The organism is Amycolatopsis nalaikhensis, assembly GCF_030264295.1.
In the GTDB taxonomy this organism is placed as follows: Bacteria; Actinomycetota; Actinomycetes; order Mycobacteriales; family Pseudonocardiaceae; genus Amycolatopsis; species Amycolatopsis nalaikhensis.
The window spans coordinates 9,366,312-9,815,923 of record NZ_CP127173.1 but is presented as its reverse complement, the minus strand read 5'-3'; the positions used below and the strand labels follow the sequence as shown (position 1 = coordinate 9,815,923).

The window sequence follows — 449,612 nt, the reverse complement described above, 5'->3', positions numbered from 1 at the left end:
ACCTGGATCTGGTTCCCGATGATCAGCAGGTTGGGGAAGATGCTGAGGTTGATCTGCGAGCCGACGCACAGGTCGAGCAGCCGGTCGGCGTCCTCCCCGTGCTCGGCGCGGATGCGTTCTTCGAGGCTTTCGCGGCCGGGCTGCGGACGCTGGTTGGCCCAGAAACTGCCCGGACCCTCGTAGTTCGGCCGCTGGTCGATCACGCTGTGCCCGTTGCCGAGCAGGTAAGTCCGCATCGGACCGTCGTCCGGGGTGGTGCCGAAGTACGACATGTCCTTGCTCTCGCCCATGCGCGAGGCCATTTCGAGCAGGGAACGGTGGGAGAACGCCGGGTGGTAGCCGTCGCCCGCGTTGTCGTAGGCGAGCTTCCAGTTGCCGCGGTACCCCATGTGGTGCACGCCGCTGCGGACGATGACCTCGCCTTCGGGCGCCCGGTCGATCCAGTAGTCGAGCCAGCCGGTGGCCGCGCCGAGCCATTCGGGCACGCTGGGCGCGGAAGCGTTGAGCGTGCCGAAAATGAAGCCCCGATAGGACTCGACGCGCGGGAACTTGTGCAGGCCGTGCTCGGCGCGGTCGAAGTTCTCGCCGTAGCCCTGCGGCCACGGGGTGCCGACCAGTTCGCCGGTGTTGCGGAACGTCCAGCCGTGGTACGGGCATTGGAAGCTCTTGGCCACGCCGCTCATTTCGCGGCACAACGTGGCGGCGCGGTGGCTGCAGCGGTTGAACACCGCGTGCAGCGCCCCGGAGCGGTCCCGGGTGAGCAGCACCGGACGCAGGCCGACCCGGAGCGAAAGGAACGAGTTCGGTTCCGGCACTTGCGATTCGTGCGCCAGGTAAACCCACGAGCGGCCGCCGAAGACCTGGGCCATCTCCGCGGCGAAGATCTCCGGATCGGTGTAGAGCGTGCGGTGGACGCGGTCCTCGCGGACGAGCGCCGTGAGGTCGCCGGCCGCCGGGCGGGGCCGGCCGTCGACGAAGGCGTGCTGGAGTGTCATACCGGCCTCTGCGAACGGTGGTGTGGTGGTCGTCGGGAAGGTTTCCGCGCCGGGCGGGCGGTGTTCAGCGCGGCGGGAAGCCTTCGGCCCGGCCGTCGCGAAAGGGTGTCGCGACCGCGCGGCCAGCGAAGGGGACCGAGGACGCACCGGTTGCCGTTGTGCGGCAGGTGTTCCGCGGTGCGCCCAAGACAGGATGGTTGTCGCGCGGCGGCACCGGGTCAAGGCAGAAAAACTGACAATTGCGTGGTCAGCGGGGCCGGCGCGCCGGGTCGAGGGGCACGCCGCACAGCGCGCCGGACAGGCCGACGTGGCGGTGCATCGCCTCGCGTGCGCGCCCGGAGTCACCGGCGATCACCGCCTCCCGGACGTCGTCGAGGTGCGCGAGGACGCTGTCCTGGGAGAACATGTCCAGATCGACGTCGCAGTCCTGGAACACCACGATCGTGGCGCTCATGAAGGCCACGATCAGCTGGTTGTGCGAGCATTCCGCGATCTTGCGGTGGAAGGCGAGGTCGTAGCGCAGCGCCGCTTCCACGCTGCCGGACGCCGACTCCGTCCCGGCGAGCTCCCGCAGGGCGTCGACGTCCTCCTCGGTGCGGCGCTGGGCGGCGGTGGACGCGGCGAGCAGGTCCAGTTCGGACCGCACCTCGAAGATGTCCCGGTAGCCGACGTGGTTCGCGCCGATGGCCAGCGTCATGTAGTCACCCATGCCGCGGGCGAGACTGGCGGTCGAGCCGTCCGAGATCCGGTGCCCGCCGTGCCGGCCCCGGGCGGCCGTGATCACGCCGGTCGACTTGAGCGTGCGCAGCGCCTCCCGGATGGTGGGCCTGCTGACGCCGAAGTTTTCGGCTATCTCGGTCTCCGAGGGCAGCTGCGCACCGGGCGGCAGGCTGCCTTCCAGGATCGCCTCCTTGATCAGGGAGGCGATCTGCTGCGGCGCCGTCTGCACCTTCTTGCGCAGCCGCGCATCACGGTCGGTCACTGCGGCCTGCCCAAGCTCGTCGACGCGGGAACGCCGTCAGGATAGTCTCCGCGGCCTCTGTCCAGTGTCGACGCAGCTGCCCGCTCCCGGAAAGCACCCGAAGGTGAGCCGCCACCGCGTGCCCGTCAGGGGACGTCGCGGACCGTGTTGCGAAGCGTGCCACATCTGCCTGGGATCCCCGCCGGCGCGGGCGCGCTCTTCGCGTCGATGATCTTCATCGCGGGCGGCACCGGCCTGCTCAAGCCCACGATCTCCGCGTCGGTCGGCGACTCTACGACTTCCTCCGGTACGCCGAGCTGTCCGCCGACGCGCTCGAATTCCTGATCGCCGCCCGGCTGAAGGAGCACGAGCATGCCTGAGCCAGCCTCGCCCGCGGCCGAGAAGGTCGCGATCGTCGTCGGTGGCGGATCCGGGATCGGCGCGGCGTGCGTCCGGGAGTTCGCCGGGAACGGCTACCGGGTGGTGGCGATGTCGCCGTCGGGCCGGGCCCGGACCCTGGCCGAATCGCTGGGCGGTGCCGGGGTGGACGGCTCGAACACCAGCGTCGACGACCTGCGGGCGTGCGTCGAGCTGGCGGTGTCGCGGTACGGCCGGGTCGACGCGGTCGTCAACAGCAGCGGGCACGCGGCCCGCGGCCCGGTGCTCGAGATCACCGACGAGCAGTGGGCCGAGGGCGCGGACCTCTACCTGATGAACGTGGTGCGCATGGCCCGCGTGGTGACGCCCCACCTGATCGCGTCCGGCGGCGGCGCGATCGTGAACATCTCGACCGCTGGCGTCTTCGAGCCCGGTCCGATGTTCCCGGTGTCGGTGACGATGCGAGCGGCGCTGGCCTCGTTCACCAAGCTGTACGCCGACGAGTACGGCCCGCGAGGCATCCGGATGAACAACCTGCTCACCGGGCTGACCAAGGACGACCCGAGCGTGGTCCCGGCCGAGTGGACGAGCGGCATCCCGCTGCGCCGGGCGCAGAGCACCGCGGAGGCGGCGCGGGTCGTCCGGTTCCTGGCGGGTGCGGAATCGGCCTACCTGACCGGGCAGAACATCCGCGTCGACGGTGGCGAAACCCGATCGGTCTGAGCGGCTGGGTGCGCCGGTGGTCATTCGGGCCGGTCGAAGAGCCGATGCGTGCCCGCCGCAGTGCGGTTGAGGGTCGAGCTGCGCGATGGCGCGCGAAAGCGGAGGAGGTTCGATGCCCAGCCGTTCGGCCGCGCGAGCGAAGGGTGACGATCACCGCGTCAGGGCTTGGTCTTCGGCGGCTTCTGGTACGGCCTCGTCGCGCCGGTTTCCGCGTTGTGCTCGGTGACGTTGATGCCGTTCTGCTCCAGTTTCGGGTATTCGATCTTGTCGAAGATGTTGTCCGGCCGGCGGTAGGGGTAGACGTCGCCGTCCGGGTTGGGGATGCCCGTGCTCGTCTCCTTGCCCGGCTTGTCCGGGAAGACGACGTGGGTGTCCGGTGTGGAGTTCTTCGCGAACGTTTCCGAAGCGTAGTCCCACTTTTCGCCGACGAAGTTCTTCTGGTCCGCGTTCGACGTGCCGTGGTCGCCGTGCGACCAGTAGCCCTGGTTCGGGTCCTGCTTCATCTTGTCGTCGACCCAGCCCGGCATCTTCAGGTGGTTGTCCGCGACCAAGCCCTCGAGGGTGTTGCCGCCGTGCTGCTTCGCGATCTGGTTCGCCCGGAACTCGATCGAACCGAGGTACGGGTCGTCCGGTGCGCCGTGGCCCTTCTTGTAGCCGCCCGACCAGAAGAAGTGCTTGTCGACGCGCATCATCTGGTCCAGCTGCGGCTTGAACTTCTCCCACTCCTCCGGCGTCATCCGGTTGACGTCGATGCCGAGGTCGGGCCTCTTCGACGGCCGCGGGTCCGCGTCGAAGTCGTCCGGCCGCGGCCGCTTCGGCGTCTGCGGCCCGCCCGTCTTGCCGCACGAACCGACCAGCCCGAGCGGGTCGCCGGAGAGCAGGGGGTCGGGCACGTAGCCGACGGGGTCCGGCGCGGCCGCGAGGCCGAGCGGGTCCTGGCTGAGGTAGCGCGCCGTTTCGGGGTCGTAGTAGCGGAAGACGTTGTAGTGCAAGCCGGTTTCGGGGTCACGGTGCTGTCCGGGGAAGGCCAGCGGCACGGCCGCGACGTCGGCGCCGGGCAGCGGCGCGCCCCAGAAGCTGCTGTGGTCGCGCCACACGACCGCGCCGTGCTCGTCCAGCAGTTCGGACGGCGTACCCGCCGGAGTCGTGATCACGCAGTGGAACCGTCCGTCGGTGACCTGCACGACCGGGCGGCCGTCGGCGGGGTGGCGCTCCCACGTCAGGGTCCGCCGCGAGCCGTCGGCACCGGCCTCGATCCGCTCGACGAGGTCGAACCCGCTCCACAGGAACCGCGTGTCGGCCGTGAGCTCGGGTTCCCCGTCGGCGCCGGTGATCCAGCGCCGCTTGGCGAAGCGGCGGCCCAGCGGGTCGTAGTGGTACGTCCACCGGGCCCCGTCCGGGGTCCGCACGCCCCGCAGCAGGTCCAGCCGGTCCCACGAGTACGTCCAGGACTCCTCGCCGCGGCGGCGCCCGGTGACGCGGCCCCGCGCGTCGGCGGTGTAGCGGGTGTGCCCTGCGGACACCAGCGTGGTGCCGCGGTAGACCCGCGGACCCGGCAGCGCCGGGGTGGCGGCCGAGGTGACCGCGCCCGCGGCGTCGCGGGCGAACCGCTCGGTTCCGCCCGGGCCCTGCGCTTCCGCGACGCGGCCCGCCTCGTCGTACTCGAGCCGCCACGGGCGCGCGGTGTCCCCGACCGCGGCGAGCCTGCCGTCGGGCCGGTAGCCGTAGGTGCGCCGGCCGACGCCGGCGATCTCTTCCGCGGCGACGCGGTCCTCCGCGTCGAAGTGCCGCCGGAGCACCACCGTCCCGTCGACACCGCGGAAGACCTCATGCCCGGCGGCGTCGTGTTCGAACGCGACGTCGTGCCCGCCGATCCGCAACGACCGCGGCAGACCCGCGTCGTCGAAGGTCCACTCACTGTCCACACCGGACGAGGTGCGGCGGCGCAGGGCCGTGCCGTCGTAGCTCCAGAGAACACCCAGCCCGTTGACCGTCTCGGCGATCACCCGGCCCCGCCCGTCCCGCGTGATTTCCACGCGGGCTTCGGCGTTTTCGGCGATGGCCAGCCGGCCGAGGGCGTCGTAGGCGTAGCGGGTGACGTCGTCGGCGGTGCGCCGTTCGACGACGTTGCCGAGGAGGTCGTAGCCGAACTCGACCGCTTCGCCGAGGCCGTTGGTCATCCGCCGCAGCTGCCCGGCTTCGTCGTAGGTGTAGGTCAGACGGCGGCCGTCGTAGTCGGTCTCCTCGACGAGGCGCCCCGCCGGGTCGTAGCCGTAGCGCCAGGTCAGCCCGCTCGGGTTCGTCACCGAGGTGAGCCGCAATTCGCCGTCGTAGGTGTACGTCGTGCTCGCGCCCGCCGCGTCGATGTCGGCCACCGTGAGGCCGAACCGGCCGTAGCGGCGGCGTCGCACCCCTCCGGCGGCGTCGCGGTATTCGACGACCTGGCCTTCGGCGTCGTGCAGCCAGCTTTCCCGGTCGCCGTGGGGGCCGATCCGCCACGCGCGCCGGCCCTCCGCCGTCCAGCCCAGGCGGGCCGCGCCGCCCGAGGCGGTGTGCACGAGCTGGGGACGGCCGAACAGGTCCCGCTCTCCCGGGCGGACGGAGGCGTCCGTCACCGGTGCGTCGCCGAGCGGATCGGGCGCCGGACCCGGCCCGGCCGATGCCGCCACGCCGGGCAGCGCGGTGAACGGGCCGGCCGCGGGGACCACCCGCTGGACCGCGGCGTCGCCGTCACCCACCTGCAGGCGCATCTCGCCCTCGGCGGCGGGGGCCGTCCGCACGACGGACCCGTCGGGCCGGGTGACGGCGGCCAGCTCGCCGTCCGCGTAGACGTACCGGGTTTCGCGGCCCAGTTCGTCCACTTGGGACAGCAGCTCGTCGTGACGGCTCCAGGTGTACCGGCGGGAACCGCCCAGCGGATCGGTCCGCTCGACCAGCCGCCCCACGTCGTCGAGCCGGTAGGTCCAGGTGTGGCCGAGCGCGTCGGTGTGCCGGGTAGTGCCCGGTGCGTAGGCGAAGGTCGCGTTGTAGAAGCCGTCCGCCCCGACCGTGCGGACGCAGCGGCCTTCGGTGTCGTAGACGTAGCGGTACCAGGTGCCGGTGCGGTCCTGCCAGCCGACGAGCCGGTGCTCGTAGTCGTAGTCCAGCGTCATCGGACGGCCCGCGAAGTCCGCGATCGTGGTCAGCTGCCCGAGCCGGTTGTAGCCGAAGCGGACCAGCGGCGCGGCCCCGGGCGCGCCCAGCGCCACCACGCGGCCGCCTTCGGTGCCGATCCGGAGCTCGACGCCGTCGTCACGGCGCAGTGCGGTGGGCGTGCCGTCGGCGGCGTAGGCGATTTCGGTGCGGCTGCCGTGCTGCTCGATGGCGGTCAGCGGCACGACGCGGCCGTCGCCGGTGAAGTGCAGTTCACGCTCGCCGACGGTCAGCCGGTAGCCGCCGGGGGAGCGGCGCAGCGGGTGCCGCGGGCCTTCGAGCGGCAGCACGGGCCCGTCGCCGGGTACCGGGTAGACGAGGATCATGCCGTCCTCGGCGTAGAACCGGACGGCGTCGGGGCCCGCTTCGAGCCGCTGGTCCACTGTAGACGTCCAGGACGGGCCGAACCACCGGCCGGACCGGTAGGACGACAGGTGGGTGCGGGACAGCTCCAGGTCGCCCGCGTCGCCTGGCAGGGTCAGGTCGACCTGCGTCATCACGACTTCGCCGGTCGCGACGTCCACCGGGTCGGACACGCAGGTCTTCGAGTCCGACGGCAGCGCGCGGTCGCGGGCGTCGTCCGGCTTCGGGCCGCCCTTGGGGGTGCCGCCACCGTCGGGGCCGCCCCTCGGGGTGCCGCCGGGAGGAGGGGTGTTGTCGGGTGTCGTCTCGTTCTTCGGCGGCGGGTCCGTCTTGGGTGGCGGGTCGGCTTTCGGGGGCGCGTCGGGGTCACCCTTGGCGCCGGAGGCGTGGGTACCGTCGCCGCCCTTCGGCGTGGGCGGTGGTGCTTCGTCCCCGCCCTTGCCCTTGGGTCCGTCGAGGCCTTTGGGGTTGCCGTTGATGTCGGCGTGCTTGGGCGGCGGCGCGGCCTTGCCCGGCTTGATGTTCCGCAGGGCCTTGGCCGCGTCGGAGAACAGGTCCCCGGCCCGCTTGAGCAGCGGGATCAGCGCCTGCAGCGCCTTCACCAGCCGCTTGACCAGATCCGCGATCTTCGACGCGGTCTTCGCCACCGCGTTGATCACCTGCGGCACCACCCACGTCAACCCGATACCCAGGGTGAACACCACCTGCAACGCCCAGCTGATCAAATGCCCGATCAGCTCGGCGATGATGTCCCGCACCAGCGCCCGCACCGCCGCCACGACCTCACCCGCGGTCTTCACACCGCTGGAGGCCCCTTCACAGCCCTTCTGCGCGGTTTCCAGCAGAGTCACCGTGTCCTGGGCGCGTTGCCGGTAGCTGTCACCAGCGGGCCCGGTCCACGTCGCGGTGTCGGCCTTGACCATCCCGGTGAGGTCTTCACCGACACTGCCCAGCTCGGTGGCGATGTTCTTCCACGTCTCGGCCTGGGCGGCGATCTCGTCGGCGTTGCCGGTCAGGCCGTTGAGGGCTTCCTTGAGCGGGCCGACGTGCTCCATCAGCCACCCGACCCCCGCGGCCAGGATCGCACCGAACGGGTCCATCGCCATCGACAACGCATCCAGCGCGGTCCCGACGGCACCCATCGCCACCGACGCCCAGTCACCGCTCTCGATCGCGGACTTGAGGTCGGCCGCCGACTCCGCGAGCGAAATCCCCGAATACGCCTTCGTCGAATCCTTGGTCTCCGCGACCAGCGGGTTCCCCACTGCACGGCCCTTTCTGGCGTCCGGGACGTTTCAACGATCTTTCGCGCGAACGTACCAGCGGTGAATCGCGAGCGACCCGGCCCCGGCGCGCGGGTGCCCGAAATTCGCGGATTCGTGGCTCGTGCGGGCAGCGTTCTCGGGCAGTGTCGATTGCGTCTGAGTAATCCATCCCTTGCGATGCTTGCACTTGATGTCAATCCGACGCGCCTCTAGCGTCGTCGGCATGAACCTCACCATCCTCGCGGCGTCCGGGCGGACCGGGATCGCCCTTGTGCGGCAAGCACTTCAGCGCGGTCACACCGTCACGGCCCTCGCCCGCGACCCCGGGCGCGTCAACCTCCCCGACTCGGCCGGACTGCGCTTGGCGGCGGCCGACGTCGACGATCCGGCGAGCGTCGCCGCGGTCGTCGGTCCCGGATCCGTGGTGCTGTCCGGGCTGGGCACCGACCGGGCCGGTGTCCTGCTCGCCGGGGCGAAGGCCGTGGTCGCCGCCGGGCCGCGGCGGATCATCTGGCTCGGTGCCTACGGGACCGGCCCGTCGGCCGAAGTCGCCGGGGAAGGCGCGGACGTGCTCGTGCGGGCGCTGGGCGACCGGCTCGGCGACAAGGTCGCGGCCGACACCACCGTCCTCACGGCGGGCGGCACGGTGTTCCACGCGGGACGGCTCGTCGAGGGACCGGTGAGCCCGACCCGGCGCACGGCCGGGCTGGCGGACGCGCCGCCGTTCGACCTGTCGGCCACGATCAGCCGCGAGACGGTCGCTGCGGCGATGCTCGACGAAGCGGAGGCGCCTCGGTTCGCTGGGGCGGTCGCGGTGCCGTTGGCCGGTTAGCGGTCGCGATGTCGAGGCGGCGTGCACCTGCTCGTGGCGGCGACGCTCGATGAAGCGGAGGCGTCCCGGTTCGCGGGCGTGGTGCCCGGTTAGCTCGCGGTCGCGACGTCGAGCGCGGCCCGGACCTGCTCGCGCAGCCAGGCGTGGGCGGGGTCGGAGTCGTAGCGCTGGTGCCAGGTGCAGCTGATCGGGGCGGGCGGGGACTCGGCGGGCAGAGGCCGGGTGACCAGCCCGAACGCCTCGACCAGCGGGCGGCTGAGCACCTCCGTGCAGGTGACCAGCGCGTCGCCGCGGGCGGCCGTCTGCAGCGCCATCGCCAGCGTGGCCACGGCCGCGACCACCCGGCGGCTGAGGCCCTCCGCAGCCAGCACGTCGTCGATCGGCGCGGTGAGCCGGCCGCGGCGGGACACCACCACGTGCGGGTGCGCCGCGTAGGACCGCAGGTCCAGGCGCCGGGCGCAGGGGTGGCCCTTGCGCATCGCCACGACCAGTGGATCCTCCGCGAAGGTCTCGGTCCGGAACTCCGGCAGGGCCGGCCTGCCCCCGCCGAGTTCCAGGTCGACCCGGCCGAGCCGCAGGTCGTCCGTGTCCGCGGAGTTCTCGGCCAGCACCCGCAGGCGGGCCCGCGGCGCCCGCTCCTGGAGGCGGTCGATCAGCACCGGGACCACCGAGGCGGCGAGGGCGTCGTGGCATTGGATCGTGAACGTGCGGTCCAGCTCGCCGAGATCGAGTTCGCGCGCGGGGGAGAGCACGTCGCGGGCCTGCCGGACCAGCCGGTGCACCTCTTCCCGGACGGCCAGTGCGTACGGCGTCGGCGTCATCGAGTGGCCCGTGCGCACCAGGATGTCGTCGCCGGTCACCTTGCGCAGCCTGCCGAGCGTGCGGCTCACCGCGGGCGAGGACAGGTGCAGCCGCTCGGCCGCGCCCATCACGCTGCCCTCCTCGAGCAGGGCGTCCAGCACCGTCAGCAAGTTCAAGTCGAGTTGCACGATCGTCAGACAACCACAGGAGAACCCGTGAACCACGAACTGCTCGCCGCCACCGCCGCCGCCGTCGGTAAGGCGGCCGCGCGGATGCTGACGCGCTATTCCCCCGAGTCCCGCCAGGCCGGGCTCACCGAGCTGCTGGCGAGCCTGCGCGACAACGACGCGGCCGTCACCGACGTGCTGCGTCCGAGCCTGGCGGAGGTCCGGCCGGATGCGACCTGGCTCGACGACGAACACGGCAGCGGGCCGCTGGCCCCAGGCGAGTGGTGGCTCGTCGACCCCGTCGGCGGGAACCTCAACGCGGTGCACGGCATGCCCGGCTGGAACATCGGGGTGAGCCTCGTGCGCGACGGGCGCCCGGTCCTGTCGGTCGTGCACTTCCCGGTGCTCGACGAGGTGTTCACCGCGATCGAGGGCGGTGGCGCGTTCCTCGACGGCGTGCGCCTGCGAGTCTCGGCGAAGACGTCGCTGGACGGCGCGCTGGCGGGGACCGGGCAGGCGCGCCCCGGTCAGGACGCGGATCTGCTGGCGCGCACGGGGAGTTCGTTCACGGCGATGTCGGCGGCCGCCCTGCAGGTGCGCGTCTCGGTGCCGGTGACCGGCCAGCTCGCCCAGGTCGCGGCCGGTCGCATGGATCTGCACTGGCAGCTGGAAAACGTCCGCTCGCACGCGGCCGGGGTGCTGCTGGTCCAGGAGGCGGGCGGACTCGTCACCGACCTCGACGGCCGGCCGTGGGACATCGCGAGCGAGAGCTACCTCGCCGCCGCGCCGGGCGTGCACGCCGCGGCGTTGGAAGTCCTGACGCGGTGAAGCGCGTCCTGTTCCTTCGCGGCGGGGTCAGGGCACCACCAGCACCGGCCAGTGGCCCGCCCGGATGAGTTTCGTGGCCACCGAGCCCGCGAACCGGTGGCCCGCCTTCTGCGACGCCCCGACCACGACCGTGTCGGCCTGGGCGCGGTCGGCGGTGTCGCGCAGCGCCGTGTACGGGTCGCCGAACGTCTTGATCACCGTCACCGGGACCGCCAGTTCCTCGGCCGCCGTGCGCATCTGGTCGCGCAGCTCGGCGTACAGGTGCGCGGCCGTGTCGTGCTCGATCACCGTCGCGACCGCCGGGCGCAGCGGGGCCAGGGGCGACGGGCACGCGACGTAGACGACGATGAGGCGGCTGTCCTGGCGGCGCGCCAAGCCGAAGGCGAACGCCACCGCGCGCATCGCCGTGTCCGAGCCGTCGACGCCGGCCAGGATGGCCCGCGCCGACGGGGGACGGCGCGGCCCGAACCGCTCCACAATGGACTGATAGGCCGCGCTCATCGTCGGCTCCCTACTTCGCGACCGGGTCCGGCGTCGACGGCTCTTCCGTCTTCTCCGCCAGGTCGATCGTCGTGCGCAGCGTGATCGGCTTGAGCAGCAGCGCCGCGAGCACGCCGACGACCGCCACGGCCGCGGAAATCACGAAGATGTGCGCGGTCGCGTCGCCGTACACCGTGTGCACCACCGACTGGACCTGCGGCGGCAGCGCCTTGAGGTTCAGCGCGCTGACCCCGCCGGTCGACGCCTGGCCCGCCGGCGCGTGCAGGGCGGCGGCCAGGTCGGCCGAGACGCGGTTCGCGAGGACGGCGCCGAGCACCGAGACGCCGATCGTGCCGCCGAGCGACCGGAAGAACGTCACCGACGCGCTCGCCGCGCCGAGGTCGCGCAGCGGGACGTCGTTCTGCACGGCCAGCACGAGGTTCTGCATGGTCATGCCGACCCCGATGCCGACGACGGCCATCGCGACGCCGACGATCCACAGCGACGTGGCGTGGTCGACCATGCCGAGGCCGAGGAAGCCGAGCACCAGGATGATCGTGCCGGCCAGGATGTACGGCTTGATCTTGCCGGTGCGGCTGATCAGGCGGCCGGAAACGGTGGAGGAGACGAGCACGCCCGCCATCAGCGGCATGGTCAGCAGGCCGGCTTCGGTGGGTGTGTAGCCGCGGCCGATCTGGAAGTACTGGCCGAGGAACACCGCGCCGCCGAACATCGCCATGCCGACCGCGAGGCTCGCGATGATCGCCAGCGCGGGCGTGCGCTGGACGACGATCTTCAGCGGCACCACGGGTTCGCGGACCTTGGTCTCCACCAGCACGGCGAGGCCGAGCAGCACGAGCCCGCCGGCGACCATGACGGCGGTCTGCCACGAGAGCCAGTCGAACGAGTTGCCGACGAAGGAGACCCAGATCAGCAGGACGCTCACGCCGGCGGCGATGAGGCCCGCGCCGAGGTAGTCGACCTGGACGTCGTCGCGGCGCACGGTCTCCAGCTTCAGGGTGCGCTGCAGCACGACGAAGGCGAGCACGGCGATCGGGACGCCGACGAAGAAGCACCAGCGCCAGCCCAGCCACGGCACGTCGACGATCAGGCCGCCGAGCAGCGGGCCGCCGACGGTGGCGACGGCCATCACGGCGCCGAGGTAGCCGTTGTACCGGCCGCGTTCGCGCGGCGGGATGATCGCCGCGATCACGACCTGGACCAGCGCCTGCAGGCCGCCGACGCCGATGCCCTGGAAGGCGCGCGCGGCGATCAGCTGCCCGGTGTCCTGGCTGAACCCGCTGATCATCGAACCGGCCACGAAGATCACGATGGCGACCTGGACCAGGGTCTTCTTGTTGAACAGGTCCGCGAGCTTGCCCCAGATCGGGGTGGTGGCCGTCGCGGCCAGCAGCGTGGCGGTGACGACCCAGGTGTACTGCGTCTGGGTGCCGTTCAGCGAGCCGATGATCAGCGGCAGCGACGTCGAAACGACGGTCGAGCTGATCATGGCGACGAACAGCGCGAGCAGCAGCCCGGACAGCGACTCGAGCACCTCGCGGTGCCGCATCGCGCCGGCTGCGGCGTTTCTCTCGGTTTTCACAGCACCCCTTCACGTCCGGGTAAATTATTGCCCACTGTGCAAACTTGCACAATGGGCAGTGTATTCCCGTCGTTAGGCTGAGCGCATGGACACCCTCGACACGCTGCGGACCCGCAAGAAGGCGGCGACGCGGCAGTCGCTGCACGAGGCGGCGCTGCGGCTGGCGATGGAGCACGGCCTCGACGGCGTGACGGTCGAGGACATCGCGGGCGAGGTCGGCGTGTCCCGCCGGACGTTCTCGAACTACTTCGCGAACAAGGAGGACGCGATCCTCTACGCCGACCGCGAGCGGACGCGCCTGCTGATGTCCCTGGTCGAGGGCCGTCCGGCCGACGAGGAGCCGTGGCCGGCCCTGCGCGCGGCGAGCCGCGAGCTGTACCGCAACCAGGCGACGCCCGACCGCGAGTGGGTCGCCCAGCTGCGCCTGCTGCGACGGCACCCATCCCTGCTCGCACAGCAGGCCGGCGACCAGATCGCGTTGGAACGAGACCTGGCGGCGGTCCTGGTGGCCCGCGGGCACGGCGTGGACGAGGAGCTGGCACGCCTGATGACGGCGACGTTCCTGGCCGCGGTGCGTACGGGTGGAGTGCGCTGGCTGGAGGGCTCGGGGGAGCGGTCGCTCCCGGACCTCATCGACCGCCTGCTCGGCCGGGTCGACTTCCACTAGCGGGGCTTGGCTCGGGCGAGCGCGTTCGCCGCCGCTCCGGCAAGATGATGTTCATCGGGAGCCGGAGGACGGCGACGTCCCTCCTCCGGCGGTCTCGGGATCAGCTCGACAAGGCTCGGCGGATCCCGCGTTGCTCCGCCAGGAGTGTTCGTCCCGGCGCGGTCAGCGCCACCAGGGATGCGCGGCCATCGTCGGGGTCGGCGACTCGGGTCATCGGATCCTGCGGCTCGGACGAGTCGGCTCATCGATGGCTGGCTGACCCCTCGGCTGCGGCAAGCGTGGTCAGCTGCAGCGGGCCCTCGTGGCGGAGGCGCGACAGACCAGCGGCAACTTGGGTGCGGCTGTAGTCGTTCGTCAGCACGTTCGCGGCAGGGAATCAGTTCATGAGCGGGTGCTGACCTGGGCGATTCGGGGAGTGACCTCGGCCGTAGTCCGACGAGGTGTCGGCTGTTCAGGAAGGCCGGTTGGCAGCAGGTTGCGGCTACCTTACCGCCGAGAGTCGCACCACGATCGATCGCGCCAATCGATCAACCGATTTGTGAGTCGGGATCCTCGGAGTCGCGCGGATGTCGGCCCTTGAAGGCGTCTCGGCTAGCGATCCTCAATCACGGCAGTATGCCTGGAGGAGCGAGGCGGGTGAGGTCGCCCGTGCGTTTTCGACGACTTCGCGGAATGTCTCAGCGTCCAAGTATTCACCAGGTTCGACGTCAGGCCCTTTGCTCAAGCCGCAGACCATGGTCGTCGGTGTCCCGGAGCAATCAACGTTACGCGGCCGCTCCCTGGTTCTGGCATGAGCTGTTTCAGGGCCTCTTCCTGGCGTGCACGCCATAGGTGACCAGGCTTCCGCTCGTCGTTCGCGAGATGAGTATGGCGATCAACGGGTCACGATGCGGATGCAGTCGTGATCGCCGTTGTAGTTGCTGTAGCCGTTGGGGTTCCAGAACGTCGATGTGTTCGCCGCAACCGTGCCGACATGGGTGAAGCCGTAGGCGTTCGGAATGGCCGTTCCCACCTGGCCGCCGTATGCATCGAGAGTGTTGCCCTCGAGCGTGACCGCCTCTGTGTCGAACGTGGCCTGGTAGGACACTGGCCTGACGTTGACCAAACTGCCCGACAAGGTGTACTCGGCGGCGTAAGAAACTTGGCCGATTACATGGTCGAAGGTGCTGAAATCGCTCCACATCTCGAAGCGGTCCCGGTATGGGGGTGGATCCTGGGGCGCGACCGTAACCTTCTCGATTTGGCTCGGGATGGTCCTCCGCCCCGCAGGGCACAGCCATGTGCCCGTGCGTTCGGAGACAGGGAGGGAGCAGGTCGTCCAGTCGAGGGCGTGGATCGGCAAAAAGCAGCGCTTTCCTCCGAAATCCGCGGCGATGCGCCCGCTATGCCCTGACTTGGCTCAAGATCGCTGACCTTGGGTAGGTGCTGGCTGTTGAGCTGCGGTTTCGTCGTGTGAACGGCGAAAATCTGCGCACTAAGCGGCCGGTTCCAGGGGTCTGCCCATCGCTTCCCGGTTACGGCTTCAGCGACAAGCCGGCCGTGCCGGGGTGGGGGATCGAGCGGATATCCGACGCGTGGTGCGAGCTGATGGCCCGGCTCGGCGACCGGCTGTCCGGCGCCCAGGGCAGCGACTGGGGCACCAGCATCGCCACCGAGCATCGGTCAACGGCAACCCGATCGGGTCGCCGGCATCCATCTCATGCCGCCGCTCGCACCGCCCGATCCGGCCACGTTGGACGACCTCACCGGTGCCGAGCGGGCGGCGCTCGCGACACTGCGGGAGGCGGACGAATGGGGCTCCGGATACTCGGCGCAGCAGCCGACCCGGCCGCAGACGGTCGGCTACGGGCTGGTCGGCTCGCCGGCCGCCCTCTGCGCCTGGATCGTCGAGAAGTTCTGGTCGTGGACCGACTCCGGTGGCGACCTGCATCGGGTTATTACCCGGGATGAGCTGCTCGACAACCTGATGCTCTACTGGCTTCCCGGCACCGGTGCCTCATCCGCCCGGCTGTACTGGGAAAGCCTCCGGCAGGTCAACGAATGGATCTCCGGGTCGGCCGGCGCGCCGGTGCCGTACCCACCGGCTGTTCGGTCTTCGCCAAGGAGCTGCAGCACCCGTCTCGGTGGTGGGCGGAGCGCCGGTTCCCGAATATCCGGTACTGGAACGGGCCCGGCAAGGGCTGCCACTTCGCGGCGTTCGAGCAGCCGGCGTTGTTCGTCGACGAGGGCCGGTCATTCTTCCGGCTGGTCCGCTGATGGTCACCCGTACTCGGTGAGCGGCTGGCTGAAGATCAACAAGTGCCCATCGGGTGTCCGTACGTTGAAGTCGCGCATCCCGTAGGGCCGGTCAGCCAGTGGCTCGACGATGTCGGCGCCGCGGGCGCGCAGTTCGTCGTGGCAGGAATCGACGTCGTCGACGACAACCGTCACCCTGGCCGGGCCGACGCTGCTTTCGGCGTACAGGTGGAACTCGGCGGTGTCGCGGATCACGGCCGCGTAGGTGGGTGGGGTCTCCCAGGTGAATATGGTGTCGAATCCGAGCACGTCCGTGAAGTACGACCGCGCTGCCTGCACATCTCGGCACGGCAGCACGGGAATCGCCACCCGCATGACCATTCCGTCACCTTACCCGACTTTGGCTCGAGATCGCTGATCTTGGCTAGGGTGCTGGCTGTTGAGCTGCGGTCGGCGGGCTCGATGTCCTTAGTGGATCAGAGGGCGGGCTTACCCGGCTGGTAGAGCCAGGTCTGGAAGAACGAGCCGAGGTCGCGGTGGGTCAGCCGCTCGACGAACTCGATGAACTGCCGTGTCGAAACGTTGCCGTAGCGGTTGACCGTCGGCCACTGGGTCAGCATCTGGAAGAACGCCTGGTCGCCGATCTTCATGCGCAACGCCTGCAGGGCCATGGCGCCGCGGTTGTACACCAGGTCGTCGAAGATGTGGTCGCGGCCGGGATCCGCGACCTTGCCGCTCCAGTCCTTCTCGCCCGCGTACGTCTTCGCGAACGTCTTCTGCACCGGGATGTTGTTGAACTTCTCCTGGTAGAGCCACTCCGAGTAGGTCGCGAAGCCTTCGTTGAGCCAGATGTCCGACCAGTGCACCGGGGTGAGGCTGTCGCCGAACCACTGGTGGCCGAGTTCGTGCGCGAGCAAGTCGCCGTCGACGTCGCTCGTTCGGTGGTCGTAGACCGGCCTGCTCTGCGTCTCGAGCGCGTAGCCCACGCCGACGTCGGCGAGGATGCCGCCCGTCGAGTCGAACGGGTACCGCCCGTACAGCGACGATTCCCATTGGACGACCTGCGCCGTGGTCTCGTTGAACACCTTGCCCTGACCGGGCTTCGTGTCGATCGACTTGCCGATCGCGGTGATGTTCGGCAGACCGTCGGCCGTCGTGCCGCGGGTGACGTTGTAGTCGCCGATCGCGAGCATGCTCAGCTCGCTCGCCATCGGGCGGTTCATCGTCCAGCGGAAGGTGGTCCGGCCGTTGTTCGTGGTGGTCGGCCCGGGCTCGCCGTTGGCCAGCACCGTGAGTCCGGTCGGGACGGTGATCGTCTGGGTGTAGGTCGCTTTGTCGTCGGTGGTGTCGTTCACCGGGTAGTAGGTCGCCGCGCCGATCGGCTGGTTCAGCGCGACCGCGCCGTCCTTGGTGGCGACCCAGCCGGACACGCCCAGCGCGGGGTCGTCGATCTTCTGCGGGACGCCGGCGTAGCTCACCGAGACGACGAACTCGCTGCCCTTCCGCAGCCCGCCCGGCGGGGTGATCACCAGCTCCTGGGCGCCGCTGCGGGTGTAGGCGGCGTTGCGGCCGTTCACCGAGAGCCTGCTGATCGTCAGCGGTCCCTGGAAATCCAGGTCGAAGCGGGAAAGATCCTGCGTGGCCGTGGCGAGAATCGTCGTGGTCGCGTCGATCGCCTGGGTTCCGGGGTCGAACGCCAGCCGGATGTCGTAGTGGCCGACGTCGTAGCCGCCGTTGCCCATGTCGGGGAAGTACGGGTCCCCGGCGCCGGGCGCGCCGGGGGTGTACCGCGGCGCCGCGGCCGCTGCCGTTCCCGTCGCGGCCAGCAACCCGGCGGACAGGGCACCAGCGACGATCAACAACGAGCCACGACTGCGCTTGGCGCCTCGCATCGGTCCTCCTCGGCAAGCATCGACGCTGAAGACTAGAACCGCTCCCGCACGCGGATCAAGGCTGTTACCGCGGCCCGGAAGCCCGGTTCGGGCGGTTCATGACCGGGCGTACCACTCGGGTTTCGCGGTCAGCCGGTCTCGTTCGCCGTCAGGACCCGGTTCCACACCTGGACGCCGTCGACGCTGCCCGGCCAGAAGTCGCTGTGGCGCCCGCCGGAGACCGCGCGGCCGATCGCCAGCGACCCCGGCGCGGCGTCGCCCGCGGGCTGGCTCCACGTCTTCGCCTGCGCCACGCCGTCCACGTAAAGGACGTACGTGCCCGCGTCCGCGTCGTGGACGCCGACGAGGTGGTACCAGCGTCCCGGCTGCGGCGCGACGTCCGACAGCGCGCGGCCGCCACTGGTCGAGAACGCCAGGCGGTCGTCGGCCGCGGAGTACTGGAGGTAGAAGCCGCTGCTCACCGGGCCGTCCTGGCTGACCGCCGTCGCCCACGATCCCGTGTGGTCGAGCCGGACCCAGGCGCCGACCGAGAAGTTCCCGGTGGTGTCGACGACGGGCCCGGAGGTTTCCGCGTACTGGCTGGAACCGTCGAGCCGCAGCGCGCTCCCGCTGACGCCCGGCACCCACGCCGGTGCGCCGGTCAGCGCGGCGTCGTGGCTGCCCGCGCTGTCGTGGGCCACCGTGCCACCGCCCTCGTCGAGGTTCCACGCGCCGACCGGGTCGTGCTGCCCGGCCGGGTGGGCGATCTGGACGTTCTGCCGCCGGTGCGTGCTCTCCTGACGGCCGTCCGGGCCGCGGTAGGACGCGGTCACGGTGAGCGCCGCGGCACTGCCCGGCTCGGCGCCCGACGGCGCGGTCAGGGTCGCGGTCCAGGTCCGGGCCTGACCGGGCGGGATCGCGGCGGCGGGCCGCCCGGTGGGGGAGACCGACCAGCCGTCGGGCACGGCGACGTTCACCTGCGGGGCGACGAGCGGGAGGCCGGTCGTGTTGCGCACGGTCACGGTCAGTGGTGTGCTCCCGGCGACCGTGACGACGCCGTTCGCGTTGGCCGGCCCGACGTCGATCCGGGCGTCCGGGCTCGACGGCGTCCACGACTCCAGTTCGGTGACGCCGACGAAAGCACCCGGCGGGTTGGTGAACACGAGCCGGATCTTGGCGGTGGTCAGGGTCGGGAAGGTGATCCGGTTGACGCCGTTGCCCACCGGGTTCGCCGGACCGCGGACCTGGCCGGGGACGTCCTGCCAGGCCGAGCCGGTCCAGTACTGCAGGCGGTAGGCCGCGGCGGGTTTGACGCCGCCGCCGTCGTCGTAGCCGTGCCAGCGGATGTCGGAGACCGGGGTGGGCGCGCCGAAGTCGACGCCGTAGAAGTCGTTCGCGTTCGGCGAGCTGTAGTTGGTCCACCGGGTGTTCTCGGGCACCTCGTTGTACCAGACCTTGCCGTCCAGGGCGTTCCACGCGTTGTCGTTCGGCCACGTGTACGACGTGATCGGCTTGGGGTAGCCGGTGCGCAACGGGTTGGCGGCGTCGTTCACGAGGTCGTCGGACCGGGGGAGCACGGTGCGGCCGACGTCGATGGTGGTCGCCCGCAAGGTCGCCGAGCGCTGGACGAGCCGACCGTCGACGTAGAGGCGCATCCCGGTGCCCTGGCCGTAGTGCGTGCCGTCGCGGTCCCACAGCACGGTCACGTCGTGCCCGTGGTAAGGCACGTTTTCGGCGGCGAAATGGTCCCAAGTGGACGGTGTGAGCGGCCGGACGTCCAAGGTGTTCCCGGATTGCGGGCGCAGGCCGAGCAGGCCCGAGAGGACGAGGTCGGTGTAGGTGGAGTGGTTGTAGTCCTCGCTGTGGTTCCGGCCGTCGTAGATCCAGGCGTCCCGGTCGGGGTCGTGGGCCTCGGCGACGTAGGGCTGGCCGTTCTTCGTCTGGGTACGGGCGTAGGTGGCCAGCGCGGCGGCGTAGTCCTCTTTGGACACCGTCTGCTGGGCCGGGTAGTCGTCAAGCAGGTTGGCCAGCCCGGTCAGGGTTTGCGAGGTGGCGAAGGGCCAGCTCGGGCCATCCCAGCGGCAGCAGTTCCCGGCATCCTTCATGAAGAACGGGCTGCGGCGCTCGGTCGTCGTCGGGCCGTACGGGCTCGCGAAGCCGTCGGGGTCGAGCAGCTGCGTCCAAGCCGCGGTGTCGCGCGGGTCGGCGGCGCCGAACATCCACGGGATGAAGCCGATCTCCTCGCGGCTGCCGGACAGCCGGTGGTCCGGGTTGTCGTCGCGGGCCATCGCGTAGTAGAAGCCGCGCTGCGGGTCCCACAGCCATTTCCGCATCGACGTCTTCAGCGTCGCGGCGCGCTGGGCGTACTCGGTGGCGAGCTGGTGGTCGCCGACGGAATCCGCGATGCGGCTGATCGCGACGGCGTCGCCGTACTGGTAGGAGTTGAGCGTCGGGCGGTAGCCGGCGCCGCCGTGGTACGGGTTGGGCGACTCGTAGGACGAGGCCGAGAACTCCATCGCGTCCCAGACCGGCACCGACCAGTACAGCCCGAGGTCGGCGTTGAACTGCTTGTCCCAGCCGCGGTATTGGCGCACCAGGGCGGGCAGCAGCTCGCGCAGGGGACCGAAGTCGCCGGTGACCTGGGCCTGGCCGTAGGCGGAGGTGGCCAGCCAGACGCTGTACTCGTGCGCCCAGTCGGTGGTGTCGGCGTTGACGTCGTCGGTGGCCGGCTTGGGGCCCGCGCCGGGACCGGTGAGCCAGAAGTGGAGGTAGTCCTGGCTGTAGCCGGGATCGCGCAGCCACCGCCCCTCGGTCAGCTGGTGCGCGGCGGCGGCGTTGATCGCCTGGTAGGGCGCGGCATAGCCGCAGCAGTCGAGGAACTCCGTCGAGATCCAGCCGTCGGCGGGGTTCGTGTAGCGCAGGTGCTCCTTCCAGACGCGCCAGCGGTAGTAGTAGACGCTCTGCATGGTGGCGTCGGGCAGGTCGACGAAGGGGATGTTGGCTTCGTACCAGGCGGGATCCGCGTACCCGGCCAGGTAGGCGGAGTGGTCGAGGAAGTGCGTCCCCGCCGTCGGGGTCGGGGCTTCAGCCGCGCCCGCGACGCCGGCGAACGCCAGCTGCGCGAGGAGGCCGGCCGCGGCCAGCCAGGTTCTTCCCCAGGACCGTCGCCTGCGCATCAGACCTCCGTGTTTACAACGTTGTAAAACTCAGCTTCGACCACTATCGCTCAGAATCCTTCAAAAGGGAACAGTGGGTTCTGGGTGACCCGCGTGCGGAACCGGCTCGACGACGCGACGGGTGATCAATGGGCCGCGGGTGCGAGACTGTGCGGCGACTCGACGACGCGAAGGAGCTGACTGTGGCCTCCGATGCCCTTGAGCGACCGGCCCCGGCGTCGAGCGGCCAAGGGCAGCCGGTCCTCGAGCTGCTGGACAAGGCCATCGGCCTGCAGGCACCGCTGGTGCGCAAGAACATCGCCCGGGCCCGCCAGCGCAACCCCGAGGCGTCACCGGCGGAGGTCGTGCGCACCCTGGAGCGGATGTACGTCAGTGCGCTGGCGGGCACCGGAGCCGCGGTCGGGGCCACCGCGGCCGCGCCTGCCGTCGGCACCGGGATCGCTCTGGCGTTGTCGGCGGGGGAGGCCTTCTCTTCGCTCGAACTGAGTGTCCTGTTCGTGCTCTCGGTCGCCGAGGTCCACGGCGTCCGGCTGGACGAGATCGAACGCCGCCGGACGCTGGTCATGGGGATCCTGCTCGGCCAGTCCGGTTCCACGACCATCGTCGGCAGGGTCGCCGAGCGCACCGGGCAGCACTGGGCCCGCCAGCTCGTCGGCAAGGTGCCCACGGCGACCCTGAAACAGATCAACAGCGTCCTGGGCAAGAACTTCATCACCAAGTACGGCACCAAGCAGGGCATCATCGTGCTCGGCCGGGTGGCTCCGTTCGGCATCGGCGCGGTGATCGGCGGTGGCGCCAACGCCACCTTGGCCGCACTGGCGGTCCGAGCCGCCCGGCGCGCGTTCGGCCCCGCGCCGCAGTCGTGGCCCGAGGCGGAGCGTTGATCCCGTCCGGCGCTGATCAGGGTTCGATCACCAGCTCGGCGATGCGATCACCGGCCAAGGTGAACTGGAATCGCAGGTCGACGACTCCGCCCGGGAAGTCGCCCTCGAGGTGGTGCACCGCCACGTAGTGCTCGTCGTCGACGCGGTGGGCCGCGACGAGCGTCGTCGTGTACGTGTACTCGCTCGCGGCGTGGGTGAGCCAGGCGCGGATCTCCTCCTTGCCGCGGTGGGTGCGGCCCTCGTCGGTCACGACGGCGTTCTCGGTGTAGCAAGCCAGGGCCGGGGCCAGGTCGCGGGCCTGGTGGGCCTTCAGGTAGCCGGTGATCACGGCGGGCAGCTCGCGGGTGTCGATCGCTTCACTCATGACGACCACCGTGGGGTCTCTCCCGGGGAGAGGGTCAAGCGGTGCACAGTGGGGGAGTGTTCCGTGGATTGACGATCGGCGAGTTCGCGCAGCTGACGCACCTGAGCGTGCGGACCCTGCGCCGGTACCACGAGTCCGGGCTGCTGGAGCCCGCCTCGGTCGACCCCGCCAGCGGCTACCGGTACTACACCGCCGACCAGATTCCCGCCGCGCAGGTCATCCACCGGCTGCGCGAGCTGGACGTGCCGCTGGCCGACGTCGCCAAGATCCTCGCCACCGAGGACCCGGCGGAGCGCGCGGACCTGGCCGGCGGGCACCTGCGGCGGCTGGAGGAGGAACTGGCGCGGACCCGGGCCGCGGTGGTCTCGCTGCGGCGGCTGCTGCGTCCCGGCGACGACGAGCTGGCCGTCGAGCTGCGCTCGGTGGCGGTCAAGACGGTCGCCGCCGTCGAGGGTGTCGTCGACCACGACGACGTTTTGGCCTGGTACGGCGAGGCGATGGCGGAACTCGACGCCGCGCTCGTCGGCCTGCCGCTGCCCGGGCCGCCGGGTGGCCGCTACGCCAACGAGCTGTTCACCGGTGGCCGGGGCGAGGTCCTGGTCTACCGGCCCGTCGCCGACCCGCCGGCCCGGGGCCGGGTGCGGCCCGTGGAGCTGCCGGCCGCCGAACTCGCCGTCGTCGTCCATTCCGGACCCCACGACGACATCGACGTCACCTACGGCAGGCTCGGGGCCTGGGTGGTCGAGCACGCGCTCGCCGTAGCCGGTCCCGTCCACGAGACGTACCTCGTCGGCCCCCGCGACACTCCGGATCCGGCGGCCTGGCGGACCGAGATCGGCTGGCCGGTGTTCCGGCTCTCGCCCCCGTCGCAGGACGGTCCGGCCTGAGGGATGTTGGGCGCCGGCGGGCCGTCGACGCGGGAACCGGCGAGGGTCTCCCGCGCCAGATCGGCTCCGTCGATCAGGGCGATGTTGGCCGGTGGCCCAGTTCTCGGGACGCGCAAGCCGCAGCCGCGCGCGGCCCGTGGTCACGTCATCGCGTGCAGACCGCGAAGAACCCGCTCCATGAAGTCGATGCTGGGCCGACCACCGGGGGCCGGCTTGGCCTCTTGGACGGCCACCAGGCCGCGGTCGGCGAGGTCGGACACCAGGACCCGGGCGACGCCAAGGGGGATTCGCCGATACGCGGCGATTTCCGCGACCGACTGCGACGAGCGGCACAGGAGGCAGATCGCGGCCTCTTCCCGGGAACAGGCGTGCTCCGGGGTGCGGCCGCGCGCGGTGGCCGCGATGAGTGTTTCGACGGAGAGCGTGCGCGTGGGCCGCGTACGTCCATGGGTGCGGAAGTACGGCCGGACAAGATCTGCCGTGTCCGGGTCGAGCCCTAACGCCGGCTCCACATCGGCTCCTTACTTCAATTGTCGACTGTCGGGAATTATTTTGCGGTCGATGATCGTCGGCAATCGACCGAACGGGTAAAGCAATGGTGACAGTCGGCGACGTCGCCAGGGCCGGTGAAATTCCCGCGCTGATCGAGCGGAAAGACTGTCTGCTCAAGGCTTCCGGCGGGACCGGGAAATGGTCTGGTCCTCGCTCATGCGCAGGATCAAGGCGACCGAGTCCTCCGAATGGGCTCCTGGCGTCAGGACCTCCTGCAGGAGCAGGCCACGTATCGCGGCAACGGTGACCGTGGCCAAAGTCAGTGCTTCCCCGGCGTCGAGTCCTTCGCGCTCGGCGAGCGAGGCCAGCATCTTGGTCAGGTCGTCGAGCGAGTCGATGAACTCGCGGAAGTCCTCCGGCCGGTACGCGGCGAGTCCTACGACGTGGAAGAAGCCGCGGACCCGCGACAGCTGCTCCGGGCGCGTGTAGGCCCGCCAGATCGCCACGACGAGATCGTCGAACGTGCCGTGCCGGGCGGTCTCGAGCAGTGCCTCGTTGTCCCGGGCTCGCTGTGCCTTGAGCATGGCCGCCAGGACGCCCGGGAGCGACCCGAAGTGGTAGCGCAAGAGGGCGTGGCTGGTCTCGGTCCGGGCGGCGATCTCGCGCAGCGACACCTCCGGTGCGGGAAGGGTTCCCCCGAAGGCGTCGAGAAGCCGGGCCAGCAGACGCTCGCGGGCGTCGCCGGTGCGTTCCTTGCTTGACAGGATCACTCCCACAGTTTATCCATTGGAAAAGAGACGCGCCAGCCGGAGGGATCAACTCGTGGGACAGTGGCAAGTGGTCGGCGCGACGGTCGTCGACGGGTCGGGTCGCGACCCGGTCGACGTCGACGTCAGCATCGAGGACGGGCAGATCAGCCAGGTCGGGGGCTCCGGCGCAGGCGGTGAGCGCCTCGACGCCGGCGGCCTGACGATGACGCCGGGCCTGATCGACGCGCACGTCCACCTGGGCTTGTCGAGCCCGATCCAGCCGCAGTTCTCCTTCCGGATCAGCGCCGCCGAGCTCGCGGCGGACATCTTCGCCACGGCCGGCGCGACGCTCGACGCCGGCTTCACCACCGTCCGGGACACCGGCGGCATCGACGGCGGCCTCGTCACCACGATCGCGAAGGGCAAGGTCAGGGGGCCGCGCGTGCTGTCGTGCGGACCGGTTCAGTGCCAGATCGGCGGCCACGGCTACTACGGGGCCGACTGGGAACCCACCGAGCTGTGGGACAGCCACCACATTCCGGGTCTGTGCGCGCTGTCCATGATGTCCGGCAACGCCGACGAGCTGCGGCGCAACGTGCGCGAGGCCTTCCGCCGCGGAGCCTCCTTCCTCAAGCTCTGCGTGACCGGCGGCGTGGTCGGCGCGCACGACCGGCTGGCCGACACCCAGTTCACCGTCGAGGAGATCGCCGTCGCCGTCGAGGAAGCCGCGGCGCGCGGCACCTACGTGACGGTGCACGCCCACAACAGCGAAGGCATCCGGAACGCCGTCGAGGCCGGGGCGCGTTGTGTCGAACACGGCACCGACCTCGATGAAGCGACGGCCGGCCTGATGGCCAGTCGCGGAGTGGCCCTCGTGCCGACGTTCGCCGTCGTCGAGCAGCTGCTGCACGACACCGCCGGAGCGGGCCTCGACGAGTCGACCCGCGATCGGGTGCTGGGGGTTCGTGAGCGGATGGCCGAAGCGCTCGCGGTCGCCAAGGAGGCCGGAGTGCGGATCGGGCTGGGGTCCGATCTCATCGGCCCGGCCCAGCAGCGCCGAGGCGAAGAACTCAGGCTGCGCGCGAGGCTCGAAACCCCGATGGAAGCCCTCGTGGCGGCCACCAAGACCAACGCCGAAATCCTCGGCCTGGCCGGGCGGGTCGGTGTCATCGCTCCCGGCGCGCAGGCAGACCTCGTGCTGTGGAACGGAAACCCGGTCGAAGACCCGGAACTGTTCGCCGATCCCGCCAACGCCGTCCTCGTTCTCCAGGACGGCCGAATCGTGAAGGACCTTCGATGAGCACCATGTGGCAGGGCTGCCTCGCCGACACCGACTACTTCGAGCTGCGCTCCGGCGGAGGGCACGACTACGGCGTCTGGGTCACGACGCCACCGGGCTACGACCCCGCCACGACGCGGGCGCCGGTCGTGTACGTGCTCGACGGCAACTGGGCCGTGGGCATGACGGCTCCGCTCATCGTCACCCAGAACGACCCCATGCAGCGGATCCAGCCCTACATCCAGGTCAGCGTCGGCTACGCGGGCGAGGACGCGCAGCACTGGGCCCGGCTGCGCAACCGAGACCTCGTGCCCCCGGGCGAGCCCATCGCGCAGGAGTTCGTCGACGCCGTCGAGATGGGAATCCACTCGGGCGCGATGACCCGCGAAGAGGCCGACGCGTACCTAGCCGAATTGCGCGAAACCCACGCCGACGCGTTCTTGAACTTCCTCACGGCGGAACTGCACCCGCGGATCGAACGCGACTACGGCACGGCCGCGAGCGGCCACGGTCTCTTCGGCTACTCCTACGGCGGGCTTTTCAGTCTCTACGCCTGGCTCACCGGCAGCCCGCTCTTCGAGAGTGTCGGCGCGGGCAGCCCCGGTGTCGTCGGTGAAGACAGCCGGATCTTCGCGCAGCTGGAAGAACTGGGCGACCGCCTGCCCGCCGCCCAGCTCCACCTGACCGTCAACGACCGGGAGCTGCTCGGAGACCTGGCCGTGTACCAGAACCTCGCGAAGAACGCGGCCACCGTTCTGCATCGGCTGACCGCCCGCGGTGGCGCCGTCACGAGCGCTGTCCTGCGCGAGACGCACGTGACCGGCCTGCAGGCCTCGTTCCTCAGCTACCTCAGGAATTGCCGCGCCGGTGAGCGCCCGGGGAAGGACGGCGCAGCCCGTCGAGCACGAGGGTGATCACGTCGTCGGCCTCGGCTCGCCAGTTCGGGCGGTCGTGCGCCGCGCCGATGCCGTGCAGGGCCATCATCACGGCTCCCGCGCCCACGTCGTCGCGGATGGTGCCGTCCCGGACCGCCGCGGCCACCAGGTCGGCCACCACCTGCTCCAGCGCCCGGCTGCCTTCGGCGAGGGCACCCGACTCCGTCGCCATGAGCGTGGCCAGGGTCCGGGCGAGGCCTTGGTACGTGGCGAGGTAGCCGACCATGCCACGCAGGAAGCTCGCCAAGGCCTCGGCCGGGGGCAGGGTGGCCCGCAGCTCGCGCGCGCGGTCGCAGAGCGTCGCGACTTCCTCGTGGTAAACAGCCTCGGCCAGCGCTTCCCGGGTGGGGAAGTGGCGGTACAGCGTGCCGGTTCCCACCCCTGCCAAGCGGGCGAAATCGTCGAAGCGCAGGTCGTAGAAATCCCCGGCGTCGAAGATCTCCCGGGCTTTCGCCAGCACCGCCTCGCGGTTGCGCCGGGCGTCGGCGCGCAGCGGTTTGCCCGCGCCGCCTCGCGTTGACAAGCGGGAACCACCTCCCTAGCGTGATAAGTGGAGATGACCTCCAATTTCACCTTACCCGACGAGGTGCGCGTGAAGATCCTCATGTTCGGCCGCGGCGTGATCGCCACGGTCTACGGCTGGGCGCTGGAACAGGCCGGGCATGACGTCGAGTTCTACGTCCGGCCGGGCCGCGCAGCCGCTTACGGGGACGCGGTGGACCTCGACCTGCTCGACACGCGGAAGCGGATCCGGGGCCAGCGCGTCGTTCGCACCTGGCCGGTGCGCTACCGCGAACAGCTGGCGCCCGGGCACGATTTCGACCTGATCGTGCTGAGCGTGGCCCACCACCGCCTCTCGGACGCGGCCGCGTTCCTGGCACCGCGCGTCGGCGACGCCACGGTGCTGGTGTTCGGCAACATCTGGGCCGAGCCGCTGGCCGCGATCGGCGCACTGCCCGTCGAGCAGGTCGCGTGGGGCTTCCCGCAAGGCGGCGGTGGTTTCGGCGAAGACGGCGTGCTCCGCGGGACGCTGCTGCCCACGGTCCTCTTCGGCACTCTGGACCGGCCTCCAACCGAGCGCGAATTAGTCGCGCGGCGGGCGTTTCGCGAGGCCGGGTTCCGGGTGCGGGAGAAACGCGACTTCCGCGGCTGGCTGTGGCTCCATTTCGTGGCCGACGCAGGTCTGCACTCGCAAGGCTTGCGGCTGGGAACGTTGGCCGATTTGGCGGGCGAGACCGGCGATTTGCGCGAGGCGCTGCTGGCCACCCGCGAGCTGCTGCCCGTGGTCGAGGCGCGCGGTGTCGACCTGCGACGGCACCGGGCCGGCACGCTGGGGTTCCGGGCGCCGACCTGGCTGACGGCTCCCGCGTTCGCCTTTCTGACCGCTCGTGTCCCGGTGGTGCGCAGGAGTTTCGAGGTTCATGCCGACCCCGCGGCCGACGAGCCGCGGGCGGTCTGCCGGGACGCACTGTCCGAAGCGCGACGGCTGGGCATCTCGGTACCTCGGCTGGAAGCGGCGGAACCGAGCTTCGCCGCCAAGGGAACCGGCTGAACGAGGGGACGCGCTCAGATCCAGCCGCGGCGGGTGGCCTCCATCGCGATCTGGAACCGCGTGCGGGCGCCCGTTCGCTGCATCAGCTTGGTCACGTGGCGCTGCACCGTCCGCTCACTCCAGCCGAGCGCGCGCCCAACGGCCTTGTCGGTCACGCCGGATGCCAGCAGCGCCAGCAGCTTCGACTCGTCCGCCGACAGCTCGCCGGGGTCCTCGGTGCCGAACCGGACCGGCACACTGCGTGTCCACACCGACTCGAACAACGCGATCAGCGCGTCCAGCAGCGGGGACGGGTGGATGAGGTAGGACGCCGTGAGCGCGGGGTCGCCGGGGCGCATCAGCGGGATGATCGCCAGCCGGTCGTCGGCGATCGCCAGCTTCATCGGGACGTCGCCCGCGATCCTGGCCTGCTCGCCGTGCCGTACGCCCAGTTCGATGTCGTCGAGCAGACCCGGCAGCTCCACCGCGCTCTTGTCGTACACCACCCGGTACCGGACCCCGCGCTCCAGCAGCGCGAGCTCGACGTGGTTGGGCTCGCCGTGCCCTTGCGGAGCCGCGTACGGCGGGCGGTCGAAGCCGCGCATCTGCTCCCGGATGTCCTGCTGCATCCGCGTCCAGCGCTCGTTGACCTCGTCCCGCCCGGAGATCACCTCGACCAGCTCGCCCGGGTGCGCGAACCGCGTGCTCGCGCGGTAGGTCTCCATCAGCGTGCCGATGTGGCGGCGCGTGTCGCGCAACGCCGCCTCGCGCTCGCGGAGCACGGCCTCGATGGCCCGGTCCGGCGGGACCACGACGTACCGCGTCGGGCGTCCGGCGGATCGCGTGGCCAGGCCGGACTCGACGAGCGCCTGCAGCGCCCGCCGGGTCGCGGGCAGCGAGCGGTGCGTGTCCTGGGCCAGCTCGGGGGCAGTCGCCTGGGTGCGCCGGACGAGGGCGTCGTAGGTCGCTTCGTCCGCGTTGCTCAGCCCGATCGGCTCCAGCACCGTCGTCCTCCCTCGTGTCGGGTTTCCGACACCTGACCGGAATCCGCCGCCTTCGTGAGCTTGTCACGCGGTGATCATTCCTGCACCGTTTGGAAGTCGACGGCGCGCAACCTCACACGGGGCGCGCCGTCTCGCTTGTCCGCCGCGACCTGACGGAACGAAGGAGTCTCCCCATGTCCCTGTCCGCCTTCCGGTCCCGTGGCCGGCACCTGGTGCTCGCGGTGCTCGTCGCCGCCGGGTCCCTCGGTGCCGTGCCGTCGGCGGCCGCCGACCCGCCGCCCGCGCCCGCCCACCCGAAGATCGCCAAGGAACTGCTCGACCGGATGGCCGGTGCCCGATCTGGCCCGGATGCGAAGTTCGAGGCGGTCGTCGTCCTGAAGGACCGCGGGCTGCGGCCGTCGAGCCCCGCGGCGGCGCGCCAGGCGCTCACCGACTCCGCGCAGGCCATGCAGGCCCCCGTCGTGGACCTCGTCGGCGCCCGCCGCGACCAGGTCGTGAAGACGTTCTGGCTCAAGAACATGGTGCTCGTCCGCGCCACCCCGGACACCCTCGACGCGGTCGCCGCCCTGCCGCTGGTCGACCGCGTCATCCCCAACTTCACGCTGCACTCGCCGACCGAGCCCCGGAAGGCACAGCAGGCCGCGGCGGATCCCGCGGTGGCCTGGGGCGTGCAGAAGATCGGCGCCGACCAGGTCCAGCGGGACGGCGGCACCGGCGCCGGGGTGCGGGTGGCGATCCTCGACACCGGCATCGACACCCAGCACCCGGACCTCGCGGGCAAGCTCGTCAGCGCCGACCCGGCGAACCCGGAGCACCCGGGCGGCTGGCTCGAGTTCGCCGCCGACGGCTCCCCGGTCCACTCCACCCCGCACGACAGCTCCTACCACGGAACGCACGTCGCGGGCACGATCGCGGGCGGGCACAGCTCCGGCACGCAGATCGGCGTCGCGCCCGGCGCGGAGCTGATGGCGGGCCTCGTCATCCCGGGCGGCACCGGCACCCTCACGCAGGTGATCGCCGGGATGCAGTGGGCGATCGCGCCCTACGACGCCGACGGGAAACCGGCGGGCGAGCCCGCGGACGTCGTGAGCATGTCGCTCGGCGAAGAGGGCTACAGCAGCGAAATGGTCGAGCCCGCCCGCAACATCTACCTCGCGGGCGCGTTCCCGGCCTTCGCCATCGGCAACGAGTGCGTCGCGGGCGGTTCGGCGGCGCCCGGCAACGTCTTCGAGGCGACCGGGGTCGGCGCGACTGACGTCGACGACAACGTGCCGGACTTCTCCTGCGGCGGGGTCGTGCGCAAGAACGACTGGGCCGACGCCCCGGCGAACTGGCCGGACAGCTACGTCGTGCCGGACCTGTCCGCGCCCGGCGTCGACGTCCTGTCGTCGCTGCCCGGCGGTGAGTACGGCCTGCTGAGCGGCACGTCGATGGCGACCCCGCACGTCTCGGGCACCGTCGCGCTGATGCTGCAGGCGAACCCGCGCCTGACTCCCGGCGAAACGCTCGACATCCTGACCGGGACGGCGTTCTTCGACAACCGCTACGGCGCGCGGCCGAACACCCGCTTCGGCGCGGGCCGGATCGACGCGGCCGCCGCCGTCGCCGAAGCCCGCCTCACGAGCGGCATCACCGGGACGGTGACCGCGGACAAGTCCCGGGATCCGTTGCGGGGCACGACGATCACCGTGGCGGCCACCGGCCGGTCGTACACCAGCGACGCCGAAGGGCACTTCAAGATCCGCGTGCCCGCGGGCACCTACGACCTGACGCTGTCCCGGTTCGGCTACCGCGACCAGCGCGTGCGGGTCGCGGTGACCGGCGGGAAGCTGACGGATCTGCGGGTCGCGCTGCAGCCGACGCCGCGGGGTGTCATCACCGGCCGCGTCACCTACGGGCCGACCGGATCGACGGTGCCCGGCGCGACGGTGCGGGTGGCGGACGTGCTCGACGAGCTCACCGCCGTCTCGGACGGCTCCGGCCGCTACACCATCAAGGACGTGCCGGAGGGCGGCTACCGGGTGACCGCGTCGGCGGCCGGGATCTCGACCGCGAACCCGCGCCAGGTCACCGTGAACCCGAAGTGGCCCGCCACGGCCGATTTCGCGCTGCCGCGGCCACCGGCGACGCAGCGGGTCTCGGTCACCCGCGACGGCGGGCAGATCCGCGCCGACAGCTTCTGGCCCGCCTTGAGCGGGGACGGCGGGGTGGTCGCGTTCGCCAGCATGGCTTCGGAAATCGCGCCCGGCGAGGCGAACGACGACATGGACGTCTTTGCCAGGGACACCCGCACCGGCGTGATCGAACGGATCTCGGCCGCCGCGGACGGCACGGGCGCGGACGCGTGGGCGATCAGCCCGACGATCAGCCCGGACGGACGCTACGTCGGGTTCCTCAGCGGTGCGACCAACCTCGTGCCCGGCGACGGAAACGGCGTGCCGGACTCCTTCGCCCACGACCGGCGGACGGGCGCGAACGAGCTGATCTCGGTGTCGTCGGACGAGCGGCAGGCCGACGGCCTGTCCGGGCAGCCGGTGTTCAGCGCCGACGGCCGGTTCGCGGTGTTCCTCAGCCAGGCGACGAACCTGGTGCCGGGGGACACGAACGGCAGGCAGGACGTCTTCCTGCGCGACCGGGTGGCCGGGACGACCGAGCGCGTCTCGGTGGGGGCCGCCGGGGTGCAGGCGGACGGCGACTCGCTGGAGCCGAGTGTCAGCGCCGACGGCCGGTTCGTCGCGTTCGAAAGCGGTGCGGAGAACCTGGTGCCCGGCACCGGGAACGACCACCGCGACGTCTTCGTGCGCGACCGGCGGACCGGGACGACGGAGGTGGTCCCGGCGCCGGCCGGTGCGGAGGCGACCCAGCCGTCGATCAGCGCGGACGGCCGGATGGTGGCCTATGCGAGCAGCGGCGCGGACGCGCCGTCGCAGGTCTACGTCTACGACCGGCAGACGCACGCGAACACGCTGGTGTCGCAGGCGGCGAGCGGGAGCGGCGGGGCGGACGCGTACACGGCGAGCCCGCGGATCAGCGGCGACGGGAATCACGTCGCGTTCTTCAGCTTCGCCGCCAACCTCGTGCCCGGCGACGACGGCATGTCGGACGTGTTCGTGCGCGACCTGCGGGCGCGGACGACGGCCAAGATGTCCGGGGGCGTGGGCGGCCGGCCGGGTGACGCGTACAGCGACTTCCCCTCGATCAGCACCGACGGGAAGTACGTCGCGTTCGAAAGCGAGGCGACGAACCTCGTCGAGGACGACACGAACGGCCGCTCGGACATCTTCGTCCACGACCGGGCACCCGGCCCCGAGCCGCGGTTCGCGCTGGCGGACCTGCGCGCCGAGGGCGGTCACGGCCGGTCGCCCGTGCGGGTCACCGCGTCGGTGAAGGACGTCGGCGAGGTGCCGGGCACGTACCAGGCGGTGCTGTGGATCGACGGCGCGGTCGCGGGCGAGCGGGCGGTGCCGGTCCGGAAGGACCAGACCACCCGCGTCGCGTTCGAGGTGCGCGACCTGCCGCGGGGAACCCACGCGGTGCGGCTCGGGACGCTCACGGGTTCGGTGACCGTGGGCCGGTGAGGCCCGGGGGCCGGGAGCGCGGCGTCGCGCTCCCGGCCCGACCGGGCTTCGCACACCGCCGGGTCAGCGCTGCAGCGTCAGCACGCCCGGCCGCCACGGCAGCTGGTCGTAGGGACCGCCGGCGCTGGGCGACTTGCCCTGGTAGAGGAACTGCAGGTTGCAGGGATCGATCGTCTTCGTCTGGTCGGGGTTGGTGCGGACGAGGTCACCGTGGCTGATGTCGTTCGTCCAGGTGGCACCGCTGTTGGCCTTGCCGGCGAAGGGGTTGCTCTCGCTGGCGGCCTGCGGGGTCCACGAGCCGCTCAGGCTGGTGGCCGTGAACGAGCGGAAGTAGCGCCCGTTCGCCCCCATCGCCTCGACGATCATGAGGTACTGGTTCTGGCCCTGGACCTTGTAGACCTCGACGGCTTCGAAGAGGTTGGCCTGCGTGTCGCTCATGACCGTGGTGTACGACGAGCCGAAGCTGCCCGGGAAGTTCCCGATCGGCATGCTCGCCCGGTAGATCTTGCCGTTGTCCCCGGCGAAGAACAGGTACATGGTCGAGCCGTCGGCGATCAGCGTCTGGTCGATCGGGCCGGTGCCGGAGCCGGAGATGCTGCCGGTGAACAGCGGCTGCGGCGACGACCAGCCGTTGGGGTTGGTGGGGTCGCTCGACGTGCGGTAGATGAACGGCCAGGCACCCCACTGGTAGGCCAGCACCCAGATGTTCTTCGGCGCGAAGTAGAACAGCGTGGGCGCCACCGCGGCCTGGCTCATCCCGGTCTGGCCGGCCGAGGCCATGTCGGACCAGTTCGTGAACGGGCTGAAGGCCATCGAGCCGTACGACGACCCCGAGACGTTCGACGCGTAGACGAGGTGCTTGCCGTTGTGGACGACGTTGGTGAAGTCCTTGAGGGAGACCCACCCGTTCTTGGGTGTCGCCAGCACCCCGGTCGACGACCAGCGGTAGGTCGACGGGAGGGAGCAGCCGCCGCTCCCGGTGGTCGTGGTCGGCGGGGTGCCCGACAGGCCCGTCCACCGCTGGTTGGTCCCGCCGTGGCACGTCCAGAGCACCACCGCGGTGCCGTTGGCCGTGCCGGCTCCGGTGACGTCGAGGCAGAGCCCGGACTGCACCCCGGCCACGGTGCCGTCGGAGTTCAGCCGCCACTGCTGGTTGGCTCCGCCGTGGCAGGTCCAGATCTGCACCCGGGTGCCGGCGGTCGCGCCGGTGGGCGCGTCCAGGCACTTGGTGCCGTACACGGTCAGCAGGCCGGCGGCCGTCGACGTCCACTGCTGGTTGGCGCCGCCCGAGCAGTCGTAGATCTGCAGGGTGGTGCCGTCGGCCTGGTTGCCGTTCGGCACGTCCAGGCACCGGTTCGACCCGACCCCGCGCAGGGCGCCGGTGACGTCGGCCGCGGCCGAGCCGGCTCCCAGCGTCACCCCCGCCACCACTGCCGCCGCGACCGTCACCGCGGTGGTGAGCACGGCGAGCGCGGACCGGCCCTTCCTGCTGGTGCTTCCTCTGTTCATGACGACCTTCTCCCGGTCAGCTGCGAGTCGACTGTTATCGCTAACAAAGGTGGCGTCAGCCTGGGCTGGCACGCGGAGGGTTGTCAATCTGCCGTGAAAGTTACATTCGGCGGGCTCGCGGTCGGGCGGGGAGATTCCCCCGGATCGCCTCGTGACAACGGACAGTGTTAGCGCTAACGTTCTCGCCGCCCTCCCGACCGCATCGTGGCTGAACGGAGAATCCGGTGACCTCGTCCTTCACCCGGCGGCAGTGGCTGCGAGCCATCGGCGCCACCGCCATCGCGTCCACCGCCGCACCGGCCATCGGCGGCCTGTTCGCCGAAGCGGCGGCCGCGGTCTCCCCGTCGGCGTCGCCGTTCGACCTCGGCCAGGTGCGGTTGACCGCGAGCCGGTGGCTGGACAACCAGAACCGGACGCGGAACTACCTGCGTTTCGTCGACGTCGACCGGCTGCTCTACGTCTTCCGGGCCAACCACCGGCTCCCCACCGGCGGCGCCGCGAGCAACGGCGGCTGGGACGCGCCGAACTTCCCGTTCCGCAGCCACGTCCAGGGGCACTTCCTCACCGCGTGGGCCCAGCTGTGGGCGGTCACCGGCGACACCACCTGCCGGGACAAGGCCACCTACCTGGTCGCCGAGCTGGCCAAGTGCCAGGCCAACAACAGCGCGGCCGGGTTCACCGCCGGGTACCTGTCCGGCTTCCCCGAGGCCGACTTCGACAACCTCGAGGCCGGGCGCCTGTCGAACGGCAACGTGCCGTACTACTGCGTCCACAAGACCATGGCCGGGCTGCTCGACGTGTGGCGGTACACCGGCAGCACCCAGGCCCGGGACGTGCTGCTGAACCTGGCGGGCTGGGTCGACCGGCGGACCGCCCGGCTCGGCTACAGCTCCATGCAGGCGGTGCTGAACACCGAGTTCGGCGGCATGAACGCCGTGCTGACGGATCTCGCACTGGACACCGGCGACACGCGGTGGCTGGCCGTCGCGCAGCGGTTCGACCACGCCGCCGTGTTCGACCCGCTCGCGGCGGGCCGGGACCAGCTCGCCGGGCTGCACGCCAACACCCAGGTCCCGAAGTGGATCGGGGCCGCGCGCGAATACCTGGCCACCGGCACCACCCGCTACCGGGACATCGCGGCCAACGCGTGGGCCATCACCGTCGGCGCGCACACCTACGCCATCGGCGGCAACAGCCAGGCCGAGCACTTCCGCGCGCCCAACGCCATCGCGGCGTACCTGAACCAGGACACGTGCGAGAGCTGCAACACCTACAACATGCTGAAGCTGACCCGGGAGCTGTTCGGCCTCTACCCGGACCGCGCCGACCTGGCCGACTACTACGAGCGGGCGCTGCTCAACCAGATGATCGGCCAGCAGAACCCGGCCGACGACCACGGGCACGTCACCTACTTCAGCTCCCTCAACCCGGGCGGCCGCCGCGGCCTCGGCCCGGCGTGGGGCGGTGGCACGTGGAGCACCGACTACGACTCGTTCTGGTGCTGCCAGGGCACCGGGCTGGAGACCCAGACCAAGCTGGCCGACTCGATCTACTTCCACAGCGGCACCACGCTGATCGTCAACCTGTTCCTGCCGTCGGTGCTCACCTGGACCCAGCGCGGCATCACCGTCACCCAGGCGACGTCGTTCCCGGCCGCCGACACGACCACCCTGACACTCGCCGGGAACGTGAGCGGGACGTGGACGATGCGCGTCCGCATCCCCGGCTGGACCAGCGGGGCGACCGTCAGCGTCAACGGCGTCGCGCAGAACGTCGCCACCACCCCGGGCAGCTACGCCACGGTGACCCGGGCGTGGGCCGCCGGCGACACGGTGACGGTCCGGCTGCCGATGAAGGTCGTTCTGCGGCCCGCCAACGACAACGCGAACGTCTCGGCGGTCACCTACGGACCCGTGGTCCTGGCCGGCAACTACGGGAACGCCACGCTCACCGGGTTGCCGTCCCTGGATCCGGGCTCGATCACGCGGACCAGCGGCAGCGCGCTCACCTTCAGCGCCAAGGCCAACGGCGCGACGGTGGGCCTGGTGCCGTTCTACGACGCCCAGGGCTTCAACGGCACGGCCTACTGGAACACCGGCGGGACGACGACGTCTCACCTGGTCAACGTGGGCAGCGGGCTCCTGCTGGGCATCGAGAACATGTCCACCGCCGACGGCGGCCGCGCGCTGCAGTGGACCGACAACGGCACCGCGGACCACAACTGGGAGCTGATCACTGACGGGACCGCAGTCCGGTTCCGCAACGCCAACAGCGGCAAGGTGCTCGGCGTCCAGGACATGTCCACATCGGACGGCGCGCAAGTCCTGCAGTGGGCCGACAACGGCACGGCCGACCACCGGTGGACGGTCCTCGACCAGGGTGACGGCACGGCGAAGATCCGCAACGTCAACAGCGGCAAGCTGCTGACGGTGGCGAACGGCTCGACCGCGGCCGGCGCGCTCGCCGTCCAGGGACCGGACAACGGCGCCGCGGCCAACCGGTGGCGGATCGTGCGCACCGGCTGATCACCGCGCGGCGGCCGCCTTTTCCAGCACCCGCAGGAAAGCGCGGGACCACTCGGGCAGGTCCGGCCAGCCGCGGCAGGACACCATCGCGCCGTCGACGACGTCGGGTGCGTCGGCGAACGTCGCGCCCGCGAGCTCCACGTCCGCCTTCAGCGGGGGAAAGGCGGCCGTGGTGCGGCCGCGCAGGAGACCGAGCGCCGCCGGGACCTGCGGGCCGTGGCAGATCGTGCCGACCGGGAGGTCCCGGTCGAAGAAGTGCGTGACGATCCGCGCGACGTCCGGGTCGACGCGCAGGTACTCCGGGGCCCGCCCGCCGGGGATCACCAGCGCGTCGAACCCGGCGGGGTCGACGTCGGCGAACGCGAGGTCGACCGGCAGCCGGTGCCCGGGTTTCTCGGTGTAGGCGTCGCAGTCCGGCTCGAAGTCGTGGACGACCAAGCGCACCGGACGCGTCGTCGGGGCGGCCACGACCGCCTCGTGGCCACCCTCGCGCAGCCGGAAGATCGGGTACATCGAGTCGAGCTCCTCGGCGGCGTCGCCGGTCAGGATCAGCACCCGCGCCATGTTCGCTCCCTCCGGGGTCACCGCAGTGCCCACTGCTGGTTGGCCTGCCCGCCGCAGGACCACAGGATCAACGGGGTGCCGTTGGCCGTGCCCTGCCCGCTCGCGTCGAGGCACAGTCCGGATTGGACTCCGGTGATCGTGCCGTTCGCGTCGACCACCCACTGCTGGTTGGCCTGGCCGTGGCAGTCCCAGACGATCACCGGCGTGCCGTTCGCGGTGCCGTGCCCGGACGCGTCCAGGCACTTCGCGCCGGCGACGAGCGCGCCGCCGTCGCGGGTCCACGCCTGGCCGGATTGCCCGCCGCAGTCCTGCAGCCGCACCTGGGTGCCGTTCGCGGCGGTCCCGGCGTCCGCGCAGCGGCCCGACTGCGTGCCGACGATCCGCCGGGCGCCGGTCGTTCCCGGCGTGCCGATGCTCCCGGGCACGGACCGCAGCGCGGTGAACCAGGCGGCGGCCATCTTGTCGTAGCCCGCCGCCGTCGGGTGAACGCCGTCGACCAGGTCGGCGGCGGTGAGCGCGGCGTGCATGTCCACCAGGTGCACGTGCTTTCCCGCGTTCCGGTTCGCCTGCACGATCCCGGGGATCGCGGCGTTGAAGCTGCGGGCCGCGGACTCCTGGCCCGCGTTGGCGAGCGGGATGATCGTCGAGACGAAGACCTCGGCGTCCGGTGCCGTCGCCGTGATCCGGTCGATCAGGGTGGACAGCCGGGCGGGCGCGTGGGCGACGTCGTGGTTCTGCAGGATGTCGTTGGTGCCGATGTGCAGCAGGACCGTGTGCGGGGTGCTCGTCCGCAGCCAGCCGGTGATGTTCGCGTCGATCTGGTCGATGCGCCAGCCCGGGTGGCCTTCGTGGTCGTGGTCGCCGAGGGCGGCCGGACCGTTGGACTGCGAGCCGGTGAAGTCGACCTGGTAGCCGCCCGCGGCGAGCCGCTGCCAGAGGCCGATCCGGTAGCCACCGGGCACCTGCGTGCCTTCGGTGATGGAATCGCCGAGCGGCATGACACGGGTCCCGCCGTTCGACTCGGCGGCGGCCGGACCGCCCGGCAGGAACGCGCTCAAGACCAAGGCCGTCACGGCGGCCAATGTCCGGGTTCTCATGATCCTCCTCCGCCGGTGGTCCGGCACCGGGGTGGGCGAAGGTGGTGCCGCTCAACGTGATCCGATGAGTCCGACTCATTCGAAGCCGGAAACCCGTGCCGCGTCAATCCTCCCGCTCCGCCGGAGCGGGATCGGCTGCGGGAACACATGTAAGTTTCACGCGGATTTCCCGGGAGTTGACCGAAAAGCGGGCCTCCGGGGTAAAGTCACCACCGTGCCCGGTGACGGCGCCTTACCGGGCTACGAGGTCGTGCCGGGCAGCTCCTGCACCTGATCGCCGAGCTGCGGGTTGCGGCCGGGCGACCGGATGCCGACCGAGGCTCGAGCCGGCGCGCCGTCTCTTCGGTCCATGAGCGCAGCGCCTGCTGCGCTCATTCCCTTGTGGACTGTCGTCGGGCGGGATGCGGTGCGGATGAGTAACTTTCACCGCGCATTGACCTTCGCCGCCGGCCGCTTCTATCTTGGCTCTTGCCCGTTCGGTTGGTGACCGGGCGATCGCGCAGCGCGCACCCGCGCGCTCCCCGCGCTCCTGAGAAGGAGTACCCGTGACGACGCTGTCCCGTTCGCTCCGTACGATCGTCCTGACCGCCGCCTTGGTCGTGGGGCTCGCGGCCCCCGTGTCCGCGGCCGCCTTCAAGGTCCTGGTGTTCTCCAAGACCACCGGCTTCCGGCACGACTCGACCCCGGCCGGGATCGCCGCGATCCGGCAGCTGGGTCAGCAGAACGACTTCGCGGTCGACGCCACCGAAGACGACACGCGGTTCACCGACGAGAACCTGGCCCAGTACGCCGCCGTCGTCTTCCTGTCCACGACCGGCGACCCGGTCGGCACGCAAGCGGGCAAGGACGCCTTCCGCCGCTACATCCAGCACGGCGGCGGCTTCGCCGGCATCCACGCCGCGTCCGACAGCGGGTACGACTGGGCCTGGTACGGCCAGCTGGTCGGGGCCTACTTCAAGCAGCACCCCGCGCAGCAGAACGCGCTGGTGAAGGTCGAGGACCCGAACCACCCGTCGACGCAGGGGCTGCCCGCGCAGTACACCCGGTACGACGAGTGGTACGACTTCCGCGCCAACCCGCGCCCGGCCGTCCACGTCCTGACCACTGTGGACGAATCCAGCTACTCGGGTGCCACGATGGGCGCGGACCACCCGACCACCTGGTGCCACGACTTCGACGGCGGCCGCGCCTGGTACACCGGCATGGGGCACACCATCGAGAGCTTCAGCGAACCGAACTTCCTGCACCTGCTGCTCGGCGGCATCCGCACCGCGGCCGGCGCGGTCCCCGCCGACTGTTCGGTCACCACCACACCGCCGCCGGCCGGCAAGCAGCTCGTGGGTGCGCAGTCGGGCCGGTGCGTCGAGGTGCCGAACTCGGTCACCACGAACGGGACGCAGGTGCAGCTGCGGGACTGCGTCGCCGGACAGGCGAACCAGTCGTGGACCTACACCGCGGGCAAGCAGCTCGTGGTCTACGGGAACAAGTGCCTGGACGCGTCCGGCCGGGGCACGGCCAACGGAACGCCGGTGATCATCTGGGACTGCACCGGGCAGCCCAATCAGCAGTGGAATGTTAGCGCGAACACGATCACCGGTGTCCAGTCGAACCTCTGCCTGGACGCGTCCGGCCGCGGCACGGCCAACGGCACGAAGATCATCCTGTGGTCCTGCAGCGGGCAGGCCAACCAGCAGTGGTCCCTCCGCTGACTCCCTTCGGCACCCGAGGAGAAGCTCGTCATGTCCGGATTTTCAGCGCTGCGTCGCGGCGCGCTGGCGGTGGCCGCCGTCCTGGCCGCCGCCGTGGTCCCGGTGCTCACCACCACCCCGGCGGCCACCGCGGCGCTGCCGCCGGACTCGAAGTTCCAGAAGGTCACGCTGCACACCGAAACCGGCAACCCGATGGCGCTCGACGTCGCGCCGGACGGGCGGGTGTTCTACATCGACCGCCTCGGTGACGTGAAGGTCGTCAAGCCCAACGGCACCACGGTCCTCTCGACGCACCTGAACGTCTTCACCGCCAACGAGTCCGGCGGGCTCAACATCGCGCTCGACCCGAACTTCGCGACGAACCAGTGGGTGTACGTCTACTGGTCGCCCAACGGCGCCGACGTCGACCGGCTGAGCCGGTTCACCGTCACCGGCGACACGATCGACCAGTCCACCGAAAAGCAGGTGCTGAACGTCCCGGTGCAGCGCGCCGAATGCTGCCACCACGGCGCGGGCCTGGTGTTCGACAAGAAGAACGGGAACCTGTGGTTGTCGCTCGGCGACAACACCAACCCGTTCGCCTCGGACGGCTACAGCCCGCTCGATCAGCGCTCCGGCCGCGCCTACTGGGACGCCGAACGCACCGCGGGCAACACGAACAGCCTGTCCGGCAAGGTCCTGCGGATCCACCCGGAATCCAACGGCACCTACACGATCCCGTCGGGCAACCTGTTCGCGCCCGGTACCGCGAACACCCGCCCGGAGATCTACACGATGGGGGAACGCAACCCGTTCCGGATGGGCCTCGACCCCAAGACCGGCTACCCGCTCGTGGCCAACTACGGCCCGGACGCGCCGAACGCCAGTTCCAGCCGCGGCCCGCAGAACACCGTCGAATGGGACGTCGTCAGCAAGCCGGGCAACGCGGGCTGGCCGTTCTGCGTCGGCCCGAACCTGCCCTACAACCAGTACAACTTCGCCACCGGCGCGTCCGGGCCCCAGTTCGACTGCGCGGGCGGCCCCACGAACAGCTCGCCCAACAACACCGGCCTGACCAAACTCCCGCCCGCGATCCCGGCCCAGGTCTACTACCACTACCAGGCCGACCCGGCGCACTTCCCGCAGCTGTCCGGCGGCGCGCCGATGGCCGGGCCGGTCTACCGGTTCGACCCGAACCTCGCCTCGGCCCGCAAGTGGCCCGCCGACTTCGACGGCCGCGCGGTGTTCGCCGAGTGGAACACCAGCTCGATGTACACCTTCCTGCTCGACTCGGCCGGCACGACCGTCACCTCGATCGACCCGCTGCTGCCGTCGGTGAAGTTCAACCGGCCGATGGACTTCGAGTTCGGCCCGGACGGCGCGTTGTACGTCGTCGAGTGGGGCACCGGGTACGGCGGCGGCAACAGCGACGCGTCGATCGTCCGGGTCGACTACCTCGGCGGCGGCTCGGCCGCACCGGTCGCGAAGGCCGGCGCGGACCGCACCAGCGGCCCGGCCCCGCTCACCGTGAACTTCTCCAGCGCCGGTTCGGCCGACCCCGGCGGGTCCGCCCTGCGGTACAGCTGGAACTTCGGTGACGGCACCACGTCCACGGCGGCGAACCCGAGCCACACCTACGCCACCGGCAACTACACCGCGGTGCTCACCGTGACGAACGCGGCGGGCGCCACGGGCACCGCGAGCGTCGCGATCACCGCGGGCAACACGGCACCGACGCTCACCGTCACCACCCCGCCGAGCGGCGGGCTGTTCGACTGGGGCGACAAGGTGAACGTCGTCGTCACGGTCACCGATCCCGAGGACGGAACCGTCGACTGCGCGCAGGTCACCGTCCAGGCCATCCTCGGCCACGACGAGCACGGCCACCCGCTCGACCAGTACCACGGCTGCGGCGTCCAGGTGCAGACCACGCTTTCGTCCGGTCACAGCGAAAACGACAACATTTTCTACGTCGTCGAAGCGTCCTACACCGACAAGGGCGGCTCCGGCGGAGCCAACCCCCTGACCGGCCGGGCCCAGGTGATCCTGCAGCCCCAGCACAAGCAGGCGGAGTTCTACACCGCCACCGGCCGCACCGCCGACGGCAAGGGCACCGACACCGCGGGGGTCACCGTGGAGGCGGCGACGGACCCGGCGGGCGGGGGCAGCAGCGCGGCGTTCATTCAGGACGGCGACTGGTGGTCGGTCGACCCGCTCGCCCTGAACGGCGTCACCGGCCTCGAAGTCCGGGCTTCCTCGGGCGGCTCCGGCGGCACGCTCGAGGTGCACCGCGGCGCCCCGGACGGCGCACTGGTGGCTTCCGTCCCGATCACCGGGACCGGCGGCTGGCAGAACTGGCAGGACTTCGCGGTCAGTTTGGGCAACCCGCCGACCGGGACCGGGACGCTGTACTTCGTCGCCCGCAACCCGTCCGGCCAGACCGGCGCCGCGTACCTGTTCAACGTCAACTGGATCCACTTCACCGGCGCGGGCGTCGGGACACCCGGCACCCAGACGCCGTCGGGCAAGCAGATCGTCGGCACCCAGTCGGGCCGGTGCGTGGAGGTGCCGAACTCCTCGACGGCCAACGGCACCCAGGTCCAGCTGCGCGACTGCGGCAGCCAGGCCGCCAACCAGCTGTGGACCCCGACCAGCGGGAAACAGCTGACGGTCTACGGGAACAAGTGCCTCGACGCTTCCGGCCGGGGAACCACCAACGGCACACCGGTGATCATCTGGGACTGCACCGGCCAGCCGAACCAGCAGTGGAACGTCAACGCCAACGGCACCATCGCCGGGGTGCAGTCGGGGCTGTGCGTCGACGCGAACGCCCAGGGCACGGCGAACGGCACGAAGATCATCCTCTGGTCCTGCGGGAACCAGGCCGCCAACCAGCAATGGAGCCTCCGATGAACCGATGGGCTCGCGCCCTGCTCGCGACGCTGCTCATCCTGCCCCTGGCGGTGGTCCTGACCGCCGGCCCGGCCGCGGCCGCCGCGCTGACCCGCATCACCGGCTTCGGCGCCAACCCGACCAACCTGAACATGTACCTGTACGTGCCCGACAAGGTGGCGGCCAAGCCGGCGCTGCTGGTTCTGGTGCACTACTGCAGCGGCTCGGCGAGCGCGATCTTCAACGGCAACGGGCACGACTACGCGACGGCGGCCGACCGGTACGGCTACCTCGTCGTCGTGCCCGAAGCGACCCGTGACGGCCACTGCTTCGACGTCTCCACGAAAGCGGGCCTGACCCGCGACGGCGGCAGCGACTCCACCGGCATCATGGCGATGGTGGCCTGGACCCGGCAGCACTACGCCGTGGACCCCGGCCGCATCGTGGTCAGCGGCTTCTCCTCGGGCGCCATGATGACCAACGTCCTGGCCGCCGAGTACCCGGACGTCTTCTCCGCCGCGTCCGCGTTCTCCGGCGTGCCCGCCGGGTGCTTCGCGACCACCGACGGTTCGCTGTGGAACAGCCAGTGCGCGGGCGGGAACGTGCTCAAGTCCGCGCAGCAGTGGGCCGACCAGGCGCACGCGATGTACCCCGGCTACGCCGGCGGCTACCCGCGGATGCAGCTGTGGCACGGGAACCAGGACACCACCCTGGCGTACCCGAACTACGGCGAAGAGATCAAGCAGTGGACCGCGCTGCGCGGCTTGAGCCAGACGCCGTCCGCCACCGACCACCCGCAGTCGTCGTGGACGCGGAACCGCTACGGCGGCACCGGCACCCAGGCACCCGTCGAGGGCATCACCATCGCGGGCACCGGGCACACCCTGCCGCAGGCCGGGATGCTCGCGTACGCGATTTCCTTCCTCGGCCTGGACGGCGGGAGCACTCCTGGTGGTGGGAGCCCGGTGCGGTCGGTCGCGGCCGGGCGGTGCCTGGACGTGCCCGGCCAGTCGAGCACCCAGGGCACGCGGACCCAGCTCTGGGACTGCCACGGCGGTGCGAACCAGACGTGGACGGCCACCGCGGCCGGGGAGCTGACCGTCTACTCCGGCGCCACACTCCGTTGCCTGGACGCCGAAGGCGGCGGAACCAGCCCCGGCACGGCCGCGATCATCTGGGCCTGCCACGGCGGGGCCAACCAGAAGTGGCAGGTCGGCGCCGACGGCACGATCACCGCGCCGCAGTCGGGGCTGTGCCTCGAAGCCGCCGCGACCGCCAACGGCGCCGCCGTGCGGCTGGGCACCTGCACCCACGCCACGAACCAGCAGTGGACCCACTAGGAAAGGGAGCCCGCGCCATGGTGAAGTTCAGACGTCTGTTCGCCTTCGCCGCGATCGGAGCGCTGGTCGCGCTGGCCGGCGTCGGGACCGCGCAGCCGGCCACCGCCGCCGGGACCGCGGGCTGCGGGAAGGCCCCGGGGCTGGCGAGCGGCAGTCACACGATCTCCAGCGGCGGCCAGAACCGCAGCTACCTCCTGCGGGTGCCCGCGAACTACGACAACAACCACCCCTATCGGCTGTTCGTCGGGCTGCACTGGCTCGGCGGCACGGCCAACGACGTCGACTCGGGCGGGACCGACGGCTACAACTGGTCGTACTACGGGCTCCGGCGGCTGGCCGACACCGCCGGCAACACCACGATCTTCGTGGCGCCGCAGGGCAACAGCAACGGCTGGGCCAACCCCGGCGGCCAGGACGTCACGTTCATCGACGACCTGCTGAGGCAGCTCGAGAACGCGCTGTGCGTCGACACCTCGCAGGTCTTCGCCGGCGGGTTCAGCTACGGCGGGGCGATGAGCTACGCGCTCGCCTGTGCCCGGCCCACGGTCTTCCGCGCGGTCGCCGTCTACTCCGGCGCGAATCTCAGCGGGTGCGCCGGCGGCACCCAGCCCGTCGCGTACATCGGAATGCACGGCATCGGCGACAACGTCCTGCCCATCGCGTCCGGGCGCGCGCTGCGCGACCAGTTCGTCCGGAACAACGGCTGCACCGCGCAGAACCCGCCGGAACCCGCGAGCGGCAGCCACACCCACATCGTCACGGCCTACTCCGGCTGCCGCGCCGGCTACCCGGTGGTCTGGGCCGCCTTCGACGGCGGCCACGACCCCGGCCCGCGCGACGGGTGCACCTGCAGCGGCTGGCAGACCTGGACCTCCGGCGAGGTCTGGAAGTTCATCACGCAGTTCGACTCGTCGACCCCGCCGGCCGGATCGCCGGTGCAGGTCGGCGTGACCTACACCCTGGTGGCCGAGCACAGCGGCAAGCTGCTGGACATCAGCGGGGTCTCCACCGCGGCCGGTGCCCTGCTGCAGCAGTGGACGGCCACCGGCGGCCAGAACCAGCAGTTCGACTTCCTCGACTCCGGCGACGGCTACTACCGCGTCCGCGCCCGCCACAGCGGCCTGGTGCTCCAGGTGGCGAGCTCGGCCACCGGCGCCGACATCAGCCAGCAACCGGATTCGGGCGCCGCCACGCAGCAGTGGCGGGTGGTCGACCAGGGCGGCGGCGTGGTCAGCCTGGTCAACCGGTCGAGCGGCCTGGCGATGGACGTGTGGGGTGCTTCGACCGCCGACGGCGCGCGGATCTCCCAGTGGACGCCGTCCACCGGGGCCAATCAGCGCTTCCGGGTGCAGCGCACCTGAGGTCTCCGGCGATATCCTCCTACGAGCCCGCGAAGACAACGACGTCTTGGGAGTGCGAACGTGTCCTCCGTCGAGTCCCCCGAACTCCGTCCGACCCTGGCCGACGTCGCCCGGGCGGCCGGGGTGTCGACCGCCACCGCGTCCCGCGTGCTCAACGGTTTCCCCCGGGTCCGGCCGAAAACGCGCCAGCAGGTCGAGTCGGCGATGTCGGCGCTCGGGTACGCCCGGCAGCGGGCTGCCCGGGCTGCCGCCGGGCCGACGGGATCGGTCGCCCTGGTCGTGTGCGAGGAAGTGCTGCGGTTGTTCGCCGACCCGTTCTTCGCCCGCATCGCCGCCGGCGCCGGCCGCGAGCTGACCGCGGCGGGCCTGCAGCTGGTCCTGCTCACCGTGCCCGCCACGGAGGACTACCAGGCGCCGGTGGTGCGGTACCTCGACGGCGGCCACGTCGACGGCGCGCTCGTCGTCGGGATGCACGGCCGCCGCCCGCTCGACCTGGGCTGGCTCGGGATTCCGGTGGTGTTCGGCGGCCGGCCGGTCTGCCCCGGCGAACCGGGCCGGTTCTCCTACGTCGACGTGGACAACCGCGGCGGCGCCCGGCGGGCCACCCAGCGGCTCATCGACGCGGGACGGCGCAGCGTCGCGACCATCGCCGGCCCGCAGGACATGACAGCCGGCGTGGACCGGCTGCTCGGGTACCGGCAGGCGGTAGTGGGTGCCGGGCACGGCGACCGCGGGCTGGTCGTGTTCGGGGACTTCGGCCAGACCTCCGGCGAGCAGGCCACCACGCGCCTGCTCGACCGCAGGCCGAACGTCGACGCCATCTTCGCGGCCTCGGACCTGATGGCGATCGGCGCGCTGCGGGCCCTGCACCGCGCCGGGCGGCGGGTGCCCGACGACGTGGCCGTCATCGGGTTCGACGACCTGCCCATCGGCCGGCGCACGGATCCGCCGCTGACGACCGTGCGCCAGCCGATCGAGGAAATGGGGACGCGGATGACGGACGAGCTGCTCGCGATGCTCGGCGGTTCGGCCGCGCCCCGCTGCGCGGTGCTGGACACCGAGCTGGTCCTGCGTGCTTCGGCTTGATTATGTTAACGCTAACATCCGTGGAGGAACCGTGACTATCCGAGTAAGGGCGGTGCTGGTCCTGGCCGCGGTGGTGGCGGCCGCGCTGACCGGCGCGGTGCCCGCGTCCGCGGCCTCGACGTCGCTGACGAGCGCGGCGTCGGGCCGGTGCCTGAACGTCCGGGGTGCCGTCGACACGCCGGGAACACCACTGGAGATCCGCGACTGCACCGGTCAGGCGAGCCAGGCGTTCGAATTCACCGCCGCCGGCGAGCTGCGGACGCTGAACGGGACCCGGTGCGTCGACGCCTACGGCAACCAGACCGCGCCGGGGACGGCGGTGATCAGCTGGTCCTGCACCGGTGGGGCGAACCAGCAGTGGCGGCGGAACTCCGACGGGACGATCACCGGCGTCCAGTCCGGGCTGTGCCTGGACGTCACCGGGGCCGGGACGGTCAACGGCACCGCGGTCATCCTCTGGACCTGCCACGGCCAGAGCAACCAGCGGTGGACGGCCGGGAGCACGCCGCCCTCCGGCGCGGGCCCGTGCGACATCTACGCCTCGGGTGGCACGCCCTGCGTCGCCGCGCACAGCACGGTGCGCGCGCTCTACGGCTCGTACACCGGAAACCTCTACCAAGTCCGGCGGGCGTCCGACAACGCCACCCGGAACGTCGGCGTCGTGGCCGCGGGCGGCGCCGCCGACGCCGCGGCACAGGATTCCTTCTGCGCCAGCACTTCCTGCGTCATCACGGTGGTCTACGACCAGTCCGGCCGGGGGAACGACCTGTGGTACCAGGGGTCGAGCGTGGTTCCCGGGTCCAGCCAGAGCAGTCCCGCGAAGGCCACGTCGGAGTCGCTGACGGTCGGCGGCCGGAAGGCGTACTCGCTGTACATCAACCCGGGCAACAGCTATTGGCGCGACGGTCACCTGACCGGCGTGCCGACCGGCAGCGCGCCCGAGGGCATGTACATGGTGACCAGCGGGACGCACGTCAACAGCGGCTGCTGCTTCGACTACGGCAACAGCGAAACGACCCGGATGGCCGACGCCGCCGGCGCGATGGACGCCATCAACTTCGGCAAGCAGTGCTGGTTCGGCGGCTGCGCCGGCACCGGCCCGTGGGTGCAGGCCGACCTGGAATGGGGGCTCTACCCGGGCGGCAGCCAGACGTGGAACCCGAACCAGCGGGCGTTCTCCAGCAAGTTCGTCACGGCGGTGCTGAAGAACAACGGGACGTCGCGGTTCGCCATCAAGGGCAGCGACGCCCAGTCCGGCGGTCTCACGACACTGTGGGACGGCGGTCTCCCGAACGGGTACAGCCCGATGAAGAAGCAGGGCGCGATCGTGCTGGGCAGCGGCGGAGACTGCTGCAAGCCGGGTGGCGGCGCCAACCTCAGCGCGGGGACGTTCTACGAAGGGGCGATGGTCGCGGGGTATCCGTCCGACGCGACGGAGAACGCGGTGCAGGCCAACGTCGTCGCCGCCGGCTATCGGTGAAGCCGGCGCGTGCCGGGGAGAGCGGGGTGGAGCCGTCCGGGGTGGCCGGCTCCACCCCGTCCCGCTGACCGGCCCATGCGCCCCAATGTGGCCTTCGGTGCGTGAGACGCAACCAAGGCGGCCTTCGGTGCGTCTGACGCAACCAAGGCCGCCTTGGGGCGCTTCGGATCCGGCCTTGCCGACGCGACCGGACCCAAGCGGGCCAGCTGGGTCATGCGCCCCAATGTGGCGTTCGGTGCGTCAGACGCACCCAACGCCACATTGGGTGCATTTCCCGGGCCCGGTGAAGTCGCGCTTGCCGTGGGCTGAAGGGGACTTTCCTCGCATCAGATGCGAGGAAAGTCCCCTTCAGCTCAGCGAGGTGCTCGGGTCAGGCCGATCAGACCCGGGTCCACCGCTGGTTGGCCTGGCCGTTGCAACTCCACAGGATCACCCGGGTCCCGTTGGCGGTCGCCGCGCCCTCGGCGTCCAGGCAGAGTCCCGTTTGGACGTTGCGCACCGAGCCGTCCGCGGCGAGCGTCCACTTCTGGTTGCCCTGGCCCGTGCACGGCCGGCTGAGCACGCGGGCACCGCTCGCCGTGCCGTCGAGGCACTTGTCGCCGAACACGCGGATCTCGCCGTTCTCCCAGGTCGTCCAGAGCTGGTTCGCCGCCGTCTGGCAGTCCCACAGCACCGTTCCCGCGCCGGCGGCCGTCGAGGCGTTCTCGACGTCGAGGCAGCGGCTCGAGCCCGTGCCCCGCAGCCGGGACGTCGTGGCGGACAGTGGGGATCCGCCCGACACGCGGTACGCCGCGACGCCGTGCGAAGGCACGCTCGCCGAGATCGCGCCGCCGGTCGTCGAGGTCGATCCGGTCCACAGGTCGGTCAGGGTGAACGCCGTGCCGGACAGCCCGATCTGCGCGGCCGTCGTGCCGACCGTCGTCGTGCCGCCGCCGCGGTTGAGCAGGCCGACCGCCACCGATCCGTCGGCCAGGGGCTTGGCGAAGACCTCGACGTCGCCGTCGTCGCGTACCCGGCGGCCGCCGGCGCCGAGCCGGTCCTGGTCCACCGCCAGCAGCCGCGGGTTGCGCAGGATCGCGCTGACGTCGGCGGACATGGTGCGGATGTCGTTGCCCGCCATCAGCGGCGCCGCCATCAGCGCCCACAGGGCGAAGTGCGCGCGGGACTCGGTCAGCGACAGCCCGGGCCGGCCGACCACGAGCATGTCGGGGTCGTTCCAGTGCCCCGGGCCGGCCTGGGCGGCCAGCGGGGCGGTGACGTCGAGGACGTTGCCCACGCCCATCGGGTAGCTGTTGGTGTTGCCGTTCTGCCAGATGTCGAGCAGGTCCTCGGTGGTGCGCCAGAGATCGGCGACCTGGCCCCAGTCGTACTTGTCCCCGGTGATGGCGTGGTAACTGTTGGGGTTGATGCTGTAGACGATCGGGCGGCCCGTGGCGCGCAGCGCGTCGCGCATGAGGCCGAACCGGGCGACCTGCTCGTCGCGGGTGCCGGCGGGGGAGCACCAGTCGTACTTGAGGTAGTCGACGCCCCAGGACGCGAACGTGCGCGCGTCCTGGGCCTCGTGCCCCTGGCTGCCGGTGGACCCGGGGTAGGTACCGGTGCGCTGGGCGCAGGTCCGGTCGGTCGGGACCTGGTAGATGCCGAACTTCAAGCCGCGGCTGTGGATGTAGTCGCCGAGCGCCTGCATGCCGCTCGGGAACTTCGACGAGTTGGCGCGCAGAGCGCCCTGGCTGTCGCGCTGCGGGTCGAACCAGCAGTCGTCCACCACCACGTACTGGTAGCCCGCGTCCTTCATCCCCGAGGAGACCATCGCGTCGGCCGCCTGGCGGACCGCGGTTTCGGTGACGCCGCAGCCGAAGCTGTTCCAGCTGTTCCAGCCGAGCGGCGGGGTGAGCGCCGGGCTGCCGGGTGCGGCGACGGCGGCCGGTGGTGACCACGCCGTGGCGGCCAAAGCCGCGGCGGTGAGCAGGTGCGCGAAGCGCTGACGCGTTCGAACGGGCATCGTCGTCCCTTTCCGGAGGGCCATTTTCCCGGTGTCCACCTTCGCCGGACCGATCCGGCCGGGGCAATACCCGAATTCCCCGACCTGCCAAGGCATTCCGCCGAAGGAACCAAAGTCGTGAAAGTTTCAAAACGGCCGAAAGTTTTCTGTTAGCGTTAACTCTCGAATCGCCCTTCGATTCCGGGGAGGCTTTCCGTCATGTCCTCGTTCAGCCGCCGCACCATGCTGGGCCTGATCACCGTGAGCGGCGCCGCGACGGCCGGCCTCCTGCGCGGCGGCGCCGCGGCGGCCACGGCCGGGCCGGGCAGCTACACGCCCGTCTGGTCGTCGGTCGACCAGCATCCGCCGGCGGCGGAGTGGTTCCAGGACGCCAAGTTCGGCATCTACTTCCACTGGGGTGTCTTCAGCGTCCCCGCGTTCGGCAACGAGTGGTACCCGCGGAACATGTACGTCGCCGGCTCGGCGGAGAACAACCACCACAAGGCCGTGTACGGCGATCCGTCGGTGTGGCCGTACCACAACTTCGTCAACGGAGCCCGCGACAAGGCGGGCAACTGGGTCCAGTTCGCACCGAAGCTGAAGTCCGCGGGCGGGAACTTCGACCCGGCCGAGTGGGCGCAGCTGTTCGCCGACGCCGGGGCCCGGTTCGCCGGGCCGGTCGCCGAGCACCACGACGGCTTCTCGATGTGGAACAGCGCCGTCAGCGAATGGAACTCGGTCGCGAAGGGGCCGCGGCTGGACCTGGTGCGGCTGCACGCCGACGCGATCCGCGCCCGCGGCCTGAAGTTCATGGTGTCGCTGCACCACGCCTACCACTTCACCGGCTACTACGACCACGTGCCCGCGCAGTCGGACGCCAGTCTGCGCAAGCTGTACGGCCAGCTGGGCTCGGCGGCGGAAAACCAGCTCTGGTACGACAAACTCGCCGAGGTGATCGACGGCTACCAGCCGGACCTGCTCTGGCAGGACTTCAACCTGCCCCGCGTCGACGAGTCGCGGCGGCTGAACTTCCTGGCGTACTACTACAACAAGGCCGTCGCGTGGAACAAGGACGTCGTCGCCACCTACAAGGACGGCTTCAACAACCGCGGCGAGGTCTACGACTTCGAACGCGGCGGCCCGGGCGACATCCAGAACCCGTACTGGCTGACCGACGACAGCATCTCCAGCTCCAGCTGGTGCTACACGACCGGTATCGGTTACTACTCGATGAAGGCGATGCTGCACGCGCTGATCGACCGCGTCAGCAAGAACGGCACCATGCTGCTCAACATCGCGCCCACGGCCGACGGCGCCATCCCGGCCGGGCAGCGCTCGATCCTGCTCGGCATCGGCGACCACCTCGGCCGCTTCGGCGAGTCGATCTACGCGACCCGCGCCTGGTCGGTCTACGGCGAAGGCCCGACGCAGATGGGCGGCGGCTCCTTCACCACCCCGCGCGAGGGCACCGGCCGCGACATCCGGTTCACCCGCAGCAAGGACAACACCGTCCTGTACGCGACGGTCCTGGGCTGGCCGGGCGCCACGCTGGACATCACGACGCTCGGCTCGAACCGGATCAACCTGGCTTCGCTGAAGACCGTGCAACTGCTCGGCCCCACCGCCGGGGCCGCCACCGACCTGCCCGACCGCACCCAGGACGGCGCCGGGCTGCACGTCCGGATGCCGTCGGCCACGCCGCCGTTCGACGCCTCGGCGTACGTGGTGAAGCTGACGTTCTCTGGCCAGATCCCGGTACCGGGGTCGGGGCCGGTCCCCACCGGCTGGGTGCGGATCGCGAACGTCACGACCGGGCTGGTGCTCGACAGCGGCGGGAACGTCGCATCCGGGTCGGTGCTCAAGCAGTGGTCCTACGACGGCTCCACCAACCTGCACTGGCAGCTGGTGGACCTCGGCACCGGCTACCACCGGATCGTCAACCGCACCAACGGCATGGTCGCCGACAGCGCGGGCCGCACCGGCAACGGGGTCAACGCCGTGCAGGCGGGCTGGACGGGGAGCGAGAGCCAGCAGTGGCGGCTGACGGGCGTCGGGAACGGCCGCTACCAGATCGTCAACCGGGCCACCGGCACCGCGCTCGACGGCGCGGGCAACACCGCGTCCGGCTCGACCGTGGTCCTGTGGGCGCCCAACAGCAGCACCAACAACCAGTGGACCGTCACGGCCGTCTGATGTCCCGTTTCCGGAGGAGACCCACCATGCTCGGAAGGGTAAGAGCGGCGATGGCCGCGGCCGTCGTCCTGGCCGGGACAGTGGTGGCCGCCGCGCCGGCCGAGGCCGCCACGTCGATCACGATCAACGGCGGTTCGGCCGGGCGCACGTTCGACGGCGTCGGGGCGGTCAGCGGCGGCGGGGGCAACAGCCGCCTGCTGATCGACTACCCCGAGCCGCAACGCGGCCAGATCCTCGACTACCTGTTCAAACCCGGGTACGGCGCCGCCCTGCAGATCCTCAAGGTGGAGATGGGCGGGGACACCAACTCCACCAGCGGGGCCGAACCGAGCCACGCGCACTTCCGCGGCGACCTCGACTGCGACCGCGGGTACGAGTGGTGGATCATGGAGCAGGCCAAGGCGCGCAACCCCGGCATCAAGCTGGTGGGCCTGCCCTGGGGCGCGCCGGGCTGGATCGGCAACGGCACCTTCTTCTCCAACGACCTGACCGGCTACTACCTGTCGTGGCTGGGCTGCGCCAAGCAGCACGGGCTGACCATCGACTACCTCACGACCGTCCAGAACGAGAAGCAGTGGAGCGCCGACTGGACCGTCACCATGCGCAACGCCCTCAACGCCAACGGGTACAGCGCCGTCAAGCTCATCTCCGGCGACTCGTGGCCGGGCGACTGGGGACCCGCGAGCGCCATCTCGACGAACACGGCCTACCGCACCGCGACCGACGTCCTCAGTGCCCACTACACCTGCGGCTACCTCGGCGCGCAGACGTCCTGCGGCGTCCCGTCGAACGTCGTCGACACCGGGAAGACGTTGTGGTCCAGCGAAAACGGCTCCCAGGACTACAACGACGGCGCCAAGCCGCTGGCCCGCGGGATCAACCGCGTCTACCTCGACGGCAAGATGACCGCGTACCTCAACTGGGACCTGATCGCCGCCACCACGCCGAACATCCCCTGGCCGACGGTCGGGCTGATCCTGGCCAACCAGCCGTGGTCGGGGTACTACTCGGTCGGCAAGGACGCGTGGGCGCTGGCGCACACGACGCAGTTCACCGCCCCCGGCTGGAAGTACCTCGACGCCTCCAGCGGCTATCTCGGTGGCAACCGCGCCAACGGCAGCTACGTCTCGCTGAGAGCGCCGAACACCGGCGACTACAGCACGATCATCGAGACGATGGACGCCACGTCGGCCCAGACGCTGAACCTGACCGTCACCGGCGGGCTGTCCACCGGACAGGTGCACGTGTGGGCGACCAACCTCAACTCGAACAACTCCGCGGACCACTTCGTGCACAGCACCGACGTCACGCCGTCCGGCGGTGCCTTCTCCCTGACCGTCCAGCCCGGCCATCTCTACACCGTCACGACCACCACCGGGCAGGGCAAGGGCACGGCGACGAGCCCGCCGCAGGGCTCGCTGAACCTGCCCTACAGCGACGACTTCGACGGGTACGCGAAGGGCAAGGAAGCCAAGTACCTGATGGACATGGAGGGTGCCTTCGAGACGTCCGCGTGTGGCGCGGGCCGCGCGGGCACGTGCGTGCGCCAGGCAGCTCCGCAGAAGGCGATCCCGTGGAAGAAGACCACCGACCCGTACGCGCTGCTGGGCAACGTGGCCTGGAGCAACTACACGCTCAGCACGGACGTGCTGCTGGAGAAGCCCGGTTACGTCGAGCTTCTCGGCCGGGCCGGTGCGCAGGACACCGGCAACCAGGGCGCGTTGAACGCGTACTACCTGCGGGTGAGCGACACCGGTGCCTGGTCGATCCGGCGCAACAACACGAGCCAGCAGAACACGACCCTGCGCAGCGGCACGACGACCGCGCTCGGCACCGGCAGCTGGCACAAGCTGTCGCTGGGCTTCTCCGGCAGCACCATCACCGCCTCCGTCGACGGCACGGTGCTCGGCACGGTCACCGACAGCACCTTCCCGGCGGGTCAGATCGGGATCGGCACGGGTCAGGGGGAGACGGCGCAGTTCGACAACCTCGGCGTCGCGGGCTCGGGCGGCGGGTCGACGTCGGTGCTGCGCAACACCGGTTCCGGCCGCTGCCTCGACGTCCCGAACGTGTCCCAGGCCAACGGCACCCAGGTGACGCTCTGGGACTGCAACGGCGGCGCCAACCAGCAGTGGACCCTCACCTCCGGCAAGCAGCTCCTGGTGTACGGCAGCAAGTGCCTCGACGCCGAGGGCGCGGGCACGACCGCCGGCACCCGGGTGATCATCTGGGACTGCACGGGCGGGGCCAACCAGCAGTGGACCACCGCCGCCGACGGGACGATCACCGGTGTCCCCTCGGGACTGTGCCTCGCCCCGAGCGGGAACGGCACGGGGAACAGCACGCCGGTGACCCTGCAGACCTGTACCGGCGGCAGCGCCCAGAAATGGACGCGGAGCTGACCCGTGCGGAACGGAACGCAGACCGGACGCGGCTGCCGGGATGCGGGGCTGTCCCGGGTGAACCCGGCGAATCGGGCACGATTCCGGCGCCGCGCCGGGCGCGGGGGCACGATCGGCTGGCCGAAGGGGAAATCGCCGGGGTCCGCGTGATCCACTCGGGTGCCGCTTGCTAGCTTCGGCTGTTGACGCCGGGGAGAGGGAGAAGGTCACCCGTGAGCAATCCGCTGGTCGCGCCGACGCAGGATTCGACGAAGGCGTATTCGGGGATTTCGCTCGCGGAGTCGGCGGCCGACCTCAAGTCCGCGATCGAGAGCGGTGACTGGGCGTCGGTGGCGTTGGGTGCCGTCGGGACCGCGCTGGATGCGTTGTCGATGGCGATGGACCCGTTCGGTGCGATCCTGGCCGCGGGGGTCGGGTGGCTGATGGAGCACGTCGGCCCGCTCAAGGAAGCCCTCAACGGCCTGACCGGCAACGCCGACGAGATCGCCGCCCAGGCCGAGACGTGGAAGAACATCGCCACCGAGCTGGGCAGTGTCGGTGAAGACCTCACCGGGATGGTCAAGGCCGACACCGCGACGTGGACCGGGCCCGCTGGTGACAGCTACCGGCAACGCGCCCAGGACACGGTGACTCTGCTGGAAACCGCGCAGAAGGGCTGTGAAGGGGCCTCCAGCGGTGTGAAGACCGCGGGTGAGGTCGTGGCGGCGGTGCGGGCGCTGGTGCGGGACATCATCGCCGAGCTGATCGGGCATTTGATCAGCTGGGCGTTGCAGGTGGTGTTCACCCTGGGTATCGGGTTGACGTGGGTGGTGCCGCAGGTGATCAACGCGGTGGCGAAGACCGCGTCGAAGATCGCGGATCTGGTCAAGCGGCTGGTGAAGGCGCTGCAGGCGCTGATCCCGCTGCTCAAGCGGGCCGGGGACCTGTTCTCCGACGCGGCCAAGGCCCTGCGGAACATCAAGCCGGGCAAGGCCGCGCCGCCGCCCAAGCACGCCGACATCAACGGCAACCCCAAAGGCCTCGACGGACCCAAGGGCAAAGGCGGGGACGACTCCACCTCGACCACGGGCGACCACTCGCCGCCCAAGAACGACCCGCCGAAGAACGACCCGCCGCCCGCGAAGAACGATCCGCCCAAGAGCGACCCGCCGCCTGCCTCACGCGGCCTCGACGACCCGCCGGGCGGCGACTCGACCAAGTCCGCCGGCGCCAAGGGCTCCGAGGGGTCGAAGGGGCCGGACCGGAACACGTCCGAGACCAAGGAACCGGGCTGCAAGGAAGGCAGCGGCGACCCGATCGACGTCCAGACCGGCGATGTCCTGGTCACCGAGAGCGACCTCGTCGTGCCCGGGCCGCTGGGGCAGCTCATCGTCCGCAACCACGTCTCGTCCTACCGGGCCGGGCGCTGGTTCGGGCCCTCGTGGGCGTCGCTGGTCGACGAGCGGCTGGCCGTCGAGCAGGGGACCGTCACGTACTACAGCGCCGACGCGATGATCCTGCGGTTCCCGGTGCCCGCCCCGGGCCGGACGGTCACCAGCCCGCACGGTCCGCTGCGCCGGCTGTACGCGCAGGGCGCCGAGTACGTCCTGGAAGACCCCACGCGCGGCACCCTGCGCCGGTTCGTCCCGGCCGAGGGGAACCCGGACCTCCTCCTGCTGAAGGAAATCCGCTCCGAGAGCGGCGGCTACGCCGAGCTGGACCACGACGCCGACGGCGCGCCCGCGCTGCTCACGCACTCCGGTGGCGCCCGGATCGCCTTCGACGTCACCGGTGGCCGCATCCGCGCGGTCCGGGCGCTGTCCGATTCGGGGGACGTCCTCGTCGCCCGCTACGACTACGACGAGCACGGGCACCTCGCCCTGCGCGCCAACTCCTCGCCCCGGCCCGCCCACTACACCCACGACGCCGAAGGCCGGATCACCGGCTGGACCAACCACGTCGGCGCCTGGTACCGCTACGTCTACGACCAGCACGGCCGCTGCGTGCGGGGTGTCGGCGACCAGGGCTTCCTCGACACCGCGCTCGCCTACGCCGACCGGCGCACCACCGTGACCGACTCGTTCGGCAAGCAGACGGTGTACGAGTTCGACGAGAACGGCAACACGATCGCGCGGACCGACCGCCTCGGCGGCGTGACCCGCAGCGAGTGGGGGCCGCGCGACGTGCTGCTGTCCCGCACCGACCCGCTCGGCCGGCGCACGGAGTTCGAGCACGACCCGGACGGTCGGCTCGTCGCCGTGCTGCGAGCCGACGGCTCCCGGGTGGAGATCGCCGAGCGGAGCGAGACCGAGCTGGTCATCGAGGTGACCGACGGCGACCAGGTCTTCCGGCGCCGCTACGCCGCCCCGAACCTGCCCGACCCCTACACCGACCCGCTCGGCGTGGCCGCGGACCAGCACCTCGAGCACACCGGCGGCGGCGAGCCCGAGCCGGACTTCGCCGTGCCCCGCGTCGAGGCCGACCTGTTCGGGCGACCGCGGGCGATCGAGCACGCCGGCGGCCGGACCGCGTACGCGTGGACGGTCGAAGGGTCCCTGCGGGAAGTCCTGGCCCCGGACGGGACCCGCCGGCAGTGGACGTTCGACGGCGAGAACGCGGAAACGTCCCGCACCGACGAGCTGGGCCGCGTGCTCCGCACCGAGAACGGCCCGATGGGCACGATCACCGCCACGATCGACGCCGCCGGTGCGCGCACCACCCACCGCTACGACACCGAGCTGCGGCTGGTCTCCGTGACCAACCCGGCCGGCCAGACCTGGCACTACACCTACGACGCCGAAGAGCGGCTGCTCGCTCAGACGGACTTCGCCGGCCGGGTCACCCGGTGCGAGTACGACGCCGCGGGACAGCGGGTGCGGCTCACCGGCCCGGCCGGGGAGACCGTGGAGTCCCGGTACGACCTGCTGGGCAACCTGACCGAGCGGATCAGCCCGGCGGGCGTCGAGACCTACCGCTACGACCCGGTCGGGCGGCTCGTGCGCGCCACCGGGCCGGACGGCGTGCTCGAGCTGGCGCACGACGCCGAGGGCCGCGTCACGCGGCAGACCACCGCGGCCGGGACCACGACCTTCGCCTACCCCTTCGGCGCGAAGACCCGCCGCACTCCGTCCGGAGTGGACGTCCACTGGGGACAGACCGCGGACGGCGCCGAGGTGGTGCGGGTCGCCGGCACCGAGCTGACCCTGCACCTCGACGCCGCCGGGCGCACACTCGGCCTCTCCGCCGGGGTGAACCCGTTGCTGCGGCAGGAGTTCGACGTGGCGGGCAGGCTCGCCGCGCAGCACACGCCGGCCGGGGCCACGCGCTACCACCGGCGTCCGGACGGCAGCGTCGCGTTCCGGGAGGACCCGGCCGGGGGAGCGCGGTACGAGTTCGACGCGGCCGGCCGCGTCACCGCCGCCCTGCACCACGGCGGAGCCGAGCGCTACGCCTACGACGTGCTCGGCAACCTGATCTCCTCCTCACCGGGCACCGGTCCCGAGGCGGGCCCGCGCCAGTACGCCGGGGGCGTGCTCGCCGCGGCGGGCGCGGTCCGCTACGTCCACGACGCGCAGGGCCGGCTGGTCCAGCGGACCCTGCCCGCGCCGGACGGGACGGCGCTGACCTGGACGTTCGGCTGGGACGCCCACGACCACCTGGTGGCGGTCCGCACGCCGGACGGCAGCCGGTGGCGCTACCGCTACGACGCGCTGGACCGGCGTACCGCCAAGGAACGCCTGGACGCCACGGGCGCGGTCGTCGAACGGGTCGACTTCGCCTGGGACGGCACGAACCTCGTCGAGGCCCGGCACACCGCCGGCGGCGCCCCGGTGGAGACCTTGACCTGGATCCACCACCCGGACGAAGACCGCGTGGTGGCGCAGGCGCGCACCCTGGCCGACGGGCGGGTCGAGGTGTCCGCGGTGATCACCGACGAGATCGGCACGCCGACCGAGCTGGTCAGCCCGGAGCACGGCACGGTCAGCCCGGTGCGCACGAGCCTGTGGGGCCTGACCGCGGCCGGCGTCCGCTCGCCGACCCCGCTGCGGTTCCCCGGGCAGTACCACGACGCGGAAACCGGCCTGCACTACAACGTCTTCCGCTACTACGACCCGGCCAACGCCCGCTACATCTCGCCGGACCCGCTCGGCCTGACCCCGGCGCTGAACCCGGAGACCTACGTCGAGGACCCGTTCCTCGCGGCCGACCCGCTCGGCCTGACGCGGAACAACGGCAAGGTCGTCAACTACGCCGACGACCCGACCGCGTTCCTCGACGACGACGAAACCTTCCTGGATCCGGCCCCGTGCAAGAAGGGTTCGAAAAAGCGCCCGAACCCCAACCCCGGCGCGGGCAACGGCGCCGCCGGAGCGGGCTCCGGCGGCAAGAAGCCGCGGACCGGCCGGTACGACCCGCCGATCACCGGCGCGGCCAACAAGTCGCACGGCGACTCCGGCCGCACGGTGATGGAAGGCGGCGGGAAGCAGGGCAGCGGCTCGCTCGACGGCTCCGGCAGGGGGAAGTACCCCGGTGGGACCATGCCGGCGGGCAACCACCTCACCGACGTCAACGACCTGAACGCGACCAAGCACGCGAACTTCGACCCGCGCTTGCAGGCCGAGCTCGACAAGCTCCGCAACCCCAACGACAAGTACGGGTACAAGCCCGACACCGACGAGGGCTACTTCATCAAGGGGCACCTGAAGAACAACGACCTCGGCGGCTCCGGCACCGCGGACAACATGACCACGCTGTCCCGCAAGGCGAACTCCCAGATGTCGGGCAACTTCGAGAACAAGCTGAAGCAGGCCGACATCCGGATCGGCCAGTTCAAGGACAGCGTCAACAACATGAGCGACGCGACGTTGCAGCGCAAGATGAACGAGTGGGGCATGACCTCGACCCCGGCGGAGTTCCGCAAGCAGGCCAACGACCTCAAGGTGGACTACTCGGTCACGGCCAGCGACAACGTCAAGTGGAAGGACGCGGCCAACCCCGCCGAGCAGGGCATCCGCGACCACGTCAAGCTCGACGCGGAGTACAAGGGCCTGACGCCGGACGTGCAGAAGTTCATCCAGTACAACAAGGAGCCCAACTTCCTGCCGGAGTTCCCGCCGAAGGGAACGAAGCTGGACACGGTCAGCGGCGCGTTCGACCCCCCGATCAGGTGGGGCTCGAACCGGCCGATGCCCAACCTCGGCGACTAGCCCCCGGTGACGACGCGTGGTCTCGCCGAGGTTGGCGAGCCGCGGCGCAGCAGCGAGTCGATGCAGGGCGCAGGGCCAGGCTCAAGCCTCCCGGGCCGCCGGGCAACCGCGGTGGCGGTTCAGGCGTGCTGGAGGCATGAAGTCGTCGAAGTCCTGGCTGCCCGGGGCGGCCTCGTTGTGGCTTCCCCTGCTGGTGCTCGTCGGCGGGCTCGCCGCGGTGTGGGCAGGCGTTGCCCTCGCCGCGGACGTGCACCGGTCGGCGGGGCTCTTCCCGGGGCGGGTCGTCGCGACCGGGTTCCGGGAGCACCTGACCGCGGACGTCGAGTACACCGGCCCCGACGGGGTGACGAGGACGGAGACCTTCGAGCACCAGCAGGGGTACGTGATCGTCCCGGGGCGCCGGGTGCAGATCCGGGTGTGGCCGGACGAAGGGCGCGCGGAATTCGACGAAGGTGACAAGCACACGACGCCTATCGTGCTCGGCGGCCTGCTGACGCTGCTCGGCGCGGGCGCCACCGTCCTGGTGTTCCTGTGGCACCACGGTGTGGGGCGGGAGCGGCTCGAGCTGGGGTGGGCGTGGCTGTCCCGCTGGCGGTGACGCCACGCGGCGGCGAGAGCTCACCTGCTGAAATGTCACATAGTTGAGTCACTAGATGTCTCAGTCGTCACTTCGGCTCGCATTGCGGGAGGCGCGGTGGTCTAATTGTCACATAGGTGACGCACTTAGCGACTGAGGAGTCTCAATGAGCAGGACCTGGCTGATCACCGGAGCGTCCCGCGGCTTCGGCCGCAGTCTCACGGAAGAGGTGCTGGCGGCGGGCGACTCCGTCGTGGCCACCGCGCGGCGGCCCGAGCAGCTGGCCGACCTCGTCGCGGCCCACGGCGAGCGGATCCACCCGGTCGCCCTCGACGTCACCGACGCCGGTGCGGCCGCCGACGCGGTGGCGGAGGCCGTCAAGGTCTTCGGCCGGCTCGATGTGGTCGTCAACAACGCCGGGTACGCGAACAGCGCGCCGATCGAGGAGATGGCCGAGGACGACTTCCGCGCGCAGATCGAGACGAACCTCTTCGGCGTCGTGAACGTTTCGCGGGCCGCCTTGCCGGTCTTCCGGACGCAGCGGTCGGGCACCTTCGTGCAGTTCTCCTCGATCGGCGGGCGCGTCGGCGGCACGCCGGGCATGGGCGCTTACCAGACGGCGAAGTTCGCGGTCGAGGGCTTCTCGGAAGTGCTCGCGAGCGAGGTCGCGCCGTTCGGCGTGCGGGTGATCATCGTCGAGCCGGGCGCGTTCCGGACCGACTGGCAGGGCTCGTCGATGACGCGGCACGCCGTCGGCGCGGACTACGAGGACACCGTCGGCGCGATCCACCGCTACCGCGACGAGCACGACGGCAACCAGCCGGGTGACCCCGTCCGCGGCGCGAAGGCCGTCATCAAGGCGGTCTGCGCGGACACCCCGCCGCGGCGGCTCATCCTCGGCGGTGACGCCGTCGAGGCCGCGCGGAAGGCCGCGGAGCAGCGCGCAGCCGAGACCGAGGAGTGGGCCGAGCTCAGCCGCTCGGCCGACTTCCCCCGAGACGATTCGTAAGACCGTGCGGGCCGACGCCGCGCGCAACCTGGAGCTCCTGCTGACGACGGGCGCGCGCCTGCTCGTCGAGGACCCCGCCGCGAGCATCGCGGCGATCGCGGCGGAGGCCGGGGTGAATCGCCGGACGGTCTACCGGCGGTTCACCGGCCGCGACGAGCTGCTGCTGGCGGTCTGCCGGGCCCGGCTGGACGCGATCGAGGCAGTGATCGCGGCGGCGCGGCTGCGGGAGGCGCCCGTGCCGGTGGCCCTGCACCGGTACGTCGAGGGCATCGTCGGGGTGAACCGCAAGTGGCCCACCGAAATCGCGAAGGTGTGCGCGGACCCCGAGATCGGCGCCCGGCGCCTGCGGGCCATCGACGAGGTGGACGCGTTCCTGCGGCGAGCGACCGGCGAAGGGTTCTTCCGGCCGGGCGTGCCGACCCGCTGGGCGAGCGGTGTACTGGCGCGGCTGGTGCGCCTTTCCGCGCGCCGCCTGCCCGGGTTGAGCGACGCCCAGGCCGCCGACGTCATCGTCGAGACGTTCCTGCGGGCCTTCCGCCGGGACGAGCTAGCGGGTGGTCCAGTAGACGACGTCGGGAACCAGGACCAGCAGCGGCACCGCGAGCCAGTAGGGGACGGCTTTGAGCCGCGGCGCGCGGAAAGCGAACAGGGCGTTCAAACCGGCCACGACCAGCCCGGCGAAGAGCAGTGAGGCCAGGCCGACCCCGATCGCGATGCCCGCGCCGTCGTCGACCAGGGTGGGCTCGGCGGTGCCCCACCCGAGCTCGGCCGCGAAGACCTCGGCGCCCAGCATGGCGAACGCGACGGGGTAGGCGCAGGGGATGGCCAGCAGCAGGTTGAGCGGAACGCCGATCAGCCATACGTGGTGCGGGCGGAGCTGACGACGGGGCATTCGCCCATCTTGCCGGAACTATGGCCGAGCTGGCTGGGTTCGCGTAGCCGCCCAGCTGGCGAGCAGCTTGAGCCGGTCTTCGGCAGGCGTACCGGGTTCGGCGGTGTAGGTGACCAGGTTGTTCACGGCTCGGCCGGACAACGGCAGGTCGAGGGACTGGAACGTCAACTCCAGCAGGCCGACCTCGGGGTGCTGGAGCCGTTTGACACCGTCGTGGCGGATCAGGACGTCGTGTGCCGCCCACCGGCCGCGGAACTCGGGGCTGAGCGTGCTCAGCTCGCCGATCAGTTCGCGCAGGGCCCGGTCGCGGGGTTCGCGCCCGGCCTCGGCGCGCAGCAGGGCGGCGGTCGCGTTGCCCGCTGCGTCCCAGTCGACGAAGAAGTCCGGTGCGCCGGGGTCGAGGAAGATGTAGCGGGCGATGTTGGGGCGGCCGCGGTGGTCGACCGTCGCGCTGGTGAACATCGGTGCGTACAGGGCTCGGGCCAGCGGGTTGGCCGCGACGACGTCCGTGCGGCCGTCCCGGACGAACGCCGACGACATCGTCATCGAGTCCAGTAGCCACCGGACCCGGGGCGGGACCTCGACGTCCCGGCGACGCGAGGGCGTGCGACGCGCCGTCCGGGCCAGGTCGAACAGGTACGTGCGTTCGTCGTCGTCCAGGCGCAGGGCTCTGGCCACCGCGTCGAGGACGTCTTCGGACACGCCGCCGATGTGCCCCTTCTCCAGCCGCGTGTACCACTCCGTGCTCACCCCGGCGAGGACGGCGACCTCCTCGCGCCGCAGTCCGGCCACCCGGCGGCGGGCACTGGTCGGCAGGCCGACCTGCGCCGGGGTGATCTTCGCGCGCCTGCTGGCGAGGAAGTGCCGGATCTCCTCGCGGTTTCCGGGCTGGTCCATGTCATTCACGGTAACCGCTGGTCACGGCGTGAGGGGGGTTGAAGTGACACCCCCGTTAATCGCGACCTTCTCCGGTGGCGGCGAACGGGGTCTCCTGGGGATCGACCGTTCCGCATGGAGGTAGGAAGACATGACGAGCACGACCGCACCGGCGGTGGCCCTGGGTACCTGGGCCTGGGGAGACAGCGGCGAGGTGGGCGACGGCTACTTCGGCAGCGAGCTGACCGCGTCCGGCCTGCGCGAAGTCGCCGAACAGGCGCTCTCGACCGGCTTCACCCTGTGGGACACCGCTGCGGTGTACGGCATGGGCCGCTCGGAGACGGTCCTCGCGCAGGCGCTGAAGGGCTACGACCGCGGGGATTACCAGCTGTCGACGAAGTTCACCCCGCAGATCGCGGGCGACGGCGACGACCCGGTCGCGGACATGCTGGAGCAGAGCCTCGACCGGCTGGGCACGGACTACGTGGACCTGTATTGGATCCACAATCCCGCCGACGTGGCCCGGTGGACGCCGTATTTGATTCCGCTGCTGCGGAGCGGCCGGGTCAAGCACGTCGGCGTCTCGAACCACAACCTGAAGGAAATCGCTCTCGCCGACGAGATCCTCGGCGACGCCGGTTTTCGCGTGGAGGCGGTCCAGAACCACTACAGCGTCCTGCACCGCAGCTCCGAGCGCGCGGGCATCCTCGAGCACTGCCGCGAGCACGACGTGCGGTTCTTTTCCTACATGGTCCTCGAGCAGGGCGCGCTGACCGGCAGGTACAGCCCGGCGCACCCGCTGCCGGAGGGCAGCAGCCGGGCGGCCGTGTACAACGGCATGCTGCCCCGGCTGCGGGCGCTGACGGACCGGATGGCCGCGATCGGCGACGACCGGGGCGCGTCCGCCGCCGACGTCGCCACCGCCTGGGCCATCGCCAAGGGGACCACCCCGATCGTCGGGGTCACGAAGGTCGGTCACCTCGACGGGGTGGTCCGGGCGCGCGGCATCGAGCTCACCGGCGAGGAGATCGCGGAGCTGGAGGCACTGGCGGACGCCGCGGACGTCGACACGCGCGGCAGCTGGGAGCACGACATGGAGCGGTAGGGCTCGGGCGCCGGTTCCGAGGTGTCCGCCCGGGCTTCGGTGGGTAGTCCCCGGGTGATCACGGCGTCGGCGGAGGGGTGGCTCACGTGCCGGAATGGCTCGAGGCGGGACTGTGGGGCCTCGTCGGCGGCGCGGCGCTCGTGCTGGGCGCCGCGGTCGCCTGGTGGGCCCGGGTCTCGCGGCGCGTCGTCGCCGGGATCATGGCCTTCGGGGCCGGCGTGCTGATCTCCGCGCTCGCCTTCGACCTCGTCGACGAGGCCCAGCGCTCCGGCGGGCTCGGCCCGACGGCGGGTGGCTTCCTCGGTGGCGCGGCCGTCTACGTCGCGATCAACGTCCTGCTCGCCCGCCGGGGTGCCCGGCACCGCAAGCGTTCCGGCGCGCAGCAACCGTCCGAACAGGACAGTGCGGGCAGCGGTGCCGCCATCGCCGTCGGCGCGCTGCTCGACGGCGTGCCGGAGTCGGTGGTGCTGGGCGTTTCCCTGCTCGGCGGCGGGGGAGTGGGGCTCACCGTGCTGGCCGCGGTGTTCATCTCGAACGTCCCGGAAGGCCTCTCCAGCGCGGCGGGGATGAAGAACGCCGGCCGCGGCGCGGGGTACGTCTTCGGCGTGTGGAGCGGCATCGCGCTCGCCAGCGGGGTCGCGGCCTTGGCGGGCAACGTCCTGCTGCGGACGGCCTCGCCTGCCACCGTCGCGGCGATCACGGCGGTGGCCGCGGGGGCGATCCTGGCCATGATCGCCGACACGATGATCCCGGAAGCGTTCGAACGCACCGAGTTGTACACGGGCCTGCTCGCGACGCTGGGGTTCCTGACCGCGTTCGTCATCGAGCGCGCCGGCGGCGGCTAAGCCGGGGTCCCGAGCAGCGCGGCGGCCATCTGCCCGGCCAGCCACGCGCGGAAGTCCGGGGCGGTCCAGCCGCAGCGGCCGACCAGCCTGGTCGTGCACCACGGCGGCGCCGGGACGACCGCCGCGGCGGTCGCCGCCGGACGGCCGCAGGTCATCTGCCCGTTCGTCGCCGACCAGCCCTTCTGGGGACGTCGCATGGCCCACCTCGGCGTCGCACAGCCGCCGATCGCCCAACCCCGGTTGACCGCGGCGAAGCTCGCCGAAGCCATCGACCGGGCGGCCGGGATCGCCTCGGTGGCGGCCGAGCTGGGCGGCCGGGTCCGCGCCGAACGGGGCGAGCACGAAGCCGTGCGGCAGCTGGTGAAGTGATCCGGCTGTCGGTGCGGGTGGGCACACGGGGATTGCCGTTGCACGGGATTGTTCTCGGACGACGTACGCCTCCGGTGTCACCATCACGCGCTTCGTCGACGGGCGGGCCGTGCACGAGGCCTGGGTGCCGCTCGGGGCGGAGCCGAGCTACGCCGGCGACGAAGTCCTCCTCGCCTCACCTGCGCGACGCGTGGTCCTGGCGAAACCAGCCGGCACCTTGAGGAATGACCACCCAGGCTGGGCGGCGGCAACGGAGGCCGCTGTCCCGCCACCAGGCCGAGCGGCCATCCGGTTTGCCCCGGAGCCGCCTTTGCGGCATCTTTACGCGAGGAGTGCCGGGAAGTCTGGTCGGCCTGCCCGCGCCCGGCCCGGGCGGTGGGCGGTTGGACCGACCCGTGGGAGTCCGATGGCGCTCATCTTGGCGTTCGGCGTCGTGCTGTTGATCAGCGTGTCCCTGTCCGGCGTCGCCGCCCGCACGATCCTCTCGACCGCGCTGCTGTTCCTGCTCGCCGGTGCCCTGATCGGGCAGGGCGGGTTCGGGCTGGTCGAGATCCACCCCCGCGACCCGCTGGTGACCGCGCTGGCGGACATCGCCTTGTTCACCGTGCTGTTCACCGACGGCCAGCGCGCGAGCCTGCCCGCCTTGCGCGAGGGCTGGCGGCTTTCGGGCCGGGCGCTCGGGCTCGGGATGCCGCTGACCATGATCGGCGTCGCCGTGCCCGCGCACTTCCTGGTCGGGCTGGACTGGCCGACCGCGCTGCTGGTCGGGGCGATCCTGTCGCCGACCGACCCGGTGTTCGCCGCGGCGATCGTCGGCCGCGACGACGTCCCGCTGCGGCTGCGGCGGCTGCTCAACGTCGAGTCCGGCCTCAACGACGGCCTCGCGCTGCCGTTCGTGCTGATCTTCCTCGCCACCGCCGCGCACACCGAGTCCGACCTGGGCACCGTCGCGATCGAACTCGTCCTCGGCCTGGTCCTCGGCATCGCCGTGCCCGCACTGGTGTGCCTGGCGTGGCGGCTGAAGGTCCTCACCGCGGAACCGCGGCTGCAGGCGCTCGGGCCGCTCGCGATCGCCGTGATGCTCTACGCGGGCTGCCACCTCACCCACGCGAACCCCTACCTGGCCGCGTTCGCCGCCGGGTCGACGCTCGCCACGATGGACAAGCTCGCCGCCGAGCACTTCGAACCACTCGGCGACCTGCTTTCGGAGATCACGAAGTTCGCCGCGCTGCTGGTGTTCGGCGCCCTGATCACCCCGGACCGGTTGTCGCACCTGAGCGTCGGCGCGTGGATCGTCGCGGTGCTGGCGATCGTGCTGGTCCGCCCGGCCGCGGTGCTGCTGTCGCTGTTGCGCACCCCGATGTCCGGGCGCGAACGCTCGACCGCGGCGTGGTTCGGGCCGAAGGGGTTCGCCTCGGTGGTGTACGGGCTGTTGGCCCTGCAGTCCGGCATCCCGGACAGCGAGCTGGTGTTCGACCTCGTCGCCGTGACGATCGCGCTCTCGATCGTGCTGCACTCCTCGACCGACGTCCCCATCGCCAAGGCGCTGCGGGTCGAGCCACCGGACAACCTGCCCACCGGCCACGCCACTCGTCAAGAAACCGATAGGAGCAGCCCATGAACCCCGGCGCCCCCGCTCGGGACGTCGTACGCTGGGACGATGCACGCCGCCCAGATGGCCGAGGAATACCCGGTCGTGGAACTGGACTCCGACGCGCTGGCGGCCGCCCGGCTGCTGGCCGAGCGACGGTTGCCGGGCTTGGTGGTGACGGACAAGACCGGCTGCCCGCAGTCGGTGCTGCCCGCGTCGCAGGTGGTGCGGTTCCTGGTGCCCAGCTACGTGCGCGACGACCCGTCGCTGGCGGGGGTGCTCGACGAGTCGATGGCCGACCGGGTCGCGGACAAGCTCGGCGGCAAGACCGTCCGGTCCTTGCTGCCGGAGGAAACCTCCGAACTGCCACGGGTGCACGCCGACGACACGATCGTCGAGGTCGCCACGATGATGGCCCGGCTGCGCTGCCCGCTGGTCGCGGTCATGGAAGGCAAGACGCTGATCGGCGTGATCTCCGCGTCCCGGCTGCTGGAGCTGGCGCTGACACCGCACTGACCACCGCGGCGGTGACGGCGTGAGCACCGCCATCGCCGTTACGGTGTTCGTGGTCGCCTACGTCTTCATCGCGACCGAGAAGATCCCGAAGACGATCGCCGCGCTGGCCGGGGCCGGCGTGGTGCTGGCCCTCGGCATCAGCGGCGCGGACGACGCGTTCTTCTCCGAGGACACCGGGATCGACTGGAACGTCGTCTTCCTGCTGCTCGGCATGATGATCATCGTCGGCATCCTGCGCCGGACCGGCGTCTTCGAATACGTCGCGATCTGGGCGGCCAAGCGCGCCAAGGGCTCGCCGCTGCGGGTGATGATCCTGCTGTCGTTGATCACCGCGGTGGCATCGGCGTTCCTGGACAACGTCACCACCGTGCTGCTGATCGCGCCGGTGACGCTGCTGGTCTGCGATCGCCTCGACATCAAGCCGGCGCCGTTCCTCATCGCCGAGGTGCTCGCCTCCAACATCGGCGGCGCGGCGACGCTGATCGGCGACCCGCCGAACATCATCATCGGCAGCCGCGCGGGCCTGACCTTCAACGACTTCCTGGTCAACCTCACCCCGATCGTCGCGCTCGAGCTCGTCGTGTTCGCCCTCGTGCTGCCCCGGCTGTTCCGCGGCTCGTTCACCGTCGACCCGGCGCGGGTGGCCGACGTGATGGCGCTCAACGAGCGCGAAGCGATCCAGAAACCCAAGCTGCTGCTCAAGTGCGGCGTCGTGCTGCTCGCGGTGTTCGCCGGGTTCGTGTTGCACTCGGTGATCCACATCGAGCCGTCGATCGTGGCGTTGCTCGGCGCCGGCGTCCTCGTGCTGATCTCCGGGACCGAGCCGAAGCAGTACCTCGCGGGCGTGGAGTGGGAAACGCTGCTGTTCTTCGCCGGGCTGTTCATCATGATCGGCGCCCTGGTGAAAACGGGCGTGATCGGCACGCTGGCCCGGCTCGCCGCCGACGCCACGGGCGGCAACGCGCTGCTCGCCGTCATGCTGATCCTCGGCGTTTCGGCGCTGCTGTCCGGCGTCATCGACAACATCCCTTACGTGGCCACGATGAGCCCGCTGGTGCTGGCGCTGACCAACGACATCCCGGACCCGGCGCACTCCGAGGCGTTGTGGTGGTCACTGGCGATCGGCGCCGACTTCGGCGGCAACATGACCGCCGTCGGAGCCAGCGCGAACGTCGTCATGCTCGGCATCGCCGCCCGGTCCGGATCACCCATCACCTTCTGGGAGTTCACCAGGAAGGGTGCCGTCATCACGGTGATCACCGTGCTCGTCGCCGCGCCTTACCTGTGGCTGCGGTACTTCGTCTTCGCGTGAGCGGGTACCGGATCAGGAGCCGGTGCCGGGCCAGGGGACGGTCGCCTGGAGGACGGCTTCGGTGAGCGCTTCGGTGCGCAAGTGGGTGACCTGCTGGTACTCGGGGTCGGCCACCATCCGGCTGAACGCCGCGCGGCTCGGGTAGCGCACGAGCAGGACGGCGTCCCAGTCCTGCCCTTGCTCGGCGACGAGGGAGGTCGAGCCCTCGCCCGCGTACAGGACTTCGGCGCCGTAGCGGGGGAGGAAGGTCTTCTCGAGAGCGGCGGCGTACTGGGCGTAGCTGTCCCGGCCGCCTTCGCGGAACCGCAGGAGGTTCAGCATCACGACCGGCCCGCCGGGGTCTTCGGCCAGATAGCGCTTGAGGTCCTCGCCCCGGGGATCCACTGCCATGTCGCGTCTCCACTTCAGGTCTTCCGCGTGGGATGAATGAGCGCTTGCTCACCTTACCGGACCGCGTCGGAGCGCACCCGGTACGCGGCCGAGGCGGATCGCAAGCTGATCGTCAGGTGCGGCCGCACTCGTCCGCGAGAAGGTGGAGCCGCACGCGCGACGAAAGGAGCCGAGGACGGATGCGGACCCGGACCCTGCCCCGGACGAGCCACGGCGTGGCCGCACCCAGCCTGGCGCTGGCCGTGGTGAACGCCCTGACCTTCCTGACCGGCCTGTGGCTGGCGCTTTCCCCGTCGCAGCTCGACCAGGAGCTCAGCGGTGGCGGGTTCAACGGTTTCTGGAACGACGTGCTCGTCGGCGCGGTCGTCCTGCTGTGCGGGGCCGCCCAGCTCGTGGCGCCGTCGTCCGCGCACCGGTGGCGCCCGGTGCTCCCGATCGCCGGGACGTGGCTGATCGTGGCGCCGATCGTCCTCGGCTACAACCACGGAACGCCGGCGCCGGCCACCACCACCGGTGACGTCGCGGCCGGAGCCGTGATCCTCGCGCTGTGGGTGATCGGCGTGACCGTCTTGGGCCGGGCCCTGCGCGCCCGTGACGAGCGGTGACCGCGACCGGGTCGCGGGTGGTCGTCGCCGGGTACGACGGCACCCGGGAGTCGCTTCGAGCCGTGTTCTGGGCCGCGGCGGAGGCCGATCGACGGCGGAGCGCGCTGCTCGTCGCGCGTGCGCTGGACTGGAGCTGGCCGGGCGGCAGCTACCCCGAGGTGGCACTCGCGCCCTTGAGCGGGGGAGCCGAACGGCTGCGCCAGGACGCCGAGTCGCAGACGCGGGAGGCCGTGCGCGAGATCGGGCATTCGCACCCCGACCTCGACGTGCGGACGGTCCTGCTCGAAGACGTGCCCGCCCCGGCGCTGGCGCGCGTCGCCGCCCGGACCGAAGCGGTGATGGTCGTGGTCGGCCCGCCGGGCACGGGGCCGTTCGGCCGGGCGGTTTTCGGCTCCACGACCGCCGGGCTCGCGAAGACGTCCGGACGTCCGCTCGTCGTCGTCCGTGGTGAAGACCCGGCGGAGGGGACCGTGCGCGCTCCGGTGGTCGTCGGCCTCGACCCGGCGGCCGACAATTCGGCGGCGTTGGCCTTCGCGCTGGACTTCGCCCGGGAACACGCCGTCGGGGTGCACCTCGTCCACGCGATGACCGGGCGGTTCCGCAAGCACGACGGCCCGTCGGAGGCGATGGTGACGGAGCTGGCGAACTGGTTGTCCGCCTACCCCGACGTCCCCTTCGAGCACGAGATCAGCCACGACCTCCCCGAACGAGCCCTGCTGGGCCGAGCGAGGCACGCCGCGCTGCTCGTGGTCGGTGACCGCGGCCGGAACCCGGTGCGGCGTGCGCTGTGCCGTTCGGTCAGCCGGACGGTCCTGCACCACGCGCCGTGCCCGGTGAGCGTCGTCGGCGGCGGGACGTAGCCGTGTTCGACTACCTGGAGGCCGGTATCCGCGCCCTGCTCATGGAGCTTTTCGCCCGGCTCGTCGGCGAAGTCGACCGTGAGCAGCTGCGCTCCTCGAAGCGGCTGAGCGAGAGGCGGCGCCGTGGAGCGAGCTGACGACGTCACCGAGGTGTCGCGCCTGCGGGACGTCGCCGAGTCGATGCGGCGCACGGCGGCCGTGCACCGGGCCCGGGCGACCAGGCTGGCCCTGGCGGGCGAACCGGGCGGCGAGTTCCAGGCGCGCGTCGAACGGGGGCTGGCGAAGGTCGCGGCCGAGCACGCGATGGCCTTCCGGGAACTGGCGGACGCCGCCGAAGCGCGGCGATCGGCCACGGCCCGGCCCAGCACTTCGCCGGAGTGGACCGCGGCGATGCACCGGTCGGTCGCGGCGCTCCGGCGCGCCGAAGCCCACCACCGCCGGGCCGCCGCCGTTCCCGTGCGCGACGATCCGCGCCCGTGACCATCGTCTTCGCCGCGGCGCTGGCGACCCTCGCGCTCGTCCTGATCCCGGCGCGCCACCGGTACTGGCGCTTGGCCGCGGTCCTCGGCTGGACGACCGTCTGGCTCGACGGGCACGCCGGCCTCGATCCGCTCGACCTGACCGGCCTCGGCGTCGCCGTCGGCAGCCTGGTCGTCGTCCTGGTGCGGCAGCGGCGAGCCACGCCGGAGGAGAGCTGAGCCGGCGGAATCGCAAGGTAATCGTCAGGTGCACCGCACCCGGGATGCGGAACGCTGGCAGGGGCACCGGCGACCGCCGGACCGTGGTGAAGGACGGCCGGTGGAGCACGAGGACCTGATCGATCTCGAACAGCGGGGCTGGCAGGCCCTGATGGCCACTCCGGCGGCCGCGCGGAAGTTCTACGAGGACGTCTTCGACGAGCGGATCGTCGTGCTGCTGGCCGACCTGCCGCCGATCCGGACCCGGGCCGAGGCTCTCGACGCGTTGTGCGGCCCGGCCTGGGAGGAGTTCCGGTTGTACGGGCTGCGCTGCGTCCGGCTCGGCGAGGGCACCGGAGTCGTCCGCTACAGCATCGCGGCGACGCGCTCGGCGCTGCCGTATTCGGCGCAGGTGAGCAGCGTCTACGCGCGGCGTCCCGGCGGCTGGAAGCTCACCTTCCACCAGCGGACCCGCCGGTGAGACGTGCGGCCGCCACCGGCGCGAAGCGGCGGCCGCACGAGTGCTCAGAGGCCGGTGAAGGCCTGGTCGACGAACGTATTGTTCTGGTCGATCCACTTCTGCGCGGCGGCCTTCTCCTGGCCCCTGGGCGCCTGCTGGATCAGGTCCTCCAGCGAGCCGAGCTGCTCGTCGGTGAGCTTGAGGCCCTTGGCGACCTTGGCCAGCGCGGGGAAGTCGGTGCCGAAGCTCTTGCGGCCGATGGCGTGCAGCTGCTCGCCCTTGCCCATCGCGCCCATCGCGCCCATCGCGCCCATCGCGCCCATCGCGCCCTGCGGGTCCTTCAGTCCCACGATCCTGGCCGCCCGGGCGGCCGACGGCCTGGTCGTGAACCCCGGCTGGGACGGTGAGCTGCCCGCCGGCTCGGTGCTCTACTACGTCGGTCCCCGGCGGCTCACCGGCGCGGAGGTCGTCGCCGCCTTGCGCCGGCCGGGCGACCAGGGCTGTCCGACAATGCCTTGGTCCAGGTGATCACGGCACGCAGGACGACCGCTGACCGATAGACGATGGCGAGTTCGTCGTAGCTGATGCGCCCGGGCGGTTGTGGAGTCGACCGCCACCGACCAAGTCCCGTCCCGGTCGAGGATCGCAAGGAAAACGTCAGGTTCCCCCGGGGGATTCCACGAGACAGTGGAGTCCGGCGCCGGCGGGTCCGGAGTGGCCGTCGTGAGCGAGGAACGCGTCATGGGTTTGGGGGCGCGAACCCCGGGGTGCCGAAAGGCTCCGGCCTGGGCGGAAGCGGCGTCGTGCCGCGGCGGCGAGGTACAGAGTCGTGCCTCGCCGCCGCGCCAGCACGTCGCCGGATGGGTAAACTGTTGTCTTAGGCAACAGTGAGTGGTGGTGAGATCATGGTCACCGGTGGTGTCGAACGGCATTTCTGGATCGGTCCGGGAACCGAAGGCGCGCTGACGCCCAGCCTGCCGAGCTTCCCTGGCCTTCGTCGCGGCGTTGTGGCTCGGCTTCGCGCCGTACGTGCTGCACTTCAGCCAGGTGCGCGGTGGGCTCGCCGACGGCATCGACGTGCTGGTGGTCGGCGCACTGGCTCTGGTCCGGACCGTGGTGCCCCGGGATTTCCCGGTGTTCAGCGTCGTCAACGCCGTGCTGGGGCTGTGGCTCGTCGTCGCGCCGTTCGTGCTGGGCTACCAGCTCGCTCGTGTCGTCGTCACCGATCTCGTGGTGGGCGTGCTGCTCTTGGGGCTGAGCGGGCTCAGCGCGGTGCTGACCTACCGGCAGCGGGCGAAAGCGCGGGCGGGGGAGCGCGCCGGGTGATCGAACCAAGTGTTGCATAATGCAACAGTGTCTCCAGGTAACAGCATGTCCGCGCGGCGGCTCCCGGTCCCGACGCGCCAGCCGGTCGGGAGGTGGCTGCGGGAGAGCCGGACCGGCCTGGTCGGGCTGGCCGTGCTCGTCGGGGCGGGCGCCGGGCTCGGCGCCATCGTGTTCCGGTGGCTGATCACGACCTTCACCCACCTCTTCTCCGGCCAGGCCGACTACGCCGACGCGGGCCGGGCGGCGCACCCGTGGCTCCCCGAGCTGGGGCCGTGGTTCCTGCTGCTCGCCCCGGTGGTGGCCGGGTTGATCTACGGGCCGCTCGTGTACAAGTTCGCGCCGGAAGCCCGTGGCCACGGCGTGCCCGAGGTGATGTACGCGGTCGCCGAGCGCGGGGGCCGGATCCCGGCGCAGGTGAGCGGGGTCAAGGCGCTGGCCTCGGCGTTGACCATCGGTTCCGGCGGGTCGGTCGGGCGGGAGGGCCCGATCGTGCAGATCGGCTCCGCGCTGGGCTCGACCCTGGGCCGGGTCACGCGGCTGCCCGAGTCCCGGCTGCGGGTGCTCGTCGCCTGCGGGGCGGCGGGCGGGATCGCGGCGACGTTCAACGCGCCGCTCGCCGGGCCGTTCTTCGCGATGGAGCTGATCCTGCGGGACTTCGCCGCCGAATCCTTCGGCGCCGTCGTGCTGGCCAGCGTCACCGCCAGCGTCGTCGGGCGGGCCGCCTTCGGGAACACCCCGTTCCTCGACCTGCCGCCGTTCACCTTGCGCAACCCCGTGGAGTACCTGCTGTTCGTCGTGCTCGGCGTGGTCGTGGGCGCGTGCGGGGTGCTGTTCACCCGGGTGCTGTACCGGATCGAGGACTTCTGCGACTGGCTGTGGCGTGGTCCCGAATGGCTGCGCCCGGCCGTCGGCGGGGTGTTCCTCGGCGGGCTGCTGCTGGTGCTGCCGCAGATGTACGGCGTCGGCTATCCCGTGCTGCAGAACGCCGTCGAAGGCAAGTACGTCATCGGGTTCCTGCTGGTGCTGCTGGCCGGCAAGATCGTCGCGACGAGCCTGACCATCGGCATCGGCGGCTCGGGCGGGGTGTTCGCGCCGTCGCTGTTCATCGGCGCGATGGGCGGCACGGCGTTCGGCGTGGTCGTCCACGCGTGGCTGCCGTCGCTGACCGCGTCACCCGGGGTCTACGGGCTGATCGGCATGGGCGCGGCCTTCGCCGGGGCCGCGCGGGCGCCGATCACCGCGGTGATCGTGCTGTTCGAGCTGACCGGCCAGTACACGATCATCCTGCCGATGCTCACCGCGATCGTGATCGCCACCGCGACCAGCCGCGCGCTGTCGCGGGACACGATCTACACGCTGAAGCTGCGCCGCCGCGGCGTCGACCTCGACCGGCACCCCCAGGAGAAACGCCTGGCCGGGACGAGGGTCGAAGCCGTCGCCGAGCCGCTGCCGGAACCGCTCCCCGCCGAAACACAGCTGGAGCGGGCCGCACACGCGCTGGCGGTTTCGGGGCACGGCATCCTGCCGGTCGTCGACGAAGAGGGTCGTTACCAGGGCTGCGTCACGGCGCAGGCGGTGGCCGAGGCGCTGGGGGACGACTTCGACGGCACGGTCGGGAAGCTCGCCGAGCTGCCACCGCTGGTCACCTGCGAGACATCACTCGCCGACGCGTTGACGGCGTTGACGAACGCGCCCGGAACGGGCCTGCCGGTCCTCGACGGCGACCACCGCCTGGCGGGCTGGCTCACGCACCAGTCGGTGCTCTCCGCGGTGGCTTCGGCGGGTCGCGCGGAACGGCGTGATGCCCGGTCCGGGTGACCAGGGTGACGCGGCCGGAGTGATCGTGCACCGGCCCACCGAGCTGTGCCCCGGCTGCAGTCCTCCGCGATCAGGTCCAGACGGCTTCGGGGGCGACGGCCGAGGCGGGCGGTTCGCCACCGGCCTCGGCGAACGCCGTGAGGCTGTCGACCAGGCCGCGCCGGGCTTCGTCGGGCATCCCGGCCACGATCTTCGCGATCTCCTTGCGTCGCCGCGCGGTCACCTGGCGGACCACCTTCGTGCCTTCGCGGGTCAGGGCCAGCACGATCTCGCGGCGGGAGACGGTGCTGTGCTGCCGGTCGACCATGCCGACCGTGACCAGGCGATCGACCATCCGGCTCGCCGTGGACGGTGTGACCTGCAGGTACTCCGCGAGGTCGGCGTGTTTGAGCGGGCCTCGGGTCTGCAGGACCACCAGGAGCCGGAACTGCGGCAGGGTGATCGCGTCGCCGGCGGCCGCGATCGAGCGGGCCGAAACCGCGACCAGCAGGCGGGAGGCGGTCAGCACGGCGTCGGTGACAGCGTCGACGTCCGTCGCGTCGAGGGCAGGGGAGCTGCGAGGCATGCCACCAGTGTGCCCGAAGGGGGCGTGGACCTGCTGATCAGCCGCGCCGAAACGGCGCAGTGTGCCTGATTGATCCGTTATGTCCGAGTGATCGAGCACGCTGGCCGTGATCGCCAAAGTATTGCATACTGCAACAATGAGTGCAGGAAACATATCTGGGTGGAACGCGCATGAGTCCGCGTGACCGGCCGTCGCGTCCGATGTTCGGGAAGGTCGACCCGTACTGCTTGCTCGCGGTGCTGCCGATGCTGTTCGTCGCCGGGGTCGTCGGAGCGCTGGCGAGCGTTCCCCTCGGTTTCGCCGTCGTGGTCTTCGCGGGGTTGATCGTCGTGTTCGACTCGTGGGCCAACCGGCCCGCTTCGGCGCCGCCCGTCCGGCGGCCGCGACCGCGGCCGCAGGGGGCGACCGCTCCGGCGCGCGGGCCGCGCCCGCCCGCGGCGAGGCCGGACGCGTACCGGGCGCGGCAGCCGGCGCCGTACCGCCGCTGACCCGGCTGCCTCACGGGCCCGGCACCGGCAGTTGCGCGTAGTCGACGTCGCCGGTCTGCTCCAGCAGGTTGATGTGGGTCTTGATGTAGTCGCCCGCGAGGTCGGCGAACGGCCGGACGAGCGTGTTGCGCGTGTCGGCGCGCACCGTGGAGACGAGGATCAGCGCTTCCGCGTGTGCCTTGCGCAGCGTGTTGACGTAGTCGCGGTCGAACTCCTCGCCGGATTCGCCGCGCATGCGGTCGATGCCGATCTGCATATCCGGGGCGGGCTGGGTCGGGACCGCCAGGCCCATCCGGGTGCTGATGTCGGTGTCGCGGGTTTCGAGGTCCTTGTGCTGGGTGATGATCGTCCGGGCGGCTTCCCGGACCGCCGGGTTGGCCGAGCGTTGCAGCGCCCACGTCGACGTGGTGATTTCGCGGAGACTGGTCTGCTGCACGATGGGGAGCAGCTTCCTCCCGGCCGGGCTGATCGGCCCGAACGGCGTCTCGGTGAGGCTGGCCTCCGTCGGCGCGGCCGATCGGGCGCTCGGAGCCGGAGCCTGAGGCGTCGTCACGAGCTGGGCGTTCGGCGGGGCGCACGCGGCGACAGCGAGAGCGAGCGCGCCACTCAGCGCGGTCCACGGCTTCCGGTTCTTCATTGTCCGCCTCCAGGGGAGTTCGATGTCCTCCCTCGGGGACACGGATCCCGGACGCGTCGGGTTCAGTCAAACTGTTTCCTTGTCACTCTGTTCGCTGCGGAAACCGTCCCGGCGGGCTCCGTGAAGCGGTTGCGGCCCAGCCAGCTGATCGCGTTCCGGACCGCTTCGCGGGTTCCGTCGAACCGGATCGCCCGCTCGGCCAGTGCCTCCCGCCAGCTCCGGTGGCCGAGCCACACCCCGGCCAGCGCGGAGACGGTGCAGTCGATCCGGGCCACCGTCGGCAACCGCGGGTCGGCTTCGGTCGCCGAGGCGCCGTCGGGGGAGAGGACCAGCCACCACCAGCGTGGCGGCGGGGTCTCGGTGAACCTCAGGTGCAGGGAGACCTTCTCCCGGGGCAGCCGGAGGGGGTCGATGCCCCGGCAGATGTCGAGCAGCAGCAGGTTCGGCTTCAGGTCACCGCTGCGCGGCGGGGGCATCCAGCGGTGGCCCCAGCGGCCCAGCTGCTCGATCACCGGCGCGAGGTCGCGGCCGGCCGGGGTGAGCGCGAACCGTGCCTGGCCGGGGGTGTCCAGCCGCGTCACCACGCCGGCCTCGGTGAGCTGTTTGAGCCGCCGCGCCAGGAGTGCGGACGACATGCCCGGCACGCCCCGGGCTATCTCGCCGACGAGGCTGTTTCCGTGCAGGAGCTCGCGGACCACCAGCAGGGTCCAGGACTGGCCGAGGACCTCGGCCGCGGCGGCCACCGGGCAGTGCTGACGGTAGGAAGTCATGCGTGGTCGAGCGTGCGCAGGACGCGGAACCGGGCCAGCCGGTGCAGCATCTCGCCCATCGCTTCGGGCACGATCTGGCCTTCGAGGTCGGTGCGGGCCGACCGGACGATCTCGGCGATGTCGGCCGCGGGCAGCCGCGAAGCGAACTCGACGGTCAGCCAGGAGCTGACTTCGCCGGTGATGTCGTCGGCCTGGGGGGTTTCGACGGTCATGCCCTCATTGTGTTGGCGTCGGCGTGGGCTGCACCTGACGACTGGCTGACGATTCGGACGTCGGCGGGCACGGTGGCGGCGGCACGGGCCTGCTGGTGACCGTCGGGGTCGCGGCCGGGACCGGCGTGGTGATCGGCTCCGGCTCGTCCTCGGTGCTCACCCCGCAACCGGCGAGGCACAGCGCCGCCACCAGGGCCGGAACGATCCTCATGACGCGGCCTCCGGGAAGCTCGACGACGAAGCGGGCGCCACCGCCGGGGCGGTCTTCGACCCACACGCGGCCGCCGTGGCGGTGGACGTGGTCGGCGACGATGGCGAGGCCGAGGCCGCTGCCGGTGTCCTGGTCGCGGCGGGCGGCGTGCAGGCCGCGGGCGAACCGCTCGAAGATGCGTTCGCGCAAGGCGGGCGGGACGCCGCTGCCGGCGTCGTCGACGACGATCCGGGCCCGGTCTCCGTGGCGGTGGACGGTGACCGCGACGGCACCGCCGCCGTAGTGGTCGGCGTTGTCGAGCAGGTTGGCGACCACGCGGTCGATGCGGCGGCGGTCGGCGGACACCAGCGGCGTGGCGGGATCGGTCTCGATGCGCACGTCGGCGCCGGCTCGGCTTTCGACGACGTTGCGGACGAGCTCGCCGAGGTCGACCAGCTCGACGGCGCTGTCGGCCTCGTCCTGGTCGGCCCGCGAGATCTCCAGCAGGTCGACGACCATCCGCTGGAACCGCCGCAGTTCCGAGCGCAGCAGCCGCAGCGCCCGCTGCGCCGTCGCGGGCATGGCGTCCTGCCGCCGCTCGAGCACTTCGCTCACGTTCACCATGGTCGTCAAGGGGGAGCGCAGCTCGTGGCTGACGTCGGAGGCGAACCGCGCGTCCCGCCGCACGCGCTGTTCCAGCTGCCCGGCGGTCGTGTTGAAGCTCGTGGCGAGCGGCGCGAGATCCGGGTCGGACTGGTCGGGGAGGCGGGCCGTGAGGTCTCCTCGTGCGACGCGGGAGGCGGCCGCGGTCAGTGCGGTCAGGGGACGCAGCGCCCGGCGCGCGGCCCAGGCCCCGAGGCCCACGCCGAAGAGTGCGGCCACGACGGTGCCGGCGATGAGCAGGGTGCTCAGGTAGCGGAAGGTGCGGTCCAGCTCCAGCAGCGGGTACAGCTCGACGTAGACGCTGTCGGTGCCCACCGGGGTCGCCACGCCGAGGACGGGGATGCCGTCGGCGGTGAACCGCTGGCGCGCCGCGACCCCGCCGCGGGCCTGGGCCAGCAGTCCGTCCGGAACCACCCCGGGGTCGACCTGCCTGCCGCTGGTCAGCCAGCCCGCCGGGCGGGACAGCAGGATCGACGAGTCCGGGCCGGTGGCCAGTCCGGTCAGCAACTCGTCGAGGTCGTCGGCGTGTTCGGCCAGCGCGGTGGTGACGAGGCGGACGTTGACCTCGGACTGGCGGGTGACGCTCTGCTCGCGCTGGTCGAGCATGTAGCCGGTGGTGAGGTTCCAGGTCGCCACCGCGAGGACGGTCATCACCAGCGCCAGCCCGAGGCCGAAGGCGGCGGCGACGCGCCAGCGCAGCGAAAGCCGCCGGATCACGGTTCCGGGGCGATGCGGTAGCCGCTGCCGCGCACGGTCAGGACCAGGCTCGGCGTGTCGGGGTCGGGTTCGACCTTGCGGCGCAGCCGTCTGATGTGGACGTCGAGCAGCCGCGTGTCGCCGAAGTAGTCGTGGCCCCACACGCGGTGCAGCAGCTGCTCCCGGGTGACCACCTTGCCGTCGGCCGCGGCGAGCTCGGCCAGCAGCCGGAACTCGGTCCGCGTGAGGTGCACGGGGACGCCGTCGCGGTGGACGGCTTCCTCGTCCGGCCGGATTTCGAGGCCGCCGACGGTGAGCCGGACCGGCCGGTCCGGGGCCGCGCGGCGGAGCAGGGCGCGGATGCGGGCGGCGAGCTCGCCCGCCACCAGCGGCTTGGTGACGTAGTCGTCGGCGCCCGCCTCGAGACCCGCGATGACGTCCTGGGTGTCGGTGCGCGCGGTGATCACGATGATCGGCAGGTCGCCGCGTTCGCGCACGGCGCGGCACACGGTGAGCCCGTCGATGCCGGGCAGCATCAGGTCGAGCAGCACGACGTCGACGCCGGTGGATTCCAGCAGCTCCAAGCCGTCTTCGCCGGTGGCCGCCGTCGTCACGGCGAAGTCCTCGTCTGCCAAGGCGAGGCTGAGGGCTTCGCTGATCATCGCGTCGTCTTCGACGAGGAGCACACGCGTCGGCATCTTCCGGATCCTAGCAGCAGGCAAATTGTTGCACATAGCAATAGTTGTGCTAGCCTGACCGCACGAGTTCAGGACGAACGTTCAGGGCGATCGCCCTGATGGAGGTGTGATGCGGTCTCCGTCCGCTGCCCGGGGTGAAGGTGTCCGGCGACGGCTGCTCGCCGCCGCGGTCGAGCTGATCCCGGAACGCGGGTGGACGGCGGTGAGCACCCGGGTGCTGGCCGAGCGGGCCGGGGTCACGCCGAGCGTGGTGCACTACCACTTCGCGTCGGTGCAGGCCGTGCTGCGGGAAGCGGTGCTGGGGGCGATGCGGGCGGTGTCGGCCGAGGTCGGCCCCGTGCTCGCGGCGGCGGGAACCGCGGAGGAAGTCGTCGACGCGCTGGTGGCGGCGGTGGAGCAGTACACCGGCACGGATCCCCTGTCGCTGCTGTTCGTCGAGGGCTATCTGGCCGCGACCCGGGACGAGGCGCTGCGGGCCGGCATCGCGGCTGTCCTCGAGGGCCTGTGGCGCGAGATCGGCGAGCGTCTGCGGCGATTCGACGTCGCGGATCCCGACGGCACGGCGGCCGTGCTCGGCGCCGCGATCGACGGGGTGCTCATGCACCGCGCGGTGGCTCCCGGCGCCACATCGGCCGGAGTGGCCGGCGTCCTGCGGCGGCTCGTGTCGAGGCGAAAGGAAGCGGAACGGTGAAAGTCGTGGTGTGCGGGGCCGGGATCACCGGCCTGGCGCTGGCGAACAAGCTGGCGCGAGACGGCGTCGAGGTCGTCGTGGTGGAGCGGGCGAAGGCACCGCGCGCACAGGGGTACATGATCGACTTCTTCGGGGCGGGGTTCGACGCGGCCGAAGAGCTGGGCGTGCTGCCCCGGATCCGGGAGCTGGCCTACCGGGTGGACGAGGCGAGCCTGCTCGACGGGCGGGGCCGCCGTCGCGCGGCGATCCGGTACACCACCTTCGCCCGCACGATGCGGGACCGGCTGTGCAGCATCATGCGTCCCGACCTCGAGCGGGCGCTGCGCGAGCACCTGCCGTCCACTGTGGACTTGCGATTCGGCGCCGGGGTGACGGCGGTCGACGACCTCGGCGACCGGGTCCGGGTGACCGCCGGGGATCAGGTGGTCGAGGCGGACGTGCTCGTGGGCGCCGATGGCATCCACTCCGCCGTCCGGCGGCTGGTGTTCGGCGGAGACGAGAATTACGTGCGCTACCTCGGGTTCCACACGGCGGCCTTCGTGTTCGCCGACCCCGAGATCCAGGCGGCGGTCGGTGACCGGTTCTGCCTCACCGACAGCATCGGCCGCCAGCTGGGCCTGTACGGGCTGCGCGACGGCCGGGTGGCGGTCTTCGCCGTCCACCGCACCGCGGACCCGCGGCTGCCCGAAGACCCCCGGGCGGCGTTGCGGGCGGAGTACGGCTCGCTGGGCTGGCTCGTGCCGCGCGTGTTGCGGCTGTGCCCGCCGGGCGAGTCCGTGTACTACGACGAGGTCGTCCAGGTCGACATGCCCGCCTGGAGCCGCGGCCGGGTCGTGCTCGCCGGTGACGCGTGTTGCGCGGTTTCGCTGATCGCCGGGCAAGGCGCGTCCCTCGGCATCGCCGGCGCCTTCGTGCTCGGCGAGCAGTTGGTCCGGGCGGCGTCGTCGGGGGAGGCGTTCACCGCTTACGAGCGGCTGATGCGGCCGGTGGTCGAAGAGAAACAGCGAGTGGCCCGCCGGAGCGCCCGCTGGTTCCTGCCCGCGAACCCGCCGCAGTTGTGGATCCGGCGGGCGGCTCTGCGGCTGGCCCGCTTGCCGGTCCTGGACCGCTACGTCGCCGCGGTGCTGGCGGGCAAGTCGACCGCGGTGGTCACGAACCTCCGCCGCGCCGGAGCCGGGGCGGCGCGGTGAACCGGGTCGCGAGGTTCGTCTTCCGCGCGCCGGTCCGGTTGTACGACAAGGGTTTCGGGTGGCTGCTCGGCCGTCGCTTCCTGTGCCTGACCCACCTCGGGCGGCGGTCCGGGCGGGAGTACCGCACGGTGCTCGAAGTCGTCGGCGTGCACGGCGAGGAATACGTCGTCGTGGCCGGGCTCGGCGCGGGCGCGGACTGGTTCCGCAACATCCAGGCCCGGCCGCCGGTCGAGGTGGTCGTCGGCAGGCGCCGGTTCCCGGCCGAACACCGCGTTCTCGGCGAAGACGAGGCGGTCGCGGTCATCGCCGGGTACGAACACCGCAACCGCCTGGCCGGGCCGGTGGTGCGGTTCGCGCTGGGCAAGCTGCTGGGGTGGCGCTACGACGGCAGCGATCTCGCCCGCCGCCGGATGGCGCGGCAGCTGCCCCTGGTCGGGCTGCGGCCGCGATCGTAAGGCAGTCGTCAGATGAAACCCCTTCGTTCCGTGTCAGGGTGAACCCGAGCGAGGAAGAAGGAAGGTGACCACGCCATGACGACGGACGTAGCGGTGCCGGAGACCGCCGAGACCTGGGTGCTCCCGGAGGTCCGCCGGCTGCGTCTGGACGCGGAACGGGTCTGGGAAGCCGCGGCGGCGCACCGCTGCCTGGCGGTCGAACTGGAGACCGGCACCGAAGCCGATGGTCTGTACCGGGCCAAGACCCAGCGCGTGCTCGCGGAAGTGGCCTCGTGCCACGCGATGGCGTACCAGGAACTGGCGGCGGCCGCCGAATCCCGTGGCGAAGCCCGGCAGTACCCGCGTCACACTCCACAGTGGACGCGGCTGGTGGAGGAGTCGTTCGCGGCGATCCGCCGGGCGGAGGCCCACCACGAGCGAGCGGCGGCCCAGTCGGCGAGCGCGGCGGGCGACGAAGCGGCGGCCCGACGGCACACGGCGGCCGCGGAAGAAGCGGACCGGCGTGCCTTGGCACCGATGAAGCGCACCGCCTGACCGGATGCGGCGGAACCGACCGGCACGGCTGGCCGGGTTGTCCGCGGTGGTGGGCGACCTGCCAGCCGGGGTCCCGGCGCCCGGCCACCCGGCCGCCGAGCCGGCGCAGCACGAACGGGTCAGGGCGACCCTCGCGACCGCCCTGCTGCGCCGGCATGGCCGCGGTGCCTAGGACTCGTCGACCACCACGATCGGCTTCCCGCCGCCTTGCCGTCCGGTGCTGAACGCCTTCGGTGCCTCGGACAGCGAATGGCGCGACCCGACCAGCACACGCAGACTGCCTTCGCGCACGAGCGCCACCAGCTGGGCCAAGCGAGCCCGGTCCGGTTCCACCACGAAGAACACCGACCGCCCGTACCGCGGCTCGAACTCCGGTGGGGCTGCGATGGTGACCAGCGTGCCACCCGCGCGCACCAGGCCCGCCGACCGCACGCCGATCTCCTCGCCGAACACGTCGAGGACCACGTCGACTTCGCCGACGTCCTCCAGCTTCTCGTTCTCCAGGTCGACGAACGCGTCCGCACCCAGGTCGAGGGCGACCTCGCGGTGGTGGGCGCGGCCCGTGCCGACCACCGTCGCACCCGCTCGCTTCGCCAGCTGCACCGCGATCGAGCCGACGCCGCCCGCCGCGCCGTGGATCAGGACCGTCTGGCCCGCCTGGAGGCGGCCGTGGTCGAACAACGCCTGCCACGCCGTCAGCCCGGAGATCGGCAACGCGGCGCCCACGGCGTGGTCGACGTCGGACGGCAGCGGCGCGAGGTTGCGCGCCTCGACGGCGGTGAACTCGGCGAGCGAGCCGTCGCGGGTCCAGTCCGCGAGCCCGAACACGCGCTGCCCGACCGTGAGCCCGGTCGTGCCGTAGCCGAGCTCGGTCACGACCCCCGACAGCTCGTGCCCGGGCACGCTCGGGGTCCGGTCGCGGCCCGCCCGGTCGGTCCAGGTGCCCGGCCACTCCAGCTCGCCGGGGGTGAAGCCGGCCGCGTGCACCCGCACGATGACGTCGTTCTCCGCGGCGTGCGGGGCCGGGCGGTCGGTGAGGGTCAACCCTTCGACCCCGGCGGCGGGGTCCTTGACGATGATCGCTTTCATGCTGAGTCCTCGTGGTGAGCGGGCAACGGGTGGCCGCGGGCGTTCGCCGGCCTGTCCGCGAGGCTAGCTCCGGTCCGGCCCCGCACCTGGGTCCACTTGGGACGCGCGAGCGGGGACCACTCGGCTCACGCGAGCGCGCGAACCAGCGATTCGAGCACGCCCGACCACCCGCTCGGCGACGGTGCCGCGAACCCGATCACCGCGCCGTCGCGGTCCGAGGCGGCGCCGGGGTGCCGGAAGAAGTCCAGGGGTTCGACCGTCAGCTGCTCGGCGGCGATCCGGCGCACGAGTTCGCTGCCCGAGCGCCCGGGCTGTTCGAGCAGCACGTGCAAACCGGCGGCCGTTCCCGCCACCCGCACGTCCGGCGCCTGCCGGGCGAGCGTTTCGACCAGGTGCCGGCGCCGGCGGCGGTACTGCGCGCGCATCGCCCGGATGTGCCGGTCGTAGGCGCCCGACTCCACGAACTCGGTCATCGCCAGCTGGTTCACGAACCCGACGGTTTCCTCGGTTTCCCCCTTCTGGGCGACGATCGCGTCGACGAGCCGGTCCGGCACCACGAGCCAGCCGAGGCGCAGGCCCGGCGCGAGCGACTTGCTCGCGGTGCCCAGGTACAGCACGTGATCGCGGTCGAGGCCCTGCAACGCGCCGACCGGCGACCGGTCGTAGCGGAACTCGCCGTCGTAGTCGTCTTCGACGATCAGCGCGCCGCGCCGGCGAGCCCACTCGACGATCGCCGCCCGCCGGTCGTAGCGCAGCGCGACACCCAGCGGGAACTGGTGCGAAGGGGTGAGGAGAACGGCACCGACCGCCGGTAATCCGTCCAGCACGGACGGGTCGACGCCGTCTGCGTCGACGGCCAGGGGCACGGTTTCGAGCCCGGCGTCGGCCAACGTGCGGTGCTGGGTCGGCAGGCCGAACTCCTCGACCGCCACCCGCGTCACCCCGGCCGCCGCGAGCGCGGCCGCGACGAGCCGCACGCCCTCCGCGGCACCACTGCACACGACGACGTTGCCGGCGTGCGCGCGCAGCCCGCGGGCCCGCGTGAGGTACCGGGCGAGCGTGTCGCGGAGTTCGCCCCGGCCGTGGGGATCCGTGTAACCGAACGCCTCGAACGGCACGGCGCCGATCGACTTCTTGACCGCGCGGATCCACTCGTCGCGGGGGAACGACGACAGGTCCGGATGCCCGGGCCGCAGATCGTGCCCCGGCCGCGAGCGGGTGTCGGCGGGCCGCGGTTGGTCCTCGACGAATTCGGCCACCCGGTCCGAAACCTTCGTGCCGGACCCCTGCAGCCCGGTGAGCCAGCCCTCGTTGATGAGTTCGGAGTAGACCCGGACCACCGTGTTGCGGGCGACCTGGAGGTCGGCGGCCAAGGCGCGGCTCGACGGCATCCTGGTCCCGGGCGCGAGCCGGCCGGCGCGGATCGCGTCGCGGACCGCGTCGGTGAGGCTGGCCCGCACGTTCCCGTCGAGCCGCCCCAGGTGCAGGTCGAGGCCCGCCGTCCGGGGTCGGCGCTGCGCCGCTCGGTCGCTCACGGGTCAACGATAATGGCTGCTCACGATGCCGCCAGTGCCCGTAGCGAAGTCGGCGCCGGTGTCCGGCATGGCCAGCCGGGGTCCCGCGCCGACGTCTTGAATGAGTCATTCAGGACCTCCGAAGACCTGAATGACTCATTCAAGACCTTTGACGAGCCGGGCCGCGGTCGCCGAACGGCTCCGGCCGATTTCGATGCGGGCGCTAGGCCAAGCTGGGATCCAGCCACGGGCCTTCGGGCAGCGCCGGGAGCGCGAACTGCTCGTCGAAGGAGCACAGCGGGAGGCGCTCGCCGAGGAACCGCAGGACAACGGACCCCAGTACCGCCGCGCAGAGGGACCCACCGAGGACGCCGACCTTGGCCTGCTGCTGCAGCGCGGGGTCGGCGAACGCGAGATCGGTGATGAACAACGCGATCGTGAAACCGATTCCGGCCAGCATCGCGCCGCCGACGAGGTGGCTGTAGCGGACGCGGCCGGGCAGGGTCGCGATCCCGGTCCGGAGCGCGATCCCCGCGCCCAGGGAGATGCCGAGGGTGTTGCCGGCGACCAGGCCGACGGCGACGCCGAGGGTGACGGGGGAGGACATCGCCGACCGCAAGGCGGCACCGTCGAGGTGCACCCCGGCGTTGGCCAGGCCGAACGCGGGGATGATCGCGAAGGCGCTGATCGGGTGCAGGATCGCCTGCAGACGCTCGTTCGCCGAAAGCGTCGCTTTCATCGCGGTGGTGGCGAGCCGCACCCGCGTCGAGTCCGCGCGCTCGATCACCGCCCGCCCGTAGAGACGGAGGCGCTCGCGGGCGTGCCGGTCGACCTCGCCCGCCGGCACGAGCAGGCCGATCAGCACGCCGGCCAGGGTCGGGTGGACGCCGGACGCGTCGACCGCCACCCACAGCCCGGCGCCGACGACCAGGTACGGCGTCAGCCGCCACACGCCCAGCACCCGCAGGGCGAGCAGCGCCAGGACCAGCCCCGCCGCCGCGGCGAGCGCCGCGACGGACACGTGGTGCGTGTAGAACACGGCCATCACCGCGATCGCCCCGATGTCGTCGCCGATCGCGAGCGTGAGCAGGAAGAGCCGCAGCTGGTCGGGGCAGCGGGGCCCGAACAGCGCCAGCACGCCGATCAGGAACGCGGTGTCGCTCGACATCGGGATGCCCCAGCCCGCGGCGGCCGGGCCGGAACCGGCGAAGGCGAAGTAGATGATCGCGGGCATGGCCAGCCCGCCGAGCGCGCCGCAGGCCGGGACGACGATCGAGCGCAGGTCGTGGAGCTCGCCGACGGACACCTCACGGCTGATCTCCAAGCCCACTACGGCGAAGAACACGACCATGGCCACGTCGTTCACCCAGCCGCGCAGATCCAGCGTGAAGTGCGCGCCGCCGGCCTCCACGCCCGCCTGGACACCCCAGAAGGCGTCGTAGCTCGCCCCCGCCGCGTTCGCCCACACGAGCGCCACCACCGTGGCGGCGAGGAGCAGGACGGCGCTGCCGGCTTCGGTGAGCAGGAACCGGCGCAACCCGGCTGTCACGTACGGCAGCGGGGTGTTCACGCGGCGGGCCATGGCCGGCAGCTGGGGGAGGAGACCTTCGGTGAACCGGCTCGAGTCGGGCTTCACAGGCCGAGTATGCCTGACGGGCAACGGGTACCGTCGGACGAGCACTGTCCCGATTGGACCCGTCGTGCCGTGGAGGGATCGCCTGTGACGACACCGAACGAGGTCGATCTCGACCGCCACGTGTACGGCAATCCGTCGGCTTCGGTGACCGTGGTGGAGTACGGGGACTTCGAATGCCCGTACTGCGCGGCGGCGGCACCCGAGCTGCGCAAGCTGGTCGACGGCTCGGACGGCTCGATCCGCTTGGTGTTCCGGCACTTCCCGATCTTCACGATCCACCCGTACGCGCTCACCGCGGCGCTGGCCGCCGAGGCGTCGGGGGAGCTGTTCTGGGAGATGCACGACTTGCTGCTCACCCACCAGATGGAGCTGACGGACGTCCACCTGCGGGCCTACGCGGCGCGGATCGGGGCGGGCGAGGTCACCGGCACCGCCGTGCAGCGGTTCCGGCCCGCCGTCGTGGCCGACTACACCTCCGGGGCCGAGCTGGGCGTCCGCGGCACTCCCGCGCTGTTCGTCGACGGCCGCGTCTACCGGGGCCGCGTCAGCTTCCCGGCCCTCCGCTCGGCGGTGCGGCCGCAGTCGTGATCGAGTTTTAGGTGGACCTTCCAGTCCGGTTCTTGTCGTGATCTGACCGACAATAGCCGTCGTTTCGCGACACAGACTGGACTAAATAGTTCTCTTCGGGGCATGATGAGCGCCGGAGAACGAAGCCGCGCCGAGCGGTCGCGAGAAGGGCCACCACGTGACTGAGCAGCCGGGTTTCGCGGCGAGGTCCGCCGGGGCCCTGAAGCTGTCGTCGGCCGTCCTGACCACCGACGGCGGCGACCACCTGGCACCGTGGGAACTCTCGATCAGCGCGCAGGTGCTGGGCGAAACCGAGATCATGCTCGCCACGACCCACCGGCCGGGCGGGAGCGCGGCGGACGGCCGCCACGAACTCCACGTCAACGGGGTCCTGCTGAGCATGATCCCGGACGTGCTCCACCTCGCCGGCCGCGGTGTGCCGCGGACCGGGTCCTGCACCCTGACGTTGACCTTCTCCGAAGGGGGCGCCGTCGGGAGCGAGTGGACCACGACGTTCGAAGTGCCGAGTTCGCCGCTCGAAGATTCGACCTGGCACCTCACCGTGCCCTTCGGCCGCAATGCCGGAAGAAGACCTCAGGAGAAGTGAAATGACCGCCGAGATGGACGTCCGCCGCAACGGCGACACGGGATCGTACGAAGCCGTGGTCGACGGGCAGGTCGTCGGCATGATCGTCTACCACGTCCCGCGCGGTGGGCAGCGGGTGACGTTGAGCCACACGATCGTCGAACCCGGGTACCGGGGCCGGGGCATCGCGTCCCGGCTCGTGAAGCACGCACTGGACGATGTGCGCAGCCGGGACCAGAAGCTGACCAACTACTGCACCTTCGTCGCGGACTACATCGCCGACCACCCCGAATACAAGGACCTGGTCGACGACCGGTTCCCCGGGCGGGCCACGGTGCCCGACCGCGCGCCACGCGAACGTTGAGGGGTGCGGAGTTGCCCCGGGCATCGCACGCGGTCGAAATCGACGGACCCTCGATCCGGACCGCTCGCCTCCACCTGACCCCGTGGACCACCGCCGACGCCGAAGCGGCCTTGAGCATCTTCGGTGACGGGGAAGTGGCCCGGTGGCTGGCACCGGCCATGGACCGGGTGCCGGACCTGGCCGCCATGCGGCGGCTGCTCGACAGTTGGGGCCCGGCCGCCGAGCCGCCGGTCGGCCGGTGGAAGGTCGCCGAACGCACCGGCGGGCGCGTGGTGGGCGCGGTCTCGCTGCTGCCGTTGCCGCCCGACGACATCGACCTCGAGGTCGGCGTCCAGATCGCCCGGGACCGGTGGGGCCGCGGTTACGCCGGTGAAGCCGGCGACGCGGTCGCCCACTACGCGTTCGAGGCCGGTGTGGACGAGATCTTCGCCGTCGCGCGTCCGGCGAACCGGCGTGGCGCGGCCGCCGCTCGGCGGATGGGCATGGACTGGGTCGGGCAGACCGGCAAGTACTACGGCACGAGGCTCGACGTGTTCCGCCTGCGCCGGTACGACCTCGACGTGCCGGGCGGCCTGGCGCCGCCGGAAGAACCCACCGCAACCTGACCGACGCACGCCGAAAGAGAAACGACCATGCCCGGAACCCTTCCCGACCGATGCGGTACCTACTCGATCGGCGGACACGAAATCACCCGGCTCGGGCTCGGGACCGCTCAGATGAGCGAGTCCGGCGTCTGGAGCCATCCCGAAGACGCCGCCGAGGCCAAGCGTGTCCTCCGGGAGGCCGTCGACCTCGGGGTGAACCTCATCGACGTCGCCGAGTCGTCCGGGCCGTTCGACTACGAAGAGCTGATCGCCCAGTCGCTGAGCCCGTTTCCCGACGATCTGCTGCTGATGATCAAGGGCGGGCTGCTCCGGACGCCCCAAGGGGAGTGGGAGCCGTTGCCGCGGCCTTCGTTCCTGCGGAAGCAGATCGAGACGCGGCTGTGGTACCTGAAGCTCGACCGCATCCCGCTGTTCCAGCTGCACGGGTTCAGCCCGCACGCGCCGATCGCCGACCAGCTCGGCCTGCTCACCGAGCTGCAGCGCGAGGGGAAGATCGGGCGGATCGGGCTGGCCGAGGTGACGCTGGCGGAGCTGCGGGAAGCCGGTGAACACGCCGACATCGCGACGGTCCAGGCCGAGTACAACCTCGTCAACCGCGCGGCCGATCCGCTCGTGGACTACGCGGAGTCGGCGGGCATCGGGTTCATCCCGTGGCTGCCGCTGGCGACCGGCGCACTGGCCACTGTGGACGGCCCGGTGGCCGGGACGGCCCGGCGGCGCGGTGTCTCGCCCGCCCAGATCGCGCTGGCCTGGCTCTTGAACCGCTCGCCGGCGATGCTGCCCACCCCCGGCACGCTCAGCGTCCGGCACCTGGCGGAGAACGTGGCCGCGGCCGACATCCGGCTGACGGCGGCCGAAGTCGCCGACCTCGATCGGGTGGTGCCCCGGCCGTAACGGCCAGCACGTGGAGGGGGCTCAGCGTGACCGGTTCGGAAGCTGTCCTGTCGCGACCGGCGGGCTTTCCGATCCGCTCCCGGCAGGGCCGCCGGGTTCTGGTCGCGACGGTCCTCGGCGCCAGCATCGCGGGCATCGACGCGAGCGTCGTGACCGTCGCCCTTCCCGACATCGGCCGGGACCTGGGCGCGAGCTTCGCGTCGCTGCAGTGGACCGTGACCGGGTACACGCTCAGCCTCGCCTCCCTGATCCTGCTCGCCGGCGGGCTGGGGGACCGGTACGGGCGCAGGCGGATCTTTCTCGCCGGTGTCGCGGTTTTCACCCTCGCCTCGGTGCTGTGCTCGGCCGTTCCCGACGTGCGAACCCTGGTCGGGGCGCGAATCCTGCAGGGCGTCGGCGGTGCGCTGATGGCGCCCGCGAGCATGGCCATCCTGCAGTCGACGATCGCGCCCGGCGACCGCCCGGTGGCGATCGGCACCTGGTCCGGCTTCGCCGGGATCGCCGGGGTGCTCGCGCCGTTCGCCGGCGGGTGGCTGTTGTCGCTCGGGTCGTGGCGCTGGATCTTCCTGATCAACGTGCCCGTCGCCGTCGTCGTGCTGGTGGTGAGCCTGCGCCACCTCCCGGAGACCCGCGACGAAGGTTCGTCCGGAATGGACTGGGGTGGTTCGGCGCTGGCGTTCGCGGCCCTCGCGGCGGCGACGTACGCGTTGACCGTGCTGCCTGCCGACCCCACGCGGCCGTGGGGCTGGGGGAGCGCGGTCGTCGCCGTCGGCGCGGGGCCGGCTTCGCCTGGTACGAACGGCGAACGCCGGCGCCGATGCTGCCCGCGGCGGCACTGGGGTCGAGGCCGTTCGTCGCCATCACCGCGATCACGTTCGTCATCTACGGCGCGTTCGCCGTGTTCTCCCTGATGTTCACGATCGCGCTCGAGACGGTCGCCGGGTACAGCCCCGTCGAGGCGGGCGGCACCATGGTGCCGGTCACCGTCCTCAGCCTCGCGCTGTCGAGGCTCAGCGGCAGGCTCGCGGCCCGGATCGGGCCCGGACCGCAGCTGACCATCGGCCCCGTGCTGTGCGGCACGGCGGCGCTGCTGGCCTTGCGAGTGGGGCCGGAGACCGGGTTCTGGAGCGTCGCGATCCCGCTCGAGTGCGTCTTCGGCCTCGGGACCGCGACGATGGTGGCGCCGTTGACGTCCGTCGCCCTGTCCTCCCTGCCGGGCGGCCACGTCGGCGTCGCGTCCGCGGTCAACAACACCGTGGCGCGCACCGCCGGCCTGGTGTGGGTCGCGGGTCTTCCCCCGCTGGTGGGGCTCACCGGTGATTCCTATACGCAGGCGGGGGAGTTCCTGCCCGGTTACCGGCTGGTGTGCGTGGTCTGCGCCGCCGCCATGTTCGTCTCGGGCGCCATCGCCGCGGTGGTGAGACCGGCGCCATAATCTGGACTTTTTAGTCCTGTTTTGCTAAAAATGGCAGTGGCCCCAGGCGCTTGCCCGGCTGATTCGAGCGGGTGCCGAAGATCGATCGTGGAGAGGGGAGGCGGCATGACGTCAGGTGTGTTCCACGTCCGGTCGAGACGCACCACCGGCACCGAGCCGAAACCCCGGTTCGCATGACCACCTCGGAAGTGGACGGTCGCGTCCTGGTCGACGGGCGGAGCTTCGACCCCGAATCCGCGAACTGGGTCCGGGAACTCAGCCCGGGCAGCCCGACCTTCGAAGCCGCCTGCCGCCGGCTGTACGCGATGCTCTTCAAGATCGCGCGGGGAGAGACCGTCCGCAGGTCGCCGGCCCTGCGGCTGACCGGCCCGGAAGCTCGAGGACCTGGCCCACCAGGCCGCCGCCGACGCGCTCATGCGGATCACCCGCAAGATCGGCGAGTTCCGCGGCGACGCGCAGTTCAAGACCTGGGCGTTCAAGTTCGTCATCCTCGAGGTGTCGACGAAGGTCGGCAGGCACTTCTGGCGCGACCACCGCGTGTTCCCCGACGGCGGCGAGACCGACCGGGCCCCGGCCGCCGCCGGCGACGAACCGTTGCGGCAGGTGGAGGCCAACGAGCTGCGGGCCGCCCTCGGTGACGCCATCGAGAACGCGCTGACCGAGCGCCAGCGGACCGTCTTCGTCGCGCTGGCCATCGACAACATCCCGATGGACGCCCTCGCGGCGAAACTGGACACCAACCGCAACGCCATCTACAAGGCGATGTTCGACGCCCGGCGCAACATCCGCGCCCACCTCGTGGCCCACGAATTCCTGTCCTGACCCGGCTACGGGCGGACGCGGATGATCGTCTTCCCCTTCTTGCGCCCGGCCGGGTTGAAGGCGGCGACGGCGTCGTCCAGGGCCGCGATGGTGCCGATGTTGGTCCGCACCCGCCCGTCGCGGACCCGCCGCACGATCTCACCCAGCTGCGTCCGGTCGGCCTCGACCACGAAGTCGATCGTGCGGCCTTCGGCGGGCCGGACCTCGGGCGGGCCGGCGATCGTGACCAGCGTTCCGCCGGCCCGGACCAGGCGCGCCGAGCGTGCCCCGAGGTCGCCGCCGAACACGTCGAACACCAGGTCCACGCCGCCGACGTCGGCCAGCTCGTCGTTCTCCAGGTCGACGTACTCGTTCGCCCCGAAATCCCGCGCGGTGTGCGCGTCGGCCGCGCGCCCGGTGCCGATGACGTAGGCGCCCGCCTCGCGCGCGAGCTGCGTCGCCATCGAGCCGACGGCGCCGGCCGCGCCGTGCACGAGGACACGTTGTCCCGCCTCCAGGCGGCCGTGCACGAACAGGCCCTGCCACGCGGTGAGGCCGGACATGACCACGCCCGCACCCGTGGTGAAGTCGACGTCGCCGGGCAGCGGCGCCAGGTTGCGCGCCTCGACGACCGCGTACTCCGCCAGTGTTCCGTCGCGAGTCCAGTCCGTCAGGCCGAACACCCGCTGGCCGACCGACAGCCCGGCGGCGCCGTAGCTCAGCGCGGAAACCACGCCGGCCACCTCGTGCCCGGGGATCGACGGCGTCCGGTCGTGGCCGCGGCGGTCGACCCAGGTCGAGGGCCACGACAGCTCGTCCCAGGTGAACCCCGACGCGTGGACCTCGACGACCACGTCACCGTAGTTCGCCCCGGAGAGGTCGGCCAGCTTCGCCACGTCCGGATCGGGACGCTCCGCCAGCGTCATCCCCGCCCGGCCCGCGGCCTCGTCCGTCACCACGATCGCCTTCATCCGGTCCACTTCCCTTCGTGCTGTTGTCCGGTTGCAGCTACTATGGACTACTTAGTCCACTCAGGTCCACCCCGAAGGAGCCGAGCACATGGACGGACAGCAGGTGCAGCGGATCGCCGGTGACCGCGCCGCGGGTCTCCCGGACGCCGACCTCGAGCGGCGGTCCGACCCCGACTGGGACCTCTGGAAGGTGCGCGGGAAGGTCTTCCTGCTCATGACCGACCTGCCGGGTCACCCGGTCGTGGTCCTGAAGGCCGACCCGGACCACGCCGCGGCCCTGCGCGAGCAGCACGCGGACATCACTCCCGGCTATCACATGGATAAGAAGCACTGGATCACCCTGACGGGCGGCGGCACCGTCGACGAGGAGCTGGTCGAGGAGCTCGTGCTCGACTCCTACCAGCTGGTGGTCGAGGGGCTGCCGCGGTCGCGGCGGCCGGTCGTCCCGGGCCCCGTCGGCCGCGGTCAGATGGCCAGCCCGGCGCCGCCCGACACGACGATTTCCTGACCGGTCACGTAGGCGGACTCGTCCGAAGCCAGGAATGCCACGGTCCCGGCGATGTCCTCGGGGCGGGCGAGGCGGCCGAACGGGTTCTGCTCCGCCATCGCCGTCATCGTCCCCGCGACGTCGCCGGTCTGCGTGCCGAGCGCGGTGCGCGTCATCGGGGTGTCGGTGAACCCCGGGCTCACCGCGTTGATCCGGATGCGGCGCGGGGCGAGCTCGAGGGCGAGGGTCGGGAGCATGGCCAGCATCGCGCCGTGCGACCCGGCCGCGACGCTGTTGCCGGTGAGGCTGCGGGTGGCGCCGATGCCGACGGTGACGATGACGGAAGCGCCGTCGGTCAGCAGCGGCAACGCCTTGGCCAGCGTGAAGAACTGGCCCTTGGTGTTGACGGCGAACACCTCGTCGTACGCGGCTTCGTCGTAGTTCTCCAGCGTCATCGGAAGGCTGACGCCCGCGTTCAGGAACAGCGTGGTCAGGCTCCCGAACCGGGCACCGACTTCGGCGATGACCTGGTCCGTGTCGGCGAGCGAGCGCGCGTCGGCCCGCAGGACGAGAACGTCCTCAGGCAGCTCCTCCCGCGCCCGGGCAACGCTTTCCGGGCGTTGCCCGGTGACCGCGACGCGGTATCCGCGGCCGTGCAGGGCCTCGGCGGCGGCCTTACCGATCCCGCTGGTGCCGCCGGTGATCAGGGCTGTGGGTGTCGACATGGTGGTCACTCCGTCCCGGGTGGTCGTCTTGCCGGGCATCATGCCGCAGAGTGGACTATGTGGTCCAGGTCTGCGACGCTGGAGCCGTGACCATGACTCGCACCGGGAAGCGTGCGACCGAGGAACAGCGGGCCGCCGCCGAGTACCTGGGCTCGCTCGACGACTCGCTGGCCCGGTGGGTGCGGTCGGCGGGGCCGATCGACGCCTACGAGACGCACCCGCCCGTCGAGGTGCGCGGCCCGCTCGAGTGGTTCGCCTTCGCCATCATTTCGCGGCAGCTGAGCAGGGCGAGCGCCGTCGCGATCCATCACCGGCTCGTCGAGCGCCTCGGCGGTTCCGTCACCGGGGAGCGCGTCGTTTCGGCCGGTGCGCAGGCCCTGCGCGACGTCGGATTGTCGCACCAGAAAGCCGAAACGCTCCTGGTGCTCGCCCAGCACGACGGCCTGCTGGATCCGGGCGTGCTCGCGACGATGACTGACATCGAAGTCCGGGCCGAGGTCGAGGCCCTGCCGGGGCTCGGGCCGTCGTCGGCGCAACGGTTCCTGTTGCACTACCTGCACCGGCCGGACGTCTTCCTGGCCAACGACCTCACCGTGCGCGAAGCGATCACGGCGCTCGACCAGCTGGACCACGCGATCACGCCGAAGGTCGCGGAGCGGCGAAGTGAACCGTGGCGGCCGTACCGGTCGTACGCGACGTCGTACCTGTGGGGCTACGCGTGGGAGCACTACCCCGTCGTGAGTGGCGATTCGGGTTAGAACCCTAATCGCCACTCACAACCACCAGCCGCCCACAGCGGGACGGTATAGTCCAATCTGAGGCCGCGGTCCGACCCCGGCGAGAAGGGCGTTGCCTGATGCGAGACGTGGTACCGAGAACCGGTGTCGCCCGGCTTTCCCGGGCCTTCCCGGCCGGGGTGGTGTCGCTCGTGGTCTCGTTCGCCGCCGTGGGTTCCACGATCCCGCTGTTCAACGTCTACCGGGCCGAGGAAGACTTCACCAACGCCGACATCTCGATCACCGTCGTCGCCTACTCCGTCGCGACTCTCGGCACGTTGCTGGTGCTGGGCCGGGTGTCCGGCCACCTGGGGCGGCGGCCCACGTCGATCGCGAGCCTCGGCCTGCTCCTGCTGGGGTGCGTGCTGCTGCTGGACGTGCACCACGTCGGCGTCCTGATCGCGGGGCGGCTCCTGATGGGCTTCGGTGCGGGCCTGGCCAGCAGCAGTCTCACGTCCTACATCGTCGATGCCGCACCGCCCAGACCGGCCTGGCTCGCTTCGGGGGCGTCGAGCCAGACGGTCATGCTCGGCCTCGCGGTCGGCGCCATCGGTTCCGGCGCGCTCGTGCAGTTCGGTCCCTGGCCGCGGGAGCTGATCTACCTCGTGGTGATCGGCCTGCTCGTGCTGTCGGCCGTGCTCATCTTCGTCAGCCCGGAGACCGTGACCCCGGCGCCGGGCGTCTGGCGATCCCTGCGTCCCCGGGTCCGCGTACCGGCCGGGGTCAAGCACCTGGTCCCCGTGGCGGCGGCGGTGTTGCTGGCGACCTGGGCGACCGGGGCGTTCTACCAGGCGTTCGTGCCGGCGCTCGTCGCGGACCAGCTCCACACGCGCAGCCCACTGGCACTGGGGCTGGTGTTCGCGGCGTACATGGGACCGAGCGCGCTCGGCGCGCCGATCAGCGGCCGGTTCGCGCCCGCGGTGGCGCAGCGGGCCGGCATGCTCGGCTTCCTGGCGGGCATGATCGGCATCATCACGGCGATCGCGACGGGCGCGCTGCTGCTGTTCTTCGCGGCGACGGTCGTCGCGGGGGCGAGCCAAGGCATCGCGATCAGCGCGGCCACGCGCGGCCTGCTGGCAGGCAGCGGCGTGGCGGACCGGGCCCCGATCTTCACGGTCGTCTACCTGCTCTCCTACTCCGGGGCGACGATTCCCGCCCTTGTCGCCGGTCAGCTGTCCACGACGTTCTCCCTCCCGCAGATCGCCGTGGGGTACGGCGTGCTCGCCCTCGTGGCCACGGTGTTCACCGTGGTCGCGGCCCGCGATCCGCGGCCCTGACGGGCTGGTCGGCGGAATGGCCGCGCGGGGCCCGGGGGCCTGGCCGGTCGTGTGGCCGAGGTCGAAGTCTTCGAGTGTGGCTGCGTGACCCTGTGCCGCGGTGCTCGCCCCGACACCTGGCCTCCTCGGAAGGGCTGCGTCCGGTGGTTGCGTCGGTGTGGCCGCCGGTGCCTGGCCCGTCGTGTGGCCAAGGTCGAAGTCGCCGACTGTGGACTGCCCGACCAGCGCCGCGGTGCACGCCCTGACACCCGGCCTCGTCAGCGGAACGGCCGCGCGCGGAGCCTGGTGACTGCGCCGCGGTGCGAGGCCGGGCGTGAGTTCGAAAACGCGGACCACCCGGTACCGGTGCGGTCGCCAGGGCCGGTAGAACCCTTCGACCTCCTCGTCGGCCAGGGGGCGGCCCGCGAGCGCCAGGCCGGTCATCCGGCCGAGGTCGAAGTCGCCCAGCGGGAGTGCGTCCGCGTCACCGAGCGCGCGGTGCCCGACCTGCGCCGCCGTCCACACCCCGACTCCCGGCATCGCCGACAGCAGCCGGTAGACCCGGGCGGGGTCGGCGGCGGCGCGTTCGAGCTTGCCCGCGTGGCGGCCGGCGAGCACGACCGTCCTCGAACGCTGCAGGTCGACTCCGGCTCGCCGCCAGTTCCAGATCGGGATCTTCGCCCACACCTCCGGGTGAGGCATGACCCGCATCGCGGCGGGAGCGGGGCCCGGCGCCGGCGTGCCGTGGGCGCGCAGCAGCCGGGTCCAGGCGGCCTGGGCGTCCAGGCTGACGACCCGCTGCTCGAAGATCGCGGGCACCAACGCCTCGAACACCCGGCCCGTGCGGGGGACGCGCAGGCCCGGCAGCCGGCGCCAAGCTCGCTCGAGAACGGGGTGGGCGGGCCGGAACTCCTCGGGGTGGTCGTGGGCACCCAGTTCGGCGGGGATGCGCTCGACGAGCTCGTCGGCGCCCGGGCCCCACGCGTCGACTTCCACGTCGTCGAGGCGGTGTTGCCGGATCCGGTAGGTGACCGGCCCGGCCGAGGTCGACGCCGTCCGCCACAGGCCGTCGGCCTCCTCGCGGTGGGCGGGATCGTGCCGTCCGCCGGCCGCGCGTCCATGATCTTCTCCCGGCTTATCTGTGGACTATTTAGTCCAGATTAAGCCGTAAGAGGCGACGTCGGGCCGACGCTCAAGACTCACACACCATCGGAGGTTGATTCACCGTGTCACGATTGGCCGTTCCCGAGGACGTCCCCGCCGAATCGCGGCAGATCCTCGAAGGGGTCGGCGCCCAGCTCGGCTTCGTCCCGGCGATGTTCACCCTCATCGCGTCGAACCCGGCCGTGCTCGAAGTCGTCGCCACCCTGCAGGGGAAGCTGAGCCGGGTGCTGGACGCGCGGACCCGGCACAGCATCGCGCTGTCCGTCTCGGAAGCCAACGGCTGCGACTACTGCCTGGCCATGCACACGCACGTCTCGTCCGAGTTCGGCGGGATGTCCGATGAGGACATCGCTTTGAGCCGCGCCGGGGGCTCGGTCGACCCCAAGCGCGCCGCGGCCGCCCGGTTCGCGCACCGGCTCGTGGACAGCCGCGGCCGCGTCAGCGATGACGACCTCGCCGACGTTCGGGCGGCCGGGTACACCGACTCGCAGATCCTGGCGATCGTCGCGGTCTCGGTGCAGGCCTTGCTCACCAACTTCATCAACAACGTCAACCAGACCGGCATCGACATCCCCGCCTGAGCGGCCGAACCAGGAAAGGTGCGAAATGCCGGGCTCCGCGCTCTATGAGCGATTAATGGCGCTGCACACCCGCGAAGGCGGCCTCGTCCTGCCGAACGCCTGGGACGGCCTCTCGGCTCTGCTCCTGGCCGACGCCGGTTTCGAGGCCGCCGCGACGTCGTCGGGGGCGCTGGCCGCCACCCTCGGCCGGCCCGACGGCAGGCACGAAGTCAGCCGCGACGAGCACCTCGAGCACGCCCGCCTGCTCGGCAGGCTCACCGGGCTGCCCGTGAACGGGGACTTCGAGGACGGCTACGGCGACACGCCCGAAGCCGTCGCGGTGACCGTCGAAGCCGCCGTCGAGCACGGCTTGGCCGGCATCGGGATCGAAGACACCACAGGCGATCCCGTCCGGCCCATCCGCGGCTTCGACGACGCCGTCGACCGCGTGCGCGCCGCCGTGGCCGCGGCCAAGCGGCGCATCGTCGTCACCGGGCGCACCGACAACTTCATCCAGGGCCGGCCGGATCTCGACGACACGATCCGGCGTCTGACCGCCTTCGCGGAGGTCGGCGCGGACGTGGTGTACGCGCCGTTCCCGCCCGACCTCGACGCACTCGGCGCGATCGTCACGGCGGTCGCGCCGACGCCGGTCAACGTTCTCGTGTCGCCCGCGGACAAGGTGCTGACCGTCGACGAACTGCGGCAGGCGGGCGTCAAGCGCATCAGCTTGGGCCCGTTCCTGTACGCCGGCGCGATGGCCGCACTCGAACGAGCCACGAAGGCGCTTGCCGCGGGCGACCTCGCGGCCGCCACCGCGGGCATGGGCTTCGACCGGATCGGCGAACTGATCGCCGGCGCCAAGCACTGACGTACCTCCACCACCACTCGGAAGAAGAGGCAGATCGCCATGGATCTCGACAAGCTCATGAACCAGCACCTCACGAGGGCGTTCGACGGCAGCAAGACGATTCCGGAGGAATCCCTCCAGCAGCTGCTGCGGTTCATGCGGTCGGCGCCGACGTCGACCAACATCCAGCCCAACCACTTCTACGTCCTCGCGTCGGCCGAAGCCAAGCGGCAGCTCGCCGACAACCTGGGGGAGCGGTTCCAGGACAACGGCGCGAAGATCCTGAACGCGTCGCACGCCCTCATCCTCACCACCCGGGCGGACGTGCCGGACAGCCACCTCGACGACGTGTTCGGCAAGGAAGACGCCGACGGCCGGTTCCCCGATCCGGCGAAGCGCGCGATGTGGCAGTACATGACGCGGGACTTCCTGAACCTGCGCAACTACGCCTACAAGGACCTCAACCACTGGATGGAAAAGCAGACGTACATGGTGATGGGGATGACCATGATGGCGGCCGTCGAACTCGGCTTCGACGCGACGCCGCTGGAAGGGTTCGACCCGACCAGTGTCGACAAGGCGTTCAAGATCCGCGAAACCGGGCACACCACGACCGTGCTGATGGCCCTCGGCTACCCCGACAAGGAAAAGGCCTACAAGGGCCCGATTTCGCGGTTCGACGCGGATCGCCTGTTCACCTTCATGTAGACCGGGGACGCTCCGGCTGCCCGCCCCGCCTCGTGGGGCGGGCAGCCCGGTGCGGGCTCAGTCCAGAAAGCGGTCGTAGCTGATGAAACCGCGGGCGACGGCCACCTTGTCGTAGAGGAGCCGGGCGCGTTCGTTGTCCTGCTGGGTGAGCCAGTAAAGCCGCGCCGCGCCGTGGTCGCGGGCGACCTGGGCGACGTACTCGATCAGGCCCCGCCCGGCACCGCGCCCGCGCTCGGTCTCCTCCACGAACAAGTCCTGCAGGTAACACGACCGCGCCGCCCACGGGTTGGCGTGGAACAGATAATGCGCGAAACCGACCATTCGCCCGCTGTCGAGCCGGGCCGCGCAGCCGAACACGTCCTCGGCCCGCCGCAGCCGCCGCCACGCCCGCTCGTAACCCTCGTCCGGGACTTCCGTGCGGTAGAAGTCCTTGTAGCCGCGCGCCAAGGTTTCCCAGCGTTCCCGGTCGGTTTCTTCGAGCGGACCGATCTTCATCATTCGTCCTTTGTCGACAGTTAATGCCCGCGGGGCGAGGAAGTGCCCGCCGGAGTGACCCGCAAATGCTCGAGCGACACGTCGAGCACCGTGGCCAGCTGCCCGGGGTCGCGCGTGGTCCTGGCGAGCAGGAACCCGCCCTGCAGCGCCCCCATGACGGCGGTGGCGATCGTGGCAGGGTCCACGCGGGAGTCGAGCTCCCCGCGCTCCTGGATGCGCCGGAAAGCTCCGGCGAGGAGGCCTTCCCACGCCGCGAACCCGGCGACCAGGGCGCGGTGCCCGCGGTCGTGACGCCCCGCGAGCTCGCCGATGAGGGACCCGATCGGGCAACCGCCGACGCCGCCGGTGACCTGGTTGTCCGCGACGAGCTTGTCGCGCCACGCCCGGAGGTCCGAGAGCGAGCGCACTCCGTCCAGCAACGCCTTCTGGTCGGTCAGCACGGTGTCCACCTGCGCGTGCACCACGGCCTCGATGAGGGCCTCTTCGTTCTCGAAGAACTGCCGGAGCTTCGGCTCGGGGACGTCGCTCGCGGCCGCGACTTCGGCGAGGGTGATCTCGCCCAGCGGGCGGTCGCGCAGGAGGTCGATCGAGGCGGTCACGGCCAGCCGGTGCGCGTCCTCGGCGTGCCTCCCGGTCCGGTCACCCGACATGCCCCGAACACTAGCGGACGGGCGCGCCGCGGTACACCTCGACCCGGGCAGTTTTTGGACGCTATCGTCCAGTGAAAGCGCTGAAGGGGACTTTCCTGGCATCTCATGAGCTGAAGGGGACGTTCGTCGCATCAGATGCGATGAACGTCCCCTTCAGCTAGGCGGTGCGGAAGGTGCGGATGTGGTCGATGGCCAGATCGAGGGTCTGCTTCATCGGCTCCGCCGAGCGGGCCATCCGGGTGAGGAGGTAGCCACCCTGCAGCGCGGCCACCAGGAACGTGGCGAGCTTGTCCGGGTCGGCGTCCGGCCGGAGCGCGCCCGAGGAGCGCATCCGGATCAGGCCCTCGGCCAGCAGTTCTTCCCAGATCTCGAAGTACTTCGCGAGCAGCACGCGGGCTTCTTCGTCCCGGTCGGCCAGTTCGGCGGCGAGTGAGCCGAGCGCGCAGCCGTGGACGCCGTGCGGGAAGGCGGCGCGCCGGACGATCGCGTCGCGCCAGCGTTCGAGACCGCGGATCGAGTTCAGCCGCCGCAGCTGGTCCCCCTGCTGCCCGACGAGCTGCGTGCCCCGCACCGTCACGACTTCGTGCACGAGGGCGGTCTTGTCGGGGAAGTGGTGGTACAGCTGCGACTTGCTGGTGCCGCTGGCGGCCCGGACGTCGTCGAGCGTAGTCGCGGCCACCCCCTTGACCTGCATGAGGTCGACGGCCGCCCGCACGATGCGGGACCGGGTCGCCGCGCCGCGCGCGGTCAGCCGGGTTGTCTGCGTCGTGCCCTCCGGTGCGTCCACGGCCGTCAGGTTACCGCACCGGAGGCCTTGAGCACGGTCAACAGCTGGACTGCACGGTCCATGATAAACCCGATGGTCAACAGCTTACGGAAGCATTACAAGCGACGTCCGCCGACGGTCTGCATGGACGCTATGGTCCAGTATACGGTGAGGTTCATGGTGGATCCACCCGGACGCCGGCCGGAGCCCGAGACGTGGCGACGCGTGACGTCCGCGGTGGCGGAGCTGCTGTGCCGACACGGGCCGCGGGAGGCGAAGCTCGGCGCGGTGGCCGCGACGGCGGGGGTGGACGAGTCCTGGCTGCGCGAGTCCTTCGCGGACGTCGGGGAACTCGTCGCGGAAGTGGTGCGCGGCCAGGTCCACGAGGTCTTCGCCGTCCCCGGCCACCGGCTGACCACCGCCGCCGGCCTCGACGACCTGTGCCGGTGGCGGGACGACGTCGTGGCCGCCTACCGCGCCACCCGGGTCCCGGCCGGATACCCGCTGGGCATCATCGCGCACGAGGCGACCGGGCTCGACGACCGCGTCGGCCGGGCGCTCGCGGCGCACCTCGCCCCCTGGCAGTCCGCGCTCGGGGACGCGTTCTCGCGGCTGCGCGACCGGGGCGCGCTCGCCCCGTGCGTGCCGCCGGCGGAGCTGGCGACCGCCGTCATGGGGGCACTCGTCGGCGCGATGGCCCGGTCCCGCGACGCGGGCCCGACGGACGAGGTGCTGGCACCGTTCGCCATGATGCTGCGCCACGTCATGTCCGTCTTCGCAGGTCCGGTGGGGTAGCCTGGCGGCGTGGCAGAACCGGAGCGCACGCGGTTGACGGCCCGGGGCGCGGCGACCCGAGCCCGGATCCTGGACGCGGCGGTCGAGCTGATGTCCGTGAAGGGCGCGACCGCGACCACGCTGGACGACGTCCGCGCGGCGAGCGGCACGAGCAAATCGCAACTCTACCACCACTTCCCGGACAAGGACGCTTTGGTCCAAGAGGTCATCGGCCGCCGGGCGCAGGACCTGCTCGCCTGGCACGAAGGACAGCTCAAGCGGCTGAACTCGATGCGCGGACTCGAGCGGTGGCGGGACGCGGTCGTCCAGCACAACGCCCTCCACAATGGCGCGTACGGCTGTCCTCTGGGTTCCCTGGCGAGTGAACTGTCCGATCGCAACGAACGAGCGCGCACCGAGCTGGCCGCGCATTTCGCGACGTGGGAAGGCCTGATCGCGGACGGCCTGGAACGGATGCGAGCCGCGGGCAAGCTGAGGCCGGACGCCGACCCGAGGCGGCTCGCGGTCGGGCTGATGGGGGCGCTGCAGGGCGGGTACCTGCTCGCCCAGACCAAACAGGACGTCACGCCGATGAAGATCGCACTGGACATGGCGCTCGAGGGCATCCGGGCGTTCCAGACCTGATCTGCGCCCCGGGCGTAAGACGCCGCGCGCATCGTACGCAGAACCACTGTCCCACCCGGGACAGCCACCGAACTCGGTGGCTCGCTGCTCGATGTGAGGCGGAGAATCGTGGTGCTGGGCGCTGGTGTGCGGGAAATCGGTGGCCGGGTCGAGCTGCTCGACCTTCCGGAGCCCGACGGCCCCGGGCCGGGCGAAGTGGTACTCGAGGTCGCGGCGGCCGGCGTCGGCAACTGGGACGACGTCGTCCGTTCGGGCGGGTGGGACGTCGGGCTGACCCCGCCGATGGCGCTCGGCGTCGAGGTGGCCGGGACGGTGGTCGCGGTCGGTTCGGCCGTGACGGGCCTCCGGCCGGGCGACGAGGTCCTCGGCCACCCGCTCCCGCTGCGTCACCAGGGCTGCTGGGCCGAGCGGGTGGTGGTCGACGCCGACCTGGTCGTGGCCAAACCCCCGAACGTGGCGTGGGAGACGGCGGCGGCGTTCCCCGTGCCCGCCCTGACCGCCGAGCAGGTGCTCTCCGAATCCTTGCGCGTCGCCGAGAACGAGACGCTGCTCGTCCACGGCGCGGGCGGCGCGACGGGCGGGCTGGCCGTGCGGCTCGCGGCCCTGCGGGGTGCGAGGGTGATCGCCACCGCCGGACCCGCCAGCGCGGCCCGGGTGGCCGAGGCCGGCGCGGCCGAGGTCGTCGACTACCACGACCGGAGCTGGCCGGACCGGGTCCGTGAGTGGGCGGGCGGCGACGGCGTCGACACCGCCCTCAACGCGGTGGCCGGCGGCAGCGCCGACGCCCTCGTGGCGGTGCGCGAAGGCGGCCGCCTGGCGACGATCACCGGCGACCCGCCGCCCGCCGCGCGGGGCATCAGCGTCGCGAACTTCTACGTGCGCCCGGACGCCGCCCAGCTCGCGAAGCTGAGCGCGCTGCTCGGCGAGGGAGAGCTGTCCCTGCCGGTGGGCGCCACCCTGCCGCTGGCCGAGGCGGCGGCCGCGCTCGAACGCGCGGTCCGGGGCGCCAAGGGCGGTCCGATCGTCCTGCTCACGGACCAGCGGCCGTCGAACGGCTGAGTGCACCACCACGGAAAGGAACCCGCACGAGAATGGCAAGACACCTGATCACCCGCGTGGCGCTCGGCGCCGCCGCGGTCCTGGCGGCCGTCACGAGCACGGCGCCGTCGGCGGCCGCGGCCACCGGACCAGGCGCGGTGTTCGTGCAAACGGACAGCCCGGCGGGCAACGCCGTCGTCGCCTACCTCCGGTCCGCCGACGGCACGCTGACGCAGTCGGCCGTCTACCGGACCGGCGGTCTCGGCGGCGTGCTGGACGGGGCCGTCGTCGACCACCAGGCGTCGCAGGGGTCGCTGGTCTACGACAAGCGCAACCACCTGCTGTTCGCGACGAACTCGGGCAGCGACACGGTGACGGTGTTCGCCGTGCACGGCAGCCACTTGACCCGACTCCAGACCGTCGCCTCCGGTGGCCGGTTCCCGGTGAGCGCCGCGGTCCACGGCGACCGGGTGTACGTCCTCAACGCGCTGGACGGCGGCTCGCTGCAGGGCTACCGGAACGTCGGCGGTCACCTGGTGCCCGGAGAGCACCGCGCGCTGGGGCTTGACCCCGAGGCTGTGCCGCAGTTCACCCACACACCCGCCCAGGTCGAGTTCACGCCCGACGGGTCACACGTCGTGGTGGCGACGAAGGCCGTGGGGGACAGCCTGATGGCCTACTCGGTCCATCCGGTGTTCGGGTTGTCCGCCAAGGCGACGGTGACGTCGACCGGTGCCGGGTCGGTGCCGTTCGGCTTCGTCTTCGGCCGCGACGGCCGGGTCCTGCTCACCGAAGCGGGCCCGAACGCGCTCGTCTCGGCGCGCCTCGACCGGACCGGGCGCGCGACGCTTTCGGCGCCGGTGGCCACCGGCCAGCAAGGGTCCTGCTGGATCACGGCCGTGGGCGACCACGCCTACGTCGCCAACGCGGGCAGCGGCACCATCACCACCTACCAGGTGGGCCACGGCCAAGCCGCCGTGACCGGCCAGACGGCCGCCGCGGCCGGAACGATCGACCTCACCGCGTCCGGCGACGGGAAGTTCCTGTACGTCCAGGGCGGGAAGAACGGGGAAGTCGCCGCGTTCCGGATCGGCCACGACGGCGGCCTGACGGCGGTCGGCACGACCACGGTGCCGGACGCGGCCGGTGGGGAAGGGATCGCCGCGTCCTGAGTGGACACACATCAGCGAAGGCCGAGGAGAGAGAACCGCGTCATGACAGCCCGATCCCGGTTCCGGCTCGTCCCGATGGGACCGCGGGACCCGGCCGAAACCGGGCGGGCGGCGTCCACTTTGGAGCTGTTCTTCGACCTTGTCTTCGTCGTCGCCGTCAGCATCGCCGCCGGGCGCCTGCACCACGGGCTCACCGAGGGGCACGTGCTCGACGGGATCGCCGGCTACGGCTTCGTGTTCTTCGGGATCTGGTGGGCGTGGATGAACTTCACCTGGTTCGCCACGTCCTTCGACACCGACGACTGGCTGTACCGGGTGCTGACGATCCTGCAGATGGGCGGCGTGCTCGTCTTCGCCTCCGGCATCGGACCGGCGTTCGACGAGCACGACTACTCGGTGCTCGTCATCGGCTACGTCGTCATGCGCGTGGCCCTGATCGCGCAGTGGCTGCGCGCGGCCCGGTGGCCCGGCCCCACCCGCCGGGCCGCCCGCGGCTACGCGGCCGGCATCGCGGTGGTGCAGGTGCTGTGGCTCGGTTCCCTGCTGCTGCCCGCCGGGGAGCTCACGGTGGCCCTGGTCGTGCTCGTCGTGGCGGAACTGGCCGTGCCGATCATCGCCGAGCGCACCGGGACCACGCCGTGGCACCCGCACCACATCACCGAACGCTACGGCCTGTTCACCCTCATCCTCCTCGGCGAGAGCCTGCTGGCCTCCGCCAACGCGATCATCTCCGCGCAACACGACGCCGAATCGGCCGGCCGGCTCCTCGGCATCGCGGTGCTGGTGCTCGTCGCCACCGCGGCCCTGTGGTGGATCTACTTCTGGCCACCGCACCACCACGCCATCACGGACGTCTCGGGATCGTTGGCGTACGTGTACGGGCACTTCTTCGTCTTCGCGGCCGCGGGCGCGTTCTCGGCGGGGATCGAGGTCGAGATCGATGTCCTCACGGGACACTCCGCACTGCACCAGCCGGATGCGTCGTTCGCCTACACGATCCCGCTCGCCGTGTTCGTCCTCGGCGTCTGGGCGCTCGCGATCCGGCCCCACGCGGACCGGGTCGTCAACACCGTGCTGCCGCTGGCGGGAATCCTCGTCCTCGCCGACCCCGTGGTCCCGATCCCGTTCGGGCTCACCGCACCGATCCTCGCCGGGACGGTCGCCGTCCTCGTCTGGCGGCGGCCGTTCCAGCTCGAGGCGTAAGACCGGCTCCGCTCGCGACACCAATGCAGCATGAGCTCATTGACCACGCCGACCAGGGGCACCGGCGCGCTCGAACGGCGCCTCGGGGAGGCCGCGGGCAACGCGGACCAGCGGTACCACCTGGCCAAGGGCCTGCGGCACCAGATGAACAAGGTGTTCCCGACCCACTGGTCGTTCCTGATCGGCGAGGTGGCGCTGTACAGCTTCCTCCTCGTGATCGCGACCGGCGTGTACCTGACGCTCTTCTTCGACCCCTCGATGCAGGAAGTCGTCTACCACGGCAGCTTCACGAACATGCAGGGCCTGGAGATGTCCCAGGCCTTCCGCACGACGCTGGACCTGTCCTTCGACGTCCGCGGCGGGCTCTTCGTGCGCCAGCTGCACCACTGGGGTGCGCTGATCTTCATCGCCGCCTCGCTCCTGCACACCTTCCGGATCTTCTTCACCGGCGCGTTCCGGCGACCGCGGGAGGCCAACTGGGTCATCGGGGTGCTGCTGCTCCTGATCAGCATGTTCGAGGGCTTCTTCGGCTACTCGCTCCCGGACGACCTGCTGTCCGGCACGGGCATCCGCGCGACGCTGTCGGGCATCGTGCTCTCGGTGCCCGTCGTCGGCACCTGGCTCCACTGGGCGCTGTTCGGTGGCGAGTTCCCCGGCGACCAGATCATCCCGCGGCTCTACACCCTGCACATCCTCGTGCTGCCGGGCATCCTCCTCGCCCTCACCGGAGTTCACCTGGCGCTGGTCTGGTACCAGAAGCACACGCAGTTCCCGGGTGTGCGCCGCAAGGAAACGAACGTCGTCGGCATCCGGATCATGCCCGAGTTCGCCCTCCACGGCGGCGCGCTCGCCGTGCTCGTCACGGGCGTGACCGCCCTCATGGCGGGGCTGTTCCAGATCAACCCGGTGTGGAACTTCGGCCCGTACAACCCGGCGCAGGTGTCGGCCGGTTCGCAACCGGACTGGTACATGGCCTGGGCCGACGGCATGCTCCGGATCTGGCCGGCCTGGGAGGTCTACCTCGGGAACTACACGATCCCCGCGGTGTTCTTCCCCGGCGCCGTCGGCATGCCGCTGCTCTTCGGCATCCTGATCCTCTACCCGTGGATCGAGCGGAAGCTCGCGAAGGACACCGGTCACCGCAACCTGCTGCAGCGGCCGCGTGACGCCCCGGTCCGCACCTCGCTGGGCATGATGGCAATCGGTTTCCTGCTCGTCATCGAGCTGTCGGGGTTCAACGACATCATCGCCGACCAGTTCCACATCTCGCTGAACGCGACGACGTGGGCGGGCCGCATCGGCGTCCTGATCGTGCCGCCGATCGCCTACTACGTGACCTACCGGATCTGCCTGGGCCTGCAGCGGGCCGACCGCGAGGTGCTGGAGCACGGCGTCGAGACCGGCATCATCAAACGCCTGCCGCACGGCGCGTTCATCGAAGTCCACCAGCCCCTGGCCACCACCCCGCTCGACTACCAGGGCGCACCGGTGCCGAAGAAGATGAACAAGCTCGGGTCCGGCGGCCGGGCCGTGCCCGGTTCACTGTGGACACCGGACCCGCCGGAAGAGACCGCGGCGTTGGAACAGGAACAGAGCAAGTGACCGAAGACAAGCTCCGCGCGCTCGGCGACGCCGGCGTGGCGATCTGGCTGGACGAACTCTCCCGCGACATCCTGGAAAACGGCGAGTTCGAACGCCTGGTGCGGGACTGCTCGGTCACGGGTGTCACCACGAACCCGACGATCTTCGCGAACGCCGTCGCCCGCGGCAGCCGCTACGCCGTCCAGCTGGAACGCCTGGCCGCGAACGGGATCGACGTCGCGGAGGCCGTCCGCGCGGTGATGATCTGGGACGTCCAGCGCGCGGCGGACGTGCTGCGTCCGGTCTGGGAGAAGACCGGCGGCGTCGACGGCCGGGTGTCGCTGGAGGTGAACCCCGAGCTCGCCGACGACACCGCCGCGACCATCGCGGAGGCCGTCCAGCTCTGGGAGCTCGTCGACCGGCCCAATCTCCTGGTCAAGATCCCGGCCACACGTGCGGGCGTCCGGGCCGTCACGGGCGCCCTCGCGGCCGGGGTGAACGTGAACGTCACCCTGGTCTTCTCGGCGCGCCGCTGCGCCGAGGTCGGGGCGGCTTACGTCGACGGACTCGAGCAGGCCCGCGAGAACGGCCACGACCTCGCGTCGATCCACTCCGTCTCCTCGCTGTTCGTGTCGAGAGTGGACACCGAGGTCGACATGCGTCTCGACGCCAAGGGCGTCCGCGAGCTGCGCGGCCGCGCAGCCTTGGCCAACGCCCGGCTCGCGCACCAGGCCCTGGCGGAAGTGTGGGAAGGCGAGAGGTGGCGGAGCCTGGCCGAAGACGGCGCCCGCCCGCAGCGGCTCCTGTGGGCGTCCACGGGGGTGAAGGATCCGGCCTACCCGGACACGAAGTACGTCACCGGCCTGGTCACACCCGGAACCGTGGTCACGATGCCGCCCGCGACGCTCTCGGCGTTCGCCGACCACGGCGAGGTCGCGGGGGGCCAGGTCGTCGGACGGCACGAAGAGGCCGCGGCGGACATCGCGGCCGTCGCCGCCGCCGGGATCGACCTCGACGACGTGTACACCACGCTCGAGCAGCAGGGCGTCGCGAAGTTCGCGGCCAGCTGGGCCGCCCTCCACGCCTCGGTCGGCAGCCAGTCCTGAAAGGAGTCCCATGCCCCGTTCACTGGAGTCACTCAGCCCCGCCGACGGCGAGCAAGTGACCACGAAGAACCTCGTCGCCGCGCTGACGGCCGGGCGGATCGTCTACGACGACGGCGCCGAACAAGTCTTCGACGCCGACGGCGTCACCACCTACGTCGAGCGGGGCCACCCGACGCGCGGGGAGTGGTACGTCGACAGCCACGGCCGCTTCGCGTCGTTCTGGCCACCCAGCTACCGCGCCTCGTACGACTTGCGGTGGCTGGTCGAGAACGGCTCGATCGTCGGCCTGCGCTTCACCCACGCCGAAGACGGTTCGCAGTTCTCCGGCCGCTACGCCTGACGGCGGGTCGCGATCCGGCGGTAAGAAGTCCGGCCGGTCCGGCGCAAAGCAGTCGACAGTGATGCCCCACTGCCGCGTCCCGGTCTCGCTCCCCACGGGCCGGCGGCGCCGGGCCCCCGGCGCGGCCGGCTGCCGACGCGCCGGGGGCCTCCCTGTCGTCCCCGCCGGGCGCTAGGAGGAGGAACCATGACGAACGCGGTGAACGGCAAGGCGGTGCTCCACCTGCCCCGGCTGGTCGCGAGGGTGGACCGGCTGATGGCGGCCGCGGTCACGGTGCAGGCCGTGCTCGTGCTGGCCGACTTCCTGCTGCTGGGGCTGCTCGCCGGCGGCGTCGGCCTGCTGGAAGGGGCGTGCCTCGCCGTCTTCGGCATCGTCGGTCCCGCGATCGGCGTCACACGCCACTTCCGGGTCGCGGCGCGGGACGGCGCCGGTCTCGTCCTCGCCTCGGCGGCCGGCTCGCTGGTCCTGGGCTTGCTGTTCCACTTCGCACTCGGTGGGCCCGCGAGCCTCCGTGTCGTCGTGCATTCCGGAGCGTCCGTGGCGCGGTTCTTCGAAGTCTCCGTGACGCTCCAGGTGGCCGCGAGCGCCGCGGCACTCCTGGTCGCCGCGCTCGCCTTGCGCCGCCGGACGTCGATCCTGTCACTCGGCCGTTTTCCCGGGTGAAGCGGGACGTCATGCGCAAGATCCTGATCATCGGCGGCGGCTACGCGGGGTTCTACGCCGCCTGGAAACTCGAAAAGAAGCTGCGGCGGGGCCAGGTCGACGTCACGGTCGTCGACCCGCGGCCGTACATGACCTACCAGCCGTTCCTGCCCGAGGTGGTGGCCGGCTCGATCGAGGCCCGGCACGCCGCGGTGTCGCTGCGCCGCCACCTGCACCGCACGCGCGTCGTCGCCGGGATGGTCACCGCGATCGACCACGAGCACCGGGTGGTCACGGTCCGGCCCGCCGACGGCGACGCGTTCGAACTGGGCTACGACCTCGTGGTGGTCACCGCCGGCGCGGTCACCCGCAAGTTCCCGGTGCCCGGCGTCGCGGAGCAGGCGATCGGGCTCAAGCACGTCGAGGAGGCGGTCGCCATCCGCGACCGGCTGCTGACGTCGTTCGACCGGGCGGCCACGCTGCCGCCGGGGTCGCAGCGGCAGAAGCTGCTCACGGTCACCGTGGTCGGCGGCGGCTTCTCTGGAGTCGAAGGTTTCGCCGAGTTGCTGTCGCTGGCGACGTCACTCCTGCGGCGTTATCCCGAACTGGACCGCGGCGAACTGCGGTTCCACCTGGTCGAGGCGTCCGCGCGGATCCTGCCCGAGGTGACCGGCCCGCCCGGCCGCTGGGTGGTGCGCTTCCTGCGGCGGCGCGGTGGGCAGGTGCACCTGAACACGCGGATCGAGTCGGCGACCGGCGGGCGCGTCGTGCTGTCCACCGGCGAGCAGTTCGACTCGGAACTGATCGTGTGGACGACGGGCAACGCGGCGAACCCGGTCGTGGGCAAGCACACCGACCTGCCGGTGGACGAGCGCGGGTTCCTCGTCGTCCGGCCCGACCTGCGGGTCGGGACCGACCGCGAACCGGTCCCCGACGCCTGGGCCGCCGGGGATGCCGCCGGGATCGAGGACCTCACCGCGCCGGTCCCGGGCACCCGCACGGTGCCCAACGCCCAGCACGCCGTCCGCCAGGGCAAGCTGCTCGCCCGCAACATCGCGGCGACCCTGCGCGGCGGAAGACCGAAGGAGTACCGGCACCGCAGCCTCGGCGCCGTGGCGGTGCTCGGCATCGGGCACGGCATCTTCCAGTACCGGCGGCTCGTGCTCAAAGGACCGCTCGCCTGGCTGATCCACCGCGGCTACCACGTGCTGGCCATCCCCACCTGGGAACGCAAGGTCCGCGTGCTGGCGATCTGGCTGACTGCCGGGCTGTTCGGCCGCGACATCGTCTCGCTGGCCTCGGTGCAGCAGCCGCGAACCGCCTTCGTCACCGGTGGGGAACCGCCGGAAAGCTCGTTGCCCGACTGGAGAAAGCCATGAAGACCACCGCGCCCGGCCCCATCGTCACCCGGCCGTACCCCGTGCGCCGTTCCGTGAAGGGCTCGGCGTTGCTGCGCCTGATGCGCACCACGGACCACAAGCAGATCGGCGTGATGTACCTGGTCACGGCCTTCGCCTTCTTCATGGTCGGCGGGGCGATGGCGATGCTGGTCCGCAGCGAGCTCGCGCGTCCCGGGCTGCAGTTCCTCTCGCAGGAGCAGTACAACCAGCTGTTCACCATGCACGGCACGATCATGCTGCTGATGTACGCGACGCCGATCCTGTTCGGTTTCGCGAACTTCGTCCTGCCGCTGCAGATCGGCTCTCCCGACGTCGCCTTCCCGCGGCTCAACGCGTTCTCGTACTGGCTCTACCTCTTCGGCAGCCTGACCGTCGTCTCGGGCTTCCTCACCCCCGGCGGCGCGGCGGAGTTCGGCTGGACCGGTTACACGCCGCTGTCCGAAGCCACACACACCCCCGGTCCCGGCACCGACCTGTGGATCATGGGCCTGATCGTCAGCGGCCTCGGCACGATTCTCGGCGCCGTCAACATGATCACCACGGTCGTCTCGCTGCGCGCGCCCGGCATGACGATGTTCCGGCTGCCGATCTTCACCTGGAACATCGTGGTGACGTCGATCCTGATCCTCGTCGCGTTCCCCATCCTCACCGCGGCGTTCTTCGGGCTGGAGGCCGATCGGCGGCTGGGCGCGCACGTGTTCGACCCGGCCAACGGCGGGGTGATCCTGTGGCAGCACCTGTTCTGGTTCTTCGGCCATCCCGAGGTGTACATCATCGCGCTGCCGTTCTTCGGGATCGTGTCGGAGGTCTTCCCGGTGTTCAGCCGCAAACCCCTCTTCGGCTACAAGGGATTGGTCTTCGCCACGCTGGCCATCGCCGCGCTCTCGTTTTCCGTCTGGGCGCACCACCTCTACGCCACTGGTGCGGTGCTGCTGCCGTTCTTCTCCTTCATGACTTTCCTGATCGCGGTCCCGACCGGGGTGAAGTTCTTCAACTGGATCGGCACGATGTGGAAGGGCCAGCTGTCCTTCGAGACGCCGATGATCTTCTCGGTGGGGTTCCTCGTCACGTTCCTCTTCGGCGGCCTGACCGGCATCATGCTGGCCGCGCCGGCGATCGACTTCCACGTCTCCGACACCTATTTCGTCGTCGCGCACTTCCACTACGTCCTCTACGGCACCATCGCCTTCGCGACGTTCGCCGGCATCTACTTCTGGTTCCCGAAGATCACCGGCCGGATGATGGACGAGAAGCTCGGCAAGTGGCACTTCTGGACCACGTTCATCGGCTTCCACATGACCTTCCTCGTCCAGCACTGGCTGGGTGCCGAGGGCATGCCGCGCCGGTACGCGGACTACCTGACCAGTGACGGCTTCACCACGCTGAACACGATCTCGACGATCGGCGCGTACATCCTCGGTGCCTCGACGCTGCCGTTCATCTGGAACGTCTTCAAGAGCTACCGGTACGGCGAGATCGTCACGGTGGACGACCCGTGGGGTTACGGCAACTCGCTGGAGTGGGCGACGTCGTGCCCGCCGCCGCGGCACAACTTCACCGAGCTGCCCCGGATCCGTTCCGAACGCCCGGCGTTCGAGCTGCACTACCCGCACATGATCGAACGTCTCCACCACGAGGGCGAGATCGGCTTCTTCGGCAAACAGCGGGTCAACAGCCACGCCGCCCCGTCGCGGCAGCTGCGACCTTGACCGGTCAGCGCGGTTCGTCACCACCGAATTCGCGGATCGCGCGAACCAGGGCTTCGTAATCACGGAAACAGGCCCGGCACGACTTCAGGTGCGCGGCCAGCCCGGGAAAAAGCCGTTCGGGGTGCCCGGCGGCGGCGGCCATTTCCGAATAGGCGGGGAGCGCGTCGAGGGCGAGGTCGCACCCGATGTCCCGCGGATCGGTCCGGAGGAACTCGTTCAGTGCGTCCCAGTCGCTCATGCCCTACCTCGAGAGTTTCGAGCCGCGGTCTCGGACGTTAGCACCTGATCTTCGGCGGTTCTTACGCGCCGGAACACCCGGCTCATGGGAAGAAGGTGAAGAAATGCTGACGACGCCGCACCACGCGCGGCTCACCGGCGAGGAACTGCCGGTCGACCTGATGAACACGGTGTGGTCGGGCCCGGGCGGCGTCACCGACGTCCTGGCCACCTCGGAGTCCACGATGGACTGGATCCGGGAGATCGCGCCGAGGCTGCCCCAGCAGCACCCGTCGTTCACGCACTGGCTGGCGTCGGCGACCCCGTTGAGCGCCCGCATGGCGGCCTACGACCTGCGGAGGCTGCGTGACGCGGTCCGCGGCCTGGCGGGCGAGCTGACGGGGGACCGGCGCCAGGGGATCCCGCCGGTCCCGGACCGGGCCACCGCGCTGGACGTCCTCAACAGCGCGGTCGCCGGGGCACCCCACTGGCCGGCGTTGGTGTGGCGGCCGCGGTCCGAACCCGAGCTGGGCGTCCAGGGTGACGTGCCGGGCGGGGTCGCGGCGGTCGGCCAGATCGCCCGTCAGGCGGTGGAGCTGTTCGGTGGCCGTGACCGGCAGCGCCTGCGTGCGTGTCCGGCACCCGGCTGCTCCAACTACTTCCTCGACTTCGGTCGTCGCGGGCGGCGCACCTGGTGCTCGCCCTCGTGCGGCGCGCGGGTCCGGACCGCGCGGAAACGGCAACCCGGCTGACATCGCCGTTCAGCGAGGCCACTGCCAGCCGTCGGGCCGGTAGCGCCGCAACCCGTCCAGCAGCACCGCTTCGCCGTCGTGGAGGACAGGCACGACCGGCACGGCGGGAACGTCGCCGCGCCGCACGGCGGCCAGGAACCGGACCAGCCGCTGCGGCCCGGGCACCAGTTCGCCACCGAGGTAGGCGACCACCAGCAGGTCGGACCCGGAGTCGTGCTCGACCGCGGCCGACCAGCCGTGCCGCTCGTCCCAGAGCAGGGCGACGTCCCGGCCCGGGTGACGCGGCAGCCGCGTGTCGAGCGCGATGTAGGCGGACGCGGGGTTGCCGAAGTCGGCCGTGCAGGACTCCACCCCCACGCCGACGGCCGCGCTCACCGCCGCGAGATAAGCCGGAAGGCGGTGGTGGAGGACGAGTTCCCGATCGTGCCCATTGGTCAGCGAGATCACCGGCGCGAGGTCGCTTTGCCGAGCGGGACACCCACCACGGCGAGCATCGGCGACGGGCAGGCGACGATCCGGAACCGGCAGCGGTACCGCGCGGCGTGGTGCTTCCGGAGGGCCAGCGCCGCGTCCAGGCCGAGCGCGGTGCAGCCGGTCAGGTCGACGGTGACGACCCCGCGGCAGACGGCCGTCGCGAAGTCGAGTTCGGCGCAGAGCCGCTCGACGTCCGACGCCGTCGTCAGGCGACCGGTGACCAGGATGACGATCGAGCCGTCGGAGACCGCAACCTTGAAGGGCTCTTTGGGCAAGCTCACGAGCACGACGTCCCCTCCCTGCGGGTGATCGCTAATTGGTGCCCACCGGCGAGCACCTCTTACCGCCGCCGCAAGGATTCCGGCCGGGCCGCACCGAGCCGCTCGTGCCGAGCCGGACAGACCGGCCGAAACGCGCCCGCGCGGAAGCGTCCTACAAGGCGACTCCGAGGAAAGCGTCGACGGCGGTCCGGATCAACGCGGGAGCGTCGGCATCCGTACCCCGCCGCCGCAGCGCGTCCGCCACCCACGCGTCGACGGCCGCGAGCGCCGACGGGGTGTCCAGGTCGTCGGTGAGCCGCTCCCGCAGGGTGGCGACCGTGCCCTCCGCCGCCGGGCCCGTCCGCGCCGACGTCGCCGCCCGCCAGCGCGCCAGCCGCTCCTGGGCCTGGTGCAGCAGGTCGTCGGTCCACGCGCGGTCCGTGCGGTAGTGCCCGGCGAACAGCGCCAGCCGCATCGCCGACGGGTCCACGCCCTCGGCCCGCAGCCGCGACACGAACACCAAGTTGCCTTTCGACTTCGACATCTTCTCGCCGTCGAGCGTGATCATCCCGGCGTGGACGTAGTGCCGGGCGAACGGGTGACCGCCCGTGCGGGCCTCCGCGTGGGCCGCGCTGAACTCGTGGTGGGGGAACACCAGGTCCGAACCGCCGCCCTGGACGTCGAACCCGAGGCCGAGCCGGTTGAGCGCGATCGCGCTGCACTGGACGTGCCAGCCGGGCCGCCCCGCGCCGAGCGCGGATTCCCGCGACGGCTCGCCGGGCCGGGCGAGCCGCCACAGCAGCGCGTCGAGCGGATCACGCTTACCCGGGCGGTCCGGGTCGCCGCCGCGCTCGGCGAAGAACCTCGCCATGGCCGCCTCGTCGTAGTTCGACTCGTAGCCGAACCGGCCGGTGGAGGACCGGTCGAAGTAGATGTCCGGGTAGGCGGGGTCGTCGGCCCGGTAGGCCGAGCCGGTGGCGAGGAGCTCGCCGATCATCTCGGCGATTTCGGGGATGGCCTCCACGGCGCCGACGAACTCCCGCGGCGGCAGCACCCGCAGCGCCGCCATGTCCGCGCGGAACAGCGCGGTCTCCCGTCTGCCCAGCGCCATCCAGTCTTCGTGGTCCCGCTCGGCGCGCTCCAGCAGGGGCTCGTCGAGGTCGGTGACGTTCTGGACGTAGTGGACGTCGTGGCCGCCGTCGCGCCACAGCCGGTGGACGAGGTCGAAGGCCAGGTACGTCGCCGCGTGCCCGAGGTGGGTCGCGTCGTAGGGCGTGATGCCGCAGACGTACATCTTCGCCACGGGGCCCGGTGCCGTCGGCCGGAGCCGGCCGGTGGGGGTGTCGTGGAGCCGCAACGGGGGCGGGGTGCCGGGAACGCGGGGCACGGCGGCCGAAGACCAGGTCTGCATGCTCCGACACTAAGGGAGGATGGACGAGATGGTCCACTTAGCGTATCGTCCCGCTCGATCTTCCCGACGAGGAAAACCCGGAGTGCAGTTGGCAGACGTTTTGCGCGCGGTCATGGACGAGCTGACGGCGGACCCCTCCAACGCGTGGGCACGGGACCTCGGCTACCGGCCCGTGTGGGCCGGGTCGCCGTCCGCGCGGGTCGTGATCATCGGCCAGGCACCGGGCTGGCGGGCCCAGGAGAGCGGGATCCCGTGGGACGACGCGAGCGGCGTGCGGTTGCGCTCGTGGCTCGGGGTCCGCGACGACGAGTTCTACGATCCCGAACTGTTCGCCATCGTGCCGATGGACTTCTACTTCCCGGGCAAGGGCAAGACGGGCGACCTGCCCCCGCGCCGGGACTTCGCGCCGCGGTGGCACCCGCGGATCCTGGCCGGGATGCCCGACGTCACCCTCCGCGTGCTCATCGGCGCGTACGCGCAGCGGTTCTACCTCGCCGGCCGGGCCAAGGCGAACCTCACCGAGACCGTGCGGGCCTACGGCGAATACCTCCCCGCCGAGTTCCCGCTGGTGCACCCGTCACCGCTGAACTACCGCTGGCACGCCCGGAACACGTGGTTCGACGCCGAGGTCGTCCCCGCGCTGGCCGCCCGGGTCGCGCTCGCGCTGGGCCGCGGGTGACGACGTCGGCAACTGGTCCGGAAGGTCCGGATTCCGCCGAGTCGGGGCCGCCGACCCGGGCTCGGCCGCCGAGGCGCGCCGGTGCGATAATGTGGTGCCGTGGTGGAACCGGAGAAGCTCTGTGAGGCCGGTCCGGCGGACGGCGCGTGGTGAGGCGACCCGGGCGCGGATCCTGCGGGCCGCTGTCGACTTGATGACGGTGAAAGGGGTGGCCGCCACCACGCTCGACGACGTCCGCGCCGCGAGCAGCACCAGCAAGTCGCAGCTCTACCACCACTACCCCGACAAGGACGCGCTCGTCCAGGACGTCATCGAGTTCCAGGCCGAAGAGGTGCTGACCACCCAGGCGGAACAACTGCGGCGGCTCAATTCGATCCGCGGGCTGGAGCGCTGGCGGGACGCGATCGTCCAGCGCAGTGCGCTGCGCAACGGGGCCTACGGGTGCCGCCTGGGTTCGCTGGCGAGTGAGCTTTCGGACCAGAACGAGCGGGCGCGGTCGGCGCTCGCGGGCCATTTCGAGACCTGGCAGGGGCTGATCACCGACGGCTTGCGCCGGATGCGGGACGCCGGCAAGCTGCGGCCCGAGGCCGACCCCGAACGGCTCGCCATCGGCCTGATGGGCGCCTTGCAGGGCGGGTACCTGCTCGCGCAGACCGAGCACGACGTCAAGCCGATGCGCATCGCAGTCGACATGGCCATCGACCACATCCGCGGCTTCCAGCCCTGAGGCACCGCGTCAGGTCGCCGGGGAGCGCTCCACGGTGAGGGTCGCGGGACCGACGCGCAGGACCCCGTCGTCCAGCGGGGTGCAGCGCACGCCGCCGTGCCCGCGCAGCCCGCGGAACGCGCCGGGCGCCAGCACCACGTCCATCCACGCGCACGGGTGGGCCGGGCGATAGGCCTGGAACCGGACTTCGCCCGCCCCGGAATCGAGGCCGAAGACCGCGCCGGTCCCGCCGCGCGGCGCGGCCAGCTCGTCGACGGGAAACCCGCGCACGACGATGTTGCGTCGTGGCAGGTGCGGGTCCGGTACCGCGGCGAGGCCGAGGTCGCGGGCCAGGACGTCGAGTGACTCGGCGGCGAAGAGGGTCACGGCGGCCCGGCGGTGGGCGGGCCGGTTGAAGTACCGGTCCCCGACGAGCCCGAGCCCGGCGCGCACGGTGACCTCGGCGCGCTCGACGGGTTCCGGGTCGGGGCGCGGGCCGTCCGCCGGACGGCCTTCGAAGGCGTGCGCGGGGGAGACCAGCAGCGCGACGATCTCCACCGGGATCGTCCGGTGCGGTTCCGGCATGGCTCTCCTCCCTAGCGCCGGCGCGCGAACCGGGGTTCGCGCGCCGGAGACGTCACTTGCTGTCGGTGCCGCTCGTGAACAGGGTGCGGTAGGCCCCGTAGCCCGCCGCCTCCAGGTCGTCGAGGTGGATGAACCGCAACGACGCGGAGTTGATGCAGTAGCGCATCCCGCCCTTGTCGAGGGGACCGTCGTCGAAGACGTGGCCGAGGTGGCTGTCCCCGTGCAGCGAGCGGACCTCCGCCCGGATCATCCCGTGGCTGAAGTCTTCCCGCTCGACGACGTTCGCCTTGTCGATCGGCTTGGTGAAGCTCGGCCAGCCGGACCGGCTGTCGTACTTGTCGACCGAAGCGAACAGCGGCTCCCCGGACACGACGTCGACGTAGATGCCCGGCTCGTGGTTGTCCCAGTACGCGTTCGCGAACGGACGCTCCGTACCGTCCTGCTGGGTCACGCGGTACTGCTCCGGGTTCAGCCGCGAGACGGCCTCCGGATTCTTGTGGTACTTGGCCTGCTGAGGCACAGCTCTCCCTTCCCCGCCTTGCGGCGTGAAGCTGGGGCACCAGGTGAGACGCACCTGGACGTGCGGAGGTAGAGACGTGCGGCGGACCCGCGCTATTCCGCCGGACGGCCGGTCGGCGCGGGTGCGTTCTCCTTTCGTAAGGACTGAGTGGAGACGCCCGGCTGATTGGACTGTAGGGTCCATGAAAGCCTGCGTCCACCCTGAAGGAGAAACCATGGCCAACACCGTGAAGGTGACCGACGAGACGTTCGTCGACGAGGTCCTGACCAGCGAAAAGCCGGTCCTGGTCGACTTCTGGGCCACCTGGTGCGGCCCGTGCAAGATGGTCGCCCCCGTCCTGGAGGAGATCGCGGCGGAGAACGGCGAGAAGCTGACCATCGCCAAGCTCGACGTCGACGAGAACCCGAACACGGCGCGTGACTACCAGGTGCTGTCGATCCCGACGCTGATCCTGTTCCAGGGCGGCAAGCCGGTGAAGCAGATCGTGGGCGCCAGGCCGAAGGCCGCGCTGCTGGCCGATCTCGCCGACGTCTTGTCCAAGATGGACTAAATAGTCCAAATGAGCTACGGTTGCCGGGAACGACGCGGCGGATCGAATGCGAGAACCCCATGAGTGACGACTCCGACGAGTACGACGGCGGTTTCGACCTGGACAACGGTCTGCTGGAACCCGAGGACAGCCTCGTGGACCGCGGCGTGGCGGACGTGCTGGACGAGGGCTACACCCCGCCGGACCACCCCATCGCGGTCTTCGACTGGGGCGTGACGGCCCGGGAGGCCGCCGGCCACGAAGAGCTTGGCAAACGGCTCGCCCGGGAGCTGCCGGACGTCTTCGACGCCGCGGACCAAGGCGACGGGCTCGGTGACGCGTCCGACACGGACGGCGAGCTGTACGACGACCAGGTCGGCGTGGCGCGGGCCGGACGGCTGGTCGAGGACCCGGACGCGGACGAGGTGTACCCCTACGTGTTCGCCTCCGATGTGGGCCTGGACGGCGCCGCGGCGTCCGCCGAAGAAGCGGCCATCCACATCGTCCCGGAATGACCGCAGACGCACGAGAAAGGCAGAGACAGATGGTGCTCACCAGAGGCTTCACCGGGCGCGGGCGCGCCGGCCGGGACCCCCGGCTGCCACCCGGGCAGTACGACGCGGGCAACGACTGGCCGGTCCTGCACGCGGAAGCGACGCCGTCGATCGACACCGCGACGTGGACCTTCACCGTCGACGGCCTCGTCGACACGCCGACCACCTGGACGTGGGACGAGATCCACGCGCTCCCGGGCGACCGGTACGAAGGCGCGATCCACTGCGTCACGACGTGGTCCAAGTTCGGCATGAGGTTCGACGGCGTCTCCGTCGACACCCTCCTCGACGTCGCCGGGGTGCGCGACGACGCGGCCTACGTCATGGCGCGGTCGCACACCGGCTACACGACCAACCTGCCGATCGAGGACGTGGTCGACGGCCGCGCCTGGGTGGTGTGGGACGTCAACGGCGCACCGCTGGACGACATCCACGGCGGCCCGGCCCGGCTGCTGGTGCCGCACCTGTACTTCTGGAAGAGCGCGAAGTGGGTGTCCGGGCTGAAGTTCATGGCCGAGGACGAGCAGGGTTTCTGGGAGCGCAACGGCTACCACGACCACGGCGACCCGTGGCTCGAGCAGCGTTACCAGGGCGACTGATGGCCACGGCTTCGTCCTGGCAGACCGGCGTCGTGACCGCGATCGGCGAGGAGACCCCGCACGCGAAGACGTTCCGGCTGCGGCTCGCCGAGCCCCGGACGCACCGGGCGGGCCAGTTCTACGTCGTCCGGCTGACCGCCCCGGACGGCTACCACGCCCAGCGGGACTACTCGGTGGCCAGCGCGCCCGGCGGCGAGCACAGTCGAGCTCACGGTCGAGAAGCTGCCGGACGGCGAGGTGTCGGCGTTCCTGCACGACGTGGTCGAAGTCGGTGACACGCTGCAGGTCCGCGGCCCGATCGGCCGGTTCTTCTCCTGGGACGGCGACGCGCCCGCCCTGGGTGTCGCCGGGGGTTCCGGGGTGGTCCCGCTCATGTCCATGCTGCGGCTGGCCCGAGGCGCGGGCCGAGCCGGCCTGATGCGGCTGGTCGTGTCCGTCCGATCACCCGAAGATCTTTACTACGCGGACGAAATCACCGGTCCGGAGACCACGGTCGTCTACACCCGCCGAGGCCCCGCGGGCGGTTCCCGGCCGGTCGGCCGTCTCACGGCCGAGGACCTCCGGCCGCTGGCCGAGGCGGACCGCGATGTCTACGTCTGCGGCTCGCAAGGATTCTGCGACGCGGCGACCGGTCTGCTCGCCGACGTCGGGGTCGAGGAGAAGCGGATCCGGGTGAGCCGGTTCGGGCCGACCGGCTGAGCCGGTCGTCGTGGCTGTGACCAACGAAATGCAGGAAGGTGCCGGATGAAGGCGATCGTGGTGACGGACCAGGCCGCGGGAACGGCCGGGATGAAGGTGGTGGAGCGGCCGCGAGCGGAGGCGGCGGGCAACGACGTCCTCGTCGAGGTGCACGCATCGGGGTTCACCCCCGGCGAGCTGACGTGGCCGTCGGCCTGGGTCGACCGGCTCGGCCGCGACCGGACGCCGTCGGTGCCCGGGCACGAGCTGGCCGGCGTGGTCAGCGCGCTCGGGTACGGCACGCGGGGGTTGTCGGTGGGGCAGCGGGTGTTCGGCCTGACCGACTGGACCCGTGACGGCACGTTGGCGGAGTACGCGGCCGTCGAGGCGCGGAACCTCGCGCCGTTGCCGGGCGACATCGACTTCACGGTCGGGGCGAGCCTGCCGATCTCGGGCCTGACCGCGTGGCAGGGGCTGTTCGTGCACGGCCGCGTCGAGGCCGGGCAGAGCGTCCTGGTGCACGGGGTGGCCGGCGGGGTCGGTTCGATGGTGGCGCAACTCGCGCGCGAGGCGGGCGCGTACGTCATCGGCACCGGGCGCGCCGCCGATCGTCAGTCGGCGCTCGACTTCGGGGCGCGGGAGTTCGTGGACCTCGAGCACGACTCGCTGGACGAGGTCGGCGGGGTCGACCTGGTTTTCGACGTCTTCGGCGGCGACATCCAGAAGCGGTCCGCGGACCTGGTTCGCGCCGGGGGAACGCTGGTGACGATCGCCGGTCCGCCGGAGGCACGGCCCGCCGACGGCTTGGCGATCGACTTCGTCGTCGAAGCCGACCGCGCTCAGCTGGGTGAGATCGCCCGCCGGGTCCGCGAGGGCCGGCTGAAGACGAACATCGGCCAGGTCGCCGCCCTCGACGACGCCGTCGCCGCCTTCAACCCGGCGGAGCGGGTCAAGGGCAAGACGATCATCCGCGTCCGCCCGTAGTGGTCCGCCTCCCGCGGAGGGCTCGCGGCACCGTGCGGACGGTGCCGCGAGCCCGGCTACGTGTGGACCATATCGTCCACTAGGTCGCATGGGCGCGAACCTGGTCGAACGCCATCTCCAGCGTCGCGTGCAACTGGTCGGCGTCCTGGGTGAGGTGTGCCAGCAGGTGACCGCCCTGCAGGGCGGCGATGAGGCCGGTGGCGAGCTTCCCGGGGTCCGCGCCGCGGTCGAGTTCACCGGCGGCCTGCAGTCGCGACAACGTCGCGGCCAGCAGGGTCTTCCACTGGGCGAACGCGTCGGCGAGGGCGCGGTGACCCCGATCGTGGCGGTCGGCGAGGAGGTGGATCAGCGAACCGAGCGCGCAGCCGTTTTCGGGTGTTGGCGGGTCGAGCAGCCACCGTTCCAGGTCGCCGACCTGCTGAACGCCGTCCAGGCGAGGGCGCTGAGCCCGGAACACGGCGTCCAGTTGAGTGGACACGATCGCTTCCACGATCGCGTCGGGGTCCGGGAACAGCTGCTCGAGTTCGGCCCGGCTCACGTCGGCGGCGGCTTGGACGCGCGCCGGGCTGAGCGAGCTGACGCCGTGGCGCACCAGGAGGGCGGTCGCCGCAGCCACGACGCGTGCGCGGGAATCCGGCTCCGAGGTGTCGAGACGCGGGCCGGGTCCGTCGTTGCAGTCGGCCGTCATGCCTTGCAGAGTAGTCGTTCCGGCCTCGGCCGGGTGCATCCGCCCCCGGCTGTAAGTGGACTGTATAGTCCTTATTTGCCGATCCGTGGCTCACGGTCACCGAAGGCGGCGAGGGCCCGGCTGAGCGCCTCGCCGCCGACGACGCGCTCAGCCGCCGTAGCCGCGCTCGGAGTCGCGGTTGCCCTCGGACGGCTCGCCGTACCCACCCGCGTCTTGGTCGTAGCGGCCACCGGAGAAGGACTGCTCGGCGCCGCGTTCGTCCCCGGAGGGCGATTCGCCGTAATCTCCGCCCGAGTGACGGCCGTAGTCGCCGCCCGCGTTCTCGTCGCGGCGTTCGCTCTGCTGGTCGCCGCCGAGGAAGTCCTTCGCCCGGTCGGCGCCCGCGTCGATCTTGTCGGCGTGCTCGCCGAACCGCGATTTCGCGAAATCGGCCGCCCGGTCGATGTTCTCCTCGCTCGCGACGTTCTTCACATCATCGAAGTCGATACCCATCTCAGTTCCTTCCGATTTCCGGTTGCCGCCACCCATCAAAGTCACGCGGCGACGGCGTGCAACTCGAACCGCATACCCGGGTGAAGTGATACCTCACGCGGGTGGGTTCGCCCGGGGCGCGGTTGCCGTCGTCATCCGGCCGTGTTCGGATCCCCGGCAGCAACCGGACGCGACAGTCGAGGGAGTTCGAACTTCATGCGCAGCACAATTGTCCGCACGGCGGTGGGGGCGGCGTTCGTGGCGAGCCTGGTCACGGCGTGCGACTCGGCCGGCACGGCGTCGTCCGGCCCGGATCTCAGCTCGTCCGGCGGCACCGCGACGTCGTCGGGTGCACCGGGTCAGCTCGACAGCGACGCCGCGCAGCAGGTCGGCACGACGATCGAGCAGGCGTTGCAGCGCGCTCCGATCACCTTCACCCCCGAAAAAGCCGAATTGACCGAGCAGGCCCGGCAGACGCTCGGCGAAATCGCCAAGGCATTGCAGGGCAACGCCGTGAAGATCAGTGTTTCCACCCATGCGGGTTACCCCGACGACGAAAAGGCGAAGGCACTTTCGGAGAAACGCGCCGAAGCGATCACGACCGCACTCGAAGGGCTCGGCGTGACCGGTGAACGCGTGGCGCGGGACGCGACCGGCAACGAAAAGGCGCAGGGCGACCAGGCGTTGGACACGCAGATCAGCGTCGCGAAGTGACGTCGGCCGGGGCGCGCCGCGTCCTGTACCTCGTCGGGCCGAGCGGTTACCCCAACTTCGGCGACGAGCTGATCGCGGCGACGTGGTTGCGGCACCTGGCCCGCACGGACCCCGGCGCCGACGTCTGGCTCGACACGCACTCACCCGGACCGGCCCAGCTCCTGCTCGGCGACCTGCACCCCCGGCTGCGGTGCACGGACACCCTGTGGCGGCTGTGCGGGGAGGCGCCGTCGGACGAGCCGGAGGTGGTGGCGGACTGGGTGCGGGCGGCGGTGCGCGACCCCGGGCTCGCCCCGCGCTGGGACGCGGGCATCGAGCTGCTCGGCCGGGCGGACGTGCTGCACGTGATCGGCGGCGGTTACCTGAACGCGCTCTGGCCCCGGCACATCGGGCTGCTCGCGGGCGTGGCCGCCGCGGCGTCGCGGTCCGGGGCGCGCACGGCGATGACCGGCCAGGGTCTGGTGCCGTTCCCGCGGGGCGCCGAGGGCCTCCTCCGGTCCTCGGCGGCCGACTTCGACGTCGTCGACGCGCGCGACGAGCCGTCGGCGGAGCTGCTGGCCCGTGGAGTGAGCACGTGCGACGACGTGTTCCTCGACCTGCCGGCCCCGGCCCTCCAGCGGGAGGCGCGGGAGTTCGTGGTGTGCGTGCAGTCCGACATCGGCCGGGCCGCACCAGTCACCCGGGCGGCCCGCCTGCTGGCGGTGCTGCGAGCGTGGCGGGTAGACCCGCGGCGGCTGGCGATCGTCGAAGGCATCCCGCGGGTGGACCGCACGGTTCCGGCGTTCCTGGAGTCCGAATTGGACGGAGCGGAGTTCGTTCCGTTCCGCGAGGTGTGGCGCCGTGGGTTGCCCGCGGCGCCGGGCCAGACGTGGATTTCCAGCCGCTACCACATGCACCTGCTCGCGGCCGCGGCCGGCGCGACCGGCTTGGCGGTGAGCTTTTCGAGCGAGTACTACACGCCCAAGCACCGCGGTTTGCTCAGGTTGGGCTCGGGGTGGAGCCTCTCGACGCCGTCCGATTCCGGCTCCCCGCGGCAGCCGACCGGCGGTGGGTTTCCGCCGGAGGTGCTGCGCCGGTGCCGGGAGCTCAAGCGTTCGGTGGCGGACGCGATCTACGGGACCCGGCCGGCGGGGGACGTCGCGGCGGCGCCGTTGTCGGTGGTGCGCCGCTTGACGTTGTTGACGCGGCGGCCGGGCCTCAGCGCCTGACGGCGCCCGCCGCGCCGCCCCGGCTTTCCTTGCGAGACGGCGGGTCTGGGTTCGTGATGCGGCTCGTGGCGGGGGCGCCGTTGTCGATGGTGCGTGGCGTTGCTTGCGTGGCGGCCGGATCTCGGCGCCTGATGCGGCGCGCCGTTTGCGTCGGCGCGCTGCCCCCCGCGTCAACAGCGGAAGCGCGGGTCCCGGCTCACCCGTCGAGCAAAGCACGGACCGTCGCCGCCTCGTGAGCGCCGATCCGGGACAGGTCCTCCCACGCCTTCTCCCACGCCGCCCGCGCACCGCGGTCGTCACCGGCCGCCGCCAGGTGGCGGCCCAGGCTGAGCAGGGACTTCCCGCGCCACCGGGGGTCGCCGGACGTCTCGAGGTACGCCACTCCCCGGTCCACGTGCGCGCGTCCGGTCGCCGGGTCGCCCAGTGCCAGGTGGATGTCGCCCAGGAGCACCTCCGCGCAGGCCAGCCCGTGACTGTCCCGCGTCCGGCTGAGGATCTCCCGGGCTTGGCTCGCATGGGCGAGCGCTTCGGGCAGGTCGCCCGCTTCCAGCGCCACCCAGCCGAGGCAGCGGAGCGTCGCGGCTTCCCGCCTGCCGTCGCCCGCGTCCCGGAGCGCCTGGCGGCTGGCCGTCAGCTGCTCGACGGCCGCCGCGCGGTTGCCCTCGTCCTGGTGGACGATGCCCAGCTCGCGGCCGCTGGCCGCCGCCCACCGCACGTCGCCGAGGGCCTCGTAGGTCGCGATCGCTTCGGTGAGGAACTCCTTCGCTTTCGCCCACTCGCCGCGGTAACGGTGCAGCACCCCGTACTCCCGCAACGTGTACGCGCGCCACCGCGGCGCGGCCAGGGAGTCCAACCTGGACAGACAACCGGCGAAGTGCGCCGCCGCCTCGTCCCAGCGGCCCAGCAACCGGTGGGACACACCCACCGACAACAGGATGACGACCTCCAGCAACGGATCGCCCGCCCGCGGCAGCACCGCCAGTGCGTCGCGGAAGGAGCGCTCCGCCGTCGCGAAGTCCCGGGTCTCCCGGGCCGCCAGCCCGAGCGCGAACAGGGCGTAGGCCGTCCAATACGGACTGTCCATTCTGGTCGCCGCGACGTGGCTGAGCTCCGCCACCCGCCGCAGGTCGCTCCACTGGGCCCGCAGTTCCAGGAAGGCCGCCACGGTCGCCGACAGCTGGCACGTCGTCGCGTCGTCGCCGGCCACCGCCGACAGTTCCACCGCGTGGACGATCGAGGCGTGCTCGTCCGCCAGCCACGCCGGTGCGTTCCGGTCCACCTCCGCGAGCAGCCCGGGCGCCTCCAGCGCCAGCGGCGGCGGGGTGAACTGGTGCAGGCCGCCGAACTCCAGCCGCGCGTCCGCGCGTTTCCCCAGGTGCAGGTAGGCGTCGGTGAGCCTCGACCAGACCGCCGCACGATCCGCCGACGAAAGCTTTTCCTTGGCGTACAAGCGGATCAGGTCGTGGAAGTGGTACCGGGTCGCGGTGAACTCGCCGCGTCCGCACTCCAGGAGGCTCACGTCCACGAGGCTTTCCAGCAGCCGTTCCGCGGTGCGGAGGTCCTCGCCCAGCGCCACGGCCGCCGCCCAGGCCGCGAACCCGGTGTCCGGCATGGCCGCCAGCAGCCGGAACGCGCGCCGCTGGCCGGCTTCGAGGCCGTCGTAGCTGAGCAGGAAGCCGGCCCGGACCTCCCGGTCGCCGCCGACGAGCTCGTCCAGCCGGTCGCGTTCGTCCGCCAGCCGCGCGGCCAGGTCGGCGACCGTCTGGTGCGGGCGGGACCTCAGCTTCGTGCCCACGATCCGCAGGGCCAGTGGCAACCCGCCGCAGAGCCGGACGATCTCCGCGGCCTCGCGCGGCTCGTCGGCGACCCACGGCGCCAGGCCGGTCAGCAACGCGAGGGCGTCCTCGTCGGCCAGTCCGTCGAGGTGGATCAGGCCTCGCAGGTCCAGCCCGGTGAGGCGGCGACGGCTGGTGACCAGCACGCCGCACTCCGGGTTTCCCGGGATCAACGGCCGCAGCTGCTCCTCGTCGGCCGCGTTGTCCAGGACGACCAGGATGCGGCGGCTCGCGGTGCGGTCCCGGAACAGGCCGACCCGCTCCTCCACGGAGGCCGGGAGGTCGGTGCCCGCGACCCCGAGGTCGCGGAGGAACCGGGCCAGTACCTCGGCCGGGTCCCGCGGCCGGGGCCCGGCGCCGTGCAGGTCGACGAACAGCTGCCCGTCCGGGAACCGCGCGGCCAGGCGGTGGGCCGCCCGGATCGCGAGCGCGGTCTTGCCCAGCCCGGGCTTGCCGGTGATCGCCGCGACGGCCGGGACCCGGTCGCCGGTGCCGAACAGGCCGGTGAGGGAGTCGAGGACGTCGTGGCGGCCGGTGTAGTGGTCGACGTCCGGCGGCAGCTGGCGGGGTCCGGTGAACGGCATGAGCGACGGGTCGCCGCGCAGGATCCGCACCTGGAGCCGACGCACCGCGGGCGCCGGTTCGATGCCCAGCTCCTCGTCGAGCCGCCGGTGGAGCCGCTGGTAGGTGGCCAGCGCCTCGGGCGTGCGGTCCAGCCGGTGCAGGGCGAGCATCAGCTTGGCCACCAGTTGCTGACGCAGCGGGTGCTCGGTGGCCGCCTCGGCGAGCTCGTGGACGATCTCGGCCTCGCGGCCGAGCCGCAGGTACGCCCCGAACCGGTCCTCCAGCGCGCCCAGCCGCGCCTCCTCCAGCGGCGCGGCCACCCGGAGCCGGACATCCTCGGTGGCCACCGACGACAGCGCCGGCCCGTCCCACAGCGCCAGCGCCTCCTCGAGCAGCTCGATCCGGCGGTCGTCGGTGGCGGCCCGCGCCCGCGCGCACAGAGCGTGAAACCGGAAGACGTCGACCCGCATGGGATCGAGGCGCAGCTGGTAGCCGGATCCTTCGCGCACCAGCGTGACGTCCTCGGCCCCGGCGAAGGTCGCGCGCAGGCGGCTGATCTGGGTGTGGATCACGGCCCGGGCGGTGTCCGGCGCCTCGCCCTCGGGCCAGGCCAGCTCGATCAGCCGGTCCGCAGGCACGTGCTTGTTGGCTTCCAGCAGCAGCACCGCGAGGACGAACCGCTGCTTGCGGACGCCGAGGTCGACGGGGTGACCGCCGGAGAACGCCCGCACCGGCCCGAGCACTGAGAAGTCCATAACCGGCTCGTACTTTACGCGACGGCACGCCCGCTGAACTGCCCGATCGAGTGGTCCGGCCACTGTGGACCCGCGGGCGGTGTTAGAAAGCTGTTTGAACCGTGTTCGTACGGTGATGCCGAGCTGTGCGGCCGGGCGGGGAGGGCCGGCCCGCACAGCTTTCGTCCGGCGCGATGCGATGGGGAGAAAGCGAACAGATGCGGCGAGTACTGGCCACCACGACCTGCCTGGTGGCAGTGATCACGATCAGTGGCTGCAGTGGCGGGGTGGCCACCCCGCAGCCGGGGCAGTCCGGCGTGGCCACCGCGGCCGGGACGCCCACCAGCACCGCTCCGGAGGCCAAGACGGCCGACCCGCCCACGGAGTTCGACGCCGCCGCGGGCGTGCCGCTGCCCGCCGGGGCGTTCAGCACCAACGCCGGGGGCGGCATCACCGCGAAGTTCCTCACCCTGCGTGACCGCACGGCCTACATCGTCGGGCCCACCGGGATGACCGCCGTGGACGTCCTCACCGGCAAGCAGCAGTGGGAGGCGCCGATCGAGGGCAAGCCCGGCGACCCCAACAACCAGCGCGGCCCGTTCGTGAACACCACCGGGCCGCGGCCGCCGGTCGTGACCGATCAGCTCGCCGTCGCCGCCGTCCCGGTCAGCGTGCCCGAACAGGGCACCACGCCCGGCTACATCGCGCTCACGGTGCTCGCCGCCGACGTCGCCACCGGCAAGAAGGTGTGGCAGGCCGACACCAAGGTCTCCACCGACCAGTACGCCGACGCGAGCAACGCCGTGACCAAGGTCGTCGGGGTCACCGACAAGGCCGTGATCGCGGCCTACGTCAAGGACGAACAGCGCATCACCGTCGGCCTGGACCCGGCCAAGGGCACCACGCTCTGGACCCGCAACGACTACATCGGCGGCACCGTCCACGGGGACGTCCTGGCCGGCGTCGACTACAGCGCCGGGCTCCACAGCGGCTACACGAGCCAGATCACCGCCCTCGACGTCGTGACCGGGCAGCAGAAGTGGGTCGCCGCCAAGGACTCCTACTCGCTCGACGTCGTGGCCGCCGATCCCGCGCTGGTCGTGGTCGACCAGAAGGCGAAGATCGAGCAGAACGTCCACGGCGGCACGTTCCTGGTGTTCCTCGACCCCGCCACCGGCGCCGAGAAGGGCAAGCTCACCGGCGAATACGGCTCGGCCGTCTCCAGCTACGGTGACTGCTTCTACGACCAGCAGTCGGTGCTGGTCTGCTCCTCGTCCGGCGTGCTGACCGCCTACGACGCCGCGACCGCGAAGAAGCTCTGGAGCCTGCCGGACCAGACCGCCAACCGCGTCGCGCCCGGGGTCCTCACCGCCTGGCACGGCATGCTCTACGGCACCACCCAGGGCCGCAAGCCGATCGCGCTCGACGCGAAAACCGGCAAGGACGTGACCACCGAGGTCGGCGTCGAACCGTTCTGGGTGAGCAAATACGCGGCCATCGGCGTCGCCGACGACGGCCGGACCCCGACGGCCTACCCCGTGAAGAAGTAGCGGCCCGCCGCTCGCGGACACCGGCCCGTGCTCCCTGCGCACGTCTGCCGACGTGCCGGAACTCCGCCCGGACCACCCGGTCGCGACGGCGGCCTCCGATGACGACCGGACGTCGCGATCAGCCACGCCGAGGACCCGGCGAAACATGCGAGATCGCCAAGGCGGCGGCCGCCGTCGTGGCGGGCCGCCTCCCCGCCTGAGCCGCACGCGACGGTTCTCCGGGGCCGGTGGCTCAGGCCGAGCGCGGGATCACCGGGTCCGGGGTGCTGAGCAGGCCGAGGTGGTAGCCGCGGGCCACCGCGTGCGCGCGGTCGCGGGCCGCGAGCCGGTGCATGATCTGCTTGGCGTGGGTGCGGATCGTTTCGGTCGAGACGCCCAGTTCCTCGGCGATTTCGGCGTTGCGGAACCCGTGGGCGATCAGCCGGAGGATTTCCGACTGGCGTTGGGTGAGGCGGGTGCTCTGCGCCGGGATGACGCCGGACTCGCCGGTGACCAGGCGGGCGAGCTGGGGGTCGAGGAACGGCCGTTCGCAGTGCGCCGCGCGGATCGCGGCGATGACCACGTCCGGGGCGGCCGACTGGGAGACCAGGCCGTTGACCCGGGCGGTGCGGGCGGCGTGCAGGTAGTCGGCGGCGGCCGGGTCGTTGTCGTGCACCAGGCCGATCACGCGGACGGCGGCGTGGGCCTCGCGCAGGGCGTGGATGCCGCGGGCGTCGCGGTCGAGTCTGCTGTCGACGAGCACGACGTGGGGTCGCAGGCGTCGGACGGCGGCCAGCGCGTGGTCGGCGCTGGGGGCGGCGCCGCACCAGGCGAGGCCGTCGGTGTGGTCGACCAGCGCGCGCAGGCCGTAGGCGGCCAGGGGCTGGGTGGCCAGGACGAGCACCCGCACCGCGGCGGGACTGTCCGGGGCGCGGTGAACCCCGGCGGAACGCCGGGTGATCGCGTCGATCGTCGCCATGGTGCTGCACCTCGAGGTCGGTCGGTGGGGGCAAAGGGGTGATGCCCGGCACCAGGTTCCATGACGCGAACGGACCAAGGAACCTCAGGACTGGGTGAGGAGCCGGGGTGACCGGGACCCGCGAGACCTACTCTGGGTAGCTTTGTGTGGCGCGGTGCCCGGCCATTCGGGGCCCGGTGCCGGCCTGAGCGGGTGGTGCCCGGGTGACCGGACGTACTCAGAGCGGTGGAGCGGGGTCATCACCGTCTGGCGCGGATCGGGTCACCCGAACAGGTGATTCCGCTTGAGCGAACCTGACGTGCGTGACCTTCCGGGCGATTCGTCCGGTCTGTCGCGTCGGCGTCGACAGGACTCCGGACCGTGCTGCCCGAGGCGAATTGCGCGTCGTGATCGTCGCGCGGGTGCCGTCGATCGGCGCTTCGGCGCGCTGCTACAGTCGCCGGGCGCCGGGCGGGCAGTTCTCGCCGGGCTCCGGGGGTCGTTTCTTTCGCGTTTGATCAGAGGATTGCCAGAATGGACGAAAAGGTGCGGTTCGAGGCTGCCTTTCGGCGGCGGATCACCAGGGTGAGCCGCGACGCGGCGGACGCGCGGTCGGCCGGAGACCGCGACGTGGCACGGAAACTGGCCGCGAAGCTCGAAGACACCTTCGATCTCGCGCTGCGGTTCAAACTGGACGACGGCGTGCCGCATCTCGGTCCGCTGGTGATTCCCCGCCCGCGTCGCGCCTTGACGCGCCCACGGCCGTGAAGACCTTTTTTCACTCGATCGAGTTGCCCGTTCCGGGGTTCTCGGGCGACGGTCGCGTCTGGAGAATTGCGCCATGAATGAGACCGTCGAGGCCACCCCGATCTACGACGCCGTCCGCAAGCGCCTGAGTTCTTCTTCGAACCCGGACGGCAATGCGGATGAACCGGGTACGAGCGACAACGACGACGAATCCGGCCTGCTCGCCGAGGCGAACGCGTAGCTGCCTGGTACTGGCGGACCCAGGTGGCGCGGGACCTGGCCGCCCGCCGCCACCGCCATAGGCTCGAACCCATGGCGAACAGCATGAAAGCGGTCAGCATCCCCGAGTTCGGCGCGGCCGAGGTCCTCCGGCTCGGCGACGTCCCGGTCCCGGAGCCCGGCCCGGGCGAGGTCTCGATCGACGTCGCCTACGCCGGAGCCAACTTCGCCGAAATCCTCTACCGGCAGGGCGTGGTGGACGTTGCGCTGCCATTCGTCCCCGGTATCGAGGTCTCCGGCCGGATCCGGGCGCTGGGGGCGGGCGTCGGGGGATTCCAGGTGGGGGAGCCGGTCGCCGCGTTGACCATTGTGGACAGTGGGGGTTACGCCGAGGTCGTCACCGCGAACGCCGCGCTGGTCGCGCCGCTGGGGGAGGCCGGGTTCGAGGTCGGGGCGGCGCTGCCGTCCAACAGCACCACCGCGTTCCTCGTGCTCGAGCGCGTCGCCCGGTTGGCGCGCGGGGAAAGCGTGCTGGTGCACGCCGCCGCCGGTGGGGTCGGCAGCCAGCTCGGACAGGTGGCCCGGCTGCTCGGCGCGGGCCGGGTGGTCGGCACCGTGGGGAGTGCGGCGAAGATCCCGGCCGCGAAGGCGTTCGGCTACGACGAGGTCGTCCTGCGCGACGAGGTCGACGGCACCGGCGAGTTCGACGTCGTCGTGGACATGGTCGGCGGCCCGTCCCGCCGCGCGAGCCTGGACCGGCTGGCCCCGATGGGGCGGCTGGTGGTGATGGGCAACGCCTCGGGTGCCGAGGACGTCGGCATCCCGGCGAACGAGCTGTGGTTCACGAACAAGACCGTGTCGGGGTTCAACTTGGCGGCGTTCTCGGCGGTCGCTCCCGGGGAGGTGGGGCGCGCATTGCGCCGCGCGGTCCAGGCCGTCGCGGACGGGGAGCTGCGCGTGGAGGTCGAGGCGCTCGGGTTGGACCAGGCCGTCGACGCCCACCGCCGGATCGAATCCGGCTCGACGACGGGAAAGCTGGTTCTCCGAGTGCGGTGAACGGGCGCCGCGGGCCCGGGGTACCCCGCGCGGGGTCGCCCGCTCGGGGAATGAGTTTGAGCGGAATTCGGGTCGAATACCTCAGCCGGGGTGCTCGAGTTGCCGTCCCACGGCCGCTGTTTGACCATCCGTGCACTATGCGCACCAAGCAGATCTCTGCGCGGCGGAACGGAAAAGAGGGTCGACATGGGCCAGCAATTGAGGGACGGGCTCGGTCAGGCGTGGGCTCTGGTGGCCACGTTCGTCCCGAAACTCGTCGGGTTCCTGATCATCCTGCTGATCGGCTGGCTGATCGCGAAAGCCGTGTCGAAAGGCTTGTCGCTGGTGCTCCGGAAGATCGGCTTCCGGAAGCTGGTGGACAAGACCGGGCTGACCGGAATGGTCGGCGGGCAGGAGATCGACGCGACGGGCATTCTCGTCAAATTGGTCTACTACTTCGTGCTGCTGATCGCGCTGCAGCTGGCGTTCGGGGTGTTCGGGCCGACGAACCCGGTGAGCCAGCTGCTCAACGACATCATCGCGTTCCTGCCGCGGATCGTGGTGGCGCTGGTGCTGGTCGTGGTGGCCGCGGCGATCGCGAAGGTGGTGCGTGACATGGTGGCGTCGGCGTTGTCCGGCCGTGGGGCGGCTCGTCCGCTTTCGCTGGCGGCGTACTGGTTGATCATGGCGTTCGGCATCATCGCGGCGCTGGGTCAGGTGAACATCGCGACGGCGATCACGGGCCCGGTGCTGATCGCGGTGCTGGCGACGATCGGCGGCGTGATCGTGGTCGGCTTCGGCGGCGGCCTGATCAAGCCGGCGCAGGACCGCTGGCGCGGCTGGATGGCGAACCTGGAGAACCAGGTGGGCAGCCGCGACGCGGCGAGCGCACCGACCCGGCAGGTGCCCGCGGAGGACACCCCGACCCCGGCGGCCGGAACCCCGCGCGCCAACTGGTGAAGTTCCGCGGTCGGCCCGGCGGAGCGCCGCCGGGCCGACCATACGTGAGACGGCACCATCACCAGTGGCGGGCCGTTTCCGAGAGACCGGGCGCGGCTCCGAGCTGCCGAGCCGCCCGCAGGACGCGTCCGTCCCACCCGGACGCTCCGGAAACCTGGATACTGCGTGGCAGACCGCCGCCGCCGAAGGGGATGACGAGGCTGGGTGCGTCCAGGTAGCTCAAGACCATCGTCAAGGCCAACGCCCGCGCGTTCACCTCGTCGTGCGCCTCCGCGGACGCGCGGACGTCGTCGTAGGCCGGGGCGTCGATTTCCGTTGCGGGGCTGAGCAACAAGGCGTTCCCCAACTCCCGGCGGAACTGGCGGCGGAGCGAAGAAACCGACCCGTAGAGCGGATCCGCGGACCCTTGCCGCAGCCGGGTCCGGGCCCGCTCGAGCCGCCGCCGCACCTGAGAAGACAGGAGATCCGGCTCCTCGAGGTACCGCCCGAACGCCGCGTACGCCTCCGACTCCACGATCGGCACGTGCAACCGGTGCAGCCGTCGGGCGAGTTCGAGCGATTCGAGTCGGCGCTCGGCGACGCGAAACCCCGCCGCGCGCAGCCTCGCCAGGTCCGCGTGGAACCGGTCGAGGACGTCGCCGTCGCAGCCGCTCAGGTACTCCTCGTGCGGGACGACGAAAACCGGCACCTCCGGGGCCGGACCCGGGTCGCCACCGAGGATCCGGTCGACGGCTTCGACGTGCTCGAGCCGGGCGGCGATGAGACCCGCCGTGTCGAGAGTCGGCGCCAGCGCCGTCATGCCGTCCGAGGGATACCGGCCCAGGCTCGGGCGGAACCCGAACACACCCACCCAGGCCGCCGGGATGCGGGCGGACCCGGACGTGTCGCTCGCGAGGGCGAACGCGACGACCCCCGCCCGCACCGCCGCGGCCGACCCCGACGACGAACCGCCGACGACGTGTTCGCGGCCCGCGCGGGAAAGCGTTGGCGTGCCGAACCTTTCGTTGACTCCGAGCCCCGAGTACGCCAGCTCGCTCATCGTCGTCTTGCCGATGAGCGCCGCTCCGGCCGCGGTGACGCGGCGCACCGCTTCCGCGTCGCGGCTCGCGTCCGGCCGGTCGTCGAACACCCGCGACGCCGCCGACGTCCGGGTCCCGCGGACGTCGAAGATGTCCTTGACCGCGAACGGCATCCCCGCGAGCGGGCCCTGCGACACCACGGCCGCCGCCCGCTCGTCGGTGATCCGGAGGAACGTGTTGCGCGTCCGATGGGCTCGGGTCAGCGCATCTTCCACCGTGGTCACCGGCTCGCACCGACTTCCGAACGCCGGGGCGCGCGCCGAGCCAGCAGGTAGTACAGGCCGCCGGCGACGACCGAACCGGACAGCCACGAGAAGTCCGTGTTGTTCATCGCCGTCGCCAGCGGGCCCTGCATCAGCGGGGTCAGCCCGTACTGCCATGACCACGCCGCCACCACACCCAGGCCGAGCGCCAGCAGCGCGCGGCCGTTCACCGACTTCGACTCCGCGTACAGCGACCGCACGTCCAGCCTTCCGCGGCGCAGCACGAAGTAGTCGATCAGCACGATCGCCGCCCACGGGCTGATCCACACCAGGATCGAGGTCATCCAGTTGTCGAAGGCGTGCGCGAAACTGTCCGCCTCCATCAGCACCAGCAGCACGACCGAAGCGACGACGCCGGCGAAGAGGGTGAGCTTCCAGCGCGCGATCTTCACCCCGATGCTCAACGCGGCCAGCGACGACGAGTAGAGGTTGAGGATGTTCGTCGCGATGGGACCGTGCATGATCAGCAGCAGCACCGGCAGCGCCATCGTGCCGAACGCGCTCACCACGATCGCGGACGGGTCGCCGCTGCCGCCCGCGCTGGCCAGGCACGCCCCGAGCGCCGCGAGCCACACCGTCGGCAGGTACATGCCCAGCGCCGAGGCCAGGAACACCGAACGCGAGGACGCGCCGCGCCGGACGAAGCGGCTGTAGTCCGCCGAGTACGGCACCCACGTGATGCCCCAGCCGACGCCGATCGCGGTGAGCAGCTGGGTCACCGCGGTGACCTTGTCCGGAGTCGACGTCGCGGTCGACGAGGTCCAGTCCAGGTCCGCCCGGCTGAGCGCGAGCACCGTCATCACGACCATCACGAGCACGGTGGCGGGCACGGTGTACTTCTCGAACGACCGGATCGCGTAGAACCCGTACAGCGCCAGCCACAGCTGGACCGCCATGATCACCCCGGCGACGAGGTAGCGCAGCCACGGCCCGCCCTCGATCCCGAGCTGGCGCAGCACGGCCAGCATCAGGTCCAGGACCACCCACGTGTTGACGCCGACCCACGCCATCGCCAGCAGTCCCTGGATGACACCGGGCACCTTGGCGCCCCGGCGGCCGAAGGGCGCGCGGCCCAGCACCATCTGGTTCACCCCGGTGCGGTGGCCCAGCACGTTGCACAGCCCGAAGACCGCGCAGCCGACCAGGTTGCCCAGCGCGACCACGACCAGCGTCTCCACCAGGCTCAGCCCCAGCGTGACCCCGAGCGCGCCGAGCACCCAGTTGATCGGCGCGATGTTGGCGCCGGACCAGATCCAGAACTGCTCCCACGGCGTGCAGTCCCGGCCGCGGTCCGGGATCGGCTCGATCCCGTGCGCGTCGAAGGGCACGCTCTCCGGCGTTTCCCGCACCATGGCAACCTCCAAAAGGGACGGTGAGTTGCCTTACAAAAGCACCCGCCTCAGGGGCGTGACCAGTGGAGGAAGCTCCAGCGAAACGCCGGCTCGCTGTGTAAGCTTCACAACGTGTTCACGATCCGCTCGCTGCTCGACAACCCCGATCTGGGCCTGCGCCTGCTGGTGGAAGGCCGCGCCGGCGCGGTGGACGAGCGCGTGGTGTGGGTGCACAACACCGAGTTGAGCGATCCCTCGCCGTACCTGGGTGAGCGGGAGCTGGTGCTGACCAACGGGATGTGGCTGGAGCAGGCGGAGGCCGCGGAGTTCGTCGGCAACGTCGTGCGGGCCGGGGCCGCCGGGATCGTGTTCGGGCTGCGCGAACAACAGCCGCGGACGCCGCAGGCCGTGATCGACGCCTGTGCGGTGGCCGAGCTGCCCCTGGTGGAAATCGCGATCGGCGTGCCGTTCACGGCGGTCACCCGGGCCGCGGCAGGCCACTACGCCGCGATGCGCCAGACCAGCCTGCTCGGCATGGTCCGGCGCGGCGACGCCCTGACGACGGCGCTCTCCCGAGGCGCGGGCGCGACCGGGGCGCTGGAGGTGCTGCGCCGCGACTACGACGTGCCGCTGGCGGTGGTCGACCGGGCCGGGCGGCTGCTGGCCGCGGCGGGCGCGGCCCTGACCGCGGAGCAGCGCCACACCGCGGCCGAACGCCTCGGCGACCACCCGCCGCCGCTGGAGATCGACTTCGGGGACGCGGGGGTGGCGAGCGTCTTCCTCGTTGGCGCGATCGGCGACCTCGACGCGGCGCTGCTGTGCCTGCGCCCGCTGCGGGAACTCGGCGACGGCGAACGCGCGGCGCTGGAGCAGACGGCTCGCTTCCTCAGCCTGGAAGTGGCCAAACAGCAAGCGGTGCACGCGATCGAACTGCGCTTCGCCAGCGAGCTGCTGGACATGATCCTTTCCGGACCCGCGCGCAGCGGCGAGGTCCCGGGGCGGCTCCGCGCGTTCGGGGTCGACCCCGACGGCGCACTCGCCGTGGTGGCGCTGGCCTTCTCGGGCGCCGAGCCGCCCACGCTGCCCGGCTTGGCCGAGGCCGTCATGGAGTTCTTCCTCGCCGAGAACTCCCCGGCCGCGGTGGCCGGCGGCAGCGGCGACGTCGTCGCGGTGGTGCCGTGGCGGCGGCCGGACGCCGAGCTCCACGAGCTCGGCACCCGGCTGGCCCGTGCCGTCGACGGCCAGTTTCCCGGGCACCGCGCCGTGGTCGGCATCGGCGGGAGTGTGGCGAACTGCGCCGGGCTCAAGCAACCGCTCGTCCGGTCCCGGGAAGCCTGCCGCGTCCTGCGGCGCCGCGGCGGCACGCCGGTCGCGACCTTCGCCGAACTCGGCACCCACCGCCTGCTGCTCGGCCTGCACGACGCCGACACGTTGCGGGACTTCGCCGACGTCGTGCTCGGCCCGCTGCGCGAGCACGACGCGCAGCGCGGCGGCGACCTGGTCCGCACCGTCCAGGCGTTCCTCGAGCACGGCGGGCAGTGGGCGGCGACGGCGGAGGCGTTGTTCGTCCACGTCAACACCTTGCGCAACCGGCTGGCGAAGGTCGCGGAGCTGACCGGGCGCGACGTCGCCCGCACCGAGGACCGGGTCGACCTCTACCTCGCGCTCGAAGCGGCCGGGTTCTACGGGTAGACCGGCGGCTCCGGCAGCGCCCGCGCGGTGAGCGCCGGGTCGGCGAGCGCGGCGGCCGCGACGTCACGGCAGCGCAGGAACGTGACGTCGCCGTACTCCAGTGCGTGCTCCACGAGCCGGCGCAGGGCCAGCAGCCGCCCGGGGCGGCCGGAGAGGAACGGGTGGCAGCACAGGTTGAACAGGCAGCCGTAGTGCCGCATCCCGTCCAGCTCGGCGCACCAGAAGCTCCAGGACCTTGGCCGGCGACTCGATCACGGTGCCGATGGCCGGCTCGGGGAGGAAGGCGTACTGCTCCCAGTCGTCCAGCGACCAGTGCACGGGCAGCTCGGCGATCTCGCCCCGCGCGGTGGCGATCCGGTAGGGCCGGTCGTCGGCCATCAGCGAGGAGTCGTAGCGCAGGCCGTGCTCGGCGACCAGCTCCGGGGTCTGCCACCGCGCGCCCCACAACGCCGCCCGGTGGCCCTGGATCTCGATGCCCTGCGCGGCGAAGACGTCCATCGCGCGCGCGAAGTCGTCGCGTTCCTCCTGGTCGCTCATCGACGTCGGGGCGCGGTGGGCGTAGGAGTGGTGGGCGACCTCGTGGCCACGCTCCACTATGGACGCCGCGAGCCCCGGCCGGTGCCGCGCGACCCAGCCGGGGACGAAGAAGGTCGCGGGCACGCCCAGCTCGTCGAGCATGTCCAGGATCCGCGGCACGCCGACGTCGGGGCCGTAGGACTGGTGCGACATCGTCATCAGGTGCCCGGCGTAGTGCGCCCCGGCCGCCAGGACCGGGCTTTCCGCGTCCACGTCGAACGTGAGGGTGGCGACGGCGGCGGCGCCACCCAGCCACGAGTCCGTGCTCATCCGCGCTCGCCTTCCCGCCACCGGCGCACGTTGGCCAAGGTGACTTCCGGGTCCAGCATGCCGTGGTCGAACCGGTCCAGCTCGGCGTCCTTGGCCACCCGGTGCGGCAGGTCCGGGTTGGCGAGCGCGGCCCGGGCGACCGACAGCAGGTCCGCGTGCCCTTCCCCGAGCACGCGTTCGGCGAGCACGACGTCGTGCATGCCGCCGTTGGCGATCACCGGCAGGCCGGTGGCGACCCGGGCGACACTGGTGATCGTGCGCCCGCCGGCCAGCCGCGCGGTGTCCAGCCAGTTGCGGCCCTCGCTGGCGATGTGCAGGTAATCGGCTCCATTCGCGGCGAGCTCCGCGGACACGGTTTCGGCGTCGCGTTCCCCGTCCGGCCAGCGGTAGGTGAAGTCGTTGACCTTGGTCTGCGAGAGCCGGACACCGACCACGAAATCCGCGGGCACCACGGCTTTGATCGCGTGCGTGACCTCGGCGGCGAGCCGGACCCGGTCGCGCATCGGGCCGCCGTAGGAGTCCGTGCGCAGGTTGGTGTAATCGGTGATGAACTGGTCGAGCAGGTAGCCGTTGGCGGCGTGCACCTCGACGCCGTCGAAGCCCGCGGCGACCGCGTTGCGGGCGGCGGCGGCGAACCCGGCGACGACGTCGGCGATGTCCCGCGCCGACATCTCCCGCGGCACCGGCCACGGACCGCGGCCCCCGTACTCGGGCATCATCTCGCCGCGCGGCCGCACCGCGGACGGGGCGATGCGCTCGCTCGTGTGCGGGTTGCCCTGCGAAAGGGCACCGGCGTGCATGAGCTGGGCGATGATCACCCCGCCCGCCGCGTGCACGGCGCCGGTGACCGCGCGCCAGCCGTCGACGTGGTCGGCGGTGACGAGGCCCGGCTGGTTGAGGTAGCCCTGGCTGTGCGCGGCGTCGGGGTAGACGCCTTCGGTGATCACCAGCGGGAAGCCGCCCGCGGCGAATTCGGCGTAGTACTCGGCCATTTCCGGGGTCGGGACGCCGTCGGGCGTGGCCGAGACGCGCGTCATCGGCGCGACGGCGTACCGGGAGGACAGTTCGTGCTTCCCGATGCGGACGGGGCTGAGGGCGGGGTGGGACGTGCTCATCGAGCTGCCTTTCGGGTCAGTGGCGGATTTCGAGGGCCAGCGGGCCGGGTTCGCGACCGTTGATGCCGACGAGGTCCTGCGGGCACGCGGACACGACGACCACGCAGTCCAGCTCGGCCCGGAATGTCACGGCGGCCCCGGGACCGGCGGGGGAGGAGCGCCATTCCAGCTCACCGGCGGCGTCCGGGGCGACGTCCATGAAGACGTTCACCGGTTGCGGAACGGTGGTGATCTCGATGCCCGCTTCGCGCGCGGCCGTCGTCAGGTTCTCCGCGCACGAGGCGTGCGGTCCCCGGTGGCCGAGGTTCCGGTAGCGGGCGGGATCGCAGGCGGCGATCAGCATGTCGTGGCGGCCGGGGGAGGTGTCCTCGACGAGGGTCAGGATCGGCCGCCTGCCGGTGGTGACGAACTGTTCGCCCACGCGCGGGAAGAGGCGGTTGACGTGCCCTCGGGTGTGCGCGGCGCTCAGGTGTTCGGCGGGGTCGGCGGAGACGAAGGCGAACAGGTCACCGACCTGCGCCCCGTTCGGCGTGCTGACCCGCACGAGGTGCCCGGCACCGACCCGGACGGCCCGGCCCTGCCTGGCGGGCACGTCCACCCGCGTGATCCACGAAGTCGGCTTCATGCGACCAGTTCAGCAGGGCCGGGCTTGATGGGGCGATGGAGGATCTTCCAGTGATCAAGCCTTGCTGTGGAGGATCTGCTACCAGCCGACGGGGCCGAGCCGGTCGATGAAGATCCCGGTGGGCCCGTCGGCGTCGAGGGTCGCCAGCTCGAGGATGGAGTCGGTGCCTTCGGTGACGGTCAGCTGGCCGGTGTGCCGGTTCATGTCGGTGGCGGCGAACTTGTGGTTGGCGACCTCGCCGGGGGTGGCGACGTTGAACTTGATGCCCGGGAGGGCCTGGGCGTACCGGACGGTGATCATGTTCAGCGCGGCCTTCGACGAGCTGTAGGCCAGCTCGTGCATCTTCGAGACGGGCTGGGCCGGGTCGGTGATGACCGCGAACGAGCCGCCGCCGCTGGAAACCATCACCACCCGCGGGTTGTCGGCGGCCTGCAGCAGCGGCAGGAAGGCGTTCGTGACCCGGACGGGTCCGTAGACGTTGACGTCGTACACGACGTGGAGGTCGTCGGCGGTGGCGTCCGCGGGCGGGACCGCGGCACCCGGCGCGCCCGCGTTGTTGATGAGCACGTCCAGCCGGTCGGTGTGCTCGCGGACGAGCCGGGCCGCTTCGGCGACCGACTCGTCGGAGGTGACGTCCAAGGGCACCGCGACGACGCCGGCGCCCAGCTTGTCGGCTGCTTCCTGGCCTCGGGCTTTGTCGCGCGAGCCCAGGAAGACCCGCCAGCCGCGGTCGGCGAGCCTGCGGGCCGCCTCGAGGCCGAGTCCTTTGTTGGCGCCGGTGATCAGGACGGTGGTCTGTTCTGTGTTCGTCATGCCCACCGGACACCGGCGGGCACTCCGGCGTGACCGGGTGTGCGTCGGGTCACAACGGTCCGGAGCGAGGCCTCAGAGGCCTCAGAGGCCTCAGGCGCCGAAGATGGGGACGGACGTGCAGGCGTTGCCGTTCACGCCCTTGAACTTGGTGAAGGAACCGTCCGCGTTCTTCCGCCAGAACGACACGCAGATCAGTGAGCCGTTCGGGAAGGTCCGGTTCAGGACGAAGGTGTGGTCGACCTCCTGATCGGTAGGCCCGGTCCGCTTGAACCCGTTGGGGCCGAAGACTTCGAAGAACCCCGTCGCGCCGGTCTCGCTGAGCTGCCGCCAGGCGTAGACCGTCGAGACGGTTTGGCCGCCGCCGGTGGAGCGGTTGCACAACGCGTTGGCGTAACAGACAACCTCGGTGTCGGTGGTGCCGGCGACCGCCGGGCCGACGAGTCCCGAAGTGGCCGCGACGACCATCCCGGCCAGTGCCAAAGCGCGCGTTTTCACGATTTCTCCCCTTCCGTCACCGTGCGAAGCCGACACGGCCGACGGTGATCTTGGGTTGAGGGAGACCGACGGCTGTCACCTGATCGGCGCAACGGCCGGGCGAACTGCGGCCGCGGGCCCGTTCGTCACCACGTGGGAGCGGCGGGGAACGAGTCGCGGATCGCGTGGAGCCGCACTGCTCGGACGTGTCGATCTTCTTCGAGCGGTTCAATTCCCCGGTGATCCCGTTGATGACGTCGACGGCGATGAGGGCCTTGTCGAGGCCGGTCTCCGCGGTGACGGCTCCGGCGACGTTCGACAACAGCATTGTTCCAGGCGCGGACCCGGTCGACGCAGACTCCCATGAGGTTGTCGAGGTCGAAGCGTGCGCCGTGGATGACCGCGGCGAAGCCCGCGAGGCAGTTGCTCAGCTGCTCGAGCGCGGACAGCCGGTAGTTGTCGAGCATGCCCTTCCCGTCGTACCAGCGCCTGAGGTCTTCGAACCGCTCCCGCGCGGCGCCGCCCGAGGTCCAGCTCTCCTCCCACAGCGCGCTGTCGGTGTTGAAGTGGTCGAAGAGATCGGCCCAGACCCTGAAGGTCGTGCCGTCGTCGGTGGCCCGCTGGTGGGGCCGGCGGATCCGGGCCTCTTCGATCCGGTCGAGCGCCCGTTCGACCCAGCCGCCGGAGATCACTTCCAGCTCTTCGCGCACGGTTTCGGCGTGCGGCGGGACCGCGCCGACGTCCTGGCCGGTCAGCACGTCGGCGTGGTGGAAGAACTGCTCGACCACCAGTTCCGGTTTCGGGTCCTTCCGAGCGGAGCCGGCGAGGATCGAATAGGCGTTCCAATCCAGGGCGGTGATCAGCTCGCCGGATCTGAACTCCTTGTCGTTCGGCGCGTCGATGTCGATTTTCCAGATGTCGACGTACATCGGGACCGGCACGTTCGGATCGCCGGTGTCGGCTTCGGCGAGGCTTTTCAGCATGCCGTGCAGGCGGGGTTCACCGCCACTCTGGTCGAGCAGGCCGGAGATCCGCGTGAAGACCGCTTCGCTGCGCAGTTCGTTCGTCTCGTGCAGGCCGGCGGCCTGGTTGACCTTCGAAATGGGTGCAGGCCTCGTCCACCTTCTGCGCGCCGCCCGGAGGTCGGCGGGGTTGACGACCGACATGATCATGCGCCCTGGTTATCGGGTGTCGCAGTCCCGACAGACTGGACAAGGCGGCGCGGACTCGGGGAGTTTTCGGGCATATGAGGACCAGCCGGATCAGTTTCGCGAAGACCGCGGCCGGCCGGGCGCGGCTAGCCGTACAGGTCCTGGTGCCGGGCCCGGAGCTTGTACTTGAGGATCTTCCCGCCCACGGTCTCGGGAAGCGCTTCCGCGAACACCACCGCCTTCGGGGTTTCGTAGCCCGCCAAGCGTTCGCGGCAGTACGCGATCAGCTCGGCCTCCGCCGGGTCGGCACCCGGGCGCGGGACGACGACCGCCGTGACCGCTTCGCCCCAGTGCTCGTGCGGGATCCCGATCACCGCCGCTCGCAAGACCGCCGGGTGCTCGTGCAGCACCGCCTCCACCCGCATGCTCGAGACGTTCTCGCCGCCCGTCTTCACGATGTCCTTGTAGCGGTCGACCATCACGCGCAGGCCGTCTTCGTCGACCACCACCGAGTCGCCCGAGTGGAACCACCCGTCGCGGAACGCCTCTCGCGTCGCCGCCTCGTCGCGGTAGTAGCCCGCCGTCATGATCGGGGACCGGTAGACCGCTTCGCCCGGGGTGCCGCGGACCGGCTCGCCCAGCTCGTCGACCACCTCCGACGCCAGCAGGCCGCTCGGCACGCCGACGTAGTTCATCGCGGGCGCCGTGCGCGCGTGCACCTCCGGCCACGCGCTCGGCCAGAACCGGTGGCAGGCGATGGCTTCCGTCTGGCCGAAGATGCCGACCGCGACGAACCCCGGCGCCGTGCGGGCTTCGAGTCGTCGCAGCAGCGCGGGGGACAGGGCGCCCCAGCCGTAGACCAACGCCGTCAGCGACGTCACGTCCAGCTCCGGGTGCGCGTCCAGCTCGTCGGCCAGTGCCGCCACGAACTGGGGCGAACCCGCCCAGACCGCGGTCGCGCGGGAGCGGGCGAGCGCGGCGGCAACCGGGCCGGGTGCGGGACGGCGGCCCAGGGTGAGCGTGCCGCCCGCGAAGAACGTCGAATACGTGAACAGCGCGTCACCGACGTGGTAGATCATCGGCAGGAACGTGCAGACCCGCAGGTCGGCCTCGTGCCGCAGGCCGCGCGTCAGCGAGAGCGCGAAGTTCAGCCCGCCCAGGTGGACGTAGCTGTGGGACAGCATCACGCCTTTCGGCAGCGCGGTCGTGCCGGAGGTGAACAGCAGCTGGAAGATGTCGTCGCCGTGGATCTCGACGTCGGGCTCGGTGACCGGGTGCCCCTCGAGGAACGCGCCGAACGACGGGCTGCCCGCGACCGGGCCGCCGCCGACCGTGATCGTGGCGCCCACGCGCAGGTCCGCGACACCGTCCAGCCGCGGCCAGAGTTCCGCGTCGACGATCGCCAGCCGTGGTTCGGTGAGCCGGACGAGGTGGGCGAGGACGTCGGGTGCGAGACCCGGGTTCAGCGGGACGGCGACCATGCCCGCCTTGGCGATCCCGATCTTGGCCAGGAACGCCTCGACGGTGTTCTCGCAGAACAGCAGCACGCGGTCGCCGGGGGACAGGCCTGCCGCGGCCAGTGCGTGGGCGAGCTGGTTGGCGGCCTCGTCGGCCTGGCGGTAGGTGACCGCGGCGAACCGGTCTTCACCGTGGGCGCCGTCGGCCGAGGCGAGGGCCACCTGGTCCGGACGGCTCCAGGTGAGGCGCTCGAAGACGTCGCCGATCGACGTCCGCTCCCAGCGGTGCACGGCGCGGCGGCCGCGCAGCGTCTCGACGTCGATCAGGGCTGCGGTGTGGTCGGTCGCGGTCATGCCGGGGCTCCTTCGCCGTCGCTGCCGCCGACCAGCATGCCGTGACCCAGGTCACCGACGCAAGAAAATAGTTATTCGCGATTCACTGACGACGTCGGTGCGCAGGTCACGCCCAGGCAGGCGTGCGCCATCTCCTCCAGCAGCTCCGCCAGCCGCTCGGGCGCCAGGCCGCTGCGGAAGAAGAGCGTGGACTGCACCGCGCCGATCGCCGCGTGCACGGCCAGCCGGAGCTCGCCGTCGGCGAGGTCGGGCCGCAGCGGGGCGAGCACGTGGACCCAGTCCTCGAGGTAGTGGCGCTGCAGCCGCCGCAGCCGCCGCCGCTCGTCCTCGGGCAGGTTGTGCACCTCGCGGTGGTAGACCGCGAGCACCGTGCGATCCTCGATCGCGACCCGGACGTGGTCCCTGATCAGCCCGGACAGCACGGCCCGGTCGTCCGGCCCGGCGGCGAGGATCGCCGCGGCGCCGTCCTGCAGCCGGGTCATCACGCGGTCGAGCAGCGCGACCAGGATGGCGTCCTTGTTCTCGAAGTGCCGGTAGACGCCGGAGCCCACGATGCCGGCCTCCGCCCCGATGTCGGCCATGCCGATCGCGTGGAACCCGCGCCGCGCGGTGAGCTTGGCGGCGGCGGTCAGGATCCGCTCGCGCCGCTCGGGGTCGCGCTTGCGGCGGGTGACTGGAGTGGATGCCGTCATCTTGTCATCCTCGCAGACGGACGCTACGGTGCGCTATTAGTGAATAGCAAATCACTAAGGAGCGTCGGTGTGGACGTGCTCGAAAGCGATGAGACCCGTGACCTCCGGGCCGCGGTGGCCGCCATCGCCGCCCCGTTCGGCGGCCGCTACTACGTCGAGCACGCCCGCGAGGGCCGGGAATGCACCGAGCTGTGGCACGCGCTCGGCGACGCGGGGTTCATCGGCGTCAACATCCCCGAGGAGTACGGCGGGGGCGGCGGCGGACTCGCCGAGCTGACCGTCGTGATCGAGGAGAGCGCGGCGAAAGGCGCGCCGATCCTGCTGCTCCTGGTCACCGAGGCCATCTCGGCCGAGGTGCTCACCGAGTTCGGCACGCCGGAGCAGCGCAAGGAGTGGCTCCCCGGCCTGGCGAGCGGGCGGCGCAAGGTCGTCTTCGCCATCACCGAGCCCGACGCCGGGTCCAACACCCACAAGCTGGCCACCACCGCCCGCCGCGACGGCGACGAGTGGGTGGTCGACGGCGAGAAGTACTACATCTCCGGCGTCGACACCGCCGACGCGCTGCTGCTGGTCGCCCGCACGGGCCGCGATCCCGATGGCACAGCCCGGCTTTCGCTGTTCCTGGTGCCGGTGGACGCGCCGGGCCTCACGGTCACCCCGCTGCCGGTGGACGTCATGCTCCCGGAAAAGCAGTTCACCCTGCGCTTCGACGGCGTCCGGCTGCCCGGGACGGCCCTCGTCGGCGAGGAGGGCGAAGGCTTCCGCCAGGTCTTCCACGGCCTCAATCCCGAACGCATCACCGGCGCCGCGCTCTGCGTCGGCATCGCGCGCTACGCCCTCGACGTCGCGAGCCGCTACGCGCGGGACCGCACGGTGTGGGACCGCCCGATCGGCGCCCACCAAGGGGTTTCGCACGCCCTCGCGAAGGCCAAGATCGAAACCGAACTGGCCGCGCTGATGACGCACCGCGCGGCCGCCCTGCACGACCGCGGGCTGCCCGCGGGCGAGGCGTCGAACATGGCCAAGTACGCCGCCGCGGAGGCCGCGCTGGCCGCCGTCGACGCCGCGATCCAGACCCACGGCGGCAACGGCGTCTCGGCGGACTTCGGGCTGCTGCCGTACTGGGGGCTGGCCCGGTTGCTGCGGATCGCCCCGGTGAACCGCGAAATGATCCTCAACTTCGTCGCGCAGCACAGCCTCGGGCTGCCCCGGTCCTATTAGGAGGACTGATGACGGACCACAACCTCGTCCACCGCGTCAACGTCGGGGACGCGCTGACCCGCGTCGCGTTCGCCCGGCCGGAGACCCCCGCCGTCGTCGACGGGGACCGGCGCTGGACCTACGGCGAGTTCGACGCCTGGGTCAACCGGCTCGCGCACGGCCTCACCGCCCGCGGTTACACGACCGGGGACGCCCTCGCGCTGGCGTCGGCCAACAGCGCCGAGTTCCTCGCCGTCTACTACGCCTGCGCCAAGCTCGGGCTCGTCTGCGTCCCGATCAACCTCGGCTGGCGCAGCGGCGAAGTCGCCTACGTGCTCGAGCACTCGCGGGCCCGCGGCATCGTCGTGGAGCGCCAGCTCGCCGACGCCGTCGCGCCCGCGGTGGCGCAGGTCCCCGCGGTGGCCGACGTGATCCTCGCGCCCGGCACCGGCGGTGCCGCCGAGGGGCTGGACTTCGACGACGTGCTCTCGGACGACACGTCCGCCCCCGAAGTCGTGGTGGAGGACCGCGCCCCACTGTCCTATCTGTACACCTCGGGTACGACGGCGGCGCCGAAGGGTGTCGTCGGCACGCACCTGGCGATCCACCTCGAGTCGATGTCGGCCGCGCTCGACTCGGGCTGGCGCGCCGACGACCGGTTCCTCGCGATGATGCCGATGTTCCACACCGCGCAGCTGAACGCCTTCTGCACGCCCGCGGTCGTCGTCGGCGCCACGATCCACGTCCACCGCGGCTTCGACCCGGAGCGTTTCCTCGACACGATCGAACGCGAAGGCATCACCCAGGTCTTCGGCCTGCCGATGATGTACCGCGCGGCGCTGGACCACCCGTCCTTCGCCGACCGCGACCTGTCGTCCCTGCGCCGCGCGGTGTACGCGATGGCCCCGATGCCGGAAGCGCAGATCAAGGCGTGCCTCGACGGCTTCGGCTGCGACTTCGCGCTGCTGTTCGGGCAGACCGAGATGAGCCCGATCACCACGCTCTTCCGGCCCGAGCACCAGCTTTCGCACGTCGGCGCGGTCGGCACGCCGCTCACCGGCGTCCAGGTCGGGATCATGGACCCGGACGGGAACCTGCTGCCGCGCGGCGAGCAGGGGGAGATCGTCTACCGGGCGCCGTCGACCATGCAGGAGTACCTGCGCAACCCCGAGGCGACGGCGGAGGCGTTCCGGCACGGCTGGTTCCACTCCGGCGACGTCGGCTTCTTCGGACCGGACGGGGTGCTCTGGTTCGCCGACCGCTACAAGGACGTCATCAAGACCGGCGGCGAGAACGTCGCCTCGATCGAGGTGGAGCGGGCGGTCTACGACACCGAGCCGGACGTCGCCGAGGTCGTGGTGGTCGGGCTGCCGCACGAGCGGTGGACCGAGGCGATCACGGCGGTGGTCGTGCCGAAGCCGGGCGCCCGGATCGACGGCGACGACCTGCGGCGGCGGCTGAAGGACCGGCTCGACGGCTACAAGGTCCCGAAAGCCGTGATCGTCGCCGACGAGCTGCCGCGCACCTCGACCGGGAAGATCCAGAAGAACGTGGTCCGGGAGCGGCACGCCGGGCACTACGGGGGCACCGCATGACCGTCCTGAAGTCCCTGCTCGACGTCTCCGCCGAAAGCTACGCCACCAACCGCAAGGCGCAGCTGGAAGCGTTGGCGCGGCTGGAGGAACAGCTCGAGCTGGCCATCGCCGGGGGTGGTGAGCGCTACGTCCAGCGGCACCGCGACCGCGGCAAGCTGCCGGTGCGCGAACGGCTGGAACTGCTGCTCGACCCGGACAGCCCGTTCCTCGAACTGTCCGCGCTCGCGGCGTGGGGCACCGACTTCACGGTCGGCGCCTCCGTGCTCACCGGCATCGGCGTCGTGTCCGATGTGGAGTGCGTGATCATCGGGCACGACCCGACCGTCCGCGGCGGCGCGATGAACCCGTACTCGCTGCGGAAGACGTTGCGCGCCTTGGAGATCGCCCGCGTGAACCGGCTTCCGGTGATCAACCTCGTCGAGTCCGGTGGCGCCGACCTGCCCACGCAGGCCGACCTGTTCGTGCCCGCCGGGCGGATCTTCCACGAGCTGACCGAGCTGTCGTCGCTGGGCATCCCTACGGTCGCGATCGTGTTCGGCAACTCGACCGCCGGTGGCGCGTACGTGCCCGGCATGTGCGACTACGCGGTGCTCGTCGACCGGCAGGCCAAGGTGTTCCTGGGCGGCCCGCCGCTGGTCAAGATGGCGACCGGCGAGGAGGCGGACGACGAGTCGCTGGGCGGGGCGGAAATGCACTCCCGCGTCTCGGGCCTGTCGGACTACTTCGCCGTCGACGAACGCGACGCCATCCGGCTCGGCCGCCGCATCGTCTCCCGGATCAACTGGTGCAAGCTCGGCCCGGCGCCGCGCCCGAACCCCGAACCGCCGCGCTACGACCCCGAGGAGATCCTCGGCATCGTGCCGCCGGACACCAAGGTGCCCTTCGACCCGCGCGAAATCCTGGCCCGCACCGTCGACGGCTCCGACTTCGACGAGTACAAGCCGCTCTACGGCACGTCGCTGGTGACCGGCTGGGCGAGCATCCACGGCTATCCGGTCGGCGTGCTCGCCAACCACCGCGGCGTGCTCTTCAGCGAGGAAGCCAAGAAGGCCAGCGAGTTCATCCTGCTCGCCAACCAGACCGACGTGCCGCTGGTGTTCCTGCAGAACACGACCGGCTACATGGTCGGCACGCAGTACGAGCAGGGCGGCATCATCAAGGACGGCGCCAAGATGATCAACGCCGTCACCAACAGCACGGTGCCGCACCTGACGGTCAACATGGCGTCCTCGTTCGGGGCCGGCAACTACGGCATGTCCGGGCGCGCCTACGACCCGCGGCTGATGTTCGCCTGGCCGGGCGCGAAGCTCGCGGTGATGGGCGCGGCCCAGCTCGCCGGGGTGATGTCGATCGTCGGGCGCGCGTCGGCGGCGTCGCAGGGCCGCGAGTTCGACGAAGACGCCGACCGGCGGCGCACCGCGGCGATCGAGAGCCAGATCGAACGCGAGTCGCACGCCTTCGCCGTCACCGCGCGGCTCTACGACGACGGCATCGTCGACCCCCGCGACACGCGCGACGTGCTGGGGATGTCGCTGTCCGCCGTCCACTCCAACCGCGTCGAGGGCCGGCGTGGCTTCGGCGTCTTCCGGATGTGAGGCCGATGATCACGAAACTGCTGGTCGCCAACCGCGGGGAGATCGCGGCGCGGGTCATGCGCACCGCGCACGACCTCGGGATCGCCACCGTCGCGGTGTACTCCGACCCGGACGCGGGCGCCCCGTTCGTCCGGCTCGCCGACGAGGCGGTCCGGCTGCCCGGCGCCGCGCCGTCCGAGACGTACCTGCGGGGTGACCTCGTCATCGCCGCGGCCCGCGCCACCGGCGCCGACGCGGTCCACCCCGGCTACGGGTTCCTGTCGGAGAACGCCGGGTTCGCCCGCGACTGCGCCGCGGCCGGGCTGACGTTCGTCGGCCCGTCTCCGGACGCCATCGCGTCGATGGGCTCGAAGCTGGAAGCCAAGGCCCTGATGGACGCCGCCGGGGTCCCGGTGCTGCCGGGCGCGACCGTCTCCGACGACACCGACCTCGCCGCGGTGGCCGCGTCCATCGGCTTCCCGGTGCTGGTCAAGGCCGCGTTCGGCGGTGGTGGCCGCGGCATGCGCGTGGTCCACGACGCCGCCGCGCTCGCCGAGGCCGTCGAAGGTGCCCGACGCGAGGCCGCGTCCGCGTTCGGCGACGGAACCGTGTTCCTGGAACGGTTCGTCGTCGACCCGCGGCACGTCGAGGTGCAGATCCTCGGCGACACGCACGGCGAAGTGGTGCACCTGTTCGAGCGGGAGTGCTCGATCCAGCGCCGCTACCAGAAGATCGTCGAGGAGTGCCCGTCCCCGGCGGTCGACGACGCCCTGCGCGCCGAGCTCGGTGCCGCGGCGGTCGCCGCCGGGAAGGCCATCGGCTACACCGGCGCCGGCACCGTCGAGTTCGTGCTGGACCGCGACGGCCGGTTCTACTTCCTGGAGGTCAACACCCGGCTGCAGGTCGAGCACCCGGTGACCGAGCTGGTCACCGGCCTGGACCTGGTCGAGCTGCAACTGCGCGTCGCCGAGGGGGAGCCGCTGCCGCCCGAGGTCACGGGCGCGCGGATCACCGGGCACGCGATCGAGGTGCGGCTCTACGCCGAGGACGTCCCGGCCGGGTTCCTGCCCGCCACCGGGACCCTGCACCGGTTCCGCGTCCCGGCGGCGCGGGGTGTCCGCGTCGACTCCGGGGTCGTCGACGGCTCGGTGGTCGGCCCGCACTACGACCCGATGCTCGCCAAGGTGATCGCCCACGGCCGCACCCGCCGCGAAGCCGCGCGCACGCTGGCCCGCGCGTTGCGGCACGCCGAACTCCACGGCGTGACGACCAACCGCGACCTCCTCGTCGGCATCCTCGGCGAGGCCGAGTTCCTGGCCGGTCACACGGACACGGGATACCTGATGCGGCACGACCCCGTCGCCCTCGGCGCGCCCGAAGGCGGCGGCGCCCGGCAGGCCGCGGCCGCGGCGCTGGCCCGGCAGGCCCGCCACCGCCGGGACGCGCGGGTCCTGCCCAGATGCCCTCCGGCTGGCGCAACGTCGGCGGCGTCCCGCAACGGGTCGCGTACGTCAGCGGCGGCGACACCCTGGACGTCGCCTACTCGGTCCGCCGGTCCGGTCTCCGGCTCACCGTCAACGGCGCACCGCTCGGCGACTCCGTGCGGCTGCTCTCGGCGGAACCCGACCTCGTCGAGCTGGAGATCGACGGCGTCCACCGCACCTACCGCGTGCACACCCGCGCCGGAACGTCCTATGTGGACGGCGCGGACGGGGCGGCGGCGCTCGCCGAAGTCCCGCGCTTCGCGGACCCGGACGCCGCCGCGGCCGCCGGGTCGCTGCTCGCCGCGATGCCCGGTGCGGTGGTGCGGGTGCTCGTCGAGGCCGGGGAAAACGTCGTGGCCGGGCAAGCGCTCGTGGTCTTGGAGGCGATGAAGATGGAGCACACCGTCACCGCGCCGATCGACGGCTCGGTCGCCGAACTGCGGGTGCGTCAAGGCGACCAGGTCGACACCGGCCAGGTGCTGGCGGTGGTGGAGTGATTTCCTACGAGGTGCACAATGGCGTCGCCTGGCTGACGATCGACCGCCCCGAAGCGCGCAACGCACTGTCCAAAGAGGTCCGCGACGGGTTGTGGGCGGGCACCCGGCGGTTCGTCGCCGACGACTCGGCCGCCGTGCTCGTGCTGACCGGGGCCGGGGACAAGGCGTTCTGCGCGGGTGGCGACCTCAAGGAAATGGCCGAGACGGCACTGGAAATCCCGCCGCCGGACTTCCTGCCGCAGTTCGGGCGGAACGTCGACGTGCCCAAGCCGACGATCGCCGCGGTCAACGGCGTCGCCTACGCCGGGGGATTCCTGCTGGCCCAGCAGTGCGACCTCGTCGTCGCGGCCGAGCACGCGCTGTTCGCGGTGACCGAGGTGAAGGTGGGCCGGGGCGCGCCGTGGGCCGCCCCGCTGTCCTGGCTGGTGCCGCCGCGGGTCGCCATGGAGATCCTGCTGACCGGCGACCCGATCGACGCCCACCGGGCGCGGGAGGTCGGGCTGGTCAACGACGTCGTCCCGGCGGCCGAGCTGCGGTCCCGGACGCAGGCGCTCGCCGAGCGGATCGCCGCCAACGCGCCGCTTTCGGTGCGTGCGGCCAAGCGGACCGCCTACCTGTCCCGCGCCGACGTCTACGAGCGCGCCGAGGAGATCTGGGCCCCGGTGTACCGCTCGCGGGACGCGCAGGAAGGCCCGGCGGCGTTTCGCGAAAAGCGCACGCCCGTGTGGGAAGGACGCTGACATGGCCGTCTCGCTGGACGCGCTCCTCGACGACCTGCTCGCCGAAGCCGCTGACGTCGACGCGATGATCGGCCCGCTGGACGACGCCGGGATCGCCCGGCCGACGCCCGCCGCCGGGTGGACGATCCGCGACCAGGTCACGCACCTGGCCTTCTTCGACGAAGCCGCGACGCGGGCCGCGGTCGATCCCGGCGGCTTCCGGGAGGAGGCGTCGGCGTTGATGGCCGACGGCATGGACTTCCCCGACCGCGTCGCCGTCCAGCACGCGGGCCTGAGGGCGGCCGAAACCCGGGCGTGGTTCGCGCGGGCGCGCGCCGGGTTCGTCACGGCGTTCCGCGGCCGCGACCCGCGCGCCCGGCTGCCCTGGTACGGACCCGACATGAGCGTGGCTTCTTCGGTCACCGCGCGGATCATGGAAACCTGGGCGCACGGCCAGGACATCGCCGACGCGCTCGGCGTGACCCGCCCGGCGACCGACCGGTTGCGGCACATCGCCCACCTCGGCGTCTCGACGACCGCGTTCAGCTTCCGGCTCAACGGCCGCGAGGTGCCGACGGCGCCGATCCGGGTGGAGCTGCGCGCGCCCTCCGGTCCACTGTGGACGTGGGGCGACGCGGACGCCGCCGACCGCGTGGAGGGCACCGCGCTCGACTTCTGCCTGACGGTCACCCAGCGTCGGCATGTCGACGACACCGGGCTCGTCGTCACCGGACCGGTGGCCCGTGAGTGGATCGGGATCGCCCAAGCCTTCGCCGGAGCGCCCGGGCCCGGCCGCGAACGGAGCCACGCATGAGGCGCCCGATCCGGATCGCGAACTGCTCCGGCTTCTACGGCGACCGCCTCGCGGCGGCGCGGGAGATGGTCGACGGCGGCCCGATCGACGTCCTCACCGGCGACTACCTCGCCGAGCTGACCATGCTGATCCTCTGGAAAGCGCGGCGGAAGGACCCGGCCGCGGGCTACGCGAAGACGTTCCTCACCCAGCTCGAAGAGGTGCTGGGCACCTGCCTGGACCGCGGGATCCGGATCGTGTCGAACGCCGGTGGCCTCAACCCGCCAGGACTCGCCGACGAAGTCGCCGCGCTCGCCGGACGGCTGGGCCTGCACCCAAAGATCGCCTACGTGGACGGCGACGACCTCGTCGACCGGCTGGAGGACCTGCAGGCGGCCGGGCACGACCTGGCCCACCTCGACACCGGGCGCAAGCTCGCCGAAGCCGGGGTGACGCCGGTGACCGCCAACGCCTACCTGGGCGGCTGGGGCATCGCCGAAGCGCTGGCGGCCGACGCCGACGTCGTCGTGACCGGCCGCGTTACCGACGCGTCGCTGGTGACCGGCCCGGCGGCCTGGTGGCACGGCTGGGCGCCGACGGACTTCGACGCGCTCGCGGGGGCGATGGCCGCGGGCCACGTGATCGAGTGCGGCCCGCAGGCCACCGGCGGCAACTACGCGTTCTTCGAAGAGATCAGCGACCGCCGGTACCCGGGCTTCCCGATCGCCGAGGTCGAGGCCGACGGCTCGAGCGTGATCACCAAGCACGAGGGCACCGGCGGCCTGGTCTCGGTCGGCACGGTCACCGCGCAGCTGCTGTACGAGATCGCCGAACCGGCCTACGCCGGTCCGGACGCGGTCGCGCACTTCGACACCGTCCGGCTCGAGCAGGCCGGACCCGACCGCGTGCGGATCACCGGCACCCGCGGCAGCCCGCCCGGCGACCGGCTGAAGGTGGCTCTCAACCACGACGGCGGCTACCGGAACACGATGACCCTGGTGCTCACCGGCACCCGCATCGAGGAGAAGGCCGCGTGGGCCGAGCAGCAGCTGTTCGAGCTGCTGGGCGGCAAGGAGCAGTTCGCCGAGGTCGACGTGACGCTGTTGCGGTTCGACCACCCGGACGCAGCCGTCAATGCCGAGGCCACCGCGCACCTGCGGATCACGGTGAAGGACCCGGACCGGGCCAAGGTGGGCCGCCGGTTTTCGAACACGACGATGGAGCTGGCGCTCGGTGGCTACCCGGGGTTCCACACGACGACCCCGCCGTCGGCGGAGAGCGGCTTCGGCGTCTACTGGCCGACGGTGGTTCCGGCGGCCGAAGTCGAGCACCGCGTCACCCTGCCCGACGGCACCCGGCGGGTGATCCCGCACCCGCCGTCCGGGCCGATCGCTGCGCACACCGTCCCTTGTGGACCCTGTTCTTTCGAGGGCCCGACCCGGCGGGTGCCGCTGGGAGAGGTGGCCGGTGCGCGGTCCGGCGACAAGGGCGGCAACGCCAACATCGGACTGTGGACCCGGACCGACGCGGAGTACGCCTGGCTCCGGTCTTTCCTCGACGTCGACCGGTTCCGGGAGCTGCTGCCCGAGGCGGCCGACCTCGAAGTCCGGCGGTTCGAGCTGCCGAACTTGCGGGCGCTCAACTTCGTGGTGGTCGGGCTCCTCGGCGCGGGCGTGGCGGCGTCGGTCCGGCCGGACCCGCAGGCGAAGGGGCTCGGCGAGTACCTGCGCAGCCGTGTTGTCGACGTGCCGGAGTCCTTGGGTTGAGTGGTGGTCGTGAGTGGCAATTAGGGTTCTAACCCGAATCGCCACTCACGAGCCGCTAGACCGCGTCGGCCAGCTTGTTGCGGGCGAAGTCCGACCACGCGGCCGTGTCCGCCTTCAACGCCGGGCTCGAGCCGAAGAACACGCTCTTCGCCGTCTGGTCGCCCGCCAGCTGGTACTGCAGCCACGCGGTGATCGCGCCGACCAGGCGGTACTTCGTGTCGCCCTGCAGGAAGTGCGTGGCCCCAGCGAGCTGGGCGTACACCGCCGGGACCTGGTCGCACGCCAGGAAGCGGCTCTTGACGTAGAACGCCGGGACGATCGTGTCGAGCTGGCCGGAGACGAAGAACGCCGGGCCGTGCAGCAGGTTCACGTTCCCCTGCGGGCCGGGCATGATCGGGACGGTCGTCTTCACCAGCGGGTCGGCACCGGCCGCGATCGCACCGCCGCCGCCCTGCGAGTGCCCGGCGGCCGCGATCGCGCCGACGTCGATGTGGTTCCGGAAAACGCTTCCCGCGCGGCCGTTCTCGGCGATGAGGTACTTCGCGCCGTCGAGCATCTCCTGGCCGGTGCCCGACTGGCCGGTGTTCGCCGCCGCGACGACGTATCCCCAGCTGGCCAGGTGGGTGAACAGGACTTCGTACTGCTCGACCGTGGCGCCGGTGCCGTTGCCCCAGATGAGGACGGGGTGTTTCGCCGTGTCACTGCCGATGTCGGCGGGGTAGTACAGGGTGTGCGCGGCGTCGCCGGCGGCCTTGACCGTCTGGTGCGGCCCGGCCTGCTCGTAGGCGCGGGCCCCGGTAGCGGCGGTCGACGCGGCCGCCACGGGGGTGAGGGTGATCGCGGCGGCCACCGCCGTGGTCGCCAGGAAAAGCCGTCTGCTGAGGGCAGGCATGGGGGACTCCCGGATCAGTTGTAGAAGTGGATGTAGCGGTAGGAAGAGATGTTCACGTCGTGGACGAGGTAGTGGCCGTCGCCGGTCCAGTTGTAGTCCTCGACGGTGATGGTGCCGCCGTGGACGCTGTCGACGATGGCGACGTGGCCGTAGGTGCCGTAGTCGGTCTGGGCGATCGAGCCGACGGTCGGGGTGTTGTCGACGCGGAAGCCGTGGGAGCGGGCGTTGTCGTCCCAGTACTTGGCGTCGCCGTAGTCGGCCGCGCTCCGGCCGTGGCGGGCGACGTTGAAGGCGGCCCACGAAACGCACTCGCGGTTGTACATGTTCCAGTCGTCGACGACGGAGTCCTGCGGGACATCCCGCCACTTCGAGGGGTAGATGTCGCCGATGGCGGAGGCGGCGGAGGAGGCGGGAACGGTCCCGAAGGCGGCGGCCATGGTCGTCGGCTCCGCGGCGACGGCGGTGGAGGTGGTTGAGAAGGCGAAGGCGAGGACGGCGGCCAGGGTGAGCAGGGGACGTCGCATGGTGGGGCCCTTTCCGGTGTGGGTGAAGGGAGGCACCGCGAAGGTAGGTCCATGATCAGGATCGGCCCAGACCTTTGTGGACGGCTGCTGTGGGCGGAGGAGAACGCGCAGGTCGTGGGCGGACGTTCACAGAATTGCGGTCACCATTCCCAGCCCGCGCCCCGGATCCCCGGCCGCACGTCCCTCAGCGCCAGTGTCGCGATGTGCGTGGCTCCCACCGCCAGCGGACTACCCGGATGCTCCGGCCCGCCCAGCCCGCGCTGCTCATAAGACCGCACGCTCCGCGGCACCCGCGGACCGAAGTGCACTTGGCACACGTACTCCGGCACACAGCGGGTGAACCGCCGGTGGTAGTGGTCGATCGCCGAACCCGGCGGGAACCGGATCTCGTACTCCACCACCGTCACCTCGCCGCGCGCCAGCGCGTGGTCCAGCAGCAGCTCGCCCGCCAGCATGCCGCTCCCGCGGTCCGTGCGGACCCGGCCCAGGCGGGCGAACCGGACGTACCGGTAGCTCGGCTCCGCGGTCAGCGGCCCGTCCGCCTGGTAGTACGTCATCATCCGGTCCACGCCGTCGACCGCCGCCTCCGCGACCATCCTCACCTGCAGGGACCGCTCGCACCCCTGCTCGTCGAGGCTCACCCGGTCGTGGATCGACCAGAACGACAGCTGGCCGTCCGGGGGTGGCTTCAGCTCGCCCGACAGCGTCCGCAGCTCCGGCCACAACCGCCGGCGCTCGATCCGGTCCGCCGGTTCGCCGAGCCAGCGTCCGCGCGGCGCCTTCGGGCCCAGCCGCGACGTCAGCGCCCCCGCCTCCAGCCCCAGCACGGACTCCAGGTGCGTGATCGCGACCATCGACTTCTCGCGCTCCGGCTGCGACCGCCCGCGTCGCCAGTAGGACAGCGCCGAGCGCGACAGCCGCACGCCGCGTGCGGCGAGGTGGTGCTGGAGCCGATCGAGCGACAGCCCGGACTCGTCGATCGCGGCGTCCAGCGTGACCGCGAACGATCCCGGAGACGACCGAGTCACCCGTCCAGCATGATCAGTCACCGCCGGTGAGGGAACCGACGAAAGTCGCTGGCAGGCACGCCGTCGCGGACGTGAGAGTGGGCCCGTGCCGTCTTTCGCCAGCGCTTTGGACGCCGCCATCAGCGACGCCGGGCTCACCCTCGACCGGGTTCGCGAGCACCTGGCCGCCCGCGGGGTGACCGTCTCGCGCAGCGCGCTGGCCTACTGGCGGCACGGACGCTCCCGGCCCGGGCGGGACGCCTCCCTGCACGCGGTGTTCGAGCTGGAACAGGTGCTCGGCCTGACCGCGGGCACCTTGACGTCGCTGCTCGGCCCGGGCGAACGCGCTGAGCCGCGCGAACCGCGGACGGCGTTGCTGGAGCGACGTCGGCTCTGGCCGTCGGTACGGCCCGTGACGCTCGAACTGCGGTCGCCGCCGGAGGACCAGGTGCGGTTCTGGTCGGTGCACGACCAGCTGGAGGTCGGCGAGCGGCAGGAGCGGCGGCTGCGCGTGCGCCTGGTCGCCGAGGCCGCGGTCGACGGCGTCACCCGGATGCTGACCTACTACCAGAGCGAGGACCGTGGCCGACCGGCGCCGCGGTTCGCCGCCGTGCATTGCTGCCGCCAGGGACGCGTCCGCGCCGACCCGGCCAGCGGGCTGCTCGTCGGCGAGCTGGTCTTCGACCGCGTCCTGGCCGCGGGCGAGGTGACCGCGGTCGAGTACGAGCTGGTGTTCCCGCCCGGCCGTCCGGTGCACGGCTACCACCGCCGCATCACCCGCCCGACGTCCTCCTACACCTGCCAGGTGCGTTTCGGCGCGGACGCCCCGGCGTCGGTCCTCCGGTTCGCGCAGCGCGACCTCGCCGCGCCCCGGCGGCAGGTGGAACCCCTTCGCCTCGGCGCGGACCACACGGTGACCTTCGCCGTGCGGGACGTCCGCGCGGGCATCGTCGGCACCGGCTGGACCTGGTAGCAATTCTGTGGACGAGGGCCGCCGACCAGCGGGTTTTCCGTCGTGAGCGCGCGGTTTCCACATCGCCTGGGAATCGGGTGGCGCGGTTCTTACCGTCCGTTGTGCTGTATTCCTCCCTCTCACCACACCGGAGCAGCACATGCGAAAACCAGCACTGCTCGCCGCCGTTTTCCTGGCGACGGCGGCTCTCTCGGCGCCACCGGCCACGGCCGCGCCACCCCCGTCGGTGCCGCTGGGCACGGCACCCGCCGTTCCGGCCGGTGCCACCGAGGACGGCGCGGCCGTGCCCGGGCAGCTCACCGTTTCGGTCGCCCTGAAACCGCGGGACGCGGCGGGCGCGGAACGCTATGTCGCGGCCACCGCGGACCCGCGTTCCCCGCTGTACCACCGTTACCTGAGCGCCGCGGAGTACACCGAGCGATTCGGGCCCACCCCGGGCGCCGTCGAGCAGGTGCGGAAGTACTTGACCGGCAAGGGTTTGCACGTCGAGGACGTCACCGGCAACCGGCAGGTCGTCACGGCGTCGGGTGCGCCGTCCGCGGTGGAGAGCGCCTTCGGCACGTCGATCGCCGGGTTCCGCGGTGCCGACGGCGCGCGGTTCTTCAACGCCACCAAGCCGACCGCGGTGCCCGCGGACATCGCGGCCGTCGTCCGCGGCGTCACCGGGCTGACCGACCGGCCGGCCGCGCACCGGGCGAGCGGCCCCGCCGGACCGGCCGGACCCGCCGGCGGGTACACCCCGGCGCAGCTGCGCACCGCCTACAGCATGTCCGGCCTGTCCGGCAGCTACGACGGATCCGGGGAAACGGTCGGCCTCATCGAGTTCGACACGTTCAAGCAGGCGGACATCGACGCCTGGACGCAGTACTTCAAGCAGCCGGCCGTCACCCCGGAGCTGGTGAAGGTCGACGGCGGCGTCCCCAGCCCGGGCAGTGACCAGATGGAGGTCACGCTCGACATCCAGGCCGTGGCCGCCACCGCGCCGCGGGCCAAGCAGGTCGTCTACTCCGCGCCCAACTCCGACCAGGCGTGGGTGCACGAAATGGCGCAGATCGCGTCGGACAACAAGATCACCATCCTGTCCGGCTCGTGGCTGAACGGCGAGGTCTGCGAGGCCGACCCGATCGCGGCCTCGCACGACTCGTACACCCAGATGGCCGCGCAGGGCATCACGATGCTGTCGGCCTCCGGCGATTGGGGCGCCACCGGCTGCGGCTACCGGGGGGACAACTCGACCATCCAGGCCGACTACCCGGCCAGCGACCCGCTGTTCACCGGCGTCGGCGGCACGCAGCTGCGGACGTCCGACGGTGCCGGCACCTGGCAGTCGGAGACCTGCTGGAACCAGGGCAGCAGCGGCAACACCCGCTCCGGCGGCGCCTACTCGAAGATCTACGCGCGGCCTTCGTGGCAGCCGGGCACCAACCAGTACCGGTCCGTGCCGGACGTCTCACTGCTGGCCGACTACGGCGCCGGCGCACTCTCGGTGTACCTGAACGGCGGCTGGCTCGACGTCGGCGGCACCAGCCTGTCGTCGCCGCTGTGGGCCGGTTATGTCGCGATGCTGAACCAGAAGTCGCTCGGCGGCGGGAAGTCGCGGCTCGGGCAGCTGAACCCGGACATCTACCGGATCGCGGGCTCGGCCGACTACGCGACGACGTTCCACGACGTCACTTCGGGCAGCAACGGCACCTACAGCGCGGGCACCGGCTACGACCTGTGCACCGGCTGGGGTTCCCCGAAGGCCGACGCGCTGGGAGCGAAGCTGCTCGGCGGGGGCGACACCCCGCCGCCGACCGGTGACTTCAGCCTGTCCGCTTCGCCGTCCTCGGGCAGCGTCGCGGCGGGCAGTCCGGTGAGCACCACGGTGAGTGCGACCGCCACGGCAGCTGCGTCCCCGTCGGTCGTGGGCGGGACCCCGACCACGACGGCCGCGCACCCGTTCATCGTGTCGATGCGGCGTGAGGGCTCGGCGTTCCCGGGGCAGCAGTCCTGCACGGGCACGCTGTTCGGGCCGCACACGGTGCTGCTGGCCGCGCACTGCCTGCTGGAGAAGCCGGGCCACAAGTGGTTCGTCTACGGTGACGACGACCTGACCCAGAACGTCGGCACCACGGCGGAGATCGCGTCGCAGTGGGTCCACCCGGCCTACACGGACTGGCGCGACGGCGCGGACATCGCGGTCGTCGAGCTGGACCGCGACCTGCCCGTCCCGGCGAACACGACCTACCCGAAGCTCAACACCGACCCGAACCTGGACGCGGCCGGGACGATGGGGCTCTCGATCGGGTGGGGCCAGATCGCCGCGAACACCTACAGCACGGTGCTGCGCCAGGCCGACGTCCCGGTCGCCCCGGACAGCGCGTGCAAGGGCCGCTACACCGACAGCCGGGGCCAGGAGCAGTACAAGGTGCCGTCGATGCTGTGCACCGGCTACGCCGACCACCACGCGGGCGCGTGCATCGGCGACAGCGGCGGCCCGTTCCTGGTGGGCACCACGGTCGTCGGGGTGTTCTCGTGGATGTCGACGTCGTGCGACTGGTACGCGGTCTACGCCCGCGTGTCGACGTACGCCGCGGACATCGCCCCGCACCTGCCCGGCGGCGGCACCCCGCCGCCGTCCGGTGCGATCGGCCTGACCGCCTCGGGCCTGCCCTCGGGCGCGACCGCGGCCTTCAGCCCGGCGAGCATCGACACCGGCGGCCACTCGACGCTCACGATCAGCACGAGCGCGAGCACCCCGGCGGGGACGTACGACGTGACGGTCACGGGCAAGAGCGCGACGTCGACCGCGACGACGCACTACAGCCTGACCGTCACCGGCGGGCAGCCGTCGACGCTGACGCTGGCCAACCCGGGCAACCAGAACAGCTGGGTCGGCAAGGCGGCCGGCCTGGCGCTGCGGGCCAGTGGCGGGACGACGCCGTACAGGTGGTCGTCGACCGCGCTGGCACCGGGCCTGTCGCTGAACGCGGCCACCGGGGTGATCTCCGGGACGCCGACCACGCCGGACAGCAGGCAGGTCACGGTGACGGTCACCGACGCGGCGGGCAAGAAGGCGAGCGTCGCGTTCTTCTGGTTCGTCTTCGGCTCCTGAGCCGATCCGCCAGAGGCGGTGCCATCCGGACGCCCGGGTGGCACCGCCGCGACCGGAGGGCTCCGATGGCGGAGGCGCTCTTCGACTGCCTAGTGGACCTGGTGGGCTAACCCCACCGGCACCGGGCGGAGCAGGTCGCCGACCCGTGCCGCCACCACCGACGCCGGTACGTCGTGCACCCGGACGGCGAACGCGCCGCGGGCCGCCACCGCCGCGGTCACCGCCGTCGTGGCCGCCTCGCGCGCGGCGGCGTCGGCGGTGGACCCCGGCGCGACCGTCGTCAGGAACGACTTCCGGGACGCGCCGACCAGGACGTGCCGCTCCAGCGCGAACACCTCGTCGAGCCGCCGCACCAGCTGCCAGCTCTGCGCCGCGGTCTTCGCGAACCCCAGCCCGGGATCGACGATCAGCCGATCCGGGCGGAGCCCCTCGGCGACGAGGGCGTGCACCCGGCACCGCAGCTCCGCCACCACGTCGGCGACGACATCGCGGTAACGGCTGTGCTCCCGCATCCGGGCGCTGTGCGCGCGCCAGTGCATCGCGATGTACGGCGTGCCCAGGTCCGCGACGCAGCGGGCCATGTCCGGGTCGGCGAGCCCGCCGCTGACGTCGTTGACCAGCACTGCGCCAGCGTCCACCGCGGCCTCGGCGACCGTGGCCCGCATCGTGTCGATGCTGACCGCGACACCGGCCGCCGCCAGTTCCCGGACGACGGGCAGCACCCGCGCCCGTTCCTCGGCGGCCGGCGTCCGATCGGCTCCCGGCCGGGTCGACTCGCCGCCGACGTCCACCAGGTCGGCGCCCTCGCGCACCAGGCGCAGCCCGTGCTCGACCGCCGCGTCGACGGTGAGGTACCGGCCGCCGTCGGAGAACGAGTCCGGGGTCACGTTCAGCACCCCCATCACCAGGCAGCGGTGCGCCCCGGGCGCGGCGGCGACGGCCCGCTCGAGCACCCGGGCAGCGGCGGGCCGCGCCGTCACCGGAACACGATCGTCCGCGCGCCGTCGAGCAGCACCCGGTTCTCGGCGTGCCACCCGACCGCGCGGGCGAGCGCGAGACATTCGTTGTCCCGCCCCAGCGCCGTCACCTGCGCGGCCGACATCGTGTGGTCGATCCGGGCCACCTCCTGCTCGATGATCGGGCCCTCGTCGAGGTCGGCGGTGACGTAGTGCGCCGTCGCGCCGACCAGCTTGACGCCGCGCTCGGCCGCCTGGTGGTAGGGCCGGGCGCCCTTGAAGCTCGGCAGCATCGAGTGGTGGATGTTGATCGCCCGGCCGTCGAGCTTGCGGCACATCTCGTCGGAGAGGATCTGCATGTACCGGGCCAGCACCACCAGGTCGACGTCCAGCTCGTCGACCAGTCCCAGTACCCGCGCCTCCGCCGCCGCGCGGGTCTCGGGCGTCACGGGGACGTGGTGGAACGGAACGTCGTGGTGGTCGGCGAGCACGGCGAGGTCCGGGTGGTTGGAGACCACCGCCGCGACTTCGATGTGCAGGTCCCGGACCGACGACCGGTAGAGCAGGTCGTTGAGGCAGTGCCCGTAGCGGCTCACCATGATCAGGACGCGGGCCCGGCGTGCCGCGCGGGTCAGCTGCCAGGTCATCAGCAGCCGGGTGCCCACGGCCGAGAACGCCTGCCGCAACGCCGTCACGTCGGGCGCCGCGTCGTCCACCGGGGCGAAGTGGACGCGCATGAAGAACCGTGCGGTCCGCGCGTCCCGGAACTGCTGGCTCTCCAGGATGCTGCACCCCTGATCCGCCAGGAACCGCGCCACTTCCAGCACGATCCCCGGCCGGTCCGGGCAAGCGAGCGTCAGGACCAGGCTGGGGTCCTCGGCACCCGTCATCGTTTTTCTCTCCCTCGTCACGTCGTCTCCGTCCGGTGCCGGGCGGCCAGGATGGTGGTGCGGATGAGCCAGACGTCGGTCACCGGTCCGACGCCGCCCGGGACCGGGGTGATCGCCCGGGCGCGCCCGACGACCTCGTCCCAGGCCACGTCGCCGACGATGCGCGATCCGCCGCCGTCGTCGACGACGTTGATCCCGACGTCGACGACCACGGCACCGGCGCGCACGTGCTCGGCCCGGATCAGGCCGGGTACCCCGGCCGCGACGATCAGCACGTCGCCCCGCCGCGTGTGGGTGCCCAGCCGGCCGCCGACGCTCGCCCATTCGTCCACCGACGTCACCGCCGCCTGCTTGGCGTAGGCGAGGGACACCGCGGGTTTCCCGACGTTGTTCGACCGGCCCACCACCACGATCCGCGAGCGGCGGTAGAACGCCGACGGCTCTTCGCCGATCTCCGCGAGCCAGGTGTCCACGAGGTGGTACACGGCCGCGGCCGTCGACGGGACGTACCGCGGCGTGCCCAGCGCGAGCAGGCCCGCGTTCTCCGGGTGCACCGCCTCGACGTCCTTGACCGGGTCGAGGGCCGCGAACACCTCCGCCTCGTCCAGGTGCTCCGGCAGCGGCCGCAGGACCAGGATCCCCGAGACGGACGGATCGCCGTTCAGCTCGTGGACCGCGGCGAGGACCTCCTCGATCCGGGCCGATCCGGCCAGTGTCACCGAGCGGTGCGGGACGCGCAGCCGGGCCGCGGTGCGGTCGATGCGCCGCAGGTAGGCCGCGGCCGCCGGGTCGTCGCCGACCGACAGCGTCGCCAGCCCGAGCCGCTCGCCGCGGGCCGCCGCCGCGTCCCGTTCGGCGGCCACCTCCTCGCTCAGCGCCGCGGCGATCTTGCGGCCGTCGATGACGTGCGCCGTCATCGGGCACCTCCGGCGGTCAGCCAGTCCACGGTCACGTCGAGCTGGTTGAACGTGAAGACGTGCAGACCCTCGATGCCGGCCACGGCGTCGGTGAGGTACTTGCCCAGCGCGGTCAGCAGGCGCTCGGGCGCGTACGACCGCCCGAGCACCAGGCCCCGCAGCATCCCGTGCTGCTTCCGCAGGTAGCGGACCGACTGCCCGACGCCGATCTTCATCGACAGCTCGAGCAGCCGGGCGGTCTTGATGGGGGCGGCGAGCCCGATCCGCAGGGGCAGCCGCACCCCGGCCGCGCGGACGTCGTCGATCCAGCGCGTCAAGGCCGCCGCGTCGAAGCACAGCTGGCTGACCATGTAGTCGGCCGATTCCTGCTTGCGCAGCAACGTCTCGATCAGGTCGGCGTCGTCGATCTTCGGATGGCCCTCGGGGTAGCAGCCGACGCCGATCCGCCGCAGCCCGTGCTCGAAGTGGGTCAGCGATTCCAGCACTTCGCCCGCGGAGGTGAACTTGCCGACCGGGGCCTCGCCGTCGCCGCCGACCACGAACAGCTCGTCCACGCCGAGGTCGGTGACCCTGGTGACGAAGCGGCGCAACGCCTGTTCGTCGTCGACCATCCGGGCCGCCAGGTGCGGGACCACGCGAAACCCTTGCGCCACCGCCGAAGCGACGTGCTCGAGGGTCCGGTCCAGGCCGAACTTGGGCGAACAGGTGATGGTCAAGGGCGTCGCCCGCGGCACGCCCGAGACCTTCTGATCGGCACCCTTGAGCGGGATGACCTCGCAGGCCGCGGCCGCGACCAGTTCGCCGATCCGCAGGGCGACGGAGGTCTGCCCCGGGTACGGGAAGGAGTCCATGAGCCGTCAGCCCTTGGCGATGATCTTGGAGTAGTACGGGGCGGGTGCCACGGTGGCGCGGATCTCCCGCACCACGTGGTTCTCGACCGTCGGGCGCCGCGAGCCGGGCTCGCCCCAGAGCACGGTCACCTCGGTGCCCGGAGCGCTGTGCTCGATCTCCACCAGCGCCAGCGACAGGACTTTCCTGGTGTGCACGGAGAACCCGGTCCAGTGGGACAGCCCGATCTGCCGCCCGTCGCGCCGGACGCTGTCCGCCGGGAAGGTCGAGTAGCCCGCGTACGGGTAGTCCAGGTACTTCGCGGGTGGTTCCTCGAACAGGCTCGCCCGGTGGACCGCCATGACGTCGTCGACGTCGAACTCGAGCGTGACCTTCTTGCGGCGCGGGGACTTCAGCGCCTCGTGCAGGTACTCGCTGCCGTTGAACGAGCGATGCGGGTCGATCAGCTTGCCGTACCCGATCTCGACGGCGTCGACGTAGTAGTCCTCGATGTTCTCGACCTCGTAGCTGCCGCCGAGCGAGCCCATTCCCTCCATCGTCATGACGGGCAGCCACTCGCGGTAGCCCTTGGTGCCGTCACCGGTGTAGATCGCGGGCAGCGGGAACGGGTACCAGCCGGACTCGATGGGCAGGTTGTACATCACGACGCCGCCGACCTGGACCAGCCCGTGGTTCGGGCCGGCCTCGACGAGCGCGTCCCGCACCCGCTCGAAGTCCGCCCACGGCCCGGAAAGCTCGAAGCCCGCCTGGCCGGCCATGCCGTGCCGCAGGGCGCGGACGGCGGCACCGCCGATGGTCACCTCGCCGATCCGGAAGAACCCGATCTCCGGCATGTCCCCGTCGACGACCTCCGCCATCAGCGCCGGCGCGGTCGGCCCCTGGACCTGCAGGGCGTAGAACCGCCGGTCGTCGAGGCGGAACATCGAGTTCTCGTCGCGCTGCACCTCGACGTCCCAGCCGCCCGACTCCGCGTGGTACTGCACCCAGTTGGAGACCGGCTGGGCCCCGACGAGCCGGTAGAGGTCCTCCTCGAGCCGCATGACGATGCCGTCGGTGACGTGCAGTCCGCTGGGTGCGGCGCAGACGAGCTGCTTCGCCGAGCCGACCGGGAAGTCGGCGAACCGGTTGACCCCGACCTGCCGCAGCAGGTCGAGCACTCCGCTGCCGCGGAGGAAGAGGTCGGTCTGGTGGTAGGACATGTCGATCAGCGCGCAGCTCGAGTGCCACGCCTCCTGCTCGTCCCGCCAGTTCCTGACCTCCCGCGGAACCCGCGGGAAGGCGAACGGGCCGGTCGCGGAGGTGCGCAGCATCGTCAGCGGGTCGCCTGCCTGCCGGATGGCGTCGGCCAGGCTGACGAAGTTCGTGGGCGCGGACATATCGTTCTCCCGAGTGGGTGTAGGCATGAGTTTCAGCAGGGACCGAGTGCCTGACAGACAGCCGAGAACGCTTGTGACGTCCGGTCCGGGGGACGCTAGCGGCGGGCCGTTAGCCGGGGGGAAATGCGGTGTGAAGCGGGGGAGCGAACGCCGTGACCCCGCCTGTTAACCGCGGTTGCCGCCGCCGGCATCGGGCGTCATCGTCGTCCGGACGCGCTCGCGGACCGACGGAGGACCAGCCATGACCGGAACGCCCCTCGCGGGCACGGCGTTCGGCGAGATCACCGACGCGGTGGCCGCGGCCGCCCCGACCCCCGGCGGCGGCGCCGTCGCGGGGCTGACGGCCGCGTTGGCGGCCGGTCTCGCGGCGATGGTCGCCCGCTACTCGAGCGCGGCAGGCGACCTCGACCCGGCCGCGGCGGCGACCCGCGCGGACGAGCTGCGCCGCACCGCGCAGCGGCTCGCGGACGACGACGTCGCGGCGTACCGGGCGTACCTCGACCTCGTGAAAGCGCCCGATCCGGCGGCTCGCAAGGCGGCGCTGGACGCCGCGGCGGACATCCCGCTGGCCCTCGCCGAGGTCGCCGTCGAGGTGGCCGAGCTGGGCGAGCTGCTCGTCGAGTGCGGGAACCCCCGGCTTCGCCCGGATGCTCTCACCGCGGTGCAGCTCGGCAGCGCTGTCGCGGCTTCCGCGGCCGCGCTGGTCGGTGCGAACCTCCGCGCCCGGCCCGACGACCCGCGTCCGGCGCGGGCCGCCGAACTGGCCGCTGCCGCGGGCGCTGCCGCCGCCCGCGTGTCCGGACCCGCCAACTCGACTCGCGCATGACCGCCCTGGCGGACCGCGGCTCGGGCCTGGCCTGGCTCGACGGTCTCACCGGGTACGAGCGCACCGGCCGGTTGACCCGTCCGTCCACGGCCGCCACCAGGGCGCTGGTGCGTGAGCTCGGCGACCCGCAGCGAAATTACCGCGTCCTGCACGTCACCGGGACCAACGGCAAGGGCAGCACCGCCTTCGCGGCCTCGGCCCTGCTCCGCCACGCGGGCCTGCGGGTGGGCACGTACTCCAGCCCGCACCTGGTCAGCGTCGGCGAGCGGGTGCTGGTCGACGGGCGGCCGTCGGACCGTCTCGACGAGGCCCTGCGGCACGTCGCAGTGGCGGCACGCCGCTGTGGGGTTCGCCCCAGCTGGTTCGAGGCGCTCACCGCGGCCGCCCTGTGGTGCTTCGCCGCCGAGCGGGTCGAGGTGGCCGTGGTCGAGGTCGGCATGCTGGGCCGGTGGGACGCCACCAACGTGGTCGACGGCGCGGTGGCCGTGGTGACCAATGTGGACCTCGACCACACCGACGTGGCCGGGCCGACCCGGGCGCACATCGCCGCCGAGAAGGCCGGGATTGTCCGGCCCGGCGCCAGGCTGGTGCTGGGCGAGCGCGATCCCGCGCTGCGCGCGATCTTCGAGGCTCGCAGGCCCGGCACAACCCTGGTGGCCGGGCAGGACCTGGTGGTGCGGCACCGCACCACGACAGACTCCACAGTGGACTTGTGCACGCCCCGGTCCCACCACACCGGGCTGGAAATCGCCGCGGCCGGGCGGCACGGCTGCGAGAACGCCCTGCTCGCTTTGGGTGCGACGGAGGCCCTGCTCGCCGCCCCACTGCCGCGTGCGGTGGTGCGGTCGGCGCTCGCCGAGCCCGGACCGCCCGGCCGGGCCGAGTTCCTGGGCGGCGACCCGGTGCTGGTGCTGGACGTGGCCCACAACCCGGCGGGCGCCGCCGCCCTGCGCGTCGCCCTGGCCGAGCACGGACCGCCGGGCCCGCGGACCGTGGTGTGCGCGCTGCTCGGCGAGCGTTCCCCGGCGGACTTCCTCGCCGCGCTGGGAGTGGGGGAGGGCGACACCGTGGTGGCCGCGACCCTGTTCGGCACCCGCGCGCTGCCGCCCGAGGCCGTGGCGGACGCCGCGCGCGAACTCGGTGCCCGCGCGCTCTTCGGCGGCCCGCCGCTCGACGCACTCGCCCTGGCGGAGCGTGAGACCGGCCCGGGTGGCATGGTGCTGTGCACGGGGTCTTTCCAGCTCGTCGGACCGGTGCGCGAGGCCGGGACCGGTCCCGGAGCCCGGCGTTAGCGTCCAGGGTGTTTCGTCGACCTGGGGAGCTGACATGACAGCACGCGAAATCATCGGCACGGCCACGCTTCTGCTCGCCATGGCCGGATCGGCCGTCCCCGCCGCCGCGGCGCCGGGCCGGTTGCACATCACCAAGGGCGGCACGAAGGACGCCCCGCTCGTCTACGCCGGGAACGGCCAGCGGGTCGGCGGCATCGACGTCGACGCCGACTACGTGGTCGTCGACGGCTACACGATGACGAACCCGAAGGCGCCCGGCATCGAAATCCACGGCGACGGCGTCACGGTCAAGAACACGACCGTCACCGCGCCGAAGGGCGGCGACGGCGACGGCATCCGGTTCTTCGGCACCGGGATCACGTTGTCGCACAACACGATCAGCAAGACCGACAACAGCACCGGCGCGCACGCCGACTGCATGCAGACCTTCGCCACCGACGACGAGGACGTCGCCAGCCAGGACGTCGTCATCGACGGCAACCGCTGCGAGGACATCGACAACATGTGCCTGATGGCCGAAGGCCCCAACTCCGAAGCCGGGGACGGCAGCGGCGAGGGCGAGTCGAAGAACTGGACGTTCACCGGCAACTACTGCCAGACCACCGAAGCCTCGCAGGCGGTGATGATCGACGACGTCCAGCACCTGACGCTGGCGGGCAACACGTGGGCGGCCGGACCGGACCACGCGATCGGCCTGCAGAACCACTCGACGTACGCGACGGTGAAGGACAACCGGCTCGACCCGTCGATCAAGTGCGAGGTCGGTATCGACAAATCGTCCCGGGAGGGTTATCAGGGTCCGCGGCCGCGCTGCGCACCCTGACCTTCTCCTCGAGGATCGAGTTCGCAGGCTCGTCGCCCGGGCAGCACTGTCACACATCGCGCGGCTGTCCTGTCTTAGTGGGCGTACCCGTTCGCCAAGGAGGACTCCCCATGTCATCGACCGTGCTACCGAAGGGCTGGTCGCGGAAATGAAGATCGCCGTCATCGGCGGGACCGGCCTCATCGGCTCCCGCGTGGTCAAGATCCTGAACCAGAGCGGGCACGAGGCGGTCCCGCACTCGCCGTCGACCGGCCTGGACCTGCTCAGCGGGCAGGGCTTGGCCGAAGCGCTGGCCGGGGCCGACGTCGTCGTCAACCTGACGAACTCGCCGACCTTCGACGAGGCCTCACCCGCGTTCTTCCGGACGACCATGGACAACCTGCTGGCGGCCGCGGCCACGGCCGGGGTCGGCCACGCGGTCATCCTCTCGATCGTGGGCGCCGACCTGGTGCCCGACCTGGTCTACTACCGCGCCAAGGTGCTGCAGGAGGACATCCTCAAGGCCGGGCCCGTGCCGTACTCGATCGTGCGGGCCACGCAGTTCTTCGAGTTCATGGCCGCGACGATGTCCTGGACCTCCGACGAGAACGCCGTCCGCCTGCCCGCGACGCGCATCCAGCCCATCGCCGCGGACGACGTCGCCCAGGCCGTCGCCGACGTCAGCGCGGGCACCCCGCTGCGGGGGACCCGGAACATCGCCGGACCGGAGGTGTTCACCCTCGACGAGCTGGGCCGCATCACCCTCGCCGCCCAGGGCGACCCGCGTCCGGTCGTGACCGACGACCAGGCGGGCCTGTTCGCGGCCGCGTCCGGGGACGCCCTCATCGCCGGGGACGGGGCCGTCATCGCGAAGACCACCTACCGGGAGTGGCTGGCGCGGTGAGCCGGGCGGTGGTCGTCACCCGGGAAAGGTGACGACCACCTCGCCCGTCTTCCCTTCGGTGGCGTCGAGGACGCGTGGCGGCCCGGCGAACGACACCCGGGTGCGGACCCCGTCGACGTCGCAGACGTGCACGCCGTCGGCCGGAACGGCGAGCTCCGGTCCGAAGTGGAGGATGCGATCCGGCCGGAGCGCCGCCGGGTGCGCGAGCGGAGCGCCCAAGAGCGCCGCCGCCCGCGCCAGTTCGCCGCGTGCGACGAGCGAGCGGATGACGGTCGACGACACGACCACCGGCCCGGCGGTGACGGCGGGGACGACCCGGGTCCCGAACCGCCGGTCCTCTCGCAGCCGCGCCGCCGTGCCCGCCCCGCGCGCGCCGAACCGGAAGTTGAACCCGACCGAGACGTGGCTCGCGGTCAAGGCCCCGACCAGGACGTCGTCGACGAAGTCTTCGGCCGTCCGGCTCGCCCAGGACGAGTCGAACGGGATGACGACGACCTCGCGGACGCCCAGTGCGGAGAGCTTGGCCAGCTTCCGCGCGTGGCCGGTCAGCAGCGGCGGCGCCTGGCTCGGCCGGAGCACCTGGAGCGGGTGCGGCGCGAAGGTGAGGACGGTGTCGCACCCGCTGATGACGTCCCGGTGCCCCAGGTGCACGCCGTCGAAGCAGCCGATCGCGACGGACCGCGCGCGACGGTCGACGTCGTCGATGCTCGAGACCGTGCAGGCGTGGCCCGGCATCGTCGTGGTGGATCGTTCGGACGGCTCCACGGGATCGTCCCCCTTCCGCTCCGGCGTCGGCTGCGGTCCCCAGTCTGGGGATGGCCCGTTAGGCGGGACGAAATAGCGAGCCCGAGTAGCGTGGCCGGGGTGGAAGACGCCGAACTCGCCGGTGTGCAGAAGACGCTCAGCCCGGTGCTGCGGGCCAAGGCGCTGGACAACCGGCTGCCGGACCCGATCCTCGGTGACGTCTGGGCCGAGCGGGCGATGCGCGGGCTCGACCCGGACTACGACAAGCGCCCGTTCGGCACCAGCCAGCTGGGGCTGGCGGCGGTGGCGCGGGCCAAGGCCCACGACGACTGGGCGCGCGAATTCCTCGCCGAGCACCCGGACGCGGTGGTCCTGCACCTCGGATGCGGTCTCGACGCGCGGGTGTTCCGGCTCGACCCGCCCGGCACGGTCGACTGGTACGACCTGGACTACCCGGCCACCATCGCCCTGCGGCGGCGGCTCCTGCCGCCGCGGGAGCACTGCACGCTCATCGGCTCGAACGTCACCGACCTGGCCTGGCTGGACGACGTGCCGCACGACCGTCCGGTGCTCGTGATCGCCGAAGGACTGGTGCCGTACCTGACCGAAGCCGACCTCCGGCGGTTGCTGACCACGGTCGTCGAGACGTTCCCGAGCGGCCGGATCCAGTTCGACACGGTCTCCGTCTGGGCCTGGCGCACCTCGAAGTGGGATCCGACGCTGCGCAAGTACGGCACCCGCTTCCGGTGCGGCTTCGACGACCCGGCCGCACTGGCCGGCTGGGACCCGCGCCTGGAGTTCGTCGACGAAGCACCGATGAACGACTCGCCGGTGCTGATGGCGAAGGCGCCGGCGAACATCCGCCGCGCCTATCGCGTGCTGAACCTGCTGCCGGGCATGAAACGCTCCACCCGCATCGTGCGGTTCCGGTTCTGACGACTCGCGCGCTCAGGTCCGGGTGCTCGACAGTCCATTGAGGATCGCGTCCACGCCGAACAGGAAGGCTTCGTCAGGCTTCCCGGCGTCGGACGGTGCTTCCTCGACGACACCGGCGTGGACCAGCTCGGCCCGGTTCTGCTCCTCCGCGACGAAGCCCAGCACGTAGTGCACGACGGTCCGCGCCGCCCAATCGGCGTGGCGCGGGCCGAGCCGGGTGGAAAACAGCCGGTGCAACGTGGCTGTCGGGGTCACGATCTCCGGCCGGTACGCCTGGACGAACGACACGACCTCGGCGCCGTCGCGGACGCGCAACAGCGCCGTCCGGAAGGCTTCGGCGGCACTGCGGGGGTCGGTGGCCGAAGCCGGGAAGTCCTCGAGGACGCGGGCCGCCACCACGGCGAGCAGCTCCTGCTTGTTGGCGACGTGGTAGTACAGCGCGCCCGGCTGGACGCCCAGGTCCAGCGCCACCCGCCGCATGGACAGGCTGCTCAGGCCGTGGTCGCGGAGCAGGTCGTACGCCCGGTCGACGATCTGGGTTCGCGTCACCTTCACCGCGCCATTGTGCCCGCCGCCCGACCGGGGGTCTTGCCTGCCCCGGTCCGTCCATCTAGGATTTGATAGGTGTTCAAAACTTACGATGACCTGGCCTCGCGCCAGCTGGCCGGTGGCGTGCTCGACCGGGCCGAGGCGCGGGCGGTGCTGGAGACGCCCGACAGCGAGGTGCTCGAGCTGGTCGCCGCGGCCGGACGGCTCCGCCGCGCCCACTTCGGCAACCGGGTCAAGGTCAACTACCTGGTCAACCTCAAGTCGGGGCTGTGCCCGGAGGACTGCGGTTACTGCTCGCAGCGCCTCGGGTCGTCGGCGCAGATCCTGAAGTACTCCTGGCTGTCGGCCGAGGAAACGGTCCGGCAGGCCGCGGCGGGCATCGAAGGCGGCGCCTCCCGGGTCTGCCTGGTCGCGAGCGGACGCGGCCCGAGCGACCGCGACGTGGAGCGCGTCGCCGGCGTCGTCGAGGCGGTCAAGTCGGCCCACGCCGACGTGGAAGTCTGCGCCTGCTTGGGAATCCTGCGGGAGGGCCAGGCCGAACGGCTCCGCGACGCCGGTGTCGACGCCTACAACCACAACCTCAACACGAGCGAATCGCGGTACGCCGAGATCTGCTCGACCCACGGCTACGACGACCGCGTCGCGACCGTCGAGAAGGCCAAGGCCGCGGGCCTTTCCCCGTGTTCCGGCGTGATCGTCGGCATGGGCGAGACCGACGACGAGCTGATCGACGCGATCTTCGCCCTGCGCGAGCTGGACAGCGATTCCATCCCGGTCAACTTCCTCATGCCCTTCGACGGCACGCCGCTGGCCGGCACCTGGGAACTCTCGCCGTTGCGGGCGCTGCGGATCCTCGCCCTGGTGCGCCTGGCCTGCCCCGCGACCGAGGTCCGGATGGCGGGCGGCCGGGAAATGCACCTGCGCTCGCTGCAGCCGCTCGCGCTGCACGTGGCGAATTCCCTGTTCCTCGGGGACTACCTGACCAGCGAGGGACAAGCGGCCCGCGCCGATCTGGAGATGATCGCCGACGCCGGGTTCGAGGTCCTCGGCGCCGCCCGGACCGGAAGCCGGACGCCGGTGCCGATCCGCGCGCGTGGCGCCGGAACCGCGGTTTCCCCGAACGCATGACGGCCGTGGAAACGTGGCTCACCGCCGCGCACGACGACCGGCTTCGCGCCGGGTTGACCCGCCGGACCGACGTCCGGCGCCACCCGAAGTCCCGGGCCGGGCTGCTGGACCTGGCGTCCAACGACTACCTCGGCCTGAGCGCCGATCCCCGGCTGCGCGCGGCCGCGATCCGGGCCGTCGAGGAGTACGGCACCGGCGCGGGCGCCTCGCGCGTCGTGACGGGTACCGCCGGGTGTCACGCGGAGCTGGAAGCGGAACTGGCCCGGCTCACCGGCCGCCCGGCGTGCTTGGTCTTCTCCACTGGGTACGCCGCGAACATCGGCGTCCTCACCGCGTTGGGGTCTCCGGACACTTTGCTGATCTCCGACGCGCACGTGCACGCCTCGCTGATCGACGGGGCCCGGTTGTCACGGTCGCCCGTCGAGATCTGCCCCCACAACGACCTGGCCGCGCTGGAAAGGCTCCTGCGCGATCGGGTGCAGCCGAGGGCCGTCGTGGTGGTCGAGTCGATCTATTCGGTGCTCGGCGACGCGACCGATCTGCGGCGCGCCGCGGCGTTGTGCGCGGAGTACGACGCTTTCCTGGTGGTGGACGAAGCACATGGCATCGGCGTCGCCGGGCAGGGGAGGGGCCTGGTCCACGCCGCGGGCCTGGCCGACGCCCCGCACGTGATCGTGACGGCGACGCTGTCGAAGGCGCTCGGCACGCAGGGGGGTGCGGTGCTGGGGACACCGTTGCTGCGGGAGCACTTGGTCAACACGGCGCGCACGTTCATCTTCGACACGGGCCTCGCCCCGGCGGCGGCCGCGGGCGCCGCGGAGGCGTGCCGGATCATCGCGGCCGAGCCGGGGCGGGTGGCCGCGCTGCACGAGGTCGCGTCGGTGATCGCGGGGGCCGCGGGCGTCCCGCTCGCACCCGGCGCGGTGCAGTCGATCCCGGCGGACTCGGCGGACCAGGCGGTGGCCGCCGCGGACCGGCTCCACGAGGAGGGCATCCTCGTCGGCTGCTTCCGGCCACCGAGCGTCCCGGACGGCGTTTCCCGGCTGCGGCTGGTCGCCCGCGCCGGGGTCGACGTCGAAGGTGCCGAGCGGGCGGCCCGCCTCGCGGCGCGGTGGTCACGGGCGGGGGCCGCGGTTTCGGTGTAGGGCCTGCGCGAGCGCGCCGAGGCTGACGTCGACGATCGCGCGAAGCTGCCGCCGGCTCGCACCGGCGCGGCTCATGACCGCCATGGACTGGTTGACCGCGGCGAGGTGGACGGCGAAGTCGTCGGCCTCGCAGGTAGGCAGCTTCGCGGCGGTCAACGCGGCCCGCAACCGCGCTCGCTGGGTGTCGAGGGCCCGGACCGCGCGCCCGGCGATGGCGGGGCTCAGTGCCGGGATCGCCATCGCGGTCTGGGCGATCAGGCATCCGTCGGGCAGTCCGGGGTCGGCGATGCGCCGCAGGGTGACGTCGAAGAAGGCACGGACCGCCCGCAGCGGCTCTTCGGCCGCGCCGGAGAGGGCTTGGTCGTACCGGTCGCCGTACCGCGTGGCGTAGCGGTCCAAGCAGCGCAGGTACAGCGATTCCTTGTCGCCGAGCGAGGAGTAGAGGGAGCTGCGGTTCAGTCCGGTCGCCCGGGACAAGTCGTCGACGGACGTATCGGCGTAGCCGTCGCGCCAGAACTGGACCATCGCGGCGTCGAGCACGACTTCCCCGTCGAACTGTTTCCTACCGGCCATTTCTCCCTCGTTCTCGCGCCAGGGCGGGTGATCTCGCTCATCCTATCTTGAACCGAACAGTTCAAGATGAGTTAGCCTCGGGACATGGCCGACACCTTGAGCGCGCTGCCCTTGCCCGACCTCGCGGGCTTCACCCACCGCTGGATCGAGGTGGACGGCGTCCGGCTGCACGCCGTGGAAGGCGGTCGGGCCGCGGGCCCGGTGGTCGTCCTGCTCGCCGGGTTCCCGCAAACCTGGTGGGCGTGGCGCGCGGTGCTGCCGGACCTGGTCCGGCGCTTCCGGGTCATCGCGCTCGACCTGCCCGGGCAGGGCCACTCCGACCGGCCGCGCGGCAACTACGACACGCACACGGTCGCCGCGCGCGTCGAGGCCGCGGTGACCGGGCTGGGCGTGGCGGAATTCTGGCTCGTCGCCCACGACATCGGGGCCTGGGTGGCGTTCTCGCTGGCGCTGAACCACCAACAGCGGCTGCACGGCGTCGCGCTGCTGGACGCCGGAATTCCCGGCATCACGCTCCCGGAGTCGGTTCCGACGGATCCCGGCCGGGCGTGGAAGACCTGGCACTTCGCGTTCCACACCGTGCCCGACCTGCCCGAGGTGCTGCTCGCGGGCCGCGAGCGAGACTACGTGGCCTGGTTCCTGCAGGCCAAAGCACTGGCCGAGGACACCTTCGACAGCGCCGAAATCGACCACTACGCCGCCGCCGTCGCCGCCGAGGACGGCCTCCGCGCGTTACTCGCCTACTACCGCGACGCCGCGGAATCGGGGCGCAGGAACCACGACGCGCTCGGCCGAGGCGCCTTGACCGTGCCGGTGCTGGGGATTTCGAGTTCCCACGGCTCGATCCCGGACATGGCCGCTTCCTTGAGTCCGTGGGCGGAAAACACGCGCGGCGTCGTCATTCCCGGTGCCGGGCACTTCATCCCCGACGAGCAACCCGCCGCGGTCGTCGATGCGGTGACGGCGTTCATCGATCACGGCTGACGCGGGGGCCGCTCGGCCCGGTAACTGCCCGGCGTCCGGCCCATGGTCCGGGTGAACGTCTCGACGAACGCGCTCGGCGTCGACCACCCGCAGCGGTGTGCGGTCTGGGTGACCGTGGCGCCCTCCGCGAGCTGGATCATCGCGTGGAACACCCGGGTCGTCGTGCGCCACTGCGGGTACGTGGTGCCGAACTCGAGGCGGAACAGCCGGGACAACGTTCGCTCGCTGGTTCCGGTTCGCCTTGCCAGCCACGCCGTCGTGCGGGGGTGGCTGAGGTCGTCGGTGACCAGGCGGCACGCGTGCGCCAGGCGGGGGTCTCGGGCCTCGGGCAGGGTCAGCGGCTCGTCGTGCGCGCGGCGGAGGCGGTCGCGGAGCACCGCGTGGAGCCGGGCCGCTTCGGCCGTGCCGAGGTCCGGTTCGGTGGCGGCGATCAGCAGTTCGCGCAGCAGCGGGCTGACCGCGACGACCGTCGGCGCGGTGCCGTCCAGCGGCCCGTCGTGCGTCGGGAACTCGAGGGTGAGGACTTCGGTCGCGCCGTAGACGCGGTGCTCGTGCCAGGTGCCCGCGGGCATCCAGACGGCCCGGTCGGCGGAAGCCACCCACGCGCCGCGGTCGGTGCGGACCGCCAGCACGCCCCGGATGACGTACACCAGCTGGTGGTCGTCGTGCCGGTGGCGCTCGATGACCTGTCCGGCCGAGTGCTCGTGGCGGTTTTCTGACACAAGTCGACAGATTATCGGAAGTGCCGCCCCGGCGGGTGCTGCGAACGTGAGCGCATGACGACCACCGCGCCGAAGAACCGCCTCCGCCGGATCGCCGCGGACACGCGACCGCTGGCGGATCCCGTGTTCCGCCGGACGTTCCTCGGGCAGGGCGCCGCCGTGATCGGCACGATGGTGACCGAAGTCGCCGTGCCGGTGCAGATCTACGACCTCACGCACTCCTCGTTCGCCGTCGGGCTCGCCGGGCTGGCCGGGCTCGTCCCCCTCCTGGTGTTCGGGCTCTACGGCGGCGCGGTCGCCGACGCCGTCGACCGGCGCCGCCTTTACCTGGCCTCCTCGGCGCTCACCTGGACGGTCACGCTCGCTCTGCTCGCCCAAGCCGTGGCCGGGCTCGGGTCGGTGCCGCTGATCCTCGCGCTCGTCGCCGTGCAGTCCGGCGGCTTCGCCGTGTCGTCCGCCGTCCGCGGGGCCATCACCCCGGCCCTCGTCGCGCCCGGCCTGGTGCCCGCGGCCAACTCGCTGACCTACACCGCCTCGACGGTCGGGCAGGTGCTCGGGCCCCTCGTCGCGGGTGTCCTCCTCGGACTCCCGAACGGGTTCTGCTACGCCTACGCCGCCGACGCGGTGTTGTTCACCGCCGCGCTCTACGCGACGTTCCGGCTGCCGCCCTTGCGCTCGACGGAACCGATCGGCCGCCCCGGGCTGCGGTCGGTCCTCGACGGCCTGCGCTTCCTCGCCGGGCGCCGCGTCCTGCTCATGTCGTTCCTGCTCGACATCGCCGCGATGGTGCTGGCCATGCCGACCGCGCTGTTCCCCGAAGCCGCCGAAACGCGGTGGCACGGCGGAGTCGGCCTGCTGTACTCCTCGATCGCGATCGGCTCCGTGCTCGCCGGGCTGTCCAGCGGCTGGATCGGCCGGGTGCGGCGCCAAGGCGTCGCGCTCGCCGCGGCGGTCGCGGTCTGGGCGGGTGCCGTGGCGCTGGCCGGGCTCGCGCCGAGCCTGTGGCTCGCGGTGGCCCTGCTCGTCGTCGCCGGCGCCGCCGACCTGGTCAGCGCCGTGTACCGGCAGACGATCCTGCAGACCGCCGTCCCCGACCGGATGCGCGGCCGGTTGCAGGGCGTGTACACGGTCGTCGTCACCGGCGGTCCGCGCCTCGGCGACCTCCGCGCCGGGATCATGGCCTCGGCGGTGCCGCTCACCCTGGCCTGGTCCGGGACCGCGCTGCTGTGCGTGGTGCTCGTGGTGGCCGGCGCCGTCCTGGCGCGCTCGTTCTGGCGCTACACGCCGAGTTGAGGGCCCGGTCAGCGGGACAGCCCGGGCAGCAGCGCCCAGACGGTCTTCTCCGCGGCGTCGTGGTGGACGCCCCAGTCGAGGGCCGAGCTGGTGACCACGGCCAGCCCGGTGCCGTACTCGCGGACGCCGTCCCGGATGGCCGCGAGCGTGCGGGTGCGGTGCGGGGCCGCGTCGGTGACTTCGAGCAGCAGCCCGGTGCGGTGGCGGGTGTAGCGCAGCCGCCGCGGCGCGCCCGTGTGCTCGTAGGCGTTGGTGACCAGCTCGTCGGCGACGAGCACCGTGTAGCCCAGCGCGGCCGTGGTGACGCCGAACGCGAGCCGGGCGGCCAGCCAGCGGCGGACGACCGCGGCGTCGGGCCGGGCGCGCAGGTCCAAGCCGCCTTCGGCGACCTCGGCGACCCGCGCGCACAGCCGCCGGACCTGGGTGGCGGGCCAGTGGTGCTCGTCGACGGGGTGTTCGGTGGTCATCGGGTCCCTCCTCCGCGGCGACGGCGGTTTCGTGTTTCACTACGCGTCCATGAGGAGACCGGGATGAACCCTGACGCCGGGACGCGGCTGCTGGGCTCCGGCGAGGTCGCCCGGACGCTGGGCGTGTCCCAGGTGACGCTGCGCACCTGGGAACAGCGGTACGGGATCGGCGCCGCCGGGCGGGCGCCGAACGGCCGGCGGCGGTACACGCCCGAGGACGTCGAGCGGCTGCGCCGGATGCGGGCGCTGCAGGCCCAGGGGACCAGCGCGCGCGACGCCGCCCGGCTGGTGCTCGACCGGTCGGCCGCCGAGGTGACCGCCGGGCAGCGACGGCACCGGCTCGCCGAGGCGGCCGAGGCCCTCGACCTGCCCACCATGGGCGACCTGGTCGACGACGCCCTCGGCAGCCTCGGCGTGGCGACGACCTGGACCGAAGTCGTCGCGCCCGTGCTGCGCGCCATCGGGGAACGGTGGGCGCGGCTGGGCGACCGCGCCGCGATGGCCGCGGAGTGGGCGCTGGCCACCGCGGTCTCCACGGCGCTGGACCGGTACCCCGCGCCGGCGCGGGTGGGCCGGGCGCCGATGGTCTTCGTCTGCGGCCCGGCGGAGCGCCACGAGCTGCCGGTCAAAGCGCTCTGCGCGGCGTTGAACGATGACGGCGCCCCGGCGATGTTCCTGGGCGGCCTCGTTTCGCCCGACGTCCTGCGCGTGGTCGCCGACCGGTTCGACCCGGCGGGCGTGGTGGTGTGGTCGATGACGTCGCAGTCCGCGGACGTGCGGATCCTGCGCGCCCTGCACGCGGACGGTGTTCCGGTGCGCCCGGCCGGTCCCGGCTGGCGCGGGCTGCCGACCGTCGGCGAGCCCCTCCCGCCGTCGTTCACCGCGGCCCTTGCGGCCTGCTCCGGCTGACGGCTCCCGCCGCGGCCCGTTCCGGCGTGGTGGTCGAACTCATCGGCTTCTCCCGCTCGGTCGGTCCCTCCGATCGTCACACCGGTGCGCCGGGAACGCACGTCGCTGAATCGAAGTTGCATCGTATTGGTCGGCGGAAATGGCCAGGTGTAGCTACGCTTGAGGGACATTCGAGTCGAAGGTGCATCGGAGTTGGGGTGACCCCGGCCCGGCGCACGAAGGAGGCCCGGCATGACCACAGTGCCCCGTCCCGCTCCGCCGCTCGCCCTGGCCGGGTTCATCGCCGCGGTGGCCGTCGTCGCCGCCGTCGGCAGCCTGGCCGCGACGCGCTCACGCGCCGTCTACACCGGACTCGAGCAGCCGCCGTGGGCTCCGCCCTCCTGGCTCTTCGGTCCGGTGTGGACACTCCTGTACCTGCTGATCGCCTTGTCCGGCTGGCTGTTCTGGCGCACCGGGGCGCCGCGCCGGGAGTTCGGCTGGTACGCGGCGGGGCTCGTGCTCAACGCGGCGTGGACGCCGTTGTTCTTCGCCGCCGGCGCCTACACGCTGGCATTGGTGGAGATCGTGGTGCTCGACGTCGTGATCGCGGCGACCGTGCTCGTGTTCCGGCGCCGGTCGGCGGCCGCCGCGGCGCTGCAGCTGCCGTACCTGGCGTGGACCCTGTTCGCGACGGCGCTCAACGCGGCGATCGTGGTCTTGAACTGACGGCCGGAACACCCGCGCCCCGCCGCGGGTTGGCCATGGCATGACCGAACTCGTGGACCGCACGATCGCCGCCCTCCGGGCCGAGCACGACACCCTCGCCGCCCTCGTCCGCACCCTCACCGACGACCAGCTGGCCACCCGCAGCGGGGCCGCCGACTGGACCGTCGCCCAGGCCCTTTCCCACCTCGGCAGCGGCGCCGAGATCGGCCGCGCGCCCATCGCCCGTGCCGCGGGGGAGGAGGTGGCGGCCGAAGAGAACCAGACGATCTGGGCCCGCTGGGACTCCTCTGCGCCGCGCAAACAGGCCGAGGGCTTCCTGGAGCACAACGCCCGCTGGCTCGAAACGGTCGAGGCGCTCAGCCCCGAGCAGCACTCGTCGCTGACCGTCGACCTCGGCTTCCTGCCGGAGCCGGTCCCGCTGGTGACCGCACTGGGCATGCGGCTCAGCGAAGTCGCCAACCACTCGTGGGACGTGCGCGTGGCCTTCGACCCGGACGCCGGGGTCGACGCCGGCTCGGCCGCGGTGCTCGTCGACCTCCTGACCGGGCCCGTGGGCTTCATGCTCAGCTTCCTCGCCAAGCCGGCCGAGCTCGCGAACCCCGTGACCGTCGCGTTTCCCGGCGGCGCACTGGTGATCGACGACGCGGTCACCGTGGTCGACCACGCCGAGGCGCCGTCGGCGACGTTCGGCGGGACGGCGGAGGCGTTCGTCCGGCTGCTCAGCGGCCGGCTCAAGGCCCCGTTCGACCGGGGCGTCACGGTCGAGGGTGCGGTCACGCTCGACGAGCTGCGCCGCGTGTTCCCCGGCTTCTGACGAAATCCCGGGGCCGGGTCGCCGACCCGGCCCCGGTTCCGGTCACCGCCTCGTCTGCGGTGCGATCATCGAGTTCACGTCGATCGGCTTCTCGATCGCGCCGAGCTGCAGCAGCAGGTCGGGAACCCGTTGCAGGCGCCGCGAATCCAGGATCGAGCCGTAGCCCGGCAAGGTGAGCAGCTTGGCGGTGTCCTCGTCGATCTTGGCGAACCGCACCAGCAGCGGCTCGACCCGCGCGCGGTCGTTGATGGCGTCGTGGGTGGCGCGCTGCATCGCGCGCTGGAAGGCGGCCAGCGACTTCGGGTTCTCCCGCACCCACTTCCGCGTCGCGCCGTAACCGGTCAGCGGGAAGTCCTGCGTCGCGCCGCTGTTGATGTCGATCACCGGGATCGCGCCGACGGTCTGGGCGGCCTGCGTGATGTACGGCTCGGGCAGGTACGCGGCGTCGGCCTGTCCCTGCTGCAGGGCCGCGGCGATGTTCGGCAGCGGGATCTGGACCCATTTCACCGTGCTGTAATCGACGTTGTGGTCTTGCATCACCGAGCGGGTGAGCAGATCGGACGCGGTGTTCTTGGCGGTCATGGCGATCTTCTTGCCCGCCAGGTCGTAGATGGTCTTCACCGGTGAATTCGGCGCGGCGACGATCGCGTTCGACTTCGGGTTGACCGACGTCGCGTCGGCGACCAGCAGCATGTCCGCGGCGCCGGTGCTGCTCGCGGTGAAGAACGGCGGATAGGTCGAGAAGGAGATGTCGGCCTCGCCGGAGATCGCTTTCGCCAGTGATGCCTGGCCGCTGGCGGCGATCACCGATTCGACGTCGAGGCCTTCGTCCTTGAAGTAGCCGCTGTCCTTGGCCAGCCAGAACGGCGCGAGGTCCGTCGTGGGCAGGATCGAGACCGTCAGCTGCGGCTTCTCCGGATCTCTGCCGTCGGTGGAAGCCTTCGAGGCGCCTGGATCGAGCGCGCCGCAGCCGGTGACGGCCGCGAGGATCGTGACGGCGGCGAAGGTGAGCGCGGTTTGTCTCGCGCGACCCCGGCCACGGCTTTCGGCGATTCCGAACAAAGCCTGCTCCTGGAGGAGATGACAGTTGAGGTACCGGATCCACGGGAAGTCTGTGAATCACTCCCGGTGTCAGGCGAGCTACTGTAGGGAGGCGGGCAACCCTTGACAACGCGTCGTCTGAACCGCGCCCCGGATTTCACCGTAATGGCCGCAGGTGCCGATTGATCGACGATCTTGCGGGTGCCGGTGAACGGCTGACGATTCCGCGGAACCCGGCGGTGGAGGGGTGGGTATCTGCCGATTCCCCGTGGTTTGGACCTTGAAAACACGGGTTGCGCGGACGCTATTGCGGCGGGAGTGCGGTCGGAGGCCCGTCACGCCGTCGCGGGAGAGTGCGGAAACCCGGTGGCCACGGGCGGTCCCGCCGGGGAAAACCGGAAGCACGAGCACGGTGGAATATTCCAGGAAAATCGCAATGGCGACCCCGGCCGCCCTGTCGAAATGGTCGAACGCGTGGTCTCGCGCGAAGTGAACGGCCGTCGTCGATGGGCGGCATGGCCCGCCCCATGGCGCGTTTTCGCCGGGGAAACGCCCGTCGTGCCGCGTTCTGTCCGGCCGGTCCGCGTCGGCGCCGACGGCGGTGCTCCATCGGTACCGAACGGGAAATCGCCGGTGGATCATCGGCGAGAAATGACCACCCGGCGGCGTGGTGCTGAATATTCGGGATTGTCCGACCGCGCCTCTTGTTGGGGAACTGCCCGCCTTCTACCATTCCGGGTGTGCGACCGCTCACGGACGGTACCGAGCTGCTGGTCGGCCGGGAGGTCGAGTTGTCCCGGCTGGCTGCCTGGATCCGGGACGTGGCCGCGGGCCGCGGCCGGGCCGTCCTGGTCGACGGCGAGCCGGGCGTCGGCAAGTCCGCGTTGGTCCGGACCTCCTGCGCCGTCGCCGAGGACGCGGGCTGCCAGGTGTTCTGGGGAGCCGGTGACGACTCGGCCGGGCACTGCCGCTTCTCCCGCTCCTGGACGCCTTGGGCATCACGCCGGCGACGCGGGATCCGCGTCGCCGCGCCATTTCCGAGCTGCTGTGGGGCGGTGCCGTCGCGGGCAAGACCGCCGACCTCGCCGCCGCGGCCGCCGAGCAGCTGATCGCGTTGGTGGACGAGCTCTGCCAGGACGGGCCGGCCGTGCTGGTCGTCGACGAGCTGCAGTGGGCCGACAGCACGACGGTGGCCGTGTGGAGCCGCCTCGCCCGGTCGGCCCGGCAGCGCCCGCTGCTCCTGATCGGCCTCCTGCGCCCGGTGCCGCGCCGCGACGACCTGCGGTCGCTCTTCCGGATCGTCGGGCCGGGCGAGCGGCTGCGGCTGCGTCCGCTGGCGGAGCCGGCGGCGCTCGAGCTGGTGACCGCGCTGGCCGGCGGCAAACCGGGCGTCGAACTGGAGCGGTTGGCGGCCGGTGCCGCCGGAAACCCCTTGTACCTCACCGAACTCGTCGACGCGCTGACCCGCAGCTCGTGCCTGGAGGTCGACACCGCGGGCAACGTCGAGCTGACCGGGAGCGCGACGCCGGACTCCCTGCCGGAGGCGATCGCGGACCGGCTGGACTTCCTCTCCGAGGCCGCCCGCACCGTGCTGCGGGCGGCCGCGTTGCTGGGGGACGGCTTCTCGGTGGAAGACCTCGTCACCGTGACGAACTCTTCGCTCGCGGTCTTGCTGCCCGCCCTCGACGAGGCGCGCGCCGCGGGGGTGCTGGTGGCGGCCGGGGACGACCTGGCGTTCCGGCATCCCTTGATCCGCCAGGCGTTGTACGACGAGATGCCGACGGCGGTCCGGGTCGCCTGGCACCAGTCCGCCGCGTGGGCGCTGGCCGAGGCGAGCGCCCCGGTCGAACGGGTCGCCCGGCAGCTGCTGCCCATGGTGTCCACAACGGACAGTCGCGTTCCGGTGCCGGCCTGGGCCGTGCGGTGGCTGCTCGACGTCGCCACGCCGTTGATCGGCCAGGCGCCGGCCGTCGCCGTCGCGCTGCTGCGCCGGGCGGTGCGGGACACCCCGCTCGGGGACGCCGTCACGGGCGCGCTGGCCGGACGGCTGGCCGACGCCTACTACCGGGACGGCAACGTCGCCCAAGCCGAGCGGATCGCCTGCCGCGCGCTGGACCACGTCCGCGACCCCGACGTGCTCGTCGACCTGCACACGACGGTCGCCCTGTGCCGCGGGCTGACCGGCCGCTCCGCCGAGTCCCTCGCCGTGCTCGGGGAAGCCGTGGCCCAGCCGGGGCTGGAGGCGCGGCACCGGGCCCGGCTGCTGGTGCTGATCGCCCGCACGCACCGCGATCTCGGCGAGTTCGACAACGCCGCCCGCGTCGCCACCGAGGCGCTGACGGAACTCGGCGCGGCCGAAGACCGCTGGGCGACCGGGTGGGCGCTGCACGTGCTGAGCATGGTCGCGATGACCCGCGGCGAGTGGACCGAGGCGCTGCCGCTGTTCGAACGGGCGATCCCCATCGCGCGCGGTGATCCCGCGCTGGTCGACCTCACCTTGCTGCTGCGCATCAACCAGTCGATCACCTTCGGCGCGCTCGACCGCTCCGACGACGCCCTCGCCGCCGCCGGGCGGGCGCGGGAACTGGCCGACCGCATGGGCAGCCTCATGCGGCTGACCCAGGTGCAGAGCGCGCTCGGGCAGCTGCTGCTGGCGGCGGGCCGCTGGGACGACGCGCTGGCCGAGGTCGACGTCCTGGCCGACGAGCGCAAGGACCCGAGCGTGGTGTGCTGCGACCACGGCGTCGCCGCGATCATCCACTTCCACCGCGGCGAGACGGCCGCGGCCCAGCGGCACCTCGACCTCGCCGCGCCGCACGCGGAGCGGATCGGGGACTGGGTGGTGGAATCGCTGGTGCGGGCCCGCAGCCTCGCGTTCGAGCACGACGGCGCCCCGGAGCGGGCGCTCGAGGTGCTGACCGACGTGCTCACGGGCGAAGACGCGCGGGAAGAGCTGCTGGCGGACGCCGTCCGGCTGGCCGTGGCGACCGGCGACCGGGCGGCCGCGGAGGAAATCGAGGCCCGGGTGCGCGAGATCGCCGCCGCGTCCCCCGTCCCGCACCGCCGCGCGCTGGGGATGTACTGCCGCGGCCTGCTCGACGGCGATGCGGCGGAGCTGCTGCGGGCCGCCGAAGGTTACCGGGCCGCGGGCCGTCCGCTGTCCGAAGCCACCGCGCTGGAAGCGGCCGCGGTCGCGCTCGCCGAAGCCCCGGACGGTGACCGCGGTCCGGCGCGCGACGCCTTCACCGGCGCCATCGAGCCTTACTCCGGGCTGGACGCGCATTGGGACGTGGCGAGGCTGCGGGCCCGGTTTCGGCCGTTCGGCATCCGGCGCGGCCCGACGGTGAAGCACCGCCAGGTCACGCAAGGCTGGGACAGCCTCACCCCGACCGAGGTCCGGATCGCCGCGCTCGTCGTCGAAGGGCTGTCGAACCCGCAGATCGCGGGCCGCCTCTACCTGTCCCCGCGCACGGTCGGCACGCACATCTCGCACATCCTCACCAAGCTGGGCGTGCACTCGCGCATCGACATCGCCCGGGAAGCCGCCCGCCACCAGTCCACAACGGACTGAAGCCGCAGCCGTCACACCTCGACCTCCGGGAGCTTCCCCGGGCGGGGCACGGTGAGCCCGCGCGGGAGCAGCGAACCCGGGCGGGACACGGCGAGGTGCCCGCTGAGGATCTGGCCCGCCAGGATCGCCAGCACCAGCAGCAACGGCGTCCGCCAGGTGCCGGTGTCGGTGTGCAGCCAGCCGCAGGCCAGCACGCCGAACCCGGCGATGACGTACCCGACGCCCTGGACGACGGCGGACAGCGCGAGCGAGCTTCCCTTGCTGCGCACCGAAATGGTCGTCAAGGCGAACGCGAGCGCGCCCATGCCCGTGCCGGTGGCCACCGCCCACAGCCACGGCGCGGCCGCCGGCGCGACGAGCAGGCCGGTCACCCCGATGACGTTGGGCGCGGCCAGGGCGACGACCAGCAGGCTCGGGGTGCGGCACCGGCGCGTCCAGCCCGGGATCAGCCACATCATGGGCAGGCCCATCGCCATCGACAGCGCGAGGCACGCACCCGCGGTGGTCGCCGGCACCCCGGCGTCGCGCAGGATGCCGGGGAGCCAGCCCATGACGAGGAACGTCACCGTCGAGATGAGTCCGAAGTGGAGGGTCAACGCGGCGGCGGTCCCGGCCGGAGTGGTGGTTCTGCGCGGCGGGACGAAATCGCCCGGCGTGCGGTGCCAGACGAGCTGGGCCACCAGCGCCACGACCGCCCACAGGCCGAGGCCGGTCCGCCACGACGTGGACAGCACGGCCGTCGGCGTGACCAGCGCGCCGGCGGTGCTGCCGAGCCCGAGCCCGAGGGTGAACGCGGCGGACCCGCCGGCCAGCAGCGGCAGCATGGTGCCGAGCACGGCGATGGACAGGCACGCCAGCGCTGTCCCGGCGAGCAGCGGCACGGAGCCGCCGAGGACGCGTCCGGTCAGCGAAAGCACCAGCCCGGCGAGAGCCACGGAGACGGTCCGGTGGGTCCCCAGCCTGCCGCACAGCCACGGCGTCGCCCAGCCGCCGAGGCCGATCGCCCACAGCGGCAACGCGACGAGCACGGCGGCGACCAGGTCGCCGGCCACGGAGATGTCGGGCAGCGCGGCACCCAGGCTCGTCACGGCGGGCCGCAGGTTGACGGCCAGGACGAAGATCACGGCGGTGGACACGGTGGTGGTGGCACGCAGCATCGCTCCTCCTCGGGGTAGAGGGCGGAGCGCCGGGCTCCGGTGAGCAATGTCCCGCGGCGGGCGTGCGGCAGACATCCGTCAGGTGACTGATCTCCGGATTCTTGGTACTGGCAAAGGATTGCCGCCTGCGGATGACCGTGCATCGGCATGGCCGGACGGCTCGTGCAGACGTCCCGGTCAGCCGGCGGGGGAGGCGGCGCCGAGCATCCGGGCGGCGAGCTCGGCGTAGGACTCGCCGAGGGTTTCCGGCGAATCCGCGCCGTCGAGGCGGTACCAGCGCACCAGGTCGACGCCGAGGGACAGGATCGCGCGGACCGTCCGGTCGACGTCGGGCACGTCGAAGACGCCGTCCCGGACCCCGCGTTCCACGGCGGTGTGCACCACGGCGGAGAACCGCTGCCGGAGGGCGAGGACCTCGGCGAAGTGGTCCGGCTCGAGCGCCGCCAGTTCGTACTGGCAGACCCTGGCCACCGTGTGGTGGCGGGCGTGCCACGACACGTGGGCCGCGACCAGCCGCCGGATGCGGAGACCGGCGTCGCCGTCGTCGGGCGGGGACGTCAATGCCTCGAGGGCACGCTCGTGGCCGGTCCGGGCGATCTGGAACAGCACGGCCTCTTTCGAGGGGAAGTGCACGTACAGCGAGCCGGGGCTGAGGCCGACCACGGCGGTGATGTCGCGGGTGGTGGTCGCGTGGAAGCCCGTGCGGGCGAAGCACTGCACGGCCGAGGACAGCAGCGCGCGGCTCACCGGGGAGGTGTGCTCACCCCAGAACGCGTCCGGGACGGTCTCCGGCCCGAGGTTGGTCGTGAGCCCCATCGCGGCCGCCGCCGGGTACCGCCCGCCGCCGCGACGGCGCTCTTTGCCTGGCATTCCGTGCTCCCGTCCGCCCTTGACACTTCCCGGTGCCGGAGTTCATGGTAACTGTGCGCTCAGTTACTCGACGTCGACGAAGACCCGAGGAGAGGTCGCGATGGGAAAAACCGCGTCCAGGCAGCCGACCGTCGTGCTCGACGGCTTCTCCTACCTCGAGTGCCCGAGGTGGCACGACGGACGGCTGTGGGTGTCGGACTTCTACACCGAGAAGGTCGTGGCGATCGACGGCCGCGGGCACGCGGAGGTGATCGCCGAGGTCCCCGGACAGCCGTCGGGCCTGGGCTTCCTGCCCGACGGACGCCTGCTCGTCGTGTCGATGCGCGACCACCGTGTGCTCGTCCGCGACGCGTCGGGGAGCCTGGCCGAGCACGCCGACCTGTCCGGCGTGGTGTCCGGGGTGCTCAACGACATGGTCGTCGACGACCGCGGCCGCGCCTGGGTGGGCAACTTCGGGTTCGACCTCATGGGTGGCGCGCCCCTGCGGTACACCACGCTCACCCGCGTCGACCCGGACGGGAGCGTCGCCGTCGCGGCCGAGGACCTCGGCTTCCCCAACGGCATGGTGATCCTGCCGGGCGGCGTGCTGGTCGTCGCCGAGACCTTCGCCGGGCGGCTGACCGCTTTCGACATCGGCGAGGACGGGGAGCTGAGCGGGCGGCGCGTGTGGGCGCAGCTCGGGCCGACGCCGCGGACCGAAGACGTCGGCGAAGCGGTGGAGCGACTCGAGGTGGCGCCCGACGGCATCTGCGCCGACGCCGAGGGCGCGATCTGGGTGGCCGACGCGGTCCACAACCGCGTCCTCCGGGTCGCGGAGGGCGGCCGGATCCTCGACGAGATCGACGTCGGCACCGGGGTCTTCGCCTGCATGCTCGGCGGCGACGACGGCCGGACGCTGTACCTGTGCGCGGCACCGTCCTTCGCCGAGCACGAACGCCGTCCGGTCCGCGAGGCCCAGCTGCTCGCGGTCGACGTCGAGGTCCCGCACGCCGGCCTGCCCTGACCCGACGAGTGCCCTGGAGGGGCTCCATGGAAGTCTCCTGCGCGTTCCCGACCGCACTCGACTCGCCGGAGAACATTGCCGTCGCCGAAGAGCTGGGCTACGCGCGGGCGTGGGTCTACGACACGCCGCAGCAGAGCCCCGACGTGTGGATGACGCTCGCGCTGGCCGCCGAACGCACCGAGCGGATCGGGCTCGGCCCGGGCGTGCTGGTGCCGAGCCTGCGGCACCCGATGGTCAACGCCGCGGCGACCGCCACCCTCGCCGCGCTGGCGCCGGGCCGCGTCGCGGTTTCGTTCGGCACCGGGTTCACCGGCCGCCGTGCCATGGGCTACCGCGCGATCACCTGGTCGTACCTGGAGTCCTACCTCCGGGCGTACCGCGGGCTGCTGCGCGGGGACGTCGTCGAATGGGAAGGGGCGCGGATGCGGATGCTGCACCCCGACGGCCACGCCCCGGCCCGGCCGGTGGAGGTCCCCGTCCTGATCGGGGCGCTGGGGCCGAAGGGGCACAAGGTGGCCCGGGAACTCGGCGACGGGCTCTACGTCACGCTGCAGCTGCCCGAATTCGCCCGCGAGTACTCGTGGGTGCCGTACCTCGTGTGGGGCACGGTGCTCGACCCCGACGAGCCCACCGACACCGAGCACGCGCGCCGGGCCGCCGGGCCGGGGTGGGCGCTGGCCTACCACGGCGCGTACGAGTTCGGCGGCCCCGATGCGGTGCGCGAGCTCCCCGGTGGCGCGGAGTGGCTGGCGGTGGTGGAGCGGACGCCCTCGGAGCTGCGGCACCTCGCCGTCCACAAGGGACACTGCGTGGAGCTGGGGGAGGCCGACGCGGCGGCGTGGCGGGCGGGTGGTCACGCGATGCTGCGGGACGTGACGGTGAGCGGGACCCGTGAGCAGATCCGGGAACGTCTCGACGAGGCCGCCGCGCGCGGGGTCACCGAGATCGTGTTCCAGCCGTGCGGGCCCGGCATCCGGACCGAGCTGGAACGATTCCTCGACGCCGCCACCCGGTGACCCGGCCGGGCTTCCTCGTCAGCTGCCCGCGATCCCGGCCGTGAGCGCCAACGCGGCCGCTTCACCGCGCGTGCTGACGTTCAGCTTCTTCAGCACGCCCGCGACGTGGAACTTGACCGTGCTCTCGCTGATCCCGAGCGCTCCGGCGATCGTCTTGTTGCGCTGCCCCCGCGCCACCAGCCGCAGCACCTCGATCTCGCGCGGGTTCAGGTCCGCCAGCTCCGGCTGCCCGGGCCGGGCGGACGCCGGTTCGAACGGGACCTCGATGGTCACCCGGCTGCCCCAGCCCGGGATCGCGTCGACCTCCACCACCGCGCCGATGGTCTTCGCGCGGCCGTCCAGCATGCGGCGCAAGCCCGCGACGTCGAGGCGGCCGGAGTCCTGGTCGCGCAGGTCGATGCGCAACGCCGTCTCCTCGACCACCCAGGCGATCCGCAGGCGGGTCAGCACCGGCTGGGCGACGAACGCCAGCACCGCGGTCGACGTCATGGCGCGGGCCGCGTGCGCGATCTCGCCCGGCAGCGGGCGCCCGTCCTTCGGCGGGGCGGCGAACTCCAGCTCCGCGTCGTGGTGGCGCAGCAGCTGGCGGACTTCGCGGCGCAGCCTGCCGAACGCCGCGTGCGCGGGCTCTTCGGTGAGCGCCGAGTCGCGTTTCTGCGTCGACCGCAGTGCGAGCAGCGCCGCCGAGGCGGAGTCGATCGCGGCCAGCCGGGCCCGGCGGTCGTCCAGCCGGGTCGAGCGCAGGGTGGTGAGGATCGTCGCGAGCGCGGTCTCGTGCGCCACGGCCATCTCCGCGATCGTCCGGGCGCGTTCGCTCGACGCCGCGCGCGACTCGGCGAGGTAGTCGGGGCTGGCCTGGGTGACCTGCTGGCGGATGGACGTCGCGACGAGGCCGAAGACCTCGGCCAGCGCGCCCGGCCGCGGCAGGCTTCCGCGGTTCGACCGCGGGACGAGCACCAGCAGCGTGCCGATCGGGTCGAGCAGGACCCAGACCGGCCGGATGACGCCGCCGAGGGTGGCCGTCGTGGTCAGCTGCCCGCCGGGCTCGAGGCGCGCTTTGATCGCCGCGAGCTCGGCGATGGTGACCTTGTCGGTGATCTCGCGGTCGCCGGCGACCTTGCGGGGCCGTCCGGTGCACTCCAGCGTGAAGATGACGAGCGCCCGGTGTGGCCAGTCGTCGGCGAGCAGCCGCGAGAACCGCCCGGCGATGTCGCGCAGCGGGCCTTCCACGACCTCGCGCACCGCTTTCAGGTTGTCCACCCGCGACAGCGTAACCCGCCCGTTCGGACTGGCCGACGGTCCAGGGGAACCTGACCGTCCGGCCAGGTCGCCGGAACGCCTCGCTCGGTTAGCCTCACGGCAGGCATGCGTTGCCGGGCATGTCTTCTCGTCGAGTGGAGGAAGCACGGAATGGCACAGCAGGTGCGCGGGGTCATCGCCCGGTCGAAGGGTGCGCCGGTCGAACTGGTGGACATCGTGGTCCCGGACCCCGGTCCCGGCGAAGTCGTCGTCGCGATCGCGGCCTGCGGGGTCTGCCACACCGACCTGACCTACCGCGAAGGCGGCATCAACGACGAGTTCCCGTTCCTGCTCGGCCACGAAGCCGCGGGCACCGTGGAGAGCGTCGGCGAGGGCGTCGACTCCGTGGCGCCGGGGGACTTCGTCATCCTCAACTGGCGCGCGGTGTGCGGGACGTGCCGGGCGTGCAAGCGCGGCCGCCCGCAGTACTGCTTCAACACGTTCAACGCGGCGCAGAAGATGACGCTGACCGACGGCACCGAGCTGACCCCGGCGCTGGGCATCGGCGCGTTCGCGGACAAGACCCTCGTCCACGCCGGCCAGTGCACGAAGGTCGACCCGACGGTCGACCCCGCGGTCGCGGGCCTGCTCGGCTGCGGCGTGATGGCGGGCCTCGGCGCGGCGGTCAACACCGCGGGCGTGACCCGCGGCGACTCGGTGGCGGTCATCGGCTGTGGCGGCGTGGGCGACGCCGCGATCGTCGGCGCCCACCTGGCCGGCGCGACCACGATCATCGCCGTGGACCGCGACGAGCAGAAGCTGAACTGGGCCGCCGAACTCGGCGCGACGCACACGGTCAACGCCACCGACACCGACGCGGTCGCCGCCGTCCAGGAGCTGACCGGCGGCTTCGGCGCCGACGTCGTCATCGACGCGGTGGGCCGCCCGGAGACGTGGAAGCAGGCGTTCTACGCCCGCGACCTGGCCGGCACGGTGGTCCTCGTCGGCGTCCCGACGCCGGACATGAAGCTGGAGATGCCGCTGCTGGACTTCTTCTCCCGCGGCGGCTCGCTGAAGTCCTCGTGGTACGGCGACTGCCTGCCCGAGCGCGACTTCCCGATGCTGGTCGACCTGCACCAGCAGGGCCGCCTGCCGCTGGACAAGTTCGTCACCGAGCGGATCGCCCTCGACGGCGTCGAGAAGGCGTTCCACACGATGCACGTCGGCGAGGTGCTGCGCTCGGTGGTGATCCTGTGAGCGGCGAGCTGCGCATCGACCGCGTCGTGACGTCCGGGGTGTTCGCGCTCGACGGCGGCACGTGGGAGGTCGACAACAACATCTGGCTCGTCGGCGACGACGACGAGGTCGTGGTCATCGACGCCGCGCACGACGAGAAGGCGATCACCGACGGGGTCGGCGGCCGCACGGTCGTCGCCGTCGTCTGCACCCACGGGCACAACGACCACGTCACGGTCGCCCCGCAGCTCGGCGAGGGCCTGGACGCGCCGGTGGTGCTGCACCCGGGCGACCAAGAGCTGTGGGAGATGACCCACCCCGGCCGGAAGTTCCGCCCCGCGGAGGACGGCGAGCGGATCGCGGTCGCGGGTACCGAGCTCGAGGTGATCCACACGCCGGGGCACTCACCCGGCTCGGTCTGCCTGCACCTGCCGGAGGCGAAGGCGCTCTTCTCGGGAGACACGCTGTTCGCGGGCGGCCCGGGCGCGACCGGCCGGTCGTTCTCCAGCTTCCCGACGATCATCGCCTCGATCCGCGACCGGTTGTTCGCCCTCCCGGAGGAAACCCGGGTCCACACCGGACACGGCGACCACACGACGATCGGCACCGAGGCGCCGCATCTCGCCGAGTGGATCGCCCGCGGCCACTGACCCGGTGACCCACTCGCGGTCGTCGCCGCTCACGACGAAGACCCGGTGGTCGCGAGGCCGCCAGCCGAAGACGCGGTGGCCCATCGCGAAGGCGGCGGTGGCGTAGGCGTCGGCGCGGGTGAGCGACGGGCCGGTGACCGTGACGGCCGTGAGGTCGGCGGCCGGGGTTCCCGTGGCCGGGTCGATGATGTGCGTGCCGCGTTCGGCCGTGCCGGACGTCGCGACCGCGAAGTCGCGACCCGTGACCACGGTGAGGATCCGCTGTCGATCGGCCGGGTCGCCGACGCCGATGCGCCACGGCTTCCCGGGTGCGGCTTCACCGGCGACCTGGACGTCGCCGCCGCCGTTGACGGCGTGGTGGTGGCTGCCGTGGCCGCGCAGCAGCTCGCTCGCGCGCTCGATCGCCCAGCCCTTCACCAGCCCGGTCGGATCGGGCGTGCCGCGCCAGCGGACGGTGAAGTACCCGCCCGTTTCGGCTTCGAGCTGGGCGCCGAGGCCGAACACCTCCGCGACGAGCGGGTCGGCGTCGGCGACGGTGAGCTCGCCGCGGCCGATCCGGCTGACGTCGCTGTCCGGGCGGAACGTGCTGAACAACGCGTCGACGTGGTGGAGCCAGGTGACGACGTCGGCGATCGGCGCGGTCCAGTCGCCGGGGTCGCGGACGTCGATGCTGAAGACGGTGCCCATGCAGTGTTCGACGTGGACGGTCCGGCTCACGAGAGGCCCGCCTTGTCGAGGGCGCTCTGCAGGGACTCGACGTAACCCTCGGAGGTGTAGGTCGCGCCGGAGACCGTGTCGATGTCCGCCGTGCCCGCCCGCGCGGCCTCCTGGTTGAGCTGGGGGATCGCGTACTCGTTGATCTCCTGGTCCCGGCGGCTCTCGGTCGGGTACTCGACGGCCGTCACGGACGTGAGTTTGCCGTTCTCGACGGTGATCCGGACCTGGACCGGCCCGAACCGGGTGTCGGCGGCATCGCCGGTGACGGTGCTGCCCGCGGCCCCGGCGGTGGGCGTCGCGGTGCCGCTGCCGCTGACGGCGGCGGGCGGGGTGGCCGACGCCGTGGTGGTGGGCTGGGTCTTGAAAGACAACAGGAGCACCAGCCCGGTGACCGTGCCTGCGATGGCGAAGAGGGCCCGCTTCATGGGGAAAGCCTTTCTCAGAACTCGAAACTCTCGTGGTGGATCCGGCGGCTGGGCACCCTGGCCGCGTGCAGCTCGTCGAGCACGGCTTCGGTCATGCCGCGCGGGCCGCAGAGGTAGACGTCGTGCCGGGCGATGTCCGGCACGTGGCGGTTCAGCAACGTCAGCGGGTCGCCGCCGAGTTCGGCGCGGGTGCCGGTGAGGATCCACAGCCGGGCGCCGCGGGCGGCGGCGAGGCGTTCGAGCTCTTCGCGGAACACGACGTCGGCTTCGCGGCTCGCGCGGTAGACAAGGGTGAGGTCCCCGGCCCCAGCGGGCAGGGCTTCGAACAGCGCGCGGATCGGGGTGATCCCGACGCCGCCCGCGACGAGCAGCACCTTGCGGCGGCGGCGTGCGGCGGGGGTCATCGCCCCGTAGGGCCCTTCGGTGACCACGCGGGTGCCGGGCTTCACCGTGGCCAGGGCGGCGCTGTGGCCGCCCAGTGCCTTGACCGTGATCCGCATCCGATCGGGACCAACGGGCGCGGACAGCGAGTAGGGCGAGGAAACCCACCACAGGTCCCGGGTCAGGAAGCGCCAGCGGAAGAACTGCCCGGCCTCGGCCCGCAGCTCGGCGAGGTGCCGCCCGGTGACGACGACGCTCATGACGCCCGCCGCCTCGGCGTGCACGGACTCGACGCGCAGCCGGTGGCGGAAGGCCTGCCGCACCGGCGTGACGAACCGGTACCAGAGGATGGCGGCGCCGACCAGGACGTACAAGGCGGACCAGGCGACGCGCGCCCCGAGGTTCGTCATGAACTCGGCGCCGGTGGCGAACTGGTGGCTGAACGCCAGCGCCATCGCGAGGTAGGTGTAGAAGTGCAGGAAGTACCACGTTTCGTAGCGCAGCCGGCGGCGGGCCGCGCGGGCGGAGCTGATCCCGACACCGACGAGCAGGAGCGCGGCGACGGTCGCGGCGAGGACGTCCGGGTAGCTCAGCAGCAGCGTCGTGGCCTGGCCGAGGACGCCGGTGTGCGCGGAAACCGCGTAGCCCCAGGTGATCAGCAGGCCGTGCGCGACGACGAGGGAGACGACGTACCGCCCGCCCATCGCGTGCCAGCGGGCCAGCCGGTCGGCACCGACCCCGCGTTCCAGCGGCGGGAGCCGCGCCATCAGCGCCACGAGCACGACGAAGCCGTACCCGGCGAGCAGGCCGGTGATCCGCCCGGCATTGGTCAGCCAGTCGCCGAGCCCGTGCACGGAGGGGGTGTCGGCCCACCACAGGCCGACCGCGGCGAGCGCACCGGCGGCGATCACGGCGAGCACGGCGCCCGGGTGGGCGCGCGCGGGCGCGGACACCGGCGCGGGCGGTGCCGCGATCGGCCGGGCGGGGGCCGGGGGAGCAGAGGTCATGACTCCTTTGTCCGGCACCGACCTGTATGGCGTTTGAGCGGTTCCTGTGAGGTTCCTTTGACGTCGGACGCCTGGTCGCGCCGGGGTTTCCGGGAGGCCAGCGGCGGGTTAGCCGTCGGCAAAGCGGCGGCCGCCGAACGCGGTCGGCACCGCTCTCAGCCGCCCGGTCGTCGACCTAATGTCTCCCTCCGGGGGAAAGGCGAACAGCTCGTAGCCGGGAGCCAGGACCATGCCGGGGTCGTAGGCCCGCTTGGCGGCGACGACCCGGCTCCACACCGGGCCGAAGTGGGACCGTCAGTCGGCGGGGCATGGGCAGGGCGCCGACCGGGTTGAGCGTGCCGCCCGCCGCCGCGACCCGTTCGTCCACCGCGCGGTTCGCGGCCACCAGTGCGTCGGCCTCGTCGAGGAGGCGGCGTGAGTCGGTGAGCATCGATTCGACGTCGGCGAAGCGAGCTGGTACCTGCGCGCCGCCTCGGGCGCCGCCGTCAGGCACAGCGTCGCCCGCGTGGTGATGGCCGCCTGGCCGAGCCCGGCGCGCGCCGCGTCGAACAGGTCTGCGTTCGTGTCCGGTGCGCACCTCAGGATGCGTCCGTCGCCCGTGACGACGTCGAGCGCCAGCCCACCGCGATCGTGCCGCCGATCGACAGGTCGAGGTACTCCGGGAGGACCGGTGGGGTGAGTCCTTCGCGGAGGGCGGCCGCGAGGACGTCGCGCCAGGTCGCGCCTGCCCCGACGACGATCCGGTCCCGGCCGACATCGTGGATCGCCGCGTGTCCGGACATGTCCACGACGACACCGCGGTCCGACCTGGAACCGGCCGTACACCGAGTGCCGCGTGCCCTGGGCGGCGACCCGCCGTCCCGTGGCGCCCGCCCAGCGCACGACGGCCGCGACGTCCTCGGCCGAGCCGGGGCGGACGACATCGGCCGCCGCTCGCTCACGCGCGGGGCTGGTTCACGGGTGCGTCTCCTCGCGAGGGTGATCGGATCCCGACGAGTCGCGGTGTGAGCCGAAGGCCGTCAGCAGTGCCGCGACCGTCAACGCGACGCCGAACCACACCGCGCCCGTCGTGCCGAAGCCGGTGGCGAACAGCCCGCCGAGCAGCGCGCCGAGCGCGATCGAGATGTTGTAGCCCATCGTGTTGAGCGACATGGCGGCCTCGAACGTGTCCGGCGCCGCCGCGAGCATCATGTTGACCTGGCACAGGTTCGCCGCCCCGAAAGACACGCCCCACAGCACCACCGCGACCGCCAGCCCCGCCGGGCCGGCGCCGATCAGCAGGACCAGCAGCAGCGACGCGACGAGTCCCGTGCACGCCACGATGAACGTCGCGCGCAGGTGCGCCGTGACCGTGTGCCCGGCGACGAAGTTGCCGACCGCGCCGCCGACGCCGAAGACGATCAGCAGCCCGGTCACCCACGCCGGCGAGACCCCGGCGTTCTGCTCCATGAACGGGCGGATGAACGTGTAGGCGGCGAAGTGCCCGAGCACGTACAGCGCGACCGTGGTCATCACGACCCGCAGCCGTCCGTTCTTCAGCGGCAGCGCGAACACCTCCCGCACCGGGATGGCGCTGTGGGACGGCAGCGACGGCAGGGTGAGCACGACGGCGACGAGCACCAGCAGGCTCAGACCGCTCCAGATCAGGAACGTGGTGCGCCAGTCGGTGCGGCTCTCGATGAACGTGCCCAGCGGCACGCCCACCACGGTGGCGATCGACATGCCCGACAGCACGACCGCCGCCGCCTTGCTCGCCTTCTCGCCGGGCACGAGCCGCATCGCCATGGCGACGCCGATCGCCCAGAACACGCCGTGCGCGAACCCGGTGACGAGCCGGGCGGCCAGCAGGATCGCGAAGTCCGGCGACACGGCCGTGACGAGGTTGCCCGCCGCCATCACCACCAGCAGCGCGGCGAGGAGGGCGCGGCGGTTCACCGTGCGGCTCCACGCCACCAGGAACGGCACCCCGACGCCGGCGGAAATGCCGTACAGCGTCACCATCATGCCCGCGAGCCCGACCGAGACGGACAGCCCGGCGCTGACCGGGGTGAGCAGCCCGACGGGCATCAGCTCGGTGGTGACGAAGACGAACAGGCTCGCGGTGATGGCCGCGACGCCCGCCCACGCCCGCACCAGCGAGCGCGGTTCAGTACTGGTCGTAGTCATACGCCCGAGTCTCGTGACGGCGAATCGATGAGTCCAACGCACAGTTGTCACTCCAGCGATGCCATACGATCATCGATCCATGGAGCTTCCAGCAGATGCGCTACGTCCTCGCCGTCGCCGAGACGAACAGCTTCACCCGCGCCGCGGAGCAGTGCCTGGTCGTGCAGTCCGCGCTGAGCAGGCAGATCGCGAGCCTCGAACGGGAACTCGGCGCGCGGCTGTTCGACCGCAGCAGCCGCCACGTCCGCATCACCCCGGCCGGTGAGGCGTTCGTGGCCGCGGCCCGCGAAAGCCTCAACGCCGCCGAGCGGGCGGTCGCCGACGTCGGCGCGGTGACCGGCGAGGTCCGCGGCACGCTCGCCTTGGGCCTGATCCCCACGGTCGCCGCCGTCGACATCCCGGACGCGCTGAGCCGGTTCCGCGACCGGTATCCCCAGGTGCGCTTGAACATCCGCGTCGGCGGCAGCGAGGAGCTCACCGAGCAGGTCAAGCAGGGGAAGATCGAGGTCGCCTTCCTCGGCCTGCCGCCCAGCGCGCGGCCGGCCGGCGTCAACGCCCGCGAGCTCGCCAGGGACCGGCTGGTGGCCGTCGTCGCGCCCGACCACCCGCTGGCGTGCGAGCCGGTCGTCGACTTGGCGCGGCTCGCGACGGAGACGTTCATCGACCTGCCGCCGCACTCCGCCGCGCGGGCCCAGTCGGACGAGGCGTTCGCCGCGGCGGGCCTGAGCCGTGAGGTCGCGTTCGAGGTCACCACCGCGGACTTCATGCTGGTCCGGCTGGTGCGGAAGGGCCTGGCGATCGCGATGCTGCCCTCGACGTACGTCCCGCACCTGACCGGCCTGGCCACCATCGAGATCACCGACGCACCCACGCGCGTCGAATACCTCATCTGGAGCGGGGTGGGGCGGACCCCGGCGGCGACGGCGTTCCTCGACCTGCTGGGCCTGCCGTCCCGCTGACGCCGTGCCGGGGTCCCCGCGCGGATCTCAGAACCGGCCGCAGTTGCCGCTTCCGGCTTGGCCCTTGAACGCGCTCTGCAGCCACGCCGTGGCGTCGCCCGGAGCGGTCAGCATGCCCAGCGCGTGGGAGAAGAACGGCGTGAACGACACCAGGTCCTTCCACTGCACGGTGGCACCCTTGGCGCACCAGTCCTTGGCCATCTGCTTGCCGGTGGCCGCCGGGATCACGTCGTCGAGGGGGCTTTGCTCGACCATCGTCGGCATCGCGGGCTTCAGGGTGCCGATCCGGTTCTCCGCGACGATCGCGTCGAACGGCGGCCGCGCCAGGAACGAGGCGACCGGCTGGCCGCTCTTGGTCAGTGAGCTCGTCTGCTTGCCCATGAACCGGAAGACCGCGTCGAGCGTGCACGTCTGCCGCGCCTGCAGGAACAGCTGGGCACCGGCCTCGTTGGCCAGGCTCATCATGTTCGCCTCCGGGTACGCCTGGTTGATGCCGATCAGCGCGTAGCCGAGGAACGCGACGTACATGCCGCCGTCCAGCGACTTCGACAGCGCGGCCTTGTCGGCGGGCGGCGCTCCGGCGTACACGCCCTTGACGTCCAGTTCGGGTGCGTAGGTCGCGGCCAGCTCGGCCGCGGACGCCGCGGCGCCGCCACCCTCGGAATAACCGGCGATGCCCACCGGGCCGTTCGCGGGCAGGCCGGTGCCGGGCAGCCGCTGCGCCGCGCGGAGCACGTCGAGCACGGCGTGGGCCTCGGACAACCGGACCACGTAGGGGTGCTCGCCGCCGCCTTCGACCCAGGGGCCGATGTAGTCGGTCTGGGCCACGGCGAACCCGGCGTTCAGCAGCGCGTTGACGAAACCGCCCTGGAATCCGGAGACGACGTCCGACGCGCCTTCGCCGGCGAGCGTTTTCGACGGCGCGCACTGCGGTCCCATGCCGAAGGTGAACGGGGCGTAGGCCACGATCGGCCGTTCCCCGGGACCGGTCCACGGCGAATTCGGGACGAAGACGGTTCCGCTGACGGCGACCGGCTTGTCCTTGTTGTCCCGGGACAGGTACAGAATGCGGGTCGCTTTCGCGCCGTTGTAGGTCGAGGGAGCGGACTTGAGCACGTCACCGTTCTGGCCCGGCGGCAACGGCGAAGGCGGCACGTAGACCGACGTGCTGTCGGCCAGCGCGGGGGCGTTCGCTGCCGGGAGCGCCACCATTCCGGCGGCGACCAGCGTGGCGACCACGCCGCGACGAAGAAATGCGGACATGTGTACTCCGAATCGAAGAAAGAGAGGGGGTTGGTCAAGGCATGGAATCGGATCCGCGGTCCGGCGTCAACCATTCGTTTCGCGGGGTCGATAAATTGTCAATCGCGTGAGGGTGTGCCTGCGCGGAAATTGTGCCGAGCTTTCTTGAACGCAACGCGATTTCGAGGGTGAGGCGTTCGGCGGGGTCGGTCAGCCTGCCGTCGAACAGGTCGGTGAGCAGCCGGAGGCGGTGCCGGACGGTCTGCGGGTGCACGCCGAGGAGCCGCGCGACTTCGGGGGCGCTGCCACCGGTGCTGATCAGCGCGAGCAGGGTGTCGGCCGCCTTCGCGCGCTGGTTCGCGGTGAGGGCGTCGAGCGGGGCCAGCGCCTGGTCGGCGATTGTCGTGGTCAGGAAGGCGTCGGCCAGCAGCCAGTGCGTGGTCAGGTGGTCGGCCCAGTCGGTGACCGGGCGGTCGGGGAGGACGCCGTCGCGGACCAGGTCGAGGGTGCGGCGGGCCCAGTCCAGGGACTTCGCGGCGTCCGCCAACGGCACGGGCGGGCCGAGCGCGGCCCGGACGCCGAAGGGCGGGAGTTTGGCGCCGTCCGGGAGCAGCAGCCGGGGGTGCGGGTCGTCGAGGTCGGCGAGCGCGGGCGCGCCGGGGTCCGCGGCGCCCGGTTCGACGGCGACCAGGACCACGCGGTCCGGCAGGGGCCACCGGGCCGCGCGGGCCAGGGCTTCGACGTTCCCGGCGCCGGCGCCGGTCAGGATCGCTTCGAGGAGACGCTTGTCCGCAGGGACGGCCGCGCCAGCGGTGGCCAAGGCGGAAAGCGTTTCCACGCAAGAGAAAAGGGCTTCCGCGCACGCGCAGACGACACCGGTAGGTGGCTGGCCCAGAGCCGCCAGCCCCCGGCGGCTGCCCGTGCTGCACGCGCGGGCGACGAGCTGCGGGTCGCCGCTCGCCGCGCCCAGGGTGCGGAACAGCTCCGCGTCCGCGCCCTGCCAGTCGGCGTCTTCGCCGGTCAGGGTGCGGTGCAGGTTCGCCGCCACGAACCGCCAGGCCCTGCTGTCCAGGAGGGTGGGGTGGGCGGGCAGGGCGTGCCGGAGTTCGCCCAGCACGGAGTCGGCCAGCAGCCGGGCCACCGGCCAGGTCCACGCGGGTGCTTGGACGGCCGCGCGCGTCACGGCCGCCGCCCGCCGTGCGGGCCACGGCTGGACACGGCGCTGTGTCGCTTCCGGTGCATTTCGGGCCTCCTCGAGCCGGTCGCGGGTGATCGTCACCGGCCGTGCCCGGGCGCCGCATCGGCAAAAACCCGTAAACCCGCCGCCCGCATACGTACGCGGTCGCCCGGGCCGTACTGCTCGGTTAGATTGATCCAGTTCCCGACTGCGAGGTGCGCCCTGTCGTCCATGCCCGAGACCGCCGCCCTGCCCGCCGAGCTGACCAGCTACGTCGGCCGCGGCCGCGAGGGTGCCGAGGTCCGGGCGCTGCTCGGCGATTCGCGGCTGGTGACGCTGACCGGCCCGGGCGGGGTGGGCAAGACCCGGCTCGCGGTGCGCGTCGCGGCCGACGTCGCCAGCAGCGTTGCCGACGGCGTCGTCTTCGCGGAACTCGCCGAGGTGCGCGACAGCACCCTGGTGGCGAACCTCGTCGCCGATCGGCTCGGGCTGCACGGCCGTCCTGGTGTCGCCCCGGCCCGGCTGGTGGTCGAACACCTCCGGCCCCTCTCCGCGCTGCTCGTCCTCGACAACTGCGAGCACGTCGTCGACGCCTGCGCGGAGTTCGTCGGTACCCTGCTGGCCGAATGTCCGCGCGTCGTCGTCTTGGCCACCAGCCGCCAGTCCCTCGCCGTGCCCGGTGAACAGGTGCTGCCCGTGCCGCCGCTGCCGGCCGCCGATGCCGTGCGGCTCTTCCGCGACCGCGCCGCCCGGCTCTGGCCCGAGGCCGTCACCGACACCCCGGACACCGAACGCGTCCTGGCCGAGCTGTGCGCGCGCCTGGACGGGCTGCCCCTGGCGATCGAACTGGCGGCCGCCCGGATCCGGTCGCTGTCGCCGCGGCAGATCGCCGACCGGCTGGCGGATCGGCTCGGCCTGCTGAAGTCCGGCCTGCCCGGCGCGCCGGAGCGGCAGCAGACGCTGCGGTCGGCGATCGACTGGAGCCACGAGCTGTGCTCACCGGCCGAGAAGGCCGTCTGGGCGCGGACGTCGGTCTTCGCCGGGTCGTTCGACCTCGACGCGGCCGCGTTCGTGGCCGGCCTCCCGCCGGACGAGGTGCTGGAGCTGGTCGACGGCCTGCTGGACAAGTCCGTGCTCGTCCGGCGCCAGGACGACGACGTCGTCCGCTACCAGCAGCTGGAGTCCTTGCGCGAGTACGGCCAGGAACGCCTCGAGGCCTCGGGCGAGCGGGAGCGGGTGGCGCGCCGCCACGCGGACTGGTTCGACCGGCTGGCCGCGCGGGCCGAAGCGGAATGGGTGAGCGGCCGCCAGCGCCGCTGGATCGTCGACCTCACCCGCGACCACGCGAACCTGCGGGCCGCGCTGGACTGGTCACTGTCCACTCCGGACGGATCCGGCGTCGCCCTGCGGATCACCACTCGCCCGTTGGAGTACTGGGTGCTGCGCGGGCTGGTCGGCGAAGCGAAGGGCTGGCTGACGCGCGCGCTCGCCGCAGCCCCGCCCGGGCACCCCGACCGCGGACGCGCGCTGTGCGTCTGCGCGCTGTACACGCTCTGGCTGGGCGACGTCGACGGCGCGGAACGCCTGCTGGCCGAAGCCGAAGCCCTGGGCGACGATCCCGTGCTGGCCGCGCGCATCCTGCACGTGCGGAGTTTCGCGACGATGCTGACCGTCCGGCCGGGGTCCGCCGAGATGGCCGCGGCGACCTGCGCCGCCTTCCGGGAGCACGGGCTGGTGCGCGAGGAGCTGCACCCGCTGTTCATCCACGGCGTCTCGGTGGCCTACCGGACCGGCGACCTCGCCGCCGCGCACGCCTCCCTGCGCCGCATGCGTGACCTCGTCGGGGAAGACGAGCTGTTCTACCGGGCCATGTCGTTGTTCGGCGAGGCCATCGTGGAGGTCGAGTTCGGGGACGCCGCGGCCGCGACCCGCGCGGCCACCGAAGCGCTCCGGCTCGACCTGCGCCTCGGCGACCAGCAGGGCCGCGCCTACCGGCTCGACACGCTGGCCTGGATCGCCGACCGGGCGGGCGAGCACGGGCGGGCGGCCACGCTGTTCGGCGTCGCCGCCACCCAGTGGGAGCGGATCGGCACCGCGCCCGAGTTCGCGGTCGGCATCCCGCACGGCACGCACATCGCGAGCACCCGTGCGGCCCTCGACGTCGGCGCATCCTCGCCGAAGCGGCCTTCGCCGATTTCGAGCCGTGAGCACGAAGTCGCGAAGCTCGTCGCCGAAGGTCTGACGAGCCGGGAGATCGCGGCCGCGCTGGTCATTTCCCAGCGCACGGTCGAAACCCACATCCAGCACATCCTCACCAAACTGGGCTTCGGCAACCGCGCGCAGATCGCCGCGTGGGTGGCGCGCCAGGAGTGAGCGCGCGGGTGCTTGACACGATCCGCGGTGCGAGTTATAGAAAACAGTGAGTGCGGGACATGACCTGGTGTCGAGGACGAGTGGCGATCCGGGGAGTGAGCGACGATGCCGGACACGGCGGTGACCAGCCGGTTCACCGAGCTGGTCTGCGCGGATGACGACTGGGTGCGGGCCGAGTTCGCCGAGATCGTCGCCGCGAACTTTCCCGCCGAGCCCGTGCCGCCCGCCCGTGCACCCCGTGCCCGGCGCCCTGAAGTTCCGCGCACGGAGCGAAAGACGTACGCCCGCCCGTCGTTCGTGCCCCGCTCGTGCGAACGGCGTCAGCGGTCGCCGCCGCTGTTCCCGACCTGGTAGGAAATTCGTGGGAAAACCGGGGAGGTGATGACGACGGTCCGGCCTCGTGCCCGATCCCGAGGCGGCTGGCTGCCTGCTCCTGACGATGCCGGTGAGACCCGAGAGTCCCGGCCCGCGCCGCACGGCGTACCCCGCGACAGCCACCCCGAAGGGCCGCCGAGGCCGTGACCACTGTGGAGCACGGAACGAAAACCCTTGCGACGCACACCCTTCCGAGCCCGGTCCGGCTCCGTCGACGTCGGCGGAGCCGGACCGGGCCGCACGCGCGCTAGGCGTCGGCCGGGGTGAAGTTCTCGCGGTGGATCATGCGGGGCGCCATGCGGCGGCGCTTGAACGCCTTCACCCCCGCCTCGACCATCGGCGGTGGCCCGCACAACCAGCCCGACCAGCCACGGGCGCTGGCGACGTCTTCGACGAACACGTCCGTCGGGAAGCCGCTTCGATGGGACGATTCCGGTTCGTGGGACAGCACCGGCACGAACGAAAACCCGGCGTACTCCTCCGCCAGTTCGGCCATCAGGTCCAGGTCGTAGAGATCGGCCGCGCCGCGGACTCCGTGGTACAGCAGCACTCTCCGGTCCGGGTCGCGGCCCAGCGCGGTGCGCGCGAGCCCGATCAACGGCGCCAGGCCGGTGCCGCCGCCGATCAGCACCATCGGGCCGCCGTCGTCCTCGTCGGCCGGGGGCAGGACGAAGTCGCCGAGCGGGCCCGTCACCTCGACCCGGTCGCCGATGGCGAGGCCGTCGAAGATCCACCGCTCGGTCGCCGCCCCGCCGGGCACCAGGCGGACGTGCAGTTCCAGGACCTTGTCCTCCTCCGCGGTGTTGACCAGTGAGTACTGGCGCCGCACCGTCGTGCCCGGCACCGTCAGCTCGACGTACTGACCGGCGTGGAAGGCCAGCGGTTCGGGGAGCCCGAGCCGCAGGCGGCGCGTGTCGCGGGCGATGTCCTCGAGCTCGCGGACCGTGGCCACCAGGTCGCGCAGCGGGTGGGTCGCCCGGCCGGCGACGCCCCCGGTGCCCTCGACGACGACGTCCGAGCGGAGCCGGGCCTGGCAGGCCAGCGCCAGGCCAGCCGTCCGCTCTTCGGCCGTCAGGGTGTCGGCGGGGGAGTCGCGGTGGTCGACGGCACCGCTGACCACCCGGAGCTTGCACGTGCCGCAGGTGCCCTGGTTGCAGGAGTTCGGCAGCCAGACCCCGGCGCGCAGGAACGCGTCGAGCAGCGGCTGGTCGTCCCCGCACGGCACCTCCCGGTCGCCGACGGTGGCGGTGAACGGCATCTCAGACCTCCCAGGTGACGTGCAGCGACGTCGGCCCGCGGAAGCCCCAGCCCCAGAACTCGACGTCCGACGAGGTGTCGCGCTCGAGGTTCGGGATCGCCTCGAACAGCTCCTCCAGCGCGATGCGCATGACGTGGTTGGCGAAGTAGATCCCGGCGCAGGCGTGGTTGCCCGCCCCGAACGCCAGGTGCGGCAGCGGCGGGCGGTGCAGGTCGTAGCGGGTCGGGGCCTCGTAGACGCCGGTGTCGTGGTTCGCCGAGCCGTAGGACAGGATCACCGGCGTCCCCGCGGGCAGGTCCACCCCCGCGACGGTGACCTGCTTGGTCGAGATCCGGGCGGTCGCCGACCAGATCGGCGACGTCCAGCGCATGCCCTCGGAGATGGCGCGGGGGATCAGCGCGGGGTCGTCGACGACCTCCTCCAGCTGGTCCGGCTCGCTGAACAACCCGACGAGGGTGGAGGCCATGCCGTGGCCCGGCTCCTGCATCGCGCCGAGCAGGTACACGTAGATGGTCGGGTAGATGTACTCGCGGTCGCGGGTCTTGCCGGGCGGCATCCCGTCGTGCAGCCAGTGCGAGATGGCGGTGTCGGCGGGCTCGGCGATCCAGCGGTCGATCAGGGGGTCGACCGCGGCCTGGATCTCGGCCTTGGCTTCGTCGCCTTCGCGGAAGCCCTCGGGGTTGGCGAACTCGCCGTCCTCGGTCATCGCCGCGTTGGTGAAGGAGCGGCTGAGCTTGGCGAACCACTCGCGGAGCTTGTCCGAGCTCACGCTCTGCAGGCCGAGCAGGTCGCCGAGGGAGCGGACGCTGACCGGCTCGCAGTACTGGGCGACCAGCTCGGCGCGCCCGTCGTCTTCGAACGCCGCCAGGTAGCGGCGGGCGATCGGGCGGACGAGGTCGTCGATCCACCGGTCCACCTCGACCGGCTGCAGCGCGGGTTCGACCATCGAGCGCAGGTCGGCGTGGATGTCGCCGTTGACGCCGATGATCGCCGGGTGGCCGAAGGTGCGCCCGCCCGCCGGGGTGATGACGGCCTCGAAGTCGGGGCTCGTGGCGATCTCGCGGCAGATCTCCGCGGTCGTCGCGACGTAGGACCCGAGCACGGGCACGTAGGCAAGCGGGGCCTCCCGGCGAAGCCGCTCGTAGGCTTCGTACGGGTTGCGCTCCAGCTGCGCCATGGTGACGTCGTCGAGCCAGGAAAGGTCCGGCTGGGTGGTGCTGCTCGTCGTCATCGACGGGGCCTCCTTCGGGACTTCGTCCGGGTTGGGAGGCAAGGTAGGTCCGCCGCGGGGGAGCCGACGACACGCAAAGCGCGGATCCGATACGGATCGCGCGACGAATCGAGCGCACGGCCGCGGATCGGTTAGCATGCCTGCCATGTCCGCACGCCGTGGTGCGACGCCCCGGGACTGGGAGCGAGCTTCGAAGTCGGTCGCCGAGGCCTACTTCCCGCACCAGCTCACGCCGCTCGGCGGCGGCCGCGAGCCGCGGCTGACGCTGCGGACCCTCGACCTCGGCCCGGTGCTCATCGGCTACGTCGGGTGGGGCGCCGACGTCGAGATCGCGTGCGACTACCCGAGCGCCTACGAGGTCAACCTGCCGTTGACCGGGCACCTGGAGAGCCGCGGCCGGCACGGCGCCGTGACGTCGGTGTCCGGTCAGGCGACGATCTTCCGCGCCGACACCCCGTCGCTGATCAGCCACTGGGACGCGACGTGCACGGTGCTCGGCGTCAAGTTCGACCGGGACTGGCTGGACCGCGAGGCCGAGCGGGTGCTGGGGGCCGAGCCGGTGCGGGTGGCCGGGGTGCTGCCCGACCAGCTGCGCCTCGAGGACGGCGCCGCCCGCGACTGGCAGCACCTGATCAAGGGGCTGTCCTCCCAGGTGCGTGACCACTTCTTCTTCGGCGAGCTGCCGGTCGTGCGGCAGCAGCTGGCCGGCGCGGTGGCGGCGGGCTTCCTGCTGTCCAGCTGCCCCGACCTCGGCCGCGGCCCGGTCGTGCGGCCCCGGGCGATCGCCCGGGTGGTGGACGCGGTGCGGGACGACCCGGCGCGGGCGTGGACGGCCGCGGAGATGGCGGCGGTCGCCGGGACCACGGTGCGCCGGCTGCAGGAAGGCTTCCGCGAATGGGTCGGCTGCCCGCCGATGCAGCACCTGGTCGGCGTCCGGCTGCAGCGCGCCCGCGCCGATCTCGAGGCGCATCCCGGCGTGTCGGTCAGCGAGGTCGCCGCCCGCTGGGGGTTCTCCAGCGCGAGCCGGTTCGCGGCCGCTTTCCGGCAGCGCTACGGGTGCCTGCCGTCCCAGGCCCGGTGAGCCGTCCGGCCACAATGGACGGACGGGTCACCGGTGGTTGATCTTCGGGTGGTGCTAGAGTCGCCTCGCCCCGCGGGTTCGCGGGGCGAGGGGAACTCATTCTTTCGTGGCAGGGCAAGGGATTCTCGGGGTGGAAGAAAAGGCGGGGTTCGACGCGGCTTTCCGGCGGCGGATCGCGAAGGCGAGCCGCGACGTCGCGGACGCGCGGTCGGTCGGTGACCACGACGTGGCGCGGGTGCACGCGGAGAAGCTCGAGGACGCCTTCGATCTCGCCTTGCGGATCCGGTTGGACGACGACACGGGCCCCGTGGCGGTTCCCCGCCCCCGTCCGGCCGTCCGGTAGCTCGCGAGCCGGCTCAGGCGGGCTTGAAGTTTTCTTCGGCGAAGGCGCGGAACGTCGTGGGTGTGGTGTTTCCGGCGGTGCGCGGGACGGCGTTGGTGATGCCGCGTTCACCCGCGAGGTCCATGTCCATCATGGACCGCGCCATCGCCTCGGAGAAACCGCGGCCGACGAGGAACCGCCGGAGCGCGGCCCGGTCGTCGAGCCGGTAGCGGACGGGGGAGCCGAGGACGTCGGTGAGGATCTCGGCGATGTCCTGGTACGAAAGGTCTTCACCGCCGAGGGAGTCGACCGTTTCCTGCCCGGTCCAGGTGTGGTCGAAGAGGTGGGTCGCCGCGAGCGCCGCGATGTCCTTCGTCGCGATCCACGGCATCCGGAAGTCGGCCGGGAGGGTTCCGGAGAGGACGCCGTCCTCGATCGTGGCCGCCTGGCGGAGGATGTTGTCCATGAAGGTGGGCAGCGCGAGCGCGCGCACGTGCGCGCCGGTGCTGCGGAAGAGGTCCTCCATCGCGTGCGACGCGGAGACGTGACCGGCGTAGATCCGCGAGCCGCGGCCGAGCGCGGAAACGATCACCACGCGCGGAACCTGGTGGCGCACGACGGCATCCGCGCCGGGGATGGAGGCGGTCACGTACGCCTCGTAGGGGCTGCTCGCCGTCGGGTCCGCGGGCATGAGCCAGAACAAGGAGTCGGCGCCGTCGAGCGCGCGGTCCAGGACGTCGGGATCGCGGTGCGACCCGACGACGACCTCGGCTCGCGCCCGTACCGCGGCGGGCAGCTTGCCGAGGTCGCGGACGATGAGCCGGACCGGCTCGTCCTGCGGGGTGGCGACGAGCTTGCGGCCGATCTGCCCGGTCGGTGCGGTGATCACGATCATGGATGATGTCTCCGAATCAGCGACTGAAGTAAACTCGACTGTACCGTATACTTTGAGGTGGATGCCATGGCCCGTCGCGGGCAAGCGCTGCGCGAGCACATCCTTGACACGGCGAAGCTGGCGTTCCTGGAGGACGGCTTCGAGCGCACGTCGATGGACGCGATCGCGGCGCGCGCGGAGACGTCGAAGCGGTCCCTCTACGCGCACTTCCCGACGAAGGACGCGCTGTTCGTGGCGGTGGTCGAGCGCATTCGCACCTTGTTCGGCGCCCGGATGCGCACGCCTGTCGAGTATTCGGAGGAGCCGTCGGAGGCTGTGGTGCGCTACTGCGGGCGGTTGTCGCAGCTGGTGCGGTGGTCTTCGGTCGCGCGAATGCTGCGGCTGGGCATCGCCGAGGCGGACCGGCTGCCGGAGCTGGCGGCGGGCCTCTATGACGTCGTGTTCGGAGTCGCGGCGGCCGATCTCGCGGCGCATTTGGTGGCGGGGTTCGGGCTCGAGGAGGGTGTGGCCCGGGTGGCGGCCGACGAGCTGATCGGGCTTGTCCTGCACCCGATGCTGCCGCGGTTGCTGTTCGGGATCGAACCTTTGGTGGATGACCTGCCGGAGGAAGCCGACTTGGCGGCGGAGGTCGACCTCGAGCGGATCGGCGAGCTGTTCCGGCTGGTGGTGCGGCCGACAGTCGGTTGAGGCTTGCGGCCGCCGCCCGCTGTCTGAGGCTGGCGGTCGCCGCGGGTGGCTCGCGGCCGCCGCGGATGGCCGCCGATCCCGCCACCCGCCGCAAGCTGCCTTTGGCCGGCAGATGCTGGCGGCCGCCGCAGATGGCTCGCGGCTGCCGCGGCCACCGCGGCTGGCCGCCGACCTCGGCGCACGCGGGCTGACACCGGCCGCCTGAGTCAGGCGGCCGGTGCGCACCTCACGGCCGCACGTTCTCCAAGTCCTCCAGCAGGCTCGGGTGCTTCGGCTGCCACCCGAGGACCTCGCGGGTGTGTGCGCTGGTAGCGGGCTGGTCGGTGGCGAAGATCGGGCCGAACGGACCGAAGTTCTCCTGCGGCACCGGTTCGACCGGCAGGCCGAGGCGCCGTCCGATGACCGCCGCGATGTCGCGGACCGCGTCGCCCTCGTCGGCCACCGCGTGCCAGGCCGTGCCCGCCGGGGCCGATTCCAGCGCCAGCCGGAACAAGACCGCCGCGTCGCGCGCGTGGACCGCGGGCCAGCGCTGCGTTCCGTCGCCCGGGTAGCCGACCACTCCGGTGCGGCGCGCCTGGTCGGTCAGCAGGCCCGCGAACCCGCCCTTGCCTTCGTTGTGGACCGTGCGCGGCATGCGGACCGCCGTCGCGCGCACCCCGCGCGTCGCCAGGTCCAGCAGCGCCGTGACCGAGCGGGCTCGGGCGGCGACCGGACCTTCCGTGGGCAGCGGGTCGGCCTCGGTGGCGGCGCGGCCCGGCACCCACGGCGTGCCCGAGACGGTGACGATCGGGCGGTCGCTGCCGACCAACTCCTCGCCCAGCGCGGCCATCGCGGCGCTCTCTTCGGCGATCGACCGCTCGAGCGCCTCCGCCGTGCTGTAGTCGCTGCCGAACGCCAGGCTGATCACGCCGTCGGCCTGCCCGGCCCCCGCCCGCAGGACGTCGAGGTCCGCGAGCTGCCCGCGCAGGACCCGGGCGCCGGCGTCGGTGAGTGCCTGCGCGGACTTGTCCGAGCGGGCCAGCGCGAGCACGGTGTGCCCGCCCTCGAGCAGCTCGGTGACGACCGCGGAGCCGATGGTGCCGGTCCCGCCGGTGACGAAAACGTGCATGAGAACTCTCCCGCAAGTGATGCGACCTTTGTCCCATCACCGTACACGCTGACGGGACCATTGTCCCATCACCTATGATGGGCACATGGCCCGATGGCAACCGGAGACGACGCAGCGGCTCGTCGTCGCGGCTTGCGACCTGTTCACCGAGCAGGGGTACGACGCCACCACGGTCGCGCAGATCGCCGAGCGCGCCGGCGTCACCAAGAGCACGTTCTTCCGGCACTTCTCCGACAAGCGCGAGCTGCTGGTCGCCGGCCAGGAGACGCTGAGCAGGCTGCTCGCCGAGGGGATCGCCGAAGCCCCGGCCGGTGCCACCCCGCTCGAAGCGGTCGGCGCCGGGCTCGAACGCGCGTCGAGCATCATGGGGCCGGTCAACCGCGAACTGGGCCCCCGCCTGAAGGCCGCGGTGGCGGCCAGCGCCGAGCTCCAGGAGCGAGACGCCCTCAAGAGCGTCGGGCTCGCGGCCGCCATGACGACGGCGCTCGTGGAACGCGGGGTACCGGACCCGACGGCGCAGCTCGCGGCCGAGCTCGGCGTCCTCGCGTTCAAGCGGGGCTACAGCCAGTGGTCCGAAGCCGAACGGGACGACGGCGGGCTCGCGCCCCACGCACTGGCGGCATTGCGGGAGCTGCACGCGGCGACGGCGTCTTTGGGCTGATCCGGCCGGTTCAGGTGAGAGGGCTCCGCGGCCACAGTGTCCCCGGGTTGATCCGCCTCAGGCGAGGGCCCGTTCGAGGCTCTCGACGACCTCCGCCGGGTCAGGGGCCGCCGCCATTTCGCGCGCCACCTCGGCCGCCTGCCGGGCGTACTCCCCGCCGAGCGCGGCGTGGATCGCCGCCGCCGGGTCCGTTCCCTCAACGACGACCGCCACTCCGCGCGCCGCGCACGCGCGGGCCATCCGCTGCTGGCTGGGGGCACCACGCGGGAGCACCACGAGCGGGCGTCCGTGGGCCAGCGCGGCGAGGGTCGTTCCCGCGCCGCCGTGACAGACGACCAGCGCGCACGCGGGCAGCACATCGGGCAGAGACACAAACCGCGTGAAACGGATCCGGTCGTGGGCGAACGGAGGCCGCGGGCCGGTGCACAGCACGTCGGTGTCCGCCGCCAGAAGCGCGTCGACCACGGCGTCCAGCCCCGGCGCGTCCCGGTAGAGCGGGACCGTGCCGAACCCGGCGTAGACAAGCGGGCGGGTTCGCTCGGCGACCCACGCCAGGGTCTCCGGATCGGCCGCAGCCAGACGCGGGGTGGTGAGCCGGACCGGCCACCGCGGCGGCCCGGACCACCCCGTCGTGGTGAGCGAGCCGGGGCAGGGGTCGATGTGGGCGAGGGCCCTGTCGGCGTCCGGCACCGCGGCCAGCGGGCTGCCCCAGCCGTGGCTGATGAACGGCAGCCCGCGGGCGGCCGCGAAACGCGCGCCACCGTGTTCGCCCTCTTCGGACACGACGACGTCGGGCCGCCCGGAGATCATGCGGTGCAGGTCCGCCGTCAGGGCCGGGCCCGCGATCTCGGTGAACATCCGCGGTCCTCACTCGGCGGGCGGCCGGGTCGCCGTCTCCGGCCACCGTCGCAGGTGTTCGGCGTGCAGCTCGGCCTCGGCGAGGCCGGCCGGGACCGCCGGGAGGCCGAGTGCCGCCAGCGCGGGGTGGAACTCCGGGTGCGTCGCGACGCTCACCTCGTGACCCGCGGCGAGCAGGGCGCGCAGCACGCCCAGCATCGGCACGAGGTGGCCCCAGCCGGGGAACGTCGTCGCGAGGACCCGCACGTCAGGCCGGGTCCAGTGCCGTGATCGCGGCCGCCAGCTCCGCCGGGCTCGTGAACTGCGGGCCGTGCGCGTCCGGCCACGTCCGCACGTCCGTGCCGAGCCGCTCGGCCAGCCAGGCAGCGGCTTCGCCGAAGAACGGCGCCGCCTGCTCCGCCCCGACGACGACGTGGATCGGGACACGCGCGGCCCGCAACGCGGCTTCGTCGGGCCGGTAGGCCTGGAACGCGGGCAGCTCCACGCCGAAGACCATGGCGGCGTTGCCCAGCATCCGCTCACGCAGCGGAGGACTCCACGAGCCGACGACGTCGTCGCCGAACGCGAACCGCAGGAACCCCTCGAGCGCCGCGGCCGGACCGCCGGAGGTCATGCCTTCTTCGATCACCGAGCCGATCATCGCACCGACCGGCGCCGGGTCGGCGAGGACCGACAGCAACGGCGGTTCGTGCAGGATCGCGCCGCGGACTTGGTCCGGCCCGCGCAGGGCCAGCTCGAGGGCGACGGCGGCGCCGTTGCTGGTGCCGTAGACGAGGGCGGGTCCGGCGCCGGACGCGGCGAGGACGGCGGCCGCGTCGTCGGCCTGCTCGGCGACGGAGGTCGTCTGCCAGTCCGGAGTGGACGGACTGCGGGAGGTACCGCGGCGGTCGTAGGTGAGCACCGTCCGGTGCGCGGCGAGTTCGGCGGCGACGCGGTCGAACTGGCCGCCGTCCCCGGGCGTGCCGGCGATCAGCAGGACGGCCGGGCCGGTCCCCTTGATCTCCCAGTAGAGGCGGCTGGTGGCGCTGAGCGGTGTCGTGGTCATGGCATCGAGTGCAACACCCGCGGCCGGGCACGTCCACGACGAAGACCTTCTCGATCGAGAAGCGGGGCTTATCATTCGCGGGTGGATGTCCGGCAGCTTCGCTGCTTCGTGGCGGTCGCGGAGGAACTGCACTTCGGCCGCGCTGCCACGCGGCTCCACGTCGCCCAGCCCGCGGTCAGTCAGACGGTCAAGGCGATCGAGAAGCAGCTCGGCCTGGTGCTGCTCGACCGTTCGCAGCGCCGGGTCCGGCTCACCGAGGCCGGCGCGCTGTTCCTGACCGAGTCGCGGGCGGTGCTGGCGCGGCTCGACGACGCGCTGGCGGCGATGGCCCGCTTCCGCGAGGCCGAGTCCGGGACGTTCCACATCGGAGTGGCGGCCGCGCTCCCGCCGGACCTCGTGCCGCGGCTGGTCACCCGCGTCCGTGACCGGCACCCCGAGCTCGCGGTCAGCGTCCACCCGCTGCCGACGCGCCCGGAGGTCGCGGAGCTGTTCGACACGGGACTGGACCTGGTGCTGGTGCGCGAGCCGGTCCGGCGCGGGCCGCGGATCGACGGCCGGGTCGTCGCCCGCGAGCCCATCGGCGTGGCCGTGCCCCGCGCGCACCCGCTCGCCGCGGCCGAGTCGATCACCGCGGCGCAGCTCGACGGGCACCCGCTGGCCGGCTTCGCGCGCGACGCGGACCCGGAAATCCACGACGAGGTGTTCGGCGCGCTCCGCGCGGCGGGCTACACCGGCCCGGGAGTGCTGCACGGGGCGCACAGCGGCGCGGTCGACGCCTCGTTGCGGCTCGTCGCGACGGGCGGGGCGCTGTCCCTCAAGCTCGCCAGCGAGGTCCGGACGTTCGGCCACTCCGACGTCGTCTGGCGGCCACTCGCCGACGTCCGGATCGAGGTGACGGTGACCGCCGCCTGGTGTCCCGACCGCATGCGGGGGACCCGCGCGGAAGTCCTCCGCCTGCTTCCGCGCGTCCGATAAACATCACAGTACCGTGATGGCTTCGCGTATTTCTGCTACGTTGAAGTGACACTTAATAGAGACTTCGGATGAGGACGGACGCATGCCCATCACCACCATCGATCGCCGGACCGCGCTGATCGTCGTCGACTTGCAGAAGGGGATCGTCGCGCTCCCGCAGGCGCACCCGGTCGCGGACGTGCTCGGCCGCACCGCCGACCTGCTCGCCGAATTCCGGCGCCGGGACCTGCCCGTCGTGCTCGTCAACGTCACCGGTGGCCCCGCCGGGCGCAACGACCTCGGCGCGAGCTTCCCCGCGGTGCCCGCCGAGTGGAGTGAACTCGCCCCCGAACTCGGTGCGACGCAAGGAGATCACCTCGTCACCAAGCAGTCGCGCAGCGCCTTCACCAAGACGGGCCTGGCCGAGTGGCTGCGCGAGCGCGAGGTCACGCAGGTGGTCGTCACCGGCATCTCGACCAGCAGCGGGGTCGAGTCGACCGTGCGCGACGCCCACGAGCAGGGTTTCCACGTCACGGTGCCGGTCGACGCCGTGACCGACGGGGACGCCGCGGCGCACGACCACACGCTTGCGAAGATCTTTCCGCGCATCGCCGAAACCGGTGTGGCGAAAGACGTGCTGACCGCGCTCGCCGCGGCGGCCTGAACGGAGCGGAACACGATGGACCTGTCCCTCAAGGGAAAGCGGGCGCTGGTCACCGGCGCGTCGAAAGGCATCGGCGCGGCGATCGCCGAGACGCTGGCCACCGAAGGGTGCGACCTGCACCTGGCCGCGCGCGACGGGGAGGCGCTGGAGAACCACGCGCGGAAGCTGCGGGAGGACCACGGCGTGGCGGTGACCACGCACGCCGTCGACCTGCGTGTCCGCGCCGACCTCGAGCGGCTCGCCGCGGCCGCCGGTGACGCCGCGATCCTGGTCAACAACGCCGGTGACATCCCGGCCGGCACGCTCGAGGACGTCGGTCCCGAGGTGTGGCGGCACGCGTGGGACCTGAAGGTGTACGGCTACATCGACCTCGTCCGGCTCGTGTACCCGCGGCTGCGCGAGCGGGGCCACGGCGTGATCGTCAACGTCATCGGCGCCGGCGGCGAGCAGCCCACCGCGGGCTACATCGCCGGTGGCGCGGGCAATGCGGCGCTGATGGCGTTCACGAAGGCGCTCGGCGGCGAAGGCCCGCGCCACGGCGTGCGCGTGGTCGGCGTGAACCCCGGCCCGGTCGCCACCGAGCGGATCACCACGATGCGGGCCGCCAGCCCCCAGGTCGATGCCGGCTTCGCCGCCCTGCCCTCGGGGCGCATCGCGGAGCCGCGCGAGGTCGCGGACCTGGTGGCGTTCCTGGCATCCGAGCGAGCCGGGTACATCAGCGGCACGATCGTCACCATCGACGGCGGCTTGACGGCCGCGCACTGACCCGGACGACGGGACGGCCGTCAGTAACGGGTGCCCGAAGCACGCAGCAAGGGGGACACAGTGGACGGCCGACCGTCCACTGTGGCGCCCGCGAACTGGATGGTCGGCGCCAGCACCGCGTTGTTTTCGGCGGGGAAGTTCAGTTTCGGAGCCGATACTTCGTCGAGCGCCGTGCGGTGGGTCTCGCTCAGCGTCACCGCCAAGGCGCCGAGGTTCGTCTCGAACTGGTCCATCCGGCGCGCGCCGATCACGACGGAGCTGATCCCGGGGCGCCCCAGCGCCCACGCCAGGGCGACTTGAGCCGACGGGACGCCGATTTCCCCGGCGATGGCGTTGAGCGCGTCGATCACGACCAGCTCGGCGTCGCCGGGCATCCCCGCGCGCGTGGTGTCGACGCCGGTCTTCGTGGCGCTCGAGTACTTGCCGGACAGGAACCCACCCTTCAACGGCGACCACGGCAGCACGCCCATGCCCATGGCCTGGGCCATCGGGATCAGCTCGCCTTCCGGGGTGCGTTCCAGCAGGGAGTACTCCAGCTGCAGGGCGATCACCGGCGCCCAGCCGCGCAGCCGGGCGATCGTGGCCGCCTCGGCGGTGGCCCAGGCCGGGATGTCGGAGAAACCGACGTAACGGACCTTGCCCGCGCTGACGAGGTCGTCGAGCGCGCGCAGGGTTTCCTCGACGGGCGTGGCGGGGTCGAAGTTGTGCAGCCAGTAGAGGTCGATGTAGTCGGTCCGGAGGCGGCGCAGCGAGTTCTCGAGCTGTTGCACGATCGCCTTGCGGCTGGGGCCGCCGCCGTTCGGGTCGTTTTCGTACAGGTTGCCGAAGAACTTCGTGGCGAGCACGAGCCGGTCGCGCAGCCCCGGCCGCTCGGCGAGGAACTCCCCGATGATGTGTTCCGAGTGGCCGTTGGTGTAGAGGTTGGCGGTGTCGATCGAGTTGCCGCCACGGTCCACATAGGCCTCGAGGATCTTCTTCGACTCGTCCGGACTCGCGCCCCAGCCCCAATCTTCTCCGAACGTCATCGTGCCCAGGGTGAAGGGGCTGACCCGCAGGCCTGAGCGGCCGAGGGTGACGTAGGCGTCGAGGGACACAGTGGACCTCCGTGGTGGTAGTGGGACATCGGCGAGGTGATCTCCCCGCGCCAAGCCAGTGAACCCGCTCCGACGTCGATCACCTAGACCGATGGGCTCGACTCGATGCACGATCCGCTCAAGTTCGCTTCGATCGTGGCGGTGGACCGGCGGGCCGCGGCTGTGCTTCACTCGACAGGTGGATCACCTCGCGGAGCTCGGCCGCCGCATCACGCGGCTGGCCGGCGACGACTTGCGTCCGGTCTGGTTCGGCGACGTGCTGGTGTTCGCCGCCGCGACCGTCACCGAACCGATGGGCTCGGTGACCGAACCGATGCTCGTCCTCGTCGTGCAGGGGGCGAAGCGGTCGGCTCTCGGCGATCGCGTCTTCGAGCACCACCCCGGCCAGGCCGCGGTCTTCACCGTCGACCTGCCGCTGATCTCCCAGATCATCGACGCGAGCCCGCGCAAGCCGTTCCTGACGCTCGGCCTGCGCCTGCGGCCGGCGACGATCGCGCAGCTGCTCGTCGACGGCGGACCGGTGGCGGCGGGCCCGCACGACGGGTCGGGGATGGCGATCAGCGACGCGGACGACGAACTGCTCGACTCGCTGGTCCGGCTGCTCCGGCTGTTCGACGACCCGCGCGACCTGAAGGTCCTGGGCGCCGCCGTGCGGCGCGAAATCCACTGGCGGCTGTTGAACGGACCGCACGCGGCGTTGATGAGGCAGGCGGGCCTGGCCGACAGCCGCCTCGCGCTCGTCGCCCGCGCGATCGAATGGGTCCGCACGCGCTACGACCGCGTCATCCACATCGACGACCTCGCCGCGGACATCGGCACCAGCACGTCTTCCCTCAACCGGCACTTCCGCGCGGTGACCGCGATGAGCCCGCTCCAGTACCAGAAGCAGCTCCGGCTGCAGAAGGCCAGGATGGAGCTCATCGCGGCCCCGCACGACGTCGCGGCGATCGGCCACGCGGTGGGGTACGACAGCCCGTCGCAGTTCAGCCGCGAGTACCGGCGGATGTTCGGCGCGGCACCGGGCCAGGACGCGCTCCGCCTTCAGTCAGCGGTGATCGTCCGCGAATAGCCGCGGTCACCTTCCGGGCGCATCGGCCGCCGCTACGGCATGGCGCCAACGCGCCCCCGCCCAGCAAGAGCCCCGCGGCGGCCGCGACCCCTCCGCTTCCACCCGGCTCCCCGGGCTACGAATGGTCCGCCACGATGCCGAACGCGCGGATCTTGCGGTAGATCGTCGCCCGGGACATGCCCAGGTCCGCCGCCGCGTGTTCCTTGTTGCCGCGGTTGGCCGCCAGGCTGCGGACTATCGCGTCGCGCTCGATCGACTCCAGCTTCGTCAGCTGGCGGCGGGTGAACGTGCGGCACTCCGCCGGGAGGTCCGTCACCTCGATCGTGCCGCTCCGGCGGCGGCGGGCGGCGTCGGCGAGGACCTGGTCCAGCTGGCGGACGTTGCCCGCCCACGGCAGCCGCATCAACTGGCGCAGGCAGCCGTCCGACACCGTCAGCGGCCGGTTCGCCGCGTGGCGGGCGAGCAGGTGGGGGACCAGGCGCTGCAGGTCGTCGAGCCGGTGGCGCAGCGGCGGGACCTCGACCGTGTGCGCGAAGAACGGCATCAGGCGGCCCTGGACGTCCGGGTTCGCCGGTTCGTCACCGAGCGTCGCCACGAGCCAGGCCGGCGCCTGGTCCGGCGGTGCGCCCTGCCAGCCGGTCAGCAGGTCGGTGAGCCGGTGCAGGCCGTCCTCGGTGAGGGCGTCGGCGCGCCGGATGACGACCACCGGCGGTTCGCCGCGGGTCACGTCGTCGGCCAGGTCCTCGACCCACTCCTCGTAGCCGTCCGCGACGGCCGTGCAGTCGACGAGCACCGGACGGCGCCCGTGCCGGACCGCGACGGCCCGCGCCATCGCCGTCTTGCCGACGCCGCTTTCGCCGCTCAGGACCAGCCAGCTCCCGTCGGCGAAGCTGCCGTCGGCCGTGGCGCACGCCTGCCGCCACTGCGGGTTGGCGCCCACGAGGCCGGGGAGCTGCAGGTCCTTGCGCGTGGCCCGGCGGCGGGAGTGGGCCTGGTTCTTGACGCGGAACACGCCGCCGGCGAGGGTCGTGCCGCTGTAGACCGGCCGGTACTCCAACCGGGCGATGGTGCCCGACGGCAGGTCGGCGACGACGGTCACCGGCTTCGTCGACCCGACCAGGTCCGCCGTGTGGGTGATGAGCGCGGCGCGGTCGGTCACGTCGTAGAGCTCCTCGGCGTGGCTGTTGACCATCACGACGTCCTCGTTGACGGCCAGGATCGCCCCGGAGCCGCGCTGGCAGGACGCGAGGTACTCGCGGAACAGGCTGAGCTCCCGCGCGCCGGTGTTGGCCAGCATCGCCTCCTCGATCCGCTTGGCCGTCGTGCGCGCCAGCGTCAGGAGCAGCGGGCCGGACGTGTCCGCCCAGGACGTCAGGTCGAGCACCCCGGCCAGGTGTCCCCGGATCGGGTGAATGATCGGCGCGCCCGCGCACTCGAACTCGGTGAGGCTGCTGTTGAAGTGCTCGAAACCCGACACCAGGACCGACTTCTGGCATTCGAGCGCGGTGCCGATCCCGTTGGTCCCCACCGACTCCTCGGCGTAGCTGTAGCCGGGCGCGAGCGAGATGCTGTCCAGCCCGGAGGTCAAGGCGCCGTCGGTGCTCACGCGGCTGACCACGAGACCGTTCGCGTCCGTCAGCAGGATCGCCACGGGGTGGTTGGCCATCTCCTCCGAAAGGTTCGCCAGAACGGGTGTCGCGCAGTGCGCCAGCAGGCTCTCTTCGTCGCGGTCGGTGACGAAAACCGGGTCGGGGGCGTCGGCGGCGACGCGGTTTTCGACCGCCCGGCGCCAGGAGGCGCTGATGACGTCCCGCACGCCGGGAACCTCGGGCAGCGGGGAGGACAGGAACATCTCCCGCAGGTCGCGCATCGGCCGGTCTTCTCGCGTCGTCACCAGCGTCTCCTTTGACGGTCGGTGCCCTCGGGCAGTGTGGTGGCCCTGCCCGTGCCCGACATCGTCGCCCACAACCGCGGCCCGCTCCATCTCACATTGAGACAGAACCCGGGTGCGATCCGCAACACACTCTCCTCCGTCAGACGACCGGCCGGGCTGAGAGACCCCGGTTTCGAGGAGGCCGATTTTGAGCAGGCAGAGTCTCACCAAAGCGCACAACAAGATCACGGAGCTGTCGTGGGAGCCGACGTTCGCCACGCCGGCCACCCGCTTCGGGACGGACTACACGTTCGAGAAGGCGCCCAAAAAGGACCCGCTGAAGCAGATCATGCGCTCCTACTTCCCGATGGAGGAGGAGAAGGACAACCGCGTCTTCGGCGCGATGGACGGCGCGATCCGCGGCAACATGTTCCGGCAGGTGCAGCAGCGCTGGCTCGAATGGCAGAAGCTGTTCCTCTCGATCATCCCGTTCCCGGAGATCTCGGCCGCCCGCGCGATGCCGATGGCGATCGACGCGGTGCCGAACCCCGAGATCCACAACGGACTCGCGGTGCAGATGATCGACGAGGTCCGCCACTCGACGATCCAGATGAACCTCAAAAAGCTCTACATGAACAACTACATCGACCCGGCGGGCTTCGACATCACGGAGAAGGCGTTCGCGAACAACTACGCGGGCACCATCGGCCGCCAGTTCGGCGAGGGGTTCATCACCGGTGACGCGATCACCGCGGCGAACATCTACCTGACCGTCGTCGCGGAAACGGCGTTCACCAACACGCTGTTCGTCGCGATGCCCGACGAGGCGGCGGCCAACGGCGACTACCTGCTGCCGACGGTGTTCCACTCGGTGCAGTCCGACGAGTCGCGCCACATCAGCAACGGCTACTCGATCCTGCTGATGGCGCTGGCCGACGAGCGCAACCGCCCGCTGCTCGAGCGCGACCTGCGCTACGCGTGGTGGAACAACCACTGCGTCGTCGACGCCGCGATCGGCACCTTCATCGAGTACGGCACCAAGGACCGCCGCAAGGACCGCGAGTCCTACGCGGAGATGTGGCGCCGCTGGATCTACGACGACTACTACCGCAGCTACCTGCTGCCGCTGGAGAAGTACGGCCTGGTGATCCCGCACGACCTCGTCGAGGAGGCGTGGAACCGGATCACGAACAAGTTCTACGTCCACCGCGTCGCGCAGTTCTTCGCCACCGGCTGGCCGGTGAACTACTGGCGGATCGACGGCATGACCGATGCCGACTTCGAGTGGTTCGAGCACAAATACCCGGGCTGGTACGACCAGTTCGGCAAGTGGTGGGAGGCCTACAACCGGCTCAGCAAGCCGGGCCGCAACAAGCCGATCGCGTTCGAGGACGTCGGCTACGAGTACCCGCACCGCTGCTGGACGTGCATGGTGCCGTGCCTGGTCCGCGAGGACCTGGTGGTCGACAAGGTCGACGACCAGTGGCGGACCTACTGCTCGGAGACCTGCGCCTGGACCGACAAGGTCGCGTTCCGGCCGGAGTACGAGGGCCGGGCCACGCCGAACATGGGCCGGCTCACCGGGCAGCGCGAGTGGGAAACCCTGCACCACGACCGCGATCTGGCCGACATCGTCGCCGACCTCGGGTACGTCCGCGACGACGGCAAGACGCTGATCCCGCAGCCGCACCTGGACCTCGACGACCCCAAGAAGCTCTGGACGCTCGACGACCTGCGCGGGATCCGGTTCGCCAGCCCGAACGTGACCCTCAACCAGATGTCGGACGAGGAGCGCGAGCGGTGGGCCGCGGCCTACCGCGCCAACCCCAACGTCACGGTCGCCTGACGGCCCGAGGACCCGCGGACGACGGCGGCGCCCGCCGCCGTCGTCCGTTCCCGAGAATCGAGACACCCATGGCCGACAAGCACCGCATCTCCTTCGAACCGGTCGACATCGAGATGGAAGTCGGTGAGGACGAGAAGATCCTCGACGCCGCCTTCCGCCAGGGCATCCACCTCATGCACGGCTGCCGTGAGGGCCAGTGCTCGGCGTGCAAGTCCTACGTCCTCGACGGCGAGATCCAGATGGAGCGCTACTCGACGTTCGCCTGCAACGACGCCGAGGTCGAAGAGGGCTACGTGCTGCTCTGCCGCGCGCACGCCTTCAGCGACTGCACCATCGAGCTGCTCAACTTCGACGAGGAGGAACTGCTCAACTCCGCACCACTGCAGGACGTCCGGACCGAGGTCGTCGAGATCGTCGAGCACACGCACGACATCGTCGGCCTCAAGCTCAAGCCGGTCGAACCCGCGGCGCTGGAGTTCAAGCCGGGGCAGTACGCCGAGCTGACCATCCCGGGCACCGAGGAAAAGCGGTCCTTCTCGATGGCGACCACACCGTCCACAACGGACCACGTGGAGTTCGTCATCAAGAAGTACCCGGGCGGGAAGTTCTCGTCGCTGCTCGAAAGCGGCATCGAGGTCGGTCACCCGATCGACCTGCGCGGCCCGTACGGCAACTTCACCCTCAAGAAGGGGCACGTGCTGCCGCTGGTGCTCCTGGCGGGCGGGGCCGGGATGGCCCCCGTGCTCGCCCTGCTGCGGCACCTGAGCGAAACCGGCGACACCCGCCGGATCCGCTTCTACTACGGCGCCCGCACCCCCGCGGACCTCTTCTACCTCGACGAGATCCGCGCGCTGGGCGAGCGGCTGGCGGACTTCGAGTTCGTCGTCGCCCTGTCCGAATCCGGCGACGGCGGCGACGCGCTCGACGTGACGGCGGCCGCGGGCATGGTCACCGACGTCGTCGAGGCGCGGGAGCCCGAGCTGCACCGCAGCGAGGTCTACCTGTGCGGGCCGCCGCCGATGGTCGACGCCGCGCTCGACCTGGCCGCACGCCAAGGAGTTCCGGACGACCAGGTGTTCTACGACAAGTTCACGACCTCGGTCAACGACGACTAGTCAGAGGAGAAAGCACACATGGCAACACCAGCGCCGAAGGTGCGCAGCTTCCCGAAGGTGGAGTTCACCGACTCCGAAGCCGGCGCGCTGGAGTTCCCCAGCTCCAAGAGCCGCGCGTACTCGTACTTCAAGCCGGCCAAGCTGCGGGCGACGGTGTACGAGGACGTGACCGTCGACGTGCAGCCCGACCCCGAACGCCACCTCTCGCAGGGCTGGATCTACGGCTTCGGCAACGGGCCCGGCGGCTACCCGCAGGAGTGGACCCAGGCGAAGTCCTCGAACTGGCACGCCTTCCTCGACCCGAACGAGGAGTGGGAGCAGACCCTCTACCGCAACAACTCCGCGGTGGTCCGGCAGGTCGCCCTCGGCCTGGAGAACGCCAAGCGCGCCAACGCCTACGACGGCTGGAACCCCGCCTGGCAGAAGTTCATCGCCCGCAACCTCGGCGCCTGGATGCACGCCGAGAACGGGATGGCGCTGCACGTGTTCACCTCGATCCAGCGCTCGGGCCCGACGAACATGATCAACACCGCGGTCGCGGTGAACGCCGCCCACAAGATGCGCTTCGCCCAGGACCTCGCGCTGTTCAACCTCGACCTGGCCGAGTCGCTCGACACCTTCGACGGCGGCGTCCACAAGGAGGTCTGGCAGTCGGCCGAGGAGTGGCAGCCCACCCGGCGCGTCGTCGAGGAGCTGACCGCCGTCGGCGACTGGGCCGAGCTGCTGTTCGCCACCAACGTCGTCTTCGAGCAGCTCGTCGGCCAGCTCTTCCGGTCGGAGCTGGTGATGCAGATCTCCGCCAAGAACGGCGACTACATCACCCCGACCCTCGTCGGCACCGGCGAGTACGACTACAGCCGCGACCTCGCCTACACCCGCGCGCTGTTCCGCCTGCTCACCCGCGACGAGCAGTTCGCCGCCGGCAACAAGGAACTGTTCGGCCGGTGGCTCTCGACCTGGGTGCCCCGGTGCCTGGACGCCGCGCACGCGCTGCAGCCGATCTGGTCGCAGCCCGCCGAGAAGACCCGGACGTTCGCCGACTCGCTCGCCGCGACCAAGGAGAAGTTCGCCCAGCTGCTCGAGGAGATCGGGCTCGACGTTCCGAAGGAGTTGGAAAAGTGAGCAGTCCCATGCAGTTCGGTTCCCAGGCGGGCTCGTCGAACATGTGCGGCGTCACCCTGATGAACACGCCGATCGGGCGCGTCGTCGCGGACGTGATGGGGGCCAAGGACGGCGTCGAGCTCGTCGAGTACCCGTCGATGATCCGGGTCGACGGCACGAAGCTGCTCGAATTCGACTACGACGAGCTGACCGACGCGCTCGGCCAGCCGTTCGACGGCTCGATCTTCGAGGAGATCAGCTCCACCCACTACGGGCGCATGGTGCACCTCGACGACCGCACCCTGCTCTTCGCCAACCCCGAGGACGCCGCCGAGTACATCGGTTTCGACCTTTCGGCACACGGCTGACGCCGCGCAGTTCCGGCCGTGGTGGCGGGTGCTCGGCAGAGCCCCGCCACCACGGTCACCCACCAGACACGAAGGGATGAGGATGTACGAGAAGGACGGCGAGCAGTACTTCATCGTCGACGCACACATCGCACTTTGGGACGCGCGGGCCGAAAACCAGCTCAACGTCCACGGCAAGCAGTTTATCGACTGCTTCTACGACTACCACCGCAACCTCAGCCCCGAGGAAGTCGTCTGGGACTACGACACCTACACCTACTACGGTGGCGACCGCCTGATGAAGGACCTCTTCCAGGACGGCTACGTCGACCACGCCATCTTCCAGCCCGCCCGGCTGGGCGCGTTCTACAAGAACGGCTTCGGGCAGACCGAAGAGGCGCTCGAGCTGGTGACGCGGAACCCGGGGAAGCTGACCTACAACCACAACTGGGACCCCCGGTTCGAGCAGGCCGGCCTGGACCAGCTCCGCCGGGACGCCGAGCGGATGAACCTCAAGGGCGTCAAGCTGTACACGGCCGAGTGGCACGGTGACTCGCGCGGTTACAAGCTCGACGACCCGTGGTCGCGCCGGTACCTCGAGACGGCCGCCGAGCTCGGGATCAAGAACATCCACGTCCACAAGGGACCGACGATCCGCCCGCTCGACCGGGACGCCTTCGACGTCGCGGACATCGACAAGGTCGCCACCGACTACCCCGAGCTGAACTTCATCGTCGAGCACGTCGGCCTGCCGCGCCTGGAGGACTTCTGCTGGATCGCCACGCAGGAGAGCAACGTCTACGGCGGGCTCGCGGTCGCGATGCCGTTCATCCACACGCGGCCGAAGTACTTCGCGCAGATCATCGGCGAGCTGCTCTACTGGATCGGCGAGGACAAGATCCTCTTCTCGAGCGACTACGCGCTGTGGACGCCGAAGTGGCTCGTCGAGCGGTTCGTCGACTTCCAGATCCCCGAGGACCTGCCGGAGTACCCGGCGCTGACGGTCGAGCAGAAGAAGAAAATCCTCGGGCTCAACGCGGCCTCGCTGTACGGCCTCGACGTGCCGCGTCAGCTGCGGCTGCCCGCGGGTGCGCGATGACCACCGCGGTTTCGGTGGAGGCCGAGGTCCTCGCCGCGCTGGCGACGGTGCTCGACCCGGAGCTGGACCAGCCGGTGACCGAGCTCGGGTTCGTGCGCTCGGTGACGATCGACGACGCGGGCGTCGAGGTGCACCTGCGGCTCCCGACGTCGTTCTGCGCGCCCAACTTCGCCTTCCTGATGGTCTCCGACGCCCACGACGCGCTGGCGGCCGTGCCGGGGCTGGGCCGGATCCGGGTGTTCCTGGACGACCACCACGACTCGGACAAGATCAACTCCGGGATGGCCGCCGGGGCCGGGTACGTCGGTACGTTCGGGGCCGAGGCCCAGGACAGCCTGGACGAGCTGCGCCGGACCTTCCAGCGCAAGGCGCACCTCGCCGCCGTCGAACGGTGCTGCCGCTCGGTGCTGGCGGGTGGCGCGTGGACGCTCGAAGAACTGCCGCTGCTGGAGCTGTTCGACCTGCCGGAAGGCCCGCTGAAGTCGGCACTGCTGCGACGGCGGGAAGCGGTCGGCCTGCCCACCACGTCGCACTCCCGCGTGCTCGTCGACCACGACGGCACCGCGGTGGCGAAGGCGGACAGCGCGTTGTGGCTGCGGCTGGCCGCCGCCACCCGCGTGTCCATCGAGGGCAACGCCCACTTCTGCCGGGGACTGCTCGCCACCCGGTACGGCGACTCCGGCACCGACCCCGTCATCACGAACACCAGGAGCCGCACATGAAAGCCGTCCAAGTCACCGGCTACCACCGGAACCTCGAGGCCCGCGACGTCGCCGAGCCGAAGGTCACCGGGCCGCTGGACGTCGTGGTCCGGGTCGGCGCCGCCGGGGTCTGCCGGACCGACCTGCACATCCTCGAAGGCCAGTGGGCCGAGAAGAGCGGGGTCGCGCTGCCGTACACGATCGGCCACGAGAACGCCGGCTGGGTGCACGCCATCGGCGACGCCGTCACGAACGTCGCGGTCGGCGACAAGGTCATCCTGCACCCGCTGATGACCTGCGGCCTGTGCCGGGCCTGCCGCCTCGGCGACGACGTGCACTGCGAGAACTCGCGGTTCCCCGGCATCGACACCGACGGCGGGTACGCCGAGTACCTGCTGACGTCGGCGCGGTCGTGCGTCAAGCTCGACGACAGCCTCGAGCCCGCCGACGTCGCCGCGCTCGCCGACGCCGGGCTGACCGCGCAGCACGCGGTGGCCAAGGCCGCCGCCGTGCTCCGGCCGGGTGACGTCTGCGTCATGATCGGCGCGGGCGGGCTCGGCCACATCGGCATCCAGTGCCTGAAGGCGATGAGCGCCGCGACGCTCGTCGTCGTCGACCGCAATCCCGCGGCTCTGAAGCTGGCCGAGCAGATCGGCGCGGACGTCACCGTCGTCGCCGACGGGTCCCATGTGGACGCGGTCCTCGACCTGACCGGCGGCCACGGCGCCGAAGCCGTCATCGACTTCGTCGGCGAAGGCGGGTCGACCACCGAAGGCGTGCGGATGCTGCGTCGCGCGGGCAGCTACTACGTCGTCGGTTACGGCGAAAACATCAACGTGCCGACGATCGACGTCATCTCCACCGAGATCAACTTCGTCGGCAACCTCGTCGGGTCCTACACCGATCTGCAGGACCTGATGGTGCTCGCGGCCCAGGGCAAGGTGAAGCTGCACACCGCCCGGTACCGGCTCGAAGACTTCCAGCAGGCCATCGACGACCTCGGCGCGGGCAAGGTCCGCGGCCGGGCCATCCTCATTCCCTGAAAGGAAAAATCATGGCGAAGGAGCTGCGGTTCAGCGTCGATGCGCGGCGCCAGCTCGAGCTGGGGGTCAACGCCCTGGCCGACGCGGTGAAGGTGACCCTCGGGCCCAAGGGCCGCAACGCGGTGCTGGAGAAGCTGACCGGTCCACCGACCATCACCAACGACGGCGTGACCATCGCCCGGGAGGTCCAGCTGGAGGAGCCCTTCGCGAACATGGGCGCCCAGCTGGTCAAGGAAGTCGCGATGAAGACCAACGGCGCGGTCGGTGACGGCACCACTACCGCCACCGTGCTCGCCCAGGCGATGGTGCGGGAAGGGCTGGCGGCCCTGCGCGAAGGCGCGAACCCCATGCGGGTCCGCCGCGGGATCGAGGAGACCGTCGAGGCCGTCGTCGAGCGGCTGCGCAAGTCCGCGGTCGAGGTCGCCGGCGAAGCCGAGCTGGAGCGGATCGCGACGCTGGCCGCCAGCGACGACGAGCGCATCGGCCGGGTCATCGCCCAGGCGCTGTCGGCGGTCGGCCGCCAAGGCGTCGTCGAGGTCGAGGAGTCCGACTCGCCGGGGCTGGGCGTCGACGTGGTCGACGGCATCGAGTTCGACCACGGGTACACCTCGCCGTACATGGTCACCGACCGGGATCGGATGGAGGTGAGCTTCGACGACCCCGTCATCCTGCTCACCAACAAGAAGATCAGCCAGGTCCAGGAGCTGATGCCGACGGTGGAGGCGGCCCGGCGCGCGGACCGGCCGCTGGTGGTCCTCGCCGAGAACGTCGACGGACCGGCCCTGCAGCTGATCGTCAGCGGCAACGTGCACGGCACCTTCGCCGCGGCCGTGGTGCGCGCGCCCGGCTTCGGCCACCGGCGGATCGCCGAGCTGGAGGACCTGGCCGCCGCCCTCGGCGGACGGGTCGTCAGCGAGGACTCGGGCGTCACGCTGACCGAGGTGACCGAGCGCGACTTCGGCCGCTGCGAGCACATCACGATCACCGAGGACACGACGACGATCATCGGCGGCGCGGGCGACCAGGCGACGGTGCGGGCGCGCATCGGGCAGCTGGAGAAGCAGCTCGAGCGGGCGCGGATCGAGCACGACCAGGACAGCCTCCGGCTGCGGATCGCCCGGCTGTCCGGCAGCATCGCGGTGGTGCGGGTGGGCGCGGCGACCAGCGTCGAGCTCAAGGAGCGGATGCTGCGCGTCGAGGACTCCCTGGCGGCGGCCCGCGCGGCGCTGGAAGAGGGTGTGGTCCCCGGCGGCGGCGCGGCGCTGGCGCAGGCGGCGACCCACGTCGAGCTGCCGGGGCTGGAAGGCGACGCGGCCCAGGGCCGCGAGATCGTGCGGCGCGCGTTGGGCGAGCCGTTGCACTGGATCGCCGAGAACGCCGGCTACGAGGGCGAGGCGGTGCGGGAGCGGGTCGCGGCCATGGACAACGGACACGGGTTCGACGCGCTGACCGGCGAGTACGCCGACCTGTTCGCGGCGGGGGTCATCGACCCGCTGAAGGTGACCCGGTCGGCCCTGGAGAGCGCGGCGTCGATCGCGGCGCTGCTGATCACGACCGAGACGGCGATCGTCGAGAAGGTCCTGGTCAACCCGGGAGCGATCATCGCGCCCGGGGTGGGTGATCTGGCGGAGGGCATGGTCCGCCCGTCGAACATCTACTAGCGGGGGAGGAGACCCGCGCCGGATGCGCTCCTGAGGCGTACCCGGCGCGGGTCTTCGCGTTGGTTCGCGGGGTGGGCTGATGGCGATCCGCGGTTCGAGAAGGTGCGCGGGGTGTGTCGAGACCCGGCGCGTGACTACGCGGTCGTGGGCCGGGGGAGTAGCCGAGCGCGCTCAGCGCGTGGCTAACCGGCCGCGACGACCTGCGGCTCGAGCCGCCCGGCCACCGTCATCGCGTCGGTGAGCAGGTTCGCCGGGGTGGTGGCGTACTCGACGAGCCCGGTGGCCACCGCCGCCCGTACCCGGTAGCACACCGCCGCCGCCGGGTCGGGCTGGATGACGCCGCCGGACATCACCCGGACGTCCGCCGCCTCGGCGAGGGCCCAGCCCGTGCCGATCGCGTCCCCGTTGATCGCGGCGACCACCGGCAGGGGGTGCGCGCGCAGGGCGTCGAGGACCTCCGTCAGCCCAGCGCCTTCCCCGGTCGCGAGGTCCGGGGCGAACACCGCACCCGTGCCCGTGAGCACGATCGAGCGCCGCGAGCCGATGTAGGCGAGCGCGGCCCCCAGCCGGTCCAGGAGCCCGGGATCCGGCCGGAACCGGACCACGACGACTCCCCGCCGGTAGTGAAGGTCCAGCATGATGCCCTCCTCGACGCGGGAAGTCGTGCCCTGGAACCCGTCGAGGCGCAGCATAAAGGCGGTTCCGGGCGTGCTCCGTCTCACATTGAGACCACGCGGCCGGGCTACGCGCTCATCGGCTCCTCGTCGAGCAGGACGTCGTCGAGGGAGCGGCGTGGGGTCCACGGCACCGGCCGGCCGTGGCCGAGGCGCAGCACGATCTGGGGCCACAGCCCGCCGCCGAGGAGGGTGCGCAGCTCGCCGCGGACGTCGCTCACCTCGACCGGCTGGGAGATGAACGACGCGTCGAGCCCGGCCACCGTCGCCGTCAGCAGGACCCGCTGCATCGCCTGGCCGGCCCGGAGCCGGTCGAGGCGGGTGTCGCCGAACGAGCCGATGACCACCACCAGCGGGTCGTCCTCGTCGATCCGGCCGCGCCGCGGGCTGCGGCGGGTGCCGAAGTCGCGCAGGATCCAGCCGCCGTCGTCGGCGGGCATCGCGCCGGCCGCGTACTCGGGGACGCCGTCGCGGCTGCGGCGGTCGCGTCCGGTCCAGTACCGCCACTCGGCCAGGAACTCGGGGTTGCTCAGCTGGGCCTGGTGGCTCTTGAGCACCAGCTCGCGGAGCAGCTCCAGCTGGTGGGCGTCCAGCCGGGGCAGCCAGGCCTGCTCGATCTCGGCGGCGTGGCGCAGCTCGGCGACCACGGAGGCCGGGATGGTGGCGGTCTCGAACGGCGTCCGGTTGGTGTGGCGGCGCGGGATCGCGTCGGCCAGCCCGACCAGGCGCGGGTCGGGGCGGCGCGCCGCGAACGGCCGGACGACGGCGAGCAGGGTCGGCTCGTCACGCCGGGGGAGCAGCGTGGTGGCCGGGTGGGCGCCGAGTGCGTGGATGGCCGTGCGCAGGTTGAACAGCGCGGCCCCGCACGAGAGCAGCAGCTCCCGCTGGTCGGCGTCGACCACGGGGAGCCCGCGCTCGGGGTCCGCGTGCAGTTCGAAGCCCGCCGGCGTGCAGCGGAACCGCCAGGGCTGGGTGTTGTGCGTCGACGGGGCGAGCGTCGCCGCGCTGATCACCGACTTCACCTGGTCGGAGTCCAGCAGGCCGATCGGCGTGATGGCTGGTGTCATGTTTTCCCCCGCGCCGTGGCACGGCACACTGTGGTTCGGAACGGTTCTTCCGCGACGATCCTCCGAGCCGCCAGGGCCTCGAAAGGGGAAAAGGTCACCAACGATGCGAAGGTTGTGGGCACCGTGTCAGTGAAGGAAGTCGCCGGAAACGGGCCGGACCCCGGCGGATGGCCGGGACGCTGTCCGGGCTGCGGCTGCGTGAGCTGCTGCGTGACCTGCAGGACCGCATCGAGCTGCTGATCGGCACCCGGGACAAGATGGACGGCCTGCTCGACGCGGTGCTGGCCGTCGCGTCCGGGCTGGAGCTGGACACGACGCTGACCCGGATCGTGCGGGCGGCGATGGAGCTGGGCGAGGCGAAGTACGGCGCGCTCGGCGTGCTCGCCGAGGACGGGTCGTTGTCGGAGTTCGTCTACGTCGGCATCGACGACGAGACCCGTCGCCTGATCGGTGACCTGCCGACCGGCCACGGCGTGCTCGGCGTGGTCATCGACGAGGCCAAGCCGTTGCGGATGGAGGAGATCTCGGCGCACCCGGCGTCGGTCGGGTTCCCGGCGCACCACCCGCCGATGCACTCCTTCCTCGGCGTCCCGGTGCGGGTGCGCGACGAGGTGTTCGGGCGGCTCTACCTGACGGAGAAGAAGAACGGGGAGCCGTTCACCGACGACGACGAGGTCGTCGTGCAGGCTTTGGCCGCGGCGGCGGGGATCGCGATCGAGAACGCGCACTTGTACGAGCAGGCGCGGGTGCGGCAGCAGTGGCTGGCCGCGACGAGTGAGGTGACCACGGAGCTGCTGGGCGGCACCGATCCGGCGGAGGCGCTGAACCTGATCGCCAGCCGGACGCTGGAGCTGACCGGTTCGGACGTGACGATGCTGGCCCTGCCGAACTCCGGGCGTCTCGACGTCGACGAGGACTGGGGTGAGGACGTCGACGACCTGACGGTCACGGTCTGCGCGGGGATGCGGGCGGCGGAGCTGTCGGGCCTCCACATCGACCTCGAGGGCAGCGTGCCGGGCGCGGTGTACCGGGACCGGACGCCGCGCAGCGTGGCGGAGCTGAGGTTGGGGGAGCACCGGTTCGGCCCGGCGATGGTGGTGCCGCTGCGGGCGGGGGACCGCACGACGGGGGTGCTGATCGCGGCGCGGGAGGTCGCGGCGGGGACGTTCGAGTCGGGCCAGCTGCCGGTGGTGGCGTCGTTCGCCGACCAGGCGGCGCTGGCGTTGCAGCTGGCTGCGCAGCAGCGGGCCGCCCGCGAGCTGGACGTGCTGGGTGACCGGGACCGGATCGCCCGCGACCTGCACGACCACGTGATCCAGCGGTTGTTCGCGGTGGGGCTGTCGATGCAGAGCACCCAGCGGCGGACGAAGTCCCCGGAGCTGCAGCGCCGGCTGGGGGAGAGCATCGAGCAGATGCACGAGATCGTGCAGGAGATCCGCACGGCCATCTTCGATTTGCACGGCGGCGCGGCGGGCGAGACGGGTCTGCGGTTGCGGCACCGCTTGCACGACGCGATCGCCGAGCTGACCGACGACGCGCCGCTGCACCCGACGGTGAGCATGTCGGGCACGCTGGACACGTTGCCGACGCAGCTGGCCGAGCACGTCGAGGCGGTGGTGCGCGAGGCGGTGAGCAACGCGGTCCGGCACGCGGAGGCCTCGTCGGTGTCGGTGTCGGTCGCGGTGAAGGACGAGCAGATCCGGGTCGTGGTGATCGACGACGGCAAGGGCCTGGCGGAGGACATCTCGCCGAGCGGGCTGGGCAACCTGCGCGACCGGGCCGAGGCCGCGGGCGGGACGTTCACCCTCGGCGGCGGGACTGACGGCGGCGTCAAGGTGGAGTGGACCGCGCCGGTTCGCTGAGCGCGGTCGGCGGAGGCGCCGGGCGCTCACCGGCATTGGGTCAGACAACCGCGGCGGCATCGAGCCCGGGCTCGGACTCCGAGCTTTCACGTGAAAACTCGGGCTGGGCCGAGCTGCGGCGTCAAGAGGACCCACGCCCATCCCTGCGCCCGGTCGGCGGAAACGCCAAAGGCGCCCGCCGACCGGCGGGCGCCTGTTGTGCGGATGGCTGTCAGCGCAGCCACTTGCGGTCGCCGACGAGGGTGGCCCAGCGGCGGCCGAACCCCCACGTGTTCCCGGCCGATGCGGCGGCCAGTGCGATGAGGATCAGGGCGTAGATGATGTGGTAGTCGATGATCGGGTTGGTCGAGTGCGTCGCCTCGCCCGTGCTGGTCGCGAGGGCGAAGGGCCATTCGGCGGTCCACATCATCAGCATCATCAACGCGCCCGCCGCGGCGGACAGGCGCAGGCCGATTCCGGCGATGACGGCGATGCCGATGGCGCCGAGGCCGAGCATGAACAGGGTGTCGGCCCACCAGGTGCCCGCCCAGGCGTGGAACATCGACTCGAACGGTCCGACGTGGACGCTGCTGAGGAAGCCCTTGGTGGGGGAGCCGCCGCCCAGCCAGGCGCCCTTGGCCGGGGTGGCGTAGCCGAGGCCGAACAGCTTGTCCAGGAACGCCCACAGGAACACGAACCCGGTGGCGAACCGCAGGACGGCCAGGGACTTCCCGGCGACGGGCGCGGCGACGAAGTCGGGAACCGCCTTCGGTTCGGTGACTCGCTGGACGGGGATCTGACCCGTGGTGGTCTTCTTTTCCGCCGGTTGGATGGACATTTTTACCTCCGTTTGCTCTGCCATCAGTCTCGTTCGCGGGCGACGGCGCCTCTGGTGCCGAAGGTCCTCGTTCCGGGTGTCCTTCGGTGCCCGTTCAAGGGGCCGGAATCCCGGGTCGGCGTTCGGGGAGGCGGCGGACGGCGACAGCGGTCAGCGCGGCCGTGGTCGCCGCCATCAAGAGGCCGCCGAGCGCGCCGATCAGGATCGTCGTGACCACGGCTTGGCCCGGCTGCCACAACGGCATCGTGCAGCCGAGGAACACGGCCAGCCCGAGCAGCCACGCGCCGGCCGTGACGGCGATCCACCGCGCCGACCCGGCGACGTGCCGCCGCAGCACCAGCCATTGGGCGACGCCGATGGACAGCAGCAGCGCGACGCCCAGCACGGTCACCACCGGCCAGAGCAGCACCGGCGGCCAGGTGGTCATCGACGACGCCCACGTGCTCGGCGCCAGCCCCAACAAGTAGGCGAACGCGGCCGCGGCGGCCGTCGCCGCGATCCACCGCCGGGGATTCAGGGCGGGGAGCGCGCGGCGCAGCACCCAGGCCTGGCCGCTGCCCAGCGCGGCGCCTTCCAGCGCGCCGCCCAGCAACAGCACCGGGACCGTGACCGCGGCGGACGCGTTCGCCGTGAGCGCTCCGGCCGTCGCGGGGACCGCGAAGCCGAGGAACTCGGCCAGCGTCACCACGAAGAACCACCACCAGGCGAGACGGCGTCCGCGCAGCGGGGACCGCGGGGCGGCGGTGAACGCCACGACCGGGGTCTCCGGCGTCACGGGGACGTGCGGGAAGGCCCGGCGGTAGTCCTCGGCCGCGATCGTCCGGGCGGGCCCGTCGAGGAGCCGGCCCGCGGCCGGTCGCCAACGGCCGTCCAGGAGGACGTCCGCTTCGGCGCCCGCGCGGAAGTGCCGCCACCACCGCTTGCGTTCCGCGTGCCCGGCCACGACGACGACCTGGTCGCCCGAGCGCGCGTACTGCACCGGGAACGTCACCGGGGTGGCCGAGGCGGCGGGCCGGTAGCGCACCGCGCAGAGCTTCCCGTCCACCAGCGGGGACAAGCCGGAACCGAGCAGCCGCACCAGGAGCCCGCCCGAGCGGCGCTCTTCGTCCACAGTGGTCATACCCCAGTGCACCGCCGGGCGCCCCGCTCCCGGCAGGGGCGAACGACCACGAGCGCGGGGACTTCGGTCGCCGGATCCGGCGACCTGAGGGGTCCTCCTGCCTCTCCGGCCGGGATGATCGGCCCGCCGTCACCGGGCTTTCGCCTCTGCTCGCGGCCCCGCACCGGGCGGCACCCTCGAAGCAGCGGTACCACGCCGATGGGAGGCGCCATGACTTTCGCTCACCGCACCCGCGAACCCGGCCCGGCCCGGGTGGGCGGTTTTCCCGCCGGGCTGCGCGTTCGCGCCCACAGCGGCCAGTTCACCGGGCGGACCGGGACCGTCGTGGAGCGCACGCCCGACCTGCGGCCCGGCTCGGTCTGGGTCGAGTTCACGCCGGGACAGGCCCGGCTCGTGCCCGGTTACCGGCTCGACGTCACCACGACGTCGGACAACTGAGCCGCCCGCGACCGGTACCGTGAAAGCGGCGCCGGAACCGCCCGCGTCCGTCCGCAATGGACTCGACGTCGACCGCTACCCGAATGGACCGAACCATGCGCACCCTGTCCGAGTCCCAGCTCGCCGCCGTGCTGTCCCGGGTGGCCGGGGTGCCGCGGGTCGTGGTCAGCGGGAACTTCGCCACCCCGAGCCGGGCGCTGGGCGTGCTGGACAAGGCGGTGGCCGAATACCGGCTGTTCGCCCTCAACGCCCAGGCCGGGGTGCCGGACCGGGACGGCGTGACGCTGGAGACGCCGTTCGTCGGCGCGGGCATGCGCGGCCGCTCCCGGCTGCGGTACTTCCCGTCGCGGCTGTCGCTGGTGCCGCACCTGCTCAAGGGCGCGCTGCCGCCGGACGTCGTGCTCGTGCACACGTCCATGCCGGTGGACGGCACGGTGTCGCTGGGCACCGAGGTGAACATCCTGCCGGCCGCGATCGAGGCGGTCCGGGCCCGCGGCGGCCTGGTGATCGCCCAGCTCAACCCGAACATGCCTTACACGTACGGGGACGCGGTGCTGGCCTGCGACGAGATCGACCACGCGATCGAGGCCGACGAGCCGCTCGCCTCACCCGTCGTCCGGCCGGTCAGCGCGGTGTCCGAGCGGATCGGGACCCGGGTGGCGGAGCTGGTGCCGGCGGGCGCCACGCTGCAGCTCGGGATCGGCGCGGTCCCGGACGCGGTGCTGGCCGCGCTGACCGCCCGGCGCGGCCTGTCCGTGTGGTCGGAGATGTTCAGCGACGGCGTGCTCGGGCTGGAACGCGCCGGCGCGCTCGACCCGGACGTCCCGGTCACGGCGTCGTTCGTGTTCGGTTCGGCGGAGCTGTACGAATGGGTGGACCGCAACCCGCGGGTCCGGTTGCTGCGCACGGAAAAGACCAACGACCCCGGCCTGATCGCCCGCCGCCGGTCGCTGGTGTCGGTGAACGGGGCCCTGCAGGTCGACCTGTCCGCGCAGGCCAACGCCAGCCGGGTGCGCGGGGACATCTACTCCGGTTTCGGCGGGCAGACCGACTTCGTGGTGGGGGCGCTGCACTCGCCCGGCGGGCGCGCGATCATCGCGTTGCCCTCGTGGCACCCCAAGGCCGGCGTGTCCACCGTCGTGCCGCTGCTGGCCGGCCCGGTGACGTCGTTCCAGCACAGCTTCATCGTCAGCGAACAGGGCACCGCCACGATCTGGGGGCACGACGCCGCCGAGCAGGCCCGCCAGATCGTCGACCACGTCGCCCACACCGACGCCCGCGACGAGCTCCGCGACGCCGGGCGGGCGCTCGGTTTCCCGCTTCGGTAAGCGCGTCTTGAATGAGTCATTCAGGACCTCCGAAGACCTGAACGACTCATTCACGACGCCGGGGCCGGGGCGCGCCGGGCGTGGGATCGGGCGTGCTCGACCGCGTCGTCGAGGCTGGTGAACAGGTGGTTCTCGTGCCCGAGCCGGCCGAGCGCGCCGGTGGCGGAGAGCACGTGGTGGTGGCGGTCCTGCACACCCTTGACCAGCACCGTGACCCCGCTCGCCTCGAGCCTCTTCGATGGTGTCGCCGAGGGCCTTCGCGCCGGTCGCGTCGAGCAGGTGCAGCCGCGACAGCCGCAGGATCACCACGCGGACGTCCGCGGCGGCGTCAGCGATCCCGGCCAGCACGCGTTCGGAGGCGCCCCAGAACATGGCGCCCTCGAACCGGAACAGCGCGATGTGCTCGTCGCCCGCCGCGGCGGCGCCGGGGAGCGGCTCGCGGCGGGCGCCCGCGGCCCCGGCGATCGTCCGCAGCGCGAAGAACGCCGCGACGACGAGACCGATCTCGACGGCGAGGATGAGGTCGGCGGCCACGGTGACGATCGCGGTGACGGCGAAGGTCGCCGCGCTCGAGCGGCTCGCGCGGACGACGTCGCGGACCGTGCCGGCGGGCACCATCCGCAGGCTGGTGACCATCAACACGCCGGCCAGTGCGGCCAGCGGGATCCGGGACACCAGGCCGGTGGCGGTGTAGATCACCAGCAGCACGACGACGGCGTGCACCACGGCGGAGAGCCGGGTCCGCGCCCCGGACCGGACGTTGACCGCCGTGCGCGCGATCGCGCCGGTGGCCGGCATCCCGCCGAACAGACCGCTCGCGATCGAGGCCAGCCCCTGCCCGACGAGCTCCCGGTCCGGCCGCGTCGGCCCGACCGGCGGGCCGCCGCGGGTCATCGACGCGGCCACCCTGGCCGAGAGCAGGGATTCGATCGCCGCCAGCGCGGCGACCGCGACGGCCCCGCCCGCCAGGTCGCCGACTATGCCCGGGGAGAAGGAGGGCAGCGCGGCGTCCAGGGAGCTCGGCAGGGCGCCGATCCGCCGGACGGGGAGGTGGAGGAGCTCGGCGGCGATCGTCGTCGCGGCGACCGCGACCAGCGACGCGGGGATCCCGCGGTGCAGCCGCGGCAGGGCGAGCATGAGCACCGCGACCACGGCGACCGCGGCCACCGCCCAGCCGGCCTCGGCGCCCGCGTGCGTCACGGCGTCCAGCGCGCCGAGGAACGGGTTGCGCCCCGGCGGCGCGGTCGTGCCCACCGCGGCCGGGACCTGCTGCAGGAAGATGATGCAGGCGATGCCGAGCGTGAAGCCCTCGACGACCGGCCACGGCAGGTAGCCGACCAGCCTGCCCAGCCGGGCCGCGCCGGCGACCAGGACGAGCACGCCGCCCATGATCGACACGAGCGCGACCGACGAAGGGCCGTGGGCCGCGACGATCGGGGCCAGCACCACGGCCATCGCGCCGGTCGGCCCGGACACCTGGACCGGCGAGCCGCCGAAGAGCGCGGCGACCACCCCGGCGACGACGGCGGTGACGAGCCCGGCCGCGGCACCGGCGCCCGAGCTGACGCCGAACGCGAGCGCCAGCGGAAGCGCCACCACCCCGACGGTGACCCCGGCGAGCAGGTCGGCGCGCACGGCCGGGGGACGGAAGTCGAAGTCGTCGCGGGCGGGGAGCAGGGTTCTGAACGCCGAAAGCCCGCTCACACGCGCTCCGCGACGGCGTCCAGAACGGCCTGCGGGCTCGCGCCGGGCAGCGGTGGCAGCCGACGGGCCAGCCGGAGCTGCTCGGAATCCGGCCGGAGGCTGGCCAGCAGGAAGGCGCGGGCGACCACGAGGAGCTCGGCGACCACCGGCTGCGCGAGCCGGTACTCCACGGCGTTGCCCGTGCGCGTCGAAGTGACCACACCGCACCGCCGGAGTACGGCCAGGTGCTGGGACAGCTGGGAAGCCTCGCACCCGGTCACTTCGAGCAGCCTGGTCACGGCGGCGCCTTCGTCGCCCGCGGCGGCCAGCACCTCCAGCACCTGGATGCGGGTCGGGTGCGCGAGGCACTTGAACAGGTCGGCCTTGATCCGGTAGAGCGGCTCGGTCGTCCGTGACCTCGCGGGCATCAGCCTCACCTCCTGGTTTGATGAATATATCAATCCATCAATCGCCTGAAGTCTTTGGTCCCCGGAGGTGAGGACCTGTGGTCCTGGGGAGGCGCCCCGCGCCGCACCGATGATCAGGGCATGCAGATCCAGATCAGCACGGACAAGAACGTGCACGGCGGCCAAGCACTCGCCCGGCGCATCGAAGCCGAGCTCGAGTCGGCATTGGCGCGGTTCACCGGCCGGATCACCCGCCTGGACGTCCACTTCAGCGACGGGATCGCCGCGGCCGCCGACGGCGTGGACCGCCGCTGCGTGCTGGCGGCCCGGGCCACCGGGCACGGGCCGGTGTCGGTCGCCCACCACGCCGGCTCGGTCGACGAAGCCTGCCGCGGCGCCGTGCGCAAGCTCGAAAGCGTGCTCGATCGCACCTACGACCGGCAGTTCCACCACAAGGGCGGCGAGTCGATCCGGCACCAGCCGCTCGGCCACACCGCCGTATCCGACGAAGAGCCCGCCGGGCTCGGGCACTGAGGAGCGGGAGATGCGCATCGTCATCGTCTACGAATCGATGTTCGGCGGCACCGAAAAGGTCGCCGAGGCGATCGCCGAGGGGATCTCCGTGTCCGTTCCGGCGGAGACCGTCAACGTCGACGACGCCCCGAAGGACCTCGATGGCGTCGACCTGCTAGTCGTCGGCGGTCCCACCCACGTGCACGGCATGAGCCGCGCCGCGACCCGGAAGTCCGCCGCGGACCAGGTCTGCCACGCGACGCGCTCGCACACCGGGCTGCGCGAATGGCTCGACGCGCTCGGCCCGGTGCCCGACGGGCTGCCGGTCGCGGCCTTCGACACCCGGGCCGACAAGCCGCGCGTGCTGACCGGAGCGGCCTCGCTCGGCGCGGCCAAGCGGCTGCGGCGCCTCGGGTGCCGGGTGGTCGCGCCGGCGGAGAGCTTCTTCGTCGGCACCGAACCCGTCGACGCCGGCCCGCGCCCCGGCGAGCTGGCCAGGGCGAACGCCTGGGGTGCGGCGCTGGGCGCGGCCCTGCGCCGCACCACCGTCTGACCGCACCCACTTCGAAAAGCTTGTACCCCAAGGGAGTTGATATGACCAGGACTGTTTCCTCGGTGATGACCGCCGATCCGGTCACCGTGTCCACGCGGACGCCGTTCAAGGACATCGCCCGGCTGCTCACCGGCAACGCGATCAGCGCGGTCGGCGTCCTCGACAAGACCGGCGCCCTCGTCGGCGTCGTCTCCGAAGCGGATCTGCTGCCGCACCTGTGGGACGACCCGAAGCCGCGGTGGCGCGACCGCAGGCTGGCCCGCAAGGCGACGGCGTCGCTGGCGGAGGACCTGATGACCAGCCCGGCCGTCACGATCGACGCCGAGGACTCGCTCGCGGCCGCCGCGGCGAAGTTCGCGCACACCGGCGTCCGCCGGCTGTTCGTGCTGCGGCACGGCAAGGTGGCCGGGGTACTGGCCCGCCGCGACCTGGTCGGGGTGTTCACCCGCGGCGACGCCGACCTCGAACGCGAGATCGTCGACGGCGTGCTGCGCGAGCAGCTGAACCTCGGACCGGACCGGGTGCGTGTCGAGGTGCGGGCCGGCGTGGTGACGGTGGTCGGGCGCGTCGAGCGGCGCAGCGACATCGACCCGGTGACGCGGGCGATCCGCGAGCTGTCCGGCGTGGTGGAGGTCCGCAACCGCCTGGACTACGTCTGGAACGACGTGGCCTGAGCGGGGCCGGGGAAGGGGAGGTGGCGGCACCGGTGACCTCGCCGGTTCATCGAGGTCGCCGGTGTGGGACCCCGACCTCACCGACAACAAAAGTTGTCTTGACAGCTTGAGTTGTCCATGTGAGGGTCATCCCATGCGGAAATTGATTCTGGGCTTCTACGTTTCGCTCGACGGCAAGAGCGCCGACGGGGACAACGGCATCCGGGACGTCATGATGGGCATCGACGACCCCGAGCAGGAGAAGTACTTCGTCGACCGGCTGTGGGAGGCGGGGGCGTTCCTCATGGGGCGCACCACCTACGAGGCCATGGCCGGGTTCTGGCCCGGCTCCGGCCACCCGTCGGCCAAGGCCATGAACGAGATCCCGAAGGTGGTGTTCTCCCGCACCCTGAAATCGGCCGACGACTGGCCTGAGACCCGCATCGCCGACGGTGACACGGCGGAGGAGATCGCCAAGCTGAAGGCCGAGCCGGGCAAGGACCTCGTCGCCGCCGGGGGGACCTCGTTCCTGCACTCGTTGATCAAGCTCGGCGTGGTCGACGAGTACCGGCTGTGGGTGCTGCCCGCCGCCACCGGCAAGGGCGCGCCGCTGTTCCCCGAGCTGGATCAGCCCCTGAACCTGCGGCTGGTGAAGAGCACGGCCTTCCCGTCCGGAGTCCTCGAGCTGGTCTACGCACCGGCCGAAATCTCCACGATGGACAGCGAGGGTTGACCGGGGGCGATCCCGGGAAAAAGAGGGCATGCCGAGCGAATTGCCCCGCCGCGCGGAAGGCGAGCTGGACGACAACGAGCTGCCCGCCACCCGGCCGGCGTGGCCGGTCACGACGGTCGGCTTCCTCGCCCGCGGCGGCTTCCTCTGGGGACTCGTCGCCGCGGTGCTGGCCCGCCGCCCCGGGCCCCGGCGCCGCGCGGCCGGCCGCGGGCTGGTGGCGGGCGCGGCCGCGATGGCGCTCGGCCACGGCGTCAAGGCGCTGGTCCGGCGCCGGCGACCACCGGCGGGAGACCTGCCCGCCAACCGGGCCCTGCCTGAGAAGCCGACATCCTCGGCGTTCCCGTCGACGCATGCGACGACGGCGGCCGCGTTCACGGTGGCCGTCGCGCTCACGTCCCCGGCTGCGGGCGCGGTGGTGGCGCCGCTGGCGGTGGTGTCGTGCTACAGCCGGGTCCGGACTCGCGTGCATTGGCCGACGGATGTGTATGGCGGCGTGGTGATCGGGGCGGCCGTCGGCGCGGTGGTGGCGACCCGGGCGCGCTGAACCCGCCTGGCTCGCCGGTCACCGCCCTTCCCGCAGGTAGGGTGGGTTCGCGTGGCGGAGGAGGTGGCGAGCCGGATGGCTGACGAGCGTGCGCCCGAGCAGGTGGACCGGCTCGGTGCCGAGTGGGAGAAGCACCGGCCCGCGGTCTTCGGCGTGGCCTACCGGCTGCTGGGGAGCGTGGCCGACGCCGAGGATGTCGCCCAGGACGTGTGGCTGCGCGCCGCGGGCTCCGACCTGCACGACGTCGAGGACCTGCGCGCGTGGCTGGTCACCGTGGCCGCGCGCCGCTCCTACGACATCCTCAAGAGCGCTCGCGTGCGCCGGGAGTCCTACGTCGGGCCGTGGCTGCCCGAACCGCTGCTCACCGGGCCGGACGCGGCCGAGCCCGTGCTCGTCGACGACTCCGTCAGCACCGCGATGCTGCTCGTCATGGAAGAGCTGACCCCGCCGGAGCGGGTGGCCTTCGTCCTGCACGACGTCTTCGATCTGGAGTTCGCCCGGATCGCGGAGGTGCTGGACGTCTCGCCGCCCGCGGCCCGGCAGCTCGCCTCGCGGGCACGCCGGCGGGTGGCCAAGGCGAAGGAGTCGACGCCGCGCGTTTCGAAAGCGGAGCGCGAACGCGTGCTGGCGACCTTCCGCGCCGCCTACGAATCCGGCGACCTGGCCGGCCTGGTCAAACTGCTCGACCCCGATGCGATCTACGTCACCGACGGCGGCGGCAAGGTTTCCGCGGCCCGCAAGCTCATCCACGGTGGCGAGCGCATCGCCGAGGTGATGGTCCGGGTGGGCCGCCAGTGGAGCCTCGACCGCATCGACCTCGTCGAGGTGGGTGGGGGAGCTCGCCCTGGTGTGCCACCGGGAAGGCCGCGTCTACTCCGTCGACACGGTGCAGATCGCCGACGGCCGGATCACCGCCTACCGCCGGGTCATCAACCCGGACAAACTTTCCCGCTTCTGAGCTGTCACACCCGGAGGGGCTGTCTCGTCTCCCTGGTGACAACGCGAAGAGGGAACGATTTCCCTCCGCACGCGGACAGTGCAGGAGACCTTCATGATCAGAACCCGACTGGCCGTCGGCGTCCTGGCCGTCGCCACGCTGGCCGGAGCGACGGCTTGTGCCGCCTCGGGCCAGACCGCGAGCCAGACCGCCGCGGCGACGAACCAGGCGCCGACCCCGACGGCGAAGCCCGCCACGGAGAGCCTGACTCCCTTGGTGCAGCAGGCTCTTCCGAACGTCCAGGGCAAGACGTTCACCTCGGCGATCGTCGAGTTCCCGCCCGGCGCCCGCGCGGCACCGCACCGGCACGGCGGCGCTTTCGTCTACGCCTACGTCCTCGAAGGCACCGTGCGCAGCCAGGTCGACGACAAGCCCGTCACCACGTTCCGGGCGGGCGAGAACTGGACGGAACAGCCGGGCGCGCACCACGTCCTGACGGAGAACACGAGCGCGACGGAACGGGCGCGGCTGCTCGTCGTCTTCGTCGCCGCCACCGGGGCCGAGCTGAAAGTCGACGACCCCCACCACTGACCCACCGGACACCAAGGAGGAAACCATGACGCAGCGCGTCAGCATCAACAAGCAACACCCCCAGGCGTACCAGGCCCTGATCGCCCTCTCCGCGGAGGCGGACAAGGCCGCCGCCGGGGCGGGGCTGGACCCGCTCCTGGTCGAGCTGGTCCGGATCCGCGCGTCCCAGCTCAACGGATGCGCGTTCTGCCTGCGCATGCACACCGGCGATGCCCTCAAGAAGGGCGAGAACCCCGACCGGATCGCGGTGCTGCCCGCTTGGGAGGAGACGGGCTACTTCTCGGAAACGGATCGGGCGGCCCTGCGCCTGACCGAGGCGATCACCTTGGTGCCGGACGGGCACGTGAGCGACGAGGACTACGCGGCCGCGGCGGAAGTGCTGACGGACGACCAGATTTCGGCGGTCGCCTGGCTGACCACCGTGATCAACGCCTTCAACCGCGTCGCCATCACCAGCCGGTACCGCGTCGCCGGTTGACCGGTTCGCCCGGCGGGAGTCACGCGCCGTACCCGGGAAGGTCCTCGACCAGGAACGGGTCGGGCGAGGCACCCCGCCGGGCCACGCTCATCCGGCCGTTGGCCTCGAGGACGACCCAGGCGACGTCGTCCAGGCGCGTGATCCCGGCCAGCCGCAGGCATTGGCGGAGTTCGCCGACGGACACCCGGGCGCGGCGCAGCTCCGCGTGGCGGATTTCCGGCCCGGCCATGAGGAGGATCGGCGCGCCGGAACGCTTCCCGGCGCGCGCGAACAGCCGCTGCAGCACGAACAACGTCACCAGCGCGACCACACCGCCGGTGAGGGTCGGCTCGCCCAGCAGCGTGGTCCGGCCCAGTACCGCGCCGAACGCCGTGACGGCGGCGATGTCGGAGGCCGACATCGCCGCCAGGCTGCGCCGCCCCATGATCCGCACCAGCACGAGGAACACCACGTACATCACCACCGTGGTGAGCACGACCGCGAGCACCTCGCCAGGGGCCCACCAGGTCACGGCCGGACGCCGTGCCAGGCTCGGGTGAGCAGCTCCAGAACCCCTTCGCGGGTCAGGGTTCTCGGGTTCGGGTACGGCGCGGCGGTCGCCTGGTCCGCCGCTTCACCGAGCGCGTCGAAGGCGAGTCCGAGTTCGCGCAGGCTCGTCGGCCCGTCCGCCCGCCGGACCAGATAGTCCACACCGGACGGTGCGTCCGGCACGCCCATGGCGCCGGCGATCCGAGCCAGCACTGCCGGTGCGGCCGGGGCGTTGTACCGCATCACGTGCGGGAGGACCACCGTGTGCGTGCTCGCGTGCGGCAGCCCGAAACTCCCGCCGAGCACGTGGCACAGCTTGTGGTGCAGGCCCATGCCGACCGACGCCAGGCACATCCCGGCCAGCCACGCGCCGCGGAGCAGGTCCGCGCGCACGTCGAGACCGAAGGGGTCGGCGGCGAGGTGCTCAAGCCCGGCGCCGATGGCCGAAACCGCGTCGAGGGCCCAGCCGTCGACGATCGGGTTGGCCTGGGCCGAATACAGCGCCTCGACCGCGTGGGCGAGCGCGTTGACCGCGCTGGTGACCGCGATCGGCACCGGCAGCCCGCGGGACAGCTCGACGTCGTAGAGCACCGTCTCGGGCAGGATCGACGGCGACGACCGGGTGGTCTTCTTGCCGTCGGCCGTCTCGCCGAGCACCGGCGTGACCTCGGATCCCGCGTACGTGGTCGGGAGGATGACCTGGTCGACGCCGGTGCGTGCGGCCAGTGCCTTCGCCAGTCCCGTCGTCGAGCCCCCGCCGACCGCGACCACGCAGTCCGCATCGCTCGCTTGCAGGAGCCCCAACGCTTCCTCGGTCACGCCGACCGGGGTGTGCAGGGCGGCGCCGTCGAACCGGGCCACGCACCGCGGGCCGAGGAGTTCCTCGACCCGGTCGCCCGGCCCGGCGAGATCGGCGGAGGTCAGGAGCAGCACGCGGGAGCGGCCCAGTCGGGCGACCTCGGCGTCGACTTCCGGCAGGAGGTCGCGGCCGAACCGGATGCGGTACGGCAGGCCGACGTAGGTGAACCCGGCCGTCACGGGTGCCGCGTTTCGCGCAGGATCCTGCCCCCGACCATGACTTCGGTGTCCGGCACCTCGACGAGCCAGACGCGGAAGGCACTCTCCGGCGTTCCGGTGGCCTGGGCGGCCGCCGCGGAGACGGCGGTCAGCAGGTCGCGTTTGACGGCGTCGTCGTGCCCTTGCGCGATGGTGATCTGGATGAACGGCATCACGCCACCGGCTTCGTCAGGCCGCCGTCGACGCGCAGCACCTGTCCGGTGACGTAGGACGCGTCGTCGGAGGCGAGGAACGCGACCGCCGCGGCGATCTCGTCCGGGCGCGCCCAGCGGCCGAGCTGGATCCCCAAGGCCTTGACCAGGTTCGCGCGCACCGCGTCGGCCGTCGAGTCCTGGTTCGCGGCCATGGCCTCGTGGCGGGCGAGCCAGCCTTCGGTCAGGGTCATGCCCGGCGACACCGCGTTGACCCGGACGCCGCGCGGTGCGGCTTCGGCCGCCAGGTAGCTCGTCAACGCCACGACCGCAGCATTGGTGATCCCGGTGACCGCCGCGCCGGCGACCGGGACGTGCGCGGTGGCGCCCGCGACGTTCACGATCGCGCCCCCGGTCATCCTGGGCAGCGCGGCCTTGGCGACCCGGACGAAGCCGCGGAGCTTCGTGTCGAGCGCGGCCTCGAGCACGCCGTGCTCGGTGTCGGTGAGCGGGGCCGACGCGATCTGCGGCCCGGCGCAGTTGACGACGACGTCGAGCCGCCGGTGCCAGGCGTGCGCCTGCTCGACGGCGGCGGCGACGGACTCGCCGTCACGCACGTCCGCGGGGACGGCCAGGGTTTCCCCGCCCAGCCGGACGGCGGCGTCCTTGACGGCGGTCTCGTCGCGGGCCAGCAGCGCGACGGCCGCGCCCCGCTCGGCCAGGTACCGCGCCACCGCGTACCCGATCCCGCGGCTCGCCCCGGTCACCAGCGCCGTGCGCCGCTCCGTCCGCTCCGTGCGTGCCACCATTCGGCTCTCCTTCGGCTCGTTCCCGGCAGTTCGGCCTCACTGCACAACGAGGTGGTCCGGGCTGACAAACCGCGCTAACAGGGCCGGTCACGCCGGGCCCGTCGCCGGGCCGGGCGGCTCTCGCGCCGCTAACGGCGGTGCGGGGCCCGGCCTGTTAATCCAGGCGAAATCCCGCGTTGCCCGCCGCCGGGGGCCGGGGGAGACTGCTGGGCGGAGCCCGGCGGAAACGGCGATGGGAGGTGCGTCGCGTGGCGCCTTCCGATGCGCGGATCATCCGGCGGAAGCTGGCGCCGCCGGTCGTCGGGGACCACCTGGTCCGGCGCGACCGGCTGACCGGCCGCATCCGCGCCCTGCTCGGGCGGGCGAACGTGCTCACCGTGTACGCGGCGGCCGGCTCGGGCAAGACCACCGCCGTCGCCGCGGCGCTGCGGGACCTCGACCGGCCGGTGGCCTGGCTGTCGCTCGACGGCACGGAATCGGCGGCGGGCCGCCTGCTGCTGTACCTCGAGGCGGCGGTCGCGCCGCACGCCCCCGAGGCGAGCGGCGTGGCGACCGACGCGCTCGCCGCGGGCATCCTGATCGGCGAGGCCGCGGGCCTGCTCGCCGAAAGCCTGCACGGCAGCGGTCTCGTGCTCGTCTGCGACAACGCCGAGCGGATCGCCGGCAGCGACGAGGCGCTCACCGTGCTGTCCGCGCTCGCCCGCTACGCCCCCGCGGACGTCGCGATCGTCCTCGTTTCCCGGACCGCGTTGCCGCTGGACACCGGTTCGACCCGAGACCTGGCCCGCGTCGCCGAGCTCACCGGCCCGGACCTCGCCTTCGACGTCGACGAGGCCGCGGAAGCGCTGCGCCTGGCCGGGCGCCCGGAAACGGAGGCGGCCGAAGCCGTCCGCGTCACCGGCGGCTGGGCGGCGGGCATCCTGTTCGCCGACGGGGCCGTCGCCGACGCGCCGCACCGGTTCCGCGACTACCTGTCCACGCACGTCCTTTCCGGACTGTCCGAACGGGAACGTCGGTTCCTGGTGCACACCAGCCTGCTCGACGAGGTGACCGCCGACGACGCGGTCGCGCTCGGCCTCGACGACGTCCCCCGGACCATGGCGGCGTTGCGCCACCGGCACCTCCCCGCCACCTGGCCCGACGACCGGACGCTGGTCGTCAGCCCGCAGCTGCGGGACCACCTGCGCGACCTGCTCGCCGAGCAGGAGCCGGGCGAGCTGGAGCGGGTCCGCCTGCGGCACGCCCGGCTGCTGGTCCGCCGCGGCGAGCGGGAGGAGGCCGTCGACGCGCTGCTCGGTGTCGGCGCGGTCGACGAGGCGTGGGGGCTCGCGGCGGAGCTGCTGCCGCGCCTGATCGAGCGGATGGACTTCGGCCCGGCGGCGCGCTGGCTCGACGCGCTGCGGGTGTCCGAACGTGCGCTCAGCCCCCGGATCGGCGGGATCGTGCTGCGCGTCGCCTTCGCGCTGGAGCAGGCCGGGCGGGGCGTGGAGCTGTACGACCGCCACGACCGCGACTGGCTCACCGAGCTGGCCGCCGACGAGCACGACGGCTCGGGCGAAGCACTGGTGCTGCTGGTGTGGTGCCTGTGGCACGCGGGCCGTCCGGCGGACGCCGGGCAGGTGGCCGAGCTGCTGCCACCGGGGCGGGCCAAGGACATCGCGGACACCGTGCTGGCGCTGAGCCGCGACGAACCGCCGCCGCCGTTCCCGGCCTTCGCGACCACCCCGTCGGGCCCGCTGGACGGCATGCTCATGCGGCTGGCCTTCATGCGCGGGCGGCTGGCCGGGCTGGACGATCCCGGCACCTACGGCCCGTGGCGCAGCGTCCTCGGGGCGCCCTGGGTCATCGCCGGGCTCCGCGCGACGGGCCGGATCGAGCAGGCGCTGGCCGGTTACGAGGCGCACCGCGACGCCCCGCAGCCGCTGTGGCTGCACGCGCTGGACGCCGTCGAGCTGATGATCGACCTCGGGCGGGCCGAGGACGCTTGGCAGGCCTTGCGGCGCGGGCACGACCTGGTGGCCGCGACCGGCTCGCGGATCTACCAGGTGCTGCTGCACGTGATGGAGGCCAAGCTGTGCCTGCGCCTGCACCACGACCCGGACGCCGCGCACCGCGCGCTGGACGAAGCGGAGGCGAGCGGCGCGGGCACGCACGCGTTCACCCGCGAGCTGGCCGCCCTGTGGCGAGGGCTCGCGTTCTTGCTGCGCCATCGCGACGCCGAAGCCCGTGACGTGCTCCGCGAGTGCTTGCGCAGCATGCTCGCCGCCGACCGGGTGCTCGAGGTCCCGACCGCGGCGTGCTACCTGGCCGAAGCCCAGTGGCGGCTGGGGGAGGAGGACGCGTCCGACGAGTCCGCCGCGCTGGCGATCGGGGTGGCGGAGGAGCGGGGGTCGGTGCACCTGCTGCTCAACGCGCTGGCGGACGTGCCCGCCGTGGCCGTCCGCGGCGCGGACACCGAGCCGAACCGGCTGTCGCGCTGGCACGAGCTGACCGCGTCGCTGGCGAACGGCCGCCGGATCACCGCGGCGGGCCGGGCACCGCGGCTGGTGCTCGAGGACCTGGGGGAGCCGGAGCTGCGGGTCGACGGCACGACGGTGACGCCGCGGCTGCGCAAGAGCGTCGAGCTGCTCGCCTACCTGCTGGCCGCCCCCGGCCGCGAGGCCGGCCGCCAGGAGCTGCTCGGCGCGCTGTTCGACTCGGACAACGAAGCCGCCGGGCGCAGCTACCTGCGCCAAGCGCTGTACAGGCTGCGCGAGGTGCTGCCGGAGGAGCTGTCGCCCGTCCTGCGGAAAGACCGGTTCCACCTGCCGGGGCCCGAGCTGATCGGCAGCAGCGCGGCCGACGTCCTGGAGGCGTTCACGCAAGCCGACCACCAGCAGGGCGAGGCGAGGCTGGACACGCTGACCGCGGCGCTGGCCGCGACCGAGCGGGGCCGGTACCTCGCCGGCCTGTCGGGCGCGTGGGTGGAAACGCGGCGTGCCGAGATCGACGAGCGCGTCCTGCGGGCCCGGCTGGACGTCGCCAAGGTCGCGTTCCGGCTCGGCCGGTACCGCGAGGCGGTCGCCAACGCGGACGCGGTGCTGCGCCTCGACCCGTACCGCGAGCAGGCCTGGCTGCTGCGGCTCACCCTGGCGCAGGCCAGCGGCAACGACGACGACGTCCTCGCGCTGTACCAGCGGTACGCGGCGACCATGCACGAGCTGGCCGTGCCGCCGTCGGCGGAGGTGCACCGCCTGGTCACCCGGTTGCGGAGCTGATTTCCCGGCCGGTAACGGGTTCGGTGGCACGGTGGGTACGGCCAACGTCACCGCGTGCTCCCACGGAGGTAGCCATGGACAGCGTCAAGCGGCTCGCCGCGCCCGCCGATCCGGACGACGGGGTTTTCCGGTTCCGCCAGGCCATTTCCCGGTTCAGCACCGGGGTCGCCGTGATCACCACCCGCACGGTGGACGGCCCCGCCGGCATGACCGCGAGCGCGGTCGCGTCGTTGTCGATGGACCCGTTGCAGCTGCTCGTGTGCATCGGGTCGAACCTCCCGACGTGCAAGGCGATCACCGAGGCGGGGTCCTTCGCCGTCAACGTCCTCGGCGAAGACCACGAACACCTCGCGCGGCACTTCGCGACGCGCCGGAAGGACAAGTTCAGCGGCGTCGAGCTGCGCCCCGACAGCGACGTCCCGGTGCTGGCCGACGCGATCGCGCACTTCGTCTGCTCGGTCGCGGACACGCTGCCGGGCGGCGACCACACGATCGTCGTCGGCGACGTGCTGACGTGCGACCACGTCCCGGGCACGAACCCGTTGGTGTACTTCGCCAGCGCGTTCGGCACGCTCCACGACCCGGCGGCCGCCGGCGGCTGGCACTTCGCGTCGGCGATGTGACCACGTCCCGGACCCGCCCGGCCGTCGTCGTCCGGACCCGGCTGCGGCCACCCGCCCCGCACCCGGCCGACGTCCCCCGCACGCGGCTGCTGGCCCGCCTGGACGCGGCCGCCGAACCGGTGGTCCTGGTGGCCGCGCCGCGCGGCGCGGGGAAAACGGTGCTGCTGGCGCAGTGGGTCGCCGGGCGGCGGTGCGCGTGGGTGAGCCTGAGCAGGCACGACGACACCCCGGCGGGCGTGTGGTCGGCGGTGCTCGAAGCGTTGCGGCCCTTGCACTCCGAGGTCCCGGCGCCCCCGGCGGTGCTGCTCGACGACGAGCCGACGCTGGTCACGGTGATCCTCCCGGAGCTGCTCAACGCGCTGGCTTCGGCCGGGCCGCTGGTGCTCGTGCTCGACGGCTTGGACGTCGTCGAGCACCCGGTGAGCCGTGCGGCGCTGGACGAGTTCGTCCGCCGGGTCCCCGAGACGGTCCGGGTGGCGCTGGCGACGGCCCGCCCGCCGAGCGGTCCGGTCGCTTCGCTGCGCGCGGCGGGGCGCCTGGCCGAATTCACCGAAGACGATCTGCGGTTCGACCTGGCGGAGACCCGGCATCTGCTGTCGGCCACGGCCGGACGGCCGGTCGCCGAGGCGGAGGCGGAAGCGGTGTGGCGCGGGTACGCGGGCTGGGCGACCGGGCTGCGGCTGGCCGGGATGGCCCTGCGGAGCGGTACTTCGCTGCCCTGTCCCGTGCCGTCGGTGGCGGAGTTCTTCCGCGCGGAGGTGCTCGAACGCGTCACCTCGCGCCAACGCCGTCTGCTGCTGTACAGCAGTGTCCTGACCGAGCTGACGCCGGACCGGTGCGCGGAAGTGACGGCGCTCCCGGCCGCCGGGGAGACGCTGGCCGCGGTGGCGGCGTCGTCGCTTTTGCTGCGGCGGACGGGGTCGGGGCTGCGGTGCCACCCGGTGCTGCGGGCCGTGCTGAAGTCCGTGTTGCGGGAGGAATATCCCGAGGTCGTGGAGGAGCTGCACGCCCGCGCGGCCGAACGCCTGCGGCGGGAAGGGGATCTGGACGCCGCCTACGAACACGCCCGGCTGGCGGGGCTTCCCGGCGTCGCGGTCCGGACGGCGATCGAGACTTGGCCTTCGGCGCATCCGCGGGCGCTGCTGGCGCGGCTTGACGAGGTGCCTGCTGAGGGGCGTGCGGTGGCTGCGGCGGCCGAGCTGGCGTGCGGACACCCTGGGCGGGCGGCGGCTCGGCTCGGTGGGGATCTGGTTGCGGCGCAAGGCGTTGCGGCGCGGGCTGGCAGCCATCCGGCGAGCGCCGGGACCTGGCTGGCGCCGCACGACGGCGATCTCGCCGCGGCGCAAGGCGTTGCCGCGCTGGCTGGCCGCGATCCGGCGAGCGCCGGGACCTGGCTCGCGCCGCACGACGGCGATCTGACCGCGGCGCAACGGGTGGCTCGTCCCGCCGAGGCCGACGATCCCCCGGCACTCGCCGTCCGGGCGTGGCTGGCGCTGCACAACGGCGATCTCCCCACGGCGCACCACATCGCCACCCAGGCGATCGCCGCCCCCCGAGAGAGCACCCGGCCTTGGTGGCTGCTCCTGGCGCAAGCAGCGCTCGGCACCGCCGGGCTGTGGGAGGGAAAACCCGTCCTCGACCAGCTGGACGAGACGGCGCGCGAAGCGGAGAAGTGCGGCTACCGCGATGTCGCCGTCCGGGCACTGGACGCCCGCACGGCCGGATCTCTGCTCACCGGCGACGTCACGGCGGCGCAAACCTCGGCGGCCCAAGCGGTCGCCTGGCACGACCTCGACCCGACGCGGTGCGCGGCACCCGTCGTCGCCACGGCGTTCCTGGCGAGCCGCCGCGGAAGTCGTTACCCGGCAACGGCCCTGGCGTCGGCCACGCCCCACGCGGAGGCGTTCGCGGCTCTCCTCCACGCGCAGTCCACTTCGGACACCCAGCAGCGCCGAAAGGCCCACGCCCAGGCACGCGCCGCGCTCACCGGCCTCCGGCACGGACCCGTGCTCGCCGACCTGCTCCAGGGGTGCGGGGTCCCGGACTTCCGCCCGGCCGTCCTGTCCGACCGGGAACGCGCCGTGCTCCGCGCGCTGGCCGGACCGCTGACCCTGCGCGAGATCGCCGCCGAGCTGCATGTCTCCCACAACACCGTGAAAACCCACGTCCGGTCGGTGTTCCGGAAGCTGGGCGCCCACGACCGCGCCGACGCCGTCAGCCGGGGCGCCGCGGCCACCCGGCCCTGGTGACGGCCGGGACGGCCGGGTCGTGGGCACCGGCCGTCCCGAGCCGCGGTCAGCTGACCCGCGCGTCCTGCTGGCGGGCGTAGTTCGCCTGCCCGGCGTACTGGGTCTTCCCGTCGTCCTTCGGGGTGGCCGGCCCGATCCCCGCGATCTTGCGCGCGAGGTCGGTCAGCGGCCCCGACGGCGCCATCTCCGCGCGGTTCATCGTCAGCATCCGCACCGCCAGCAACGGCGTGCCGTTGAAGTTCTCGAACACGCTGATCCGGTCGCCCCAGTCCGAGAGGTACAGGTCCCGGATCACGCGGCTGATCTTGAGCCGGTCGTGCGGGCGCCCGATCGGGCCCGTCTGCAACGGCTCGAGCCACCGGCGCAGCTCCGGCTGGTTCCACTGCTTCTCGGTCGGGAAGATCAGCGACGAGCGCCCGGCCAGGTCGACGAGCTCGTCGACCATCCGCGGCACGTTCTCCAGGTAGTAGGCCCGGCCGAAGTCGAACAGCAGCACGCTCGGCTTGTACAGGCCACCCGGTGTGGTGAACCCGTCCTCCTCGCAGGCGAGCACGTGCGCGCGCAGCGTCTGGTGGAAGCCGACGAGCTGGGCCAGCCGGGCCTGGACCGGCGGCAGCTGGTACGTGCCGACGTGCTCGGTGATCAGCAGGGCCAGGCCGACCATCACCTCGGCGCGGATGGTCTGGCGCACGAGCGCCTGGTAGTGCAGCCAGTCGAACACCCGCTGCGGGTAGAGCGACGCGTGCTTCGGGTTGCCGATGTGGAACACCCGGTTCCACGGGATGAAGACGTCGTCGAAGAGGATCGTGGTGTCCAGCTCGTCGCCCCGGGCGGCCAGCGGGTGCTCCTCGTACTGCCCCTCCTTCACCGTGCTTTCGCGGCAGACCAGGGTGACGCCGGGGGTGTTCGTCGGGACCGCGCCGAAGATGACCTGCTCACCGGGGATGCCCGGGCGGAAGAACACGCCGATGTGGATGTAGTCGGCGAACGCCGCACCCGTCGCGATGGCCTTGACGCCCCGCACGACGATGCCGTCCTCGCGGGTCTCGACGATCCGCAGCGCGGGCGACTCGGCCTGCGCCGACTCCCGGGACCGGTCGGTCTGCGGGTCGACGAAGGCCGGCGCGGCGTTGAGGTCGCCCTCCACCATGAGGTCCCAGAACTCCTGGATCCCGACGGTCAGGTCCCGCCCGCCGGTGCCCTGCGACTGCTCGCTCCACGGCACGGGATCGTCCTGGTAGGTGACCAGGACGTAGTTGTTGACGTCCGGCGTCCGCGGCACGGCGCCGCCGTCGAGCTCGCGGATCACCGTCTCCAGGTAGCGGCGCTTGCGCTTGAGCTCGTCCTTCGTCGTGTGGCGGAACCACATCATCGACCGGCGCTCGCCGTCGTCGTCGACGAAGGTCATGATGTCCCGCAGGTCGTCGCGGTGGTGCAGGTCGTAGAAGTCCGCGAGGCGCTTCGCGTAGTCCCGCGTCTTCGGGTGCGTGGCGACGTTGTCGACCTTTTCGTCGCCCACCCACACCACCCGGCCGTCGTCGAGCGCGTCCAGGTATTCCTTACCGGTTCGCAGCACAGGTCGCTCCTTCCGCTCGGTGGCGCGGTCCGCCGCGCCGAGACCGACCGTGCCGGGCAACGGGGTGAGGGACACCCGGTTCCGCGGGGTGAATCCGCGCTAACACGGGATTTCGCCGCGGCTAACGGAGACCCGGCTAGCTTTCCGGCACGAACGCGAGGAGGAACCGATGCTGGACCCGGACGAAAAGAGCATCACCGAAGGGGTGCTGCGGACGTTGGCGGACACGCCGGACCCGCGAACCCGCACGGTGCTGTCGGCGCTGGTCCGGCACCTGCACGAGTTCGTCCGCGAAGTGGACCTCACCGAAGCCGAATGGGCGCACGCGATCGGCTTCCTGACCCGGACCGGGCAGAAGTGCGACGACACCCGGCAGGAGTTCATCCTGCTGTCCGACGTGCTCGGGGTGACCACGCTCGTCGACACGGTCAACCACCGGCGGAGCGCGGAAGCGACCGAAAACAGCGTCCAGGGCCCGTTCTACCGGCAGGTCCGGCCCGAGTTCGCCGACGGCGCCGACATCTCCAACGGACTGCCCGGCACGCCGCTGCTGTTCCACGCCAAGGTGGTCGACACCGCGGGCGCGCCGGTGGCGGGGGCGGAATTCGACGTGTGGCACGCCGACAGCGACGGCCACTACGACTCCGACGTCCCCGGTCTCGACGCGGCCGCGATGCGCGGGCTGTTCCGCACGGGCCCGGACGGCACGGTCCGGATCCGCAGCATCGCCCCGGCGCCGTACCCGATCCCGGACGACGGCCCCGTCGGCGAGCTGATGCACGCGACGGGCCGCCCGGTGATGCGGCCGGGCCACATCCACGTCCGCATCGCGGCCCCGGGTTTTTCGACGGTGACGACGATGCTGTTCCGCGACGACGACCCGTACCTGGACCAGGACCCGGTGTTCGGCACCAAGCGGTCGCTGCTGTACCGGCGAGACCTCCGCGAGGGGCCGGACGGACCCTTCGACCTCGTCGAGCACACCTTCGTGCTGGACCGCGTGGCCTGAGGGCCCGACATCCCCCGCCCCTCCTCGCGGAGTGAAGAGCGGCGAGGACGAGGGGCGGGGGAGGTCTGGTGATCTCGTGCTCTGCTTGCGTTGCCGGGCGCCGGTGATCGCGCCCGCCGCCCGCCGCGCCTGGGTCGCGAATGACTCATTCGGGACCTCCGAGGTCCCGAATGAGTCATTCGCGACACCCGTTCCCAAGCCGCCCGGCCGCCCCTTCACGCACGGTCGTGGAGCGTGACGTGGTACCCGTCCGGGTCGGCGAACGTGAACGTGCGGCCGAAAGGCCCGTCGATCGGGGCCGTGACGATCCGGTGGCCGTCGGCGGCCAACGCGTCGTGGATGGCCTGGACGTCCGTCGCGTGCAGCCAGATCGCCGCGCCGATGCCGGGCTGCGCGACCGACTCGAGGTCGGTGCCCGGGATGACCTCGCGGAGCGCGAACGCGATCGGTTTCGTCTCGAAGACCACCGCGTGCGGCGGACCCGCCGGCGAACGGACGAGGCCGAGGTACTGCTCGTAGAACGCCTGCGACGCGTCGAGGTCGCGGGCCTGGAGCGAGATGAAGTCGGGGCCGGTGGCGGGCATGTCGTGACTCCTTCGATGGTGTGTCAGCTTTCTGACACGACCCAATCTATGTCAGAATGCTGACATGAGTCAAGACGGTGTCGACCTGAAGACGTCACTGGGCTATCTGCTCAAGGAGGCGTCGAGCGCCCTCCGCGTCGCCATGGAAGAGGTGCTGCGGCCGCTCGGGATGAACGTGACCCACTACTCCTGCCTCGAACTGCTGGCGCAACGGCCGGGTCTGTCCAACTCCGAGCTGGCGCGGGGCGCGTTCGTCACCCGGCAGACGATGAACGTCCTGCTCCAAGCCCTGGAACGCGACGGCTACGTGACCCGGCCCGCGGAGGCACCCGTCGGGAAAGCTCTCCCCACGCGGCTCACGCCCCGCGGCCGGAAGAGCCTGGAAAAGGCGAGCGCGGCCGTCCGATCCGTCGAGGTCAGGATGCTGTCCGGCATGACCGAGGCCGAACAGGCGGACGCCTTCCGCAGCCTGCAGAGCATGATCCGTTCCCTGCGCGACGCCCGCTTACCCGGATGACCCGGCAAACAACCGCTCCACCGCTTCGACGGCGGCGCGCGCGTTGACGCCGGGGTGCTCGCGGCGGATCGTGCCCAGCAGGCGGTCGCGGATCCGGCGGCGTTCCTTCCCCCGGCTGGACCGGACCTGGTCAGCCGTCAGGTCCAACGCGGTCAGCGCGGCCTGAACCGCGGCGGCGAGACGATCGTCGTCCTCGTCGGTCAGCAGGCCCGCCGCGCGGGCCAGCGACTCCGGGGAAACTTTCGGCGCGCGGACGACCTGCTCGATCAACGCGGCCGCGTCGGCCGGGTGGATCCGGCCGCTCGTCAGCAGCCGCAACACCTCTCGTGCCGCCGCTGCCGGGAGGGCCGAGCCGGTCACCTCGAGCGCCCGGCGGACGTGCGTCAGGTAGAAGTCGGCCGCCTGCGTGAGACTCCACTCCGGGTCGGCCAGGTCGAGCACCGCCTTCGTCAAGCCCAGCCGGGTCAGGCCCAGTGCCATCGTCTCCGGCACGCCCGCCTCGACCAGCGCGCGATCCGCCGAGGTGATCGGGCCGTGCCGCCGCGCGGCCGCCCGGTCGAACCAGTCCGCCACCGCGCCCAGGCGGGACGCCTCGGCCAGAGACGCGGCCGCGCTCCCGAAAACGTGGGTCCCGCCGACCTCGGCGTGCCGGAACTCGGTCTCGGGCGTCAGGTAGACGACCCAGCGGCTGCGGGCACGAAGGTCCTCGACCGGCCGCACGGCGCGCACCGTCTCGATCGGGTCGAGCGGGTTCGTGACCACGATGCCCAAGTCGCCCAAGGTGTTCGGGGAGAGCGTGCCGCGGCGCACCGGCGGGACGCGCTCGGCGTACTGCTCGGCCGCGCCGAGCTGCGCCCCGGTGAGCTGCTGCAGGACCGTCGCCGCCGCGGTGTCGTGCGTCGCGGCCAGGAACCGCTCGATCTTCTCGCGGTGCCGCTCGACGTGCCGCCTCGGGGGCGGGACCGGCGGGAGGCCGTTGATCCACGTGTGGAAAGCCTGCTCCAGCCACGGGTCGAGGTACTTCTCCTGGTGGTCCGTGCTGAGCGCGACGCTGGGCACGTCCAGCTCGCGGAACGTGCCGACGACGTCCATCGTCGTCGCGAAGGTGGCCAGCAGCTCCAGTTCGCCGCCGGTGCGGATGCTCGGCGTGGCCAGCACTTCCTCGCGGTATTCGAGGTACGCCAGCAGCTCCGGCGGGGTCGGCAGCAGGTCGGTGAGCAGGTTCAGCTCCGGCACGGCCACGATCAGCGGGAACGCGCCCTCCGGCAGGACCTCCCGCCGCCACAGCAGACCGAGCAAAGTGGACAGTGGGTCGAACGTGTCCGCCGTCGGCACGACGGCGTAGATCCGGCGGATCGCCTTGTGGTCCAGCGTCAGCGAGGCGCCGCGGTCGCCGGTCAAGGTGACCCGGCCGTCCCGCTCCAGCGCGCGGACCAGGCGGGCCACCTGGAAGAAGCCGTCGCCGACGGTGCGCCGCAGCTCGGTGACGGCGGCTTCCGGGTCGCCGTGCCGGGACCGCGTGCTGAGATAGCCGCCCTTGCCCTCCACCACCAGCGCGACGTCCTCCCAGAGCAGGACGCCGTCCACTTCGATCAGTTCGCCCGGCCGCGTGCCGGGGTACTTGCCGCCGCGCAGGACCTGGGCGCTGGGGAACACGGCGGCCAGGTGCTTCAGGGCGGCTTCTTCCACCTCCTCGCCGCGGGCCCGGTAGTAGGGCGGGCCGGCCAGCCGGGCGAAGACGCGCTCGACGAGCTGGGAGAGGTCCGTGCTGAACAGGTGCGGCAGGCTGACCAGCACCAGGTCGCCGGCCGCGACCAGCGGGGCGGCGGCCAGCGGCGAGTCGAACACGTGGCCGCGCGCGGTGTTGCGGCCCAGGTCCGCCGGGTTCGCGGTGAGCAGCGCCCGCCACCGCTCGGCCTCTTCCCGCTGCGAGTCCGGCAACGCGTCGGCGAGCACGTGCCAGGGCAGCAGGAGCCTGCTCGCGGCGAGGGCGACGTCGTTCGCCGTCGGCTCGGACAGGGTGAGCGCGTCCGGCAGGTGCAGCATCGTGCGCTCCCGCAGCAAGGTGCGCAACGCGGGATCGGTGACCTTCTCGTGGAATTCCCGCAGCGCGTCGGCCCAGCCGGTGAGGACGAACATGTACGCCGACAGCAGGACCGCGAGGTCCGGGTGGTCGCCGCCGCGGTCGCGGATCCGCTGGGCCAGCCGCACCGAGTACGCCCAGTCGTAGCGGGTCGGGAACGCGCCGTGCCCCGACCGCCACGACCACGCCAGCTGGTGGTGCACCTGCCACCCTTCGCCCCGCGCGGCCGGGGAGATCTCGCCGTCCGTCAGCACCAGCTGGCCGTCGAGCACCTCGTGCCGCCGGGCGAGGGCGAGGGCGCGCAGCGCGGCCTCGAGGTTGCGGCGGCTGAACAGGGTCGGCGAGGCGATCTGTGACGAGCAGGAGGCCAGGAACTCCATCTCGTGCGTGAACGCGTTCGGGGTGCCCAGCCGGGTGCCGTCCTCACCCTGTCCGAAAAGGACGGCCAGGCACAGGCAGTCGAGCAGCGTGGTATCGGCCAGGGCGGCGTCCAGCGCGCGGGTCGTGGCCGCCAGTTCCCGTTCGCACGCGGCGCGGAACTCGGCGACGTCGGCCGGGGTCGCCGGGCGGCCGAGCGGCTGCCCGGTCCGCGCGGGCGGGAGTTCCATAGCGTCGGCGAAGCCGGTGGCGTAGGTGGCGGACAACGGCGTGCCGAGGCCCGACAGCACCGTGATCATGTCGCGCAGCGAGCCCCGGTCCCGCCTCTGGATCCCCATGCGCCCATCGAACACGACACTCCGGCGAGGCGCAGCTTTCACGTGAAAGCTATCCGGAGCCCGGTCCTCCACGTCACTTTCACGATGAAAGTGACGCGTCAGGCGGGGGCTCGGGTGAGGATCTCGACGAACCCGCGGTCGGCGTCGAGGCGGAGGCGGTCGCCGGTGCGGATGACCTCGACCGGGTCGCGGTCGAGGTCGCTGAGGGCTGGTACCCGGGTCACCACCGCGCCGAGCGCCACCTTCGTCGTCACCACCGTGAAGATCATGCCCAGCGGCGCCGTGCCCAGCAGGCGGGTCGACTGGAAGAACCCCGACCAGCCCGACGACCCCTTCGCGCCGGGGAACACGAGGATCTTCCCGGTGAAGCACACCCCGTGCAGTTCGTGGCGACGCTCGATGATCGTTCCGGTTGCCGGGTCGATGCCGCCCCAGCCCGAGATCGTCTCGTGCGACACCAGCGCCTCGCCCTCGACGACGCCGGGGACGATCGTCCGCCCGCGCAGGACCGTCATCGCAGGTCACCGCGCCAGCGGCCGGTGACCGCCGCGTCCACGCAGTCCTCCAGCGAGCCGAACCACGCCTCGATCCCGAGGATCGCGGGCAGGTAGTGCGCCTGCTTCGCCGAGTCGGTGGCGAACACGCGGGTGCCCGGCGGTGCGACGCGGGACATCGCCGGGCACGAGTCGGCGAGCAGGCGCCCGCCCGCGGCCTCGATCACCGCCGTGTAGCCGCTGCGGTCCGCGACCGCCTTGAGCGCCCGGGGCGTCATGATCCACAGCTGCGTCCCGGAGTGCAGCCGCTTGCCGTCCAGGGCGCGGGCGGCGGCGCGGATCTGGTCGATCGACGCGTGCGGGCAGCCCAGCAGCACGAAGTCGACGTCGGTCGAGCGGCCCTGGTCGTTCAGCGTCTCGTAGACCTCGCGTCGCTCGCGCAGTCCATAGTGGACAGCGGACGGCGTCGGGCCGCGGAAGGCCGCTTCGACCGTCGGCGCTTCGGGCGTGATCCCCGGCAGGTGGTACAGCTCGACCCCGCCGGAAGACGCGGCGGCCGCGCCGAAGTGCTTGAGGTCGACGAGGTCGGGACGCGGGAACGCCCCGGTGACCACCGGGCGTTCGTCCTGGACCAGCCCGCCCGCGAAGTAGCCGAGCATGCCCCAGTCCATGAAGTCGCGTACGCCCGCGTCCACCTCCACGAGGTGCGTGCCGAACCGGTTCTCCGGAAGGTGGTTGCCCCAGCACGGGATCTTCCCGGTCAGCGACGCCGCCCCGGTCGACGTCCCGCCTTCGCAGTTGGTCCGGGCGCCGAGCACGGAGTTGGCGTACACGACCGCCGACGACTCCATCCACGCGCAGTGCTCGCCGCGGACCGGGAGGTTGCCCACCTGGTACGGCGTGCAGGTCGCGAGGATGTTCACCCCGCGCCGCCCGTAGAACGCTTCGGCGTCGCTCTGCAGCTCGACGAACTCCTTCGGGTAGGGCACCACGCCCACCGAGTCCGGGCCGAAGCCCTGTTGCAGCTGGCAGGTCGGCACCCGCATGTCGGGGATCTCGACGACGTCGTCGCAGTCGAGGTTGAGCACCGCGAACGCCTTGTTCCAGCCGCCTTCGGCCACCAGCTTCGCCTTCACCGGGGACGGCTGGGTGCTCGTGCCGGCGACGTTGCGGGTATCGCACAGCTTTTCCGCGCCCAGTGCCTCGCCGTAGCGGATGAGCAGGTCCATGGCCGCCGCCACCGCGGGCCCGTCGGCGCCGTCCCGCATGGCCTTTTCGTCGTCGGTGAGGATCACCGCGCGACCTCCCGCTCGGAGACCGCCGGGACCGGGTCGGCGACGCCGTTGGTCTCCGGGCCCCGGCGCACGGCCTCGAACATCAGCAGGCCGCCGAAGACGATCAGCGCGATCGGCGTGAACTCGTAGGGCATGATCGAGCTGAGCGCCAGCAGCCAGAACGTGTAGAGGCCGGGCAGGATCAGCCCGAACATGTAGCCGATGCCGTACCCGCTCGCCCGCACGGACGCCGGGAACCGCTCGTTGAGGTACACGAGGATGACGCCGAGCGGCGCGGACGGCAGCACCTTCGCCACCACGGCGATCAGCCCGATCAGCCACGCGGGCGCCCCGGCCCGGCCGGCCACCGCGAGCACCGCGAACGCGCCGCCGACGACGAACGTGAGCACCAGCGCCCAGCGCATCAGCAGCGCGCGCCTGCCGATCCGCTGGCCGACCGCGGCGAGCACCATGATCAGCACGATCGTGAGGACCGAGCTGATGATCTCCACCGTGGACGACAGCCGTGGGCTCTGGTCCAGCACCTGCACCAGCAGCGTCGGCAGGAACGACACCGACATCTGGGTGGCGAACCAGTACCCGCAGGTGAACAGGAAGACGCTGAAGAACAGCGCGCGGTGCGTGGTGAACAGCTCCGCCACCGGCTGGCGCCCCGTGCGACGCTGCCGGAACACCGAGTCGTCTTCCTTCACACCGCGGTAGTGCCATAGGTAGACCAGGCCGAGCACGAACCCGAGGAAGAACGGGATCCGCCAGCCCCACGACAGGAAACCGCCGTGCGGCAGCACGTCGAGCAGGCCCAGCAGGAGCAGGTTGATCACCAGGAACGAGCCGGGCGCGCCCACGCCGATGAGGCCGCCGACCCGGCCACGCCGCGCGGGCTTGGCCTGTTCCAGCGCCAGTGGCATCGGAGCGGCGTAGCCACCGGCGAGGAAGATCCCGCCGATCAGCCGCAGGGCGGCGAACACGGCGATCGCGCCGTAGTTCCACGCCGCGAAGCCGGGCAGCAGGCCGATGAGCAGCGTGACGATCGTGAAGCCCCAGCCGCTGATCATGGTGACGGGCTTGCGGCCGATCCGGTCGGACAGGTTGCCGAAGATGACGCTGCCGATCGGCCGCGCGAGCAGCCCGACCGTGAACAGCAGCGTGGTGAAGGTCGCGCGGATGGTCGGCGACAGGTTCGCGGGCATGAAGTACGCCATCGCGGCCGGGAGCACGAGGGCCGGGAGGTACACGTCGAAGCTGTCGACGAACATCGAGAACGCGCCACCGCGCGCGGAACGCCGTTCGTCGGCCTCGGTGATGACGGTGGACGGGGGGACTTCGGGCGGCGTCATTGCGGCCTCCTGGTCGTGGGGGAGCGCTAGGGACGGAGCACGGCGCCGTGGCCGAGGGGGCGCACGGTGCGCCGGTAGACCGACAGCCAGCCGGTTTCGTGGTGGTCTTCGGCGGGTACTGGCCGCCTCGTGGCGAGTTCGGCCGCGTCGACGCGCAGGTCGCAGACCCGCCCGGGCAGGTCGATGTGGACGGTGTCGCCGTCGCGGACGAGGGACAGGGGACCGCCGTCGGCGGCTTCGGGGCGGACCTCGCCGACCACGATGCCGCGGTTGACGAGCCCGGACAGCTGGCCGTCGGTGACCACCGCGACCTCGCCGGTGAGCCCGGCGCGGTCGAGGGCGAAGACGATCTGGGACGCCATCCCCATGCCGGGACGCCCGCGCGGACCGAGCCCGCGGACCACCACGACGTCGCCCGCGGTGATGGTCCCGTCCGCCAGGGCGGCGACCGCGGCCTCCTGGCTTTCGAAGCAGCGGGCGGGGCCGGTGAACGCGGCCGGGCGCGCGTCGCCGACCGCGAGCTTGACGATGCCGCCGTCGGGCGTGAGCGAACCGCGCAGGACCACGATCAACGGCTCGGTCGCGAAGGGACGGTCGGCGGGTCGGATGACTTCGGGATCCACGACTTCGGCCGCGGACAGGTTGTCGCCCACGGAACCGCCGCTCACGGTCATGGGCGTCGGGTCGATCAGGTCGCCGAGCTGTTTCATGACCGCGCGGGCCCCGCCCGCGGCCTCGAACTGCTCGATGAGGTGCGGCCCGTTCGGCCGGACCGTCGAGACGACCGGCGTGTCCCGGCCGAGTTCGGCGTACAGACCGAGGACGTCGACGTCCACATCGGACTCTTCAGTCACCGCCTGCAGGTGCTTCACGGTGTTGATCGAGGCGCCCACCGCCAGTGCGACGCGGACGGCGTTGCCGAACGCAGTGGCCGTCATGATCCGGCGCGGGCGCAGGTCCTCTTCCACCATCCGCACGATGCGCGCCGCGGCGGCGTCGGCCGCGGCCCACATCGACGGCGAGTTCGCCGCGACGGGCGTGGTGCCGGGCAAGGCCATGCCGAGTGCTTCGGCGACGACGTGCATCGAGTTCGCGGTGCCCATGCCCGGGCAGACGCCGGGGCCGCCGACGGCGCTCTCGCTCATCTCGGTGAGTTCGTCCACAGTGGACGTCCCGCAGGCGTGGAGGAAGACGTCCTCGATGTCGCAGTGGCCGCCGCGGAAGCAGCCGCTGGGCTGGTAGCCACAGGCGACGAGCAGGGTCGGGATGTCCAGCCGCCCGGCGGCCATCAGCTGCGCGGGTGCGGTTTTGTCGCAGCTGGCCAGGCACACCATCCCGTCCAGCTGCGCGCCCTCGACGCCGACCTCGATGTCGTTCACGATGAGGTCGCGCGCCGAGAGGATGTACCCGCCACCGTGCCCGGCCGAGTGGATGAAGTCGCTCGGCGCGGTGGTCCGCACCTCGAACGCCAGCCCGCCCGCGGCGGCGATCCCCCGCTTGATCCTGGCCGCGATCGGGTCGAGGTGGCTGAAGCAGATCGCCAGGTCCGACGAGGAGTTGACGACCGCGATCTTCGGCTTGCGGAGGTCTTCGTCGGTGAGCCCGAGTGCCCGCCACTGGGCGCGCCGGGTGGCCCAGCGGACCGAGCCGGGCGGGAAGTCGCTGCGGACCATCGCTTTTCCTCCGTTCAGGACTCGAGGTTGCGGACCAGGCGGGTGGCGAGCTCGCCGTGGTCGATGTCGTGCACGCTGTCCTTCCCGGCCATGTCCAGCGCGTGCGCGGCGGCCATGCCCATCGCTCCGCACGGGCCCATCACGCGCACGCTCGACAGCGCGGCCGCGTCACCGTCGATGCAGCGCCCGGCGACCAGGACGTTGTGGACGTCCGGGGGCGTCATCGAGCGCAACGGGACGTAGTGCACGTGGTCGGGCTCGAACGTCTCCCACACGTAGCCTTCGGGGCTGTCGTGCAGTTCCACCGGCCAGGCGGTCCGCGCGACGGCGTCGGGGAAGCGGGTCCCGGCGCGCACCTCGTCGAGGGTCAGCTGGTGCTTCCCTTGCGCCCAGCGGGTTTGCCGCCGGCCGGGCAGTCCGTACGCCCGGACGCGGATGCGCCCGAACGCCTCCGGGAACTCCGCGCGCAGGAACGCCACCACCCGGTCGGCCTGGGCCTTGCCTTCCAGCTGGGCTTGGGCCGCGGCGATCGGTTCCAGGGGCGCCTCGATGTGCGTCATGTTGAGCACCGCGGTGCCCCGGCCGGGGAAGTGGAAGGCGAGCCCGTCACGACGGCGCAGGCCGTACTGTTCGGCTTTCGCGCCGACGCGCTCGGCCAGCTCGTCCGGCTCGGGCGAGGCCTCCTCGGCGACGTGCTCGACAACGAGCTGCTGCGAGCCGTAGATCTCGCGCTCCGGCAGGCGGCACGGCAGACCCGCCTCCCAGATCAGGGAAGCGTCCCCACTCGCGTCGACGAAACCGGTGGCGTCGACGTCCACGGCGCCGTAGCGGGTGGCGAAGGTGACCGACTCGATGCGGTCGCCACCGCGGACAACGCCGGTGATGGCCGCGCCGGTGATCACCCGGATTCCGTGCTCCCGCACGGTGTCTTCGACCCACCGGCCGAGCACCACTTCGTCGTAGCCGACGGTGAGCGTGTGCCGCCGCTGCCGGAACAGGTCACCCGTGGCGCCCAGGTCGCGGAAGATGTCGTCGAAGATCCCGTGCGTCAGCTGGCGGTACTCCGGGGCGTTGCCGAAGACGCCGCAGAACAACCCGATGAGCGAGTTGACCATCTGGCCGCCGAGCACCGGCAGCGCGTCGACGAGCACGACGTCGCGGCCGAGCCGGGCGGATTCGATGGCCGCGGACAGCCCGGCGATCCCGGCGCCGACGACGCAGACGTCGGCGGAGACCTGGTGGGCGGCGGAACCGGCGGGCTTGCGGACGGTGTGGACCTTCAGCTCGGTGAGGGGGTGCGGCATGGCTCACACGCTAGGTTGGGCGCCCGCGCCCCCGGAAATAGAGAATCGCGCTGCGGAGGTATCAGGCTGAGTTATAGCTGGCGGGCGAGGTCGGTCAGCACGGTCCGGAGCCAGCGGTGGGCCGGGTCGCCGTCGTACCCGGCGTGCCACCAGAACCGCTCGACGATCGGTTCCGGATCACCGGGACAGGGCAGGATCCGCAGGCCGAGCCGGTCGGCGACGCGCGTCGCGAGGCGTTCCTGCAGCAGCGCGACGCGGTCGGTGCCCGCGACGAAGTGGGGCACGGCCTGGTAGCTCTCGACGCGGACCCGGATGCGCGGCTGGATGCCGAAGAGCGCGAGCTGGCGGCCCATCGGCGCGGCGGGCGGGAACCCGCGGTCCGGCTGAAAGGGCGCGACCCACGGTAGCGCGGCGAGCTGCTCAAGGCTCAGTTCGTCACCTCGCACCGACGGGTTCGCTGCGTCGACGACGCAGACCCAGCGGTCGGTGAACAACGCGACCGACCGCACGTCGGGCAGCTCGAACCGGCTGACCGGGGGTGCGACCATGCCGTCGATCAGCCGGATCGTGTCGGTGATGTCGCTGGCGAAGGCCTCCCGGACCAGCCGGACGTGCAGCTGGACGTCCGGCGCCTGGTCCGCGAGCAAGGCGGACAGCCGGGAGCCGAGCACCTCGATCGTGTAGTCCGCCATGACCAGGGTGAACTCCCGGGCGGACGTGCCAGGGTCGAAGTCGTGGCCGGTGCCGAAGAGCCGCTCCGCGCCGGTGCACACCGCTTCGACCTGGTCGGCCAGCTGCGTGGCCAGCGCGGACAGCACGTAGCCGTTGCCGGACCGGACGAGCAGCTCGTCGCCGAAGTGCCGCCGCAACCGGGCGAGCGCGGCACTGGCCGCGGGCTGCGACACGCCGAGCCGGGCCGCCGCGCGGGTGACGTTCCGCTCGCCGAGCAGCTCGCGCAGGACCACCAGCAGGTTGAGGTCCAGGTTCGCCAGGTGCACCGCCGAGTGCCTCGCCACGATCGAACTATAAATCAGGCTGACACCTGTCGCGGGCCCGCGGCGGGTTAGGGTGAGCGCCGACGAGAGGGGAGTGCCTTGGCCGTGTTCAGCCGGGGGTTCCAGGGGCGGCGCGAGCGCGACGCCGGCCTTCCGCCGGGTCAGTACCTCACCGACGACTTCCCCGTCCTCTCGGCGGGGCCGACCCCGCCGGTGACGACCGAGGACTGGTCGTTCACGGTCACCACGGAAGCCGGCGAGCGGACGTCGTGGAGCTGGGCCGACCTGATGGCGCTGCCCGCCGAAGAGCCGACCGTCGACATCCACTGCGTGACCCGCTGGTCGAAGCTCGGCACGACCTGGCGCGGCGTGTCGCTCGACGTGCTGCTGGCCGACGTCGAGACCGCCGCCGACTACGCGATGGTGCACAGCTCCGGCGGTTACACCACGAACCTCCCCTTGGAGGACCTGCTCGACGGCAAGGCGTGGATCGCCTACGAGTTCGACGGCGAGCCCCTCGAACCGGTGCACGGTGGCCCCGCGCGGCTGCTCGTGCCGCACCTGTACTTCTGGAAGTCCGCCAAGTGGGTCAGCGGCCTGGAGCTGCTGCCCGACGACGAGCCCGGGTTCTGGGAAGAGCTCGGCTACCACAACTACGGAGACCCGTGGCGGGAACAACGCTACGACGGCGACTAGGCCGTCGCCGCCTCACCGCCCGGCTCGTCGAGACCCGCGACGAGACGGCTACCGCGCGCACCCTCCGGTTCGCTGTGCCGGACTGGCCGGGTCACCTCGCCGGGCAGCACGTCGACATCCGGCTCACCGCCGAGGACGGCTACACCGCGCAGCGCAGCTACTCGCTGTCCGCGCCCGCCGACGGCGAGTTCATCGAGGTGACCGTCCAGCTGGTCCCCGACGGGGAAGTCTCGCCCTACCTCGTGCGCGACATCGAAGTCGGCGACGTCGTCGAGGTGCTCGGCCCGCTCGGCGGCTGGTTCGTGTGGCGGCCCGAGCAGCCCGAGCCGGTGCTGCTGATCGGTGGCGGTTCCGGGGTCGCCCCGCTGATGGCGATGGTGCGGGCCCGCCCGGCGACCGCGCCGCCCTTCCGGCTGCTCTACTCGGCCCGGACCCCCGCGGACGTCTACTTCGCCGACGAACTGAGCGGCCCGGAGCGGGTCGTCCTGTACACGCGGGAAGCACCGGACGGCGTCGAGCGCGCACCGCACCGGATCGACGCGGCCGACCTGAAGGCGTACGGGCTGCCCGCGGACGACGCGCCGACCTGCTACGTGTGCGGGCCGACGCCGTTCGTCGAGACGGTCACCGGGTTGCTGGTCGACGCCGGGCACGACCCCGGCCGCGTGCGCGCGGAGCGGTTCGGAGCGAGCGGAGGGTGAAATGACGGACGCACACATCGACGGGAACGTCCTGGCGGGCCCACTGAGCAGCGTGTTCACCGCCGACGTCACGAGCGCGACGGCGGTGTGCGCCGGCTGCGGCCGGACCGACCGCCTCGCGACGGCGGCGGTGTACGGCGCCCCGATGGGCTACATCGCGCGGTGCCCCGGCTGCGACCAGGTCCTGCTGCGGTACGCCGAAGTTCCCGCCGGGGCCACGCTCGACATGCGCGGGATCGCGATCCTGCGCATGTCGGCGGGCTGACCGGCGGGACTCCGTCCTACTGGAACACCTCCGGCCGCTTCTTCGCGAAGGCGATCAACCCGCCCGCGTCGAGCATCTCGACCAGGAACGGATCGGCCGCCGCGCCGCGCACGCGCGTGCCCGTGGTGAGGTTGGTGAACTCGCCGGTGGTGAGGTCGACGCGCACCCGGTCGCCGTCGTCCGCCAGGTCCGGGTTGAGCCCGATCTCCAGCGCGGGCAGGCCGATCTCGAAGCAGTTGCGGTAGAACGTCCGCGCGAACGTCTCCGCCACCACACAGCCGATCCCGGTCGCCTGCAACGCCTTCGTGGCGATCGCGCGGCCCGACGACTGCCCGAAGTGCTTGCCCGCGAACACGATGTCGCCCGGCTGCACCTTCTTCGGGAACTCCGGGTTCAGGTCCTCGAGCACGTGCTGCACCAGCACGTCCATGGGTTCGAACACGTACTGCGTCTTCACGAGCCGGTCGGTCGGGATGTTGTCCCCGAACCGCCAGCAGCGGCCTTCGAACTTCACGCGGTCCTCCCTGCGATGACGCCCGCCACGGCCGACGCGGCGACGGTCTCCGACGACGCCAGGTACATCGCCGCGTCGGGACTCCCGTTGCGGCCGGGGAAGTTGCGGGCGTGCGTGGAGATCATCGCCTCGTCCGAGGCCAGCGCGCCCATGTTGTAGGCCTGGTTCGAGCCCGTGCTGGGCGGGAACCACGTCGCCCCCGCCTCGTGCAGCGCGAGCACGAGCCCTTCCCGCGCCGCCTCGGCGAACACCTCGCGGCTGGACGGCACGAGGTGGAACCGGACGTCAGGGTGAACCCGGCGCCCGGCCAGGACCTCGGCGGCCGCGCGGAAGTCCGCCAACCGGCCGCCGCCGTGGCCACCCAGTTCGGCGTACTGGACCGGCGTGCCCGCGACCTCGGTGACCGGCTTGACGTTGCCGACGGTCGGCGGGCACGCGACCTGCGGGTCCACCTCGCCGACGTCGAAACGCAACACCTGCGCCGCCTCTTCGCCGTCGCCGCGCACCAGGAGGTCTCCTCCGCCGCCCGGCAGCGTCCGCACGAACGCCTCGGTCACCTCGTCCGGCTCGACGAAACTGCACTTCGCCCCGAGGTCCACGCACAGCAACGGGAACAGCCAGCGGTCCCAAAAGGACAGTCCGCGCACGTACGGCCCGCCGAACTCGACGGCCCGGTAGTTCAGCTCGCCCTCGCCGATGCGGCCGACGAGCCACAGCGCGACGTCGCGCGGCGTGACGCCCGGCTTCGGCGTGCCCTCGAGGTGCACCCGGGTCGTCTCGGGCACCTTGAACCAGGCTTTCCCGTACGGCAGCACGGTTCCGGCGTGCGAGTCGTTGCCCAGCGCCACGGCGAGCGCGCCCAGCGTGCCGTGCACGGGAGTGTGGCTGTCGGACCCCACCACGATCATGCCCGGCTTGATGTGTCCATTGCGGACGACCGCGTGGTGCAGGTTGCCGTTGCCGCAGTCGTACAGCGTGAGCCCGTGCTTGCGGGCCCACTCCCGGTTGTGCCGCAGCACGTTCGCCTGCTGCTCGGTGGGCGGGGCGAAGTGGTGGTCGAACACCATGACGGCCCGCTCGGGGTCCGGGATGGGCACGTTGACCCGCTTCTCGTACACCTGCGACGTCAAGTACCCGGACAGGTCGTGCATGATCAGCCGGTCGACCTTCGCGACGACGATCTCGCCCGGTTCCACCGATTCACGGCCGCTCGCGCGGGCGAGGATCTTCTCGACGAGGTTCACGCGACCACCGCCGTCGCGACGACCTCGCGCGGGTCGGTGATGACCCCGCGGATCGCCGAGGCCGCGGCCGTCGCCGGGCTCGACAGGAAGATCTTCGCGTCGTAGCTGCCCATGCGGCCCTGGAAGTTGCGGTTGGCCGTCGACAGCGTGGTTTCGCCGTCGGCCATCGCGCCGCCGTTGCCCGCGCACGCGCCGCAGCCCGGGTTCGTGATCATCGCCCCCGCGTTGATGAGCTTCGTCAGCACGCCGTTTTCCGCCGCCTTCGCCATGATCTTCGCCGACGCGGGCGTCACGATGAGCCGGAGACCCGGTGCGACACGGTGGCCGGCGAGCACGTCGGCCGCGATCACGAGGTCGTCGTACTTGGCGTTGGCGCACGAGCCGATGAACACCTGGTCGAGCTTCGTCCCGGCGACCTCGCCGACGCCGACGACGTTGTCCACGGTGTGCGGCACGGCGATCTGCGGGGCCAGCGTCGGGCCGTCGAGGGTCACCGTCGCGCGGTAGGCCGCGTCTTCGTCCGGCAGCAGGATGTCCAGCTCGTCGCGGGGCACTCCGGCCTCGTCCAGGTAGGCGAGCGTGGTGGCGTCCGGGGCCACGTAGGCGTTCTTGGCACCCATCTCCATGGCCAGGTTGCAGAACGTCATGCGTTCCGACACGGACATGCCCGCGACGTAGGAGCCGGAGAACTCGGCCGAGTCGTAGGTGAGCCCGTCGGCGCCGAGGTCGCCGATGAGCTTGAGCATGACGTCCTTGGCGTACACGCCGGGGGCGAGGTCGCCGTCGATGACCACGCGGACCGACTCGGGCACCTTGACCCACAGCTTGCCGGTGACCCACGCGGCGGTGATCTCGCTGAACCCGACGCCGGTGCCGAAGGCACCCAGCGCGCCGTAGATGGTCGAGTGCGAGTCGGTGCCGATGATGAACTGCCCGGGCCGCACGAGCCCGTGCTCCATCAGGACGATGTGCGCGATCCCGCTGTCGACGTCGAAGAAGTTCTTCACGCCCATCTTCTTCGCGAACTCGCGGCACAGCGCGTGGTCGGCGGCCGTCTTCGCGTTCATCGCGGGGGAGAGGTGGTCCATCACCATCGCCACGCGGTCGACGTCGAAGAGCTTCTCGACGCCCATCTTCTCCAGCGTCCGGATGCACCGCCAGCTCGCGGTGTGGCTCATGTACAGGTCCGGGTACGCGTCGACGATCTGCCCGGGCGCGAGGTCCGTCACCGCGGACGCGCGCTCGATCGCCTTCTGCGCGAAGGTCTTGCCGGTCATTTCGTTCCTCCCGCCGCGAAGCTCGCCATCAGGTGCGGGATCAGGCCCCCGTCGGCCATGATCTCCCGCAGCACGGGCGGGTACGGGCTGAACGGGAAGGTCTGCCCGCCCGTCTCGACCGTGCCCGCGTCGTAGTCGACCCACAGCTCGCCGCCGTCGGCCGCCGCTTCCGCCGCGGCGGGCGACTCGACCGCGACGAGCCCGGTGTTGATCGCGTTGCGGAAGAACACGCGGGAGAAGGAGGCCGCGACGACCGCCTTGATCCCCGCGCCGATCAGGCACGTCGCCGCCTGCTCGCGCGCGCTGCCGCAGCCGAAGTTGCGGCCGGCGACGACGACCTCGCTGGCCCGCAGCCGCTGTTGCGTTTCCGGCCCCAGCGGCTCGAAAGCGTGCTCGGCGAGTTCCGCCGGGTCGATGCTCACGAGGTAGCGGCCGGGGATGATGACGTCGGTGTTCACGTTTTCGCCGAAGGTGATGACCTTGCCTCCGACGCGATGTTCACTGCCCATGGTTGCGTCTCCGCTCGAAGTTCCGGTCAGGGGCTGGTTTCCTCGAGGAACCAGTCGGTCGGCACGGTGTGCCCGAGTTCGCGTTGCTCGGCGAGGGCGAGCGCCCGCGCGCAGACCGCCGCGAACTGGATGCCCATGCCGGTGTTGTTGGCGAACACGGTGATGTCGTCGGGGCTGGTGCGGCCGGGCGCGTCGCCGAGCAGCAGGTCGCCGAGCTCCCGGATGTCGTCCCACTGCATCAGGCCGCGCTCGACGGGCCCGAGGATGTCGTACTGCTTGTCGTGGTGCACCTGCTCGCGCGAGAGCACGGTGATGCGGGCCGCGCGGTCGAACGTCGTGTCGTCGAGCTCGCGGCGGGTGGCCGTGCCGTCCGGCGAGGTGATCGCCGTGACGTGCGTGCCGGGGTCGAGCCACGCGCCGTCGAAGCACGGCTCCATGGCCGCGGTGGCGCAGGTGACGATCTGGCAGCCGGCCACGGCGTCACGCCGGTCGTCGACCGCCACGATCTTGCGGCCGGTCTTCTCGCTCCACACGCGGGCGAACTCCTCGCGGTGTTCGGCCGTCGGGCTGTAGACGCGGACTTCTTCGATGCCCGGCCGCACCATGAGCAGGCACTCGAGGTGGGCTTCGGCCTGCCAGCCAGAGCCGAACATCCCGGCGACCGTCGCGTCCGGATTGGCCAGCTCGCGGATGCCGAGCGCGGACGTGGCGCCGACGCGCATCTTCTGGATGAAGCTGTCGTGCATGATGGCCAGCGGTTCCAGGGTGGTCAGGCTGTAGAGCGTGACCAGCCCGACGTACCGGCCGCCGGGTGCGGCCGGGATGAGCCGTCGCCGCTGCACGCCGCTCGGCAGCGTCTCGACACCCGCGATGTCGGAGGTGATCCGCAGCGCCCACACGCCGCTGGAGACGTTGCCGCCTTCCTGGGACTTGAACCGGAAGCGGAAGCCGGGGTGACGGCTGTCCTCGACCGGGAAGTACGTGTGGTTGCGCGGCCGGTTGGCGCCCTGGCCCGAGTTCAGCTCCTTGTACGCGGTCTCCAGCGCGTCAAGCGTCTCGTCGGCCGTGAGCACCTGCTCGATGTCGCCGTTGGAAAGGATCCTCACCGGTGTGCTCCTGTCAGGTGTTCGGGTTCGCCGTCGGTGACGCGAACGGTTTCGGCCACGGCCGCGGTGCCGCCGTCGGCGAACGCGACCTCCACGGACACCGCGCCCGCCTCGCCGCCGGTCAGCACCGTGGCGGGGTCTTGGGCGCGGAATTCGCCCGCGGTGGACAAGTCGGCCTGGTTGACCCAGCGGACCTCGGCCTTCGCGCCGTCGGGCAGCTTGGCCAATGCGGGTGCGGCGGCTTCGGCGAGCGCACCGACGGTGGCCCCGGCCCTGGCCGCGCCGATCGCCTTGGCGAGAGCCTCTTTCAGGGCGTCAGGCCAGTCGCCGTCACTGAGGACACGGCTGGTGTGCACCCAGTTCATGCGGTACTGCCCCGTGACGGCGAACGACGTCACGCCGTCCGAAGTGGACAGCGAGAGCGGGTAGAGGTCGAGGAACCCGCCGCCGCGCAGCGCGCGTTCCACCGTCTCGACGCGGCTGCCCGCGGTGCTGCCCGCGACCGTCGCCTTCGCCGCGGCGTCGTCCAGGATCCGGCCCGCCGCGCGCAGCAGCTCGGTCTCGGCCGCCGACGGCACCAGCCGCTGCTCGCGCACCAGCCCGCCGAGGCGGCGGACCTGCCAGCCGGGGACGGCGTCGACGATCTCCTCGGCGACGTCGGCGGGCCACAGCGCGGCGTCGACCAGGCCGACGGTGCCGGTCGGCCCCTCCAGCAGGTACTTCGCGACCAGGTCGGCGAAGTTCTTGCCGCTGCTGAACTCCGTGACCGTCGACGAGCGCCGCATCCAGTTCTGCACCCGCAGCGAAAGCTTCGTCAGGAACGTGACGGGCCCGTCGGCGGGGATCGCCAGCACGCCCTCGTTCCAGTAGAGGCACAGGTTGGTCAGGTAGGCGAGGTCGTCCGACCGCGACACGTCGGCGTAGACGAGGGCGACGTCGACGCCCTCGGCCGCCATGGCCCGCTGCAAGGTGGCCACGCGGTCGTGCCACTCCCGGTCGGGGACCTCCGCGGGATCGAGTACGTGCAACCCTCGTTTCACGCCACGTCTCCTGTCTCGAACAGCTTGCGTTCGGTCGTGATCAGCACTTCGCAGCCGTCGGCGGTCACGCGCACCGGGTCGCCGAGCACGTGGTAGCCGGCCAGCGGCGTGTAGGTGTTGGGGTGGATGATGAACACCGAATTCTCGGGCAGCACCGTGTGGTTGCCCTCGATGATCGGCGTCTCGTCGAGGTGCAGGCCGTGGCCGTGGCCGCGGACGCGGGTGTACTCGCTCGTGCAGTACTCGCCGTAGCCGTACTTGCGGAACACGTCGTTCTGCGCCACCGCGACCTCGTGGGCGGTGATGCCCGGCCGCACCACGGAAATGCCCGCTTCGACGGCCTCGTTGAACAGGTCGAACGACTTGCGCTGCCCGTCGTCGGCCTTGCCCACCACCGCGGAGCGGCAGATCTGCAGCCAGTAGCCGGCCATTTTGGGCGTCAGCTCGGTGCGCACCATGTCCCCGGCCTCGAGCCGCCGGTCGCCGGGCGGGGTCATGCCGCGGACCTCGTCGCGTCCCGAGGCGATGAGCATGAAGTTGTCCTCGGCGCCGAGGTTCTTCAGGCGGGCCTCGACCTCGGCGACGATCCGGTACTCCGGCAGCCCGGGTTCCAGCACGTCGACGAACGCTTCCCAGCCCGCGGCGCACACCACGGCGCTGCGCCGCATCCGGGTCAGCTCCCACTCGCTCTTCACGAGCCGGGCGGTGTCGAGCAGCTTCGTCGCCGGGACGACTTCGGCGCCCGGCGCCGCGGCGCGGATCGTCTCCATGAGCACGAGCGGCACGAGCTCGTGGAGGGCGATCCCGATGCGCCGCGGCGCCAGCTCCTTGAGGACCACGGCCAGCTCCGCCGGGTCGGCCGGGTCGAGGCGGCGGGCGTCGCCGACCCAGCCCTGCGCCGTGAACGCCGGGAGGTCCGACGGCCGGGTCGAGAAGGCGACGGCGTCGCCTTCAGCCGGGAAGACGACGAGCGCGGCGCTGCCCGCCGGGGTCACGTCGGTGAAGTAACGGATGTTCTCGCGCCGCCAGGCCGGGCCGTAGGCGAGCACGACGTCCAGGCCCTGCTCGGCCATCGCGTCGCGGATCTTGCGGTGCCGCAGCCGCAGCTCCGCCTGGTCGTCGGGGGACAGGCCCGCTCCGGCGGGCGCCGGGGCGTGGTCGATCGTCATGTTTCCTCCACGGGTGGGTCAGGAGCGGGCCATCGCGCGCGTGGCCGCCACCGGGGTCCCGGTGATCTCCTGGGTGATCTGCTCGACGGTGCGGCCGCGGGTCTCGAAGGTCGCCACCAGCGCGGCGAGCCCGGCGAGGACCGAGATGACCCCGAAGAGCAGGAAGAACACGAACTGCGTGGTGTGCATGGCCAGGACGAACCCGACCAGCGCCGGCATGACGAGCCCGCCGACCTTCTGCCACGCCGCGGCCCAGCCGAGCCCGGTCGCGCGGCTCGCGGTCGGGTAGAGCTCACTGGCGTAGGCGAACAGCGTGCTGCCGGCCAGGCCGCTGCCGAAGAACGTCGCCAGCGAGCCGAGCAGGATCACCGCGCCGGCGGCGGTCGTGGTGCCCCAGACCAGGCACAGCAGTCCACTGAGGACGAACCCGGCGCCGAGCACCACGCGCCGGCCGATCCGGTTGATCAGCTGCCCGGCCAGGATCGCGCCGACCACGCCGGCGGTGGTGATGATCGCCGTGTAGCCGAAGCTCTTCAGCAGGCCGACACCCTGCTTCTCGAGGACCGAGGGCAGCCAGCTCGACAGCCCGTAGAGGAATGCGCCGGCGCAGACCTCCATGAACCAGAGAGCGACCGTGTAGCGGAGATAGCGCCGGCCGACGAGCGTGCGCACGCTGCCCCGGGTCTCGGGTGCCTCGTGGTGCTCGGCGGGTGCGCTCGTGCCGGTGCCGCGGCAGAGCGTGTCGACGATCGCCGTGCCGGCGGCGACGCGGCCGCGGCGCAGCAAGTAGCGCACCGACTCCGGCAGCGTGGCCAGCATGACGGCGCCGACGAGCACCGGCACCGTGGCGATCGCGAACATCGCCCGCCAGCCCCACACCGGCACCACCGCGGTGCCGACCGCGGCCGCCGTCGGCAGGCCGATCAGCCAGGCGGCCGTGGCCGCGGTGACGAGCGGCCCGCGGTGGCGGGACGGCACGAACTCCGCGATGTAGGGCAGGGCCACGGCGATCTCCGCGCCGAGCCCGATCCCTTGCAGCGCCCGGAAAGTGACCAGTGCGCCGAAGCTGGGCGCGAACACGGCCGCCAGTGAGAACACCGCGTAGACCATGATCGTGACGGCCAGCGGGACCTTTCGGCCGAACCGGTCGGACACGGTGCCGGCGACGGCCGCACCGACGAGCATCCCGGCGAACAGGACCGAGGAGAACACCCCGGCCGATTCGCTGGTGAGGTGGAACGTCTTGATGACACCCGGCAGGACCACCCCGGTCAGGTTGATGACGAACCCGCACAGGAAGTGTCCCAACAGGACGGTTACGTAGATCTTCAGGTGCCGTGCGGTGAACGCCGACTCGTCGAGCCTGGCGAGCAGCGCACGGGACGATGCGGTGGGGGACGGGGGCATGGCGGGCCACCTCTCTGTGGCATGGACCAGCGGTTGTGCGCTCTGCGGACCCCCCCTCGGGTCGTGCCTGCTACCGGTCGTCGAGGTTGCCCTGGACGCTGTGGTAGAGCCCGGAGAGCGCGGGCAGGAGCTGCGCGCGGACCTCGGGGGTGAGGCCCGCGGTCAGCTCGGCGGTGAACTTGTCGAGCGCGCGCCGCGCGGCGTCCCGCGCCTCCACCCCTTTGGCGGTCAGCTCGAGCTGCATGGTCCGCCGGCTCTTGGCCGACGGCTTCCGGGACAGGAATCCCTGGGTGACCAGCTTGTCGACGCTTTCGGACATGGTCGACGGGTTGCGGTGCGCGAGCTTGCACAGCGCGGTGAGCGACGTGTGCCCGGCCCCGACCCTCGACAGGATCCGGTACTGCCGGATGGTGAGCGGCTGCTCGAGGCCGGCCAGCAGTTCCGTCTGGAGCCGCGTCAGCCGCCCGCCGAGGGCCAGCAGGACCTCGCCCAGGGAGGCGTCCGGCCCCAGCTCGTCGAAGGTTTCGGTGTCGCGAGTTGTCACTTTGGTCCCCGTACGTTCCGGTACCCGAAATAACGTCGGCGCCGACTGTACGTCCGGGAACGGCCCGCTGGGAAGGGCCGATTTCGTGACCCGCCGAGTTTTTCAGCCAGTGAAAAGCGGGATGGCCGCCGCGGCGGCCGGGGTGAGAACTTCGGGTGCCGACCCCCGACCGAAGGAGCTTCTGAGGCGCGATGGCAGCGTTCGCCCGAAACCAGTGGTACGTCGCCGCTTACGGCCGCGAGGTGGGGCGTGAGCTGTTCGCCCGAACGGTGCTCGGTGAGCCGATCGTCTTCTACCGCACCGAATCCGGCGAAGTCACCGCGCTCGCCGACCGCTGCGTGCACCGCCGCTACCCGCTGTCCGAGAGTCGCCTGGACGGCGACCGGATCATCTGCGGCTACCACGGTTTCACCTACGACCGCGCCGGTTCGTGCGTGGCCGTCCCGGGCCAGAAGCGGATTCCCCGCACCGCGCGGGTGCCGTCGTACCCCGTGGTCGAGCAGGATTCGTTCGTCTGGGTCTGGATCGGCGACCGCGACCTGGCCGACCCGGCCGCGATCCCGCGCGCGCCGTGGCTGGCGGATCCGAACTACACCACCGTGAGCGGGATGGAACCGCTCGCCGCGCGCTACGAGCTGCTCGTGGACAACCTGCTCGACCTCTCCCACGAGACCTACCTGCACGGCGGTTACATCGGGACGCCGGAGGTCGCGGAAACGCCCATCACCACGGAGGTCGACGAAGACCGCGGGATCATCTACGTCAGCAGGCACATGGCCGACGCGGAGTGCCCGACGTTCTACGCGAAGTCCACCGGCATCGAGGGCCGGATCACCCGCTGGCAGGACATCGAGTACCACCCGCCGTGCCTGTACCTGCTGCACAGCCGGATCGCGCCGGTCGGCGTGCTGCCGAACGACGACGGCACCGACCCCGACGGCTTCCACGTCGAGGTCGTCTACGCCATCACCCCGGAGACCGAGCACAGCACGCACGACTTCTGGGCCGTGGCCCGGGACTTCGCGCTCGAGGACCAGGGCGTGTCCGACTTCCTGGCCGAGAACAACCGCACGGTGGTGCTGCAGGACGTGCGCGCGCTCGACATCCTCGAGCGCGTCATCGCCACCGAACCCGAGGGGTACCAGGAGCTTTCGGTCAACATCGACACCGGCGGACTGGCGGCGCGGCGCATCCTCGCGAAACTGGCGGCCTCGTGAGCGCCCGCGTGGCGATGCTGTCCGGCGACGCGGTGGTCCGCATCCACTGGAAGCTCGGCACCGACGTGCTCGTCGGGGTGTGCCACTGCGGCGCCGAGCACGAGTCGGAGGACCCGGTGGAGCTGTGGGAGTGGCTGCTGGCCCACCCCGACGGCCACGAAGCGGGGGAGCGATGAGCGTTTCTCCCGACCTCGAGCTGGACGTCGTGCTGGCGGCCAAGGAACGCCTCGCCGACGGCGTCGTGCGGCTGACCCTGCGTGCCCCGGACGGCGCGGCCTTGCCGTCGTGGGAGCCGGGCGCGCACGTCGACCTGGTGCTGGGCCCCGACCTCGTGCGGCAGTATTCGCTGTGCGGCGACCCGGCCGACCGGTCGGTGCTGCAGGTGGCCGTGCTGCGGGAGCCGGACGGCCGCGGCGGGTCCGCCCACGTCCACGAGCGGCTGACGGACGGGGAGACCCTGCGCGTGCGCGGCCCGCGCAACCACTTCGCGCTCGGACCGGCGTCGCACTACCTGTTCGTGGCGGGCGGCATCGGCATCACGCCGATCGTGCCGATGATCGCCGCGGCCGAGGCGGCGGGTGCGCGGTGGCGGCTGCTGTACGGCGGCCGCACACGGGCGTCGATGGCGTTCGCCGCCGAGCTGCGGGACCGCTACGGCGACCGCGTCGAGCTGGTCCCGCAGGACGAGCGCGGCCTGCTCGACCTCGACGCGGCTCTGGCCGCCGAGCCGGGCGCGGCCGTCTACTGCTGCGGCCCGGAGCCGCTGCTGGCGGCAATGGAGGAGCGCTGCGCGCCCGGCACGCTGCACGTCGAGCGGTTCACCGCGAAACCGGACACCGAGGCGAAAACGGCGTTCGAGGTCGAACTCGCGCAGTCGGGACGCACGGTCGTGGTCCCGGCGGACCGGTCGGTGCTCGAGGTCGTGGAGGAGTCGGGTGTGCAGGTCCTGTCGTCGTGCCGCGAGGGTACGTGCGGGACGTGCGAGACCGGCGTCCTATCGGGCGTGCCCGACCACCGCGACGCCGTGCTCACCCCGGCCGAACGCGAGGTGGGCGACGTGATGATGATCTGCGTGTCGCGCTGCGCGGGCCCGCGGCTGGTGCTGGACCTGTGACGCGCCGGGTAGCGTGAGGCGATGACCCGGCGAGCCGAGCCCGGCGCCGGCACCTCGGTGACGAGCAAGGTGCTGGCGCTGCTCGAGGCGTTCACGCCGGACGCCACGGAGCTCAGCCTGAGCGAGCTGGCCCGCCGCTCGGGCGTCTCCCTCGCCACCGCGCACCGGCGTGCGGCGGAGCTCGTGGAGTGGGGCGCGCTGGAGCGCGACGCGGCGGGCCGCTACCGCGTCGGGCTGCGGCTGTGGGAGGTGGCGTCGCTCGCCCCGCGCGGGCTGGGCCTGCGTGACGCGGCCATGCCCTTCCTCGAAGACCTGTACGAGGTGACGCACGAGAACGTCCAGCTCGCCGTGCGCGAAGGCCTCGAGGTCGTGTTCGTCGAACGCATCGCGGGACGCGACGCGGTGCCGGTGTGGACCCGCGTCGGCGGCCGGTTCGCCCTGCACGCCACCGGGGTCGGGCTGGTCCTGCTGGCCCACGCGCCCGCGGCCGTGCAGGAGGAGGTGCTCGGCGCGCCCCTGCGCGCCTTCACGCCCAAGACCGTCTCCGATCCCGCCCACCTGCGCCGCATGCTCGCCGACGTCCGCAAGCTCGGCTACTCGGTGAGTGACGGCCAGGTGACCGTCGACGCCCTGTCCGTCGGGGCCCCGGTCTTCGCCGCGGACGGCAGCGTGGCGGCCGCGGTGTCGCTGGTCGTGCGGGCCGACAGCACGCAGCCGAGTGCGCTGGCGCCCCTGGTGATGGCGGCGGCGCGGGGGATCGGCCGGGCGCTGGCGGGCGGGCCATCGCGGGTCTTCCCGGCCGGGCGGCCCCGGTGACGCTCACCTGGTGCGGAACCACTTCCCGTCGCGCAGTTCCATCGTGGCGTCGTCCAGTTCGGTTTCGATGAGCTCGACGTCGACCTTGACCGCCCGGGTGGGGATGTCGACCCGCGTCGCCGACGCGTCGACGCGGGACCGGTCCACCGTCGCGGCCCGCATCGCCCGCTTCTCGTCCGGGGAGTACATCCCGAACTGGATCTCCATCGAGTGTTCGCACGGGCCGAAGTCGCCGCGTCCCCGCTTCTCGGCGGCGATCCGGCCGATCTCGCACGCGGTGGCGACGTCCTCGTTGCCGATCGCGTGCAGGTAGGTTTCGTAGCGCCCCACCGCGTCGTCGCCCACCGGCTCCGTCGTCGGCTTGGCTTCCGACGTCTCGCCGGGCTCACCGGACGACGTCGCCGCCGGGAACAGGCCGCTGCCCGAGCCGGTCGCCGAGGTGTCGCTCCCGCCCGAACACCCCGCGAGCAGCAGGGCGACGCCGGTGACGAGCAGGGGGAGTGCGCGAGCGGACATGGAGTACCTTTCAGGTCGGTCGAGGTAGTCCGAGGCTAGCGCCGTGACCAGGCAACTGTGACACTTTTGCATGAATTGCCACGAACGGGGACACGGGCGGGCTATCGTCTGCCACCGCGAGCGGACACAGCGAGGGGAAGCGGCAGGGGATGAACGACACCTGGAGTGTGCCCGGGTACGCCGAAGTGGACGTGCTCGGCACGGGCGGCTTCGGGCGGGTCGTGCTGGCCAAGCACGAGGCCTCCGGGAAGATGGTGGCGATCAAGTACCTGCGCGCCGAATTCCTCGCGGACCCCCGGATCGCCGACAGCTTCCGCCGGGAGGCGTGGCTGCTGTCCGGCGTGCGGAGCCCGCACGTCGTCCGGCTCTTCGACTTCGTCGAGACGCCCCAGGGCGCCGCGCTCGTCATGGAGGCGGTGCCCGGCGTGTCGCTGCGCGCGCTGCTCGTGGCGGAGAACGTCCTGGCGCCCGAGGCGGCGCTGGCGATCCTGAAGGGCTCGCTGCTCGGCCTCGCCGACGCGCACGCGGTCGGCGTGGTCCACCGCGACTACAAGCCGGGCAACGTGCTGGTGTCGCGGGAAGGCGAGTCGAAGCTGGTCGACTTCGGACTGGCCACTTTGGACGGCCACAACGGACTGACCGCCGGTTCCCCGTCCTACATGGCGCCCGAGCAGTGGGCGGGGCAGCCCGGCGTGCCCGCCACCGACGTCTACGCGGCCACATGCGTGTTCTACCAGTGCGTCACCGGGCACCGGCCGTTCGAGGCGGACACGAGCGAGCAGCTGCGCGCCCTGCACGGGGGAGCGCCGGTGCCGATGGACGCGGTGCCCGAGGCGCTGCGCCCGCTGATCCTGCGCGGCATGGCGAAGGACCCGGCGTGGCGCCCGGCGACGGCGCACGCCTTCGTCACAGACCTGGAAGCCATCGCGCGCAAGGCCTACGGCAAGAACTGGGAGAAGCGCGGCTGGAAGCGGCTGGCCGCCTCGGCCGCCGCCCTGACGGCGCTGACGCCGTTGGCGCTCCTGACGACCGCGGGCACGGCCGCCGCGCCGCTCGCCGCGGCCGGTGCCGGAGCCGGTGCGACGGCCACCGGCGCCGGGACGGGGGTGACCGCGGCGGTGGTGGGCAAGATCGCCATCGCGGTCGCGATCCTCGGCGGGCTCGTCGCCGGCGGCCTGCTGCTGATCCCGGGCGGGGACGACCCGCCCGCCCCGCCGGCGCCGCTGACGGTCGCCCTGCAGTCGACGACGGGCCGGGACCCGGCGCTGCCGATCACCTACGACCTGCAGTACCCGCAGGTGTCCGGCGGGCCGGACGCCGCGGTCCGGCAGCGGACCAACGACGCGTTGAAGGCCCCGGTCGACAAGCGGCTGAAGTCCATCCACGACGGCGTCGCCGAACCGAGCACGCTGGAGCGGCTGCGGCAGGACGGCGAAACGGTCGGGGTGCGCACGACGGCACGCGTCCTGCGGCAGACGCCGGGGCTGCTGTCCGTGCGCTACGACCACGACCTCGACTCCGACGTGCTCTCGCACACCACCTGGCGGTTCCCCGAAGCGCTCACCGTCGACCTCGCCACCGGGCAGGTGCTGGGTCCGAAGGACATCTTCCGGCCCGAGATCCTGACGGCCGCCGGGATGCGGACGCTGACCCAGCGGCTGAGCCCGCACACGAAGAACGGGTTCTGCACGGTGCCGACGGTCGAGGGGTACCCGGAGCGACGGGTCAGCATCGACACCGCGGACCGGCCCGCCGGCGGCGACCACGTCCCGGCGGCGACGTTCGGCTTCACCGAGGCCGGCGCCGAGTTCGAGATCCTGTGGTACGACCTCGGCTGCGCCACGGAGGCCGGGAACGAGTCGGTGGTGCTGCCGTACGCCGAGCTCGACGACCTGCTGCTGCCGAAGTTCCTGACGCTGCTGGGCAAGACGGCGCCGAGTGCGTCGCCGACCACTTCGGCCGCTTCGTCTTCTTCGACGTCGGCACCGCCGCCCGTGGCCGGGGACACGTACACGAACGCCCGGTTCGGCTTCACCACGCTGGTGCCGCCGGGGTACACGGCGTCGTCGTGGGTCCCGGAGAACGGCGAAGGGATGCGGTTCACCAACGCCGCCCTCGGCGCGACGCTGACGGTGTGGGGAACGAACTCGGCGGGCGTGCGACCGTCGGACAAGCTGGCCCAGGTGGTCGCCTCGGTGGAGGGCGACGGCGGCCGCGTGACGTTCCGGAACGCCGACAGGAACGGCTACACGATTTCCGGCTTCCAGGGCGACGGCAAGATCTTCTACGAGCACGAGGCGTTCGGAGCCGGGTCGACGGCCGGGTTGCGCTGGGTCTACCCGGCCGCCCGCAAGACCGACCTCGACCAACCGGTCACCGACACGGTGGAGGCCTTCAAGCCCGGCGACCTCTCCCGGCCGCACTGAGAAATTTTCCGGCCGGGTGTCGAATCCCGGGTGGGCTGTTCGTGGCCTGGATGAGCGGCCGCCACGAAGGCGCCGCCACCGATCGCAGGAGACGAGATGTCGCAGCCGGTAGCCCGCCGCATGTACGACCTGGTCGAGCCCCTCGGCCTGGTGCCCTACTTCGCCGACGAGTCCGACGAAGCCCTGATGGCGCTGGGCCTGCGCAACTCGTGGGACGCCTATTTCGCCGGCCGGGCGGCGCCGTTCGGCCGGTCGGTGCCCGCCGACGTCGTCCACGCGATCTTCTACAACTTCGCCCCCGGCGAGGTGGCCCGCCACATCCCGCGGGTCTGGGACCTGACCACGCCGGAAGCGGCGTTGGCCGCCCGCGAGCGGGGCTGCGTCGCGGGCATGCGCCGGATCCTCGGCGACCTGGCCGACAACGCGAGTGTCGCGCGCGCCGCCGACCTCCTGCTCAAGGCGGCGACCAGCGCCCCGGTGGAGGGACGCCCGCTCTACGCGGCCCTGCGCGCGCTCCCGGTACCGCGCGAGCCGGTGGCACGGCTGTGGCACGCGGCCACCCTGCTGCGCGAGCACCGCGGCGACGGCCACACGGTCGCGTTGATGGCCGAGGGCATCGGCGGAACGGAGGCGCACGTGCTGCACGCCTTGTCCGTGGACCTGCCCGCCGAGAAGTTCGGCCGGGTCTGGCACCTGCCCGCCGCCCAGCTGAACGCGGTCATCGACGGGATGCGCGCCCGCGGTCTGGTCGGCACGGACGGCTGGCTCACCGCCGAAGGCCGCGCCGCGAAGGCCCGGGTCGAGGCGATGACCGACCGGCTCGCTGAGGTGCCGTACCACGCGCTGACCGCGGCCGAGTTCGACCGGCTGGTCACCGACCTCATCCCGATCTCGGCGGCCTTCCGCGCGGTCTTCCCGATATAGGCCGGACGTGCCTCGGCGGCTCGCGTCCCGGCGGGTTTCGGCCCGCGCGGCGATGGTCGCGAATGACTCATTCGCGACGTTGGTGGTCCCGAATGAGTCATTCGCGACGTCGTGCGGCTGCGTGGCGGTGGCGTTCGGTCTGGCGTGGGCGGCCGATCTGGTGTCCGGGTGCGGGTTTCGGCCCGCGCGGCGATGGTCGCGAATGAGTCATTCGCGACGCCAGCGGTCCCGAATGGGTCATTCGCGACGTCGTGCGGCTGCGTGGCGGTGGCGTTCGGTCTGGCGGGGGCGGCCGATCTGGTGTCCGGGTGCGGGTTTCGGCCCGCGCGGCGAAGGTCGCGAATGAGTCATTCGCGACGCCAGCGGTCCCGAATGAGTCATTCGCGACCTCGCGCGGCCGCGCGGCGCTACTCCCGAACCGGCCCGACCGGCTCGTCGAACCGTTCATTACCCAGCACAGCGAGCAACTGCAGCTTCTCGAACGCTTCCGTACGCGGAGGCGCGGTGAGCACCAGCAGCGCCTGAGACTGGTCCTCGGTGAACAACGCCTGGCAGTCCACCTCGATCTCGCCGAGCTGCGGGTGCACGAGCACCTTGTGGTCCTCGAACCGCTTCGCGACCTCGTGCCGCTCCCACAGCCGCGCGAACTCCTCGCTCTCGCGGGTCAGCGCCCGCACCAACTCACCCGCTCGCGAGTTCGGCCCCATCGAACCGTGGGCGGCGCGCAGGTTCGCGACCAGCGCACGGCTCTGGCGATCGCGGTCGTGCTCCGGGTAGATCAGGCGCTCGCGGGGATCGGTGAACCAGCGGTAGATCTCGCTGCGCGCCAGTCCCGTGTGCTCGGCCGGGCCGCCGTAGAGCGCCTCGGCGAGGCGGTTGCGCACCAAGACTTCGCCGAGGTTGGACAGGATCAGTGCGGGCGTGTCCGAAAGCCGGTCGAGCACCCGCAGCAACGCCGGGGCCACGTGGGCGGCCGTCGCCGCGGGGGAGGGGGCCGTGCGGCCGGCCACCTCGAACAGGTAGTCGCGCTCGTCGTCGGTCAGGCGCAGCGCGCGGGCCAGCGCCGTCAGGATCTGCTCGCTGGGCTGCGGACCCCGGCGCTGCTCCAGGCGCGTATAGTAGTCCGTCGACATCCCGGCCAGCGACGCGACTTCCTCCCGGCGCAGCCCGGCCGTGCGACGGCGCGCGCCCGGCAGGACGCCGACGTCCTCCGGCCGCAGCTGTTCCCGCCGCCGTCGCAGGAAGGCCGCCAGTTCCGCTCGATCCATGCCTCCAGTATCGCGCCCGGCGCGGGCGCAACCAGGGATCGCCGATCCCCCGATGAGCGGTCTCTGCCGCCGGTGCCGCGGCCCGGTGAGACTCGGGGGCATGGACATCACCGGAAACACCCTCTTCATCCCCGGCGCCACCAGCGGCATCGGCCTGGCGCTCGCGCTCGCCCTCAAGGACCGGGGCAACACCGTCGTCGTCGGCGGTCGCCGCACCGAGCTGCTCGAGAAGATCGCCGCCGAGCACCCCGGCATCGGCACCGTGCGGATCGACACCACCGACGCCGCCAGCATCCAGGCCGCGGCCAAGGAGGTCATCGCCCGCTACCCCGAGCTGAACGTGCTCGTGACCATGGCCGGCATCATGCGCGTCGAAGACTGGCACCAGCCCGAGACGTTCCTCGAGTCCGCCGAGGACGTCGTCACGACCAACGTGCTCGGCCCGATCCGGCTGATCGGCGCGTTCGTCGAGCACCTGCGGACCCGGCCGGACGCCACGATCGTGACCGTCTCTTCGGGACTGGCCTTCACCCCGCTCAAGGTGACGCCGAGCTACAACGCGTCCAAGGCGGCCATCCACATGCTCAGCGAATCGCTGCGGCTGCAGCTGGCCGACACCTCGGTGCGGGTCGTCGAGCTGGTGCCGCCGTCGGTGCAGACCGACCTCCTGCCGGGCCAGGCCGAGAACGACCACGCCATGCCGCTCGACGCGTTCATCACCGAGGTCATGAGCCTCTTCGAGACCCAGCCGGATGCCAGGGAAATCCAGGTCGAGCGGGTCAAGTTCCTGCGCTACGGCGAAGTCCGCGGCGACTACGACGACGTCGTCGCGACGCTCAACGGCACCGACCCGCACTAACGCCGAGCGGCGGCCTCGGGCCCCAGGACGCTCAGCAGGGCCAACGCCTCGGCGTCGCGGGAGCCCGGCGGCGCGGTGTAGAGCACGAGGTGCTGGTCGCGGTCGGTCAGCGCGAGGGAGTCGCAGTCGACGGTCAGCTCCCCGACCGCCGGGTGCCGGAACGTCTTGCTGAGCACCGGCACCGCCTGGATGTCGCGGCGGTCCCAGAGCCGGGCGAACTCCGCACTGCCGTCGAGGAGCTCGTCCACCAGGCCGGTCACCGCCGGGTCCGCCGGGTACCGGGCGAGGGCACCACGCAGTTCCATCACGACGTGGTGGCGGAACTCGGCGAGGTCGGAGATCCCGTACAGCACCGCGTCCGGGCGCGACGGCCCGAGGAACGCCCGCCGCGCCAGGTTGCGCTCGCGCGGGGTGAGCTCGGCGAAGTCCTCCATGAGCGCGGCCGCCAGCTCGTTCCACGCGAGGACCTCGAACACCGCGGACGTCACGAACGCGGCCGTCTGCGGGAGCCGTTCCAGCAGCGCCAGGATGCTGGGGCGGACGTCGCGGCGGTGCGTGCCGGTCCGGACCGGCGCGGTGCCGGCCAGGACGTGCAGGTGGCCGGACTCCGCGTCGGTCAGGCGCAGCGCGCCCGCGATCCCGGCCAGGACCTCGCCGGACGGCCGCGGCGCCCGGCCCTGTTCGAGCCGGACGTAGTACTCGGTGGAGATGTGCGCGAGCACCGCGACCTCCTCGCGGCGCAGGCCCGGCGTCCGCCGCCGCGGTCCCGACGGGAGGCCGACGTCCTCCGGCCGGAGCCGCTCGCGGCGGCTGCGGAGGAACGCCCCGAGCTCCTGCTTGTCCATACCCCCAGTGTGCGCGCCGGGCGGCCGCGGAGCCTGACACCGTCTGTACCTGTCTCCGGCTCGCGGACCGCGTGACGCTGGGGGCATGACAACCAGCACTCCGATCGGCCTGCTCACCGGCAAGGTCGTGGTCATCACCGGCGCGAGCCGCGGCATCGGCGCGGCCGCGGCTCGCCTGTTCGCGAAGGAAGGCGCCGCCGTCGTGCTCGCCTCCCGCGGCACCGACGCCCTCGAGCGGATCGTGACCGAGATCCGCGCGGACGGCGGCGTCGCCGACGCCGTCGCGCTCGACCTCGCCGACCGGGCGAGCGTCCGTGCCGCCGTCGACCGGGTCGGGCAGTTGCACGGCAGGCTCGACGGCGCGTTCAACAACGGCGCGGCCATCCAGCGGCCGGGCCCGCTCGACACCACCAGCGACGAGGACGTCGACGAACAGTTCGCGGTGAACTTCCGCGCGCACTGGACGGCCATGACGGCCGAGGCCGCGCTGATGCGCCGCGACGGCGGCGGGGCGATCGTCAACACCTCGAGCATCGGCAGCCGCCGCGCCAACCCCGCCTTGCCCGCCTACGGCGCCATGAAGCGAGCCCTCAACAGCATCACCGAGACGGCCGCGGTGACCTGGGCGAAGGAGGGCATCCGGGTCAACGGCATCACCCCGGGCGGTACGGCCACCGAGATGATCGACAGCTGGGAAGCGGCCACCCCCGGTGTCGTCGAGCGGATCACCGCCACGACCCCGCTCGGCCGGATGGCCGAGCCGCGCGAGGTCGCCGAGGTGGCGGCGTGGCTGCTCAGCGACCGCGCCTCGATGGTGACGGGCGCGATCATCCCGGTCGACGGCGGCGCGGGCGCCTGACGCCGTTACCGCGCGGCGGTTTCCAGGGCCGTGCGGTATGCGCGGTTGACGGCGATGAGCTCGTCGAGGGAATCGCGGGTGCGGACCAGCTCGGCGATGTGCTCGGTGAGCCGGTCGCGTTCCCGCAGCATCCGGGCCGCGGCCGCGTCGGCGGTTTCCTCACCGGGGGAGTCGACGCACGGGAGCAGGTCGGCGATGGTGCGGCTGCTGAGCCCGGCGGCGAACATCCGCTGGATCGAGCCGACGCGCTCGACGTCGTGCTCGGTGAAGTGCCGTTGCCCGCCGGCACTGCGCCGGCTGGTCAGCAGGCGCTGCTGCTCGTAGTAGCGCAGCGACCGGACGCTCACCCCGGTCCGGGTGGCCAGTTCACCGATCCGCACATCGTCCTCCTGTGTCCTGTGGCGACTCCTCGCATCAAGCGATCCGCGCGCCGTAGAATTCCCGCGGATCCCGGGCCAGCGCGGCCTTGACGTCGGCGCTCCACTGGTCGGCCAGCACTTCGAGCTCACCGGCTTCGAGCCCGTCGAGTGCCGCGTCGGCCACGGTCGAGGGCGGGAGCTTCGGGCCGTCGTAGTCCTTCGTCATGTCGGTGTCGACGACGCCGAGGTGGACACCGGTCACGGTGGTGCCCTGCTTGGCCAGCTCCAGCCGCACCCCGTTGGTCAGGCTCCACGCGGCGGCTTTCGACGCGGCGTAAGCGTTCGAGCCCTCGATGGAGAACCACGACAGCGCGGACAGGACGTTCACGATGGCGCCGCCACCGTTGGCCTTCAGGACGGGGGCGAACGCGCGCACCATGTTCAGCGTGCCGAAGAACTGCGTCTCCATCTCGAACCGGATGGTGTCGAGATCGCCGGTCACCAGGTCGGTGTAGGTCGAGACCCCGGCGTTGTTGATCAGGACGTCGACGTCCGTGGCGGCGGAAGCGGCCGCCGCCACGGACGCCGGATCGGTGATGTCGAGACCGATGGGGGTGACCCCGGCGAGATCGACGCTCGCGGGGTTGCGCGCGCCCGCGTAGACCTTCGCGGCGCCTCGGGCGAGTGCCGCGCGCGCCAAGGCGTTGCCCAGTCCGCGGTTCGCTCCGGTGATCAGGATCCTGGCTCCGGCGATCTTCATCAGCTTCCTGCCTTTTCGTTCGGGTACACCGAAAACGTAGGAGCTGACACCGGTGTCAGGGGCAACCGCGTGTGGGCGGTGTCACCTCAGGGGACGAGGAGACCGATCGCGGTGGCCATCCGGGCGAGGTACTCCTCCCGGGTACCGACCTGGTACTTCAGCCCGACCGAGGCGCTGATCAAGGTCTGCGCCACGCCGGCCGCCGCCGGGCCGCCCACGGCGGTGACGACGAGTTCTTCGAACCGCTCGGGTGCGGTGCGCGTGATGGACCCGAGCAGGTCCGGGTTCTGCTCGATGACCGACGGGACGTCGCGGCTCATCGGCCCGACGTAGCGGCCGGCCCACCGGTCGAACGCCCCGAGCAGCCGCTCCCGCAGAGGGGGGCCGGGGTCGGCGAGGATCCGCTCGGCCGCGGCGAGGTCCTGCTCGAGCGCCCGGGTGACCGCCGCCCGGAACAGGTCCTCTTTGGACGCGAACAGAAAGTACAGTCCCGGCCGGGAAATCCGGGCCGCGTGCGCGACTTCGGCCATCGAGGTCTTGCGGTAGCCGTGCCGGGCGAACGTCAGCAGCGCCGACTCGAGCACGGCGTCGCGGCGGCCGGACTCGGCGGTGTTTTGGGTGACGGCCATGGTGTCGATGCTACGGCGTCCGAACTCACTATACAACTTCTGTTCAGTCTGTATAGTCGACGGCATGCCCGCCCGAAAGCTGATCACCACCCCGTTCACCGCCGCCAGCACCGCGGACGACGTCCTCGCGGGTGCCGACCTCGACGGCGTCCGCGCGATCGTCACGGGGGCGTCGTCCGGGATCGGCGCGGAAACCGCCCGCGCGCTGGCCGCCGCGGGGGCCGAGGTGACACTGGCCGTCCGGAACCCGGCCGCGGTGACCGCGGGACCCCGGTCGCGGGTCGCCCGGCTCGACCTCGCCGACCGGGCGTCCGTCCGCCGGTTCACGCGGGAGTGGGCCGGGCCCCTGCACCTCCTGGTGAACAACGCGGGCATCGTCACCGGCGGTCCCGCCCACACCGCCGAAGGCTGGGAACTGCAGTTCGCGACCAACCACCTCGGCCATTTCGCCCTGGCCACCGGCCTGCACGCGGCCCTGGCCCGCGGCGCGGCCGATCGCGGCGAGGCGCGGATCGTCTCGGTCAGCTCGACGGCGCACATGCGCGCCGGCGTCGACTTCGCCGACCCGCATTTCGCCCGCCGCGCGTATGACCCCCAAATCGCCTACGCGCAGTCGAAAACGGCCAACTCGCTGTTCGCGGTGGAAGCGACCCGCCGGTGGGCGGCGGACGGGATCTTCGCGAACGCCGTGAACCCCGGCGGGGTGGCGACCGGGCTGCAGCGGAACTTCACGCCCGCGCAGCGGAAATCCCTCGCCGAGGCCGAAGCGGCGGGCGTCTTCACCTACAAGACCGTCGAGCAGGGAGCGGCGACGAGCGTCGTGGCGGCCGTCGCGCCGCAGTTCGCGCGCACCGGCGGCCACTACCTCGACGACGGACGGGAGGCGCACCCGGTGCCGGACGACGCCGAACTCGCCGAGCACCCGCACGGGGTGAAGGCGTGGGCCCTCGACCCGGCCGCGGCGGAGCGGCTCTGGCGGGTGTCGGCGGAGCTGACCGGGGCTTGAGCGCGGTCGCCGGTTCAGCTGCGGCCCAGCACCTCCTCGTTGAGGATCGTGCCGCCGAGGCTCCAGCCGTTCTCGGTGACCTCCTCGACGATGACCAGCGTGGTCGGGCGGGCGCGTTCCCCGTAGACGTCGGCGAACGCGTCGGTGACGGCGTCCTGGAGCTTCTTCTTGGACTCCGGTGTCAGCGTTCCGGACGGCACCTTGAGGTTGGCGAAGGGCATGGTGGTTCCTCTCTCGGTCGTGCCTCCACGATCGGCCCGGCCGCGGCCCCGAACCAGGGGACGTCATCCCCTGTGTCGCGGGCGCCGCGCGGGCAGACTGGAGCCATGAGTCCCGCGAGGTACCGCGAACTGGGGGCGTTCCTGCGCTCCCGGCGCGAGCGCATCCGTCCCGAGGACGTCGGGTTCGTCGCCGGACCGCGGCGGCGGGTTCCGGGGTTGCGCCGCGACGAGGTCGCGCAGCTCGCCGGCGCGTCCGTCGACTACTACAACGAGCTCGAGCGGGGCGCCGGATCGCAGCCGTCGGAGCAGATGCTCGCCGCGCTCGCCCGCGCGCTGCGGCTGACCCGCGACGAGCGCGACTACCTCTTCCACCTCGCCGAGCGCCCGGTGCCCGCCGAGACCGGCCCCGCCGCGCACGTCCACCCCGGGATGCTCGACCTGCTCGGCCGCCTGCCGTCGACGCCCGCCCAGGTCATCACCGACCTGCACGTCACCCTGGTGCAGAACCCGCTCGCCGTCGCGCTGCTGGGCGACCAGTCGGGCTTCCGCGGCCGGCGGGCGAGTTTCGCCTACCGGTGGTTCACCGAGCCGGAGGCGCGGCAGCTGTACCCGGCGGCGGACCACGACACGCAGTCGCGCGCGTTCACGGCCGACCTGCGCGCGGCCGCCGCGGCCCGCGGTCCCCGCGACACCGAAGCCGCGTCGATGATCCAGGAGCTGCTGACGAGCTCACCCGAATTCGCCGGGCTGTGGTCCGAACACGATGTCGCGTTCCGCCGCGACGACCGCAAGCGCATCGTCCACCCGGCACTGGGCACCGTGGAAGTCAACTGCCTCAACCTCTTCAGCGAAGACGGCCGCCAGCGCCTGCTCTGGTTCACCCCGGCCCTCGGCACCGACAGCGCCGACGCCCTCGAGATGCTGGCGGTCCTCGGTTCCCAGCACCTCACCGGCGAATTGACGTGACGCGGACCATCTGGACTTTTTGTCCATGACTTGTACAGTCAGTCCGGTGAGCACCGAGCACCCGTACCCCGCCGCCTTCCGCAGTGGCGACCTCGTGGCCGTCTCCGGGCGGCTCGGCGTGACCGGAACCGGGGCGCTGGTACCCGGCGGGTTCGCCGCCGAGTGCGCCCAGGCGTTCGCGTCGCTGCCCTACGGCGGGGTCGTGGAAGTCGAGGCCCTCGCCCGGCTGCGCGATGTCTGAACAGGACGCCATCCTCGCCGCGCTCGGCCCGGTCGCCGACGGCATCGCCGCGACCCTCGGCTCGTTCTGCGAAGTCGTCGTCCACGACTTCCGGCGCCCCGAGACGTCCGTGGTCGCGATCGCCGGGTCGGTCACCGAACGCAGCGTCGGCGGGTCGATGAGCGAAATCGGCATGGGCCTGCTGGCGCGGGGGGACGACGCCGAGGACCAGCTGAACTACCTCACCCGCACCGCGTCCGGGAAACTCGTGAAGTCCTCGACCATGCTGCTGCGCGACAGCGGCGGCACGGTCTTCGGCGCGCTGTGCGTGAACCTCGACGTGACAGCGCTGGGCCAATTGCGGGCCCTGGTCGGCGAACTCGCCGACGTCGGGACCGCCACCGCGGCAACGCCGACCACGACGTTCGGTGACGACATCGACGCCGTCGTGGACGCGATCGTCGACGAACACCAGCTGCGGCTGAACAAACCGTGGGCCGCGCTCAGCCGCGACGAACGCCTCGACCTGTTCCGGAGCCTGCACCGACGCGGCGTCTTCGCCGTCCGGCGCGCCGTGCCGCAGGTCGCCGCCCGGATCGGGATCTCCCGCGCCTCCGCCTACACCTACCTCGCCGAAATCCGTGAGCAAGGAGCACCATGACCCCGCCCGTCACCCTCGACGACATCCGCGACGCCGCCGCCCGCCTGGCCGGGGTCGCCCACCGGACGCCGGTCGTGCGCTCCCGGACCCTCGACGAGCTCGTCGGCGCCGAAGTGCTGCTCAAGTGCGAGAACCTCCAGCGCATCGGGGCCTTCAAGTTCCGCGGCGCGTACAACGCGGCCTCCCGGCTCTCGCCGGAGCAGCTGGCCAAGGGCATCGCCGCGTACTCGTCGGGCAACCACGCCCAAGCCGTGGCGCTCGCCGCACGGGAACTCGGGAGCAGTGCGGTCATCCTGGTCCCCGAGGACACCCCGAAGTCCAAAGTGGACGCGACGAAGGGGTACGGCGCCGAGATCGTCACCTACGACCGCTACACCGGCGACCGGGTCGCGCTCGGCGAAGCTTTGGCGGCCGACCGGGGACTGGCGCTGATCCCGCCGTACGAGCACCCGCACGTGATCGCCGGTCAGGGCACCGCGGCGCTGGAGCTGCTCGAAGACGCCGGTCCGGTGGACACGCTGGTCGTCCCGGTCGGCGGGGGCGGTCTCATCGCGGGCAGTTCGACGGCAGCGAAGGCGGTGCGGCCCGGCATCCGCGTCGTCGGCGTCGAACCGGCCGACGGCGACGACACCAAGCGGTCGCTCGAGGCGGGCGAACGGGTGTCGATCCCGGTGCCCCGCACCATCGCCGACGGCCAGGCCGCCTCGATCCCCGGCGAGCTGACCTTCTCGATCAACCGGAACCTGGTCGACGACATCGCCCTGGTGTCCGACGACGGGGTCCGGGAAGCGATGCGGTTCGCGTTCGAACGGCTGAAGCTCGTCCTCGAGCCCAGCGGCGCGACCGGCCTGGCCGCGCTGATGAGCGGGCAGGTGGCCGCGTCCGGCCGGGTCGGGGTGATCATCAGCGGCGGGAACGTCAGCCCGGAGCGGTTCGCGGAGCTGATCGCCGCGTAACGCCTACGGCACCACGACCCGGACGCCGGGCAGGACGATGCGCACGTCGACGTCCGGTGCGAGGCGTGCGACGGCATCGGCGTAGTGGCGCGGGTCCTGGTCGCCCTTGGTGATCATCCGGTCGCCGAGCCAGCCACTGTGGAACGCGTAGTGGTGCGGGATGGCCAGTTTCGGCCGCAGCACGGCGGTCAGCCCGGCGGCTTCTTCGGCGTCCATCACCACCTGGCGCAGGTCCGCCGTCCGCACGCACAGGCCGTTGGTGGGCAGGATCGTGAGATCGACCGGCCCCAGCCGCTCCGGGATGCGGTCGAGTTCGGGCACGCGCAGCGAGTCGCCGCCGAAGAACACGGTGCGGCCGCCCGCCTGGAGCACGAACGTCACCTCGTGGACGCCGTGCTCGCCCGGCGTGGCGGTGACCGTGAGGTCGCCGATCCGGGTGGACTCCCACGCTTCGATGGTGTGCAGCCGGGAAAAGCCCTTGTCCTTCGCGATGGCCGTGACCGTGCCCGGTCCGACGATCGGCGTGTCGGGGTCGAGCCCGCCCGCCAGGAGCGCGTCGAGGTCGCAGTGGTCGTAGTGCTCGTGGCTGATCACCACAGCGTCGAGATGATCCAAAGTGGACGGCGTCGCCGCGACCGGCTCGCCCTGGTAGTAGACGGCGGTCTGGGTGAACCACGGGTCGGTGAGGACGCGCAGGTCGCCGAGCTCGAGCAGCTGGCACGCGTGGGCGATCCGGGTGACCGCCAGGGTGGTGTCCATGCGCGCGCCCGTCAGTCGGTGCCGAGGTCGAGGAGGGCGCCGAGCAGTTCCTCGGGCGTCTCGACCTGGGGCAGGTGGCCGGAGCGGGGGAGCAGGGTGAACGTCGACGTCGGGATCGCGGCCGCATACGCCTTGCCGTACTCCGGGCTGACGATCCCGTCGCTTTCGCCCCACACGACGTGCACGGGGAAGTGGCCGAGGCCGGACAGCCGGTCCAGCAGGGTCGGGTCGGCCATGGCCGGGCCGGCGTAGGAGATCAGGGCCTGGATGTCCGGGCTCGGGCCGGTCCCGCCCGCGGCCGGGGGCGTGGGTGCCTTGCGCGGGTCGTGGAAGGACAGCTTCTGCAGGTCGGCGGGGGCGAGCCCGGCGACGCTGGTCACGGGGTGGCCCTCGACCTCGATCCCGATGCCGTCGACGATCACCGCACCGCTGACGCGCGGGCTGCCGAGCAGCGCGATCTCCGCGGCCAGCCAGCCGCCGAAGGAGTTGCCGAGCACGGTTACGTCGCTGAGGCCGAGCTCGTCGAGCATGCCGACGTAGGCGGCGGCGAGGGCGCGGGTGGAGTCGACGCCCGGCACCCGCGGGGTGCCCGCGAAGCCGGGGTGGGTCGGGGTCAGCACGCGGGAGTGCGTGCGCTGGGCGAGCAGGTCGGCGAACCCGGTCATCGTCGCCGGGCCGCCACCGCCGTGCAGCAGCAGGAAGGGGCGGGTGTGGTCGCGGTCCTCGACGGTGACCGCGCCGAACGGGACGCGCTGGAGGCGGGTGGGCCGGAGGCTGCCGGCCGGGACTGGGATACTCATGTAAACAACCTTATATAACGATACTTATTTTGCCAAGAGTGAGGAGGGCGGCCGGTGGTGGGATACGCTGCGTCGGTGTCACCGTCGCTTCAGGAGATCGGGCTCGCGGTGAAGCGGCTGCAGTGGCGGCACCACCGGGAGGCCAACCGCCGGTTGTCCGCGCACGCGGGGCTTTCCCTGGTGCAGTGGGACGTCCTGCGGCACCTGCACGAACAGCCGGACGCCACGTTGCACACGCTGGCGGAGCTGACGTTCCAGACCGACCAGTCCATGGGGACGCTCGCCAAGCGGATGATCGACCGGGGCCTGTTGAAGCGGGCGGATGGGCCCGGCCGCGCTACCCGGCATTCGCTGACTGAGGATGGCCAGCGGGCCTACGAGGCCGGATCGGTCGTTCTCGAGGGGGTTCTGGCGGAGTCCGTCGGCGCGCTCACCGACGCCGAACGGGTGGTCCTGCACGAACTGCTGCTCAAGGCGGCCCAGGCCGGGTCTTCACCACGCGGCTGACGTTCGCCGGGGCCGCCCGCGCGGAGGTCTTGAATGAGTCATTCAGGGCGTCGGAGGTCCTGAATGACTCATTCAAGACCTTGTTTCGGCCACCGCACGGGCGTCCACTGTGGACCGGCGCATCACGGGTGCTTGGTCTGAACCCGACCGAGCGACGGGTCGGCGTCGATCGCCTCGATCGCCCGCTGCCACGCCGGGTCGCCGTCGTGCAGGGCGGACCACAGGTAGGCCCACGTCATGCGCTGGGTGACCGCCAGCCGCTCGGGGTCCTCGTCGTCCGTCTCCGCGAGGCTGTAACCCATGATTCCGCCCAGGTAGTGCTTCGCGCCCGGCAGGACCAGCAGCGCGTCCGCGCCGGGGCTGAGGTGGTACGGCTCGGCGTGCCAGGCGGCGCCCCGGGTGGTGGCGACGGGGTTCCCGTCCTCGTCGCCGTGGACCACCAGCGTGCGCGTGGTCAGGTGGGAGAAGTCGGTTTCCAGCTCGGGGTACCGCGTGCGCATCGCTTCGGTCATGCCCTCGGCGCTGCCGGTCGAGGCGAGCAGCACCCCGGCCTTGACGCGCGGGTCACGAAGGTCGGCTCGCCCGCCGAGCAGCGCACTGACCGTGTTGCCACCGGCCGAGTGCCCGACGGCGGCGACGCGCGCCGGGTCGAGCCGTCCGGCGATGACCGGTGCCTGGGCCTCGATGGCGGCCAGGTGGTCGAGGATCAGCACGAAGTCGTCGATCCGGGAACGCCAGAACAGCGGGTGACCCGGTGCGGTTTCGTCGAGGCCGAGCCCGCCGTTGGGCGAGCTCAGGTGGGTCGGCTGGAGCACGGCGAACCCGTGGCTCGCGTAGAAGTCGGTGAGTGGCGCGTAGCCGTCCTTCGACTTCAGGTAGTGCGAGCTGCCGCCGCCGTGGGACAGGAGCACGATCGGCAGGGCGTCACCGTGCAGGGGCGCCGTGACCCGCAGTTCCAGCGGGAGGGCGCGGCCGGGCGCCGGCAGGGTGACCGGGTTGACGGAGACCGTCGGGACGGCATCGGGAACCGGGATGCGCCGGGCGAGCCGGACGTAGTTGTTGTCCATGGGCCCAGCTTGCGGCCGGGAACCGGGCCCGGGCAGGCCCGGTCCATCCAGGACCGACCTGGTCCTGGACGCGGCGGCGGCCGCGCGAGCATGCTGGATTCATGATCGACCGGTCCGGGCTCGCCGAATTCCTGCGCCGTCGGCGGGAGGGGCTCTCGCCGTCCGAGGTCGGCCTGCCGGAAACGGTGCGCCGCCGGACGCCCGGCTTGCGGCGCGAGGAGGTCGCGGTCCTGGCGGGGTTGTCGAGCGACTTCTACGCGCGGCTGGAGCAGGCCCGCGGCTCCAACCCGTCCGAGCAGGTGGTGGCCGCCCTCGCCCGCGCGCTGCGGTGCACCCCCGACGAGCGGGACCACCTGTTCCGCCTCGCCGGGGTGCCGATCCCGCCGCGCCAGGTCGGACGCCACCTCGACCCCGGTCTCCGTCAGCTCGTCGAGCACCTCGACGCCCTGCCGACGTGCGTCTACAACGACGTCGGCGACGTGCTCCACACCAACGCGCTCGACGACGCGGTGGCGTGCCGCACCGAGCTCGACGGGGAGTGCAACGTCTACCGGCGCTGGTTCACGCGCGAGGAGTCCCGCGCGCACGTGCCGGAGGCCGACCGGGCCCGCCTGTCGGCGGCGCACGTGAGCGACCTCCGCGCGACGTATTCCCGCCGCGGCGAGGACGCCGAGATCACGACGCTGGTCGAGGATCTCGCCGCGCACAGCGAGGAGTTCCGCACGCTGTGGGAGCGGCACGACGTGGCCGTCCGGCACGCGGACCTGAAGGACGTCCACCACCCGGCGGTGGGGGTGATCCGGCTGCGGTGCCGGTTGCTCGAGCTGCCCGAGGCGGGGCTGCGGATCCGGATCCTCCTGCCGCTGGAGGGCGCGGACGCCGCGGAGAAACTCGAGCTGCTCCGCGTGCTCGGCACCCAGCAGTTCCTCGAGACCGAGTGACCCGGGTGGCCGAGCCCGCCACAGCGAGCCCGGCCACCCGCTCACGCACGCACGCCCGCGGCGAGCTGCGCGGTGAGCCGCTCAAGCTCAGCCACACCCTCAGCCTCATCCCGCGCCCCGAGAAGCGTCTCGACCAGCGCCGACCCGACGATCACCCCATCAGCGAACCCGGCCACCTCGGCAGCCTGACGAGCATCCGCGATCCCCATCCCCACGCACACGGGCAGCTCGGTCACCGCACGAAGCCGACGGACCAGCACGGCGGCAGCCTCGTCCACGGACTCACGCGTCCCGGTAACGCCCATCAACGCCGACGCGTACACGAACCCCGTCCCCGCCGCCGCGGTCGCCACCAGGTGCGCGTCCGTGCTGCTCGGCGCGACCACGAACACGGTCGCCAAGTCATGCGCCGAAGCGTGCGACCGCCACTCCGCCGACTCCGCCACCGGCAGGTCCGGCAGGACGCACCCCGCGCCACCCGCCGCCGCCAATGAGCGCGCGAACCGCTCGACTCCGTACCGCGCCACCGAATTCCAGTACGGCATCACCAGCACCGGCTTGCCCGTGGCCGCGTGGACTTCGCGCACCGTGCGCAGGACGTCCGCGATCCGGACCCCGCCGCGCAACGCGATGTCGTCGGCCGTCTGGATGACCGGGCCGTCCAGCACCGGGTCGCTGTGCGGCACGCCTACTTCCACGATGTCCGCCCCCGCGTCGAGGGTCGCGCGGATCGCCGCGATCCCGGCGTCGACCGTCGGGAACCCGGCGGGCAAGTACGCGATCAGAGCGGCCCGCCCGGCCGCCTTCGTCTTGGCGAAAGTCTCGGTGAGCAGGCTCATCGCGTGCCCTCCAGTCCGAAGTGGACGGCGGCCGTGTCGAGGTCCTTGTCGCCGCGTCCGGACAGGTTCACCAGCAGGACCGCCTCCGGGCCCAGCTCGGCGCCGACCCGCAACGCGCCCGCCAGCGCGTGCGCGCTCTCGATCGCCGGGACGATGCCCTCCGTCGCGGCGAGCAGCCGGAACGCCCGCATCGCCTCGTCGTCGGTCACCGGGCGGTACTCGGCGCGGCCCGAGTCGTGCAGGTGCGCGTGTTCCGGGCCGACGCCGGGGTAGTCCAGTCCGGCCGAGATCGACCACGCCTCCAGGATCTGGCCTTCGTCGTCCTGCAGGACGTACGACCGCGAGCCGTGCAGGAAACCCGGATCGCCCGCCGAAAGCGACGCCGCGTGCTCCCCGCTGTCGACACCGTGCCCGGCGGCCTCGCAGCCGATCAGCCGCACGCCGGGGTCGTCGAGGAACGCGTGGAACAGCCCGATCGCGTTGGATCCGCCGCCCACGCAAGCGATTGCGGCGTCGGGCAGCCGCCCGGTCCGCGCCAGGAGCTGGCGGCGGGCTTCGACGCCGATGACGCGCTGGAAGTCGCGGATCATGGCCGGGAACGGGTGCGGCCCGGCGACCGTCCCGAACAGGTAGTGCGTGTCCTCGACGCGGGCGACCCAGTCGCGGAACGTCTCGTTGATGGCGTCCTTGAGGGTGCGTGAACCCGACGTCACCGGGACGACTTCGGCGCCCAGCAGCTCCATCCGCGCCACGTTGACCGACTGGCGCCGCATGTCGGTCTCTCCCATGTAGACGGTGCAGGCGAGGCCGGTCAGCGCGCACGCGGTGGCCGTCGCGACGCCGTGCGAGCCCGCGCCGGTTTCGGCGATGACGCGGGTCTTGCCCATCCGCTGGGCGAGCAGTGCCTGGCCGAGCGCGTTGTTCACCTTGTGCGAGCCGGTGTGGTTGAGGTCTTCGCGCTTGAGGAACACGCGCGCGCCACCGGCGTGCGCGGCGAAGCGCGGGACTTCGGTGAGCGCGCTGGGGCGCCCGACGTAGTGGGCGAGCAGGTCCTCGAACCGGGCGACGAAGGCCGGATCGTCTTTCGCCCGCTCGTACTCGGCGGCGACTTGGTCGATGGCGGCGACGAGCGCCTGGGGGACGAACTGGCCGCCGAAGGCACCGAAGTACCCCCGGACATCGGGAAGACCGCCCGGCGCGGCCGGGAAGAAGAAGTGCGGCATGGCGATGTGCTCCTGACCCGGGACGTCCCGGGTGGTTCGTGGCTGGTCGGGGTTCACCGGAGCGCACGAACACGCGGGCTCACCGGGTCAGCCGGTGCTCCCTCGCGACGTGCGGCGCACGCTGCCATCGCATCCCGTCGACCTGGCCCGCCTCGGCGCCGATCGCGTACCGCACCCGGCGTCCGCGCACGCGCCGCGCGGGCGCCTGGCAGCCGCGCGGCCGGCGGCCACGGGCGAAACGGACGGTGAGGGGCACGACCGCAGCCTAACCGCGGCCGTGAGCTCGCGACAAACGCATTGCGGTCAGCGGACGTCGGCGCCGGTCAGCGTGGGCGGCGCAGTCCGGAACCGCCCCGGCGACACGCCGTACTCGCGGCGGAAGGCCGCCGAGAAGGCGAACTCGGTCGAGTAACCCACCTTCGGGGCGATGCTCGCCAGCGAGGCGTCGGTTTCGCGGAGCAGCCGGGCGGCCCGGGCGAGCCGCCAGCCGGTCAGGTAGCTCATCGGCGGCCGGCCCACCGCGGTGGTGAACAGCCGGGAGAAGGCGGTGCGGGGCAGGCCCGCGACCTCGCTCAGCCGCCCCACCGTCCACGGCCGGTGCGGGTTTTCGTGGATCTCGCGCAGCGCGGCCGCGATCCCCGGGTCGGCCACCGCCGGCCACCCGGCCGAGCCGTCCCACTCGTGCCACTGGCGGAGGACCTGGACGAGGACCAGGTCCAGCAGCGCCCGCCGCGTCGCGCCGGAGCCCGGCCGGTCCGCGGCGACGTCGGCGACGAGGAGGTCGATCAGCGACCGCAGCTCCGGGTGGCGGTCGTAGTCCGGCGACAGCGCGATGAGGTCGGGCAGCGCGCGCAGGTACTGGGGAGCGGTGCCGTGGTCGAGCCGGTAGGCCCCGCACAGGAACTCGAACGACGCGGGTTCCGAGACGGGCAGGTCCGCGCCCGGCTCGAAAAGCGGGATGTCCGCCAGCGCGCGGGGGACCGGGCTGAGCCCGTGCTCGGCGCCCGACGAGGTGAGCACGATGTCGCCCGGCCGCAGGGCGACGGGCTCGTCGTGGCCGATCAGCCAGCAGGTGCCGCGCGTGATGATGTGGAACCCGCTGCCGTCGAACGCGGCGAACCGGAGGCCCGCGGAGGCCGGGTTCCTGATCAGGCGCGCGCCGGCGCTCCCGACCCGCACGGTGCGGATCACCTCGCTGATCAGGTCCACCCGGCGATGCTACCGGCGCACAGCCGCGTATGAACCGGTGCCGCTCGCGCATGGCACCCCGCGCGCGGCCGGTGCTTGGGTCGGTGGAGTGATCGAATACGCGAACCCCGGGACCACGGACGTCCTGCGCGCCCACGCCGCGAAAGCCGAGCAGAACGCGCGACCGGCGGCTGAAGGCTTGGCCGCCCTGCGCGAGGACGGCGTCTTCGCCTGGCGGACCCCGCAAGAGCACGGCGGGGAATGGGCGGACGCCGAGACCATCGCGCGACGGCTGACCGGCCTCGGCCGGGCCTGCCCCTCCACCGCGTGGATCGCCGGGACCTGCGTGACGTCCAAGAACCTCGCCGCCCGCACCTTCACCGGTTCCGCGACGCCGGACTTCTTCGCCGATCCGGACGCGCTCTTCTGCGGCTCGGGAGTGCCGGGCGCGCGGGGCGAGCGGGTGCCGGACGGGGTGCGCGTCACCGGCCGCTGGCCGAACGTCTCGGGCTGTGAAGACGCGGTCTGGGCCACGCTCGCGGTGCTGGTCGACGGCGAGTTCTCGTTCGCGGTGGTGCCGACGGCCGACCTCGTCGTCGAACGGGCCTGGGACGTGGCGGGCATGCGCGGCACCGGCAGCCACACCCTGGTCGCGGACGGCGTCCTGGTACCCGCCGCGCGGATCGCGGCGGCGTCACCCTTCCCCCTGACGGACGCGATGCTGTACGCCACCACGGTGCTCGGCCCGGTGGTGGGCGCCGCCCGAGGCGCGCTCGACGCCGTCACCGCGATGTTCGCCTCGGACCGCAAGCCGTTCATGACCGCGTACGAGCGCATGGGCGAGTCGCCGGGGGCCCGTCATTGGCTGGCGGAGGCCACCTACCTCGTGGACCGCGCCGAGAAGACGATGCTCGACGTCGCCCGCGAGGCGAGCGCGGCCGAGTTGTCCCCTGTGGACGGTCCGCGGCTGCGCATGGCCCTCGCCGACGCCGGGCGGGACTGCCGGAACGCCGTCGAGCGGATGCTCGACCTGCACGGTTCGAGTGGTTTCGCGACGGCGAACGTCCTGCAGCGCTTCTGGAGGGACGTCGCTGTCGGCAGCAGGCACCCGCACCTCAACCCGTACCTCGCGGTGGAGAACCTCGGCAACGCGATCGTCGACACAGTGTAGAATTTTCTCGACAAGGCGTAGAGTCGAGGGCATGACGAAGCGAACCTTCCTGATCACCGGGGCCAGCAGCGGCCTCGGCCGCGCCTTCGCCGAAGGCGCATTGGCGGCCGGGCACACCGTCGTCGGCACCGTCCGCAAGCCCGAAGACCTGGAGAAGTTCGAGGCGCTCGCGCCCGGCCGCGCCCACGCCCGGCAGCTCGACGTCACCGACGACGAGGCGGTCTTCGCCGTGGTCGCCGAGGTCGAGCGCACCGTCGGCCCGATCGACGTCCTGATCGCCAACGCCGGCTACGGGCACGAGGGCGTGTTCGAGGAGTCCCCGATGGCCGAGCTGCGCGCGCAGTTCGACGTCAACGTCTTCGGCGTGGCGGCCACCGTCCACGCCGTCCTGCCGGGCATGCGGAAGCGGCGCTCGGGGCACATCTTCGCCGTCAGCTCGATGGGCGGGCTGATGACCGTGCCCGGGCTCGCGTACTACTGCGGCAGCAAGTACGCGGTGGAGGGCATGCTGGAGACACTGTCCAAAGAGGTCGCCGGGTTCGGGGTGCGGGTGACGATCATCGAGCCCGGCTCGTTCCGGACGGACTGGGCGGGCCGCTCGATGGTCCGCAGCGACCGGTCGATCGCGGACTACGACGAGCTGTTCGAGCCGATCCGCGCGGCCCGGCAGGCCGCCAGCGGCAACCAGCTCGGCAACCCCGCCAAGGCCGCCGAAGCCGTGCTCGAGGTGATCGAGGCGGAGAAGCCGCCGGTGCACCTCGTGCTCGGCTCGGACGCGCTGCGGCTCGTCGCGAGCGGCCGGGCCGCGGTGGCCGCGGACATCGAGGCGTGGGAAGCGCTGTCGCGGTCGACGGACTTCCCGGACGGGCACCAGATCGCCACGAACTGACTCACGGGTGGCATCGTGAGCGGTACCGACGGAAGGGGAGAGGCGATGCCCGGCAAGGCGGTCCGGCGGCGGTCCGGTGCGCCGTCCAAAGGGGACCTGCGCGAGCAGAAGATCCTCGAGGTGCTCGAAGACCTGCTGGCGGTCAAGAGCTTCGACGCGCTCACGACCAACGACATCGCCGAACGCGCCGGGCTCTCCCGCGCGTCGACGTACTTCTACTTCAGCTCCAAGCAGGAGGCCTTGGTCGCGCTCTTCGCCAGAATGATCGAGGCACTGCGCGAGAAGTCCCGCGCGGCGGCGGACGACCCCGCGGAACCGCGCGACGCGATCGCGACGGCCATGCGCCGCACCCGCGACCACTGGCGCGAGCACGGCCTGATCATGCGCGTCGCGATCGACCAGGCTTCGACCATCCCCGAGATCGGCGCGTTGTGGACGGAGACCGCGGACATCTTCATCGACGCGATCGCGGCGATCCTGGTCCGCGCCGGGGTGCCGTCCCACGACGGGCCCGACGGCGCCCCGGCCCTCGCGGGCGCGGTGTGCTGGATGGTCGAGCGGACGTTCTACCACGCGTCGGCGGTGTCGCTCGAGGCGCTCGACCAGGCCGCTGAAACCTGCGAGGTGGTGTGGCTGCGGATCGCGGGAATCGAGCCGTCCTGAGCGGCCGTCAGGTGTGCCAGCTGCGACCCTGCCCGGTGAGCACGCGGCCGAACGCCAGCTCCGGGAAGTGCGCGCCGACGCCGGTGGTGGCCTCGTCCTCCAGTTCGCGGAAGAGGCTTTCGCGGACCCGCCGCGCGAGGGCGGGGTCGACGTCGGCCATCGACTGCCAGCTGGGCTCGTCGAGCTGGACCGGGCAGGTGATCGCGTCGCCGAGCAGCAGGGCCCGCCGTCCCGCCGAGGAGACGACGAGGCAGAGGTGACCCGGCGTGTGCCCGGGCGTCAGCGTCAGCGAGAGGCCGGGCGCGATCGTGGTGTCCCGGTCGACGAGCCGGACGCGGTCGCGCTCGCGCCCGGCGAGCAGGCCCCGGCGGATGTGGCCGGCCAGTTTCGCCGGCCCCACGACGAAGTGGTCCCAGTCGCCGGTGCCGAACCGGATCGTGGCCCGGGGGAACACCGGCTCGGCGTTCGTGTCGTAGAGCCAGCCGCAGTGGTCGACGTGCAGGTGCGTGCACACGACGTCGGTGATGTCGGCGGGGGAGACCCCGGCCGCGCGGAGCCCGGCCGGCAGCTGCCCGCCGACGAGGAGCCGCGGTGGCCCGCCGTCGTCCAGCGCGGGACCCATGCCCGCGTCGACGAGCACGGTCCGGTCCCCGGTGCGGACGAGGAAGCAGCCGATGGGCAGCCACGCCATCCCGTCGCGCGGCTGGAACAGGTGCTCGTGCCCCTCGGGCCGGACGTGCTCGCCGAAGTAGGCGGGCGACGCCCGGAACGTGCCGTCGCTGAACGGATGGATGGTGATGTCGCCGATCCGCATCGGTCTCGTTCCCGGGGCGGGCTCCCGCGGTTCCTCCGATGGTGCCCGAGCCAGGGCGCCTAAGCGACCTTGACGGAACCGGCGTCCACGGCCCAGTCCGCGCCGATCACGCTCGGCATGGCGGGGGAGGACAGCAGCAGGACGGCGCGGGCGATCTCGTCCGGCTCGATCAGGCGGCCGGTCAGCATGCCAAGGTCCTTCGGCAACCCCGCCAGCACGGCCGAGTGCTCGACCCCGATCGCGTCCGCCAGCTGGGAGAGGTAGCCGCCTTCGCCCGCGAGCAGGTGAGTCCGCGTCGCCGACGGCGAGACGGTGTTGACCCGCACCCCGTCCGGGCCCACGCGCTCGGCGAGCCCGCGCGAGAACGTCCTCAGCGCGGCCTTGGACACCGCGTACGGCAGGGGAGTGCTGCCGGGAGCGCCGATGCGCCGCGCGGTGTCGGAGGTGATGTTCACGATGGCGCCCCGCGCTTCGAGCAACGCGGGCAGCGCGGCTCGCGTGACGCGCACGGCGGAGTGGAAGTTCAGCTCGAAGACGTCCAGCCAGATGTCGTCCCCGCCCTCGAGGACGTTGCCGAGGGACCCTTCCGGCAGGTCGCCGCCGCCCGCGTTGTTCACCAGCACGTCGAGCCGGGGGTCGGCCGCGAGGACCTGCTCGACCACGCGCCAGGGCCCGTCGGGCTCGGCCAGGTCGGCGGCCACGAACGTCGCGCCGGTCGCCTCCAGTTCGGGCGTGCTCCGCCGCGACACGGCGGTCACGGACGCCCCTTCCGCGACGAAGGAACGCACGATGGCCAGGCCGATGCCCTTGCTGGCCCCGGTCACGAGCACGCGCTTCCCGGCGAGCTGAAGATCCATGTTCCCTGCCTCCTGATGTGGACGGTCAAGTAGCCGTTGACTCAACAAACGAAACAGCAAAGTCTCACTTCTGTCAACAGGTGGAATTCCGATGTTTCGACTACGCTGTTCGTTAAGCTGAGTGATCTCGAGGAGGTCAGATGAGCGCGTCCGTCCCGTCCCGCCCGGTCCGAGCGGACGCCGAGCGGAGCGTCGCCCGCATCCTGGAAGCCGCCCGGGTCGTCCTCGCCGACGACCCGACCGCGTCCATGGAGCGCATCGCGGACGAGGCGGGCGTGGGCCGCGCGACGGTCCACCGCAGGTTCGCGTCCCGGAAGACCTTGCTCGAGACCCTGTGCGCCCAGCTCGACGACCAGTACCTGCGCGCGCTCCAAGAGGCGAAGGTCGACACGGCGCCGCCGCTCGTCGCCCTGTACCGCGTCACGGAGCGCGTGATGGAGCTCAAGCTCGGCAACCGCTCGGTGCTGGACGCCGTGGTCTCCGCGTTGCCCGGCCGCGATTCCCACCTGAGCGCCGAGGTTCAGGAGCGCGCCGAGCAGCTGTTCGCCCGCCTGCACGCCGCGGGCGCGATCACGGCGGAGAACCCCGCGTGGTGCCTGCGCCTCTACCTGGCGATCTTCGACGCGGTCCACCACACCCCGGCCGGCGCCCGGAACTCGCCGGGGCCGCCGACGACGTGACGGCCCGCACCAACCTGCTGGTCACGACCGTCCTGCGGGCGCTCGGCGGTCAGCCGCCCGCGTTCTGAGCCGTCACGACCCGATGATCGCCACCAGGGCCGCGGTGAAGGGCGCCGGGTCGAGGTCGCCGCGGACGGCGAGCTGCTGGTTGTAGCCCATGCAGAGGCTCACGAACGCTTCGGCGATCCGTTCCGCTTCGGCGGGCTCGCGGCCGGGCAGCAGGGCGGCGACCGCGGTGCGCAGGTCGTCGAGCTGCCGCCGGACCAGCTCGGCGAGGGGTGGCGACACGGCGGCCTCGGCGTAGATCTGGGCGACCAGGCGGGCGTGGTCGTCCTCGCGGGCCGAAGTGCGGATGTGCTCGAGAAAGTCGTGCACGGACCCGGCCGTCAGCTCCGCGGGGAGCGAGTGCCCGACCTGCTCGCAGATGGCGGTGACGATCTCGTCCTTCCCCTTGAAGTAGCGGTAGATCGCGCCGACGGAAAGGCCGGAAGCCTCGACGAGGTCGGTCATCGACGTCCGCGCGAAGCCGTGCGTGGCGAAGCGGGCGCGGGCCGCGTCGAGGATCTGCTGACGGCGCGCGTCGAGGTGCGCCTGGGTGACTCTCGGCATAAAAGAATGACCATTCGTTTTTTGTGGTAACGTCCGAACCATACCCCACGTGCTTCGAGGAGATCCCTTGCGTTATCAGACATTCGGGCGGCAGAGCGGCTTGCGGGTTTCGGAGTACGTGCTCGGCACGGCCAACTTCGGCTCGGCGCCCACCGCCGCGGGCGTAGCGGGCGCCAAGGCGATCTTCGAGGCGTTCGTCGCCGCCGGCGGCACCACGTTCGACGTCTCGAACGTCTACCAGGACGGCGAAGCCGAAACCGTGCTCGGCGAACTCCTCGGCCGCGAGCGCGACGACTTCGTGGTGATCACCAAGTACAGCGGGACCCGGCGGCCGGACGTGCGGCCGGGTACCACCGGCAACAGCCGCAAGACCATGATCCGCTCCCTCGAGGAGAGCCTGCGGCGGTTGAAGACCGACTACGTGGACGTCTTCATGCCGCACTTCCCCGACGGCGTCACCCCGGTCCCGGAGATCCTCGCCGGGTTCGAGGACCTGGTCCGCGCGGGCAAGATCCGCTACGGCGGCCTGTCGAACTTCCCGGCCTGGCGGGTCGCGGGCGCCGCGGTCCGCTCCGAGCTGAGCGGGCGCTCGCCGCTGGTCGGCATCCAGACCGAATACAGCCTCGCCGAGCGAGCCGCGGAGCGGGAGCTCCTGCCGATGGCCGAAGCCCACGGGCTCGGCGTCGTGCTGTACTCCCCGCTGGCGGGCGGCCTGCTGACCGGCAAGTACCGCCAGGGCGAGCAGGGGCGGCTCAGTGCCCGGGCCGGGACGACGGACGTCGAGGGCACCGGGCAGCGCACCACCGTGCTCGACGCGGTCCTGTCCGTCGCCGACAAGACCGGGACGGGTCCGGTCCAGGTCGCCCTGGCCTGGCTGCGACAGCGTGCCGCCCGGGCCGGGACGTCGATGATCCCCATCGTCGGACCCCGCACCCCGGCCCACTTGCGGGGCTATCTCGACGCCCTGAACGTCGAGCTCGCCGACGAGCACTACCGCCTGCTGGATGAAGTCAGCGTCGTCCGGCTGGGCCCGCCGCACGAAGACGTGGCGGCCGCGCTGGCCGGCGGTTACGACGGCGACCGGAGCCTGCTGGACGCGCCCGCGGTTCCGGTGGGATGACCGAACAATACCGGGCGGGTTCTGCCCGGTATTGCCCCTAACGTCGGTCCCATGCAGATCACTTCACTTCGCATCATCACCGCCGACGTCCAGCGCCTCGTCGCGTTCTACGAGCACCTCACCGGGCTGACCGCCGCCTGGGCGACCCCGGACTTCGCCGAGCTCGCCACGTCCGCGTTCACGCTCGCCGTGGGCAGCACCCGCACGGTCGGGATGTTCGGCCCGGGCACGGCCCGCCCGGCCGACAACCACAGCCTGATCATCGAGTTCCTGGTCGACGACGTCGACGCGGAGTACGCCCGGCTGGGCGGCGGGGAAGTGCCGGTCGAGTTCGTCAACGAGCCGACGCTGATGCCGTGGGGCAACCGGTCGCTGCTGCTGCGCGATCCGGACGGCACCCTGGTCAACCTGTTCACCCCGGTCGGCGAGCAGGCGATCGCGAAGTGGCGACGTGCTCGCTGACCGGTCAGGCTTGCCCGGCCGCGAGCAAGCGTTCGGGGGTGCGGCGTCCTCGCGTGGTGAGATAGAACGTTCGGTCTTGACGAGCGAGCTCTCAGGCAGCATGCTGAACCGCGATAGAACGTTCGGTATCGCGCCATCCCCGCGCGATCGAGAAAGGACTTCCGGCCATGAGCGAACCCCTGTACGTCGGCATCGCCACCTCCACCGGCGACGGCCGCGCGGGTGGCCAGGCGAGGAGCGACGACGGCCTGCTCGACCTCACCTTGGCGATCCCGAAGGAGATGGGCGGCCCCGGCGGCGCGACCAACCCGGAGCAGCTGTTCGCGGCGGGCTGGGCCTCGTGCTTCCACTCGGCGCTCAAGGCCGTCGCGGCGCAGCGGAAGACGCCGGTGACCGACTCCGCCGTCGTCGCCGAGGTGCAGGTGCGCTCGACGCCCGAAGGCGGGTTCACCCTCGGCGCCGCCCTGCACGTCGAACTGTCCGGTGTGGACCAGGCGACGGCCGACGCGCTCGTCGAAGGCGCCCACGCCATCTGCCCGTACTCCAACGCGACGCGCGGCAACATCCCGGTGACGGTCGACGTGACCGTCGCCTGAGACCGGGCGGCCGGGCCGGATCAGTCCACCGGCCCGGCCGCGTCAGGCGGTGAACGCGACCGACGCCGCGAGGTCCTTTCCGGACTCGAGCGCGGCGAGACGTTCCCCGAGTGCCGCGTGGACGGCGTCGTAGGTGTCCGAGCCGAGGGCGAGGCGCCGGGGCGGGTTCGGTTCGCGCGTGGTGCCGAAGATGACGGCGGCCAGTTTCGCCGGATCGCCGGGCAGGGCGTCGTCGCCGGTCGCTTCCAGTTGCCGGCGCATCCGGCCGACGGCGTTGTCCCGGTAGGCGGCCGTTTCTTCGGTGTAGCGCAGTGCGGAGGCGAAGCCGGTCCGGGTGCCGCCGGGCTCGACGATCGTGACGTGGACGTCGAAATCGGCCACCTCGCGACCCACGCTTTCGGAGAACCCTTCCAGTCCCCACTTGCCCGCGTGGTAGGCGCTGTGCGTCGGCACGGCGATCTGCCCGCCCATGCTGGAGATCTGGATGATCCGGCCGCCGCCCTGGTCGCGCATCGGCCGCAGGAACGCCCGCGTGATCAGCATCGGGGCCAGTAGCAGCACCTCGAGCTGGTCCCGGATCTGCTCGACGCTCATCTCTTCCGCGGCGCCCACGACCGCGTACCCGGCGTTGTTGACCACGATGTCCACCGGCCCGGCCCGCAGGGTCCGCTCGACCACCGCGGCGACGTCGGCCGGCCGGGTGAGGTCGAGGGTCTCGACGGTCAGCCGGTCGCCGTGGGCCTCGGCGAGATCGTCCAGCGCGCTCTGGCGGCGGGCGGTGGCGGTGACCCGGTCGCCGTTCCGCAGCGCGTGGTCGACGAGGTGGCGGCCCAGTCCGCCGGAAGCTCCGGTGACGAACCAGTGGCGCACGGGCTTGTCCGAAGTGGACATGCGGGTCTCCTGACGTACGATGCTAACCGGAATCCGTTCCGCTAACGACTCTAAGCGGAATGGATTCCGGTACGCAAGCGGAGAAGGGATTCGCATGACCACGCCGCCCCGCCGGCCCCGGAGCGACGCGCTCCAGAACCGCGCCCGCCTGCTGGAGGTCGCCGCGCGAGCGTTCGCCGAAGAAGGCCTGGACGCCGCGCCCGCCGCGATCGCCCGGCGCGCGGGGGTCGGCGTCGGCACGCTGTACCGGCACTTCCCGACCCGGGAAGAGCTGGTCCACGCCGCCTACCGGCACCAGCTCGCGCGGGCGTGCGAATCGGTCGCCGACCTGGTCGACCGGTACCCGGCCGCCGAAGCCACGCGCGCGTGGACGGCGCGCTTCCTCGACTACGCCGCGGCCAAGAGCGGCATGTCCGCCGCCCTCGACGCCGTCATCGCCTCCGGCGCCGATCCCTTCGCCGACAGTCACGCGCTGCTCGCCGGCGCCGTCGGCACCCTCCTCGACGCCGGCGCGCGCGACGGGACCTTGCGCACCGATCTCACCCCCGACGTCGTCCTGCTGTTCATGGGCGGCGTCGCCTACTCGGTCCGGCACGGCACACCGGCCCAGGCCGGCCCGCTCGTCGACCTGCTCATGGCGGCGTTGACCAAGGACGCGCCCGCGCGCCCAGTGGGGGAGGAAGGCTGACGCGGACCTATCATGGCCCGCATGGTGAGGGATTCCGGCTCCGCGCCGGCTGCTGCGGGGTTGAGCAGCCGAGAGGTCATTTTGAACGCGGCTCGCGCCCTCGTCGGCGAAAAGGGTTACGACGGCATGGCCATCTCGGACCTGAGTGGTCAGTCGGGCCTGCCGCCCAGCTCGATCTACTACCACTTCGGCAACAAGCTCGGGGTGCTGTCGGCCTTGCTCGAGCGCACCTTCGAAGAGCTGCACGCCTTGTTTCCCAACCCGTCCTCGTTCGACGACCGGGCGCCGCTCGACCGCCTCGAGGCGTGGTTTTCCGCGGCCTGCGCCTCCCTCGACCGGCGGCCGGACTACCTCCGGCTGCTCGTCGCCATCAGCGTCGGCCCGCAGAAGGACGCCGAAGTGGTCCAGGCGACCGTCCGCCGCATCCGCGACTACGCGCACGCGTCCTGGGTCGACGCGCTCACGCCGATCTTCGCGCCGAACGGTGGCAAGAACAACGAAGCCCTCGTCCAGCAGCTGGCGGTCCTCGGGCGCGCGTTGACCGACGGCCTTTCGGTGGCCGACAGCTTCGACGGCACGACCTACAGCTCGCAGGTCGCCCCGTTCGTCGCCCTGATCCGCGGGCTGGCGGAGCAGCGGGCCGCCGGGGCGAAGAAGAAGCGCTGATCCAGCCGGATTCACGGCCTTGATAACGCTGCCGTCCGTTGTATAGTGAGCGCTACATACACTTGGACGAGGACGGCACAGTGACGAGCACCTTGGATGTCGGAGACGCGCGCCTGGCCTACACCGAGGCCGGTTCGGGCAGCGCGGTCGTGTGGCTGCACGGCTCGGGACCGGGCGCCACCGGGATGAGCAACTTCGGCGGGAACCTGCCCGCCTTCGCCGACTACCGCAACGTCGTGGTCGACCTGCCGGGTTGGGGCGAGTCCCCGCGGCCGGAAACGGGCGAACCGCTGATCTTCCACGCCGCCGACCGGGTGTGCCGTGCGATGACCGCGCTCGGGATCGACCGGGCGCACCTGGTCGGCAACTCCTACGGGGGCGCGGTGGCCATGCGGATCGCGATGCGGTACCCGGACCGCGTCGACCGGCTCGTGCTGATGGCGCCGGGCGGGGTCCTGCCGGCGGACGCGCCGCCGTGGCCGGTCGGCCTGGAGCGCCTGTTCGGGTACATGGCCGCCGAAAAGCCGTCGCGCGAAGCCATGGCCGAGTTCGTGCGGCTCATGGTGTTCGACGAGTCCCTGGCGACCGAGGCGCTCATCGACGAGCGCTACGAGTCGAGCCTGCGGGCCCACCCGGAGCTGCCGATCCCGCCGAACTTCGGTGACCTGACACCGGATCTGGGCCGGATCAGCGCTCCCACGCTGCTCGTGTGGGGCCGGGAAGACCAGACCGTGCCCCTGACCTGGGCCCCCAAGATCCTCGCCGGGATCCCGGACGCGGAGCTGCGCGTGCTGCCGCACTGCCGCCACTGGGTGCAGTACGAGCGGGCACCCGAGTTCAACCACATCGTGCGTGAGTTTCTGCGGGGCGGGGCCGCCGCCGCGGCGGAGGGATGACAACCGTGGGTATCAGGAAGCTGGGCTACGTCGGTCTCAACGTCACCGACGTCGACGCGTGGACCGCCCTGCTCGGGCGCACGCTGGGCATCGGCGTCGGCCACGCCAAGGCCGGCACGGACGAAGTCGTCCTCGCCGAACTGGACGAGTTCAAGTACCGCCTCGCGCTCTACCCGTCCACTGAGGACAGTCCACGCGAGCTCGGCTGGATCGTCGACACCCCGGGTGAGCTCGACCGGCTGACCCGGCGCCTGACCGGCGCCGGGTTCACCGTCGCGGACGGAACCGCGGAGGAGAAGGAACTGCGCGGCGCCACGCAGCTGCGCTGGTTCACCGACCCGGTCGGGTACCGCGTGGAGCTGGCGGTCGGCGAAGCCAAGGTGCGCCTCGGCGTCGAACGCCCGGCGGGTGGCCCCGGCGTCACCGGCCTGGGCCACTTCGTCCTGGCCAGCCCGAAAGTCCGGGAACTGCGCGAACTCTACGAGTCCGTGCTCGAGTTCAAGCTGACCGACTACCGGGCGCCCGGCCTGTTCTTCTTCCGCTGCAACCGGACCCACCACAGCATCGCGCTCGCGAGCGCGGAGGCGCCGTCGATCCACCACCTCGAGTTCGAGCACGCCTCGATCGACGACGTCGGACGGGCCTACGACCGGGCCAAGGCCGACGACGTGCCGATCTCGATCAGCCTCGGGCGGCACATGAACGACAAGGCGATCTCCTTCTACGTCCGCAATCCCAGCGGGTTCCACCTCGAGATCGGCTGCGGCGGCATCGAGGTGGGCGACGACTGGGTCCCGCACGACTTCGGGCGCTCGGACGAGTGGGGGCACCACCACGCCGACGCCAATCCCTTCGCCGCACCGAAATCGTGAGCCTTTCGGGACGCCGAGCAGTCGTCACCGGCGCGGCGAGCGGGATCGGCGCGGCCGTGGCGACCCGGCTCGCTGCACTGGGCGCCCACGTCGTGGTATGCGACGTCGATGCCGAAGGGGCGACCGGGACGGCCGAGCGGATCGGCGGCGAGGCACTCGCGCTCGACCTGAGCCGGACCGGCGAGCTGGCGGAGCGGGCGTTCGAGGCGGACATCCTGGTGAACAACGCGGGGATCCAGCACGTCGCGCCCCTCGAGCGGTTCGAGCCCGAGCGGTTCGCGTTCATGCTGCGGCTGATGCTGGAGGCGCCGTTCCTGCTGACCCGCGCCGTCCTGCCCGGCATGTACGAGCGCGGCTGGGGCCGGATCGTCCACATCGCCAGCGTCCACGGCCTGCGGCCAGCGCGTACAAGTCCGCCTACGTCAGCGCCAAGCACGGCCTCCTGGGCCTGTCGAAGGTCATCGCGCTGGAAGGCGCGGCGCAGGGCGTCACCAGCAACTGCGTGTGCCCCGGGTACGTGCGGACGCCGTTGGTCGAGAACCAGCTGGCGGACCAGGCGGCGGTGCACGGGCTGAGCACCGGCGAAGTGGTGTCGGAGGTCCTGCTGGCGAGGTCGGCGGTGAAGCGCCTGATCGAACCGCACGAGGTCGCCGCCGCGGTGGCCTACCTGTGCTCGCCCGAAGCCACGTCGGTCACCGGCACCGAACTGGTCCTCGACGGGGGCTGGAGCGCCGCCTGAGCCCGGCTCGGCGGCGCTGCCCGCGTCAGGCCATCGGCAACGGCGTCGCCGAGAAGACACCGTCCGGGTCCACGGCCGCCTTGATCCGCCGCAGGCGCGGCAGGTTGTCCCCGTGGACGTGGGGGATCTGGTCGATCGCGTCCGGCCCGAGGAGGTTGGCGTAGCCGCCGGGGAAGGCGTGCTCGGCCAGCGCCGCGGACGCCGCGTCGGCCCAGCTCCGGACGTGCTCGCCGGATTCCTCCGGCTGGTGGATGCCGATGATCTCGGCCATCAGGTGCGGCTCGCGCAGCGCGAACGCGGTGTCGGCGGGGGAGATCCTGGTGGCGGCGCCGTGGAAGTGGTGGAGGGTGAGCCCGGACAGCGGAGTCGGCAGCCGGCCGCCGAACCGCTCGATGACGTCGACGACGTCTTCGAGCAGCGCGGGCACCGAGCGGGTCCGGAGGGTGACGTGCCTGCCGTCGGGGAACATCGCGTCCCGCGTGGCGATCGTCGCGGCGTAGGGCGCGGCGGCCAGTTCGGCGAGCAGGGGACCGCCGAGCCGGGCCAGCGTCCGCACCGGCCCCGATGGGGCCTCGCCGGTCGCGACGTCGCCGGCCCACGTCGGCAGCACCAGCAACGCGGGCGAGCCGTCCGGCGCGGCGATCGCGCCGACCTGGATCGTCAGGTCGTCGGTGGAGTCCTGCTGGATCGCGTGCACCCGCTCGAGGACCGACCGGGCCTGCTGCCACGGGTAGAGCACCAGACCGGTCACCACCGCGGGCACGGCGTGCAGCCGCACGGTCATCGACGTGACGACCCCGAAGTTGCCGCCGCCCCCGCGCAGCGCCCACAGCAGGTCCGGCTCGCGGCGGGCGTCGGTGCGCACGACCGTCCCGTCCGCCGTGACGACTTCGGCGGCCAGCAGGTTGTCCGCGGCGAGCCCGGCCCGTCCGGCCAGCGGCCCGTAGCCGCCGCCGAGGGTGAGCCCGGCGACCCCGACCGTGCCGATCGTGCCGGTCGCGGCGACCAGGCCGTGCTCGCCGGCCGCGGCCAGCAGGTCGTTGGCGGACGCGCCGCCCCCGACTTCGGCGGTGCGGGCCGCGGGGTCGACCCGGACGTCGTTCACCGGCCGCAGATCCAGGGTCAGGCCGCCGTCGGCCAGCGCCCGGCCGGCGTGGTCGTGACCCCGGCCGCGGACCGAGAGCGGCAGCCCGAACTCGCGCGCGGTGCGGATCCCGAGGACGACGTCGTCGGTGGAGGTGCAGGTCAGGACGATGGCGGGCCGGTGCCGCACGGCACCGTTCCACAAGGCGACGCCGTCGGCGTAGCCCGGGCCGGAGACGTGCACCTGCCCGGCGGGCAGGGAAGTGCGCAGCGCGCGGTGGGCCTCGGCGAGGGAGCGGGCGTGGTCGGGACTGTGCGGCATGGGCTTCCTTCGGCCGTGGCGGACAGAACGTTCTGTCCGCCTGGATGTAGCGTTCACTCTACTCAGGTCAACCGGTCGGGTGGGCGCCTCGCGCGGCGAGATACTGAACGTTCTCTCTGCTACACTCGAACGGATGGTGCGCAAGGCTGGAGGTCAGGTGTCCGAAGCGCGGTCGAGGCTGCTCGGGACGGCCACCCGGATCTTCTACGCGGAGGGTCTGCACTCCGTGGGGATCGACCGGATCGTCGCCGAGGCGAACGTCACCCGGGCCACGTTGTACCGGCACTTCCCGGGCAAGGAAGACCTCGTCGTCGCATACCTGCGCGGTGTGCACGAGATGGAGCGCGAAGGGATCGAGAAGATCCTCGCCGACGACCTCCCGGCCGCCGACAAGCTGCGCGCCATCGCCCGCTCGATCACCGAGGGCATCCGCTCGGCCCAGTTCCGCGGATGCGCCTTCCTCAACGCCGTCGCGGAGTACCCGGATCCCGCGCACCCCGTGCACCAGGCCGTCCTCGAGCACCGCGAGTGGTTCCTGAACACCGTCACGGGCCTGCTCGCGCAGGTGGGGGACACGCCGGCGGAACTCGCGGGCCGTCACTTCGTGATGCTGCGCGACGGCGCGATGGTCTCGGGGTGCCTGGCCGACCCGGCCGCGGTCTGCGACACGTTCCTGCAGGGCGTCGACGGGATCCTGCAGCACCGCGTCGACTCCGCCTCGAAGTAGCGCTCTCACCGAGGTAGAACGTTCGGTCTTGACCTGCTGGCAGGGTGCTCGTTACTGTGTGCAGTGTAACGAGCGTTCTATACATTCCGGGTCGGTGAGGGGCTTCGATGAGCACGCTGCAGTTCAAGCGTTCGCCGCGGCTGGCGGCACCTCGCCCGCCGGGCGGTGAGGTGCACCTCGAGCCGCCGCCCGAGGTGCCCAGGGTCATCCCCGGCAACGTCGTTATGAAGGCGCTTCCGGTCGTCATGATCGTGGCGTCGCTGGGGTTGCTGGTGTTCCTGTTCCAGTCGAGCCAGCGGAACCCGCTGACGATCGCGTTGGGCGCCACCACGGTCCTCGGCACCCTCGGGATGATGGCCGGTGGCGGCGGCAAGGGCAGCGGCGTCAAGCGGGCCGAGATGGACGAGGACCGCAAGGACTACCTGCGTTACCTGGGCCAGATGCGCGACCGCGCCCGGGAGGCGATGGTCGACCAGCGCGCGGCGCTCGAGTGGGTGCACCCGGATCCGCGGTCGCTGTGGTCGCTGGTGGCCTCCCGGCGGATGTGGGAGCGGCGGCAGAACGACTCGGACTTCCTGCACCTGCGGGTGGGTCGCAGCTCGCACCGGCTGGCGACGAGGTTGGTCCCGCCGCAGACGGGCCCGGTGGACGAGCTGGAGCCGATCTCGACGTTGGCGTTGCGGCGGTTCGTCCGGGCCCATTCGATCGTCCCGGACCTGCCGACGCAGATCGCGGTGCGGGGGTTCGCCGCGGTGTGCCTGCAAGGGGATCTCGCGCGGTCGCGGGGTCTGGTGCGCGCGATGGTGGCGCAGCTGGTTTCCTTCCACAGTCCCGACGACGTCCTGATCGCGGTCGCCACCGCCGGTCGCGCGAAGGAGGAGTGGGAGTGGGCGAAGTGGCTGCCGCACGTCCAGCACCCGACGCTGGCCGACGGCATCGGACCGTTGCGGATGATGGCGGGTTCCCTGGCGCAGATCGAAGACTGGCTGGACGAGGAGTTGCGTGACCGGCAGCGGTTCTCCCGCAACGCGACTCCGCCGCCGGACCAGCCGCACGTGGTGATCATCATCGACGACGCCGTGGTGACCCGCGAGGAGCAGATCATCCTCGAAGAGGGTCTGGTCGGGGTGACGTTGATCGACCTGTCGGATTCGATCGGCAACCTGGCCGCTCGCCGTGGTCTGCGGTTGGTGGTGGAGCCGCACCGGCTGGGCGCCCGTGGTGCGAGTGGGGTGGAGTGGTTCGGCCGTCCGGACACGGTGAGTCTGGTGGAGGCGGAATCCTTGGCGCGCCGGATTTCGCCGTACCGCCTGGGCGGTGGCGGCACGCAGGATACGAGCGACGAAGAGCCGTTGCTGTCGAATCCGTCGCTGCTGGAGTTGTTGGGCATTCCGGGTGACCCGATGACGTTCGATGTGCAGCAGGCCTGGCGTCCCCGCCCAATCCGCGACCGCTACCGGGTCCCGTTCGGCGTCGGCGAGTACGGCCAGCCGGTGGAGCTGGACATCAAGGAAGCCGCGGCCGAGGGCATGGGCCCGCACGGCCTGTGTATCGGTGCGACCGGTTCGGGTAAGTCGGAGTTCCTGCGCACCCTGGTCCTGGGCATGCTGGCCACCCATTCCTCGAGCACGTTGAATTTCGTGTTGGTGGACTTCAAGGGTGGTGCGACGTTCCTGGGCCTGGACAAGGCCCCGCACGTCTCCGCGGTGATCACCAACCTCGCCGACGAAGTCACGCTGGTGGACCGGATGAAGGACGCCCTGGCCGGGGAGATGAACCGGCGTCAGGAGGCGTTGAAGAACGGCGGTAACTTCAAGAACGTCTGGGAGTATGAGAAGGCCCGGGAGAACGGCGCCGACCTGGATCCGCTGCCGGCGTTGTTCATCGTGTGTGACGAGTTCTCGGAGTTGCTGGCGGCGAAGCCGGACTTCATCGATTTGTTCGTCGCGATCGGCCGGTTGGGCCGGTCGCTGCAGATGCACATGCTGCTGGCCTCCCAGCGGCTGGAGGAAGGCAAGCTGCGCGGTCTGGACTCGCACCTGTCCTACCGCATCGGCCTCAAAACCTTCTCCGCCGCCGAGTCCCGCGCCGCGATCGGCGTCCCGGACGCGTTCGAGCTGCCCTCGGTCCCCGGCGGCGGCTATCTGAAGTACGACACCTCAACGCTGGTGCGGTTCAAGGCCTCCTACGTCTCGGGGCCGTACCGTCCGGCGGGGATCAAGGCGGCGGGCCCGGCGGCGACGGTGGTGCGCGCGGACAAACGCCCGCAGCTGTTCGTGCCGGACTTCATCGAACTGCCCAAGGAACCCGAGCCGCAGCAGATCGAGGCCCCCACGCCGGAGGCGCCGCAGTCGGAGGAGGCGGTCGAACCCAGCGAGTTGGATGTGATCGTGTCGCGGTTGGTGGGGCAGGGCCCGCCCGCGCACGAGGTGTGGCTGCCGCCGTTGAAGGACCCCAACTCCCTCGACACGCTGCTGCCGAACTTGAACCCGACTGATGACCGGGGTTTGTCGCCGGTCGGGTTTTTCGGCAACGGGCGGTTGCAGGTGCCGTTGGGGATCATCGACCGGCCGTATGAGCAGCGCCGTGACCCGCTGTGGGCGGATTTCTCCGGCGCGGCCGGGCATGGGGTGATCGTGGGTGGTCCGCAGTCGGGGAAGTCGACGATGCTGCGGACGCTGATCATGTCGATGGCGTTGACCCACACTCCGGAGGAGGCGCAGTTCTACTGCCTGGACCTCGGTGGCGGAACCCTGGCCGGTCTGGCCGACCTCCCCCACGTCGGCGGGGTGGCGGTGGCGCGGCGGGAGCCGGACAAGGCGCGGCGGATCGTGGCCGAGCTGACCACGCTGCTCACGGAGCGGGAGGGCCGGTTCGGGGCGATGGGGATCGACTCGATGACCGAGTTCCGCAACCGCAAACGGCGGGGGGAGATCCGGGCGGAGCAGGACCCGTTCGGGGACGCGTTCCTGATCGTGGACAACTGGCGGGCGTTGCGGGATGACTTCGAGGAGCTGGAAACCACCATCACCCGCCTGGCGACGCAGGGTTTGTCGTATGGGGTGCATGTGGTGATCGCGGCGAACCGGTGGGCCGACATCCGCCCGGCGATCAAGGACATGCTCGGCACCCGGTTCGAGTTGCGGCTGGGTGATCCGACCGAGTCCGACATCGACCGCCGCGTCGCGGTCAACGTGCCGGCTGGGCGGCCGGGGCGGGGGTTGACGCGGGAGAAGCTGCACATGCTGGGCGGGTTGCCGCGCATCGACGGCTCGAGTGACCCGGAGACCATCGCCGCCGGGGTGGCGGACGCGGTGGGGAAGATCCGGGGGGCGTGGCGGGGGCGGGTGGCGCCGCAGGTGCGGCTGCTGCCGGAGATGATCACCTACGAGGAGGTCCTCAAGCTCGATGGCCAGCGGGAGTCGAAGCTGATCCCGATCGGGGTGAACGAGGAGGACCTGCAGCCGATCTACCTGGACTTCAACGCCGAGCCGCACTTCTACGCCTTCGCCGATGGCGAGTCGGGGAAGACGAACCTGCTGCGGCAGATCGCCCGCGGGATCTCCGAGCGCTACAGCGCCAAGGAGGCGTTGATCCTGCTGGTGGACTACCGGCGCACGATGCTCGGGTTCATCCAGGGTGATTCGCTGCTGGGGTATGCGGTGTCGGCGGCGCAGCTGGAAAGCATGGTCAGCGACGTGTTCAACTCGATGACCCGGCGGCTGCCGGGCCCGGACGTCACCCAGGAACAGCTGAAAACCCGCTCGTGGTGGAAGGGTCCGGAGTTGTTCATCCTGGTCGACGACTACGACCTGGTCGCGACCTCGACGAACAACCCGCTGCGGAAGATCTCCGACTTCTTGCCGCAGGCCAAGGACGTCGGCCTGCACCTGGTCGTGGTGCGCCGTACCGGTGGCGCGTCGAAGGCGATGTATGACCCGATCATCGGGAAGCTGAAGGAAATCGCGGCGCCGGGCATGGTGATGAACGGCTCCCGCGACGAAGGCGCCCTGGTCGGCAACATCAAACCCTCGGCGATGCCGCCCGGGCGGGGCACCATGCTCACCCGCAAGTTCGGCAAACAGCTCATCCAGGTCTCGTGGATCAACCCCGACTGAGCACGGCAGCGGGGCGGCACGGTAACGGCGAGTCAGCTGTAGCCAACACGCATTCCGAGTTGTAGAGTGAGCGCTACATACAGAACATGGAGTGCCCGTGCCGGGCGCGATTCCCAGCGCCTCTGGCGGGCTCTTACGGGGGGCCTGACCGACCGCCCCAACGAAGCGAGGTTTCCCTTGAACGTCCTCGAACAGGTCAAGAATTCACCGATGAGCCGGGCCCAGGTGAGAGCGGTCGCGCTGTGCCTGGTGATCAACTTGATCGACGGCTTCGACCTCCTGGTCACCTCGTTCGTCGGGCCGGCGATCACCCGTGAGTGGGCCCTGTCCTCGTCGAAGGTGGGCGTGCTGCTCAGCGCCGGGCTGGCCGGCATGGCCATCGGCGGGCTCTTCCTCGCCCCGCTCGCCGACCGCGTCGGCCGCCGCGTGCTCACCCTCGGCTGTCTCGCCCTCGCTTCGCTGGGCATGCTGGCCGCCGCCGCGTCGCGGGACTTCGGCCAGCTGCTCGCCTGCCGGGTGGTGACCGGGGCGGCCGTGGGCGCGATGGCGGCCAGCCTGCCGGTGCTCACCTCCGAGTACGCGAACCACCGGCGCCGGGGCCTGGTCGTCGCGCTGATCACCACCGGCTACGGCCTGGGTTCGGTGATCGCCGGAATCGCGTCGAGTCTGCTGCTGGGCTCGCTCGGCTGGCGGTCGGTCTTCGTGTTCGGGGCCATCGTCACGGCGCTCCTCTTCGCGGTGGCCCTGCGCTTCCTGCCCGAGTCGATGGACTTCCTCATCGCCCGCCGCCCGCGCCAGGCGCTGGACAAGCTCAACCGGATCCTCGTCTCGATCGGCCGCACGCCCGTCGAGGAACTGCCCGCGGCGCCCTCGGCGGCGACGTCACGCAAGGTCGTCCTCGATTCGCTGTTCCGCGGCAGCAACGCGGTGCGGACCGTGCTGGTCTGGGTGGCGTTCATCTCGGCGCAGCTGATGTTCTACTTCGCCAGCTCCTGGACGCCCAGCCTGCTGCTCAAGGCGGGGATGTCCGGCAAGCAGGGCATCAGCGGCGGTGTGCTCCTGAGCCTCGGCGGCGTGACGGGCGCGGTCCTGCTGGGACTGCTGGTGTCCCGGATCCGCCCGCGGCGGCTGACCGCGGCCTACTTCGGCATCGGCGCCCTCGTGCTCATCCTGTTCTCCTTCTCGCTCGGCACGCTGGCGATCGCCCTGGTCGTGGCGGTGCTCGTCGGGTTGTTCCTCAACGGGACGGTCACCGGGATCAACGTCATCGTGCCGACCCTCTACCCGGCCGAAGCCCGCGCGACGGCCCTCGGCATGGCGGTCGCCGTGAGCAGGCTCGGTGCCGTCCTGGCGCCCCTGCTCACCGGCTTCCTGTTGCAGGCCGGGTGGGCGCCCGCCTCGATGTTCCGGTTCTTCGCGATCCCCGGCGTCATCGGCGCCGTCGCGACGCTCCTGCTCGCCCGGTTCGGCCGGACCGCGCGGAACCCCGCGGACCGGACCGTCGAAAGCGCGGTGGCCGAAGCATGACCGAGTTCGACCCGGACCGGACCGCCGTGCTGGTCATCGACATGCAGAACGACTTCGTCGAAGATGGCGCGCCGCTGGAGTTCCCGGAAGGGCGGCGGGTCATCCCCGCCATCCAGCGGATCCTGGCGGCCGCGCGCGGCCGGGGCATGCCGGTCGTCTACGCCGCGCACGTCCACCGGCCCGGCGGGGCCGACCAGGGGATCCACCGCGAGCTGTACCCGCCGGTGGCGGCGGGCGAGGCGCTCGTCGACGGCGAACGCGGCGGGGAGATCCACCCCGACCTCGCGCCGCGGCCGGGTGAGCCGGTCGTCAAGAAGCACCGCTACAACTCCTTCTACGCCACCGACCTGGAGATCATCCTGCGTGGGCTCGGCGTGGAGACGGTCGTTCTCACCGGCATGACGACCGAATGCTGCGTCCTCGGCACCGCGCGCGGGGCCTTGGAACGCGGGTTCCGCTCCCTGGTGGTTTCGGACGCGTGCGCGTCCTGCGACTACCCGGACCTCGGCGCCGGAGCGATGTCCGCGAGCGAGATGCACCTGGCCGCCCTGCGGGTGATGGCGCTGACGTCGTCGCGGCTGATCGGCACCGACGAGTTCCTGGCGCGGCTGCCGTGAGACCCGAACCGACGTACGATCCGCGAAGGAGGACGGACGTGCCTGCCCTGGTGTTGCTCCACGGCGGCGGACCCGGTGTCGACGCCGCGAGCAACTGGGCGAGCGTGCGGGCCGGCTTCGACGGCGAGTTCCGCTGCCTGGCCCCGGATCTGCTCGGGTTCGGTTCGCAGATCGCCGGGACGGGCGGGCTCCGGGGGCCGCGGGCCTGGGCGCTCGCCCGGGCCCGGCAGGTGCTGGAGCTGCTCGACCACCACGGGCTGGACCGCGTGCACCTCGTCGGCAACTCGGCCGCGGGCGGGGCCGCCGCCCTCGCGCTGCTGTCCGTCGCGCCGGACCGGGTCGATCGCGCGGTCGTCATGGGCGGGGCCGGGACCGGGCCGCTGCCGCCCGCGGTTCCCTTCTACGACAACCCGACCAAGCGGTCCCTGCGAGCCGTCCTCGGCCGGCTGGTCGCCGACGAGAGCGTCCACGAAGGACTCCTCGACGAGCTCACCGAGCTGCGGCTGAAGCAAGCACTCAAGCCCGGCGCCGAGGCGGCGTTCCGGTCGATGTTCGCCGACGTCGTGGGCGGCCCGCCGCCGGTCGACCTCGCGAAGATCACCACGCCGGTGCTCGCGCTGCACGGGGAGCGGGACCGGGTGCAGCCGGTCGAGGTCTCCGAGCGACTGGCCGAGGCGCTGCCGCACGGGCAGGCGCACGTGGTGGCCGGGGCCGGGCACTGGATCCACGTCGACCGGCCGGCCGAGTTCGTCAAGCTGGCAGGGGAGTTCCTGAGCACATGACCGAAATCCTGATCGTCGGCGCCGGCCCCGCCGGGCTGACCCTCGCCATCGACCTCGCGCAGCGCGGTGTCGCCTGCCACGTCGTCGAGGCGACCGGGGGACGCGGCGTCAATCCGCGGTGCAACACCACGTCCGCGCGGTCGATGGAGATCTTCCGGCGGCTCGGGCTGGCCGACGAGATCCGCCGCGCCGGGCTGCCCGAGGACTACCCGACGTCGATCCACTACCGCACGACCCTGAACGGCGAGGACATCTACCGGATCGACCTGCCGTCCGCGGCCGACGTCCTGGCCGGGGTGGGCCGGGAAAGCTGGCCGACGCCGGAGCCGCAGCACCGGATCTCGCAGCTGTACCTCGAGCCCATCCTGGAGAAGCACGCGAGCAAGCTGCCCGGGCTGACCCTCGAACGCGGCACCCGGCTGGTCGAGATCCGGCAGCACGACGACCACGTCGAAGCGGTCGTGGAGAACGCCGGTGAACGCCGCACCTTGCGCTGCGCGTACGTGGTCGGCTGCGACGGCGCCCACAGCACCGTCCGCCGCCAGCTCGGCATCCGCTACGAAGGCGTCGACGCGATCCAACGGTTCGTGTCGACCTTCGTCCGCTCACCCGAGCTGGGGCGGCTGGCCGCGCGGGACCGGGCGTGGACGTACTGGACCTACGGCCGGCGCATCGCGTCGCTGATCGCCATCGACGGGAAGTCGTTGTGGCTCAACCACGTCGCTTTCGCCCCCGACCACGACACCGAAGGTGAAGACCCGGAACAGCTGCTGCGGGAGGCGGTCGGCGAATCCGTCGAGCACGAGGTGCTCGGCGTGGTGCGCTGGACCGGCCGCCGGCTCGTCGCCCAGCGGTACCGCGCGGGCCGGGTGTTCCTGGCCGGGGACGCCGCCCACATCTGGATCCCCGTCGGCGGGTTCGGCATGAACGCGGGCATCCAGGACGCGGCGACGCTGGCGTGGATGCTGGCGGCGGTCCACCATGGGTGGGCGCCGCCGGAGCTGCTCGACGCCTACGAACTCGAACGCAAGCCGGTCGGCGACCAGTTCGCCGCCGCGGTGGGCGCCCAGGCCCGCACGTCGTTCGCGGACGTCTCGCCGGACATCCACCTGAGCGGCCCGGAAGGTGCGCGAGCCCGCGCGGAATTCGCCGAGCGGCTCGCGGTCACCGAGCCACGGCGGTATTCGCCGGACGGCTTCAGCTTCGGCTACCACTACGCGGGTTCGCCGCTGATCGTCGGCGGCGAGGACCAAGCCGAGATCACCATGGGGGAGTACCAGGACCGGGCGCGGCCCGGGTTCCGGCTCCCGCACGGGTGGCTCGACGACGGCCGGTCGGTGTTCGACGTCCTCGGCCCCGGCTTCACGCTGTTGCGCACCGACCCGAAAGCCGGGACGACGGCCTGGGCACTGGCGGCCCGTGAACTCGGGATCCCGCTCACCGTCGTCGACCTGCCCGGCCGCTACCCGGCGCCGCTGCTGCTCGTGCGCCCCGACCAGCACGTCGCCTGGCTGGGCGGAGCCGACGTCCGGCCCGGCGACGTCCTGCACACCGCCACCGGCCGCGTCCCCGCCCACCAGCGCTGAGAACCAGGAGAACCGCCATGCCATACGCACTGGGCATCGACGTCGGGGGAACGTTCACCGACGCCGTCGCCTCCGACGGCGCCGGCCGGATCGTGTCGGCCAAGACGCCGACGACCCCGCCGAACCGCGAGGTCGGCGTCATGCGCGCGATCGAAGACCTCGCCGGTGAGCTCGGCATCGAGGTGGGCGAGCTGCTGTCGCAGACCGACTACATCGCCCACGGCACGACCGCGTCGATCAACGCGCTGGTCCAGGGCCAGGTCGCCGACGTCGGGCTGATCGCCACCAAGGGCCACCGGGACGCGATCTACATCATGAACGCCGAGGGCCGCACGCTCGGCCGGTCGGCCCACGAGATCCAGGACACGCTCCGGCAGCGCAAGCCCGCGCCGCTGATCCCGAAGGACCGGGCCCTGGAGGTCACCGAGCGGATCGACCACGCCGGGAAAGTCCTGGTTCCCCTGGACGAGGACGAGGTCCGTCGCGTCGCACGGTCCCTTGTGGACGAAGGTGTCGAGGCGATCGCGGTCTGCCTGCTGTGGTCGTTCAAGAACGGGAGTCACGAGCGGCGGGTCCGCGAGCTGATCCACGAGATCGCGCCGGACATGTACGTCACGCTGTCCTCGGAGGTCAGTCCCCGCATGCGCGAGTTCGCGCGGACGTCGACGACGATCATGAACGCCCAAGTGGGCCCGCGCCTGCGCACCTACCTGCTGCCGCTGCAGAAGCACCTGGAGGAGAGCGGCCTCAAAGGACCGCTGCTGGTGATGCAGAGCGAAGGCGGCACCATCACCGCCGACCGGGCGCCGGAGCACGCCATCACGACCGTGGGGTCGGTGCTGTCCGGCGGCGTCGTCGGTGGGATGCGGCTGGCCGGGCAGCTGGGCCACCGCAACGTCATCACCACCGACGTCGGCGGCACGACGTTCCTCGCCGGGCTGATCGTCGACGGCGAACCGGTGATGGCGCCGGGGTCGATCGTGAACCAGTTCCCGATCAACGCGGCGACGATCCGCGTGCACACCATCGGTTCGGGCGGGGGCGCGCTCGCGTCCGTGGACGAAGGCGGGAACCTGCGGCTCGGCCCGCAGAGCGCCGAAGCCGTCCCCGGTCCGGCCTGCTACGGCAACGGCGGGACGCGGCCGACGAACACCGACGCCAACCTGGTGCTCGGCATCCTCAGCGAGCGCGGGCTGCTCGGCGGCCGCAAGCCGCTGCGGATGGACCTGGCGCGGGAGGCGATCCGCGTCCACGTCGCCGAGCCGCTCGGGCTCACCGTCGAGGAAGCCGCCATCGCGATCCACGAGGTGCAGAACGCGCAGGCGGGCGACCTCCTGCGCCGGGCCGTCGTCCAGGCCGGGTACGACCCCCGTGACTTCGTCGCCTACGCCTTCGGTGGTGCCGGTCCCGCGCACTGCGCCGGGTACTGCCAGGACCTGGGGGTCGGCGAGGTCGTCGTGCCGCTCGGGCCGGTGGCGTCGGCGTTCTCGGCCTACGGCCTGGCGGCTTCGGACGTCGCGCTGAGCGCGGAACTGTCCGACCCGTCGTCGTTCCCGGTCGACCACAGCGTGCTCGAGGCGCACTTCGCGCGGCTGGAGACCGATCTGCAGCGCGCGCTGGACCGGCAGAAGGTGAAGTTCCACGACGTGTCCCTGCACCGCGAGATCGACCTGCGGTACTCGATGCAGGTCACCGAGCTTCTCGACGGCCGTCCCGGACGCGAAGTTCACCGAACGCACCGGCGAGGAGATCCTCGAGCGCTTCGAGGAGCAGTACGAGCGCATCAACGGCAGTGGCGCGGGCTACCGCGAGGCGGGCGTGCAGGCGATCACCTACCGCGTGCGGGCCAAGGCGGGGCTCGGGTTCCCGGTCGCGCTGCCGGAAGTCCCGGCCGCCGACGGGTCCGACCCGCGGGAGGCGCTGCTCGGCGAACGCTCGGTCTGCCTCGACTCCCAGATCGGTTACGTGCCGACGCCCGTCTACGACTACGCGCGGCTGCGGGCGGGCCACGAGCTCGTCGGCCCGGCGATCGTCGACGTCCCGACCACGGTGGTCGTGGTCCCCGCCGGGGTCACCGGCCGCGTCGACCACCTCGGCAACCTCGTGCTGCGCTACCAGTGAGGACACCATGACTTCTCGAATCCCGGGGGCGGACGAGTTCACCAGCCGCCCCATGCCCCGTGAAGAACTGCTGCGGCGGATCTCGCCGGACCTGCCCCTGCACCAGGTCGGCGACCTCGACGTCGACGCCCTGACCTATGAGGTCGTCCGGCACCGCCTGTGGGCGATCACCCAGGAGATGGGGGAGACGCTGCGGCGGATGTCGGGCTCGCACGTCGTCACCGAGTCCAACGACTTCAACTTCTCCATCTGCGACGAGCTCGGCGAGCAGGTCCAGGTCGGCACCTACAACATCGGCCTGATCGGTTCGATGGACCTGGCCATCACCTGGACCCTGCGCAACCGCGGCGACAACCCCGGCATCGCCGAGGGCGACATGTTCCTGTGCAACGACCCGTGGATCGGCGGCGGCCTGCACCAGAACGACGCCGCCGTCCTCGCGCCGATCTTCCACGACGGCAAGCTCTTCGGCTGGACCACGGCGATCGCGCACCAGGTCGACCTCGGCGGGCCGCGGCCGGGCTCGTTCAGCCCGTCCGCGCAGGACGTGTTCGGCGAGGCCGTCCCGACGCCGCCGATGAAGGTGGTCCGCGGCGGTGTGCTGCAACGCGACGTCGCCGACGCGTGGGTCCGCCGGTCGCGGCTGCCGCACCTGGTGGGACTCGACCTGCGCGCCAAGATCGCCGCCAACAAGAACGCCGCCGAGCAGATCCTGCGGCTCATCACCAAGTACGGCGCGGACACGGTCAAGTCCGTGATGCGCCGGATGATGGACGACGCCGAACGCCGCCTGCGCGCCAAGCTCGAGACCCTGCCCGACGGGACGTGGTCGGCGGTCGGTTACCAGGAACAGTCCCAGACCGGGGACCGCGGCCTGCACGCCATCAAGGTCGCCATGACCAAGGAGGCCGACAAGCTCGTCTTCGACTTCCGCGGCACCGCCGGGCAGACCGGCATCATCAACTGCCCCTACCCGGGGCTGCGCGCCGGGATCGTCTTCACGATGCTTCCGTTGCTGGCCGGGGACATCCCGTGGGCGGCCGGTGGGCTGATGCGCTGCTTCGAGATCATCACCGACGAGGACACGATCACCAACGCGTCGTTCCCGGCCGCGGTGGGCAAGGGCCCGTTCGGGCCGGCGTGGGGCTCGGGCAACCTGGTCGCCGAGGTGCTCGCCAAGATGCTCGACGCCGAGCCGGACCACCGCACCGACGTCCAGTCGATCTGCAACGGCACCACCGATCTTTGCGTGGTGTCCGGTGTGGACACCCGGGGCGGGGGCAGCAAGGGCTTCGTATCACCGATTTTCGACGTCATGGCGGGCGGCTACGGCGCGCAGGTGTACCACGACGGCGTCGACACCGGCGGCCGGTTGATCATCCCTTCGGCGCGGGCACCGGACGTCGAAATGACCGAGTACCTCTACCCGCTGGTCGCGCTGTGGCGGCGTGAGCAGACCGATTCCGGCGGGCCCGGGCGGCAGCGGGGTGGGATGAGCGGCTCGGTCTGCTACGTCCAGCACCCCGACCAGACGGGAACGCTGTCCCTGGTCGTCTCGGGCACCGGCAAGGTCGCGAACCAGAACGTCGGCCTCGCCGGGGGTTACCCGGGCAACTCCCAGCTCGACCTGGTCGTGCGGGGAGTGCACCGACCCCAGCTCGCCCAGGCGGACGCCATCCCCGCCCACCTGGGCGAGCTGGGCGGGGAGATCGAGGTGCTGCCGTGCGAAGGCGAGTCGGATCTCGGCCCCGGCGACGCCCTGTACCTGCATTGGCAGGCCGGTGGCGGGTACGGCGACCCGTTGCTCCGCGCGCCCGAGAGCGTGCGCGAGGACGTGCAGCAGGTCCGGGTGTCGGCCGACGCGGCGAGGGACGTCTACGGCGTCGTGCTCCGCTCCGGGGAAGTCGACGCGACCGCGACCGGCGAGCTGCGCGAGAAACTGCGCCGCCGTCGGGCATCCGGGGCCGGGCTGGCCGATCTCACACCGCTCACGACGCCGGAGCCGGGTTATGCCCGCCGCCTCGACGACAACCTCGTCGTCCTGGACAGCGGAGTGGTGGCGTGCGTCCACTGTGGAACCGAAATCGGGCCGCTGGAGAGGGGTGCGTTCGTCGGGTCTTTGGCCCGCCGGGACGCGGCGCCGACCGAGGCGGGGCCGCACATCTGGCACGACCCGCTCGAGTACGTCGACGCGGAAGTCGTGTTCCGCCAGCTGTTCTGCCCGGGCTGCTTGACGGCCGTGCATTCCCGCGTCGTTCCGGTCGACCACCCGCTGCCGGTCGACGAATACCGGCACTGGGCACCGTGAGGTAGAACGTTCTGTCTTGACAAGAGGCTCAGGAGTCGCCATGCTGAGATGAGATAGAACGTTCGGTCTACTCCGGGGATGTGCCCGGATCTGTGAAGGGATCATGGTGACTACTGTCGACTCGCCCGCCGTAGGTGGGTTCGCCCCGGCGCTGCGCCGGTTGTACTTCGTGCGGTTCGCGTTCGCCATCGTGTGGGCGGTCCTGGTGTTCCTGACGACCAAGTCGGGCTTGGGGGCGGTCGGCGTCGTCCTGGTCGTCCTCTACCCGCTGTTCGACGTCGGATCGGCCATTGTGGACGCCCGCTCGGCCAGGAACGGGGGCTCGGTCACCGGCCTGTACGTCAACATGGCGATCAGCCTGCTGGCCACGATCGGGATCGGGGTCGCCGCCGCGTCCGGTATTCCGGCGGTGCTGCGGGTGTGGGGTGCCTGGGCGATCGTGGCCGGGCTGGTCCAGCTGATCGTCGCCGTCAGCCGCCGCAAGATGGGCGGCCAGTGGCCGATGATCCTCAGCGGCGGCATCTCGGTGCTGGCCGGTGCCAACTTCATCATCAGCGCCTCGGCGGCGAACCCGGCACTGTCCAGTGTGGCCGGTTACGCCGTGCTCGGCGGGATCTTCTTCCTCGTCTCGGCGATCCGGCTCGGCCGCGCCGCGAAGGGGAACTGACGTGACCACCTACGACGTCGTCGTCATCGGGGCGGGCCCGGTCGGGGAGAACGTGGCCGACCGCGTGGTGCAGGGCGGACTGACCGCCGCCATCGTGGAGCGGGAACTGGTCGGCGGTGAGTGCTCCTACTGGGCGTGCATGCCGACCAAGGCGTTGCTGCGCAGCGGCGCCGCGCTGCGGGCCGCTCGGCAGGTGCCCGGCGCGCGGGAAGCGGTGACGGGCGAGCTGGACGTGGCCGCGGTGCTCCGCCGTCGCGACTCGTTCGCCTCGAACTGGAACGACGAGGGCCAGGTGTCCTGGCTCGAATCGGCGGGCATCCCGCTGTTCCGCGGCCACGGCCGGATCGCCGGTGACCGAGTCGTGGAGGTTACCGGCGCCGACGGCGTCACCACGACGCTGACCGCGCGGCACGCGGTCGTCGTCGCCACCGGCAGCGGGGCGCTGGTCCCGGACATCGACGGCCTCCGCGACGCGAAGCCGTGGACGAGCCGGGAAACGGTGGCGGCCAAGGAAGTTCCCGGACGGCTCGCCATCATCGGCGGCGGCGTGGTGGCCTCGGAGATGGCGACCGCGTTCAGCGAGCTGGGGTCGTCGGTGACGATGCTGGCCCGGGACGGAGTGCTGCACCTGCAGGAGCCGTTCGTTGGCGAGCGCGTGGCGACGTCCTTGCGGGACAAGGGGGTTTCGGTCCGGATCGGCGCCGAGGCTGGGTCCGTGAAGCGCAACGACGACGGCACGGTGTCCATCACGCTCACCGACGGCGAGCAGATCGAGGCCGATGAGCTGCTGGTCGCGATCGGCCGCACACCGAACACCCAGGACATCGGGCTGGACAACGTCGGGTTGAAGCCGGGTTCCTGGCTCACGGTCGACGGCACGATGCGCGTCGACGGTGTCGAGGACGGCTGGCTGTACGCCACCGGGGACGTGAACCGGCGCGTTCTGCTGACGCACCAAGGCAAGTACCAAGCCCGCGCCGTCGGCGACGTCATCGTCGCGCGCGCGAAGGGTGAGCCCGTCGACGACGCTCCCTGGGGCCGTCACGCGGCCACCGCCGACGAGCGCGCGGTGCCGCAGGTCGTGTTCACCGAACCGGAAATCGCGTCGGTGGGCCTGACCGCGGCCAACGCCGAGGCCGCCGGGCTGCGGATCCGCGTCGTCGACTACGACCTGGCCGCCACGGCCGGGTCCTCCCTGCACGCCGAGGGCTACCAGGGCCACGCCCGGATGGTGGTCGACGAGGACCGGAAGGTGATCGTCGGCTTCACCCTGGTCGGCCCGGACGTCGCGGAGATGCTGCACGCGGCGACGATCGCCGTCGCCGGTGAAGTCCCGCTGGACCGCCTCTGGCACGCGGTCCCGGCTTTTCCCACGGTCAGCGAGGTGTGGCTGCGGCTGCTCGAAGCCTACGGCCGCTGATCCGCCGCGCCGGTGCCCCGTCCTGCCGCGAGCCGGGGACGGGACACCGGCACACTTCCTTCCCCCCGAGAGGGTTCACCTGTCATGCGTTCCCGCTTTGGCCGGTGCGGTGGTGGCGAGCAGGGCGAGTGCCGCGACACCGGCGAGGGCGAGGCGGGACCCCCGTCATCGAACGGCTGCGCCGCGACGGCTACCCCGTGCGCGCCATCGCCAACCCGTTGCACGGCCTGACCAGCGACACCGCGTACGTCACGAGCTACTTGTCCACAATAGACGGACCCAAGGTGCTCGTCGGGCACTCCTACGGCGGCGCGGTCATCACCAACGCCGCCACCGCCGTCACCGGGGTCGAGTCCCTGGTCTACATCGCCGGGTTCATTCCGGCCGCCGGCGAGACCATCGGGGAGCTCGCCGCGCGGTCGACGCCGGCGCTGCCGTTGATCGCCACCCAGGTCCCCGGCGGCACGGAGGTCGTCATCGACCCGGCGGGGTTCCGTGCGGCCTTCGCCGGAGACCTCGACGCGACCACCGCGGCCGACCTCGCCGTCACCCAGCGGCCCGCCGACACCCGGGCCGTCACCGACCCGAGTGTCACCGAGGGCTTCCGCACCATCCCGTCCTGGGCGCTCATCCCTCGCCAGGACCACGCGATCAACCCCGCCGTGCAGCGGTTCATGACCAGCCGGGCGGGCGCGCGGACCACCGAGGTGGACGGCTCCCACGCGATCATGCTCAGCCGCCCCGACGCGGTCACCCGGCTGATCGAGCAAGCCGCACGGTGACCGAGCCGGTGCCGGGGTCGGGTTCAGCCTCACCGCCCTGCACCGCGACCCGTGACTCCGGCTACGACGTCAGGATGGGCGCCCCCGACTTCGCGCGGACCTCGTCGAGGGTCACGTCGGGGGCGAGCTCGACCAGCCGGAGGCCGTCCGGGGTGATGTCGAGGACGCACAGGTCGGTGATGACGCGCTGGACCACGCCGCGGCCGGTGTAGGGCAGCGTGCAGTCCTCGACGACCTTGTGGCCGCCGTCGCGGGCTACGTGCTCCATCAGGACGATGACCTTCTTCGCGCCGTGGACGAGGTCCATCGCGCCGCCCATGCCCTTGACCATCTTGCCGGGGATCATCCAGTTCGCGAGGTCGCCCGCCGCGGAAACCTGCATCGCGCCGAGGATCGCGGCGTCGATCTTGCCGCCGCGGATCATGCCGAAGGACAGCGTCGAGTCGAAAAAGGACGCTCCCTTGCGGACGGTCACCGTCTCCTTGCCCGCGTTGATCAGGTCCGGGTCCACCTCGTCCTCGGCCGGGTAGGGGCCGACGCCGAGGATGCCGTTTTCCGACTGCAGCACGAGCTCGACGTCGTCCGGCACGTGGTTGGGCACCAGGGTGGGCAGGCCGATGCCGAGGTTGACGTAGTCGCCGTCGCGCAGTTCGGCGGCGGCGCGGGCGGCCATCCGGGCGTGGTTCCACGGCATGTCAGGCACTCTCCTCGGCGGTGCGCACGGTGCGCTTCTCGATCGGCTTGTCGGCGGCCTGCTCCGGGGTCAGCGGCAGCACGCGGTGGACGAACGCGCCGGGCAGGTGGACGGCGTTCGCGTCGATCTCGCCGGGCTCGACCAGCTGCTCGACCTCGGCGATGGTCACCCGGCCGGCCATCGCGGCCGGCGGGTTGAAGTTGCGGGCGGAGTCCTTGAACACGAGGTTGCCGTGCCGGTCGCCCCGCCACGCGCGCACGAGCGCGAAGTCGGCGACGATCGCGTGCTCGAGGACGTACTCCTTGCCGTCGAAGGTCTGGCGCTGCTTGGCCGGGCTCGCCTTCGCGACGTTGCCCTCGGCGTCGTACTTCCACGGCAGGCCGCCCTCGGCGACCTGGGTGCCGACCCCGGTGGCGGTGAAGAAGGCCGGGATCCCGGAGCCGCCGGCGCGCAGCCGCTCGGCGAGCGTGCCCTGGGGCGTCAGCTCGACTTCGAGCTCGCCGGACAGGTACTGGCGGGCGAACTCCTTGTTCTCCCCGACGTAGGAGGCGACGACGCGGCGCAGCCGACCGGCGCCGAGCAGGACGCCGAGGCCCCAGCCGTCCACGCCGGCGTTGTTCGAGACGACTTCGAGGTCGGTGGTCCCGGCGGCGAAGAGGGCGTCGATCAGGACGGCGGGGACCCCGCACATCCCGAACCCGCCCACGGCGAGCGTGGCGCCGTCGGGGATGTCCGCGACAGCTTCGGCGGCGGACGCGATCACTTTGTCCATGCCGGTCATCCAAGGCAGCGTGCACCCGGGTGGTCAACCAGTGAACGCGTCTTACCTGCGGATTGTTCGTTCCACGGTCGACGCCGGGCCGGTAGTGTTCACTGAGTGAACGCACCACAGGACCTCGTCGGCCGCATCTACCGGTCGTTGCGCGCGGTGGCGGGCCACGAGCCGGCCGGAGCGACGACGACGGCCATCGCCCGCGACGCGGGCCTGCCGCGCCCGACCGTGCACCGGCTCCTGACGTCGCTGCAGGGGGTGGCGCTGGTGGAGCGGGTGGCGGGAACGGACAACTGGGTGCTGGGCCCGGAGCTGTACCTGCTGGGCGTGGCGGCGGCCCGCCGCTACGACGTGACGGAGCCGGCGATGCCGGTGGTCCGGCGGCTGGCGCTGGCGACGGGGGAGAGCGCGTTCTTCTCGGCCCGGCGCGGCGAGGAGACGGTGTGCTTGATCCGCGAGGACGGCGCGTTCCCGATCCGCAGCCACGTGCTGTACGAGGGGGCGCGGTTCCCGCTCGGGGTGGTGTCGGCGGGGATGGTGATCCTCGCGCACCTGCCGGACGCGCGGGTCGAGGAGTACCTGGCCCGCGCGGACCTGGCCGCGGAGTACGGCCCCCAGCACGAGGCGGCCGAGATCCGGCGGCACATCGCGCAGACGCGGAGGTACGGGTACGCGGTGAACCCGGGCTTGGTGGTGGAGGGCAGCTGGGGCACCGCGGCGGCGGTCTTCGACGTGGCGGGGACACCGCGGTGGGCGCTGACGCTGACGGGGGTGGAGCACCGGTTCACGGCGGAGCGGCTGCCGCAGCTGGGCGAGTTGTTGCTGCGGGAGGCGCACGCGCTGTCGGAGACGCTCGCCGGGCGGGGTGCGGCGGATGGTCGCGGGTGAGACGCGGTGGTGGCGCGGGTGGGGCGGTGCGGCGGTGGCGGGTTGAAGTGTGCGGTGGCGGTTGGGGTGGGCGGCTGCGGCGCGGGTTGTGCTGCCCGGTCGCGGCGCAGGTTGGGTTGCTCGGCGGCGCCACCGAACCACTCGCTCGGCCGCGCCGCCGGATCACTCACCCAGCTGACTAATGCGCCGCGCGCCCCGGCTGCGGCCACCGCGCAGACCGCCGACCGGGCCGCGAAAGCGCGGCGGCGTCCCAATCACGACCGTCCAACCGCCGCACCGGCTGAACCGGCGGCACCCGCGGACCCCGCACCACAGCCGCACCATGGCACGGCCCGCACGCCGGGACGAACGCCTTCGCCGGACTCCCCGGGAGCGGAACGGCTCTCCCCGGCTCGGCCGTCCCCGTGCAGATCTGCGGCCGGTGGCCCGCCGGGGCGCAGAGGCACTGGCATTCCGTCATGGCCGGTCGTACGTGTAGAACCCGCGGCCCGTCTTGCGGCCGAGCAGACCCGCGTCGACCATGCGGGCCAGCAGCGGCGGTGGCGCGTACAACGGCTCCTTGAACTCCTCGTACAGCGACTCGGCGACGGCCTTCGTCGTGTCGAGGCCGATCAGGTCGGCCAGCGCCAGCGGCCCCTGCGGGTGGGCGGCGCCGCGCACCAGACCCTCGTCGATCGCCTCGCGCGTGGCGAACCCCGACTCGAACATCCGGATCGCCGCCAAGATGAACGGGATCAGCAGCGCGTTCACCACGAACCCCGCGCGGTCCTGGCAGAGGATCGCCTGCTTGCCCAGCGCGTCCTGCGCGAACGCCCGCGCCCGGTCGACCGTCGTCGGCGCCGTCAGCAGGCTGGGCACCAGCTCCACCAGCGGGAGCACCGGCACCGGGTTGAAGAAGTGCACGCCCACGACCTGCGCGGGGCGCTCGGTGGCCGTGCCGAGCTTCATGATCGGGATCGACGACGTGTTCGACGCCAGCACCGCGTCCGGCGCCGTCACGATCTTGTCCAGCTGGCGGAACAGGTCCGTCTTGACCGCCTCGTCCTCGACGATCGCTTCGACGACCAGCGTCCGGTCGGCCAGCTCGTCCAGCGACTCGGTGACCCGGATGCGGTTCAGGACCTCGGCGGCGTCCGGGATCTTGCCCTTCTTCTCCGCGCGGGCCAGCGACGTCTCGAGCCGACGGCGGCCGGCCTCCGCGGCGGCCGGGTTCGACTCCACGACCACGACGTCCAGTCCGGCCCGGGCGCACACCTCGGCGATCCCGGCACCCATCTGCCCGCACCCGACCACGCCTACGCGTTCCATCGCCGCCACCTCTCCGGGACTCGGTACCATCGAAACGGTACTGAGTACCGACGAGTAGCTGAAGGCTCCCGGCTATGACGACCGCCACGCCCTAGGCTGGGCCGCGGCAGCGAGGAGGAGTGCATGTCGGCCAAGGACCGCCTGACCGAAGCCGCCTTCGCGCTGTTCGCCGAGCGCGGCTACGACCAGACCACGGTCGACGACATCACCGAACGCGCCGGCGTCGGCCGCACGACCTTCTTCCGCGCCTTCCGGACCAAAGAAGACGTGATCTTCCCGGACCACGAGGTGCTGCTGCGGGCCATCGACGAGCGCCTGCGCGGCTCGACCGGCCGCACGGCGCTGATCGCGGTGACCGAAGGGGCGCGGCTCGTCCTGCGGCACTACCTCGCCGAGGGTGAGCGCGCGCTGACCCGGTACCGCCTGACGCGAAGCGTCCCGGCCCTGCGCGACCGCGAAGTCGCCGGAGTCCAGCAGTACCACCGGCTCTTCCGCGGCTTCCTGCACCAATGGATGGGCGGCGGCGCGGACACGGCGTTGCGGGCCGAGCTGATGGCGGGCGCGGTCGTCACCGCCCACAACCACGTGCTGCGCCGGTGGCTGCGCGGGCAGTCGAGCGCCCCGGAGGAGGAGTTCGACGCGGCGATGGCGGAAACCGTCGGCCTGTTCACCCGCGCCGACGACGGCGAAGCGTCCATTGTGGTCTTCCGGACGAAGCAGGACCTCGACGCCGTGCTGCCCGATCTCAAGCGCATCCTCGGGGCACCGGCGGACGGCGCCGCGCCGGGGTGATCCGGCCGCCGGGCTTCGCGAGGGTCCGAGACGCTCAGCGGCGGGGCTCGACCTTCAGGTCGCCCGCGGTCACCGTGCGGATGTGGTCGCTCGCCAGCATCGCGTGCGGGTAGCCGAGGTCGATCGCGCTGACCTCGTCGAGGCGGGCCAGCTGATCGTCGGTGAACTCGACCGCCAGTGCCCCCAGGTTCCCGAGCAGCTGATCGGGGGTGCGGGCGCCGACGACGGGGGCGGTCACGCCCGGGTTCCGCAGGGTCCACGCGAGTGCGACCTGGGCGGGGGTGTGGCCGCCCTCCTCGGCGATCTCCCGGACGACGTCGGCGATGGCCAGGGTGCGTTCGGTGACCATGCCCAGAGCGGCGTTGAAGCTCTTGCGGTTGCTTTCCTCGGAGCCGGCGTCCGGCGCGGTCAGGTCGGCGCGGCGGTACTTGCCGGACAGCACGCCGCCGCCCAGCGGTGAGAACGGCGTGACGCCGAGACCCATCGCCCGGGCCATCGGGATCAGGTCGCGTTCCGCGTCCCGGGTGATGAGGCTGTATTCGACCTGCAGCGCGACCAGCGGCGACCAGCCGCGCAGGTCGGCGATCGCCTGCATGCGCGAGATCTCCCACGCCGGGGCGCTGGACATCGCCACGTACAGGAGCTTGCCCTGGCGGACCAGGTCGTCCAGGGCGCGCAGGGTCTCCTCGACCGGCGTCGCGAAGTCCCACACGTGCAGGAAGAGCAGATCGATATAGTCCGTGTTCAGCCGGCGCAGGCTGGCTTCCACCGACGTGACCAGGCTTTTGCGGTGCGCGCCCCCGGAGTTCGGGTCGCCGGGGCGGCGCAGCGTCGTGTACTTGGTCGCCAGCACCAGGCTTTCGCGGCGGTCGCGGGTGAATTCGCCCAGCATGCGCTCGGAGCTGCCGCCAGTGTACGTGCTCGCCGTGTCGATGAAATTGCCGCCGCGGTCGACGTAGGTGTCGAACAGCTTGCGCGCCTCCTCCGGCCCGATGCCCCAGCCCCACTCGGTGCCGAAGGTCGCCGTGCCCAGGGCCAGCGGGGAGACCCGCAGCCCCGAGCGGCCCAGCAGCCGGTAGGTGTCGAGGGTGAGCGCCATCGTGTCCTCCTGTGCTCGTGATCGTCGGGCACCAGCCTGCGACCGCCACGAGCCGGGGGTAAGGGAAGGAACTTCCTGGGAACACGAGTCCCACCCGGGCTGTTGGACCGGACATGATCACCGGCACCGTGGACGTGGCCCAGGAGCTGGCCGCCTTCCTGCGAACGCGGCGGGAACGCCTGGATCCCCGTGACTTCGGCCTGCCCGCGCGCCGGCAGGCCCGGCGGACCCCGGGGCTGCGCCGCGAAGAGGTCGCCGAGCTGGCCGGGATCAGCGTCGACTACGTCGTGCGGCTGGAGCAGGCCCGCGGGCTGCGGCCGTCGGCGGACGTCGTCGAGTCCCTCGCGCGGGCGCTGCGCCTGGCCCCCGACGAACGCGCGTACCTCTTCGGCCTGGCCGGGCAGCGCCCGCGCACCGTCGACAAGCCCGCCACCACGGCCGCGCCGCCGCTGGCCCAGCTCGTGGCCGACCTGGCGCCGTTGCCGGCCATGCTGATGAACCACCGCTACGACATCCTGGCCTGGAACGCCGAAATCGAGCGGCTGCTGGCGGATTTCGCCACGCTGCCGCCGTCGCGGCGCAACGCGATGTGGCTGTGCTTGCTGCACCCGCGGATGCGCGACTTCTACGTCGACCGCGAACGCGTGGTCCGGGAAGGGATCGCGCACCTGCGCGCCGCGTGGGCGGCGCACCCGGAGGACGAGGCGCTGACCGACCTCATCGCCGAATGCACCGCCCACGACGAAGAATTCGCGCGGCTGTGGGCCGAGCGGACCGTCAAGCTCAACGGCCGCGGGCTCAAGGAGGTGCGGCACCCCGACGTCGGCGTCCTCACGCTGCAGTTCGAGACCCTCACGCCCGTTCAGGACCCGGACCTGCGGCTGCTGATCTACCGCGGCGCGGACGACGCGAGCCGCTCGGCGCTGGCCCGCGTGTGCCGCCCGCCCGACGCCTAAGCCGAGACCACCTTGTCGAAGACCTCGTTGAAGGCTTCCGTGGTGCTGGGGTGCGTGTAGATCGCGTCGCGGAGCTCGGTCGCGGTGATGTTGTGCCGCATGGCCAGCGCCACGGTGTTGATCACTTCCTGCGCGTCGATGCTCAGCAGGGCCGCGCCGAGGATGAGGTCGGTGTCGGCGTCCACGATGAACTTCATGACGCCGCGGGTCTCTTCGACCGTGTACGCCCGGGGCATCGCGATGATGTCGGCGACCTTTTCCCGCGCCACCTTGATGTTCCGGCCTTGGGCGCGGGCCTGGGTCTCGGTCAGCCCGACCGTGGCCAGCGGGGGCGTGACGAACAGCGTGTGCGGGACGGCCCGGCGGTCGGTCGTGGTGCGTTTGCCACGGCCCAGCAGCTGGTCGAGGACGATGCGGGCGTCGTCGAGGGAGATGTAGGTGAACTGCTCGCCGCCGTTGACGTCGCCGAGCGCGTAGATGTCGGGCTGGCTCGTGCGCAGGTACTCGTCGACCTCGATGGCCCCGCCCGGGGTCGTCCGGACGCCCGCCGCGTCGAGGCGCAGTCCGGCGGTCACCGCGCGGCGGCCGGTCGCGGGCAGCACCGCGCTCGCCTCGACCGACTGCGGCTCGCCGTCCTTCTCGTAGACCACCGTCGACGTCGCGCCGTTGTCGCGGACTTCGGTGACCTTCGCGCCGGTGACGATGGTGACGCCGTCGCCGCGCAGGATCTCCGCGACCGCCTCGGCGATGTCCTCGTCTTCGCGTGGCAGCAGGCGATCCGCCGCCTCGAGGACCGTGACGTGCGTGCCGAAGTGCCGGTAGATCGCGGCGAACTCGAGTCCCTGGTAGCCGCCGCCCAGGACCACGAGCCGCTCGGGCAGGTTCGAGGTCTTGGTGAGCTCGGTGCTGGTCACCAGGTGCGGGCTCGCGGCCAGGCCCGGGATGGCGGGCAGGACCGGCTCGGATCCGGTGTTGACGAGGATGGTCGGCGCGGTGACGGTGATCCGGTCGTCGCCCTCGCCGACGGCGACGGTGTGCGGGTCGACGAAGCTCGCCGTCCCGGTGAGGACCGTGGCGGTGTCCTTGCCGTCGAGGGCTTCGAAGTTGCCCGCGCGGAAGGCGGCCGTGAGCGCCCGCACCCCGGCCGTGGACCGGGCGAAGTACTCCTGGGCGTCGTCGGCGAGCCGTTTCGCGCCGGAGTAGTGCACGAGCATCTTCGTCGGGACGCAGCCGATGTTGGGGCAGGTACCGCCGTACATGTTTTCGGACCGCTCGATCAAGACGACCCGTTTGCCCGCGTCGGCGAGCACGTGGGCGGCGGTCTTGCCGCCCTTGCCGAAGCCGACGACGAGCACGTCCGCGGTGAGCGCTGTGATGGTCATGCCCCGAGTCTGTCCACCCGGGCTTGGTACGGACAGGCGTCTGCAGCTCGATTTCCTGCTCTAAAGTATCACCATGGACTCGATCAGCCGGTTGCTGCGCATGGCGCGGCTGGGCGCGCGGGTGGACCGGAGGTGCCTGCTGGGCGGCGCGACGCGGATGGACGTCGCCGCGCCGGCGGAGCGGGAGGCCCCGTTCCACGTGCTGCTCGAGGGCGAATGCACGTTCCAGGTGGGCAAGACCGTGCTGGACCTGCGGGCGGGCGACATCGTGATCGTGCCCGGCGGGAGGCCGCACCGGGTGACGACGCCGGGGCGGGGCCGCAAGCGCGGCATCGAATCGGCGCCGGGCGAGGTGCTCATCGGCACCCGGTCCGCGGGGGACGCCGGTCCGCCGGTCATCGACCTGTTCTGCGGGCACTACACGTTCGACACGGGCGCGGGGCGGCTGCTCTTCCGCAGCCTGCCCGACCCGGTGCACGTCTCGTTCGGGCAGTCGGCCGAAAGCGACGAGGTGCTGCGCATGCTGAGCGCCCTCATGCGCCGGGAAGCCGAGCGGGAGGGCGAGGGCACCGCGGCGATCCTCGCGTCACTGTCCACTGTGCTCCTGGCGATGGTGCTGCGGACCTCGCGCGGTGAGGCCACGAAAGCCACGCTCTGGACCGCGGCCGCCGACGAGCGCATCGCCGAGGCGGTCGAGGCGATGCTGCACGAACCGGGGGAGAGCTGGACGATCGAGCGGCTCAGCCGGGCGGCACGCATGTCGCGCGCGACGTTCCTGCGCCACTTCACCCGGCACACGGGCACGACCGTCGGGGCGTTCCTCGCGCGGGCCCGGCTGATGGCCGCGGCCGACCTGCTCGCCTCGACGGACGCGACGGTCGGGACGGTCGCGGCCCGCGTCGGGTACCAGTCCGAATCGGCGTTCTCGCGGGCGTTCAAGGCCGAGCTCGGCGTGACCCCGGCCCGGTTCCGGCGCGCGAACATCGGCGGCCCGGGCTCCTAGGGGCGTTCGGCCAGGACGCAGTGCGTGCCGCGGTAGATGGTGGGCATGCAGCGGTTGCAGTGGACGCACAGCGACCGGACGCTCCGGTCCGCTTCCATGCGCCGGACGAGGTCGGGTTCGCGCAGCAGCGCGCGGGCCAGCGCGACGAACGCGAACCCCTCCGCCATCGCCAGCTCCATCGTCTCCACCGTGGTGATCCCGCCGAGCAGGATCAGCGGCAGCCGCAGCGCGGCGCGGAACTGGCGGGCGCGATCGAGCAGGTAGGCCTCGCGGTACGGGTACTCGTGCAGGAAGAACCGGCCGCCCAGGCGCAGGCCCAGCCGGGCCGGCTGGGGGAACGCGGCGGCGAACTCGCGGACCGGCGCGTCGCCGGTGAACAGGTACATCGGGTTGAGCAGCGAGCTGCCCGCGGTGAGCTTCCAGCGCGTCGACCGTGCCGTCTTCTTCCAGCCACTGCGCGACCTGGATGCTTTCGTCCAGCCAGAAACCGCCGGGCACGCCGTCGTCCATGTTGAGCTTGGCGGTGATCGCGAGGCGGTCGCCGACCGCGTCGCGGACCGCGCGGGCGACCGCGCGCGCCAGCCGGGCGCGGTGGGCGAGGCTGCCGCCGTAGGCGTCGGTGCGGTGGTTGAGCCGCGGGCTGAGGAACGCGCTGACGAGGTAGTTGTGTCCGAAGTGGATTTCCACGGCGTCGAACCCGGACTCCAGGGCGGTGCGGGCCGCGGTCGCGTGCGCCGCGACGATCCGGTCCAGGTCCGCGGCCGTGGCGGCCCGCGTCGGCCGCATCCCCAGCGGGCTGAACCGGCGGGACGGCGACAGCGCGGGCAGCCGGTTGGACGCCGCGTTCGCCACCGGGCCGGCGTGCCCGATCTGCGCGCAGGCCGCCGCGCCCTCGTCGTGGACGGCGTCGGTGAACCGGCGCAGGCCCGGCACCGCCTCGGGCCGCATCCAGATCTGGTGGCGGTCCGTGCGGCCCTCCGGGGACACCGCGCAGTAGGCGAGGGTCGTCATCCCGACCCCGCCGCGCGCGGGCCGCCGGTGGTACTCGATCAGCTCGTCGGTGACGAGTGCGTCCGGCGTCACGCCTTCGAAGGTGGCGGCCTTGATGACGCGGTTGCGCAGCCGGAGCGGGCCCAGCCGGGCGGGGGCGAACACATCGGGCGGGGTCACGGCGCGTCCAGCCCGGCGACGACGAACGCTCGCACGGCCTCGGCCGGGATCCGCGGCGTGCGGGGCGCGGGGGCGGCCGGGGTGCCGAACACCTGCAGCAGCAACTGGAACGCGAGGGTCCAGCGGTGCGCGGCCTGCTCGCGGGTCAGGTCGGGGCGGGCGTCGCGCAGCAGCTCGACCCACGGGTCGAGGCTGAACCACGGGGACTGCCAGTGCAGCCGCTGCCCCGAGAGCAGCACCCGGGCGAGCAGGTGCAGCCGGAGGCAGCCGACCGGGTCGGCGGCCAGCCCGGCCAGCGGTTCCAGGACGGCGTCGACGAGATCCGCCGCGGCGGGCACCCAACCCTGCCGCCGCCGGCGGTCGACGTCGTCGAGCAGGTCGCGCCAGACCGGGGCGAGCCGGTCCTCCAGCATCGCCGCGACCAGGGCTTCCTTCGAGCCGAAGTGGTAGTGGACGGCGGCCGGGTTGAGCTTGGCCGCCGCGCAGACCGCGCGGACGGACACGCTGTCGTAGTCGGCTGACAGCAGCAGCCCTTCCGCCGCGGTCAGCAGCCGGTCGCGGGTCGAGTCCACCTTCACGCACCCGAGTAGACCACCGCGCGCGCCGACGTTCAAGCGATGATTCAATCAATGTTGGGAGTGTTAGCTTGGCAGCATGCTGGTGGGAGCGCACGAGATCGAGGTGTTCGAGGGGGCCAGGGCGCGGTTGGAGGCGATCGCGTACCGCCTGCTGGGGTCGGCGACCGACGCCGAGGACGCCGTGCAGGACACGTTCCTGCGCTGGCAGTCCGCCGACCGCGCGCACATCGAAATTCCCGAGGCGTGGCTGACGAAGGTGCTCACCAACCTCTGCCTCACCCGCCTCACCTCCGCGCGGGCCAAGCGGGAAACCTACGTGGGCCAGTGGCTGCCCGAGCCCGTCCTCGCCGGCGACCGGATGCTCGGCCCGTCGGACACCGTCGAGCAGCGGGAATCGGTCTCGATCGCGATGCTGACGCTGATGGAACGGCTTTCGGCCAAGGAACGCGTCGTCTACGTGCTGCGGGAGGCGTTCGGGTACGCCCACGGCGAGATCGCCGAGGTGCTCGACCTGACCGAGGCGAACTGCCAGCAGCTCTACCGGCGCGCCAAGCAGCACCTGGCCACCGACCGGCGCCGGGTGCCGGTCGACGCGGGCGCGGCCCGCAAGATCGTCGAGGAGTTCCTCGCCGCGGCGCTCAGCGGCCGCACCGACTCGCTGGTGAAGCTGCTGGCCGACGACGCGACCAGCGTGGGCGACGGCGGCGGCGTGCTCTTCTCGCTGCCGCGGCCGATCACCGGCACGGTGCGCGTGGCGAGGTTCCTGCGCGGGCTGTTCCAGCCCAGCGAAGCGAAGTGGGACCTGATCGGCGGCAAGCCCGACCTGTTCGCCGACGTCAGCAACGGCGTGCCCGCGCTGGTGCTGGTGGTGGGGGACCGGGTCGTCGGCGTGATTTCGCTGGACGTGACCACCGACGGCATCGCGGCCGTCCACGCGCAGGTGAACCCGGCCAAGCTCGAGCGCGTGGCGAGCCGGTGGGGCACCGCCGAGCACGGGGAGCCGCTCGCCGTCACCTGGTGACCCGGATCACACCGCACTCCTGTCAGGTTTCGTGCCGCTGCCCGGTTCAGGGAGCGACACCCCAGCCGGACAGGAATGAGGGAAACCATGAAGCACCGCATCGTCGTCCTCGGAGCCGGGTACGCCGGAGCGAACGCGGCCGGGCGCCTGGCCAAGCGGCTGCACCCCGCCGACACCGAGATCACGCTCGTCAACGCCGACGCCGAGTTCGTCGAACGCGTCCGCATGCACCAGCTCGCGACCGGCCAGGACCTGCGGCACCGCGCCCTGACCGACCTCTTCGCGGGCACCGGCGTGCGGGTGCGGCAGGCGCGGGTCGCGGCCGTGGACGTCGACCGCAAGACCGTCTCCCTCGACGACGGCGAGATCGCCTACGACACGCTCATCTACGCCCTCGGCAGCACGGCCGCCGACTGCGGCGTCCCGGGCGTCACCGAGCACGCCCACTTCCTCGCGGGCAAGGAGTCCGCGCTGCGGCTGCGCGAGCGGCTGGCCGGCCTCGCCGCGGGCGAAGCGGTGCTCGTCGTCGGAGGTGGCCTGACCGGCATCGAAGCGGTCACCGAGATCGCCGAAGCCCGCCCGGACCTCGACGTCGCCCTCGCGGCCCGCGGCGGCCTCGGCGACTGGCTGAGCGAAAAGGCCCAGGCGCACCTGCGCAAGGCGTTCGCCCGCCTCGGCATCACCGCGCACGAGCACACGGACATCGCGGGCGTGGAGCCGACCGGCGCGGTCACCGCGGACGGCCGCGTGCTCCCGGCGCGGGTGACGGTCTGGACGGCCGGGTTCGCCGTCCACCCCATCGCCGCGGCGACGACCCTGGAGGTGTCCGCGACGGGGCAGATCGTCGTCGACGAAACGATGCGGTCGGTGTCGCACGCGGACGTCTACGCGGTCGGGGACGCCGCGTTCGCACCGGGAGCGAACGGCACACCGCTGCGGATGTCGTGCGCTTCGGGGGTTCCGACGGCCTACCAGGCGGCCGACGCCATCGCCGCCCGCCTGACCGGCCGCGCGCTGCCGGAGAACAAGATCGGCTACACGGCGCAGTGCGTCAGCCTCGGCCGCCACGACGCGATCGTGCAGTGGGTGCACCCGGACGACCGGCCCAAACCGTCGGCGCTGACCGGCAAGCCCGCCGCGCGGCTCAAGGAACTGATCTGCACGAGCGCGGCGTGGAGCGTCTCCCACCCGACCCTGATGCTTCCGGCGCGCCGTCGTCACACGGTTCCGGCGCCGGTCGCGGTCTCGGCGTAAATCCGGTCGGCACCGCGGGTTCCCGGCCGGATGGGTCCCGGCGATGGGAGGGGAGGCATGGTGGTCGGGGCCCGGCGGATCCGGACGATCTCCGAGGAACCGACCGGCCTGCCCTTCCCCGCCGAACACAGCCCGGCATCGGCCTGAAACGCGTGGCGCGGGCGGGAGGAGTCCGCGAGACTGCCCCGATGGTTTCCGAATACGTCCAGAGTGATCAGTTCCGCGGTGCCCGTGTCCACCTGTGCGACCTCGCGGGCCTGGAGATCCGCGACTGCGAGGTGAGCGGGCTGAAGATCGTCGACTGCTACGGCGGCGACGTCTCCCTCGGGGGTGACTTCGAGCGGGTCGTCGTCAACGACGTCGACGTGACCGCGTATGTCGAGGCCGAGCTCGATCGGCGGCACCCCGCGCGGGTGCTCGCCCGTGAGGCGACTTCTCCCGAGGACTACCGGGCCGCTTGGGACGCCATCGAGAAGCTGTGGAGTGCGACGCTCGAGCGGGCGAAGCTGTTGCCCGAAGCCGAGTTGCACAAGCAGGTCGACGGCGAATGGTCGTTCGTCGAGACGCACCGGCACCTGCTGTTCGCCAGCGACGCCTGGCTCGGCAACGCCGTGCTCGAGGAGGACTCGCCCTACCACCCGCTGGGCTTTCCCGCGGGCGGGATGCCGCCCGAGGAGGCGGCGAAGCTCGGTCTCACCCTCGATGCCACTCCGACGCTGGAGGAGGTGCTGTCGCCGCGGCTCGCCCGGATGGCCGTGATGCGGCGGGTCGTCGACGGGCTGACCGCGGCCGAGCTGGACCGGGTCTGCGGTCGCAAACCGGCCGACCCGTATCCCGAGCAGGAGTACGTCGTGCGCCGGTGCCTCAAGGTGGTGCTGAAGGAAGAAGCCGAGCACCACCGTTACGCGGTGCGTGACCTCGCGGTGCTCGAGGCGGGGCGGCAGTAGCGCCCGCCGAGCCGGGACCCCTCCCGGCTCGCGTGGCTACTGTCCGCTCCCGTGACGAAGAGCACACGCTGGAAGTACTCGTGGCGGGCCCGGTTGCCGGTCGCCGGGATCGTCGTGGTCGTGACCGCGGGCGTCGCCGCCGCCGTCACCGGGGCCGCCCACCCGCTGCCCGGCCTGCGGGTGGTGCCCGGTGGCCACTGGGTCTACAACTCCGTGCTGCACGTGGCTTTCCACGTCGACGGCGGCACCGCGGGCATCGACGCGCAGGCCGCCGTCCCCGGTGACCAGGGCAGCCAGGTCCTGCAGGGCGACGCCAGCGGTTACGTCGTCGGCAGCGAGCGGATCACGGAGTTCGGCAAGTCCGACCTGACGGCGCGGCCGTCGATGGTGCCGCCCGCGGTGGAGGTGCCCGTCGGGGTGGAGACCGTCGGCGGTCCGTACGTCGTCTACCGCCGGGCCGGGCAGATCGCCCGGCTCGGGGACCCGGTGGCGACGATGTCCGCCGGTGGCCCGGTCGGTGACCCGGTCGCCGCCGCCGACGGCACGCTTTGGCTGCCCCGCACCACTTCCGGCCTGCTCTGCCGGCTCGACCGGGGTGCCGTCAGCCTCTCGTCCTGCCCGGTGCCGCTGCCCGCCGGTCACGGCGGCGCGCTGACCTTGGTCGGCGACGCGCCGCACTTCGTCGACACGACCGACGGTTCGGTACGCGCGGTCGAAGCCGGTGGGCTCGGCACCGCCGTGCCGATGGGCGTCGCGGCCACGGCCGAGCTGCGGCCGGCGGCCAACGACGTCGCGGGCCGGGTGCCCGTGCTCGACCCGTCGGCGAACCGGCTCTACCTCGTCGATCCGGCGCCGAACCCGCGGAAGCCGATCGTCGTGGCGCTGCCCGCCGGGCACTACGACGGCCCGGTGGCCGGTGGGTCCGTCGTCGCGCTCGTCAACCGCGACACCGGCACCCTGCTCACCTTCGACGCCGCTGGCAGGCCCACCGACGCCAAGCCCGTGCCGCCCGGCGAAGGCACGTCGCGGCTCGTCCGCGGCGAAGACGCCCGCGTCTACGTCGATGGCGGGCAGGGCACCCACGTCCTGGTCGTCGGCAAGGACGGGAAGGTCACCGACGTCCCCGTCGTGCCACCCGCCGGGAAACCGGACCAGCCCGTGCCGGAACACCCGACGCCGGGGCAGCCGCCCGTGCCGCGGCCGGGCACCGGGAGCCAGCCGGACGTCGACGCGGGGGACAAGCCGAAGCCGCACAACCCGCCCCCGCCGCGGAACCCGTCGCCGCCCGCCGTCCCGGCCAGTCCGCCCGGGGCGCCGCCGGGGGTGTCGGCGACCGGCGGCGACGGCTCGGCGACGGTGAGCTGGGGCGCGGCCGCGGACAACCGGGCGGCCGTGACGTCCTACCGGATCAGCTGGGCCGGTGGTTCGCGCACGGTCGGCGGCGGCACGCGGCAGGCCACGATCTCGGGGCTGGCCAACGGAACCCGCTACACGTTCACGGTCGTCGCGGTGAACAAGGCGGGCACGGGGCCGGGCGCGTCGGCGTCCGCGACCCCGGCGGCGGCCGCGGCGGCCCCCAAGCTCACCGCGACCTACCGCGGCGGCCGCGCGTCGCTGTCGTGGACCCAGCCGGACCTCGGGGGCGGGCAGCTGGTGCACTACGTCGTCACCGGGACCGGGCTCGCGCAGCAAACCGTGTCCGGCACGAGCACGCAGTACTCCGGGCTCAGCGCGGGAAACACCTACACGTTCACGGTTCGGGCGGTCACCAGGACCCCGGACGGGGAGACCCGCAACGGCGCCGCGGCCTCGAAGTCGATCACCGTGCCGTCGCCGAAGATCACCATCAGCCAAGGCGCTCCGACCACGACCGACAACTGTGACGCGCCGGACTGCGCGCGGGTGAACGTGACGATGACCGGCTTCGCGCCGAACACGACCTACGCCATCAGGCTCAGCTCCGACAGCAATGCCAACGTGCAGACCGAGTCGGCGCGGACCAACGCGAACGGCTCGCTGACCTACGACGAGCTCGATTACGACGAACCCGGCCAGACGATCTGGGTCAGCGTCATGACCCCGGACGGCCGGATCACCTCCAACCGGATCCAGTGGAAGAGCCGATGACCCCAGCACTCCCGCCCGGCGCCGTCTACGAGCGCATCGCGGCGAACGTCCACAGTGTCCTGCGCGGCAAGCCGGAGGTGGTGCGCCTCGCCGTCACCGCCTTGTTCGCCGAAGGGCACCTGCTCGTCGAAGACGTGCCCGGCGTCGGCAAAACGACGCTGGCGCGCTGCCTGGCCCGCAGCGTCGGCGGTGCGTGGAACCGCATCCAGTTCACGCCCGACCTGCTGCCCGGCGACATCACCGGCGTGCCGGTGTACCACCAGAAGGAAGAGCGGTTCGAGTTCCACCCCGGCGGCGTGTTCGCGAACTTCGTGGTGGCGGACGAGATCAACCGCGGCACGCCGAAGACGCAGTCGGCGCTGCTCGAGGTGATGGCCGAGCGGACCGTCACGGTCGACTCGGTGCGCCACGAGGTGCCGTGGCCGTTCCTGGTCGTCGCCACGCAGAACCCGATCGAGCTGGCGGGCACCTACCGGCTGCCCGAGGCGCAGCTGGACCGGTTCCTGATGCGCCTCGACGTCGGCTACCCGGATCTGGCGGCCGAGGTCATGGTGATCATGGGCGACTGCGCGGGCGTCGGCCCCGACGACCTGACCCCGGTGGTGGACATCCCGACGCTGCAGCGGACGATCCAGCAGGTCCGCGCGGTGCACGTCGACCGCGCGGTCTGCGAGTACGCCGCCCGGCTCGCGGCGGCGACGCGCACGCACGCCGCGCTGCGCTACGGGGCCAGCCCGCGCGGCAGCATCGCGCTGATCCGCGCCGGGCAGGCGTTCGCGGCGACGGACGGCCGCTCGTACGTCACGGTCGACGACGTCAAGGACGTCGCCCACGCCGTGCTCGCCCACCGGCTGATCCTGACCGCCGACGCCGAGCTGAACGGGCGGCGCGCGACCGGCGTCGTGGACGAGGTCCTCGACGCCACCCCGGCACCGATGAAGGCGGGGACGAAGGGCTGATGATCGGGCTGACCCGGCGCGGTACCGGGGTTCTCGCGGGCACGGTCGTGCTCTTTTCCGCCGGCCAGTGGGCCGGTTACCCGTTCTTCCTGGCGATCGCCGGGGCCGGTGCGGGCGCGCTGGTGGCGGCGGTGCTGCTGACCGGACGCCGTCCGCGCGTCGCCGTCACGCGCGAGATCTACCCGGACCGCGTCGAGCGCGGGAAGCCCGCGGTGGCCACGCTCCGGGTGCACAACCCGACCGGACGGCGGCAGGTCGCGTTCAGCGCGGGGGACCGGCTCGGCGGCGGCCTGCGCGCGGTCCGGATCCGCGCGCTGGCCCCGAACGCCGAGGCCGTGCACCGCTACGAGCTGCCCACGGACCGGCGCGGCCGGCACCAGGTCGGCCCGCTCACCCTGGACCGGGGCGACCCCTTCGGGCTCGGCAGGCGGCAGGTCGCGGCCGGGGAGATCGCGACGCTGTGGGTGCACCCGCGGGTGCACGTCCTGCACCCGCCCGGTGGCGGCCGCCCGCGCCACCACCACGAGGGCACCGCGGCCGACAACCGGCTGCGCGGGTCGTACGACCTGCGCGAGGTGCGGGAGTACGTGCCCGGCGACGAAATCCGGCACCTGCACTGGAAAGCGACGGCCCGGACCGGGCAGCTGATGGTCCGCGACTTCGCCGACCCCGACCAGCCGCGGTTCACCGCGCTGCTGGACAGCCGCCTGCGGGGGCCGGTGCTCGAAGAGGCGGTCGACCTCGTCGCGTCGCTGGTCACCTCGGCCGCGCGCGCGGACCGCCCGGCGCGGCTGGTGTCCTCGGGCGGCCTCGACCTGGACACCTCCGGCGGGGTGCCGGCGTTGCGGCCGCTGCTGGACGCGCTGTGCGTGCTCGAACCGTCCTCCGGTGCGGCGCTGGTGCCCGAGCCGTTGACCCGGGACGGGGCCGGTGGGCTGGCCGTCGTCACCGCCGGGGGCACCCCCGCCGACCGGGCCGCGCTGGCGGCGTTGCGCGACCGCTTCGCGCCGCTCGTCGTCTTCGTCTTCTGCGGCTCGGGAGCGTTCGCCGGGATTCCCGGCGCGACCGTCCTCGACGTCTCCGACGCCGCCGACGCGGCCCGGCGCTGGAACGCGGTCGCCCCATGACTCCACAGTGGACAGAACGCCTGACGTCGGCGTTGCTGCTGCTCGCCACCGGCCTGCCCGGACTGTTGTTCGCGCCGGTGTTCGGCCTCGGCCCGCTGGTGGCGCCGGTCGCCGTGGTGCTGGTGGCCGTCTTCGTCGCTGTCGAACTCGGCGCCCGGATCGGTGCCCTGCGGCCCGTGGCCGCGCTCCTCGTCGGCCTGCTTGCCTTGGGAGAACTGGAGTTCGGCCCGGGCCTGCCGGACGCGGCGATGCTGCGCGGCCTCCTCGACGGCGTCACCCGATCCTGGCAGCTGACCCTGCAGTCGACCTGGCCCGCCCGCCCGGAACCGGAGCTGGTCCTGTTCGTGCCCTTGGCCGTGCTGGTCGCCGCGGTGCTCGGCGTGGAACTGCTCCGCCGTCCGGTCGTGGCGCTCGGGCCGGGACTGGCCGTCGCCGGGCTGAGCCAGGCCTACGCGCCGCTGACCGGACCGGTCGCGACGGCGGCCGGGCTGGCGTACTGCGTCGTCGCCGGTGCGCTGCTCGCCCTCACCCGCCGCGGTGGTGGGCGGGCGCTGCTGGTGGTGCCGTCCGCGCTGCTCGCGGTGGCCGCCGCGATCGGGCTCACCGCGGTCGACCAGGGCACCCGGCCGTCGCTGGCCATCGACCACGAAGCCGCCGCGCCCCCGTCCCTGCGGGTCGACGACCCGCTCGACGACGTCGCGGACCGGCTGTCCCACCCGGCACTGCCCGTGTTCAGCTACACCAGCACCGCGCCGGTCGACCGCTGGCGGACCGCCGTCCTCGAGGAGTTCGACGGCGCCACGTGGCGAGCCGACGCGAACTACCTGCGGCTGGGGTCGTCGCTGGGCGAGGCCGCCCACCACGCGCGGATCACGGTCCCGCCGGACTCGGGCGGCCCCTGGCTGCCGAGCCAGGCCGAACCCGCCGCGGTCACCGGGATCGCGCCGCTGGTCGACCCGCGCACCGGCACGTTGCTGCTGCCCGACCGCCACGGTGCGGTCGCCTACGAACTCGGCTGGCGGGAACCGGCCGTCGCGCCGGAAGACCTGCTCGACGCCGGGATCGACCCGGCAGCGGTGACCGGCGGGCTCGGGCAGGTGCCACCCGGCGTCGCCGAGCTGGCGAAGACCGCGACCGGCGGGCTGCGGCCGTCGTTCCGGGCCGCACTGGTGCTGGAGCGCTACCTCGCCGGGCACTACCGCCTGGCCACCGGGCCCGTGTTGCCGACCGGCAGCGGGTGGCCACAGCTGAGCGCGTTCCTGTCGACGACGCGGGCCGGGACCAGCGAGCAGTTCGCCGCCGCGTACGTCGCGCTGGCGCGGATCGTCGGCATCCCGGCCCGGATCGCGGTCGGGTTCCGGGCCCCGCCCGGCGGCGGGGGTCTCGTGACCGTCCACAATGGAGACGCGGTGGCCTGGCCCGAGGTCGCCGTCGCCGGGGTCGGCTGGGTGCCGCTCGACCCGGCGGGCGGCGCGGCCCGGGGCTCGGGTGCGGCGGCGGGCGCGCTGGCCGGTGCCATCGACCAAGCGCGGCGGGAGCTCCCGCCCCAGCCGCAGCTGCACGACCCGGACGTGCCGCACGACGAAGGTGGCGAGCCGACCGGCGGCGGTTCGCCGTTCGACGGACTCGTCCGCTCGGCCGCCTGGCTGGGCTTCGGCGCCGTCGCGGCGCTCGTCCTGCTGACCGCGGCGATCCCGGTCTCGCGGGCCGTGCGCACGGCCCGGCGGCGTCGCCGCACCGGCGCGGACGCCGTTGTCGCCGCGTGGCAGGAGGCGCGGGACGTCCTGCGGGCACACGGATTCGCCGCACCGCGCGGGGCGACCGTGCGCGACCTGGCCCGCGGTCTGCCGTCCACTGTGGACAAGTCCGTCGCGGAGGGGCTCGGGTGGCTGGCGCGGCAGGTGGACGTCGCACTGTGGTCCGGCGAGGTGGCCGACCACCGGACCGTGGACCAGGCGTGGTCCGCGGTGCGCGCGATCCGCAAGGGCTTGGCCGGAGTGCCGTGGCGGGCCCGCTTCCGGGCCGCGTTCGACGTGCGCAGCCTGCGGGCGGTGCCGTCGTGCTGACCGTCCCGGACGGACCCGCACTCGGCACCGGTCCGGTCGCGACTGTCTACTCCGGACTGTTCGACGACGTCCCGGTGGCGCTCAAGGTGTTCCCGGCGCGGTTCGACCGCCGGACGCTGGCCGCGGTCGAGGACGACCGCGCCCGGCTCCAGGAGGTGCCGTCGGTGCTCCCGATCGACGGCGTCGAGCAGCTGGCCGACGGACGGCACGCGCTCCGGATGGAGCTGTGCGCCCAGTCCCTCGCCCGGTTGATCGACGGCGATCGGTGGCTGCAGCCGGGCGACGCGATCGTCCTCGGGCACGTGGTGGCGACGGCGCTCGCGGGCGCGCACGCGGCCGGGGTGGTGCACGGCCGGGTGCAGCCCGCGAACGTGCTGTTCCGTTCGACGGGGGAACCGGTGCTGGCCGACTTCGGCGTCGCGGTGCGCCAGGCGTTCCCGCGTGTGATCGACGGGGAGCTGGAGTACCTGGCGCCGGAGACGCTGCGGGACGAGACGCTCGACGAGCGGACCGATCTGTACGGACTCGGCGCGCTCCTGCACCGCGCGCTCACCGGCTTCGTCCCGCTGCCCGGGCAGCTCGGCGAGCCGGTCGGCGAACGGATCCTGCGGCTGATGCGCACGCCCGTGCCGCTGATCGACGATCCCGAGGTGCCGGTGATCCTGTCGGCGGTGGTGGGCAGGCTGCTGGCCCCGAACCCCGACCACCGGCCACCGGACGCGGCCTGGGTCGCCGAGCGGTTCGCCGAGCTGCTGCCGTCGTCCCCCGAAGCGAGCCCCGCGGTGGCGAGCAGCTGGTCGGTTTTGTCGTCGAAGCCGACTTCGGAAGCTGTGCGCCCGCGTCGCCGGAAGGTGCTGCTGGGGGTCGCGGCCGCGGTGTCAGCGGCGGCCCTCTTCGTCGGCTTCGTCGGCTTCAGCGGCGAGCCGGAGGACGCGGTCCCGGTTTCGCCGCCGGTGGTGACGGCCGAGAACGCGGGGCTGGAGCTCGCCGAGCCCCGGGACCACGGCGACCAGGTGGTGCTGAGCTGGACGAGTGCGCTGGCCCAGGCCGACTACGCGGTGATCGTCGCGCCGGAAGGCGAGCCGAACCACGCGGAGCTCGCGAGCCGCGCGCACACGGCGACGGTCCGGGTGGATCCGGTGAAGCGCTACTGCTTCGAGGTCCGGGCGACCGACGGCCGGGCGGTCTACACGAGCCTGTCCCGGTCGATCCGGGGAGCGGTGTGCAACCGGTGAGGCAGTGTCAGCGCGAGGGCGAGATCCTCAGCGTCACCGTGCGATTCGACCCTGCGTCCGGGAACGGCGGAGCGCTTTGATCCCCACTGGCCAGGGCGAACCGGGTGAGGGGCAGGCCGCCCGCCGCGGCGAGTTCACGGGCGGCCGTGCGGGCCCGGCTCCAGGCCACCGGCGAACCACCCGCCGCGGGACCGCCGGGGACAGTCGCCGTCCAGCCGATCACCGTGATCGTGCCTTCCGTGCCGGACAGCGCCGAGCCGACCCGGCGCAGCCGCCCGCGGCCTTCGGCGGTCAGCTGGTCGCCCGATCCGAAAAGACCGCCGGGGAACCGGACCTCGACCGCGTCCCGCGTGGTCCGGACCGTCACCCCGGGCACCGCCACTGCCACCGCGATCGCGTTGAGCGCCGCCTCGTGCCGGGCCGCCGTGGCTTCCTGGGCGGCCAGCTGCTGCTCGAGTTCCGCCACCCGCGTCGCATCGGGACCGGCGGGTGACGCGGGATCCGTCGAGCCGCCCAGCACACACAGACCGGCGACGAGGACCACCGCGGCCGCCGCCAGCGCCGACGGCCGCAGCAGGGGACGCCGTGGCCGTCGGCGCGCTCGGATCGCCGCGATCGTGGCCCGGCCCGCCACCGCGCCGGGGTGCTCGGGATCGGTGGCCTGCACCCGCGCCCAGCACAGGTCGGCCTCGGCGAGGTCGCCGCGCTGGGCGTGGATGCGCGCCAGCAGGTCGAACTCGGCGGGACCCGCCTCGTCCAGCGCCGTCAGGATCGCCGCCGCGCCGCGCAGGTCGCCCGCTCGTGCCAGCGCGGCCGCCTCGGCCGCCGACAGTCTCGCGGCCAAGGCGCGCATCACGTCCAAGGCAGCCCGCCGGGCGGGACGAGCCGCCGCAGTTCCGCGTTGACGGCCCGGAGTTCGCGCAGGTCGCCGTCGGCCGCCGCGCGTTCGCCCCGCTCGACCAGCTCGGCGGCCAGGCCCGGCTCGACGCAGCCGCCCCGCAACCAGCCGAACGCGACCAGTTCGGCCGCCGGGCCCGGCTCGATGCAGCCGCAGCGCAACCAGCCGAAGATGGCCAGCTCGTGGAGCAGCCGGGCGAGCCACTGCCGGGACTCGTCCCAGACCGGCGGTGCGATGCGGAAAGCGGCGTGGTGGCCGCGCTGGCGCAGGTGCCCGCTCACCGAGCGGAGGAGGCGATGGGTCACCGGTGCGTCCGTCTGTGCATGGCCGGAGACTAAGCCGGTCGCCGCGGGACCCTTCCCGCGTCGATTTCCGGAATCGCGGGTACCTGCCTCCGGCGGGCCGTTCACCCGCTATCTTCGGCGAATGGATCGTGGTGATCTGATCGCTGACCGTTACCGGCTGGTAGAGCAGATCGGGCGGGGCGGCATGGGCGTCGTGTGGCTGGCCACGGACACCACGCTGCGCCGGCCGGTGGCGCTCAAGATCGGCGTCTCGGCGGGCGAACCCGTCGCCGGCGCCCGGCTGGCTCACCCGAACGTGATCGCCGCGTACGACCTGGTCAAGACCGACGACGGCCGCGACTGCCTGGTCATGGAGTACCTGCCGTCCCGCAGCCTGCGGCAGCTCCGCGAGGACGACGGCCCGCTGCCGCCGCGGGAGGCGGCCGCCATCGGCACGCAGATCGCCGCCGCGCTCGCGCACCTGCACGACCTGAACATGACCCACCGCGACGTCACCCCGGCGAACGTCCTGGTGACCGCGGACCGCACCGCCAAGCTCACCGACTTCGGCATCGCCACCTGGGCCAGCGACACCCAGGTCGAAGACCCGAAAACGGGTGGGGGCACGCCCGGGTTCCAAGCGCCCGAAGTCGTCCGCGGCAACCGGGCGACCGCCGCGGCCGACGTGTTCTCCCTGGGCATGACGATCAGGTACGCGGTCGAGGGCCACCCCGCGCCCGAAGCCGCACTCGGCGTCTTGCTGGCCAAGCTCACCGACAGCGACCCCGACGCCCGGCCCACGGCGGAGACCGCCGGGCAGCGGTTCGAGGCGCTGGCGAAATCCCCGGTCCGACGGCGGTGGCGGCTGGTCGCGGCCGGTGTCGTCGTGCTCGCCCTGGTGGGGGCCTTGGTGGCCTGGCTGACGATCCGTGACGACGCCCCGCCGGTCACCGCGGCGCCCGCTCCCGCGCACGAGTCGATCATGGGTGATCCCCGCACCGCCGACCCGTGTTCCCTGACCTACGCCAACGCGCTCTCCAGCTACGGCGTGGTCGAAACCTCGCACGACTACGGCAACTTCAACCGCTGCGACGCGCTGGTCTACCTGACCAAGGAGCGGCGCGACCACGTCGACGTCAGCGTCGAGTTCGCGATCGACGAGCAAGACGAGGCCACGCCGGTGCAGCAAGTCGGGGCCGTCGGGATCCAGCGCCCGCCCGCCGAAGACGACGGCTGCACCCGGATTCTGCTGCTGCCCGGCTACCAGGTCGTCATCGACGCCGACCTGACCGGCACTGGGAAGGTCGACCTGTGCGGGATGGCCGAGGCGATCACCAGCAGCGCGCTGGTCTCCCTGAACTCCGGCCGGATCGCCCGCCGCACGCTCGACGCCGGGTCGCTCGCCGGCGAGAACGCGTGCGCGCTGCTCGACGCCCCGGTCGTCACGGCAGCGCTCGGCCCCGGCCCGCTGAACCAGGTCCGCTCGTTCGGCGACTGGGAATGCCAGTGGAGCTTCACCGACCGGTCGGGCGTCGCGAAGGTGGTCTTCGACCGGACGATCGCCGAAAACTTCGCCGCCTCCGGCAGCACCCCGATCCGGGTCGGCCGCTTCGACGCCCGGGTGCTGCCGCAGGGGCGCAGCGACACCGACTGCGAGGTTGCCATCGTCTACCGCAGCTACGTCGAGGACACCAAGCCCCGCGTCGACGAGCTGGTCCTGGTCGACGTGGAAGACAGCGAGAAGCAGCCGGAGCAGCTGTGCGAACCCGCGCGTCGCCTGGCGGACACCGTGGCGCAACGGCTGTCCCGCTGACGGCCGGGAGGGGTCCCGCGGGTGCCGGGGGACCATGGCCGGGTACGGCAGGCAGTGGCGGCAGGAGGACGGATGGGCGGGACACGGATGGACGCGCGGCAGTACGAGCACCTGCGCCGCGGGGTGACCGACCCGGTGCCGGGCTCCCTCTTCGCGCTGGCCCTCTCGCAGGGCGTCACCCTGGAGCCGGCGCCGGGGCGGCAGCTGCGGTTCGGCCGCAACCGGCCGCAGGTGGACCTGTGCCTCGGCGAGGACGACCTCCGGGTCAGCCGCCAGACGGGCGTGATCAGCCACCGCGACGGTGGCTGGCAGGTGACCAACACGGGCCGCCTGCCCATCCGGCTGCCCGGTGACCAGTGGCTGTTCCCCGGGCACGACCCGCTCCCGCTGGTGCCCGGCTACACGCCGATGTTCGTGCGCGGCACCCGCGGCCGGGAGCACATGATGGAGGTGTACGTGATCGGCCCGGACGGCGCGTGCCCGCCGTCGTTGTTCGACGCCGTCACGCAGCCGCCCAAGCGGTACTGGCTGACCCCGGACGAGAAGCTGGTGCTCGTCGTGCTGGGCCAGCGCTACCTGGCCCAGGAGGCGTTCGCCCAGCCGCTCGGCAGGCGGCAGGTCGCCGAGGAAATGGCGGAGCTGCAGCCCGACGCCGACTGGAGCGACCGCCGCGTCGAGCGCGTGCTCGCCGCGGTCCGGCAGCGCCTGCACCAGGACGGCGTTCCCGGCCTGACGAAGGAAGAGCTGGTCGAGCCGATCGGCAACATGCTCAACCACAACCTGGTCCAGGCGCTGATGAGCACGTCGACGCTGGTCCCGGCCGACCTGAGTCTGCTCGACGGCTGGGACTGAGAGCCCAAGTCGGCCGATACCCGCGGGCCGGGGAACCGGGCCCCGGGGACCCCGAGGCGGCACTTTCAGTACGAAAGTTACCTCTCCAGGACCGGCAGGCACCGATCTCGGCGCAGGGTCGCCGCGCGGATGGCGCCCGCCCGGGACGGGGCCCGCGCCGATCAGCCGCCGACGTGGATGCCCGGGCGGCGGGACGGGTCCTTCTCCGCACTGCGGATGATCTCGCGGACCACCGGTGCCGTGTCGCCGCGGCCGAGGATGAGGTAGCGGAACAGGTGGCCGAGGGGGTTGCCCTCCGCCCACTCGAAGTGGCACTGGGGCCGGACGCCCGTCACGTCCCGCAGAGTCAGCAGGATCGCCGCGATCGCGTTCGGCGCCGCGGGGCTGTCGGCCCGGAGGATCCGGTACCCGTCGACCTCGACGCCGCGCACCCGCAGCACGTTGCTGAACTCCGACGGGTCGACGACGTCGATCTCGAGGAAGAGGACGTCGGACGCGCCCGGCACCGGGTTCATCTCGCGCTGCTCGGCCTCCTTGGCCGAGTACTCCGCGAGGTCGCCGCCCTGGCGGCGGTTGGCGATGATGTGCAGGGCGCCGTCGACGGCCAGAGAGTCCGTGATGAACCGGTGCGCGTCTTCGTCGAACTCGATCCGGTCCGCGCGCAGCTCGGTCGTGCGCGTGACCCGGGAAACCAGGGAGACCACGACGATCCCGAGGATGAACAGGGCCGAGATGGCGATGCCGTCCGGCTTCTCGATGACGTTCTCGGCGAGCGCGTACAGCAGGACGAGCGTCAGCACGATGAACCCGGTCGCCGCGCCGCGGCGGCGCCGCTTGACCGCGGAGATGCTGACCGCGACGGCGCCGGAGACCATCATGGCGAGGATCCCGGTCGCGTACGCCCCGGCCTGGGCGTTGACGTCGGCGCCGAACGCGATCGTGATGAGGATGCTGATCGTCGTGTAGACGAGCACGACCGGCCGGACGGCCCGGCCCCACTCCGGCGCCATGCCGTAGGAGGGCAGGTAGCGCGGCACGATGTTGATCAGGCCCGCCATCGCCGAGGCGCCGGCGAACCACAGGATGAGGACGCTGCTGACGTCGTAGACGGTGCCGAAGACCTCGCCGAGCTCGCGGTGGGCGAGGTAGGCCATGGCGCGGCCGTTGGCCTGGCCGCCTTCGGCGAACGCGTCGGCCGGGATCAGCACGGTGGTGATGAAGCTGGTCGCGATCAGGAACACGGACATGATGAGCGCGGCGGCGGTCAGCAGCTTGCGCGTGTTGCGGACGCGGGAGGCCAGCCGCTCCTCGTCGGTCTTCCCGTCGGCGGCGACCAGCGGCATCATGCTGACGCCGGTCTCGAACCCGGAAAGGCCCAGCACCAGCGCCGGGAACGCGATGACGGCCGGGCCGAGCACGCCGGTGAACCCGCCGCCGCCCGCGGTCAGCGCGTCGGCCCAGCGGGACAGCTCCGCGGGGGCGTCGAGCAGGTCGATCACGCCCGCCACCGTGACGACGGCGTTGAGCAGCAGGAAGATCGCCACGAGCGGGATGGCGACCCCGACCGCCTCGCTGAAGCCGAGCAGGAACACCCCGCCGAGGATGAGCAGCAGCACCACGGTGATCAGGACGGCGTGGCCGTGCAGGAAGCCCGGCAGGTACGGGTTCTCGAGCATGTGCACGCTGGCGTCGGCCGAGGAGAGGGTGATCGTGATGATCCACGAGGTGGCGACGAACCCGAGCAGGGTGAGGACGAACAGCTTGCCGCGCCAGAACGGCAGGAGGTCCTCCAGCATCGCGACCGAGCCCTGGCCGTGCGGGCTTTCGTGGGCGACCCGCCGGTACATCGGCAGCATCCCCAGCAGCGTCAGCGCGACGATCAGCAGGGTGGCCAGCGGCGAGAGGGCCCCGGCGGCGAGCGCGGCGATCCCGGGCAGGTAGGAGAGCGTGGAGAAGTAGTCGACGCCGGTGAGGCACATGACCTTCCACCACGCCTGCGGCTTCGTGTGCTGTTCCCCGGCTTCCGGGCCGACCGGGGCGACCCGGTGTTCGAGCAGCCAGCGGGTCAGGCCGGAGGCCGGTGGTTTCGGCGGCACCGGGCTGTCGACGCTCGCCGGAACGCTCGTTTCGGGCACCGCGGCCATGCTCATCCCCTCGTCGCCGGACCTGCCGGGCACCAGCATGCCCGATGCCCGCCGGCCCGGCTCGCAGGACCGGCCGTCCGGCGACGAGGAGACGGCCGCGGCCCCGCCGGCGGGGAACTCACCGTGGCGGCGCGGGTTTCGGCCGGGAATGACCAGGGCCGAGCTGGGGCCGAGTGCCGGTCCGGTCAACGCAACTCCAGGTGGATTCCGCCCGCGGACCTGGGGGCGTGCCTGCGGATCAGCTCGACGATCTCATCGAACAGCGTCGGGCCCTCGCCACGCTCGGCGCTCGCGATCCTGGCCCGCATGGCCGACCGGTTCGACGGGTGGCAGGTGCGGCCGAAGCCGCCGCCGAGGATGTCGTTGAAGGCGTCCAGGTTGCCTTGCCACCGGTAGTCGTCGAGCAGTCGCGAAAACTCGCGGGCAAACCCTTCGAAGTCGGCGAAGCGGGCGCCGTCGATGGTCCGCACCGGGAGGTCAGCGCTGGCGTCGGTCATGTGACCCACCTTACTCGGATACCCCCTGGGGGTAGTTGCGCGACGGACTCGCGACGGCTTAACCTCGGCCCATCAGATACCCCCTAGGGGTAACAACTGGAGGGATGGCCGCCATGGTCGACACCGAATCCAAGCGATGGTGGGCCCTGGGCCTCATCGCGCTGGCCCAGTTCATGGTCATCATGGACACCTCGATCATCGGGGTCGCGCTCCCCGAAATGCAGCAGGACCTCGGCTTCTCGCCCGGCGGCCTGTCGTGGGTGTTCAACGCCTACGTCATCGCGCTCGGCGGGCTGCTGCTCCTCGGCGGGCGGCTGTCCGACCTGTTCGGGGCGCGGCGGCTCTTCACCCTCGGCTGGGTGGTCACGCTCGGCGGCTCGGTCGTCGCGGCGCTCGCGGGCACGGCCTGGGTCGAACTGCTGGGACGCGTGCTCCAGGGCGCCGGCGCCGCGCTCATCGCACCGTCCGCGCTCACGCTGCTGATGGTGCTGTTCGGTTCACGGCCGCGGGAGCTGGCGAAAGCGCTTGCGCTCTACGGTGCCGCCGCTCCGGCGGGCGGGACGGCCGGGGTGTTCCTCGGCGGCGTGATCACCGAATGGCTTTCCTGGCCGTGGATCTTCTGGCTGTACGTGCCGATTTCGCTCGTCGCGATCCTGGCGACCGGTCGCGTGATGCCCGCGGTGCCCGGCAAGCGCGGCTCGGTCGACGTCCTCGGCGCCGCGACCGTGACGGCCGGCCTCGCCGTGACCGTGTTCGCCGTGGTCCGGGCGCCGCAGGTGGGCTGGGGTGCCTTCGAGACGCTCGGGCCGCTGGCCGGTGGTCTCCTCCTGCTCGCCCTGTTCGTCGTGGTCCAGCGGGTCCGGCGGGTGCCGCTCGTGCGGCTGGGGATCTTCCGCACGCCCGACCTCGGCGGCGCGAACCTCGCGCAGTTCCTGCTCGGCGCCGCGTGGATCCCGATGTGGTACTTCCTCAACCTCTACCTGCAGCAGGTGCTCGGCTACGGCGCCTTCGCCAGTGGTGCCGCCCTGCTGCCGATGACCGTGCTGATCGTCGTGCTCATGGTCGCCGTCGCGCCGAAGCTGATCGCCAAGCTGGGGGTGAAGACCATGGTCGTCGGCGGGTTGTGGGCGCTGGCCGTCGGCCTGGTGTGGTTGTCGTTCGCGCGTCCGACCGGCTCCTTCGTCGTCGACGTCCTGCCGGCGTCCCTGGTCGCGGCACTCGGGCAGGCGCTGGCCTTCATCCCCTCGCTCGGGACGGCCATCTCCAGCGCGAAACCCGAGGAAGGCGGCCTCGCGGCCGGGATCGTCAACACGGCCTACCAGGTCGGGTCCGCGCTGGGCCTGGCCGCGATGACCGCGGTCGGGCTGTCCTTCGGCGCCGGACGGCACGGCGACCCGGTCGTGCTCACCGGTGGCTTCTCGGCGGCGTTCCTGGGCGCCGCGGGCATCGCCCTGGTCGGCGGGTTCTTCGCCATGGCCACCCTGCGCTTGCACACCCATACCCCCTAGGGGTACGGTCGCCTTGTGAACGGCTACAGCGGCGACAAGGACGCCTTCCTCCAGCGGATGCGCCGCGTCGAAGGTCAGGTCCGCGGCATCGCCAAGATGATCGAAGACGACAAGTACTGCATCGACGTGCTGACGCAGGTCTCGGCGGCGACCAAGGCACTGGAAGCCGTCGCGCTGGGCCTGCTCGACGAGCACCTGCGGCACTGCGTCGCCGACGCCGCGGCCGAAGGCGGCGAGGTCGCCGCCACGAAGGTCGCCGAGGCCAGCGCGGCCATCGCGCGCCTCGTCAAGTCCTGAACCAGCACCCGAACCACCCGAGGAGACCGTGATGAGCGAGACCACCTACACCGTCACCGGCATGACCTGCGGGCACTGCGTGGCCTCGGTCCGCGAGGAGGTCGGCGCGATCGACGGCGTCACCGACGTCGCGGTCGACCTGCCCACCGGGGCCGTCACCGTCACCAGCGCCGAGCCGATCGACGCCGCGCGGGTCCGCGCGGCCGTCGAGGAGGCCGGTTACCAGCTCGCCGGCTGACCGCCGGCCCTCGACCGAGGGAAGTCACCATGAACACCCCAGCACGGCTCGCCGTCTTCGGCGGCGCACTCGTCCTCCTCGCGGCCGGTGGTTTCGCCGTGGGCAACGCCGCCGGTCCCGTCTCGGCCGCGACGAGCGAAACCGCCGACCACGGTGAAGGCCACGACACCGCCATGCCCGGCCACGCCGGCATGGCCGCGGCCGACGCCCTGCCCGGCGGGCTCGCCTCCAGCAAGGACGGCTACACCTTCACCGTCGCCGACCCCACCCCGGAACCCGGCCGGTTCTCCTTCACGATCACCGGCCCGGACGGCAAGCCCGTCACCGCGTTCGACGTCGAGCACGAGAAGCGGCTGCACCTGATCGTGGTCCGCCGCGACACGGCGGGTTTCCAGCACGTCCACCCGGACCTGGCGCCGGACGGCACGTGGAGCGTCCCGCTCACCCTGCCCGCCGCCGGTTCGTACCGCGCGTTCGCCGACTTCGCGCCCACGGGCGGGAAGCCGATGACGCTCGGGGCCGACTTGTCGGTCGCCGGGGACTACCAGCCGGCGGCCTACGCACCGAGCCGCACCGCCCGGGTCGACGGCTACACCGTCGAACTGGCCGGGGACCTGACGGCCGGGAAGACGTCGCCCCTTACGCTGACGGTCAGCCGTGACGGCGTGCCGGTCACCGACCTGCAGCCCTACCTGGGCGCCTACGGGCACCTGGTCGCGCTGCGCGAAGGCGACCTCGCTTACCTCCACGTCCACCCGGATGGCGAGCCGGGTGACGGGAAGACGGCCGCCGGGCCGCAGGTGAGGTTCGCCGCCGAAGTCCCCAGCGCGGGGACCTACCGGTTGTTCCTCGACTTCCGCCACGGCGACGTCGTGCGGACCGCCGAGTTCACCCTCACCACCGCCGGAACCCCCTCGCCGGAGCCCACGCACGGCCACGGCCACTGATGCGGAAGGAGACGATCATGCTGAGCACCGAGATCGAACTCGCGATCGGTGGCATGACCTGCGCGTCGTGCGCCAACCGCATCGAGCGCAAGCTCAACAAGCTCGACGGGGTCACGGCTTCGGTCAATTACGCGACGGAGAAGGCGCGCGTGCAGGCGCCCGAGGGCGTCGACCCGGCCACGCTGGTGGCGACGGTCGAAGCCGCCGGGTACAGCGCGACCCTGCCCCAGCCGGAGAAGCCGGAGCAGCCGGAGACCGAGGACGATCCCACGAGGCCGTTGCGGCAGCGGCTGATCACCAGCGCGGTGCTCGCCGTGCCGGTGATCCTGCTCGCGATGGTCCCCGCCCTGCAGTTCACGTACTGGCAGTGGATTTCGCTGACGCTGGCCGCGCCGGTCGTCACCTGGGGCGCCTGGCCGTTCCACCGGGCGGCGTGGACGAACCTCCGGCACGGCGCGGCCACCATGGACACCCTGGTGTCGGTCGGCGTGCTCGCCGCCTCCCTGTGGTCGTTGTGGGCCCTGCTGTTCGGGACCGCGGGCACGCCGGGCATGGTGCACCCGTTCGAGCTGACGATCGCGCCGTCCGACGGCGCGGGCAACCTGTACCTCGAGGTCGCCGCCGGCGTGACCACGTTCATCCTCGCCGGCCGCTACTTCGAGGCGCGGTCCAAGCGCCGCGCGGGTGCCGCGCTGCGGGCCCTGCTGGAGCTGGGCGCCAAGGAGGTCGCGGTCCTCCGGGGCGGCGCCGAAGTGCGGATCCCGACGGCGGAGCTGGCGGTGGGGGACCGGTTCGTCGTGCGGCCCGGTGAGAAGATCGCCACCGACGGCGTGGTCGAGGACGGCAAGTCCGCGGTCGACGCGTCGATGCTGACCGGCGAGTCGGTGCCGGTCGAGGTCGCCGAGGGCGACGCGGTGACCGGGGCGACGGTCAACGCGGGCGGGCGGCTGGTCGTGCGGGCCACCCGCGTCGGGTCGGACACGCAGCTGGCGCAGATGGCCAAGCTCGTCGAGGACGCGCAAAGCGGCAAGGCCGACGTCCAGCGCCTGGCCGACCGCGTGTCCGGGGTGTTCGTGCCGATCGTGATCGGTCTGGCGGTCGCGACGCTCGGCTTCTGGCTGGGCGCCGGGGTCGGCGCGGCGGCGGCGTTCACCGCCGCGGTGGCGGTGCTGATCATCGCCTGCCCGTGCGCGCTCGGACTGGCCACGCCGACGGCGCTGCTCGTCGGGACCGGCCGCGGCGCCCAGCTCGGCGTGCTGATCAAGGGGCCGGAGGTGCTGGAGTCGACCCGCCGCGTCGACACCGTCGTGCTCGACAAGACCGGCACGGTCACCGCCGGCCGGATGACGCTGGTGGCCGCGCACCCGGCCGAGGGCGTCGACGAGACGGAGCTGCTGCGGCTGGCCGGTGCCCTCGAGGACGCCTCGGAGCACCCGATCGCGACGGCGATCGCCCGCGGGGCCCGTGAGCGGGCCGGGGAACTGCCGGTGGTCGAGGAGTTCACGAACGTGGAAGGCCTTGGCGTACAAGGAGTCGTCGACGGTCACGCCGTCCTCATCGGACGGTCGGCGTTGCTGGCGGATTGGAGCCAGCCGCTGCCGGACGACCTCGCCGCCGCGAAGGCCGCGGCGGAGGACCGCGGCCACACGGCGGTGGCGGTGGCCTGGGACGGCGCGGCCCGCGGGGTGCTGGTGGTCGCGGACACGGTCAAGCCGACGTCGGCCGAGGCGATCGCGCAGCTGCGCGGACTCGGCTTGACGCCGGTGCTGCTGACCGGCGACAACGAAGCGGTCGCGCGGTCGGTGGCGGCGGAGGTCGGCATCGACGAGGTGATCGCGGAGGTGCTGCCGGCGGACAAGCTCGACGTCGTCAAGCGGCTGCAGGACGAGGGCCGGATCGTCGCGATGGTCGGGGACGGCGTGAACGACGCCCCGGCACTGGCGCAGGCCGACCTCGGGCTGGCCATGGGCACCGGAACGGACGTCGCGATCGAGGCGAGCGACATCACCCTGGTCCGCGGCGACCTGCGCGCGGTGGCCGACGCGATCCGCCTGTCGCGCCGGACGTTGCGGACGATCAAGGGCAACCTGTTCTGGGCGTTCGCGTACAACCTGGCGGCGCTCCCGCTGGCCGCGGCGGGGCTGCTGAACCCGATGATCGCGGGCGCGGCGATGGCGTTCAGCTCGGTGTTCGTGGTCGGGAACAGCTTGAGGCTGCGCGGGTTCACCTCGCGCGCGACGGCCTGACCGGCTCGCGGGCCGGGGCACCTGCTCGGGTGCCCCGGCCCGCGATCGGGTCAGCGGGCGAGCAGGCCCCGCATTTCGGTGATCTCCGCCTGCTGGGCGCCGATGATCTTTCCGGCAAGGGCCTTCGTGTCGGCGTTGCCGCCCTTCGCGAGTTCGGTCCGGGCCATGTCCACCGCGCCCTGGTGGTGCTCGATCATCATGTCCAGCCACGTCCTGTCGAACTCGGCGCCCTTGACGGTCTCGAGCTTCCGCAGGCCGGCGTCGGACATCATGCCGGGCATCGACCCGCTCATGCCCGGCATCGACTCGTGGGTCATCCCGGCGCCCCAGGCCGTCAGCCAGTCGCGCATCTGCCGGATTTCGGGGTCCTGGGCCTTTTCGATCCGGCTCGCGAGGTCGAGGACCTTCGGGTCGGTGCTGCGTGACGGGACGAGTTTCGCCATGTCGAGCGCCTGGTTGTGGTGCGGGATCATCTGCTGGGCGAACGCGACATCGTCGGCGTTGTGGTCGGCGTTGCCGCCGCAGGCGCCGAGAAGCACGGCGGAGACGACGGCGATGGCGCCGACGAGGAACTTTGCGCGCATGACAAATCCTTCTCTGTGCTGAGGGGTTGATCGACGGGACCGGGTGGCGCCGGGTCGATCAGGTGCGCGACACGCACAGAGAGGTCAGGAGGCTTCGGCCGGGTCTGCCGGGCGGACGCCCGCGCCGCGGCGGGCCGCGGAGACCGGCCGGCCCGGGGAGCGTCGTGGCGAGCCACGAGATCCCCAGGAAGGCGGCGAGGGCCATAAGGAGGGCGCCGGCGGCGCACAGCACGGCCAGGCAGAGGTGCAGCACGTCGTGCGCCCCGCCCGGCATGCCCGGGTGGTGTTCGCCGGTCGCGCCCGGAGCCATGTCCGCCGGTCCGGGGCCGGCGACGACGTGCACCGCGGTCTCCGCGGCGCCTGGCATGCCTGAGGCCGGGCTGACGTGGTGCATCGCGGCCGCCCCCACGGCCAGCGCGCACAGCAGGAGAACCTGTCGCACCTTGGCGAGCCGCTCCGCCGTCACGAAGTCACGGTACCAACGGGGGACGCCGCGGCCGGGGGTGAACCACTCGGCTGGGCGCTGTCGGCTCGTGGAGATCGTTGCGTAGGCTGGGCGGTGCCCCGGACCTCGACGCCTGATCCGAACTTCGACCGAGCGAGGCGACGCCATGGGCACGGCCGACGGCACCGAACCCGGCGCGGATCACGGCCACCCGGCGCGCCATGACGGCGGCTTTCCGACGGGGTGGCGGGTCCGCTACCGCGGGCGCCGACCGGTGGCCGGGTTCCGGCTGACGCGGGAATGCATCGGGACCATCGCCGGTCCCAGCCTGCGTGACGAGCACACGGGCACGACGTGGGTGCCGGTCCGGCCCTACCGCGCGGCCCCGCGGACGCGGTCGAGGCTGGTGCGGGCGACCGACATCCTCGACGCCCGCCCGCCGGGGGCATCCGAGCCCGCTCCCGCACCGGCCGTGGACGCCGACGAAGGCCGCTCAGTGGTCGTCGAGCTGCCCCGGCGGGACCCCGGCGACCACCCGGGGTGAGCATCCCGCGGGGTCACCGGTGGGCGCGGCGCCCGGACGGGTCGTGTGCCCGCGAGTTCGCGGCCTGCCGACGTCGCGGCCCGGGGTCGGCCGTCCCCTCCGAGGACGGCGCCGGGGTGTAGGCGGGCTGGCGGAACAGGCTGCCGTAGCGGTCGTCCTGGGGCGTGGTGCTCGTCGCGGACCGGGGTTCTTCGGCGACGGGGTGGCTGAACAGCGCACCGTCCACAGTGGAAGTGGTGATCAGGGGTTCCTTTCGTGGGTGCCGGCGGCCGCGGCGCCACCACGCGTCGTCGGCGTCTGGCCGTGGACGTGGTTCGCCTGCCGGGGCGGGGGAAGAGAGTGTTCGGGTTCGGCGGCGTGCCGGACCGGGGCCGAGGACGGCGCGGGCTCGGCCACTCGCGCACGAAATGCTCTCGGACACCCCCAGTCTACACGACAGTCGCGCCGGGGGGTGCCGAGGCCGGGTCGGGGCCCCGAGGAATCCTTTTCGGACAGTACACAAAGGACTGGTGTCCCGCGCTGCGGACGAGCGAACCGGACAACCGCGTTGGCGGATCGAGGGCGGCCTGGTAGGACTGACCCAGGACGACCGGCGTCCCCGGGTGAGGAGGTGCGGCATGGCGGTGCTCGAGGACGTTCGCGCACTCGGCTCCGAGCTGGAGCGCTCGTACCCGGTCTACGTGCGGGGCCGGTTGAAGTTCCGGGTCAAGCAGATCGTCTACGTCGCCTTTTCCCTCGACGAGACGGTGATGGAGTTCGCGTTCCCGAAGGAGGAGCGGGCCGCGCTCGTGGCGGGTGAGCCGGCGAAGTTCCGGCTGCCCGCGGAGTCGGACCTGCGGTTCAACTGGGTCCGCGCGGAGCTCGCCGCCCTGGAGCCCGCCGAGGCCCGTGAGCTGGTCGTGGACGCGTGGCGGATGGTCGTCCCCCGGAAGGTCGCCGCCGCCTACGACCTCGCCCATCCCGGTGGTCCGGGATGACCGAGCCCGGGATCCGGGCCGTGGACCTCTCCGACGGCTGCACCGCCTGCTACGCCGAGGCCGACCTGGCCCTGCTCGCCGGTGACGTCGCCGCCGTGCCGGACGAGCTCGTCGTGTCGGCGCTTTCGGAGCCCTCGGACCACTGGAAGCCCGAGCAGTGGCGGTTCCTGTTCCGCCGGTTCACGCCGCGGCTGCCTGCCCTGGTCCGTGCCGGGGCGCACGACGAAGCCCTGCTGCTGCGCGGGTTCGGCCGGTGGTTCGCCGACCTGGCGAGCTGGCCCGCGGACGAGCGCCGGGAGGTCGAAGCCGTCCTGGCGGACGTCCTGCGGGAGGCGCTGGCGACCCGCCCGGCCGACGACGTCGTGCGGCTGCTCGGCGGTCTCGCCTGCGTCGACGACGACATCCGGCCGTGGCTGGCGCGCCTCGACGCGAACCAGGCCGAGGCCGGGATCGTCCGGCTCGCGTCGCACTGGGCCGTCAGCCTGCTCTGGGGCGAGGACGACTGGTTCGCGTGGTGGTACCCGGACGACCCGGTGACGCCCGTCCGCGAATGGACGCTGAGCGCGCGGCCCGTCGTGGCGGCGTTCGCCGCCCGGCACCCGGACTGCAAGACGGCCCGGGACGGCTTGATCGCCTACGACCGGCTGGCCCGCGGCATGGAGAGTCCCTGGTTCTACCCCGGCCGTCCCGGGCTGCCGCTCGCCTGATTCATCGATCCGGCAGCTGAATCCCAGCGAATCCCTGCGTTGGACGCGCGAGCACCGGCGGCCGAATACTCGAGCCATGCCCGCTCAAGTGTTCCCCGGAGGCCGGGACGAGCCCGACGACGAAGCGTCCGACCTCGTCCGGCTGCTCCGCCAGTTCGGCATCCGCGCCCTCGTGCTGGCCGCGGTCGCCGGGCTCGCGGGGTTCAGCATGGTGGCGCTCGCGTTCGCTGTCGCGGGTTTCAGCCTGCTCTTCGCCCGGGTGCGCTAGTGTCGCGCGTCGCAAGTCGTTTGACGGCCGGGACGCTGTCAACGAACCTCGGACGCGCGACACTGGGCGGGCTCAGCCGAGCAGGTGGGTCAGCAGTGCCCGCGCCGCCGGGTTCGCCGGTTTCGGGCCGCGGCCGGCGAGGTGGATCGCCCGGCTGAAGCCCGGCCCTTCGAATCGCGCGAAGGGCAAGCCCGACTTCTCGGCCACCGGCTGCGGGACGATCGAGACGCCGAGGCCCGCCGCCACCAAATCGACCAGCAGCGGCATGTGCGTCGCCTCGCAGACGCGGTTCTGGCGGACCCCCGCGTCGGCGAAGCGGCGGGCCGCCGTCGACTGGATGCCGCTTCCGCTGAAGTCGATGAACGGCTCGTCGGCCAGTTCGGCGAGCCGGACCCGGCGGCGGCGTTCCAGGCGGTGTCCCGGGTGGCAGAGCAGGACCAGGTGCTGCGTCCACCGCGCGAAGCTCACCAACTCCGCCGGCAGCGGCTCCTCACCGGCCAGGAACGACAGGTCCAGCTCACCGTTCCCGACCCGCGACAGCAGGTCCGGCACCGTGCTTTCGCGCACCTGGATCCGGACGCCCGGGTAGCGCACGCGGAATTCGCCGAGCCGGGCGGGCAGGTCCACGACCGTCAGCGTCTGGATGGTCCCGATCGACACCCGCCCGCGCGTCAGCCCCGCCACGGCCGCGACCTCGCCTCGCGCCGCCACGACGTCGGCCGTGATCCGGTGCGCCAGCGGCAGCAGCGCCCGGCCCGCCTCGGTCAGCGCGACCCGGCGCGTGGTGCGGTCGAACAACGGCGCGCCCAGTTCGCGTTCGAGCTTCCGGATCGACGCGCTCAGCGCCGACTGCACCACGTGCACGTCCTGCGCGGCCGCCGTGAAGCTCCCGCTCCGCACCACCGCGAGGAAGTGCTCGACCTGCCTCAGCTCCATCCGCGAACTCTAGTGGCGCTCAGGGTTCGCCGCGGTCCTTCCCCTTGCCCTTGTCCTTGCCCTTCCCGGTGTCCTTGACCACGGCGGGACCGCCTTCGGACGCGGGCCGCTCGGCGGCGACCGGCGGTGCCGGGTCCGCTCGGCGCGACGAAGCGGCCACGGCGTCGGACGCCGGGGGTGGCGTGGCGGACGTGGGAGCCGTGGTCGACGTGGCGGGCGGTTGGGCCGCGGGCAGCCCGGCCGGGGCGTCGACGGGCACGTCCGGACGGGCCAGGGCCACCCCGAGCACGGCCGCCGCGGCGACCGTCGCCAGGCCCGCGGTCACCGCCAGCGGGCGGCGGCGCTGCTGCGCGGGAACGACCGGGGCGGGGGACTCGCGCAGCAGCCGCGGGATCTCTTCCGCGGTGGGGCGGTCGGCGGGGTCGAGCGCGGTCATCAGGGTCAAGGTGTGCGCGAGCGGCTCCGGCAGCCCGTCGGGCATCCGCGGCGGCCGGTGCAGCCGCGCCATCGCCGATTCGGCGAGCGTGCCCGGGTACTCGAGCTCCGCGGTCAGGCACTCCAGCAGGATCAGGCCGAGCGCGTAGACGTCGGCGGCGGGCCCGGCCTCCTGGCCGGTGACCTGCTCCGGCGCCAGGTACGCGGCCGTGCCGGTGACCAGGCCGGTGCCGGTGATGTGGGTGGCGTCGAGCTCGTGCGCGATGCCGAAGTCGCTGATCAGCGGGCCGTCCGGGCCGAGCAGGACGTTGGCGGGCTTGAGGTCGCGGTGCACGACGCGGTGGGCGTGGACGTGGGCGAGCGCGTCCGCGAGCTGGACGGCCAGTTCGGTGACCGCGTCCGCGCTCAGCGGCCCGGCGAGCAGGTGCTCGGCGAGGTTCGGCCCGTCGACCAGCTGCATGACCAGGTACGACCGGCCCGCGTCGGTGCCGCTGTCGTACAGCGCGACCACCCGCGGGTGGTCGATCGCGGCCTGCAGCGTCCGTTCCCGGGTCCGGCGCAGCAGTTCCACGGCCGCGACCCGGTGGTCGTAGAGCTTGATGGCGACCGCCCGCCCCAGCCGCCGGTCGAGGGCCCGGTGGACCCGCGCGGTGGCGCCGGTGCCGATCAGCGCGCCGACGCGGTAGCGGCCGGCGACCAGGGCCGAGGCCCACGGCGTCACGCCCGAGGCGTCCAGCGAGAACCGCGGCGACGTCGGGTCGTCGCCGTCAGCCCGCTCGTTCTCCATCCCACGTCCCCCATCCGGTCGGTGACGCCGCCGGGTACCCCGGGAGAACCGACCGGCAAACCTGGCCGGCGGAGCCGTCGCGCGACCCCGCCGGCCCGGCGAGTCACACCAGCGACGCCGTCAGGCCGCCGTCGAGGACGTAGTGGCTGCCGGTGATCCACGAGGCCCGGTCCGAGGCCAGGAACGCCGTCACCTCGGCGATGTCCTGCGGGGTGCCCAGCCGCCCTTGCTTGGCCGCGACCAGGTCGCCGAACGGGACCTGCGTCGCCGCCTCGAAGTCGGGGACCAGCCGCTCCACCATCGCGGTGTCCGCGAAACCGGGGCAGACCGCGTTGACGCGGACTCCCGTGGGCCGCATCTCCACCGCCGCGACGCGGGTGAGCTGGATGACCGCCGCCTTCGTCGCGCAGTAGGAGCCCAGCAGGGGGCTGCCGCCGATGCCCGCGATCGAGGCGATGTTGACGATGTTGCCCTTGGCCTCGACCAGGTGCGGGATCGCCGCCTTCATCGTCACGAACGTGCCGCGGACGTTGACCGCGAAGATCTTGTCGAAGCTCTCGGTGGACTGCTGCAGCAGCGGCGACGACACCTCGATCCCCGCGTTGTTGACCAGGACGTCGAGGCCGCCGAGGAGGTCGACCGCCTGCTGGACCGCGGCCTGCACCTGACCCTCGTCGGTGACGTCGCAGTTCGCGACGCCCGCCGCGCCGATCTCGTCGGCGGCCTGCTTGGCCGCGTCCGCGTTCAGGTCGCTGATCACCACGCGGGCGCCGCGTTCGGTGAACAGCGCCGCGATCGCCTTGCCGATCCCCGCGCCCGATCCGGTGACGAAGACGCGCTTTCCCTCGAGTTCGGACATGGTGGTTCCTCTCACATCGCTTCGATCTTGGGCAGGATTTCTTCCTTCAGGCGCTTCATGTCGTCGAGTGTCTTCGCGACCGGCACGTCCTGGAAGGGCGGCCACAGGAACGGCATCGTCAGCCCGGCTTCCTTGTACCGCTTGAGCTGGTCGGTGAGCTGCCGTTCCGAGCCGACGAGCAGGTTGGTGCCCTTGCCGAGGAACGACTGGTCCATGTCCTCGTCGGTGATGACGAACCAGATCATGCTGGAGATCTCGAGGTCGTCGACCGAGCGCGGGGTGTCGAGGGCTTCGAGCTCGCGCTGGATTTCGGTGCGCCACTTCTTGATGTCGTCCGGCGAGTCCTGGATGCCGATCCAGCCGGACAGGTTGTACTTCGCGATCCGGCTCGCCGAGCGCTTGGCGTCCTTGAGCCCGCTGAAGAAGATCGGCGGGTGCGGCTTCTGCACCGGCTTGGCACCGAACCCGCTGCGCTGGAAGTCGGCGAACTCGCCGTGGTACTCGAACAGGTCGTTGGTCCAGATGCCCTGCATGATCTCCAGGGTTTCGCGGACGTGCTTGTGCCGCTTGGGAAAGATGTGCGACGCGCTCGCCGCGGCGAACTCCTCGGGCATCCAGCCGGACCCGACGGCGACGTTGAGCCTGCCGTTCGCGAGGTGGTCGATGGTCGCCAGCTCCGCGGCGAGGACGCCGGGGGAGCGGTACGGCGTGTCGATGATGCTCATCCCGATGCGCACCTTCGACGTCTTCGCCGCGAGCCACGGGATCAGCGGCATGCCCTGCAGGAACTCGCCGCGCGAGCTCACCGGGAGGCCCTTGGGGAAGCCCTCGATCATGCCGAAGGCGTACTGCATCTCCTGGGTGTCGGAGGTCTCCGGGACGATGATCCGGTCGAGCGTCCAGACCGAGTCGAAGTCGAGGTCCTCGGCCAGCGCGGTGAGGTCCTCGAGTTCCCGCACGGTCACCTTGTCGCGGAAGTTGGGCAGGTAGAGCGCGAGTTTCATGGTGTTCCCTTTCAGCGGGCGGTGAGGGTCGTGCGGATCTCGGCTTTGAGGACCTTGCCGACGGTCGAGCGCGGCAGTTCGGGCCAGACTTCGATCTGCTTGGGCGCCTTGACGCTGCCGATGCGGTCCTTGACGAACGCGATGAGCTCGCCGGTGTCCAGGTCGGCGCCGGGTCTCAGCTGGACGACGGCGGTGACGCGTTCGCCCCACTTGTCGTCGGGCAGGCCGATCACGGCGCAGTCGCGGACCGCGTCGTGGGCCATCACGGCCTGTTCGACTTCGGCGGAGTAGACGTTGAAGCCGCCGGTGATCACCATGTCCTTGGCGCGGTCGACGATGTGCAGGAAGCCTTCGCCGTCGAGGAACCCGATGTCGCCGGTGTGGTGCCAGCCGTGGGCGGAGGCCTCGGCGGTGGCTTCGGGGTTGCGGTAGTAGCCGGCCATCACCAGCGAGCCGCGCACGCAGATCTCGCCGCGTTCCCCTTGCGGCACGGGCTTTCCGGCCGCGTCGAGGATCGCCACCGTGACCAGCGGTGAAGGCCGCCCGGCCGACGACAAACGTCCGGTGTGGACGGTGCCGTCGGGTCGCCGGTGCTCGGCGGGCGACATCGTCGAGATCATCATCGGCGCCTCGGACTGGCCGAACAGCTGTGCCATCGGCCCGATCCGGTCGAGGGCCTCGGCCAGCCGGGTCGTCGACATGGGGGCCGCGCCGTACCAGAAGCACTGCAGGGACGACAGGTCCGTGCGGTCGAGGGCTTCGTGGCCGAGGACGAGGTAGATCAGCGTCGGCGGCAGGAACGTGTGGGTGACGCGGTGGCGTTCGACCAGCTCGAGGAACCGGCCGACGTCGGGCTTGGCCATGATCACGACCTCGCCGCCGCGGGCGAGCACCGGGAAGCACAGGACGCCGGCCGCGTGGGTCAGCGGGGCCAGCGCCAGGTACACCGGCCGTCCCTCGAAGGGGTAGCTCATCAGCGTGATCGCCGACATCACCTCGAGGTTGCGGTCGGTGAGCATGACGCCCTTGGGGCGCCCGGTGGTGCCGCCGGTGCCGACCAGCGCGACCACGTCGCCGGGCTGGGCGGCTTCGGCGGGCGGATCGTCGAGGGCGGCGTCGAGCCAGTCGTCGAAGCCGGTGGCGAGGTCGTCGCCGTCGCCGAGCCGGACGAGCGTGGTCAGCTTCGGCAGCTTGGGGGCGATCGCGGCGACGAGCTCGTCGAAGGCGGGCTGGAAGACCAGGGTGGTGCAGTCGAACAGGTCGAGCAGCTCCGCGTTTTCGCCCGCGGCGTTCCGCGGGTTGATCGGGCACCACACGGCGCCGGCGCGAGAGATGCCGAAGACGCAGGTGAACGCGGTCGGGTCGTTGGCCGAGAGGATGCCGACCTTGTCCCCGGGGGCGACGCCGGAGCGGCGCAACGCGCGGGCGACGGCCTCGGCGAGCTCGACGACCTCGCCGTAGGAGCGGGAGACCCCGTCGAGGGTCAGGCAGGGCGCCCCGGGGTCCAGGGAGGCGCCTTTTTCCAGGTAGAAGAACAGAGACATCGTCGTCCCTCCCGAACTTCGCCGGCGGCTGGTGACGACCATGGCCGCCGTTTGGACGAATGTCAAGAATTTCTTGGACGATTGGTCAGAGAACGACCCGGTGGTATGTTCGGCCGCGTGACCAGCGCAGCCGTGAAGCGCCGCACCCCGGCCGACAAGTTCGAGGCGCGCCGCCAGGAACTCGCCGACGCGGCGCTGCTGGCGTTGGCCGACCTCGGCTACGCCCGCACCAGCCTGCGCACGATCGCCGAGCACACGAAGTTCTCCCACGGGCTGCTGCACTACTACTTCGCCGACAAGGTCGAGCTGATCACGTACTGCGTGCGCCGCTACAAGGCGGCGTGCGTCCAGCGCTACGAGGGCGGCGTCGGCGAGGCGGCGACGCCGGAAGAGCTGGCGACGGCCTGCGCGGACGGGCTCGCGGTCGCGCTGGGCGAGGCCCCGCTGATGCACCGGATGTGGTACGACCTGCGCACGCAGTCGCTGTACGAAGAGGCGTTCCGCGACGACGTCGCCGAGATCGACGACAGCCTCCAGGACATGATCTGGCGCAACGTGAGCGCGTACGCCGAGCTGGCGGGCGCCGAGCCGACGTGCACCCCGGCCGAGGCGTACGCCCTGTTCGACGGGTTGTTCCAGCAGGCGCTGCTCAAGCACCTCGCGGGCGTGGAAGCGGCATTGGACGACCTGCGGCGCGGAGTCCGCGAGCTGTTTCCCCGCCTGGTCGGCTGAGCGCGCCCACCTCCGTGTCAGTGGACGCGGATGATGTTGACTGTCGGCCATGTCGCACCCGGAAACCCCCACTCCCCAGCCGATCGCCGCGCACCCCCGCCGCGGGCACGGGCTGCTGGCCTTCGCGATCCTCGTCGCCGGGATCGGCGGTGGCCTGCTCGCTTGGCACCCCTGGGACAAGGGCCCCGCGCCCGCGCCGCCGAAGGACCCGCAGCACATCACCATCCAGAAGGTCGGCGAGCAGAGCGACCCCACGGACTCCGGCTCGGACCGGCCGGTCTACTGCCTGACCAACGAGACCGGCGGCCTGTACTGCCTGGTGATGCCCGGCCGCTACACCGGAATCCAGGAGGACCGGCGCTAGCCGCTCAGGCGGACTTCGTGCGGTGCCGGTAGAGGAGCCACACGAAGTACGGCGCCCCGATGATCGCGGTCATCAGCCCGGCCGGGAGCTGGCCGGGCGCGATGACCGTGCGGCCCAGCGTGTCGGCCGTGCAGACCAGGACCGCGCCCAGCAACGCCGCCGTGGGCAGCAGGCGCGCGTGGCGGCTGCCCACGATCGCGCGGGCCGCGTGCGGGGCCACCAGGCCGACGAACGTCAGCACGCCGATCCCCGCCACCGCCGCTCCGGTCAGCAGGACCGCGCACGAGAGCACCAGCAAGCGCGATCCGCCGACGGGCACGCCCAGCACCCTCGGCGTCTCGTCGTCCAGGGACAGCAGGTCGAGTTCGCGTCGCATGCGGACCAGCACCGGGGCCACCAGCAGCAACGCCAGCGCCATCGGGACGAGGTGGGTGAACGTCCGGCCGTAGGTCGAGCCGCCCAGCCAGGTCAGCGCCTTGGTCTCGTTCCACGGGTCGGACAGGGTGATCAGCAACGTCACCAATGCCTGTGCCGCCGCGTGCACGCCGAAGCCGATCAGCACCAGGCGTTCGCTCGCGAAGCCACCTCGGGCCGCCACGGCGAAGACCACGGCCATCGCCAGCGCGGCACCCAGGCCCGCCGATCCGGTCAGCGTCCAGAACCCGACGCCGGACACCAAGGTCAGCGCGGCGACCGCGCCGAGGCCCGCGCCGCCCACGACGCCGATCATCCCGGGCTCGGCCAGCGGGTTGCGGGCGACCGCCTGGGTCAGCGCCCCGCCCAGCGCCAACGCCGCGCCCGCCAGCAGTGCCGCCACCACGCGCGGGACGCGGGTGTCCAGCACGCCGGTGACGAGCGGGCCCGCCTGGCCGGTGACCCAGTTGACGACGTCACCGAGCAGCAGTTTCGCGTCGCCCAGCAGGACCGCGCCCACCGCGACGCCGACCGTCGCGAGGGCCAGCACGATGAGCGTCACCCGGAACCGGAGGGCACTCACGCCGCCTCGCGCGCCCGCCGCGGGCGGCTCGGCGGTCGCCGAGGAGATGCGGGTCGTGCGGGCCAGCACCACGAGGAAGAGCGCGCCGAGGATCGTCGTCACGACGCCCGTCGGCACCTCCAGGGCTTGGTGCGGACCGGCGATCGAGCGGAGCAGCACGTCGGCGCCCAGCAGGAGGGCCGCGCCCAGCGCCGCGGAGAACGGGAGCAGGGCCGCGTGCCGGTGCAGGCCCGGGACCGCGGACGTCAGCAGCCGGGCCAGTGCCGGCGCGGCGAGGCCGACGAACCCGATCGGGCCGGCCAGGGTCACCGCCGCCGCGGCCAGCAGCACCGCCAGCGTGATCGCCGCGAACCGCGACCGTCCTACGTGGACACCCAAGGTCCGGGCGTGGTCTTCGCCGATCCGGATCAGGTCGAGCCGCCGGGCCATCCCGAGCAACGCCGCCAGTGCGAGGCCGACGACCGGTCCGAGCGTGCGGACCCCGGCGAGCCCGTTCTGCTCCAGCGCTCCCTCGCCCCACGCGAACAGGCCACGCGTTTCCTGGGCGTACAGCAGCAGGAGGACCTGCGTCACCGAGACCAGCGCCAGCGCGATCGCGGTGCCCGCCAGCACCAGCCGCACGATCCCGGCGCCGCCGGTGCCGGACAGCGCGAGCACGAACACGGCCGTGGCGAGCCCGCCCGCGAACGCGACCCCGGTCGCGCCGAGCAGCGGCAGCGAGACGCCGAACGCCGCGACCGCGACGACCGCCAGGTGCGCCCCGGCGTTGACCGCGAGGGTGTCCGGCGACGCCAAGGGGTTGCGGGACACCGACTGCAGCACCGCACCGGCCACGCCGAGCGCGGCTCCGACGACCAGCGCGGCGAGCAACCGCGGCAGCCGCGACTCGACGACGATCGCCGTCGTGTCGCCGGTTCCGCCGCCGAACACCAGCCGCAGCACGTCCAGCGCGTCCAGGTTCGCGGTGCCCTGCGTCAGGTGCACGGCCGAACCCAGCACGAGCAGCGCGGCGAGCCCGGTGCCGAGCAGGGCGAGCCGCCCGTGCCGCCGGACGGTGACGACGGGCGGCTCGGTCAGCGTGGCCACTAGCCCTTCAAGGCGGCGACGGCCGCGTCGACGAACTGCGCCATGGACTTCGGGCCGCCGAACAACCAGAGGGAGTCCGGGAAGCGGTGCACCTTGCCGCTCTTGACGAACGGCAGGTTCTGCCAGATCGCGTTGCCCGCCAGCTCCTTCTGGTACGGGTCGCCTTCGGCGTCGTTGGCCAGGTACCAGAACCGGACGTCGGGCAGCTGGGTCAGGCCTTCGACGTCGGCCTTCGCGAGCCCGTAGGTCGCGTCGCCCTCCATCGTCCAGGCGGTTTCGAGGCCGAGCTTGCCGAACACCGCCGACACCAGCGCGCCCTTGGTGAAGGGGCGGATGCTGACCGAGCCGGAAGTCACGTAGGCGTCGGAGAACGCGACCTTCTGGCCGAGCGCGCCGAGCTTTTCGACTTCGGCCTTGCCCGCGGTGAGCTTCTGCTCGAACTCCGCCTTGAGCTGCGCGGCCTTCGCTTCGGTCCCGGTGGCCTTCGCGATCACGTCGAGACCGGCGTACATGCCGTTGATCGGGTCCTTGGCGTCGCCGCCCTTGATGACGACCACCGGCACCTTCGCCTCGATCTGCTCGAGCGCGCCCTCGGTGACGCTGTCGGTGACGACGACGAGGTCCAGCCCCAGCGAGCCGAGCGTGTCGAGGCTCGGTTCGCCGCGGGTGCCGATGTCCTTCGGGGTGGCGTCGAGCGGCGCGGCGCTCACCCACTGGCCGTAGCCCTTGATGTCGGAGACCCCGACCGGCATGACGCCGAGCGACACCAGGTGCTCGACGGCGTTCCACTCGGTCGCCGCGACGCGCTTGGCGGGGCCGGGCAGCTTCACCTCCTTGCCGCGCGAGTCGACGACCGTGACCGGGCCGGTGCCGCTCGTGGCGGCGGCGTTGCTCGCGGGCTCCTCGGTGGTGCCGCAGGCGGCCACGAAGAACGTGGCGGCCGCGGACAGGCCGAGGACCAGCCGGGTGATCCGCATGTGTTTCTCCTTGTCGGTGAACGACTCAGCCGATTTCGGCGCACCGGTCAGACCGACGCGGCGCGCGCTTTCGCGTCGTTGAAGCGGCCGACCGCGCGGGTGTGGATCCGCCCGTCGGCCGGGTCGACGACGACGTCCACCCGGATGCCGTAGGCCCGGGTGAGGTGTTCCGAGGTCAGCACGTCGGCGGGGCGGCCTTCCGCGGTGACCCGGCCGCCTTCGAGCAGCAGCACCCGGTCGGCGACGGCGGCGGCCTGGTCGAGGTCGTGCAGCACGACGCCGACCCCGACGCCGTGCCGGTCGGCGAGATCGCGGACGACGTCGAGGATCTCGACCTGGTAGCGCAGGTCGAGGAAGGTCGTGGGCTCGTCGAGCAGCAGCAGCGCGGTGTCCTGGGCCAGGCAGCTCGCCAGCCACACGCGCTGCGCCTGCCCGCCGGAGAGGGCCTGCACGGGCCGCTCGGCGAGGGCGGTCAGGCCGGTCAGCTCCAGCGCGCGCTCGACGGCGGCGGGCCCTTCGGGGTCGCGGCCGCCCCAGCGGGACCGGTGCGGGTGCCTGCCGAACTCGACCAGCTCCCGCACGCACACGCCGCCGGGCGCGGTCCGCTGCTGCGAGAGCAGGGTGATCCGCTTGGCGATGTCCTTTCCGGACAGTGCGCGCAGGTCGGCACCATCGGCGAAGGTGACAGAGCCGGCGACCGGCGGGTGCAGCCGCGCGAGGGCACGCAGCAGCGTCGACTTCCCACTGCCGTTGGGCCCGATCAGCGCGGTGACGGTGCCGGCGTGCAGGGAGAGGGAGGCGGCACGCACGACGACATCGCTGCCGTAGGCGACGTCGACCTCGCGGGCGTGCACACCGGTATCAGTGTGGCGGGGGACCAGGGACACGCGAGAACGATAGGTCAGGCTTACCTAAGTATCCAGTATTGTGGCGACCGGCACATTGTCCGGTTTACCGGATTTCCGCGCCCCCGGGCCGCGGGCGGCGTGGGCCTTGACTGGCCGACCCGGTGATTCGGCGGCGAACTGGTGCGCGGGGCCGCCTCGCTGCTACCGGCGACGGTCCCGCGCGGGGCACCGCTTCCGCCCGGGCGGCGGGGCGGCTGGGTCTCGCCCGGCCCACCCCCGCGATTCGGCAGCGAGGCGCGCACGCCTCTGAGGCCCGGCGGCGGGGTGGCCAGGCCGCCCCGGCTGGCTCGGCGGCGAACTGGCGCGCCCGGCTCCCGGTCCCGGGCGGCGTGGGCCTCGCCGGGCCGACGCGGCGGTTCGGCCTTGACCTGCCGCGCGAGAACCGCCTGGCCGCGACCGGCGGTGGTCCTCACCTGGGCGCGGGCCGCCGATTCACGCGCCGGGCACCGCACCCGCCCGGGCGGCGGCGTGCTCGGCCAGCCCCGCCGCCATCCCCCGCATGAACCGCCGCAGGTACCACTGGAAGAGCCGCCCGTTCCGCGTCGAGTAGGTGCCGTGCCACCGGATCCGGGTGCCGCCGCCCGGCAGCGCCGTCAGCTCGACCGCCGCCTCGTAGCCCGCCATCCGCGGGTTCTCGACCCCCTCGTAGGCGAACCGGCGTTCCGGCTTGAGCGCGGTGATCCGCTCCCGGCTGATGACGTTCCCGGTCCGGAACGCGCGCACCGCCCCGACGCGGTCCCGGCCGTCGGGGGAGAGCCCGGCCGACCGCGCCGCCTCCAGTGCGTCGATCCGCGACCACGACGGCCAGCTGTGCGGGTCGAGCAGCAACGCCCACACGGCGGCGGGCGGCGCCGCGGATTCGGCGGTGACGTCGTACGACTGCTGGGTCATGAACGCAGGCTAGGGCGGGCGCCGGTCGCGGCCCAGGCACGGGATTGCGGTGTGCCGGTCAGGAATTGCGGTAGGCAGACGGGCGGGTGCCCGTGTGCCGGAGGAACGCCACCGACAGCGCGCCGGGGGTGGCGAAACCGCATCGCGGGGCGATGCGTTCGAGCGGCAGGTCGGTTTCGCGCAACAGCCGTTTCGCCTCGTCGACGCGCAACGCGGTCAGGAACCGGTGCGGGGTCTGCCCGGTCGCCGCCCGGAACACGCGGACCAGGTGGTACACCGACAGGTGCACCTCGGCGGCGACGTCGGCCAGGGTGACCGGCTCGGCCAGCCGCTCGCGCAGGAACGCGACGGCCGCGCGCGTCCGGGCGTCTTCCCGCGCCGGCGAACGTCCGGTGCGCAGCCGCCCGTGCCGGGTCAGCAGGTGCGTCGTCAGGAACGCGGCCGCGGTCTCGGCGTATAGGTCGTCGGCCGCGCCGGCGGAGCCGAGCGCCCGCACGGCTTCTTCGAGCAGCGGGTCGCCGGCGGCGACGGACGCCGCCATCGCCTCGAAGTCCGGGACGTCGCCGCCCAGGCGGGCCACGGTCGCGTCGACGGTGTCGCGCGGGATGTGCACCTGGACGCTGCGCATCTCCGCGTCGCCGCGGTACGAGCGGACCGTGGACTGGTGCGGGACGCCCAGCTGGACCCGGCCGGGCACCCACCGGGTGGCCACGGCCCGGCCGCCGTCGCGCGTCCGCAGCTCGGCCCGCCCCGACACCGGCAGCACCAGGTGCAGGTCGGCCGCGGCGGGCAGGGCCATGTCCTCGGCGACCGGGACGTGCTCGAACCGCTGCACGAGCAACGACCGCCAGCCCGCGTGCTCCCAGCTGCAGAACGTCCGGCGGACGTAGCGGTCCGTCTCGAACCCGGTGTAGGGCCGCAGGTCGAACCGGGCCGAGTCGAACACCATGGTCCCGAGGCTACCGGTCAGCCCTTCAGCGAGCCCTGCAACAGCGCCGTCACGAACCGGCGCTGGAAGATCAGGAAGACCACCAGCGTGGGCGTCAGGATCAGCAGCGACCCGGCGCACAGCAGCGGGATGTCGGTGCCCCACTGCCCTTGGAACGCACCCAGCGCGCCGGCCATCGTCCGCCGGGTCGGCTCGTCGACCAGCACGATCGCGAGCAGGAACTGGTTCCACGTCCACAGGAACAGCAGGATGCCCAGCGACGACAGCGCCGGTTTCGCCAGCGGGACGTGGATGCGCCAGAACAGCTGCCACGTGCTGACCCCGTCGACGCGGGCGCTTTCGGACAGCTCCTGCGGCATGGTCACGAAGTGCGCGCGCATCCAGTACACCGAAAACGGCATGTACAGCCCGATCAACGGCAGGATGATCGCCCACCGCGTGTTGAGCAGGCCCAGGTCCCGCACCTGGAAGTACAGCGGGGTGATGATCCCCTCGAACGGCAGCGTCAGGCCGAGCACGAACAGCAGGAACACCGCGCGGCCGCCGGGCATCCGCAGGTGACCGGTCGCGAACCCGGCCATCGTCGCGATCAGCAGCGACACCGGGACGACGCCGAGCACGATGAGGACGCTGGACTTCAGGAACTCGCCGAGCCGGGCCACCTCGAACGCGCGCAGGAAGTTGCCCCACTGCGGATCGCGCGGCCAGTCCAAACCGGACGGATAGGTGCCGGACGGGTGCAGCGCGGTCACGAAGAGGCTCACGAACGGCAGCAGCGTGGCCGCCATCAGGACGACGAGCAGGATCCGCCCGGTCAAGCCCGTGGTCTTCACGCCTTGTCCTCCCTCGAAACGCGCTGGATCGGCAGGACGAGCCCGAGGACCAGCACCATGAGCACGACCGCCAAGGCGGACGCCAGCCCGACCTCCCGCTGCGAGAACGCGAGGTAGTAGATCTCCAGCCCCGGCACCATGGTGGCGTTGCCGGGACCGCCCTGGGTGGACACGTACACGATGTCGAAGCTCGCCAGCGCCGCGATCATCGTCACCGTGACGCAGACCCCGATCTCCTGCCGCAGGCTCGGCACCGTGATGGCGAAGAACTCCCGGACCACCCCGGCGCCGTCGATGCGGGCCGCCTCGTACAGCGCCGGGTCGATCTTGCTCATGCCGGACAGGAACAGCAGGATGCACAGGCCGAGCAGGACCCACGCGCCGATCACCCCGACCGCGGGCAACGCGGTCGAGGAGTCGCCGAGCCAGGCCTTCGACACGGTCCCGAGCCCCAGCGCGGAGAACAGCTGGTTGACCACGCCGGTCGCCGACAGCAGCCACGTCCACGCGATGCCGGCCGCGACGAGCGGGATGACCTGCGGCAGGAACAGGACCGTCCGGGCGACGAGCGCGAGGCGGCTCGCCGCGATCCGCCGGATCGTCGCGGCGATCGCCAGCCCGAGCAGCACGGGGATGCCGCTGAAGAACAGGATCAGCTCGACCGCGTGCAGGATCGACTGGTACAGCTCGGGATCGCGGAACACCTTCGCGTAGTTGTCGAACCCGACCCAGGTGGACGCGCCGATGCCGTTCCAGTCGTAGAAGGAGTACTGGACGGTCAACACGATCGGCCGCAGCACGAACACGGCGTAGAAGACCAGTGCCGGGGCCACGAAGAGCCAGCCGGCCCAGCCGGCGCGGCGGAACCGCCGGCGTCGGCGCGCCGGTGGCCCCGCCACCACAGTGGACGGTGGACGTCCGGTCGTGAGCAGTTCACTGGACATCCGGCTCAGCTGCCCACCTGGTCGGTGTAGTCGCGCTGCACCGACTTCAGCAGCCCGTCCGGCGTCTGCTCGCCGGAGACCAGCTTCTGCAGCTGCGGGGTCCAGCTCTTGGCGTAGATCGCGCCGGTCGCGTTGGCGATGAAGTCCATCGCGGTGCCGTCCTTGTCGACCTGCGCGGCGGCTTCGAGCGTCCCCGCCGTCACCGTGCCCGCCTTGACCGGCGGCAGCGGCGCGTCGGCGGGGCCCATGGGGTGCGAGCCGCCGGTCGCGACGGCGACGTCCCGCGCCTTCGCGTTGGTGGCCACCCAGTTGAGGAAGAAGGCCGCGCAGTCGGCGTGCGGTGCCTTGGCGCTGATCCCGACCGTGAGGGGTGCCGCCATGGCCGCGGGCTTGGCACCCGCCTGCGCGGGTGGCATCGGGAAGAACCCGACGTTCCCGGCCATCTGCTTGTCCAGGTTGGCCGACTCCCAGTCGCCGTTGAAGCTGAACAACCCCTGGCCCGCGGTGAACCGGCTGACCATCTGCGCGTAGTCGACGGCGTTGACGTCCGGCGCGAAGTACCCGGCCTTGATCCACTGCTCGAGGTGCTGTGCGGCCTGGAGGGCGGCCGGGGTGTCGATGGTGGCGCCGGGCTTCTGGAAGATCCAGTCGTTGATCGGCCCGGGTTGGCCCACGGACGCCATGAGGTCCTGCAGCGGGAAGGCCAGGCCGCCGGTGGCGCCGCCGTTGAACTGCTGGATCGGCTGGATGCCCGCGGCCTTCGCCTTCGCCATGGCCTCGTCGAGCTGGGCCAGTGTCGACGGCGGCGTCGTCATCCCGATCCGGGCCGCGAGCTGCTTGTTGTAGAAGACGCCGGTCATGCTGAAGTTCAGGCCCATCGCGTAGAGCGAGCCTTCCCCGCGCGGCCGCCCACCGGGGCCCATCCGCAGCTGCGAAAGCTGTCCCGGCGGCCACTTGTCCCAGGCGAACCACTTCGCGTAGCCGTCGAGGTTCTTCAGCAGCCCGTCCTTGACCAGTTCGGACAGCTGGGGCAGGCGCATCAGGTCCGGCGGGTCGTCGGCGAGGACGCGTGGCGCGTTCTGGGTGATCACCGCGAACTGGTCTTCGCGGACGTCCCACTTGACGTTCGGGAACTGCTTCGTGAACTCGTCGGTGAGCGCTTTGGCCATCGGGAACCCGGTCTCGAAGTAGCCGCGCATCGTGACCGGCGCGCTCCCGCACGTCGGTTCCGCGGTGACCGCCGTGGCCGAGGCATCGCCCGGCCCCGCACTGCTGCCCGGCCCGGAACAGGCGACGGCCAAGGTCCCGGCCAGTGTCATGGTCAACAGGGCGCTGATGGGTGTTCGACGGGACAACGTCGTCTCCTCCGTCGCAAGGGGATTCACCGGCCGAGCAGGGGACTCGACCTTGCTAAACCGAGTTAGCAACGGTAGTCTCGGTGATCGGACAAGCCGGTGTCAAGGACGCCGACGGGAAGGCGGGGTGCGACGTTGAGCCCACGACGGGTCACGCTGGCCGACGTCGCCGAGGCAGCGGGGGTTTCGCGGAGCACCGCGTCACTGGCGCTGTCCGGGCGCGGTGCGGAACTGCGGATTTCCGAAGCGGTCCAGGACCGCATCAAAGAAGCCGCGCGGGAACTGGGCTACCGGCCGAACATCGTCTCGTCCGGGCTGCGCACCGGGCGCACGATGACCATCGGCTTCGTCTCCGACACGGTCGCCACCTCGCGGCTGGCGGGCGACATGATCAAGGGTGCCATCGAAGCGGCGCGAGACCGCGGTGTCCTGCTGTTCATCGGTGAGTCCGAAGGGGACGGCAAGCTGGAACACGCGCTGCTGCAAGGCATGCACGACCGCCAGGTCGACGGGATCATCTTCGCCTCGATGTACACCAGGCGCATCACGGTGCCCGACGCCCTGCGCACGACGTCCGCGGTCCTGCTCAACGCCGTGCCGAAGACGGCGTCGCCGCTGCCCGTCGTCGTGCCGGACGAAGTCGAGGCCGGCCGCACGGCCGCGCGGGTGCTGCTCGAAGCGGGGCACCGCGAAGGCGTCCACGTGATCGGGGCCGGGCCGGGGGTCCGGAACGTGCCGCGGGACAGCGTCGCCGCGGTGGAACGGCTCGTCGGCATCCGCGAGGTCTTCGACGCGGCCGGGGCGAAGCTCGCCGGGGGAGTCCGGTGCGGGGACTGGCAGCCCGAGGAAGGCTTCGCCGCGACGCGCGACCTGCTCGCCCGCACCACCCCGCGGGCCCTGATCTGCCTCAACGACCGGCTCGCGTTCGGCGCCTACCAGGCGCTGGGGGACGCGTCGCTGTCGGTCCCGGACGACGTCTCGGTCGTCTCGTTCGACGACCACCCGCTCGCTTCGTGGATGCGCCCCCAGCTGACCACGGTGGCCCTGCCGCACTACGAGCTCGGCCGCCGGGCGGTCGACGCGCTGTTCGGCCAGATCGACGGGACGCCGGGCGAAGGGTCCGTGCACCGCGTCCCGATGCCGCTGCGCACCCGCGCGTCGGTCGCGCGGGCGGAGGTCTCCTGATGTTGCGCCTGCCCGACCACTGGGTGTGGGACAGCTGGTACACCACGGACGACGACGGCCTGCACCACGTCTTCTTCCTGCGCGCGTCCCGGGCGCTGCTGGATCCCGAACGGCGCCACCGGCGGGCGTCGATCGGCCACGCGGTCTCCCGCGACCTGCGGAACTGGGACCTCGTCGCCGACGCGCTCGTCCCGTCCGACGCACCGGCGTGGGACGACCTCGCGACCTGGACCGGCTCGGTCGTCCGCGGCGAGGACGGGCGCTGGTACCTGTTCTACACCGGCGTCCGCGACGAAGGCGGCGGCTACGCGGCGCAGCGCATCGGCCTCGCGATCTCGGACGACCTGTACACGTGGCACCGCCACGGGACCAAGCCGCTGGTCGAGCCCGACCCGACCTGGTACGAGCTGGGCGACCGCACGGACTGGCCGGGCGAGGCGTGGCGGGACCCGTGGGTGTTCCGCGCCCCCGGCGGCGACGGCTGGCACATGGTGCTCACCGCCCACGCGAAGGACGGCGACCCACTGCACCGCGGGGTGATCGGCCACGCCACCTCGCCCGACCTGCTGAACTGGACGGCCGGGCCGCCGCTCACCCGACCCGACGGCTTCGGCCACCTGGAGGCACCGCAGGTCGCCGTCGTCGATGGGCAGCCGCTGCTGCTCTTCTGCAGCAACCTCGGCGTCCGGGCGCCGTCGGATTCGGTGTGGGTGGTGCCCGGCCCGTCCCTGACCGGCCCGTGGGACTTGTCGCTCGCCCGGCCGGTCCCGTGCCCCGGCTTGTACGCGCCCCGCTTGGTCCGCGACGCCGAAGACCGGTGGCATCTCATCGGTTTCGTGTCCGAACGCGACGGTGCGTTCGCCGGGGAGCTGTCCGACCCGATCGCCGTCGGCTACACGGCTGCCGACGGGCTGCGGGCGCACTGACGAGAACACCGCACGGGCCCGCCGAGCCCGTGCGGTGTCCTCTGCCTCAGGAGGCGCTGCAGCTGACGCTGGGCCAGTTCCAGTTGCCGTTGTGCTGGATGGTGACGCCCCAGTTGTTGCCGTTGCCGTTGGGTTTGGCGACGAGCACCTGACTGCTGGGCCACGTGGCGCTGATGTTCCAGGTGGCGCTGATCCGCGCCGGGCTCGGCACGGTCATCGTCACCGTCCACGTGCTGGAGCCGCTGACCGAGACGTTGAGGTTGTACCGGTCGCTCCAGGACTGCCCGGCCGAAAGCGAGGCCGTGCAACTCCCGCCGCCCGGCGTGGTCGGCGTTGTCGTCGGTCCGGTCGGGGTGGTCGGGGTGGTCGTCGGCGTGCCGGTGCCGCTGTTCAGGGCGTTCAGCACCAAGTTGTAGGCGGCCTTCTTGTTGCCGCCGCCGTCGAACAGGAGCGGGCTTTCATTGGACCGCCAGGAGTCGCTGTCGCGCACGCCCCACACCGTGATGCCGACGCACCGCGCGACGTTCATGCACGCCTGCGTGAGCGCCGAGTACTGCGAGGTGGACGCGTTCGTGACGTCGACCTCCGTGAGCGCCACGTCGACCCCGAGGGCGGCGAAGCTGGAGATCGTCGTCTGGAAGTTGCTCGGCACGGAGCTGCCGCCGGTGAAGTGGGACTGCAGGCCGACGCAGTCGATCGGGACGCCGCGGGACTTGAAGTCCCGGACCATGTTGTAGACGCCCTGCGTCTTGCCGTAGTTCCAGTTGTCGATGTTGTAGTCGTTGTAGCAGAGCTTGACCGAGGGGTCGGCCGCGCGGGCGGTCCGGAAGGCGACCTCGATCCAGTCGTTGCCGGTGCTCTGCAGGTTCGACGACCGGCGGCTGCCGTCTTCGTTGAACGCCTCGTTGACGACGTCCCAGTAGGCCAGCTTGCCCTGGTAGTGGGCCATGACCTTCTGGATGTGGTTGATCATCGCGTTGCGCAGGGTGCTGCCGCCCATGCTCTGCATCCAGCCCGGCTGCTGCGCGTGCCAGGCGAGGGTGTGGCCGCGGACCTTGGCGCCGTGGCTCGTCGCCCAGTTGTAGATCTGGTCGCCCGCGGAGAAGTTGAACTGGTTCTGGTTGGGCTCGGTCGCGTCGGGCTTCATCTCGTTCTCGGCCGTCACCATGTTGAACTCGCGCGACGCGATCGTGGTGTAGGTCGAGTCACCGAGCCTGCTGCCGGCGATCGCGGTGCCGAAGTACCGGCCGGTCTGCGCGGCCGCGGCTCCCAACGTACTGGCGGCGGCGTCGGCTCCGGGAGCCGTCACCAGAACCGCCGTCGTGACGGCCACGCTGGCCACGCCCGCCAGCGCCCGGCTGACCGGCGACCGCCACCACCTGCCGCGCGGGCCCGCACTTCTCGCCATCCGTGGTCTCCTTCCGAAGCCCCCCGAAGTCACTTACCGCGAGCAGCACAACACGGATCTTCGGCGGCCCGCAAAGAGTTTCGATCGACTTTCGGAACGTGCGGCGCGGGAAGTGGTGCCTTTGCCGGGGTGGTGGGGGGTGAGGTCGGCGAACAGGGCGGGCGCGGGTTCGTGCGGCGCCGGAAGCGGGTCGCCCGCGCCGGTTGATGGCCGCCGAGCGCTGCCGGGAGGCGAATCCCGTCCGCCGCCGAAACCTCCGCCTTCACCGCCGCCGGGCGTCGTCCAGCCTGCGGGCCTCCGCGGCCTGCTCGAACGGTGTGTCTCCCGCCGGGTGCCGGTCGCCGAGCTCGGCGAACAACGCCGCCACCTTCGCCGAATCATGGTGGGATGCCAGCTCCGCCAACGCCGGGTCCGTGGCGGCCAGCACCTGCCGGAACCGCAGCTCCGCGAGCGGCCCCAGCCGGTCGTAGATCTGCAGGAACACCTTCTGTGCCCGGTCGCGCGCCCATTCCGGCGGCAGCAGCTCGGCGGGCAGGTCCGGATCGGTCTCCGGGAACCGGCGCCAGTCCACGCGCAGCTCGGTGCGCGTGCGCAACGCCTGCGCCGGGCTGATCAAGCCCGCGTCCAGGCCCGTCAGCACCTCCTCGTAACGGTCGACGAACCCTTCGTACTCCCGGGCCAGCGGCTCCAGGTCGAACGCCGTCGCCGCCGCGGCCGAGCCCGGGACCTCCGTCGCGCGGAACACCGTCGCGCTGCGGAGATCCAGCTCGCGCAACGCCTCCAGCGCCGGCTCCGCCAGGTCGTGGGGACTGACCCACACCCCGTCGTACAGCGCCGCGAACCGCAGCACCCGCAGCCGCGACCGCAGGGCCGTGCGCAGCCCGCGGTCCTGCTCCGGCACCGAGAACGTGACCACCGTCCACTGCCCGTCCCAGTCCGGCGCGGTCGTGCCGAACGTCAGCATCCGGTGCGTGCGCTCGATGATCACCTCGGACGTCCTGGCCGGGATGCCGTACGCCGTCGTGCGGCCGCTGCGCGACACCGTCAGCAGCCCACGGGCGGCGAGACGGCGGATCGCCGCCCGTGCGCTCGCCGGGCTGATGTCGAACTCGCCGAGCAGCTCCACCAGCGCGGCCGACGGGATGTGCTCGTCGCGCCAGTACCAGAAGTCGCCGAGCAGGGACGTCAGGAGCAGCTGCGGTTCGGCTCCCTGCTGAGCGCGGGGCAGCGGGCCCGTGGTCATCGCGCGCCTGCCTCTTTCCGAATCGGTCCCGGCGGCCGGTCCGCCGCGGGGGTCCATCGTGGCAGCCGCGGCCGGGCCCGGACATCGAGGGGTTGAATCACGCGACACATCATGCGACGATCGGCGCCCAGATAGCAACCAATCACTCCCGGGTTCCCGCGCCGTCCGGCTCGGACGGCCTTCCGCAGGAAGAAAACGACATGGGTTCCTCACTTCGTCAATGGCGTCGAAGCACGCTCGCCGCGGTCGCCGCGGGACTCGTCCTGGCCGGCTGCACGGTCGACGACGGCGCCGCGTCCGCGCCCACCGCCGCCGCCCTCACGACCATCCCGGCCCTGCACGACCAGCTGCCGCAGGCGGTCAAGGACGCCGGCCTCCTCCGGTTCGCCGGCGACTCGCACCCGCCGTACCGGACCGTCGGCCCGGACGGCAAGACCGTCACCGGCATCGACCACGACTTCCAGCAGGCGCTCGGCCAGCTCCTCGGCGTGCGCACGGAAACGACCATCGTCAGCGGGCTCCCGGCCGCGCTGCAGGGCATGCTCAGCGGCCGCTACGACGCCTTCAACGGGCCGGTCAAGGCCACCGCCGAACGCGAGAAGCAGTTCGACACCGTCACCTGGATGACCACCCGGACGTCCTATGTGGTCCCCACCGGCTCGTCCGCGGGCATCAAGCAGGCCGCCGACCTGTGCGGCAAGCGCGTCGCGGTGGTCACCGCCAGCGTCGTGGAAGACCAGCTCGGCAAGCTGTCGGCGTTCTGCGAGAAGCAGCAGCGCCCGGCCGTGCAGGTGGTCGGGCTCGACGACACGAACGCCACCCTGCTGGCCGCGAAGTCCGGCCGGGCCGAGGCCGCCGGGATGACCCAGGCCGCCGCGATCGACGTGACCACCCAGCAGAAGGGCCAGTACGAGTACGTGACGCAGACCGAGGAACAGGGCGCCACGAAGGACAACCTCGCGCTGTACACCCCGAAGGCCACGAAGCTCGGCCCGGTGCTGCAGAAGGCTTTCGAGGAGCTGTTCCGCAACGGCACCTACACCCGGATCATGCACCAGTGGGGCCTGGACGAGGTCACCGTCCCGCAGCCGCTGTTCGACGTGGCGTCGGCGAAATGACCACGGCATCCACAATGGAGCAGACGGCGCCACCCCGCGACGACGTCGCCGGAGCCCGCGGCCGTTTCCGCCCGCTGCGCTGGCTGTTCGTGCTCGTGCTGGTGGTGCTGGCCGCGCAGCTGGCCGTCTTCCTGGTCGGCAACTCCCGCTTCCAGTGGGACGTCGTCGCGAAGTACCTGTTCGAGAAGAGTGTCATGGCGGGCCTGGGCACGACCGTGCTGCTCGCGGTCGCGGCGATGGTGCTCGGCTCGCTGGCCGGTGGCGTGGTCGCGGCGATGCAGCTGAGCGGCTTCGGCCCGGCCCGCTGGGTCGCGACGCTGTGGGTGGGCCTGTTCCGCGGCATCCCGCCGCTGGTGCAGCTGATCTTCTGGTTCAACCTCGCCTACCTGCTGCCGAAGCTCTCGATCGGCATCCCGTTCGGCCCGGTCTTCGGCACCTGGGACGCCAACTCCGTGATCACGCCGTTGACCGCCGCGGTGATCGGCCTGTCGCTCGTGGAGTCGGCGTACCTGGCGGAGATCTTCCGCGCCGGGGTGTCCTCAGTGGACCCCGGACAGCGCGACGCGGCCCGCGCGATGGGCTACCCGCCGGGCCAGACGCTGCTGCGGATCGTGCTGCCGCAGGCGATGCGCGTGATCATCCCGCCGGCGGGCAGCCAGTTCATCAACGTGCTCAAGGGCACCGCGCTCGTGTCGGTCATCGCGATGTCGGACCTGCTGCACTCGGTGCAGGTGATCTACAACCGCACCTACGAGATCGTGCCGATGCTGCTGGTCGCCTGCTTCTGGTACCTGGTCGTGGTCACCGTCCTCACGGCCGGGCAGCGACGCCTGGAACGCCGGTTCTCCCGCGGCCACCGGAGCGTCCGATGAGCGCCCCGGTGCTGCGGCTCGAGGAGGTCCGCAAGGAGTTCGGCTCGGTCACCGCGCTGGCCGGGGTCAGCCTCGCCGTGCACGAGGGCGAGACGGTGGTGGTCATCGGGCCGTCGGGGTCGGGCAAGTCGACGCTCGTGCGCTGCGCCCACCAGCTCGAGCCCATCGACGGCGGCGCGATGTACCTCGACGACGAGCTGCTCGGCTACCGGCGTTCGCCTGGCGGCCTGCGCGCGCTGGGGGAGCGGCGGATCGCCGTCCAGCGGCGCCGGATGAGCATGGTCTTCCAGCAGTTCAACCTGTTCCCGCAGTTCACCGTGCTGCGCAACGTGACCGACGCGGCGATCCGCGTGCACGGCCGCGACCGGTCCACTGTGGAGGCCGAGGCCCGCGAGCTGCTCGAGCGCATCGGCTTGGGTGGCCGCGAAGACCACTACCCGCGGCAGCTCTCGGGCGGGCAGCAGCAACGGGTCGCCATCGCGCGGGCCGTGCTGGTCCGGCCGCGGATCATGCTGTTCGACGAGCCGACCAGCGCGCTCGACCCCGAACTGGTCGACGAGGTGCTGGCCGTGCTGCGCGGCCTCGCCGCGGCGGGCACCACGATGGTCGTCGTCACGCACGAAATGGCGTTCGCGCGCGAGGTCGCCGACCGGTGCGTGTTCATGGAGGCGGGCCGGATCGTCGAGGAGGGCCCGCCGGACGAGCTGTTCGCGCGCCCGCGGACCGAGCGCCTGCGTGCCTTCCTGTCCCGCCATCTGTCCGAATCGGAGGGTGTTTCGTGATCACTGTCGGCGCCGTCGGCGACCTCATCCTGGACGAGCCGGAGCCGGAGTCCTTCCTCGCCCCGGCCGCGCCGGTGCTGCGGGGGATGGACCTGGCGATCGGGCACGTCGAGGTGCCGCACTCGACCACGGCGGTCCAGCACAGCACCGACGTCCCCGCGCCGCCCGCGGACCCCGAAGCGCTGAAGGCGGTGGCCGACGCCGGGTTCGCGGTCGTCACGCTGGCGGGCAACCACATCCTGGACGCCGGGGACGGCGGCCTGGCCGACACGATCGCGTACTCCCGGGCGGCGGGCATGGTGACGGCCGGGGCCGGGTCGAACCTCGCCGAGGCCCGCCGTCCGGCGATCGTCGAACGCGGCGGGCTGCGCATCGGCGTGCTGTCCTACAACTGCGTCGGCCCGCGCGAGTCGTGGGCGACGTCCCGCAAGCCCGGCTGCGCGTACGTCCACGTCCTGACCCACTACGAGCTGGACCACGCCAGCCCGGGCGGGCCGCCGAAGATCTACACCTTCGCCGACCCAGAGAGCGTCGACGCGATGGCCGACGACATCCGCCGCCTGCGGCAGGAAGCCGACGTCGTGCTCGTCTCGCTGCACAAGGGCGTCGGGCACACCCCGGTCGTCGTCGCGATGTACGAAACCCCGCTCGCGCGGGCGGCGGTCGACGCCGGTGCCGACGCCGTCTTCGCCCACCACCCGCACATCATGCGCGGCATCGAAGTCCACAGAGGACGGCCGATCTTCCACGGGCTCGGCAACTTCGCCACCGTCACCCACGCCTTGACGCCGGGGGCGGGCGTGGGCGCGGACGAACTGCGCGCGTGGGCCGAACGCCGGACGAAACTGTACGGCTTCGCGCCCGACCCGGACATGCCGTTCTTCCCGTTCCACCCCGAAAGCCGCAACACCGCCATCGCGTTCTGCCGCTTCGACGAAAGCGGCCTGCGCGAAGCGGGGTTCGTGCCCTGCTGGATAGACGACCAGGGCCGTCCGGTGCCGGTCGGCGGCACCACCCGGGGCGAGGCCGTCACCCGCTACGTCGAGGACATCACCCGCGGCGCGCGGCTCAACGGCCGGTTCACCACCCGCGGCACCGAAGTGCTCGTCGACCTTTCCGAGGGGGTTCCCGCATGACCGACCAGCCACTGGCCGGCCGCACCGTCATCGACCTGACCACCGCGCTCGCCGGGCCGTACGCGACGCTGCTGCTCGCCGGGCTCGGGGCCACCGTGATCAAGGTCGAAAACCCCGCCACCGGCGGGGATTCCTCGCGCAACAACGCGCCCTACGTCGGCCGCGACGGGCTGAACCTCGCCCGCCGCCACGACGACGACCTGTCGGTGTCGATGCTGCTGCGCGGCCGCAACAAGCTCAGCGTCACCCTCGACCTGAAGAACCCGCGCTCCCACGCCGTGTTCACCGACCTCGTGCGCGACGCCGACGTGCTCGTCGAGAACTACAGCCCGGGCGTCACCGACCGGCTCGGCATCTCCTACGAGCGCGTCCGGGAACTGAACCCGCGGCTCGTCTACACCTCGATCAGCGGGTTCGGCGCCCAGGGCGGGCCGGGGTCCGGCAAGGCGATGGACTCGATCATCCAGGCCCTGAGCGGCGTGATGATGACGGCGGGCGAGCCCGACGAGGGCCCGGTCCGCTTCGGCCTGCCGATCGGCGACCTGCTCGCGCCGCTGTTCGCCGTGATCGGCACGGTGTCCGCGCTCCTGCAGGCCGAGCACACCGGCGAAGGTCAGCATGTCGACGTGTCGATGCTGGGCGCCCTGACGTCGCTGGTCGCGTGCGAGCCGTTCGACGCCTTCGAGGCGGTCGGCCTGCCGCAGCGCACCGGCTCGATGGTGCCGCGGCTGGCGCCGTTCGGGATCCTCCCCGCCGCCGACGGCCACCTCGCGCTCTGCGCCCCGACCGACGCCTTCGCCCACGGCGTGCTCCGCGCGATCGGCCGTCCCGAACTGGCCGAGGACGACCGCTACCGCACGCGTGACCAGCGGGTCCGCGCCGCCGACGAACTGCACGAGCTCATCCGCGACTGGTGCCGGACGCGGCCGCTGGCCGAGATCCTCGCGGCGTTCACCGCCGAAGGCGTTCCCGCGGCCGAGGTTCGCGAACCGCGTGACGCGGTACGTGACCCGCTGGTACTGGCCCGTGAAGAGGTCGTGCCGCTGCGGCACCCGCGGCACGGCGCCGTCGCCGACCTGGCCGGGACCGGCGTGCCGATCCGGTTCTCCGCCGCCCGTGTCTCCCTCGACCGGCCCGCGCCGGGTCTGGGGGAGCACAACGAGCACGTCTACCGCGACCTGCTCGGCTACACCGAAGAACAGCTGGCGGAGCTCGTGTCGGAGGCGGTCATTTGAGCACCGTCGGGTATGTCGGCGCCGACGTCCCGGTCGAACTGATCACCGCGGCCGGGCTGCTGCCGAAGCGGCTGGCCGGGAAGCCGGGCGAGGACAGCGCCCTGGGCGACCGCTACCTGGGCCGTGGCGTGGACCCGGTCGCCCGGTCGATCCTGACGCGGATCCTCACCGGGGACTACGGGCCGCTGGAGGCCATCGTCGTCTCCCGGGACTGCGAAGCCTCGTTGCGGCTGTTCTACGCCTTGCGCGAGCTGCACCGCGTCGAGCCGGAGCTGCGGCTGCCGCCGGTGCGCCTGGTCGACGTCCTGCACCTGCCGCACCACACCACCACCCGGTACGTCCACGCGAAGATCGCCCAGCTGCGCGAGTGGCTGGGGCAGTGGCGGCCCATCGGCGACGACGACCTCGCCGCGGCCATCACCGCCCACGACACCCTGCGACGGTCGCTCGCCCACCTCGCCGAGCTGCGCCGGGCGAACCGGCTGAGCGGCACCCGGTTCCTCGAAGTCGTCGCCGCGACGACCGCGCTGCCGGTCACCGAGGCCACCGCGCTCGTCGACAGCATGCTCGCCGCCGACCTGCCCGAGGTCGACGGGGTGCGGCTGTTCCTCACCGGGAGTTCCCACGACTCCCCGGCGGTGTACGAAACCCTCGAAAGCAGCGGATTCCTCGTCGTGGGGGAGGACCACGACTGGGGCGAGCTGCTCTTCGCCCGCACCTGCGCGGCCCCGACCGAACTCGCGCTCGCCGAGCGGTACCAGTACAACGGCCCGGCCGCGCCGCGTTCCTCGATCCGGCAGCGCGCGGCGCACACCGCCGCTGCCGCGCGTGCTTGTGACGCGGAGGTTTTGTTCTCCTACGCGCGCATCCACGACGACGCCCCGCCGTGGGACTTCCCCGAGCAGCGGGCCGCCACCGGGCTGCGGGCGGTCCTGGCGGAGCGGCAGCCGTACGGCGAGCTGACCGCCGAGGCACTCGCCGCCCTGCTCCCGGCGGGAGCGGCGGCATGACGGACCGGCTGGCGTCCGCGACCACCGCGACCGCCTACCAGCGCGAGTGGTTCGCCCGGGTGCGTGCCGAGGGCGGCCCGCTGGCGCTGGTGAACGCCGACGCGCCGCAGGAGATCTTCCGCGCGATGGGGATCCCGTACGTCGTCAACCAGTGGTGGGCGTCGATCGTCGCGGCGAAACGCCAGACCCAGCGCTACCTCGGCCTGCTGCGCGACCGCGGCTACCCCGACTACATCGAGCAGTACAGCGCGACTTCGCTCGCGTCGGCGTTCGAGGACGACCCCGCGCAGGCGCCGTGGGGCGGGCTGCCGACGCCGTCGATCGTGCTCGGCGAGACGACCGGCGACGCGGCCCGGAAGATCTTCGACGTCTGGGACGCCCGCCCCGGCGTCACCTACTACCCCCTGGAGAGCGCGGCGGAGAACGCCGTGCCCGAGCGGTGGTGGGAGCTGATGCCGCACCGCTGGGAGGAGGCCATCGGGAGCGACCGCCTCGACCTGCTGACCGGCGAGCTGACCGGGCTGATCCGGTACCTCGAGCAGACGACCGGCCGGGTGTTCTCCGAGACGCGGTTCCGCGAGGTCCTGGACCTGGTCAACGAGCAGCAGGAGTGGAACCGGCGCACCCGCGACCTCATCGCCGCCGCCCGGCCGTGCCCGATCGCCGTCACCGACGGCATCCCGAGCGTCATGGTGCCCCAGTGGCACCGCGGCACCGAGTGGGCGCGCGACGCCGCCCGCGCCTTCCACGACGAGGTGCGCGACCGGATCGACGCCGGGGTCGCCGTGTGCCCCGACGAGCGCCTGCGGCTGATGTGGATCGGCCGCGGCCTGTGGTTCGACCTCGGCTTCTACCGGCGGTTCCAGGAGTCGCACGGCGCGGTGTTCGTGTGGTCGATGTACCTCGCGATCGCGGCGGACGGCTACCTGCGCTACGGCGACGACCCATTGCGCGCCCTCGCCGCGCGGTTCGCCGCGTTCAGCGACCAGCTCTACACGCCGCCGTGGTCGGCCGAGTGGTACGTCAAGGAAGCCCGCCACCACGGCGTCGACGGCGTGGTGCACCTCGTGTCCGACGACGCCCGCGGCAGCTACTTCACCACCCGAGCGCTGCGGGCCGCCGGGATCCCGGTGCTGGAACTGCACGCGGACAACGTGGACGCCCGCACCGGCGACGACCTGACCGCGCGGATGACCGCGTGGCTCGACGAACTGACCTGACCGTCCGGAAAGGACTTCCGATGGCATCGCGCAAACCTTTGCTCGTCGCCGTGCTGACGGCTCTCGTCGCGGTCGCGGCGGCGGCCGTCTTTCCCGGGACACCGGAAGCGGAACCCGCGGCCCCGCCCGCGTCCGAGGTGTTCCACCCCGTGGTGCGCGAAGCCGCCGCCAAGACCGGGGACTACGCCGCCGAGTACACCGTCTACCGGCCCGCCGACCTCGACCGCGGCCGCGCCCGGCTGCCCGTCGTGGTGTTCGGCAACGGCGCCTGCCGCCACACGAGCAACGACGAGCTGCTCACCCTGGAAACCCTGCTGGCCGCGCACGGGTTCGTCGTCGTGGCCGTCGGCGGGTTCGACCAGCCCGCGCTCACCGAGAACGGCACCCCGGTCCCGAAGGTGATCACCGACGCGATCACGTGGGCCGAACGGGAGAACCGCCGCCCCGGCAGCGCCCTGCGCGACCGCCTCGACCCGCGGCGGATCGGCGTCACCGGGCACTCCTGCGGCGGCCTCGAAGCGCTTGTCGCGGGCGCGGACCCGCGGGTGAAGTCCGTGCTGTCCCTGGACAGCGGGTTCTTCGCCGACGGCACCCTCGGCTACGGCCGCGAAAACCTGCGGAACCTGCACACGCCCACGCTGTTCGTCGACGGCGGCCCGGCCGACGTCGCCTACCCCAACAGCGGGGCCAACTACGACCTCGTCACCGTGCCCGCGGTCCGTGCCACCAACCCGGCCGCCGGGCACACCGGGTTCGTCTACGGCCAGCGCGACGGCAACCCCGACCCGAGCGTCCGCGAAGAGGCCGTCGGCGTGTTCGTCAACTGGTTCGACTTCACCCTCAACGGCACCCGCACCGCGCGGGACTACTTCCTCGGCGCGAGCTGCGGCTTGTGCGCCACCGCTGGCTGGACCGTCACCAGCAAGAACTTCTGACAGGAGCCGTCCATGCGATTCCTCCCCTTGGCCGTGGCCGCGGTCCTCATGGCCGCGGTCCCCGCGACCGCGCACGCGGCCGGGACGCCCTGCCCGGACGTCTCGGCGAGCTGCACCGACGGGCAGCTGCCCGACGGGACGCCGTACACCTTCGCCAAACCCGCCCGGTGGAACGGCGCGGTGCTGGTGGACCTCGACTTCGCCGCGGGCGGCCTGGCCAGCCCGCTCACGAAGAGCCTCCTGGACCGCGGCTACGCGGTCGGCGGCACCACCCGCGCGATCAGCAGCTGGAACATCGCGCACGCCATCGACAACCAGGCCGCCGCGCTCGACCGCTTCGAAACCGCGTTCGGCGCGGCCCGCTACGCCATCGCCGAAGGCCGGTCGATGGGTGGGATGGTCGCCGCCGGCGTCGCGCAGGTGTATCCCGGCCGCTTCGACGCCGCCGTCCCGATGTGCGGTGGCCTCGGCGGCTCGGTGGGGCAGTGGAACCAGAAGCTCGACACCGTCTTCACGCTCAAGACCCTGCTGTTCCCCGGCTCTGACTTGCCCGTGACCGGCCTGCCCGCCGACGTGCCCGGCACCCAGCAGCGCTGGCTGTCGGCGGTGCAGTCGGCCCAGGCCACAGCCGAGGGCAAGGCCCGCATCGCGCTGGCGTCGGCGATCGGCCAGCTGCCCGGCTGGGGTGTCGCCCCCGACGGCACGACACCCCCGGTCCCGGACGACCGCGACGCCGACGGCGTCGAACAGGGGATGTTCCTGGCGCTCGCGGGCGGCCCGCTGCCGTACCTCGGGCAGGCGGTCAGCAGCCGCCGGACGATCGAGCAGCTCGCGGGCGGGAACCCGTCGTGGAACACGGGAGTGGACTACGCGCGCCAGTTCACCACGGCCGCGCCGAGCCAGCAGAACGCCGTGCGGCGGCTTTACGCGCGCGCAGGGCTCGACCTGCGTGACGACCTCGCCCGGCTCGCCGCCGAACCCCGCCTCAGCGCCGACCCCACCGCCGTCGCGTACCTGGAGCGGGGCATCGTGTTCACCGGCGACCTGCGCATCCCGGTGCTCACGGTCAACGCCACCGGCGACCAGATCTCGACCGTCGCCCAGCAGCAGTCCTACGGCGCCCTGGTCCGCCAGGCCGGCCACGCGCCGCTGCTCCGGCAGACGTATGTGCAGACGGCCGGGCACTGCACCTTCACCACCGGTGAACAGCAGGCCGCCGTCGACCAGGTGCTGACCCGGCTGCGGACCGGGCACTGGCCGGACACCTCACCCCGGGCGATGAACGCGCTGGCGGGTGCGGAGGGACGCTACCTCGACTTCGTCCCTCCGCACTTCAACCGCCCCTACCCGGCCGTCAGCACGGCGAGTTCGACTGGGTGAGCAGGCCGAGGCGCCACGGCAGGAGGTTGTAGTCACCCCCGGCGTCCGGGTCCAGGCCCTGGTAGAGGTAGTTCAGCTTGCCGGGGCTGATCTCCATGGTCTGGTCCGGGTTGGTGCGCACCACCTCGCCGTGGCTGATGTCGCGGGTCCACGCACCCGCCGGGAAGGTGACGTTGTTCGCCCGGGCGAACGGATTGCTCTCGCTGTCGGCGAGCGCGGTCCACGGGCCGGTGATCGCGGGAGCGGTCCAGGACCGGAAGTACCGGCGCCCGTCCGTCCCGATCGCCTCGACGATCAGCAGGTACTGGTGCTTCCCCGCGATCTTGTACACATTGGACGCCTCGAACAGGCGGAACCGGTCCGGGTCGCTCATGGCGATCACGGTGTTGGTGAAGCCGTTGGGGAAGTCGGCGACGCTGGTTTCGGATCGGTAGAGGTGGCCGTTGTCGTCGGAGGAGAACAAGTAGCACTTCGCGCGGTCGCAGACGGTCCAGAAGTCGACCCAGTAGCCGTTGCCGATGTTGTCGCGGATGATCTGCGGCATCGACGAGTAGAAGTTCTTCGGCGCGGACCAGGTTTCCGGGCGGTTGATGTCACTGGTCGTCGAGTACGAGCCGCCCGCGCCGGTCTGGTAGACGAGGTACCACAACCGTTGCGGGGCGAAGTAGAACACCTGCGGCGCGGCGCGGTAGCCCGTGCCGATGGCCGAGCGGTCGAGGTAGTGGTGCGGTGCGCTCGACGCCTGCGACCAGTCGCTGAAACTGGTGTACATCAGGTTGTAGCCCTCGGTGTAGGTCGAGGCGAACACGTGGTACTTGCCGCCGTGGTGAATGACGCTCGGGTCTTTCACGGCGACGTTCGCGTGCGTCGCATCGGGCTTCGGCGCGATCAGGACGCCGGACGACGACCACCGGAAGCTCGCGGGCAGGCCGCCCGGCCGCGGTGGCCTGGGCTTGGTCGTCGGGCCGGTGCACGGCGTGGCGTCGGCCGGGCCGAACTTCACCTTGCCTCCCAACGGGGTCGTCGCGTCGCGGGCGGAGCCGGTGGCCGAGCAGCCCGCCGCGGCCGCGGCGGGCGAGGACACGGCGAGCAGGGTCGCGGCCATCCCGGCGACGACCGCGGTGGCCGCCGCCAGTGCCGTTCGGTGGCGTGCGGGGACCATGGTTTTCCTCCTGGCCGTCGGGGGCATCAGCGGGCCGCGCAGGTCGAGGTGATGCCGTCTGCGCCGCCGGTGCCCTGGAAACCGAACTCGGTGTACTGCCCGGCCGCGACGCTGCCGTTGTAGGAGACGTTGCTCCAGGCGACGCTGCCGCTGGTGCCGGTGTTGGTGGCGTTCCAGCCGTTGGTGACGGCCGCGCCGGAGGGCAGGGTCGTCGTCACGGTCCAGCCGGAGAGGGCGCTGGAGCCCGCGGTGACCCGGATCGTGGCCACGAACCCGCCGTTCCAGGAGTTGAGTGAGACCGAGCTGGTGCAGCCGTTCCCCGCCGGGGTCGTCGGCGTGGTGGGGGTGGTGGTCGGCGTGGTGGGCGTGGTCGTGGTGCCGCCGGCGTTGAGGGCGTCGAGAACGCTGGTGTAGGCGGCCTTCTTGTTCCCGTTGCCGTCGAACAGGAGCGGGTTCTCGCCGGTGCGCCACGAGTCGGTGTCGCGGATGCCCCAGACGGTGATCCCGGCGCAGCGGGCGACGGCCAGGCAGGCGCGCGTGACGGCGGCGTAGGCGTTGGCCTGGTTCGAGCCGGAGATGTCCAGCTCGGTGATCTGCACCTCCACGCCGAGGTCGGCGAACCGCTGGAGGTTGGCCTGGTAGTCGCTCGGCGCGGAGTTGCTCAGGTGGGACTGGAAGCCGACGCAGTCGATCGGGACCCCGCGGGCCTTGAAGTCGCGCACCATGTTGTAGATGCCGGTGCTCTTCGCGTTGACGCCGTCGGTGTTGTAGTCGTTGTAGCAGAGCTTGGCGCCGGGATCGGCGGCGCGCGCGGCCCGGAAGGCGGCCTCGATCCAGTCGTTGCCGGTGCGCTGCAGGTTGGAGTCGCGCCGTCCGCCGCTGCCGCCGTCGGCGAAGGCCTCGTTGACGACGTCCCAGGCGTAGATCTTGCCCTTGTAGTGGGTGGCGACCTGGGTGACGTGGTTGATCGCGGCCTGGCGCAGGTCGGACCCGCTGAGGCTCTGGGCCCAGCCCGGTTGCTGCTGGTGCCACAGCAGCGCGTGCCCGCGGACCCGCTTGCCGGTGCTCACCGCCTGGTTGAGGATGCGGTCGCCGCCGGTGTAGGTGAACTGGTTCCGGTTCGGCTCGGTGGCGTCCCACTTCATTTCGTTTTCCGGGGTGACCATGGTGAACTCGCGGTCGAGGATGCTCACGTAGGTCGAATCGCCGAGCTTCCCGGCCGAGACGGCGGTACCGAAGTACCGGCCGGTCTGGGCGGCCGACGCGCCGAGCGTCGTGGCCGCGCCGGCGGAGGTGGCGAGGAGCAGCGAGGCGCCGAGTGTTGCCGCCAGCATCGTCGAGGCGAGCGCCGCGCGGGACAGTGTCAGTCTCATGGGGAGTCCTTGTTAGCGTTAACAGTTCCGGACGGGGATCTCGGCTGGGAGCGCTCTCAGTGTTCGATGAAACCACAGGGGAACGGCGGAGCAAAGAGTTCGCGTCTTTTCCGGTGACATCCCGAAAGTTTCACCGGGCGGCCGTCCCCCGGGGCGGGCTGCGGAGGTTCGGGCTAGAGTCGCGTTCGGCCGCCGGAGCCGAGCAGAGGAGTGCGCATGCAAGGAGTAGACCCCTCGGTGCCCCCGAGCGGCACGGGCTGCGCGGACTGCGACGCGGCGAGCCCCCAGGGCTGGTGGTTCCACTTGCGCCGCTGCGCGGAGTGCGGCCACATCGGCTGCTGCGACTCCTCACCGGGCCAGCACGCGAGCGCCCACGCGGCGGGCACGGGACACCGGGTCGCCCGCAGCTTCGAGCCGGGCGAGGAGTGGTTCTGGGACTACGGCGAGGAGGTGCTGTACGAGTCCGGGCCCGAGCTGGCCGGGCCGCAGCACCGGCCGCTCAACCAGACCGCGCCGGGTCCGGCGGAGCGGGTTCCGGCGGATTGGGCGCAGCGCCTGCACCAGTGAGCCGGTCCCGAGCCCCGGTCACCCTGGCCGGTCGTGAGTGGCGATTCGGGTTAGAACCCGAATCGCCACTCACGACCGCCGAGCCGAGTCCTGCCGCGACAGGCCGTGGGCGACGTCCAGGACCGTCAACGCCGAGCGCGCCTCGATGGCCGCCGCGGGGTCGCGGAGGTCCAGGCCCGTCAAGGTCTCGATGCGGCGGAGCCGCTGGCTGATCGTGTTGGGGTGCAGCACCAGCGCCCGGGCCGTCGCGGACCGGTCGAGGCGGTTCGCCAGGTGCGCGCGCAGGGTCTCCACCAGTGCCGTTCCGTGCTGCTCGTCGTGCCGGAGCAACGGGCCGAGCGTGCGCTCGGCGTACCCCCGCAGGGGCTCCGGGTCGCCGAGCCGCAGCAGCAGACCCGCCACGCCCAGCCCGTCCAGGGTGACGACGCCGCCGCCGTACCCCGCGACCGCCAGTGCGCCCCGCGCGGTGCGGTACGCCTCGGCGAACTCGTGGTCGGTGGGCTCGGACACCGCGACCGTCGCGGACGCGACGCCGACCGCCGCGGCCAGCGCCCTGCGCAACGCCTCCGCGGCCCGCGGGCCCGTCGCCGACTCCGGCCACAGCGCCACGACCGCGTCGCGGTGCTGGGCGACCAAGGGGCGCGGGGTGATCGTGGACGCCAGCCGGTTCGCTTCGTCCGTGGCACGACGGCGGGCCAGCGCCGCGCTGCCCCGGCCCGTCGTTTCGATCCAGCCGACCAGCGCCCGGTGCGCCCGCGTCAGGTCGTGGCCGAGCAGACGGGCGCGGTCGCGGAGCGCGTCCGCGCGGGGGTCGGCGCCGCCGAGCAGCTCGGCCAGCAGCTCGCCGCGCAGGTTCTGCTCGACCTCGAGCGCCGTCCGGCGGCGGAGCAGCTCGAGCGACAGCACCACCGACGCGTGCTCCAGGGCCCGCCGATCCACTGTGGACAGCGGGCCGGGGTGGCCGGGGAGCCAGACGCGCGCCGGGACCTCGCCGGAGAGCACGACGTCGGCGACGACGTGACCGTCCTGCTCGCGGACCAGCTCGGGACCCGGCGCCGTCGCCGGCCAACCTGACCCGGGTGGCTCGGCGGGCGGCCCGGCGGCGGCCAGCACCTCGCCGCGCGCGTCCTGCAGGACCACCGCCGTGTCGAGCAGGTCGTGGAGGGCGGCCGCGATCCCCGGCATACCGCCGACGCGGACGGCCACCCGGAGCAGGCGCTCGTGGATCCGCTCCGAGCGCGTCACCAGCTCGTGCTGCTCGCGCAGGTCCTCGACGAGCCGGGCGGAGGTGATCGCGATCGCGGCGTGCTCGGCGAGCAGCTGCAGGCGCCCGGTTTCCTCGGTGTCGAACTCGTGCACCGCCGAGCGGTAGCTGTTGAGCGTGCCGATGACGCCGGACGCCGTGACGAGCGGGACCGACAGCATCGACCGGTAGTCCTGGTCGTGCGCGACGCCGCCCCAGATGAACCCCGGCTCGCGCGAGATGTCGCTGACCGCGGCCGGACGGCCGGACCGGTACGCCCGGCTCGACGGCGCCCCGCGGTGTTCGTCGTCCTCCAGCCGGACCGGGTGGTCCGAGTTGACCCGGGCGACGTACGTGGCCGACAGCCCGCTCCACCCGGCGATCACCAGGTTGCGTTCGCCGGCGTCGGGCACCAGCACGCCGCAGAAGTCGAGCCCCAGCAGCTCCCGGGCCGTCGAGGCGACGAGGTCGAGGACCTCGCGCAACCCGCGGCCGGCGTTCACGGCTGAGGTCAGCGTGCCGATCGCGGCCAGCCAGGCGCGCAGCTCGTGTTCGTCCTCCACGAGCGCTGAGTGTTTCACAAGACACTGACCACGTCGAATTATGTCTTCGCCGACATATCCGGGCCCGCCTGGCCTGGGTCAGACTCCGAAGCGACCCACCCGCCGGATCGCCCCAGAGAAAGGGCCGGAATGTCGACGACGACCTCTTCGTCCCCCGTCCACGCGCAGCCCGTCGCCCGCCCCGGCCGCCCGGTGCTCGACCCCGCCACCGGCGCCGTCGTCCGCACGGTCCCCGACAGCTCCCTCGCCGAGGTCGACGCGGCCGTGGCCCGCGCCGGCGCCGCCTTCCTCGACGGGCCGTGGCCGTCGCTGACCCGCACCGCGCGCGGCCGGCTGCTGCTGCGGGCCGCGGACACGATCGAAGCCGCCGCCGAGGACCTCTACCGGCTCGAGACGCGCAACAACGGCCGTCCCGTCACCGAAACCCGCGCCCAGCTGTCCCGGGTCCCGGAGTGGTTCCGCTACAACGCGGGGCTGCTGGCCGCCCAGCGCGACGCGGTGCTGCCCTCCGACGGGCCGTACCTGACCTACCAGCGCCGGGCCCCGCTCGGTGTCTGCGGGATCATCACGCCGTTCAACCACCCGCTGCTGATCCTGGCCCGCAGCCTTTCCGCTGCGCTGGCGACCGGGAACACCGTGGTGGTGAAGCCGTCCGAAACCACGCCACTGTCCACTTTGGCCATGGCGGAGCTGCTGGCGGACGCCGGGATCCCGGACGGCGTGGTGAACGTGGTGACCGGCGGGCGGGAAGTCGGGGAGCGGCTCACCGGGCACCCGGACATCGCCAAGATCACCCTCACCGGCGGCACCGAGGCCGGCCGGGCGGCCGCCGTCGCCACCGCGCACCGGTTCGCCAGGGTGACCGCCGAGCTCGGCGGCAAGACCCCGATCGTCGTGTTCGACGACATCGACCCCGTCGCCGCCGCCGAAGGCGCGGCGTTCGCCGCGTTCGTCGCGGCGGGACAGTCCTGTGTGGCCGGTTCGCGGTTCCTGGTCCAGCGCGCGAGTTACGACCGGTTCGTCACGGCACTGGCCAAGCGGGCCGACGCGATCCGGATCGGCGACCCGTCGGACCCGGCCACCCAGCTCGGGCCGATGGTCAGCGCGGCACAGCGGGACAAGGTCCTGGCGCTGATCGAGGCCGGCCGCGCCGAAGGCGCCCGCGTCGCCGCCGGGGGCGGTGTCCCGGAGCTGCCCGCGCCCTTCGATGGCGGGTTCTTCGTCCGGCCCACCGTGCTGGCCGACGCCACGATGGCCATGCGGGTGGCCCGCGAGGAGATCTTCGGCCCGGTCGCCGTCGTCGTGCCCTTCGACGACGAGGCCGACGCGATCGCCAAGGCCAACGACAACCGCTTCGGGCTCGGCGCGGGGGTCTGGACCCGCGACCTGGCCCGCGGGCACCGCGTGGCCGACCGGATCCGGGCCGGGATGGTCTGGGTCAACGACCACCACCGGCTCGAACCCTCGCTGCCGTGGGGCGGGATCAAGGAGTCCGGCACCGGCCGCGACGCCGGCACGGAGTCCTTCGACGACTTCACCTGGCTCAAGACCGTCGTCGTGCGCACCGCGGCCGACGACGTCGACTGGTACGGCTCCGCCGCACCCGGCCGCCTCAACTGACCGCGTTCGACCTCCGGCAAAGGAGCCGTCCATGTCGAATACCCCCACCTCCGCGCCCGGGGCCTGGCGCACCGTCATCACCCGAACCCAGTGGCTGGTGCTGGCCGGCACCACGATGGGCTGGGCGCTCGACGGGTTCGCGGGCAGCCTGTACGCGCTGATCCTCGGCCCCGCCATGACGGAACTGCTGCCGCACAGCGGGATCGGGCCCGCTACCGGCACCATCGGCCTCTACGGCGGCCTGACCGTCGCGCTGTTCCTGTTCGGCTGGGGCACCGGCGGCATCCTCTTCGGGATTCTCGCCGACTACTTCGGCCGGGTCCGGGTCCTGTCCGCGGGGATCGTGACCTATGCCGTGTTCACCGCGCTGGCGGCGTTCGCCGACACCTGGTGGCAGCTCGGCCTGCTGCGGTTCGTCGCCGGGCTCGGCTCCGGGGTCGAGGCGCCGGTCGGGGCCGCGCTGGTCGCCGAGGTGTGGCGCAACCGCTACCGGGCGCGCGCGTGCGGCGTGATGATGTCCGGCTACGCGATGGGCTTCTTCCTCGCGGCCCTGTCCTACGCCGTCCTCGGCGGCCACGGCTGGCGGCTGATGATGGGCATCGCCGTGGCGCCCGCGCTGCTGGTGTACTTCATCCGACGGCACGTCCCGGAGCCGCCGGAGATCCGCGGCACGATCGCCGCCCGCCGCGCCCGGCGGGCCCGCGGGCAGCGCGCCGAGCAGGACCGGTTCGTCCTCGCCCGGCTGCTCACCCGGCCGCTGCTGCGCCCCACCCTGGTCGGCACGGCGCTGGCCACCGGCTCGCTGGTGGCGTTCTGGAGCGTGTCGACCTGGTACCCGCAGGTCATCCGGCAGGCCGCCGCGGCCGCCGCGCTCACCCCGGACGTCGCGAACTCCCGCGTCGCGACCGCCTCGATGCTGTTCAACGCCGGCGGGGTGCTCGGTTACGCCACCTGGGGCTTCCTGGCCGACGCGATCGGACGGCGCCGGGCGTTCCTCACCAGCTTCGCCGTCTCCGCGGTCAGTGTCGGGTTCCTCTTCCCCTTCACGCACGGCTGGGGCACGTTCCTCGCCGTGGTCCCGGTCGCCGGGTTCGGCCTCTACGGCGCGCTCTCCGGAATCCTGGTCTACGGCCCGGAGCTGTTCCCGCCGTCGGTCCGGGCGACCGGAATGGCGCTGTACAACGGGATCGGCCGGTACTTCACCGCGGCCGGCCCGCTGGTCGCCGGGGTCATCGCCGCTTCGTGGTTCGGCGGCGATCTCGGCCTGGCCACCACCTGCGTGGTGGGGGTCGGCCTGCTCGGCGCGCTCGGCCTGCTGTTCGCCCCCGAAACCCGCGGCCTGGCCCTGCCCGCCGACCCCGTCCCCACCCCGGAACCCAGCCCGGGTGCCGCGATCCCCGCTGAGGAGAAGCTCTGATGTCCCGCTACGCCCACGCCCGCGCCGTCGTGATCGGCGGTTCCATCGGCGGGCTGACCACCGCCCTGCTGTTGCGCGACCTCGGCTTCGAGGTCGACGTCTTCGAACGCACCCCGACCCCGCTCGACGGCCGGGGCGGCGGGATCGTGCTGCAGCCGGACACGGTCCGCTGGTTCGCCGAGCGCAGCCACCAGGACCCGGAGACGCTGTCCACCGCCACCGAGTACGTCCAGTACCTGGGGCCGGGCAACGAGATCCTGCACCGCGAGCGGCGCCGCTGGACCTACACGTCGTGGGGCACCTTCTACCGCGCGCTGCTCGCCGACTTCGGCACCGAGCACTACCACCTCGGCGAATTCGCCTGCGGTGTCTCGCAAGACGCCGACCACGCGACGATCCGGTTCGTCAGCGGCCGCGAGGCGGCGGCGGAGCTGGTGGTGTTCGCCGACGGGATCACCTCGGTCGGCCGCCGGGTGCTCGACCCGGAGTCCACAATGGAGTATTCCGGGTACGTCGGCTGGCGCGGCACCGTGCCCGAGCACACGCTGCCCGCCGACGTCCGGGGACTGCTGGCGGACGCGATCTCCTACAGCGTCGTCCCGCATTCGCACATCACGCTCTACCCGATCCCCGGCGAGACCGGGACCGGGCCGCGGGACCGGCTGCTGAACTACGTCTGGTACCGCAACGTGCCCGCCGGTGGCGAGCTGGCCGAGCTGCTGATCGACAAGCGCGGCTTCACCGGCACCGTCTCCCTGCACCCGGGCCAGGTCCAGGACCGCTACGTCGAGGAGATGCGCGCGACCGCCGCGCGGGTGCTGGCGCCGGCCGCGGCGGAGGTCGTCACGGCCACCGAGCAGCCCTACCTCCAGGTGGTCTCCGACGTCCGGTCGGCGAAGATGGCCGACGGCCGGATCGCCCTGCTCGGCGACGCCGCGTCCGCCGCCCGCCCGCACGCCGCGGCGGGGACCGCCAAGGCCGCCGCCGACGCCTGGGCGCTGGCCGACGCGCTGACCGCCGCCGACGGCGACATCCCGGCCGCGTTGCGGAAGTGGGAGCCGGCGCAGCTCGAGCTCGGCGCCCGGCTTCTGGCGCGGGTGAAGGAAATGGGCGAACGCTCCCAGTTCCACAACACCTGGACCCCCGGCGACCCGAACCTGCGCTTCGGCCTGTACGGCCCCGTCCGCTGACCCGAAAGGAACCACGATGACCGACACCGGTTTCCTGTCCGACCTGCCGCTGGCCGGTGAGCTGGTCGCCACCGGCTTCGCGGGCTGGAGCCCCGAGCTGCGCGCCGAGTTCGAGGCCCACGCCCACGACGGTGCGGTGGGCTCCCGGCTGCTCAGTGAGAACGACCGCGTGCGCGTCTGGGAGATCCGCCTCGCGCCCGGCGAACGCTGGCACGCCCACCGGCACGTCCTCGACTACTTCTGGACGGCCGTGACCGCCGGCCGCAGCCGCCAGCACACCAGCGACGGCACCACCCGCGAAGTCGCCTACACCGCGGGGGAGACCCGGCACTTCACCTTCGCGGAAGGCCAGTACCTGCTGCACGACATCGAGAACGCCGGTGCCACGGAGCTGGTGTTCACCACGGTCGAGCACCTCGACAGCGCGAACGCGCCGCTCCCGCTGGAGGGCGCGTGACCGGCGGCATCGACGTCCACGCGCACTGGCTGCCCGCGGACCTCTTCGGACTGCCGCCGGGCGCGCCGTACGGGCCGCTGCGCGACCGCGACGGCGAGCTGCACCTCGGCGAGGTGCCGTTGTCGATCGCCACCCGCGCGATGAGCGACGTGCCGTCGATCCGGGCCGACATGGCCGAAGCGGGCATCGCGGTTCGCGTGCTTTCGGCACCGCCCTTCGCGTTCCCGGTGGCCGGGCCAGCGCCGGACTACGTCGACGCGTTCAACGACGCGCTCGGCGCGGTCGTCGCGGAGTCCGGTGGCGCGCTGGCCGGGCTCGGCCTGGTCCCGCTGGACGAGGCCGCGGCGGCGACCGCGCGGCTCGACGGGCTGGCGGCCGCGCCGGGCATCGCCGGGGTCGCGATCCCGCCGCTGCTCGGCGGCGCATCACTGGACACCGGGGTCCTGCGGCACGTCCTCGGCGAGTGTGCCCGGCTCGGGCTTTCGGTGCTGGTGCACCCGATGCAGCTGCCGCGGCCCGAGTGGGGCGGCCACTACCTGGCCAACCTGATCGGCAACCCAGTGGAGACGGCGACCGCGGTCGCGGCCCTGCTGCTCGGCGGCGTCCTCGACGCCCTCCCCGGGCTGCGGATCTGCTTCGTGCACGGCGGCGGCTGCACCCCTGGTCTGCTCGGCCGGTGGGATCACGGCTGGCGGACGCGGGCCGACGTCCGCCGCGATTCGGCCCGCCCGCCCGGCGAAGCGGTGCGGGACCTGTGGTTCGACACGGTCACCCACGACCCGGCGCTGCTCGGGCTGCTCACCGAGCGGGCCGGGAAGCAGGCCGTCGTGTGCGGCAGCGACTACCCGTTCGACATGGCCCAGCGCGATCCGCTCGGGTTCGCCACCGGCGGCGGCCTGGACGTCGCGACGCTGTCGGCGAACGCCCGCGCCTTCCTGGGGCGGTCCCGGTGAGCGCGCTGTTCGAGCCGGTGCGGCTGCGGGGGCTCGAGCTGCCGAACCGGGCCTGGTTGTCGCCGATGTGCCAGTACAGCGCCGGTCCCGACGGTGTCCCGGCCGACTGGCACCTGGTCCACCTCGGTGCCCGGATCACCGGCGGGTTCGGGCTGGTGCTGACCGAGTCGGCGGCCGTGTCCCCGCAGGGCCGGATCAGCTCCGCCGACGTCGGCCTGTGGTCCGAGGAGCAGGTCGTGGGGTGGCGGCGGATCACCGGCTTCGCGCACGACCACGGGACCGCGATCGGCGTCCAGCTCGGACACGCCGGGCGCAAGGCTTCCACCCGCGTCCCCGGGCAGGGCCGGGGCACGGTGCCGCCGGAGGAGGGCGGCTGGACGGCGCTCGCCCCGTCGGCGTCGGCCTACCGCGGGTTCGCGACCCCGGCCGCGGCCTCGCCGGCGGACCTGGACGGGGTCGTCGCGGACTTCGCCGCGGCGGCCGGGCGGGCCGTGCGGGCCGGGTTCGACGCCGTCGAGATCCACGCCGGCCACGGCTACCTGCTGCACCAGTTCCTGTCGCCGCGGGCCAACCACCGCACCGACGCCTACGGCGGCTCGTTCGAAAACCGGATCCGCCTGCTCCTGCGGGTGACCGAAGCGGTCCGCGCGGCCTGGCCCGAGGACCGGCCGCTGCTGCTGCGGATCTCCGCCACCGACTGGGTGGACGGCGGCTGGACGCCGGAGGAGACCGGCGAGCTCGCCCCGCTGCTCGCGGCCCGCGGCGTCGACCTGCTCGACGTCACCACCGGCGGGCTGGACCCGGACCAGCGGATCCCGGTGGGGCCCGGCTACCAGGTGCCGTTCGCGCGCCGGATCCGGGCCGCCGTGCCCGGGCTGCCGGTCGCCGCGGTCGGGCTCATCACCGATCCGGAGCAGGCCGAGTCGATCGTCGCCGGCGGTAACGCCGACGCCGTCCTGCTCGCCAGGGAGGCGTTGCGCGACCCGTCCTGGCCGTTGCGGGCGCGAGCCCGCCTCGACCCACGCTCGCTGGCCGCGGCCTACCCGTGGCAGTACGGCCGCGCGGTACCCGAACCGTCCACAGTGGCCTGACCGACAGGAGCCGCGTTGATCAGCATCGACCACATCGCCGTCTGGTCGGACAACCTCTACCGCACCACCGCCGACCTGAGCCGGGCGACGGGCCTCGGCAGCGCCGACGGCGGCTATTTCCCCGGTCTCGGGCTCGGCCAGAAGCTGCTGTCCCTCGGCGGTCACGTCTACCTCGAGGTGGAGAGCATCGTCGACCACCGGATGATCGCCGAGCGGGCCCCGATGGCACTGGAACTGGAACGCCAGACCGCGAACGGGGACTGCTTCGCCGGACTGTGCCTGCGCAGCGACGACCTCGACGAGGTCGCGGAGTTCGCCCGGCACCGCGGGATCACGCCGACCGCGGACATCGCCGGCGGCAAGGTCCGGATGGTTCCGGCGCAGGGCAGCGCTCCTTCGGTGCACGCGCCGGACTTCCGGAACGCGTGGCTGCTCGGCAAGCCGAACCTCTACCACGTGCCCGACCTGGCGAACCACTCCAGCCTGCTGGCGCCGCAACCGGGCACCGGCGACGTGCGGGGGACCGGGCTCACCGCGATCGAGCTCGGCGGCACCGAAGCGGAGCTGAAGGACTGGCTCGGCGACGTCGTCGCGCCCGCGGACCTCGGCGTCGACATCGCCTACAACGGCGGGCCCGACGGGCTCTACGCGGTCACCTTCGGCACCACCGACGGCCCCCGGACCCTCCGCCTCAACCCGATCACTCCCAGGAGCTGACCCGTGTCCACCACCGTTCCGCACGCCCCCGCGGTCGCGAGATCCCGGAAGGTCCGCCGCGCGGCCGTTTCCGGCTTCTTCGGCAGCGCGCTCGAGTACTACGACTTCCTGATCTACGGGTCGGCCGCCGCGCTGGTCTTCGGCCGGATCTTCTTCCCGGACGCGGGTTCCACCGGCACGCTGCTGTCGATCGGCACCTTCGGCGTCGCCTGCGTCGCCCGCCCGTTCGGCGCCGTGCTGTGGGGCCACCTCGGCGACAAGCTCGGCCGGCGGCTCGCCCTGGTCCTGACGATCGGCCTGATGGGGGTCGCGACGTTCGCGATCGGGCTGCTGCCCTCCTACGCCTCCATCGGCGTCACCGCGCCGGTCCTGCTGGTCCTGCTCCGCCTCGTGCAGGGCCTGTCCGCGGGCGGCGAGTCGCCCGGCTCGACGTCCTTGACCGTGGAGCACGCCCCGGACGACCGTCGCGCGTACTACACCGGCTTCTCCATGAGCGGGATGCAGCTGGGGATGGCGCTGGGCAGCCTGGTGTTCCTGCCGCTCGCGGCCCTTCCCGAACAGCAGCTGCTGACGTGGGGCTGGCGGCTGCCCTTCCTGCTCAGCGGGGTGCTGACGCTCGTGGCCTACCTGCTCCGGCGCAAGCTCGAGGAGCCGGAGGTGTTCACGGGCATGCGGGAACGCGCGCCCCTGCCGTTCGTGACGCTGCTGCGCGAGCACGGCGTGGCCACCCTTCGCGTCGCGGTCTGCAGCACGATCAACGTCGTGGGCACGATCTTCACCATCTTCGCCCTCGCCTACGCGACCGGCACCGGAGCCGTGTCCCGGCCGGTGATGCTCGCCGTGGTGTCGCTGGGCAACCTGGGCGCGGTGGTGCTGGCCCCGGTGGCCGGGCGGCTGTCGGACCGGATCGGCCGCAAACCGGTGTTCGTGCTCGGTGCCCTGGGCTCCAGCCTGTCGTTGTTCGTGCTCTTCGGCGCGATCGACACCCGGAACACCCCGCTGGTGTTCGCCGCGGGGCTCGTCGGCATGAGCGTCCTGTACACCATGCCGGTCGTCGTCGGCGCGGCCTGGTACCCGGAGCAGTTCCCCGCCCGGGTCCGTTACACCGGCATGGCCGTCGGGCTGATGCTCGGCCTGCTCGCCTCGGGGTTCGCGCCGGCGCTGGCCCAGGCGCTGGGCCAGGGCAAGAGCACCTGGTACCCGACGGTGTGGATCTGCGTCGGCGTCGCGGTGGTGGCTTCGCTCGCGGCGCTGACGGGCCCGGAGACGTACCGGACGCCGACCGAGCGCCTCGGCGGGCGGTGAGCGCTACTCCCGCAGCCGGGGGTCGTGGGAGGGGTCGGGGTACATCGGCGGGCAGCCGTGCACCACGGCCTCCGGCCGCAGCTCGTAGTGCCACGGCTCGTTCGCGTAGATCTGGCACAACCCGTACTCGGCGCCGTGCTCCGACAGCCACGCCTGGGCCTCGGCGGGCCCGATGTCGACCGCGTCCCCCGAAACGTGGGCCGACTTCCCCGGCGTCGCCACCCACCGCGCGGCCGCTTCCTCGGAACCATGACGGGACACCGCCGCGGTGCGGAGGCCGTCCTGGTACGCCCGGGACCGCCAGCCGCCGTTCACCCTGAACTCCACGTCCGCGTCCTTCGCCGCCTTGCGCAGCGCGGCCAGCAGAGCCGGGTCGAGGTTGGCCACCGCCGGGACCTCGTCGTCGAACACCGTCGTGTCTTCGGGGACGGCTCCGTCGGCGGGGCCGTGGATCGGTCGCGTCATGCCCCGAGTCAAGGCGGCCGGGCGTCGCCGTCCCGTATCCGGTTTTCGATATGCCCGCGAAATGCCCCCGCTCGTAAGATCGGGATCATGCGTGTGCTGGTGGTCGAGGACGAGCCCTACCTGGCCGAAGCCATCCACGACGGCCTGCGCCTCGCCGCGATCGCCGCCGACCTCGCCGGTGACGGCGACACCGCGCTGGAACTGCTGAACGTCAACGCCTACGACATCGCCGTCCTCGACCGGGACATCCCCGGGCCCTCCGGGGACGAGATCGCCGAACGCATCGTCGCCTCCGGCAGCGGCATGCCCATCCTCATGCTCACCGCGGCCGACCGGCTCGACGACAAGGCCTCCGGGTTCGAGCTCGGCGCCGACGACTACCTCACCAAGCCGTTCGAGCTCCGCGAGCTCGTGCTGCGCCTGCGTGCCCTCGACCGCAGGCGCGCCCACTGCCGGCCGCCGGTGCGGGAGATCGCCGGCCTGCGGCTGGACCCGTTCCGCCGCGAGGTCTACCGCGACGGCCGGTACGTGGCCCTGACCAGGAAGCAGTTCGCCGTGCTCGAAGTCCTCGTCGGCGCCGAAGGCGGGGTGATCAGTGCCGAGGAGCTGCTGGAGCGGGCGTGGGACGAGAACGCGGACCCGTTCACCAACGCCGTGCGCATCACGGTCTCGGCCCTGCGCAAACGCCTCGGCGAGCCCGGCATCATCGCCACCGTGCCCGGCGTCGGCTACCGCATCGAAACCCCCGGCGGCGAAGACCGTGGATAGGCCGCCCGGGCTCAGCGTCCGCCTCAAGCTCACCCTCAGCTACGCCGGGTTCGTCATGCTCGCGGGCATCCTGCTGCTCCTGGCCGTGCTGCTGTTCCTGCTCTACTACCAGCAGCTGGGCCTGGAACTCATGCCGGTGGTGATGTCACCGCCCGGCCGGACCCTCATCGCCGCGTTCGCCCCGACCGCGGGCGCGGTGCTCCTGTTCCTGCTGGTTTTCGGGCTCGCGGGCGGCTGGGTGCTTTCGGGGCGCATGCTCGCGCCGTTGACCCGCATCACGGACGCGACGCGCGCGGCCGCCGACGGCTCGCTCTCGCACCGGATCCGGCTCCCCGGCCGCCGCGACGAGTTCCGCGAGCTCGCCGACGCGTTCGACACGATGCTCGCCCGGCTCGAGGCGCACGTCGCCGAACACCAGCGGTTCGCGGCCAACGCCTCCCACGAGCTGCGCACCCCGCTGGCCGTCACGCAGACGCTCCTGGACGTGGCCCGCGCGGACCGCGGCCGCGACCCGGGCGAACTCGTCGACCGGCTCCACGCCCTCAACGCACGCGCGATCGAGCTCACCGAGGCGCTGCTCCTGCTCAGCCGCGCCGACCGTCGGTCGTTCCCTCGTGAACCCGTCGACCTGTCCCTGATGGCGGAAGAAGCCACGGAGACGTTGCTGCCGCTGGCGGAAAAACGCGGCGTCAGCCTCGAAACGACGGGGGAGGAGACGGCCACGGTCGGCTCGGCGGCCCTGTTGTTGCAGCTGACCACGAACCTGGTGCACAACGCGATCGTCCACAACCTGCCGGACGGCGGCACGGTGCACGTCACGACCAGTGTCGACCCCGGAGCCGTGGTGCTCACAGTCGAGAACACGGGCAAGGAGCTGTCCCCGGACGCGGTCGCGACGCTGGCCGAGCCGTTCCAGCGCGGCACCGGACGCCTCCTGGGCGACCACGCGGGCGTCGGGCTCGGCCTGGCCATCGTCACGAGCATCACCCGGGCCCACGACGGAACGCTCACGCTCACCCCACGCGACGGCGGCGGGCTGGTCGTCACGGTGCGGCTGCCCACCGCGCCTCAAACCGTCCTGCGGTAGCTGTGCGAGGTCGCCGTCCGCCGGTACCCGGCCGCCTCGTAGAAAGCGTGGGATTCGGGGCGCACGACGTTCGACCGGACCACGACGGCGGGCACGCCGTGCCGTACCGCCCACTGCTCGGCAGCCCGCACGAGCGCACGGCCGAGCCCGGAGCGTCGGACGGCCGCGTCGACGACCAAGCCGGTGATCTCGACGTGCTCGTCCTGGTGCAGCACGAGCCGCCGTTCGGCGGTGACGCAGCCGTCGACGCGGGTGTCTACCAGGACCAGGTGGGTAGGCGACCGCAGGAGAAGAGCGAGACGCCCGGCCACGGCCTCGAGTTCGCCCGGATAGCCGAGCTGGGTCAGCAGCTCGGCTATCCGGGGCGCGTCTTCGAGGCGGGCGGGGCGGAACGCGGTCACGGGCGAGGACTCGCGTGGTCGATGGGGAAGTCGAAGTAGGTGTCCGGGTACGGTTCGCGGTCCAGGGTGTAGTGCCACCACTCGTGGTCGTATCGGCGGAACCCGCAGGCTTCCATGACGGCGCACAGGTGCGCGCGGTTCTGCGCTTCGATCGGCGAGATCCCGGGAGCGCCGTGGTGGGAGACCGGGTCCATGAGGTCGTGGTCGCCGCCCATCGGGGCGAGCTCGCCGGTGGCCAGGTGGTAGAGCGTCAGGTCGACGGTGCTGCCCCGGCTGTGCCCGGATTTGGCGGCCACGTAACCCTTTTCGAACATCTCGGACCGGTCGATGTTCGGGTAGTGCCGCGATTTGGTCCGCCCGTCCTCCGGCCGCCGGGACCAGCGCAGGAAGCAGTCGACGGCGCGTTGCGGGCGGTAGCCGTCCCACAGCAGCAGGCCGAACCCCAGCGCCTCGGCCTTTTCCCGCGCGCGTTCCAGTGCCGAGCACAGGGCCCGCGTGCCGACGACGCGGTTGGCGAGGTAGCCGTCGACCGGTTTGCCGGTGAAGTTGTCCCAGGTGGCGTACTTGGCGTCCCAGCGGATCCCGGGGACGCAGCCGTCGACGAAGACGAAGTCGCCGGTCATCGGTCACCCGTCAGGGCGAGCGTCACCAAGCGGTCGAGAACATCGGCCATCGACCGTCCCGCGGCGGCCATCATCCGGGGGTACCGGCTGTAGGAGGTCATGCCCGGCAGGGTGTTGACCTCGTTGAGCACAACAGTCCCGTCCTCCTTGAGGAAAAGATCGACCCGCGCGAGCCCCCGGCAACCCAAGGCACGGTAGACGGCTTTCGCGGTCTCCTGAACGAGCGCGCGAGATTCAGGTGAGATGTCGGCGGGCACGACGAAGGTCGAGTTTTCGGAGCCGGTCTCGGGCGCGTCTTCTTGGTGGATCCGGAAGAAGCCGTGGGAAAGCGCGATCCGGTCGACCTCCCCGGTGATCAGCTCCGGATCGTTCCCCAGCACGGCGCAGCCGACCTCACTGCCGACGACGGCTTCTTCGATGAGCACCTTGACGTCGTACCGAGCCGCGGTCTCGATCGCCTCGGCGAGCTCGTCCGGGTGAGAAACCTTGCTGACCCCGAAAGAAGACCCGGAACGGGCGGGCTTGACGAAGACGGGGTAGGTCAGCTCATCGGGATCGACCTTGTCCTCGGCGGCGACGATCCGGAAGGGCGGGGTAGCGATCCCGGCGGCTTCGACGACGGTGTAGGCGAGCGCTTTGTCCATGCACAGGGCGGAACCCGCGATGTCGCACCCGACGTACGGAATGCCGGAAAGCTCCAGCAAGCCTTGCACGGCCCCGTCTTCACCGAGCTTGCCGTGCAGGACGGGCAGCACGACGTCGAGGCGGATCGTCTCGCAACGGCCCTGGTCGAGGACGAGCAGCCCGTGCACGCTCCGATCGGGCGAGAGCACGGCGGCGCGGCAGTCACCATCTTCCCAGTTCGAGGAGGGATCGTCGCAGAGTTTCCAGAGGCCATCCCGAGTGATGCCGACGTAGTACGGTTCGTACTTTTCAGGGTCGAGGTGCCGCGCGACCTCTCGAGCGGATTTGACGGAGACGGGATGTTCTTCGGAAACGCCACCGAAGAGGACGCCGATCTTCACCTTAGGCACAGTGGTTCCCGCTTTCGAAGTTCAGACAGTTGATGAGACTGTTTTCGACGGTGTCGGTGAGCGCGTGGTCGGTGTAGTAGGCGGTGTGCGGGCTGATGAGCACGTTCGGCATGGCTTGCAGCCGCCCGAGAAGCTCGCTCCCGAGGGGTTTGCCCCGGTGATCGGAGTAGAAGATGCCTTCTTCCCCCTCGACGACGTCCAGTGCGGCGCCACTCAGCCGCCCGCTTTCCAGGCCCCGGACGAGAGCTTCGGTGTCGAGCAGAGCGCCACGCCCGGTGTTGACGACGTAGGCCCCGCGCTTGAGCCGGGCGATGCGGTGCCGATCGAGGAGGTGGTGGGTGTCGGAGGTGAGCGGGACGTGAAGGGTGACGAGGTCGCTGAGCTGCAGAAGCTCATCAAGGGGGAAGTAGTCGGCGGAGTTCCGAGGCCGGCTGTCATGGGCGAGAACCCGGCAGCCGAACCCCCGCAGCCGATCCATGACGGCGACACCGATGTTCCCGGTCCCGATAACGCCGACAGTGAGATCGCGAAGTTCTTTGCCACGGACATCGTTCAACCGGTAGTCGTGGAGATCGGCGCGCCGAAGGGTGGCTTTCGCATCCCGGAGGACCATCAGCATGAGCATCAGGGTGTAGTCGGCGACACTGTCGGGCGAATAGCTGACGTTGCCGACGGAAATGCCGAGGCTGTCGGCGTAGTCGACATCGAGGTGGTTGAACCCGATGCTCCGGGTGGAGATGTAGCGGACACCGGCTTTGCCGAGGGCGAGGAGGGTGTCGTTGGTGACGGGATGCTGGTGGCCAACGCTGACGCACCGGTTCCCGGAGACGAGATCGACATTGGCTTCGGTGACGGGAGAAGAGGTGATGGTGGGAATGACACCACAGGACGGCGCCATTTCCCGGAACAAGACGGCCTCATCCGGACCACAGCCGTACACGGTGATTCCGATCATGCCCACCAGTAAAGACGGAGGGACGTTGCCAAGACGTATGGGGTTTTGGATATACGGACGATAGGTGACCGGCAACGAACTTACGAAAAGAGCGAAGGTGGTCATCCCGTCGCCTGAGGCCGTCAAATCACTTTGAGCCAGGCCCGCAACTACCTCGTCTACTGCAGCCGAGCTACGGAGGCTTGCGGGCCTGGCTCAAAGTGATAGGCCTCAATCAGGCGACGGGATGACCACCTCGCGGCCCACCTCGAGTACGCAACAAGACTACGAGGCCCCGGCCATCCCAGAGCCTGCCCGTCCGGCGAGGACATTCTTTTGATCTTTGAACGTCACGGAAGGGAGAACGGGCCCGACATCCCCCGCCCCTCCTCGCGGAGTGTTCAGCCGCCGGTTGAGCTTGTCAAGGCGGGAAAGCGTGCCTTGACAAGCTCAACCGTCGACTGAAGGGCGGCGAGGACGAGGGGCGGGGGAGGTCTGGTGATGTCGTGCCTGCTTTGCGTTGCCGGCCGCCGGTTCCGCAGAACTTCGAGTGGAGGAATCCGCCGCCCGCGACCCGCGACAAGTGGAAGTTTCCACCCTCATCTCCCCGCCCGACCCGCCCTTATGGTTCATCACACCCGCCGACCGAAAGAGAGCGCCATGCCGAGGGAACTGGACGGGCTGATGCAGCCGCGGCCGCTGACCATCGCCCACGTCCTGGAGCGCGCCGAACGGCTCTTCGCGCACAAGCACGTCGTCACCGCCGGGGGCGAACGGCTCACCTATGGCGAGGTCGCCGGCAATGTCCGGCGCCTGGCCACCGCCCTCGACTCCCTCGGCGTCCCCGTTGGCGCTCGCGTTGCCACCTTCGCCAGCAACAGCCGCCGTCACCTCGAGCTCTACCTCGGGGTCCCCGCCACCAAACGGGTCCTGCACTCCATCAACATCCGGCTTTCCGCCGAACACCTCGAGTACATCGTCACCCACGCCGAAGACGACGTCGTCTTCGTCGACCGTGGTCTGCTGTCGCGGATCTGGCCGAGCGCCGATCGGCTGCCGGGCGTTCGGCACTGGGTTGTCCTGCCCGACGGTACCGATGAACCGATCCCCGCCGATCCGCGCATCTCCCACTACGACGACTTGATCGCCGCCGAGCCGTTCGAGGGTTCCTTCGAGGACACCTTCACCCTCGCCGACGAGCATCTCGCGTCCGGCCTCTGCTACACCTCCGGTACCACCGGGCGGCCCAAAGGTGTGCTGTACAGCCACCGCTCGACCATTCTGCACTGCCTCGGCACCCTCGCCGCCGGGCTCATCGGCCTCAGCGAAAGCGATGTCGTCCTGCCGATCGTGCCGATGTTCCACGCCAACGCCTGGGGCCTGCCCTACGGTGCCGTCATGGCGGGCGCCTCCCTCGTGCTGCCCGGCGCCTCCGCGGATCCGGCTCACCTGCTGGGGTTGATGGAAGCCGAACGGGTGACCGTCGCCGGTGCCGTGCCGACCGTCTGGGCGAGCCTGGCTCCGCGCCTCCACGACCACGAGCTGCAGCGCGACGCGCTTTCTGCTCGGTGGTGGCTCCGCCGTCGCCCCGGCCCTGTCCGAGACCTACCGCGCCGCCATCGGTGTGCCCATCACCCACTCCTGGGGGATGACCGAGATCAGCCCCGTCGGGGCCATCGGCGGGACGCGCACCCAGCACCGGGATGCCACCGACGACGAACTCGTCGCCGTGCGCGCCGCCCAGGGCCAGCCGCTTCCGCTGGTGAACCTGCGGATCGTCGACGTCGAAACCGGGCGGGAACTGCCGCGCGACGGGCAGGCCGTCGGCGAGTTGCAGGTGGCCGGACCTTGGGTCGCCGGTGGCTACTTCCGGGTTGCGGGCGATGGCAGCTTCACCGGCGATGGCTGGCTGCGCACCGGCGACCTCGCCACCCTCGACGCCGAGGGCTACCTGCGGCTCGTCGACCGGATGAAAGACCTCATCAAGTCCGGTGGCGAGTGGATCTCCTCGGTCGAACTCGAGGCCGCCATCTCCTCACACCCCGGTGTCGCCGAGGTCGCCGTGATCGGCCGCCCCGATCCGCGGTGGATGGAACGTCCCGTGGCCTACGTCGTCCTGCGGGACGGCAGCACCGCGACCGCCGACGAACTCCTGGACCACATCACGCCGATGGTCGCGAAGTGGTGGTTGCCCGACGACTTCGTCTTCCTGCCCACCCTGCCCAAGACCGGCACCGGGAAGCTGGCGAAGAACACACTGCGCGACTCGGCGCGCATCGCCTAGGTCGTCCGGAGTTCGTGGAGCCGCAGACCGAGCTGGAGCTCGAGGTCGTTCTCCCGGCGCCAGTCGAAGCCCAGCACCTCGCTCGCGCGGTCGAGCCTTTTCAGCAGCGTGTTGACGTGGACGTGCAACGCCCGGGCCGTCGCCGCGACGTTCGCTCGGTTGTCGTAGTACGCGCTGAGCGTGCCGACCAGGTCGGTGCCCCGGCGGCGGTCGTGGTCCAGCAGCGCCCCGATCGAGTCCTCGAGGAACCGGTCGAGTTCGCCCGCGCGATCGGCGTCGAACAGCATGGCGTACAACGCGTAGCGGCGCGTCATGGCACCCAGGTCCGTGTGCCCGAGCGCCCGCACGACCGCGCCGCAGCGGCTGGCCAGCGAGAACGCCCCCGCCCAGTCGTGCCCGGCCGCCCGTTCGCCGATGACCACCACGGGGCCGCCCAGGGCCCGGCGTAGTCCACTGTGGACTTCCTCCGGGGTGGCGTCGTCGCCGGGGAGGATCATCGTGGCGCGGCCCAGGTGCTCGCCGGCCAGCCCGGCGTGGTCCCGGGCGATGTCGTGCAGGCGGCGGGACAGGTCGGTCGCCGACCACGCCGGGGACTCCACGACGAGCACCAGGTCCAGGCGGTCGACGTCGATGCCGCGGGCACGCGCCCGGGCGCGCTGGGCCGGGCCGATCCCGGGACCGCCGACCATGAGGTCGGTCAGCAGCTCGCCGCTCACCCGCTCGGCGGCCTCGGCGACCGCCTGCTCCTTGAGGATCAGCAACCCGAGGATGTGCGTGGCCCGCTCGAGCGTGCGCAGGTCGACGTCGTCCGGGGCGGCCTCGCGCCGCCACGCCAGCGCGCCGAGGTAGCTGTCACCCGCCTGGATCGCCGCCACCGCCAGGGTGGTCCCGTCCTCCTCCGCCGACGTCGTGCAGCGCCCGGACCGGCGGGCCTCCTCGACCGCTCCCGCGAGGTCCGTCTCCAGTGGACTCGTCCGGTCGAGCAGCGTGACGCCGCCGCCGAGCTGGTCGGCGAGCAGCTGGGCGACGTCGCCGGGGGTGCCGCCGGCCAGCACCACGCCGGTGAGGGCCTCGTGGATCGCTTGCGCCCGTTCGGTTTTGCGGTAGGCGACGCGCAGGTCCCGCAGCGCCGTCCGGCTCTCTTCGTACAGGCGCGCGTTGTCGAGCGCGACCGCCGCGTGGTCGGCGAACGCGTTCAGCAGCGCGATTTCGTCGGCCTGGAAGGACCGCTCGGACCGGTCCGCGGCGAACAGCGCGCCCACCGCCTCGCCCCGGATCACCAGCGGCACCCCGAGCAGCGCGACGAGCTTTTCGGTGGTCACCAGCCGGTCGAAGGCCGGGTCGTGCTCGATCAGCGTCGACGCGGCGTAGTCGCGCACCCAGTGCGGGCTGCGGGAAGCCAGCACCTTGCCGCCGAGACCCACGCTCGTCGGGATGGCCGCCGCGAGGAACGACGGCGAGACCGTGCCCTCCGCCGCGCGGGCCGACAGCCTGCCGTCCGGGCCGACCAGCGACAGGTACGTGAAGTCCGTGCCGATCAGGTCGTGGGCGTGGTGCACGATCGACCGCAGGACGTCGTCGAGCTCGCCGAGCGCGGTGAGCGATTTGACGGTCGCGTACAACGACGCCAGTTCCCGTTGCCGTCGCACGAGCGAGCCCGCCTCCGCATCGCTGGCCACAGTGCCGTCCCTCCTCGCTGCGGGTGGGCGAAAGAACCACCGATCCGGCGGGAGGAGTGGATGGTCCACACCTCAGGCGACAGCGTAACGGCGCCATACCATGACCGCCATCACGGGCCTGCGCTCAACGACGAAGGCGGCTTCCATGGCAATCCCGCTCACCCAACCCGAAGGACGGTCCGGCCACGCCGACGCCGACCGGTCCCCGGCGCACCGCCGGGCGTTCCGCAAGCTGCTGGCCGCGGGGCTGATCGGCAGCTCGATCGAGTGGTACGACTTCTTCCTCTACGGCACCGCGGCCGCCTTGGTGTTCCCCAAGGTGTTCTTCCCGCATTCGTCGGCGCTGACCGGGACGCTGCTGGCCTTCAGCACGTTCTGGGCGGGCTTCGTGGCGCGGCCGGTCGGCGGGGTGCTGGCCGGGCACCTCGGCGACAAGTACGGGCGCAAGCCGGTCGTCGTCACCTGCCTGGCGCTCATGGGGGCCGCGACGTTCCTGATCGGCTGCCTGCCCAGCGCGGCGTCCGTCGGCGCGCTGGCCCCGATCCTCCTGGTGACGCTGCGGTTCGTCCAGGGGCTGGCGGCCGGCGGCCAGTGGGGCGGCATCGTGCTGCTGCTCACCGAATCCGCCGGGCCCAAGCGCCGGGGCTTCGCCGGGACCTTCGGCCAGACCAGTGTTCCGGTCGCGGTGATCCTGTCGAACCTGATCTTCGTCGCGGCCAGCGGCCTGATGCCGGACGCCGCCTTCCTCAGCTGGGGCTGGCGCATCCCCTTCCTGCTCAGCGTCGTGATGTTCTCGGTCGTCCTCTACATCCAGGCCAAGGTCGAGGACACGCCGGAGTTCCGCCGCCTGCAAGAGGCGGCGAAGCCGGAGGAGGCGGTGGTCCGCGCGCCGCTGACGCGGGTCCTGCGCAGCAAGGCCGGCACCATCCTGCTCGGCTGCGGGCTCCTCTCGGCCACCAACAGCCTGTTCTACGTCAGCATTTCCGGGCTGCTGAGCTACGGCACCGGCTCGCTCGGGCTCAAGCGCGACGCCCTGCTCGCGGTGGTGCTGCTCAGTTCCGTGGCGATGCTGGTGACCATCCCGTGGTCCGGGCACCTCTCGGACAAGATCGGCCGCCGCCCGCTGATCCTGATCGGCGGCCTCGGCGTCGCCGTCTGGGCCTTCCCGTACTTCGGGCTCGTCGGCACCGCGTCCCTGCCGCTGATCTTCGTCGCGGTGGCCGTCGGGTTCGTGTTCCAGTGCCTCACCTACGGCCCGATCGCGAGCTTCCTCGGCGAGCTGTTCGCGCCCGCCGTCCGCTACTCGGGTGCGTCGCTGGCCTACCAGCTGTCCGCGATCATCGTCAGCGGCGGGACGCCGTTCCTCATGACCGCGCTCATCGCGCAGAGCGGCAGCACCTGGCCGGTCGCCGTCTACATCACGCTCATGGGGCTGATCACCTTCGCCAGCGCGTGGTTCCTGCCCGAGACGAACCCCGCCGACGTCCGCGAAGACCCGCACGCCGTCCCCGGCGCGCACCTCTACCCGAAGGGACAGGCGTGAAGACGCGACGATTCGCCGGTCCGGTGACGGCGCTGCTGCTGGCAGCCGCGCTGCCGCTGGCTGCCCCCGCCGCCGCGACGGCCGCCCCGGAGTGCGCGGGGCTCGCGGGGCTGACGATCCCGGCGTCGGTGGTGAGCCTGCCGACGACCGGCGGCCGGGTCACCTCGGCCGCGGTCGTCCCCGCCGGGTACTGCCAGGTCGACGCCGACCTGTTCCCGGTCGACCCGGCGGCGCCCGCGATCAAGCTGCGCGTCGCCCTGCCGGAGAACTGGAACCGCAAGGCGATGATGTTCGGCGGGGGCGGTTTCAACGGCACCATCCCGGACCTGACGGCGAACGTGCCGTTCGGCCCGGCGGACCAGCCGGTGCCGCTGGCGCGGGGGTACGCGGTGTTCGCGAGCGACTCCGGGCACCAGCAGAACCCGGCGTCGCCGCCGTCGCTGGACGGGTCGTTCGGCGTGAACGACGAAGCCGTGAAGAACTTCGCCGCCGGTGACGCGCTCAAGAAGACCCGCGACGCGAGCCTGTTCCTCATCCGGCACGCCTACGGGCGGAGCCCGGCCGAGACGTTCTTCGCCGGCGGGTCGACGGGTGGCCGCGAGGCGCTCGTCGTCGCCCAGCGGTGGCCGACCGCGTTCGACGGCGTGATCTCCGCGTACCCGGCGTGGAACAACCTCGCCGAGATCCTGGACCTCGGCTACCTGACGCAGGTCCTTTCCCAGCCCGGCGCCTTCCCCGGACCGGACAAGCAGACTCTCCTCTACAACAGCGTGATCAACGCGTGCGACGGCCTGGACGGCCTGCGCGACAAGGTCGTCTCGAACCCGGACTCGTGCCACTTCGACCCGCGCACGCTGCGCTGCCCGGGCGGGGCGGACGCCGGACCGACGTGCCTGTCGGACGCGCAGATCGGTGCCGTGACCGCGATGTCGTCGCCCTTCCGGTGGCCGTACCGGATCGCCAGCGGCGAGACCCAGTACCCGGGCTTCCCGTTCCTTTCGGGCGCGGACATGCGGACGCCGTTCCTCGGGTTCGGCACCACGGCCCCGGCGAACCCGATGCCGGTGACGAGCGGCTACGGCATGCAGTACTGGGACCAGTGGGTCAAGTACTTCCTGACCCGCGACCCGCGGCAGAACTCCCTCGAGATCGATCCCCGGCAGCCGGGGAAGTGGCTCGACCGCATCAGCGCCCTCTCGACGATCGAGGACCGCAACAACGCGGACCTGCGCCCGTTCGCCCGCGCCGGGGGCAAGCTGATCCTGCTCCACGGCGCCGCGGACGAGCTGGTCTCGCCCCGGTCGACGAACGACTACTACGAGCGGGTGCGCGCGGTGGCCGGTCCCCGGGCGACGGAGTCGTTCCTTCGGTACTACGTCGTGCCGGGGGCCAACCACGCCAACTTCGGCACCCCCGCGTTCACCGCGTCGTGGGACTCGCTCTCGGCGCTCGAGCGCTGGGTGGACCGCGGGCAGGCGCCGTCGAACCCGGTCGTGACCGACACGAGCCACCAGCGCACCCGGCCGCTGTGCGAGTACCCGGCCTGGCCCCGGTACCGCACGGGCGACCCGAACGCGGCGGCGAGCTTCGCCTGCTAGCCGCCGCGCGTCCCGCCCCAAGCGCCCCAATGTGGCCTTCGGTGCGTCTTACGCACCCAAGGCGGCCTTCGGTGCGTCAGACGCAACCAAGGCCGCCTTGGGGCGCTTGGGGCGGGGGCCCTAGCTGTACTGCCCGGGGAGGTTGCGATCGTGGTGACACGTGATCGGATGATCTTGGCGTGAGGGAGGGCCTCCGGGTTTGGTGTGGATTGCGACGTCTACACCGACCAACGGAGGCCCTCGTGACCCACGCTAACGCACCCCTGACCCCGACCGGCAGACTCCGCCTGGCCCGCTGTGTCGTCGAGGACGGCTGGCCGCTACGACGGGCCGCGGAACGGTTCCAGGTGTCGGTCTCCACCGCCGCCCGATGGGCAGGCCGCTACCGCGACCTCGGCGAAGCCGCCATGGCTGATCGGTCCAGCCGCCCGCGCACCAGCCCGGCCCGGACACCGACGCGGACCGAGCGGAGAGTCATCAAGGTCCGGGTGACCCGCAGGTGGGGACCCGCGCGGATCGCTTACCTGCTCGGACTGAACCCCTCCACGGTGCACCGGATCCTGTCCCGTTACCGGCTGGCCCGGCTGACTCACCTGGACCGGGCCACTGCCACCCCAGTCCGCCGCTACGAACACCCCGCGCCCGGTGACCTGGTGCACGTGGACATCAAGAAATTGGGCAACATCCCCGATGGCGGCGGACACAAAGTCCTCGGGCGGGCCGCCGGCCGCCGCAACAGCGGTCAGCGCGGCCATGGCTACGCCTACTTGCACAACGCCGTGGACGATCACTCCCGCCTGGCCTACACCGAAATCCACGCCGACGAAACCCGGGAAACCGCAGTCGCGTTCTGGACCCGCGCTCAGGCATTCTTCGCCGGTTACGGCATCGCCATCCGCCGGGTGCTGACCGACAACGGATCCTGCTACCGCTCACACCTGTGGCGCGACACGCTGCGCGACGCGGGCGTCACCCCGAAACGCACCCGGCCCTACCGGCCGCAAACGAACGGGAAGGTCGAGCGGTTCAACCGCACCCTGCTGGAGGAGTGGGCCTACGCCCAGCCCTACCGGAACGAGACCGAACGACGCCGCGCCTTGCCAGACTGGCTGCACACCTACAACCATCACCGCGGACACACCGCACTCGCAGGTCACCCACCCGCCAGCCGCGTCCCCAACCTCACGGGTCAGTACACCTAGCCGACGTTCGCGGAGAAGGAGTTGACGGCGAGCCCGACGCCGCCGCTCCACGGCTCGAACCCGGCCTGGACGCTGGTCAGGTACCACGACCGGTCGACGCGGGTGCGGTTGTCGACGTCGTTGACGAAGTCCATGACGTTGAACGACCAGCTGCTGAGCGAAGACTGGGCGACGTAGGAGACGACGTCGTTGCCGCCGTTGTTGCCCTGCCAGACTTCCCAGCCGCGCCCGCCGATGGTGGTGGTACCGACCCGGCCGCCGACCGGCTGGACCCCGCCGGCGCGGGTGAACCAGATCATCAGTTCCATCTGGTTCACCCCGTTGGTCTTCGGGGTGGGATCCATCCAGATGTCGTAGGAGGCGTCGAAGACCGAGCCGCCGACGTAGGTGTAGGAGATCGACGACGACGCGTTGCCGATCGAGCCGAGCTGGCGGGGCAGCGGGCTGCCGGGGGAGCAGTTCCCGTAGTGGCAGCCGAGGTAGACGGCGGGGTAGGAGAGCGGGGCGCCGCCGCTGGTGGAGCCCTGCTGGGTCTGGATCCGGAACCCGCTGCTCGTGACGTTGATGCACTGCGTGGCGCTGCTGCCCCAGCGGTTGTTCATGACGACGTACCGGCCGCCGATCGTGGTCGAGCCGTACTGGTCGCAAATCAGGGTGTCCGCGTGCGCGGCGGGGGCGGTGGCGACCGGGGCCGCGAGCCCGGCCGCGGTCAGCAGCAGGGCGGAAAGGGCGTGCCTGAGTTTCATCGTGCCGTCTCCACTTCGTCGTGGGTGCCGCTCTGGGAGCGCTCTCAGCAGGACTTGCTCCGATGAAACCACAGCGGAACCCCCAGGCAAAGGGGTTTCTCGTGATCGATTTTCGGGACGGGTGATTGCCAAGGCCGTGGTCGGGTGATTACAGTCCCCGAGCTGGGAGCGCTCCCATTGTGACCATCGGCGCGGCAACGACGACGAGGAGATGGCGGATGCGGGCACGAAGATGGCACGGCGTTCTGGCCGTGGCGGCGCTCGGGTTGGCACTGAACGCACCACCCGCATCGGCGGCGGACTACGAGAGGCTGCTCAACGGCACGTTCTCCAGCGGCACCATGGACCCGTGGTGGGCGGGCTCGGGGACGACGGGCCACGTCACCGGCGGCGAGTTCTGCACGGACGTCACCGGCGGCACGGCCAACGGCTACGACGCGCTGTCCGGCCAGAACGGCGTGCCGTTCGAGGCGGGGCAGCAGTACACGCTGACGTTCGACGCGCACGCGACGACCACCCAGCAGATCTCCGCCGTCGCCGGGGAAGCGGTGTCCCCGTACCGGCAGATCTCCCGCACCGACGTGACGGTGACGCCGACAACCCAGCACTTCACGGTCACGTTCACGTCCACATTGGACTTCCCGGCCGCGGGTGACGGCCAGCTGGCGTTCTGGTTCGGCGGCCAGGCGGCGGACAACACGGTGTGCCTGGACAACATCTCCCTGATCGGCGGCGTCGTCCCACCGGGTGGCTTGCCCCCGACGAGCGGCATCCGGGTGAACCAGGACGGCTACGCACCCGGCCTGCCGAAGAAGGCAACGCTGATCAGCGATTCGACGATACCCCTGACCTGGACGTTGAAGAACGCCGCGGGCACGGCGGTGACGACCGGCCAGACGCGCCCTCGCGGAGCGGACGCACCTTCAGGCGAGAACGTCCACGAAATCGACTTCTCGGCGTTCGACGTGACGGGCACCGGCTACACGCTGACGGTCGGCACGGAGACGAGCTTCCCGTTCGCGATCTCGGCGGACGGGCTGAAGAAGCTGCGGTACGACTCGCTGGCGTTCTTCTACAACCAGCGAAGCGGAATCCCGATCGACGCGAAGTACGTGGGAGCGGAGTACGCCCGCCCGGCGGGGCACGTGAACGTGGCCCCGAACCAGGGTGACAACAACGTGCCGTGCCGATCGGACCTGAACTGCGGCTACACGCTGGACGTGCGCGGAGGGTGGTACGACGCTGGCGACCACGGCAAGTACGTGGTGAACGGCGGAATAGCGGCCTGGGAGCTGCTGGACGAGTACGAGCGGGCGACGCGGCTCGGGGACGCGAGCGCACTGGGCGACGGCAAGCTGGCGATCCCGGAGCAGGGCAACGGGGTGCCGGACATCCTGGACGAGGCGCGCTGGGAGGTGGATTTCCTGCTGTCGATGCAGGTCCCGGACGGCAAGCCGAACGCGGGGATGGTCCACCACAAGATCCACGACGCGCAGTGGACGGCCCTGCCCACAAGGCCGGATCAGGACAGCCAGCCGCGAAGGCTGTCGGCCCCGAGCACGGCGGCGACGTTGAACATGGCGGCGGTGGCGGCACAGGCGGCACGCTTGTGGCGAACAATCGACGCGGCTTACGCGGACAAACTCCTGGCGGCGGCCGAAAAGGCGTACGCGGCAGCGAAGGCGCACCCGGCGATGCTGGCGGACCCGAACGACGGAACGGGCGGCGGAACGTACAGCGACAACACGGTGACGGACGAGTTCTACTGGGCGGCGGCGGAGCTGTTCGCAACCACGGGAAAGAGCGCGTACCGCACGGATGTGACGGGGTCGTCGCTGTACCGAGGGGTCAGCTTCAACACGCACGGTTTCGACTGGGGCTCAACGGGAGCGTTGGGTGACATCACCCTGGCTTTGGTCCCGACCGACCTGCCGGCAGCGGACATCACGGCGATCAAGACGGCGATCACGACAACGGCGGACAGCCACTTGACGCAGATGGCGGCAATGGGCTACCCGGCGCCATACCGAACGGCGGACGGCACGTACGAGTGGGGTTCGAACGGCTTGGTGGCGAACAACGGAGTGGTCCTGGCGTTGGCGTACGACCTGACAAAGCAGGAGAAGTACCGCGACGGAGCATTCGCGGCAATGGATTATTTGCTGGGCCGTAACCCGGCGAACTATTCGTACGTATCAGGCCACGGCGACCAGCCGGTGAAGAACGTGCACCACAGGTTCTGGGCACACGAGGTGGACGCAGCGTTGCCGATCGCACCCCCGGGCGCGTTGTCGGGAGGCCCGAACAGCGGCTTGCAGGACCCGACGGCGGCGCGTTTGCTGGCGGGGTGCGCGCCACAGCGTTGTTTCGTGGACGACATAGAGGCGTACTCGGTGAACGAGGTAGCGGTCAACTGGAACGCGGCGCTGGCCTGGCTGGCAAACTGGACGGCGGAGAAAGCACCGTCCGGAGTGGACACAACGGCGCCGTCAGCACCGGGCAAGCCGACGGTCGCGGCGGTGACGTCCACGGGAGCGACGCTGAGCTGGACGGCGTCGGCAGACGCGGAGAGCGGAGTAACGGGCTACGAGGTGGTGAGCGGCGGAAAGGTGCTGGCAACGGTCACCGGGACAACAGCGACGTTGACGGGGCTTTCGCCATCGACGGCGTACTCGGTGGTGGTCCGGGCCCGCAACGGCGCGGGTCTGGCGAGCACGGATTCACCGGCGGCCGAGTTCACAACAACATCGGAGTCGGGCGGCTGCACGGTGACGTACGCGGCGAACACATGGAGCGGCGGCTTCACGGCAACGGTGAGCATGAAGAACACGGGGACAACGGCGTGGCCATCGTGGACACTGGGGTTCACGTTCCCGGGCAACCAGAAGGTGACGCAGGGCTGGTCGGCAACATGGTCGCAGTCAGGAGCGAACGTGACGGCGAAGGCGATGTCGTGGAACGGTTCGGTGGCACCAGGCCAGACGATCGCAATCGGCTTCAATGGTAGTTACAGCGGGAGTAACGGGAACCCAACGGCATTCACGATGAACGGAAAGGCATGCGGCTAGCCAACCTTGACTAAGGAGCTGGGTGGTCATCCCGTCGCCTGAGGCCGTCAAAATCACTTTGAGCCAGGCCCGCAACTACCTGCTCACCGGCGCCGAACTACGCAAGCTTGCGGGCCTGGCTCAAAGTGATAGGCCTCAATCAGGCGACGGGATGACCACCTCGCGGCCCACCTCGAGAACGCAACAAGACTACGAGGCCCCGGCCATCCCGGAGCCTGCCCGTCCGGCGAGGACATTCTTTTGATCTTTGAACCCGCGTCCAACGAAAAGATGACGGGCCCGACATCCCCCACCCCTCCTCGCGGAGTGTTCAGCCGCCGGTAGACCTTGTCAAGGCGGGAAAGCGTGCCTTGACAAGCTCAACCGTCGACTGAAGGGCGGCGAGGACGAGGGGCGGGGGAGGTCTGGTGATCTCGTGCCTGGCTTGCGTTGCCGGCCGCCGGTCCCGAGCACGCACCACCGGCCGCCGGCCTCCAGCCGTCGGCCACCGGCCGCCAACCACCAAAGCAAGCCCCCGGTAAACCCTCCGCAAGATCAAACCCTAAACCAGACATTTCACCACCCCGGTAACGGCGCGCCCTCCCGTGTTAGGGAACCGTTCACCCAGCTCGCCACCGACAGTCACTTGCGGTGCCTAAGTTTCTGGACTCATGGACACACCCCTGGCCGTGAGGGCGCGCGGGATCACCAAGTGCTTCGGTGACGTCGTTGCCCTCGACGGTGTCGATCTGGACGTCGCCTCCGGGCGGATCCACGGGCTCGTCGGACCGAACGGGGCCGGGAAGACCACCTTGCTCGGCTTGCTCCTGAGTCTCGCCGTTGCCGATGAAGGGCAGCTGGAGATCCTCGGTGCCCCCGCTGGGCAGGCCCTCTCCGCCGTTTCCGGGTTCGTCGACAGCCCCGGCCTCTATCCCTCCCTGACCGCGCGGCAGAACCTCACCGCCCTTCGGGGGCACACGCCCCGGACCGACGCCGTTCTCGAGGAAGTCGGGCTCAGCGACGTCGCCGATGATCGCGTTCGGGGCTTCTCGCTCGGCATGCGGCAGCGGCTCGGGCTGGCCGCCGCGCTGCTCACCGAACCACGGCTTCTCGTCCTCGACGAACCCGCCAATGGTCTTGATCCCGCCGGGAAGAAGCACGTCCACGGTGTCCTCGAACGGCTTGCCGACGAAGGCACCACCGTTGTCCTCTCCAGTCACCGCATGGACGATCTCGAAGCCCTCTGCTCGGAAGTCACCATTCTCGCCACCGGGCGCGTCGTCTTCTCCGGGCCGCTCGGCAAGCTCTCCGCCGAGAACGCCGAGCTCGACTACCGGCTGCGCACCTCAGACCCGGCCGCCGCTCGGCAGGTTGTCGCCGATGCTCCCGGCGTCCGCGTCGCCGATCCGGCGGCCGATGTGCTCGTTGTGCGGGCTCAGGAACCCGCGCTCGACGATCTCGTCCTGCGGCTGGCCAAGGACGGCATCGCCGTGCGGGAGCTCGCCCCTGTTGTGTCGCCGCTCGAAGCCGCCTTTCTCGCCCTCACTCAGCAGGAGTCGGCTCGATGATCACCACCGTTCCCCTCTCGCGCGGCTTCCGCTTCGAACTCGTCAAGCTCTTCGCCGCCTGGCGCATCCGGTTGCTCGTGCTCGCCTGCTGGGTTGCGCCCGCCGCGTTCGTCGCCGTTGTCAGTGAACAAAGCTCGTTGCCCGTCGACACCCTCTTCGGCCGGTGGATGAACGCCACCGGGTGGGCCGGTCCGCTCGTCATGCTCGGCTTCGCCGGCACCTATGCCCTGCCGCTGCTCACCTCGGTCGTCGCCGGGGATGTCTTCGCCTCCGAAGACCGGCTCGGCACCTGGCGGCACCTGCTCGTCGCTGTCCGGTCGCCGCGGCGGATCTTCGTCGCGAAAGCGCTGGCCAGCCTGTTCGTCATCCTCGTGCTGGTCATCGGGATGGCCGTGTCCGGGGCCGTGGGCGGGGTGGTCGCCGCCGGGAACCGGCCGCTCGTCGGGCTCGACGGCCACCTCCTCACCCCCGGCGACGCCGCCACCGGCGTACTGCTCGCCTGGGTCTGCGTGCTCGCCCCGACCCTGGCGCTGGCCGCGATCGGGCTGCTCGGGTCCGTCCTCTGGGGACGGTCGCCGATGGGGCTGCTGCTGCCCGCCGTCGTCGCCCTCGCGATGGCGCTCGCCCAGCTGCTGCCGCTGCCCGTCGCCGTCCGGCTCGCCCTGCCCAGCTACGCCTTCATCGCGTGGAACGGCCTGTTCACCGAGCCGGCGCAGCTCGGGCCGCTGCTCGTCGGCGTCGGCGTCAGCCTGGCCTGGGCCGTGGTCGCGACCGGGCTCGCGTACGCGCTGTTCGTGCGCCGCGACTTCACCAACCCCGCGCACGACGGCTCGGGTCGCCGCGCGCTCACCACCGGTGTCCTGCCGCTGGTCGCCTTGCTCGCCGTCACGGCGGGCGTCGTCGCCGTGGCCACGCCGGCCACCGGCTCCGGGATCGAGCTCGACAAGGTCCAGCGGTCGGTCGCCACCGCCTTCGCCCACCTGTACCGGCTGCAGGCCGGGCAGCTGAACCGGCCCGACGTCACCGAGGCGCAGCTGGGGGCGACGGCCGCGTGCACCAAGGGCGACGGCCTGGTCGTGCCCGAAGGCCCCGGCAACGACTGGCGGTGCGTCGTGTCCTGGCACCTGCCGGGCATCGCGGCGACCGGCTCGGCGATCTACCAGCTGGACATCACCTCGGACGGGCGGTACGTCGCCGACGGCGACGGACCGAAGGAAGTGAACGGCTACTTCCAGGTGCGGACCCCCGCGGGGGACCAACCCAACCCGCTCTGGCAGTTCGACGGCAACGTCGAGCTGCTCTCCTCCACGAAGGGATAACCCGATGCAGGTAACACGCCGCAGACGGCGTGTCGGGAAGGTCCGCCTTCCCGGTCACCGGTTCCGCTACGTGACAGCCGGGTCCGCCACGCTCGTGCTCGTCGCCACGGGCACCGGCGTCGGCGTCGCGTCGACGCAGCAGTTCGGCGAAGACCACGTCGGCCAGGTCACCGAAAACGGCCAGGTCGTCTCCGCCGACCAGTACATCAAGCCGATCGGCGACCGGCTCGTCGTCAACAACGGCAAGATCATGGCGTCCGCGGTCAGCCCGGACGGCGCGCACCTCGCCGCCATCACCACCGACGGCGGGATCGCGCTCACCATCGTCGACCTGAAGAACTGGAAGGTGCAGCAGCTCGTCGGCAATTCCGCGACGGCGAACCTCCGCATCTCCGGCAACGACGTCGGTCAAGAAGGACCGACGTACGCCCCGGACGGCAAGTCGCTGTGGCTGGCGCAGACCGACGGCTACACGCGGTTCGCGGTGAACCCCGACGGCACCGTCTCGGCCCCGACGTCGGTCAAGATCCCGGCGGACGGGCCCAAGCACGCGCTCGTCGCGCAGGCGCTGTTCTCGCCCGACGGGTCCACTGTGTACTCGGCGGTCAACGGCCAGAACCGCGTCGTCGCGCTCGACGCCGTCACCGGCGCGGTGAAGCAGAGCTGGGCCGTCGGCAACGCGCCGCGCGACCTGGCGCGCGTCGGCGACAAGCTGTACGTCAGCAACGAGGGCGGGCGCCCGGCGCGGCCCGGCGAGCCGACGCTGAACTCCTACAACACGCAGGTGCCGGCCAGCCCGGTCACCGGCGCCACCACGAGCGGCACGGTCAGCGTCATCGACCTGGCGCACCCGGCGACCGCGCCGAAGAGCATCGACGTCGGCCTGCACCCGACGGCGGTGTACGCCAGGAACGGCGCGCTGTTCGTCACGAACACCGCCAGCGACACCGTGTCCGTCATCGACTCGGGTCGCGACCAGGTTGTCCAGACCATCGCGACCCAGCCGTGGCCGGAGTCGCCGGTCGGGTACGAGCCCGACGGCGTCACGCTCACCGACGACGGGCACCTGCTGGTGACGCTCGGCCGCGCCAACGCGGTCGCCGTCTACCGCTTCAGCCGGGCGCAGGAGCCGGTGAGCTACCTCGGGCTGCTGCCGACGGACTACTTTCCGACCGCGATCACCACGGTCGGCGCGGACGTCGTCGTCTCCAACACCCGCGGCATCGACGCCCTCCGCCCGACGACGGCGGCCGGACACGGCACGCACGACACGACGTCGAGCGTGCAGAAGTTCCGGCTGCCCGACGACCGCGCGATCCGCGGGTACACCGCGCAGGTGTTCAAGCAGAACGGCTGGACGAACAACGCCGTCCAGGTGGCCACCGACAACGGCCACCGCAGCCCGGTGCCGGTGCCCGCGCGGCTCGGCGACCCGTCGACGATCAAGCACGTCTTCCTGCTGGTCAAGGAGAACCGGACCTACGACCAGCTGTTCGGGGACGAGCCGCGCGGCAACGGCGACCCGTCGGTGGCGCAGTTCGGCGAGAACGTCACGCCGAACCAGCACGCGCTGGAGCGGCAGTTCGGGTTGTACGACAACACCTACGACATCGGCACCAACTCCGCCGAGGGTCACAACTGGCTGATGCAGGCCGACAACCCGGAGTACACCGAGTCGTCGGCGGGGGAGTACCTGCGCAGCTACGACACCGAGGACGACGCGCTCGGCCACCAGCGGACCGGGTTCCTCTGGAGCGGTGCCCAGGCGGCCGGGAAGTCGGTGCGGGACTTCGGCGAGTTCCAGCAGTTCCTGACCAAGCCGGCCGGGGCGAGCTGGCAGAACCTGTACTGCGACGCGAAGAACATGGCGGCGACCGGTGAGCCGACCGCGTACCCGCTGGTGTCGTCGTCGCCGATCCCGTCGCTGAACGACGTTTCGGTGTCGGGCTTCCCGAAGTTCGACACGGCGGTGCCGGACCAGTACCGCTACCAGATCTGGAAGAACGACTTCGAGAAGAACGGGCCGGCCAACCTGAACATGTTCTGGCTGTCCAGCGACCACACCGGCGGCCCGCCGAACGCGGCCGCCCAGGTCGCCGACAACGACCTCGCCGTCGGCAAGATCGTCGACGAGATCACGCACAGCCGGTACTGGCAGGACTCGGCGATCTTCGTCGTCGAGGACGACTCCCAGGCCGGTCTGGACCACGTCGACGGCCACCGGGCGCCGGTGCAGATCATCAGCCCGTACGCCCAGCACGGTGTCGTCGACAGCCACTACTACTCGCAGATCACCATGATCCGGACGATCGAGCAGATCCTCGGGATCCGGCCGATGAACCAGAAGGACAGCGCGGCGACGCCGATGACCGCGGCGTTCACGCCGAAGCCGGACTACACGCCGTTCACCGCGCTGCCGAACCGCACGTCGCTGACGGGCGGGCTGGCGACGCAGCCGTCGTGCGGTCCGGACACCCCGGCCCCGGCCAACCCGGCGGCGGCGCCGGTGCCCTCGTCCGCGGTGCCCGCGGACAAGGCGCAGGTGGCGGCGCGGTGGCAGGAGTGGACTGAGCACCAGCGGCTGACCGGCCCGAACGCGGTCGCCGACTACGCCAACCCCGCGCAGATGAACCACTTCACGTGGTACCAGACGCACGGCTGGCAGGTGCCGTACCCGGGTGAGGACCGGGTGGTCGCCCCGGACCAGGTGCCGGGCGCGTACATCCCGTCGGCCGAGTCGGACGGCTGATCCCACTGGGGCCCCTGGTTTCCGCCAGGGGCCCCAGCTCGGCGTCGGGCGGGGGCCGTGGAACGATCAGGGTCGCGGAAAGCCTTCAGGCCAGACGGTTTCGGCGTCCGTGCGGACGCCGGTGAGGTCGGCTTGGTCCAGGTTGGCCGCACGCAGATCCGCGCCGCGGAGATCGGCGCCCCGGAAATCCGCCCCGGCGACGTCGGCGTCGCGGAAGCTCGCGCCCCGCAGCGCGGCACCGGTGAAATCGGTCCGGTGCGCCCGTGCCTCCCCGAAATCGGTGTAGCAGAGATCCGACCCGGCCAGCGACGCGGCGACGAGCCACGACCGGGCGAGGGTGGCGTGGCGGATCTGCGCGTCGACGAGCTTCGCGTTGTCCAGGTTGGCACTGCGAAGGTCCACACGGGACAGGTAGAGCCGCAGCGCACCCGGCGACGGCAGGCGGCGGACGAGCACGTTGAGGCACGCCTGGACGTCCGGCGCTCGCACGTAGAGCCACGGCAGCGGCCGCGGTTCCGGGTCGCCGCCTTCGCCGGGCCACGGCGCGTGGCCGCGGATGAACGCGGCGAGGATGTACTGCACCTGCGGCCGGTCCGCGGCCGAGTTCCGCGCGACCCGCTCGAGCGCGTAGATCCCGCCGATCCGCACGTCGATGTTCTCGCCACCGAGTTGGTCGACGGCGCGGGTGAACCGCTCGGTGATCTGCCCTTCGCGGTTGACCTGGACCTGGCGCCAGGTGGCGAGGGCGCCGGCGATGACCAGCAGCCCGGCCACGGCCTGCAGCAGCGTGCCGCGCACGGTGTTCTGCAGTTGCGACTGGGCCTGCTGCAGCTGGATCCGGGCGTCCGCGGTCGACACCGCGTGGAGCTCCGCTTCGGTCAGGTGCGGGTACAGCAGCTGGGGGACCAGCAGGAGCGCGGCGAGGACGACGACCACGAAACCGGCCGTGCCCGCGGTCGCGGACCAGAGGAAGCGTCGAGTCACGGGAGAATCTTCCCGGCTCGCCGGACGCCGCGGGTAGGGGAGTCAGTCGCGCCGTACGCCGAGGGCCACCGCCGTCACCACCGTCGTCAGCTGCTCGCGGAACCGCAACGCGCTGTGCGCCCACCGCGGCTCTTCGTCGTACAGCTTCCGCAACGTCGGCGACGGCCGTGACAGCTGGAACATGTACGCCGCGCAGCTCATCGCCGCCGTCAAGACCGTGCGCGCGCCCTCTTCGTCCACCGCTCCCGTCTTCGCCAGCGCTGCCGCCATCGCGTCGAACGCCGTCGTCGCCGCCGTCTTGTACTGGCGGGCGCGTTCGAGCCGGACCGCGCCTTCGAGGCTCAGGCCCACGTGCGTCTGCAGGTCGCAGAACAGCGGCAGGGCGTCGAGCGAACGGCCGACCGCGTCGGCGACCTCGGGGGCGCTCATCCGCCGTCCCTCGACGAGGGTGGTCAGCCCGGTGCGCCAGTCGGCCCAGCCCTGTTCGGCCAGTTCGAGCAGCAGCTCCTCGCGGGACTCGAAGTACCGGCGCAGCGCGGACGCGTGCAGGCCGACCCGGGCGGTCACCTCGGTCAGCGTGACTTCGCGCACTCCGCGCTCCTCCGCGAGCTCGCGCGCGGCGGTCAGGAGGGCCGTCTTGCGGACCTCTTTGTCCTGGTCGGAGCGGGCGCGGCAGCGGGGTCGGGTCACGGTGTCCACGATAACGCAAGCGCTTTGACTTAACGCGGACCCAGGGCTACCGTCGCTCTTAACGCAAACAGCTTGCGTTAAGAGGGGGGACAGCCATGAGTTCAGTGTTCTTCGTGACCGGCTCGTCGCGCGGCCTCGGCCGCGAGATCGTCGAGCAGGCCCTCGTCGCCGGGCACCGCGTCGTCGCCACCGCCCGTGACCCGCGGGCTCTCGACGACCTCGTCGCCCGGTACGGCGAAAACATCCACGTCGAGCGCCTCGACGTCACCGACGCCGCGGCCGCCGAAGCCGCGGTCGCCGCGGGCGTCGCCGCGTTCGGCCGGATCGACGTCGTGGTCAACAACGCGGGCCAGGCCGACCGCTCGGCGTTCGAGGACACCAGCCTCGAAGTCTTCCGCCGTCAGGTCGAGACCAACTTCTTCGGCACGGTCTACCTCACCAAGGCCGTGGTGCCGGTCCTGCGCCGCCAGGGTGGGGGCCGGATCATCCAGGTCTCGTCGGTCGGCGGCCGCGTCGTCAGCCCCGGGCTGTCGGCGTACCAGTCGGCGAAGTGGGCGGTCGGCGGGTTCAGCGAAGCGCTCGCCGCCGAGGTCGCCCCGCTGGGGATCAAGATCACCGTGCTCGAGCCGGGCGGGATGCGCACCGACTGGGGCGGCGCGTCGATGGCCACGCCGCCGATCAGCGAGCCGTACGAGGCGACGGTCGGCGCCGCGGCGCGGGCGATGGCCGACTTCGAGCAGCACGCGAACAGCGACCCGCGGAAGGTGGCCCGGCTCGTGCTCACCGTCGCCGGTCTGGACGACCCGCCCCTGCGCCTGCTGGCCGGCAGCGACGCCTACGAGCTCGGCCGCGAGGCGTGGCAGCACCGCGTCGACACGGACGCGAAGTGGGCCCACTTGAGCACCTCCACCGACCACGACGAGACGGCCGGTGCGTGGCGCCGTCAGCGCGGCGCGACCGTGGCCGGCACCCGGGCGTGACGCCGTCGGGTGGTCCAGGTTCCGGATGGCCGCCGGGTGGGTAGCCCACAGGTGTGAGGCTGGGCGGGCGCTGCCTGCCCGCGACGAGTGAGAGGTGATCACATGAGCCAGGGCGACGCCCCGGTCGGGCGATCGGTGAAGACGGCGGCGGCCGGGGTTCGGGATCTCGCCGCGGAAGCCGCGAGGGTGGGAGCGGCGGCGGCCGCGCGGGCGGCGGAGATCACGGACCGGAAGCTCGCGGAAGGCCGTGACGAGCTCGCGAAGGTGGGCCGCGCGGCGACCAAGGAGTTCGACCGGAGCACACGCTCGTCCCGACGCGACGTTCTGGCGAACTCGACCGCCGCCCGCGACGAGGTGATGGCCCGCGCGGCGAAGATGCGCGAGCCGGGCCGCAAGGCCGCCCAGGCGGTCGCGACGGTGGTGGGTTCGGCGGGCGAGTCGGGCCGGAAGCGCCGCAAGGCGGTGGCGACGGCGAAGCGCGACTTGGCGGTGGCGCTGGAAGAGGCGAAGAGTGTGGCCCGCGGCGAGCGCACGCGCCGGTCCCGCTGGCCGTGGCTGCTGGCTTTGGCCGCGGTGGCGGCGGGGATCGTGGCCGTGGTCCAGATGCGGCGGGCGAACCCGTTGGCGGAGGAGGAAAACTCCGCCGAGGAGGAGAAGCCGGCAACGCAGTCGGAGGCCAACGCGGCGGCGTTGCCCGCGGAGAAGCCGAACGCGACGGCGACCCCGGCCGCCGCTCCGAAACCGGCCGGGGACAAGCCGGGCCCGGTGGAGAAGAAGCCGACCGGCGGCGCGAACGGCCACGCGACCGCCGGCCGCGGCGGGCAGCACAAGGCGCGGTAGGGAAGCTCGCTTGCCGGGGTGCCCGATTGACGGGTGCCCCGGCAAGCACGCGCGCACGTGCGGTGGCGAATATCGCGCTGGGGCGTGCGCGCCGCGAAACTCAACCCGCCGAGTAAACCCGCGTAACCAGCTCCCGCCGACTCCGCACCCCGGTCTTCGCGAAGATCGCCTTCAGATGCCCCTGCACGGTGTGCGGCGAAATGAACAACCGCGCGGCGATCTCGGCCGTTCCGCATCCCTGGCGCACCAAGTCCGTCAACTCGCGCTCGCGCGCCGTCAACCCGTACGCCGCGGATATCAGCGGTGCCACCGATGGTGTCGTCGCGGCCTGCAGGACCACCGCCACCCCGTCGCCCGCCGGGGCGCCGAGCACCTGGACCCACCTCCCGGACCGGCCGCGCACCCGGGCGGCGACCTCCGCACCTTCACGGCGGACGCGCTCGGCCACCGACAGCACCCCGAACGGGACCGGCTCCTCGGCCGGGTCGCCGAGTTCCGCCAGCCACCTCGCCGCCGACGGGGTCACCGGTCCCGCGCGCCGGTCCGCGTCGAGCAGCACCACTCCCGGCCACAGGTCGGCCGCCGGTCCCGTGGCCCGTGCTCGCGTCCCGGCCGCGCGGAATCCCCGGCCCAGCACGGCCGCGACCTCGTGGGCGAAGTCGCGTTCGTCGGCGGTGAAGTCGCGCGGCTCCTCGCGGAACAGGGTGAACACGCCCCAGCACGCGCCACCGTCGACGAGGGCCGTGCGCAGCTCGCCGCGGATGTTGTTGGGGCGCAACAGTTCCCGGTAGCGCGGGCTGCGGTCCAGCCGTCCCCCGGTCGCCTCGCTGAGCACGCCGCTGTGGCGACGGCCGCCGGCCAGGTCGGCGAGCGTGTTGAAATCCGTGCCGAGGTAGGCGAACTCGGCCACCGCGGCGTCCGGTGGCGGCATGTCGACCGCGTGGTAGCCCGTTTCGATCAGGGTCGCCGGGTCGACCGTGTGCCAGCACGCCGTGTCGTACGGCACGACCCGCGCCAGCAGCCGGGCCGCCTCGCCGGTCAGGTCGGCCAGGTCAAGCCCGGACGCGGCCAGCCGCCCGATGCCGTCCCGCGCTCGCTCCCGCACCCCGTGGTCCACACCGCCCAGCATGACACGGCCGGAAACCCCACATTTCTGGTATGGGCACGGTTTCCGCAGGTCAGTAGCGTCTTCCGGGAAGGGGACCACGAAAGGGGACGCCCATGAATCCGCCTGAAAGGGCAAGGATCGTACGAGCCGGCGAAGGCGAGTCGGTGTGGCTGGTGGGGGACACCTACACCTTCAAGGCCACCGGGGACGCTTTCCTGCTCATGGAGGCGTCGGTGCCTCCCGGCGGCGGTCCGCCGCCGCACGCGCACAGCCGCGAAGACGAAGCGTTCTACCTCCTCGGCGGCGTCCTCGACGTCACCGCGGACGGCGAAACCACGCGGGTCGCCGCCGGGGACTTCGTGTTCCTGCCGCGGGGAACCGTGCACAGCTTCCGCAACCCCGGCGTCGCCGCGGCCCGGGCGCTCGTCCTGGCCACGCCCGGCGGCCTCGGCCGGTTCTTCGCCGAGGCGGGCACCCCGGCACGGCCGGGTGAACCGGCACCGCCGTTCGACCCGGCCGACTTCCCGCGCCTGGCCGGGCTGTCGGCGAAGTACGGCGTCGAGGTCCTCGAAGGGAGCACGGTGTGATCAGCGCGGCGGAGCTGTACCCCATGGTCGACCGGCGCGATGTCGCCGCGGTCGGGGCCAAGTTCGCGGAGGACGCCACGATGGTGTTCGGCAACGGCGACCCGATGCACGGCCGCGCGGGGATCGAGGCGGGCAACGCCGCTTTCTTCACCACCATCGCGGGACTGAGCCACCGGATCCGTCGCGAATGGACGGTCGAGGACACCACCATCGCGGTGACCGACGTGACCTACACCCGTCTCGACGGCAAGCGGGTCACGCTGCCCGCGGTGTCGATCTGGCGGGCCGGCGCGGACGGGCTGATCGCCGACTTCCGGGTCTACGCCGACCTCGCCCCGGTGTTCGCGGGTTAGGCCGGGCCCGGCGGCGGGTAGTCCTGCAGCATGGAAGCGGAGGCGCTGCTGCAGAGCCTGACCCGCGTCGTGACCGCGCTGGACGGCACGGGCATCCGGTTCGCCGTGGCCGGCGGGCTGGCGGTGTACGCCCGCGGCGGGCCGCCGTCCGACCACGACGTCGACCTGTTCCTCAAACCGGGTGACGCGGACCGCGCGGCGGAGATCCTCACCGCCGCCGGGCTGCGCCGCGTGCACCCGCCCGAAGACTGGCTGACGAAGGTCTACGACGGCGACATCCTCGTCGACCTGATCCACCGGCCCAACCACCGGCCGGTGACCGACGAGCTGCTCGACCGCGCGGCGCGGATGCGGGTCGGGCCCACCGCGGCGCCGGTCGTCTCCGGGACCGACCTGCTGGTGGACAAGCTGCTCGTGCTGGAGGCGCACCGGTGCGACTTCGAGCCGCTCCTGCGGATCGCCCGTGACCTGCGCGAACAGGTGGACTGGACCGACGTCGCCGTGCAGGTGTCCGACTCGCCGTACGCGCGGGCGTTCCTCGGCCTGCTCGGCGACCTGGCCGTCATCGACCCGAAGGAGGCCCTCGTGCCCGAACCACCGCAATACCTCGTCGCCCGCCTCAGCCGGGCCTTGGCCGAAGACACCCGCACCGCCGAGCTCGGCGTGCACGTGACCGTCCGCGGCGAACACGTCCACCTGACCGGCGAAGTCACCTGCCCGGCGCGGAAGGCGGAGGTCGACGCCGTCGTCGCCGAGTACCTGACCGGCGAGCTGGTGCACAACGACATCCGGGTCGCGGACGTCCGGGAGCCGGCGAGCGCGGAGGAGATCGGCCGATGAGGATCGCCGCCGTCGGGGACGTGCACCTCGGAGAGGACTCGCGGGGCCTGCTGCGCCCCGCGCTGGAACACCTGGCCGGCACCGCGGACGTCCTGCTGCTGGCCGGTGACCTGACCCGGCACGGCACGTGCGCGGAGGCGCGCGTGGTGGCCGATGAGCTCACCGGGCTGGGCGTGCCGATCGCCGCGGTGCTCGGCAACCACGACCACCACAGCGACGAGGCCGACGGGATCGCGGAGCTGCTCGGCGAGGCCGGCGTCGTGATGCTGGAGGGCACCGCGGCGCGCTTCGACCTGCCGGACGGCTCCCTGGGCGTCGCGGGCGTCAAGGGTTTCGGCGGCGGGTTCGCGGGCAAGTGCGCGAGCCGGTTCGGCGAGCGCGAGATGAAGGACTTCGTCGAGCACACGATGGCTTCGGCGGACTCACTGCGCGACGCGTTGACCAGCCTCGACACCGACGTCGTCGTGGCGCTGACCCACTACGCCCCGATTCCCGGCACGCTGCACGGCGAGCCGCCGGAGATCCACCCGTTCCTCGGGTCGTACCTGCTGTGCGAGCCGATCGACGAGGTCGGCGCGGACCTGGCCCTGCACGGCCACGCGCACTTCGGCTGCGAACAGGGCGTGACGCCCGGCGGCGTGCGGGTGCGCAATGTCGCCCAGCCGGTGATCCGCAAGGCCTACGCGCTGTACGAGCTCGACCCGGCCCGGCTGGCCGCGCACCGGTAGTCAGGCGTCGGGGTTCCAGGTGAGCAGCCGCACGCGGCTGACCGTCTCGAGGTGCTCCTTCATCGCGGCCGCGGCCGCCGTCGCGTCCTGGGCGCGGATGGCGTCGGCGATCCGGCGGTGCTGGGTCAGCGACCGCGGCGGCCGGTCGGGCTGCTGCAGCGACTCGTGGCGGCTTTCGGCGACGCCCGCGCGGATCTCCTTCATGAACTCCGCGAGCAGCGCGCTGTGCGCGGCGGCGGTGACGGCGGCGTGGAACCGGCGGTCGCCGTCCTCGCCGAGCTCACCCGCTTCGATCTCGGTGCCCATGGCCTCGAGGGCGGCGTCGATCTCGGCCAGGTCGTCGTCCGTGCGGCGCAGCGCGGCCAGCTCGGCGAGTTTCGTCTCGATGGCCTCCCGCGCGTCGAGGACGTCCGGGAGCCGGCGGCGCCGGTCGACGAGCGTCGCCACCGGCTCGGGGTTCAGCGTGTCCGTGCGCAGGTAGACGCCGCCGCCGTGGCGGCTTTCGACGAGCCCCTGCACCTCGAGCACCACGATCGCCTGCTTGATCGAGGCCCGGCTGACCTGCAGCCGTTCGGCCAGGTCGCGCTCGGAGGGCAGCCGGTCACCCGCCTTGAGGCCCGCGCCCTCGACGTGCTCGCGGAGCTGGGCCATCACCTGCTCGTACAGCCGCGGACGGGTTACCGGGCGGAGCGAATCGGACACACGACCCCCTTGACTTTCGGCCGCCACTCTAGCAGTGTGCCGGATCACTGACCTAGTGGCTAAGTGGCTGAGCCAATGGAGGCCTTCATGTCGCGACCCGCCCCCGACCGACCGCACCGCAGGCGCGCGGTCGTCGCCAGCACCGTCGGCACCACCATCGAGTGGTACGACTTCTTCCTCTACGGCACGGTCGCCGCCCTGGTCTTCCCGAAGCTGTTCTTCCCGGGCAGCTCGGCGGGCGCGGGCGTGCTCGAGTCGTTCAGCACGCTGTTCGTCGGGTTCGCCGCCCGGCCGGTCGGCGCGGCGATCTTCGGCCACTTCGGCGACCGGATCGGCCGCAAGGCCACGCTGGTCACCACGCTGCTGCTGATGGGCTTCGCCACGGTCGCCATCGGCCTGCTGCCCGGCTTCGCCGCCGTGGGCGTGACCGCGCCGATCCTGCTGACCGTGCTGCGGGTCGTGCAGGGCATCGGCGTCGGCGGCGAGTGGGGCGGCTCGGTGCTGATGTCGATGGAGTGGGGGAGTGCGAAGCGGCGCGGGTTGATGGCGAGCCTGCCGCAGCTGGGCGTCCCGCTCGGCTTGCTGCTCTCGACCGCGATGGTCAAGCTCTGCACGTCGATCAGCGGCACTCAGTTCGAGGTGTGGGGCTGGCGCGTGCCGTTCCTCTTCAGCGTCGTGCTGATCGGGATCGGGCTCTGGGTGCGGCTGAAGGTGGTGGAGAGCCCGGACTTCGCCGCGGTGAAGGTGCGCCGCGCGGTCGAACGGCGTCCCGTGTGGACGGCCATCCGCAAGCACCCGCGCGAGATCCTGACCTCGGCGTTCGTCCGGCTGTCCGAGCAGGCGCCGTTCTACCTCTTCATCACCTTCGTGCTCACCTACGGCACCAAGGAACTCGCGATGCCCCGCGGCGAGCTGCTCGACGACACGCTGATCGCGGCGGCGATCGGCCTGCTCAGCGTGCCGCTGTTCGGGCACCTGTCCGACCGGTTCGGCCGACGGCTCGTCTACGGCATCGGCATCGTCTGCACTGGCCTGTACGCCTTCCCGTACTTCGCCCTGCTGGACACCCGGTCGTCCGGCATGGTGCTGCTGGCGATCGTCGTTTCGCTGCTGGTGCACGACATCCAGTACGGCCCGCAGGCCGCGCTGATCGCCGAGAGCTTCGGCACGAACGTCCGCTACAGCGGCGCCGGGCTCGGCTACCAGCTCGCGTCGGTGATCGCGGGCGGGCCCGCGCCGCTGATCGCGGCGGCGCTGCTGCAGAGCTCGGGCTCCAGCGTCGGGATCAGCTGGTACATCGTCGGCTGCGCGGTCCTTTCGCTGGGCGCGCTCCTGCTCATGCCCCGGCGGGCGCCCGAAGCCGCACCGGTGTCCACAGTGGCCACCGCGGAGTCCGCGAAGGCCTGATCCGTCCCGCCTCCGCCGCCGAGTTCGCGGCTCGGCGGCGCGAGGCTCACTTTTCGCTCAAAGTGGCTCAGCCACTCAGCCAATCAGGAGGAATCGTGACCCACTCGGCGTGGACCGAGCACCCCGGCGCCCTCGGCGGCCTGCGCGTGCTCGACCTTTCCCGCATCCTGTCCGGCCCGTTCTGCACGATGACGCTGGCCGATCTCGGCGCGGACGTGATCAAGGTGGAGGACGCCCGCGGCGGCGACGACACCCGCGCGTGGGGCCCGCCGTTCCAGGGCGACACCGCCGCCTACTTCCTCAGCGTCAACCGCAACAAGCGCGGCATCGCCCTCGACCTGAAGGACCCCGACTGCCGCCGGCTGCTGTGGGAGCTGGCGGCCACCGCCGACGTCGTGGTCGAGAACTTCCGGCCCGGCACCGCCGCCCGCCTCGGCTTCGGCTACGAAGACGTCGCCGAGCTCAACCCGCGCGTGGTCTACGCGTCGATCTCCGGGTACGGGCAGACGGGCCCGATGAGCGGCGAAGCCGGGTACGACGCGATCGCCCAGGCGCTGTCCGGGGTGATGAGCGTGACCGGCGAAGCCGACGGCCCGCCCGCTCGCTTCGGCGTGTCCGGCGCCGACCTGGCCGCGGGGATGTGGGCCACGGTGGGCATCCTGGCCGCGTTGCACGAACGCGCGCGCACCGGCCGCGGGCAGTGGGTCGACATTTCCTTGCTGGACGGCCAAATCTCGTGGCTGACGTACGTGGCTTCGGGCTACTTCGCGACCGGCGTGACACCGGGCCGGTACGGGTCGGCGCACCCGACGATCGTGCCGTACCAGGCGTTCCCGACCGCCGAGGGCCACCTGATGGTCGCGGCGGGCAACGACGGGCTGTGGCGCCGGTTCGCCGCCGCGGTGGGCCTGGGCGAGCTCGTCGAGGACCCGCGGTTCGCCACCAACCCCGACCGCGTCCGCCACCGCGCCGAGCTGCTGCCGCTGATCGAAGACGCGCTCGCCGAACGGTCCGCGCGGGACTGGGCGAAGCTCCTGGCGGAGGCCGGGGTCCCGGTCGGTCCGATCAACACCGTCGGCGAAGCGCTGGAACACCCGCAGGTGCTCGCCCGCGGCATGGTCACCGAGGTCGAGCACCCGGGCGCGGGCACGGTCCGCACGGTCGGGTCGCCGGTCAAGCTCTCGGCCAGCCCGCCGCGAGTCCGGACGGCCCCGCCCGGCCACGGCCAGCACACCGACGACGTCCTCACCGCGCTCGGGGCCGACCCGGCGCTGCTGGCCGACCTGCGGACCCGGGGAGCGCTGCGATGACCGCCGACGTGGCCACCCCGGTCGTCAGGTCCACTGTGGACGAAGGCGTCGCGACCGTCACCCTCGGCTCCGGACGGCGGCGCAACGCCTTGACCAGGACGGCGTGGACCACGCTCGAGGACGTCGTCACCCGGCTCGGCGCGGACCCGGGCGTGCGGGTGATCGTGCTGCGCGGCCGTGGTGGCACGTTCTGTTCCGGCTCCGACCTGACCGAATGGGCGGGGGCGGACGCGGACGTCGTCGAGGACTCGTTCGCCCGGATGGAGTCGGCGTTCCGCGCGGTCGAACGGTGCCCGGTCCCGGTGGTCGCGGTGGTCACCGGGGTCGCGGCGGGCGCGGGCTGTCAGCTGGCGCTGGCCTGCGACCTCCGGCTCGCGGCCGATTCGGCCCGGATCGGCATGCCGATCGCCCGGCACGGCATCCTCACCAGCCCGGCGTTCGCGGCGCGGCTGAGCATGCTGGCCGGACCGGCGTTGACCCGCGAGCTGCTCTACACCGGACGGCTCCTCGACGCCCCGGCCGCGGCGGCGGCCGGACTGGTCAACCGGGTGTGCCCGGACGACACGCTGGACACGGTGGCCGTGCGGCTGGTGGCGGCGATCGGCGCGCAGCCGCGCGTCGCGGTCCTGGCGGCCAAGCAGGCGGTGACGGCGGCACTGGCCCCGGTCCGCGCGGCCACCGAGCACCGGCCGACCCCGGCGGTGTCGCTACCGGAGTTCCGCGCCGCCGTGGCGGTGTTCACGGGCGGCTAGGGACCCGGCTGGGTGGGCTGAAGGGGACGTTCAGTGCATCTGATGCGAGGAAAGTCCCCTTCAGCGCATGTGACGCGAGCAAAGTCCCCTTCAGCCCAGCCGGTGCCGGGCGTAGGCGGGGAGGGCCGCGGCCAGCCAGGCGGGCAGGTCCGGGTCCGCCTGCTCGGCCATCGCCCGCTGGCGAGGATCGGTCAGGTACAGCTGCCCCAGCGCGGCGTACGCCTCGGGCGTCGGCTGCCAGTACGCGCGCAGGGAGGCGTAGTGCTCGGCGACGGCGTCCAGTGCCTCCGGCTCCTCGGGCGCCGTCTTCCGCGAGACTTCGGCCAACCGCCGGAAGAGGGCGGCGCCCTGAGCGGCGGCGTGTTCGTAGTCCGCGGTGGTCAAGCCTTCCTGGGCCGCGCCCGCGGCGTCGAAGGCGGCCAGGCCCGCGTCGCCGAAGGACTCCTCGAGGGAGTTCCGGATGGCCGCGCGGTCTTCGCGCAACGCGGCGAAGAAGCGCTCCGGGTCCGGGATCCGGGCGCCGTCGAGGTCGGCGATGGTCTCCTCGACGGTGGCGATGATCCGGTCGAGACGACGGCGTTCGTCCGTCAGCTCGGCCAGGTGCCCGCGCAGCGCGGTGGCTTCGTCGGCCTGCTCGCTCAGGATCTCGGTGATCCGCGTCAGGCCCAGCCCGAGGCGCCGCAGGACGAGGATGCGGTGCAGCCGCAGCAGTTCGGCGCGCCCGTACCAGCGGTAGCCGTTGGCGGCGACCGAGCCGGGCGGGAGCAGGCCGATCGCGTCGTAGTGGCGCAGCATGCGCGCGGACACGCCGGAGAGCTTGGCGACCTGGGTGATCGAGAACCGCATGGGCCCGACTCTACGAGCTTGACCTTCACACGGTGTCAACTTTTACCGTCCGGGCATGGCCACGACGATCACCGGAGTTCGCGTCTTCGACGGCGAACGCCTGACCCAGCACACCGCCGTCCGCCTCGAAGGCGGCCTGATCGACGCAGTGGGCGGCGACGAGCTGCTCCGCCCCGGCGACCAGCACGTCGCCGGACGGGGCACGCTCCTGCCCGGGCTGATCGACGCGCACGTCCACCTGCTGCCGGGGGCGTCCCGACAGGCCCTGACGTTCGGGGTCACGACGCTGCTGGACATGTTCAGCAAGCCGGAGACGGTGCGCGAAGCGGAGGCGGAGGGTGGCGCCGACGTGCGGTCGTCGAGCATCGGCGCGACGGCGCCGGGCGGGCACCCGTCCATGATGTACGCGCCGTTCCCGTACGTGACGGGCCCGGCGGACGCGGAGGCGTTCGTGGCGGACCGCGTCGCGGAGGGGGCCCGGCACCTGAAGGTCCTCTACGACGACGGCGGCCCGCTGCGGGTGCCGTCCCTGGACGTCCCGACGGTGGCGGCGCTGGTGTCCGCGGCTCACGGAGCGGGCCTGCTGGCGGTGGCCCACGTGACCACCGCGGCGGCGGCGGTCGACCTGCTGCCGACGGGGGTGGACGTGCTGGCGCACGTGCCGTTCGACCCGCTCACGGCCACCCAGGTCGCGGCGATCGGTGAGGCGGGGGTGGCGGTCATCGCGACGTTGTCGATCGCCGACGGATTTCCCGGCGACGGCATGCTGGCGGCACCAGAGCTGGCCGGACGACTGGGCCCGCGTGGTCGGACGTCCTCCGGCGGCAGGCGCACCGGTGGCTGCCGCCGGAGCTGCCGGACTTCGCGGCGGCCGCGCGGAACGTCGGTCTGCTGCACGAGGCCGGGGTGCCGGTGCTCGCGGGCACGGACGCGCCGAACCCGGGAATCGTGCACGGGGCGAGCGTGCACCGCGAGCTGCAGCGGCTGGTGGCGGCCGGGCTGACACCGGTCGAGGCGCTGGCGGCCGCCACGGCGCGCACGGCCGAGGTGTTCGGGCTCGCCGACCGTGGGCGGGTGCTTCCCGGGCTGCGGGCGGACTTGCTGTTGGTCGACGGGAGCCCTGATGTGGACGTGGCGGAGACCCAGCGGATCGCGGCTGTGTGGAAGGACGGTGTTCGCGCGGACTTGGACGGGTACGCCGGATCGGCTGCCGAGCGTGCGGGGCTGGAGGCGTTGCGGGCGCAGACCGAGAAGGTCATCGCGGCGGTGCGGGAGATGCTTCCGGTCACGGTTCGCCGCGACGAGGACGGGGAGGTGCTGGGACACCTTCGGCGGGAGGGCACGGGGTGGCAGCCGGTCACGGTGTTCGGGGGAGTGCTGGCGGGGCCGAGTTCCCGTGAGAAGGCGGAAGAGGTTCTTCGCCGGGACGGGTTGGCGAGCCTCGGTGCGGTGTGGTGGGTCCACAGTGGAGCGGAGTTTCGGGAGGCGCGGATCCAGGAAGCGCGGCCGGACCGCATCCGGATCCGGTGGGCGGACCCGTTGGTGGAGCAGTCGCCGCAGGGGGAGTGGATCGACCCGCGAGTGGTGCGGATCCAGCGGCAACGGCCGGAGGCGGGGTGAGGGCCGACGGCTGAACGCTCGGGTGCTCGGGCCGCGGCCGGGCGCGCCGCGTCACCCACCCGCGGCGGGACGAGCAACGTCCGCGGTTCGGCCCAGCAAATCGAGCAAAGCGGCGAGCACAGCGTCCGGAGCTTCCTCCATCACGAAGTGCCCAGCCGCCGGAATCACGGTGAGCCGCGCCGCCGGAATCCGAGCCGCGAGCTCCTCGGCGATCGCCGTCCGCAGGTACACATCCCGGGCGCCCCACACGATCGCCGTCGGGCACTGGATTTCGCCCAACCGGCGAGCGAGTTCGGGCCGCGCCGAAACCCGGTACTCACCGAAGAAGTGCAGCAGCCAGCGCGCACCATCCGAAGTGGACATCCACCCGATGTAACTCTCCACCGTCGCCCGGTCGACAACACCGGATCGCACCAATCCCGCCCGGTTCATCGCCGCGACGGGCAACACCCGCGCCGCCACCTCGGCGAACGGCCCACGCCCGAGAACCCCCACCAGCCCGAACGTCGCATACCACCGAGGCACGAAAGTCCGATGCGCCCGGCTGTTCAGAATCGCGAGCCGTCGGACGCGCTCCGGCTGGCGCTGGGCGAAGCCGAGCACGAGAAAGCCGCCGTAGTCGTGGCCCACCAGCGTGCAGGACTCGACGCCGAGCGCGTCCAGCAGCCGCCCCAGCCGGTCGACCTCCGTGTCGTAGTCGAAACGCAGGTCCGTCCGCCGCTCCGACTCGCCCCAGCCCAGCCAGTCCGGTGCGATCACGCGGTGCCCCTCGGCCAGCCCGGCCAGCTGGTGGCGCCAGGAAAGGTGGTTCGCCGGGTAGCCGTGCAGCAGCACGACCGGCTCGGCCTCCGGATCGCCCATTTCCGTCACGGCCAGCCGGGCGCCGTCGAGCGTGAGCGTCCTCATCGACGGCCCAGCCGCGTGCGGAGGTACGGGAGCCACGCGCGGGGCCGTCGCACCAACGTTCCGATGATCACCAACGGGTCGAAGTACGCCGTCCGCTCCGCGACCAGCCCGTCCTCCAGGACGATCCGGTCGACCAGCGGCCACTCGACCGGCCCGCCGCCGAGCGTGCCGTGCAGCCGCCCCCAGATCAGCACCTGGCCCGAGCCGCTCGCCCAGCCCTGGACGTCGTACCGCAGGTCCGGGACCAGGGTCATCGTCCGGGCCATGAACGCGCGGGCCTCCTCGACGCCGCGCGTGTTCCGGTCGAGCGGGTGGACCAGCCGGACGTCGGGGCGGAACAGCGGCGTGAACGCGTCCGGGTCCATCCGGCGCCACGCCTCCGTGAACCGCTCGACGAACTCCGCGTCGGACATCGGCCCTCCTCCCGCCGGTTCTTGCAATCGTTACAAGAAGCTACCGGGTACTTGCAACGGTTGCAAGAAGTGTCCGTAGGATGGCGCCGTGGATCCCCGCAAACAACGGACGATCGACGCCCTCCTCAAGGCGGCCGAGAGCGTCTTCGCCCGGCAGCCCGTCGACGAGGTCACGGTCGAGGAGATCGCCGAACGCGCGGGTGTCGCGGTCGGCTCGATCTACAACAACTTCGGCTCGAAGGCGGGCCTGCACGCCGCCGTCGTCAGCCGGGCGCTCGACGTCGACCGCGAGTACATGGACCGCGCCTACACCCCGGACCGCTCGCCGATCGAACAGCTCCAAGCCGCCGGCGAGCAGTACCTGCGGTTCTTCCTCGAACAGCCCGAGTTCTTCCGCATGCTCGCCTTCCCCGCGCCGCTCGGCACCTACCCCGCGGCCGCCGAGACCGCCGCGCAGCTCGCCCGCCGCGTCGACGAGCAGAACGCCCGCATGGCCGACGCGATCGAACGCGGCATCGCCGAAGGTGTGATCCGCCCGCTCGACGCGCGCAAGGCGGCGACCGTCCTCTGGGCGAGCTGGAACGGCGTCATCAGCCTCGCCTGGCGGCCCGACGAGCTGCGTGAAGACGAGGCCGGTCTCTCGGATCTCCTCGCCCTGGCCGCGGACGTCGTGAGCCGGGGCCTGCGCGCCACCTGATCGGATGGGGTGACGCACCTTGTCCGCCGGTGGTCCCCGTGTTCCGATCAAGATCATGACCGGAGTGCGCCAGACGTTCGCGGGGATCGCCGTGGCGAGCGTGGTTTCCGCCGTGGTGCCCGGGGTGGCCGTCGCCGCGCCCGCCACCGTCGCCCCGGCCTGCG

At 71.9% G+C, this 449,612-nt stretch carries 439 protein-coding genes and 10 pseudogenes (2 of these 449 cut by a window edge); 261 read left to right on the top strand and 188 right to left on the bottom strand.

What is annotated here, in order from left to right; genetic code table 11:
- From QP939_RS47680 to QP939_RS47670, 3 genes are all read right to left on the bottom strand, one after another.
- Positions 1-995: the 5' portion of an aromatic ring-hydroxylating oxygenase subunit alpha gene (locus tag QP939_RS47680; protein ID WP_285453535.1), read on the bottom strand. The gene continues 334 nt to the left of window position 1, outside the view; 995 of the gene's 1,329 nt are visible here — the first part of the coding sequence; the start codon lies at positions 993-995; its stop codon lies beyond the left edge, outside the window.
- A gap of 247 nt (positions 996-1,242) precedes the next feature.
- Positions 1,243-1,977, bottom strand: a complete 735-nt coding sequence (locus QP939_RS47675) for a FadR/GntR family transcriptional regulator (protein ID WP_285453534.1) — start codon at positions 1,975-1,977, stop codon at positions 1,243-1,245.
- Positions 1,978-2,102: 125 nt separating this feature from the next.
- Positions 2,103-2,330 (bottom strand): hypothetical protein, encoded by a 228-nt coding sequence (locus tag QP939_RS47670; RefSeq protein ID WP_285453532.1) that lies wholly within the window; start codon positions 2,328-2,330, stop codon positions 2,103-2,105.
- Between QP939_RS47670 and QP939_RS47665 the strand changes: the two genes are divergently transcribed.
- Positions 2,329-3,057 carry an SDR family oxidoreductase gene (locus QP939_RS47665; protein ID WP_285453530.1) on the top strand — a complete coding sequence of 243 codons (729 nt, stop codon included), beginning with the start codon at positions 2,329-2,331 and terminating at the stop codon, positions 3,055-3,057. The two genes, QP939_RS47670 and QP939_RS47665, sit on opposite strands and share 2 nt — an antisense overlap.
- 158 nt (positions 3,058-3,215) lie before the next feature.
- Here the strand turns inward: QP939_RS47665 and QP939_RS47660 are convergent, their stop codons facing one another.
- Positions 3,216-7,877, bottom strand: coding sequence for a DUF6531 domain-containing protein (locus tag QP939_RS47660; RefSeq protein WP_285453529.1), 4,662 nt, complete (start codon positions 7,875-7,877; stop codon positions 3,216-3,218).
- Positions 7,878-8,100: 223 nt separating this feature from the next.
- On the opposite strand from QP939_RS47660, the gene QP939_RS47655 reads away from it, so the two are divergent.
- On the top strand, positions 8,101-8,709 hold the full coding sequence (locus tag QP939_RS47655) for an NAD(P)-dependent oxidoreductase (RefSeq protein ID WP_285453528.1): 609 nt from the start codon (positions 8,101-8,103) through the stop codon (positions 8,707-8,709).
- Positions 8,710-8,798: 89 nt separating this feature from the next.
- Here QP939_RS47655 and QP939_RS47650 read toward each other — a convergent pair whose 3' ends face one another.
- Positions 8,799-9,698 (bottom strand): LysR family transcriptional regulator, encoded by a 900-nt coding sequence (locus tag QP939_RS47650; RefSeq protein ID WP_285453526.1) that lies wholly within the window; start codon positions 9,696-9,698, stop codon positions 8,799-8,801.
- Positions 9,699-9,725: 27 nt separating this feature from the next.
- Between QP939_RS47650 and QP939_RS47645 the strand changes: the two genes are divergently transcribed.
- The gene (locus QP939_RS47645; RefSeq protein WP_285453525.1) at positions 9,726-10,505 is read left to right on the top strand and encodes an inositol monophosphatase family protein; all 780 of its coding nucleotides are present in this window, start codon (positions 9,726-9,728) and stop codon (positions 10,503-10,505) included.
- Between the two features lie 27 nt (positions 10,506-10,532).
- Here the strand turns inward: QP939_RS47645 and QP939_RS47640 are convergent, their stop codons facing one another.
- Positions 10,533-11,006 carry a universal stress protein gene (locus QP939_RS47640; protein WP_285453524.1) on the bottom strand — a complete coding sequence of 158 codons (474 nt, stop codon included), beginning with the start codon at positions 11,004-11,006 and terminating at the stop codon, positions 10,533-10,535.
- A 10-nt stretch (positions 11,007-11,016) separates the two neighbouring features.
- Complete coding sequence (locus tag QP939_RS47635; RefSeq protein WP_285460005.1) at positions 11,017-12,555, bottom strand: MDR family MFS transporter; 1,539 nt, start codon at positions 12,553-12,555, stop codon at positions 11,017-11,019.
- A 118-nt stretch (positions 12,556-12,673) separates the two neighbouring features.
- On the opposite strand from QP939_RS47635, the gene QP939_RS47630 reads away from it, so the two are divergent.
- Positions 12,674-13,255 (top strand): TetR/AcrR family transcriptional regulator, encoded by a 582-nt coding sequence (locus QP939_RS47630; protein ID WP_285453523.1) that lies wholly within the window; start codon positions 12,674-12,676, stop codon positions 13,253-13,255.
- An 874-nt stretch (positions 13,256-14,129) separates the two neighbouring features.
- On the opposite strand, the gene QP939_RS47625 is transcribed toward QP939_RS47630, so the two are convergent.
- Positions 14,130-14,438 (bottom strand): hypothetical protein, encoded by a 309-nt coding sequence (locus QP939_RS47625; RefSeq protein WP_285453522.1) that lies wholly within the window; start codon positions 14,436-14,438, stop codon positions 14,130-14,132.
- 857 nt (positions 14,439-15,295) lie between these two features.
- Between QP939_RS47625 and QP939_RS47620 the strand changes: the two genes are divergently transcribed.
- Positions 15,296-15,511, top strand: a complete 216-nt coding sequence (locus QP939_RS47620) for a hypothetical protein (RefSeq protein WP_285453521.1) — start codon at positions 15,296-15,298, stop codon at positions 15,509-15,511.
- Between the two features lie 3 nt (positions 15,512-15,514).
- Here the strand turns inward: QP939_RS47620 and QP939_RS47615 are convergent, their stop codons facing one another.
- The 3 genes from QP939_RS47615 to QP939_RS47605 all read right to left on the bottom strand — a co-directional run bounded on the left by QP939_RS47615 (position 15,515) and on the right by QP939_RS47605 (position 20,537).
- A complete protein-coding gene (locus QP939_RS47615) occupies positions 15,515-15,871 on the bottom strand; it encodes a VOC family protein (protein WP_285453520.1) in 357 nt (118 codons plus the stop codon).
- 95 nt (positions 15,872-15,966) lie between these two features.
- Entirely contained in the window at positions 15,967-17,382 is a 1,416-nt protein-coding gene (locus QP939_RS47610; protein WP_285453519.1) for a M1 family metallopeptidase, read from the bottom strand.
- Positions 17,383-17,510: 128 nt separating this feature from the next.
- Positions 17,511-20,537 carry an MGH1-like glycoside hydrolase domain-containing protein gene (locus QP939_RS47605; protein ID WP_285453518.1) on the bottom strand — a complete coding sequence of 1,009 codons (3,027 nt, stop codon included), beginning with the start codon at positions 20,535-20,537 and terminating at the stop codon, positions 17,511-17,513.
- Between the two features lie 149 nt (positions 20,538-20,686).
- On the opposite strand from QP939_RS47605, the gene QP939_RS47600 reads away from it, so the two are divergent.
- On the top strand, positions 20,687-21,421 hold the full coding sequence (locus QP939_RS47600; protein ID WP_285453516.1) for a hypothetical protein: 735 nt from the start codon (positions 20,687-20,689) through the stop codon (positions 21,419-21,421).
- Between the two features lie 16 nt (positions 21,422-21,437).
- On the opposite strand, the gene QP939_RS47595 is transcribed toward QP939_RS47600, so the two are convergent.
- Positions 21,438-21,785, bottom strand: coding sequence for a nuclear transport factor 2 family protein (locus tag QP939_RS47595; protein WP_285453515.1), 348 nt, complete (start codon positions 21,783-21,785; stop codon positions 21,438-21,440).
- A gap of 56 nt (positions 21,786-21,841) precedes the next feature.
- Between QP939_RS47595 and QP939_RS47590 the strand changes: the two genes are divergently transcribed.
- Positions 21,842-22,672, top strand: coding sequence for a MerR family transcriptional regulator (locus QP939_RS47590; protein ID WP_285453513.1), 831 nt, complete (start codon positions 21,842-21,844; stop codon positions 22,670-22,672).
- Between the two features lie 140 nt (positions 22,673-22,812).
- On the opposite strand, the gene QP939_RS47585 is transcribed toward QP939_RS47590, so the two are convergent.
- Positions 22,813-23,184, bottom strand: a complete 372-nt coding sequence (locus QP939_RS47585) for a DUF742 domain-containing protein (protein WP_285453511.1) — start codon at positions 23,182-23,184, stop codon at positions 22,813-22,815.
- Between the two features lie 153 nt (positions 23,185-23,337).
- Positions 23,338-23,934, bottom strand: coding sequence for a TetR/AcrR family transcriptional regulator (locus tag QP939_RS47580; protein ID WP_285453509.1), 597 nt, complete (start codon positions 23,932-23,934; stop codon positions 23,338-23,340).
- A gap of 52 nt (positions 23,935-23,986) precedes the next feature.
- Between QP939_RS47580 and QP939_RS47575 the strand changes: the two genes are divergently transcribed.
- Together QP939_RS47575 and QP939_RS47570 are read left to right on the top strand one after the other, a co-directional pair.
- Positions 23,987-25,213 (top strand): metal-dependent hydrolase family protein, encoded by a 1,227-nt coding sequence (locus QP939_RS47575; RefSeq protein WP_331662279.1) that lies wholly within the window; start codon positions 23,987-23,989, stop codon positions 25,211-25,213.
- Positions 25,210-26,106, top strand: a complete 897-nt coding sequence (locus QP939_RS47570) for an alpha/beta hydrolase (RefSeq protein ID WP_285453506.1) — start codon at positions 25,210-25,212, stop codon at positions 26,104-26,106. The genes QP939_RS47575 and QP939_RS47570 overlap by 4 nt, the downstream gene beginning before the upstream one ends.
- Here the strand turns inward: QP939_RS47570 and QP939_RS47565 are convergent.
- Positions 26,042-26,650, bottom strand: a complete 609-nt coding sequence (locus QP939_RS47565; protein ID WP_285453505.1) for a TetR/AcrR family transcriptional regulator — start codon at positions 26,648-26,650, stop codon at positions 26,042-26,044. The genes QP939_RS47570 and QP939_RS47565 overlap by 65 nt on opposite strands.
- A gap of 69 nt (positions 26,651-26,719) precedes the next feature.
- Here QP939_RS47565 and QP939_RS47560 point away from each other — a divergent pair, with 69 nt between their 5' ends.
- Positions 26,720-27,679 carry a ketopantoate reductase family protein gene (locus QP939_RS47560; protein ID WP_285460004.1) on the top strand — a complete coding sequence of 320 codons (960 nt, stop codon included), beginning with the start codon at positions 26,720-26,722 and terminating at the stop codon, positions 27,677-27,679.
- A 14-nt stretch (positions 27,680-27,693) separates the two neighbouring features.
- Here QP939_RS47560 and QP939_RS47555 read toward each other — a convergent pair whose 3' ends face one another.
- Positions 27,694-28,662 (bottom strand): helix-turn-helix transcriptional regulator, encoded by a 969-nt coding sequence (locus QP939_RS47555; protein WP_285453504.1) that lies wholly within the window; start codon positions 28,660-28,662, stop codon positions 27,694-27,696.
- 173 nt (positions 28,663-28,835) lie between these two features.
- Here QP939_RS47555 and QP939_RS47550 point away from each other — a divergent pair, with 173 nt between their 5' ends.
- Entirely contained in the window at positions 28,836-32,240 is a 3,405-nt protein-coding gene (locus QP939_RS47550; protein ID WP_285453503.1) for a S8 family serine peptidase, read from the top strand.
- Positions 32,241-32,303: 63 nt separating this feature from the next.
- Here the strand turns inward: QP939_RS47550 and QP939_RS47545 are convergent, their stop codons facing one another.
- Positions 32,304-33,749, bottom strand: coding sequence for a non-reducing end alpha-L-arabinofuranosidase family hydrolase (locus QP939_RS47545; protein ID WP_285453502.1), 1,446 nt, complete (start codon positions 33,747-33,749; stop codon positions 32,304-32,306).
- Between the two features lie 224 nt (positions 33,750-33,973).
- On the opposite strand from QP939_RS47545, the gene QP939_RS47540 reads away from it, so the two are divergent.
- The gene (locus QP939_RS47540; RefSeq protein WP_285453501.1) at positions 33,974-36,274 is read left to right on the top strand and encodes a beta-L-arabinofuranosidase domain-containing protein; all 2,301 of its coding nucleotides are present in this window, start codon (positions 33,974-33,976) and stop codon (positions 36,272-36,274) included.
- Here QP939_RS47540 and QP939_RS47535 read toward each other — a convergent pair whose 3' ends face one another.
- Positions 36,275-36,838: a DJ-1/PfpI family protein gene (locus QP939_RS47535; protein ID WP_285453499.1), complete on the bottom strand. Its 564-nt coding sequence runs from the start codon at positions 36,836-36,838 to the stop codon at positions 36,275-36,277.
- Positions 36,839-36,855: 17 nt separating this feature from the next.
- Complete coding sequence (locus QP939_RS47530) at positions 36,856-37,911, bottom strand: RICIN domain-containing protein (protein WP_285453497.1); 1,056 nt, start codon at positions 37,909-37,911, stop codon at positions 36,856-36,858.
- Between the two features lie 569 nt (positions 37,912-38,480).
- Here QP939_RS47530 and QP939_RS52110 point away from each other — a divergent pair.
- The 6 genes from QP939_RS52110 to QP939_RS47495 are packed head-to-tail and all read left to right on the top strand — an operon-like array spanning position 38,481 to position 47,782.
- A complete protein-coding gene (locus QP939_RS52110) occupies positions 38,481-39,644 on the top strand; it encodes a ThuA domain-containing protein (protein ID WP_352249421.1) in 1,164 nt (387 codons plus the stop codon).
- 30 nt (positions 39,645-39,674) lie between these two features.
- Positions 39,675-42,536, top strand: coding sequence for a PQQ-dependent sugar dehydrogenase (locus tag QP939_RS47515; protein WP_285453496.1), 2,862 nt, complete (start codon positions 39,675-39,677; stop codon positions 42,534-42,536).
- Positions 42,533-43,855, top strand: coding sequence for an extracellular catalytic domain type 1 short-chain-length polyhydroxyalkanoate depolymerase (locus QP939_RS47510; protein WP_285453495.1), 1,323 nt, complete (start codon positions 42,533-42,535; stop codon positions 43,853-43,855). Before QP939_RS47515 ends, QP939_RS47510 begins: the two co-directional genes overlap by 4 nt.
- 17 nt (positions 43,856-43,872) lie before the next feature.
- A complete protein-coding gene (locus QP939_RS47505; protein WP_285453494.1) occupies positions 43,873-45,216 on the top strand; it encodes an RICIN domain-containing protein in 1,344 nt (447 codons plus the stop codon).
- Between the two features lie 60 nt (positions 45,217-45,276).
- A complete protein-coding gene (locus tag QP939_RS47500; protein ID WP_285453493.1) occupies positions 45,277-46,302 on the top strand; it encodes a LacI family DNA-binding transcriptional regulator in 1,026 nt (341 codons plus the stop codon).
- Between the two features lie 31 nt (positions 46,303-46,333).
- Positions 46,334-47,782: an arabinofuranosidase catalytic domain-containing protein gene (locus tag QP939_RS47495; protein WP_285453492.1), complete on the top strand. Its 1,449-nt coding sequence runs from the start codon at positions 46,334-46,336 to the stop codon at positions 47,780-47,782.
- 379 nt (positions 47,783-48,161) lie between these two features.
- On the opposite strand, the gene QP939_RS47490 is transcribed toward QP939_RS47495, so the two are convergent.
- Positions 48,162-49,784: a glycoside hydrolase family 27 protein gene (locus QP939_RS47490; protein ID WP_285453491.1), complete on the bottom strand. Its 1,623-nt coding sequence runs from the start codon at positions 49,782-49,784 to the stop codon at positions 48,162-48,164.
- 198 nt (positions 49,785-49,982) lie between these two features.
- Between QP939_RS47490 and QP939_RS47485 the strand changes: the two genes are divergently transcribed.
- The 6 genes and pseudogenes from QP939_RS47485 to QP939_RS52105 all read left to right on the top strand — a co-directional run.
- The gene (locus tag QP939_RS47485) at positions 49,983-51,956 is read left to right on the top strand and encodes an alpha-L-fucosidase (protein WP_285453490.1); all 1,974 of its coding nucleotides are present in this window, start codon (positions 49,983-49,985) and stop codon (positions 51,954-51,956) included.
- Between the two features lie 26 nt (positions 51,957-51,982).
- Positions 51,983-54,358, top strand: coding sequence for a ricin-type beta-trefoil lectin domain protein (locus QP939_RS47480; protein ID WP_285453489.1), 2,376 nt, complete (start codon positions 51,983-51,985; stop codon positions 54,356-54,358).
- A gap of 212 nt (positions 54,359-54,570) precedes the next feature.
- The gene (locus tag QP939_RS47475) at positions 54,571-59,544 is read left to right on the top strand and encodes an RHS repeat-associated core domain-containing protein (protein WP_285453488.1); all 4,974 of its coding nucleotides are present in this window, start codon (positions 54,571-54,573) and stop codon (positions 59,542-59,544) included.
- A gap of 136 nt (positions 59,545-59,680) precedes the next feature.
- A complete protein-coding gene (locus tag QP939_RS47470; protein WP_285453487.1) occupies positions 59,681-60,142 on the top strand; it encodes a hypothetical protein in 462 nt (153 codons plus the stop codon).
- A gap of 145 nt (positions 60,143-60,287) precedes the next feature.
- Positions 60,288-61,130, top strand: coding sequence for an oxidoreductase (locus QP939_RS47465; RefSeq protein WP_285453486.1), 843 nt, complete (start codon positions 60,288-60,290; stop codon positions 61,128-61,130).
- Positions 61,024-61,290: pseudogene (locus QP939_RS52105) on the top strand (TetR family transcriptional regulator); the annotation flags it as partial. The gene QP939_RS47465 and the pseudogene QP939_RS52105, both read left to right, overlap by 107 nt.
- A 387-nt stretch (positions 61,291-61,677) precedes the next feature.
- On the opposite strand, the gene QP939_RS47455 reads toward QP939_RS52105, so the two are convergent.
- Positions 61,678-62,022: a hypothetical protein gene (locus QP939_RS47455; protein ID WP_285453485.1), complete on the bottom strand. Its 345-nt coding sequence runs from the start codon at positions 62,020-62,022 to the stop codon at positions 61,678-61,680.
- Positions 62,023-62,040: 18 nt separating this feature from the next.
- The gene (locus QP939_RS47450; RefSeq protein WP_285453484.1) at positions 62,041-62,919 is read right to left on the bottom strand and encodes a helix-turn-helix transcriptional regulator; all 879 of its coding nucleotides are present in this window, start codon (positions 62,917-62,919) and stop codon (positions 62,041-62,043) included.
- Between the two features lie 130 nt (positions 62,920-63,049).
- Here QP939_RS47450 and QP939_RS47445 point away from each other — a divergent pair, with 130 nt between their 5' ends.
- From QP939_RS47445 to QP939_RS47415, 6 genes are all read left to right on the top strand, one after another.
- Positions 63,050-64,003 (top strand): aldo/keto reductase, encoded by a 954-nt coding sequence (locus QP939_RS47445; protein ID WP_285453482.1) that lies wholly within the window; start codon positions 63,050-63,052, stop codon positions 64,001-64,003.
- 86 nt (positions 64,004-64,089) lie between these two features.
- Positions 64,090-64,848, top strand: a complete 759-nt coding sequence (locus tag QP939_RS47440) for a ZIP family metal transporter (RefSeq protein ID WP_285453481.1) — start codon at positions 64,090-64,092, stop codon at positions 64,846-64,848.
- A 93-nt stretch (positions 64,849-64,941) separates the two neighbouring features.
- Positions 64,942-65,217 carry a nucleotide disphospho-sugar-binding domain-containing protein gene (locus QP939_RS52100; protein ID WP_331658752.1) on the top strand — a complete coding sequence of 92 codons (276 nt, stop codon included), beginning with the start codon at positions 64,942-64,944 and terminating at the stop codon, positions 65,215-65,217.
- A gap of 406 nt (positions 65,218-65,623) precedes the next feature.
- Entirely contained in the window at positions 65,624-66,838 is a 1,215-nt protein-coding gene (locus tag QP939_RS47425; RefSeq protein WP_285453477.1) for a cation:proton antiporter, read from the top strand.
- A 39-nt stretch (positions 66,839-66,877) separates the two neighbouring features.
- Positions 66,878-67,324 (top strand): CBS domain-containing protein, encoded by a 447-nt coding sequence (locus tag QP939_RS47420; protein ID WP_285453476.1) that lies wholly within the window; start codon positions 66,878-66,880, stop codon positions 67,322-67,324.
- A gap of 19 nt (positions 67,325-67,343) precedes the next feature.
- Positions 67,344-68,636, top strand: coding sequence for an ArsB/NhaD family transporter (locus QP939_RS47415; RefSeq protein WP_285453475.1), 1,293 nt, complete (start codon positions 67,344-67,346; stop codon positions 68,634-68,636).
- A gap of 12 nt (positions 68,637-68,648) precedes the next feature.
- Here QP939_RS47415 and QP939_RS47410 read toward each other — a convergent pair whose 3' ends face one another.
- On the bottom strand, positions 68,649-69,026 hold the full coding sequence (locus QP939_RS47410) for a DUF1330 domain-containing protein (RefSeq protein WP_285453474.1): 378 nt from the start codon (positions 69,024-69,026) through the stop codon (positions 68,649-68,651).
- Between the two features lie 179 nt (positions 69,027-69,205).
- On the opposite strand from QP939_RS47410, the gene QP939_RS47405 reads away from it, so the two are divergent.
- The 6 genes from QP939_RS47405 (at position 69,206) to QP939_RS47380 (ending at position 71,649) form a co-directional block, all read left to right on the top strand.
- Entirely contained in the window at positions 69,206-69,631 is a 426-nt protein-coding gene (locus QP939_RS47405) for an SPW repeat domain-containing protein (RefSeq protein WP_285453473.1), read from the top strand.
- Positions 69,628-70,491 carry a universal stress protein gene (locus QP939_RS47400; protein ID WP_285453472.1) on the top strand — a complete coding sequence of 288 codons (864 nt, stop codon included), beginning with the start codon at positions 69,628-69,630 and terminating at the stop codon, positions 70,489-70,491. The genes QP939_RS47405 and QP939_RS47400 overlap by 4 nt, the downstream gene beginning before the upstream one ends.
- A 2-nt stretch (positions 70,492-70,493) precedes the next feature.
- Positions 70,494-70,628: a hypothetical protein gene (locus tag QP939_RS47395; protein WP_285453471.1), complete on the top strand. Its 135-nt coding sequence runs from the start codon at positions 70,494-70,496 to the stop codon at positions 70,626-70,628.
- Positions 70,615-70,971 (top strand): hypothetical protein, encoded by a 357-nt coding sequence (locus QP939_RS47390; RefSeq protein ID WP_285453469.1) that lies wholly within the window; start codon positions 70,615-70,617, stop codon positions 70,969-70,971. Before QP939_RS47395 ends, QP939_RS47390 begins: the two co-directional genes overlap by 14 nt.
- Positions 70,968-71,189: a hypothetical protein gene (locus QP939_RS47385; RefSeq protein WP_285453468.1), complete on the top strand. Its 222-nt coding sequence runs from the start codon at positions 70,968-70,970 to the stop codon at positions 71,187-71,189. The genes QP939_RS47390 and QP939_RS47385 overlap by 4 nt, the downstream gene beginning before the upstream one ends.
- Positions 71,190-71,289: 100 nt before the next feature.
- Positions 71,290-71,649 carry a nuclear transport factor 2 family protein gene (locus QP939_RS47380; protein WP_285453467.1) on the top strand — a complete coding sequence of 120 codons (360 nt, stop codon included), beginning with the start codon at positions 71,290-71,292 and terminating at the stop codon, positions 71,647-71,649.
- 44 nt (positions 71,650-71,693) lie between these two features.
- Here the strand turns inward: QP939_RS47380 and QP939_RS47375 are convergent, their stop codons facing one another.
- On the bottom strand, positions 71,694-71,978 hold the full coding sequence (locus QP939_RS47375; protein ID WP_285453466.1) for a glycine betaine ABC transporter substrate-binding protein: 285 nt from the start codon (positions 71,976-71,978) through the stop codon (positions 71,694-71,696).
- Between the two features lie 637 nt (positions 71,979-72,615).
- Here QP939_RS47375 and QP939_RS47370 point away from each other — a divergent pair.
- On the top strand, positions 72,616-72,954 hold the full coding sequence (locus QP939_RS47370; RefSeq protein ID WP_434219692.1) for an SPW repeat domain-containing protein: 339 nt from the start codon (positions 72,616-72,618) through the stop codon (positions 72,952-72,954).
- Positions 72,955-72,999: 45 nt separating this feature from the next.
- Positions 73,000-74,772 (top strand): chloride channel protein, encoded by a 1,773-nt coding sequence (locus QP939_RS47365; protein WP_285453464.1) that lies wholly within the window; start codon positions 73,000-73,002, stop codon positions 74,770-74,772.
- A gap of 70 nt (positions 74,773-74,842) precedes the next feature.
- Here the strand turns inward: QP939_RS47365 and QP939_RS47360 are convergent, their stop codons facing one another.
- Positions 74,843-75,337, bottom strand: coding sequence for a MarR family winged helix-turn-helix transcriptional regulator (locus QP939_RS47360; protein WP_285453462.1), 495 nt, complete (start codon positions 75,335-75,337; stop codon positions 74,843-74,845).
- 170 nt (positions 75,338-75,507) lie between these two features.
- Here QP939_RS47360 and QP939_RS47355 point away from each other — a divergent pair, with 170 nt between their 5' ends.
- Entirely contained in the window at positions 75,508-75,825 is a 318-nt protein-coding gene (locus tag QP939_RS47355; RefSeq protein ID WP_285453461.1) for a hypothetical protein, read from the top strand.
- A gap of 10 nt (positions 75,826-75,835) precedes the next feature.
- On the opposite strand, the gene QP939_RS47350 is transcribed toward QP939_RS47355, so the two are convergent.
- From QP939_RS47350 to QP939_RS47330, 5 genes are all read right to left on the bottom strand, one after another.
- Positions 75,836-76,462: a DUF4142 domain-containing protein gene (locus QP939_RS47350; RefSeq protein ID WP_285453460.1), complete on the bottom strand. Its 627-nt coding sequence runs from the start codon at positions 76,460-76,462 to the stop codon at positions 75,836-75,838.
- Positions 76,463-76,524: 62 nt separating this feature from the next.
- Positions 76,525-77,232 carry a winged helix-turn-helix transcriptional regulator gene (locus QP939_RS47345; protein WP_285453459.1) on the bottom strand — a complete coding sequence of 236 codons (708 nt, stop codon included), beginning with the start codon at positions 77,230-77,232 and terminating at the stop codon, positions 76,525-76,527.
- Positions 77,229-77,444, bottom strand: coding sequence for a hypothetical protein (locus tag QP939_RS47340; protein WP_285453458.1), 216 nt, complete (start codon positions 77,442-77,444; stop codon positions 77,229-77,231). Before QP939_RS47340 ends, QP939_RS47345 begins: the two co-directional genes overlap by 4 nt.
- Before the next feature lie 4 nt (positions 77,445-77,448).
- The gene (locus QP939_RS47335) at positions 77,449-79,014 is read right to left on the bottom strand and encodes a sensor histidine kinase (protein ID WP_285453456.1); all 1,566 of its coding nucleotides are present in this window, start codon (positions 79,012-79,014) and stop codon (positions 77,449-77,451) included.
- On the bottom strand, positions 79,011-79,691 hold the full coding sequence (locus QP939_RS47330) for a response regulator transcription factor (RefSeq protein ID WP_285453454.1): 681 nt from the start codon (positions 79,689-79,691) through the stop codon (positions 79,011-79,013). The genes QP939_RS47335 and QP939_RS47330 overlap by 4 nt, the downstream gene beginning before the upstream one ends.
- Before the next feature lie 109 nt (positions 79,692-79,800).
- On the opposite strand from QP939_RS47330, the gene QP939_RS47325 reads away from it, so the two are divergent.
- The 5 genes from QP939_RS47325 to QP939_RS47305 all read left to right on the top strand — a co-directional run bounded on the left by QP939_RS47325 (position 79,801) and on the right by QP939_RS47305 (position 82,733).
- A complete protein-coding gene (locus tag QP939_RS47325) occupies positions 79,801-80,382 on the top strand; it encodes a TetR/AcrR family transcriptional regulator (RefSeq protein WP_285453453.1) in 582 nt (193 codons plus the stop codon).
- A complete protein-coding gene (locus QP939_RS47320; RefSeq protein WP_285453452.1) occupies positions 80,379-81,572 on the top strand; it encodes an FAD-dependent monooxygenase in 1,194 nt (397 codons plus the stop codon). The genes QP939_RS47325 and QP939_RS47320 overlap by 4 nt, the downstream gene beginning before the upstream one ends.
- Entirely contained in the window at positions 81,569-82,027 is a 459-nt protein-coding gene (locus QP939_RS47315) for a nitroreductase family deazaflavin-dependent oxidoreductase (RefSeq protein WP_285453451.1), read from the top strand. Before QP939_RS47320 ends, QP939_RS47315 begins: the two co-directional genes overlap by 4 nt.
- A gap of 75 nt (positions 82,028-82,102) precedes the next feature.
- Positions 82,103-82,561 (top strand): hypothetical protein, encoded by a 459-nt coding sequence (locus QP939_RS47310; protein WP_285453450.1) that lies wholly within the window; start codon positions 82,103-82,105, stop codon positions 82,559-82,561.
- Between the two features lie 4 nt (positions 82,562-82,565).
- Positions 82,566-82,733, top strand: coding sequence for a hypothetical protein (locus QP939_RS47305; protein ID WP_285453449.1), 168 nt, complete (start codon positions 82,566-82,568; stop codon positions 82,731-82,733).
- Here the strand turns inward: QP939_RS47305 and QP939_RS47300 are convergent.
- From QP939_RS47300 to nhaA, 3 genes are all read right to left on the bottom strand, one after another.
- Complete coding sequence (locus QP939_RS47300; protein WP_285453448.1) at positions 82,730-83,650, bottom strand: NADP-dependent oxidoreductase; 921 nt, start codon at positions 83,648-83,650, stop codon at positions 82,730-82,732. The two genes, QP939_RS47305 and QP939_RS47300, sit on opposite strands and share 4 nt — an antisense overlap.
- Positions 83,651-83,775: 125 nt before the next feature.
- On the bottom strand, positions 83,776-85,185 hold the full coding sequence (pdxR, locus tag QP939_RS47295) for a MocR-like pyridoxine biosynthesis transcription factor PdxR (RefSeq protein WP_285453447.1): 1,410 nt from the start codon (positions 85,183-85,185) through the stop codon (positions 83,776-83,778).
- 202 nt (positions 85,186-85,387) lie between these two features.
- Entirely contained in the window at positions 85,388-86,800 is a 1,413-nt protein-coding gene (gene nhaA, locus QP939_RS47290; protein ID WP_285453446.1) for a Na+/H+ antiporter NhaA, read from the bottom strand.
- Positions 86,801-86,884: 84 nt separating this feature from the next.
- Between nhaA and QP939_RS47285 the strand changes: the two genes are divergently transcribed.
- From QP939_RS47285 to QP939_RS47250, 8 genes are all read left to right on the top strand, one after another.
- Complete coding sequence (locus QP939_RS47285) at positions 86,885-87,388, top strand: DsbA family protein (protein ID WP_285453445.1); 504 nt, start codon at positions 86,885-86,887, stop codon at positions 87,386-87,388.
- Between the two features lie 157 nt (positions 87,389-87,545).
- Positions 87,546-87,974: a hypothetical protein gene (locus QP939_RS47280; protein ID WP_285453444.1), complete on the top strand. Its 429-nt coding sequence runs from the start codon at positions 87,546-87,548 to the stop codon at positions 87,972-87,974.
- A gap of 1 nt (position 87,975) precedes the next feature.
- On the top strand, positions 87,976-88,317 hold the full coding sequence (locus QP939_RS47275; RefSeq protein ID WP_285453443.1) for a GNAT family N-acetyltransferase: 342 nt from the start codon (positions 87,976-87,978) through the stop codon (positions 88,315-88,317).
- Between the two features lie 11 nt (positions 88,318-88,328).
- Complete coding sequence (locus tag QP939_RS47270) at positions 88,329-88,922, top strand: GNAT family N-acetyltransferase (protein ID WP_285453441.1); 594 nt, start codon at positions 88,329-88,331, stop codon at positions 88,920-88,922.
- 27 nt (positions 88,923-88,949) lie between these two features.
- Positions 88,950-89,816, top strand: coding sequence for an aldo/keto reductase (locus QP939_RS47265; protein ID WP_285453439.1), 867 nt, complete (start codon positions 88,950-88,952; stop codon positions 89,814-89,816).
- 26 nt (positions 89,817-89,842) lie between these two features.
- Positions 89,843-90,727 carry an MFS transporter gene (locus tag QP939_RS47260; RefSeq protein ID WP_285453437.1) on the top strand — a complete coding sequence of 295 codons (885 nt, stop codon included), beginning with the start codon at positions 89,843-89,845 and terminating at the stop codon, positions 90,725-90,727.
- Complete coding sequence (locus QP939_RS47255; protein ID WP_285453435.1) at positions 90,634-91,251, top strand: MFS transporter; 618 nt, start codon at positions 90,634-90,636, stop codon at positions 91,249-91,251. The genes QP939_RS47260 and QP939_RS47255 overlap by 94 nt, the downstream gene beginning before the upstream one ends.
- Positions 91,252-91,635: 384 nt before the next feature.
- Positions 91,636-92,073, top strand: a complete 438-nt coding sequence (locus QP939_RS47250; protein WP_285460002.1) for an RNA polymerase sigma factor — start codon at positions 91,636-91,638, stop codon at positions 92,071-92,073.
- A gap of 5 nt (positions 92,074-92,078) precedes the next feature.
- On the opposite strand, the gene QP939_RS47245 is transcribed toward QP939_RS47250, so the two are convergent.
- Complete coding sequence (locus tag QP939_RS47245; protein WP_285453434.1) at positions 92,079-93,023, bottom strand: NADP-dependent oxidoreductase; 945 nt, start codon at positions 93,021-93,023, stop codon at positions 92,079-92,081.
- Positions 93,024-93,111: 88 nt separating this feature from the next.
- Here QP939_RS47245 and QP939_RS47240 point away from each other — a divergent pair, with 88 nt between their 5' ends.
- Positions 93,112-93,531 (top strand): MmcQ/YjbR family DNA-binding protein, encoded by a 420-nt coding sequence (locus QP939_RS47240; RefSeq protein ID WP_285453433.1) that lies wholly within the window; start codon positions 93,112-93,114, stop codon positions 93,529-93,531.
- Here the strand turns inward: QP939_RS47240 and QP939_RS47235 are convergent.
- Positions 93,489-94,235 (bottom strand): SDR family oxidoreductase, encoded by a 747-nt coding sequence (locus QP939_RS47235; RefSeq protein ID WP_285453432.1) that lies wholly within the window; start codon positions 94,233-94,235, stop codon positions 93,489-93,491. The two genes, QP939_RS47240 and QP939_RS47235, sit on opposite strands and share 43 nt — an antisense overlap.
- A gap of 92 nt (positions 94,236-94,327) precedes the next feature.
- Between QP939_RS47235 and QP939_RS47230 the strand changes: the two genes are divergently transcribed.
- The 6 genes from QP939_RS47230 (at position 94,328) to QP939_RS47205 (ending at position 99,549) form a co-directional block, all read left to right on the top strand.
- On the top strand, positions 94,328-94,993 hold the full coding sequence (locus tag QP939_RS47230) for a DNA-3-methyladenine glycosylase family protein (protein ID WP_285453430.1): 666 nt from the start codon (positions 94,328-94,330) through the stop codon (positions 94,991-94,993).
- A gap of 98 nt (positions 94,994-95,091) precedes the next feature.
- Entirely contained in the window at positions 95,092-96,288 is a 1,197-nt protein-coding gene (locus tag QP939_RS47225) for an MFS transporter (RefSeq protein WP_285453428.1), read from the top strand.
- Between the two features lie 285 nt (positions 96,289-96,573).
- The gene (locus tag QP939_RS47220) at positions 96,574-97,431 is read left to right on the top strand and encodes a hypothetical protein (protein WP_285453427.1); all 858 of its coding nucleotides are present in this window, start codon (positions 96,574-96,576) and stop codon (positions 97,429-97,431) included.
- A 62-nt stretch (positions 97,432-97,493) separates the two neighbouring features.
- Positions 97,494-98,012, top strand: a complete 519-nt coding sequence (locus QP939_RS47215; protein ID WP_285453426.1) for a carboxymuconolactone decarboxylase family protein — start codon at positions 97,494-97,496, stop codon at positions 98,010-98,012.
- Positions 98,013-98,067: 55 nt separating this feature from the next.
- Complete coding sequence (locus tag QP939_RS47210) at positions 98,068-98,862, top strand: isocitrate lyase/PEP mutase family protein (protein WP_285453425.1); 795 nt, start codon at positions 98,068-98,070, stop codon at positions 98,860-98,862.
- Positions 98,863-98,901: 39 nt separating this feature from the next.
- Positions 98,902-99,549 (top strand): nitroreductase family protein, encoded by a 648-nt coding sequence (locus QP939_RS47205; protein ID WP_285453424.1) that lies wholly within the window; start codon positions 98,902-98,904, stop codon positions 99,547-99,549.
- A gap of 57 nt (positions 99,550-99,606) precedes the next feature.
- On the opposite strand, the gene QP939_RS47200 is transcribed toward QP939_RS47205, so the two are convergent.
- The 3 genes from QP939_RS47200 to QP939_RS47190 form a co-directional block, all read right to left on the bottom strand.
- Positions 99,607-100,044, bottom strand: a complete 438-nt coding sequence (locus tag QP939_RS47200) for a GNAT family N-acetyltransferase (RefSeq protein ID WP_285453423.1) — start codon at positions 100,042-100,044, stop codon at positions 99,607-99,609.
- A gap of 20 nt (positions 100,045-100,064) precedes the next feature.
- The gene (locus tag QP939_RS47195; protein WP_285453422.1) at positions 100,065-100,694 is read right to left on the bottom strand and encodes a TetR/AcrR family transcriptional regulator; all 630 of its coding nucleotides are present in this window, start codon (positions 100,692-100,694) and stop codon (positions 100,065-100,067) included.
- Positions 100,695-100,851: 157 nt separating this feature from the next.
- Complete coding sequence (locus QP939_RS47190; protein ID WP_285453421.1) at positions 100,852-101,481, bottom strand: TetR/AcrR family transcriptional regulator; 630 nt, start codon at positions 101,479-101,481, stop codon at positions 100,852-100,854.
- Positions 101,482-101,637: 156 nt separating this feature from the next.
- Here QP939_RS47190 and QP939_RS47185 point away from each other — a divergent pair, with 156 nt between their 5' ends.
- The 11 genes from QP939_RS47185 (at position 101,638) to ctaD (ending at position 113,070) form a co-directional block, all read left to right on the top strand.
- Positions 101,638-102,255, top strand: coding sequence for a TetR/AcrR family transcriptional regulator (locus tag QP939_RS47185; protein ID WP_285453420.1), 618 nt, complete (start codon positions 101,638-101,640; stop codon positions 102,253-102,255).
- Between the two features lie 9 nt (positions 102,256-102,264).
- Positions 102,265-102,879, top strand: coding sequence for a TetR/AcrR family transcriptional regulator (locus tag QP939_RS47180; RefSeq protein ID WP_285453419.1), 615 nt, complete (start codon positions 102,265-102,267; stop codon positions 102,877-102,879).
- Positions 102,880-102,990: 111 nt separating this feature from the next.
- Positions 102,991-103,938, top strand: coding sequence for an NADP-dependent oxidoreductase (locus QP939_RS47175; protein WP_285453418.1), 948 nt, complete (start codon positions 102,991-102,993; stop codon positions 103,936-103,938).
- 32 nt (positions 103,939-103,970) lie between these two features.
- A complete protein-coding gene (locus QP939_RS47170; RefSeq protein ID WP_285453417.1) occupies positions 103,971-105,089 on the top strand; it encodes a lactonase family protein in 1,119 nt (372 codons plus the stop codon).
- A 42-nt stretch (positions 105,090-105,131) separates the two neighbouring features.
- Positions 105,132-106,292, top strand: a complete 1,161-nt coding sequence (locus QP939_RS47165; protein WP_285453415.1) for a low temperature requirement protein A — start codon at positions 105,132-105,134, stop codon at positions 106,290-106,292.
- Between the two features lie 30 nt (positions 106,293-106,322).
- On the top strand, positions 106,323-107,894 hold the full coding sequence (gene qcrB, locus QP939_RS47160) for a cytochrome bc1 complex cytochrome b subunit (protein ID WP_285453413.1): 1,572 nt from the start codon (positions 106,323-106,325) through the stop codon (positions 107,892-107,894).
- The gene (gene tal / locus QP939_RS47155; RefSeq protein WP_285453411.1) at positions 107,891-108,979 is read left to right on the top strand and encodes a transaldolase; all 1,089 of its coding nucleotides are present in this window, start codon (positions 107,891-107,893) and stop codon (positions 108,977-108,979) included. Before qcrB ends, tal begins: the two co-directional genes overlap by 4 nt.
- A gap of 10 nt (positions 108,980-108,989) precedes the next feature.
- The gene (locus QP939_RS47150; RefSeq protein WP_125315177.1) at positions 108,990-109,319 is read left to right on the top strand and encodes a hypothetical protein; all 330 of its coding nucleotides are present in this window, start codon (positions 108,990-108,992) and stop codon (positions 109,317-109,319) included.
- 186 nt (positions 109,320-109,505) lie between these two features.
- Complete coding sequence (locus tag QP939_RS47145) at positions 109,506-109,982, top strand: hypothetical protein (protein ID WP_285453408.1); 477 nt, start codon at positions 109,506-109,508, stop codon at positions 109,980-109,982.
- 11 nt (positions 109,983-109,993) lie between these two features.
- A complete protein-coding gene (locus tag QP939_RS47140; RefSeq protein WP_285453406.1) occupies positions 109,994-111,340 on the top strand; it encodes an NAD(P)/FAD-dependent oxidoreductase in 1,347 nt (448 codons plus the stop codon).
- Positions 111,337-113,070, top strand: coding sequence for an aa3-type cytochrome oxidase subunit I (gene ctaD, locus QP939_RS47135; RefSeq protein ID WP_285453404.1), 1,734 nt, complete (start codon positions 111,337-111,339; stop codon positions 113,068-113,070). The genes QP939_RS47140 and ctaD overlap by 4 nt, the downstream gene beginning before the upstream one ends.
- A gap of 4 nt (positions 113,071-113,074) precedes the next feature.
- Here ctaD and QP939_RS47130 read toward each other — a convergent pair whose 3' ends face one another.
- Positions 113,075-113,308, bottom strand: a complete 234-nt coding sequence (locus QP939_RS47130; protein WP_285453402.1) for a hypothetical protein — start codon at positions 113,306-113,308, stop codon at positions 113,075-113,077.
- 103 nt (positions 113,309-113,411) lie between these two features.
- On the opposite strand from QP939_RS47130, the gene QP939_RS47125 reads away from it, so the two are divergent.
- Positions 113,412-114,038, top strand: coding sequence for a CGNR zinc finger domain-containing protein (locus QP939_RS47125; protein ID WP_285453401.1), 627 nt, complete (start codon positions 113,412-113,414; stop codon positions 114,036-114,038).
- 9 nt (positions 114,039-114,047) lie between these two features.
- Here the strand turns inward: QP939_RS47125 and QP939_RS47120 are convergent, their stop codons facing one another.
- From QP939_RS47120 to mshC, 3 genes are all read right to left on the bottom strand, one after another.
- Positions 114,048-114,413 carry a DUF6292 family protein gene (locus tag QP939_RS47120; protein WP_285453400.1) on the bottom strand — a complete coding sequence of 122 codons (366 nt, stop codon included), beginning with the start codon at positions 114,411-114,413 and terminating at the stop codon, positions 114,048-114,050.
- Positions 114,414-114,481: 68 nt separating this feature from the next.
- Complete coding sequence (locus tag QP939_RS47115; protein ID WP_285453399.1) at positions 114,482-114,793, bottom strand: hypothetical protein; 312 nt, start codon at positions 114,791-114,793, stop codon at positions 114,482-114,484.
- A gap of 151 nt (positions 114,794-114,944) precedes the next feature.
- Positions 114,945-116,183: a cysteine--1-D-myo-inosityl 2-amino-2-deoxy-alpha-D-glucopyranoside ligase gene (mshC, locus tag QP939_RS47110; protein WP_285453398.1), complete on the bottom strand. Its 1,239-nt coding sequence runs from the start codon at positions 116,181-116,183 to the stop codon at positions 114,945-114,947.
- 88 nt (positions 116,184-116,271) lie between these two features.
- Between mshC and QP939_RS47105 the strand changes: the two genes are divergently transcribed.
- Both QP939_RS47105 and QP939_RS47100 read left to right on the top strand, forming a co-directional pair.
- Entirely contained in the window at positions 116,272-116,862 is a 591-nt protein-coding gene (locus QP939_RS47105; RefSeq protein WP_285453397.1) for a uracil-DNA glycosylase family protein, read from the top strand.
- Positions 116,863-116,953: 91 nt separating this feature from the next.
- On the top strand, positions 116,954-117,589 hold the full coding sequence (locus QP939_RS47100; protein ID WP_352249375.1) for a TetR/AcrR family transcriptional regulator: 636 nt from the start codon (positions 116,954-116,956) through the stop codon (positions 117,587-117,589).
- A gap of 9 nt (positions 117,590-117,598) precedes the next feature.
- Here QP939_RS47100 and QP939_RS47095 read toward each other — a convergent pair whose 3' ends face one another.
- Entirely contained in the window at positions 117,599-118,153 is a 555-nt protein-coding gene (locus tag QP939_RS47095; protein WP_285453395.1) for an MOSC domain-containing protein, read from the bottom strand.
- 52 nt (positions 118,154-118,205) lie between these two features.
- Positions 118,206-118,673, bottom strand: a complete 468-nt coding sequence (gene msrB, locus QP939_RS47090) for a peptide-methionine (R)-S-oxide reductase MsrB (RefSeq protein WP_285453394.1) — start codon at positions 118,671-118,673, stop codon at positions 118,206-118,208.
- A gap of 214 nt (positions 118,674-118,887) precedes the next feature.
- Between msrB and trxA the strand changes: the two genes are divergently transcribed.
- Genes trxA through QP939_RS47060 form a run of 6 tightly spaced genes read left to right on the top strand, consistent with a single transcriptional unit; the run spans position 118,888 to position 122,017 of the window.
- Positions 118,888-119,223: a thioredoxin gene (trxA, locus tag QP939_RS47085; protein WP_285453393.1), complete on the top strand. Its 336-nt coding sequence runs from the start codon at positions 118,888-118,890 to the stop codon at positions 119,221-119,223.
- Between the two features lie 59 nt (positions 119,224-119,282).
- Positions 119,283-119,717 carry a DUF5709 domain-containing protein gene (locus QP939_RS47080; protein WP_285453392.1) on the top strand — a complete coding sequence of 145 codons (435 nt, stop codon included), beginning with the start codon at positions 119,283-119,285 and terminating at the stop codon, positions 119,715-119,717.
- Between the two features lie 29 nt (positions 119,718-119,746).
- A complete protein-coding gene (locus QP939_RS47075; RefSeq protein ID WP_285453391.1) occupies positions 119,747-120,355 on the top strand; it encodes a sulfite oxidase-like oxidoreductase in 609 nt (202 codons plus the stop codon).
- A complete protein-coding gene (locus tag QP939_RS47070; protein WP_285453390.1) occupies positions 120,355-120,630 on the top strand; it encodes a ferredoxin reductase domain-containing protein in 276 nt (91 codons plus the stop codon). The genes QP939_RS47075 and QP939_RS47070 overlap by 1 nt, the downstream gene beginning before the upstream one ends.
- The gene (locus QP939_RS47065) at positions 120,593-121,054 is read left to right on the top strand and encodes a ferredoxin reductase domain-containing protein (RefSeq protein ID WP_285453389.1); all 462 of its coding nucleotides are present in this window, start codon (positions 120,593-120,595) and stop codon (positions 121,052-121,054) included. The genes QP939_RS47070 and QP939_RS47065 overlap by 38 nt, the downstream gene beginning before the upstream one ends.
- Positions 121,055-121,099: 45 nt before the next feature.
- Positions 121,100-122,017: an NADP-dependent oxidoreductase gene (locus tag QP939_RS47060; protein WP_285453387.1), complete on the top strand. Its 918-nt coding sequence runs from the start codon at positions 121,100-121,102 to the stop codon at positions 122,015-122,017.
- A gap of 79 nt (positions 122,018-122,096) precedes the next feature.
- On the opposite strand, the gene QP939_RS47055 is transcribed toward QP939_RS47060, so the two are convergent.
- Together QP939_RS47055 and QP939_RS52360 are read right to left on the bottom strand one after the other, a co-directional pair.
- Positions 122,097-122,705, bottom strand: a complete 609-nt coding sequence (locus QP939_RS47055) for a TetR/AcrR family transcriptional regulator (RefSeq protein WP_285453386.1) — start codon at positions 122,703-122,705, stop codon at positions 122,097-122,099.
- A gap of 147 nt (positions 122,706-122,852) precedes the next feature.
- Positions 122,853-123,197, bottom strand: a complete 345-nt coding sequence (locus tag QP939_RS52360) for an antitoxin (RefSeq protein WP_434219612.1) — start codon at positions 123,195-123,197, stop codon at positions 122,853-122,855.
- 195 nt (positions 123,198-123,392) lie between these two features.
- Between QP939_RS52360 and QP939_RS47045 the strand changes: the two genes are divergently transcribed.
- On the top strand, positions 123,393-123,890 hold the full coding sequence (locus QP939_RS47045) for an OmpA family protein (protein WP_285453384.1): 498 nt from the start codon (positions 123,393-123,395) through the stop codon (positions 123,888-123,890).
- The gene (locus tag QP939_RS47040; RefSeq protein ID WP_285453383.1) at positions 123,887-125,098 is read left to right on the top strand and encodes a polysaccharide pyruvyl transferase family protein; all 1,212 of its coding nucleotides are present in this window, start codon (positions 123,887-123,889) and stop codon (positions 125,096-125,098) included. The genes QP939_RS47045 and QP939_RS47040 overlap by 4 nt, the downstream gene beginning before the upstream one ends.
- A 196-nt stretch (positions 125,099-125,294) precedes the next feature.
- On the opposite strand, the gene QP939_RS47035 is transcribed toward QP939_RS47040, so the two are convergent.
- On the bottom strand, positions 125,295-128,252 hold the full coding sequence (locus QP939_RS47035; protein ID WP_285453382.1) for an AfsR/SARP family transcriptional regulator: 2,958 nt from the start codon (positions 128,250-128,252) through the stop codon (positions 125,295-125,297).
- A 197-nt stretch (positions 128,253-128,449) separates the two neighbouring features.
- On the opposite strand from QP939_RS47035, the gene QP939_RS47030 reads away from it, so the two are divergent.
- The gene (locus QP939_RS47030) at positions 128,450-129,781 is read left to right on the top strand and encodes an outer membrane protein assembly factor BamB family protein (protein WP_285453381.1); all 1,332 of its coding nucleotides are present in this window, start codon (positions 128,450-128,452) and stop codon (positions 129,779-129,781) included.
- Positions 129,782-130,013: 232 nt separating this feature from the next.
- Here the strand turns inward: QP939_RS47030 and QP939_RS47025 are convergent, their stop codons facing one another.
- Positions 130,014-130,739 carry a response regulator transcription factor gene (locus QP939_RS47025; protein ID WP_285453379.1) on the bottom strand — a complete coding sequence of 242 codons (726 nt, stop codon included), beginning with the start codon at positions 130,737-130,739 and terminating at the stop codon, positions 130,014-130,016.
- 513 nt (positions 130,740-131,252) lie between these two features.
- On the opposite strand from QP939_RS47025, the gene QP939_RS47020 reads away from it, so the two are divergent.
- The 4 genes from QP939_RS47020 to QP939_RS47005 all read left to right on the top strand — a co-directional run bounded on the left by QP939_RS47020 (position 131,253) and on the right by QP939_RS47005 (position 133,679).
- Entirely contained in the window at positions 131,253-131,486 is a 234-nt protein-coding gene (locus QP939_RS47020; protein ID WP_285453378.1) for a hypothetical protein, read from the top strand.
- Between the two features lie 73 nt (positions 131,487-131,559).
- Positions 131,560-131,706, top strand: a complete 147-nt coding sequence (locus QP939_RS47015) for a hypothetical protein (protein ID WP_285453377.1) — start codon at positions 131,560-131,562, stop codon at positions 131,704-131,706.
- Between the two features lie 71 nt (positions 131,707-131,777).
- Entirely contained in the window at positions 131,778-132,740 is a 963-nt protein-coding gene (locus QP939_RS47010; RefSeq protein WP_285453376.1) for a quinone oxidoreductase family protein, read from the top strand.
- Between the two features lie 186 nt (positions 132,741-132,926).
- Positions 132,927-133,679 (top strand): mechanosensitive ion channel family protein, encoded by a 753-nt coding sequence (locus QP939_RS47005; protein ID WP_285453375.1) that lies wholly within the window; start codon positions 132,927-132,929, stop codon positions 133,677-133,679.
- Positions 133,680-133,737: 58 nt separating this feature from the next.
- Here the strand turns inward: QP939_RS47005 and QP939_RS47000 are convergent, their stop codons facing one another.
- The gene (locus QP939_RS47000) at positions 133,738-134,982 is read right to left on the bottom strand and encodes an amidase (protein ID WP_285453373.1); all 1,245 of its coding nucleotides are present in this window, start codon (positions 134,980-134,982) and stop codon (positions 133,738-133,740) included.
- A complete protein-coding gene (locus QP939_RS46995; RefSeq protein WP_285453371.1) occupies positions 134,979-136,373 on the bottom strand; it encodes a purine-cytosine permease family protein in 1,395 nt (464 codons plus the stop codon). The genes QP939_RS47000 and QP939_RS46995 overlap by 4 nt, the downstream gene beginning before the upstream one ends.
- A gap of 111 nt (positions 136,374-136,484) precedes the next feature.
- On the opposite strand from QP939_RS46995, the gene QP939_RS46990 reads away from it, so the two are divergent.
- Positions 136,485-138,044 (top strand): PucR family transcriptional regulator, encoded by a 1,560-nt coding sequence (locus QP939_RS46990; RefSeq protein ID WP_285453369.1) that lies wholly within the window; start codon positions 136,485-136,487, stop codon positions 138,042-138,044.
- Here the strand turns inward: QP939_RS46990 and QP939_RS46985 are convergent.
- The 9 genes from QP939_RS46985 to QP939_RS46945 all read right to left on the bottom strand — a co-directional run bounded on the left by QP939_RS46985 (position 138,035) and on the right by QP939_RS46945 (position 145,571).
- Complete coding sequence (locus QP939_RS46985; protein ID WP_285453368.1) at positions 138,035-138,157, bottom strand: hypothetical protein; 123 nt, start codon at positions 138,155-138,157, stop codon at positions 138,035-138,037. The two genes, QP939_RS46990 and QP939_RS46985, sit on opposite strands and share 10 nt — an antisense overlap.
- Positions 138,108-138,890 carry a polysaccharide deacetylase family protein gene (locus QP939_RS46980; protein WP_285453367.1) on the bottom strand — a complete coding sequence of 261 codons (783 nt, stop codon included), beginning with the start codon at positions 138,888-138,890 and terminating at the stop codon, positions 138,108-138,110. Before QP939_RS46980 ends, QP939_RS46985 begins: the two co-directional genes overlap by 50 nt.
- Positions 138,887-140,005 carry an oxidoreductase gene (locus tag QP939_RS46975; protein ID WP_285453365.1) on the bottom strand — a complete coding sequence of 373 codons (1,119 nt, stop codon included), beginning with the start codon at positions 140,003-140,005 and terminating at the stop codon, positions 138,887-138,889. Before QP939_RS46975 ends, QP939_RS46980 begins: the two co-directional genes overlap by 4 nt.
- A 16-nt stretch (positions 140,006-140,021) precedes the next feature.
- Positions 140,022-140,630 (bottom strand): DUF1989 domain-containing protein, encoded by a 609-nt coding sequence (locus tag QP939_RS46970; RefSeq protein ID WP_285453363.1) that lies wholly within the window; start codon positions 140,628-140,630, stop codon positions 140,022-140,024.
- 78 nt (positions 140,631-140,708) lie between these two features.
- Positions 140,709-141,443 (bottom strand): SDR family NAD(P)-dependent oxidoreductase, encoded by a 735-nt coding sequence (locus tag QP939_RS46965; RefSeq protein WP_285453361.1) that lies wholly within the window; start codon positions 141,441-141,443, stop codon positions 140,709-140,711.
- 90 nt (positions 141,444-141,533) lie between these two features.
- The gene (locus tag QP939_RS46960) at positions 141,534-141,938 is read right to left on the bottom strand and encodes a hypothetical protein (RefSeq protein ID WP_285453360.1); all 405 of its coding nucleotides are present in this window, start codon (positions 141,936-141,938) and stop codon (positions 141,534-141,536) included.
- Between the two features lie 125 nt (positions 141,939-142,063).
- A complete protein-coding gene (locus tag QP939_RS46955) occupies positions 142,064-143,089 on the bottom strand; it encodes a hypothetical protein (RefSeq protein WP_285453359.1) in 1,026 nt (341 codons plus the stop codon).
- Between the two features lie 125 nt (positions 143,090-143,214).
- Complete coding sequence (locus QP939_RS46950) at positions 143,215-144,879, bottom strand: AMP-binding protein (protein WP_285453358.1); 1,665 nt, start codon at positions 144,877-144,879, stop codon at positions 143,215-143,217.
- A gap of 71 nt (positions 144,880-144,950) precedes the next feature.
- On the bottom strand, positions 144,951-145,571 hold the full coding sequence (locus tag QP939_RS46945) for a TetR/AcrR family transcriptional regulator (protein ID WP_285453357.1): 621 nt from the start codon (positions 145,569-145,571) through the stop codon (positions 144,951-144,953).
- Between the two features lie 69 nt (positions 145,572-145,640).
- On the opposite strand from QP939_RS46945, the gene QP939_RS46940 reads away from it, so the two are divergent.
- From QP939_RS46940 to QP939_RS46910, 7 genes and pseudogenes are all read left to right on the top strand, one after another.
- Positions 145,641-146,792, top strand: a complete 1,152-nt coding sequence (locus QP939_RS46940; RefSeq protein ID WP_285453355.1) for an acyl-CoA dehydrogenase family protein — start codon at positions 145,641-145,643, stop codon at positions 146,790-146,792.
- An 8-nt stretch (positions 146,793-146,800) separates the two neighbouring features.
- Positions 146,801-148,366: an AMP-binding protein gene (locus tag QP939_RS46935; protein WP_285453353.1), complete on the top strand. Its 1,566-nt coding sequence runs from the start codon at positions 146,801-146,803 to the stop codon at positions 148,364-148,366.
- Positions 148,363-149,961, top strand: a complete 1,599-nt coding sequence (locus QP939_RS46930) for an acyl-CoA carboxylase subunit beta (RefSeq protein ID WP_285453352.1) — start codon at positions 148,363-148,365, stop codon at positions 149,959-149,961. Before QP939_RS46935 ends, QP939_RS46930 begins: the two co-directional genes overlap by 4 nt.
- A gap of 5 nt (positions 149,962-149,966) precedes the next feature.
- Positions 149,967-151,921 (top strand): annotated as a pseudogene (locus QP939_RS46925) (acetyl/propionyl/methylcrotonyl-CoA carboxylase subunit alpha).
- Positions 151,918-152,661 (top strand): enoyl-CoA hydratase/isomerase family protein, encoded by a 744-nt coding sequence (locus QP939_RS46920; RefSeq protein WP_285453351.1) that lies wholly within the window; start codon positions 151,918-151,920, stop codon positions 152,659-152,661. The pseudogene QP939_RS46925 and the gene QP939_RS46920 overlap by 4 nt, the downstream one beginning before the upstream one ends.
- A 1-nt stretch (position 152,662) precedes the next feature.
- Entirely contained in the window at positions 152,663-153,454 is a 792-nt protein-coding gene (locus QP939_RS46915) for a TIGR03084 family metal-binding protein (RefSeq protein WP_285453350.1), read from the top strand.
- Positions 153,451-155,199 carry an acyclic terpene utilization AtuA family protein gene (locus tag QP939_RS46910; RefSeq protein ID WP_285453349.1) on the top strand — a complete coding sequence of 583 codons (1,749 nt, stop codon included), beginning with the start codon at positions 153,451-153,453 and terminating at the stop codon, positions 155,197-155,199. Before QP939_RS46915 ends, QP939_RS46910 begins: the two co-directional genes overlap by 4 nt.
- A 55-nt stretch (positions 155,200-155,254) precedes the next feature.
- Here QP939_RS46910 and QP939_RS46905 read toward each other — a convergent pair whose 3' ends face one another.
- The 3 genes from QP939_RS46905 to QP939_RS46895 all read right to left on the bottom strand — a co-directional run bounded on the left by QP939_RS46905 (position 155,255) and on the right by QP939_RS46895 (position 157,643).
- On the bottom strand, positions 155,255-156,091 hold the full coding sequence (locus QP939_RS46905; protein ID WP_285453348.1) for a poly(ethylene terephthalate) hydrolase family protein: 837 nt from the start codon (positions 156,089-156,091) through the stop codon (positions 155,255-155,257).
- Between the two features lie 14 nt (positions 156,092-156,105).
- Positions 156,106-156,615 carry a CHAP domain-containing protein gene (locus QP939_RS46900; RefSeq protein WP_285453347.1) on the bottom strand — a complete coding sequence of 170 codons (510 nt, stop codon included), beginning with the start codon at positions 156,613-156,615 and terminating at the stop codon, positions 156,106-156,108.
- Between the two features lie 140 nt (positions 156,616-156,755).
- Positions 156,756-157,643, bottom strand: a complete 888-nt coding sequence (locus QP939_RS46895; RefSeq protein ID WP_285453346.1) for an XRE family transcriptional regulator — start codon at positions 157,641-157,643, stop codon at positions 156,756-156,758.
- A gap of 85 nt (positions 157,644-157,728) precedes the next feature.
- Between QP939_RS46895 and QP939_RS46890 the strand changes: the two genes are divergently transcribed.
- Complete coding sequence (locus QP939_RS46890; RefSeq protein WP_285453344.1) at positions 157,729-158,595, top strand: XRE family transcriptional regulator; 867 nt, start codon at positions 157,729-157,731, stop codon at positions 158,593-158,595.
- A gap of 139 nt (positions 158,596-158,734) precedes the next feature.
- On the top strand, positions 158,735-161,692 hold the full coding sequence (locus QP939_RS46885; RefSeq protein WP_285453342.1) for a trypsin-like serine protease: 2,958 nt from the start codon (positions 158,735-158,737) through the stop codon (positions 161,690-161,692).
- Between the two features lie 89 nt (positions 161,693-161,781).
- Here QP939_RS46885 and folP read toward each other — a convergent pair whose 3' ends face one another.
- Genes folP through QP939_RS46860 form a run of 5 tightly spaced genes read right to left on the bottom strand, consistent with a single transcriptional unit; the run spans position 161,782 to position 166,680 of the window.
- On the bottom strand, positions 161,782-162,672 hold the full coding sequence (gene folP / locus QP939_RS46880; protein ID WP_352249350.1) for a dihydropteroate synthase: 891 nt from the start codon (positions 162,670-162,672) through the stop codon (positions 161,782-161,784).
- Complete coding sequence (gene purU, locus QP939_RS46875) at positions 162,669-163,538, bottom strand: formyltetrahydrofolate deformylase (RefSeq protein ID WP_285453341.1); 870 nt, start codon at positions 163,536-163,538, stop codon at positions 162,669-162,671. The genes folP and purU overlap by 4 nt, the downstream gene beginning before the upstream one ends.
- A gap of 17 nt (positions 163,539-163,555) precedes the next feature.
- Positions 163,556-164,455, bottom strand: a complete 900-nt coding sequence (locus tag QP939_RS46870) for a tetrahydrofolate dehydrogenase/cyclohydrolase catalytic domain-containing protein (protein ID WP_285453340.1) — start codon at positions 164,453-164,455, stop codon at positions 163,556-163,558.
- Positions 164,452-165,306, bottom strand: coding sequence for a methylenetetrahydrofolate reductase (locus tag QP939_RS46865; RefSeq protein ID WP_285453339.1), 855 nt, complete (start codon positions 165,304-165,306; stop codon positions 164,452-164,454). Before QP939_RS46865 ends, QP939_RS46870 begins: the two co-directional genes overlap by 4 nt.
- Before the next feature lie 6 nt (positions 165,307-165,312).
- Entirely contained in the window at positions 165,313-166,680 is a 1,368-nt protein-coding gene (locus QP939_RS46860) for an aminomethyl transferase family protein (RefSeq protein ID WP_285453337.1), read from the bottom strand.
- Between the two features lie 241 nt (positions 166,681-166,921).
- On the opposite strand from QP939_RS46860, the gene QP939_RS46855 reads away from it, so the two are divergent.
- The 4 genes from QP939_RS46855 to QP939_RS46840 all read left to right on the top strand — a co-directional run bounded on the left by QP939_RS46855 (position 166,922) and on the right by QP939_RS46840 (position 170,504).
- Entirely contained in the window at positions 166,922-167,506 is a 585-nt protein-coding gene (locus tag QP939_RS46855) for a cyclodeaminase/cyclohydrolase family protein (protein WP_285453335.1), read from the top strand.
- On the top strand, positions 167,503-168,798 hold the full coding sequence (locus QP939_RS46850) for a bifunctional folylpolyglutamate synthase/dihydrofolate synthase (protein ID WP_285453334.1): 1,296 nt from the start codon (positions 167,503-167,505) through the stop codon (positions 168,796-168,798). The genes QP939_RS46855 and QP939_RS46850 overlap by 4 nt, the downstream gene beginning before the upstream one ends.
- A 34-nt stretch (positions 168,799-168,832) precedes the next feature.
- Entirely contained in the window at positions 168,833-169,621 is a 789-nt protein-coding gene (locus QP939_RS46845) for a right-handed parallel beta-helix repeat-containing protein (RefSeq protein WP_285453333.1), read from the top strand.
- A gap of 148 nt (positions 169,622-169,769) precedes the next feature.
- A complete protein-coding gene (locus QP939_RS46840) occupies positions 169,770-170,504 on the top strand; it encodes an SDR family oxidoreductase (protein ID WP_285453332.1) in 735 nt (244 codons plus the stop codon).
- Positions 170,505-170,519: 15 nt separating this feature from the next.
- Here QP939_RS46840 and QP939_RS46835 read toward each other — a convergent pair whose 3' ends face one another.
- Entirely contained in the window at positions 170,520-171,269 is a 750-nt protein-coding gene (locus QP939_RS46835; RefSeq protein WP_285453331.1) for an FAD synthetase family protein, read from the bottom strand.
- Positions 171,270-171,368: 99 nt separating this feature from the next.
- Here QP939_RS46835 and QP939_RS46830 point away from each other — a divergent pair, with 99 nt between their 5' ends.
- A complete protein-coding gene (locus QP939_RS46830) occupies positions 171,369-172,184 on the top strand; it encodes a class I SAM-dependent methyltransferase (protein ID WP_285453330.1) in 816 nt (271 codons plus the stop codon).
- A gap of 12 nt (positions 172,185-172,196) precedes the next feature.
- Here QP939_RS46830 and QP939_RS46825 read toward each other — a convergent pair whose 3' ends face one another.
- The gene (locus tag QP939_RS46825) at positions 172,197-172,739 is read right to left on the bottom strand and encodes a TetR family transcriptional regulator (protein WP_285453329.1); all 543 of its coding nucleotides are present in this window, start codon (positions 172,737-172,739) and stop codon (positions 172,197-172,199) included.
- Positions 172,740-172,808: 69 nt separating this feature from the next.
- Here QP939_RS46825 and bioB point away from each other — a divergent pair, with 69 nt between their 5' ends.
- Both bioB and QP939_RS46815 read left to right on the top strand, forming a co-directional pair.
- Entirely contained in the window at positions 172,809-173,861 is a 1,053-nt protein-coding gene (gene bioB / locus QP939_RS46820) for a biotin synthase BioB (protein WP_414641881.1), read from the top strand.
- Positions 173,858-175,006 (top strand): 8-amino-7-oxononanoate synthase, encoded by a 1,149-nt coding sequence (locus QP939_RS46815; protein ID WP_285453328.1) that lies wholly within the window; start codon positions 173,858-173,860, stop codon positions 175,004-175,006. Before bioB ends, QP939_RS46815 begins: the two co-directional genes overlap by 4 nt.
- On the opposite strand, the gene QP939_RS46810 is transcribed toward QP939_RS46815, so the two are convergent.
- Entirely contained in the window at positions 174,977-175,579 is a 603-nt protein-coding gene (locus tag QP939_RS46810; RefSeq protein WP_285453327.1) for a TetR/AcrR family transcriptional regulator, read from the bottom strand. The genes QP939_RS46815 and QP939_RS46810 overlap by 30 nt on opposite strands.
- An 84-nt stretch (positions 175,580-175,663) precedes the next feature.
- Between QP939_RS46810 and QP939_RS46805 the strand changes: the two genes are divergently transcribed.
- Positions 175,664-176,563: an alpha/beta fold hydrolase gene (locus QP939_RS46805; protein WP_285453326.1), complete on the top strand. Its 900-nt coding sequence runs from the start codon at positions 175,664-175,666 to the stop codon at positions 176,561-176,563.
- Here QP939_RS46805 and QP939_RS46800 read toward each other — a convergent pair.
- Positions 176,554-177,285 carry an AraC family transcriptional regulator gene (locus QP939_RS46800; RefSeq protein ID WP_285453325.1) on the bottom strand — a complete coding sequence of 244 codons (732 nt, stop codon included), beginning with the start codon at positions 177,283-177,285 and terminating at the stop codon, positions 176,554-176,556. The genes QP939_RS46805 and QP939_RS46800 overlap by 10 nt on opposite strands.
- A gap of 54 nt (positions 177,286-177,339) precedes the next feature.
- On the opposite strand from QP939_RS46800, the gene QP939_RS46795 reads away from it, so the two are divergent.
- Complete coding sequence (locus tag QP939_RS46795; RefSeq protein WP_285453323.1) at positions 177,340-178,578, top strand: MFS transporter; 1,239 nt, start codon at positions 177,340-177,342, stop codon at positions 178,576-178,578.
- Between the two features lie 8 nt (positions 178,579-178,586).
- Here the strand turns inward: QP939_RS46795 and QP939_RS46790 are convergent, their stop codons facing one another.
- A complete protein-coding gene (locus QP939_RS46790) occupies positions 178,587-179,045 on the bottom strand; it encodes an ATP-binding protein (RefSeq protein WP_285453321.1) in 459 nt (152 codons plus the stop codon).
- Positions 179,046-179,108: 63 nt separating this feature from the next.
- On the opposite strand from QP939_RS46790, the gene QP939_RS46785 reads away from it, so the two are divergent.
- From QP939_RS46785 to QP939_RS46775, 3 genes are all read left to right on the top strand, one after another.
- Positions 179,109-179,954: a MerR family transcriptional regulator gene (locus QP939_RS46785; RefSeq protein WP_285453320.1), complete on the top strand. Its 846-nt coding sequence runs from the start codon at positions 179,109-179,111 to the stop codon at positions 179,952-179,954.
- A gap of 231 nt (positions 179,955-180,185) precedes the next feature.
- On the top strand, positions 180,186-180,659 hold the full coding sequence (locus QP939_RS46780; RefSeq protein ID WP_285453319.1) for a TspO/MBR family protein: 474 nt from the start codon (positions 180,186-180,188) through the stop codon (positions 180,657-180,659).
- 40 nt (positions 180,660-180,699) lie between these two features.
- Complete coding sequence (locus QP939_RS46775; protein WP_285453318.1) at positions 180,700-181,473, top strand: maleylpyruvate isomerase family mycothiol-dependent enzyme; 774 nt, start codon at positions 180,700-180,702, stop codon at positions 181,471-181,473.
- A 42-nt stretch (positions 181,474-181,515) separates the two neighbouring features.
- Here the strand turns inward: QP939_RS46775 and QP939_RS46770 are convergent, their stop codons facing one another.
- On the bottom strand, positions 181,516-182,535 hold the full coding sequence (locus tag QP939_RS46770; protein WP_285453317.1) for an ABC transporter substrate-binding protein: 1,020 nt from the start codon (positions 182,533-182,535) through the stop codon (positions 181,516-181,518).
- Positions 182,536-183,254: 719 nt separating this feature from the next.
- Here QP939_RS46770 and QP939_RS52355 point away from each other — a divergent pair.
- The gene (locus QP939_RS52355; protein WP_285453316.1) at positions 183,255-183,623 is read left to right on the top strand and encodes an ATP-binding protein; all 369 of its coding nucleotides are present in this window, start codon (positions 183,255-183,257) and stop codon (positions 183,621-183,623) included.
- The gene (locus tag QP939_RS46760) at positions 183,506-186,085 is read left to right on the top strand and encodes a helix-turn-helix transcriptional regulator (RefSeq protein ID WP_285453315.1); all 2,580 of its coding nucleotides are present in this window, start codon (positions 183,506-183,508) and stop codon (positions 186,083-186,085) included. The genes QP939_RS52355 and QP939_RS46760 overlap by 118 nt, the downstream gene beginning before the upstream one ends.
- An 11-nt stretch (positions 186,086-186,096) precedes the next feature.
- Here QP939_RS46760 and QP939_RS46755 read toward each other — a convergent pair whose 3' ends face one another.
- Together QP939_RS46755 and QP939_RS46750 are read right to left on the bottom strand one after the other, a co-directional pair.
- A complete protein-coding gene (locus tag QP939_RS46755; protein WP_285453313.1) occupies positions 186,097-187,242 on the bottom strand; it encodes an MFS transporter in 1,146 nt (381 codons plus the stop codon).
- Positions 187,243-187,419: 177 nt separating this feature from the next.
- Positions 187,420-188,112: a TetR/AcrR family transcriptional regulator gene (locus QP939_RS46750; protein WP_285453312.1), complete on the bottom strand. Its 693-nt coding sequence runs from the start codon at positions 188,110-188,112 to the stop codon at positions 187,420-187,422.
- 100 nt (positions 188,113-188,212) lie between these two features.
- Between QP939_RS46750 and QP939_RS46745 the strand changes: the two genes are divergently transcribed.
- Positions 188,213-189,115 (top strand): SMP-30/gluconolactonase/LRE family protein, encoded by a 903-nt coding sequence (locus QP939_RS46745; RefSeq protein ID WP_285453311.1) that lies wholly within the window; start codon positions 188,213-188,215, stop codon positions 189,113-189,115.
- A 26-nt stretch (positions 189,116-189,141) separates the two neighbouring features.
- Positions 189,142-190,131, top strand: a complete 990-nt coding sequence (locus QP939_RS46740) for an LLM class flavin-dependent oxidoreductase (RefSeq protein ID WP_285453309.1) — start codon at positions 189,142-189,144, stop codon at positions 190,129-190,131.
- Positions 190,132-190,149: 18 nt separating this feature from the next.
- Here the strand turns inward: QP939_RS46740 and QP939_RS46735 are convergent, their stop codons facing one another.
- Entirely contained in the window at positions 190,150-191,391 is a 1,242-nt protein-coding gene (locus tag QP939_RS46735) for a helix-turn-helix transcriptional regulator (protein WP_285453307.1), read from the bottom strand.
- A gap of 150 nt (positions 191,392-191,541) precedes the next feature.
- Between QP939_RS46735 and QP939_RS46730 the strand changes: the two genes are divergently transcribed.
- The gene (locus tag QP939_RS46730) at positions 191,542-192,627 is read left to right on the top strand and encodes an S-(hydroxymethyl)mycothiol dehydrogenase (protein WP_285453306.1); all 1,086 of its coding nucleotides are present in this window, start codon (positions 191,542-191,544) and stop codon (positions 192,625-192,627) included.
- Positions 192,624-193,256: an MBL fold metallo-hydrolase gene (locus QP939_RS46725; protein WP_285453305.1), complete on the top strand. Its 633-nt coding sequence runs from the start codon at positions 192,624-192,626 to the stop codon at positions 193,254-193,256. The genes QP939_RS46730 and QP939_RS46725 overlap by 4 nt, the downstream gene beginning before the upstream one ends.
- Before the next feature lie 87 nt (positions 193,257-193,343).
- Here the strand turns inward: QP939_RS46725 and QP939_RS46720 are convergent.
- From QP939_RS46720 to QP939_RS46700, 6 genes and pseudogenes are all read right to left on the bottom strand, one after another.
- Positions 193,344-193,943 (bottom strand): annotated as a pseudogene (locus QP939_RS46720) (FAD:protein FMN transferase); the annotation flags it as partial.
- Positions 193,944-193,969: 26 nt separating this feature from the next.
- Positions 193,970-194,398 carry an FMN-binding protein gene (locus tag QP939_RS46715; RefSeq protein WP_285453304.1) on the bottom strand — a complete coding sequence of 143 codons (429 nt, stop codon included), beginning with the start codon at positions 194,396-194,398 and terminating at the stop codon, positions 193,970-193,972.
- 14 nt (positions 194,399-194,412) lie between these two features.
- Positions 194,413-195,786 carry a ferredoxin reductase family protein gene (locus QP939_RS46710; RefSeq protein WP_285453303.1) on the bottom strand — a complete coding sequence of 458 codons (1,374 nt, stop codon included), beginning with the start codon at positions 195,784-195,786 and terminating at the stop codon, positions 194,413-194,415.
- Positions 195,787-195,894: 108 nt separating this feature from the next.
- Positions 195,895-196,065 (bottom strand): annotated as a pseudogene (locus QP939_RS52095) (hypothetical protein); the annotation flags it as partial.
- Positions 196,066-196,364: 299 nt separating this feature from the next.
- The gene (locus QP939_RS46705; protein ID WP_285459999.1) at positions 196,365-196,709 is read right to left on the bottom strand and encodes an FAD-binding protein; all 345 of its coding nucleotides are present in this window, start codon (positions 196,707-196,709) and stop codon (positions 196,365-196,367) included.
- A 31-nt stretch (positions 196,710-196,740) separates the two neighbouring features.
- Positions 196,741-197,952, bottom strand: coding sequence for an MFS transporter (locus tag QP939_RS46700; RefSeq protein WP_285453302.1), 1,212 nt, complete (start codon positions 197,950-197,952; stop codon positions 196,741-196,743).
- 95 nt (positions 197,953-198,047) lie between these two features.
- On the opposite strand from QP939_RS46700, the gene QP939_RS46695 reads away from it, so the two are divergent.
- On the top strand, positions 198,048-198,911 hold the full coding sequence (locus tag QP939_RS46695) for a LysR substrate-binding domain-containing protein (RefSeq protein ID WP_285453300.1): 864 nt from the start codon (positions 198,048-198,050) through the stop codon (positions 198,909-198,911).
- Positions 198,912-198,938: 27 nt separating this feature from the next.
- Here QP939_RS46695 and QP939_RS46690 read toward each other — a convergent pair whose 3' ends face one another.
- Entirely contained in the window at positions 198,939-200,174 is a 1,236-nt protein-coding gene (locus QP939_RS46690) for a lipase family protein (RefSeq protein ID WP_285453298.1), read from the bottom strand.
- A gap of 34 nt (positions 200,175-200,208) precedes the next feature.
- Positions 200,209-201,432, bottom strand: a complete 1,224-nt coding sequence (locus tag QP939_RS46685; RefSeq protein ID WP_285453296.1) for a helix-turn-helix domain-containing protein — start codon at positions 201,430-201,432, stop codon at positions 200,209-200,211.
- Positions 201,433-201,561: 129 nt separating this feature from the next.
- On the opposite strand from QP939_RS46685, the gene QP939_RS46680 reads away from it, so the two are divergent.
- Together QP939_RS46680 and QP939_RS46675 are read left to right on the top strand one after the other, a co-directional pair.
- The gene (locus QP939_RS46680; protein ID WP_285453294.1) at positions 201,562-203,703 is read left to right on the top strand and encodes a LuxR C-terminal-related transcriptional regulator; all 2,142 of its coding nucleotides are present in this window, start codon (positions 201,562-201,564) and stop codon (positions 203,701-203,703) included.
- Between the two features lie 105 nt (positions 203,704-203,808).
- Positions 203,809-204,057 carry a hypothetical protein gene (locus QP939_RS46675; protein WP_285453292.1) on the top strand — a complete coding sequence of 83 codons (249 nt, stop codon included), beginning with the start codon at positions 203,809-203,811 and terminating at the stop codon, positions 204,055-204,057.
- Between the two features lie 268 nt (positions 204,058-204,325).
- Here QP939_RS46675 and QP939_RS46670 read toward each other — a convergent pair whose 3' ends face one another.
- Together QP939_RS46670 and QP939_RS46665 are read right to left on the bottom strand one after the other, a co-directional pair.
- Positions 204,326-205,336: an FAD-binding oxidoreductase gene (locus QP939_RS46670; RefSeq protein ID WP_285453290.1), complete on the bottom strand. Its 1,011-nt coding sequence runs from the start codon at positions 205,334-205,336 to the stop codon at positions 204,326-204,328.
- Between the two features lies 1 nt (position 205,337).
- Entirely contained in the window at positions 205,338-206,567 is a 1,230-nt protein-coding gene (locus QP939_RS46665; RefSeq protein ID WP_285453288.1) for a cytochrome P450, read from the bottom strand.
- 145 nt (positions 206,568-206,712) lie between these two features.
- Here QP939_RS46665 and QP939_RS46660 point away from each other — a divergent pair, with 145 nt between their 5' ends.
- Positions 206,713-207,648: an AraC family transcriptional regulator gene (locus QP939_RS46660; protein WP_285453287.1), complete on the top strand. Its 936-nt coding sequence runs from the start codon at positions 206,713-206,715 to the stop codon at positions 207,646-207,648.
- A gap of 130 nt (positions 207,649-207,778) precedes the next feature.
- The gene (locus tag QP939_RS46655; protein WP_285453286.1) at positions 207,779-207,991 is read left to right on the top strand and encodes a hypothetical protein; all 213 of its coding nucleotides are present in this window, start codon (positions 207,779-207,781) and stop codon (positions 207,989-207,991) included.
- Positions 207,992-208,004: 13 nt separating this feature from the next.
- Here the strand turns inward: QP939_RS46655 and QP939_RS46650 are convergent, their stop codons facing one another.
- Positions 208,005-208,865: an NmrA family NAD(P)-binding protein gene (locus QP939_RS46650; RefSeq protein ID WP_285453285.1), complete on the bottom strand. Its 861-nt coding sequence runs from the start codon at positions 208,863-208,865 to the stop codon at positions 208,005-208,007.
- Between the two features lie 66 nt (positions 208,866-208,931).
- On the opposite strand from QP939_RS46650, the gene QP939_RS46645 reads away from it, so the two are divergent.
- Entirely contained in the window at positions 208,932-209,552 is a 621-nt protein-coding gene (locus QP939_RS46645; RefSeq protein ID WP_285453284.1) for a TetR/AcrR family transcriptional regulator, read from the top strand.
- Positions 209,553-209,778: 226 nt separating this feature from the next.
- Here QP939_RS46645 and QP939_RS46640 read toward each other — a convergent pair whose 3' ends face one another.
- Positions 209,779-210,660, bottom strand: a complete 882-nt coding sequence (locus QP939_RS46640; RefSeq protein WP_285453283.1) for an SDR family oxidoreductase — start codon at positions 210,658-210,660, stop codon at positions 209,779-209,781.
- An 85-nt stretch (positions 210,661-210,745) separates the two neighbouring features.
- Between QP939_RS46640 and QP939_RS46635 the strand changes: the two genes are divergently transcribed.
- Positions 210,746-211,321, top strand: a complete 576-nt coding sequence (locus tag QP939_RS46635; protein ID WP_285453282.1) for a TetR/AcrR family transcriptional regulator — start codon at positions 210,746-210,748, stop codon at positions 211,319-211,321.
- Positions 211,322-211,378: 57 nt separating this feature from the next.
- Here the strand turns inward: QP939_RS46635 and QP939_RS46630 are convergent, their stop codons facing one another.
- Genes QP939_RS46630 through QP939_RS46620 form a run of 3 tightly spaced genes read right to left on the bottom strand, consistent with a single transcriptional unit; the run spans position 211,379 to position 213,224 of the window.
- Positions 211,379-212,179, bottom strand: coding sequence for a glycosyltransferase (locus QP939_RS46630; RefSeq protein ID WP_285453281.1), 801 nt, complete (start codon positions 212,177-212,179; stop codon positions 211,379-211,381).
- 9 nt (positions 212,180-212,188) lie between these two features.
- Complete coding sequence (locus tag QP939_RS46625) at positions 212,189-212,425, bottom strand: hypothetical protein (RefSeq protein ID WP_285453280.1); 237 nt, start codon at positions 212,423-212,425, stop codon at positions 212,189-212,191.
- 1 nt (position 212,426) lies between these two features.
- Positions 212,427-213,224: an alpha/beta fold hydrolase gene (locus QP939_RS46620; RefSeq protein WP_285453279.1), complete on the bottom strand. Its 798-nt coding sequence runs from the start codon at positions 213,222-213,224 to the stop codon at positions 212,427-212,429.
- Positions 213,225-213,305: 81 nt separating this feature from the next.
- Here QP939_RS46620 and QP939_RS46615 point away from each other — a divergent pair, with 81 nt between their 5' ends.
- The 3 genes from QP939_RS46615 to QP939_RS46605 all read left to right on the top strand — a co-directional run bounded on the left by QP939_RS46615 (position 213,306) and on the right by QP939_RS46605 (position 215,607).
- Complete coding sequence (locus QP939_RS46615) at positions 213,306-214,199, top strand: LysR family transcriptional regulator (RefSeq protein WP_285453278.1); 894 nt, start codon at positions 213,306-213,308, stop codon at positions 214,197-214,199.
- 82 nt (positions 214,200-214,281) lie between these two features.
- Entirely contained in the window at positions 214,282-214,842 is a 561-nt protein-coding gene (locus QP939_RS46610; protein WP_285453277.1) for a cysteine hydrolase family protein, read from the top strand.
- A 15-nt stretch (positions 214,843-214,857) separates the two neighbouring features.
- Positions 214,858-215,607, top strand: a complete 750-nt coding sequence (locus tag QP939_RS46605) for a short-chain dehydrogenase/reductase (protein ID WP_285453276.1) — start codon at positions 214,858-214,860, stop codon at positions 215,605-215,607.
- Between the two features lie 20 nt (positions 215,608-215,627).
- Here the strand turns inward: QP939_RS46605 and QP939_RS46600 are convergent, their stop codons facing one another.
- Positions 215,628-216,701: an aldo/keto reductase gene (locus QP939_RS46600; protein WP_285453275.1), complete on the bottom strand. Its 1,074-nt coding sequence runs from the start codon at positions 216,699-216,701 to the stop codon at positions 215,628-215,630.
- 178 nt (positions 216,702-216,879) lie between these two features.
- Between QP939_RS46600 and QP939_RS46595 the strand changes: the two genes are divergently transcribed.
- The gene (locus tag QP939_RS46595; RefSeq protein ID WP_285453274.1) at positions 216,880-217,770 is read left to right on the top strand and encodes an AraC family transcriptional regulator; all 891 of its coding nucleotides are present in this window, start codon (positions 216,880-216,882) and stop codon (positions 217,768-217,770) included.
- A gap of 115 nt (positions 217,771-217,885) precedes the next feature.
- Here QP939_RS46595 and QP939_RS46590 read toward each other — a convergent pair whose 3' ends face one another.
- Positions 217,886-219,664: a sigma-54-dependent Fis family transcriptional regulator gene (locus QP939_RS46590; RefSeq protein ID WP_285453273.1), complete on the bottom strand. Its 1,779-nt coding sequence runs from the start codon at positions 219,662-219,664 to the stop codon at positions 217,886-217,888.
- Positions 219,665-219,851: 187 nt separating this feature from the next.
- Here QP939_RS46590 and QP939_RS46585 point away from each other — a divergent pair, with 187 nt between their 5' ends.
- From QP939_RS46585 to groL, 8 genes are all read left to right on the top strand, one after another.
- Entirely contained in the window at positions 219,852-221,489 is a 1,638-nt protein-coding gene (locus QP939_RS46585; RefSeq protein ID WP_285453272.1) for a ferritin family protein, read from the top strand.
- A 68-nt stretch (positions 221,490-221,557) separates the two neighbouring features.
- Complete coding sequence (locus QP939_RS46580) at positions 221,558-222,604, top strand: FAD-binding oxidoreductase (protein WP_285453271.1); 1,047 nt, start codon at positions 221,558-221,560, stop codon at positions 222,602-222,604.
- Between the two features lie 18 nt (positions 222,605-222,622).
- Positions 222,623-223,726, top strand: a complete 1,104-nt coding sequence (locus QP939_RS46575; RefSeq protein WP_285453270.1) for an aromatic/alkene monooxygenase hydroxylase subunit beta — start codon at positions 222,623-222,625, stop codon at positions 223,724-223,726.
- Complete coding sequence (mimD, locus tag QP939_RS46570) at positions 223,723-224,073, top strand: propane 2-monooxygenase effector subunit MimD (RefSeq protein WP_285453269.1); 351 nt, start codon at positions 223,723-223,725, stop codon at positions 224,071-224,073. Before QP939_RS46575 ends, mimD begins: the two co-directional genes overlap by 4 nt.
- 82 nt (positions 224,074-224,155) lie before the next feature.
- On the top strand, positions 224,156-225,151 hold the full coding sequence (locus tag QP939_RS46565) for an amidohydrolase family protein (protein WP_285453268.1): 996 nt from the start codon (positions 224,156-224,158) through the stop codon (positions 225,149-225,151).
- Positions 225,148-225,873 (top strand): metal-sulfur cluster assembly factor, encoded by a 726-nt coding sequence (locus QP939_RS46560; RefSeq protein WP_285453266.1) that lies wholly within the window; start codon positions 225,148-225,150, stop codon positions 225,871-225,873. The genes QP939_RS46565 and QP939_RS46560 overlap by 4 nt, the downstream gene beginning before the upstream one ends.
- Positions 225,870-226,895 carry an NAD(P)-dependent alcohol dehydrogenase gene (locus QP939_RS46555; RefSeq protein ID WP_285453265.1) on the top strand — a complete coding sequence of 342 codons (1,026 nt, stop codon included), beginning with the start codon at positions 225,870-225,872 and terminating at the stop codon, positions 226,893-226,895. Before QP939_RS46560 ends, QP939_RS46555 begins: the two co-directional genes overlap by 4 nt.
- Positions 226,896-226,906: 11 nt before the next feature.
- Positions 226,907-228,556: a chaperonin GroEL gene (groL, locus tag QP939_RS46550; protein ID WP_285453263.1), complete on the top strand. Its 1,650-nt coding sequence runs from the start codon at positions 226,907-226,909 to the stop codon at positions 228,554-228,556.
- Between the two features lie 182 nt (positions 228,557-228,738).
- Here the strand turns inward: groL and QP939_RS46545 are convergent, their stop codons facing one another.
- Both QP939_RS46545 and QP939_RS46540 read right to left on the bottom strand, forming a co-directional pair.
- On the bottom strand, positions 228,739-229,194 hold the full coding sequence (locus QP939_RS46545) for an enoyl-CoA hydratase-related protein (protein WP_285453262.1): 456 nt from the start codon (positions 229,192-229,194) through the stop codon (positions 228,739-228,741).
- 104 nt (positions 229,195-229,298) lie between these two features.
- Entirely contained in the window at positions 229,299-230,297 is a 999-nt protein-coding gene (locus QP939_RS46540) for an Acg family FMN-binding oxidoreductase (RefSeq protein ID WP_285453261.1), read from the bottom strand.
- 167 nt (positions 230,298-230,464) lie between these two features.
- On the opposite strand from QP939_RS46540, the gene QP939_RS46535 reads away from it, so the two are divergent.
- Positions 230,465-232,159 carry a sensor histidine kinase gene (locus QP939_RS46535; protein ID WP_285453259.1) on the top strand — a complete coding sequence of 565 codons (1,695 nt, stop codon included), beginning with the start codon at positions 230,465-230,467 and terminating at the stop codon, positions 232,157-232,159.
- Positions 232,160-232,370: 211 nt separating this feature from the next.
- Here the strand turns inward: QP939_RS46535 and QP939_RS46530 are convergent, their stop codons facing one another.
- Together QP939_RS46530 and QP939_RS46525 are read right to left on the bottom strand one after the other, a co-directional pair.
- The gene (locus tag QP939_RS46530) at positions 232,371-232,976 is read right to left on the bottom strand and encodes a DoxX family membrane protein (RefSeq protein WP_285453257.1); all 606 of its coding nucleotides are present in this window, start codon (positions 232,974-232,976) and stop codon (positions 232,371-232,373) included.
- 94 nt (positions 232,977-233,070) lie between these two features.
- The gene (locus QP939_RS46525) at positions 233,071-234,096 is read right to left on the bottom strand and encodes a PNPOx family protein (RefSeq protein ID WP_285453255.1); all 1,026 of its coding nucleotides are present in this window, start codon (positions 234,094-234,096) and stop codon (positions 233,071-233,073) included.
- A 210-nt stretch (positions 234,097-234,306) separates the two neighbouring features.
- Here QP939_RS46525 and QP939_RS46520 point away from each other — a divergent pair, with 210 nt between their 5' ends.
- Both QP939_RS46520 and QP939_RS46515 read left to right on the top strand, forming a co-directional pair.
- Positions 234,307-234,534, top strand: coding sequence for a hypothetical protein (locus QP939_RS46520; RefSeq protein ID WP_285453254.1), 228 nt, complete (start codon positions 234,307-234,309; stop codon positions 234,532-234,534).
- A 95-nt stretch (positions 234,535-234,629) separates the two neighbouring features.
- Positions 234,630-235,862: an acetyl-CoA hydrolase/transferase family protein gene (locus QP939_RS46515; RefSeq protein ID WP_285453252.1), complete on the top strand. Its 1,233-nt coding sequence runs from the start codon at positions 234,630-234,632 to the stop codon at positions 235,860-235,862.
- A gap of 50 nt (positions 235,863-235,912) precedes the next feature.
- Here the strand turns inward: QP939_RS46515 and QP939_RS46510 are convergent, their stop codons facing one another.
- The 3 genes and pseudogenes from QP939_RS46510 to QP939_RS46495 all read right to left on the bottom strand — a co-directional run bounded on the left by QP939_RS46510 (position 235,913) and on the right by QP939_RS46495 (position 237,973).
- Positions 235,913-236,071 (bottom strand): hypothetical protein, encoded by a 159-nt coding sequence (locus QP939_RS46510; RefSeq protein ID WP_285453251.1) that lies wholly within the window; start codon positions 236,069-236,071, stop codon positions 235,913-235,915.
- A gap of 76 nt (positions 236,072-236,147) precedes the next feature.
- A pseudogene (locus tag QP939_RS46500) lies at positions 236,148-237,458 on the bottom strand (SulP family inorganic anion transporter); the annotation flags it as partial.
- 104 nt (positions 237,459-237,562) lie between these two features.
- Positions 237,563-237,973: an ArsR/SmtB family transcription factor gene (locus tag QP939_RS46495; protein ID WP_285453249.1), complete on the bottom strand. Its 411-nt coding sequence runs from the start codon at positions 237,971-237,973 to the stop codon at positions 237,563-237,565.
- A gap of 120 nt (positions 237,974-238,093) precedes the next feature.
- Here QP939_RS46495 and QP939_RS46490 point away from each other — a divergent pair, with 120 nt between their 5' ends.
- The 9 genes and pseudogenes from QP939_RS46490 (at position 238,094) to QP939_RS46450 (ending at position 242,954) form a co-directional block, all read left to right on the top strand.
- Complete coding sequence (locus QP939_RS46490) at positions 238,094-238,486, top strand: HPF/RaiA family ribosome-associated protein (protein ID WP_285453248.1); 393 nt, start codon at positions 238,094-238,096, stop codon at positions 238,484-238,486.
- A gap of 10 nt (positions 238,487-238,496) precedes the next feature.
- Positions 238,497-239,018 carry a flavodoxin family protein gene (locus QP939_RS46485; RefSeq protein WP_285453246.1) on the top strand — a complete coding sequence of 174 codons (522 nt, stop codon included), beginning with the start codon at positions 238,497-238,499 and terminating at the stop codon, positions 239,016-239,018.
- Between the two features lie 41 nt (positions 239,019-239,059).
- Positions 239,060-239,692 carry a CBS domain-containing protein gene (locus tag QP939_RS46480; RefSeq protein WP_285453244.1) on the top strand — a complete coding sequence of 211 codons (633 nt, stop codon included), beginning with the start codon at positions 239,060-239,062 and terminating at the stop codon, positions 239,690-239,692.
- A 133-nt stretch (positions 239,693-239,825) separates the two neighbouring features.
- The gene (locus QP939_RS46475) at positions 239,826-240,404 is read left to right on the top strand and encodes a dihydrofolate reductase family protein (protein ID WP_285453243.1); all 579 of its coding nucleotides are present in this window, start codon (positions 239,826-239,828) and stop codon (positions 240,402-240,404) included.
- A gap of 28 nt (positions 240,405-240,432) precedes the next feature.
- Positions 240,433-240,948, top strand: a complete 516-nt coding sequence (locus tag QP939_RS46470; RefSeq protein WP_285453242.1) for a phosphatase PAP2 family protein — start codon at positions 240,433-240,435, stop codon at positions 240,946-240,948.
- A 75-nt stretch (positions 240,949-241,023) separates the two neighbouring features.
- Positions 241,024-241,704, top strand: a pseudogene (locus QP939_RS52090) (sigma-70 family RNA polymerase sigma factor); the annotation flags it as partial.
- Positions 241,705-241,777: 73 nt separating this feature from the next.
- Positions 241,778-241,906, top strand: a complete 129-nt coding sequence (locus QP939_RS46460) for a hypothetical protein (RefSeq protein WP_285453238.1) — start codon at positions 241,778-241,780, stop codon at positions 241,904-241,906.
- Between the two features lie 93 nt (positions 241,907-241,999).
- On the top strand, positions 242,000-242,476 hold the full coding sequence (locus QP939_RS46455) for a cupin domain-containing protein (protein WP_285453236.1): 477 nt from the start codon (positions 242,000-242,002) through the stop codon (positions 242,474-242,476).
- Between the two features lie 25 nt (positions 242,477-242,501).
- Positions 242,502-242,954: a carboxymuconolactone decarboxylase family protein gene (locus tag QP939_RS46450; protein WP_285453234.1), complete on the top strand. Its 453-nt coding sequence runs from the start codon at positions 242,502-242,504 to the stop codon at positions 242,952-242,954.
- A 19-nt stretch (positions 242,955-242,973) separates the two neighbouring features.
- Here the strand turns inward: QP939_RS46450 and QP939_RS46445 are convergent, their stop codons facing one another.
- Genes QP939_RS46445 through QP939_RS46430 form a run of 4 tightly spaced genes read right to left on the bottom strand, consistent with a single transcriptional unit; the run spans position 242,974 to position 245,499 of the window.
- Positions 242,974-243,465, bottom strand: coding sequence for a DUF421 domain-containing protein (locus tag QP939_RS46445; RefSeq protein ID WP_285453232.1), 492 nt, complete (start codon positions 243,463-243,465; stop codon positions 242,974-242,976).
- A complete protein-coding gene (locus QP939_RS46440) occupies positions 243,462-244,520 on the bottom strand; it encodes a maleylacetate reductase (protein WP_285453230.1) in 1,059 nt (352 codons plus the stop codon). The genes QP939_RS46445 and QP939_RS46440 overlap by 4 nt, the downstream gene beginning before the upstream one ends.
- Positions 244,517-244,711 (bottom strand): tautomerase family protein, encoded by a 195-nt coding sequence (locus tag QP939_RS46435; RefSeq protein ID WP_285453229.1) that lies wholly within the window; start codon positions 244,709-244,711, stop codon positions 244,517-244,519. Before QP939_RS46435 ends, QP939_RS46440 begins: the two co-directional genes overlap by 4 nt.
- Positions 244,711-245,499 carry an SDR family NAD(P)-dependent oxidoreductase gene (locus tag QP939_RS46430; protein ID WP_285453228.1) on the bottom strand — a complete coding sequence of 263 codons (789 nt, stop codon included), beginning with the start codon at positions 245,497-245,499 and terminating at the stop codon, positions 244,711-244,713. Before QP939_RS46430 ends, QP939_RS46435 begins: the two co-directional genes overlap by 1 nt.
- A gap of 248 nt (positions 245,500-245,747) precedes the next feature.
- Here QP939_RS46430 and QP939_RS46425 point away from each other — a divergent pair, with 248 nt between their 5' ends.
- From QP939_RS46425 to QP939_RS46415, 3 genes are all read left to right on the top strand, one after another.
- Entirely contained in the window at positions 245,748-248,756 is a 3,009-nt protein-coding gene (locus QP939_RS46425; protein ID WP_285453227.1) for a BTAD domain-containing putative transcriptional regulator, read from the top strand.
- 74 nt (positions 248,757-248,830) lie between these two features.
- Positions 248,831-249,379 (top strand): flavin reductase family protein, encoded by a 549-nt coding sequence (locus tag QP939_RS46420; protein ID WP_285453226.1) that lies wholly within the window; start codon positions 248,831-248,833, stop codon positions 249,377-249,379.
- Positions 249,376-251,628, top strand: coding sequence for a LuxR family transcriptional regulator (locus tag QP939_RS46415; RefSeq protein ID WP_285453225.1), 2,253 nt, complete (start codon positions 249,376-249,378; stop codon positions 251,626-251,628). The genes QP939_RS46420 and QP939_RS46415 overlap by 4 nt, the downstream gene beginning before the upstream one ends.
- A 46-nt stretch (positions 251,629-251,674) precedes the next feature.
- On the opposite strand, the gene QP939_RS46410 is transcribed toward QP939_RS46415, so the two are convergent.
- On the bottom strand, positions 251,675-253,204 hold the full coding sequence (locus QP939_RS46410; RefSeq protein ID WP_285453223.1) for a 4-hydroxyphenylacetate 3-hydroxylase family protein: 1,530 nt from the start codon (positions 253,202-253,204) through the stop codon (positions 251,675-251,677).
- Between the two features lie 169 nt (positions 253,205-253,373).
- On the opposite strand from QP939_RS46410, the gene QP939_RS46405 reads away from it, so the two are divergent.
- Complete coding sequence (locus QP939_RS46405) at positions 253,374-254,213, top strand: dioxygenase (RefSeq protein ID WP_285453222.1); 840 nt, start codon at positions 253,374-253,376, stop codon at positions 254,211-254,213.
- Between the two features lie 215 nt (positions 254,214-254,428).
- On the opposite strand, the gene QP939_RS46400 is transcribed toward QP939_RS46405, so the two are convergent.
- Positions 254,429-254,797, bottom strand: a complete 369-nt coding sequence (locus QP939_RS46400; protein WP_285453221.1) for a VOC family protein — start codon at positions 254,795-254,797, stop codon at positions 254,429-254,431.
- A 64-nt stretch (positions 254,798-254,861) separates the two neighbouring features.
- On the opposite strand from QP939_RS46400, the gene QP939_RS46395 reads away from it, so the two are divergent.
- A complete protein-coding gene (locus QP939_RS46395; protein WP_285453220.1) occupies positions 254,862-255,314 on the top strand; it encodes a MarR family winged helix-turn-helix transcriptional regulator in 453 nt (150 codons plus the stop codon).
- Here QP939_RS46395 and QP939_RS46390 read toward each other — a convergent pair.
- The 7 genes from QP939_RS46390 to QP939_RS46360 all read right to left on the bottom strand — a co-directional run bounded on the left by QP939_RS46390 (position 255,303) and on the right by QP939_RS46360 (position 265,232).
- Positions 255,303-258,113 carry a hypothetical protein gene (locus tag QP939_RS46390; protein WP_285453219.1) on the bottom strand — a complete coding sequence of 937 codons (2,811 nt, stop codon included), beginning with the start codon at positions 258,111-258,113 and terminating at the stop codon, positions 255,303-255,305. The genes QP939_RS46395 and QP939_RS46390 overlap by 12 nt on opposite strands.
- Before the next feature lie 98 nt (positions 258,114-258,211).
- Complete coding sequence (locus QP939_RS46385) at positions 258,212-258,628, bottom strand: aconitase X swivel domain-containing protein (RefSeq protein ID WP_285453218.1); 417 nt, start codon at positions 258,626-258,628, stop codon at positions 258,212-258,214.
- Positions 258,625-259,902 carry an aconitase X gene (locus tag QP939_RS46380; protein WP_285453217.1) on the bottom strand — a complete coding sequence of 426 codons (1,278 nt, stop codon included), beginning with the start codon at positions 259,900-259,902 and terminating at the stop codon, positions 258,625-258,627. Before QP939_RS46380 ends, QP939_RS46385 begins: the two co-directional genes overlap by 4 nt.
- On the bottom strand, positions 259,899-261,239 hold the full coding sequence (locus QP939_RS46375; protein WP_285453215.1) for an MFS transporter: 1,341 nt from the start codon (positions 261,237-261,239) through the stop codon (positions 259,899-259,901). Before QP939_RS46375 ends, QP939_RS46380 begins: the two co-directional genes overlap by 4 nt.
- A gap of 26 nt (positions 261,240-261,265) precedes the next feature.
- On the bottom strand, positions 261,266-262,912 hold the full coding sequence (ilvD, locus tag QP939_RS46370; RefSeq protein WP_285453214.1) for a dihydroxy-acid dehydratase: 1,647 nt from the start codon (positions 262,910-262,912) through the stop codon (positions 261,266-261,268).
- 14 nt (positions 262,913-262,926) lie between these two features.
- Complete coding sequence (locus tag QP939_RS46365) at positions 262,927-264,216, bottom strand: FAD-dependent oxidoreductase (RefSeq protein WP_285453213.1); 1,290 nt, start codon at positions 264,214-264,216, stop codon at positions 262,927-262,929.
- A gap of 71 nt (positions 264,217-264,287) precedes the next feature.
- On the bottom strand, positions 264,288-265,232 hold the full coding sequence (locus tag QP939_RS46360; protein ID WP_285453212.1) for a LysR family transcriptional regulator: 945 nt from the start codon (positions 265,230-265,232) through the stop codon (positions 264,288-264,290).
- A gap of 78 nt (positions 265,233-265,310) precedes the next feature.
- Between QP939_RS46360 and QP939_RS46355 the strand changes: the two genes are divergently transcribed.
- From QP939_RS46355 to QP939_RS46345, 3 genes are read left to right on the top strand one after another with little or no spacing between them, the layout of a single operon-like run.
- Positions 265,311-265,907, top strand: coding sequence for a sulfite oxidase-like oxidoreductase (locus tag QP939_RS46355; protein ID WP_285453211.1), 597 nt, complete (start codon positions 265,311-265,313; stop codon positions 265,905-265,907).
- Positions 265,877-266,608, top strand: a complete 732-nt coding sequence (locus QP939_RS46350; RefSeq protein WP_285453210.1) for a ferredoxin reductase — start codon at positions 265,877-265,879, stop codon at positions 266,606-266,608. Before QP939_RS46355 ends, QP939_RS46350 begins: the two co-directional genes overlap by 31 nt.
- A 1-nt stretch (position 266,609) precedes the next feature.
- A complete protein-coding gene (locus QP939_RS46345) occupies positions 266,610-266,873 on the top strand; it encodes a DUF6510 family protein (protein WP_285453209.1) in 264 nt (87 codons plus the stop codon).
- 16 nt (positions 266,874-266,889) lie between these two features.
- Here QP939_RS46345 and QP939_RS46340 read toward each other — a convergent pair whose 3' ends face one another.
- The 9 genes from QP939_RS46340 to QP939_RS46300 form a co-directional block, all read right to left on the bottom strand.
- On the bottom strand, positions 266,890-267,387 hold the full coding sequence (locus tag QP939_RS46340; RefSeq protein WP_285453208.1) for a LeuD/DmdB family oxidoreductase small subunit: 498 nt from the start codon (positions 267,385-267,387) through the stop codon (positions 266,890-266,892).
- Entirely contained in the window at positions 267,384-268,631 is a 1,248-nt protein-coding gene (locus tag QP939_RS46335; protein ID WP_285453207.1) for a 3-isopropylmalate dehydratase large subunit, read from the bottom strand. Before QP939_RS46335 ends, QP939_RS46340 begins: the two co-directional genes overlap by 4 nt.
- Entirely contained in the window at positions 268,628-269,908 is a 1,281-nt protein-coding gene (locus QP939_RS46330; RefSeq protein ID WP_285453206.1) for a 3-isopropylmalate dehydratase large subunit, read from the bottom strand. Before QP939_RS46330 ends, QP939_RS46335 begins: the two co-directional genes overlap by 4 nt.
- On the bottom strand, positions 269,905-270,417 hold the full coding sequence (locus QP939_RS46325; protein WP_285453204.1) for a LeuD/DmdB family oxidoreductase small subunit: 513 nt from the start codon (positions 270,415-270,417) through the stop codon (positions 269,905-269,907). Before QP939_RS46325 ends, QP939_RS46330 begins: the two co-directional genes overlap by 4 nt.
- A 26-nt stretch (positions 270,418-270,443) precedes the next feature.
- Complete coding sequence (locus QP939_RS46320; protein WP_285453202.1) at positions 270,444-271,523, bottom strand: ornithine cyclodeaminase family protein; 1,080 nt, start codon at positions 271,521-271,523, stop codon at positions 270,444-270,446.
- Entirely contained in the window at positions 271,520-272,563 is a 1,044-nt protein-coding gene (locus QP939_RS46315) for an aminopeptidase P family N-terminal domain-containing protein (protein ID WP_285453200.1), read from the bottom strand. Before QP939_RS46315 ends, QP939_RS46320 begins: the two co-directional genes overlap by 4 nt.
- Positions 272,560-273,732 carry a M24 family metallopeptidase gene (locus QP939_RS46310; RefSeq protein WP_285453198.1) on the bottom strand — a complete coding sequence of 391 codons (1,173 nt, stop codon included), beginning with the start codon at positions 273,730-273,732 and terminating at the stop codon, positions 272,560-272,562. The genes QP939_RS46315 and QP939_RS46310 overlap by 4 nt, the downstream gene beginning before the upstream one ends.
- A gap of 18 nt (positions 273,733-273,750) precedes the next feature.
- On the bottom strand, positions 273,751-275,139 hold the full coding sequence (locus QP939_RS46305; protein WP_285453196.1) for an MFS transporter: 1,389 nt from the start codon (positions 275,137-275,139) through the stop codon (positions 273,751-273,753).
- Between the two features lie 70 nt (positions 275,140-275,209).
- Positions 275,210-275,683 carry a MarR family winged helix-turn-helix transcriptional regulator gene (locus tag QP939_RS46300; protein ID WP_285453195.1) on the bottom strand — a complete coding sequence of 158 codons (474 nt, stop codon included), beginning with the start codon at positions 275,681-275,683 and terminating at the stop codon, positions 275,210-275,212.
- A 191-nt stretch (positions 275,684-275,874) separates the two neighbouring features.
- Here QP939_RS46300 and QP939_RS46295 point away from each other — a divergent pair, with 191 nt between their 5' ends.
- From QP939_RS46295 to QP939_RS46280, 4 genes are read left to right on the top strand one after another with little or no spacing between them, the layout of a single operon-like run.
- Entirely contained in the window at positions 275,875-276,900 is a 1,026-nt protein-coding gene (locus QP939_RS46295) for an aromatic ring-hydroxylating dioxygenase subunit alpha (protein ID WP_285453194.1), read from the top strand.
- Positions 276,897-277,076: a hypothetical protein gene (locus QP939_RS46290; protein WP_285453193.1), complete on the top strand. Its 180-nt coding sequence runs from the start codon at positions 276,897-276,899 to the stop codon at positions 277,074-277,076. The genes QP939_RS46295 and QP939_RS46290 overlap by 4 nt, the downstream gene beginning before the upstream one ends.
- Complete coding sequence (locus QP939_RS46285) at positions 277,073-278,014, top strand: PDR/VanB family oxidoreductase (protein ID WP_285453192.1); 942 nt, start codon at positions 277,073-277,075, stop codon at positions 278,012-278,014. Before QP939_RS46290 ends, QP939_RS46285 begins: the two co-directional genes overlap by 4 nt.
- Before the next feature lie 21 nt (positions 278,015-278,035).
- Complete coding sequence (locus tag QP939_RS46280; protein WP_285453191.1) at positions 278,036-278,830, top strand: IclR family transcriptional regulator; 795 nt, start codon at positions 278,036-278,038, stop codon at positions 278,828-278,830.
- Between the two features lie 3 nt (positions 278,831-278,833).
- On the opposite strand, the gene QP939_RS46275 is transcribed toward QP939_RS46280, so the two are convergent.
- Entirely contained in the window at positions 278,834-279,346 is a 513-nt protein-coding gene (locus QP939_RS46275; RefSeq protein ID WP_285453190.1) for a hypothetical protein, read from the bottom strand.
- A 149-nt stretch (positions 279,347-279,495) separates the two neighbouring features.
- Here QP939_RS46275 and QP939_RS46270 point away from each other — a divergent pair, with 149 nt between their 5' ends.
- Positions 279,496-281,772, top strand: a complete 2,277-nt coding sequence (locus QP939_RS46270; RefSeq protein WP_285453189.1) for a protein kinase domain-containing protein — start codon at positions 279,496-279,498, stop codon at positions 281,770-281,772.
- Between the two features lie 96 nt (positions 281,773-281,868).
- Positions 281,869-282,696 (top strand): SCO6745 family protein, encoded by an 828-nt coding sequence (locus QP939_RS46265; protein ID WP_285453188.1) that lies wholly within the window; start codon positions 281,869-281,871, stop codon positions 282,694-282,696.
- A 407-nt stretch (positions 282,697-283,103) separates the two neighbouring features.
- On the opposite strand, the gene QP939_RS46260 is transcribed toward QP939_RS46265, so the two are convergent.
- Positions 283,104-283,964, bottom strand: coding sequence for a helix-turn-helix transcriptional regulator (locus QP939_RS46260; protein WP_285453187.1), 861 nt, complete (start codon positions 283,962-283,964; stop codon positions 283,104-283,106).
- Between the two features lie 100 nt (positions 283,965-284,064).
- On the opposite strand from QP939_RS46260, the gene QP939_RS46255 reads away from it, so the two are divergent.
- Complete coding sequence (locus QP939_RS46255; RefSeq protein WP_285453186.1) at positions 284,065-284,823, top strand: SDR family oxidoreductase; 759 nt, start codon at positions 284,065-284,067, stop codon at positions 284,821-284,823.
- Here QP939_RS46255 and QP939_RS46250 read toward each other — a convergent pair.
- Entirely contained in the window at positions 284,820-285,668 is an 849-nt protein-coding gene (locus QP939_RS46250; RefSeq protein ID WP_285453185.1) for a helix-turn-helix transcriptional regulator, read from the bottom strand. The two genes, QP939_RS46255 and QP939_RS46250, sit on opposite strands and share 4 nt — an antisense overlap.
- 85 nt (positions 285,669-285,753) lie before the next feature.
- Here QP939_RS46250 and QP939_RS46245 point away from each other — a divergent pair, with 85 nt between their 5' ends.
- Entirely contained in the window at positions 285,754-286,527 is a 774-nt protein-coding gene (locus QP939_RS46245; RefSeq protein WP_285453184.1) for an SDR family NAD(P)-dependent oxidoreductase, read from the top strand.
- Positions 286,528-286,532: 5 nt separating this feature from the next.
- Here the strand turns inward: QP939_RS46245 and QP939_RS46240 are convergent, their stop codons facing one another.
- The 3 genes from QP939_RS46240 to QP939_RS46230 all read right to left on the bottom strand — a co-directional run bounded on the left by QP939_RS46240 (position 286,533) and on the right by QP939_RS46230 (position 288,275).
- Complete coding sequence (locus tag QP939_RS46240) at positions 286,533-286,907, bottom strand: MerR family transcriptional regulator (protein WP_285453183.1); 375 nt, start codon at positions 286,905-286,907, stop codon at positions 286,533-286,535.
- 34 nt (positions 286,908-286,941) lie between these two features.
- Positions 286,942-287,646, bottom strand: a complete 705-nt coding sequence (locus QP939_RS46235; RefSeq protein WP_285453182.1) for an SDR family oxidoreductase — start codon at positions 287,644-287,646, stop codon at positions 286,942-286,944.
- An 86-nt stretch (positions 287,647-287,732) separates the two neighbouring features.
- Positions 287,733-288,275 carry a TetR/AcrR family transcriptional regulator gene (locus QP939_RS46230; RefSeq protein WP_285453181.1) on the bottom strand — a complete coding sequence of 181 codons (543 nt, stop codon included), beginning with the start codon at positions 288,273-288,275 and terminating at the stop codon, positions 287,733-287,735.
- A gap of 64 nt (positions 288,276-288,339) precedes the next feature.
- Here QP939_RS46230 and QP939_RS46225 point away from each other — a divergent pair, with 64 nt between their 5' ends.
- Positions 288,340-289,281, top strand: a complete 942-nt coding sequence (locus QP939_RS46225; protein WP_285453180.1) for an SDR family NAD(P)-dependent oxidoreductase — start codon at positions 288,340-288,342, stop codon at positions 289,279-289,281.
- Between the two features lie 14 nt (positions 289,282-289,295).
- On the opposite strand, the gene QP939_RS46220 is transcribed toward QP939_RS46225, so the two are convergent.
- A complete protein-coding gene (locus QP939_RS46220) occupies positions 289,296-289,502 on the bottom strand; it encodes a tautomerase family protein (RefSeq protein ID WP_285453179.1) in 207 nt (68 codons plus the stop codon).
- A 105-nt stretch (positions 289,503-289,607) separates the two neighbouring features.
- Here QP939_RS46220 and QP939_RS46215 point away from each other — a divergent pair, with 105 nt between their 5' ends.
- From QP939_RS46215 to QP939_RS46200, 4 genes are read left to right on the top strand one after another with little or no spacing between them, the layout of a single operon-like run.
- Complete coding sequence (locus QP939_RS46215) at positions 289,608-290,468, top strand: helix-turn-helix transcriptional regulator (RefSeq protein ID WP_285453178.1); 861 nt, start codon at positions 289,608-289,610, stop codon at positions 290,466-290,468.
- 46 nt (positions 290,469-290,514) lie between these two features.
- Positions 290,515-290,709 (top strand): RidA family protein, encoded by a 195-nt coding sequence (locus QP939_RS46210; protein ID WP_285453177.1) that lies wholly within the window; start codon positions 290,515-290,517, stop codon positions 290,707-290,709.
- A complete protein-coding gene (locus QP939_RS46205) occupies positions 290,702-291,349 on the top strand; it encodes a helix-turn-helix transcriptional regulator (RefSeq protein WP_285453176.1) in 648 nt (215 codons plus the stop codon). Before QP939_RS46210 ends, QP939_RS46205 begins: the two co-directional genes overlap by 8 nt.
- On the top strand, positions 291,346-292,305 hold the full coding sequence (locus tag QP939_RS46200) for a threonine ammonia-lyase (protein WP_285453175.1): 960 nt from the start codon (positions 291,346-291,348) through the stop codon (positions 292,303-292,305). The genes QP939_RS46205 and QP939_RS46200 overlap by 4 nt, the downstream gene beginning before the upstream one ends.
- Positions 292,306-292,308: 3 nt before the next feature.
- On the opposite strand, the gene QP939_RS46195 is transcribed toward QP939_RS46200, so the two are convergent.
- Both QP939_RS46195 and QP939_RS46190 read right to left on the bottom strand, forming a co-directional pair.
- Positions 292,309-293,064, bottom strand: coding sequence for an MBL fold metallo-hydrolase (locus QP939_RS46195; RefSeq protein WP_285453174.1), 756 nt, complete (start codon positions 293,062-293,064; stop codon positions 292,309-292,311).
- Positions 293,065-293,075: 11 nt separating this feature from the next.
- Positions 293,076-293,864 (bottom strand): alpha/beta fold hydrolase, encoded by a 789-nt coding sequence (locus QP939_RS46190; RefSeq protein ID WP_285453173.1) that lies wholly within the window; start codon positions 293,862-293,864, stop codon positions 293,076-293,078.
- Positions 293,865-293,939: 75 nt separating this feature from the next.
- Between QP939_RS46190 and QP939_RS46185 the strand changes: the two genes are divergently transcribed.
- Positions 293,940-294,371 carry a MarR family winged helix-turn-helix transcriptional regulator gene (locus QP939_RS46185; RefSeq protein WP_285453172.1) on the top strand — a complete coding sequence of 144 codons (432 nt, stop codon included), beginning with the start codon at positions 293,940-293,942 and terminating at the stop codon, positions 294,369-294,371.
- Positions 294,372-294,493: 122 nt separating this feature from the next.
- On the opposite strand, the gene QP939_RS46180 is transcribed toward QP939_RS46185, so the two are convergent.
- Entirely contained in the window at positions 294,494-295,438 is a 945-nt protein-coding gene (locus QP939_RS46180; RefSeq protein WP_285453171.1) for an alpha/beta hydrolase family protein, read from the bottom strand.
- Positions 295,439-295,539: 101 nt separating this feature from the next.
- Here QP939_RS46180 and QP939_RS46175 point away from each other — a divergent pair, with 101 nt between their 5' ends.
- Positions 295,540-296,379: a helix-turn-helix transcriptional regulator gene (locus QP939_RS46175; RefSeq protein WP_285453170.1), complete on the top strand. Its 840-nt coding sequence runs from the start codon at positions 295,540-295,542 to the stop codon at positions 296,377-296,379.
- A 41-nt stretch (positions 296,380-296,420) separates the two neighbouring features.
- On the opposite strand, the gene trpA is transcribed toward QP939_RS46175, so the two are convergent.
- The 4 genes from trpA to QP939_RS46155 all read right to left on the bottom strand — a co-directional run bounded on the left by trpA (position 296,421) and on the right by QP939_RS46155 (position 299,650).
- The gene (trpA, locus tag QP939_RS46170) at positions 296,421-297,218 is read right to left on the bottom strand and encodes a tryptophan synthase subunit alpha (protein WP_285453169.1); all 798 of its coding nucleotides are present in this window, start codon (positions 297,216-297,218) and stop codon (positions 296,421-296,423) included.
- The gene (trpB, locus tag QP939_RS46165; protein WP_285453168.1) at positions 297,215-298,441 is read right to left on the bottom strand and encodes a tryptophan synthase subunit beta; all 1,227 of its coding nucleotides are present in this window, start codon (positions 298,439-298,441) and stop codon (positions 297,215-297,217) included. Before trpB ends, trpA begins: the two co-directional genes overlap by 4 nt.
- Before the next feature lie 79 nt (positions 298,442-298,520).
- Entirely contained in the window at positions 298,521-298,697 is a 177-nt protein-coding gene (gene trpM, locus QP939_RS46160; RefSeq protein WP_285453167.1) for a tryptophan biosynthesis modulator TrpM, read from the bottom strand.
- A 47-nt stretch (positions 298,698-298,744) separates the two neighbouring features.
- On the bottom strand, positions 298,745-299,650 hold the full coding sequence (locus QP939_RS46155) for an AraC family transcriptional regulator (protein WP_285453166.1): 906 nt from the start codon (positions 299,648-299,650) through the stop codon (positions 298,745-298,747).
- Positions 299,651-299,738: 88 nt separating this feature from the next.
- On the opposite strand from QP939_RS46155, the gene QP939_RS46150 reads away from it, so the two are divergent.
- The 3 genes from QP939_RS46150 to QP939_RS46140 are packed head-to-tail and all read left to right on the top strand — an operon-like array spanning position 299,739 to position 302,352.
- Positions 299,739-300,800 carry an acyl-CoA dehydrogenase family protein gene (locus QP939_RS46150; RefSeq protein WP_285453165.1) on the top strand — a complete coding sequence of 354 codons (1,062 nt, stop codon included), beginning with the start codon at positions 299,739-299,741 and terminating at the stop codon, positions 300,798-300,800.
- Positions 300,801-300,831: 31 nt separating this feature from the next.
- Complete coding sequence (locus QP939_RS46145; RefSeq protein WP_285453164.1) at positions 300,832-301,689, top strand: oxidoreductase; 858 nt, start codon at positions 300,832-300,834, stop codon at positions 301,687-301,689.
- Positions 301,690-301,734: 45 nt separating this feature from the next.
- A complete protein-coding gene (locus QP939_RS46140) occupies positions 301,735-302,352 on the top strand; it encodes a TetR/AcrR family transcriptional regulator (protein WP_285453163.1) in 618 nt (205 codons plus the stop codon).
- 7 nt (positions 302,353-302,359) lie between these two features.
- Here QP939_RS46140 and QP939_RS46135 read toward each other — a convergent pair whose 3' ends face one another.
- Together QP939_RS46135 and QP939_RS46130 are read right to left on the bottom strand one after the other, a co-directional pair.
- Positions 302,360-303,166 carry an MBL fold metallo-hydrolase gene (locus QP939_RS46135; protein WP_285453162.1) on the bottom strand — a complete coding sequence of 269 codons (807 nt, stop codon included), beginning with the start codon at positions 303,164-303,166 and terminating at the stop codon, positions 302,360-302,362.
- Between the two features lie 59 nt (positions 303,167-303,225).
- A complete protein-coding gene (locus QP939_RS46130; RefSeq protein ID WP_285453161.1) occupies positions 303,226-304,023 on the bottom strand; it encodes an SDR family oxidoreductase in 798 nt (265 codons plus the stop codon).
- Positions 304,024-304,163: 140 nt separating this feature from the next.
- On the opposite strand from QP939_RS46130, the gene QP939_RS46125 reads away from it, so the two are divergent.
- A complete protein-coding gene (locus QP939_RS46125; RefSeq protein WP_285453160.1) occupies positions 304,164-304,703 on the top strand; it encodes a TetR/AcrR family transcriptional regulator in 540 nt (179 codons plus the stop codon).
- Positions 304,704-304,775: 72 nt separating this feature from the next.
- Here the strand turns inward: QP939_RS46125 and QP939_RS46120 are convergent, their stop codons facing one another.
- The gene (locus QP939_RS46120) at positions 304,776-305,312 is read right to left on the bottom strand and encodes a TetR/AcrR family transcriptional regulator (RefSeq protein ID WP_285453159.1); all 537 of its coding nucleotides are present in this window, start codon (positions 305,310-305,312) and stop codon (positions 304,776-304,778) included.
- A 67-nt stretch (positions 305,313-305,379) separates the two neighbouring features.
- Between QP939_RS46120 and QP939_RS46115 the strand changes: the two genes are divergently transcribed.
- The 3 genes from QP939_RS46115 to QP939_RS46105 all read left to right on the top strand — a co-directional run bounded on the left by QP939_RS46115 (position 305,380) and on the right by QP939_RS46105 (position 307,490).
- Positions 305,380-306,432: an aldo/keto reductase gene (locus QP939_RS46115; RefSeq protein WP_285453158.1), complete on the top strand. Its 1,053-nt coding sequence runs from the start codon at positions 305,380-305,382 to the stop codon at positions 306,430-306,432.
- 51 nt (positions 306,433-306,483) lie between these two features.
- Positions 306,484-306,894 (top strand): VOC family protein, encoded by a 411-nt coding sequence (locus tag QP939_RS46110; protein ID WP_285453157.1) that lies wholly within the window; start codon positions 306,484-306,486, stop codon positions 306,892-306,894.
- A gap of 167 nt (positions 306,895-307,061) precedes the next feature.
- Positions 307,062-307,490: an organic hydroperoxide resistance protein gene (locus QP939_RS46105; protein ID WP_285453156.1), complete on the top strand. Its 429-nt coding sequence runs from the start codon at positions 307,062-307,064 to the stop codon at positions 307,488-307,490.
- Positions 307,491-307,532: 42 nt separating this feature from the next.
- On the opposite strand, the gene QP939_RS46100 is transcribed toward QP939_RS46105, so the two are convergent.
- Positions 307,533-308,381 carry an SDR family oxidoreductase gene (locus QP939_RS46100; protein WP_285453155.1) on the bottom strand — a complete coding sequence of 283 codons (849 nt, stop codon included), beginning with the start codon at positions 308,379-308,381 and terminating at the stop codon, positions 307,533-307,535.
- A 94-nt stretch (positions 308,382-308,475) separates the two neighbouring features.
- Here QP939_RS46100 and QP939_RS46095 point away from each other — a divergent pair, with 94 nt between their 5' ends.
- The 5 genes and pseudogenes from QP939_RS46095 to QP939_RS46075 all read left to right on the top strand — a co-directional run bounded on the left by QP939_RS46095 (position 308,476) and on the right by QP939_RS46075 (position 312,242).
- Positions 308,476-309,069, top strand: a complete 594-nt coding sequence (locus QP939_RS46095; protein WP_285453154.1) for a TetR/AcrR family transcriptional regulator — start codon at positions 308,476-308,478, stop codon at positions 309,067-309,069.
- A gap of 21 nt (positions 309,070-309,090) precedes the next feature.
- Entirely contained in the window at positions 309,091-309,735 is a 645-nt protein-coding gene (locus QP939_RS46090; protein WP_285453153.1) for a TetR/AcrR family transcriptional regulator, read from the top strand.
- A gap of 80 nt (positions 309,736-309,815) precedes the next feature.
- Entirely contained in the window at positions 309,816-310,631 is an 816-nt protein-coding gene (locus QP939_RS46085; RefSeq protein ID WP_285453152.1) for an alpha/beta fold hydrolase, read from the top strand.
- 5 nt (positions 310,632-310,636) lie between these two features.
- Positions 310,637-311,503 (top strand): VOC family protein, encoded by an 867-nt coding sequence (locus QP939_RS46080; protein WP_285453151.1) that lies wholly within the window; start codon positions 310,637-310,639, stop codon positions 311,501-311,503.
- Positions 311,500-312,242: pseudogene (locus QP939_RS46075) on the top strand (3-hydroxybutyrate dehydrogenase). Before QP939_RS46080 ends, QP939_RS46075 begins: the two are co-directional and overlap by 4 nt.
- A gap of 25 nt (positions 312,243-312,267) precedes the next feature.
- On the opposite strand, the gene QP939_RS46070 reads toward QP939_RS46075, so the two are convergent.
- On the bottom strand, positions 312,268-313,647 hold the full coding sequence (locus QP939_RS46070) for an FAD-binding oxidoreductase (protein WP_285453150.1): 1,380 nt from the start codon (positions 313,645-313,647) through the stop codon (positions 312,268-312,270).
- A gap of 133 nt (positions 313,648-313,780) precedes the next feature.
- On the opposite strand from QP939_RS46070, the gene QP939_RS46065 reads away from it, so the two are divergent.
- From QP939_RS46065 to QP939_RS46015, 12 genes and pseudogenes are all read left to right on the top strand, one after another.
- On the top strand, positions 313,781-314,374 hold the full coding sequence (locus QP939_RS46065; RefSeq protein ID WP_285453149.1) for a TetR/AcrR family transcriptional regulator: 594 nt from the start codon (positions 313,781-313,783) through the stop codon (positions 314,372-314,374).
- A gap of 107 nt (positions 314,375-314,481) precedes the next feature.
- Positions 314,482-318,492, top strand: a complete 4,011-nt coding sequence (gene eccCa / locus QP939_RS46060; protein ID WP_285453148.1) for a type VII secretion protein EccCa — start codon at positions 314,482-314,484, stop codon at positions 318,490-318,492.
- 210 nt (positions 318,493-318,702) lie between these two features.
- A complete protein-coding gene (locus QP939_RS46055) occupies positions 318,703-320,019 on the top strand; it encodes an MFS transporter (RefSeq protein ID WP_285453147.1) in 1,317 nt (438 codons plus the stop codon).
- A complete protein-coding gene (locus tag QP939_RS46050) occupies positions 320,016-320,636 on the top strand; it encodes a cysteine hydrolase family protein (protein WP_285453146.1) in 621 nt (206 codons plus the stop codon). The genes QP939_RS46055 and QP939_RS46050 overlap by 4 nt, the downstream gene beginning before the upstream one ends.
- Positions 320,637-320,674: 38 nt before the next feature.
- Complete coding sequence (locus QP939_RS46045; RefSeq protein WP_285453145.1) at positions 320,675-321,418, top strand: alpha/beta fold hydrolase; 744 nt, start codon at positions 320,675-320,677, stop codon at positions 321,416-321,418.
- Positions 321,415-323,004 (top strand): FAD-dependent monooxygenase, encoded by a 1,590-nt coding sequence (locus tag QP939_RS46040; RefSeq protein ID WP_285453144.1) that lies wholly within the window; start codon positions 321,415-321,417, stop codon positions 323,002-323,004. Before QP939_RS46045 ends, QP939_RS46040 begins: the two co-directional genes overlap by 4 nt.
- A 17-nt stretch (positions 323,005-323,021) precedes the next feature.
- Positions 323,022-324,464, top strand: a pseudogene (locus QP939_RS46035) (hydantoinase/oxoprolinase family protein); the annotation flags it as partial.
- Between the two features lie 289 nt (positions 324,465-324,753).
- Positions 324,754-325,125: a hypothetical protein gene (locus tag QP939_RS52085; RefSeq protein ID WP_352252864.1), complete on the top strand. Its 372-nt coding sequence runs from the start codon at positions 324,754-324,756 to the stop codon at positions 325,123-325,125.
- Positions 325,126-325,132: 7 nt separating this feature from the next.
- Positions 325,133-327,433 (top strand): hydantoinase B/oxoprolinase family protein, encoded by a 2,301-nt coding sequence (locus QP939_RS46030; protein ID WP_285453143.1) that lies wholly within the window; start codon positions 325,133-325,135, stop codon positions 327,431-327,433.
- A gap of 103 nt (positions 327,434-327,536) precedes the next feature.
- Positions 327,537-328,100: a hypothetical protein gene (locus tag QP939_RS46025; protein WP_285453142.1), complete on the top strand. Its 564-nt coding sequence runs from the start codon at positions 327,537-327,539 to the stop codon at positions 328,098-328,100.
- A 1-nt stretch (position 328,101) separates the two neighbouring features.
- Complete coding sequence (locus tag QP939_RS46020) at positions 328,102-329,520, top strand: dihydrolipoyl dehydrogenase family protein (protein WP_285453141.1); 1,419 nt, start codon at positions 328,102-328,104, stop codon at positions 329,518-329,520.
- Positions 329,521-329,648: 128 nt separating this feature from the next.
- Positions 329,649-330,302: an alpha/beta hydrolase gene (locus QP939_RS46015; RefSeq protein WP_285453140.1), complete on the top strand. Its 654-nt coding sequence runs from the start codon at positions 329,649-329,651 to the stop codon at positions 330,300-330,302.
- A gap of 61 nt (positions 330,303-330,363) precedes the next feature.
- Here the strand turns inward: QP939_RS46015 and QP939_RS46010 are convergent, their stop codons facing one another.
- The gene (locus tag QP939_RS46010) at positions 330,364-330,996 is read right to left on the bottom strand and encodes a 3-oxoacid CoA-transferase subunit B (protein ID WP_285453139.1); all 633 of its coding nucleotides are present in this window, start codon (positions 330,994-330,996) and stop codon (positions 330,364-330,366) included.
- A 1-nt stretch (position 330,997) separates the two neighbouring features.
- Positions 330,998-331,768, bottom strand: coding sequence for a CoA transferase subunit A (locus QP939_RS46005; protein WP_331659080.1), 771 nt, complete (start codon positions 331,766-331,768; stop codon positions 330,998-331,000).
- A gap of 105 nt (positions 331,769-331,873) precedes the next feature.
- Here QP939_RS46005 and QP939_RS46000 point away from each other — a divergent pair, with 105 nt between their 5' ends.
- Entirely contained in the window at positions 331,874-332,656 is a 783-nt protein-coding gene (locus QP939_RS46000; protein ID WP_285453137.1) for an IclR family transcriptional regulator, read from the top strand.
- Between the two features lie 456 nt (positions 332,657-333,112).
- Here the strand turns inward: QP939_RS46000 and QP939_RS45995 are convergent, their stop codons facing one another.
- A complete protein-coding gene (locus tag QP939_RS45995; RefSeq protein ID WP_331659082.1) occupies positions 333,113-333,964 on the bottom strand; it encodes a 3-hydroxybutyryl-CoA dehydrogenase in 852 nt (283 codons plus the stop codon).
- A gap of 123 nt (positions 333,965-334,087) precedes the next feature.
- Here QP939_RS45995 and QP939_RS45990 point away from each other — a divergent pair, with 123 nt between their 5' ends.
- The gene (locus QP939_RS45990) at positions 334,088-334,756 is read left to right on the top strand and encodes a TetR/AcrR family transcriptional regulator (protein WP_285453135.1); all 669 of its coding nucleotides are present in this window, start codon (positions 334,088-334,090) and stop codon (positions 334,754-334,756) included.
- A gap of 34 nt (positions 334,757-334,790) precedes the next feature.
- Here QP939_RS45990 and QP939_RS45985 read toward each other — a convergent pair whose 3' ends face one another.
- Positions 334,791-335,855 carry an aldo/keto reductase gene (locus QP939_RS45985; RefSeq protein WP_285453134.1) on the bottom strand — a complete coding sequence of 355 codons (1,065 nt, stop codon included), beginning with the start codon at positions 335,853-335,855 and terminating at the stop codon, positions 334,791-334,793.
- Positions 335,856-335,968: 113 nt separating this feature from the next.
- Between QP939_RS45985 and QP939_RS45980 the strand changes: the two genes are divergently transcribed.
- Positions 335,969-336,811: a helix-turn-helix transcriptional regulator gene (locus QP939_RS45980; RefSeq protein ID WP_285453133.1), complete on the top strand. Its 843-nt coding sequence runs from the start codon at positions 335,969-335,971 to the stop codon at positions 336,809-336,811.
- Here QP939_RS45980 and QP939_RS45975 read toward each other — a convergent pair.
- Positions 336,808-338,193: an FAD-dependent oxidoreductase gene (locus tag QP939_RS45975; protein ID WP_285453132.1), complete on the bottom strand. Its 1,386-nt coding sequence runs from the start codon at positions 338,191-338,193 to the stop codon at positions 336,808-336,810. The two genes, QP939_RS45980 and QP939_RS45975, sit on opposite strands and share 4 nt — an antisense overlap.
- Positions 338,194-338,266: 73 nt before the next feature.
- Between QP939_RS45975 and QP939_RS45970 the strand changes: the two genes are divergently transcribed.
- Positions 338,267-339,196 carry an AraC family transcriptional regulator gene (locus tag QP939_RS45970; RefSeq protein ID WP_285453131.1) on the top strand — a complete coding sequence of 310 codons (930 nt, stop codon included), beginning with the start codon at positions 338,267-338,269 and terminating at the stop codon, positions 339,194-339,196.
- Here the strand turns inward: QP939_RS45970 and QP939_RS52350 are convergent.
- The 3 genes and pseudogenes from QP939_RS52350 to QP939_RS45960 form a co-directional block, all read right to left on the bottom strand.
- A complete protein-coding gene (locus QP939_RS52350) occupies positions 339,193-339,582 on the bottom strand; it encodes a hypothetical protein (protein ID WP_434219611.1) in 390 nt (129 codons plus the stop codon). The genes QP939_RS45970 and QP939_RS52350 overlap by 4 nt on opposite strands.
- An 85-nt stretch (positions 339,583-339,667) precedes the next feature.
- A pseudogene (locus tag QP939_RS52345) lies at positions 339,668-340,351 on the bottom strand (oxidoreductase); the annotation flags it as partial.
- Positions 340,352-340,362: 11 nt separating this feature from the next.
- Positions 340,363-340,944 carry a TetR/AcrR family transcriptional regulator gene (locus QP939_RS45960; RefSeq protein WP_285453130.1) on the bottom strand — a complete coding sequence of 194 codons (582 nt, stop codon included), beginning with the start codon at positions 340,942-340,944 and terminating at the stop codon, positions 340,363-340,365.
- A 76-nt stretch (positions 340,945-341,020) separates the two neighbouring features.
- On the opposite strand from QP939_RS45960, the gene sigJ reads away from it, so the two are divergent.
- The 8 genes from sigJ to QP939_RS45920 all read left to right on the top strand — a co-directional run bounded on the left by sigJ (position 341,021) and on the right by QP939_RS45920 (position 351,680).
- Positions 341,021-341,965: an RNA polymerase sigma factor SigJ gene (sigJ, locus tag QP939_RS45955; protein ID WP_285453129.1), complete on the top strand. Its 945-nt coding sequence runs from the start codon at positions 341,021-341,023 to the stop codon at positions 341,963-341,965.
- An 87-nt stretch (positions 341,966-342,052) separates the two neighbouring features.
- The gene (locus QP939_RS45950; RefSeq protein ID WP_285453128.1) at positions 342,053-343,219 is read left to right on the top strand and encodes an NAD(P)/FAD-dependent oxidoreductase; all 1,167 of its coding nucleotides are present in this window, start codon (positions 342,053-342,055) and stop codon (positions 343,217-343,219) included.
- Positions 343,220-343,407: 188 nt separating this feature from the next.
- Positions 343,408-344,166 (top strand): DinB family protein, encoded by a 759-nt coding sequence (locus QP939_RS45945; RefSeq protein ID WP_285453127.1) that lies wholly within the window; start codon positions 343,408-343,410, stop codon positions 344,164-344,166.
- A gap of 51 nt (positions 344,167-344,217) precedes the next feature.
- Entirely contained in the window at positions 344,218-346,293 is a 2,076-nt protein-coding gene (locus tag QP939_RS45940; protein ID WP_285453126.1) for a fibronectin type III domain-containing protein, read from the top strand.
- Entirely contained in the window at positions 346,290-347,252 is a 963-nt protein-coding gene (locus tag QP939_RS45935) for an AAA family ATPase (RefSeq protein ID WP_285453125.1), read from the top strand. The genes QP939_RS45940 and QP939_RS45935 overlap by 4 nt, the downstream gene beginning before the upstream one ends.
- A complete protein-coding gene (locus QP939_RS45930) occupies positions 347,252-348,379 on the top strand; it encodes a DUF58 domain-containing protein (RefSeq protein WP_285453124.1) in 1,128 nt (375 codons plus the stop codon). The genes QP939_RS45935 and QP939_RS45930 overlap by 1 nt, the downstream gene beginning before the upstream one ends.
- Positions 348,376-350,445 (top strand): transglutaminase TgpA family protein, encoded by a 2,070-nt coding sequence (locus QP939_RS45925; protein WP_285453123.1) that lies wholly within the window; start codon positions 348,376-348,378, stop codon positions 350,443-350,445. The genes QP939_RS45930 and QP939_RS45925 overlap by 4 nt, the downstream gene beginning before the upstream one ends.
- Positions 350,439-351,680, top strand: coding sequence for a serine/threonine protein kinase (locus tag QP939_RS45920; RefSeq protein WP_285453122.1), 1,242 nt, complete (start codon positions 350,439-350,441; stop codon positions 351,678-351,680). Before QP939_RS45925 ends, QP939_RS45920 begins: the two co-directional genes overlap by 7 nt.
- Before the next feature lie 7 nt (positions 351,681-351,687).
- On the opposite strand, the gene QP939_RS45915 is transcribed toward QP939_RS45920, so the two are convergent.
- Entirely contained in the window at positions 351,688-352,533 is an 846-nt protein-coding gene (locus QP939_RS45915) for a hypothetical protein (protein ID WP_285453121.1), read from the bottom strand.
- Positions 352,533-352,883 carry a hypothetical protein gene (locus QP939_RS45910; protein ID WP_285453120.1) on the bottom strand — a complete coding sequence of 117 codons (351 nt, stop codon included), beginning with the start codon at positions 352,881-352,883 and terminating at the stop codon, positions 352,533-352,535. Before QP939_RS45910 ends, QP939_RS45915 begins: the two co-directional genes overlap by 1 nt.
- Positions 352,884-353,004: 121 nt before the next feature.
- Here QP939_RS45910 and QP939_RS45905 point away from each other — a divergent pair, with 121 nt between their 5' ends.
- Both QP939_RS45905 and QP939_RS45900 read left to right on the top strand, forming a co-directional pair.
- Complete coding sequence (locus QP939_RS45905; protein WP_285453119.1) at positions 353,005-354,675, top strand: serine/threonine-protein kinase; 1,671 nt, start codon at positions 353,005-353,007, stop codon at positions 354,673-354,675.
- Positions 354,676-354,747: 72 nt separating this feature from the next.
- Entirely contained in the window at positions 354,748-355,527 is a 780-nt protein-coding gene (locus QP939_RS45900) for an FHA domain-containing protein (protein ID WP_285453118.1), read from the top strand.
- A gap of 161 nt (positions 355,528-355,688) precedes the next feature.
- Here QP939_RS45900 and QP939_RS45895 read toward each other — a convergent pair whose 3' ends face one another.
- Positions 355,689-357,671 (bottom strand): APC family permease, encoded by a 1,983-nt coding sequence (locus QP939_RS45895; protein ID WP_285459998.1) that lies wholly within the window; start codon positions 357,669-357,671, stop codon positions 355,689-355,691.
- A 185-nt stretch (positions 357,672-357,856) separates the two neighbouring features.
- Positions 357,857-358,168, bottom strand: a complete 312-nt coding sequence (locus QP939_RS45890; protein WP_285453117.1) for a barstar family protein — start codon at positions 358,166-358,168, stop codon at positions 357,857-357,859.
- Positions 358,169-358,272: 104 nt separating this feature from the next.
- On the opposite strand from QP939_RS45890, the gene QP939_RS45885 reads away from it, so the two are divergent.
- The 5 genes from QP939_RS45885 to QP939_RS45865 are packed head-to-tail and all read left to right on the top strand — an operon-like array spanning position 358,273 to position 363,404.
- Positions 358,273-359,676, top strand: a complete 1,404-nt coding sequence (locus QP939_RS45885; protein WP_434219610.1) for an MFS transporter — start codon at positions 358,273-358,275, stop codon at positions 359,674-359,676.
- Between the two features lie 15 nt (positions 359,677-359,691).
- Positions 359,692-359,973 (top strand): metal-sensitive transcriptional regulator, encoded by a 282-nt coding sequence (locus QP939_RS45880; RefSeq protein WP_285453115.1) that lies wholly within the window; start codon positions 359,692-359,694, stop codon positions 359,971-359,973.
- Between the two features lie 31 nt (positions 359,974-360,004).
- On the top strand, positions 360,005-360,211 hold the full coding sequence (locus tag QP939_RS45875; protein WP_285453114.1) for a heavy-metal-associated domain-containing protein: 207 nt from the start codon (positions 360,005-360,007) through the stop codon (positions 360,209-360,211).
- 29 nt (positions 360,212-360,240) lie between these two features.
- Positions 360,241-361,158: a DUF8832 domain-containing protein gene (locus QP939_RS45870; RefSeq protein WP_285453113.1), complete on the top strand. Its 918-nt coding sequence runs from the start codon at positions 360,241-360,243 to the stop codon at positions 361,156-361,158.
- A 17-nt stretch (positions 361,159-361,175) separates the two neighbouring features.
- Positions 361,176-363,404: a heavy metal translocating P-type ATPase gene (locus QP939_RS45865; protein ID WP_285453112.1), complete on the top strand. Its 2,229-nt coding sequence runs from the start codon at positions 361,176-361,178 to the stop codon at positions 363,402-363,404.
- A 50-nt stretch (positions 363,405-363,454) separates the two neighbouring features.
- Here QP939_RS45865 and QP939_RS45860 read toward each other — a convergent pair whose 3' ends face one another.
- Both QP939_RS45860 and QP939_RS45855 read right to left on the bottom strand, forming a co-directional pair.
- The gene (locus QP939_RS45860; protein WP_285453111.1) at positions 363,455-363,988 is read right to left on the bottom strand and encodes a DUF305 domain-containing protein; all 534 of its coding nucleotides are present in this window, start codon (positions 363,986-363,988) and stop codon (positions 363,455-363,457) included.
- Positions 363,989-364,046: 58 nt separating this feature from the next.
- Positions 364,047-364,454 (bottom strand): hypothetical protein, encoded by a 408-nt coding sequence (locus QP939_RS45855; RefSeq protein WP_285453110.1) that lies wholly within the window; start codon positions 364,452-364,454, stop codon positions 364,047-364,049.
- Positions 364,455-364,599: 145 nt separating this feature from the next.
- Between QP939_RS45855 and QP939_RS45850 the strand changes: the two genes are divergently transcribed.
- On the top strand, positions 364,600-364,977 hold the full coding sequence (locus QP939_RS45850; protein WP_285453109.1) for a hypothetical protein: 378 nt from the start codon (positions 364,600-364,602) through the stop codon (positions 364,975-364,977).
- A 13-nt stretch (positions 364,978-364,990) separates the two neighbouring features.
- Here the strand turns inward: QP939_RS45850 and QP939_RS45845 are convergent, their stop codons facing one another.
- The gene (locus tag QP939_RS45845) at positions 364,991-365,203 is read right to left on the bottom strand and encodes a hypothetical protein (RefSeq protein WP_285453108.1); all 213 of its coding nucleotides are present in this window, start codon (positions 365,201-365,203) and stop codon (positions 364,991-364,993) included.
- A 391-nt stretch (positions 365,204-365,594) separates the two neighbouring features.
- On the opposite strand from QP939_RS45845, the gene QP939_RS45840 reads away from it, so the two are divergent.
- The 3 genes from QP939_RS45840 (at position 365,595) to QP939_RS45830 (ending at position 366,929) form a co-directional block, all read left to right on the top strand.
- Positions 365,595-365,954 (top strand): MmcQ/YjbR family DNA-binding protein, encoded by a 360-nt coding sequence (locus QP939_RS45840; RefSeq protein WP_285453107.1) that lies wholly within the window; start codon positions 365,595-365,597, stop codon positions 365,952-365,954.
- The gene (locus tag QP939_RS45835; protein ID WP_285453106.1) at positions 365,951-366,661 is read left to right on the top strand and encodes a hypothetical protein; all 711 of its coding nucleotides are present in this window, start codon (positions 365,951-365,953) and stop codon (positions 366,659-366,661) included. The genes QP939_RS45840 and QP939_RS45835 overlap by 4 nt, the downstream gene beginning before the upstream one ends.
- 76 nt (positions 366,662-366,737) lie before the next feature.
- Complete coding sequence (locus QP939_RS45830) at positions 366,738-366,929, top strand: hypothetical protein (RefSeq protein ID WP_285453105.1); 192 nt, start codon at positions 366,738-366,740, stop codon at positions 366,927-366,929.
- Between the two features lie 72 nt (positions 366,930-367,001).
- Here QP939_RS45830 and QP939_RS45825 read toward each other — a convergent pair whose 3' ends face one another.
- The 5 genes from QP939_RS45825 to QP939_RS45805 all read right to left on the bottom strand — a co-directional run bounded on the left by QP939_RS45825 (position 367,002) and on the right by QP939_RS45805 (position 372,494).
- On the bottom strand, positions 367,002-367,865 hold the full coding sequence (locus QP939_RS45825; RefSeq protein ID WP_285453104.1) for a LysR family transcriptional regulator: 864 nt from the start codon (positions 367,863-367,865) through the stop codon (positions 367,002-367,004).
- 19 nt (positions 367,866-367,884) lie between these two features.
- Positions 367,885-369,087: a serine/threonine-protein kinase gene (locus QP939_RS45820; protein ID WP_285453103.1), complete on the bottom strand. Its 1,203-nt coding sequence runs from the start codon at positions 369,085-369,087 to the stop codon at positions 367,885-367,887.
- 103 nt (positions 369,088-369,190) lie between these two features.
- Complete coding sequence (locus QP939_RS45815) at positions 369,191-369,946, bottom strand: SDR family NAD(P)-dependent oxidoreductase (protein WP_285453102.1); 756 nt, start codon at positions 369,944-369,946, stop codon at positions 369,191-369,193.
- Between the two features lie 11 nt (positions 369,947-369,957).
- The gene (locus QP939_RS45810; protein ID WP_285453101.1) at positions 369,958-370,950 is read right to left on the bottom strand and encodes an LLM class flavin-dependent oxidoreductase; all 993 of its coding nucleotides are present in this window, start codon (positions 370,948-370,950) and stop codon (positions 369,958-369,960) included.
- Between the two features lie 11 nt (positions 370,951-370,961).
- A complete protein-coding gene (locus tag QP939_RS45805; RefSeq protein ID WP_285453100.1) occupies positions 370,962-372,494 on the bottom strand; it encodes an acyl-CoA synthetase in 1,533 nt (510 codons plus the stop codon).
- Between the two features lie 117 nt (positions 372,495-372,611).
- Here QP939_RS45805 and QP939_RS45800 point away from each other — a divergent pair, with 117 nt between their 5' ends.
- Both QP939_RS45800 and QP939_RS45795 read left to right on the top strand, forming a co-directional pair.
- The gene (locus QP939_RS45800) at positions 372,612-373,226 is read left to right on the top strand and encodes a TetR family transcriptional regulator (protein ID WP_285453099.1); all 615 of its coding nucleotides are present in this window, start codon (positions 372,612-372,614) and stop codon (positions 373,224-373,226) included.
- Between the two features lie 49 nt (positions 373,227-373,275).
- Positions 373,276-373,590 (top strand): hypothetical protein, encoded by a 315-nt coding sequence (locus QP939_RS45795; protein ID WP_285453098.1) that lies wholly within the window; start codon positions 373,276-373,278, stop codon positions 373,588-373,590.
- A 4-nt stretch (positions 373,591-373,594) separates the two neighbouring features.
- On the opposite strand, the gene QP939_RS45790 is transcribed toward QP939_RS45795, so the two are convergent.
- From QP939_RS45790 to QP939_RS45755, 8 genes are all read right to left on the bottom strand, one after another.
- Positions 373,595-375,673, bottom strand: coding sequence for an iron ABC transporter permease (locus QP939_RS45790; RefSeq protein WP_352249233.1), 2,079 nt, complete (start codon positions 375,671-375,673; stop codon positions 373,595-373,597).
- Positions 375,673-376,650 (bottom strand): ABC transporter substrate-binding protein, encoded by a 978-nt coding sequence (locus QP939_RS45785; protein WP_285453097.1) that lies wholly within the window; start codon positions 376,648-376,650, stop codon positions 375,673-375,675. Before QP939_RS45785 ends, QP939_RS45790 begins: the two co-directional genes overlap by 1 nt.
- Before the next feature lie 47 nt (positions 376,651-376,697).
- On the bottom strand, positions 376,698-377,537 hold the full coding sequence (locus tag QP939_RS45780) for an ABC transporter ATP-binding protein (RefSeq protein ID WP_434219609.1): 840 nt from the start codon (positions 377,535-377,537) through the stop codon (positions 376,698-376,700).
- A 453-nt stretch (positions 377,538-377,990) separates the two neighbouring features.
- Positions 377,991-378,449 carry an SRPBCC family protein gene (locus QP939_RS45775; protein WP_285453096.1) on the bottom strand — a complete coding sequence of 153 codons (459 nt, stop codon included), beginning with the start codon at positions 378,447-378,449 and terminating at the stop codon, positions 377,991-377,993.
- Between the two features lie 58 nt (positions 378,450-378,507).
- Positions 378,508-379,398, bottom strand: coding sequence for a helix-turn-helix domain-containing protein (locus QP939_RS45770; RefSeq protein ID WP_285453095.1), 891 nt, complete (start codon positions 379,396-379,398; stop codon positions 378,508-378,510).
- 17 nt (positions 379,399-379,415) lie between these two features.
- A complete protein-coding gene (locus QP939_RS45765; RefSeq protein WP_285453094.1) occupies positions 379,416-380,231 on the bottom strand; it encodes a carbohydrate ABC transporter permease in 816 nt (271 codons plus the stop codon).
- Positions 380,228-381,175 carry a carbohydrate ABC transporter permease gene (locus QP939_RS45760; protein WP_285453093.1) on the bottom strand — a complete coding sequence of 316 codons (948 nt, stop codon included), beginning with the start codon at positions 381,173-381,175 and terminating at the stop codon, positions 380,228-380,230. The genes QP939_RS45765 and QP939_RS45760 overlap by 4 nt, the downstream gene beginning before the upstream one ends.
- Before the next feature lie 5 nt (positions 381,176-381,180).
- Entirely contained in the window at positions 381,181-382,500 is a 1,320-nt protein-coding gene (locus QP939_RS45755) for an ABC transporter substrate-binding protein (protein ID WP_352249228.1), read from the bottom strand.
- A 165-nt stretch (positions 382,501-382,665) separates the two neighbouring features.
- Between QP939_RS45755 and QP939_RS45750 the strand changes: the two genes are divergently transcribed.
- Together QP939_RS45750 and QP939_RS45745 are read left to right on the top strand one after the other, a co-directional pair.
- Entirely contained in the window at positions 382,666-383,715 is a 1,050-nt protein-coding gene (locus tag QP939_RS45750) for a LacI family DNA-binding transcriptional regulator (protein ID WP_352249225.1), read from the top strand.
- The gene (locus QP939_RS45745; RefSeq protein WP_352249222.1) at positions 383,715-384,641 is read left to right on the top strand and encodes a glycoside hydrolase family 68 protein; all 927 of its coding nucleotides are present in this window, start codon (positions 383,715-383,717) and stop codon (positions 384,639-384,641) included. The genes QP939_RS45750 and QP939_RS45745 overlap by 1 nt, the downstream gene beginning before the upstream one ends.
- Before the next feature lie 46 nt (positions 384,642-384,687).
- On the opposite strand, the gene QP939_RS45740 is transcribed toward QP939_RS45745, so the two are convergent.
- The gene (locus QP939_RS45740) at positions 384,688-386,049 is read right to left on the bottom strand and encodes a glycoside hydrolase family 10 protein (RefSeq protein ID WP_285453091.1); all 1,362 of its coding nucleotides are present in this window, start codon (positions 386,047-386,049) and stop codon (positions 384,688-384,690) included.
- Between the two features lie 262 nt (positions 386,050-386,311).
- Positions 386,312-387,292 carry a PaaX family transcriptional regulator gene (locus QP939_RS45735; protein ID WP_285453090.1) on the bottom strand — a complete coding sequence of 327 codons (981 nt, stop codon included), beginning with the start codon at positions 387,290-387,292 and terminating at the stop codon, positions 386,312-386,314.
- 200 nt (positions 387,293-387,492) lie between these two features.
- On the opposite strand from QP939_RS45735, the gene QP939_RS45730 reads away from it, so the two are divergent.
- From QP939_RS45730 to QP939_RS45690, 9 genes are read left to right on the top strand one after another with little or no spacing between them, the layout of a single operon-like run.
- On the top strand, positions 387,493-388,410 hold the full coding sequence (locus QP939_RS45730) for a transporter substrate-binding domain-containing protein (RefSeq protein WP_285453089.1): 918 nt from the start codon (positions 387,493-387,495) through the stop codon (positions 388,408-388,410).
- Positions 388,407-389,282: an amino acid ABC transporter permease gene (locus QP939_RS45725; RefSeq protein WP_285453088.1), complete on the top strand. Its 876-nt coding sequence runs from the start codon at positions 388,407-388,409 to the stop codon at positions 389,280-389,282. The genes QP939_RS45730 and QP939_RS45725 overlap by 4 nt, the downstream gene beginning before the upstream one ends.
- On the top strand, positions 389,279-390,064 hold the full coding sequence (locus QP939_RS45720; protein ID WP_285453087.1) for an amino acid ABC transporter ATP-binding protein: 786 nt from the start codon (positions 389,279-389,281) through the stop codon (positions 390,062-390,064). The genes QP939_RS45725 and QP939_RS45720 overlap by 4 nt, the downstream gene beginning before the upstream one ends.
- Entirely contained in the window at positions 390,061-391,200 is a 1,140-nt protein-coding gene (locus QP939_RS45715; protein ID WP_285453086.1) for a CapA family protein, read from the top strand. The genes QP939_RS45720 and QP939_RS45715 overlap by 4 nt, the downstream gene beginning before the upstream one ends.
- Positions 391,197-392,435: a CaiB/BaiF CoA transferase family protein gene (locus QP939_RS45710; RefSeq protein ID WP_285453085.1), complete on the top strand. Its 1,239-nt coding sequence runs from the start codon at positions 391,197-391,199 to the stop codon at positions 392,433-392,435. The genes QP939_RS45715 and QP939_RS45710 overlap by 4 nt, the downstream gene beginning before the upstream one ends.
- The gene (locus QP939_RS45705; RefSeq protein ID WP_285453084.1) at positions 392,432-393,445 is read left to right on the top strand and encodes a 2-hydroxyacyl-CoA dehydratase family protein; all 1,014 of its coding nucleotides are present in this window, start codon (positions 392,432-392,434) and stop codon (positions 393,443-393,445) included. The genes QP939_RS45710 and QP939_RS45705 overlap by 4 nt, the downstream gene beginning before the upstream one ends.
- Positions 393,442-394,665, top strand: coding sequence for a 2-hydroxyacyl-CoA dehydratase family protein (locus QP939_RS45700; RefSeq protein ID WP_285453083.1), 1,224 nt, complete (start codon positions 393,442-393,444; stop codon positions 394,663-394,665). The genes QP939_RS45705 and QP939_RS45700 overlap by 4 nt, the downstream gene beginning before the upstream one ends.
- Before the next feature lie 20 nt (positions 394,666-394,685).
- Positions 394,686-395,600 carry a poly(ethylene terephthalate) hydrolase family protein gene (locus QP939_RS45695; RefSeq protein ID WP_285453082.1) on the top strand — a complete coding sequence of 305 codons (915 nt, stop codon included), beginning with the start codon at positions 394,686-394,688 and terminating at the stop codon, positions 395,598-395,600.
- A 12-nt stretch (positions 395,601-395,612) separates the two neighbouring features.
- Complete coding sequence (locus QP939_RS45690; protein ID WP_285453081.1) at positions 395,613-396,980, top strand: DUF6351 family protein; 1,368 nt, start codon at positions 395,613-395,615, stop codon at positions 396,978-396,980.
- On the opposite strand, the gene QP939_RS45685 is transcribed toward QP939_RS45690, so the two are convergent.
- A complete protein-coding gene (locus QP939_RS45685) occupies positions 396,955-398,142 on the bottom strand; it encodes a glycoside hydrolase family 62 protein (RefSeq protein WP_285453080.1) in 1,188 nt (395 codons plus the stop codon). The two genes, QP939_RS45690 and QP939_RS45685, sit on opposite strands and share 26 nt — an antisense overlap.
- A 26-nt stretch (positions 398,143-398,168) precedes the next feature.
- Complete coding sequence (locus QP939_RS45680) at positions 398,169-399,515, bottom strand: glycoside hydrolase family 10 protein (RefSeq protein ID WP_285453079.1); 1,347 nt, start codon at positions 399,513-399,515, stop codon at positions 398,169-398,171.
- A gap of 216 nt (positions 399,516-399,731) precedes the next feature.
- Between QP939_RS45680 and QP939_RS45675 the strand changes: the two genes are divergently transcribed.
- Positions 399,732-400,082: a UBP-type zinc finger domain-containing protein gene (locus tag QP939_RS45675; RefSeq protein WP_285453078.1), complete on the top strand. Its 351-nt coding sequence runs from the start codon at positions 399,732-399,734 to the stop codon at positions 400,080-400,082.
- A gap of 69 nt (positions 400,083-400,151) precedes the next feature.
- Here QP939_RS45675 and QP939_RS45670 read toward each other — a convergent pair whose 3' ends face one another.
- Positions 400,152-401,888, bottom strand: a complete 1,737-nt coding sequence (locus tag QP939_RS45670; RefSeq protein WP_285453077.1) for a helix-turn-helix domain-containing protein — start codon at positions 401,886-401,888, stop codon at positions 400,152-400,154.
- 129 nt (positions 401,889-402,017) lie between these two features.
- Between QP939_RS45670 and QP939_RS45665 the strand changes: the two genes are divergently transcribed.
- From QP939_RS45665 to QP939_RS45630, 8 genes are read left to right on the top strand one after another with little or no spacing between them, the layout of a single operon-like run.
- Entirely contained in the window at positions 402,018-403,508 is a 1,491-nt protein-coding gene (locus QP939_RS45665; RefSeq protein ID WP_285453076.1) for an aldehyde dehydrogenase, read from the top strand.
- A gap of 31 nt (positions 403,509-403,539) precedes the next feature.
- A complete protein-coding gene (locus QP939_RS45660; protein WP_285453075.1) occupies positions 403,540-404,925 on the top strand; it encodes an MFS transporter in 1,386 nt (461 codons plus the stop codon).
- Entirely contained in the window at positions 404,925-406,115 is a 1,191-nt protein-coding gene (locus QP939_RS45655; protein WP_285453074.1) for an FAD binding domain-containing protein, read from the top strand. The genes QP939_RS45660 and QP939_RS45655 overlap by 1 nt, the downstream gene beginning before the upstream one ends.
- A gap of 16 nt (positions 406,116-406,131) precedes the next feature.
- Entirely contained in the window at positions 406,132-406,572 is a 441-nt protein-coding gene (locus QP939_RS45650) for a cupin domain-containing protein (RefSeq protein WP_285453073.1), read from the top strand.
- Positions 406,569-407,525: an amidohydrolase family protein gene (locus QP939_RS45645; RefSeq protein WP_285453072.1), complete on the top strand. Its 957-nt coding sequence runs from the start codon at positions 406,569-406,571 to the stop codon at positions 407,523-407,525. Before QP939_RS45650 ends, QP939_RS45645 begins: the two co-directional genes overlap by 4 nt.
- Positions 407,522-408,616, top strand: coding sequence for an NADH:flavin oxidoreductase/NADH oxidase (locus tag QP939_RS45640; RefSeq protein WP_285453071.1), 1,095 nt, complete (start codon positions 407,522-407,524; stop codon positions 408,614-408,616). Before QP939_RS45645 ends, QP939_RS45640 begins: the two co-directional genes overlap by 4 nt.
- 15 nt (positions 408,617-408,631) lie before the next feature.
- Positions 408,632-409,333: a VOC family protein gene (locus tag QP939_RS45635; protein WP_285453070.1), complete on the top strand. Its 702-nt coding sequence runs from the start codon at positions 408,632-408,634 to the stop codon at positions 409,331-409,333.
- 3 nt (positions 409,334-409,336) lie between these two features.
- Positions 409,337-410,638 carry an MFS transporter gene (locus QP939_RS45630; RefSeq protein ID WP_285453069.1) on the top strand — a complete coding sequence of 434 codons (1,302 nt, stop codon included), beginning with the start codon at positions 409,337-409,339 and terminating at the stop codon, positions 410,636-410,638.
- A gap of 3 nt (positions 410,639-410,641) precedes the next feature.
- On the opposite strand, the gene QP939_RS45625 is transcribed toward QP939_RS45630, so the two are convergent.
- Positions 410,642-411,103, bottom strand: a complete 462-nt coding sequence (locus QP939_RS45625; RefSeq protein ID WP_285453068.1) for a M15 family metallopeptidase — start codon at positions 411,101-411,103, stop codon at positions 410,642-410,644.
- 87 nt (positions 411,104-411,190) lie between these two features.
- Between QP939_RS45625 and QP939_RS45620 the strand changes: the two genes are divergently transcribed.
- Both QP939_RS45620 and QP939_RS45615 read left to right on the top strand, forming a co-directional pair.
- Complete coding sequence (locus QP939_RS45620) at positions 411,191-411,871, top strand: response regulator transcription factor (protein ID WP_285453067.1); 681 nt, start codon at positions 411,191-411,193, stop codon at positions 411,869-411,871.
- Positions 411,864-412,958: a sensor histidine kinase gene (locus QP939_RS45615; protein ID WP_285453066.1), complete on the top strand. Its 1,095-nt coding sequence runs from the start codon at positions 411,864-411,866 to the stop codon at positions 412,956-412,958. Before QP939_RS45620 ends, QP939_RS45615 begins: the two co-directional genes overlap by 8 nt.
- Here QP939_RS45615 and QP939_RS45610 read toward each other — a convergent pair.
- From QP939_RS45610 to QP939_RS45595, 4 genes are read right to left on the bottom strand one after another with little or no spacing between them, the layout of a single operon-like run.
- Entirely contained in the window at positions 412,940-413,359 is a 420-nt protein-coding gene (locus QP939_RS45610; RefSeq protein WP_285453065.1) for a GNAT family N-acetyltransferase, read from the bottom strand. The two genes, QP939_RS45615 and QP939_RS45610, sit on opposite strands and share 19 nt — an antisense overlap.
- The gene (gene vanX / locus QP939_RS45605; protein WP_285453064.1) at positions 413,356-413,982 is read right to left on the bottom strand and encodes a D-Ala-D-Ala dipeptidase VanX; all 627 of its coding nucleotides are present in this window, start codon (positions 413,980-413,982) and stop codon (positions 413,356-413,358) included. Before vanX ends, QP939_RS45610 begins: the two co-directional genes overlap by 4 nt.
- Entirely contained in the window at positions 413,979-415,016 is a 1,038-nt protein-coding gene (gene vanA, locus QP939_RS45600; RefSeq protein ID WP_285453063.1) for a D-alanine--(R)-lactate ligase, read from the bottom strand. Before vanA ends, vanX begins: the two co-directional genes overlap by 4 nt.
- Positions 415,009-415,971 (bottom strand): D-isomer specific 2-hydroxyacid dehydrogenase family protein, encoded by a 963-nt coding sequence (locus tag QP939_RS45595; RefSeq protein WP_434219691.1) that lies wholly within the window; start codon positions 415,969-415,971, stop codon positions 415,009-415,011. Before QP939_RS45595 ends, vanA begins: the two co-directional genes overlap by 8 nt.
- 480 nt (positions 415,972-416,451) lie before the next feature.
- Here QP939_RS45595 and QP939_RS52080 point away from each other — a divergent pair.
- Both QP939_RS52080 and QP939_RS52075 read left to right on the top strand, forming a co-directional pair.
- A pseudogene (locus tag QP939_RS52080) lies at positions 416,452-417,760 on the top strand (AMP-binding protein); the annotation flags it as partial.
- A gap of 159 nt (positions 417,761-417,919) precedes the next feature.
- On the top strand, positions 417,920-418,234 hold the full coding sequence (locus QP939_RS52075) for an AMP-binding enzyme (protein WP_352252859.1): 315 nt from the start codon (positions 417,920-417,922) through the stop codon (positions 418,232-418,234).
- On the opposite strand, the gene QP939_RS45580 is transcribed toward QP939_RS52075, so the two are convergent.
- Entirely contained in the window at positions 418,231-419,913 is a 1,683-nt protein-coding gene (locus QP939_RS45580; protein ID WP_285453061.1) for a helix-turn-helix domain-containing protein, read from the bottom strand. The two genes, QP939_RS52075 and QP939_RS45580, sit on opposite strands and share 4 nt — an antisense overlap.
- Before the next feature lie 145 nt (positions 419,914-420,058).
- Between QP939_RS45580 and QP939_RS45575 the strand changes: the two genes are divergently transcribed.
- From QP939_RS45575 to QP939_RS45565, 3 genes are all read left to right on the top strand, one after another.
- Complete coding sequence (locus QP939_RS45575) at positions 420,059-421,456, top strand: MFS transporter (RefSeq protein WP_285453060.1); 1,398 nt, start codon at positions 420,059-420,061, stop codon at positions 421,454-421,456.
- Positions 421,453-423,054 carry a tannase/feruloyl esterase family alpha/beta hydrolase gene (locus QP939_RS45570; RefSeq protein ID WP_285453059.1) on the top strand — a complete coding sequence of 534 codons (1,602 nt, stop codon included), beginning with the start codon at positions 421,453-421,455 and terminating at the stop codon, positions 423,052-423,054. Before QP939_RS45575 ends, QP939_RS45570 begins: the two co-directional genes overlap by 4 nt.
- A gap of 242 nt (positions 423,055-423,296) precedes the next feature.
- Positions 423,297-424,256, top strand: coding sequence for an IS481 family transposase (locus QP939_RS45565; protein WP_285453058.1), 960 nt, complete (start codon positions 423,297-423,299; stop codon positions 424,254-424,256).
- Here QP939_RS45565 and QP939_RS45560 read toward each other — a convergent pair.
- A complete protein-coding gene (locus QP939_RS45560; protein ID WP_285453057.1) occupies positions 424,253-425,002 on the bottom strand; it encodes a GH12 family glycosyl hydrolase domain-containing protein in 750 nt (249 codons plus the stop codon). The two genes, QP939_RS45565 and QP939_RS45560, sit on opposite strands and share 4 nt — an antisense overlap.
- A gap of 218 nt (positions 425,003-425,220) precedes the next feature.
- Here QP939_RS45560 and QP939_RS45555 point away from each other — a divergent pair, with 218 nt between their 5' ends.
- From QP939_RS45555 to QP939_RS45540, 4 genes are all read left to right on the top strand, one after another.
- Positions 425,221-428,070: a glycoside hydrolase family 9 protein gene (locus tag QP939_RS45555; protein ID WP_285453056.1), complete on the top strand. Its 2,850-nt coding sequence runs from the start codon at positions 425,221-425,223 to the stop codon at positions 428,068-428,070.
- A 650-nt stretch (positions 428,071-428,720) separates the two neighbouring features.
- On the top strand, positions 428,721-429,617 hold the full coding sequence (locus tag QP939_RS45550) for an ABC transporter ATP-binding protein (protein WP_285453055.1): 897 nt from the start codon (positions 428,721-428,723) through the stop codon (positions 429,615-429,617).
- Positions 429,614-430,936: an ABC transporter permease gene (locus tag QP939_RS45545; protein ID WP_285453054.1), complete on the top strand. Its 1,323-nt coding sequence runs from the start codon at positions 429,614-429,616 to the stop codon at positions 430,934-430,936. Before QP939_RS45550 ends, QP939_RS45545 begins: the two co-directional genes overlap by 4 nt.
- 4 nt (positions 430,937-430,940) lie before the next feature.
- Complete coding sequence (locus QP939_RS45540; protein ID WP_285453053.1) at positions 430,941-433,685, top strand: bifunctional YncE family protein/alkaline phosphatase family protein; 2,745 nt, start codon at positions 430,941-430,943, stop codon at positions 433,683-433,685.
- Between the two features lie 66 nt (positions 433,686-433,751).
- On the opposite strand, the gene QP939_RS45535 is transcribed toward QP939_RS45540, so the two are convergent.
- Both QP939_RS45535 and QP939_RS45530 read right to left on the bottom strand, forming a co-directional pair.
- The gene (locus tag QP939_RS45535) at positions 433,752-434,669 is read right to left on the bottom strand and encodes a pentapeptide repeat-containing protein (RefSeq protein WP_285453052.1); all 918 of its coding nucleotides are present in this window, start codon (positions 434,667-434,669) and stop codon (positions 433,752-433,754) included.
- 42 nt (positions 434,670-434,711) lie between these two features.
- Positions 434,712-435,359, bottom strand: a complete 648-nt coding sequence (locus QP939_RS45530; protein WP_285453051.1) for a TetR/AcrR family transcriptional regulator — start codon at positions 435,357-435,359, stop codon at positions 434,712-434,714.
- A gap of 95 nt (positions 435,360-435,454) precedes the next feature.
- Between QP939_RS45530 and QP939_RS45525 the strand changes: the two genes are divergently transcribed.
- Complete coding sequence (locus QP939_RS45525; RefSeq protein ID WP_285453050.1) at positions 435,455-436,339, top strand: SDR family NAD(P)-dependent oxidoreductase; 885 nt, start codon at positions 435,455-435,457, stop codon at positions 436,337-436,339.
- Positions 436,340-436,441: 102 nt separating this feature from the next.
- Positions 436,442-437,179 carry a hypothetical protein gene (locus QP939_RS45520; RefSeq protein WP_285453049.1) on the top strand — a complete coding sequence of 246 codons (738 nt, stop codon included), beginning with the start codon at positions 436,442-436,444 and terminating at the stop codon, positions 437,177-437,179.
- 100 nt (positions 437,180-437,279) lie between these two features.
- On the opposite strand, the gene QP939_RS45515 is transcribed toward QP939_RS45520, so the two are convergent.
- Positions 437,280-438,296 (bottom strand): LuxR C-terminal-related transcriptional regulator, encoded by a 1,017-nt coding sequence (locus QP939_RS45515; protein ID WP_285453048.1) that lies wholly within the window; start codon positions 438,294-438,296, stop codon positions 437,280-437,282.
- 155 nt (positions 438,297-438,451) lie between these two features.
- On the opposite strand from QP939_RS45515, the gene QP939_RS45510 reads away from it, so the two are divergent.
- The 4 genes from QP939_RS45510 to QP939_RS45495 are packed head-to-tail and all read left to right on the top strand — an operon-like array spanning position 438,452 to position 440,795.
- Positions 438,452-438,874: a cupin domain-containing protein gene (locus tag QP939_RS45510; RefSeq protein ID WP_285453047.1), complete on the top strand. Its 423-nt coding sequence runs from the start codon at positions 438,452-438,454 to the stop codon at positions 438,872-438,874.
- Positions 438,871-439,227, top strand: coding sequence for a nuclear transport factor 2 family protein (locus QP939_RS45505; RefSeq protein WP_285453046.1), 357 nt, complete (start codon positions 438,871-438,873; stop codon positions 439,225-439,227). The genes QP939_RS45510 and QP939_RS45505 overlap by 4 nt, the downstream gene beginning before the upstream one ends.
- A gap of 30 nt (positions 439,228-439,257) precedes the next feature.
- Entirely contained in the window at positions 439,258-440,067 is an 810-nt protein-coding gene (locus QP939_RS45500) for a nucleotidyltransferase (protein ID WP_285453045.1), read from the top strand.
- Positions 440,064-440,795: a metallophosphoesterase family protein gene (locus tag QP939_RS45495; RefSeq protein WP_285453044.1), complete on the top strand. Its 732-nt coding sequence runs from the start codon at positions 440,064-440,066 to the stop codon at positions 440,793-440,795. The genes QP939_RS45500 and QP939_RS45495 overlap by 4 nt, the downstream gene beginning before the upstream one ends.
- Here the strand turns inward: QP939_RS45495 and QP939_RS45490 are convergent, their stop codons facing one another.
- Complete coding sequence (locus QP939_RS45490; protein ID WP_285453043.1) at positions 440,796-441,497, bottom strand: FadR/GntR family transcriptional regulator; 702 nt, start codon at positions 441,495-441,497, stop codon at positions 440,796-440,798.
- A gap of 87 nt (positions 441,498-441,584) precedes the next feature.
- Between QP939_RS45490 and QP939_RS45485 the strand changes: the two genes are divergently transcribed.
- From QP939_RS45485 to QP939_RS45475, 3 genes are all read left to right on the top strand, one after another.
- A complete protein-coding gene (locus QP939_RS45485) occupies positions 441,585-442,904 on the top strand; it encodes an MFS transporter (RefSeq protein ID WP_285453042.1) in 1,320 nt (439 codons plus the stop codon).
- Between the two features lie 95 nt (positions 442,905-442,999).
- Positions 443,000-444,214, top strand: coding sequence for a CaiB/BaiF CoA transferase family protein (locus tag QP939_RS45480; RefSeq protein WP_285453041.1), 1,215 nt, complete (start codon positions 443,000-443,002; stop codon positions 444,212-444,214).
- Positions 444,211-444,966: an enoyl-CoA hydratase/isomerase family protein gene (locus QP939_RS45475; RefSeq protein WP_285453040.1), complete on the top strand. Its 756-nt coding sequence runs from the start codon at positions 444,211-444,213 to the stop codon at positions 444,964-444,966. The genes QP939_RS45480 and QP939_RS45475 overlap by 4 nt, the downstream gene beginning before the upstream one ends.
- 90 nt (positions 444,967-445,056) lie before the next feature.
- Here the strand turns inward: QP939_RS45475 and QP939_RS45470 are convergent, their stop codons facing one another.
- Complete coding sequence (locus QP939_RS45470; RefSeq protein ID WP_285453039.1) at positions 445,057-445,812, bottom strand: MerR family transcriptional regulator; 756 nt, start codon at positions 445,810-445,812, stop codon at positions 445,057-445,059.
- Between the two features lie 55 nt (positions 445,813-445,867).
- Between QP939_RS45470 and QP939_RS45465 the strand changes: the two genes are divergently transcribed.
- Together QP939_RS45465 and QP939_RS45460 are read left to right on the top strand one after the other, a co-directional pair.
- On the top strand, positions 445,868-446,815 hold the full coding sequence (locus QP939_RS45465) for an amidohydrolase family protein (RefSeq protein ID WP_285453038.1): 948 nt from the start codon (positions 445,868-445,870) through the stop codon (positions 446,813-446,815).
- Positions 446,719-447,432: an amidohydrolase family protein gene (locus QP939_RS45460; RefSeq protein WP_352249187.1), complete on the top strand. Its 714-nt coding sequence runs from the start codon at positions 446,719-446,721 to the stop codon at positions 447,430-447,432. The genes QP939_RS45465 and QP939_RS45460 overlap by 97 nt, the downstream gene beginning before the upstream one ends.
- 51 nt (positions 447,433-447,483) lie before the next feature.
- Here QP939_RS45460 and QP939_RS45455 read toward each other — a convergent pair whose 3' ends face one another.
- Together QP939_RS45455 and QP939_RS45450 are read right to left on the bottom strand one after the other, a co-directional pair.
- Positions 447,484-448,338, bottom strand: a complete 855-nt coding sequence (locus tag QP939_RS45455; RefSeq protein WP_285453036.1) for an alpha/beta fold hydrolase — start codon at positions 448,336-448,338, stop codon at positions 447,484-447,486.
- Positions 448,335-448,751, bottom strand: a complete 417-nt coding sequence (locus QP939_RS45450) for a nuclear transport factor 2 family protein (RefSeq protein ID WP_285453035.1) — start codon at positions 448,749-448,751, stop codon at positions 448,335-448,337. The genes QP939_RS45455 and QP939_RS45450 overlap by 4 nt, the downstream gene beginning before the upstream one ends.
- A gap of 88 nt (positions 448,752-448,839) precedes the next feature.
- Here QP939_RS45450 and QP939_RS45445 point away from each other — a divergent pair, with 88 nt between their 5' ends.
- Positions 448,840-449,448: a TetR/AcrR family transcriptional regulator gene (locus tag QP939_RS45445; RefSeq protein WP_285453034.1), complete on the top strand. Its 609-nt coding sequence runs from the start codon at positions 448,840-448,842 to the stop codon at positions 449,446-449,448.
- Positions 449,449-449,503: 55 nt separating this feature from the next.
- A protein-coding gene (locus QP939_RS45440) for an alpha-amylase inhibitor (RefSeq protein ID WP_285453033.1) crosses the window boundary here: on the top strand, positions 449,504-449,612 show its 5' portion. It continues 212 nt past the right edge of the window; 109 of the gene's 321 nt are visible here — the first part of the coding sequence; its start codon is at positions 449,504-449,506; its stop codon lies off the right edge, out of view.

Bases quoted from the DNA above. Each gene is read 5' to 3' on its own strand.
- QP939_RS47665 (WP_285453530.1), top strand. From the start codon at position 2,329: ATGCCTGAGCCAGCCTCGCCCGCGGCCGAGAAGGTCGCGATCGTCGTC.
- QP939_RS47670 (WP_285453532.1), bottom strand. From the start codon at position 2,330: ATGCTCGTGCTCCTTCAGCCGGGCGGCGATCAGGAATTCGAGCGCGTC.
- QP939_RS47655 (WP_285453528.1), top strand. From the start codon at position 8,101: ATGAACCTCACCATCCTCGCGGCGTCCGGGCGGACCGGGATCGCCCTT.
- QP939_RS47640 (WP_285453524.1), bottom strand. From the start codon at position 11,006: ATGAGCGCGGCCTATCAGTCCATTGTGGAGCGGTTCGGGCCGCGCCGT.
- QP939_RS47635 (WP_285460005.1), bottom strand. From the start codon at position 12,555: ATGCGGCACCGCGAGGTGCTCGAGTCGCTGTCCGGGCTGCTGCTCGCG.
- QP939_RS47630 (WP_285453523.1), top strand. From the start codon at position 12,674: ATGGACACCCTCGACACGCTGCGGACCCGCAAGAAGGCGGCGACGCGG.
- QP939_RS47625 (WP_285453522.1), bottom strand. From the start codon at position 14,438: ATGTGGAGCGATTTCAGCACCTTCGACCATGTAATCGGCCAAGTTTCT.
- QP939_RS47620 (WP_285453521.1), top strand. From the start codon at position 15,296: ATGGATCTCCGGGTCGGCCGGCGCGCCGGTGCCGTACCCACCGGCTGT.
- QP939_RS47615 (WP_285453520.1), bottom strand. From the start codon at position 15,871: ATGGTCATGCGGGTGGCGATTCCCGTGCTGCCGTGCCGAGATGTGCAG.
- QP939_RS47610 (WP_285453519.1), bottom strand. From the start codon at position 17,382: ATGCGAGGCGCCAAGCGCAGTCGTGGCTCGTTGTTGATCGTCGCTGGT.
- QP939_RS47605 (WP_285453518.1), bottom strand. From the start codon at position 20,537: ATGCGCAGGCGACGGTCCTGGGGAAGAACCTGGCTGGCCGCGGCCGGC.
- QP939_RS47595 (WP_285453515.1), bottom strand. From the start codon at position 21,785: ATGAGTGAAGCGATCGACACCCGCGAGCTGCCCGCCGTGATCACCGGC.
- QP939_RS47570 (WP_285453506.1), top strand. From the start codon at position 25,210: ATGAGCACCATGTGGCAGGGCTGCCTCGCCGACACCGACTACTTCGAG.
- QP939_RS47550 (WP_285453503.1), top strand. From the start codon at position 28,836: ATGTCCCTGTCCGCCTTCCGGTCCCGTGGCCGGCACCTGGTGCTCGCG.
- QP939_RS47545 (WP_285453502.1), bottom strand. From the start codon at position 33,749: ATGAACAGAGGAAGCACCAGCAGGAAGGGCCGGTCCGCGCTCGCCGTG.
- QP939_RS47535 (WP_285453499.1), bottom strand. From the start codon at position 36,838: ATGGCGCGGGTGCTGATCCTGACCGGCGACGCCGCCGAGGAGCTCGAC.
- QP939_RS47515 (WP_285453496.1), top strand. From the start codon at position 39,675: ATGTCCGGATTTTCAGCGCTGCGTCGCGGCGCGCTGGCGGTGGCCGCC.
- QP939_RS47510 (WP_285453495.1), top strand. From the start codon at position 42,533: ATGAACCGATGGGCTCGCGCCCTGCTCGCGACGCTGCTCATCCTGCCC.
- QP939_RS47505 (WP_285453494.1), top strand. From the start codon at position 43,873: ATGGTGAAGTTCAGACGTCTGTTCGCCTTCGCCGCGATCGGAGCGCTG.
- QP939_RS47490 (WP_285453491.1), bottom strand. From the start codon at position 49,784: ATGCCCGTTCGAACGCGTCAGCGCTTCGCGCACCTGCTCACCGCCGCG.
- QP939_RS47485 (WP_285453490.1), top strand. From the start codon at position 49,983: ATGTCCTCGTTCAGCCGCCGCACCATGCTGGGCCTGATCACCGTGAGC.
- QP939_RS47480 (WP_285453489.1), top strand. From the start codon at position 51,983: ATGCTCGGAAGGGTAAGAGCGGCGATGGCCGCGGCCGTCGTCCTGGCC.
- QP939_RS47470 (WP_285453487.1), top strand. From the start codon at position 59,681: ATGAAGTCGTCGAAGTCCTGGCTGCCCGGGGCGGCCTCGTTGTGGCTT.
- QP939_RS47465 (WP_285453486.1), top strand. From the start codon at position 60,288: ATGAGCAGGACCTGGCTGATCACCGGAGCGTCCCGCGGCTTCGGCCGC.
- QP939_RS47455 (WP_285453485.1), bottom strand. From the start codon at position 62,022: ATGCCCCGTCGTCAGCTCCGCCCGCACCACGTATGGCTGATCGGCGTT.
- QP939_RS47450 (WP_285453484.1), bottom strand. From the start codon at position 62,919: ATGGACCAGCCCGGAAACCGCGAGGAGATCCGGCACTTCCTCGCCAGC.
- QP939_RS47445 (WP_285453482.1), top strand. From the start codon at position 63,050: ATGACGAGCACGACCGCACCGGCGGTGGCCCTGGGTACCTGGGCCTGG.
- QP939_RS47425 (WP_285453477.1), top strand. From the start codon at position 65,624: ATGGCGCTCATCTTGGCGTTCGGCGTCGTGCTGTTGATCAGCGTGTCC.
- QP939_RS47420 (WP_285453476.1), top strand. From the start codon at position 66,878: ATGCACGCCGCCCAGATGGCCGAGGAATACCCGGTCGTGGAACTGGAC.
- QP939_RS47410 (WP_285453474.1), bottom strand. From the start codon at position 69,026: ATGGCAGTGGATCCCCGGGGCGAGGACCTCAAGCGCTATCTGGCCGAA.
- QP939_RS47405 (WP_285453473.1), top strand. From the start codon at position 69,206: ATGCGGACCCGGACCCTGCCCCGGACGAGCCACGGCGTGGCCGCACCC.
- QP939_RS47365 (WP_285453464.1), top strand. From the start codon at position 73,000: ATGTCCGCGCGGCGGCTCCCGGTCCCGACGCGCCAGCCGGTCGGGAGG.
- QP939_RS47360 (WP_285453462.1), bottom strand. From the start codon at position 75,337: ATGCCTCGCAGCTCCCCTGCCCTCGACGCGACGGACGTCGACGCTGTC.
- QP939_RS47355 (WP_285453461.1), top strand. From the start codon at position 75,508: ATGAGTCCGCGTGACCGGCCGTCGCGTCCGATGTTCGGGAAGGTCGAC.
- QP939_RS47350 (WP_285453460.1), bottom strand. From the start codon at position 76,462: ATGAAGAACCGGAAGCCGTGGACCGCGCTGAGTGGCGCGCTCGCTCTC.
- QP939_RS47345 (WP_285453459.1), bottom strand. From the start codon at position 77,232: ATGACTTCCTACCGTCAGCACTGCCCGGTGGCCGCCGCGGCCGAGGTC.
- QP939_RS47340 (WP_285453458.1), bottom strand. From the start codon at position 77,444: ATGACCGTCGAAACCCCCCAGGCCGACGACATCACCGGCGAAGTCAGC.
- QP939_RS47330 (WP_285453454.1), bottom strand. From the start codon at position 79,691: ATGCCGACGCGTGTGCTCCTCGTCGAAGACGACGCGATGATCAGCGAA.
- QP939_RS47325 (WP_285453453.1), top strand. From the start codon at position 79,801: ATGCGGTCTCCGTCCGCTGCCCGGGGTGAAGGTGTCCGGCGACGGCTG.
- QP939_RS47310 (WP_285453450.1), top strand. From the start codon at position 82,103: ATGACGACGGACGTAGCGGTGCCGGAGACCGCCGAGACCTGGGTGCTC.
- QP939_RS47305 (WP_285453449.1), top strand. From the start codon at position 82,566: ATGCGGCGGAACCGACCGGCACGGCTGGCCGGGTTGTCCGCGGTGGTG.
- QP939_RS47300 (WP_285453448.1), bottom strand. From the start codon at position 83,650: ATGAAAGCGATCATCGTCAAGGACCCCGCCGCCGGGGTCGAAGGGTTG.
- QP939_RS47275 (WP_285453443.1), top strand. From the start codon at position 87,976: ATGACCGCCGAGATGGACGTCCGCCGCAACGGCGACACGGGATCGTAC.
- QP939_RS47265 (WP_285453439.1), top strand. From the start codon at position 88,950: ATGCCCGGAACCCTTCCCGACCGATGCGGTACCTACTCGATCGGCGGA.
- QP939_RS47255 (WP_285453435.1), top strand. From the start codon at position 90,634: ATGCTGCCCGCGGCGGCACTGGGGTCGAGGCCGTTCGTCGCCATCACC.
- QP939_RS47245 (WP_285453434.1), bottom strand. From the start codon at position 93,023: ATGAAGGCGATCGTGGTGACGGACGAGGCCGCGGGCCGGGCGGGGATG.
- QP939_RS47240 (WP_285453433.1), top strand. From the start codon at position 93,112: ATGGACGGACAGCAGGTGCAGCGGATCGCCGGTGACCGCGCCGCGGGT.
- QP939_RS47235 (WP_285453432.1), bottom strand. From the start codon at position 94,235: ATGTCGACACCCACAGCCCTGATCACCGGCGGCACCAGCGGGATCGGT.
- QP939_RS47230 (WP_285453430.1), top strand. From the start codon at position 94,328: ATGACTCGCACCGGGAAGCGTGCGACCGAGGAACAGCGGGCCGCCGCC.
- QP939_RS47225 (WP_285453428.1), top strand. From the start codon at position 95,092: ATGCGAGACGTGGTACCGAGAACCGGTGTCGCCCGGCTTTCCCGGGCC.
- QP939_RS47210 (WP_285453425.1), top strand. From the start codon at position 98,068: ATGGCGCTGCACACCCGCGAAGGCGGCCTCGTCCTGCCGAACGCCTGG.
- QP939_RS47205 (WP_285453424.1), top strand. From the start codon at position 98,902: ATGGATCTCGACAAGCTCATGAACCAGCACCTCACGAGGGCGTTCGAC.
- QP939_RS47200 (WP_285453423.1), bottom strand. From the start codon at position 100,044: ATGAAGATCGGTCCGCTCGAAGAAACCGACCGGGAACGCTGGGAAACC.
- QP939_RS47195 (WP_285453422.1), bottom strand. From the start codon at position 100,694: ATGTCGGGTGACCGGACCGGGAGGCACGCCGAGGACGCGCACCGGCTG.
- QP939_RS47185 (WP_285453420.1), top strand. From the start codon at position 101,638: ATGGTGGATCCACCCGGACGCCGGCCGGAGCCCGAGACGTGGCGACGC.
- QP939_RS47170 (WP_285453417.1), top strand. From the start codon at position 103,971: ATGGCAAGACACCTGATCACCCGCGTGGCGCTCGGCGCCGCCGCGGTC.
- QP939_RS47165 (WP_285453415.1), top strand. From the start codon at position 105,132: ATGACAGCCCGATCCCGGTTCCGGCTCGTCCCGATGGGACCGCGGGAC.
- qcrB (WP_285453413.1), top strand. From the start codon at position 106,323: ATGAGCTCATTGACCACGCCGACCAGGGGCACCGGCGCGCTCGAACGG.
- QP939_RS47150 (WP_125315177.1), top strand. From the start codon at position 108,990: ATGCCCCGTTCACTGGAGTCACTCAGCCCCGCCGACGGCGAGCAAGTG.
- QP939_RS47145 (WP_285453408.1), top strand. From the start codon at position 109,506: ATGACGAACGCGGTGAACGGCAAGGCGGTGCTCCACCTGCCCCGGCTG.
- QP939_RS47140 (WP_285453406.1), top strand. From the start codon at position 109,994: ATGCGCAAGATCCTGATCATCGGCGGCGGCTACGCGGGGTTCTACGCC.
- ctaD (WP_285453404.1), top strand. From the start codon at position 111,337: ATGAAGACCACCGCGCCCGGCCCCATCGTCACCCGGCCGTACCCCGTG.
- QP939_RS47130 (WP_285453402.1), bottom strand. From the start codon at position 113,308: ATGAGCGACTGGGACGCACTGAACGAGTTCCTCCGGACCGATCCGCGG.
- QP939_RS47125 (WP_285453401.1), top strand. From the start codon at position 113,412: ATGCTGACGACGCCGCACCACGCGCGGCTCACCGGCGAGGAACTGCCG.
- mshC (WP_285453398.1), bottom strand. From the start codon at position 116,183: ATGCAGACCTGGTCTTCGGCCGCCGTGCCCCGCGTTCCCGGCACCCCG.
- QP939_RS47095 (WP_285453395.1), bottom strand. From the start codon at position 118,153: ATGCCGGAACCGCACCGGACGATCCCGGTGGAGATCGTCGCGCTGCTG.
- trxA (WP_285453393.1), top strand. From the start codon at position 118,888: ATGGCCAACACCGTGAAGGTGACCGACGAGACGTTCGTCGACGAGGTC.
- QP939_RS47080 (WP_285453392.1), top strand. From the start codon at position 119,283: ATGAGTGACGACTCCGACGAGTACGACGGCGGTTTCGACCTGGACAAC.
- QP939_RS47075 (WP_285453391.1), top strand. From the start codon at position 119,747: ATGGTGCTCACCAGAGGCTTCACCGGGCGCGGGCGCGCCGGCCGGGAC.
- QP939_RS47070 (WP_285453390.1), top strand. From the start codon at position 120,355: ATGGCCACGGCTTCGTCCTGGCAGACCGGCGTCGTGACCGCGATCGGC.
- QP939_RS47060 (WP_285453387.1), top strand. From the start codon at position 121,100: ATGAAGGCGATCGTGGTGACGGACCAGGCCGCGGGAACGGCCGGGATG.
- QP939_RS47055 (WP_285453386.1), bottom strand. From the start codon at position 122,705: ATGACGGCCGACTGCAACGACGGACCCGGCCCGCGTCTCGACACCTCG.
- QP939_RS52360 (WP_434219612.1), bottom strand. From the start codon at position 123,197: ATGGGTATCGACTTCGATGATGTGAAGAACGTCGCGAGCGAGGAGAAC.
- QP939_RS47045 (WP_285453384.1), top strand. From the start codon at position 123,393: ATGCGCAGCACAATTGTCCGCACGGCGGTGGGGGCGGCGTTCGTGGCG.
- QP939_RS47035 (WP_285453382.1), bottom strand. From the start codon at position 128,252: ATGGACTTCTCAGTGCTCGGGCCGGTGCGGGCGTTCTCCGGCGGTCAC.
- QP939_RS47030 (WP_285453381.1), top strand. From the start codon at position 128,450: ATGCGGCGAGTACTGGCCACCACGACCTGCCTGGTGGCAGTGATCACG.
- QP939_RS47025 (WP_285453379.1), bottom strand. From the start codon at position 130,739: ATGGCGACGATCGACGCGATCACCCGGCGTTCCGCCGGGGTTCACCGC.
- QP939_RS47020 (WP_285453378.1), top strand. From the start codon at position 131,253: ATGGACGAAAAGGTGCGGTTCGAGGCTGCCTTTCGGCGGCGGATCACC.
- QP939_RS47015 (WP_285453377.1), top strand. From the start codon at position 131,560: ATGAATGAGACCGTCGAGGCCACCCCGATCTACGACGCCGTCCGCAAG.
- QP939_RS47010 (WP_285453376.1), top strand. From the start codon at position 131,778: ATGGCGAACAGCATGAAAGCGGTCAGCATCCCCGAGTTCGGCGCGGCC.
- QP939_RS47005 (WP_285453375.1), top strand. From the start codon at position 132,927: ATGGGCCAGCAATTGAGGGACGGGCTCGGTCAGGCGTGGGCTCTGGTG.
- QP939_RS46995 (WP_285453371.1), bottom strand. From the start codon at position 136,373: ATGGTGCGGGAAACGCCGGAGAGCGTGCCCTTCGACGCGCACGGGATC.
- QP939_RS46980 (WP_285453367.1), bottom strand. From the start codon at position 138,890: ATGAGCACGGACTCGTGGCTGGGTGGCGCCGCCGCCGTCGCCACCCTC.
- QP939_RS46975 (WP_285453365.1), bottom strand. From the start codon at position 140,005: ATGAGCACGTCCCACCCCGCCCTCAGCCCCGTCCGCATCGGGAAGCAC.
- QP939_RS46970 (WP_285453363.1), bottom strand. From the start codon at position 140,630: ATGAAGCCGACTTCGTGGATCACGCGGGTGGACGTGCCCGCCAGGCAG.
- QP939_RS46965 (WP_285453361.1), bottom strand. From the start codon at position 141,443: ATGACGAACACAGAACAGACCACCGTCCTGATCACCGGCGCCAACAAA.
- QP939_RS46955 (WP_285453359.1), bottom strand. From the start codon at position 143,089: ATGATCATGTCGGTCGTCAACCCCGCCGACCTCCGGGCGGCGCGCAGA.
- QP939_RS46950 (WP_285453358.1), bottom strand. From the start codon at position 144,879: ATGACCGCGACCGACCACACCGCAGCCCTGATCGACGTCGAGACGCTG.
- QP939_RS46945 (WP_285453357.1), bottom strand. From the start codon at position 145,571: ATGACGGCATCCACTCCAGTCACCCGCCGCAAGCGCGACCCCGAGCGG.
- QP939_RS46935 (WP_285453353.1), top strand. From the start codon at position 146,801: ATGACGGACCACAACCTCGTCCACCGCGTCAACGTCGGGGACGCGCTG.
- QP939_RS46930 (WP_285453352.1), top strand. From the start codon at position 148,363: ATGACCGTCCTGAAGTCCCTGCTCGACGTCTCCGCCGAAAGCTACGCC.
- QP939_RS46915 (WP_285453350.1), top strand. From the start codon at position 152,663: ATGGCCGTCTCGCTGGACGCGCTCCTCGACGACCTGCTCGCCGAAGCC.
- QP939_RS46910 (WP_285453349.1), top strand. From the start codon at position 153,451: ATGAGGCGCCCGATCCGGATCGCGAACTGCTCCGGCTTCTACGGCGAC.
- QP939_RS46905 (WP_285453348.1), bottom strand. From the start codon at position 156,091: ATGCCTGCCCTCAGCAGACGGCTTTTCCTGGCGACCACGGCGGTGGCC.
- QP939_RS46900 (WP_285453347.1), bottom strand. From the start codon at position 156,615: ATGCGACGTCCCCTGCTCACCCTGGCCGCCGTCCTCGCCTTCGCCTTC.
- QP939_RS46885 (WP_285453342.1), top strand. From the start codon at position 158,735: ATGCGAAAACCAGCACTGCTCGCCGCCGTTTTCCTGGCGACGGCGGCT.
- purU (WP_285453341.1), bottom strand. From the start codon at position 163,538: ATGACGGGTGCCGAGGACCCCAGCCTGGTCCTGACGCTCGCTTGCCCG.
- QP939_RS46870 (WP_285453340.1), bottom strand. From the start codon at position 164,455: ATGACGGCGCACGTCATCGACGGCCGCAAGATCGCCGCGGCGCTGAGC.
- QP939_RS46865 (WP_285453339.1), bottom strand. From the start codon at position 165,306: ATGGACTCCTTCCCGTACCCGGGGCAGACCTCCGTCGCCCTGCGGATC.
- QP939_RS46860 (WP_285453337.1), bottom strand. From the start codon at position 166,680: ATGTCCGCGCCCACGAACTTCGTCAGCCTGGCCGACGCCATCCGGCAG.
- QP939_RS46855 (WP_285453335.1), top strand. From the start codon at position 166,922: ATGACCGGAACGCCCCTCGCGGGCACGGCGTTCGGCGAGATCACCGAC.
- QP939_RS46850 (WP_285453334.1), top strand. From the start codon at position 167,503: ATGACCGCCCTGGCGGACCGCGGCTCGGGCCTGGCCTGGCTCGACGGT.
- QP939_RS46845 (WP_285453333.1), top strand. From the start codon at position 168,833: ATGACAGCACGCGAAATCATCGGCACGGCCACGCTTCTGCTCGCCATG.
- QP939_RS46840 (WP_285453332.1), top strand. From the start codon at position 169,770: ATGAAGATCGCCGTCATCGGCGGGACCGGCCTCATCGGCTCCCGCGTG.
- QP939_RS46815 (WP_285453328.1), top strand. From the start codon at position 173,858: ATGACGGCCGTGGAAACGTGGCTCACCGCCGCGCACGACGACCGGCTT.
- QP939_RS46810 (WP_285453327.1), bottom strand. From the start codon at position 175,579: ATGGCCGGTAGGAAACAGTTCGACGGGGAAGTCGTGCTCGACGCCGCG.
- QP939_RS46805 (WP_285453326.1), top strand. From the start codon at position 175,664: ATGGCCGACACCTTGAGCGCGCTGCCCTTGCCCGACCTCGCGGGCTTC.
- QP939_RS46795 (WP_285453323.1), top strand. From the start codon at position 177,340: ATGACGACCACCGCGCCGAAGAACCGCCTCCGCCGGATCGCCGCGGAC.
- QP939_RS46790 (WP_285453321.1), bottom strand. From the start codon at position 179,045: ATGACCACCGAACACCCCGTCGACGAGCACCACTGGCCCGCCACCCAG.
- QP939_RS46785 (WP_285453320.1), top strand. From the start codon at position 179,109: ATGAACCCTGACGCCGGGACGCGGCTGCTGGGCTCCGGCGAGGTCGCC.
- QP939_RS46780 (WP_285453319.1), top strand. From the start codon at position 180,186: ATGACCACAGTGCCCCGTCCCGCTCCGCCGCTCGCCCTGGCCGGGTTC.
- QP939_RS46775 (WP_285453318.1), top strand. From the start codon at position 180,700: ATGACCGAACTCGTGGACCGCACGATCGCCGCCCTCCGGGCCGAGCAC.
- QP939_RS46755 (WP_285453313.1), bottom strand. From the start codon at position 187,242: ATGCTGCGTGCCACCACCACCGTGTCCACCGCCGTGATCTTCGTCCTG.
- QP939_RS46750 (WP_285453312.1), bottom strand. From the start codon at position 188,112: ATGCCAGGCAAAGAGCGCCGTCGCGGCGGCGGGCGGTACCCGGCGGCG.
- QP939_RS46745 (WP_285453311.1), top strand. From the start codon at position 188,213: ATGGGAAAAACCGCGTCCAGGCAGCCGACCGTCGTGCTCGACGGCTTC.
- QP939_RS46740 (WP_285453309.1), top strand. From the start codon at position 189,142: ATGGAAGTCTCCTGCGCGTTCCCGACCGCACTCGACTCGCCGGAGAAC.
- QP939_RS46730 (WP_285453306.1), top strand. From the start codon at position 191,542: ATGGCACAGCAGGTGCGCGGGGTCATCGCCCGGTCGAAGGGTGCGCCG.
- QP939_RS46715 (WP_285453304.1), bottom strand. From the start codon at position 194,398: ATGAAGCGGGCCCTCTTCGCCATCGCAGGCACGGTCACCGGGCTGGTG.
- QP939_RS46710 (WP_285453303.1), bottom strand. From the start codon at position 195,786: ATGACCTCTGCTCCCCCGGCCCCCGCCCGGCCGATCGCGGCACCGCCC.
- QP939_RS46705 (WP_285459999.1), bottom strand. From the start codon at position 196,709: ATGTCGTCCGCCCCGGCTCGGCCGAGGACGTCGCGGCCGTCGTGCGCT.
- QP939_RS46700 (WP_285453302.1), bottom strand. From the start codon at position 197,952: ATGACTACGACCAGTACTGAACCGCGCTCGCTGGTGCGGGCGTGGGCG.
- QP939_RS46695 (WP_285453300.1), top strand. From the start codon at position 198,048: ATGCGCTACGTCCTCGCCGTCGCCGAGACGAACAGCTTCACCCGCGCC.
- QP939_RS46690 (WP_285453298.1), bottom strand. From the start codon at position 200,174: ATGTCCGCATTTCTTCGTCGCGGCGTGGTCGCCACGCTGGTCGCCGCC.
- QP939_RS46680 (WP_285453294.1), top strand. From the start codon at position 201,562: ATGCCCGAGACCGCCGCCCTGCCCGCCGAGCTGACCAGCTACGTCGGC.
- QP939_RS46675 (WP_285453292.1), top strand. From the start codon at position 203,809: ATGCCGGACACGGCGGTGACCAGCCGGTTCACCGAGCTGGTCTGCGCG.
- QP939_RS46670 (WP_285453290.1), bottom strand. From the start codon at position 205,336: ATGCCGTTCACCGCCACCGTCGGCGACCGGGAGGTGCCGTGCGGGGAC.
- QP939_RS46665 (WP_285453288.1), bottom strand. From the start codon at position 206,567: ATGACGACGAGCAGCACCACCCAGCCGGACCTTTCCTGGCTCGACGAC.
- QP939_RS46660 (WP_285453287.1), top strand. From the start codon at position 206,713: ATGTCCGCACGCCGTGGTGCGACGCCCCGGGACTGGGAGCGAGCTTCG.
- QP939_RS46650 (WP_285453285.1), bottom strand. From the start codon at position 208,865: ATGATCGTGATCACCGCACCGACCGGGCAGATCGGCCGCAAGCTCGTC.
- QP939_RS46645 (WP_285453284.1), top strand. From the start codon at position 208,932: ATGGCCCGTCGCGGGCAAGCGCTGCGCGAGCACATCCTTGACACGGCG.
- QP939_RS46640 (WP_285453283.1), bottom strand. From the start codon at position 210,660: ATGCACGTTTTCGTCACCGGCGGGACCGGCACCATCGGCTCCGCGGTC.
- QP939_RS46635 (WP_285453282.1), top strand. From the start codon at position 210,746: ATGGCCCGATGGCAACCGGAGACGACGCAGCGGCTCGTCGTCGCGGCT.
- QP939_RS46630 (WP_285453281.1), bottom strand. From the start codon at position 212,179: ATGTTCACCGAGATCGCGGGCCCGGCCCTGACGGCGGACCTGCACCGC.
- QP939_RS46620 (WP_285453279.1), bottom strand. From the start codon at position 213,224: ATGACCACGACACCGCTCAGCGCCACCAGCCGCCTCTACTGGGAGATC.
- QP939_RS46610 (WP_285453277.1), top strand. From the start codon at position 214,282: ATGCCCATCACCACCATCGATCGCCGGACCGCGCTGATCGTCGTCGAC.
- QP939_RS46605 (WP_285453276.1), top strand. From the start codon at position 214,858: ATGGACCTGTCCCTCAAGGGAAAGCGGGCGCTGGTCACCGGCGCGTCG.
- QP939_RS46580 (WP_285453271.1), top strand. From the start codon at position 221,558: ATGGCCGACAAGCACCGCATCTCCTTCGAACCGGTCGACATCGAGATG.
- QP939_RS46575 (WP_285453270.1), top strand. From the start codon at position 222,623: ATGGCAACACCAGCGCCGAAGGTGCGCAGCTTCCCGAAGGTGGAGTTC.
- QP939_RS46565 (WP_285453268.1), top strand. From the start codon at position 224,156: ATGTACGAGAAGGACGGCGAGCAGTACTTCATCGTCGACGCACACATC.
- QP939_RS46560 (WP_285453266.1), top strand. From the start codon at position 225,148: ATGACCACCGCGGTTTCGGTGGAGGCCGAGGTCCTCGCCGCGCTGGCG.
- QP939_RS46555 (WP_285453265.1), top strand. From the start codon at position 225,870: ATGAAAGCCGTCCAAGTCACCGGCTACCACCGGAACCTCGAGGCCCGC.
- groL (WP_285453263.1), top strand. From the start codon at position 226,907: ATGGCGAAGGAGCTGCGGTTCAGCGTCGATGCGCGGCGCCAGCTCGAG.
- QP939_RS46545 (WP_285453262.1), bottom strand. From the start codon at position 229,194: ATGCTGGACCTTCACTACCGGCGGGGAGTCGTCGTGGTCCGGTTCCGG.
- QP939_RS46540 (WP_285453261.1), bottom strand. From the start codon at position 230,297: ATGACACCAGCCATCACGCCGATCGGCCTGCTGGACTCCGACCAGGTG.
- QP939_RS46535 (WP_285453259.1), top strand. From the start codon at position 230,465: ATGGCCGGGACGCTGTCCGGGCTGCGGCTGCGTGAGCTGCTGCGTGAC.
- QP939_RS46530 (WP_285453257.1), bottom strand. From the start codon at position 232,976: ATGTCCATCCAACCGGCGGAAAAGAAGACCACCACGGGTCAGATCCCC.
- QP939_RS46525 (WP_285453255.1), bottom strand. From the start codon at position 234,096: ATGACCACTGTGGACGAAGAGCGCCGCTCGGGCGGGCTCCTGGTGCGG.
- QP939_RS46520 (WP_285453254.1), top strand. From the start codon at position 234,307: ATGACTTTCGCTCACCGCACCCGCGAACCCGGCCCGGCCCGGGTGGGC.
- QP939_RS46515 (WP_285453252.1), top strand. From the start codon at position 234,630: ATGCGCACCCTGTCCGAGTCCCAGCTCGCCGCCGTGCTGTCCCGGGTG.
- QP939_RS46495 (WP_285453249.1), bottom strand. From the start codon at position 237,973: ATGCCCGCGAGGTCACGGACGACCGAGCCGCTCTACCGGATCAAGGCC.
- QP939_RS46490 (WP_285453248.1), top strand. From the start codon at position 238,094: ATGCAGATCCAGATCAGCACGGACAAGAACGTGCACGGCGGCCAAGCA.
- QP939_RS46485 (WP_285453246.1), top strand. From the start codon at position 238,497: ATGCGCATCGTCATCGTCTACGAATCGATGTTCGGCGGCACCGAAAAG.
- QP939_RS46480 (WP_285453244.1), top strand. From the start codon at position 239,060: ATGACCAGGACTGTTTCCTCGGTGATGACCGCCGATCCGGTCACCGTG.
- QP939_RS46475 (WP_285453243.1), top strand. From the start codon at position 239,826: ATGCGGAAATTGATTCTGGGCTTCTACGTTTCGCTCGACGGCAAGAGC.
- QP939_RS46470 (WP_285453242.1), top strand. From the start codon at position 240,433: ATGCCGAGCGAATTGCCCCGCCGCGCGGAAGGCGAGCTGGACGACAAC.
- QP939_RS46455 (WP_285453236.1), top strand. From the start codon at position 242,000: ATGATCAGAACCCGACTGGCCGTCGGCGTCCTGGCCGTCGCCACGCTG.
- QP939_RS46450 (WP_285453234.1), top strand. From the start codon at position 242,502: ATGACGCAGCGCGTCAGCATCAACAAGCAACACCCCCAGGCGTACCAG.
- QP939_RS46435 (WP_285453229.1), bottom strand. From the start codon at position 244,711: ATGCCGTTCATCCAGATCACCATCGCGCAAGGGCACGACGACGCCGTC.
- QP939_RS46430 (WP_285453228.1), bottom strand. From the start codon at position 245,499: ATGGTGGCACGCACGGAGCGGACGGAGCGGCGCACGGCGCTGGTGACC.
- QP939_RS46420 (WP_285453226.1), top strand. From the start codon at position 248,831: ATGGACAGCGTCAAGCGGCTCGCCGCGCCCGCCGATCCGGACGACGGG.
- QP939_RS46405 (WP_285453222.1), top strand. From the start codon at position 253,374: ATGCTGGACCCGGACGAAAAGAGCATCACCGAAGGGGTGCTGCGGACG.
- QP939_RS46400 (WP_285453221.1), bottom strand. From the start codon at position 254,797: ATGCCCGCCACCGGCCCCGACTTCATCTCGCTCCAGGCCCGCGACCTC.
- QP939_RS46395 (WP_285453220.1), top strand. From the start codon at position 254,862: ATGAGTCAAGACGGTGTCGACCTGAAGACGTCACTGGGCTATCTGCTC.
- QP939_RS46390 (WP_285453219.1), bottom strand. From the start codon at position 258,113: ATGGGGATCCAGAGGCGGGACCGGGGCTCGCTGCGCGACATGATCACG.
- QP939_RS46385 (WP_285453218.1), bottom strand. From the start codon at position 258,628: ATGACGGTCCTGCGCGGGCGGACGATCGTCCCCGGCGTCGTCGAGGGC.
- QP939_RS46375 (WP_285453215.1), bottom strand. From the start codon at position 261,239: ATGACGCCGCCCGAAGTCCCCCCGTCCACCGTCATCACCGAGGCCGAC.
- ilvD (WP_285453214.1), bottom strand. From the start codon at position 262,912: ATGGTCCGCAGCGACTTCCCGCCCGGCTCGGTCCGCTGGGCCACCCGG.
- QP939_RS46365 (WP_285453213.1), bottom strand. From the start codon at position 264,216: ATGCCGCACCCCCTCACCGAGCTGAAGGTCCACACCGTCCGCAAGCCC.
- QP939_RS46345 (WP_285453209.1), top strand. From the start codon at position 266,610: ATGACGGACGCACACATCGACGGGAACGTCCTGGCGGGCCCACTGAGC.
- QP939_RS46330 (WP_285453206.1), bottom strand. From the start codon at position 269,908: ATGACCGGCAAGACCTTCGCGCAGAAGGCGATCGAGCGCGCGTCCGCG.
- QP939_RS46325 (WP_285453204.1), bottom strand. From the start codon at position 270,417: ATGGGCAGTGAACATCGCGTCGGAGGCAAGGTCATCACCTTCGGCGAA.
- QP939_RS46310 (WP_285453198.1), bottom strand. From the start codon at position 273,732: ATGACGATCGACCACGCCCCGGCGCCCGCCGGAGCGGGCCTGTCCCCC.
- QP939_RS46305 (WP_285453196.1), bottom strand. From the start codon at position 275,139: ATGCCCCCGTCCCCCACCGCATCGTCCCGTGCGCTGCTCGCCAGGCTC.
- QP939_RS46295 (WP_285453194.1), top strand. From the start codon at position 275,875: ATGGCAGCGTTCGCCCGAAACCAGTGGTACGTCGCCGCTTACGGCCGC.
- QP939_RS46285 (WP_285453192.1), top strand. From the start codon at position 277,073: ATGAGCGTTTCTCCCGACCTCGAGCTGGACGTCGTGCTGGCGGCCAAG.
- QP939_RS46280 (WP_285453191.1), top strand. From the start codon at position 278,036: ATGACCCGGCGAGCCGAGCCCGGCGCCGGCACCTCGGTGACGAGCAAG.
- QP939_RS46275 (WP_285453190.1), bottom strand. From the start codon at position 279,346: ATGTCCGCTCGCGCACTCCCCCTGCTCGTCACCGGCGTCGCCCTGCTG.
- QP939_RS46270 (WP_285453189.1), top strand. From the start codon at position 279,496: ATGAACGACACCTGGAGTGTGCCCGGGTACGCCGAAGTGGACGTGCTC.
- QP939_RS46265 (WP_285453188.1), top strand. From the start codon at position 281,869: ATGTCGCAGCCGGTAGCCCGCCGCATGTACGACCTGGTCGAGCCCCTC.
- QP939_RS46260 (WP_285453187.1), bottom strand. From the start codon at position 283,964: ATGGATCGAGCGGAACTGGCGGCCTTCCTGCGACGGCGGCGGGAACAG.
- QP939_RS46255 (WP_285453186.1), top strand. From the start codon at position 284,065: ATGGACATCACCGGAAACACCCTCTTCATCCCCGGCGCCACCAGCGGC.
- QP939_RS46250 (WP_285453185.1), bottom strand. From the start codon at position 285,668: ATGGACAAGCAGGAGCTCGGGGCGTTCCTCCGCAGCCGCCGCGAGCGG.
- QP939_RS46245 (WP_285453184.1), top strand. From the start codon at position 285,754: ATGACAACCAGCACTCCGATCGGCCTGCTCACCGGCAAGGTCGTGGTC.
- QP939_RS46235 (WP_285453182.1), bottom strand. From the start codon at position 287,646: ATGAAGATCGCCGGAGCCAGGATCCTGATCACCGGAGCGAACCGCGGA.
- QP939_RS46230 (WP_285453181.1), bottom strand. From the start codon at position 288,275: ATGGCCGTCACCCAAAACACCGCCGAGTCCGGCCGCCGCGACGCCGTG.
- QP939_RS46225 (WP_285453180.1), top strand. From the start codon at position 288,340: ATGCCCGCCCGAAAGCTGATCACCACCCCGTTCACCGCCGCCAGCACC.
- QP939_RS46220 (WP_285453179.1), bottom strand. From the start codon at position 289,502: ATGCCCTTCGCCAACCTCAAGGTGCCGTCCGGAACGCTGACACCGGAG.
- QP939_RS46215 (WP_285453178.1), top strand. From the start codon at position 289,608: ATGAGTCCCGCGAGGTACCGCGAACTGGGGGCGTTCCTGCGCTCCCGG.
- QP939_RS46205 (WP_285453176.1), top strand. From the start codon at position 290,702: ATGTCTGAACAGGACGCCATCCTCGCCGCGCTCGGCCCGGTCGCCGAC.
- QP939_RS46200 (WP_285453175.1), top strand. From the start codon at position 291,346: ATGACCCCGCCCGTCACCCTCGACGACATCCGCGACGCCGCCGCCCGC.
- QP939_RS46195 (WP_285453174.1), bottom strand. From the start codon at position 293,064: ATGGACACCACCCTGGCGGTCACCCGGATCGCCCACGCGTGCCAGCTG.
- QP939_RS46190 (WP_285453173.1), bottom strand. From the start codon at position 293,864: ATGAGTATCCCAGTCCCGGCCGGCAGCCTCCGGCCCACCCGCCTCCAG.
- QP939_RS46180 (WP_285453171.1), bottom strand. From the start codon at position 295,438: ATGGACAACAACTACGTCCGGCTCGCCCGGCGCATCCCGGTTCCCGAT.
- QP939_RS46175 (WP_285453170.1), top strand. From the start codon at position 295,540: ATGATCGACCGGTCCGGGCTCGCCGAATTCCTGCGCCGTCGGCGGGAG.
- trpA (WP_285453169.1), bottom strand. From the start codon at position 297,218: ATGAGCCTGCTCACCGAGACTTTCGCCAAGACGAAGGCGGCCGGGCGG.
- trpB (WP_285453168.1), bottom strand. From the start codon at position 298,441: ATGCCGCACTTCTTCTTCCCGGCCGCGCCGGGCGGTCTTCCCGATGTC.
- QP939_RS46145 (WP_285453164.1), top strand. From the start codon at position 300,832: ATGACGAAGCGAACCTTCCTGATCACCGGGGCCAGCAGCGGCCTCGGC.
- QP939_RS46140 (WP_285453163.1), top strand. From the start codon at position 301,735: ATGCCCGGCAAGGCGGTCCGGCGGCGGTCCGGTGCGCCGTCCAAAGGG.
- QP939_RS46135 (WP_285453162.1), bottom strand. From the start codon at position 303,166: ATGCGGATCGGCGACATCACCATCCATCCGTTCAGCGACGGCACGTTC.
- QP939_RS46130 (WP_285453161.1), bottom strand. From the start codon at position 304,023: ATGGATCTTCAGCTCGCCGGGAAGCGCGTGCTCGTGACCGGGGCCAGC.
- QP939_RS46125 (WP_285453160.1), top strand. From the start codon at position 304,164: ATGAGCGCGTCCGTCCCGTCCCGCCCGGTCCGAGCGGACGCCGAGCGG.
- QP939_RS46120 (WP_285453159.1), bottom strand. From the start codon at position 305,312: ATGCCGAGAGTCACCCAGGCGCACCTCGACGCGCGCCGTCAGCAGATC.
- QP939_RS46110 (WP_285453157.1), top strand. From the start codon at position 306,484: ATGCAGATCACTTCACTTCGCATCATCACCGCCGACGTCCAGCGCCTC.
- QP939_RS46105 (WP_285453156.1), top strand. From the start codon at position 307,062: ATGAGCGAACCCCTGTACGTCGGCATCGCCACCTCCACCGGCGACGGC.
- QP939_RS46100 (WP_285453155.1), bottom strand. From the start codon at position 308,381: ATGTCCACTTCGGACAAGCCCGTGCGCCACTGGTTCGTCACCGGAGCT.
- QP939_RS46095 (WP_285453154.1), top strand. From the start codon at position 308,476: ATGACCACGCCGCCCCGCCGGCCCCGGAGCGACGCGCTCCAGAACCGC.
- QP939_RS46090 (WP_285453153.1), top strand. From the start codon at position 309,091: ATGGTGAGGGATTCCGGCTCCGCGCCGGCTGCTGCGGGGTTGAGCAGC.
- QP939_RS46070 (WP_285453150.1), bottom strand. From the start codon at position 313,647: ATGCCGCACAGTCCCGACCACGCCCGCTCCCTCGCCGAGGCCCACCGC.
- QP939_RS46065 (WP_285453149.1), top strand. From the start codon at position 313,781: ATGGTGCGCAAGGCTGGAGGTCAGGTGTCCGAAGCGCGGTCGAGGCTG.
- eccCa (WP_285453148.1), top strand. From the start codon at position 314,482: ATGAGCACGCTGCAGTTCAAGCGTTCGCCGCGGCTGGCGGCACCTCGC.
- QP939_RS46055 (WP_285453147.1), top strand. From the start codon at position 318,703: ATGAGCCGGGCCCAGGTGAGAGCGGTCGCGCTGTGCCTGGTGATCAAC.
- QP939_RS46050 (WP_285453146.1), top strand. From the start codon at position 320,016: ATGACCGAGTTCGACCCGGACCGGACCGCCGTGCTGGTCATCGACATG.
- QP939_RS46040 (WP_285453144.1), top strand. From the start codon at position 321,415: ATGACCGAAATCCTGATCGTCGGCGCCGGCCCCGCCGGGCTGACCCTC.
- QP939_RS46030 (WP_285453143.1), top strand. From the start codon at position 325,133: ATGACTTCTCGAATCCCGGGGGCGGACGAGTTCACCAGCCGCCCCATG.
- QP939_RS46025 (WP_285453142.1), top strand. From the start codon at position 327,537: ATGGTGACTACTGTCGACTCGCCCGCCGTAGGTGGGTTCGCCCCGGCG.
- QP939_RS46010 (WP_285453139.1), bottom strand. From the start codon at position 330,996: ATGCCGTGGAACCACGCCCGGATGGCCGCCCGCGCCGCCGCCGAACTG.
- QP939_RS46005 (WP_331659080.1), bottom strand. From the start codon at position 331,768: ATGGACAAAGTGATCGCGTCCGCCGCCGAAGCTGTCGCGGACATCCCC.
- QP939_RS45995 (WP_331659082.1), bottom strand. From the start codon at position 333,964: ATGGAACGCGTAGGCGTGGTCGGGTGCGGGCAGATGGGTGCCGGGATC.
- QP939_RS45990 (WP_285453135.1), top strand. From the start codon at position 334,088: ATGTCGGCCAAGGACCGCCTGACCGAAGCCGCCTTCGCGCTGTTCGCC.
- QP939_RS45985 (WP_285453134.1), bottom strand. From the start codon at position 335,855: ATGGCGCTCACCCTCGACACCTACCGGCTGCTGGGCCGCTCGGGGCTG.
- QP939_RS45980 (WP_285453133.1), top strand. From the start codon at position 335,969: ATGATCACCGGCACCGTGGACGTGGCCCAGGAGCTGGCCGCCTTCCTG.
- QP939_RS45975 (WP_285453132.1), bottom strand. From the start codon at position 338,193: ATGACCATCACAGCGCTCACCGCGGACGTGCTCGTCGTCGGCTTCGGC.
- QP939_RS45970 (WP_285453131.1), top strand. From the start codon at position 338,267: ATGGACTCGATCAGCCGGTTGCTGCGCATGGCGCGGCTGGGCGCGCGG.
- QP939_RS52350 (WP_434219611.1), bottom strand. From the start codon at position 339,582: ATGTACCTGTTCACCGGCGACGCGCCGGTCCGCGAGTTCGCCGCCGCG.
- sigJ (WP_285453129.1), top strand. From the start codon at position 341,021: ATGCTGGTGGGAGCGCACGAGATCGAGGTGTTCGAGGGGGCCAGGGCG.
- QP939_RS45950 (WP_285453128.1), top strand. From the start codon at position 342,053: ATGAAGCACCGCATCGTCGTCCTCGGAGCCGGGTACGCCGGAGCGAAC.
- QP939_RS45945 (WP_285453127.1), top strand. From the start codon at position 343,408: ATGGTTTCCGAATACGTCCAGAGTGATCAGTTCCGCGGTGCCCGTGTC.
- QP939_RS45935 (WP_285453125.1), top strand. From the start codon at position 346,290: ATGACCCCAGCACTCCCGCCCGGCGCCGTCTACGAGCGCATCGCGGCG.
- QP939_RS45930 (WP_285453124.1), top strand. From the start codon at position 347,252: ATGATCGGGCTGACCCGGCGCGGTACCGGGGTTCTCGCGGGCACGGTC.
- QP939_RS45925 (WP_285453123.1), top strand. From the start codon at position 348,376: ATGACTCCACAGTGGACAGAACGCCTGACGTCGGCGTTGCTGCTGCTC.
- QP939_RS45915 (WP_285453121.1), bottom strand. From the start codon at position 352,533: ATGCGCGCCTTGGCCGCGAGACTGTCGGCGGCCGAGGCGGCCGCGCTG.
- QP939_RS45905 (WP_285453119.1), top strand. From the start codon at position 353,005: ATGGATCGTGGTGATCTGATCGCTGACCGTTACCGGCTGGTAGAGCAG.
- QP939_RS45900 (WP_285453118.1), top strand. From the start codon at position 354,748: ATGGGCGGGACACGGATGGACGCGCGGCAGTACGAGCACCTGCGCCGC.
- QP939_RS45895 (WP_285459998.1), bottom strand. From the start codon at position 357,671: ATGGCCGCGGTGCCCGAAACGAGCGTTCCGGCGAGCGTCGACAGCCCG.
- QP939_RS45890 (WP_285453117.1), bottom strand. From the start codon at position 358,168: ATGACCGACGCCAGCGCTGACCTCCCGGTGCGGACCATCGACGGCGCC.
- QP939_RS45885 (WP_434219610.1), top strand. From the start codon at position 358,273: ATGGCCGCCATGGTCGACACCGAATCCAAGCGATGGTGGGCCCTGGGC.
- QP939_RS45875 (WP_285453114.1), top strand. From the start codon at position 360,005: ATGAGCGAGACCACCTACACCGTCACCGGCATGACCTGCGGGCACTGC.
- QP939_RS45870 (WP_285453113.1), top strand. From the start codon at position 360,241: ATGAACACCCCAGCACGGCTCGCCGTCTTCGGCGGCGCACTCGTCCTC.
- QP939_RS45865 (WP_285453112.1), top strand. From the start codon at position 361,176: ATGCTGAGCACCGAGATCGAACTCGCGATCGGTGGCATGACCTGCGCG.
- QP939_RS45860 (WP_285453111.1), bottom strand. From the start codon at position 363,988: ATGCGCGCAAAGTTCCTCGTCGGCGCCATCGCCGTCGTCTCCGCCGTG.
- QP939_RS45850 (WP_285453109.1), top strand. From the start codon at position 364,600: ATGGGCACGGCCGACGGCACCGAACCCGGCGCGGATCACGGCCACCCG.
- QP939_RS45840 (WP_285453107.1), top strand. From the start codon at position 365,595: ATGGCGGTGCTCGAGGACGTTCGCGCACTCGGCTCCGAGCTGGAGCGC.
- QP939_RS45835 (WP_285453106.1), top strand. From the start codon at position 365,951: ATGACCGAGCCCGGGATCCGGGCCGTGGACCTCTCCGACGGCTGCACC.
- QP939_RS45830 (WP_285453105.1), top strand. From the start codon at position 366,738: ATGCCCGCTCAAGTGTTCCCCGGAGGCCGGGACGAGCCCGACGACGAA.
- QP939_RS45825 (WP_285453104.1), bottom strand. From the start codon at position 367,865: ATGGAGCTGAGGCAGGTCGAGCACTTCCTCGCGGTGGTGCGGAGCGGG.
- QP939_RS45820 (WP_285453103.1), bottom strand. From the start codon at position 369,087: ATGGAGAACGAGCGGGCTGACGGCGACGACCCGACGTCGCCGCGGTTC.
- QP939_RS45815 (WP_285453102.1), bottom strand. From the start codon at position 369,946: ATGTCCGAACTCGAGGGAAAGCGCGTCTTCGTCACCGGATCGGGCGCG.
- QP939_RS45810 (WP_285453101.1), bottom strand. From the start codon at position 370,950: ATGAAACTCGCGCTCTACCTGCCCAACTTCCGCGACAAGGTGACCGTG.
- QP939_RS45805 (WP_285453100.1), bottom strand. From the start codon at position 372,494: ATGTCTCTGTTCTTCTACCTGGAAAAAGGCGCCTCCCTGGACCCCGGG.
- QP939_RS45795 (WP_285453098.1), top strand. From the start codon at position 373,276: ATGTCGCACCCGGAAACCCCCACTCCCCAGCCGATCGCCGCGCACCCC.
- QP939_RS45785 (WP_285453097.1), bottom strand. From the start codon at position 376,650: ATGCGGATCACCCGGCTGGTCCTCGGCCTGTCCGCGGCCGCCACGTTC.
- QP939_RS45775 (WP_285453096.1), bottom strand. From the start codon at position 378,449: ATGACCCAGCAGTCGTACGACGTCACCGCCGAATCCGCGGCGCCGCCC.
- QP939_RS45770 (WP_285453095.1), bottom strand. From the start codon at position 379,398: ATGGTGTTCGACTCGGCCCGGTTCGACCTGCGGCCCTACACCGGGTTC.
- QP939_RS45760 (WP_285453093.1), bottom strand. From the start codon at position 381,175: ATGTCCAGTGAACTGCTCACGACCGGACGTCCACCGTCCACTGTGGTG.
- QP939_RS45745 (WP_352249222.1), top strand. From the start codon at position 383,715: ATGTTGCGCCTGCCCGACCACTGGGTGTGGGACAGCTGGTACACCACG.
- QP939_RS45740 (WP_285453091.1), bottom strand. From the start codon at position 386,049: ATGGCGAGAAGTGCGGGCCCGCGCGGCAGGTGGTGGCGGTCGCCGGTC.
- QP939_RS45735 (WP_285453090.1), bottom strand. From the start codon at position 387,292: ATGACCACGGGCCCGCTGCCCCGCGCTCAGCAGGGAGCCGAACCGCAG.
- QP939_RS45730 (WP_285453089.1), top strand. From the start codon at position 387,493: ATGGGTTCCTCACTTCGTCAATGGCGTCGAAGCACGCTCGCCGCGGTC.
- QP939_RS45725 (WP_285453088.1), top strand. From the start codon at position 388,407: ATGACCACGGCATCCACAATGGAGCAGACGGCGCCACCCCGCGACGAC.
- QP939_RS45720 (WP_285453087.1), top strand. From the start codon at position 389,279: ATGAGCGCCCCGGTGCTGCGGCTCGAGGAGGTCCGCAAGGAGTTCGGC.
- QP939_RS45710 (WP_285453085.1), top strand. From the start codon at position 391,197: ATGACCGACCAGCCACTGGCCGGCCGCACCGTCATCGACCTGACCACC.
- QP939_RS45700 (WP_285453083.1), top strand. From the start codon at position 393,442: ATGACGGACCGGCTGGCGTCCGCGACCACCGCGACCGCCTACCAGCGC.
- QP939_RS45695 (WP_285453082.1), top strand. From the start codon at position 394,686: ATGGCATCGCGCAAACCTTTGCTCGTCGCCGTGCTGACGGCTCTCGTC.
- QP939_RS45690 (WP_285453081.1), top strand. From the start codon at position 395,613: ATGCGATTCCTCCCCTTGGCCGTGGCCGCGGTCCTCATGGCCGCGGTC.
- QP939_RS45685 (WP_285453080.1), bottom strand. From the start codon at position 398,142: ATGGTCCCCGCACGCCACCGAACGGCACTGGCGGCGGCCACCGCGGTC.
- QP939_RS45680 (WP_285453079.1), bottom strand. From the start codon at position 399,515: ATGAGACTGACACTGTCCCGCGCGGCGCTCGCCTCGACGATGCTGGCG.
- QP939_RS45675 (WP_285453078.1), top strand. From the start codon at position 399,732: ATGCAAGGAGTAGACCCCTCGGTGCCCCCGAGCGGCACGGGCTGCGCG.
- QP939_RS45665 (WP_285453076.1), top strand. From the start codon at position 402,018: ATGTCGACGACGACCTCTTCGTCCCCCGTCCACGCGCAGCCCGTCGCC.
- QP939_RS45660 (WP_285453075.1), top strand. From the start codon at position 403,540: ATGTCGAATACCCCCACCTCCGCGCCCGGGGCCTGGCGCACCGTCATC.
- QP939_RS45655 (WP_285453074.1), top strand. From the start codon at position 404,925: ATGTCCCGCTACGCCCACGCCCGCGCCGTCGTGATCGGCGGTTCCATC.
- QP939_RS45650 (WP_285453073.1), top strand. From the start codon at position 406,132: ATGACCGACACCGGTTTCCTGTCCGACCTGCCGCTGGCCGGTGAGCTG.
- QP939_RS45625 (WP_285453068.1), bottom strand. From the start codon at position 411,103: ATGACGCGACCGATCCACGGCCCCGCCGACGGAGCCGTCCCCGAAGAC.
- QP939_RS45620 (WP_285453067.1), top strand. From the start codon at position 411,191: ATGCGTGTGCTGGTGGTCGAGGACGAGCCCTACCTGGCCGAAGCCATC.
- vanX (WP_285453064.1), bottom strand. From the start codon at position 413,982: ATGACCGGCGACTTCGTCTTCGTCGACGGCTGCGTCCCCGGGATCCGC.
- QP939_RS45595 (WP_434219691.1), bottom strand. From the start codon at position 415,971: ATGATCGGAATCACCGTGTACGGCTGTGGTCCGGATGAGGCCGTCTTG.
- QP939_RS52075 (WP_352252859.1), top strand. From the start codon at position 417,920: ATGAAAGACCTCATCAAGTCCGGTGGCGAGTGGATCTCCTCGGTCGAA.
- QP939_RS45575 (WP_285453060.1), top strand. From the start codon at position 420,059: ATGGCAATCCCGCTCACCCAACCCGAAGGACGGTCCGGCCACGCCGAC.
- QP939_RS45560 (WP_285453057.1), bottom strand. From the start codon at position 425,002: ATGAAACTCAGGCACGCCCTTTCCGCCCTGCTGCTGACCGCGGCCGGG.
- QP939_RS45555 (WP_285453056.1), top strand. From the start codon at position 425,221: ATGCGGGCACGAAGATGGCACGGCGTTCTGGCCGTGGCGGCGCTCGGG.
- QP939_RS45550 (WP_285453055.1), top strand. From the start codon at position 428,721: ATGGACACACCCCTGGCCGTGAGGGCGCGCGGGATCACCAAGTGCTTC.
- QP939_RS45545 (WP_285453054.1), top strand. From the start codon at position 429,614: ATGATCACCACCGTTCCCCTCTCGCGCGGCTTCCGCTTCGAACTCGTC.
- QP939_RS45540 (WP_285453053.1), top strand. From the start codon at position 430,941: ATGCAGGTAACACGCCGCAGACGGCGTGTCGGGAAGGTCCGCCTTCCC.
- QP939_RS45525 (WP_285453050.1), top strand. From the start codon at position 435,455: ATGAGTTCAGTGTTCTTCGTGACCGGCTCGTCGCGCGGCCTCGGCCGC.
- QP939_RS45520 (WP_285453049.1), top strand. From the start codon at position 436,442: ATGAGCCAGGGCGACGCCCCGGTCGGGCGATCGGTGAAGACGGCGGCG.
- QP939_RS45500 (WP_285453045.1), top strand. From the start codon at position 439,258: ATGGAAGCGGAGGCGCTGCTGCAGAGCCTGACCCGCGTCGTGACCGCG.
- QP939_RS45495 (WP_285453044.1), top strand. From the start codon at position 440,064: ATGAGGATCGCCGCCGTCGGGGACGTGCACCTCGGAGAGGACTCGCGG.
- QP939_RS45485 (WP_285453042.1), top strand. From the start codon at position 441,585: ATGTCGCGACCCGCCCCCGACCGACCGCACCGCAGGCGCGCGGTCGTC.
- QP939_RS45475 (WP_285453040.1), top strand. From the start codon at position 444,211: ATGACCGCCGACGTGGCCACCCCGGTCGTCAGGTCCACTGTGGACGAA.
- QP939_RS45470 (WP_285453039.1), bottom strand. From the start codon at position 445,812: ATGCGGTTCTCGATCACCCAGGTCGCCAAGCTCTCCGGCGTGTCCGCG.
- QP939_RS45465 (WP_285453038.1), top strand. From the start codon at position 445,868: ATGGCCACGACGATCACCGGAGTTCGCGTCTTCGACGGCGAACGCCTG.
- QP939_RS45455 (WP_285453036.1), bottom strand. From the start codon at position 448,338: ATGAGGACGCTCACGCTCGACGGCGCCCGGCTGGCCGTGACGGAAATG.
- QP939_RS45450 (WP_285453035.1), bottom strand. From the start codon at position 448,751: ATGTCCGACGCGGAGTTCGTCGAGCGGTTCACGGAGGCGTGGCGCCGG.